The organism is Vibrio fortis (genome assembly GCF_024347475.1).
GTDB classification, from domain to species: domain Bacteria; phylum Pseudomonadota; class Gammaproteobacteria; order Enterobacterales; family Vibrionaceae; genus Vibrio; species Vibrio fortis.
The window spans coordinates 634,385-1,095,757 of record NZ_AP025487.1; the positions used below are offsets into that span (position 1 = coordinate 634,385).

Here is a 461,373-nt window from a genome sequence, read left to right on the forward strand (position 1 = left end):
AATGTCGATTGTGGTGATGCCCCTTGGTGTCATTGCTGCTATCTATCTTCATGAATATGCGAAGACTAATGCTCTCACGCGTCTAATTCGTATTGCGGTGATTAATTTAGCCGGTGTTCCGTCGATTGTGTATGGGGTATTTGGCTTAGGTTTCTTTGTTTATACGATCGGTGGCTCGATTGATACGCTGTTTTATGCTGAGCGTTTACCAGCTCCAACCTTTGGTACTCCTGGACTGTTATGGTCTTCACTGACTTTGGCTGTGTTAACGCTTCCCGTGGTTATTGTCACGACAGAAGAAGGTTTAACGCGAATCCCTAGTGCCGTTCGTCACGGTTCATTAGCTTTAGGGGCAACACAGTTTGAAACGCTATGGCGCATTGTGTTACCGATGGCAAGCCCAGCGATCATTACGGGTTTGATTCTCGCGATTGCGCGTGCAGCAGGCGAGGTAGCGCCATTGATGCTGGTGGGTGTCGTTAAGCTGGCATCTAGTTTACCGGTCGACGGTCAGTTCCCTTATGTGCATCTAGATCGAAAGTTCATGCATTTAGGCTTCCATATTTATGATGTTGGCTTTCAGACGTCAAACATCGAAGCGGCAAGACCATTGGTGTACGCCACATCGTTTCTTTTGGTTACTGTGATTGTTGGGTTGAACCTAACCGCGATTAATATCCGCAATAATTTGCGTGAGAAGTACCGAACCTTAGGACAAGATTAGATGTTTTCAATTAATGAAACCTTGGGTTATTACGCCCCACTTGATGTACACAATCTAACGGATGAGCAAACCGCTATCTCGATTGAGGGGCTAAATCTTCATTACAAAGAGAGCCAAGCACTGGATGACATCTCAATGAAGATCCCTAAAGGACAGGTAACTGCATTTATCGGGCCTTCGGGGTGTGGAAAATCGACCTTGTTGCGCTGCATCAATCGAATGAACGATTTAGTGGAAGGGTGTCGAGTCTCTGGCAAAGTGAAGCTTTATGGTCACAATGTTTATGATCCTCAAGTAGATGTTGCAACCTTACGTCGACGAGTCGGTATGGTTTTTCAAAGACCAAACCCTTTCCCTAAGTCGATTTATGAAAATGTGGTTTACGGTCTGCGCCTTCAAGGTATGAGTAACAGTCGTGATCTTGATGATGCGGTCGAGCGCTCTTTGCGTGCAGCAGCGTTATGGGATGAAGTAAAGGATCGACTGCATGAAAACGCGTTTGGTTTGTCCGGTGGTCAGCAACAGCGTTTGGTGATTGCGCGTGCGGTGGCAATTGAACCTGAAGTCTTGTTATTGGATGAGCCAACCTCGGCACTCGATCCAATTTCAACACTGACGATTGAAGAACTGATTAACGATCTTAAAACGCAATACACGGTAGTGATTGTGACTCATAACATGCAACAAGCGGCGCGAGTGAGTGATCACACCGCCTTTATTCATATGGGTAAGTTGATCGAGTACTCAGATACAGATTCAATCTTTACGTCGCCATTGAAAAATCAAACTGAAGACTACATTACAGGAAGATACGGTTAAGTTTGCTATCGTCATAGTAAGCCATCATTTAGGAGCGGACATGCATTTCGGTCGTCATATATCTGGACAATTTAACGTGGAGCTTGAGTCAATACGTACTCATGTTTTGACTATGGGCGGCCTTGTGGAGCAGCAGCTCTCTTTTGCAATGCAGGCACTGCATAAAGATGATATTGAATTGGCTAAGAAAGTGATTCGAGATGATCATAAAGTCAATGCAATGGAAGTGTCGATTGATGAGGCGTGTACTCGAATCATTGCCAAGCGACAACCCACAGCGAAAGATCTGCGTTTAATCATGGCGATCATTAAGACTATTACTGATCTTGAACGTATTGGTGATGTCGCATCTAAGATTGCTCAAGGTGCGATTGATATCCCTTCAACTAAGAACCAGAAATTCCATGTCTCATTAGAGCCACTCTGTCGCCATGCTATTGCGATGCTGCATCAGGTTCTTGATGCTTTTGCACGCATGGATGTCGATGCTGCAGCGGAAGTGCATAAACTTGATGATAAGCTCGATGCTGAATATGAGGCGGTAATTCGTCAGTTAATGACCTATATGATGGAAGATCCCAAAAACATCCCCAATATTCTGCAAGTGATGTGGTCGGCTCGTGCCATAGAACGTGTGGGAGATCGATGCCAAAACATTTGTGAGTACATCATCTATTTCGTGAAAGGGAAAGATGTACGCCATCTAGGAAACCAAAGCCTAGATGACGCTTTGAAATAGTCTGACGGCTTGAATAATAATCTTCGAAGCTGAGCCGCTATTTTTTGAAATTCGCTATTAGTACTAAAAACTGATGATGGCACCAAGATTAAGGTTAATCGTGGTGTCATAAGGGATATAAGTTTTGTTATGGTCGAAGATGTTCATATCAGCCCCAGCTCTTAGCGCGAGCACAGATGTAGCTTGGTAAACGTAAGCTCCTCCAATGCTCAATCCTGTAGCAGATTTGCTTTCCGTAACTCCCGAACGTGTTTTGTCGCCATCGTAGGTAGCAAAACCAATTTCAGCTTGAAATCCGTGCGTACCTTGCGCGCCAAAACTTTTTTGGATACCCAGTCGATATGAGTCAACAGACTCGTCATATCTGTCACTTTCATACCAAAGGTGAGAGTAGTTAAGGTAAACCGCATCAAAATTGGCGACTTCAGTCACTCCCGCCTGTATACCAAATCCATGGTAAGCACCAATTTTTAGTTCAGGAGAAAGGTGAAGACCGTTTGCATGAACAAATGGCGCGCTTAAAAAAGAGAGAGCTAGAGCAATATGTTTGAGTTTCATAGATGACCTACTAATCAGTGCCCACCTTGGCGAAATACTCCTTGATGCGATGGTTTAAAGTGTTGGGCTAAAACTTGTATCCGAAAGTAATGGATAGCTGATCGATGTCGTAGTCATCAAGCATCATAAAGTTGAAGCGAAGATCACTGTATAAGCCAAAGTCAAAGTGTGCGCGTACACCTGCACCCATCAGAATAGAGGTATCGTTTCTTGAGATGGTGTAGCTATCTTGTGCATCGCTAATTGTTTGTTTATCAATGATGCGGGCTAAACCAATTGCGCCATAAGGTTTAAGATTGAACCCATCTAAATCAAATGTATAACCAATGTCTGAGTCTAACTTAATGGTTGTGACTTTTGATTCGTACTTAATACTGCTGAAGCTATAATCGTCGGTGATGTAATCCATCGATGCGTTAAAGCCAAAAATACGGTTTAAATCGTAACCATATTCCAGCTTGAGTCCGCTACCCAAATCGGCATTTGGATATCCGGAGTACACATAGTCTATTTCAGCAGTAGAGAAGCCAGCACCTATTCGATGACTCGAAAAGGCATCTTGTGCAGCAAAGCTAGCCGTTGATAAAAGGGCGGTAGTTAAAGCGATCGTTTGTACAATTTTCATAACACTCTCATTAATGATTAAAGTAAGCGCATCCGGCACTTCGGTGAATAAAGCTCCCTGAAGAAAAGGTCCCCCACCATCCTTAGTAGGGGAGAGAGTGTTACTTGAAGTTAAACTGGACACCCACGCCACCAGAGACATCTGATGATGAGTATTTGCCTGAGGTCTCGTAGTTGAATGTGCCTGATACGCTCAGTTGTTCACTGATACCGTAAGCGCCACCTAGAGCAATCGCTTCTTTAGATCCAGCAAAACCAACACCGGCACCGACAGCAAATTCACCGTTAGTCACGAATGGGCGTGCGTTCGTTACCGCGTGTAAGCTCGCACGGATACCATCCATCTGCTCTTGATGCTCATTGAACTTTTGGTTGTACTCTTCAGCCATTGCTTGGAAGCCAAGTTCTAGAGCAGAAGTTCGCTCTGATTCGGTTGGGCCTGAAATATCAGGTGTATCACCGAAGTCAGGCGTCGGACGATCTGGTGCGTTATCAATTGGTGGCTGAGACGGAACACCTTCAATTGGGTTTGTTGGACGCTCTGGTTGTGGACGCGGCGGAGTGTTATCAATAGGTGGTTGCTCTGGCGCAGCTTCGATTGGTGGTTGAACGTGAACCGGTGGCTGCGGACGATCCGGGATACCAGGTACGCCATTGTCAACTTCAGGAAGAACAGGTTGTTCTGGCGCTGCTTCAATTGGTGGCTGAACATGTACAGGTGGTTGTGGACGGTCTGGTACACCAGGAACACTATTGTCGATACCTGGAAGCACAGGTTGCTCCGGTACTGCTTCGATTGGATTTGTTGGTTGATTCCACATTGGGTTTTGAACTTCTGCTTCTGCAAAAGCATTGAAAGAAAATGCGCTAGCTAGAGATACCGCAATAATTGATTTTTTCATTGAATACACTCTCAATAATTTGAATATTGAGCATCCCTACTATGGCTTAATTGGTTGACTCCGTGTCGATGGAGTGAATATTAAACAGTGTATTATTTTTAGGCTAAGTAGGGTTTTATATAGAGGTGATAAGTATTACTTATTAATCTGTTCTTTGAGTGCCTTCTTGACCACGCTATCGAGCCAGTTGTGTAAAGGGTTGTTGCGGTTTTTAATGTGAATATGGCTGTATACTGAGATCGTTTTTTCCTCCTCTTCGAGATCCACATCAATAACTCGTAAGTTAGGGTAATTTTGGATAGGAAAGAGGTTTGAATGTGGCATATACATATCGGAATTGAGCAATACATCAATGATGGCTAATACCATCTCCGATCGGAAGCCGACTCGATGGGGAATCGAATACGCGTCAAGCAATTTGGAAGCTTGGCTGAAATTGTCGTTCCATCCTGGTGATATTAGAGATGCGATTTCGTAGCCTGCAAGATCTTGCGGTTTGACGATGGATTTTTTAATTGGATGGTCTTTTCGTACAAAGAGTCTGCCCTCAATATCAACGAGCTTTTGAGCGTAAATTTCTTTAGATACATAAGGGAGCTGGTACGCAATTCCCATCAAAACATCACCTTTTCGAATATCCTCGGCAGAAGCTGTAGTCCAACTTGCCAGTTCCAATTTACAGTTTGGGGCTTGCTGTGTGATGGTTTTGTAGAGTGAGCCAGACAAGCAAGCGAGTACTACGGGTGATAGGGCAATTTTTATTGGGTAATCGATCTCTTTAGGGTCAAAACCATACGAAGAGTTCACGGCACTTTTAATCCCATCCATATGCGGTGCAAGTTCATTGGCCAATTGCTCGCTAAAATGAGTAGGTTGTAATCCGCCATGCACCTTAACAAATAAGTCATCACCAAAATGGTGTCTGAGTTTTTGCAATGCTTGGCTCACTGCGGGTTGCGTAACGAAAAGACGCTCAGCGGCCTTACGAGTATTTTTTTCCTGATGAACAATCAAAAAGGTTCGTAGCAAGTTAAGGTCGAGTGTGCCAAATAAATCCTTTGCCATATCTATCCGTTAATGTCGTTGACTGCTTTAAACAATATACGCGACTCTAATCGATAAACCAGTATTACTCGGTAACGCTTTGTTAAACAATTAAATGTGATTGAGGATTACGGTTTTTACGGCTCTTATTTTTTCTGAGCTAGTAATAGGAATAAGGTAATCATCAACATCGTGGTTTCCCATTTTTGTAGATGATGTTGCCTTCATTCTGCTAGTACGGGTGGTTTTTCCGGATAAATGCAGTGCATCAACATTAGATGAATCTAGCAGAATCGACGCATTTGCGGCGTTTACACCAGCTCCCGCCATGATATCAATGCGTCCGCTCGCCTGTTTTACCATTTCCGTTAAGATATCAATTCCAAGCTCAGCAGTTAGAGCAAGTCCGGAAGTGAGAATTCTTTCAAAGCCCAATTCGATAGCTTGTTCTAATGCACGTTCATAATCTGCGCAAACATCAATCGCTCGATGGAGAGTCATACCCAAGTTGAGGCTCTTTGCCTTTTTAGTGAGTTGCTCTAATGCGCTTATGTCCAGACTACCATCCGAGTTGGTAACGCCTAAAACCACCCCTGAAAGCCCTGCAATAGAAGCAGCCTCAATATCTTCAAGCATGCACTCGATATCCTCTGAGCTAAAGATAAAGTCTCCCTGTCTTGGCCTGATCATGGCATAAACTGGAACAGAAGAGTGCTCAGCCGCTTTCTTCATAAAACCAAAACTTGGCGTTAGCCCACCTAGAGCGAGAGATGAGCAGAGCTCTATGCGATCTGCACCACCTTCTATAGCAAGGTGAAGGGATTCGAGGTTGTCGATACATACTTCTAATTCAGGTTTCATTTTGTCGTTCCGAAGAGGGGATAACTGGATGATAGCAATAGCGAGTTATGAAAGGGTAGAGGGAAAGGGAGCGAAATAGGGGTAAATCTTTTCGGTAATCGCTGCCTCAATTGAGAGACTTGAGAGAAATGGGCAAGAAGGTTCTGATCAATATAAGAAAAGCCCGAAGCGTGAACTTCGGGCTTTAAATAAGACTTTACTTCTTAACTGATTGGCGTTGCACTTTGTGCTATTGCTTTACGCTTCTTGTGCCTTTGGCTACTAAGAGAGCTTCCAACCATTCACCCGAGTTGAGCGCGGGCTTAAGAATGTAATTACTTGCTTAGGTCGTCTGCGTGCTCAGATAGGAACGCTGCAACACCTTTTGGAGATGCGTCCATACCTGATTTGCCTTCTTCCCATTGTGCTGGACAAACTTCACCGTTCTTCTCGTGGAAGTTTAGTGCGTCAACCATGCGTAGCATTTCGTCGATGTTACGGCCTAGTGGTAGGTCGTTAACAACTTGGTGACGTACAAGGCCGTCAGCGTCGATTAGGAAAGAACCACGGAAAGCAACACCAGCTTCTGGGTGCTCAACGTCGTATGCTTTACAGATTTCGTGCTTAACGTCAGCAACTAGTGGGTACTTAACTTGACCGATACCGCCATCAGCGATAGCAGTGTTACGCCATGCGTTGTGAGAGAATTGAGAATCGATAGAAACACCGATTACTTCAACGCCTTTAGCTTGGAAATCTTCAAGACGGTTGTCGAAAGCGATAAGCTCAGAAGGACAAACGAAAGTGAAGTCTAGTGGGTAGAAGAAAACAACCGCTTTCTTACCTTTTGTGAATTCTGCGAAGTTGAAGTTGTCAACGATTTCGCCGTTACCTAGAACAGCTGCTGCAGTAAAGTCAGGGGCTTGACGACCTACTAGTACCATTTTGGAATCTCCTAAAAAATTAGTTGGCCCAATACTTCTTTGATTGGGCTCCGTTTCTACGCGACAAACTATAGTACAATCGGTACTATAGAAAAAAGCGAATTAAATAGATTGAGTTCATCGAAAAAAGCGATAAACCCATTCTTTGTCCTTTCCAAGTCTATTGACCATTCCAGGTGGGTAGACTCCAACTTATCTTACTCATATTACAAAGTAATTTCATGAATAAATGGCCAAGTCTTAAGCAACTTCACTATCTAGTGACACTACATGAAACACGCCACTTCGGGGATGCGGCCGAGCGTTGTTTTGTTAGTCAATCAACCCTGAGTAAAGGGATACAAAACCTAGAAGAGTTGATTGGGTGTCCTCTATACGAAAAGAAAGACAAGAAGAGCCCATTGGTGTTTACTCATGCAGGTGAACAAGTAGTGGAGCATGGCAGAGAGTTGCTAGCCAAAGGACAAGACTTAGTTGAATTAGGGAGATTGTGCCAAGGCGGCGATATGCAGGGGCAGCTTAAAGTGGGCTGCATTCCGACGATAGCTCCTTTTCTTCTGTGTAACTTAGTTCAAGAGGTTAATGTTCGCTTCCCTGAATTGAATATGTTGCTACGTGAAGACACCACGACCAACTTGCTGGCAGCTTTACGCCAAGGTGAGCTGGATGTGTTGATTTTGGCACTTCCTGTCGATATTGACGGAATGGAGAGCCAGATTGTTGGTAGTGATCCATTCCGTATGATCATCAGTCGCAATCAGGCGGATGCGATTCGCACGCCAATTAAATATGCAGACCTTCCCGACGAGTCGGTGTTTCTTTTAGAAAAAGAGCACTGTTTAACAGAACATGCAGTGTCGGCTTGCCAGCTAACCGATAAAGAGAAGATAAACCCGTTCTCAGCAACCAGCCTTCATACTCTAGTGCAAATGGTCGCGAATGGTTTAGGCACAACATTCATTCCGCAGATGGCGATTGATCATGGCTTGATTGAGAACCAGAACTTAGTAGTGGTTGATGCACCGGGGCAGCAAGCCCACCGTCATATTGGCTTAGTTTGGCGTCCTAGCTCTTCACGAGTAAGCACATTCAATCAGTTGGCAGAGGTTGTTTCTGAGTTACTTTGATCTTTTTTGTATTCACGATAGCAATAAGTATTAAGTTGAATAGTTGAAACTCACATAAAAAGCACACTGTATTAGGTGTGCTTTTTAGTATTTTATACTGCGGATAAGCATTTATTTGACTACAAATGATCGAGGTGCTGTTAAGTAGCTTTCATTCATTTGTGAAATTTTACACGCTTAATTTTACACACCTCTTTTGGGCTCTTGTTTAACTTCCCTGATGTATATGTATTTCAGCCATTGACACTCAACGACTTCTTTCTGTTTTCTTGGAATCAAACAACTGTTTTAAACTATGAGGTGCTCAATTTTTCGACGTAATAAAATTACGTAAATTATCGAAGGATTGGCGATCAAATAGTGGCTGAGATCACAACGATATAAAGCTTTGAATTTAACTTTTTATTAACTTTAGACCTTTTGCTCTATGTTTGTTTGAGGTAACTTAACTGCATGAAGATTAAGACTTATGTCTAGGTGGCTCTTGCTTGTAATCGATTTCAAATTTGGAGATGGTAATAGGCGAAGGCAACACGAAGCAGCCAAAGATAGAGCAAGCAACCCATACAATATAATTAGCTTGCGACTGTAAGATGTAGTCTTTGAGTTACAAATATTTTTAGATTTATAGTGATAGTGTCGAACAGGCAAGCTTGAGGGATTAGGTACCCTTTCACCTAACCCTTAAGTTATTTTCCCGAAATGAAGCCCAAACCTTTTTATCTGTGCAAGCGTGCAGGATGTGAAATCAAGGAGTGCAGTGATAAGCGAAGCAATAAGTAGGAAGGCCGCCTACCTATATAAGAATGAAAACCAGATCGAGCAATAACAAGATTCCTTACTGTTTACAGGAACGCATGAAACCCTGACCTTCGAGCGGCCCAATCCAGCCGCTCATTTTTTTGTCTGTCGTCTATAAAATTCATTGAGCGAGATGAACGGAATCAAGCTTGTTGAATTCTATTGAGACAATAAACCCGCTTTAAAGAGTGTTTTCTAAACTTCAATCTCTTCCGGTTCACTCTCTTCTTGCAACTCTAAAAGATTGATTGCAATCGTTACGAAGTCACTGTCTGTGATGATACCAACCAACTCACCGTGTTCTACGACTGGTAGACAACCGACCTTATGTTTCTGCATATAAATAGCCGACTCTTTTAGCCCTGCTCTTGGTTCAACCGACATGACGTTTTTGTGCATGATGTCATTAAGTGGTGTGGCGAGAGTATAAGATTGAGCTTGAGGGATATTTTGTAGGCTAGATTCTTGAGCGGCAAGGACATCGCGTTGAGTAACGACACCAAGCAGTTTTCTGTCTGCATCCACGACTGGAATGTGCCGAATATCCAAGGCTTCCATGGTGTGTTTTGCATCGGCGAGTGAGTGTGAGCGCAATAGGGTATGAGGGTTGCGAGTCATCATGTCTTCAACCTTGATCATACGGACCTCCTTATTATTCTATTTTACTGCTTCTACTATAGATTTATCTCCCCAAAATATCTGAGAGCTAACTCATTATTGGGTGACTTTTATGCAACAAATGTCGCTAAAGTCATGTACGATTTCGAGTCGATTTTTTACGCCTATTTACAATAATCCGATACGCAAAACCTTGCTATTGCGTCACGTGCGCCTATACTAGCCCACTGCGAAAAATTTAGTCGCGGCTTCGTGTCGTCTACTGAATTGACCTCATCCAACTAAACAAGACTAGAAGAATGCAAGTTTCAGATTTTCACTTTGACCTACCCGATGAACTTATTGCTCGCTATCCACAAGAGGAGCGCACAGCAAGCCGCCTATTAAAACTGGATGGCAACACGGGTAACTTAAATGATGGTTCGTTTAAAGACGTTCTAGACTTGGTTGAACCCGGTGATTTAGTGGTTTTCAACAATACTCGCGTTATCCCAGCTCGAGTGTTCGGTCGTAAAGCATCTGGCGGTAAGCTAGAAGTGCTGGTTGAGCGCATGTTGGATGAGAAAAGTATTCTTGCACACGTTCGTTGTTCAAAATCACCAAAACCAGGCACACAGTTGTTCTTGGGTGAGAACGATGAGTATGAAGCAGAGATGGTCGCGCGCCATGATGCACTGTTTGAGATTCGCTTTACTTCTGAGGAGAGCGTTCTAGATATCTTGAATAGCGTTGGCCATATGCCGCTACCACCTTATATCGATCGTCCAGATGAAGACGCAGATAAAGAGCGTTACCAAACGGTTTACAACGAAAAGCCAGGTGCAGTTGCTGCACCAACGGCAGGTCTTCACTTTGATGACAAGCTGATGGCGGATATGAAAGCCAAAGGTGTGGAATTCGCGTATGTAACACTTCACGTTGGTGCAGGTACATTCCAGCCGGTTAAAGTAGACAACATCAATGATCACCACATGCATGCTGAGTACGTAGAAGTACCGCAAGAGGTTGTGGATGCAATCGCGGCAACCAAAGCTCGCGGTGGGCGTATTATTGCTGTAGGCACCACATCAGTCCGTTCACTTGAAAGTGCGGCACAAGATGCTATGAAAAAAGGTACTGAGTTAGTTCCGTTCTTTGGTGACACTGAGATCTTTATCTTCCCTGGCTATGAATACCAGCTGGTGGATTGCCTAATCACTAACTTCCACCTGCCTGAATCAACTTTGATTATGCTGGTGAGTGCTTTTGCTGGTTACGACAACGTGATGGGTGCTTACGATCATGCAGTGAAGAGTGAATACCGCTTCTTCAGCTATGGTGACGCGATGTTCATCAACAAGAAAACAAGCTAATTTTAGCCAGTAATAAGCGATATAAATAGAATTTACGGGTGCTAGCAGTAGGCTAGGAGAGAGGTTGAGCATCAGCCTCTTTCTCGCAAGGAATCCGCGACCGCTCCTCATAGAGTCTTAAGACGAACTTAAGCTCTGAATTAACAGTCAGATTGTTTCTCTGGCATATTGGAGGCTTCGTGAAATTAAAATACGAACTTAAGAAAACAAACGCTGGTGCACGCCGTGGTCAGCTTCAGTTTGAACGTGGTACGGTGGAAACTCCGGCATTCATGCCTGTGGGCACGTACGGTACAGTAAAAGGCATGACACCTGAAGAAGTAAAAGACACAGGTGCAGAGATCTTACTGGGTAACACGTTCCACTTATGGTTACGTCCTGGTCAAGAGATCATGAAAATGCACGGTGACTTGCACGATTTCATGAACTGGCAAGGCCCTATCCTTACCGATTCAGGCGGCTTCCAAGTATTCAGCTTAGGTGCGATGCGTAAAATCACTGAAGAGGGTGTACATTTCCGTAACCCAGTAAACGGTGACAAGATCTTCATGGACGCTGAAAAGTCTATGGAAATTCAAAAAGACCTAGGTTCAGACATCGTGATGATCTTCGATGAGTGTACGCCTTACCCAGCGACCCACAAAGAAGCGAAAGACTCTATGGAGATGTCTCTACGTTGGGCAGAGCGTTCACGCAACCACTTCGACAAACTTGAAAACCCGAACTCACTATTCGGTATCGTTCAAGGTGGTGTATACGAAGACCTGCGTGATGTATCTGTTAAAGGCCTAACTGAGATCGGCTTCGACGGTTACGCGGTTGGTGGTCTAGCAGTAGGCGAACCAAAAGAAGATATGCACCGTATTCTTGAGCACACATGTCCTCAACTGCCTGAAGATAAGCCTCGCTACCTAATGGGCGTTGGTAAACCTGAAGACCTAGTTGAAGGTGTTCGTCGTGGTATCGACATGTTTGACTGTGTAATGCCGACGCGAAACGCACGTAACGGTCACCTATTTGTGACTGAAGGTGTGATCAAGATCCGTAATGCGAAGCATAAAACGGATACAACGCCACTAGATTCAGAGTGTGACTGTTACACTTGTAAGAACTACAGCAAGTCTTACCTACATCATCTAGACCGTTGTAACGAAATCCTAGGTGCGCGTCTGAACACGATTCACAACCTGCGCTTCTACCAACGTGTTATGTCTGATATCCGTAAAGCGATTGATGAAGACCGTTTTGAAGAGTTTGTGGCAGAGTTCTACGCAAGAATGGGACGTGAAGTTCCACCACTGGGTAAAGAATCTTAGTATTTCTTTTGCGAGCCCCGTCTCTATTCATAGGGATGGGGCTTGAAAATAAAGGGATGCAACCCAATAAGACAAACAATTACGAAAATATAAATAGAGGATGTTTTAATGTTTATTTCTCAAGCACATGCAGCAGCAGAAGGTGCACCAGCTGGCGGCGGTTTTGAAATGCTAATCATGCTAGGTATGTTCGCGGTGATCTTCTACTTCATGATCTACCGTCCACAAGCTAAGCGTGTTAAAGAGCACAAAAACCTAATGGCTTCTATGGGTAAAGGCGACGAAGTTCTAACAAGCGGTGGTCTAATCGGTAAGATTACTAAAATCGCTGAAGACAACGACTACGTTGCAATCGAGCTGAACCCAAACAACGAAGTAGTGATCAAGAAAGACTTCGTTACAGCAGTGCTACCAAAAGGTACTCTGAAATCTCTATAAACAGCTAGAGGATCCTCGCTGTGCTAAACCGTTATCCGTTATGGAAGTACCTGATGGTGATGTTTACCATTGCTATCGCTGCGTTGTACGCACTTCCAAATCTATACGGTGAAGATCCGGCAGTTCAAGTTACAGGGGCGCGTGGCGCCTCTGTAGATATGTCTACGCTGGATACTGTCACCAAAGCTCTTGAAGCTGAGAGCCTTTCTACTAAATCCGTTGCTCTAGAAAACGGTTCTATTCTTGTACGCTTTAACGATACCGATACTCAAATCAGTGCGCGTGATGTGATCACTGAAGCTTTGAATGAAGATGTTATCGTTGCCTTAAACTTAGCGGCTTCTACTCCAGACTGGCTTGAATCAATTGGTGCGGCACCAATGAAGCTTGGCCTTGACCTACGTGGCGGTGTTCACTTCTTGATGGAAGTGGATATGGACGCTGCGATGGAAAAGCTGGTGGGCCAACAAGAAGAAGCGTTCCGTAGCGAGCTTCGTGAAGAGAAAATTCGTTACCGTGCAATCCGCCCATCTGGTAAAGATGCGGTTGAAGTATTGCTGCGTAATGAAGAGCAACTAGCAGCTGCTAAGTCGTTGCTGGAATCTCTACACCCAGACATGACTTTCGTTGATTCTGAGTCAAACGGTCGCTTTTCTCTGATTGCTAACTTTACTGAAACGCGTCTTCAAGAGATCCGTAACTACGCAGTAGAGCAAAACATCACAATCCTTCGTAACCGTGTTAATGAATTGGGTGTTGCTGAGCCATTGGTTCAACGTCAAGGTGCTAGTCGCATTGTAGTTGAGCTTCCAGGTGTTCAAGACACAGCTCGCGCTAAAGAAATTCTTGGTGCGACAGCAACGCTTGAGTTCCGTGAAGTGGATAGCTCTGCGGATCTTGCAGCCGCTGCGGCAGGTCGTGCACCAGCAGGTAGCGAAATCAAGCAAGACCGTGATGGTCGCCCTGTAGTGCTTAAGAAGCGCGTGATTCTAGGCGGTTCAAGCATTACGGATGCAAGCTCAAGTGTTGATGAATATGGTCGTCCTCAAGTTAACATCTCGCTAGACAGCGAAGGTGGTAGCAAGATGTCTGCGTTCTCTCGCCAAAACATCGGTAAGCTAATGGCTACCGTATTTGCAGAGTACAAAGACAGCGGTCGTAAGACACCTGAAGGCAAAGTGATTCTGACCAAGCATGAAGAAGTGATTAACCAAGCAACGATTCAATCTGCGCTAGGTCGTAACTTCCGTATTACTGGTATCGATTCTGCTGCTGAAGCACACAACCTTGCACTTCTTCTACGTGCTGGTGCTCTGATTGCACCTATCTCGATTGTTGAAGAACGTACCATTGGTCCATCTATGGGTCAGCAGAACATTGACATGGGTATCATGGCGATGATCTGGGGTATGGCTGCAGTAATGCTATTTACGCTTATTTACTACCGTCGTTTTGGCCTGATTGCTAACGTCGCGCTAATGGCGAACTTGGTGCTGATTATCGGTGTGATGTCGATGATCCCAGGTGCAACCATGACGCTACCGGGTATTGCAGGTATCGTACTGACGGTGGGTATGGCGGTCGATGCGAACGTGCTTATTTTCGAACGTATTCGAGAAGAGTTACGTGAAGGTCGTAGCCCACAACAAGCGATTCACCAAGGTTACGCGAATGCATTCAGTACGATTGCCGATGCTAACATCACCACGCTTCTAACAGCCATCATTCTATTTGCTGTTGGTACGGGTGCGATTAAAGGCTTCGCGGTAACGCTGTCTATCGGTATTCTGACTTCTATGTTTACAGCTATTGTAGGTACACGTTGTATCGTGAACCTAATGTATGGCGGTAAGCGCGTAGATAAACTGTCGATCTAAGGCTAGGAATTAATATGTTTCAGATTCTAAAAGCAGACAAATTGATCGACTTTATGCGTTGGTCAAAGGTAGCTTTTGTTCTTTCTATCTTAATGATTGGTACAGCCATCTTTACTCTATCAACCAAGTCGTTGAACTGGGGTCTAGACTTTACTGGCGGTACCCTGATTGAAGTGGGTTTTGAGCATCCAGCTAACCTTGAAAATATCCGTTCTGCACTAGAGGCAAAAGGCTTTGGTGACGCAACGGTACAGAACTTTGGTTCTGCACGTGATGTTATGGTTCGTCTACGCCCACGTGAAGGCGTTGCAGGCGAAACACTAGGTAACCAGATCTTATCGGCTATCGAACAAGGTACGGGTGAGCAAGTTGAAATGCGCCGTATCGAATTCGTTGGTCCAAACGTAGGTGATGAGCTAACAGAAGCGGGTGGCCTTGCTATCCTTGTTTCTCTTATCTGTATCTTGATCTATGTGTCGGTACGATTTGAATGGCGTTTGGCTGCAGGTGCGGTACTCGCATTGGCGCACGACGTTATCATTACACTGGGTGTTTTCTCTCTGATGCAAATCGAGGTAGACCTGACCATCGTCGCGGCATTGCTAACGGTTGTCGGTTACTCGCTCAACGATACCATAGTTGTATTTGACCGTATCCGTGAGAACTTCCGTAAGATGCGTAAAGGCGAAGCACCTGAAGTTCTAAACAGCTCAATCACACAAACATTGAGCCGTACATTGATCACTTCTGGTACAACCTTATTCGTAGTTATCGCACTGTTCGTTCAGGGCGGCGCTATGATTCATGGTTTCGCGACAGCACTTCTACTAGGTATTACCGTTGGTACTTACTCTTCTATCTACGTTGCATCTGCACTAGCTATGAAGTTGGGTATTACGCGTGAGCACCTAATGCCACCACAAGTGGAAAAAGAAGGCGAAGAGTTTGACGAAATGCCATAAGCTTTGGCTTATAACTTTCGATAAACCAGAAAACCGCTAGGCAACTAGCGGTTTTTTTATGCCTGAATTTTGTAGGAAAACTCAATACAAATTTTACGGTCGAAGTGAATTGCACTTAATGTCATAAGCGCTATTCTGCTCGCATCTCGCATCTCGCATCTCGCATCTCGCATCTCGCATCTCGCATCTCTCGGAATTGCAGATACAAAAAAGCCCCGCTAAAGCGAGGCTTCGAATCTTTCGGCTCTCATTTAGGAGAGCATCAACGTAAGGTCTGAATTACTTCAGCATACCTTCGTTTGCGTTCTCACGAACGTGCTTAAGAATAGCTTTAACACCACGTGCACTTGAAGCAACAACGTTACCAGACTTCATGTAGTCAGTACCGCCAGCAAAGTCAGTTAGGATTGCGCCAGCTTCACGAGCGATTAGGTCGCCAGCTGCCATGTCCCATGGTTTTAGGTCTAGCTCTAGGTAACCGTCAACACGGCCAGCCGCTAGGTAACATAGGTCTAGTGCTGGAGAACCAGTACGACGGAAATCAGAACAATCAACGAATAGACCAGAGATGATCTTCATGAAAGATTCTGAGTGCTGTTTAGCTTTGAATGGGAAACCTGCAGCTAGGATAGAACCTTGTAGGTCTTTCAGCTGAGTTACACGCATACGAGCGTTGTTTAGTTGAGCACCAGCGCCACGTTGAGCTGTGAATAGCTCGTTTAGCATTGGGTCGTAAACACACGCTACTTCAGTACGGCCGTTCATGCGAACTGCGATAGATACTGCGAAGTGTGGGAAGCCTTTAACGAAGTTGTTCGTGCCATCTAGTGGGTCAACGATCCATTGAACATCAGAGTCTTTACCTTCAGTAAGACCGTTCTCTTCAGAAACAATGCTGTGCTCTGGGTAAGAAGCTTTGATTGTTTCAATAATCATGTATTCAGCTTCTTTAGCAATATTTACAACGTAGTCGTTGTTGCCTTTCAAAGATGTTTCGATCTTATCAGTTGTTTCTAGAGATTTAGCAATGTGATTGCCTGCTTTACGCGCAGCGCGAATAGCAATGTTTAGCATTGGATGCATATGGAGATTCCCACAAGATGTTAAAGAACGATTTAAAGCGGCGGCGAGTATACCAAAGTTTTTGCAAAAGGGAAGTGGTTATTTTTTGAACTCTTGAAATCACATTCCGTGAAGGGTCTGACCATTTTACTTTGTGATGTGTTAATATCTCGCGATTATTTTTAAAGTGGTGTCATATAGCATGTTAGACAATGTAAAAGTCGTTCTCGTTGGTACTTCTCACTCGGGCAATATCGGCTCTGCCGCTCGTGCGATGAAAGTTATGGGTTTAAGCCAATTAGTGTTGGTGGATCCTCAGTGTGAAGTGGATGAGCAAACAATGGCTTTGGCAGCGGGTGCTGGTGATATCGCAGAAAACGCGAAAATTGTTTCAACATTAGAAGAAGCAGTAAAAGACTGTGGTCTTGTTGTTGGTTCAAGTGCACGCTCTCGTACATTGGAGTGGCCAATGCTAGAGCCTCGTGAGTGTGGCGAGAAATTTGCTATCGAAGGGCAAAAGCACCCAGTGGCGCTTATCTTTGGTCGTGAACGCACTGGTTTAACGAATGAAGAGCTGCAAAAGTGTCACTACCATGTTTGCATTCCAGCAAACCCAGAATACAGCTCGTTGAATCTAGCGATGGCGGTTCAAACATTGAGCTATGAAGTTCGCGTTGCTCACCTAAACCAAGAGGCGAGTCAGTACCCTCCACAAGCAGAAGATGAGTACCCACGTCACGAAGAGCTCGAAATGTTTTATGAGCACCTTGAAAAAGTGATTACGGATACCCAATTTATCTCTAAGGACAAACCAGGTCAGGTGATGAATAAGCTTCGTCGTCTGTTTAGCCGTGCACGCCCTGAAATCCAAGAAATTAATACGCTGCGCGGTATTTTGACCTCAGTTGAGAAGTCTCAGAAGGGCGAATAAGTAACCACAAATTCCGTAAGGGTGAATACCTGACTAAAATAGTCAATTAAATACTTGACCATTTTAGTCAGGTATGGAAAAATTCCAACCACATAAACAATGTGGATACGGTGTGATATGAAACTTACATCTAAAGGAAGATATGCGGTCACAGCTATGCTAGATGTAGCACTGCATTCGCAAAAAAGCCCTGTACCTTTGGCTGACATCTCTGAACGTCAAGGTATTTCGTTATCTTACTTAGAACAACTATTTTCTAAGTTACGCAAAGCTGGCCTTGTGGCGAGTGTGCGTGGTCCTGGTGGTGGTTACCGCTTGGGCGCAGAAGCCGGTGACATTGCTGTCGGAACAGTGATTGCTGCCGTTGATGAATCGGTTGACGCTACTAAGTGTCACGGTCGTGGTGATTGCCAAGGTGGCACACGTTGCCTTACGCACACACTGTGGCGTGATCTAAGCTCCCGCATCAGCAGCTTCTTAAATGACATTACGCTCGGTGAGCTAATGAAAGATAACGAAGTTTTAGAAATTTCTGATCGTCAAGATATCGATCTTGCGGTTAATAATGGTTTTGCACATAAAAATACGAGCACTACAACGATTAGTGCAGCACCTCACGGTGTTAATGCCCGCTCTTAGCGGTCAGTTTTTACATTGGAGTAGAAAATGAAACTGCCTATTTACTTTGACTATTCAGCTACTTGCCCAGTTGATCCTCGTGTTGCTGAAAAAATGGTTCAGTGTATGACGATGGACGGTAACTTCGGTAACCCTGCATCTCGTTCACACCGTTACGGCTGGCAAGCAGAAGAGTCAGTAGATAATGCTCGTGAGCAAATTGCCGATCTCCTGAATGCAGACCCACGTGAAATCGTATTCACGTCTGGTGCAACAGAATCTGACAACCTTGCTATCAAAGGTGCAGCGCACTTTTACGAGAAGAAAGGTAAGCACGTAATCACGTGCAAAACAGAACACAAAGCAGTTCTTGATCCATGTCGTCAACTTGAGCGTGAAGGCTTCGAGGTAACTTACCTAGAGCCAGAAGCAAACGGCATCATCGATCTAGACAAGCTACAAGCTGCAATGCGTGAAGATACAGTGCTTGTTTCTATCATGCACGTAAACAACGAAATCGGCGTTATCCAAGATATCAACGCAATTGGCGAACTATGTCGTTCACGCAAGATCATCTTCCACGTTGATGCGGCTCAGTCTGCGGGTAAAATCCCACTAGACGTTCAAGAGATGAAAGTAGATTTAATCTCTCTTTCTGCTCACAAAGTTTACGGCCCTAAAGGCATCGGTGCACTTTACGTTCGTCGTAAGCCTCGTATTCGTCTTGAAGCTCAAATGCACGGTGGTGGTCACGAACGTGGTTTCCGTTCAGGCACGCTAGCAACACACCAAATCGTTGGTATGGGTGAAGCATTTGCTATCGCTAAACAAGACATGCAAAAAGATTACGACCACGCACTAGCGCTACGTGAGCGTCTACTGAAAGGTGTTCAAGACCTTGAAGCAGTAACGGTAAACGGTGACCTAGACCAGCGTGTTCCACACAACCTAAACGTGAGCTTTGCTTTTGTTGAAGGTGAGTCTCTGCTTATGTCTCTAAAAGACCTAGCAGTATCATCGGGTTCTGCATGTACATCAGCAAGCCTTGAGCCATCTTACGTTCTACGTGCTCTTGGTCTAAACGATGAACTGGCACATAGCTCAGTACGTTTCTCATTCGGCCGTTTTACAACGGAAGAAGAAGTTGACTACGCAATCGCTCAGATTCGTGTAGCAGTAAACAAATTACGCGACATGTCTCCTCTATGGGATATGTATAAAGAAGGGATTGATCTGGACACTGTTGAGTGGGCACATCACTAATCTCACGGATATAGAGGATTCGAGGTAACTATCATGGCATATAGCGAAAAAGTAATTGATCACTACGAAAACCCACGTAACGTAGGTTCGTTTGATAAAGAAGATCCAAATGTAGGTAGCGGCATGGTTGGCGCTCCAGCATGTGGTGACGTAATGAAACTGCAAATCAAGGTAACACCAGAAGGTATTATTGAAGATGCGAAATTTAAGACATACGGTTGTGGTAGTGCAATCGCGTCTAGCTCACTAGTTACTGAGTGGGTTAAAGGTAAGAGCATCGATGAAGCAGCGGCAATCAAAAACTCTGAAATTGCAGAAGAGCTAGAGCTTCCACCAGTGAAAGTTCACTGTTCAATTCTTGCTGAAGATGCAATTAAAGCAGCTGTTGCGGATTACAAAAAGAAACGTTAATCGCCCTTCATAGCGGTTCGTTGCAAAAAAATAGTAATATTAGGGAGTGCATTTTGTGCTCCCACTGAGTTCTCAAATTATTAAAACAAGGTTGTAGTATGGCCATCACCATGACAGAGACGGCAGCAAGCCGAGTTCAAGCTTTCCTAGATAACCGAGGTAAAGGTATCGGGTTACGTTTGGGCGTGAAAACCACTGGCTGTTCAGGTATGGCATATGTACTTGAGTTCGTTGATGAACTCAACGAAGAAGACCAAGTGTTTGAGCACTCAGGTGTTAAGGTCATCATTGATCCTAAGAGCTTGGTTTACCTAGATGGCACTGAGCTTGATTATGTAAAAGAAGGCCTAAACGAAGGTTTTGAATTCAACAACCCAAATGCGAAAGGCGAGTGTGGTTGTGGTGAGAGCTTTAATGTATAAGTGCTTGAATGGCTAAGCATCTATTGTAAGCGCATCGATTGTAAGCAACGTACAATTAGGCTCTGCATCAGGGCCTAAAATTAGGACCACCTTTACATGAATCATTTCGAATTATTTGGGCTACCACTTCAGTTTCAACTGGATGGTAGCCTTCTTGCTTCTCAGTTTAGAGACCTGCAGCGTCAATTTCATCCAGACAACTTTGCTACTGCCTCCGAGCGTGATCGCTTGCTAGCGGTACAAAAAGCTTCTCAAATCAATGACGCTTATCAGGTACTTAAGAACCCAATCAGTCGCGCAGAGCACCTATTAGTGCAAAATGGCGTTGATATTCGTGGTGAACAGCAAACCATGCAAGATCCAATGTTCCTAATGGAGCAGATGGAACTGCGTGAAGAGTTAGAGCACATCGCAGCAAGCCCAGATGGTGCTGACGAGCTGTTCGACTTCGATACTAAAGTCAGCAAAATGTATAAGCAGCACCTAGCGCAGATCGAACAACAGTTGGATCAAGCGGTATGGGAAGAAGCCGCTGACAGCGTTCGTAAACTGAAATTCATCGCAAAACTCAAGAAAGAAATAGAACAAGTCGAAGATCACCTGCTCGACTAGCGACTAGATAAAAGGAATCCTCATGGCATTACTTCAAATTGCAGAACCAGGACAAAGCTCAGCACCGCACGAGCATAAGCTGGCTGTGGGTATCGATTTAGGTACTACCAACTCTCTTGTTGCCTCGGTTCGCAGTGGTGAAGCGACGACCTTAGCGGACGCTCAAGGCCGCTCAATTTTGCCTTCTGTTGTTCACTATCAAGCTGATTCGCATACCACAGGCCAAGAGGCTCGTGATTGTGCGCAGACAGATCCACAGAACACCATTATTTCAGTGAAACGACTGATTGGCCGTTCACTGGCTGATATCAAGCAGCGCTACCCATCACTGCCTTATCAATTTGAAGAGAGCGATAATGGCTTACCTGTTATTCGCACGGAGCAAGGCACTAAGAACCCTATTCAAGTATCTGCTGATATCTTGAGAACTCTAGGTCAACGTGCGGAGTCTACCCTAGGCGGTGAGCTTGCAGGTGCTGTCATTACGGTTCCTGCTTATTTCGATGACGCTCAGCGTGCGGGTACAAAAGATGCGGCGCAACTGGCTGGTCTTCATGTTCTTCGCCTTTTGAATGAGCCAACTGCTGCTGCAATTGCTTATGGTTTAGATTCTGGCCAAGAAGGTGTGATTGCGGTTTACGACTTGGGCGGTGGTACGTTTGATATCTCTATCTTACGTCTATCAAAAGGTGTATTCGAAGTATTGGCAACGGGTGGCGACTCAGCATTAGGTGGTGATGACTTTGACCATCTAGTAGCCGATCACTTCCAACAGCAAGCCGGTTTGACAGAGCTAACTGCTGAACAAAGCCGTATTCTGCTAGACGCAGCCACAGACGCTAAAATTCGTCTGTCTGCTGAAGAGGAAGTTGATGTCGAAGCGCTGGGTTGGACGGGTACACTGACTCGTGATGAGTTCAATGACATCATCAAGCCATTGGTTAAGAAAACACTGATGTCTTGTCGCCGTGCATTGAAAGACGCTGACGTAGACGCTGATGAAGTGCTTGAAGTGGTCATGGTTGGTGGTTCAACTCGTACTTTGTTTGTTCGTGAAATGGTCGGTGACTTCTTTGGTCGCACACCACTGACGAGCATTAACCCTGATGAAGTAGTTGCAATTGGTGCTTCAATCCAAGCGGATATCCTAGCGGGTAACAAGCCAGATGCTGAAATGCTGCTATTGGACGTAATCCCACTTTCTTTGGGTATTGAAACTATGGGCGGCTTGGTTGAGAAGATCATCCCTCGTAACACCACAATCCCTGTTGCTCGCGCGCAAGAGTTTACTACCTTTAAAGATGGCCAAACGGCAATGACGGTTCATACCGTTCAAGGTGAGCGTGAGATGGTTGATGACTGTCGTTCACTGGCACGTTTTGCTCTTAAAGGCATTCCGCCTATGGCTGCGGGTGCAGCACATATCCGTGTTACCTATCAAGTTGATGCAGATGGTCTACTGTCTGTAACGGCAATGGAAAAGAGCACGGGTGTTCAAGCGGAAATTCAAGTTAAGCCATCATACGGTCTGAGTGACGATGAAGTGGCTAACATGCTGAAAGACTCAATGACATACGCGAAAGAAGACATGCAAGCTCGCGCTCTAGCTGAGCAGCGTGTAGAAGCGGACCGTGTGATTGAAGGCCTGATCGCAGCAATGCAAGCCGATGGTGACGAGCTACTTAACGAGCAAGAGAAGCAGCTGCTACTTCAAGCGATTGAGTCTCTGATCGAGAAGCGCAACGGTGATGACGTTGATGCGATTGAGCTAGAAATTAAGAATACAGACAAAGCGAGCCAAGACTTTGCTTCTCGTCGTATGGATAAATCAATTCGTGCTGCACTGTCAGGTCAGTCAGTCGATAATATTTAATAGTTAGAGAATAGATAAACATGCCAAAGATTATTGTTTTACCTCACGAAGATCTATGTCCAGAAGGCGCAGTGCTAGAAGCAGAAACGGGCGAGACAGTACTTGATGTTGCATTAAAGGCAGGCATTGGTATTGAACACGCGTGTGAAAAGTCGTGCGCATGTACAACTTGTCACGTTGTGATTCGTGAAGGTTTCGATTCACTAGAAGAGAGCGACGATCTTGAAGATGACATGCTAGATAAAGCATGGGGTTTAGAGATGGAATCTCGCCTAGGTTGTCAGGCAAAAGTTGCGGACGAAGATCTTGTTGTTGAGATTCCAAAATACACGCTAAACCTAGCTTCTGAAGATCACTAAAACTCACGCTAAATGGCGAAGGTTTTAGTAAAACTGGCTTAGAATAATAGTGTATTAGAGGCGCATGAGTGCCTTTAACTGATAAGGAAATGATATGAGCTTAAAGTGGATTGACTCGCGAGATATCGCGATTGAACTATGTGACTTATACCCGGATACGGATCCAAAAACGGTACGTTTTACTGATCTGCACCAATGGATATTAGATCTTGAAGACTTCGACGATGAACCAAATCACTCGAACGAGAAGATCCTTGAAGCCATCATTCTATGCTGGATGGATGAGATGGACTAAGCTCCCATGCTCATTTTTAACTCGGCGGCAGAGATAAGCTCTCTGAAAACACAGCCAAGTTAACAATTCTTACTAAAAAAAGCGGACCTTATGGTCCGTTTTTTTATCAAAATGACATTTTACTCCTACATAATGCTAACATCAGTTCGCTAATAAAAAATAATCTGAATCACAAAGGTAATGTGGTTCAAAGACAAGGAGAAATCATGTCTACACAGATGTCAGTATTTTTAAGTCAAGAGCCTGCCCAGCCTCAGTGGGGAGATAAGGCTATCCTTTCGTTTTCAGAAGCAGGTGCAACAGTTCACCTAGCAGGAGGCCACGATCTAGGCGCAGTTCAACGCGCAGGTCGTAAACTTGACGGACAAGGTATTTCATCCATTTCACTGCAAGGTGAAGGTTGGGATCTAGAGAGCGTTTGGGCATTCCACCAAGGCTATCGCGGTCCTAAAAAGCAAACCACGCTAGAGTGGGGCGAGCTATCAGAAGCGGATCAAGCTGAGCTAGAAGCTCGTATTCGCGCAACAGATTGGACTCGTGACATCATCAATAAAACAGCGGAAGAGGTTGCACCACGTCAACTGGCAACTATGGCTGCTGAATACATCAAATCTGTCGCGCCAGAAGGCACGGTAAAGGCGAAGATCGTTAAAGACAAAGACCTGCTCACTGAAGGGTGGGAAGGTATCTACGCTGTCGGTCGTGGCTCTGAGCGTACGTCTGCCATGCTACAGCTTGACTTCAACCCTACGGGTGATGAAAACGCACCAGTATTTGCATGTCTAGTCGGCAAAGGTATCACCTTCGATTCAGGCGGTTACAGTATCAAACCAGGTCAATTCATGACTGCGATGAAAGCAGACATGGGTGGTGCAGCAACGATTACCGGTGGTCTAGGTTTGGCGATTGAGCGTGGCTTGAACAAGCGTATTAAGCTTATTCTTTGCTGTGCAGAAAACATGATCTCGGGTCGTGCACTGAAGCTAGGTGACATCATCACCTACAAAAACGGTACTACAGTAGAAATCATGAATACCGACGCAGAAGGTCGTTTGGTTCTAGCTGATGGTCTGATGTACGCAAGCGAACAGAATCCAGAACTTATCATCGATTGTGCAACGCTAACAGGTGCTGCGAAGAATGCTCTGGGTAACGACTACCACGCACTAATGAGCTTCGATGATGAGCTTTCTCATCAAGCGCTAACAGCAGCAAACCAAGAGAAAGAAGGTCTATGGCCACTTCCATTGGCTGACTTCCACCGTGGTATGCTGCCATCAAACTTTGCTGATCTATCTAACATCAGCACTGGCGATTACACTCCGGGTGCAAGCACGGCAGCGGCATTCTTGTCTTACTTTGTTGATGACTACAAGAAAGGCTGGTTACACATGGATTGTGCGGGCACATACCGCAAATCACCAAGTGATAAATGGGCAGCAGGCGCGACAGGTATGGGTGTTCGCACTCTGGCTCGTCTGCTTATCGAGCAAGCAAAATAATTATAAAATCAGGCAGCTATCGGCTGCCTGATTGTTACCTGAACTCACTTAATGAGGACAGGTGTCATTTTAAATAACAACAAAAATGAAGTGAAGGAACCCCTATGGCTCTAGAAAGAACGTTCTCAATTGTTAAGCCAGATGCTGTTAAACGTAACCTGATCGGCGAAATCTACCACCGCATTGAAAAAGCGGGCCTACAAATTGTTGCAGCTAAAATGGTGCACTTAACTGAAGAGCAAGCGAGCGGTTTTTACGCAGAACATGAAGGCAAAGAGTTCTTCCCAGCTCTTAAAGAGTTTATGACGTCTGGCCCTATCATGGTTCAGGTGCTAGAAGGCGAAGATGCAATTTGTCGTTACCGCGAACTAATGGGTAAAACAAACCCTGAAGAAGCGGCGTGCGGTACTATCCGTGCAGACTACGCAATCAGCATGCGTTACAACTCAGTACACGGCAGCGACAGCCCAGAATCGGCAGCGCGCGAGATTGAGTTCTTCTTCCCAGAATCTGAAATTTGCCCACGTCCTGCTGAATAAGCAACGGGTAATACTCTCAAGGCTTCACTACGGTGAGGCCTTTTTTGTATCTGGGTTTTACGTTTGAGATAGTTTACCTAGTCGTCATTCCCGATAGCGACGAAGGAGCGTAGTCGGGAATCTTGCTCTTATTTCTAGAATTGTAAGTAGTGAATGAGGGTTGTGTAAATTTTAATCACTTAACTTTGAATGTCTTAGTAAACACAGGGTTTTACAGCTCTTGTTGAAGATGCGTAAAGGCTGTACAATTCGCGCCCTTAATTATTGTTCCGTCATTGAGAGGCACCATGACCACAGCTAAAGTCAATCTACTCGATTTTGATCGTAAAGGTCTTCGTAAATTTTTCACAGAAGAATTGAATGAGAAAGCTTTTCGAGCAGATCAAGTAATGAAGTGGATGTATCACTTCGGTGTCGATGACTTCGAAAACATGAACAACATCAACAAAAAGCTGCGTGAGAAACTTCAACGTCGCTGTGAAATCGTTGCTCCTGTTGTTTCTGAAGCTCAACACTCTTCAGACGGTACAATCAAATGGGCAATGCGTGTTGGCGACCAAGACGTTGAAACGGTATACATTCCAGACGGTGACCGTGCGACGCTGTGTGTATCTTCACAAGTAGGCTGTGCACTTGAGTGTAAGTTCTGTTCTACAGCGCAACAAGGCTTCAACCGTAACCTAAAAGTCTCTGAGATTGTTGGCCAAATCTGGCGTGCATCTCGTGAGATCGGTCTTGAGAAAGAAACAGGTCGCCGCCCAATTACAAACGTAGTAATGATGGGTATGGGCGAGCCTCTGCTTAACATGAAAAACCTAATGCCATCATTAGAGATCATGTTGGACGATCTTGGTTTTGCTCTATCTAAGCGCCGCGTAACAGTATCGACTTCTGGTGTTGTATCAGGTCTTGATCAAATGACGGGTAACATTGACGTTGCACTAGCAATCTCACTGCACGCGCCAAACGACAAGCTGCGTAGCGAAATCATGCCTATCAACGACCGTTGGGATATCGAAGACTTCCTAGCATCGGTACGTCGTTACATTGCGTCTTCAAACGCTAACCGCGGTAAAGTTACCGTAGAGTACGTTCTATTGGATCATGTGAATGACGATATGGACCACGCTCGTGAACTTGCTGAGCTAATGAAAGACACGCCATGTAAGATTAACCTGATTCCATTTAACCCGTACCCAGGTTCTCCTTACAAGAAACCAAGTAACTCTCGTATCGACCGTTTCCAAAAAACGCTAATGGAATACGACTACACAGTAACAGTGCGTAAGACTCGTGGTGACGATATCGACGCTGCATGTGGTCAGCTGGTGGGTGATGTTATCGACCGTACCAAACGTACGAAGCAAAAAGCTGCTGCGGAAACTATTCCAGTAAAAGCGCTTTAAGCCGCTCTCAGTTTTAACAACAAGCCAGAAGTTTACTTCTGGCTTGTTTGTTTTTGGCCGTTTATCACCGTTTGTCTGTTCATTGCGCCACGCTTTTTTACATTTTTCGTTAAATTTTGTACAAAACCATGAGCTAACGGTAAATTTTGTCGAAAGTGTTTTTGCCTTGTCATGGCATTGGCTTATGATTAAATCAGCTTAAACTCAGTTTAAGTGCTTACTTGCTACTCGAACCATCAATATGTCTATTTACAAGGTTGGCATTGAACAGATAGCTACCTGAGAAAACCCTTTTGCATAGCAGTGTGCGGTTTTCGATTTCAAAAGGTTTTTGGTGCGAGTCGCAGGACAAATTCCACAAAGAGTGGGTTGTAAGATTGAGCGTAAACGATAATAAAAAATGGCTCTCGACAACCGACGATAATATTTAGAAGTTCAACTTTATGAACACAGAACAAGATACACAAACTCCACAAGCTGCAGCTCCTGTACTGGAAGCTGGTACGATCCTTAAAAATCGACGTGAGTCGTTAGGTTTAACCCAACAACAAGTCTCTTCTCGCTTAAAGCTACGCGTTAGCTTGATTCAGCAGATTGAAGACAACCAATTTGACTCAGACCAAGTCGCCACCTTCATGCGTGGTTATGTTCGTTCATACGCCAAATACGTTAATTTAGATGAGAAAGTAGTTCTAGAAGCTTTAGAACACTCTGGTGATATTCAGCATCAAGAGCAAGAGATGATGAGCTTCTCTCGTAAAACCAAAACTGAGAAGCACAATAGCCGCATTATGCTGTTAACTTGGAGCATCTTTGCGGTTATTGCCGGTATCTCGTCGCTTTGGTGGTGGCAGAATCAACAACAAGACACGCTTTCTCAATCTCTAGTCGCAGAAGAAACTGCAGAAGAAGTGGTTGTCGATGAGCTTGGTGATGATCAACTCACCACATCTCTTGATCTGATTGAAGCTGAAACACCAGCAGTTGAAGCGCCGCAAGTTGTAGACAGTGAAGCAGTGGCTGAAACGAGTGCCGTGACAGAGATTGCGGATGCTGACGTTGCTCCTGAAGTAGAAACACCTGTGGAGCCAGTAGTTGCTGCTGTTGAGACTGAAGTTGCTGAGCCAGAAATTGTAACGCCTGAGCCATTAGCTAATGAGTTGGTCATGCAATTTAGCTCTGATTGCTGGATTCAAGTTAAAGACGCAACGGGCAGAACGCTGTCAACGGGCATCAAAAAAGCAGGCCAATCACTGAATTTATCAGGTGAAACCCCGTATAAAGTGGTTATTGGTGCACCAGAAGCCGTCTCAATGACATTTGCGAGTGAACCTGTCGACCTTTCTGGGTATACTTCAGGCAAAGTAGCTAGAATAACCTTACCTTAGAGTTAATATGCAACACGAATCTCCTATTATTCGTCGCAAGTCGACCCGTATTTATGTGGGCGACGTGCCGATCGGTGATGGTGCACCAATTGCCGTGCAATCCATGACTAATACTCGAACAACAGACGTTGCGGCGACTGTTGCTCAAATTAAATCGCTAGAAAATGTCGGTGCTGACATTGTACGTGTCTCTGTTCCAACCATGGATGCAGCAGAAGCGTTCAAGCAGATCAAACAGCAAGTGTCGGTACCTTTGGTTGCTGACATTCATTTCGACTACCGTATCGCCCTTAAAGTGGCGGAGTATGGCGTTGACTGTCTACGAATCAACCCAGGTAATATCGGTAATGAGAGCCGTATTCGCTCAGTTGTTGATTGTGCTCGCGACAAGAATATCCCGATTCGTATTGGTGTTAACGGTGGTTCTCTAGAGAAAGACATTCAAGAGAAGTACACAGAGCCAACAGCAGAAGCGCTAGTCGAATCTGCAATGCGCCATGTGGACATTCTTGATCGTCTTAACTTTGATCAGTTTAAGGTCAGTGTAAAAGCATCAGACGTATTCTTAGCTGTAGGTTCTTACCGCCTATTGGCGCAGAAGATCGATCAACCTCTACACTTAGGTATCACTGAAGCGGGCGGCGCTCGTGCGGGCGCTGTTAAGTCATCTGTTGGCTTAGGTATGCTTCTATCAGAAGGTATCGGTGATACGCTGCGTATCTCGCTAGCTGCAGACCCTGTTGAAGAGATCAAAGTTGGCTTTGATATTCTTAAGTCTTTGCGTATTCGCTCGCGTGGTATCAACTTCATTGCTTGCCCAAGCTGCTCTCGCCAAGAATTTGATGTTATTAATACGGTTAATGCATTAGAAGAGCGCTTAGAAGACGTGATAACCCCAATGGATGTGTCTATCATCGGTTGTGTGGTAAACGGCCCGGGTGAAGCGGAAGTATCGCATTTAGGCCTTGCGGGTAGTGCACGTAAGAGTGCGTTCTACGAAGACGGTAAGCGTCAGAAAGAGCGTTTCGACAATAATGACCTTGTCGATCAGCTAGAAGCGAAAATCAGAGCAAAAGCGTCTGTGATGGATAAAACCAATCGCATTGACCTAAAGAACCTAGAAGATTAATACAACGCGATGAGGTGAAGCGTTTAGACGTACCTTGTCGTGAAAAATGACGGAAAAAATTGTGGCTAAAAATATCCAAGCAATCCGAGGCATGAACGACTGCCTTCCAACTCAATCACCACTTTGGCAGAAAGTAGAAAGCGCTGTAAAAAGCGTAGTAAGCGCGTACGGCTACAACGAAGTACGTATGCCGATCGTTGAAGAGACAAACCTATTTAGCCGTGCTGTTGGTGAAGAGACTGACGTAGTTTCAAAAGAGATGTACACCTTTGAAGATCGCAACGGTGACAGCCTAACGCTACGTCCGGAAGGTACAGCAGGTTGTGTTCGTTCATGCATCCAAAACAGCCTTATTAACCGTGATGAACAGCGTCTATGGTACATGGGCCCAATGTTCCGTCACGAGCGTCCTCAAAAAGGTCGTTACCGTCAATTCCACCAATGTGGTGTAGAAGTGTTTGGTCTAGATGGCCCAGATGTTGACGCAGAACTTATCATGATGACTGCACGTCTATGGCGTGAGCTAGGCATCGACAAGCACGTACGCCTAGAACTGAACTCAATCGGTTCTACTGAAGACCGTGCTAACTACCGCACAGCACTTGTGGCTTTCCTAGAGCAACACATCGATGTGCTGGATGAAGATTGTAAGCGTCGTATGCACACAAACCCACTGCGCGTTCTAGATACTAAGAACCCAGACGTACAAGCGATTCTTGGTGATGCACCTCGCCTTTCTGAATATTTAGGTGAAGAGTCACAGCAACATTTTGCAGGTTTGTGTGAACTTCTTGATGCTGTTGGTATCGAATACCAAGTTAATGAGCGTCTAGTTCGTGGTCTTGACTACTACAACCGCACTGTATTTGAGTGGATTACTGACAGCCTAGGTGCACAAGGCACTGTATGTGGCGGTGGTCGTTACGACGGCCTAGTTGAGCAACTAGGCGGTAAGGCAACTAACGCAGTTGGTTTTGCAATGGGTCTAGAGCGCCTTGTTCTAATGATGGAGACTCTAGAGCTTACAGAAGTACGTCGCAGTGTTGACGTCTACATGGTAGCAGCGGGTGAAGGCACCATGATTGCAGGCATGCAACTGGCGAATGAACTTCGCGACAACATTGAAGGCGTTCGTGTAATGAACCACTTTGGTGGTGGTAGCTTCAAGAAACAATTTAAGCGTGCTGATAAAGTGGGCGCTGTCGTTGCATTGGTACTGGGTGAAAACGAAGTAGCAGACAACACAGTGGTATTGAAAGATCTGGTTGGTGGTGAACAAGAAGTTGTTGCCCAAGCAGACGTTGCGGCAAAAGTCGCGGCATTAATCTAAGTCGCCCGCTGAGCAACTAAACGCTCAATATGAATATTCAACGCCAGCTGTTTGCTGGCGTTTAAAAGAATCAAAGAGGACAGGAAGTGGAACTTTACGATAGCGAAGAGCAACAAGTTGAAGCCATTAAAGACTGGTGGAAAGAGAACGGCAAAGCTGTGATCTTTGGTGCTGTGATTGGTTTGGGTGGTCTGTTTGGCTGGCGCTATTACCAAGACTCAGTTATCCAAGCTCGTGAAGCAGCGTCTGAAAGCTACACTACAGCTATTTCTGCACTGGATGCAAAAGGTCTAGATGCACAAGCAGATATTCAAGCTTTCATCGATAGCAACAAAGATGCTGAGTACTCTGTACTTGCGGCTATGCAATTGGCTAAAGCACAAGTAGAAGCGGGTGATCTAGCCGCAGCGCTTGAACAGCTTGAGTGGGCACAATCGGCGACAAAAGACGCGGCATTGGCTCCTTTACTAGGCTACCGTATTGCTCGTGTAAAAGCAGAGCAGGGTGAGTTTGACGCAGCACTTAGTGAACTAGCGGCAATCACTGATGAATCGTGGAAAGGTCGTGTTGCGGAACTGCGTGGTGATATCTCACTTCGTAAAGGCGACAGCGATGCTGCATATACGGCTTACACTGAAGCTCAACAAGCTGTTGATGCTAGCCAAACGCTTCAAATCAAACTTGACGACTTAGCTAAATAAGGCGCTTTGAATGAAGAAGATGTTTCCCAAAGCGACACTGTGTGCAATAGCTCTTGGGCTGCTTGCTGGCTGTGCGGGTGAAGAAGACACGGTTATCATGGCGCCAGTGCCAACCGTAACGAGTGAATTTACACCGTCTCAAGAGTGGTCTACCTCAGTGGGTGATGGCGTTGGTCATTACTTCTCAAAGCTCACACCTGAATACGCATACGACAAAGTATTTGTTGCTAGTCGTGATGGTATGATCAAAGCACTTGACCCTGAAACGGGTAAAGAGATCTGGAAAAACGATCTAGAGAAAGACGTGATTGCGCGTATCTCTGGTGGTTTGACTGCGGGTTACGGTAAGGTTTTCCTTGGCTCTGAAAATGGCGAGATGATCGCTGTTGATGAAGAAACCGGTGAAGAACTATGGCGTGTGTCTGTGAACGGTGAAGTACTCGCTGCACCTGCTACAGAAAACAACATGGTTCTGGTTCATACTAGCCGTGGCATGATGGTCGCGCTTGACCAAGAAACCGGTGAAGAGAAGTGGACCATCAGTACTGAAGTACCTAGTTTGACGCTTCGTGGTGATAGTGCTCCTGTAACCGTATCTGGCGGTGTTTTCTGGGGAACAGCAAATGGTCGATTGGCTGCTGCTATCGTTGAACGTGGTCAGCTTATTTGGCAACAGCCAGTAGGCACACCAAAAGGTGCGACCGAGATCGACCGTCTTGTGGATGTTGACTCTTCACCAGTTGTTTTGGGTGGCACTCTTTACACGGTTGGTATTAATGGCCAATTGATTGCGATTGACCTACGCTCGGGTAAACCTGTGTGGAAGCGTAACTACTCTTCTGCGATTGACCTAGCGAGTGATGGTAGCCGCTTATTCGTTGTGACAGATAACGATCACCTAGCCGCGGTTGATGCGCGCAGTGGTACCGAGATTTGGAGTACATCGCTGCTTGAAAACCGTTTACTAACGGCACCTGCTATCATTAACGGATATGTGGTTGTGGGTGACACAGAAGGTTACTTACACTGGCTAGACCGTGCGACAGGTGATTTTGTGGCGCAGCAGCTGGTGGATGACAGTGGCTTTGCAGTAGCACCGATTGAGCTAGCTGGCGGTTACCTCGTCGTGACTCGCAACGGCGATGTAAAGAAACTGACGATTAGCCAATAAAAGCGTGATATAATTCACAGTCGGCTCCTGGTTGGTAACAGCCAGGGGCCGTTTTGTTGTTGTAAAATTAATAAAGCGTGTGGTTATAGGTAAGAGTTTAAACTTGCGAACAAGTGTTTACCTATAACTACATTAAGAAAAGAAATTGTAGAGGTTGTTATGGTACCTGTTGTTGCTCTAGTAGGGCGTCCGAACGTAGGTAAGTCTACGTTGTTTAACCGATTGACTCGAACTCGCGATGCATTGGTTGCGGATTTTCCTGGCTTAACGCGTGACCGTAAATATGGCCAAGCTCAGCTTGGTGAACACGAATTTATTGTTATCGACACCGGCGGTATCGACGGTACTGAGGAAGGTGTTGAAACAAAAATGGCAGAGCAGTCATTAGCGGCGATTGATGAAGCTGATGTTGTACTGTTCATGGTAGACGGCCGTGCGGGTCTAACACCATCTGACGTTGCAATTGCGAAGCACCTTCGTCAGCTAGAAAAGCCTTCTATGCTGGTTGTAAACAAGGTTGATGGTATCGACCCTGATGCAGCAAGTGCGGATTTTTGGCAGCTAGGTGTTGAAGACATGTACCAAATTGCTGCGGCTCACGGTCGTGGTGTAACGGCTCTTATCGATCTAGCGCTAAACCCATTCGCAGAAGCACTAAAAGCGGAAGCGGGTGAAGTGAGCGATCTGACTGAGTTTGAAGATGAAGAAGCTGAGCAAGTTGATTTCACAGAAGAAGAAGCGGAAGCAGAATTCCAACGTCTTCAAGATCAACCAATCAAGCTCGCGATCATTGGTCGTCCAAACGTAGGTAAATCAACGCTAACTAACCGTATCCTAGGTGAAGAGCGTGTGGTTGTTTACGATATGCCGGGCACAACGCGTGACTCTATTTACATTCCAATGAGCCGCGATGAGCGTGAATACGTTCTAATCGATACTGCGGGTGTACGTCGTCGTAAAAACATCAATGAAACCGTTGAGAAGTTCTCAGTAGTTAAAACACTGAAAGCGGTAGAAGATGCAAACGTTGTATTGCTGGTAATCGACGCTCGTGAAAACATTTCTGATCAAGACTTGAGCTTACTAGGTTTTGCTTTGAACGCAGGTCGTTCAATCGTAATCGCAGTAAACAAGTGGGATGGCCTAGATAACGACGTAAAAGAGCGCGTTAAGAAAGAGCTGGACCGTCGTCTTGGTTTCGTAGACTTTGCACGTATCCACTTCATTTCAGCATTACACGGCACAGGTGTTGGTCACTTGTTTGAATCTGTTCAAGAAGCTTACAAGTCAGCGACGACACGTGTAGGTACTTCAGTACTGACGCGTATCATGAAGATGGCAACGGATGATCACCAACCACCAATGGTTCGTGGTCGCCGTGTGAAACTGAAGTACGCGCACGCAGGTGGTTACAACCCACCAATCGTAGTTATTCACGGTAACCAAGTTCGTGAACTGCCAGATTCGTACAAGCGTTACTTGATGAACTACTACCGCCGTTCTCTAGAGATCATGGGTACACCGATTCGTATTCAGTTCCAAAACAGTGAGAACCCATTTGAAGGTAAGACAAACAAGCTAACTATCTCTCAAGAGCGTAAACGTAAGCGCATGATGAGCATGATGAAAGGCCGTAAGTAACCTTTACACCAGATTTGATACCCGAGCCGAGCTCGGGTATTTTTTTAAGCAAAATTTATTAGAACTCAAAAGCCATGACCACATCGATTCAAATTACTCCAACCATCACTCAGTTCTGTCACCAAATCTGGAGCTTAACTGCCACCGCGCAGCATATAGAGCAGCAAGCAGATAAAACGTACCTGATTGTAGATAAAACCCCATTTCATCCAGTTAGTCATATTTGGCCTGATCACCCTGCAGACCGAGGTTACATTGCGGTAGGCCAACAGCAGATAGAAGTAGAAGATTGTCTTGTTGGCGCGATAGAACAATCTACTGGAAAACTCTACGTTGCAGAAGATATTCCTGTTAAGCGTGATACGGAGGGCTGGGTGTTTGTCGTGGTTCATCAACTATCAGCTTCTGCAGAAGCTGTTGAGCTTGGTCAGCTAGTTGAACTTCATGTCGATCAAGACTATCAAGATAGCCTTAGTCGTGGGCACAGTGCAGGACACGTCGCATATCTTGCTTTAAATCAAGTGCTTGCAGAGCAATACTGGCGTAAAGACGCAGACAGAAAAGATCCATTAGGCCATTATGATTTCAATAGCTACGCGCAAGTAACGAGCTTTGTCACTCCAGATTTATGCACCGATAAATACCGTTTAGGAAAAACGCTTAAAAAGCGCGGTCTCAATGTTGCGAATATGGTGGAAAATCTTTCTGAGATTGAAGACTTGGTCAATCAAACGATCGCTGTTTGGTTAGAGCATAAAAGTGCAGTTGCAATGAAACTGGATGGTGAATGTTTGACAGATTCTCGTTACTGGCAATGGCAGAAAAATGAAAACACTTTAATTTCAATCCCTTGTGGTGGTACTCATATCAATAGTACTTCTGAGCTCGGCCGTCTGACCGTGAGTTTAGCAAAACTTGATGACCAGCATATTGAAATGCAGACGCATGTAAATCGACGATAACTGGTTACAGATCGAATTGTGATATTCTGATGGTGTAGCTTTTTAATGCCACTTTTAGATTTATATTCTTTTTAAAATCCAAATGCAGCACATGTAACTTATGCTTTCGGTGTGTGGTGATATAAATATTCTTTTTGGGGTAGATCGCTGATCAAAATAGATAAAGCGAAAGATCAACCTATGATCTTCAGTTATGTGTCATGGTTATTTAGTGTGTTATTATTGAGTAAAAAGTAAACTTGCATAAGAACGGGTTGCTATCAATACACTTGATAAAGTTGTTGTGAATGGAAAAAGAATTTTTATTGGAAGCTCACCGCTCAGTAAATAGCTTACTACGTAAGCTTGCACTCGGAATGGAGCGTAAAGAGCTGAATGAGAAGATCGTTCAGCTCACTGAGCATCTTTTCGGCGAGCGTATGGCGTCGATATTACTACTGAACACTGAGAAACAGACCTTACACTTAGAATACGCGCCCAACCTTCCTCAGTTTTACAATGAGAAAATTGAGGGAGTCGAGATCGGTGAGGGTATTGGTTCGTGTGGGGAGTCAGCGGCCCTCAAACAAGCCGTTATTGTTTCGGATATCAACCAGCATCCTAATTGGGCTGCTTTCTTACCGTTGACGCAACAAGCCAATCTTCATGCTTGTTGGTCGGTTCCTATTCTCTCATCCAATGATCATGTCCTTGGTACTTTTGCTATTTACAGCCAATTTCCTTCAGAGCCTCATGAGTTTGAAGTTGAAATACTGGAGCTGTTGGCATCCCTCTATTCAGTTGCCCTCGAGAAATATGAGCTAGAGGATCAACTTCAATATTACGCGACTCGTGATTCCTTAACGCGTTGTCTGAATCGTCGAGCACTGCTTTGTGAAGCTAAGAAGGTTCTGAAAAAGCGCTGTTTTGGTGAAAAGATCATGGGGTGTATGTTTGTCGATGTCGATAAGTTTAAATCGATCAATGACACCTACGGGCATCGCTTTGGTGATGAAATCCTTCAGAGAGTCGCCAAGGTTCTCGACGATGCGACGACAGCCTGCGCCAAAGTAGGGCGTTATGGTGGAGATGAGTTTGTGGTGTTCTCCTGCTTTAACTCTGAAGAGACCTTCTCCAGCACATATCGAGTACTCAACAGAACGCTGCAAGATGCGTTGTACATTGATGGAACTCAGTTTTCTGTCAGTGTTGGGATGGCGTTTGAAAAAAATCCCAATGGCTTAGGTGGATTGATTGCGGAAGCAGACAAGAACATGTACCAAATCAAGCAATCAAAAGTACACTAAGCGTAGAGTTAGCCCTAGTTGATGATTTAGGAATCCGATATGAGCGAAAATATCTGCCCTCAGTGTCAGTCTGAATTAGGTTGGGATGGGCAATACCACTGCGAAACTTGTGCTATGCATTTCACTAAAGTTGGTTACTGCCCAGATTGCCAAAGTCAGCTCGAGAAGCTTCAGGCGTGTGGTGCAGCCAGTTACTTCTGTAACGATAAGTGCAATGAACTCAAGTCTAAGTCGAGAGTGACGTTTGAGTTTAAGCCCTGTACTTAACCGCGATAAGTACTTAAGCGCGATATAAGCTGACTGCTCTTTGCCTCGCCTTAGAATACCTTCAAAATTTAAGCCCAGTTCTCAATGAGCTGGGCTTTATATTTTCCTCATGTTTCATATTGGTTCATTCCTAAGACTGCTGCACCATCATGAATCAGCTCCTATCGTGCATATTGCACCATATTTGTTTTTAACGAAATTAAATGACATAAAATCAATGAATTAAGTTAAATTTGATTTTGTCGGCAGCTTGGCACTCTTCTTGTAATTCTGTAATTGGATAATAAAAAACAATTATGGAGTAACAACTATGAACAAGGTGTTCAAATTATCGTTAGCTGCACTATGTACATCCCTCTCTTTCTCTTCTGCGAGCGTTCTTGCTGCGGAAGAGACCATTAAGGTTGGTGTCTTGCATTCGTTGTCGGGCACGATGGCAATTAGTGAAACCACACTCAAAGACACGGTTCTGATGCTAATAGAAGAGCAGAACAAAAAAGGTGGTCTACTGGGCAAAAAGCTTGAACCTGTCGTCGTAGATCCCGCATCAAACTGGCCATTGTTTGCTGAAAAAGCCCGTGAGCTGATCGAAAAAGAGCAGGTTGATGTGGTGTTCGGTGGTTGGACATCGGTTTCCCGTAAATCCATGTTGCCTGTTTTTGAAGAGCTCAACAGTATTCTCTTCTACCCAGTTCAATACGAAGGTGAAGAGTCTTCGAAAAACGTTTTCTATACTGGCGCTGCGCCAAACCAACAGGCGATTCCTGCAGTCGATTACTTGATGGAAGAACTCGAAGTTGAGCGTTGGGTTCTTGCTGGTACAGATTACGTTTATCCGCGCACAACCAACAAGATCCTTGAAGCCTACCTAAAAGAGAAAGGTGTCGCGCAAGAAGACATCATGATCAACTACACGCCATTTGGTCACTCTGATTGGCAATCTATTGTTTCCGACATTAAGAAGTTTGGCGATGCAGGTAAAAAGACAGCAGTAGTCTCAACAGTTAACGGCGATGCGAACGTTCCGTTTTATAAAGAACTGGGTGCACAAGGCATTTCATCTGAAGACATTCCTGTGATTGCCTTCTCTGTCGGTGAAGAAGAGCTATCGGGTATGGATACTGAGCCATTGGTTGGTCATCTTGCGGCTTGGAACTACTTCATGAGCGTTGATACTGAAGCGAATGAAGAGTTTGTTGAGACATGGCAAAACTTCATCAAGAACGAAAAACGCGTGACTAATGATCCAATGGAAGCGCACTACGTTGGCTTCAACATGTGGGCTCAAGCGGTAACGAACGCGGGCACCACGGATGCAGAAGCCGTACAAGATGCACTGATTGGTGTTTCTGTACCTAACCTTTCGGGCGGTTACTCAACCATGCTGCCTAACCACCATATTACTAAACCTGTATTGATCGGCGAGATCCAAGATGATGGCCAATTCGAGGTGGTGTGGGAAACCACAGGCCTTGTGGCGGGTGATGCGTGGTCAAGCTACTTACCGGAATCAGCCAAGCTTTACTCTAGCTGGTCGAAACCATTCTCATGCGGTGCATTCAACGTAGAAACGAAGAAGTGTTCAGGTAGCAATTAATTAAACCTAAACCATGCGCTCTTGGCACTCTCAGTCACTTAGTACTTTCAGTCAACAACGCCAAGAGCGCTTTTTCGGTGCGTATAGACCACATGGCTGCCCAAGCCAAAACAATAACAGGCCGCTTGATGATCTCTTGATACAAATAAAAGAGTGCGGCAAAAAACAGAGCTTGGCGGATTAAGGAACAATAAATGAAAAACGTATTAAACGTGTTTAAGGCACTGCTGCTTATAGTCGTCAGTGCTCAGTTTGCGTGGGCTGATGTGTCCGATAACGCAAACTTTACCAAGGCGCTAGTTGGTAAAAAAACGTCAGAGAAAGAGTCAGCTATCGACTGGCTCATTGCTTCGCAACCGGAAGGCGTGGCAAAACCGCTCTTGACCAGTTGGCTTAACGGCACGCTCTACTATGTGAGTGATAGAAAGAGCGAGCACTATCAACAGCTGTATGTGATTCAAGGTATTAAAACGGCAGCACAGGCTCAGTCGGCTTGGAATTACGAAACTCTGGCGATTGAGTCGAGCAAGCAATTCAAGAAAGTACGTGTAAACAACAAACTGCGTGGAATCTTACGGATTGAAATTGCGTCAATGGGGCTGAACAGTGACGATGCAAAGGTTCGCTATCAATCGGTCAATAACCTGCTTGGTAGCAAAGACATAGCGATTATCGAGCGCATTGAGCAAATGTTGCCGAATGAACCGGATGGTGATGTCGCGGATTTGATGGCATTGCTGTTGGCAGTTCACACATCTTTAAATACTCAAGGTAGCGTAGCGTCTCGTATTGAAGCAATTGAAGTGCTCGGTGATTTCAAACAATCCGCAGTGCTCAAAACTCTCAACTCTCTTCTTTCTAAAGAAAACGATCCTGCCATTATCGAAGCGGCCAATCGTTCCCTAGACCAATATCAGCAGAGCCAAGCCTTCTACTCGGGTGTTGAGACGGTTTTCTTTGGTTTGAGCCTAGGCTCAGTCTTAGTACTGGCGGGCATAGGTCTTGCGATTACGTTTGGCGTAATGGGCGTGATTAATATGGCTCACGGCGAGCTTATCATGATAGGCGCTTATACTACCTATGTACTGCAACTTATGATGCCAAACCACATCGGCACAGCGTTGTTATTATCGATTCCCGTTGCCTTCATTGTTTCTGGGTTAGTAGGCATTCTTATCGAGCGTTCTGTCATTCGTCACCTTTATGGTCGCCCACTCGAAACGCTACTCGCGACTTTTGGTATCAGCTTGATTTTGCAACAAGCGGTTCGCAGTATTTTCTCTCCGCTTAACCGTTCAGTAAGCACTCCTGAATGGATGGCTGGTGCGCTTGAGCTCAATCCTATGTTGTCACTGACCTATAACCGACTTTACATCATTTTGTTCTGCGCATTGGTGTTTATGGGACTGCTTATGGTTCTCAAGAAAACGCCACTGGGGTTACAAGTTCGTGCCGTCTCTCAAAACCGTGCAATGGCTCGCGCCATGGGGATTCGTTCTGAGCGTGTAGACGCCATGACCTTCGGCTTAGGTTCAGGTGTTGCGGGCGTTGCGGGAGTTGCTCTCTCTCAGTTGACCAATGTCGGCCCGAACATGGGGCAAGCGTACATCATCGATTCATTCATGGTGGTGGTGTTTGGCGGTGTTGGTAACCTATGGGGCACTTTGGTGGCTGGCTTAAGTTTGGGTCTGTTTAACAAGATACTCGAACCTTGGGCAGGCGCAGTGCTAGCGAAAATTCTCGTTCTGGTTTTCATCATTCTATTCATTCAAAAACGACCTCGCGGGCTATTCCCTCAGCGTGGGCGTGCGGCTGAAGGTTAAGGAGAGCGTTATGCAGTCGAAATCTTTTGTTCTCTCAGCCTTGAGAGGTGATAAGGGCGGTCAGTTGACCATACTCGTTCTTCTTGCTGCGGTGGTATTGGTGCCGATGGCCAATACGCTGCTGCCAAGTGGACACCCACTTCATGTCGAGACCTTTACTATCTCTTTGATGGGTAAGTACCTCAGCTATGCAATGTTAGCTTTGGCACTGGATCTGGTCTGGGGCTATTTGGGTATCCTCAGTCTCGGACATGGTGCATTTTTTGCGTTGGGTGGCTATGCGATGGGGATGTATCTGATGCGCCAAATTGGCGACCGAGGAGTCTATGGTGATCCAATTCTTCCAGACTTTATGGTGTTTCTTGATTGGTCGGCATTGCCTTGGTTTTGGAATGGCTTTGATCAGTTCTGGTTTGCATGCCTGATGGTTGTGTTGGTACCGGGCGCGTTGGCTTACCTGTTTGGTTACCTAGCATTTCGCTCGCGAGTGTCTGGGGTTTATCTCTCGATCATGACACAAGCGCTGACCTATGCGTTGATGCTGGCATTTTTCCGTAATGAGATGGGCTTTGGCGGTAACAATGGTCTCACGGACTTCAAAGACATTATCGGTTATAGCTTACAAAGTGATGCGACCAAAATCGGCCTGTTTGTTTGTACTGGCTTGGCGTTAATCGTCAGTTATGTGGTGTGTCGCATGGTGGTCACCAGCCGTTTAGGTCGTGTGGCATTGGCGATTCGAGATACAGAGTCGCGTACTCGCTTCATGGGTTACGACGTTGATGGCATTAAGTTGTGGGTGTTTGTTCTATCGGCAGTGATAGCGGGTATCGCAGGTGCTTTGTATGTACCACAAGTGGGGATCATTAACCCAGGTGAATTTGCGCCACTTAACTCGATTGAAGTGGTGGTATGGGTTGCTTTAGGTGGCCGTGCCACTCTGTTTGGTGCGATTGTCGGTGCGCTCATTATCAACTATGCCAAGAGCTGGTTTACGGTTGAATTTCCAGAAGTGTGGCTATTCGCTTTAGGTGGTCTATTTGTGTTATCGACCATGTATTTACCGCAAGGCGTGATCGGCTTCGTGAGTGATAAATGGCAACAATTGCGTAAGAGATCCAGCTCGTCAAAGTCTGATTCTTCTGATAGCGACTCATCGAACAATACCCCATCAAACCCTCGTTTCACCAGTGCGGATGAAGCATCAGTTAAGCCACAGGAGGTGACAGCATGAGTACATTGAACTCTCTAAAAGATTCGGTGAGTGCACTGACGCGCCGCGATCAGGTATTTGATTACCTCAAACCGGATGTGCACCCTGCGATTGATACTCGTCATAACATTTTGCTGTACGTGGAAGGAGTGAATAAGAGCTTCGATGGTTTTAAAGCGATCAACGATTTGAATCTGTATATCAAAGAAGGAGAGCTGCGCTGCATCATTGGCCCCAACGGAGCAGGCAAAACCACCATGATGGACATCATCACCGGTAAAACCAAACCCGATACTGGCGAGGTGTGGCTTGGCTCTAACATCAATCTTTTGAAGATGAATGAAGCCGAGATTGCCAATGCGGGGATTGGGCGCAAGTTCCAAAAGCCAACGGTGATTGAATGTCTCACCGTATGGCAGAACTTAGAGTTGGCGATGTCAGGCGTGCGCTCAGTGTGGGGAACTTTTACTGCAGTGATGAACGGTGAGCAAAAAGACAAGCTGCTCTCTGTGCTTGAGCTGATCCACCTACATGAAGAAGCGACCAACCTAGCAGGTAACTTATCTCATGGTCAGAAGCAGTGGTTGGAAATCGGCATGCTGTTGATGCAAAACCCGAAACTGCTGCTGGTGGATGAACCCGTCGCAGGTATGACTCACCAAGAGATGGACAGAACCTCAGAGCTACTTAACTCTCTCGCGGGCAAGCATTCAGTAGTGGTAGTCGAGCACGATATGGATTTTGTTCGCTCTATCGCGAGCCATGTCACCGTGCTACATCAAGGTCACGTGCTTGCCGAAGGCACCATGGATCAGGTGCAAGCACATCCACAAGTGAAACAGGTTTATCTGGGAGAATAAGATGTTACAAGTGAAATCAGTCAACCAGTATTACGGTGAAAGCCACACCTTGTGGGATCTTGATATGCATATTCCAGAAGGCAAATGTACGGTGCTCATGGGACGAAACGGCGTCGGAAAAACGACCTTATTGCAGTGCATTATGGGGTTAGTCAAAGTTGAAAGTGGCGACATCTCGCTCTCTGGACAATCGCTGTTGAAGTCCGATGCGGAAGAGCGACCAAGACAAGGCATCGGCTATGTACCGCAAGGGCGTCAGATCTTTCCCATGCTTACTGTCCAAGAAAATTTAGAGGTTGGATTACCCATTCGCGAAAAGGGCGATCGCACCATCCCAGAATTTATCTTTGAATTGTTTCCAGTATTGAAAGAGATGTTGCATCGCCGTGGCGGAGATTTGTCTGGAGGACAACAACAACAGCTCGCCATTGGTAGAGCATTGGTGGTCAATCCTAAATTGCTGATTCTGGATGAGCCAACGGAGGGGATCCAGCCCAATATCGTGCAGGAGATTGGCGACATCATTCGTATGCTCAATGAGCAGATGGGGTTAACGGTATTGTTGGTTGAGCAGAAGTTGCCGTTTGCTCGTAAGGTTGGCGATCGTTTTTGTATTCTCGACCGCGGCCGTCACGTAGCTGAAGGTGACATGGAAGCGCTCGATGAAAAGTTGATAAAGGAGTATCTCACGGTATGAGCGATGTACTTAATGCAATCTTGGAAGACGCGCAGCCACTTGGGATGGCGATAGAAGAGGATGTCAGAGATGGTTGGCAAGCCAAGCTGAATCTTACTTTTGCAAACCGTGGAGACAAAACAGTACTCAAGCACCGATATCAATTGGGGCCGCTTGCGGTGCAACGGCCTTTGTATCCCGATGGTAAAACATGTCATAGCTACCTGCTACACCCGCCAGGTGGTGTTGTAGGAGGTGATACTTTAGATATTGATATCTCGGTAGAAAGTGGCGCACATACCCTGATCACCACACCGGGCGCCACCAAGTTCTATCGCTCTAATGCCAAGTATGCGAAACAGAAACAGATGTTGCACGTCGCTAAAGATGCACGCCTAGAATGGATGCCACAAGAGAATATCTTTTTTCCAGATGCGCACGTTCGTTTGGACACCGAAATCTACCTTGAAAAAGGTGCACAGTTTTGGGGTTGGGAGATGCACTGTTTTGGTCGGCCTGCACAAAATGAGGGATTTGAGCAAGGGCACCTAGTTGGAAAAACCGAAATCTATTTAGATAACAAGAAATTGCTTACCGAAGGGTTTAACTTTCATGGTGGTGATAAGTTAATGATAAATATGGGATTATTAAACTATCCCATGATGGGAACCTTCTATATTGCCGCAGATGAACCACAAGATTTAGAGTTGGTACAGAGCTTGCTCTTATCTATTACACAGCAAGCTTCACTGCAACCTGTTCAGTTTGATTCATCGAGTAAGTGCTCATTAATTATGGGTGCGACGCAAATTGAAGGGTTGATTGTGATCCGAGCTTTAGGTCATTGGAGTGAAGACATACTCCAAGCCTTTGGACAGATATGGCAAGCAACGCGTTCACATCTCGGTGGCTCTACTCCTGATTTACCAAGGATTTGGGCGACGTAGCGACCTGCCCATTTTTGTACCGAGGGTAGACTTCCAGCCCTCGGTACTTTTTTCGCTTGCTGTATGGAACATTGGCTTAGTTCATCAGGAAAATTGAGCTAAGTATCTAGACGAACAGTGGGCAAATAAATGGAATTAACACCAAGAGAAAAAGACAAGCTCCTTATCTTCTGTGCAGGAATGCTCGCGCAGCAGAGAAAAGACAAAGGCTTAAAACTGAATTACCCAGAATCTATTGCGCTGATCAGCAGTGCGATTCTAGAAGGCGCGAGAGAAGGAAAAACCGTCTCCGAGCTCATGGATTTTGGACGCACACTTCTAACCATCGATGATGTGATGGATGGTATCCCATCTATGATCCCCGATGTGCAGGTTGAGGCTACCTTTCCTGATGGCACCAAGTTGGTGACCGTTCACGAACCGATTGTGTAAGGAGAGTCTAATGGCCAGTTCCAATTCCAACTACAGCGGATTTGTTCCCGGAGAAATAGAGACAGCACCCGGCACCATAACCTTGAATGAAGGGCGTGATACCGCCTCAGTTAAGGTCAATAACATCGGTGACCGTCCGGTTCAAATTGGATCTCATTACCACTTCTATGAAGCAAATCCTTCGTTGATCTTTGATCGAGAAGCGACGAAAGGCTTTCGACTCAATATCCCAGCAGGCACCGCAACCCGTTTTGAACCTGGTCAATCTCGCACTGTAGAGTTGGTGAGTTACGCAGGAGCAAGGGAAGTATACGGATTCCAAGGAAAAGTAATGGGTAAGCTCTAACCCCATAGGTCAAAGCGACAAAATAACAAAGGATTGATGATGGCGACGATATCCAAACAGGCATACGCCGAAATGTTTGGCCCAACAGTCGGTGACCGAGTGCGTCTTGCGGACACCGATTTGTGGCTAGAAGTAGAGAAGGATTACACCGTATATGGTGATGAAGTAAAGTTCGGCGGCGGTAAAGTGATCCGTGATGGACAGGGGCAAAGCCAACGCCCAAGTGCCGAAACACCTGACTTGGTGATTACCAACGCGATTGTGTTGGATTATTGGGGCATCGTAAAAGCCGACGTCGCAATCAAAGATGGTCGAGTGCAGGCGTTAGGCAAAGCGGGCAACCCAGACGTGCAACCGGGCGTTGATATTGTGATTGGCCCGGGCACTGAAATCTTAGCCGGTGAAGGTTCGATTCTTACTGCTGGTGGTATTGACTCACACATTCACTTCATCTGCCCGCAACAGATTGAAGAGGCATTGGCGTCAGGTGTGACAACCATGATTGGCGGTGGCACCGGACCAAATACAGGCACCAATGCGACGACATGTACACCGGGTCCATGGAACATGCACCGTATGTTGGAATCGCTTGACCAATTTCCAATGAACTTTGGTTTGCTCGGCAAGGGTAATGCGAGTCAACCTGAAGCATTGCGTGAGCAAGTAGCAGCCGGTGCTGTTGGCTTGAAGTTGCATGAGGATTGGGGAACAACACCTGCTTCAATCGATACTTGCTTGAGTGTCGCCGATGAGATGGACGTACAAGTTGCGATTCACACCGACACGTTGAATGAGTCAGGCTTTGTTGAATCGACACTCGGCGCTATCGGGGATCGCGTGATCCATACCTACCACACTGAGGGTGCTGGCGGCGGTCATGCCCCCGATATTATCCGAGCAGCTGGTGAGCCGAACGTTTTGCCTTCATCAACCAACCCAACCCGACCTTACACCGTCAATACGGTGGATGAGCACTTGGATATGTTGATGGTGTGTCACCATTTGTCACCGTCGATTGCTGAAGATGTCGCGTTCGCAGAGTCGCGTATCCGCCGAGAAACCATTGCCGCAGAAGACATTTTGCATGACTTAGGTGCCTTTTCGATGATCGCTTCGGATTCGCAAGCCATGGGGCGTGTAGGTGAAGTTGTCACTCGAACATGGCAAACCGCGCACAAGATGAAAGTGCAACGTGGCAGCTTAAAAGAAGATTCTGACTACAGCGATAACTTCCGTTTAAGACGTTATGTCGCTAAGTACACCATTAACCCTGCGATCACGCACGGCATGGCTCATGAGATCGGCTCAATTGAAGAAGGCAAGTTAGCAGATTTAGTGCTTTGGAAACCAGCCTTCTTCGGTGTGAAGCCTAGTGTGATTCTGAAAGGCGGCATGATAGCGATGGCACCAATGGGTGACCCGAATGCATCCATTCCAACTCCTCAGCCTGTTCACTACCGCTCTATGTTTGGTAGCTATGGTAAGGCAAGTCAGAACACATCAATGCTGTTTGTTTCTAAGGAAGCCAAGGCACAAAACATCGATAAGCAGTTGGGATTAAAGAGTTTGATTGGCGTAGTGAGCAACTGTCGAAATATCAGCAAGGCTGACATGAAGCTCAACGATTGGATGCCAAAGATCGAAGTCGATTCTCAAACCTATCAGGTACGTGCTGATGGTGAATTGCTTGAGTGTGAACCCGCCAAAGAACTACCAATGGCTCAGCGATACTTTTTGTTTTAGCTGCCAGCTGAAGGCTCTTATTTTAAGTCTTTGGCAGAGGGCTCTTATTTTGAACGTTATAAATCTCACAAGGAGATTGAGGTAATAGCATGATTGAACTTACTCGAATTCAAGCCGAGTTGAACACGGCTCCAGATGGCTTTTTGAGCCTACCGATCGATAGCCGCATCAAAAGCCGTCTTAAAGTGACATTGGATGACGGTCGAGATGCAGGGCTGTTTTTGCCACGCGGTCATATTTTGCGTGGTGGAGAACAACTTACCAGTGAGTGCGGTTTAACCGTTGAAGTGAAAGCGGCACCTGAAACCGTCTCTACCGTGTATTGCGACGATGCGCACCTGCTGACGCGTGTAGCATATCACCTAGGTAACCGACATGTTCCGTTGCAGGTAGAAGCGGGTTGGGTGCGTTATCAACACGACCATGTTTTGGACGAAATGGTTGAAGGGTTAGGTGCTTCTGTGACGACAGAAAAACAACCTTTTGAACCAGAAGGTGGGGCTTATGGTGGTCGCTCTGGCGGTCATCACCATCATCATTAATTGAGTTATTTGTGACTCATCCATTTATAGATACAACAACGATATAAATAACAATAACGCAAGGATTTCGCGATGAACTTTAAATACGCTACAGGCTTAACGACATTAACAATCGCTTCGCTAACAATGCCGACGCTGGCTTTCGCTCACTCAGGGCATGATCACGGCTCTCATTCACTCATCTCTGGTTTAACGCACCCCGTTACTGGTGTCGATCACCTTATTATGTTGGTGGCATTTGGTATGTTGATTGGCGCGCTTTCTTATTCAAACAAGATTAAATCGGCTTTTGTAGGTGGAGGTCTTGTCTCTCTTATGGCCGGTCTATTAGTCGGCCAAGCAATGGGCTTCTCGGTCGTGGTTGAGCCTGCAATCATCGCTTCTCTGTTCGTTGTAAGCCTATGTCTATGGCATGTGTTTTCGCCTTCAACAACCAAGGTCAACAGCGTACTGGCGGTTTCAATCGGTTTCCTATTCTTCCATGGTTACGCCCACGGAGTTGAGGCTGCGTCTGGTCTTGCTCAGTTTGCAGCGGGCATGGGTGTAAGTGCTTTAGGGTTGATGGGCATTGGCTACGTAGCTGGTAAGGCATTGTATTCAAAGTGGGTATCACTGGGTGTGGCTTCGCTAAGTGTGCTGTTTTTAATGGCGGCATAAATTGCCTCTAGGGAGATAAGCATGCAAGCAACAGCGAATGTCGCGAGCTATCGCCTATTTCAATTGATTAGCCCTTCATTGCCAATCGGTGGTTTTACCTACTCACAAGGGCTCGAATATGCTGTGGAAGCGGGGTGGGTGACCAACCGCGATACGATGGAGCAGTGGCTGAATTACATGGCGAACTCAAGTGTCGCCACCCTAGAGCTGCCAATTATTGATCGACTCTATTTGGCACTAGAACAAGGCGAGCTCGATCAGATCGAGTACTGGTGTGATTTCTTGTACGCAAGCCGTGAAACCAGCGAACTGCGCGCGGAGGAGAAACAACGTGGTTTGGCTCTGTTTACTCTGCTCAAGCGATTGGAGATTGATGTTTCTGTAGTGGACTCAATCCAATCGCACCCGAATCAATTGCTAGGGTTCTGTATAGCGGCGAGGCATTGGAAAATCAGTTTAGAGGATTTAAAGCAAGGCTATCTGTGGAGCTGGTTAGAGAATCTAGTCACCGCTGGCGTAAAGTTGGTACCACTTGGACAAACTGATGGTCAGCTTGCACTACTTAATGTCACCGAGCGATTTCCAGCCGTGATCAATCAGGCGCGAAAAATTGAAGAGTGGATGATTGGCAGTTTCACTCCATCGCTCTCGATTGCCAGCTCACTGCATGAAACACAATACACAAGACTATTTCGTTCATAACACAGCGATGTAGTGGGAAGAATATAAGGAATAAGACTATGGAAAGTTATAAGCAACCGCTTCGAATTGGTATTGGCGGGCCGGTAGGCTCTGGTAAAACCGCACTGCTTGAGGTGCTGTGTAAGGCGATTCGCGACAAGCTCAATATCGCGGTCGTGACCAATGACATCTACACTCAAGAAGATGCAAAGATCCTAACTCGAGCTGAAGCTTTAGAACCTGACCGTATTATCGGTGTGGAAACGGGCGGTTGCCCGCACACAGCGATTCGTGAAGATGCGTCAATGAACCTCGCGGCCGTTGAAGAGCTGGCCAAGCTGCACAAAAACCTAGATGTAGTATTCGTTGAGAGTGGTGGCGATAACTTGAGTGCGACGTTCAGTCCTGAGCTTGCTGACCTGACTATCTACGTAATTGATGTAGCGGAAGGGGAGAAGATCCCACGTAAAGGTGGCCCGGGTATTACTCGCTCGGATTTGTTAGTGATTAACAAGATTGATTTGGCACCGTATGTAGGCGCGTCGCTAGAAGTGATGGAGCAAGATACCCAGCGCATGCGTCCAACCAAGCCGTTTGTGTTTACCAATCTTAAAGAGAGCAAAGGGCTAGACACCATCATCGATTTTATTGTGACCGAAGGAATGCTTACGCTCAAAGAGCCAGAGAAGACAAGCTAGTCATTCGCAGCTCTTGATAATCCCCCATAAGCAAAAGCCCTATCAAATCTGATAGGGCTTTCTCATTTAATACGGTTTGGTCGTTTATGCTTTCGCTATTTTCTGAGTGACCTGCGATTCAATCACGCCGTCTTCAACTTGGGTTTTGATCACTTCGCCGACTTTTACATCTTCAACCGAAGACACTGTTTGATGAGACGCTGAATGAGTGATGCTGTAGCCACGTTTTAGCGTCGCTAGTGGACTCACTGTCTCTAGCTTTTCCGCAGCCATAGCTAATTGATGGCGAGTCGTCAGCAAGGTTTTGTCCATCGCATCCAAGAGCTTTTGCTCTGAGCGTTGCAGATGCAGCTTCTGTTCACCCAAGCGTTTAACTGGAGAGTGGAGCTGCAGCTGGTGGTGTTTTCTCTCGACACGTTGCTGATGCTGCTTTAAATATTGCGCCATACCGCGACGCAGACGCATGTCGAGATCATCAAGTTGCTGGCTCTGTTTTTGCAGCTGGTAGCTAGGGTGCTGTCTTTCTAAGCGGTGTTTCAATGCTTGAGTCGATTGCGCTTGTTTGATCAACACATGGCGAATAGCGCTGACTAATCGTGCGCGCTTGGCAGCAAAAGCCTGCTCTTTATGACTGTTATCGCGACTAACAATCTCAGCTGCAGCTGATGGAGTCGGGGCACGCATATCGGCAACGAAATCAGCGATAGTCACATCGACTTCGTGGCCGACGGCGCTGATGATTGGAATCTGGCTTGCAGCAATGGTGCGAGCAACGATCTCATTGTTGAAACACCATAAGTCTTCCAATGAACCGCCGCCACGACCCACAATCAGCACATCACACTCATTGCGTTCGTTAGCTCGGCCAATCGCTTGAGCAATTTGAATCGCCGCCTCTTCGCCTTGAACCATGGTTGGGTAAACCACTACAGGCAAGGAAGGGTCACGGCGTTTAAGTACGTCTAAGATATCGTAGAGTGCGGCGCCAGTTTTGGAGGTGACAACACCAACGCGTTTCGGGTGTTCTGGTAGAGGTTGTTTGTTGGATTGAGCAAACAGACCTTCCGCAGCAAGGTTCATCTTGAGTTTTTCGAACTCTTGTTGAAGTCGACCATCGCCCTCAGGTTGCATGCTCTCAATGATCAGCTGATAGTCACCGCGTGGCTCATAGAGAGATAGTCGTGCCTTAACTAAGACTTGGTTACCGTTCTGAGGCTTAAAAGTGACTCGGCGGTTATTGCCGCGGAACATGGCACATTTCACTTGTGCACGAGAATCTTTCAGCGTGAGATACCAATGGCCAGATACAGGTGCAGAGAAGTTTGAAATTTCGCCAACGAGCCAGACTATTCCCATTTCGTTTTCTAGTAAAAGACGAACCTCTGAATTGAGGCGAGAAACAGTAAAGATGTTTGGATTGGTCATAGAGGCGCTATCTTTAAGAACGGTCTTTCGGACGAATCTCACAGGGCGTGAGTATGGAAGATAGCGGCAATATAATACATATCAAGGGGGTAAATGCAAATTAAAAATACAAAAATGTGTAGCCAAGCGATTTCCCCGTGCGTATAATCCCTCCGCAATATCTAATCCAAAGCACTTCATTATGCGAAACGATGAAGTCGGATTTTTCTTTCTACTCCTCAATTGTGAGATATTGCAAATGCTAAGAATTGCCAAAGAAGCGCTGACATTCGATGACGTACTACTTGTGCCAGCACACTCCACTGTTCTCCCAAACACAGCTGATCTTCGCACTCAGTTGACTAAAAACATTTCACTGAACATCCCTATGATTTCTGCGTCGATGGATACCGTGACGGAAGCTCGTCTAGCTATCGCACTCGCGCAAGAAGGTGGCATTGGCTTTATCCACAAGAATATGTCTATCGAACAACAAGCAGAGATGGTTCGTCAGGTTAAAATTTACGAAGCAGGTGTTGTATCTAAGCCTGTAACAGTAAGCCCTGATGCAACAATCGCTGATGTTGTTGCTCTAACTGAGAAGCACGGTTTTGCTGGTTTCCCAGTAGTAACAGAGACAAACGAACTGGTTGGTATCATTACTGGTCGTGACGTTCGCTTCGTAACAGACTTGTCTAAGAAAGTAGACGTAGTGATGACGCCTAAGTCGCGTCTAGCTTCAGTTAAAGAAGGTGCAACGCGTGAAGAAGTGCAAGAGAAAATGCACGAAGCACGCGTTGAGAAAGTACTGGTTGTGAACGACGAGTTCCAACTAACCGGTATGATCACAGCAAAAGATTTCCACAAAGCAGAACGTAAGCCAAACGCATGTAAAGATGAGCGCGGCAGTCTACGTGTTGGTGCCGCTGTTGGCGCTGGTGCTGGTAACGAAGAGCGTGTTGCTGCTCTTGTTGAAGCTGGCGTAGATGTTCTACTAATCGACTCTTCTCACGGTCACTCTGAAGGTGTCCTAAACCGTATCCGCGAAACTCGCGCTGCTTACCCAGATCTAGATATCATTGGCGGTAACGTAGCAACGGGTGCTGGTGCTCGTGCTCTTATCGAAGCGGGTGTTAGCGCAGTTAAAGTAGGTATCGGCCCTGGTTCTATCTGTACAACTCGTATCGTTACTGGTGTTGGTGTTCCTCAAGTTACTGCAATCGCAGACGCAGCTGAAGTTGCAAACGAATACGGCATTCCAGTAATCGCTGATGGCGGTATCCGTTTCTCTGGTGACATCTGTAAAGCAATCGTAGCTGGCGCATCTTGTGTGATGGTTGGTTCAATGTTTGCGGGTACAGAAGAAGCACCGGGTGAGGTTATCCTTTACAACGGTCGTTCTTACAAGTCTTACCGTGGTATGGGTTCTCTTGGCGCAATGTCTCAAGGTTCTTCAGACCGTTACTTCCAGTCTGACAACGCTGCAGACAAGCTGGTACCAGAGGGTATCGAAGGTCGTATCGCATATAAAGGTCGCCTAAAAGAGATCGTTCACCAACAAATGGGTGGTCTTCGCTCAAGCATGGGCCTAACAGGTTCAGCAACAGTAGAAGATATGCGCACTAAAGCAGAGTTTGTTCGTATCTCTGGTGCAGGCATGAAAGAGTCTCACGTACACGACGTTCAAATTACTAAAGAAGCGCCGAACTACCGTCTAGGTTAATCGCCTCCTTTAACGTTTTCATAGTGTGTCCATTAAGGGCACACTGTTTTATCTAGCTCTGTTTTTTCTATCTATATAGTGATCAAACATTGAGTAAGAGAAAATTGACGAAAACGTTTGCTTTATTTCTTGAAGAGTTAATGAGAGGTGAGTAAACTCGCCTCCGTTTCATCACATAGCCAATAAGACTGCTTACAATGACTAAAAATATTCATGACCAACGTATTCTAATTCTAGATTTCGGCTCTCAATACACGCAGCTAGTTGCGCGTCGTATTCGTGAAATCGGTGTTTACTGTGAACTTTGGAGCTGGGACGTAGAAGAAGCGGATATTCGTGAATTCAACCCAGACGGCATCATCCTTTCTGGTGGCCCTGAAAGTGTAACGGAAGAGAACTCTCCACGTGCACCTCAATATGTATTTGATTCAGGTGTTCCTGTATTCGGTATCTGCTACGGCATGCAAACTATGGCTGAGCAACTTGGCGGTAAGGTAGCAACGTCTACTGAGCGCGAGTTCGGCTACGCAGCAGTACAAGTAACAGGTGAATCTGCACTGTTTGCTGATCTAGAAGCATCTCAAGATGTTTGGATGAGCCACGGTGACAAAGTAGTAGAAATCCCAGCGGACTTCGTTAAAACAGGTGAAACAGACACTTGTCCTTACGCAGCAATGGCGAACGAAGAGAAGAAATACTACGGCGTTCAATTCCACCCAGAAGTAACGCACACTAAGAACGGCATGAAAATGCTAGAAAACTTCGTTCTTAATGTATGTGGTTGTGAAGGCCTTTGGACTTCTGCTTCAATCATTGAAGATGCAGTTGCACGTATTAAAGAACAAGTCGGTGACGATGAGGTTATCCTTGGTCTATCTGGTGGTGTTGATTCATCAGTAGTTGCGATGCTTGCTCACCGTGCAATCGGCGACAAACTAACGTGTGTATTCGTAGATAACGGCCTACTTCGTCTGAACGAAGCTGAGCAAGTTATGGATATGTTCGGCAACAAGTTTGGTTTAAACATCATCCACGTTAACGCTGAAGACCGTTTCCTAGAAGCGCTTAAAGGCGAGAACGACCCTGAAGCTAAGCGTAAGATCATCGGTCACGTATTCGTAGATATCTTCGACGAAGAGTCTAAGAAACTGAAGAATGCTAAGTGGCTAGCTCAGGGTACTATCTACCCAGACGTAATCGAGTCTGCAGCATCTAAAACGGGTAAAGCGCACGTAATCAAGTCTCACCACAACGTTGGTGGCCTTCCAGACGATATGGAAATGGGTCTTGTTGAGCCTCTACGTGAGTTGTTTAAAGATGAAGTACGTAAGATCGGTCTAGAGCTTGGTCTTCCATACAACATGCTTTACCGCCACCCATTCCCAGGTCCAGGTCTAGGTGTTCGTGTTCTTGGCGAAATCAAGAAAGAGTACTGTGATCTACTGCGTCGCGCTGATGCCATCTTCATTGAAGAGCTTCACGCTGCTGACCTATACCACAAAGTATCTCAAGCGTTCACGGTATTCCTACCAGTACGCTCTGTTGGTGTAATGGGCGATGGCCGTAAGTACGATTGGGTTGTGTCTCTACGTGCTGTAGAAACAATCGACTTCATGACTGCTCACTGGGCACACCTACCATACGACTTCCTAGGTAAGGTTTCTAACCGTATTATCAACGAAGTTGACGGCATTTCACGTGTTGTTTACGACATCTCTGGTAAGCCACCAGCAACAATCGAGTGGGAATAATCTCTATCTGTTGATGTAATCGAGACAAATTTGTCTTAGATTCTAGAAGCCTCGAACAATGTTCGGGGCTTTTTGTTTTTTTGGAGCCAATCGCCACAATGACTGAGACAAGATGAAGTTATTTATAAATTACTAGTAAGCGACTCGCACTTCTTTTCGATTTAACCGTTCGGCACTAGAGCCTTTTCATCGTGCCACATACTCTCTTATCGACGTTACTTATAAGAGAACAAACTATGTTAAACGTGAAACCGATAGCGCTCGTTTTGAGTGCTCTTTTCGTTGGCGGAAGTATTTTTGCTGGCGGAAGCTATGCGGCGACCAATAGCCAACCAACCATGAACATCCAACCCGACCCACAAAACCCTACTGGTTATCTTGTGTCGAGAGCAGATCTTGCTGCTGTTGAGCAATCCAAGGCTTCTGATCCTATGTATGCGATTTGGTCCCAAGCACTGCAAACTCGTTCCAATACGATTGTAGAGGCGATTAAGCCTAACCTTTCAACCAATCCTGACAACGTAAAACGCGTTGAGCGTGTGTTCCCGCAAACAGAGTGGGATTTCCTAACGCAAATGGCGGCACCAGAATACACTTACACCCGTTTCCTGCGCGCTATTGGTAAGTTCCCTGCATTCTGTGGAGAGTACACCGATGGTCGCGATTCAGATGCTATCTGTAAGAAATCCATCATCACCGCCTTTGCTCATTTCTCTCAGGAGACGGGCGGACATATCGCGATAGACAACACCTCGGATAATCCATTGGCGCTAGAAGAGTGGCAGCAAGCGCTGGTGCACGTTCGTGAAATGGGTTGGTCTGAAGGGCAAGAGGGTTACACCACAGGCTGTGGACAGAACGATTGGCAGAATGCGCGTTGGCCGTGTGCAGCAGGGCAGGGCTATTTTGGGCGAGGTGCAAAACAGCTTTCTTACCACTTTAATTATGGCGCTTTCTCTGAAGTGATGTTCGATGGTGATGCAACAGTGCTGTTGAATAATCCGGGTTTGGTTGCAGATTCATGGTTAAACTTGGCTTCAGCGATCTGGTTCTTCTTAACGCCTCAAGCGCCTAAGCCAGCGATGCTGCATGTAATTGACCGTACTTGGTCACCATCTCAGCGTGAGTTAGATGCGGGAATCGGCTATGGCTTTGGTACGACTATCAATGTCATAAACGGTGGTATTGAGTGTGGTGAGCAGAATAAGAACAAAGGCCAACCGGTGAACCGTATTCGTTATTGGGAAGGTTTAGCTGAACATTATCAAATCCCAATTGAAGCAGATGAGAAGAATACGTGTTGGCAGCAAACTCCATACGGAAGCCTGAATCTCAACGGCGCGACGGATGTGCTTTATACCAACTGGGATGGCAACTGGAAATACTACGCCGATCGCCCAGAAGGCTTTTCATTTGAGTGTGAGTTAGTTGGCTTTCAAACCGCTTACTCTGCACTAGTACCGGGTGATTACGAGAAGTGTGTGACCAACTTCTACGGCTCTCATGCGAGCTGGCCAGAAGTGCGCGTGGTAGACAAGCTAGACCCAGTGGATCCTGGTACCAATCCGGGTGGCAACGGTTGGGATGCTAACAAGGTTTACAATACTGGCGATCAGGTGATCTTTAACGGCGCGACCTATGAAGCAAAATGGTGGACACAAGGCGATGAGCCAACAGCTGGTGGTCCTTGGAAGTTAATCGCGGGCGAGCCAACATCACCTGTAGAACCAGATCCTACACCTGTCGATCCGCCAGTGACTGAGCCTCCAGTGACGAATCCTCCAGTGACGAATCCTCCAGTCGAGCCACCTGTCACTGAACCACCCGTAGTCAATCCAAGCGAATTTACTACTTGGGAGCCGGGTGTAACTCAAGTGAGCAACGGTGAGAAGGTAATATACCAAGGCAAGTGCTTTGTCGCGAAAAACGGCCCAGGTGTATGGGAGAGCCCAGTCCAATCAAATTGGTTTTGGGATGAGATAAGTTGTCAGTAGATTCAATACTTGCTGAGCTAATTACGTTTCAACAAGCCGGGCATACGCTCGGCTTTTTAGTGGTTAGGAATAGATGCGGGATGCGAGTAAACGAGTAGCGAAAAGCCTGTTTTTGATTGCTCCCAAACTCCGCGTACTCAGAGCTGTAAGACCTTTTCGTATCTCGTATCTCGAATCTCGTTACTCGTATCAATGATCAGATGCGGGATGCGAGTAAGCGAGTGACGAAGAGCTTGTTGTTGATTGCTCCCAAGCTCTGCGTATTCAAGAGTATAAGAGCTTTTCGTATCTCGAATCTCGTTACTCGAATCAATGAACAGATACGGGATACGAGTAAGCGAGATGCGAAAAGCACACTCTCTATTGCTCTTCGCATCTCGAATCCCGTTTACTCGAATCCTAAACACGCTCTTCGCATCTCGAGTCCCGTTTACTCGAATCTAAACACGCTCTTCGCATCCCGAACCTCGCTCACTCGCATCTCAAAAACAATACAAAACATGAATACCAAATCCCTAATATGAAACTAATATTCCATGAGATCATTTACTCAACCTTAGTTTTCGATAACTGGATTACCTCAAATGCGGTTTATAGATTAAAATTTTCTTACAATTTTTATTGGTTTTGTTTAACCCCTATTTGATAAAGGTAAATTCGCAATGTCGACCAAACTAGCTAACCCAGCGCCACTTGGCTTAATGGGTTTCGGTATGACCACAATTCTTCTTAATATCCACAACGCAGGCTTCTTCCCGATTGATTCGATGATCCTAGCGATGGGTATTTTCTACGGTGGTTTGAGCCAAGTGATTGTCGGCACAATGTGCTTTAAACGTGGCGACACGTTCGGTACAACAGCGTTTACTTCTTATGGTCTATTCTGGCTGACACTGGTTGGTCTGATCGTAATGCCTTACATGGGTCTACCTGCAAGCCCAGCAAGTTTCATGGGTTGGTACCTACTGCTATGGGGCGTATTCACAGGCTTCATGTTCATCGGCTCTCTATGCTACCCAGTAGCGAAGCAAGTGGTATTCGGTTCTCTAACGATTCTATTCTTCCTGCTAGCAGCACGTGATTTCACTGGTAGCGAGCTAATCGGCACTATCGCTGGTTTTGAAGGTATCTTCTGTGGTGCTTCTGCAATCTACTTTGCAATGGCTCAAGTGATCAACAACGAATACGGTCGCACAGTACTGCCAATCGGTGAGAAGAAAGCACCGCAAGTTGCAGCGCAAGAGATCGCAGCTTAAGACCGTTGTTTGGGAACAGCTCTTAAGAGACAGGAAAACAAAACGGGTTAGCCGAAATGGCTAACCCGTTTTTTATTATCTCTGAATAGGCCTTATAGGATCTATTCAGTTTATGAGGTTACTTACGCAGATGGCTGCTCAACTGGATTGCTGTCCGCTGATTCAGCTTCAGGTGATTTACCTGTTTTACGCTTGTATTTACCTTCCCAGTAATCTGCCCCTTTAATGCCAAGCTTAACTGGGTTGAATGTGTACTCAGTTACGCCTTTCTTCTGTTGCTCTTCGTAGTCTTTCAGCGCTTTCAGAGCTGGTTTAGACATGAAGAAGATAATCAGAATGCCGACGATGTTTAGCCAAGCCATCAGACCTACGCCCACATCACCCATTGCCCATGCAAGGTTGGCGGTTTTCACTGTACCGTAGAATACTGCAGTGATAAGAACCGCTTTCAGAGCAAACATCATACCTGGAATCTTAACTGTGCGACGTAGGTACGCGATGTTCGTTTCTGCAATGTAGTAGTAAGCAAGAATAGTTGTGAACGCGAAGAAGAACAGAGCGAACGCAATGAATGGCTTACCAACACCTGGTAGAGCACTTTCGATTGCAAGCTGTGTAAATACAGGGCCGTTCGCACCGATATCTGCAGCTAGGTTCTGTACTAGGAATGCGCCTTCAGCACCACCGTGTACGTTGTATGCACCAGTGATAAGAATCATGAACGCTGTTGCTGAACATACTAGTAGCGTATCGATGTAGATAGAGAAAGATTGAACCAGGCCTTGCTGTGCTGGGTGATCAACACTTGCAGCCGCTGCAGCGTGAGGACCAGTACCTTGACCTGCTTCGTTAGAGTAAACACCACGTTTTACACCCCAACCGATAGCAGCACCAACACCCGCCATAGGCGTAAATGCGTCACCAACAATCATACCGAAGATGCGTGGTACTTCACCGATGTTTAGAAGAATGATAACGAAAGCAATCACGATGTAAGCTAGCGCCATGAAAGGAACCACGATTTGCGTGAAGTTCGCAATACGCTTAACACCACCGAAGATGATGAACGCTAAGATGATCGCAATAACAGTACCAGTGAAAACTTTAGCAAAACTGAACGTACCGATAGCTGTTTCGATCATGTCGCCTGTGCCAAACGCTGCTTCTACTGCATTACCAATGCTGTTTGACTGAACGCCTGGTAGTAGCACGCCACAAGCAAAGATTGTCGCGATAGCAAAGATCCACGCGTACCATTTCTGACCCATCGCTTTTTCGATGTAGTAAGCTGGACCACCACGGAACTCGCCTTCATCTTCTTCTTTATAGATTTGAGCCAGTGTCGATTCTGCAAACGCAGTTGCCGCACCAAAGAAGGCAACAACCCACATCCAGAATACAGCACCAGGACCACCGAAACCGATTGCGGCAGCAACACCAGCAATATTACCTGTACCTACGCGCCCAGAAAGCGAAACGGCAAGTGCTTGAAAAGATGAGATACCTTTACTTGAGCTTTTGCCAGATAACAACAAACGCCACATTTCAAAGAAGTGACGAACTTGAACAAATCGGGTCATTATGGAGTAGAACAAACCTGCGCCTAGACACAAGTAAATCAGTACCGGACTCCAGATTATTCCATTCAAAAAATCAACGAATGACTGCATGAGTATTTTTCCCTGTTAGTTGTACTTATGATTGTTTTTCGTACAACACAATACTTCACATGTAATGCTCTTGTTAAATTATTTATCTATCTAAGCTTAATAGTGTGATATATCGCATGTTCTGGAGAGCTTTTGTTAACGATAAGTTCTATTTTTCCGTTTGCCATTCGACATAGAAATGCAATTTAATGCATTTTTCTAGTTAGCTCTCTCTCGGAGGAATAGAATTTGATGATGTGATTAGGTTTGGAATTAAATTTCAACTTTCTGACAGGTTGCTGATATGTGCATCAAGTTGGCGTTGTGTTGTCGTTTTAATACGTAATCTTATCGGTGGTTATTCTATTAATGTGATCTATAAATCACATTTAGATTGCTGTGTTTGAGTTTTGGTGTGATCAAAATCACAATGGGTGGGTGTGGTATGAATCTCAGATAATTGCAGGATATTTTGCCTAAGTTTGCAGATTTTACCAGAGTCATTGATTGTTACAGATGTGTTTCAGGTTTTATATGTTCTCCCCAAGTTCAAAAATCAAAGTTCAGAGTTTCGGTCGTATTCTTGCGAATATGGTTATGCCTAGTATTGGTGCCTTCATTGCTTGGGGGTTAATTTCAGCACTGTTTATTCCTACCGGTTGGTGGCCGAATGAGGCGCTAGCTTCTATGGTCAACCCGATGATCATGTTCTTAATTCCGCTATTGATTGGTTACACGGGCGGTAAGATGACTGGGGGAGAGCGCGGCGCGATTGTGGGTGCTATCGCAACCATGGGCTTGATTGTGGGGACAGATGTGCCAATGCTAATGGGTGCAATGATCATTGGCCCTGCTGGTGGTGCTGTGATTGCCCGTTTCGACCAAGCCATTGAAGGAAAAGTTCGCAGCGGTTTTGAGATGCTAGTGAACAACTTCTCTGCCGGTATCATCGGGATGATGTGTGCCATCATCGCTTTCCTCATTGTTGGACCGGCGGTCAAAGTGGTATCGACAATGTTGGCTGCTGGTGTACAAGCGATGGTGGATACTGGCTCGTTGGCTTTGGTGTCGATTTTAGTGGAGCCAGCGAAAATCCTATTCCTCAACAATGCGATAAATCATGGTGTGTTCTCACCAATTGGAATCCATCAAGTTGAACAGTTTGGCCAATCATTGGTGTTTCTTATTGAATCTAACCCGGGTCCAGGTTTAGGCGTGTTGCTGGCGTATATGGTGTTTGGCAAAGGGGGCACGAAGCAGACCGCGGGTGGCGCATCTATCATTCACTTCTTTGGCGGCATTCAAGAGATCTACTTTCCATATGTATTAATGAAGCCTCGTCTGATCTTAGCGTTGATCGCAGGAGGCATGGCGGGTGTTTCCACTCTGGTGTTGTTTGACGCTGGCTTAGTATCTGCAGCCTCACCGGGCTCAATTTTTGCGATTTTAGTCATGGCTCCTAAGTCTTCAATGCTAGGGGTAGCACTGTCGATCCTTATCTCGACCGTAGTGTCGTTCTTATGTTCTTCATTCATTCTGAAAACAGATCAAAAAGATGAAGTGGAGCAAGAAGAAGGCTATCTGACTGGCCGACCTCGTTTTTCGAATCGAACATCAAACTCATGATCGTAACTCAGCAAGACTTTTATAACGACAGGCCAAGATCACCTTGGGCTTTGAGGTTAATATGAGAAACACTCGTGCAGAAAGCGTGATGCTTTCAAAGGCCATTGAGCCTGTTGACCTACCCAACGAAGCAGAGCTGTTGGAAGTAATTTCTACTGCTGAAGATGCCAGTGCCGTGTTCTTAGCGGCGTATCATGCATTGGACGATACCATTGGTGTACTCATGCAAAGTATCTTCTATAAAGATGACTATGCAGTGAAATACGTGGTTGATCCTCTACTTAAGAATCAAGGCCCGCTAGGGGATGTGATGATTCGAAGTAAACTCCTTTACGGTCTAGGTGTTATCAACCGAGAAATCTATGAAGATATAGAACGTTTTGTCACACTCAAAGAGTGGGCGGATACGCCACAAAGCAGCATTTACTTTACTGATCCTGACGTGATTGAAGAACTGCAGCGAGTCCATGTTGTACAAAGCGTCATGCCTATAGACTATGATCAACAAGCCGCCAACAGCTTACCGCAAGAGATGCTTACGATGTTTATTGAGCGTCATAACCAAAAGGTGCAGTCGAGTATCGTGTTAGCCATTGCCGAACTTGTCAGACAGATCTGTCACAGCGATACGTCGTTCCTGCCTTCTTAAACCTTCCTGTGATTTAGCTAGTGGGGAATAACGCGAATAGACCACCAAAATTAACAAATATTGTTACTAAACATTAGTCATATCATGTTCGTGAAGTGAATCGTAATTCGTTTTCAAATTGATTGAGTAAGCTCTGCCATAAATAAAAAATATCTAGCGTTTTTATATGTTTATGGAGGATTTATGAAAACACTAGGCGGCGTTGTTTTAGGTAGTCTATTACTAGTAGGTTGTGGCGGCGGAGGTGGCGGTAGCAGTAGTAGCGGAGGTTCTGGCACTGGCAATTTGAGTGGTCTTCCCGACCCAGGAGGGGTATCAAGCGCAAATTACGACCCTCGACAGTTACGCGCTCAAGTCAACTTTTCCAATAGTACGGTCACTGGTTCAAGTATTGTTTTTGTTCTTCACTATGAAAAAGATGCAACGCGTTTGATGTCGGTAGATGCGCTCGATGAAATCGAGGTATTAGTCGATGGTGCACCGGTTGCTTTAACCAATATGTACGGTTTTCTCTACTCATATGATATGCCGGCGCATGCTTCAAGTTATGAGGTGAGTTGGAAACGCGATGGCGATGTGGTTGCATCCACCAGTTTTGATGGCGAACCGTCTCAAATCCCACTGACCACCAACTATGATGGCAGTGGCGTACAATACACATGGGTAGAAGAAGCAAACACAACTTATCGTTTTGTTATCCCGGGTCTAACCTGTGTGGACCGCTTTGGAAACAACGAACATTTCTCACATTGGGAAAATGATGACCTCTCTAAGAACGTTGTAACAGGCGGGAGTTATTATGTTCCTCTTAGCCTCTTTAATAACTTCACAGAAGATCAGTTAAGAGCGACGTATCAAACCTGCTTCGTCAGTTTAGATGTAACAGGTGAGCACCATGACATTAATATTCAAGACTCTGGTTACCAAATGAAAGGTATTGCCACGGGCTACGGTGTGGAGCTGTATACCATTTTCTAAGCTACTTGCATTGAGGTTGTGAGTTTTTCACCAGTCTACTTTCTTGGTTTACGGGGAAGAACGTTTCTTCCCCTTCATTTTCTTTTTCAAACTAATCATCGGCAACAATATACCCACACTCTTTAAGGCGCTTGGCGAAGGTGGTTTGAGTATTTGGCTCACCATGAATTAAATGAATGGATTTTGGTGGCGTTGCTATTCCATCGATAAAACGTACTAAGTCACTTTGTCCTGCATGGGCTGAATAGCCTGACATAGTATGGATTTGTGCATTCACAGATACATGAGCTTGGCCAATCTCAACAGACATCTCTCCCTGTTGTAGTGCACGACCGAGCGTACCGTGAGCTTGATAGCCAGCGAGTATCACATCGGTTCGCTTGTCGGGAAGCAAAGCTGATAAATAATTCATAATACGTCCTCCCTGACACATGCCGGATGCAGCGATTACAATAGCAGGCTCTGCGGTCGATTTTAGCCGATTCACTAACTTCTTATGCGCCCGATGGTCATCAACTGTAATACATTGTTCAAATGCCAATGGATTTCGGTGCGCTTCGAGTCTTTGTTTGGCTTCTTCTCCCCACAACTCTTTGAACTGACGGTATGAACGTGTGATTTTGTGCGCCATTGGTGAATCGAGAATGATGGGTAGTTTACTGCTGAGTCGCCGCTCAGCAATTAAGTTCTCGATATCAAACAGCAGCTCTTGAGTTCTTCCTACGCTAAAGGCAGGAACGAGAATTGCTCCACCATCTTCCAGGGAATGATCGATAATGCGGTTTAGCGTGTCTGCACGCGCGGCAATATTAGAATGATTGCTTGCGCCGTAGGTTGATTCAATAAACAGATAATCAGCTTGCTCGGGTGACACTGGATCAGGAAGTAGGGGAGTATTACTCGGGCCGAGGTCTCCAGAAAATACCACGACCTCCTCATTAGGTAATTTTACCTCAATATAAGCCGAGCCAAGTATGTGTCCCGCAGGCTGAAAACGGGCATAAAGAGTATTTGGCCTATTACGATCTTTTTGCTTTTGGGCGTGAGGTGTTGGCGGAATAGGGAACCACTGGTTATAGGCTCGTGGTTGTATTAAAGAGTGGATTCTCTTAAGGATCTGTTTACGCTGCTGGTGGCTGAACCCTTGCAGTTTCAAACCATCCTCAATCATCAGCGGTGCAATGGCGGCCGTCGCTTTAGTGCAGATGATTGGCTGATTAAATCCAGTCGCCAATAGCCATGGAATACGTCCAATATGATCAATATGACTATGGGTAAGCAATAAAGCACTGAGTTGCTGGGTATCAAACTCAACCTCTAATGGGCGTGCGTCTTCTCCTTGAAACAGCCCACAATCAATCAGTACCGATTGCCCATCTACTCTAAGTTCATGGCAAGAGCCCGTAACTGTCTTTTTACCACCGTGATGAATAACCTGCATTCGTCTCTCCCATTAACGCCAGTACGTGATTGTGCGAATCAGAGCAGCTAAAGAAAACATTAGCAGTAAGAGTTGCGAGGCCGCGAGCGATAAAATGTAATTGAGCTTCTACTCAGCTGAGCACTCGCGAGAGATGACTCTGCTTATTGGGTTGAGCTTTTTCTTGTATCGAGTTTAGGATCAGTTTCCGCTTCTAAGCGTGCTACTTCTGCATCAAGCTCGGCAATCTTCTCTGCCATTAAAGCATGGCAATGATCGGCAAGGGCTCTGGCATCACCCAGCTGATAACCCGATACATCGATAGGCTCTAGCATTTCAGTGATCACGATGCCGTTGTTGGCGCGATTCAAATCAATCTTGTTGTGCGTGGTACTGGTACACATTGGTGTAATAGGCACGCCAGCCTCAATCGCCATTCGGAACGCCCCTGTTTTAAAAGGTAAGAGTCCGCGACCTTTGCTTCGAGTGCCTTCTGGGTAAACCCAAACCGATAGGTCTCTTTGGTGAATCGCTTCGGCCACTTGTTTAATCGTGTCTCTGGCTTTGGATTTGTCTTCACGATTGATCAAGATGTTACCTGTGATCCAATACAAAACGCCGAAGAATGGAATCCACAAGAGGTCGCGTTTACCCATCGAAACTGTGCGCGGTCTTAACATTCCCGGGTCGGTGACAAAATCGAACACACTCTGGTGATTAGAAATGTACACGCTGTGTTGCGGAGTTGGCGCGTTCTCTAGCCCGCGCTGAATAATTTTAAGGCCAAGGATCTTTTGTAGTTGATTAAACCAGCGACAAAAGAAGTACACATGCTTGGGGTTTTTAGGGCTAAACAGACAGAAAACAAGCGCACTCAGTGTTGTTGCAACCACAAACACCGTAGCCAAAATAAGACGAAGAACAGTAAGCACAGCCGACTCCTTTCCACTGCACAATGGCAGTATTCAAACCGTTGAAGAAGATTAGAGCTTCAGTTCTATTTAACTAAGTTGCAACATTTTGAGAGAGGCAGACATCAAGAGTGAGATATGTATATAAAACCGTAGCCCAGAATCCACGGTATCAGCACACACGTGTTCACTGGCTAGACGTACATCATAAATTTGAAAACGAATAAAACTAGGAAAAATGCTATGAATTAGATGGCTCGATAGAATTTTATTAATCAAAGACTTATCATTGAGTTAGAACTCATAACTATTGATCGAGTATGGCATCTACTATCGATTTCTATCATCACAATGCAACCACATTAAGTACCCAATACAACTCGGTATCGTTCGAGTCTGTGCACAGCAGTTGGCAGCCTTACTGGCCTTTATCCGGTGACAAGGTGCTTGATGTTGGGGCGGGAAGTGGCCGCGATGCTCACTGGATGCAGCAACAAGGTTGTGAGGTGATAGCTATCGAGCCGAGTGATGGTCTACGTGAGTTAGGTGCAAAACATACTGGGGTCGAGGTCACTTGGATTAATGATTCATTACCCGCACTGAGTCGGACAGAAAACCTAGGAATGCGCTTTGATCTGATCTTAGTGAGTGCGGTTTGGATGCATCTTCCAATCAGCTATCGCGAGCGAGCATTTCGTAAACTCTCTAATTTACTAGCGCCAAATGGCCGCTTGATTATCAGTCTTCGACATGGAGAATTTGATGACCAGCGCCAAGGCTATCCGGTTTCCGTTCAAGAGCTCGAACAACTGGCAAAAAATAGTGCCTTACAAGTTCGACATATTGATGATAGCAAAGACCAACTGAATCGAAGTGAGGTTTGGTGGCAGACTGTCGTTATGACGCTTCCCGATGATGGTTCTGGTGACCTTAACAAAGTTCGTCATATCATAGTCAACGACAACAAATCAGCGACCTACAAATTGGCATTATTGAGAACGCTATTACGCATTGCTGATGCTCACTCAGGTGCGGTAATAGATAGAAGTGATGGCAAAATACTGCTTCCAGTTGGGCTTGTGGCTTTATATTGGGTAAGACAATTTAAAAGGTTGATTGATATCGATATTGAAGGCTCTGGCATTCAACAGAACAGCAACACAACAAAGGGGCTTGGTTTTGTAAAACAAGATGGATGGTATCAACTCAAGCATTTGAGTGCAGACGATCTCGCGATTGGCGCGATGTTTTTGGGAGAAGAAGCGAAAGCACTACAGAAGTTGTTTTCACATACCATTAGTACCATTAAAGCTGGACCAGTTACTTTTATTTATCAAGGGTCTAAAGACAATAGACTGTTCGAGATTTTGCCTCCACCCCAGCGTCGAAAGTCACTCAGCTCTCTGGTTATTGATAGCGAGTTCTTGGCCAGTTTTGGCTACTTCACTTTGGATGAGAGTTTGTGGGAGTGTTTTCGTATCTATCACTCTTGGATTGAACCATTGGTTGTTAATCAGTGGGTGATGGAAATGCAGCGTTTTGAGACAAACCGTGAACGCAACATTTCGCTGCAAACCTATCATGACTGCCTAGTGTGGATTGATCACAACCACGATACGCGAGATGTCAGAAAGCGAGTAGAGCAACTTCGTAAAGAAAATACTGAAATTGTGAGTGTTTGGAGTGGGGCTGTGCTTAAGCAAGATTATCATGTCGATCATTGCTTACCTTTTACTTACTGGCCGAATAACGACAAATGGAACTTGCTGCCAACGACAACCAAAGAAAACCTTAAAAAAAGTGACAAAGTACCGACAGCAGAAAAGTTGCATACATCAAAGCAGAGGATCATGGAGTGGTGGCAATTAGCATGGGATCACTCTGAACTATCCAAGCAACAATTCTTTTCTGAGGCCGCTCTCTCTTTGCCGAATATTCCACCTCAATGTCGTGACTTTGAAGAAGTATTTGACGCGATGGGACTACAAGTCCGTGGTGTGAAAAGCCGCTTACTTATCAATGAATGGAGTTAAGTAGAGAGTCATGAAACACATCGGCATAGATGCCTGCAAAGCGGGTTGGGTGGTTTGGATCTGGCATCAAGATGAGGTGCTGCTTGAAGTGGTGACCGAGCTATCTGAGATAACAGAACAGTTGCGTGATGCGCATGCTCTGATTGATATCCCAATCGGCTTTAGTGATTCCAAAACGCCCGATAGGTTGTGCGACAAAGCGGCTCGAAAGTACTTAACGCGAACTCGTGGTGCTTCGGTATTCCCTGTGCCTTGCCGTGAAGCGGCCTATGCCGAAAGTTATCCTCAAGCTTGTGAGATTAACTTCGATTTATGTGGGCGTAAGCTTTCTAAACAGGCTTGGTATATTCTGCCTAAAGTGCGTGAGGTTGATGCGTTACTCAATCTTCATCCTGAACTCTATCTACGAGAATCCCACCCAGAGGTGGTGTTTGCCACTTTATATGGTGCGCCTCTAGAGCATTCGAAGAAGAGCTTTGAAGGCCAGCAGCAAAGGCTCGATTTGTTAGCGCAATATCTGCCGAACCATATTGATAAACTCAAACACCAAGTCGCAATCACAAAGAAATCAAAAGTGGCTCCTGATGATCTCATTGATGCATTTGCCCTAATGTTGTGTGCCTTGCATTTTGATCAACTTAGCGCATTTCCTGAATCAGTGGACAAAGATCCACAGGGTCGAACGCGCGAGATTGTCTATTGGCAGCCGTAATATAAAAGCCCCCTTGTTGTGAGAAATATAGGGGGCTTTTTTTAGTGGGTGATTAGTGACCAGTCATTAGTGGTGATGATGCACATGCGCATTCTCTTCGACCGCCAGTTCAACTTCTACCGTACCTGCGTTTTTAAATTGCAGCGTCATCGGGAAGCGTTCGCCTTTTTTGTACGACTTGTTTGGGTTAAAGATCATGAGATGATAACCGCCAGGCTTGAACATTACCGTCTTCATGCTGCCAATACGCACGTTGTCGATTTTCATCATCTTCATCATGCCATCTGACATCTCATGAGTATGAATCTCTACCCGACTCGCGATAGGGGTCGATGCACTAATCAAAAAGTCATCTTTTTCTGCAAGGTTCTTAAGCTGGAAAAAGCCAGCGATCACAGTGGCATTCGGTGGCGCTTCACGACTCCAAGGGTGGTCGATTTGAATGCTGTCAGCGGTGTACTCATGGGCTGAGACGTTGACACTAAAAAGCGTCGCGATAAATAGAATCAAAGTGTTGAGCTGTTTTTTCATAATAGTCTCTATCGGTTTTCGTTGGCCAAGAGCTTATATAGGCCAGTACGCTAAAAGCGCAGTGAAGTGGTTCCTCGCCTTTTTATGATCTAAGGCGTTAGTTTTTATGTGGGTTAACAAATCTTAGTTAACAAAGATAAGCACAAAGCTCATCTTGCTTAGGCGGAAAAACCGAAGGGCGGAGACTGCTTAGGCGCTAACGAAAGATAGATCTTACGGTAGCTGTGAATGTGGTGATATGGAGTAAATGAAGTCGCGACTCGGCATAACCAAACCGCCAACGCAGCCAGCACCATTGCGATCATGGTGATGGAGAACTGGCACATCTCTAGCAGAGGGCATTGAAACTTGAGCGGGTCATGGATCTCATCAACAGGAAGTGGTGACATCGCGTTATCTTCGATGAGCTCGCTAATTTTGACCCACTTAAAACCCTCGGCGGTACACAGCAAGATCTTCTCTCCCTGCGCTTCTGATAGCCAATTCTTGTTATTAACTTGTGATGGGTTGAGTGCCATCGTGGCTAATAAATATATCTGAAACAGCAAAGCAGCAATGACGTAAATCGCCATTACCTTTTGTTTTATTTGCGTATTTCTTGATATATGCATCACAACATTCAATTAACTTTATTCGGCGCGGATACTAGCAAAGAAATTAAGGGATTGTAATGCTAAGTTTATAAAATGGTGACGCAAATACTTAAAAGAAATAATGATTTAGCTTCTATACTTTTAGTTGATTCGTTTAAAGAGGCTGATTTATTTTTGATGATCTTGGCGATTGAACTGACGGCGTTTTTTGTTGGGCCTTTCAGGAGAATTGACTGCTCAAAAGTTAATAATTGATGAGGCTAACCTTTGTTAAGTCATCGATTTGTCATTGAAAAAGTCACCACGTAAACGTTATGTGAGAACCACTGCTGACGCAGGAACTTTGAGCAAAAACGTCAGTATTATTAGTGAACTGATGACAACGGAACAACTAATGAAAAAGATACCTTTGGCTTTAACTTTAATAAGTACATTTGTTTTTTCACACTATTCCATGGCGACAATCGATACTTCACATACAACTCAAAACCCTACTTATCAGCTTGATGGCAAATCGGTGCTAGGGCGCACTGAAAATGTTTATTTGTCTGGAGTAGCTGGGCTTAGCGATATTCCTTTTGTAGGAAAAATTGATACTGGTGCTGAAACCACATCGATGCACGCGGAAGATATTCAAGTAACCAGTACTCACCCAGACTATAAGAACCTAACAAACCAAGAGTTGATGTTGGCCCTGACTGAAGAGGTGATAAACAACAGCGACGTAGCGTATAGCGATTGGGATGGCAGTACTTTTGAGCCTTTTGATACGCAAGTATCGTTCAAGATCCAAAACCCTCGAACTGGAAAGATGGAGCAGATTGAGGCCCCTTTAGAGCGTGTCAGCATGATCCGTAGCCGAACGAGTAGCACACCCATACTGCGCCCAACCATAAAAATGTCGCTCAAAATCGCAGACCAAGAGCTCGAGACAGATGTAAACCTTACCGATAGAAGGCACTTTTCAGCCCCTATTTTGATTGGTAAAACCTTCCTGGCCGAGAACGCATTGGTGTTTGCAGGTTATGACTACCTACAAGAGCAGGAAAAGTCGACCGTCGTAGGAAGAAAAGAGGTGGTCTCAATTGGTGGTTTGTCTGTGAATGCGAGCTTCTCTTTCTCGAATCGCTACAGCAATCTGCACGCTATAGACATTGATGTTGATAAGAAAAGCAACAAGGTGACTTTTGATATGGTCAGTAACGATGGTCAAAAGCAAGAGATGAGCTTACCACTGGTGCGTATGCTTAACGTCGGTGGTAAGCAAAGGCCTTTGGTGTATGTCCCTGTCCAATTAAGCAAAGATACGACACGAGATATTTTGGTGTATCTGCGTGATCGTTCTGGCAGTGAGTCTCAATTAAGAATTGGCACAATGGCAGCCAGCGAACACTTCATGATTAACAGTAACGCTGAGAATTTACTGTCGGGCGGCGCAGAGAGTTTTAAAGATGCGACTAAGTCGGGTGAACCTTTAATTATTTCGCCAGAAGAAGACATCACGTTGGATTACTTCCCATTAAAAGCCGTCGCTTCATTAACGGTAAGTACGCCAGTTCTAAAGGTGGAAAGCTTTGAAATTACTGGCTCAGGGGACAATGCCAAAGTAGATTTCTTCCTGATAGACGCAAATGGTGAGCCGAAGAAAGTGTCTAAAAAGGTGATTAAGCAGCTGAAAGTCGGATCAGACACGCGCCCAGTAGTCAGCGCCGATCTTGTCGTATCTGGCAAAGCACAACAAAGAGAGTTTGCACTTGATGTGCTAGATAAGAATGAAAAGGCACCTTACTTCATTCTTGGCAAGAAGATGGCGAAAGAGGGCGTGTATATTAACACTCGCGCCGACTACCTATTGAACGCGGAGCCTTTGTTTAAAGTCGGTCATGTTGAGCTTGTTGAAGTTAGTGGCATGACGTTCCCAGCTAAGCTAGACACTGGTGCGGATGTGAGCTCGATGAATGCAGTGAACATCAAACGCTTCAAAAAAGATGGCCAAGATATGGTGAGCTTCACCTATCAAAACAATCAGGGTGACAAACAAGACTTTGTTAAGCCAGTGATTGATGTAATGCGCATTAAAGCCAAGAAGGGTGAGGAGGTAAACATTCGGCCTGTGGTGGAAATGGAGGTCAAACTCGGTGATTTAGAGAAGAAGGTGAAGGTTAACCTACAAGACCGCTCTCGCTTTGAGTACAGCATGATCCTAGGTAAGAACTTCTTGAAATACGGCGCGCTCGTAAGTAGCGATGAAGATTATGTGTTGGGTAAGCAGAAGTAACCCACACTAAACTCCAGACAAACAAAAAGGGCCAACTCTTGCGAGTTGGCCCTTTCCAAACGTTTGGTGGGCTGGCGTCATCTGAAGCTGCTTATTATGTTACTGATTTTAAAGTTAAAATCTAAATTGATTTATTGGTTTGGGTAACTTAATGGGTACTAAAAGAAAAACTGAGTTATTTTGAAAAAGTGTGACCAATGTCGAGTATGTTCATGACACCTTACTCTTGTGACCTAAACTCTTGCACCAGATAGATTACATTTCTATTCTGAGAAATCTTCTTCTCGAAACACTTCTGATTCTCTTCTTACGTGAGGTTTCTTGCGAATTACTCTTTTTGGACGATGACACTCGCCAATGAGCTGGATTTGTTTTTTAATATAGCTTTCCTTTTTTAATCTTACTATAAGTACCTCACTCCATTTCTCTACCATTCTTAAACGATGTTTTTGTGTACTGACCACTCGTTTAGCGATGAACGGTGTCTCATATCCCGAGTCTTCAAGAAAGTTAGATATAGCTTTGTCATTGAATCCTTGTTGTTCTTTGAACTTAACTATGTTGTGGATTTGCATCAGGTATAGAGCTTCTTTGCGGCTCGCTTTACCTTCAAAACTTCCGTCTAAAAAAGTACCAAGACAAAGCTCGATAATAGCGGATAAATTTTCACTGTTACGGAGTTCCTTTCTTGAGAAGCCAAGTTTAGTTCCAATTGCATCAAGTATGTCTAGTGAGATATCTGACACGTGAATTCTCTTGGTTACGAGTCCTGAATCTTTTCTTCTCTGTGTTACAAATTGTTGTCTTATAGCGGCATCACTTTTACGTTTCATAATCCATTCTCGTTACTTGTTACCAACTACACGCTACACGATCTGTCTATCTAATTGAATGCTTTTTTTATGTGAGACTCACAATGTATGGTTGTATCATTATGTTTTTTAAGTGTTTTTATTTTGTGAGGCTCACAGGTTTTGTGAGGCTCACAAGGTGCCTTTTTCCGTTTGATAAGATGGCTCCATTATTTGAAGCAGAGAAAAAAGACATGGCGAATGATAGATATATGAAAATTGGAGAAGTGCTTGAGAGAACTTCCTACAGCCGAGCTCAGATCTATCGCTTGATGAAATCAGGAGAGTTTCCAAGTGCATATAGACTCTCAAAAAACCGAGTGGCATGGAGAGAATCTGAAGTAGATGCTTGGGTTGAAGAGCGGCAAAGTATTTTTCTAGTACCGCAATTAGATAAAGGACAAAAGCTACTCGAAGAGGTATGGAGAAGATGAAACTAGACATATTCTTAGCTGGCATCAGATTAGAAGAGTGTGATTGGTTAATGAGCGAGTACGAAGCCTATTTAGAGAACGATTATCGTATTAAGCTGCTCAGAAAAATGGCTGATCATGTCTATCAAAGTCGTGGTCAAAGATACAGTTGTGGTCAATTGCATGAGTTGGCAGATAAGCTAGAGTCTTGCAATGAAGGTTTATACCAGTGTAAGAGTGTGGCATGTAAAAAATGCAATCGTCTGTTTAAAATAGAACGTGTTAACAACATCATTGCTTCAATCTTGCTTGACCAAGAGCAAGCACTGGATGCTGAATACGGTATCTATACTATTGTTCAATACTCGCGTGGAGTCGATGCATATGACTTCGTCAATTATGATATCCCTAAAGATAAGGACAGATTGAGAAAGTTACTATCTAGATGTGGTATCAGTGGTCCGGTATTGGGGGCGTTCGAGTTAGATTTTCATGATTCACCACAAAAATGGTTACCTCATTATCATGTTCTTATGCGTAAATCGGGTAACGAAGAAGCGATTGAGCGGCTAGGAGAGAGGTTATCGAAGCTTCACCCTAAGCACATTAAGCAGAATAGACAAGCTAGGCCATTTATGAAGCAGGAGTTCAGAGATCCTCTCAAGCAATTGAGTTATTTACATAAGTTGGCTTGTTTTGAAGTTCGCGATTATCAATCGTTTTGGGGGAAGAATCTGACTAAGAAGTATCGGCTGAACAAATTGATGTTCTGTGAATCACTTTGTTGGTTAGATGAACAAGACAGAAGAACGTTGCCATTTCAATGGAATGCGAGAGCATGGTTAAAGAAGTCCAAAGTGTAATCTACGATTTTTGTTGACTACACGAATACCACCTATCTCGAATGCTTAAATAGGTAGTTTTAAGAAACACCAATACAACACTAGTCGACTATTAATTGTGTTCTAGTCACAAGATGTTCATTTCAAATTTTTTGACTTAATAGACGCGCTCGCGCTGCGTTTCTTTTTGTTTATAGTCCATTAAGTTAACAAATTGCTTGGGAGAATTTCCATATGTTTCCTTAAATTTTTTGCAAAAGTAAGATGCGCTAGAAAAACCTGTTAAGTGAGCTACCTTTTTTATAGGATGTTTTTTCTTTAATAGTAAATACGCAGCTTTATTCATTCTTGCTGAAAGTATCAAGTCTGATAATGTGGTTTTTTCTTGAGATATCCTCCTCATAAGTGTAGCTTTTGACATATTAAGACTTTTGGATATTTCTTCTGCTGTCCAACGATGTTGGATTTTTTTAGATATTAGACGATGAATACGTTCAGATATAGAATCAGTTCTTTTAAGATCAAATTTCTTTAGAGTTCTAAAAGCATCTCTATTTATCAATTCGTGTAAAAAATCAGTATGGTCGAAAATGCCATTTTGAACATGGATCAACGAATCGATATAAGGTTTCATTTTTTTAAACGTATAGCTATCATAATCCATATCACACATAACTAAATATAAAGAAAAGTCATCGGATAACTCTTCTTTCAACGAAAAATTTATTAATGTATTTGAGGGTAACTGAATCAAAGCTTCACCCTCGATCACGATGACGCATCCTGGGTATGAGATAGCCCCGAAAAAATCAGTAAGTTTAATTATGTGTTTTGACTTAGATACAAAGCTTCCGGTATCTTTTGTTTTTAAATTTACTCTTATCTTTCTTATCTTAAACATGTTCTTTATTCATTATGTTCATCTTTCTTTTTAGCTGTGTCCAGCTCACTGGAGGAGAATAAAAGTATCCTTGAACCAGAACATTAAGGTTCTTCACAACGTCATGCTGATAAGAAGTTTCGACGCCTTCTAAAATAATACCTTTCTTGGCGTAAGGAGATATTACTCTCAATAGATAGTTTATTGTATTAATGTCGTCGCAGTTATGGTGAAGGAAAGACTTGTCTATTTTGATGTAATCCCAATCAATAAATCCTAGTGATATGTTTGCAACATTGTTTTTATGATAATAATCATCTAATAACAATCCTACACCAGAGCGCTTTAATAATCTGATACTACTTTGCAAGCGGCCACAATTTACATCACAGTCGATATCTGTAATTTCAATATCAAAGTTAACGTCACGTTCATTTAAGAGGCTCTGCAAAAAAAACCTATCCTTTAAACATGACAAAGTCATATTAACAGTTATAGGGATATGGACTTTTAGATCACTACAGAACTTAATTTGAGCTAGCGCGACCATTTTGATGAACTCTTGATCAATTTCAGAGAAAAACGTTTCGTTGTAACAAATCTCACCGGAATCGCTCAAGACTTTAGATAGGATCTCAAGATGCCTTACTTGTCTCTGCTTCAAGTCGATTATTGGTTGAAACAAAAATTCAAGCTCAACAAATGATGCATCGCTTCTTACGATGACTCCACTGTCCGTGTAGTTATATTCGTACATATTATTCTTCAATGAATTGATGTTGTTTTCCGTATCATCTATATGCATCACTTTTTCGTCTACTAAGCGCGTTGATCTTACAAAAGATTGAGTTGATATTTTCATTATTAATAGGCGTCATAATCCTGACGCACAAGAAACTATTGAAATAACAAAACGACATGCCATTTATTTACTATCTTGTTAGGGGCTAGACGGTTACGATCAAAACGTGATTTCGGTTCAGAGATTGCGTTAAAATTTTTCCTTTTGCTTGATAATGGTCTCTATTTGTTATGGGCGTCACATTTTTTTTCCAAATTGACGAGTAACAGTTTCTACTTGGGAGGGTTAGAAAAGAAAGACTGATTGCTCTCGCTCGAGATCGCTTAATCAACTAACGGATTCTCACTCAGCCTTCCGATGCTAATATTTAACAGTATTTCACTACATATAAAGTTATCAGATGTTCATTTTGAAACGTTGTCGTCAAAATTAATGTCATTATCGCCTGAGGCTGATCTACAACTCTAACGGCTAAGTCAGTTCTTTTACTCCTGTTCGATGACTTAGCAGTTCTTCGCTGTTTAGAAGCAACTAAATTTCTTTTTAGCATCACGATAATTGTTGTATTTCAAAGTGCGCTAGCTCAGCGCAATACCTGTTCGAGTTGCATCAACAATATGCTTGCTCCACCAAGCCATAAGATCTCTTCTACGTTCTAGGTAATCTGTTCGGCTATATGCACGATGTGTTTTGTTACCAATAAGGTGAGCGAGTGCTGATTCAATTAAAATGTAGTCGTGTCCAGCTGCATTGAGCGTTGAGCTAGCTATGGAGCGTAAACCATGGGAAACTAACCGACCTCCAAACCCCATGCGTTTTAGAGCCATATTAGCTGTTTGACTATGCATTGGTTTTTTTGGATCTGTTGCCGACGGAAAAACATATTCGCTCTTTACTCTCATCGAGCTCATCACATTTAATAGAACGATGACTTCGTCCGTTAGAGGTATTCGGTGTTTTTTGCGTTTTTTCATCCTTTCTGCAGGTATTGTCCAAACTCGACTTTCTAAATCGAATTCTGACCACTTGGCTCCAGCTGCTTCGTTTGGTCTGGTCATTGTATGTAGTTGAAACTTGATAAGGTTTCGTGTCGAACGCTTGATACTTGCTTCGCTTAAAGTTGCCATCAATTCGGGTAATTCGTGTGGCTCTAGCGCTTTCATATGCTCTTGTTGAGGCTTTTTAAAAGTAGCAAAAATATTGCTTATTGGATTGGCGTTAATTAAGCCGCTGTGCATAGCGTACAGCATGACTTCATTTAGCCGTTGAGATAATCGTTTGAGTGTTTCTAAAGAACCTTTGGCTTCTACAACCCTTAGAGTTTGAATTACAGTCTGAGCTGTAACCATAGAGATAGGTTGTGAGCCCAAAGAAGGAAAAACATGTAGCTCAAGTGAACGCCAGATATCTTTCGCATAATCTTCGGTAACTGTTGATTTCTTTTGCTCCATCCATTGCTGTGAAACATTGAATAACGTGTGCTTATATATAGCGTCGGCTTTTTCCTTTTCTTCTTTTTTGTGGTGTTTTGGATCAATGCTTAGTGCTACTAGCTCACGGTGACCTTCGGTTATTTTCCGTGCATTAGCTATTGATAGATCTGGGTACTTGCCTAAGGTTATATTGCTGCGTTTCCCTGTTGCTGGACTCTTGTATACGAAACGCCAAGATTTAGTTCCATTTGGCATTATTCTAAGCTGCAAGCCTCGTCCATCACTGAGCAATTGCTCTTTGCCAGTTGGTTTTGTGCTTTTGACTTTTTTATCTGTCAGTTGAACTGCTGGTCTTGCCATTTTAAACCTATTTAGTACCCGAAATATCTTGGATGAGAGTATAGGGTAACTGGGCGGGTACTAAAAACGTGAGCAGATATGAGACGCGATGAGACAGAATAAGACAGGGGAGTGAGCTAAGTGATTGAATTTTTGATATTTTAGGTACAAAAAAGGCCACCCGAAGGTGGCCTTTTCCAAACGTTTGGTGGAGCTGGCGGGAGTTGAACCCGCGTCCAAAAACTATTCATCATTGGTACTACATGCTTAGTCGATCTTTAAATTCACCAGTAACCTGCGAACCGACACGCTAGTTAAAGGCTAACCTGAATTATAATTCGCCGTTCATCTCTCAGGTGGGAAAATCCGGGCTAGCGCGTTTGGGTTTGATCTCTCGTTATTCCCCGTCTTACGTGCGGAAGCTAGGGCGAGAGAGCTCTGAGCAGGTTATTAAGCTGCTAGTGCGTAGTTTTCGTCGTTTGCGACTATTTTTTTGCGGCTTTTTACGTGGCCAACCGCCCCACGGCATGCACCTCAGACTGCAAAATTCCTGTCGAATCCTAAATCAGCCCCAAAGTGTTCTTGCATAGTACCAGAAAAGCCATGCCTGTCTAGCACTGTGCAGTTCAAGTGCTCAAGATTAACGCAAATTACTCTTCATAATTCGTGCTTTATCGCGAGCCCAATCTTTTTCTTTCATATCAGTACGTTTGTCGTGCAGTTTCTTACCTTTTGCTACGCCAATTTTGATTTTCGCCCAAGAGCGAGACCAGTATAGCGATGTTGCAACCAGCGTCATGCCTTCACGGTTAATACGACCGAATAGGTTGTCGAGCTCTTTTCTCGACATTAGGAGTTTACGGACACGTGTTGGGTTCGCGACAATGTGCGTACTTGCTTGTGTTAGTGGAGTGATAGTCATGCCACTGATGAATGCTTCACCGTCTCTGATGTAGACGTAGCTTTCTGCGATGTTCGTTTTGCCTTCACGTAGGGATTTTACTTCCCAGCCTTGTAGCTCAAGCCCCGCTTCAATCTCATCGTCGATGAAATATTCGTGGCGAGCTTTCTTATTTAGCGCAATGGTATTACTACCCGCTTTTGATTTTGATTTTTTCTTTGCCATAATGGCCTCATTATACGGATTGCGCGAAAGATGGGGAATCCTTTTTATTTGCGCTCTGGCTCAATACCATTAAAATTGTGGTTTGTTTAATGTAACGCTGTCTTTAACAGGAGTCTATATGCCAAAGGTTACTCGTTCAGCATTAGTATCATTTAGTGCTGACCAGATGTTTGACTTGGTCAATGATGTTGCTCGTTATCCTGAGTTTTTGCCGGGTTGTTCTGGTTCTCGTGTGATCGAATCTTCAGATTCAGCAATGGTGGCTTCGGTTGATGTATCGAAAGCTGGTATTAGCAAAACATTTACAACATCGAATCGCCTCGCGGAAGGTGCAGAGATTTTAATGGAGCTGGTGGATGGCCCATTTAAGAAGCTGCAGGGCGGTTGGTACTTTACGCCTTTGGACGATCAAGCGTGCAAAGTTGAATTAAAGCTTGAGTTTGAATTCTCTAGCCGCATGATTGAAATGGCTTTTGGCAAGATCTTCAATGAACTCACCAGCAATATGGTGAACGCGTTTACTCAGCGTGCGAAGCAGGTGTACTAAGCATGAGCATTGAATCAGACATGATCCACGTTGAAGTGGTTTACGCTCTGCCACATGAGCAGCGCGTATTTACACTGGTGGTGAACAAGAACGCGACAGTAGAAGAGATCATCGGCCAATCTGGCGTGCTTGAGCTTTATCCTGAAATCGACCTATCTAAGAATAAGGTCGGTGTATACAGCCGTAACGTGAAACTGGATGCCACAGTTCGCGACAAAGACCGCATTGAAATTTACCGCGCACTTCTAGCTGATCCGAAAGAGATTCGTCGTAAGCGTGCCGAGCAAGCAAAAGCGGCAGCGACTAAGTAAATCGTTATACGTTCAAATAGCAAAAAGCCTGCATCGTTGCAGGCTTTTTAGTATCTGGCGGGTTGTGCATTTAGCGGTTTTATCGAAGGCTTTCGAAAAACTCATCACTCGCTTCAAAGTCACCGTTGATGCTTACCAGTGTGCCTGTCGCGTCAAAGTTAACCACGAGGTTTTTCTGGATCGGGTCTTCGTGACCTTTTTGGTGATGGTAAATGTAGTACCAAGTATCTGGGTAGCCGTTTTCGATCAGCATTGGTGAGCCCATAACGTAACGAACTTGTGTCTTAGTCATACCAAATTTCAGTTGGTCGACTGCTTCTTGTTCAACGTAGTTACCCTGGTTGATGTCAATTCGATAAACCAACTTTTCTAATAGAGAACAACCGGTCAACATTGTTAGTGCAAGTGGAACTGCAACTAACCACTTCTTAATTCGCATAGTCTGAGATCTTTCTTCGCTAAAATACTGCCTGATAATAAACAAGCTCCAGCAAGAAGTAAAAAGCTCCTTGCGCTTTGAACTTAATATGACTGGCAATTTTGAAATAAGTTGCAAAATTGCTAATCTTTTTCAGAAAACTATCAGGTATTTGGCGAAAGTTTAATCTAAGCGGCGATTAACAGCTCTTTTGCGTTGGCCAGCGTTGAATCGGTGATCTGGCTGCCACCAAGCAATCTTGCAAGCTCAGAAATACGTTGTTGCTCATCAAGTGTGTGCATTTGCGTCTCTGTTTTGCCTGCTTTGGTGCTTTTAGCAACGAACAATTGTTGGTGACCACAACCTGCCACTTGAGGCAAGTGAGTCACACACATGACTTGTGTCGATTCGCCCAGAGTACGCAGCATTTTTCCAACGACAGCAGCCGTTGGACCACTGATACCAACATCCACTTCATCGAAGATCAGGCTAGGGGTATCGACTTTCTGAGCGGTGATTACCTGAATCGCGAGTGAGATACGCGACAGCTCACCACCAGAGGCCACTTTGGCAATTGGCTGCATTGGTTGCCCCGGGTTGGTAGAAACAATAAAGGTCACGTTGTCCATGCCCAGTGGCGATGGGTGAGTATTGGTGTTGTTTACCTCAATCGCGAACTGCGCTTTTTCCATACTGAGTTCATGCATGCTTTGCGTGATCAGTTTGTTCAGCTCTTTGGCGTAACGAACGCGAGACTTATGCAGTTTCTCGGCTTTCGCAACAAAACCTTGGTAGTGCTGTTCCACTTCATTCGCTAGCTCATCAAGTTTTTCATCAGAACAATCCAACGCTTCGATCTGTTGTAGAAGATCTTGATGATGCTTGTAAAGCTCTTCTGGTAATACATGATGCTTGCGTGACATCGACATGACTTTTGAGAAGCGCTCTTCTACAAATGCCATACGGCCAGGGTCGACATCGATGCTATCAAGGTAAGTTCTTAGCTCGCTGTTGGTCTCTTCAATTTGGATGATGGCTTCAGAGAGCATGTTCGGTAACTCAGCCAGTCTTTCATCCAGTTCCGCTAACTGAATTAGGGAGTGATTGGCCGATTGCAGAATACCAAGCGCATTAACTTCTTCACCTTCGTAAATAAGCTCGATAGCTTGCTGACAGGTTGATGCAAGCTCACCACTGTTGGATAGGCGTTTGTGCTCTTGTTCAAGCTCTTCATATTCTTCCTCCCCAAGTGAGAGCTCGTTCAGCTCTTTAATTTGGTACTCAAGCAACTGTTTCTGTGCTTGGTTCTGTTGGCTGTTGTCACGCAACTCTTTTAGGTGGTTGTCTGCGTGGCGCCAAGTTTGGTATGCGTTGCGAGTCGACTTCAGCAGGTTTAGGTGGCCTGCATATTGGTCAAGCATTGCCATTTGGTAGTCGCTTTTCATCAGTTGATGGTGTGCATGCTGACCATGGATATTAATAAGCAGCTGCCCTAATGATTTTAGTTGTGAGAGTGGAACAGGGCTGCCATTAATGAAGGCTCGCGAACGGCCTTCTTTCGAGATGGTACGGCGAAGAATACATTCGCTGCCATCCAGTAGCTCGTTATCTTCTAGCCAACGAGTCGCATGTAAGTTGTTATCCAGTAAAAATGCGGCGCTGACTTCGGTTTTCTCTTCACCTTGTCGCACCATGCCTGCGTCAGCTCGACCACCAAGGCATAAGCCCAACGCGTCAATAGCAATAGATTTACCCGCACCAGTTTCACCGGTGATGGTTGTCATGCCTTTAGAAAGTTCTAGCTGTAAAGACTTAACAATAGCGAAATTATTAACACTTAGATGAGCCAGCATTTTTATTTACCTGTATAACTGAACAATACTGTATATAAGCTCAGTATATACTGTTTCTTTATACAGTAAAGTAAGCAGGTGAATATTTTTTGTGAGATCGATCAAATCAAGCTTCGTTTGTAGGTAACTGATATTGATGTCTATTTGCGAAAAGAGATTCCAGACACTTCGTCGCTCAGTTCTGGAATGACGCTACGAATACGGTTTGGAGGGCAGGGAGCGTTAGGGTTTCAGGCAATAAAAAAGGCTGGCATGTTGCCAACCTTTCAAAATTTATTCGTTGTGTACCTAGAACAACTTACTCGACCAACCAAGCTTGTTTCTTAGGACGTGATAGTAGCTGTAATCCTTAGGGTGGATCAGCTTGAGCACGTTTGGGCTTTGGTAGATGTGGATTTCGTCGCCCGGCGAAACAGGGAGTGATATTTGACCGTCACAGCTTACTTCTTGAGTGCCACGATTATCTGGAGAGACAATCAGTTTGATGTGGCGTTTGCCATCAACCACCAAAGGTCGGCTCGATAATGTGTGCGGGAACATCGGCACGAGTGAGATTGCATTCAGGCTAGAAGACAAGATCGGGCCGCCACCAGAGAGTGAATAGGCGGTAGAGCCAGTCGGTGTAGAGACAATCAAACCGTCTGAACGCTGCGAGAAGGCGAAGCTGTCATCAATGTAGACTTCGAATTCGATCATGTGAGCGACTTGACCTGGGTGAAGTACCGCTTCGTTAAGCGCTGCATTGTGACTTTTTATTTGACCATGACGATGGATCTCGGTTTCAAGTAGGAAGCGCTCTTCCTCCATGAACTCACCATTAAGCACATCAGTTAACGCTGATTGGAAATTTTCAGGATTAAGATCGGTCAAAAAGCCGAGGTTACCACGGTTTACACCGATCACTGAGATATCGAATCGGGACAAGATACGCGCTGCGCCGAGCATGTTGCCATCACCACCTACAACAACGGCTAAATCCGCTCGTTTACCGAGTTCGACCAAGCTTGAGAATCGCTCTTTAGGGATGTCGTCTAAAATGCTGGCTAATCTGTCATCAACAAACACTTGATAGCCTTCAGCACTTAACCACTGATACAGCTCTCTATGAGTCTGAATTGCTTGTTGATCTCGAGGTTTACCAATGATGGCGATGACTTCAAATGGCTTTTTCATAAGGTTTCCAAACGAATTAGGCTTGAATCAAAATTCTTCATCCCCATAATAAAGGCAAGTTGAATGACTATGCGAGTGTTTTATATCAAATTGGGCGCTAATACGCCGCTCACTGGCATAGAAAACTGAATTCTGGAGATATCATGAGCAACGAAGAAAACAAAGTAACGGAAGAAGAGCTAGATCAGATCATTGCTGAGGCAGAGAAAGTTGAAGCAGAAGCGCAAACTGAAGAAGCTGCTGACGAACAAGAAGCAAAGATCGCTCAACTAGAAGCAGCTTTGTTGTCGAGCGAAGCGAAAGTAAAAGAGCAGCAAGATTCTGTTCTACGTGCGAAAGCTGAAGTAGAAAACATGCGCCGCCGTACTGAGCAAGAGATCGACAAAGCGCGTAAATTTGCTCTAAACAAGTTTGCTGAAGAGCTGCTACCAGTTATCGATAACCTAGAGCGTGCAATGCAAGCAGCAGACGCTGACAACGAAGTAGTTAAGCCTCTGTTTGAAGGTGTTGAGCTGACTCATAAAACGTTTGTAGACGTGGTAGCTAAGTTTGGTCTTAAAGAGATCAACCCTGAAGGCGAAGCGTTTAACCCTGAGCTTCACCAAGCAATGTCGATTCAAGAGAGCCCAGATCACGAGCCAAACACAGTCATGTTCGTGATGCAGAAAGGCTACGAGCTTAACGGCCGTGTGATTCGTCCAGCAATGGTTATGGTTTCAAAATAAATCACTGAACCATGTGAAATACTAAGAGAGGCTTCGGCCTCTCTTTTTTTGTGTTTAAAACAGCGGAAGGCCAATAAATAAGCAAAAAAAATGCTTTAAGTATGTCGTTCTTTTTATTTTAGTGATTTCAGCTGTTTAGTGTAATATTTTATGAAACTAGTTGTTTTTAAATAATTGCTCTGATGTCACATTTGTAATTAATTTGTGAAATAATGCTTTCAATTGTTATCTTGATATGTAAAATCTCCGGCCATATCGAGATATCACTCGTATATATAACTATAAAAGTACATTTTTCAAACATAACAGACTGGAGATAAACGATGGATAAATCGCTCTCAAGTAAAATATTTGTAGGTTTGTTTGCCGGCCTACTTATCGGTACTGCAATTCAGTACCTACTCAGCGGTATTGCGATCTTTGATACTTACCTACTTGGTGCTGCGGAAGGCGCTGGTGGTATGTTCGTTTCACTAATTAAACTTCTTGTTGTTCCACTTGTTTACGTATCTATCGTTTGCGGTATCGTTGAACTGAAAGATATCCGTTCATTTGGTCGTCTTGGTGGTAAAACCTTTGCTCTTTACATTATCAACACCATCATCGCGATTTCGGCTGCACTAACTATCGGTTTGATCTTCCAACCGGGTGCGGGTGCTAGCCTAGCGGGTACGGTTTCTGAGACGATTGCTCTAACAACAACTGAAACACCAGACATCTTCTCTCTGGTTGTGAACATTGTTCCTAGCAACCCAGTACAAGCGTTCGCAAGCGGCGACATGCTTCAAATCATCTTCATGGCGATTCTAACGGGTCTTGCTATTCAAGCGCTTGATTCTCGTGGTGGCCCAGCTATCAAGACGTTCAAGATGGCTAACGAAATCATGATGAAGCTTATCGGCCTAGTAATGAGCCTAGCGCCATACGGTGTATTCGCGCTAATGATTCAACTGGGTGCAACGCTTGACGCAAACACGCTAATGTCAGTAGCAGGTTATGTAGCACTTGTTGTTGCAATGCTAGTGTTCTGGATCTTCTTCTTCTACCCAGCAATGGTTGGTGCGTTCACAGGTATTTCGCCAAAACAATTCCTACGTGCAACTCGTGAGCAGATTCTTTTCTCACTATCTACTGCAAGTTCGAATGCGACAATCCCAGTAACAATGCGCACTCTTACAGAGAAACTGAATGTTTCTAAATCTGTAGCAGGCTTTGGTGTACCACTAGGTGCAACAATGAACATGTCTGGTGTATCTATCTACATCGCATTAGCGACTATGTTCGTAGCAAACGCATTTGGTCAGCCAATCAACACTGCTGATATCTTCACTCTAGGTCTAACTATCCTACTACTGTCTATCGGTGCTGGTGGTGTTCCAGGTGGCGGTGTAGTAATGGTAGGTGTTCTATTGCACCAACTAGGTCTACCACCAGAGGGTCTAGCAATCGTTGCAGCTGTTGACCGTATCTGTGACATGTTCTGTACTTCTTCTAACGTAGTTGGTGACACAGCAGTAAACACAATTGTTGCTAAGTCTGAAGACGAAATCGGTGTAGAAGCAGATAAAGAAGTTGAACTGAATAAAGCAGAAGCTTAATCAGGAAACTCAAAACTGAATCCTAAAAGCGAGGCCTAGAGCCTCGCTTTTTTCGTTTGTGTTAGAGAAAAACAGTGAGGTCTAGGTAAGCGTTAGTCGGTTTTGTGAGTAGCAACATGAAATTCTAGAGTGTCTCTGCAAATATCTAAGACTGATCACATATAATAATACAATAGTATTTTATATTCTTTGGCAACCTACATTCAGACGACATTAAGGAAAATAAAATGAAGTTGTCCTACCTTAGCTTAATTACCGCTGCTGTTTTAGCGACACCTGCTCTTGCCGCCGATAATGATATGGCAAGCCAATTCAACCTTGATCCGGCGAAAGCACCTGCGCAAAACTTTGACCTATCTAAGTGGAAGATCAATCTACCTGAGCTGACAACTGAGGGACCGCGTAAAGGTAAAACCTTAGAGATCGCCAAAACTGAGCTTGCTAATGTAGAAACGCCTTATGTTCACCCTGAATGGTTCTACACAGACAAAGAAACCGGTGCGATGGTGTTTGTTGCTCCAAATACAGCACCAACCACACCTAATAGTAAAAATACTCGAAGTGAATTGCGTGCGATGCTAGGCGATGACTACGCTGCGCCAGACAACAACTTTGTAGTATCGAGCCACAGCAATGCGAAAGATTATGGCTCGATTGGCGGCCAGATGACGGCGACACTGTCGGTCGATCAAGTGAGTACAAGTGGTAACTACAAGAAGACAGGTGCGTTTTCTGTGGTGATTGGTCAGATTCATGGCTCAGATAACGAACCATTGAAGATTGTTTACCGTAAATTACCAGAGCATGAGCATGGTTCTCTAACGTGGAACTATGAACTTAACCCTACGCCTGAGCTGCAAAATGCCAAGGATGATAACGGCAAGAAGCTACGCAAAGATATTCGTCATGATGTGTTTGGTAAATATAACCTGAAGAAGGGCAGTGCGGACCCGGTTGATGGCATTAAGCTTGGTGAAGTCTTTTCTTACGATGTTGATATCAAAGATACGATCATGCACCTAACCTTTACTAAAAACCCGAACTCGGATTCACCAGTGGTGAAAACCTATGAGGTGGATCTCGCTGCCGGTAACTACCAAGGTCATGAGGTTGACTTAGGCTACGGTCAAGATTGGATGTACTTCAAAGCGGGTGCATACAATCAGTGTAATACGAAGAAGTCGAGCTCGGCGTGTGAGTGGCGTGGTATGGATGCAGGTGACTACACCAAAACCAGCTTCTACCAGTTGGTTCTGAACCAGTAATCGTCACATCCCGTGTTTTATGTAAGGCCCTCAAATGAGGGCCTTTTGCTTTTTACAGTATTGCAAAACGGCATTATTGAAGAGTGAGTGACGATGATTCACCATGAGACCTTCTGTTCAATCAGTGCTTAATCGTTGATTAAGTAGCCAATATCCACCCGCCCTCAGTAATAAAGAAGGAAAAATGAGTTTTTTTTCTTTATTTCCCTTGAAAAGTGTTTTGCTGCCCTTATCTATTGGGCATACGAAAGCAAAAAACATTTGCACTTTAATTTTGTGTATCGGGGTTGAATCCCTGATTACCACCCCCACATATGTGGGTATAGCAAAAACTAAATAGAATATATTTCGGAGATAGCCTGATGGGTAAAATCATTGGTATTGATTTAGGTACTACTAACTCTTGTGTTGCTGTTCTTGACGGCGACAAACCACGCGTAATCGAGAATGCGGAAGGCGAACGCACAACTGCGTCAGTAATCGCATACACAGAAGGCGAGACGCTAGTTGGTCAACCTGCAAAACGTCAAGCTGTTACTAACCCTCAAAACACACTATTCGCTATCAAGCGTCTAATCGGTCGTCGTTTTGAAGATGAAGAAGTACAACGCGATATCGAAATCATGCCTTTCAACATTGTTAAGGCTGACAACGGTGATGCATGGGTAGAAGCGCAAGGCCAAAAAATGGCTGCTCCTCAAGTATCTGCTGAAGTACTTAAGAAGATGAAGAAAACAGCTGAAGACTTCCTAGGTGAAGAAGTAACTGGCGCTGTTGTAACTGTTCCTGCTTACTTCAATGATGCACAACGTCAAGCAACTAAAGATGCTGGCCGTATCGCTGGTCTAGACGTTAAGCGTATCATCAACGAACCAACTGCTGCTGCTCTAGCTTACGGTCTAGACAAGCAAGGTGGCGATCGCACTATCGCAGTATACGACCTTGGTGGTGGTACTTTCGATATCTCTATCATCGAGATCGACGAAGTTGAAGGCGAGAAGACATTTGAAGTTCTTTCTACTAACGGTGACACTCACCTAGGTGGTGAAGACTTCGATAACCGCATGATCAACTACCTAGTAGACGAGTTCAAGAAAGAGCAAGGCATCGATCTTAAGACTGATCCACTAGCAATGCAGCGTGTTAAAGAAGCAGCAGAAAAAGCGAAAATCGAGCTTTCTTCTACTACTCAAACTGACGTAAACCTACCTTACGTTACTGCTGATGCGACTGGTCCTAAGCACATGAACATCAAAGTGACTCGTGCGAAGCTTGAGTCTCTAGTTGAAGACCTAGTACAACGTTCTCTTGAGCCTCTAAAAGTTGCTCTAGCGGATGCTGACCTATCTGTAGGCGAAATCACTGACGTTATCCTAGTTGGTGGTCAAACTCGTATGCCTATGGTTCAAGCTAAAGTTGCTGAGTTCTTCGGTAAAGAAGCTCGTAAAGACGTAAACCCTGACGAAGCAGTAGCAATGGGTGCTGCAGTTCAAGGTGGTGTACTAGCTGGTGACGTTAAAGACGTACTACTTCTAGACGTTACTCCTCTATCTTTCGGTATCGAAACGATGGGCGGCGTAATGACTAAGCTAATCGAGAAAAACACAACTATCCCTACAAAAGCGGATCAAGTGTTCTCTACAGCTGAAGACAACCAAAGCGCGGTAACTATCCACGTACTACAAGGTGAGCGTAAGCAAGCGACTTACAACAAGTCTCTTGGTCAGTTCAACCTAGAAGGTATCCAACCAGCACCACGTGGTATGCCACAAATCGAAGTAACTTTCGACCTAGATGCTGACGGTATCCTAAACGTATCTGCGAAAGATAAAGCGACTGGTAAAGAGCAGAAGATCACTATCCAAGCTTCAGGCGGTCTGTCTGAGGAAGAGATCGAAGCAATGGTACAAGAAGCAGAAGCTAACAAAGAAGCGGACAAGAAGTTCGAAGAGCTAGTAACTGCACGTAACCAAGCTGACCAGATGATTCACGGCACTAAGAAGCAAGTAGAAGAAGCTGGTGAAGCTCTACCTGCAGACGAGAAAGAGAAGATCGAAGCAGCTATCGCGGCACTAGAAGAAGTTAAGTCTGGTAACGACAAAGAAGCTATCGACGCTAAAGTTCAAGAACTTATGCAAGCAGCTCAGAAGCTAATGGAAATCGCTCAACAGCAAGCTCAAGCTCAACAAGCTGGCGCTGAAGCAGGTGAGCAACCTAAGCAAGACGACGACGTTGTTGACGCAGAATTCGAAGAAGTTAAAGACGACAAGAAATAATTTCGTCGCAGAGTAGCCTGATTTCGTTGTCGGAAGTGCTCACCTACTAGCGTAGGCTGCGCGCTTCCTCCTAGAACTCAAGCTATCTGCTTAGAAATTTGTCTCGAAGACTTATTAATACGGGCGTCAGAGGTAACTCTTACGCCCGTAAATTTGTATTTAGGCTGTCAATCTAGATAATGGCTCTCGAATCTCGAATCTCGAATCTCGAATCTCGAATCTCGAATCTCGAATCTCGAATCTCGAATCTCGAATCTCGAATCTCGAATCTCGAATCTCGAATCTCGAACCTTTATCTAGATTGATACACAAGCTACTGAAAGAAGTAATTTGGTAGTGGCAATAAATTTGGTGACTTAGAACATGTCAAAACGTGATTTTTACGAAGTATTAGGCGTTAGCCGTGATGCATCAGAGCGCGATATTAAAAAGGCGTACAAACGCTTAGCAATGAAGTTCCACCCTGACCGTAACCAGGGTGATGAAAGCGCAGCAGAAAAGTTTAAAGAAGTAAAAGTAGCGTATGAGATCCTTACCGATTCTCAAAAGAAAGCCGCTTACGACCAATATGGTCACGCAGCCTTTGAACAAGGCGGTATGGGCGGTGGCGGCGGCTTCGGCGGCGGTCATGGTGATTTCGGTGACATCTTTGGTGATGTGTTTGGCGATATCTTCGGTGGTGGTCGTCGTGGCGGCGGTCAACAACGTGCACAACGTGGTTCAGACCTACGTTACAACATGGAACTGACTCTAGAAGAAGCAGTTCGTGGTGTATCGAAAGAGATCGAAGTACCGACTCTCGTTGAGTGTGATACTTGTGACGGCAGCGGTGCGAAGAAAGGTTCTTCTGCGCAAACTTGTGGCACTTGTCATGGCCATGGCCAAGTTCAAATGCGTCAAGGCTTCTTTGCTGTTCAACAAACTTGTCCTACTTGTAACGGTAAAGGCAAGATCATCAAAGACCCATGTAACTCTTGTCATGGTCAAGGCCGTAAGCAGAAGACGAAAACACTTAACGTTAAGATCCCTGCAGGTGTTGATACTGGCGATCGCATTCGTCTATCTGGCGAAGGTGAAGCGGGAGAGCAAGGCGCTCCAGCTGGCGATCTGTACGTACAAGTTCACGTAAAAGAGCACAACATCTTCGAACGTGACGGCAACAACCTTTACTGCGAAGTACCAGTAAGCTTCTCTATGGCTGCTCTAGGCGGCGAAGTTGAAGTTCCTACTTTGGATGGCCGAGTAAACCTTAAGGTGCCTGAAGAGACACAAACGGGCCGTATGTTCCGTATGCGTGGCAAGGGCGTGAAAGGCGTTCGTGGCGGCGGTGTGGGTGACCTAATCGTTAAGCTAGTGGTTGAGACGCCAGTTAAGCTAAGCTCTCGTCAAAAAGAACTTCTACGTGAGTTTGAAGAGACGTGTGGTGGCGAGGCGGCAAGCAAGCATAAGCCAAAGTCTGAAGGTTTCTTCAGCGGTGTTAAAAACTTCTTCGATGACCTAACTAAGTAATTAGGTTATTGATACTTTTGGCTGTTGATGCCTGAAGTTTTAAAAAATTAACAAAAGCCTGCTCATGTAGCAGGCTTTTTTGTCTCTCAAATTTGGTTTATCGAGTTTCCTCTTTTCCTGAAAACCTTCGTTATTTTTCATCCAATATCTTCGTTACATCCAACAAGCTTCAGGGTACTCAACATTGGCATTGTTTAGGGTGAGTATTTTGGGTTCTTCTCCATCAAAACAATCGTCTTTGTCTTGCCCAGCATCAGACGCTGGGGTTGCTGTAATGGTATAAGCCGCTGAAGCTGAATTGGCAACACTGAATGAAAATCGTGAACTGTCGGTATCGCAGATTAGACAGTGACTGCCTGAGATAACATTACTCCAGTCATAACCGTTGTCGTAACTCGCCTCAAGCTCTAGCTGAATACGAGCAATGTCGGCGAGAGCGCTGGCTCGGTGACCCGCTAAAACATGATTGGTGTAACTAGGGTAGGCGATCGCGCCCAAGATTCCGATGATGGCAACCACAATCAATAACTCGATCAATGTCATTCCTTGTACACGTATGTTGTTGCTGTTGCATATATTTTTTCGAATCATCACGAGGACTTCCTTTTCACTAGTCAGGCTATTTTTCTCTGGTGATAGCATCGGTGCAAGATTAAATATGATTACGCAATACGTTACATAGGGATTTGGGAAATGACTCGCGGGTTTACGCTTTTAGAGCTGCTCATTACTGTCGTGGTACTTTCAGTACTATTGGCCACTGCTGCCCCGAGTTTTAGCTCTCTATTAGCGTCTTCAAAACTTCAAAGGCTTGCCCCAGAAGTTCATGGCTTCTTTGTTACGGCGCGTTCTGAAGCAATTATTCGTAATCAAGAACTGTACGTTTTATTTCTTATTTCGAATGGTTTGGGGGCGATCGAGAACTCGGAAGGAGAGTGGGATATGGTTCTCAGCACAACAGCTTCTTACGTTCCCGACAATGTATTGATGCACCTTGATGGCGCCGCTTATCGAGACATCAAAGTCTCGTTTAATTTCTTGAATCAGAATTCAATCTCGATTGATGGGGTACGAGGGCGTTTTATCAACGGCAACGTCACTATGGCTTCGGTGAATGCGCCGTCTGAAGAGCTCTCGGTTAAAGCATCAAATACAACAGGGCGCATTCGGATTTGCAGTAGCGATCCAAACAGCGATGGGCGAAATAGTATTGGTCACTATGATTATGAGATCTGCAATTAAGTCTGCTCAAGGTAGTACCTTGGTTGAGATGATGGTGGCCTCTGCAATCGGTGTGATCGTGATAGGAACGATTGGTAGTGTGTTTATCACTAATCAGCGCCTTAGTTCAGAGAAAAGCTTAGAGTTACTCCTATCTCAAAACTTATTTTCCACGACTCAAATGATGAAAGAAGAGATTTGGCGCGCTGGCTATAACTCTAATTCAGGGCAATCAGTAAAGTTGTCCGGGGCATCAGATACGATTTATGTCCGACAGGTGAGTGCAGATGAGGTTTACCTTGGCTTCGCGTATCTGCAAAACAGCGCGTCGTCCGCTTATCGAAGCATTGTTTATCAATTTAAAGATAACAAGCTCAATTACTGCCAAGGTGAATCAACACAACTCTTAGCGACTAATGAAAAGCCATTTAACAATGCAAGCGGGGATGTGACCATGACTTGTCAAAGCTTGTTCTTTGAGCGGCAAATTCAGGTAGATAGTTTCTCTGTGTCGACGGAGGGGATGTCGAACAGTCAGGCGAGTTCACAGAAGGTCGATATGATGCTTGAGGCATCTTTAGTGAATGCAGATGTGAGTCAAAAGGTGATGACTACCGTTGTCCAAAGGAATTGGCAATGACATTTAAGAAGCAAAACGGAGCAGTCACATTACTGCTGGTCAGCATTCTATTGATTGGTGTGCTGATTGTTTCTCTTGGCAGCTTCAAAACCACTTACTATCAAATTAAGCGCGCGCAAAATGAGGTACAAGCCCGCAAGGACCATTGGAATGCCGAAGGTGGGTTAGAGTGCGGTATTAGCGTGATCGTTGAAAACAGCAGCTCTTCCATCCCAAATGACCTGTTGGACTCCTGCAGCAATGAACTTTCTTATTTGGATAGATCTTTAGACAACCCTAATGTTCTTGTTTCAACCGCCAATCGAACCTCTCTCAATAAAGAAATCCGTTTTTCCAATGATGCGGGTTTAGGAGCCATTCAAACAATATCTGCCCTTGAAATCATTTCTGAAAACATCATGGACATCGATCCTGAACTAAGTGAAACCGGGAATAGTGGTGTGTATGAGTGTGTGGCGGTAAGATTTTTCGACTCTGTAACACACGTCAAAGGTGCTGGGGGAAGTTTAACCACAGCTTCTCGGCCTGATAGTGCACCTGCAGATTTTAGTGGTTGTAAAGAGGCGGTGACTGACTTAAGTGAGAGTGCAACGGTGACTGCATCGGGGAGTGATCCTAGCGGTGCTTTTAAGAGTGATTACGTTCATGACACTCATTTAAATGGTTTCGAAAACTACTTTGGTGTGAAGAAAACCGTAGACAATATCAATGCCCTTAAAAGTAATGAATATGAGGTAATAAACCTATTGGAGACGGATTCTCAGGGGAATATCGTGCATGTCGATTTAGATTCGAACACCAATAAATATCAGGGCAAGGAGTGTAGCACTCTAATTAATGACGCCTTTGCATCAGGGAAAACGAAAGTCTGGGTTGTTGGAGACTGTGTAGTTTGGCACCCAGCCATTAATATTGTCGATAGCGCAGGAACGATCACGCCTCGATCTTTAGTGGTCGAAAATGGGATATTCGCAAATGGAAACGCCAGTGTATTTGATGGTGCTTTTTATCACTTGAATGACATGAGTGTCTTCGAGGACTCTTTAGGTGCAGAAAATAATACAGACTTGCTCGCAGATAGTTGGAACAAGTTGCCAACAACAATGGATTACTCTTTGTTGGTTAAAGAAAATAGTGTCTACATAGCTAACGCTTCTTTCTTTCCTAAAGGGGGCATATTTTTGGATTCATTGGGCGGGCTCTCTACGATCAAAGGCTCGATGAATCTCGATTATCGGGGAGAATACAACCCACATGATGAGCCTGTCGAAATACAATGGAAAAAGGGTTCTTGGAATGACTTCTAATCAAAGCGGTTTTAGCTTACTCGAAGTACTTATCTCTTTTCTATTGGTGGGTGTGGCTGCGTTAGGCATGGTTAAGCTACAGACTTATACCGAGCAGAAAGCAGACTATGCGATTCAGAGTGTGGAAGCACTTCACTTTGCTGAAAGGCAGTTAGAGTACTACAGAACTCGAGCGAATGATGTCAGCGGTGCGGTTGGGCTGATCAACTTCTCGGAACTTCATCATACGGATCACTGTCTCAACACCGATAGCTTAAATCCGCTCTCTGGTTTATCGGGTTCTGTATACTCGCTCAGTTGCTCGGTTGTAAATGCAGATGGTGCCTTATCGAGTGCTCTGCGCAACATTACTGTCACGGTTGCATGGCAAGATCGGATGAGTCAAACACAAAGCATAACGCTTGATACTATGCTTTCTAAATACAGTGAATTTGATTGATTCATCACGCAAACGTTTAATCGTACTCCTTTCCCTATCACCTCAATATTGATAATTTTCACTCCTCGGACATTGTTTACGTGCTAGTTAAAAAACTGTATATGGAATGGTGTTTTTTGTGTTTTTATCTTGTTGCTGCCATATGGTATTTTTGCAAAATATGTCTCCATTTATGGAATTTTAGGTGGAATCTTGTGCTTTTTCTGGGTGGTTTTAATAGAATATGTGCTGTACCAATAGGCTCTGGTCAACAACTATATTGAGCCTAAATAACACAACATCACATATGGAGTTACCATGAGTAACCAAGCAGTAAACAAAGCTCCTGCTTCTGAGAAAATCAGTGGTATGGATCGCTTTCTAAACTTCATTGAACGTGCCGGTAACAAGATCCCAGATCCTGCGATCCTGTTCTTTTGGGCACTCGTTATCGTATGGGTATCATCTGCTCTTTTGTCGAATGTTTCATTCGATCTAATCAACCCTCGTACGGGTGATGCTCTAGAAGTCAACAACCTACTTACTGGTGAGGCTCTGGCGAGTTTCCTAGCGAACATGGTGACGACATTTACAGGTTTTGCACCGCTGGGTATCGTACTGGTAGCGATGCTAGGTGTTGGTGTTGCTGACTCTTCAGGCTTCATCACTACAGGCCTAAAGAAGATGCTGAACTTCACGCCAGCTAAACTTCTTACACCAATGCTAATCTTGGTTGCTATCGTTTCTCACACAGCAGCTGACGCAGGTTACGTACTGGTTATTCCACTAGGTGGTATCATCTTCCACGCAGCAGGCCGTCACCCTCTAGCGGGTATCGCGGCAGCGTTTGCTGGTGTATCGGGTGGTTTCTCTGCAAACTTTATCCCTTCAGGTATCGACCCTCTATTAGCGGGCTTCACTCAAACTGCGGCAAACGTTCTTGACCCAGACTACGTGATCAACCCACTAGCGAATATCTTCTTTACGGGTCTATCTTCAATCATTATCGTTGCTATCGGTTGGTACGTAACTGAGAAGATCATCGAGCCTCGTCTTGCAAACACACCAGTTGATGAAGATGCTGAAGAAGCACCAGACCTAGGTACGTTCACAGCGATTGAATCTAAAGCATTCCGCTACGCGGGTTGGGCAATGGTTGCTGGTATCGCACTATTGGTTGCAGCTCTTATTCCAGAAAACTCGGCACTTCGTTCTCCTGAAGGTGAGCTAACTGCGTTCTCTGCGCCGGTAATGAAATCTATCGTTCCTCTGATCTTCATCCTGTTTATCATCCCAGGTATCGTTTACGGCCGTGTTGCTGGTACGTTTAAGAACAGCAACGATGTTATCAAAGCAATGTCTGACACAATGGCAACGATGGGCGCATACATTGTAATGTCGTTCTTCTGTGCACAGTTCCTGTCTGCATTCGGTCAATCAAACATTGGTACTATGCTAGCGCTATACGGTGCTGAAGGCCTGAAAGCGATGGACCTACCGGGTGAAGCGACAGTTGTTGGTATGATCCTTCTAACAGCAGCAGTTAACCTTCTAGTTGGTTCTGCATCAGCTAAGTGGGCTCTGATTGGTCCAATCCTAGTTCCAATGCTAATGGCGGTGGGTATCTCTCCAGAGCTATCTCAAGCAGCTTACCGTGTGGGCGATTCTGTATCTAACATCATCTCTCCACTGATGGTGTTCTTCCCACTGGTTGTTGTTTACTGTCAACGTTACGTTAAGTCGACAGGTATCGGTACACTGGCTTCTCTAATGATGCCTTTCTCTATCGCAATGCTAATTGGTTGGTCTATCTTCCTACTAGGTTACTGGGCGCTAGGTATCCCGCTGGGTATTCAAGCTCCATACACTTACACCATGTAAGATTGAACTAAGCGAAATTAAGCTTAATTTGTTCCTAAGCCCGCACCGAAAAGTGCGGGCTTTTTTTCGCTCTATTTTTCAATCTTTTTTATATCCAAAAGAAAGGCACTCAGCTTATACTCCGGATTACGGCTAATTGTTGGCCGGTACAAATTAGGAAATCCCATTCATCATGAAAATTCTGCTTCTGGTAGGGTTAATTGTTTTAAATGGTCTGTTTGCCATGTCAGAAATTGCATTGGTAGCAGCAAAAAATAGTCGCTTAAAGCGTTTAGCTGAAAAGCATCGTTCTGCACAAGTCGCTCTAGACTTAAAAGAAAACCCAACGCGGTTCCTTTCTACGATTCAAATTGGTATTACGGTTATTGGCTTGCTCAGCGGCATCGTCGGTGAAGCCACACTCTCTGCTCCACTCGCTGTGCAATTAGAGCTATGGGGACTGGAGGCAACTCAAGCAAATATTCTCTCGACTGCGGTTGTGGTTGTCGGCATTACGTACTTTGCGATCGTTGTAGGTGAGTTGGTGCCAAAGCGCTTTGCGCAATCGCAAGCGGAAAACATCGCTATATTGGTCGCTCTACCTATTCATTGGCTCTCTAAGCTCACCACGCCATTTGTGTTCGCGTTGTCTGCCTCTACAGAGGGGATACTGAGGCTTATGGGGCGAAATGGTAGTGAAGATAGCGTGACAGAAGATGATATCTATGCCTTGGTCAAAGAGGGCTCAGATACGGGCGTGATTGAGCGTGGTGAACAAGAGATGATCCGCAATATTCTGCAGTTGGATGACAGATTGGTGAGCTCGCTGATGACGCCTCGTCGTGACGTCGACTTTCTCGATATTGAACAGCCAATTGAGGTGTTGCTGAAAAAGATCAAAAGCTCCAAACACAGTGTGTTTCCAGTGTGCCAAGAAGGCATGAGTAAGGTTCTCGGTACTGTTTCGGCAAAAGCACTTTTGAATAACAGTCATCAGCTGAGTCTTCAGGTCATCATGGGGTTATCCAAATCGCCTATCTATCTTCCTGAGTCTATGAAAGGTCTGCGTTTGCTGAGCTATTTCAAAGAGTCGGGTACGCAAATGGCGTTTATTGTCGATGAGTACGGCGATGTACAAGGTCTAGTGACCCACTACGATGTACTCGAAGCGATTGCGGGTGAGCTTTCAAATCATCCGAACGATCTTTGGACGGAACTGACAGAGCAGGGCATGCTGGTGGATGGTTTGATACCTATCAGCGAGCTTAAAAACCGCCTAGAGCTTTCTGAGCTTGAAGGGGAAGAAGAAGGCTTTCAAACATTAAACGGGATGATCACTTGGCTAGTCGGCCGTTTACCTGATGTTGGTGAGGTCGTACAGTGTCAACAATGGGTATTTGAAATCATCGCCGTTGAGAACAACCGAATCATGAAAGTGAAGGCCTCGCTACTAGAGCAAGAAGCCACTGAATAGTGCAATTTCATTTTCGATGACGATCAAATAAAGGTATGCTCAGCGCATGCCTTTTTTGTTTTTGGGAGTTTCTTTTGTCTGACCATCAATTTACATCGCAAGATGAAGCCTTTATGCGCCGAGCTATGGAGTTAGCACATCAAGCTGAGCTCGAAGGCGAGGTTCCGGTTGGTGCGGTATTGGTAAAAGATGGTGAAATCATCTCAGAAGGGTGGAACCGCTCGATTGGCAGCCACGATGCGACCGCGCATGCTGAAGTTGAAACCCTGCGTAAGGCAGGTCAAACATTAGAGAACTACCGTCTTCTCGATACCACGCTCTATGTGACATTAGAGCCATGCCCTATGTGTGCAGGGGCTCTTCTTCATAGTCGAGTGAAGCGCATTGTCTTTGGTGCACCAGACTTGAAAGCGGGTGCCGCGGGCACGGTATTAAACCTGTTCGATAGCCAAGCGTCTTACCATTATGCAGATGTGGAAAATGGCTTGTTGGAAGAAGAGTGCCGAGCTCAATTACAGGCGTTTTTCAAAAGGCGCCGTAAAGAGATCAAAGAGAAAAAACAGCAACAGAAACTAGCGCAAGCTAAAGAAGATCAACAAGGAATGTAGTTGGGACAGGTGGCGATACTTCGCAATAGTGATTGTCACTCTAGCAAACATCTAATGCTCTCTATGACGAACATTAGAGTGACATTTCGAGATAAAATTAGATGCTTGCTGATGATGTTCTTTTCGGTTTAGAGCATCTGTACGAAAGCTCTGTTTCGCCAGATGATTTTCTTTTTGTTGTTGGCCAGCATGCGCTTACGACGGTTAGCCACTACGGTTTTATAAAGGCGTTTGGAGCGTAACTTACGTTTCATCTTTTTTAACGGCCTCCCACTATTAATATCAGTTGTGTTATGCAGCCAGAGTTGAGATGGAATATACCCGATACAACTTATCTGGGAATATTAGTTTGCAGCGTCACTTCAACGGCACCCACCTTATAGGTCAATTTTGTTGCAAATTAATGACAAGTGATGCTTGTTATTTCTCATATGTATGGCAATCAAAGGTGCTTTTCAAGTAGCAAATTTAGGATGAGTGATTACGGTGGCAGATTGAACCGAGAGAATGGTTAGCCTTTCGCCAAATAAAATAATAACTGTACTCTTTGAATACAGAAACACCGGCCAATGAGCCGGTGTTTTTAGTTCGGGTTAGAGCTTAGATTGCTTCGCCGTTTACAGTCACCGCAACATCAATGTTGCCACGCACAGCGTTTGAGTATGGACAAACTTGATGAGCAACTCGAGTTAGTTCAAGAGCTTGTTCTTGTGGGAGGTCTAGTTCGACTGCAAGGCTTACGCTAAGCGCAAATCCACCTGTTTGATTTGGGCCGATAGCAACTTCTGCAGTCACTGGCGCTTTGGCTAGCGTAACTTTCGCTTCACGTGCAACGTGTAAGATAGCGTTCGAGAAACACGCTGAATAACCCGCAGCAAATAGTTGCTCTGGGTTAGTTGCGAGTCCGGTGCCGCCCATCTCTTTTGGGTAAGCCAGCTCAAGTGCTAGTAAACCATCGTCTGTTTTCACTTGTCCGTTGCGGCCAGCAAGAGCGGTTGCTTTAGTTGTGTAGAGTGTTGTCATATCGTTTACCTTTTTGCTTTTAAGTTGTGTGCAATTTAATTGCTTGCAATCTTATATCGAAATAAACTGTGAATGCAACTATATTGTGCGCAATTTATTTTTAGTGCGTTCACCAGTGCAAACAAAAGATGAGAACGGTATGAGTAGTGATGAGCAGTTGTTGTTAGACAATCAGGTGTGCTTTCCTTTATATAGCGCTGCGAATGCGGTGGTTCGAGCATACCGCCCTTTGTTGGAAGAGCTTGAGCTGACTTACTCTCAGTACTTGGTAATGATGGTGCTTTGGGAGCAAGATGGTGCCAGCGTCAAAGACATAGGCTCACGACTGCACTTAGATTCGGGTACTCTAACGCCGTTGCTAAAACGACTCGAAGGAAAAGGGTTCGTTGAACGAGGCCGCTGTCAGCAAGATGAGCGCGTGCGAGTGCTCAAACTGACAGAGAGTGGGGTAGAGCTTAAAATTAAGGCGAAATCAGTCCCTGAAGCGATGAAATGTAAATTAACCTTGGAACTGGATGAGTTGCTGGCTCTGAAGAGTTTGTGCGAAAAGGTATTGGATAAGCTGAGTTAACCTGTTCTTTCAGGCAAATGCTAAAAAGCCACACATCGGTGTGGCTTTTTTGATAGCGTCGCGTTTACTGCTCGCTAGATTCTGAGTCACTGGCCTCGGCTGCTGAGACTGCGCCGCTGATGGTTGAATCTGCTGCTGAAATCGCAAGCGGCGGAATCACGATTAAGTCTTCCATACTCGCTTCCTGTTCTTCTTCAGTCCGCTTGTTTACGTGGCCGATAATGCTTTGGTAATAGCGACGAATGTTCTCGACATAGGTCTTGGCTTCATCACCACGAGCATAGCCGTAACGTGTCTGGCTGTAGTACTTCTTCTGTCTTAGTAGAGGCAGCCTTTCTTTTACGTCACTCCACGAGTTTGGATCGCCGCCTTGTGCTTTAGTCAGTCGACGAGCATCCATCATGTGGCCGTAGCCTACATTATACGAAGCAAGAGCGAACCAGATCTTCTCATGTTGAGTGATTGAATCAGGGATACGATTGACGATACGACGCAAGTATTCCACACCACCTTGAACGGATTGTTTAGGATCCAAACGATTCGTCACACCAACGCTCTTTGCCGTCGGTAGTGTCAACATCATCATGCCACGCACACCTGTCGGAGATTTCGCAACAGGGTTCCAGTGAGACTCTTGGTAGGCAAGAGCAGCAATTAAGCGCCAATCAAACTCTTGAGAGTACTCTTGGAATAGAGGTGACCATTTTGGCAGCTTACTATCCAGTGCACGAATAAAGGCGCGAGTATCCACGTAATCGAAGCTTCCGATGTGACCGATGTATTTCTCTTCCAGAGTTGCAAGCTCACCAGACTGTTTAAGGTTACCGAAGAACTCAATCAGCAGGGCATATAGGCTTTCATCTTCTGATTTCTTCAAGTACCAAGAGATGGGTTGGTCTTCTGTTAACTCGAACGCAAGCGCAAGATCTGGGTAAAGTCGCTGCGCTAGTGACAGCTCAATTGAGTCTGCAACGGTAAAGCGCAGCTCGCCCTTAGAAACCTGTCTTAATAGATCGTTAATGTCGGCATTGCCTACTGACTCGTAAACAAAGTCAGGGTTAGATTGTTGAAGTTGATTGAGAGTCGGCTCAAAGTGAGACTCTTCAATCACAACGAGAGCAGGAGCCAATCTGTCGTCGATAGTGACTAACTCACTATTTTCGTCATTCTGTTCTTTGTTTTGTTGCTCAATAAATTCCGCTTGGCGTTTATTCTCAAATTCAATCAGTTGTTCTAGGTTACGTGGGCGCCATTGACCTTTTTTATAGACCACTTGTTGGCTCACGTAGTAGTACGCTGGAGCTGCACGGTAGCCGCGCGTTTGCTCATTGTTTTGAGTCAGCCCGGTCGCAATCAAGTCGATCTCACCTTTTTGAAGAGCGGGAAAGAGACCAGACAAGCGATATGCAGGCTTCATTTCTAGCTTCACGCCGAGCTGCTCTGCAAACTCTCGAGCTAATTCATAATCCAAGCCAGCGGGGCCGTCAGGGCCGATATAATAAGAGAGTTGGTTATTGAGTGTTCCGACTCTTAATACGCCGCGCTCTCGGATCCGCTCCAAGTCGCTTTTCGGTTCCGACTCAATTTGGCAGCCCGATAAACCGGCAATGACGATCGCGATGAGAAGAAGTTTGGATGAAAAAATGCGCGTAAGTGTATGCATCAAAATGAAATCTCAAAAAAGTGACTCCCCTTTATATCAAACCGTTTGCTCTCGGCAAAGTGACTTTGGGTAAACGGAAGCAAAAGTGGCTAGAAATGCAGCAAAAGTAACAATTGCCAAGAAACATGAAAAAAATGACGCAAACGGTTGCTTTTTTGGTTACGTCACAAAAATAATTGCTATATAATGCGCCCGCAACAGAGAGGTGGAATCGGCATAGGTTTGGCAAAACCTTCGGGCTTACTTCCGGAATAGCTTCGAAGAAAAACAGTTAGGTTACTCCTAAAACCCACTGAATTTATTCCAATATCACCTTAATCAATTGCATAAGAGACCTAAGCACATGAGAATTTTTCGTGGCTCCCCAGCTCTATCTGAATTTCGTGTTAACAAGCTTTTAGAGCTTTGTCGTGAACTTGGCCTACCTGTTACAGGCATCTACGCTGAATTTGCGCACTTTGCAGATCTAACAGCCGACCTAAATGATCAAGAAGTTGAGAAACTAGAAAAGCTTCTGACTTACGGTCCAACAATTGAAGAGCACGCGCCAGAAGGTTTTCTTCTACTAGCAACTCCTCGTCCAGGCACTATCTCGCCTTGGTCTTCAAAATCTACGGACATCGCAAACAACTGTGGTCTAGATAAGATTGCACGTCTTGAGCGCGGTACCGCTTACTATATCGAATCATCGGCAGAGCTATCTGAGCTTCAACTGGTTGAGCTAAAAGCGATTCTGCACGATCGCATGATGGAAGTTATCTTCACTGACTTCGAATCAGCAGCAGCACTTTTCCAAGTGGCAGAGCCAGCTCCAGTGGCTGACGTTGACCTACTCAATGGCGGTCGCGCTGCGCTTGAAAACGCAAACGTTACCCTAGGTCTTGCGCTTGCCGATGACGAAATCGAATACCTTTACGATGCGTTCGTAAACAAGCTAGATCGTAACCCAACCGACATCGAGCTAATGATGTTTGCACAAGCGAACTCAGAGCACTGTCGTCACAAGATCTTCAATGCAGACTGGACTATCGACGGCGTTAAGCAAGAGAAGTCTCTGTTCAAGATGATCAAGAATACATTCGAAACCACACCAGAAAACGTACTGTCTGCATACAAAGATAACGCAGCAGTAATGGTTGGTTCAGATGTGGGTCGTTTCTTCCCGAACCCTGAAACTCGCCAATACGGTTACAACCAAGAGAAAGCTCATATCCTAATGAAGGTGGAAACACACAACCACCCAACGGCTATTTCTCCTTGGCCGGGTGCTTCTACTGGTTCTGGTGGTGAAATCCGTGATGAAGGCGCTACGGGTATCGGTGGTAAGCCAAAAGCAGGTCTTGTTGGTTTCACTACATCTAACCTACGCATTCCAGGTTTTGAACAGCCATGGGAAACAGATTTCGGTAAGCCAGGTCGTATCGTTAACGCTCTAGACATCATGCTAGAGGGTCCACTAGGTGGCGCAGCGTTCAACAACGAATTTGGCCGTCCAAACCTACTTGGTTACTTCCGTACTTACGAAGAGAAAGTTAACTCTCACGCAGGTGAAGAGGTTCGTGGTTACCACAAGCCAATTATGATTGCTGGTGGTATGGGTAACATCCGTGACGAACACGTTCAGAAGAAAGAGATCCCAGTGGGTGCAAGCCTAATCGTACTGGGTGGTCCTGCCATGAACATCGGCCTTGGTGGTGGTGCAGCTTCTTCGATGGCGTCTGGTCAATCAGCTGAAGACCTAGATTTCGCATCTGTACAGCGTGAAAACCCAGAGATGGAGCGTCGCTGTCAGGAAGTGATCGACCGTTGTTGGCAGCTTGGCGAACAGAACCCAATCGCATTTATCCACGATGTGGGCGCAGGTGGTATCTCTAACGCACTTCCAGAGCTTGTAGACGACGGCGAGCGTGGCGGTATCTTCCAGCTGCGTGACGTGCCAAACGACGAGCCGGGCATGAGTCCACTTGAGATCTGGTGTAATGAATCTCAAGAGCGTTACGTAATGGCAGTTGCGCCAGAGAATATGGAAGTATTCGACGCAATCTGTAAACGTGAGCGCGCACCATACGCAGTTGTTGGTATCGCAACTGAAGAGCGTGAGCTTAAACTTGAAGATTCACACTTCGACAACACGCCAATCGACATGCCAATGGATGTGCTTCTAGGTAAGACGCCGAAGATGCACCGTGATGCGAAGACGCTAAAAGCAAATAACCCTGCAGTAAACCGTGATGGTATTGAGCTAAACGAAGCGGCAGATCGCGTTCTACGTCTACCAACGGTTGCAGAGAAGACATTCCTTATCACTATCGGTGACCGCACGGTAACTGGTCTTGTAGCCCGTGATCAAATGGTTGGCCCTTGGCAGGTTCCAGTAGCAAACTGCGCAGTAACCGCAGCAAGCTACGATACTTACCACGGTGAAGCGATGTCGATGGGTGAGCGTACGCCAGTAGCTCTTCTAGACTTCGGTGCATCGGCTCGTTTAGCAGTTGGTGAGGCAATCACTAACATCGCAGCGACAAACATCGGTGATATCAAACACATTAAACTGTCTGCGAACTGGATGTCTCCAGCAGGTCACCCAGGTGAAGATGCAGGTCTTTACGAAGCGGTGAAAGCGGTGGGTGAAGAGCTGTGTCCTGCACTTGGTCTGACTATCCCAGTGGGTAAAGATTCAATGTCGATGAAGACCAAGTGGGAAGAGAACGGCGAGCAAAAAGAAGTAACGTCTCCGCTATCTCTAATCATCACTGCGTTTGCTCGTGTTGAAGATGTACGTAAGACAATCACACCTCAGCTTCGCACTGATAAAGGTGATACATCACTAGTGCTTATCGACCTAGGTAACGGTCAAAACCGTCTAGGCGCAACAGCACTAGCACAGGTTTACAAGCAGCTTGGTGACAAGCCAGCAGACGTAGATAACGCAGCACAGCTAAAAGGTTTCTACGAAGGCGTTCAAACTCTAGTAGCGAACGATCAAGTAGTGGCTTACCACGATAAGGGTGACGGTGGTCTATTCGTTACTCTAGCTGAGATGGCATTCGCGGGTCACTGTGGTGTTAAAGCGAATATTGAAGCACTAGGCGAAGATGCACTAGCAGCGCTATTCAACGAAGAGCTAGGTGCGGTACTTCAGGTTAAGAATGATGATCTAGACGCTGTACTTTCAACGCTAGCGGTAAACGGCCTTGAAGCATGTTCGCACGTAATCGGCTCTGTTGAGGCATCTGACGAGCTAGTGATTACTTCTGGTGAGACAGTAGTTCTTGAGCGTAACCGTACTGAACTACGTACTATCTGGGCTGAGACAACGCATAAGATGCAAGGTCTACGTGATAACCCAGCATGTGCTGACCAAGAGCACGAAGCGAAGAAGGACAACTCTGACCCAGGTCTGAACGTTAAGCTAAGCTTCGATGTAAATGAAGACATCGCAGCGCCATATATCGCGAAAGGCGCTAAGCCTAAGATGGCAATTCTGCGTGAGCAGGGCGTTAACTCTCACGTTGAGATGGCAGCAGCCTTTGACCGTGCAGGCTTTGAAGCAACAGACATCCACATGAGCGACATCCTAACCGGTCAAGCGGTTCTAGAAGAGTACCAGGGCTTAGTTGCTTGTGGTGGCTTCTCTTACGGTGACGTACTTGGTGCGGGTGAAGGTTGGGCGAAGTCTATCCTGTTCAATGAGCAAGCTCGCAACCAGTTTGAAGGTTTCTTCCAGCGTGAAGATACGTTCTCTCTAGGTGTGTGTAACGGCTGTCAGATGCTATCGAACCTGAAAGAGCTAATCCCAGGTGCAGACCTATGGCCACGCTTCGTTCGTAACGAATCTGAGCGCTTCGAAGCTCGTTTCAGCCTAGTTGAAGTTCAGAAGTCTGATTCTATATTCTTCGACGGCATGGCTGGTTCTCGTATGCCAATCGCAGTGTCTCACGGTGAAGGCCGCGTAGAAGTGCGTGATGCTGACCACCTAGCAGCGATTGAAGCATCAGGTACGGTTGCAGTTCGTTATGTGGACAACCATGGTAATGCGACTCAGCAATACCCGAACAACCCTAACGGTTCGCCAAACGCAATCACGGGTCTAACGACTCAAGACGGCCGTGTCACTATCATGATGCCGCACCCTGAGCGTGTATTCCGCACAGTTGCGAACTCATGGTCTCCAGAAGGTTGGGGCGAGAACGGTGCTTGGATGCGTATGTTCCAAAACGCACGTAAGAACATCGGTTAATTTGATTAGGTTAATCTGACTTAGAGTCATCTATCTCAGAGTAATAAGAACCTTGGTTAGTATCGCACGCTAGTCAAGTTCATCGGGAAAAGTTCAAAGCGCAGGTCGAAAGGCCTGCGCTTTTTTGTTTATGTAAATTAAAAATGCGAACACTAAATGTTAAACGTACCACATAACCTCCCTATTTATGTTAATGGTTTGTGTTGGGAAGTTTGACATGTTGAGTTGGATTTAAAGTTCCATCATTTTTTAACTTGATAGGTCAAAATTGCATCTGTAGAATGCTGTACCATTAATTTAACCGTACGGCGATCTATAATGGTTTCAATATCTCGATATGTATTTTGTTTGCTGCTTGCTACCCTTCTCATCGGTTGTGGTGGCGATTCAGGCGGCGGTTCATCTACACCTAATCCTGGCACCCCAGGTTCATCTATTGTTACAAAACAAATAGATTTACCTGCGGGTGACATTTGTCCAAGTGGCGGTATCCAAATTGAAACCGGTATTGATACTAACGGTAATGGCGTACTCGATCCTAATGAAGTAACTGATACGCAAAATGTTTGTCATGGTTCAGCTAGCTTAGTTGAGCTTGAGGTTGTTGAAGAAGGCGATGCGACATGTCCATTAGGTGGCCAAAAGATCACTTCAGGTATCGACCTAAATGGTAATAATCAGCTTGATAGTAATGAAGTTTTAGATACCGCTTATATTTGCAATGGTTCGGACGGTTCAATCACGCCTGAACCTCAACCTGAGCTATCAGGCCTTGCAACAATCTCGGGTAATATAGATACGTCGATTGTAGACCGAATTAACAACTCAAATCTGTCAGTGTTCAACAATGGCACTGCCGCTGGTCAAATTGCACTGGTATCACAATGTGGTTCTTTCGGTGTAAGCCAAACCCAGCCATCTTCTGATTCTGAAATCTTCGCTCCTGTTATTGACCCAATTATGATCCAGCCAGATGCACGTGGAGATTTCTCTATTGAGGTTCCTGCTTGTTCTGGCTACGGCGTGATTATTATCGATCCAGAAACAGGTAAAGGTTATTACTCCGCACCATCAATTCTTCCAATTGAGCCTGAAGATGACATCATCATAGAGCCAATTGGTGAAGAAGAATTAATGCCCTTAGGTGGTGTTAAATTTACGGTTATCTCTACACAAACTAACCAACCAGTGTCTGGTGCTAAGCTAACATTCCGTCCATTAAATGATTCAGCAGTAACTGACATTAACGGTGCAGTTGAAATGATTGGTCTGCCAGGTGGTGATTACACAGTAACGATTGAGCATGCCAACTTCGTTTCTAAAGCGGTTAGCTTCACTGTTGAAAAGGATAAAACTACCGATCTATCAAACATTGAGCTATTGGTAGAAAAAGGTTCGATTACCGGTCAAATTGCCGCTGAGGGAATTAACATCCCTGCTAACATTGTTGTTCATGCACGAGCTCATGACGGCACAACATATACATCAATCACTAATGAAAGTGGTATCTATAAGCTAAACCACCTACCAGTTGGTGAGGGCTATAGCATTGTTGTTGCGCCAAACGATTTTGATGCTGAGAAAGTTGACAACGTTTCGGTTGAGTCTGATAGCACGACACTTGTAGAAACCATCATCTTACGCCGTGCACAACCTGATGCAGGTTCGTTTGCAGGCTACGCGTTATTTGATAACAAGTCAGAAAAGTTGAATCATGCTGGTATCATTGTCTCTATCGAGGGGACAGATAAAGAAGCGATCACTGCAAAAGATGGTTCATTTATTATTAATGGTCTAGCCGCTGACTCTTACACGATCAACTTTACAGACTCCAATTACAAAGCAACTGCTGCTGAAGCCGAAATTCACAAAGGGACTGTAACTTGGGTTGCACCTCAATTCTTAGTTTCAGAAACTGGTAGTTTGCGCGGTGAGATCAATGACGACTCTGGCAACGCAGTTGCTAACCAAGCGGTTCTACTAACACCAGCTGGCATTTCAACAGTTACGGATTCACAAGGTAATTTTGCGTTTACTGATGTACCAGCAGCAGCTTATACGCTGGAAGTAAATAAAGACGGTTACCACTCAACAAGTATCCCAGTAACAATCGCTGTAAATAGTGATGTCGTTCTTGCTGAGCCTGTTGTAATTAAACCAATTCGTTTCACAGGTAATGTTGAAGCTGATGGAGTGGCTTTAGCTGATGCTAAGGTTGTTATCGCTGGTGGAAACTTGAGCTCAGAGCTTCAAGTGACGACTGACTCGGACGGTACGTTTGAGTTTAAAGGCCTTTCCGGTGCTAATTACAAAATTACCGTTAGCAAAACTGGTTATACAACACAAAACATAAGTATTGTTTTACCTGAGGGTGAAGATTACGAATTACCATACTCAATCGATTTAACTCGCAGTTATGGTGTTGTTTCTGGAATTGTGACACTGAAAGATCAAACTGATCACTCTGGTGTAGTAGTTAAGCTACCAAATGTAGATGCGACGATCCTAACGTCAGCATCGGGTTATTGGCAGTACTCACTACCGACAGGTATTTACAACGGTGGTGTAACGTACAGTAAATCTGGCTTCATTTCTCAAATGGCTGATAATGAATTTACGGTTATCTACGGTCAAACAACATTACTAACCTCAATTCAGTTGGTTGCTGAAACTGGTGCAATTACAGGTAAGGTCCTTTCTGAAGGTGTGCCGGTTGCCGACGTAACCGTTCAATCTCAAGAGCAGAGCGTACAAACCAATGCTCAAGGTATATATCAAATCACCGAACTTGCTGTCGGTGAAACTGACGTTCGATTCTCTAAAGCAGGGGTTGTTTCTACAACCACCAAAGCAACAGTTCTTGCTGAAAAAATAGTGACAGTTGACGATGTATCGTTAATGAGTCGTAAAGTAACAGGCAAGGTTACAGATGGCACCGTTGTTCTCGCTGATGCAATTGCAACACTAGTGGGTACCGGTTACTCATCAACAGTTCAAACCAATGAAGAAGGTCTATTTGAATTCCAACGAGTACCGGTTGGTACATTTCAACTGCAAGTTTCTAAAGCCGGCTATAAAGGAGAGCAACAGTCTCTGACAGTCCCTGATATTATCGAATTTAATCTTCCGTTTGATATTGCATTAGATCCAGTACAAGGCATAGCTAAAGGCTCTGCGAAATTAGATGGCAGAACGGAACATAGTGCGATTCTAGTCGAGTTAAATGGCACTCGTTATAAAACCTCTACAGATGCGGTCGGTGATTGGTCGTTAGCTTTGCCAATAGGTAATTACCCTGATGGTATTACATTCTCTAAAGATTTGTATTCAACAGCAACTTATGAAAGCACTATTGTTATCAATGACATTGGTGACTTCACTGTAGCACCGCAAATGTTAGTACAAACACATTCTATTGTTAGTTTTGACATTTCAGTTGCCAACACATGCCCAACCAATGTGACGGTGGATGCCGTTGGCCTAGATAACGGCTTCACGGGTCATTACATTGAGAACGACGGTCATTTCGAAGAGAAATTACCATTAGGTGAATACCAATTTACGATCGCTTGTACCACTGAGGGTTGGGAGACACTAATCTTCGAACTGGATGTTGAAAAAGGTAAGGAAACGGTTCAACTTCCAGAGCAGCGCTTACGTCAGAGCTTTATCGTGATTAACGATGGTGCAGCATACACCAATGAAAAGACAGTTAACTTGTCGGTTGGTAACACCGATGCAGTTCAAATGAAGCTTGAGGTTGAGGGTGGTCAATCTACAGGTTGGCAAACCTTTGCTTCAACCGCGACCATTGAGCTAAATGCAGAAGATGGTGAGCAAACGGTTATTGCATCATTTAAGGATATTAATGGTGTAGAGCTTCCTGAGGTGGATGATTCAATCAAGCTTGATACAAAGCTTGAGGTTGTATCATTCGCAGCAACAGGCGCTCAAACTAACGGTGACACACTACGTTTACGCTTAAACCTAGGTGAAACTGGAGCGTCTGTTTCAGCATCGCTAGCGGGTGTCTTTGAGGACCTTGCTCTACTAGATAATGGTGCCGGTGGCGATGCAGCGGCAAATGACGGTATCTATGAGCGCTCGTTCAACATTGATACACCAGATGAGATTGATGCGTTTGTAACCGCAGACATTATTGACCGCGCAGGCAACGAATTAACCAACACAAGCGATAGCAAAGTCGTGCTTTCTTCAGCGCCTGAGATTAATGGTTTAACGATCAGTTCAAGCATTAAAGATCGCACAATGCAGTTGCGTTTCACTACTAATGAGCCAGCAACAACGAAAATTGCGTACGGTACAGAGAATAATCTTGGTGAGCCTGTAGTGATTAATGATCGCCTAAATGGCAATCACCAAATTACGCTAAAAGAGCTTAACCCTAACGAAGTGGTTTGGTTCCGTATTACGGCGCAAGATGCAGCAGGTAACGAAGGTGAGTTACTAGGTAAAGAAAAACTAGCACCAAGCCAAATTGAATCAATCAATGCTTATGCAGGTGACCGTGAAATTGGTTTGATTTGGGCTAAGTCAGAAGATCGCTCTGTGGTTGGTTACCGTCTATATCGTTCTGAGAATGCAGGTACTACCTTTGAGCTTGTGAACCCAGAGTCGTTGATTACTGAAACATACTTTAATGATTTAGCGGTTAGTAATGACACCACATACATTTACTACGTAACCGCTGTTGATGGTGAGGAAAACCAGAGTGAAGCATCAGTAGAAGCGTCTGCAAAACCTTTGGCTGACTTGGCAGGTCCGACGGAAGTTGATGGTGGTGTAATGATGCAAAGTGAAGTGTGGCTGAAGAGTCGTTCACCTTACATGATCACAGCGAATATGAAAGTTGATGAGAATGCTCAGTGGGTGATGCTTCCGGGTACTGAAGTTGTATTTGCAGCAAATCCAGAGCCAGCTACATTTGATGCAAACAATACTCGCTATGTTCAAATTGCGGGTGAAGTATTGGCTTATGGTACTGAAGAACAAAAAGTTAAGATTTCTCAGCAAGGCGGATTAGATGCTTATTTTGAGGCCGGTGTTTCGGATAGTGAAAGTCGTCTTGGTAAGGGCGAGTTCCATTATGTAGAGATGATTCAAGTAGGTGTGGATGAACGTAAGATTGATCTTGATATCTTCAACTCATCGATCCAGTTAGGTGGTGTTCAGTCTAATGGTGACAGTAATTACTATATTGAGCAGTACTTACAAGTTTCTGATATCTATAACTCTGTCTTAACTGAGCTTGGTGGCTATGCTTACTATGATGAGTATTGCTGGGATGATGAAAAACATGATCATGTTCCCTGCTGGCGCTGGCAGGAGCAAGGGAACGTCAATTGGCAGATTGATAGCCTTAACTCTTCATTGGTTAAGGTAGAAAACTCCAATGGCTTAGACAAGGTAGATAACGGTTCTGAAATTTATCCATTTTCCCTATATGTACAAGGCAATATTGATAACTCTGAAATTGAATTTGCATCCGTAAGTCTTAATACTAGCATGGATGGTGTCAACTCAATGAGTAACACCAAAGTAACTCAGAGTAAGGTATATGGTCCGAGTTTCAAACGTAATACTTTTATTAAGTCTTTAGTTGAAAGTAACCAACTGGACTTCACATTTAATATTGTCGATCAACATACAGTACTAACACCAAATAATTATGATAATGGTGAGTATAGTTCTGCATTCCTTGCTTATAACTACTGGGGTTCAATTGATATTCTAGGTGATATCCTTGAGCGCATTAACTATAAGTCAGGGGACAATAATCAATTATACCCTGTAATCTCATCAGCAGATTTATACGAAGCTGACTTTGATAAAGATGGTATTCCAGATTACATTGACCCAGACAACGACAATGATGGTTACTCAGACCTTCAAGAAGATAAGCTTTCTAACTTTGATTCAGAGTTCGGTACACCTGTTATTTATGACCCTTTAGATCCAAATTCTTACCCGGGTCATAAAGAGCCAGATACAGATAACGATGGTATTCCTGATTCTGAAGATGACGATATTGATGGCGATGGTCTATCCAATGCAGATGAAGAGGAGCTAGGTACAGATCCTTATATTGCTGATACAGATGGTGATGGAGTTAATGATGGTGACGAAGTTGCCCTTGGTTACGATCCTCTGAACAAAGACCAGACACCACTATACGGTAATATCTCGGATGTGGTTATTGATGACTCTTGGGCTAACAACAAAGGTGAAGTTGCGCTTGGTAAAGGGACATCTTTATCTCAATGTACTGTTAAAGCAGGTGTTACGTTAGTTATTGATGGCTCAGCAAACCCAAGTTTCAATAACTGTAGTTTTGAAGGTGAGTATGGTAATCCAATTACTATTACAAATAGTGAAAACTACGATAAAGAAAATACATCACCGACAGTATCATTAAACTCGACAAACGCTACTTATACGATCTTTAAAGAATTAGCACAGCGTAAACTTGGTTTAAGTAATACAAAAGTTGTTAACAGTGAAATATACGTATCACCGAATAATGACTATATGCATTGGTATGATGCAACTTTTATTGATAGTTACATCAACGCGCGAGAGTTGTACATAAATAATGCTCGAGTTGAGCACTCTAGTTTCGAAGTGGATGACTCAATTAATTTTCAAGGTAATTCTAATATTGAGAGTAGTAAAATAATTTCTCAAAGTGGTCGAGTATCTGGTAATGAAAATACGAGCTTTGAAGGTGTATATGTTGAGAGTAACTATGGTGATTATGACGGTATTGGAACATTCTCTAACGGAATTTGGGGAAGTTATCATTTAGGTGGTGGAACTACTATTTTCACAAATAGTGATTTAACTCAGTGGCCACATGTTGATTCTAATAATTCTATTTTCTTTGATGGCGTAGCAATCATCGAAAATGAAGAAGTTCTGAACTATGGCTACGGTAATCCAGAAGATCGCAAAGGTGATGGTGAAGCAACAACAGTTGTAACTAACCCTAATTCTGGTAGTACATTCACTATTGATGGTGTAGACAACCCACGTACAGAAAAGAACTTCGCAAACGGTGTTCATGATCTTTGGGATATGCGTAATGTTGGTACTGGTATTGTTGAACCAGGACCTGCATCTGATTTAATTAAGAACCCACTGTTCATTCAAATGCCGATGGAAGTTGGTAACTGGCTATATCAAGGTGAATTAACCTTTGGTGCTGATGGTACGGTTACTTACATGTGCTACAAAGCACAAGTCGGTGATAGTGATTGGACTAGAGATCCAAGCTGTGATGCGACTGGTTACTGGTATATCAGTAATGGTCAAATCATATTTACTTGGATTGAAGGTGAAGGCCCTTGGGATAGTATTTCTGTTTCAGTGAATGAAAATGGTGTAATTGTGATTGGCGGTAATGACACAACCACAGAACCAGTAGCGCCAAAAACTGAGAAGGAAATGCGTGAGTCTGGTTATGACTACTATGTATTCTCTGGTGTAATTCAACTGCAGGATTACACAGGTAATTGGGTTGAGCTTCTTGATAACTTGAATACTTATGTTCAAGCTCAGGAAGGGCAATTAACTATGGTCGTTGATCAAAATGATGGCAGCTTCGAATTTGAAGGTTGGCTTAAAGCTGGTCAGTTCCAAGCGGGTAGCTCTATTGAGGTCCGTACATATATCGATGAAAACGGTAATGGTCAATACGATACCTATGAAGATACAACTCAAAACTCGAGTGAACGTTACTTAGGCTACGCACGTTATCCTAATCGAGTCTTTGGAACTATTGATGAGCCAATGGCATTGCGTGATTTTGGGGTTGGAGTTGAAACTTCTGATTTAGAGAATCGCACTTTATATCGTGTTGTAGAGAGTAACGAGGGCGAGTTGGAGATGACAGAGTATCAATTTGCAACTTCTGGCTCGGTAACCGTTAAGTTCTATAGCGCTGATTATGGCGATAATGAATGGGTGCATCTTGGCTCTGATTGTTCTGGTGCAGGTTGCAACCCAACGAAACGTGATTACCAAGGCTCTTGGTCGATTAGTACTTATAATATGAGTATGACAACAGGGGTTAGTGCATCAAGTTACTCTCAAGTTGAGGGTAGGCTGTCTATTAGCGAATATACGACGCAGTACTTTGTTGTTACTGATGCTGACCAACTAGATGATGGCCTGCATGTTAAGCATTTAGATGGTAGTAGTATCTCTTACCATGAGGTCTTTATGAGAGAGTATTTGTCTGCTGAAAAACCTAACGTGCCAGTAACAAGGCATGGTTCATACAAGGTTACAAAAATTGGTAATGATGTATTTACATCAACTTCAAATTACAGATATCAGCCAACAATGACTAAGTTTGTGGATATTGATGGAGTGGAGTATCGTGATTATGGCTATAATCTAGTTCGTATGTACTCGAATAGCTCGAATGATAACTACATTAGACCATATGGGATGTACCACACTTACTCAAACCAGCTATGGGATTGGCACCATCGTAATTTTGAGAAATCACTGTATTTTGTTAATGGTAGAATTAACGAAGAAGGTGCTTGGCAGTATCTAAATAGTGAAGATGAAGCAGTACAAACGATTTATATGGTTGATGGTACGAATCATTACACCTGGATCGCACAGTATGAAAATGATTTGCCAGTTATTTTCTTTAATACAAATCCGGTCACTGACGGTAATGGTATTCAACAGCCTTATGAATATGTCGATACCGAAGCACCATCAATCATTGAAAACCAAACATGGGTTGCACACTTCGAGTCTAATATTTACATGGAGTTTGAATTTGCTGTCGATGGTGAACTAACTGCTCAAAAATTAATTTGGGACGGTTACTCATGGCAACCATACGATGGTCTACCAGCGGTGATCACAAGCTGGGATGTTGATGCAGACAACTATGTGACGTTTGATTTAGATGGACGGGCATACAAGTTGCAGATCATGACCGGTGATAGCTCCAACGATGGAGTACTTGATGCTGAACACGCTATTGCAGTGTGGGAGCGTAACTTAGGTGAACCAATGGTTTGGTTAACAGACCGCCCAACGTTCCACTAAATTTCTTTCCGTCAAAGCGCAGGTCGAAAGGCCTGCGCTTTTTTTTGATCAAAACTCACCTTGTGGAACAAAAACTTATACTTTGCAGTTTGCTGTTCTAAAAAACTGCACTAGGCTAAAAGTTGTGGAATCAATTTGTTAGGCCTGTTTCTCATCTTGAGGCGTGTCAGTCTTTCGCCGCTAGAGATAACGAGTCTGAACCAATCACTATGGCACAAGAGGGAACTATGAAAACAATCACAAAAGCAGTTGCAGTGGCCGCCGTTGTTATGTCTTTGGCTGGGTGTGTCGGTAGTAACGCCGTTACTGGGAAATTAATGAAGTTTAACGTCGAGGTTGTCGATAACCGTTATGCTCGTGCTGGGGTCAACTTCTTATTGGCACCGGTTTACGCCTTAACAACCGCAGCGGACTACATCGTGTTTAACTCATTAGAGTTTTGGACAGGTAAAAACCCACTGACAGGCGCACCACATATCTTTGATAGTAAAGTTGATACTATGATTGATGTGAACGACAGTCTGGATGATTCACTCAAAGAAGCACCTGTTGCCCCTATCACTTATCAACGACAAATTCAGTTCGGTGAGATGCAGAAAATTGATGAGAACACCATTCGTATGGATATCACTTACAACGATGGTGAAAAGGCTATATTGATGGGCGTACGTGATGGAGACAACGTCAGCTACTACCTTGATGGCGCATTGGTCTCTGAAACCTCAATTCAAGCTCTAGAGCAATTAGCCGCTGAGAAAGCGTAATCCTTTCAATTTAATGAAGACAAAAGAAAAGCCGCTGGATTTAACCCCAGCGGCTTCGTTATTTATAGCAAGCTACTAATAGCAACGAGATTAGTTGTTGCTGTGCAGTTCGCTGTTTAGTTCAACAGCTGATTTGTTAGCAAGACACTCGATTTGACCAGTCACAGAGTTGCGACGGAATAGTAGGTCAGAAACGCCAGCTAGATCGCGAGCCTTAACCACTTCAACTTCTTGACCAGAAGAGTCAAGCATACGTACTTTAGAGCCCGCAGTTACATAAAGACCAGACTCTACAGTACAACGGTCACCTAGTGGGAAACCAAGACCTGCGTTAGCGCCTAGCAGTGAGTTTTCACCGATAGATACAACAACCGTACCGCCGCCAGATAGCGTACCCATGATAGAAGCGCCACCGCCGATATCTGAACCATTACCAACAACAACACCTGCAGAGATACGACCTTCAACCATGCTCACGCCTGTTGTACCTGCGTTGAAGTTGATGAAGCCTTCGTGCATAACCGTTGTGCCTTCACCCACGTGTGCACCCAGACGAACGCGAGACGTATCAGCGATACGCACGCCTGCTGGAACTACGTAATCTACCATTTTCGGGAATTTGTCTACGCAATCTACAGACAGAGCACGACCTGCTAGGCGAGCTTCGATTTGGCGATCTGCTAGCTCAGGAAGATCGATTGGACCTTCGTTTGTCCATGCGATGTTGTGCAGTAGACCGAAGATACCATCTAGTACAGTACCGTGTGGTTGAACTAGGCGGTTAGAGATAAGTTGTAGTTTAAGGAAGCCTTCCGCTACTGAAGCTGGCTTCTCATCTGTTGCAAGAACAACAAGCACAAGTGGTTGCTCAGACGCTGCTGCTTTTTCTGCGAAAGACGCATTTGCTGCATCGTCGTTTGCTGCGAATGCTTTCGCCAGTTCTGCGCTTTGTGCAGCAGAGATTTCGATAGCTTGGTTGCCTTCAGTGTAACCTGCAACTTCAGCCACAGCGGCTACAAGAGCATCGCTTGGGTTTAGAAGTGGGTTAGGGAAGAACGCTTCAATGATTTTATTGTCGCGGTTTTTGGTCGCCGTACCAAAGGCTAGTGAAAAGTAAGCCATGTTGAATCTCCATGTGTTGAGTCTTGATTTTGCTACCTCTTGATTGGCTGTTCGTGTGGTGAACAGCTTGGGTAGCAAAAGTTAATTTAATTGGGTTCATCATAAAGAGAGCGCCCTCGTTATGAAAGGGCGCATGGGGAGAAAGTCTGTAAAATGATATTGCTTGTCTTTTGAGAGATATTTTTCTGCAACAAGATAAAGTGAATTTTGCACTCATTTTTAGTCTAAGTGCCGATTTCGGCGGTCATACACGTTAGACAAACAGCGCTTTATAGGCTTGTTCAATGCCTTCAATCAGCATTTGCATACCAATAACCGCTAGGATCAGACCCATCATTCGGGTGATAACATTCAGTGCACTAGGTCCAACGGCTTTGACAAATCGTTCACCGAACACAAACAGGACATAAGTGAGAGTACACAGCAAACCGAAGGCAACGATGGTAATGACGGTTTCATAAATCCCCTCGGTGCTGGCGAAGTTCATCGCGGTCGCTATTGTTCCAGGACCTGCGAGAATCGGCATCGCTAGAGGGGAAACTGCGATACTCAGTGCCGCATCCTGTTGGGCATCAGAGTGAACTTTCTCTTTGGCTTTGCCGTGTGTGGAGTCGCCCTGCAACATGTGAAAACCGATCAAGAATACTAATATCCCGCCTGTAATTCTCAATGCATAGAGCGTAATACCAAACAGATCGAAGATCAGTTTACCGGAAATCGCAAAGGTACTGACGATGATAAAAGCGATGAATACGGAGCGAAAAGCAATGGATTTTACGGTCTCGCGATCATTGTCTCCGGTGAGCCCCAAGAATATTGGTGTATTGGCAATTGGGTTCATGATGGCAAAGAAGCCCATGAAGACCGTAATGGTGTGGATGATCAGCTCTTTCATATTATTCCCTTAATAAAGATAGAGTTAACGTGTGTCACTCATCTGAGAATAGATAGTAGACCATGTTGAGAGCAAAAAATAGCCAGCATAATCGCTGGCTATCTGTTTCACGTTATTATTGGTATTTTTGTGTCGGTACAGGGGTTAAGCGGCTTGGCTCACGGCTACGGCTAATGCCACAGTTGCTCCCACCATCGGGTTGTTACCCATACCGATGAAACCCATCATTGCCACGTGAGCAGGAACCGAAGAGCTGCCTGCAAACTGAGCGTCAGCGTGCATTCTGCCCATGGTATCAGTCATGCCGTATGATGCTGGACCGGCTGCTACGTTGTCTGGGTGCAAAGTGCGTCCGGTACCACCACCTGAAGCCACGGAGAAATAAGCTAAACCTTGGCGAGTACGTTCTGCTTTGTAGATTCCGGCAACTGGGTGTTGGAAGCGGGTTGGGTTAGTGGAGTTACCGGTAATGCTGACATCGACTTGTTCACGATGCATGATGGCCACCCCTTCACGGACGTCATCTGCACCGTAGCATAAAATTTCTCCGCGAGGGCCTTGTGAGAATCGGCGGCGCTCGGTTTCAATGAGTTCACCGGTCTGGTAATTATACTGAGTGCGAACATAGGTAAAGCCATTAATACGTGAGATAAGGTAAGCCGCATCTTTGCCTAAGCCATTCAAAATTACTTTGAGCGGCTTAGTGCGAGATTTGTTGACGTTCAGTGCGATTTTGATCGCCCCTTCAGCGGCAGCAAAAGACTCATGCCCAGCCAAAAACGCGAAACAACCACTTTCTTCATTAAGCAAACGCGCGGCTAGTGCTCCGTGACCAATACCGACTTGGCGCTGCTCTGCGACACTACCGGCCTTGGTAAAGGCTTGTAGTGCTTCACCGATAATGTTGGCTGCTTGTTCTGCGGTTTTAGCGCGACGATGCAGCGCCAATGCTGTGCCTAGAGTATAGGCTTCGGTCGCGCTATCGAAAGCGATAGGTTGGGTGTCCATCACCAGTGCTTTCGGGTCAACCTCATGTTCTAGGCAGTATTGGTAAGCTTCGTCGAGAGACTCTAAGTTCATTTCTGCCAAAACGCGAGTTACAGATGGGGTATTTAATGTGTTCATTGTCTGATTCCTGTTTGGCAATTAGTGTTGGCGTGGGTTGATGGTTTTTACGGCTTCATCGAAGCGGCCATAGGTACCCGTGGCCAGTTCAGCGGCCTCGGCAGCGGGAGTGCCCTGGTTCATCGCTTTCATCATTTTGCCAAGGTTGAGATATTGATAACCGATCACTTCACTGAATTCGTCTAGCGCAAGCTGAGTGACATAGCCTTCAGCAAGCTCCATGTATCGCACGCCTTTGGCTGAAGTAGAGTAGCTGGTACCGACTTGGCTGCGTTGCGTTTGCCCTAAATCTTCAAGAGCAGCACCAATCTCCAAGCCGCCCTCAGAGAACGCAGATTGAGTACGGCCGTATACAAATTGCAGAAAGATTTCGCGCATCGCGACGTTAATCGCATCGCACACTAGATCAGTATTAAGTGCTTCGAGAATGGTTTTGCCAGAGAGGATCTCTGCGGCCATCGCTGCAGATTGAGTCATGCCTGAACAACCGATGGTTTCGATCAGCGCTTCTTCAATGATGCCATTTTTGACGTTGAGCGTTAGCTTCGCAGCACCTTGTTGTGGGGCACAGGCACCAACGCCGTGGCTTAATCCGGAAATAGCAATTACGTCTTTTGGACTGACCATCGCACCTTCAACTGGAATGGGTGCAGAAGCATGAAGATCACCACGTTGAATCGGGCACATGTTTTGGATTTCAGATGAGTATTGCATAGTGTTTTCTCACTTGTAGGGTCAATAAGACCTAGGACGCTGAGAAAACAGGACATGTTGGAAGAGGTGTGGCTAATTTCACTACAGATCTTGCGTATCGTGACACCAAGGAAAAGAGCAAGCTAAGCTCGTAAAATGGTGGGTATAACGATACTACCAACAGGAATACCTGTTTTCGATTCTGTAGGAGTCATTAGCACGGTTCGATATGAACGGGCGGTTGAAGCTAGAAAGCCAAGGTGGAACCCCATCACCTGATGGCGTATAGATTAGATCTCAATCACACTTTGGTGCAAGGGAATGTTTAGAGCGATTTTGACTATAAACTCGCTTCATTATATTTCGATAAATATAAAAAAACGCCAATCACATACTCGAATTAGAGTGGTCATTGGCATTTTTTAAGAGAGGTATCAGCGAGTTATGCTGCGTCTTCTTCCGCGTCTTCAACGGCTTCAAGCTTTTTCGCTTTCTTAGGCGCTGGTTTGCGTTTAGCACCTAGTGCATAAAGAACTTCTTCTTTGTTCTTCGCAAGGTACATTGCAAGCTCTTCTTGCTTGCCTTCGTCTTCTACTAATTCGCTTTTGCCTAACAGTTCAAAAAGCTCATCAGCCATATCCAGCATTTTGTCGTATGCGTCAGCTTCGGCTTTAGAGGTAAAAGTCATTTTCTCTTCTCCGTTGCGTTCCACCACGTACTTGACGATAACAGCCATGGTTAATCCTCTAAGTTTGATAAATTTTACTGGCTTTTTATACAGTTTTAGTGGCTAAAAGTCCAGTTACCAGCCCTGATAGAAGTATCAATCTTGATGTGTCGCCCACTCTTCACAATAACTCATGAAGGATTTGAGAAGTGGACTCTGATATTTGTCTTTATGAACCAGCATCCAAAAGCGACGTTTCATATCAAGAGGTACATTAATGACCTTGACGCGACCATCTTTGATGGCAGGCTCTGCCGCCAGTTTTGACAAGCATGCTAGACCTAACCCAGCGGAGACCGAGTTGATGATCGCCTCAGTAGTGTTGAGCTCAAAGGATTCATACCAATGCTCGATACGGGGTGCGACGGTTCGAAGGAAAAACTCACGCGTCCCTGACCCGGACTCTCTGAGGATCCAGTGACTGCTCTCAAGCTCTCTTAATGGCACTGATTCCAATTGAGCCAGTGGGTGATTAGCGCTAGCGACAATACACATCTCATCGCTGCTAAATTGGCTTGAAATCAGCTCTGGATGTAAGGTCTTGCCTTCGATAAGCGCAATGTCCAGTTCATAATCGACCAGCTTTTGGCAAATAAGAGCGCTGTTGGAAATAAACAAACTTTGTTCTTGATGCTGAGTTTGTTCGCGAAAACCAGATAAAATAAAGGGCGCAACTTGATTGCCAATTGTGTCACTGGCACCGACTTTGAGTAGTCCGCTTAAGACTTGATCATCATTAAAAAGGGCATCAATGCTTTCTGCTCGATGGAGAATTTCATCAGCCAGTGGCAACAGCTTTTGCCCCTCTTGGTTGATAACCAGCCGATTGTTAACACGATCAAACAGTGAGTGGCCAAGTTGTTTTTCCATCTCACCGAGAGCCATGCTTACCGCGGCCTTTGATAAAAACAGCGCTTCAGCTGCAGCGGTCATCGTTGAGTGTTGGGTGATGGTGACAAAAACTTTGAGTTGTTTAATGGAAATATTAGCCATCGATTTTCTATCAACCTTTGAACGAGTACATTATGTTCAGAACTATTGAACAGTTGTTATATATAATTGGATATAACTTAACAAATCACAAGCGTAATATGGCCTCAACAAGCTGATGAGTTCGCAAATAAGTGAACAAGACCAAAGAGAGGCTGACATGATTCAACGACTAAAATACAGATTAACCGGTGCGCCGACGCCTATGGCAGGCTTAGCGCTTGCTATCGCCAGCTTAGGTTGGTGTTGGGATGGGGTGTTAGTATCTCAAGGTCTACTGCAAACTCCGGGTTTAGTTCAGTGGATTAGTGCCGCGATTGCAGGCGTTTTGTTGGCTATTTTAGCTGTAAAATTTCTGGTTCACGGGCATTTGCTTCGTGAAGATCTTGCGCACCCAGTGGTGGGAAGTGTTGTCCCGACGTTTGCGATGGGATGTATGATCGTATCGGCGTCACTTGACCCTATTTCACTGTTCCTAAGAGAGTTAGTGTGGCTACTTTCAGTTGGTTTGCATGTGGTGTTTTTGGTGAGCTTTTTGTATCACCGAATTAAAGAGTTTGAAGTGCATCATATGGTACCAAGCTGGTTTGTTCCGCCTATCGGTATTGTGGTCGCAGATGTATCTTTTTCTGGAAACCCAACACTTGCCCCAGTGGCGCATGCAACGCTCGTTTTTGGTTTGATGCTTTATGCTGTGATGCTGCCGATGATGATCTATCGCTTAATGTTTCGCCATGAAATTCCAGATGCAGCTAAACCTACTATAGCGATTATGGCAGCTCCTGCGAGTCTCTCTTTGGCTGGGTACTTGACCGTTACTGAGACGCCGTCGCCAGTTATTATTGGTCTGTTATTTGGTATTGCGGTTCTAATGACATTCATTATCTATGTGGCATTTTTTAAACTGCTTCGCCTGCCATTTAGCCCGGGCTACGCCGCGTTTACCTTTCCAATGGTGATTGGCGCTACCGCGTTGTTTAAGTTGGCTGCGTGGATGCAAAATGTGGATATCGATGTGCAATATGTTAACCAAGTATTTAGTCTCGCGTACATAGAGCTTATTGTTGCCACGCTGGTAGTGGGTTATGTAGCGGTACGTTACTACATGAACTACAAACCACATCGCGTTATGGTCAGCGTAACTGGTCGATTGTAAGGCGGCTCAGTTCAAAAGATAAACAGACCTTAAGCTTTTGGTATTTCATAAGCTTATATTGCTCATCCAAACTCAGCACTTATGCTAATCTGGCAGTATATTGTGGCAAGATTAGCGTGAGTGCACTTTGTTTACTGTTTACCATTCCAATAAAGTTGATACTTTAAAAATTCTCCTCGTTCACTTGATTAAGAGTGATCCTCTGGCTAACCCATTTGATAAAGAGCAAATCTTGGTCCAAAGTCCAGGTATGTCTCAGTGGCTGAAAATGGAGTTGGCTAAAGAGTTTGGTGTTGCCGCAAACATTGATTTTCCGCTTCCCGCTACCTTTATCTGGGAGATGTTTACCCAAGTCCTGCCTGACGTACCCAAGCGCAGTGCCTTCAACAAAGAGTCGATGACTTGGAAGCTGATGAGCATTCTGCCCGCTAAGCTCGACCATCCTGATTTCTTGCCGCTTCAGCGCTATTTGGAAAGTGACACCGATAGCTCAAAGCTTTATCAATTGGCTGAGAAAATTGCCGATATTTTTGATGGTTATTTGGTATATCGACCAGAGTGGATGGCAGCTTGGGAGGCTGGTGAACCAGTAACAGAACTTCAAGATGCCGAAGGTCATCAAGAGCATCCTTGGCAGCCAATTTTATGGCAAGCTTTGTACCAACAAACCCTGTTTCAAGGTCAGTCAAAGTACCATCGTGGCAACTTGTACCATGACTTTATTGAAGCGCTCGCACAACAGAAAGGTCAGCTTTCCCATCTTCCAAAGCGATTGTTTGTATTTGGTATCTCATCACTACCGCCGCGCTATATGGATGCGCTCAAGGCAATGGGTGAACACATTGATGTCCACTTGATGTTCACGAATCCATGTCAGCACTACTGGGGTGATATTCGTGACAGAAAATACCTAGCAAGAGTCGAAGCGCAGCGTCGTAAGCAGTTTGCTTTGGTCGAGGGCTTGCCTCAATTAGAGGGTGAAGTCTCGCCATTAAAAGATGGCTTAGAGGCCAATGTTGAAGATGAACTGCATACGAGCCAAGCAATGGGCAATAGCTTGCTGGCATCTATGGGCAAGCTAGGTCGAGATAATCTGTATTTATTGTCTCAGTCTGAATGTGAAGAGCATGAATTTTTCATTGATGTTGAGCGCGATAGTCTATTGCATCAGCTTCAAGCCGATATTTTAGAGCTGGAAGAGCATCAAGATGATCATATCCTCGATTCGAGTACACATAAGCAAAGTATTGCTCTTGGTGACCGGTCGTTAACGGTTCACGCTTGTCATAGCCCGATGCGTGAAGTGGAAGTGTTACACGACCAGTTATTAGCGATGTTTGATGCAGATTCAAGCTTAAAGCCACGCGACATTATCGTGATGGTGGCCGACATCAACGCCTACAGCCCAGCGATTCAAGCGGTATTTGGTAATGCGCCGGGTGAGCGCTACATCCCTTATTCAATTTCAGACCGTACGGCCGATCAAGAGAGCCCAATCTTAACTGCATTCATGCAGTTGGTGGCGCTGCCAAAGAGTCGTTGTTTGGCTTCCGAATTACTTGAGCTACTTGAAATCCCTGCGATGATGGCGCGCTTTGATATCGATGAATATCAATTCGAACAAGCCAAACAGTGGGTTGAAGAGGCGGGTATTCGCTGGGGTGTTGATGGCAGCACCGCGACAGAATTTGACCTACCCGAGACACAGCAAAATACTTGGCTGTTCGGTGTTCAGCGTATGCTGCTTGGCTACGCAATGTCGGAATCAGCAGGATTGTTTGAAACCGCCGACTCATCGATTGCTGCATACGATGAAGTGCAGGGCATGAGCGCAGAGCTTGCGGGTAAGCTCGCGCATTTTATTGATCGTATTACCCATTATCGACAGCGCCTAAACCAGCCACAATCGATTGAGCGTTGGCGCGAGACCCTGTTGAATTTGATCGATGACTTCTTCAGCGTAGAGCTAGAAGGTGAAGTGGTATTGAAGTCGATTCGTGATGCCCTCGGGCAACTTAACGAACAGCTTGATGACGCCTTGTATGAGCAAGACCTATCACCAAGCATTGTTTATCAGTACTTGAACAACAAACTCTCAGGAGCGCGTATCAGCCAACGCTTTTTAGCAGGGCAAGTGAACTTCTGTACTCTGATGCCAATGCGTTCGATTCCATTTAAAACAGTGTGTCTGCTAGGAATGAACGACGGTGTTTATCCTCGCTCTATGCCACCAGAAGGCTTTGATTTAATGAACGGTCGCACTCGTCCGGGGGATCGTTCTCGCCGCGATGATGACCGTTATCTGTTCTTAGAGGCAATGCTATCAGCGCAAGAGAGTCTATACATCAGTTATGTTGGTCGCTCTATACAAGACAATACAGAACGAGTTCCGTCCGTCTTGGTGTCTGAGCTTATCGAATATTGTGAGCAGAACTACTGCCTACAAGGCGACGAAGCTCTGGGAAGCGATGAATCTGGGCGCAAATTAAGCCAAGCGCAAATGTTTGAACACACCATGACGCCATTTAGTCCGAGTGCTTTCATGCCGTCTCAAGACAATACCCAGCTCAGTTACGCTAAAGAGTGGCTGCCTGCCGCTAATCGAGCGGGGGAGCGTAGTGGCGAATTCAATCGTGCGTTAGAAGATTATCTTGCAGGGGCAACGTACCCTCTCGAGCTTGATCTGGTTGAGTTACAGCGTTTTTGGCGTTTACCTGTTCAATACTTCTTCAATCGTCGCCTCAAGGTGGTATTTGAGCCACCGTTGCCTGTGATGGAAGACGATGAGCCATTCGTGTTGAATGGCTTAGAGAGCTATCAACTTAAAGATGCACTCTTACAAGTATTGATTGATAACCCTCAATCACCGGATGAAGCCATTCGCCACTTTGTCGCGAAACAGAAAGCGCAAGGTCGTTTGCCAGTTGGGGCATTTGGTGACATTGAGTTTGAGACCAACCGAGTTCAGGCGGAAGAGTTAGCCAAAGAGATCCAATTCGTTACCGGTGCTCCGAAAGAAGATCTAGAGGTGAATATCACGATAGATAGCCTCGGCGAAGGAAAACCGGTCAAGCTGATTGGTTGGCTTACTCATCACTATCAATCAGGCTTAGTGCGTTATCGCAGTGGTAAAATTCGTGCGCAAGATTACCTTGCTGCTTGGATTGATCATCTGTGTTGTAGTGTGATGGGGAACCCTCAGACAACGCATATCATTGGCTATGACAAAAAAGAGGGGGTAGTGCATCTCACGCTTAGCCCTCTTAACGACATTCAAGCAGCAAAACAGACTTTAGGTGAACTTGTTCGTCTGTTCTATCAAGGCATGACTCAACCTCTACCATATTTCCCTAAAACGGCACTGGCGGGCGTTGAAGCTGGCTTTGGCCGAGGAAAATGGGTTGATGATGAAGAGAAGTCTTTGAAGAAGATGGCTGATACATTCAACGACAGTTATGCCTTTACCGGTGAAGGGCGCGATAGCTACATCTCACGTATTTGGCCGAAGTGGGATGAAACATTAGCGGCAGAAGCAAGGCTCTACTCAACACTGGTCATGCAGGCAGCGCGCTTTGCAGCGGTTGATCCCAGTGATCAAGAGTAACAGTGGGCGATCGCTAAGATCGCCACAACTCCATCTACAGGGCCGATCACGCCAATGGGTACTGGAAACCAATAGTGGTTTCAGAAAAAGTGTAGAACAGATGAGAGAAGTGCTGGGAAGTCAGGGAATTGAAAGCACAGGAATTAAAGTGGCCGCCAGTAAATCATTATTAGTGTAGGGCGTTCGCTGTACGGCCACAGGTCAGAGGGACCATTATTCTTTTGGTTCTTCGGCGGCGAAAAAACAATCGCTAGCCTAAACTCGTGGGCGCATAGTAACGATGCGTACCAAATTGATCCGTGAGAGAGATCGCACTCCCTAATAAGATATTGGTACCAGACCAGATTTGAATGACGTTTTTGATACTAGGTCACATTTGTAACAGAATAATTAAGAAGAAGGCAGCTCGGTATGACTACCACAAATCGTGATCTCGCTATCACGCCACAAGCGCTTAATACCATGACGTTTCCTCTGCATGGAGCGCGATTGATAGAAGCTTCTGCGGGTACGGGTAAAACCTTCACGATAGCGGGTTTGTACCTGCGACTTTTGCTTGGTCACGGTACATCTGAGTCCGGTGTAAATGGCGAAGAGCCGAGTAGGCACCAGCAGCCGCTAACAGTCGATCAGATTTTGGTGGTGACCTTTACCGAAGCGGCAACAGCGGAGCTCAAAGACCGCATAAGGAAAAAAATACGCGCTGCATATATATCATTTTGTAGAGGCGTTTGCGTCGACTCTAAAGACCAATTTATCAAGGACTTACTTGAAGAGTACGATGATGCCAAGAGAGCATCTGCAGCCGAAACATTACTTAACGCCGAAAGGCAAATGGACGAAGCGGCGGTGTACACCATTCACGGCTTCTGTCAGCGTATGTTGACTCAGAATGCATTTGAGTCGGGCAGCCGCTTTGACAATGAGTTCGTAACCGATGAAAGTCATCTTAAAGCGCAAGTTGTTGCGGATTACTGGCGTAAACAGTTCTATCCACTTCCGCTGCAACTGGCTGGCGAAGTGCGTAATATTTGGGGTTCACCCTCTGCGCTATTGGCAGATGTGAACCGTTACCTGACAGGCGCGCCGTTAAAGCTAACGGTGGAGGCGATGTCTGGCGACCTGCAATCTCTACATAATAGCAACCTAGATAAAATCAAAGCGCTAAAAGCACAATGGCTAGCATCTCAAGAGGATTTTCTGCCAATTATCTCAGGCTCAGATGTCAATAAACGCAGCTATACCAAAAAGTCATTGCCTACTTGGTTGGAAGCGGTAACGACATGGGCGCAAAGCGAGACTCACGATTATCAGTACCCAGATAAACTGGAGAAGTTCGCGCAATCGGTGCTTAATGAAAAAACGCCGAAAGGCACCGCCCCTTGTCATGACGTTTTTGAGGCGATCGATACGTTTTTAGCGCAGCCTGCGGATATGAAAGCACCGCTGTTAGCGCATGCGATTACTCATTGCCGAAACATGCTCGCGGCAGCCAAAGAGCAGAAACAGTGGCTCTCATTCGATGACCTACTGACTCAACTCTCAGCTTCGATTGATGTTGATGAACAGTCACTGCTGGTGGAACGAATTCGTACACTTTATCCGGTTGCGATGATCGATGAATTCCAAGATACCGATCCACTGCAATACAGCATCTTCAGCCGTATTTATCTGAATAGCCCACAATGTGGCTTGTTTATGATCGGTGACCCGAAACAGGCGATTTACGGCTTCCGTGGTGCAGATATTTTTACCTACATCAAAGCGCGTAACCAAGTAAGTGCTCACTACACGTTAGGCACCAACTGGCGTTCAAGCGCAGATATGGTGAGTGCGGTGAATCAGGTGTTTAGTCATTCTGATAGTCCATTTATTTATGACGATGACATTCCGTTTTTACCTGTTGCTTCAAGTCCAAATGCCGATTTGCGCCAATGGACTCTTGGTGACAAGGTTCAACCGGCCGTCACCTTTTGGTTGCAAGAGACAGAAGACAAGCCATTGCCTAAAGGGGAGTATCACGCTGCCATGGCGGAGGCGACCGCGAGCCAAATTCAAACCATATTGACGGCTTCGCAGGAGCAGCAAGCGCATTTTGACAACGGCAAAGGTCGCAAGTCGATTCAGGCGGGTGATATTGCAGTATTGGTGAGAACAGGTAGTGAAGGGCGTTTGGTGAAGACAGCTCTCGCAGAACAAGGCATTGCCAGTGTTTACCTCTCCAACCGAGATAGCGTGTTCGTCAGTTTAGTTGCTCAAGATCTTCAGCGTTTACTGCAAGCGGTATTAACGCCAGAAAATGACCGAGCTCTCCGCGCTTGCCTAGCGTCTGAATTATTTGCCCTTGATGCTGCGTCACTCGATCAACTGAACAATGACGAAGTGGTTTGGGAAAATGCGGTTAATGAGTTCCGCGAATACCGAAAATTGTGGTTACAACGCGGTGTGCTGCCGATGTTACGTGCAGTGATGAGTAAGCGCCACTTAGCAGAGCGATTACTAGAAGAAGAGAACGGCGAGCGCGCATTGACCGATTTAATGCACATTGGTGAACTACTGCAGCAAGCGAGACAAGAGTTAGACAGCGACTACGGACTGCTGCGTTGGCTCGCAGAAGCGATCATTGATGCGCAGAACGGTTTGGGTAGCAATGAAGATGATATTCAGCGTCTTGAGTCAGAAAGAAACTTAGTTCAAATCGTTACTATTCATAAATCCAAAGGCTTGGAATACGATTTGGTGTTCCTACCGTTTGTAGCAAGCTACCGAGAAGCGAGTGAAGGTAAATATTACGACCACGCTACAGACACCACTGTTCTTGATATCACCGCTAGTGACGGGGCGTTAGCACAAGCCGATAAAGAACGTTTAGCCGAAGATTTGCGTTTGATCTACGTAGCGCTCACTCGTGCTGTTTACGGCTGCTTTATTGGTATGGCGCCACTGCGTAAAGGACGCTCAACCAAAGAGCCGACTGGCGTGCATTTGAGTGCGATGGGCTATCTGGTTCAAAATGGAAAAGAGTGCAGCATTGCAGAATTACAGCAAGCTCTCTCGGGCTTAGAAAGTAGTAATGACAGCATTACGTTGAGCGAGACGCCGACACAACATGAGCAGCCTTTTTTTGCTAAATCAGAGCCTCAGCCTGATCTACAAGCTCAAGAGTTGAGTGCGTCGATTGACCGTGCGTGGCGCATTACCAGTTATTCAGGATTAGTGAAGCAAGGCAGCCATGGTGCAAGTCATGACGCAAGCATGGAGGTATCGGGCTTTGATATCGATTCTGCGGATGAGCAGGACGAAGGGGAGTTGATTGAGCCAGAGCGTTCTATCTTTACCTTTCCTCGTGGTGCTAGGCCAGGTACGTTTTTGCACACCCTATTTGAAGAGGTCGAGTTTACCGAGCCTGCGACCAGCGATCACAATACGCAAGTGATCACTCACTTACTGGAACTTGAGCAGTACGAACTAGAATGGTTACCCGTTCTACAGCAATTGGTTGATACTGTGCTCAACACCGCTTTAGATGGCAAAAAGCTTAAGCTAAGCGAGAAAAATGCGTCTCAGCGACTGGTTGAGATGGAGTTCTTATTGCCTATTGAGGTTCTCGCTTCTTCCGAGCTTAACCGTGTTATTCAGTATCATGACCCTCTTTCAGCGAAAGCTGGAGACCTTGGCTTTCACACAGTGCAAGGTATGTTGAAAGGCTTTATCGATTTGGTGTTTGAACACGAAGGCAAATATTACGTGCTCGACTGGAAATCGAACCACTTAGGCGATGATGTGGCGGTTTACCATGGCGAGGCTCTGAAAGGTGCCATGGCTGATCACCGATACGATTTACAGTATCAAATTTATGCCTTGGCTCTGCATCGCTTCTTACGCAGCCGCATCGCTAATTACAGCTACCAAGAGCATTTTGGCGGTGTTTATTATCTGTTTTTGCGCGGTATGGATGGACAATCTCAGCAGGGAATATTTTCCGCTAAGCCAAGTGAAGCCATGCTTAACGAAATGGATCAATTGATTGACGGTAAAGTTGTCGATCGCCAAACAACACAGTCAAATGATGACCAAGCTGGACAAATGGAGCTTATATAATGACACCCATTGATTTACAACAAGCGCCATTGATGGATGTGCTGAAGCTATTGGCAGAGAAAGGCACGATTCGCCAGCTTGACTATCAATTTGCTCGCTTTATTGCACAGCAAGCGAATGGTTACTCACAAGAGGCCGATACCGCTCAACAGCTTGGCTTTCTCGCCGGCGTGGTTAGTCATGAGTTAGGTAAAGGGCATATCTGTATGCAGCTGACAGTAAGTGATCACTATCAATCGAATACACCTGCTGACTTAGCGCAGTTGCTCGGCCTTTACGGAGACGCGGCACTACAGCTCAATCAACGTCTGTTGAGTGTGGATTGGCCAGCTATTTTGAACAACTCAAGCTTGGTCGGCACCAGTGCGGCGTGTGTTAAGCCACTCATGTTTGACGGGCAACGTGTTTATCTGCAGCGTTATTGGAACTATGAAGTGGTGCTGGCTGAGGCTCTCAATCGCTTGAGTCATCCGGTTGAATTTGACCTCGAACAGAAGCGTGCACTGACACAAACGCTTAGTCAGTTATTTGCTCGCAGTTATCACTTTCTTTTTAACGCACTGGTTAAAGCGGAATCGAATGGCCAAAGCTCACAAGTGCTGCGCCAACAACTGGTTTGTGATCATTTAGATGTTGTGTCTGAAGCTGAGTTGAACTGGAGTGAGATTGATAGAGCTGTAGCCAGTGCTCGTCAGGTCACTGACCTAAATGTACTCGATGAACTGGTACCTTTGTCCGTATGTCTAAACTGGCAAAAAGTCGCTGCGGCGGTAGCGCTTAGTCGTCGATTTGCTGTCATTTCTGGTGGCCCTGGTACCGGAAAAACCACCACCGTCGCAAAGCTGTTATCTGCGATGGTAGAGCAATCATTGAACTTGGGTAAAACCCCGACCATTAAATTGGTTGCGCCAACAGGTAAAGCGGCAGCGCGTTTGACCGAGTCGATTGGTAAGGCGATTGATCAACTGCCAGTTGAGCCCATCGTCAAAGAGAACATTCCAACGGAATCGAGTACCTTGCACCGCTTACTTGGGGCCATTCCAAACCGAGCTGAGTTTAGGCACCACCGTCGAAACCCGCTGCATTTGGATATTCTAGTAGTCGATGAAGCGTCAATGGTCGACCTCTCGATGATGTATAAGCTGGTGGATGCATTGCCTCCACATGCGCGGTTGATTCTGCTCGGAGATAAAGATCAATTAGCCTCAGTTGAAGCCGGTGCCGTGTTGGGTGATATTTGCGCCTTTAATGCGAACGGCTATAGTACACCTCAAGGTAGTTTGATTGCTGAACTGACTGGGTTTGAAGCTGTATCTCGCAACAGAGTAAGACAAAACCATATGGCTTTGGCTCCAGCCGTCGCTGATAGTCTATGTATGCTGCAAAAGAGTTACCGCTTTGATGCTCGCTCTGGCATTGGACAACTAGCGAAGGCGATCAATGCCGGTTCGGCTTCTCAAGTCGATTTGGTATTAAACAAAGGCTTTGCGGATATTGAACATCACTCACTCTCTAGTGATAGTTATAACCTGATGCTTCGAACTCTAGTGAATGAATATGGTGCGTATTTAAACTGTATCCACCAACCATTGACTGAGGATGAGAAACAAGAGGATCGCGCGAAACAAGCTCTCGATCTCTTCAGCCAATGTCGACTGCTTTGTGCTGTGCGTGATGGGGATTTTGGTGTCGCAGGGTTAAACCAGCGCATTGAACGAGCATTAGCTGCAAGACGTTTAATACAGCCGCATAATGAAGAGCTTTGGTATCACGGCCGCCCTGTAATGGTGACACGAAACGATCATGGTCTTGGTTTATATAATGGTGATATTGGCCTGTGTATGCTGGACTCTACGGTTTCTGAAGAGGGTGCTTCACCAAGGCTTAAGGTTTACTTTGAGTTGCCTGATGGAAGCGTAAAAGCCGTGCTGCCTAGCCGAGTGCCTGAGCATGAGACGGCCTATGCGATGACGATCCATAAATCTCAAGGTAGTGAATTTGATTTAACCTTGATGATACTGCCACCGGAGTTCAGCCCAATCTTAACACGTGAGCTTATCTATACTGGAGTGACGCGTGCTAAATCTCGCTTGATGATGTTCAGCGATAGTTCGGTATTTAAGCGAAGTATTAAGGTGAAAACTCAACGAGTGAGTGGGTTGGCGGTACGTTTGGGGCGTGGTGATGTCTAAAGGAGTCGGAAAATTATGATAGGAAGCAGCCATCCGTGGTTGCTTCTTTGAGCCAAGACCTAGCAGTCTTTACTCAGAAAGGCTCTTGTAAAAGAGATATGGTTTATCTTGTATTTTGCTTGGCAGTTCAAGATAAACTCCTTCAAGTTGTCAGTCACTGGGAAAACACAGTGGACATCTAACCCTTCAAGAAATTGGTTGTCAGCCATATCCCAAAAACTTTGTAGCGAATTACAAATAACGGTTCTCATATCAATATGCTCTTTTTGCTTTTTGTTATTAACGGGCATAGCCAAAGTTTAAGCCTGCGATGTTAAAGTTATAGCAATCCGTGCAAGTCCCCATGCCGAGGCATAGACGATTCCAATCAATGTTTACTGAGAATGTAAATCGACCAAATTCTATACAATTATCACTGTGAATAAAAGTGCATACTTGATAAATCTCATATAGTAATCGATTACATTTGCAATCAATTTCTACCTAAAGTGAGAATCGGCACAAAATTTAAATTTTTGGTGCTGAAAGCCTGAGCAAAAACATCAATGCTAGACATTCAACGCCAGTATTTTTGACTTGCGCTGGTAGTTGTAGAGCCCCTGTTTCTCCATTGGCAGTTCATCGACACCAATCTCGTAAAAACCTTGTTCTCTAAACCAGTGCAGACTGTGAGTCGTCAGTACAAAAATCTGATCAATATCCTGAGATTTAGATTGATGTCTCATGTAGTTGAGCAGCAATTGCCCACGGTTGCCATCTCGGTAGTCTGGGTGAATAGCAACGCACGCCATCTCGGCCATATGATCTTCTGGGTAACTGTATAGTGCGGCACAACCGATGATCAGCCCATCTTTCTCGATGATGGTGAAACGGTGAATCTCTTGTTCGAGCTGCTCACGAGAACGACGAACCAAAATGCCTTGCTCTTCAAGAGGACGAATGAGGTCGAAGATACCACCGATATCATCGATTTGTGCTTGTCTGACTTGTTCAGCACTCGCCATAACGACTTGTGTACCGATACCATCGAACGAGAAGAGCTCTTGGATAAGAGCACCGTCAAGTTTGTAACTCACTAAGTGACAACGTGGTACACCAGCACGACAAGCGGCAATGGCACCCTTTAAAAATCGTTGAGTACCGCTGCTCATGTCTTGAGCAGGATCTTGTGACTCCATTAGGCGATCGAGTATCTGTTTAGCGTCTTTTGGGAAAAGTTCTGCGAGTACATTGCCATCGCTATCGATAACCCCTTGCTCAGAGCAAAACCCAATTAACTTATCTGCTTTGAGGCGAATCGCGACTTGAGTTGCCACCTCTTCGGAAAGTAGGTTGAAGCTTTCACCCGTTACTGAGCTGGCAATCGGGCCGAGCAGAACAATAGAGCCTTGGTCGAGGGTACGGTTGATTCCTTCAATATCAATACGACGGATTCTTCCGCTGTGGCAATAATCGGTGCCATCATCGACCCCAAGTGGTTGCGCGGTGACGAAGTTACCACTCATGACATTCAGTTGAGTTCCGGCCATCGGGGTGTTGTTTAAACTCATTGACAGTCGAGCTGTGATTGCAAGCTGCAATTGTCCCGCAGCTTGCATGGCAACCCCCAATGCATACTCATCAGTAACGCGGACATTCTTGTGATAAGGAGTGTAGCAATCTTGTTTTGACAGTAGTTCGTTAATTTGAGGACGAGCACCATGAACCAGAACGATCTTTACACCTAGGCTGTGAAGTAGGGCAATATCATTGATAATATTACCGAAGTTTCGATCGGCTACTGCTTCGCCTCCCAGCATGATAACCATGGTTTTTCCACGGTGAGCATTAACGTAGGGGGTCGATTGTCTGAATCCTTTAACTAAGGCGGTACTTCTTAATTTCACAGAGAGAATCCGTTCTGGTTATTTATTCTTAAATCTAACATTTTTATTCAAATTTAAACAAGAGTATTTTTGGAATAAACAGCAAACTATTTTAAAGAATACTTTATTCCGTAATCTTGTTGGGTGTAAAATGTCAGTTGCTTCAAATTGAGTAGTAATAGTTATGCAAGCCCCAGTAAGTAAGAACAAAATCGACGACATCACGAAGAGCTTGTATAGCGAGGCGGATAAGCAAAAGAATGCCAACTTCAAACGTAAGTTTGTCGAGCGCAGTTTAATGCTATTGGCACTGGTAGGCTCGATCGCTGTAGTGATCTTGTATCAAGATGTTTTCGCTCGTATGCAGGCGGCATCAACGCCTAAGAGTATGATTTACGGCACTTGGGTAGAACAAAATGTCGCGCATTACGCAACCGATGAGTTCGTATTGAATGAGCGAGGCGTTTCTGTTGCTGGCTCTATCATTGCGACGGATTTTGCCTTTGATGGTAACTACTTTGAATATCGTTCTGCAGGGAAGACTCATCGTTTTAAGATGGTTAATTCCGATAATACCGAGATGAGACTAGACTCAGGTGCCTATTACAATCCCGTCTTTCGTTTAAAGGGCTATAACGACCATTCAGTTCGTTAGGTTATCTTACTGTAAACTCTTACAAACTTAGATTGTGTTATTCAGCTGTTTTTGTCATCCTCGTTGCATAGAAATTTTAGGATGATTCTTGTGATTAAAAAATGGCTCCCTCTGGTTTCGGCCTCTGTATTATTCGGCTGTGCACAACCGACAGACCGCGCTCAACAATATCTTGATGATGAATTTCCTCGCATCTTAAATAAGGTTGAGCAAATTGAAACCAACGCGCCTAGAGACTACACGGCTTTTTCTGAGCAAGCTGAGATGGTGGTTTCTAAGTCCCCCTCTATGGCAAAAATCTACCAACCTTTGTACCAGCAATTGAATGAGTGGGCGTTACAGAGTGGTAATCCACAAGATCTCGCAAATTATGGTGTTCAAGCTGCACAGCTAGGTGGTGGAGACAAGCAAGGTAATGTTCTATTCACTGGCTATTTCTCCCCTGTCATGGAACTGCGCCATGAGCCGAACGAAGAGTACCGTTACCCTGTTTATGCGTTACCTAACTGTGGTCAAGAGTGTCCAACTCGTGCGGAAATCTACGATGGCGCACTAGACGGACTAGGACTTGAACTTGGCTATGCCGCGAATCGTATCGATCCATTTATGATGGAAGTTCAGGGCAGTGGCTTTGTGCATTTTGGCGACGATGATACTCTCGAGTACTTTGCTTATGCTGGAAAAAACAACAAGGCGTATGTGAGCATTGGCCGTGTATTGATTGAACTTGGGCTGGTACCTCGTGAAAAGATGTCTCTTAAAGCCATTAAAGAGTGGGTGTTGGCAAATGATCCAGAAGTGGTGAAAGAGCTTCTAGAACAGAACCCATCTTTTGTTTTCTTCCAAGCGAATGAAGACTTGTCGGTAATGGGGAGTGCGGGTATTCCATTGTTACCAATGGCAGCCGTTGCTGGTGACCGTTCTATCTTGCCGATGGGCACACCTATTTTGGCAGAAGTTCCGCTTCTTAATGCCGATGGCACCTGGAGTGGGGCACATCAATTACGATTATTACTGGTACTTGATACTGGTGGTGCAGTGAAGCAGAACCACCTTGACCTTTACCATGGTATGGGCGCTAGAGCGGGTACGGAAGCTGGGCACTACAAGCACTTTGGTCGAGTTTGGAAGCTTGGCTTAGACGGCAGTGCAACTGAAGCTCCATGGGCATTGCCTCCTGAGAAGGCAGAGTAATAGCGCTCGTTGAACTACGGCGGCTAATCCCCTAGACTTTTTATTCAAGAGTGCGTATAAAACGCACTCTTTCTTTTTCTAATGCAATAAATTGGCGGCAACAATGCGTGAATTGACCACACCAGCTTCTGAAAATTATGACCAACGATTTGGCGGAACTCGTCGCCTATATGGCAATAGCGAAGTTGAAATCTTAAGAGCGGCACACGTGTGTGTGGTTGGTATTGGTGGTGTGGGTTCATGGGCTGTTGAAGCTTTAGCTCGTACTGGCGTTGGTGAGTTGACTCTGATCGATATGGATGATGTGTGCGTGACCAACATTAACCGTCAGATCCATGCGATGACAGGTACGGTTGGTCAAAGCAAAATTGAGGTTATGGCTGAGCGCGTTAAGTTGATTAACCCTGAGTGTAAAGTGAATCTGATTGATGACTTTATCGGCCCTGACAATCAAGCGGAATACATCACCAAAGAATTCGACTATGTACTGGATGCGATCGATAGCATGAAAGCAAAAGCGTCTCTGTTAGCGTATTGTCGAAGCAACAAAATCAAGGTGATTACAACGGGTGGTGCTGGTGGTCAAGTTGACCCAACCCAGATTCAAGTTGCTGATTTAACTAAGACGATTCAAGATCCATTAGCTAAGAAATTGAAAGACACATTGCGTCGTCACCATAACTTCCCGAAGAACCCTGCACGTAAGTTTGGTATAGAGTGTGTATTCTCAACGGAGCAACTAAAGTACCCGCAAGCTGATGGCAGTGTTTGTGCAGCAAAAGCAACAGCGGAAGGTCCTAAACGTATGGACTGCGCAACGGGCTTTGGTGCCGCAACAGTGGTCACGGCGACCTTTGGTTTTGTAGCGGTATCGCGCATTGTTGAAAAGCTGATTCAGAAGTACAAGAAGTAGGAGCAACTGATGCATTCATTTCCAGATTCTCCTTTTGGTGTTGCGATTACTAGTGATGATATTGTTGAGAAAATGGCCACGTTTCACGGCTGGGAAGATCGCTATCGCCAAGTAATTCAATGGGGGAAAAAGCTTCCTCAGATGCCTGAAGAGTTGAAAAGTGAACAAGTGACAGTGGCGGGTTGCGAAAGCCAAGTGTGGTTGGTTGCTCAGCAAGACGGGGATGTTTGGCATTTCTGCGCTGATTCTGATGCACGAATTGTTCGCGGGTTGATTGCTCTTGTGATGGCAGCCTTTGATGGTAAAACATCACAACAGATCCAAGCTTTCGATATTGATGATTACTTCGCAAAAATCGGTTTGGTTGATCACCTGAGCCCTTCTCGTGGCAATGGTCTAAAAGCGATTGTTGAACAGATAAAGCAGCTGACTAATTAGTAGAATAGAAACGAAAAGGGTTGGCCTTCTAAGCCAACCCTTTCTATATTTTACTCGCTTACTCGCTTACTCGCTTACTCGCTTACTCGCTTACTCGCTTACTCGCTTACTCGCTTATTCGCTATAGCATATCCACCGCTTTCTCTATCGCAGCGATTAGCCTTTCAACATCTTCGATAGTGTTATAAATTCCAAACGAAATTCGCACCGTGCCTTTAATTCCTAACGCATCCATTAATGGGTGAGCGCAGTGGTGACCAGCTCGAACTGCAATGCCTTGTTGATCGAGTAGAGTGGCGATATCTTGATGATGCACGCCATCCATAACAAACGTGACCACACTGGAGTTAGGCTGGTAGCCAATCACTTCAATGTCATCCAATTGAGACAGAGCTTGATAGGTCATATCGACCAGTTGATGAATGTGTGCTTCAACTTGCTGTTGTTCAAACTGACCAATCCACTGAATTGCGGTGTCTAAGGCAATTGCCCCCGCGACATTCGGCGTACCTGCTTCAAACTTGCCAGGTAGTGCTGAGTAGGTCGTGCCTTCAAACGAAACGCGCTCGACCATCTTTCCGCCACCATGCCAAGGTGGCATCGATTCAAGTAATTCCAGTTTGCCATAAAGCACACCAATACCCGCAGGAGCATAGAGCTTGTGCCCAGAGAATACGTAGAAATCGGCATTGAGTTCGGAAACATTCACGGGCTCATGAACAATGCCTTGCGCACCATCAACAACGACGATTGCGCCAACGGAGTGAGCTTTTTCTATAACATCCTCAATTGGCTGACGTGTACCGGTGACATTGGTGACTTGGGCTAACGCGACAATTTTTGTTTTGTCATTTAGCAGAGAGTCAAAAGCAGCAGCATCAAATTGGCAATCTTTGGTCATTGGTACTTTGACTACTTTCGCTCCGGTTTGTTCTGCGACGATCTGCCACGGAACAATATTAGCGTGGTGCTCAAGTTCGCTGACTAGAATCTCATCACCTGATCTTAAAGAGCTTCGAGCGTAGGTTTGGGCGATTAAGTTGAGGGCTTCAGTTGCGCCGCGTGTCCAGATGATCTCTTTGCTTGAGGTAGCCCCAATGAATTTCGCAACATTATCTCGCGCGGTTTCAAACTGGCTGGTTGCTTTGGCTGTAAGGCTGTGACTTCCACGATGAACATTCGCATTTTGCTTAGAGTAATAGTCACTGATCGCATCGATAACCGTTTGTGGTTTCTGTGTGGTAGCTGCGCTATCTAAGTAAATCAGAGGTTGTTGATTGACTTGTTGGGTGAGCGCAGGAAATTGATTGCGAATGTGCTGGATGTCTAGCATCTAAGATTACCTAAGAGTTGAAGTTTGGACAGGGCGCTTTAAAAATAGCGCCTTATTTTATTGTATCGTGAGTTGCTTGGTCGTGGGGACAAATTATCGCTATCTATTTATTCCACGCATCTTCTTGTTGTTTTACTCGGTCGAATAGCGATTGATTGGCCGGAGTTTCGATGCCATGCTTGCGAGCGGTGTTGAGTAAGTGACCAGTAATAAAGTCGATTTCAGTTTTGCGCTGATAAAACATATCTTGCTTCATCGACGAGTTGTTAGCCGCAGTAGCCTGGATAACTTGTTGAACGACTAAATTCAGTGATTCGGTAGACGTTGGTAGTTTCTCTGCCGTCATAACTTCAACCACTTCAGCAACGATTTCACTAACCAAAGACTGATATTTCCCATCAGCAAGTTGACCATTTTTAACCTGCTCAAGACCCGTTAACGGGTTTATCGCACAATTTATCGCAAGCTTATTCCATAATGCTTGGTTGATATTGTTGTTCCAAACAACGTCGGGAAGGGCGTGATTGAGCACGTCAGTTAAGAAATCACATTGATTGCCTTTACTGTTGTAGCCACCAAGCTGGGTATTGCCTTTTCCAGTGTGATGAACCTGATTTGGTGCACTTTTATAAGCAGCTTGAGTCGTAGTCGCGATAACAACGGGAAAGTGTTCAATCGAAGAGGCGATATTGTCTACAGCACCCATGCCGTTATGCATGAATAGAAGAATGGCGTCTTTGTGTATATGAGAAATGTTCGGCAGTATCGCGGATTTCACCTGCCAAGCTTTTACTGTAATTAAGATAAGGTCGCTAGCTGCGAGCTTGGTTTGATCGTTGTTGTGAAATCGAACTTCGCTTTGATCGTCGAGTGATATCGGATAGTTGGCCTGAGTGGAACGGCTCCATACCGAGACATTATGTCCGGCTTGATGAAGTTTAATTGCCCACAGCGATCCAACGGCTCCAGGGCCGACAACAGTAATATTCACAATACGACCTAGCTTTATCAAATAGGTGCTCAGGATAGCGCTGCAGAATATGAAAGCAATAAAAAATGGCACCCGAGGGTGCCATTTCATTCAATCGTATAACAACTTATATTAGAAGTTGTATTGTAGACGGTAGATGATCAAATCTTGATAATCTTCACGTGCTAGTTTGTTAACAGTGTAACGGTATAGAACACCTGTTGACCAGTTCTCGTGGAAGTTCCAAAGAGCGTTGATGCTACCATTTAGACCCCAATCACCGCCTTGTACTGCAGAGTATTCGTCGTTACGAGCGAATTCGTATTCACCCCAAGTTGAGAATGTGAAGTTTTGGCCAGCGATATCAGTGTTGTAGAAACCAACCCAACCTAGCATACCACCGTTAGAACCGCTGATGTCACCAGAGTTGATTTGGTGTGCACCGATGAATGGCGTAAATGCCCAACCGTCGCCGCCAAGACCAGTGTAACCAAGACCTAGAACGCGGTTTTGCTCATGGAAGCCAGCATCTGTGTCTGTGTTGTAAACTTGTGCGTAAAGGCTAACTTTAGTATCCATTAAGTTGTAGTGGATAGTACCTTTAGTTGAAGCACCGCGATCATCACCTGAGCGATCAACACCTTCGTAGTCGTAGAAACCGTAGATTTGACCCCAGTCAAATCCAGCGCCACCTTCAATACCGATAACCGCTTGGTTACGATCTGAGATGTCACCACCGAAGTTATCGTTGTCGTTACCGAAGCCTTGGTCCCAAACTTGGTAGTCAGCGTACATGCTACCGAAACCGTATAAGTATTCTGCTTGAGCCGGGATAGCTGTTGCAGCTGCAATTACGCCAAGAGCTAAAAGTGATTTACGCATAAGGGAACTCTCTCTGTTATAAATAAGTAACTCGCTAATCCATGCGTGTTAGTGATGTCCGAATGCCGAGCATGATAGCGATTTTGCTCTCAATTAAAAGTGAGAATGGGTGCAAACTAGAAATAAAATGGTGACTTTGGTCACACAAATGATCTAAATGAGGGAACTTTAAGAGTGTAGTGCAACTCGATGCTGTCTAGTTTTTATTGATTTAGCGATTGCTGCACATTTTATAGATAAATTGAATGATTGATGTACGAAGCAAACGTTTTTGCAGTGTTGGGTGATCTAAATCTTGTTATCAACATAAATTGTATAAAATGAATTGACACTAGATATTTGATTGTAAATCGGCTCACACATGGATATAAGTAATACAAATTGGTTAGGCAAAACAAAAAAAGAGAGCCAATTGACTCTCTTTTATGATTGTGAGCTTTACTTACTACTATTTTTGATGACGCGCTTCTTCAAGTAAGCGAGCGAAGAAGTGTCTTAGAGAGTAGAGCATCAATAAACTTGGTATCACCATTAGTGCGGTGATAATAAAGAACAGCGACCAATCGTTGAGGTAATCGACCAGCTCCCCACTAAAGGAGGCTAACGTTGTGCGTCCGAAGTTCCCGAGTGATGCTAAAAGAGCGTATTGTGTTGCCGAGAAGGCTTGCCCTGTTAGCAAGGTTAAAAACGAAACAAATGCAACTGTCGAGAAAGCCGTTGTGAAGTTGTCGACAATAATCGTTGCGAGGAATAGAGTTTCGCTCGGCCCTGTTTTAGCAATCCATGCGAACATTAGGTTACTGCCCGCCATTGCAATACCGCCGATCATTAGCCCTCGCACAATGCCAAACTTCACATTGAAGATACTGCCTAGCAAAGTGAAGAAAATTGTAGCACCCCAACCAATCAATTTAGAGTAATGACCGATCTGCTCATTACTAAAGCCTATCTCTTTATAGAAGGTGATCGACATACGCCCTAAGAAGGCTTCACCAATCTTAAACAGGAATACAAACAACAATAGAGTGATGGCCACTTGCACGCCATTGCGCTTGAAGAAATCATAAAAGGGTTCAATCACAGTTACGGTAAACCAAGCCACGAGTTTAGAGTCGACTACTTTAGTATGGCGTTGTTGAGCTTGTTGCTGTAGTCGTTCTCGTTCTGTTTTCGGTTCGCCGACCAGTAGAGTGAATAGCATTAATATGACGACGACACCGGCCATACCATAATAGACACCATTCCAACCGATGGCGTCAGCGTTGATGAATGCGAGATATCCTGGTAAAGAATACCCTGTCCACCAACCGACTACGGCCATTGCGGAGGCTTGTGGTAGTTTCGATGCTTCAGATTTTGGGAAGGTATCAATACGGAATGCGTCGATGGCGATATCTTGAGTTGCCGATGCAATCGCAATAGCCAGCGCTAACATTGAGGTAAAAGCCAAATTGTCAGCGGGGTTCACACCAGCGATGAATAAGGTGCCGATCAACACAATGGTTTGACAGAAAAAAATCCAGCTACGGCGTTGGCCTAGTATTGCATGAAGAACAGGCAATTTGACGCGGTCGACTAATGGTGCCCACAAGAAATTGATCGCGTAGACAGCAAATACACTACCGAAGTAACCAATCGCAGCACGAGTCAATCCGGCATCTTTGAGCCAGCCTGACATGTTTGAGCCTATCAGCACCCACGGAAAACCACTGGAACAGCCCAACATAAACACCCAAAGTAGACGCTTATCTAAATAGCTACGGAAGGTTTGCATCCATGAAAGAGAGGAAGAGCCTGATGACATAGGGCGTCCTTGTATAGAAAAACGCCCTTAATGAGCTAAGGGCGTGAGAAGAGGTTATTTGATGACTTTGACGGCTGTAATCACAATTGGGTCAACTGGGATATCAGACATGCGGCCTACTCGCTTAGTTGGAATAGTCGCCATTTTCTGAACGACATCGAAGCCTTCTGTTACTTCACCGAATACCGCGTAGCCTGGGTTACCAGCGCCAGCGTTTAGGAAAGTGTTGTCAGAATAGTTAATGAAGAACTGACGAGTTGCCGAGTGTGGCGCATTAGTACGTGCCATCGCAATCGTTGCTGTTTTGTTTTGCAGACCATTGCTGCCTTCATTCTTGATTGGCGCATAAGTCGGTAGACGATTCATCTCTTCATCAAAACCACCGCCTTGAGCCATAAAGCCCGGAATCACTCGGTGGAATTGACTGCCAACATAGCTACCATCTTCAACGTATTTTAAGAAGTTTTCCGAGCTGATTGGCGCTTGTTCTTCATTGAGTTCGATGGTGAAGTTACCGAGTGTAGTTTCAACTGCCACTTTTGGGCCAGCCCAAACGCTCGCACTTAGCATCGCCAAAGTAATAGACGTTAGAATACGACCCATTAGAAACGCTCCTTCATGTAAGTTTGCAGTTCTTGGTCGTTGGCGATTTCAGTTAGAACTAGATTGATAACATCGTTCAGAACCAGTGCAATATCTTCATTTGAAGCGCTCAATGCGCCAGTGCGAACTGCGGTACCATTAAAGGTTTTAACCAGCTTGCCTTCTGGTGTTTCAGCTGTTACCTCAAGTGTCACTTTACCATCCATTTGGTTTTCCATGATGGTGTGCTTTACAGTAACCAAGGCTTCTTGGATTTCAAGAACAACCGAGTTTTCACTATTCACGCTTGCTCGGAAGCCCTGTGACTCTAGTTGTTGAGCTAATACGTTCTCTAAAGAAATACGCATGTTCTGTTTAGCGTGAATAGGTTGAATGTTGGAACGGCCGCTATCCACGAGGGCGACATACTGTGCCGCGCGTACATCTTTACTGCTCAGAGTGTAGGTTTTGCCTTGTACTAGGTTGCTATTACTGAGAGAAGCTTCAGGAGCAAGGTTGATCTGCTCTTGTTGAGGCGCAGAACACGCCGTCAAAGCCATAATAGAAGCTGCTAAAATCAGTTTTTTCATTCCTATATCCTTTCTAATTCCACACGAGACGCACGGCACTTTTCCCGTACGCGCAATACCACAGCTACTTATTAAAGTTAGCGGGTTCTCTTGTTGCTTGTAATATCTCAAATTTTTGGTTCAATTCAAGCGTTTCGACGTTCGCCTTGCCAAATAATCTCGCTAACTTTACATCGTATCCGAGGTGTCGGTTGCCAATAACAATTAATTTGCCCCCGTTGCTAAGAACATGCTTTGCATCACAAAACATCTGCCATGCGATATGGTCGGTGATCGCTTGCTGTTGATGGAAGGGAGGGTTACACAGAACCAAGTAGGTGCTGTTCTTCTTGAATCCATCTAAGCAGTTATTGGCGATGAATTGGAAGTTACCTTCGTCTCCGATGTTTTCTTGGATGTTCTGTCTAGCGGATTCTACGGCCATAAAGCTTTCATCAACGCAGGTAATACGAGCCTGTGGGTTCAGTTGTGCCGCTTTAACACTTAGCACGCCGTTACCACAACCTAGGTCGATAATATGGCGAAGCTCTGGATCTTGCGGGATGTGCTCAAGCATATAGCGAGCGCCCTGATCGAGTGCTTCCCCTGAGTAAACATTCGGTAAATTTTTCAGGCGGATATCTTCGCCGTCTACATCCCACTCAACAAACGGTTCAACCTTATGAACAGGCTGGCAGTTTGGTGATGAGAAGACTAAACGGTGTTTTTTCTTCGCTAATGAGGTTTTGGTTTCACCAAGGTATTTTTCGAATAGATTGAGAGTAGAGGTATGAATCTCTTTGACTTTATTGACACCAATCACTTGGCATCCTTCAGGAAGAGCCTGACGCAATTGACTCAACTGCCACACTAAATGACGATTGGTTTTTGGCAGCTGCATTAATACCAGGTCAACGCCAACCGGGATGTCGTCCATGGTATTGAGAAATTGAACGCGATTACATTGGTTACGTTGCAGGTTTTTTAGCGCGCCGCGATGAGAGATGTAAGAGTCACTCATCATGGTCACGTCGTGATCTTGTGAAAACCAAGCAGACAGTGCGCCGAAATGATCGTTAAGAATCAGGATGTGTTTTCCCGGTTCAAGGTTCATCTCTTCGACGTGATTAATAAGGTATTCATCACCAGCATCCCACGCCTGTAGGGTTTCACTAGAGCGTTTAGGGAAACGATGTAGAGTCAGGGTTCTGTCGTGTAGGGTAAGTTCGGTTTTCATTACTTAGATACTTATGTGAGAAATAACCGAGACATTCTCTCAAAAGCAGACTAAACAAGATAGAAAAAACTCTACATTCCTATGCGTGTCATGTATTAAAGAGTCAGACAGTCACCCGCTTTGGGTTTATACTGTTTTGATAGTGAATAATAAGAGTCCGATAAAGGAATCATGATGATCCAAGAAGTCATTGAAACGAAACTGCACAATGAGTTTGAGCCAACACATCTCAACGTCGTGAATGAAAGCTACATGCACAATGTTCCAGCAGGTTCTGAAAGCCATTTTAAAGTGGTTGTTGTGAGCGATGCATTTGAAGGTTTGCGTTTGATTGCACGTCATCGAGCGGTTAACCAAGTGCTTGCTGAAGAGTTAGCAAATCATATCCATGCGCTCTCTATTCATACTTATACAAAAGATGAATGGCAGAAGCAGTTTGATAGTGTGCCAGATAGCCCAATGTGCATGGGTGGCAGTAAGTCATAAAATAGACAGATAAACAAAAGGGTGGCATTAGCCGCCTTTTTTGTCGCCAAATTTATCGGTTTTTCGTTGTTATATTGACCAAGTTGATGTCACGTTGAACGACTCAAAATACCCATAATTAGTAATGTTTTTATTAACAGTGTTTCAACAAAATCTGAAAAATATTAGTTTGTGACAGAGTGTTAATCTCTTGTTTAAAACGCTATTGAAATGCCTTTTTATCTGTGCGGCTCGTCAAAATTATTCATATTTAAGAGTCCATATGCTTCAATTCTCACCAAATATAGCCCTTATTCAAGTTATTGGTCATGGCATCAAGACGTCAAAAAATGCTAGAATACGGCACCTGATAAATCTCACCTCATTTTTGTGATGAGTTTATTAAGATAATGTTGCGATTTTGGTGCCTTATTTTTACCAAAACCGGACACTCTAATGTCGTGTCTAAGGGCGCATAAAAACCGTCCTGAATTTACGCAATTAAAAGAATCTTTTTCCCGATAAAGTAGTGCAAGTGCGTATGATTACAATAAAGAAGGGCTTGGATCTTCCTATTGCAGGAACTCCATCCCAGGTGATTAATGATGGTAAGTCCATCACTAAAGTCGCCTTGCTTGGCGAAGAGTACGTTGGTATGCGTCCTACGATGCATGCTCGCGTTGGTGACGAAGTGAAGAAAGGCCAAGTTCTTTTTGCAGATAAAAAGAACCCAGGTGTTGTATTTACTTCTCCAGCAAGCGGTAAAGTTATTGAAGTGAACCGTGGTGCTAAGCGTGTTCTTCAATCAGTAGTGATTGAAGTAGCAGGCAATGAGCAAATCACGTTCAATAACTATGAAGCTAACCAACTAGCAGGTCTAGACCGTGATGCGGTTAAGACTCAGCTTGTTGAGTCTGGCGCATGGACCGCTCTGCGTACTCGTCCGTTCAGCAAGGTTCCAGCTGTTGATTCTGAAACTCAGGCTATTTTCGTAACTGCTATGGATACGAACCCTCTAGCTGCTGAGCCAGAATTGATCATTAACGAGCAGTCTGAAGCGTTCGTTGCTGGTTTAGATATTCTTTCAACTCTAACGAGCGGCAAGGTTTACGTTTGTAAAAAAGGCACTAGCCTACCTCGTTCGTCTCAGTCTAATGTTGAAGAACATGTTTTCGATGGCCCACACCCTGCAGGTCTTGCAGGTACGCATATGCATTACCTATATCCGGTAAATGCACAAAACGTAGCGTGGAGCATTAACTATCAAGACGTTATCGCGTTCGGTAAGCTTTTCCTAACAGGTGAAATTTACACAGATCGCGTTGTTTCTCTGGCTGGTCCAGTAGTAAACAACCCACGTCTAGTTCGTACTCAACTTGGTGCTAGCCTTGATGAGCTTACGGACAGCGAGTTGATGCCAGGTGAAGTTCGTGTGATCTCTGGTTCAGTACTAACTGGTACTCAAGCAACAGGTCCTCACGCTTACCTTGGTCGTTACCATCAACAAGTTTCTGTTCTACGTGAAGGTCGTGATAAAGAGCTGTTTGGCTGGGCTATGCCTGGTAAGAACAAGTTCTCTGTTACTCGTTCATTCCTTGGTCACCTGTTCAAAGGTCAGTTGTTCAACATGACAACGACAACGAACGGTAGTGATCGCTCAATGGTTCCAATCGGTAACTACGAGCGCGTAATGCCTCTAGATATGGAACCTACTCTGCTGCTTCGTGATCTATGTGCAGGCGACGTTGATAGTGCTCAAGCACTAGGTGCGCTAGAGCTAGATGAAGAAGATGTAGCATTGTGTACCTTTGTATGTCCAGGCAAATACGAGTACGGTCAACTACTTCGTGAATGCCTAGATACGATTGAGAAGGAAGGGTAATTTTCATGGGCCTTAAAAAGTTTCTTGAAGACATCGAGCATCATTTTGAACCAGGTGGTAAACACGAGAAGTGGTTCGCGCTTTACGAAGCAGCGGCAACTGTGTTCTACACGCCAGGTCTTATTACAAAGAAGAGCTCGCATGTTCGTGATAGCGTTGACCTAAAACGTATCATGATTATGGTTTGGTTCGCGGTATTCCCAGCTATGTTCTGGGGTATGTACAACGCGGGTGGCCAAGCTATCGCTGCACTTAACCACATGTACGCAGGCGCTGAACTAGCATCTGTAATCGATGGTAACTGGCACTACTGGCTGACTCAAATGCTGGGCGCTTCCTTGGGAGCCGATGCAGGTGTTGGCAGTAAAATGCTACTAGGTGCGACTTACTTCCTACCTATCTACGCAACGGTATTTATCGTTGGTGGTTTCTGGGAAGTTCTATTCTGTATGGTGCGTAAGCACGAAGTTAACGAAGGTTTCTTTGTAACTTCTATCCTATTCGCACTTATCGTTCCGCCAACACTACCTCTATGGCAAGCGGCACTAGGTATTACCTTCGGTGTTGTAGTTGCTAAAGAGATCTTCGGTGGTACGGGTCGTAACTTCCTTAACCCTGCACTTGCTGGCCGTGCGTTCCTATTCTTTGCATACCCTGCACAGATTTCTGGTGACGTAGTATGGACTGCAGCGGATGGTTTCTCTGGTGCAACTGCGCTTAGCCAATGGGCTCAAGGCGGCGGTAGCGCTCTAGTGAACACTGTATCTGGTGAAGCAATCACTTGGATGGATGCGTTCATTGGTAACATCCCAGGTTCTATCGGTGAAGTATCGACTCTAGCACTTATGATTGGTGCTGCGATGATCGTATACATGCGTATAGCTTCATGGCGTATCATTGCTGGTGTAATGATCGGTATGATCGCTGTGTCTACGCTGTTCAACGTGATCGGTTCTGACACTAATGCAATGTTCAGCATGCCTTGGCACTGGCACCTAGTTCTAGGTGGCTTCGCATTCGGTATGTTCTTCATGGCAACAGACCCAGTATCAGCATCATTTACAAACAAAGGTAAGTGGTGGTACGGCATCCTAATCGGCGCAATGTGTGTAATGATCCGTGTTGTTAACCCGGCATACCCAGAAGGCATGATGCTTGCGATCCTATTCGCAAACCTATTTGCTCCTCTGTTTGACCACGTTGTAATCGAGAAGAACATTAAGCGGAGACTAGCTCGCTATGGCAAGTAATAACGATAGCATTAAAAAGACGCTGTTTGTTGTTATCGCATTGAGCCTAGTGTGCTCAATCATCGTTTCAACAGCTGCAGTTGTTCTTAAACCTAAGCAACAAGCTAACGCAGTTCTTGATCAGCAAACTAAGATCCTAGAAGTTGCAGGCATCGACCTAGCAGGCGACATTCCTGCGTTATACGCAGAGAACATCGAACCTCGTCTAGTTGATTTCGCTACTGGTGATTTCGTTGACGGCGATGCAGCTGCATACGACCAACGTAAAGCGGCAAAAGATCCAGCTCAGTCTATCAAGCTTTCAGCTGAAGAAGACGTAGCTAAGATCCTTCGTCGTGCTAACACTGGTACGGTTTACCTAGTTAAATCTGGTGAAGAAACGACTAAAGTTATCATCCCAGTTCACGGTAACGGCCTATGGTCAATGATGTACGCATTCGTTGCGGTAGAGACTGATGGCAACACAGTTTCTGGCATCACGTACTACGAGCAAGGTGAAACTCCAGGACTTGGTGGTGAAGTTGAGAACCCAACATGGCGTGCTCAATTCGTTGGTAAGAAACTATTCGACGAAAACCACAAGCCAGCTATCCAAGTTGTAAAAGGTGGCGCTCCTGAAGGTTCTGAGCACGGTGTTGATGGCCTTTCTGGTGCAACACTAACTAGCGTTGGTGTTCAACATACATTTGACTTCTGGTTAGGTGAAATGGGCTTTGGTCCGTTCCTAGCAAAAGTTCGTGACGGAGGTCTGAACTAATGTCTAGTGCAAAAGATATTAAAAAGAGCATCTTAGCGCCAGTATTGGACAACAACCCAATCGCGCTACAGGTTCTTGGTGTGTGTTCTGCTCTTGCGGTAACCACTAAACTAGAAACAGCATTTGTTATGACTATCGCGGTAATGTTTGTTACTGCTCTGTCTAACTTCTCTGTATCTCTAATCCGTAACCACATTCCTAACAGTGTGCGTATCATCGTTCAGATGGCGATCATCGCATCACTAGTAATCGTGGTAGACCAAGTGCTTAAAGCATACCTATACGATATCTCTAAGCAGCTATCTGTATTCGTAGGCCTAATCATTACTAACTGTATTGTAATGGGTCGTGCTGAAGCATTCGCAATGAAGTCTGAACCAATCCCATCTCTAATCGATGGTCTTGGTAACGGTCTTGGTTACGGTTTCGTTCTTATCACTGTAGGTTTCTTCCGTGAGCTACTTGGCTCAGGCAAACTATTTGGTATGGAAGTACTACCTCTAGTGAGCAACGGTGGTTGGTATCAGCCAAACGGCTTGATGCTTCTAGCACCTTCTGCATTCTTCCTAATCGGCTTCTTGATTTGGGCGATTCGTACGTTCAAGCCAGAGCAAGTAGAAGCGAAGGGGTAAGGTAGTCATGGAACATTATATTAGTCTGCTAGTTAAATCGATTTTCATCGAAAACATGGCGCTTTCTTTCTTCCTAGGTATGTGTACATTCCTAGCGGTATCTAAGAAAGTTAAAACTTCTTTTGGTCTTGGTGTTGCGGTAGTTGTAGTACTTACAATCGCTGTACCTGTAAACAACCTTGTTTACACGCACATTCTAAAAGAGAACGCGCTTGTTGAAGGTGTCGATTTAAGTTTCCTTAACTTCATCGCATTCATCGGTGTTATCGCGGCACTTGTACAAATCCTAGAGATGGTTCTTGACCGTTTCTTCCCACCTTTGTACAACGCGCTAGGTATCTTCCTACCACTGATCACAGTTAACTGTGCAATCTTTGGTGGTGTATCTTTCATGGTAACGCGTGACTACAACTTCGCAGAATCTGTTGTATACGGCTTCGGTTCTGGTGTGGGTTGGATGTTAGCTATCGTTGCACTTGCGGGTATCCGTGAGAAGATGAAGTACTCTGACGTACCTCCTGGTCTTCGTGGTCTTGGTATCACGTTCATCAGTGTTGGTCTAATGGCGTTAGGCTTTATGTCTTTCTCTGGTGTTCAACTGTAGGGTAAGCACCCAGAAATAAGGAATAACAAATGCAAAGCATTATTCTTGGTGTAGCGATGTTTACCATCATTGTACTTGCACTGGTTTTGGTGATTCTTTTCGCTAAATCTAAGCTTGTACCTACAGGTGACATCACTATCGCTGTAAACGATGACCCATCTCTAGCAATCACGACGCAACCGGGCGGTAAACTGCTTGGTGCTCTAGCTGGCGCTGGCGTATTCGTATCTTCTGCTTGTGGTGGCGGTGGCTCTTGTGGTCAGTGTCGCGTAAAAGTTAAATCAGGCGGTGGCGACATCCTTCCAACTGAGCTTGACCACATTACTAAAGGTGAAGCTCGCGAAGGTGAACGTCTTGCATGTCAAGTTGCTATGAAAACTGACATGGATATCGAACTTCCTGAAGAGATCTTCGGTGTGAAGAAGTGGGAATGTGAAGTTATCTCTAACGATAACAAAGCAACCTTCATCAAAGAGCTTAAACTGCAAATCCCTGATGGCGAATCAGTACCTTTCCGTGCTGGTGGTTACATTCAGATTGAAGCACCTGCTCACCACATCAAATACTCTGATTTCGATGTACCAGAAGAGTACCGCGAAGACTGGGACAAGTTTAACCTGTTCCGTTACGAGTCTAAGGTTGATGAAGATATCATCCGTGCATACTCAATGGCTAACTACCCAGAAGAACACGGTATTATTATGCTGAACGTGCGTATCGCTACGCCGCCGCCTAATAATCCTGATGTTGCACCTGGTCAAATGTCATCGTTCATCTGGTCTCTTAAAGAAGGCGACAAGTGTACTATCTCTGGTCCATTTGGTGAGTTCTTCGCGAAAGACACAGACAACGAAATGGTATTCGTTGGTGGTGGTGCTGGTATGGCACCAATGCGTTCACACATCTTCGATCAGCTTAAGCGTCTTAACTCAACTCGTAAGATGTCTTTCTGGTACGGTGCACGTTCTAAGCGTGAGATGTTCTACGTAGATGACTTCGACGGCCTACAAGCTGAAAACGATAACTTCGTTTGGCACTGTGCTCTGTCTGATCCAATGCCAGAAGATAACTGGGATGGTTACACAGGCTTCATCCACAACGTACTGTACGAAAACTACCTGAAGGATCATGAAGCTCCTGAAGATTGTGAGTACTACATGTGTGGTCCACCGATGATGAACGCGGCTGTTATTGGCATGCTGAAAGATCTTGGTGTAGAAGATGAGAACATCCTTCTAGATGACTTCGGTGGTTAATCCACTTAAGTGACTGATATTATGGCTGGCTCTTAGGAGTCAGCCATTTGTTTTTCTGAGCGGTGTTCACCATACAACGGCTTATATAAGAAAGCATAACGAGTAAATGTCCGGATATTATTCTTTCTTATATAAATCACTAACAATTATGGGAGTAAGCAAGTGAGAATTTGGCTTGTTGCATTAACTTCTCTACTGTTTCTAGCGGGCTGTGAAAAGCCACGAGAGCAGGTACATTTGAACGGCCCGACCATGGGCACGAGCTACAATATTAAGTACATCAATAGTGATGAGTTTCTAGCGTCGGATAAGGTACACGCAGAGATCGATCGTCTACTTGAAGAAGTGAACGATCAAATGTCTACTTACCGTAAAGATTCAGAACTAAGCCGCTTCAACCAGTATGAAGGCGGTGATGCGTTTGAGGTATCTGAACAAACCGCATTGGTTGTGAAAGAAGCGATTCGTTTGAACGGTCTAACTGAAGGTGCATTGGATGTAACGGTAGGGCCGTTGGTTAACCTTTGGGGTTTTGGTCCTGAAGCCCGCCCGGAAGTGGTTCCAACGGATGAAGAGTTAGCAGCACGTAAACAAAAAATTGGTATCCACCACCTTAGCGTAGAAGGTAACAAGCTAACCAAAGACCTCCCTAAGCTATACGTTGACCTATCAACGATTGCTAAAGGCTGGGGTGTAGATGTTCTGGCTGATTACCTAGACTCTATTGGTATTCACAACTACATGGTTGAAGTAGGTGGTGAAATTCGTCTTAAAGGCCTAAACCGTGAAAATGTGGGCTGGCGTATCGCGATTGAAAAGCCAAGCGTTGAAGAGCGTACCATTCAAGAGATCATTGAGCCGGGTGATATGGCTATTGCCACATCGGGTGATTACAGAAACTATTTTGAGCGTGATGGTGTTCGTTACTCGCACATTATCAACCCAGAAACCGGTAAACCTATTCATCATAAAGTGGTGTCAGTGACCGTATTAGACCCGTCTTCAATGACTGCAGATGGCTTATCTACTGGCCTTATGGTCTTAGGTGAGGTAAAAGGTATGGAAATCGCGAATCAGCATAATATCCCAGCATTTATGGTGGTTAAAACAGCCGATGGCTTTAAAGAGATCGCTTCTGAAGCGTTCAAGCCATACTTAAAGAAATAAGGTAGCGAGAGCAATATGAATACATTTATTATTACATTTGGCGTTTTTCTAGCCGTTATCGCAGCAATGTCGATTGGTTACATCATCCAGAAGAAGGTAGTAAAAGGTAGCTGTGGCGGCCTTGGTGCTGTTGGTATCGATAAGGTATGTAACTGTCCTGAACCTTGTGATGCACGTAAGAAGCGTGAAGCTCGTGAAGCTTACCGTGCTGAGAAGTTAGCTGAACGTGATGAGAAGCTAGCAGCGTGGGAAAAAGACCGTATCGCTTAATCAGATTCTTCTGATAAAAGAAAAGCTCAAGGGAAACCTTGAGCTTTTTTGTTTTTGCGTGGCTGTTGCTACTGTCTGGTTAATATATTGCCACGATGGAAAGAGCCACTAAGCATTAATGAGTTCTTGGTTGTGTCTTTCGAATACAAGTTGATTTCGACCTTGCTCTTTTGCTCGGTATAACAGTTCATCTGCCGCTTTAATCTGACTATCTAGGTCGGATTCAATGTTGGTGACGCCAATACTCATGGTCACGTTAATTTGCTGATCGTCATGAGTAATGGTCTGCTGTTCAATCGCAATTCTCATTTTTTCTAAGCGTACAACGAAGTCTCTATATGAGCCACAGGCTTGGATGCAGAACTCTTCGCCGCCAAATCGTACAGCGACATCGTCTTTGAAGAACGACTTGATGGTCTGCCCTACAGCAATCAGTACCGCGTCGCCGCCGTCGTGACCATAGGTATCATTGACCTTTTTAAAGAAGTCGATATCCATCATCGCTATGTTTCGCTTTTCACAACCCTTACATGTTTGATTAAACAAGAATCGGCGGTTCCATAACCCAGTAAGCGCGTCTTCATTAGCGTGACGGAACAGTTCATTGTTCGCTTCTTTCATGTCCAGTAGTTGGTGAATACGACAGAAGAACTCTTCTTGATTGAATGGCTTATAAAGAAAGTCGTTAGCGCCCGCTTTTAGGAACTGAGCGGTTAGCGTCCGATCATCGCTGGCTGATAGCCCTAAGATAGCCAGATCGTTGCGTGTATAATGCTGGCGAATCTCTCGAATCATAGTGATGCCGTCTTTGTTTGGCATGTCATGATCGGTGACGATAAACGTAATATCAGGATCGTTGTGTAACAGGGCTAGTCCTTGTTCTCCATCGACAGCTTGAACGGTCTGAATGTATTGGTGCTCTAGGAGTTGCACAATGTAACGACGTACGACCGAAGAGTCATCGACAACCAATGCTTTGTGATTTTTGTTGTTGGTAATACGTTGAATCAAAGGCAGCAAATACGTCACTGACGCCATGCTGTCTTTCAGAATGTAATCAATCACACCTTTAGCAAGCACTTGTTCACGCAAAGCGTCGCTGAACATTGCCGTCAGTACGATGATTTTTTGTTGGTAACCAAGAACCAAGTCAACAATTTCACCGTCCTGTCCATCCGGCAGGCAGTAGTCTAACACCGCGCACAGAAAGTCCGTTTCTTGTTCGAGTATCTCTTTAGCCTGTTGCACAGACTCGGCCAGCGTGACTGCATAACCGGCGTTAGTGAGTTGTTGATGAAGGTAGTTTCTAAAGGCTCGACTGTCTTCAACGACTAGTATTTTTTCAGTCAAAAGCGTTCCCTACTTATCGAGTAAATACTTTTTAACCATATTACCAGAAGTGTTAACAAGTCTCTAAGCGAAAGATGACTTATTCAATGATCGCTTTGTTCTCGGAGAATAAATGATTATACTGTTTATTAATACAGTGTTTGGCGAGTGTTTTGGTCATGTGTGGTTCTGATAAAGAGAGAGTTCGGAAAATAATCCATGTTGATATGGACTGTTTCTACGCAGCTGTCGAAATGCGTGATAACCCATCTTATCGAAATCGCCCTTTGGCTGTCGGAGGGCACGAGAAGCAACGTGGTGTGCTCAGTACTTGTAATTATGAGGCGCGTAAGTTTGGTATTCGTTCGGCGATGCCAACGGCTAAGGCGCTGCAATTGTGTCCAAGCTTGCTCGTGGTGCCAGGTCGAATGCAGGTATACAAAGATATCTCGAAACAGATTCGAGCTATCTTTTTACGCTACACATCCTTGATTGAGCCATTGTCTCTCGATGAAGCCTTTCTTGATGTGACTGATTCCGAGCAGTGTCATGGCTCGGCCACCCTTATTGCAGAGGCTATCCGCCGCGATATCTGGAATGAACTACAGCTAACGGCATCCGCTGGTGTTGCTCCGATTAAGTTCTTGGCTAAGGTTGCATCGGATATGAATAAGCCTAATGGGCAGTTTGTGATCCCACCTCAAGATGTTCAAAGCGTGATAGATGAGTTGCCACTGGAGAAGATTCCTGGCGTTGGTAAGGTAAGTATCGAGAAGCTACATCAAGCGGGTTTTTATACCTGCAAGGATATTAAAGAAGCCGATTACCGCGCACTGCTGACTCAGTTTGGCCGACAAGGGGCATCCCTTTGGAAAAGAAGCCATGGTATTGATGAGCGTGAAGTGGTGGTCGAGCGAGAGAGAAAGTCCGTGGGGGTAGAGCGTACCTTCACTGAAAACATCTCGACTTACCAAGAGTGCTGGAAGGTAATTGAAGAGCGCTTATTCCCAGAATTGGAAGCAAGACTTGAGAAAGCGAGCCCGACGAAGTCCATCACCAAACAAGGCATTAAACTCAAGTTTGCAGATTTCCAGCAGACAACCATTGAACACATTCATATGTCGTTAGATTTAGAGCACTTCAAAGAGCTGTTGAGTGAGATCTTAAAGCGTCAGCAAGGGCGTGAGATTCGTTTGCTTGGGTTGAGCGTGATGTTGCAACCTAAAGATCAGATGCGCCAATTAAGCTTCTTCTAATCAGAAGAAGCCCAGTTGCGTCTATTGTTGTTATCTTTGCGTCTGTTGAACTAGGGCAAGAGTATCGCGGAAAGGGTGTTGCTCAAGCTTGCCATACCCCATCATTTTGCTGGCTTTAAGTTTGGTAGACAATGGCGTTGCAATCCCAGATAGAAAGCGAGTAATTGCCTCGTCAGTTACCCATTGTGGGCTGCTACTGATGAATTCATTAATCCAAGCTTGAAGGTCACTCTCATCAACGGCTTCTAAAGGTACATTAGGCAGTTGTGCAATGGTTCCACGACAAGCAGAACAATGGCCACACTCTTGTGGTGCATTAATGTCACCAAAGTAGTTAGCAAGTTTGGAACTCAGGCAGCTGCTTGATTCAAAGAACTCCAGCATGTAATTGAGGCGGCCAATTTCGTTGTCCTCTTTCTGTTTAAACAGTGCCGATAGGCGTTTAGCCACTTGATTCGGATCTTCGCTGGTGTTGTGTACTGCATATACATCGGTGATCTGTTTGCTTTCCAGTTCAATCCAACCTTGCTCATTAAAGTAGTCGATCGCTGCAACCACGCGCTGTCTGTCGGCTTGAAAGTGCGTCCACAGTGCATCGAAGTCCACTTGGCACCAAACACGAGCTTGCGGCGAGCATTGGAAAATCGACTCAACAAACGCACGGCGCTCACCCTGAAATTGGTCGATGATCTGTGGTTTTGGTCGAACAAATTTGAATTTGTAATCAGCAAAGAAGCTGTATTTAGGCTCAATAATGCCCTCGATCTCTAGGTATACCAGCAAGGTTTTCAATGGCAGCTGACGAATATTGGATTCGCGTGAGAGCTGATTGAGCATGATTTCCCACTGAGTGGCGTAGGTATTGCCAGAAGGCTGACAGGCGTATATCTCTTGTAGCACGGTTTGAATCGCGATGTTGTCAGGTGTATCGCCAAAGACAAAGTTCTCTAGCGTGCTAAGACCGTGTTTATTGGCAAGTAATATACACTCAGAATGTTGACCGTCACGACCGGCACGTCCAATCTCTTGGGAGTAGTTCTCTATCGACTTAGGCAGATCAAAGTGAATCACTCGGCGGATATTCGACTTATCAACACCCATACCAAAGGCGATGGTAGCGACGATACAGTTTATCTCATCATTCATAAACTGCTGCTGAATCGCATCACGGTTCTCCGGCTTGAGGCCCGCATGGTAGGCAACGGCGTTGATGCCAACATTTCTCAGAGCTTGAGCGACATTCTCTGCTGTTTGCTGAAGCGTCACGTAGACGATGGTCGGTGATTGCGGCGCTTGATTGACCACGTTACATAGCGTTTCTAACTTTGTCTCTTGCTCACAAGGCTGTATCGCTAAGTCCAAGTTTTTACGATAAAAGCCCGTTACAACCACGCTCTCCGGAGCAATATTGAATTTACTCTGCATGTCTTGAATGACGCCCGTCGTTGCTGTTGCTGTTAGCAATAGAACTTGAGGGATATTAAGCTGTTTTTGATAGTGGGGTAGCTTAAGGTAGTCCGGTCTGAAATTGTGACCCCATTCTGAGATACAGTGCGCCTCATCAACCACCAAAAGTGAGATAGGTACTTGTGATATGAACTGTCTAAAACGCTCGTTCTTTAGGCGTTCAACCGAGATCATTAAGATCTTGGTTTCACCATTACGAACGGACTGCATCACTTGTTGGGTGGTTTGCCTGTCTTGGCTCGACTCGATGGCCGCAGCAGCAATCCCTTTACTGTGAAGAAAACTTAACTGGTCTTTCATTAGCGCAAGCAACGGAGAGATCACCAATGTAAGGTGAGGCAACTCTAGAGCGGGCAGCTGATAGCAGAGAGATTTTCCTGACCCAGTCGGAAAAATGGCCGCTGCTGATTGGCCTGCTAAAACATTATCAATAACTTGCTTTTGTCCGTGACGCAGTGAGTCGAATCCAAAGACCTGTTTTAGCTTCTGTTCTATCATAAATGTGCCCAGTTTAATCTGTGTGGTGTGCTGCTAAGCCTGTTCAAGGGCAGAGAAACTTCAGTTTCAAAGCGCTTGCACCAGATTGTACCTAATTCTATTCTGTAGCTCCTAAAGAAAAGCACTTCAAAAGTATGAATAAATCCGAGCTTAGACAAATAATCCTTCAACAACTTGAATCTCGACTTGCGATTGCTCAGTCAGCAACGCAACGTGCGATTGATGCGGCAACGGATGAAGAGACCGTACCAGAACATAAGTACGATACTCTGGCTCTAGAGGCATCGTATCTTGCACATGGCCAAGCCGTAAGGGTTCAGGAGTGTGAAGAAGATATTCAATGTTACCGTGAGTTGGTTTTGAGAGAGAGTGAGCGCGTCGCGATGAGCAGCTTTCTTTCTGTTATTGATGAACAAGATCAGGTTAAGTATTTCTTTATTGGGCCAAGGGTCGGCGGTTTGTCGGTGGAGTGGGATGGTAAAGATGTCGCGATATTGACACCAAACGCTCCCTTAGGTGCAGCTTTGATGGGGAAGGAGCTCGGTGATGAAGTGGAGTTCAGCGTCGCAGACAGCCATTTTATCTATGAAATTGTGTCGGTTTGTTAACTTCTAAACCTTTCCATGACATTGAGTGAATCACTCAATGTATAGTTAGTGCAGCAATGTATGTGAGGATGTTATGAAAAAGAGCGTATTAATTGCATCACTATCTATGGTGTTAGCTGCGGCGAGTGTTCCTGCGTATGCGGCTCAGTGCCGCGTAGACCTGAAAAATGAATTGAGAATTGACCAACAGACGGTTGAGATCCACCAGACCAATGGCGACACGGCAGTGCTCGACGGCAATGACCTCTATATTCATGGTGAAAAGGTCGAACTCGATGCGGATCAGCAAGCAGCGATCGAGCGTTACCGAGAAAGCATGAGTGAATACTTACCTCAAGCCAAGGCAATGGCTAAAGAGGGATTGGCACTGGCGAACGATGTTATCGACGATATTGCGGTAAGTTTGGACGCGCCAGAGGCATTTGATAACGTGAAGAAATCAATGAGTGACTTCTTTGCTGAAATGGAAGCTCGTTACTACAAAGACGGCGATTTAGTTCTTCCGGCAGAGAGCTTTGAATCAATGGCCAATGGTTGGAGCGAAGATTTCGACAAGGCGATGGAGATCTTTAATGAAGAATTTATCTCAAGCGCTTTCAATGCGATGTCTGAAAAAATGAAGCAAGAGGGCGGTCTGAATTTAACTGAGATGGCAGACAGCATGTCTGAACTGAAGTTGAAAATCGAAGAGCGTTTTAAAGAGCACTCACAACAGGTAGAGAAAGAAGCGGAAGCATTCTGCGACTCACTTGATGAGATGGCTGAACAAGAGAAATCTTTGCATGAGAAGATCCCGAATTTGAAAGACTACCAAGTGTTTACCATCTAACACGCGTTGGTAATACATTGAACGATTGAATGGGCACCTTGCGTGCCCTTTTTTATGCCTGCTATTCGGAGATGTAACTTAGAGATTGTTAATGTGTTGTTGCTGTTGCTTGGTGAGTAATTCTATGTATATTTAAATTTACAGTCTTACTGTTTGATTTTTTCTAATAATAAAGCATTTTAGTTATTTATAGATTGCATGGATCAGAGGTTTTGATTATTGTACTAGCAAACTAGTTCATTGGTATTTTTAGGCAGTATGAACCAACAATCTTCTTCATCAAGAGAGCTGTTTAGCTCCCGTCTAGGTTTTATTTTGGCAGCAGCGGGCGCTGCAGTTGGCCTTGGAAACATTTGGGGTTTCCCGACACAAGTCGCGAGTAATGGTGGCGGCGCGTTCCTTTTAGTGTATTTAGTGCTGATCTTTGTCGTTGCATTCCCAATGCTGGTGGTTGAGATGGCGATTGGTCGTCATGGTCAAGCTAACCCAGTAGATAGTATGCGTTCACTTACACCGAATCTAATGGCGAAAAAAGTCGGTGCGTTGACAGGTTGGATTGGTTTAAGTGTACCAAGCGCTGTTTTAGGCTTTTACAGCATTGTAGGTGGCTGGTTGATCTGCTTTTTGTTTGGCGCTATTGCTGAGCTGTTTGGCTTGGTTGAGGTTGCTGTATGGTTTAAAGGTTTCAGTGTAGAACGTAATGTCTTCGGTACGGTGTTGTTCTACGTGCTGACAATTTTGATTGTGCAAGGCGGCATCAAGCAAGGTATTGAAAAATGGTCGACCCGCTTAATGCCTGCGCTGTTTGTACTGTTCGCACTGCTGTTTGTCTACATCATGACTCAACAAGGCGCAGTGGAAGGGCTTAAGCATTACCTTGTCCCTGATTTTGAGAAGGTATGGGACAGAAAGCTGATCTTGGCCGCGATGGGGCAAGGCTTCTTTTCCTTGACCATTGGTGGGTGCTCGATGCTGATTTACGGCTCTTACTTGAGTAAGAAAGAGAATTTGCCGAAGATGGCGATGAATGTAACCCTAGTGGATACGGCCGTTGCTTTTATTGCCGGTCTTGTTGTGATGCCAGCAATGTTTGTCGCGATGCAGAAGGGCGTACAAATCTACGCTGAAGATGGCTCGTTACTGAGCTCAGACACGCTGGTGTTTACAGTATTGCCACTGATGTTTGATAGCTTAGGTTTCTTAGGTCAGATCTTTGCCATAGTCTTCTTCTTGCTCCTGACGATTGCTGCGCTTACTTCTTCTATCTCTATGCTAGAAGCCCCTGTTTCCCTAGTGAGTGAGCGCTTTAACACTGCACGCACATCAACAAGCTGGGTTATTGGTGGTTTAATTGCGCTGTTTAGTGTGGTTATTGTTTACAACTTTGGCGCTCTATTTGGCCTAGTCGCTATGATTGCCACTCAATACTTGCAACCTATTGCGGCACTGATGTTCTGCTTATTTGGTGGTTGGGTATGGAGCCGAGCTTCGAAGGTAAAAGAACTAGAGCAGGGCTGCCCTGACTTCCAACTAGGCTGGTTTGGTAAAGTATGGCCTGCATACGTCAAGTTTGTATGCCCTGTACTGGTAGTAACGGTTATCTGGGCATCTTTCGGTTGATGCTAAAGCGATAATACGAACTTCTAAAACGGTACTTGAAATATCACAGAGCCGCTCTCAGTTGAGAGCGGCTTTTTAGTCTCGGTATGCCAGTATCTCTGATGTCGATTGTTGGATGAAACTTACGGCTTTAAATTGCAGGTATAAAAAAGGCGCATCACCCTAGGGTATGCGCCTTTCAAAAATAGAGACGTTAAGTTACGAGTTACTTAATCTCCATACCTTGTGCTTGTAGATCCGCGTGGTAAGAAGAGCGAACAAACGGGCCACATGCAGCGTGTGTAAAGCCAAGCTCTAGAGCGATCTCTTTTAGTTCATCAAACTCTGATGGTGGCACGTAACGCTCAACTGGCAAGTGGTGACGGCTAGGCGCTAAGTATTGGCCTAGAGTCAGCATTGTTACGCCATGCTCACGCAGATCTTTCAGTACTTGAATGATCTCTTCTTTCGTTTCACCAAGGCCCATCATTACGCCCGATTTTGTTGGGACGTCTGGGTGCTGCTCTTTAAACTTCTTCAGTAGGTTCAATGACCATTTGTAGTTCGCACCTGGACGCGCCTTACGGTATAGGCGAGGTGCAGTCTCTAGGTTGTGGTTGAATACATCTGGCGGATTGTCTTTCATTAGATCAAGTGCCACGTCCATACGACCGCGGAAGTCAGGAACCAGAGTTTCAATGCGAATATTTGGGTTTAGTGCGCGGATCTCGCGGTTACAGTCAGCAAAGTGTTTTGCACCACCGTCACGTAGATCATCACGGTCAACAGAAGTAATTACAACGTACTTCAGTTTCATATCTTGGATTGTTTTTGCTAGCTTTTGAGGCTCTTCCGCTTCAGGAGCAACTGGACGGCCATGGGCAACGTCACAGAAAGGACAACGACGTGTACAGATAGCACCTAGGATCATGAAGGTCGCTGTACCGTGGTTGAAACACTCAGCCAGGTTAGGGCAAGACGCTTCTTCACATACCGAGTGAAGGTTGTTCTTACGCATTGCAGATTTGATGTCTTGGATGCGCTGGCTATCAGCAGGCAACTTGATCTTCATCCAGTCCGGCTTGCGCAGGATCTCTTTCTGCTCGGTAGGCATGTTCTTTACTGGAATCAATGCCATTTTATCGGCGTCGCGGTATTTAACGCCTTTTTCCATTTGGATTGGTTTGCTCATGATTTTATGCTTCTGCTGTAGTGTTACTGTTGGCTTGAATGTCTACTTGGTCATAGCCGAGTAGTTCGACAAGCTCTTGTATTAGCTGTTGCTCAACGGTCTCTAGATCTGACGGGCCGCCCAGTTGGCTGACTTGCGCCATTTCCATTCCTTGGTAACCACAAGGGTTAATGCGCAGGAATGGTGACAGGTCCATATCGACATTAAGTGCCAGTCCGTGGAACGAACAACCACGTCGAATACGTAGGCCTAGAGAACATATCTTTTTGCCATCGACATAAACACCCGGAGCGTCAGGTCGAGCAGCTGATTCGATATTGTATGCTTTCAGAGTGTTGATTACGAGGTTCTCTATATGAGTAACTAGATCTCGCACTCCAAATTTCTTACGACGAATATTGATCAAGAAGTAAGCAACCAACTGGCCTGGGCCGTGATAGGTAACTTGTCCGCCGCGATCGCTTTGAATAACAGGGATATCACCAGCATTGAGTACATGCTCAGCTTTACCTGCTTGTCCTTGAGTGAAGACCGGATTGTGCTCGACTAGCCAAATTTGGTCTACGTCTTCTTCTGTGCGCGTATCGGTGAACTCATGCATGGCTTTCCATACGGGTTCATAATCCTGGCGGCCTAATTTTTTTACGATTAGCTTATTTTGCAAAGCAGGACTCCCTCAAGGATTAATAAAGTGAACGCATTATAAACGTGAAATTTGATTCTAACTACAGACGGACTGCAAGGTTTTTCAACTTTCTTTGTATTTCTTGAAAATTAAGTTGAATAAAAGAAGCAAAAATGGGGAGCCTAAAATGAAAACAGCGGCTCTAAGCCGCTGTGATCATTGTGTAATCGAGGATTACAGAACCATACGTACGATGTCGATCTCGCCAAGTTCTTTATAAAGTGTTTCTACCTGTTCAATCGACGTTGCTGTGATGTTGATCGAAACAGAGTGGTAGTTACCCTTTGCACTTGGTTTCACTGTTGGGCTGTAGTCACCAGGAGCGTGGCGCTGGATCACTTCCAGTACAAGTTCAGGCAGTTCTGGTTTCGCGTAACCCATAACCTTGTAAGTAAAAGAACAAGGGAACTCTAAAAGGTCTTTAAGTTTTGCATCAGAATTGATGTTCATGATTAGCTCCAAAATGGTAGGTACTTCGCTGCTGGGCAAAATACCGAGAAAAGCGTATTCGGTCAATTGACTCGATTAATAAGAGCGGAATATTACTGGTAAATATCGCTGAACTCAAGATCAACAAAAGCCGCGCAGTGCGGCCTTTGTTGGCTTGTTAGGCAAACCCGAAAAGGGTTATGAGTAAATAGCTAACAGGATCATGAGATTACTGTTATTGACTCTTACTCTCTGGTCTTAGAATAAACCTTTGAACAGAAGAACTAGGTAATCCCAAAGACGGCTAAATAGGCTGCCTTGCTCGACATCTTCGAGTGCTAGAAGTGGGTATTCAGCAACGTCTTGACCATCGATTTGGTAGAACAGCTTACCAACGACATCGCCCTTGCTAATAGGTGCTTCAAGTTCTTTCTCTAGAACAAAGCTAGCCTTTAGATTCTTAGCTTGGCCACGAGGCAGTGTTACGAATGTGTCTTCATCCACACCTAGAGCAACCGTGTCTTTGCTGCCCATCCAGATTTTCTCTTCAACGAACGTTTCACCAGCTGTGTGCGGTGCAACTGTTTCAAAGAAACGGAAACCGTAGCTCAGTAGCTTTTTGCTTTCGGTCTTACGAGCGTTAGCATTCTTGGTGCCCATTACAACAGCAACAAGGCGCATTTTGCCTTCAGTTGCTGAGCTTACTAGGCTGTAACCTGCATTACTTGTGTGGCCAGTTTTGATGCCATCCACATTCATGCTCTTGTCCCACAACAGGCCGTTACGGTTGTACTGAGTAATGCCGTTGTAAGTGAATTTTTTCTCAGAGTAGATGCGGTACTCTTCAGGTACGTCGCGGATAAGTGCTTGACCTAGTAGCGCCATATCGTAAGGCGTTGAGTACAGATTCGGGTTATCTAGACCGTGCACGTTCGCAAAGTGCGTGTCTTTCATGCCGATAGAGCTCGCCCACGCGTTCATTAGGTCAACGAATGCATCCTCAGAGCCAGCGATGTGCTCTGCCATAGCTACACATGCATCGTTACCCGATTGGATGATGATACCGCGGTTAAGCTCTTCCACTTTTACCGTTGTACCGACTTCAATAAACATCTTTGAAGAGTCTGGGAAGTTCTTCGCCCAAGCGTTTTCGCTAATAACAACGTCGTCATTTAGGTTGATGTTGCCGCGCTCAAGCTCTTGACCGATAACATAACTGGTCATCATTTTGGTCAAGCTTGCTGGAGAAAGTTGAGTGTTCATCTCTTTTTCTGCCAATACTTTGCCTGAATGGTAATCCATTAGGACGAAGCCTTTAGCAGCAATTTGTGGAGCGTCTGGAACAACGATAGGCGCGGCGAATGACGAAGAAGCTAGCGTTGCAGAAAGCGCAACAGAAGTAGCAAAAATCGATTTGATAAGTTTATTAGATTTATTCATTTTGAATGCAATTATTTGGTTAACTATCCATATCTTAACAGAATCACTGTTTCAAACCAGTGCAGTGATTGTCAGAAATTTCTGTAAGAATCTAGCGAGTTAAGGTGTGCTTCTTTATATAAGCTGACGGGTAACCCATAAGCTTAACCTGTTCTAATTTCTCTTGAGTCAGAGCATAGTCATGAAATGGCCCAAGCATCAGTCGGTATTTGTCATCTACTGGCTGAAGAAAAGTTTTGACCGACAGTTCTTTACTCAGTTCAATCGCAAGTTTTTCACTGCGATCTTGATGCTGAGAGGTCGCAACTTGAATTATGTATTGAGGGAGTGCTGCCTTCTTATTTTCATCGGTTGGGATGTCGACGGTAATCACTTCAATCTCAACGTTGGCCGTTCCTGTACGAATGACATCAAGCTTGTATGCGGCTGCGTAGCTTAAATCGATGATACGACCTTCATGAAAAGGACCACGGTCATTCACTCGAACAATGGTGCTCTTGTTGTTGTCAGTATTGGTCACTTTCACATAGCTTGGAATTGGCAACGTCTTATGAGCGGCAGACATTGAGTACATGTCATACACCTCACCATTTGAGGTAAGGTGACCGTGAAACTTTTTGCCATACCAAGATGCTTTACCTTTTTCAGTAAAGCCTTTGCTGTCGCGAATGATTTTGTAATCTTCACCACGTAAGGTGTAATCGCTATTACCGCCTAAGCTATAAGGCTCATACTTTGGGTGCGCGTCTTCTAGATGTTCAACTGAGATTGGTACATCTGGGGCGATATCGTCATTGATATCGTAGCGACCCGATTGGGAATCTGGTTGTGACGAACAGCCATTCATCAACACGACTAAGCCACCGACAAGTGCTAATTGCTTAAGCGTTGATGACTTGGTGTGTTGCGCGTTATTGTTTATCGCGTAACTGCTCTTTGCGTATTTGCTCTTTGCGAAATCGCGCTTTGCATTAAATATCACTTAAGTCGCCTTTGAGAATGCTTTACGGTGAGTGTGGATAGACATCAAAATACCAAAACCTGCCATCAATGTAACCATTGAAGTACCGCCATAACTCACGAGTGGCAGAGGTACACCTACCACCGGAAGAATGCCACTTACCATGCCGATGTTTACGAAAATATAAACGAAGAAGCTTAAAACAATACTGCCGCCCATCATTCGACCAAACGCCGTCTGCGCTTGGCTAGCGAGAATTAGCCCACGACCGATAATGAATAGATAAATAGCGAGCAGGAATAGGATACCTATCATGCCCCATTCTTCGGCAATGACCGCAAAAATGAAGTCGGTATGACGCTCAGGGATAAACTCCAGTTGAGATTGCGTCCCTTGCAGCCAACCTTTACCTGAGATACCACCAGAACCAATCGCAATCTTACTTTGAATAATGTGGTAACCCGCGCCTAATGGATCGGATTCCGGATCAAACAGCGTGCGAACACGAACCTTTTGGTATTCGCGCATTAAGAAGAACCATAGAATTGGGATAAATGCGCCCAAGGCTACAGCCGCGCTCGCAATGATCTTCCAACTGATACCTGCTAAGAAAATAACAAAGATGCCGGATGCGGCAATCAAGATTGATGTACCTAAATCGGGCTGCTTAGCGATAAGAATGGTTGGAACAAACACCATCACCAGTGAGATCACTAGCGTCTGAAATGTGGGTGGTAGTGAACGCTTACCAATATAACGCGCCAGCATCAGCGGTACTGCAAGTTTGAGTAGTTCTGATGGTTGAAAACGGACAAAACCAAAATTCAGCCAGCGTTGTGCACCTTTAGAGGCCTCACCAAAGAACAGTACCCCGAGCAGCAATATTACACCGCCAGCAAACAGTACTGGAGCCAGTGTTTCATAGGTTCGCGGCGAAATCTGCGCGAGGAAGATCATCACACCCAGTGACAACGCCATACGCATTGCTTGGCGATCCATCATCGCCAAACTTTGGCCACTTGCGCTATACATAATAAGTAGCGCAAAACCCATGAGTACCAAAATGCCCAGTAGCAGTGGTAAATCAATATGGAATCGCTCAAATAGGGCGCGATTTTGACCAGTAGAGAGATCGAGTTTCATTATTGTGTCGCCTTACTCTTATATTCGTCGCCCAAAACAATATGGTCGAAGATACGTCTCACAACAGGACCACCATTCGATGAACCACCACCGGCGTTCTCGAGTACGATAGTCACGATCGCTTTTGGATCATCTAACGGTGCAAAGCCGGTAAAGAGTGCGTGGTCACGCAGGTGTTCTGCGATTTCATCTGCGTTGTACTCTTCGTCTTCTTTCAAACCAAACACTTGCGCGGTACCAGATTTACCCGCAGTCAGATAAGACATACCTTGGAAAGAGCGGCGAGCGGTACCTTTACGACCGTGGTTAACTAGCTTCATGCCTTCTTTACCAATGTCCCAGAATCGTTGCTTCACACCTGTAATTGGTGGATAGGTCTCGATGTCAGACAGTGATTGCGTCTCAAGTGGTTGACCGTTTTCAATCGTTGCACGTAGCAGGTGCGGTGCGATGACTTCACCTTCATGTACCAACACCGATGTTGCCTTAGCAATCTGCATTGGTGTTGCTGTCCAGTAGCCTTGTCCAATACCAACTGGAATGGTGTCCCCTTGATACCATGGCACACGGTGACGAGCCATTTTCCAATCACGTGTAGGCATGTTGGCTTTACTCTCTTCGTGTATATCGATACCCGTATAGTCACCAAAACCAAACATCATCATCCAGCTTGATAGACGATCAATGCCCATGTCAAAGGCGATTTGGTAGAAGAAGGTATCCACAGACTCTTCAATCGCTTTAACGATATCAACGGTGCCGTGTCCCCAGCGTAACCAGTCGCGGAATGGCTTGGTCTTTGAGTTCGGGATCTTCCAGTACCCTGGGTCATTACGGGTGGTATTCGGCGTGATGACACCTTCTTGCAGTGCTGCGACGGCAATAAATGGTTTAATGGTCGATGCTGGTGGGTAGATACCCAGAGTCGCACGGTTTACCAGTGGACGGTTTTTGTCGTTTAGAAGGGCGTTGTATCCCTTAGAGGAGATACCGTGCACGAACGCATTCGGGTCATAGCTTGGGCTTGATACCATAGCAAGTACACCGTTGTCTTCCGGATCCAGCACCACGGCGGAACCACGACGCCCGTCGAGCAGTTTGTGGACGTAAAGTTGCAGGTCGATATCGAGGTTCAGCACAATATCTTTGCCCGGAATCGCAGGGACAAACTTCAATGTACGAATGACTCGGCCACGGCTGTTTACTTCCACTTCTTGGTAGCCAGCCGTGCCGTGCAGTATATCTTCGTAATAGCGTTCAATACCTAACTTACCGATGTCACGTGTCGCTTGGTAGTTAGCGTCTTTTTCTTCACGAACTAGACGTCGCATATCGCGGTCATTAATACGTGATACATAGCCAATTACGTGTGTAAGTACATCACCATATGGATAAAAGCGTTTGAGTGTGCCTGTTACCTCGACACCTGGGAACTTATGCTGGTTTACTGAAAAAACAGCCACTTGTTCTTCGGTCAGTTGGTTGAGAATCGGCACAGATTTGAAACGGCGCGTATTGCGACGTTCGCGGTTAAATCTTTCAACTCGTTCAGGGCTGATTTCTATAAGTTCTTGGAGACGCGCAATGGTGTCATCCATGTTCTTTATTTTTTCAGGAGTGATCTCGAGGTTGAATACTGGACGGTTTTCCGCCAGTAATACACCGTTTCGGTCATAAATTAGACCGCGAGTCGGTGCGATAGGGACAACCTTGATGCGGTTGTCGTTCGAGCGAGTTTTATAGTCTTGGTATTGGTTGACCTGAATGTTGTACAGGTTGGCAACCAAAATGCCCATCATGATTACAATGCCTATAAACGCAATAAAAGCACGACTAGCAAATAGTCGTGCTTCTTCTTTGTAATCACGGATCTGGCTACGTTTACGTAACATTAACGCTTATTCTCGGTGATACGGGTGATTAGCTGTGATGCTCCAAGCTCGGTACAGGCTTTCTGCCATGATAACGCGCACAAGAGGGTGCGGTAGAGTCAGAGCTGACAGAGACCAACTTTGATCTGCGGCTGCTTTACATGCTGGAGCTAGACCTTCTGGGCCACCAATTAGGATAGAAACGTCACGTCCATCCAGTTTCCAGCTCTCTAGCTGTTCAGCAAGCTGTGGTGTATCCCATTTTCTGCCTGGGATATCGAGCGTCACAATTCGGCTGCCTTTTGGCACCGCTGCTAGCATGGCTTCGCCTTCTTTTTGCAGAATACGTGCAATGTCAGCATTTTTGCCGCGTTTGCCCGCTGGGATCTCGACCAATTCCAGTGGCATATCGTGTGGGAAGCGACGCTTATACTCTTGAAAGCCTTCTTCAACCCATTTTGGCATTTTGGTGCCAACGGCAATTAATTGGATCTTCACAGATTAGCCCCACAGCTTTTCTAGTTGGTACAGCTCGCGTTGCTCAGCTTGCATCACGTGAAGCATGCTGGTGCCCATATCTAGGACAACCCATTCACCTTCTTGTTCCCCGTCCATACCTAGAGGCTCTAGTCCGACTTTTTTCACTTCACTTGCGACATGTTCTGCGATAGAAGCGACGTGGCGCTTTGAAGTACCAGTACAAACGATCATGTAGTCTGTCACACTGGATTTACCTTCAACGTCGATTGTGATGATCGACTCTGCTTTCATGTCGTCGGCTTTATCTGCAAGAAAATCTCTTAGTTCTTCACGTAACACAGGGTGTTCCTTAAATCTTAATTTTGCGACTCAAAATCATATCACGCTTTTATGCGGGAAAGGGGATTGAAGCCGAAGGGATACAAAACTCAACACTCAATTGGTGAATGAGTGGCCAAGGTGATTGCTCATATTGGGTTTTAGAGAGCAATTCAGCTTGAGTAAGCAGTGCAAACAGAGAGTGTAACTGAGTCACTGAAACTCGTGTTAGCGCTGCGTTATAAAGGGGTTTCTTTGATTGCCAAATACGGTGTTTCTCAAACACTTGTCCGATAGGCATCTGCTGCATTTGTTGTTGCATTTGAAGCAGCAGCGCTAGCTCTCTTTGAATACTGCGCAAAAGGATCACCGCTTCCACACCTTCCGCCTCTAGTTGGCGCAAAATGCGTTGTGCTCGATTACCTTTGCCGGCTAGCAAGGCATCTACCCAATGGAAAGGGGTAAAGTGATTGTGACGACTTAGCGACTCTTCAAGTCTAACTAAGGTCAACTTGCCATCAGGGTATTGCAGTGCCAGTTTCTCTAGGCTTTGGGTCAATGCAAACAGGTTGCCTTCGTGCCATTGAGCCAGCATTTGTGTGGCCTCGGCGTCGGGCTGTAAACCGATTTGGCGACAACGAGCTTGAACAAACTGAGGCAAACGGCCAACGTCAGGCGTAAGACAACTTACCCAGTGACCTTGGCTCGAAAGTGCCTTAAACCACTTAGCATTTTCTTGTGCCTTGGTAAGCTTAGTGCCGATCAACACCAGCATGATATCTTCGTGCAGTTGTTCTGCAAGCGCCAATAGCTCTTTTGCGATAGCGGCGTTGACACCAGACTCAGGCAATTCCAGCTCGATGAGTTGACGGCTAGAGAACAGGCTTAGTGCTTGGGTACAGTCGTAAACATCGTTCCAATCTAGGCTGCTGTCGATAGCAAAGCGGTGACGTTCTTCGAAGCCTTGCTCTTTGGCGGCTTTCTGAATCGATTCGCGGCTTTCTTGAAGCAATAGCGGTTCGTTACCAAAGATCAAATAAACGCGACTTAGCTGCTTACTTAATTGCTCTGATAAGCGGTCTGCAAAAATACGCATCAGTTAACCTTATTGAGCAGACTTAGCTGAATCTGGGGTTACCTCAACATTTTTGATGTTGTACTGCTTCTCTAGCTCTTTCACTTGAACCTCTTCTAGGTCTTCAAGGTTCATGCTGTTCGCAGCAAGGTTGGCTTTAAGACGCGCCATTTGACGTAGGATTTGGCTTGCTGCTAGCTTGCGCATCTCATCTTCAATCATGTCTCTTTCAACAGATTTTGCCAGTGCAGTTAGAGGGTTATCTAGGTAGCTGCGGGTAACGCTAGTGGTAAAGGTTTTGTCGCCTAGTTCTGGAATCGTCACGCGGTAAGATGCGTTAAAAGTCAGTTCTTTTTCCGCAGCACGTGTATTTTGGTATAGCGAGAGCGTACGCTCATTAACGCTTTCGCTCAGCAGGTGCAGGTTCGGCGTTTTGCTAGTTGGCGCGACAATGTCTACGTTGCTCATACGCAGTTGGCTTTTCACCATACGCGTAAATGTGCTGTATTGATCGTAACTTGATACAGAGATCTTGTTGAGTTCTTCTGGTACAGAATAGTCACCACGTAGGTGAAAACCACAGGCTGAGAGTAGGCTAACAGATAGAACAACGAACGTAGCTTTTAACGAAGACAGTGAAATCAGGCGCATTATTTGATGGCTCTCATAAAATGGATTACTTATTTAAAGGCTTTATGTTTAGGGTGTAACCGTATTTGGAATCACTAATACAAAAGCGCTTAAATAAGTAGACAGGGTGGGGTGCACCCTGTCTATTGACTGCGAATTGGTAATTAAGTTCTTTAATTCCTATCGCATTGCGAGCGTTAACTCAACGAATCAGTCACGATGTGACGAACGCTTAGTTAGCAACGATGTTCAGTAGCTTACCTGGAACGTAGATAACTTTACGTACCGTTTTGCCGTCTGTGAACTTAGTAACGTTCTCATCGTTTAGACCTAGAGCTTCAATATCTTCTTTAGAGATATCCGCTGGTACAGTCAGTTTCGCACGTAGCTTGCCGTTCACTTGAACGATGATTAGCTTCTCGTCTTCTACAAGTGCTTTTTCATCGTGAGTTGGCCATGTCGCGTTGTCGATGTCTTCTTGACCCAGAGCTGCCCACATTTCGTAAGAGATGTGTGGAGTGATTGGGTAAAGCATTGCAACAACAGCTTTTAGTGCTTCATCAAGGATTGCACGATCTTGCGCAGATTCTTGAGGTGCTTTCGCTAGCTTGTTCATCAGTTCCATGATTGCAGCGATAGCTGTGTTGAATGTTTGACGACGAGCGATATCGTCAGTCACTTTCGCGATTGTCTTGTGAACATCACGACGTAGTGCTTTTTGGTCACCAGAAAGTGCAGATGTGTCTACTGCTTCTGCCGCGCCTTTCGATGCGTGCTCGTTAACTAGCTTCCAAACACGTTTCAGGAAGCGGTTAGCCCCTTCTACGCCAGACTCTTGCCACTCAAGCGTCATGTCTGCAGGTGATGCAAACATCATGAATAGACGTACTGTATCAGCACCGTACTTGTCTACCATCTCTTGTGGGTCGATACCGTTGTTCTTCGACTTAGACATTTTGATCATGCCTGAGTGTGTTACGTCACGGCCTTCGTTATCTTTAGCAGAAGTGATGCGACCTTTGCCGTCACGCTCTACAGCAACGTCAGTTGGTGCAACCCACTCTTTACCGCCTTTGTCGTTCTCGAAGTAGAACGCATCCGCTAGTACCATGCCTTGACACAGTAGTTGCTTGAACGGTTCGTCAGAGGTCACGTAACCTGCGTCACGTAGCAGTTTGTGGAAGAAGCGTGAGTACAATAGGTGCATACAAGCGTGCTCGATACCACCGATGTACTGGTCTACTGGTAGCCAGTAGTTTGCTTTTTCTGGATCTAGGATGTCATCTGCTTGTGGTGAACAGTAACGTGCGTAGTACCAAGAAGATTCCATGAACGTATCGAACGTATCTGTCTCACGTAGAGCAGGTTCGCCGTTAAATGTTGTCTTCGCCCATTCTTTGTCTGCTTTGATTGGGCTTGTTACGCCGTCCATTACCACGTCTTCAGGAAGAATCACTGGTAGTTGGTCAGCAGGTACTGGGTGAACTTCACCATCTTCAGTCGTTACCATTGGGATTGGTGCGCCCCAGTAACGTTGACGAGATACACCCCAGTCACGTAGACGGAAGTTTACTGTCTTAGTACCTTTGCCTTCAGCTTCTAGCTTCGCTGCAATTGCATCGAATGCCGCTTGGAATTCAAGACCGTCGAACTCACCTGAATCAAATAGAACGCCTTTCTCTGTGTACGCTTCTTCAGAGATGTTTAATTCGCTATCGTCAGCAGGCTTAATCACAGGAATGATGTCTAGGCCATATTTAGTTGCGAACTCGTAGTCACGTTGGTCGTGTGCAGGTACTGCCATTACAGCGCCTGTACCGTAGTCCATCAGTACGAAGTTAGCTACGTAAACTGGTACTTCACGACCGTTCAATGGGTGAATAGCAGTAAGGCCAGTCGCCATACCTTTCTTCTCCATTGTCGCAAGTTCAGCTTCCGCTACTTTGTTGTTTTTACACTCGTCGATGAATGCTGCAAGTTCAGGGTTGTTCTCTGCCGCTACTGATGCAAGAGGGTGGCCCGCTGCGATACCTACGTAAGTCACACCCATTAGTGTGTCAGGACGTGTTGTGTAAACTTCTAGGTCTTGTTGACCTTTCACTTCAAACTTCAGTTCAACGCCTTCAGAGCGACCGATCCAGTTGCGCTGCATGGTCTTAACCATCTCAGGCCAACCGTCTAGGTTATCTAGGTCGTCTAGTAGTTCTTGAGCGTATTCAGTGATCTTAATGAACCACTGTGGAATCTCTTTTTGTTCTACTGGAGTGTCACAACGCCAGCAGCAACCATCTTCAACCTGCTCGTTTGCAAGTACAGTTTGGTCGTTTGGACACCAGTTAACCGAAGAAGTCTTCTTGTAAACCAAACCTTTTTCGTAAAGCTTAGTGAAGAACTCTTGTTCCCAGCGGTAGTACTCTGGCGTACACGTTGCGAACTCACGGTTCCAGTCGTAACCAAAGCCAAGAAGCTTAAGTTGGTTCTTCATGTACTCGATGTTTTCGTAAGTCCATGGCGCAGGCGCTGTGTTGTTCTTAACCGCTGCGTTTTCTGCAGGTAGGCCGAATGCATCCCAACCGATTGGTTGCATTACGTTTTTGCCTTGCAGACGTTGGAAACGAGATACCACATCACCGATTGTGTAGTTACGCACGTGACCCATGTGCAGTCGACCACTTGGGTATGGGAACATGGATAGACAGTAGAATTTTTCTTTGTTTGGGTCTTCACTTACAACAAAGGTCTTGTTGTTATCCCAGTGCTGTTGAACTTTCTGTTCAATTTCTTGCGGATTGTATTGTTCTTGCATCGATGATGTCCGGTTATCTTGGAATTTGTGAGTCTGGTTTGATCAGACTTTAATAGATCGTCATAGAATACCTAAAGGAACGAACTACAACAATAGCTATACCTGTCATACTCTCATTATCTCGGGTATTGATTTAGGTCTGCAATCTTGAGGAGGACTTATGCCAAAGAAAAAAGCACTCTATGAAGAGTTAGTGGAAGACGTTATTGAAACACTCAAGCATAGCCCTGAAGAGCTCAACAATAAGATTGAAACGTCAGGCAAGCTTGCAAAAGCCGCGAATGATATGACGAAAGACGAGCTATCGCTGATCTCGGCTTATGTTAAATCGGATCTGAAAGAGTTCTCTGAAAACTATGAAGAGAGCAAAAGCGGCCCGTTTTATTTGATGATTGCAGATTCAATCTGGCATGGCTTGTTGGAAATCACCGACCGTACCAAGGTGGAATGGGTGGAGCTATTTCAAGATTTGGAACACCAAGGGCTCTATCAAGCCGGGGAAGTGATCGGTTTAGGGCGTTTGATCTGTGACGATTGTGGCCATCAAACGGAGTACAACCATCCAACAACCATCATTCCATGCATCAAATGCGGTGGTAAAGGTTTCAGCCGCAAAGCGCTCAAACCATAGCGCCCCCTCCAACATAAACAAAAAGGGTTGACCCAGTAGGCCAACCCTTTAAGGTTTTATCTCGAATCTCGAATCTCGAATCTCGAATCTCGAATCTCGAATCTCGAATCTCGAATCTCGAATCTCGAATCTCGAATCTAGCTTTTCTCTCTCAAGCGCCAGCCGATTACTAAACTCAATAGCACCCAAACGTAAAGTGGCCACGTTCCGACAACACGATAAGGTGTTTGACCATCGGTAGAGATAAGTTCAGCTTTTAGTACTGCGGTCTCGAACTGTGGTACTTGCTCAACGATGTTGCCTTTGTGGTCAGTTACCGCTGTCACACCGTTATTGGTAGAGCGAATCACGGGCTTACCGAGCTCTAGAGCACGCATTTGCGCAATCTCCATGTGTTGCAAGGGGCCAATAGAGCGACCAAACCAAGCATCATTAGAGAGCGTTAGAATGAAGTCAGTATCTTCGGTCACATTCTGGCGAACCTGATCATTGAAGATGATTTCATAACACAGTGCAGGTGCTAGGTGACGACCATTAGCCACAATGTTTGGCTGAATGAAATCACCGCGACTAAACGACGACATTGGCAAATTGAAGAATGGAGCCAGTGGGCGCAAGATGTCCTCAAATGGCACAAACTCACCAAACGGCAATAGGTGGTGTTTGTGGTAGCGCTCGCTTGGGTCATAGCTGTATTCTCCGTATGGATTTACCCCAAGAGAGAGAATACTGTTGTAGTACTTCTTGTCTTCAGACTGGTTGAGTACACCCGTGATGATCGAGCTGTTGTTCATCTTCGCTGCGCTATCAAGGTTGCGCAGAAATGAAGGGATCTCGACTTCAAAAGCTGGAATCGCTGCTTCTGGCCAGATGATGATGTCTGCACCCCAGTTATCGCGGCTCATATCGGTGTACTTCATCATGGTCGGCCAGCGTTGACTTGGTAGCCACTTTAAGTCTTGGTCAACATTGCCTTGAATAAGTACTAGTGACGTCGTTTTGTCGGGATTCGGTGTCACCCAGTCGATGTTACGAATACCAAAACCTGCACTCAATAAAACCACAGGAATCAACCCCACACTCCAGGCTCTATTAATCGCAGTGTAAGCCAGTGCACTTGCCGAAACGATAACCGCTAGAGTAATCAGTTCCACACCACCAATCGGCGCAAATGAGCCAAGAGGAGACTCTATTTGGCTGTAGCCAAGCCACAACCACGGGAAGCCAGTCATAACCCAGCCGCGTAGCCAATCTGTCACTAACCATAAGGCAGGTGCAGCAAGGAAAAAACGAGTGAGGTTATTGTTAGGGAAGAAGCGGTTGAGTGCCCATCCGAATAGACCGGTATAAATGGCTAGGTAACCGATAAGCAGACCCATTAGGAATAGGTTTGCGGCGAGTGGCATACCGCCGAAGCCGTCAATACTGACGTAGACCCAACTGATGCCAGTAGCAAATTGACCAAAACCCCATGCGTAACCTGTCCAAAGTGCACTCTTGCTACTTTGCTTGTGCAATAGGATTAACAAGATAGCTGGGCTGAGAATGGCGATAGGCCAGAAGGAGTAGGGAGCGAACGCAAGGGTGGTAATAGCGCCAACAAAAACGGCCGCAAGCGGCCGTAGTAGGCGATGAATAAATGGTTTAGTCATCTAAATTATGTCATCTCTTTAGAGAGAAGTTGTTATTCTTCGATAGTTGGAAGAGGTTGCTCGTCTGGGATAGTCACCTGTAATTGAATCACACGGCGGTTGTCTGCAGAGGTCACTTTGAAATGGTAGTTTTCAATTTCTACGATTTCGCCGCGGGTCGGCAGATGCCCAAAGGCTGTCATTACCATACCACCAACAGTATCCACTTCATCGTCACTAAAGCTGGTTCCAAATGTGTCATTGAACTCTTCAATAGTGGTTAAAGCTTTTACTGAGAAGGTATGCTTGCTCAGCTTACGAATGTCTAACTCTTCTTCATCGTCGAACTCGTCTTCAATTTCACCAACGATTTCTTCGAGGATATCTTCAATGGTTACAAGACCAGATACACCGCCAAACTCATCGACAACGATAGACATGTGGTAACGCTCTTCACGGAACTCCTTGAGTAGGCGGTCAACGCGCTTACTTTCAGGAACAACAACCGCAGGACGAATCACTTGCTCAATGTCGAATGGGGCGCTGTCTGAGCCCAAATACTTAAGTAGGTCCTTCGCTAAAAGAATGCCCTCTACATGGTCTTTATCTTCACTGATCACTGGGTAGCGAGAGTGTTGAGCATCAGTAATGAGCGCAATCAATGTATCTAAGTCATCGGTGCGTTCAACTGTGACCATTTGAGAACGCGGTAGCATGATGTCACGCACGCGCATCTCAGAGATTTCCATTACACCCTCAAGCATGTCGCGAGTGTCGTGGTCAATTAGGTCATTAATTTCAGAGTCGCGAATTACATCGACGAGCTCTTGGCGGTCTTTTACCTCGCCTTGAAATAGTTGGCCTAGGCGTTCAAAGAAGGACTTTCTACTCGGACCTTCAGATTTTTTACTTCCCTCAGAAGTGGGGGGGTTACCTTCGTTCATGATTTCTCAAAAAATAACGCTATCAGAAGTGTGATAGCACACATAACAACTCAGATACCTATTGTGTTTCCAGGTTCGTGGAGTTGTTGTTTCTCTGCAACCTATTTTCCTAGAAGCGGTTTACTTTTCTAGGATGTAAGGGTCTTCGTAACCCATAGCTTGCATGATTTCTGTCTCGAGTGACTCCATCTCTTCAGCTTCATCATCTTCGATATGATCATAACCTAGCAGATGCAGACTGCCATGTACAACCATATGAGCCCAGTGTGCTAACAGAGGCTTGTTTTGCTCTTCTGCTTCTTTTTCTACCACTTGGCGGCAAATGATGAGATCACCTAAAAGATCAAGCTCAATGCCCGGAGGCGCCTCGAACGGGAAAGACAACACATTAGTTGGCTTGTCTTTTCCGCGATACTCATGATTCAGCTGGTGGCTCTCTTTCGTATCAACGATACGAATAGTCAGCTCCGCATTCTCTTGGAATTGAGGAATGGTTTTGTCCAACCACTGCTGAATATCTTGCTCAGTCGGTAAGCCTTGTTCATCTTCGACTGCTAATTGCAGGTCTAGTTCAATAGACATCTATTTATCACCTTGTTCTGAAACGACAGAGCTATTTTGTGTTGCTAATTGTTTCTCAGCTGGCTGTTGAGCTTCGAGTAGTTTGGCCTCACGCTCTTCACGCTTACGACGTTCAAATTCTTTGCGCTCTTTTTGGTCTTTCGCTTCCCATTTCTCATACGCATTAACGATACGAGCAACAACTGGGTGACGAACCACGTCTTCAGACATGAAGAAGTTAAAGCTGATGTCATCGACTTCACTTAGTACTTCTGTTGCATGGCGTAGGCCAGATTTCGCGCCGCGAGGTAAATCGATTTGGGTGATATCACCGGTGATGACCGCGCGCGAGTTGAAGCCAATACGAGTTAGGAACATCTTCATCTGTTCAACAGTGGTGTTCTGGCTCTCATCAAGAATGATGAAGGCATCGTTTAGCGTACGGCCACGCATGTACGCAAGCGGTGCAACTTCAATCACGTTGCGTTCAATCAGCTTTTCAACACGCTCAAAGCCCAGCATCTCAAACAGGGCATCATAAAGAGGGCGCAAGTAAGGGTCGACTTTCTGACTTAAGTCGCCAGGAAGGAAACCAAGCTTTTCACCGGCTTCAACCGCTGGACGCGTTAGTAGAATACGACGAATTTCTTGACGCTCCAGTGCGTCTACTGCTGCTGCCACTGCTAGGTAAGTTTTACCAGTACCAGCAGGACCAATACCAAAGCTAATGTCATGAGTAACCATGTTCATTAGGTACTGTGCTTGGTTTGGTGTGCGCGGCTTTATGACGCCTTTCTTAGTCTTGATGAACACTTCTTTGCCGTGCTCAATACTTGACTCAGTCGTTTGTTCTAGAACACCAGACTCTTTGATAGCTAAGTGGATTTGCTCAGGTTCGATGTCTGGGATATTACCTTTCACCGGAGCAGACTCTACATAAAGGCGCTTAACGATTTCAAGCGCTGCTGCAGCCGTGTGAGGCTTGCCTACGATAGTGAAAAAGTTGCTGCGGTAGTTGATCTCGACACCTAAACGGCGCTCAAGGTGTTTGATATTGTCATCGAATGGGCCACATAGGCTTGCAAGGCGACGGTTATCTGCAGGTTCTAGATTGATCTCTAGGGTAACGATTTTATTGCTCAAATTAGCCTCTCATTTTGTGCCACCACTCTTTTCAATAAAAAAAGAGCAAGAAGCCCGATTGAGACCGGGCTTCTAATGGCGATTTCCCTATTTCTAAGATGGTCACTTAGTTAGGTAATTTCAAGCTTTGCTGTTCAGCTTTGTGCTGAACTTAGATGTTTCGCTTATGGCGTAAATGTTGCTACACCTAGCTCATCTTCGTGTTTTGTTTTCGCCATCATCTGAGTTGGAGAGATGATAGTGCGTAGGTCCATGTCTTTTTCTGTACGAACCAGTTCGCCACGTAGAGAGTTAGCAAATACGTCTGTGATCTTCACATCAACGAATTGACCGATAAGGTCTGCACTGCCTTCGAAGTTAACAACACGGTTGTTCTCGGTACGTGCACGAAGCTCCATTAGGTTCTTCTTAGACGGACCTTCAACAAGAACGCGTTGCTCTGTATCAAGCATTAGGCGTGAGTAACGCATAGCTTGAGAATTCACAACTTGTTGCAGTTCGTATAGACGCTCTTTCTTCTCTTGTTCTGGCACATCACAAGGGTAATCGGCCGCTGGCGTACCTGGACGAGGAGAGAAGATGAAGCTGAAGCTCATATCGAAATCAACGTCTTTGATTAGCTTCATTGTCGCTTCATGATCCATTGCGGTTTCACCAGGGAAACCAACGATGAAGTCCGAACTGATTTGAATATCAGGACGCGCTTTACGTAGCTTACGAATGATCGACTTGTATTCAATCGCTGTGTGAGGACGCTTCATCATCGTTAGGATGCGGTCACTACCACTTTGTACAGGTAGGTGCAGGAAGCTTACAAGTTCAGGTGTATCTTCGTATACAGCGATGATGTCGTCAGTAAACTCAAGTGGGTGGCTTGTTGTGAAACGAATACGGTCGATACCATCAATTGATGCAACAAGACGAAGCAGTTCAGCGAATGAACAGATGTCACCTTCGTGCGTTGGACCACGGTAAGCGTTAACGTTTTGGCCTAGTAGGTTTACTTCACGTACACCTTGCTCTGCAAGTTGTGCGATTTCGAATAGTACGTCATCCATTGGACGGCTTACTTCTTCACCACGAGTGTAAGGTACAACACAGTAAGTACAGTACTTAGAACAGCCTTCCATGATAGAAACGAATGCTGTTGCACCTTCAGCGCGAGGCTCAGGTAGACGGTCAAACTTCTCAATCTCAGGGAAAGAGATGTCCATTACTGGTGCTTCATCGCTTAGAGATTGTTTGATCATCTCTGGTAGACGGTGCAGTGTTTGTGGGCCAAAGATAACATCTACGTATGGCGCACGTTCACGGATGTGATCACCTTCTTGAGTCGCTACACAGCCACCCACACCGATCACAACACCGTCTTTTTTATCTTTTAGTGTTTTCCAACGACCAAGCTGGTGGAATACTTTCTCTTGCGCTTTTTCGCGGATAGAACAGGTATTCAGTAGTAGTACATCTGCTTCCTCAGGTACTTCTGTTAGCTCATAGCCATTTGCGGCATTTAGCAGGTCAGCCATTTTTGATGAATCGTATTCATTCATCTGGCAGCCCCAAGTTTTAATTAGCAGTTTCTTACTCATGTTTTGTTCGCTCGATCGTTAGTTTAATTTAAGGGAGCAAATCGCCCAGTGTTAATCCGCGGTTACGGTCTCTATTATAGCTTCTAAATATGGCTAAAATAGCGCTACCCTAACAGCAAGCGGCGTATTGTACTGGTTTCAAAACCGACTGACTAGTGGTCTAGCAAAATCTCTTATGTAGTGGTTTTTATTCTCGTTAAGATTGTTGGTTATTTCGAGAAACACTATACGCAGCAAGGGATTGTCCATTTTGAGATTAAGGTTTTTGGTTACAAGTAAGTTGTGAAAACGTACAATCAAAAACAGTCATTGAATCAAACTGATAAGTACAAAATATGAACAGTTACGATATTGTGGTAGTCGGCGGTGGTATGGTTGGTGCAGCAACCGCTATCGGATTTGCGCAGCAAGGCATGCGTGTCGCGGTGATCGAGGGATTTGCTCCGCAAGCTTTCGAAAAAACACAGCCTATGGATATTCGTGTCTCTGCGATCTCTCAAGCCTCTGTGGATCTGTTGGATTCGCTGGGTGCGTGGGATGCGATCGAGAATATGCGAGTTTGCACGTACAAGCGCTTGGAAACTTGGGAGCACCCAGAGTGTCGCACGCGATTTGATGCTGCATCTTTAGAATTACCTCGACTGGGCTATATCGTAGAAAACCGCCTTATCCAACTTGGGTTATGGGCACAGTTTGAACGTTATGACAATCTTGAACTGCTTTGCCCAGAGAAGCTAGACACCATTGAGCTCGGTGAAACGAACACAGTTGTGCTGCAGTCTGGCTTGTGCTTATCAACCAAATGGGTTGTTGGTGCAGACGGTGCGAATTCGGCTGTTCGCCAGCAAGCTGGAATAGGTATCACGGCTTGGGATTATCGTCAGCACTGCATGTTGATTAATGTTGAGACCGAACTTCCTCAGCAAGACATTACTTGGCAACAGTTTCTACCAAGTGGTCCTCGTTCATTTTTACCTCTAGCGTCGCTTACAGAAGAGGGCAAGGAAGTGGGGCAAGGCTCTCTGGTATGGTACGACAAACCATCACGCATTAAGCAGTTGTCTGCTATGAGTCCTGAGAAACTGCGTGCTGAAGTGTTAAGTCATTTTCCTGCGGAGTTGGGGGATATTAAGGTGCTTCAATCGGGTTCTTTCCCACTGACTCGCCGACATGCACAAAGCTACGCTCAAAATAAGTGTATCTTGGTTGGAGATTCAGCGCACACAATTAACCCTCTGGCTGGGCAAGGTGTGAATCTCGGTTTTAAAGACGTGGCCGCTCTAATCAACCTAACCAAGGAGCAGGGTGAATTAACGGATGCTGTCGCAAGAAGCTATGAGGTAAAAAGAAGAGGGGATAACCTTATCATGCAGAGCGGCATGGACTTCTTCTACAAAACGTTCAGCAACGACCTTGGCCCACTTAAGTTTGTTCGTAATGCAGCATTAAAGCTAGCAGAGAACTCTGGACCAATTAAAAACCAAGTATTGAAGTATGCTTTGGGGCTGTAGTTTAAAGTCTCGTAGAGCTGAAAAGTAGAGGAGAGCCACAGTGCTCTCCTTTTTTATGCACGTAACTTTATAGTTGCTCTGTAATACAAACGGGCGAGCCTACTTGTAACGCGTGTCCGCTGTAGGTTAAAGACCCATCTAGCGGGTTGCGCTTAAAAGAGGTGATATTATTGGAGTGCTGGTTTGCAGCGATTAGCCACTCTCCATCATTGGTGATATGAAAATCACGAGGGAAACTCCCTTGTGTCTCATAACTATCAATAAAAGCTGGCTTGTAAGTTATAGGATCGAGTTTGAAGTGACTGATCTTTGATTGATGTCGGCAAGAGACATAAAGATATTCCTCATCTGGCGATAGCTTGATCGCCGCTGCCGCTTCTCCTTTTTCTGCATTAGGAAGCGCATCGATCTCCTCAACAATATGCCACCGTCCAACTGTCTTCTCTAGCATTAGAATCGTTTCAGATAGCTCACAGACAACATAGGCTTTGTCTTCAGCCTTATTGAAAACCATATGACGAGGTCCATTGCCCGCAGGAACTTCAATAGACTGCATTGGTTCTTCTAGAAAGTCTTCTTGTTCTTCATCGAAGCAGTAGAAGTTAATGCGATCGGCGCCAAGATCAACGGTAACAAATTGTGGTGATTGCGTTAAAAATAGGCACTGATGAGCGTGTGGTCCAGTCTGTCTATCCTGATTAGGGCCTGAGCCTGACATTTTAAGGGTTTTGACTTTTCTATCGATATTGCCATTGATGTTCAAACTGAAGATATCGAATGTGCCTGAAGAGTACTGGGAGGTGATGGCAAACTTATGGCTAGGATCTATCGAAATGTGACAAGGGTGATCGCCAGAGATTGAGGCGGAATTAGATGGAACGTTTGAACCTGTCTCTGAGACATGAAATAGCTGAGGTTGGGACTGTTGGTCGATTTCAGATGCGGTATAGATGCCCAGCTTTGTAGAGACAACAAAAGAGGGGTTAATGCACTTTGCGATCAGTTGTGGAGGGTTCAGCTTACCTGTTTCCAGATCTAACTGAGTTTGATATACACCTTGGCTTCCATTTGGATCTTCTGTGTAGCAACCGATGGTTAAAGGGAGAGTTCTCATAGCGCTGTCATACTCGATGTAAAAGTGGAGCTGACATTGTCTTATAAAAAGTTAACTAAGTGCTGAATCTAGGGGAAATACTTGGTGATGTGGTTAGCAGATTTGTATATTTCAGATAAAAGAAAACCCAGCTAAAAAGCTGGGTCTCTAATGATGGTGCGGAAGGAGAGACTTGAACTCTCACACCTTGCGGCGCCAGAACCTAAATCTGGTGCGTCTACCAATTCCGCCACTTCCGCATCAATTTGTAGTTAAGGAGATGATTGGTAGATCTCAATAACGTTGTATTTGATTGTTTCACGTGTCAATCACACACACTTCGTTTCCGAAGAAGAATAATGGTGCGGAAGGAGAGACTTGAACTCTCACACCTTGCGGCGCCAGAACCTAAATCTGGTGCGTCTACCAATTCCGCCACTTCCGCATCAATTCTGTAGTCATACCGATAATTGGTAAAATCAGTATCACGTTGTATTTTTCATTCTAATGAAAGAATGGTGGCTACTGCGGGATTTGAACCTGCGACCCCATCATTATGAGTGATGTGCTCTAACCAACTGAGCTAAGTAGCCAACTTGTTTCTCTTTCGAGATCTCTTTGTTTCCAAAGAAGAATAATGGTGCGGAAGGAGAGACTTGAACTCTCACACCTTGCGGCGCCAGAACCTAAATCTGGTGCGTCTACCAATTCCGCCACTTCCGCATCGCTAGTTTATTTTCTAGCAAATAATGTAGTTAAGGAGATGATTGGTGAATCTCAATAACGTTGTATTAGTGGCTGGGCTACCTGGATTCGAACCAGGGAATGCCGGCATCAAAAGCCGGTGCCTTACCGCTTGGCGATAGCCCAACTGGATTGTTTTATGTGTCAATCACACGCTCTTCGTTTCCGAAGAAGAATAATGGTGCGGAAGGAGAGACTTGAACTCTCACACCTTGCGGCGCCAGAACCTAAATCTGGTGCGTCTACCAATTCCGCCACTTCCGCATCAATTCTGTAGTCATACCGATAATTGGTAAAATCAGTATCACGTTGTATTTTTCATTCTAATGAAAGAATGGTGGCTACTGCGGGATTTGAACCTGCGACCCCATCATTATGAGTGATGTGCTCTAACCAACTGAGCTAAGTAGCCAACTTGTTTCTCTTTCGAGATCTCTTTGTTTCCAAAGAAGAATAATGGTGCGGAAGGAGAGACTTGAACTCTCACACCTTGCGGCGCCAGAACCTAAATCTGGTGCGTCTACCAATTCCGCCACTTCCGCATCAATTTTTTAGTTAGAGAGATGATTGGTGAATCTCAATAACGTTGTATTAGTGGCTGGGCTACCTGGATTCGAACCAGGGAATGCCGGCATCAAAAGCCGGTGCCTTACCGCTTGGCGATAGCCCAACTGGATTGTTTTATGTGTCAATCACACGCTCTTCATTTCTGAAGAAGAATAATGGTGCGGAAGGAGAGACTTGAACTCTCACACCTTGCGGCGCCAGAACCTAAATCTGGTGCGTCTACCAATTCCGCCACTTCCGCATCAATTTTTTAGTTAGAGAGATGATTGGTGAATCTCAATAACGTTGTATTAGTGGCTGGGCTACCTGGATTCGAACCAGGGAATGCCGGCATCAAAAGCCGGTGCCTTACCGCTTGGCGATAGCCCAACTGGATTGTTTTATGTGTCAATCACACGCTCTTCATTTCTGAAGAAGAATAATGGTGCGGAAGGAGAGACTTGAACTCTCACACCTTGCGGCGCCAGAACCTAAATCTGGTGCGTCTACCAATTCCGCCACTTCCGCATCAATTTTTTAGTTAGAGAGATGATTGGTGAATCTCAATAACGTTGTATTAGTGGCTGGGCTACCTGGATTCGAACCAGGGAATGCCGGCATCAAAAGCCGGTGCCTTACCGCTTGGCGATAGCCCAACTGGATTGTTTTATGTGTCAATCACACGCTCTTCATTTCTGAAGAAGAATAATGGTGCGGAAGGAGAGACTTGAACTCTCACACCTTGCGGCGCCAGAACCTAAATCTGGTGCGTCTACCAATTCCGCCACTTCCGCATCGCTAGTTTATTTTCTAGCAAATAATGTAGTTAAGGAGATGATTGGTGAACCTCAATAACGTTGTATTAGTGGCTGGGCTACCTGGATTCGAACCAGGGAATGCCGGCATCAAAAGCCGGTGCCTTACCGCTTGGCGATAGCCCAACTGGATTGTTTTATGTGTCAATCACACGCTCTTCATTTCTGAAGAAGAATAATGGTGCGGAAGGAGAGACTTGAACTCTCACACCTTGCGGCGCCAGAACCTAAATCTGGTGCGTCTACCAATTCCGCCACTTCCGCATCAATTTTTTAGTTAGAGAGATGATTGGTGAATCTCTCTAACGTTGTATTTTTCATTCTAGTGAAAGAATGGTGGCTACTGCGGGATTTGAACCTGCGACCCCATCATTATGAGTGATGTGCTCTAACCAACTGAGCTAAGTAGCCATCTGAGAGCGAGACAATATAAACTAAACTCGCTTTCAATGCTATTACCTTTTTACAGATAATTGCACTTTAATTTGTGGCTGGGCTACCTGGATTCGAACCAGGGAATGCCGGCATCAAAAGCCGGTGCCTTACCGCTTGGCGATAGCCCAACAATTGATATCAAAAGATATCTCAAATATGGTGCGGAAGGAGAGACTTGAACTCTCACACCTTGCGGCGCCAGAACCTAAATCTGGTGCGTCTACCAATTCCGCCACTTCCGCATATTTCCTAAATACTCTAACTCATAGAGAGAAAAGCGTTTAGGAAATGGTGGCTACTGCGGGATTTGAACCTGCGACCCCATCATTATGAGTGATGTGCTCTAACCAACTGAGCTAAGTAGCCATTTCCAAATTGTCATTCCCTTTTGAAGCGTTGTTGCTTCGTTGGGAACGGGGCGCATTATGCGTAGTTGAGTGAAACCCGTCAACTTTTTTTTTAAATAAATCACGAATAAATGCCTGTTCGATTTCTTTTTAGACAAAGAGGCGTATTTGTGATCAAAAAATGGGGTTGAAACCCGATATTTTGGTGCAGTTAATTTTGAGATGAATGGAAATCATTGAATAAAGAAAACAAAAAAGGCCAGTGAGAGCACTGGCCTCTGGCAATAAGTTGCTAATAAAACTTATACGTTGAAGCGGAAGTGAACAACATCGCCATCTTTAACGATGTAGTCTTTACCTTCTAGACGCCATTTACCTGCGTCTTTTGCACCGCTCTCACCGTTAAACTCGATGAAGTGGTCGTAACCAACAACTTCTGCACGGATGAAGCCTTTTTCGAAGTCAGTATGGATCTTACCCGCAGCTTGTGGCGCAGTTGCACCAACAGGGATAGTCCAAGCGCGAACTTCTTTAACACCTGCAGTGAAGTAAGTTTGCAGAGTAAGTAGTTCGTAGCCAGAACGGATAACGCGGTTTAGACCTGGTTCCTCGATACCCATGTCCGCTAGGAACTCTTCACGATCTTCGTCTTCAAGTTCAGATAGCTCTGATTCGATAGCCGCACAAACAGCAACAACAACGTTGTTCTCTTTTTCTGCGTATTCACGAACTGCATCTAGGTACGGGTTATCTTCGAAACCGTCTTCGTTTACGTTCGCAATGTACATTGTTGGCTTAAGTGTTAGGAAGTTTAGGTAGCCGATTGCTGCCGCTTCTTCTTTTGATAGCTCAACGGTACGTGCCATACCACCTTCAGTAAGAACTGGTAGTAGCTTTTCAAGAACAGTGATTTCGAACTTAGCGTCTTTGTCACCGCCTTTTGCTTTCTTAGTGTTACGTTGAATTGCACGCTCACAGCTGTCTAGGTCAGCCAGTGCAAGTTCAAGGTTGATCACTTCGATATCGTCGATAGGTGATACTTTACCTGAAACGTGAACGATGTTTTCGTTTTCAAAACAGCGAACTACGTGACCAATTGCGTCAGTTTCACGGATGTTTGCTAGGAATTTGTTACCCAGACCTTCACCTTTAGATGCACCAGCAACTAGGCCAGCGATATCAACGAATTCCATCGTTGTTGGAAGGATCTTCTGCGGATTAACAATTTTCGCTAATGCATCTAGACGTAGATCAGGTACTGGAACGATACCTGTGTTTGGTTCGATGGTACAAAACGGGAAGTTTGCTGCCTCGATACCTGCTTTAGTTAGTGCATTAAACAGAGTTGACTTACCAACGTTTGGTAGACCAACGATGCCACATTTAAAACCCATGATATAAACCTTATTCTGCTTTGAACGTATGTAAGCGATTTTGTGCTTTTGATAGGCCATCTTTTAATAAGATGTCTAGGCTGCGTACTGATTCGTCAACAACGGCATCAATACACTCTTGCTCTTTTTGCGGAGCTTTGCCTAATACATAACCTGCAACTTTATCTTTGTGTCCCGGATGGCCAATGCCTAAACGAAGACGGTAGAATTCTTTATTGTTACCCTGCTTGCTGATGATGTCTTTGAGTCCATTGTGACCGCCATGGCCGCCACCCTTTTTGAACTTACCAATGCCAGGAGGAAGATCGAGTTCGTCGTGCGCAACCATGATCTCTTCTGGTTTGATTTGATAGAACTTCGCCATTGCCGCAACGGCTTTACCGGACAAGTTCATGTAAGTTGTTGGGATCAACAAGCGAAGATCTTCACCGTGAACCATAATGCGTCCAGTTAAACCAAAGAACTTTGCTTCATTCTTTAGCGTAACATTGTGTACGCGTGCTAATTCTTCAACTACCCATGCACCCGCATTGTGGCGAGTCTTGGCGTATTCTGGACCTGGATTTGCCAGTCCAACGAGAAGTTTTATTTGTTGGCTCAAGGTATGGATCTCTCTCGGGATTTCAAAAAGCGCCGTATGATATCACAAATTATGAAAAAGGTGCGAGCAGTGGACAACTTGTCCTTTTTGCCGACCCTATTCATGACACTAACCGTAGCGCAATATTGTTTAGGTATAAAAAAAGCACTTCGTTGGAAGTGCCTTTTAAACGCCTTACTCTATGACTAGAGTAGTGAGTCTTAGTTAAACATCGCAGAGATTGACTCTTCGTTGCTGATACGACGAATCGCTTCAGCAAGCATGCGAGATAGGCTAAGAGTTGTTACTTTACCTGTTGCTGCCATCTCAGGAGATAGTGAGATAGAGTCAGTAACGATAACTTGGTCTAGAACAGAGTTCTTGATGTTGTCTGCAGCACCACCAGAGAATACAGCGTGAGTTGCGTAAGCGAATACACGCTTAGCACCGCGCTCTTTTAGCGCTTCAGCTGCTTTACATAGTGTGCCACCAGTGTCGATCATGTCATCAACGATCACACAGTCACGACCTTCAACATCGCCGATTAGGTTCATTACTTCAGAAACGTTAGCACGTGGACGACGCTTATCAACGATAGCGATGTCTACGTCACCCAGCGCTTTAGCTGTTGCACGAGCACGTACAACGCCACCTAGGTCTGGAGAAACCACTACTGGGTTTTCTAGGCCACGGTTAGCCATGTCTTCTAGAAGAACTGGAGTACCGAAGATGTTATCAACTGGTACATCGAAGAAGCCTTGGATTTGCTCAGCGTGTAGGTCGATAGTTAGAACGCGGTCAACGCCAACGTTAGAAAGGAAATCTGCAACAACTTTTGCAGTAATTGGCACACGAGCAGAACGTACACGACGATCTTGACGGGCATAACCGAAGTAAGGGATTACAGCAGTAATACGGCCAGCAGAAGCACGGCGCATTGCGTCAATCATTACCACCAATTCCATTAGGTTGTCATTGGTTGGTGCACAAGTAGATTGAATTAGGAATACATCACTACCACGAACATTTTCGTTGATTTGTACAGCGACTTCGCCGTCAGAAAAACGGTCTACAGTAGCATCGCCAAGAGAGATGTATAGACGGTCAGCAATACGTTGGGCTAGTTCAGGTGTTGCGTTACCAGCAAATAGCTTCATATCAGGCACGGTGGAAACCTCAGGGTTGCGTCCAGTTTTAAATAGATTGTGGGTGGGCTGATTGGTGTTCAGCCAGCGCCTCTTTTAAAGGTGAAAGATTTCGACCTTTAGCAATAAATGCTGAGGCGGTGTCAGGCAGTTTTGCCAGTACAGATTCTGCTTCGTTTTTGCTCGAAAATTCAGCAAAAACGCAGGAACCGGTGCCGGTCAATCTCGACGGCGCATATTGTAGCAGCCATGAAAGTTGCTTATCAACCTCTGGGTACAGCATTCGTACAATTTTTTCGCAATCGTTTACGTATTCTTGCTCTAGAAGCGTTGCTAGCTCTCGCTTCGGCGTATTTCTGGTTAAATTTGGATGAGTGAATATATCTGCGGTTGCAATGCTCACTTGAGGCTTAACCACCAAATACCACCTCTCTTCTGGGTTAGCAGGGTGCAACTGCTCACCTACGCCCTCAGCAAAAGCAGAGAAGCCACGAACGAATACAGGAACGTCCGCACCTAACTTTAAGCCTATCTCAGCTAATTGGTCATCAGATAGGTTGAGCTGCCACAGGTAGTTCAATGCGACTAACACGGTTGCGGCATTCGATGATCCACCGCCAATACCGCCGCCCATAGGCAGAACTTTCTTTAGTTCAATGTCGGCACCGAAAGCGGTGTTGGCGTATTGTTGAAGCGCGGTCGCGGCTTTCCAGATCAGGTTATCTTCAGTAGCAACCCCTGGTATCTGGGGAGAAATAGTGATTTGGTTTGAGCGTTGATGTGCCGTGATACTCAGTTCATCGCCAAAATCGATAAACTGAAACAGTGTTTGTAATTCGTGGTAACCGTTATCACGACGACCAGTAATATAGAGAAAAAGGTTCAGCTTAGCCGGTGATGGCCAGTGAGTTTGTGTCGAAATCATTTATCGAGTGTCCATTTAGAGACCACAATGTTGATCTTATTTTCATCTTGTTTAAATGAGAGGCGCGTTGGAAGAGGCAGTACCTTTTCAACTGTATTGCTTTGGCCATCACTATTTTGGCTTAGTGTGATATCGCGGTAGCGGTCAAAGTTAAGTTGCCAAGCCTTGCCATCAATCTGTTTAGAAAGTGCTTCTACGGTATTGCTGGCGTTTAATAGATAAGTATCGGCTTCATCGGGATTACCAAGTAGCCATTGTGGTAGATGATCAACGGGGATCGTCAACCCTGTTAACTGTTTAACCAGTTTAGAGGCACTTCGGTGGGTAAACACTTGGTCATCATAAGTGACAACTTTAGCGCCATACTCATTAACGGTGAGATTCAGTGCGGTTTGTCCAAGGAAAGTCGTCAGTCGTAATTGGCTGAAGTTTGGAGAGTGCTTCCATAAAAAGTTAAGGCTTTGGCGCTCTTCAGGAGAGATATATGCGAGCTTGCCAGTCGCTTGATAATATTGGATCTCTTGCAGTTGTTGTTGGTGTGCTTGCCACTCTACACTGGTCGGTTGTTCTGGTACTGAAGCACAACCTGCTACCACCAGACAGAAAAAAATCAGAGAGGCAATTTTACGAAATTTATCCATGCTTGCTCACAACTTGTTCAATATTATCGAAAAAACGCTTCAACTATAGCATTGAATTCACGAACTCAGGAAAACAAATCCTGCTTGCCCTTTAAATAGAGCCATGCATCAAGTAAAATTCGGCATCCTGTTTTTAAACCCTGATCGAGAACTTCTGATACATGTCTTTGCTTGCCGTAGGTATCAATCACAATACAGCGTCGGTTGAATTGCGAGAAAAAGTAGCGTTTGGTCCAGATAAATTATCTGATGCACTAAGGCAACTTAACGCAAATGCACACGTGAATGGAAGTGTCATACTGTCCACTTGTAACCGAACAGAAGTGTATTGCGACGTTAAAAGTGCAGCTAAGAATAAGCTGATCGAATGGTTATCAGTTTTTCATGATGTTAGCCCAGAAGAGCTAAAACCCAGCCTTTATATCCATGAAGAGCAAGCGGCGATTAAACACCTAATGCGTGTGGCATGTGGCTTGGACTCCTTGGTGTTGGGTGAGCCTCAAATTCTCGGACAGGTAAAACAAGCGTATTCTGATTCGCGTGAACAAAAAGCCGTTGACGCATCGATGGAGAAACTGTTCCAAAAGTCTTTCTCTGTTGCTAAGCGTGTTCGTACCGAAACCGAAATTGGCGGTAGCGCAGTTTCTGTCGCGTATGCAGCCTGTACATTGGCGAAACACATCTTCGAATCGATTGAAGATTCAACGGTGTTATTAGTGGGTGCTGGTGAAACCATCGAATTGGTTGCAAAACACCTGTCGGCTAATGGCTGTACTAAAATGATCGTGGCTAACCGAACTCGTGAACGAGCTTTAGGGCTAGCAGAAGAGTTTGGGGCTGAAGTGATCAGCTTGAATGAGATCCCAGACCACCTTAATAAAGCGGATATCGTGATCAGTTCAACGGCGAGTCCTCTACCGATTATCGGTAAGGGTATGGTTGAGACCGCTCTGAAACAGAGAAAACATCAACCTATGCTGCTAGTTGATATCGCAGTACCACGTGATGTCGAAGCGGAAGTGGGCGATCTTAACGATGCTTACCTCTACACGGTCGATGACTTACAATCGATTGTTGATGGCAACATTGAACAGCGTAAAGTGGAAGCGATTCAAGCGGAAGCCATTGTAAGTGAAGAGAGTGCGGCATTCATGAGTTGGATGCGCTCTTTGCAAGCGGTTGATAGTATTCGCGAGTATCGAAAGTCGGCGAATGAAATCAGAGAAGAATTACTAAGCAAGAGTTTACAATCACTGGCTGCGGGCGGTGATCCTGAGAAAGTCTTGCTTGAGCTGAGTAATAAGCTCACCAATAAATTGATCCATGCTCCAACACGCGCACTACAAAGTGCAGCTGAGCAAGGAGAACCTGCGAAATTAACGGTCATTAGACAGAGTTTGGGCTTAGAAGACCCTCAATAAATTTAGACCTCCAAAAAGATAAGACGAATATGAAAGCCTCGATTCTAGTAAAGCTTGAAACACTTGTTGAACGCTACGAAGAAGTTCAACACCTGCTTGGTGATCCAGATGTGATCGGTGATCAAAACAAATTCCGTGCACTATCTAAAGAGTACTCTCAGTTAGAAGAAGTGACTAAGTGCTTCCAAGCGTACCAGCAAGCGCAAGACGATCTAGAAGCTGCTGAAGATATGGCGCAAGAAGACGACGAAGAGATGCGCGAAATGGCGCAGGAAGAGATTAAAGAAGCGAAAGAGGCGATAGAACGCCTGACTGATGAGCTTCAAATTCTACTTCTGCCAAAAGATCCAAACGATGAGCGTAACTGTTTCCTAGAGATCCGTGCTGGTGCTGGCGGTGACGAAGCGGGTATCTTCGCGGGTAACTTGTTCCGTATGTACTCTAAGTTTGCAGAGAAGAAAGGCTGGCGCGTTGAAGTGATGAGCAGCAATGACTCTGAGCAAGGCGGCTATAAAGAGATGATCGCAAAAGTAAGCGGCGAAGGCGTTTACGGCGTGATGAAATTTGAGTCGGGCGGTCACCGTGTTCAACGTGTACCAGAAACTGAATCTCAAGGTCGTGTTCACACGTCTGCATGTACTGTTGCTGTTATGCCTGAAATCCCAGAAGCGGATCTTCCAGAAATTAAAGCGGCAGACCTGAAAATCGATACATTCCGTGCATCAGGCGCGGGTGGTCAGCACGTTAACACCACGGATTCTGCAATCCGTATTACTCACTTGCCAACCGGTACAGTAGTAGAGTGTCAGGACGAGCGTTCTCAGCATAAAAACAAAGCGAAAGCGATGGCAGTTCTTGCTGCGCGTATTGTTCAAGCGGAAGAAGAGCGTCGTGCTGCTGAAGTGTCAGATACACGTCGTAACCTTCTAGGCTCGGGTGACCGTAGTGACCGTATCCGTACTTACAACTACCCACAAGGCCGCGTATCTGATCACCGTATCAACCTAACACTTTACCGTCTGAACGAAGTGCTAGAAGGCGACCTACAAAGCCTAGTTGACCCAGTACTTCAAGAGCACCAAGCTGACCAACTTGCTGCGCTAGCTGAGAACAACTAAAACCTATGCAATCTGCCTATACGGTTGAAAGTGCATTAAAAGCAGCAATCGTACAGCTTCAAGAGGGCGAGAATACATCGCCCTCTATTGATGCCGCTGTGCTGCTTTGCCACACGCTTGATAAACCTCGCTCCTACCTTCTTACCTGGCCAGAAAAACATCTGACTCTCGAACAAGAACAGCATTTCAATGAACTGCTAACACGCAGACTCACTGGAGAACCGGTCGCGTATATCGTCGGCGAGCGAGAGTTTTGGTCACTACCATTGAAAGTTTCTCCTTCAACTTTGATTCCTCGACCTGACACTGAGCGTTTGGTTGAAGTCGCGTTGGATAAAACATTCGGTAAGACAGGTGAGATCCTAGATTTAGGTACGGGGACAGGAGCCATTGCCTTAGCTCTGGCTTCTGAAATGCCGAATCGTCGTGTAACGGGGATTGATCTACGACCTGAAGCACAGCAACTTGCCACTGAGAATGCAGCACGTCTTAATATCACCAACACTACGTTTTTAAATGGCAGTTGGTTTGAGCCGTTACCTGAACACAGTCGTTTTTCATTGATAGTGTCGAATCCACCTTATATCGAGAAAGATGATCCGCATCTCTCTCAAGGGGATGTGCGTTTCGAGCCTATTACAGCGCTGGTTGCCGAAGAGAAAGGGTTAGCTGACATCAAGCACATTGCTGATAAGGCTCGCCATTATCTAGAAGCTGATGGTTGGTTGGCATTTGAGCATGGTTACGATCAAGGAGATGCGGTTCGCGAGATCATGCAGGCCTTGGGTTATTTAGACGTCATGACAGAAAAAGACTATGGCGGTAATGATAGAGTCACATTGGGGCGCTATCTACCTTAGTGTCGGTGTTTGATAAAACGCCAATTAGAGAAATTAAAGGGATATCATGTACGAAGGTTTAAAACATTTTCACCTATTGACGGTTGGGCTTAGTGCTCTGCTACTGTCGGTTCGCTATGCACTTATGATGGCAAACTCGCCAATGCTGAAGCATCCATTCCTGCAGCGCTTCCCGCACATTAACGACTCACTACTGCTTCTATCTGGTATTGGTCTGATCTTGATTACGGGTTTCATTCCATTTACTCCAGCAGCGCCGTGGCTAACAGAGAAACTGACTTGTGTTATGGCTTACATCGCATTGGGTTTCTTTGCGCTTAAGTTTGGTAAAAACAAGCTACTTAGAACATTTTCATTTTTCGGCGCGTTAGGTTGGTTGGCGATGGCAGGTAAGATTGCCATGACCAAGACACCAACATTTTTTGGCTAATAATCACCTTATTTCGGTAAGTTATCTTAGTATTTCGGTTAATTATCTATGTACGAATTTTTTGACGAAGACTTTGACCAGCTAGAGCTGGTGGAAGGTGCTTTGATCTTAAATAAAGCGGTAAACCCTGAGACTCAAGACAAGTGGGCAGAGCTAGAGCTGGCTCGACTGTTGGAAGATGCTGAGCAAGCATTGGTGCATGAGACGGACGAACAGCAAAAGTTTGAATCTTTCATCCGCTTATTCTTCTACGAGTGGGGTTTTGCTGGAGATAAAGATGCGTATTTCTCTTCAGATAATGCCTTTATTGATAAGGTGTTAGAGCGCAAAAAGGGCGTGCCAGTTAGCTTAGGTGCTATCTTTTTGTACCTAGGTCGTAAGTTAGGTTTCCCTGTTGATGGTGTCTCTTTCCCGACGCAGTTTCTACTCAAGGTGACTTGGTACGGCCAGACGCCAGTTTACATTAACCCATATAATGGCGAGTATGTTGGGCAACAAACCCTGCGTGCTTGGTTGATTGGCCATGATGGCCCGCTTGCTGAAGTGAAGAGCGAACATCTTGAAGTGGCTGATCACCCAACGATTATCGGCAAGTGGTTAGCGTTGTTGAAAAGCGCATTGCTGCGAGAAGAGCGCTATACTCTTGCACTGAAGTGTACCGATTTAGCTCTGACTTTCGTACCCGATGATCCGTACGAGATTCGCGATCGTGGCTTTATTTATCAGCAACTTGATTGCCACCAAATCGCTGCGACCGACTATCAGTATTTTATTGACCAATGCCCAGATGACCCTGCGTCTGAGTTACTTAAATCTCAAGTGAATGCGATGAACGAAAAAGTCGTTGTGGTTCACTAATTAATAATTATCTAGAGAGAATATGATGGAACAGAAAACAGTTCACATTGGCGATATGCCAATTGCAAACGACAAGCCATTTACGCTATTCGCGGGTATGAATGTTCTTGAGTCTCGCGATCTGGCGATGCAGATCTGTGAACACTACGTTAAAGTGACTGAGAAGCTAGGTATCCCTTACGTATTTAAGGCGTCTTTTGATAAAGCAAACCGCAGCTCTGTACACTCGTACCGTGGTCCTGGTATGGAAGAGGGTCTTAAGATTTTCCAAGAGCTGAAAGACACGTTCGGCGTGAAAATTATCACTGATGTTCATACTGAAGCGCAAGCACAGCCAGTAGCAGACGTAGTCGATGTGATTCAGCTTCCTGCTTTCCTAGCTCGTCAAACTGACCTTGTTGAAGCGATGGCTAAGACCGGCGCTGTAATCAACGTGAAAAAACCTCAGTTCATGAGCCCAGGCCAAGTTGGCAACATCGTTGATAAGTTTGCTGAGTGTGGCAACGACAACATCATCCTTTGTGAGCGTGGTTCGTGCATGGGTTACGACAACCTAGTTGTAGACATGCTTGGCTTTGGTGTAATGAAAAAAGCATCAAACGGCAGCCCAATCATTTTTGACGTAACTCACTCACTACAAATGCGTGACCCTTCAGGTGCGGCATCAGGTGGTCGTCGTGAGCAGACAGTAGAACTTGCAAAAGCGGGCCTTGCGACAGGTATTGCTGGTCTATTTATTGAGGCGCACCCGAATCCAGATCAAGCGCGCTGTGATGGCCCATCAGCACTTCCTTTGGATAAGCTAGAGCCGTTCTTGGCACAAATGAAAGCACTTGATGATTTGATTAAAGGCTTTGAACATATCGACATCAAATAGTCGTTATCGTTAAGTAATAAAGCTGGCATTAGGCCAGCTTTTTTTATGTCTGTTATTTGTATTTTTGCAGAGGCTAGAGCCACAGCTGATCATTATTAGGCGTACTTATAGATGTTATATTATAACAATAAGTAGTTGATAACCATTGTAAATTTGATTTTAAGTTACCTTTAATTGTTGATTGGTTAATCAATATCACAAATGGTCCGAAAACGCATGAAAACGTTTGCTTGTGATCACTTATTGACTGAAATGCAACTTTGTTTGTTTGTTACACAGTCGATAGCTGATTAAGGTGATCTATCCTACATAAATATGAAATCACTCTGTTAGGTTTACCTTCTTAATTTAAACTACTTCAAGTTTTACTATCCTTTAACGACGTTTGCCAAACAAGCGTCCGTTTAATCTGGATGATTTTAAAGCAGTGGATTCCCCTAAAAGTTCAAAGGTATGACAATGAAGCAACGCCTTATTCTAAAGACAGCACTAAGTGCTGCGATCCTAGCAACTCTTGCCGGTTGTGCATCTCAACCAGCTCAAGAGTGGGAAAACGATAAAACTTACAAGCTAACTGTTCTGCACACCAACGACCACCACGGTCGCTTCTGGCAGAATAAATACGGTGAGTACGGCATGGCCGCTCGTAAGACTCTGATCGACGAGCTTCGTGAAGAGATTCGTGCAGAAGGTGGTAGCGTGCTGCTTCTATCTGGTGGTGACATCAACACTGGTGTTCCAGAGTCAGACCTACAAGATGCTGAGCCAGATTTCAAAGGCATGAACAAGATCGGTTACGATGCAATGGCACTAGGTAACCACGAGTTTGATAACTCTCTAGATGTGCTAGCTAAGCAGATTGATTGGGCTAACTTCCCTATGCTATCTGCAAACATCTACGACAAAGCTACAGGTGAGCGCAAGTTCCAAGCTTACGAGATGTTTGAAAAACAAGGCATCAAGATTGCTGTTATCGGTCTAACAACAGAAGATACCGCTAAGATCGGTAACCCAGAGTTTATTGCTGGTATCGACTTCCGTGACCCTAAAGAAGAAGCGAAAGCACTTATCGCTGAACTGAAGGAAACAGAAAAGCCGGATCTTATCTTCGCAGTAACTCACATGGGTCACTACGAAAATGGTCAGCGCGGCGTTAACGCACCGGGTGACGTTGCACTAGCTCGCTACCTAAACGAAGGCGACCTAGACATGATCGTTGGTGGTCACTCTCAAGAGCCTGTATGTATGGAAGGCCCGAACGTGGCGAAGAAAAACTTCAAGCCAGGTGATGAGTGTAAGCCAGACGTACAAAACGGTACTTACATTGTTCAAGCTCACGAGTGGGGTAAATACGTAGGCCGTGCTGATTACGAATTCCGTAACGGCGAGCTAGAGATGGTAAGCTACGATCTAATCCCAGTTAACCTTAAGAAGAAGGTTAAGATCGACGGTAAGAAACAACGTGTTCTTATCCAAGATGAGATTGCTCAAGATCCAGAACTACTAGAGTTCCTACGTCCATTCCAAGAGCAGGGCCAAGCTCAGCTTGAAGTTAAGATTGCTGAAACAAATGGCAAGCTTGAAGGTGACCGTAACGTTGTTCGTTTCCAACAAACAAACCTTGGCCGTCTGATCGCAACCTCTCACATGGAGCGCGCTAAAGCTGACTTCGCTGTGATGAACTCTGGTGGTGTTCGTGATTCTATCGAAGCGGGTGAAGTAACGTACAAAGACGTACTAACGGTTCAACCATTTGCAAACATCCTAACTTACACTGACATGACAGGTGCTGAAGTACTGGATTACCTAAATGTTGTTGCAACGAAACCAATCGACTCTGGTGCTTACGCTCAATTCGCTGGTATCTCAATGACAGTAGAAAACGGCAAAGTGTCCAACGTATTCATTGGTGGTAAGCAGCTTCGTCTAGACGAAACGTACCGCTTCACTGTACCAAGCTTTAACGCGGCGGGCGGTGACGGTTACCCTAAACTAACGGGTCACCCAGGTTACGTAAACACTGGTTTTGTTGATGCTGAAGTACTAAAAGAGTACCTAGAAGCGAACAGCCCAGTAGACGTAAACGCATACGCACCATCTGGTGAAATGGTTTACAAATAATTAGGTAAATAGAGAGTTTAGATTGACTCTTAGAGCCTGATAACTTTAACTAAAGCGGTGCTTCTGCATCGCTTTTTGTTTATCTGATATTTGGAAAAACCATGACACCGGCCATCAACCTAGCAAAGAAGAAAAAAGTCACTCACACCATCCACCAATATGATCACGATCCAAGCCACGACAGTTATGGGTTAGAGGCGGTGGAAGCGTTGGGACAAGACCCGAAGAAAGTCTTTAAAACACTGCTTTTCTGTCTGAATGGTGTGGCGAAAGACCTGGCTGTTGCAGTGATCCCGGTGGACCAAAAGTTGAACCTGAAACTGGCAGCGAAAGCAGCAAAAGGCAAAAAAGCCGAGATGGCCAACCCGGATATTGCTCAGAAGACGACGGGGTATGTGGTTGGTGGTATTAGCCCTCTTGGTCAAAAAAAGGCGTTGCCGACCTTTATTCACTCTAGTGCTGAGCCGCAAGAAACCATCTGTGTCAGTGCGGGTAAACGAGGTTTGGAAATTGAGTTAGCCCCAAGCGACCTTGCCAAACTGACTCGGGCTCAATTTGTCGATTTGTGCCTCTAGTCTGTTCACTATATTCTCTTCGAATACAAAAATGCCCACTAGTTAGTGGGCATTTTTATTAATTCAGTATATTAAAAGCTACTTCTTGAGGCTTAATGTACCGCCAACACGTTTTTTTGGTGCTCGGTTTGAGTCTTGAGTACGAGCCGCTGTCGGTTTGCCATGAGGGCGAGAAGGTGCTTTGCCACGGTTGTCATTGCGCTTTTGGTTGTCTGAGCGCTGTTGATTGCTCGAGTGTTCTTGGCGATTCGTACGTTGACGCTCACCACGTTGCTGGTCGTCACCATTCGATGGACGTTTGCCGCGCTTAGAGTTTGGCGCATGACGGAACTCATCGGCATTGTTGCCTTTGAAGGTACGTGGACGGTTCTCTTTCTGATTACGGCGAGCTCTAGAGCCTTGGTTCTCTTCTCGGCTATCAAACAGTTTTGCATCGGTTGCTTTACGAATGCGTTGACCTTTAGCATTCAGCTTTGAGGCTTCTTCTGTGCTAACAGAACCTTCACACATTGCTAAGATTTCTGAGATCTCGTCATCACTTAGGTAACGCCATTTGCCATTTGGAATACCATCCAATGAGATGTTCATGATACGCACACGACGTAGCTTGAATACCTCATAACCTAATGCTTCACACATACGACGAATCTGGCGGTTCAAGCCTTGGGTTAAGGTGATACGAAAAGAGAATTTGGTCTCTTTTTCCACTTTACATGGCAGAGTAACAGTGTCTAGAATCGGCACGCCTGATGCCATTTTCTTCAAGAACTCGCCTGTGATTGGTTTATCAACGCGAACCACGTACTCTTTCTCGTGGTTGTTGCCTGCACGAAGGATCTTGTTGACGATATCGCCGTCGTTGGTCAGGAAAATCAAACCGTCTGAAGGTTTATCAAGGCGACCAATTGGGAAAATACGTTTATGGTGACCAACAAAGTCAACAATGTTCCCTGGAATATCGCGCTCGGTAGTACAAGTGATACCGGTTGGCTTATTTAGAGCGATATAGATAGGCTTCTCTTTCGAGCGAACAGGTTTGCCATCAATCTCTACGTCATCACCAGGGAGGACTTTTGTGCCCATTTCTGGTGTTTTACCATTAATGGTGACACGGCCAGCATCAATCAGCTTGTCAGCTTCACGACGAGAGCAGAAGCCAGTTTCACTGATGTATTTATTGAGACGTTTCGCTTGGGGTTCTTGTGACATGATTTTCTCTTAGCGTTTCACAACGGAATATAGGTAAACAAAAAGCAACTACCGAGTAGTTGCTTTCTGAGTATGTATCTTTAACTGCGCATAATTTTAGCATCTAGTGTGAGCTTGAGCACGAATTAAATTTCTTGTGCTAACTCATACGCTTCTGATGCCTTTCTCGGTTTTCGAGCTTTTTATCATCACTTTTTCTTAGCATCACATATACCGCGCCCGTACCGCCGTGGAACTGCTGCGCAGAATGGACACATTGAACATCGTTAATTTGTGATAGCCAGTTTGCGACGTAGCTTTTCATCATCGCTGGTGGGTTAGAGCGTTCGCCTTTACCATGGACAATAATCACAGTCCGAATATCCATACGTAGACACTGACGCAAGAAAGAGAGGATCTCGTTACGTGCATCTTTAAGCGTTTTTCGGTGCAGATCTAACTTGGCTTGAATTGGGTATTTCCCTAAGCGCAGCTTTTTATAAACGCCATCTTGCACGCCGTCTTTTTTGTACTCCACAATATCTTCAGGTTTCAGCATCGGAGAGTAGTCTAAAGATAGGTAATCCTTTTCATCGTCAGAGAGCCACATTGCCGCTTCGCGCTTAGCAAGATGGGATTCGGTGACTCGGTGAACTTTTTGATGCTCCGCGGTATCTTGGTCAATACGCTTAACGTCGCCCATCATTTGTTGGAATAGATCTAGGTCGTCATCATGAGACATAGTGGTTATCTCAAGTTGGAGAGGAATAACGAAAGTATACCTAAGTTATGGGGTGGTTCAAAAACGAAAAAACCGGAGCAGACAATATTAGTCAGCTCCGGTGCAAAGCATCTTTAAGTCCCAACTTAAACAGGTTGGTGATTAAGGCTTGGCGACTCTAGTGAGGAGATTTGTCGGTCATAACCTTGTAAATGAAGAAGCCTCCATAAAACATCATGAGACCAAGAGCCCCGAAGATTACTATCATTGAAGATAGTCCCACTGCATTACCAAATAGGAGATCTAGCCAAAAGTCCATGTGTATACCTCAAAGTTATGTGACACGTATAATTCTATTAATTGAACCTATCGATTTACTGATCTGGATCAAACCTGTTGCATAAGTTAAATCTTTGTTGGTAAGTGTGTGTATTTGGTCACATTCTCATCGTGCTTGGTTGTCTTTTGTTCGAACGGTATAATATTGAAGGAAATAATGAAAAAAGCGCTTGCGGATAAACTCAGATTCCGTATTATACGCTCCATCGACAGGCAGTGAGCCAGTTAGATATCTCGGTGAATAGCGCAGCTTGGTAGCGCATCTGGTTTGGGACCAGAGGGTCGGGGGTTCGAATCCCTCTTCACCGACCACATTAAAGAAAGCCGTAGCAGAAATGCTACGGCTTTTTTGCATTTGGGCTTTTTGTATTTGAGATCATATAGCTTTAAGCGCTCCGTCATTCCCTAGAGCGACGAAGGAGCGAGTAGGGAATCTTCTTCCACCACATAAAGAAAAGGGCTGACCCAGCGAGCCAACCCTTGAAATATCTTTTCTTCAATCATTCCCGCTATTTCACATCGCAAGTGATCGCTTTAATCGGTGTTTCTGATGTTTCAAAGCAAACATAAGCATCTACTGGGTTATTCGGACCAACACGAATATAACCTGCTTTAACCGCATCTTCGTCGAACGTGATGGAGTGGGAACTACTTGCCTGGTTATCAAAATAGGTCGCTTCAAAGCGGTTGCTCATCTGATCGGCAATACGGTTGCGGGTTGTTGAGGTAGTGAAGGTCACAGTAGCGCATCGCATTGGCGGCTTTTGAGTAATAAGAAACTGACCACTTTCTTTATCTATTAGACCACCACTGATGTCCGGTTGAATGTCGACTGGCTGAAACTGTTCAACGTGGCAAGTCTCTTTCGCTGATACGACCGAGGGTACAAAAATAAAAAGACTTAATGTGGTTTTTAAGAAAATGGATTTCATTGACGTTACGCCTTGTCTTGAACGAGCGCATTATAATAGCACCGCGATGGTGCTATTCATTGTGAGGATTGGGTCAATCAGGTAATGATTTTATAATGAAAAGGTCACCGTTAAGTGCATGGCTATGATAACCTTTACTCCACCTCACATTGTGCTTGTTGGCTGTTTGACAGTTGAATGACTTTAAAACCGCGCTTCTCCAATAGTTCAATAAGGTTCTGCTCGCCAATGAGGTGCATCGCGCCAACCACAACCAGATAGGTTGCCTCTTGTTCTAGCTTCCAACTATTACTACTGAGCTTTTTAGCCCAGTCGTGATTGCGATCAGTAAGGAAGGCGGCGGTTAACTCTGGCGACATTGCGGCCAACTCTGCAATGTGTTCTAGATTTTTCTTGTCTCCAGCTTTCCAGCTATCGATTAAACAGCGGGTTGCTTTGCCCGATTCATCGAACTCCTCAATAGAACTCAGCAGAAGGTCTTTGCCTCCTTCTTTACCTTGAGAAATCAAATCAATCTGAAATTGTAACGACTCTAAGGTAATGAGCGGTTTATCAAATTCCTCTGCGAGAGCTGCAATGTGTGCATCTACACCAAACTGCGGCAGATAACCTAACTGTTCGAACTGTTTCATCTGCACTGTCAGTGCTGTAGCCCAGGGGGGAGAGAGTAACATTTTCTGATGGGGCAAGTTGAGAGACTTAGTGATCTGTTTGAACTGAGCTTCTTGATTATCATTGAGTACTTCAGCGGTTGTTACTGTCGTTGAAGGGTACTTTAAGCTACCCGTCTGTTTGAGGTCTGCCTCTAAGATAAGCCCATCACTGCGCTTAAGCGCCTCAGTGACTGGTTTAGGAAGGGGGTACATAGATTTATCGCCGGCATGAACAGAACCGAAGATAATGAACTCAAGTTGACCTTTTTTAGCCTGCCATAAAAGAGGCTCTGCCATTGCCGTTGAGAACATTGTACAGAAGAGAACAATAAAGCTGAGTATTTGGCGCACATTGGCTCCTTAATTCATTGTAGTCGCTCGTTAAAATCCATTTTGACGTTGGTTTTTAACGTAATTTTATTAGAGGTTAATCACGTTATAGCGAGAAAAAATCCGCGCATTGATTTGACTTAAAAAATACCACAGTGAAATACGGTGAGTAATCTATCAATTTCGCCCCATAATCTGTGAAGTGATTCCCAATATTTACGTCAAAATCAAAATGACGGATTGTTCGTTTTTGATAACTGTATGATTTTAAAGTTTTTATATTTTTTATTTTCTGTTCGTGTTTGAAGTTGATCACTTTCTCGCTTTGATTTAATTCACGGCGAAAAATAACGTCATATAGTGAATTCATCTTTTGGAGGCGCTCTTATTTGCTTCCACTCAATTTTAACTTATGGGTGAATACGATGTTGAAGAGAAACTTACTATCAGTCGCAGTTTTGGCCGGTCTAACTGGGTGTGCTGTTACACAATCGACAGAGCAACAAGTCGTGAATACGTTGGCTGAGAATCTCGATGTTCAATATGAAGTGCTGACGAACCACGGTGCGAACGAAGGTCTAGCATGTCAGGACTTAGGCGCTGAATGGGCATCTTGTAACAAGGTAAACATGACGCTGGTTAACCAAGGAGAAGCCGTTGACTCTAAAGATTGGGCTATCTACTTCCACAGCATTCGTTTAATCCTAGATGTTGATAATGAGCAGTTCAAAATTACTCGTGTAACGGGTGACCTACATAAACTTGAGCCAACCGATAAATTCGATGGTTTTGCTGCTGGTGAAGAGATCTCGCTTCCTTTGATTGGGGAATACTGGCAGTTATTTGAGACCGACTTTATGCCGGGCGCTTTTGTTGCTGCGCCAAATGCAGAACCTAAGATGATCGCTTCTCTTAACACAGAAGACGTTGCTTCTTTTGTGACGGGATTAGAGGGTAACAACTTAAAACGTACTCCTGATGACAACAACGTTATGGCAACGGCAGTTACGCGCTTTGAAAAGAACGCGGATCTTGTTGCTCAAGATGTTTCAACAACGCTATTGCCTACACCGATGTCAGTGGAAGTTGGTGAAGGTAACGTTGATATCGCTAGTGGTATTGCTTTACCCAAAGATGCGTTTGATGCTGAACAATTTGCTGCACTAGAGGCACGTGCGGATGTGGTAAACCTAGACGTGAGTGGCGACCTTCCTGTAAGTGTTGCTGTTGTTCCTACTCAGTTTAAGGGTGATTTGGCGAGATCTGGTGCTTATGACTTAAGCATCTCGAAAGAGGGAATTGCAATTGCAGCATTCGACAAAGCGGGTGCCTTCTACGCAGTTCAGTCTATTTTTGGCCTAATAGACAGCCAGAACGTTGAATCTTTACCACTACTTTCTATTCAAGATGCACCGCGTTTTGATTACCGTGGTGTGATGGTGGATGTAGCTCGTAACTTCCACTCTAAAGAAGCAATCCTTGCGACGCTAGACCAAATGGCGGCGTACAAGATGAACAAACTGCACCTTCACCTAACGGATGATGAAGGTTGGCGTTTGGAAATCCCGGGTCTGCCTGAGCTGACAGAAGTGGGTGCTAATCGTTGTTTTGATTTGGAAGAGAAAAGCTGTTTACTGCCTCAGCTTGGATCTGGTTCAACGTCAGATAACTTTGGCTCTGGCTACTTCAGCAAAGCAGACTACGTGGACATTCTAACGTATGCAAAAGCTCGTAACATCGAAGTGATTCCTGAAATTGATATGCCAGCACACGCTCGTGCCGCAGTAGTATCAATGGAAGCGCGTTACGACCGCCTAATGGAAGAGGGTAAAGAAGCAGAAGCGAACGAGTACCGCCTGATGGACCCTCAAGATACATCGAACGTCACCACAGTTCAGTTTTACGACAAGCAAAGCTTCATCAATCCATGTATGGAATCTTCAACTCGCTTTGTTGATAAAGTGATTTCAGAAGTTGCAGCAATGCACCAAGAAGCGGGGACTCCACTAACCACATGGCACTTCGGTGGCGATGAAGCGAAGAACATCAAGCTTGGCGCGGGCCTGCAAGATATCAATGCTGAAGATAAAGTGGGTTGGAAGGGTAACATTGATTTGTCTAAACAAGACAAGCCATTTGCGCAGTCTCCACAGTGTCAGACTCTGATTGCTGACGGTACAGTGAGCGACTTTGGTCATCTGCCGAGCCATTTTGCAGAAGAAGTGTCGAAGATTGTTGCAGAGAAGGGCATTCCAAACTTCCAAGCTTGGCAAGATGGCTTGAAATACAGTGAGGGCGAGAAAGCCTTTGCGACTGAGAATACTCGCGTCAACTTCTGGGACGTTCTTTACTGGGGCGGCACATCATCAGTGTACGAGTGGTCTAAGAAAGGTTACGACGTAATCGTGTCTAACCCAGACTATGTCTACATGGACATGCCATATGAAGTGGATGCAAAAGAGCGTGGTTACTACTGGGCAACTCGCGCAACCGACACACGTAAAATGTTTGGTTTTGCACCTGAGAACATGCCTCAAAACGCAGAAACATCGCTCGACCGAGATGGCAACGGCTTCACAGGTAAAGGTGAAATCGACGCGAAGCCATTCTACGGTTTGTCAGCACAGCTTTGGTCTGAGACAGTACGTAACGATGAGCAATATGAATACATGGTGTTCCCTCGTGTATTAGCAGCTGCAGAGCGTGCATGGCACCGAGCTGATTGGGAGAACGACTACAAAGTGGGTGTTGAGTATTCTCAGAACTCTAACTTGGTAGACAAAGCAGCACTAAATCAAGATTACAACCGCTTTGCGAACGTACTTGGTCAGCGTGAATTGGCTAAGTTAGAAAAAGCAGGCATTGATTACCGCTTACCGGTACCAGGTGCCAAAGTTGAGTCTGGAAAACTGGCGATGAACGTTCAGTTCCCAGGGGTTGAGTTGCAATACTCAACGGATGGTAAAACATGGTCAACATACGATGACAGCCAGCGACCGAGCGTTGAAGGTGAAATTTATATCCGCTCTATCTCTGAAAGCGGTGAGCGAGCTAGCCGAGTGACTACGGTAAAGTAAAAGCATAACGCAATTCAATGACAAAGCTCCCTTCTCATAGGGAGCTTTTTTTGTTGTTGGATGATCGGGAGGCTTACCGTCGTATTGTAGAGTTCGATTATTCCTTAAACATTATGGTTTTACTCCGACTCATAACGATGGTGATGAAGATCTCATTATTTTCGATAAAAAATAAGTCCGTTATAAAAAAGTCTCAAAGCGGTGTGATTGAACGATTCAAAACCGAATTAAGATTTCGAATTTATGTGATCAAACACGGTTTTTATATTGTACACACAGTTTTTATCTATTTTTACTTTTTGTAAGTGATTGATATTAAGGTTAAAAATAACTTATTGTTTTTTGATGGTGAGGGAGATCACTGAGATGATTCTTTTATTTTGAAACGCAAATTAATTCGAGCAACATAGATTTCATGCCAGGGAGGCAACCAATTACTCAAGCGGTGAAGGTGAATGATATACCGAAGATATACCGCTAAAAATCAAACTAAGGCAGTTTACTATGAAAAAAATTATCGCTCTAAGTGCTCTTTCTCTTGCTTTCGCTTCTAGCGCTTTCGCTGGTTCTTCTTACGTAACAGGTAACATTCAGCTACATGATGACGGTCGTATTCATGGGTCAAAAATGACTTCAACTCTAGAAGCTGGCCACACGTTTGATAACTCTCTAGGTGGTTTAACGGTTTATACAGAGTTTGATGGTATTCAACTTGGTGATCTTGAAGGCTTAACTGCTGAAGAGAGCGGTACTACAGCGACTACAGGTCAAGCTAACGCGTTCATTACTGTAGGTGGTGAGCAGTCATTCAACATCACTGACAAACTATGGGTAGCTGCGGGTTACCAACACCTTTACTCTGCAGGTGACAGCATTCAATACCGTCCACTTGTAAAAATCGGCTACAACTTCGATAACGGTATCTCGATTAGCAACCGTACACGTGCTCACATTGATGCGACTTCTAACGATGACAAAACAGACTACCGCATGGATAACCGCATCGGTTACACAGTGAATGAAGACCTGTCAGTAAGCTACAACAACGTTTACATGATTGAGTCGGAAGCGATGGATCACGAGCTACGTGCAACTTGGACTCGTCAAGGTGTTCAGCCTTACTTTGAATTCCGTAGCCAAGCTAACGGTGTAGACTTCGCAAATGGCGATTCTAAAACGAACAATGCATTCGTATTCGGTGCTTCTTACGGCTTCTAATTGAATTGCAGCGGCAAGATTACTTTCTTGCCGCCTCTTCTACACAGCCGAACGTAGAGGAGAAAGTCAGGCATCAACAGCCCGGTTGATGCCATAAAAATTTGCTTTACTGTCCAAAGCAAAGAGCCTAGTTTGCACACCAAGTCTTGGGTATGCAGTTACTAGGCTCTATTTTTCGTTCTAGGTGTTGAGAGCTTACGTTAGCTCAAGGACAGATTAGTTTCCTTTGTAGTGGCGGTATTCGAACACCTGACCTTTCTCATTGAAAGCGTAAACTGAGTATTCATCTTTCTCGTCACCATACTCCATGCCTGGAGAGCCCATTGGCATTCCTGGAACCGCAAGGCCGACCGCATTACGTGGTGGATTTTCTAAGAAAGCCTTAATGTCATCTGCAGGGATATGACCTTCAAATACATAGCCGTCGATTTCCGCTGTATGGCAAGACGCTAGCTCAGGTGTCACGCCAAGCTTTTGTTTAACTGCATTCATGTTGTCGTGGAGCTTTTCTGTCACCGTAAATCCAGCTTCTTGCATATGAACTGTCCAGTCTGTGCAGCAACCACAGTATGGAGACTTGTGGTTAAGTACATTGGCAGCTAATGCTTGACCTGAGACAATAGTAAGCGCAGTGATAGTCAGAACTTTACGAATCATGGTGTACCTCATGAAGATAATTTTATTGGTCTTTATTATCTGTAGTTTTAAATAGTCGTAAGCGGTTTGCATTACTTACAACGGTTATGGAAGAGAGAGCCATAGCTGCTCCCGCCACCACTGGGCTCAACAAGAACCCGAATACTGGGTAAAGCACTCCCGCGGCAATTGGAATACCTAAGGAGTTGTAAACAAATGCCCCAAATAGGTTTTGTTTCATATTTTTGACCGTGGCCTGAGATAATTCAATGGCATTGCTCACCGAAACGGGTGATGAATTCAGTAGCGTCATTTGTGCGCTTTCAATGGCGACATCACTGCCACTACCCATTGCGATACCGACATCGGCTTGAGCCAATGCGGGCGCATCATTAATACCATCGCCGACCATAGCAACCTGATTATAGCGCTGTTGCAGTTTCACTATGTGTTCCGCTTTTTGATCCGGTAATACGTCAGAGATGACGTCATCAATTCCTAACTGGGTACCAATCGCTTGAGCGACCGCTTGATTATCGCCGGTCAGCAACACAGTATGAACACCACGGCTTTGTAACAATTGAATCGCTTGCTTGCTGTCAGGTTTCAACGAATCAGAGACGCCGATAATGCCTTTAAGTTGATTATTTTGCGAGACAAAAATAGGCGTCCACGCCGCTTTGTTACACTCTTCAATTGCGCTGTCCGCGATATCGAGCTGTACCCCAAGGTTTTGCATGAAACTCAGAGAGCCCACATGTACTCGTTGGCTATCAATATTGGCTTGGATACCTTGGCCGCGGAGGTTCTCAAATTCAGAAGTTGGCTGGATATCAAGGTCTAAAGATTGCGCATGGAGACAGATCGCTTTCGCTAGTGGATGCTCAGAGGCAACCTCTAGGGAGTAGGCGAGAGTCATCAAGTCGGCTTCACTGATGTCGTAGCTAAATACTTGTTGTACTTGAGGCTTGCCTTCGGTCAAGGTGCCTGTTTTATCGAACACTACCGCGTCGACCTTACTTGCAGACTGCAGAACATCGGCATCTTTAATGAGAATGCCAAGCTCTGCGGCCTTTCCTACACCTACGGTGACTGATAGAGGTGTTGCTAAACCCAGCGCACACGGGCAGGCGATGATCAGTACTGTAGTTGAAACGACCAACATGTAGCTGGCGCTTGGTTCTGGACCGAAAATAAACCACACGCCAGCAGCAATGGCGGCGATTGCGACAACAACAGGCACGAATACGGCTGAGATCGAGTCCGCCAATTTGGCAATAGCTGGCTTGGTACTCTGTGCTTGGCGAACCATCTGAATAATACGAGCAAGCATGGTGCTCGAGCCAGTACCTGTCGTTTCTATTACAAGGGTTCCATCACCATTTATGGTGCCCGCCGATACCTTGTCTTGTGTTTTCTTGATGTTCGGTAGAGGCTCGCCCGTAAGCATCGACTCATCGACATAAGATTCGCCCGAGATAACTACGCCATCGATCGGCATCTTTTCACCGGGCTTCACTCGAATCTGCATACCGACTTTAATGGCTTCCACAGCAATTGACTGTTCTTTGCCATCAACAATTACGGTTGCCTGTTGAGGTTGCAAGTTGATTAGTGCTTGCAATGATTGAGTCGTACGAGCTTTAGCCTTGGCCTCAATATAATGACCTAATGAGATAAGGCCTATGATCATTGCGCTGGCCTCAAAATAAACATGACGCGAAGCTTGAGGGAACCAATCCGGCGCGATCACAACCAGCATTGAGTACAACCACGCGGCACCAGTGCCTAATGCGACCAAGGTATCCATCGTCGCACGCTTGTGGAGTAGTGATTGGAAGGCGTTAATGAAGAATTGACGACCTGAGGTTGCCAATAACACCAAACAGATGATACCCATCAAGCCCCAACCAAGTTGATCGCCGGAACTTTCGATCATCATGCTACCCCCGAAGACACCCCACGCCATCATTGGCACGCCGAGAGCAAGTGCGGAGATCGAGTTGATCAGAAATGATCGCTGCAGTTTGGCATGTTGACGTTGCTGCTGTTCTTGCTGAGTCTGAGCCTCTTCTACAAATTCCGCCTGGTAACCAGCATCTTTCACTGCTTGCAGAAGTGGTTGCTCTATCTGCTCGCGTACACTTGAACTAAAGACTAAAGCTGTTTGTTCTGCGAGGTTGACTTGGACGCGTGCTATGTCAGGTACCGATTTGAGCGCCTTTTCAACAGAAGAGACGCAGCTTGCACAGGTCATTCCCTGTAAAACTAAGTGATAAGAGTGCGATTGCTCAGTTGAAGTATGAGCAAGACTAGGCTCAGTGCTTACCGGCTTTGGTTTTTCAACGGGTGATTCTAATGGTGTTGATGATTGTGGTTCGCTGTCACTGACTTCCGCACCTTTCGAATATGGGCGCGCTTGATAGCCAGCGTTTTCTACGAACTCGATAACCTCACTCTCAGAGAGTAGCGTGGTTATCGTCAGTTCGGTTTTGGAAGCCTCGAAAGCGCCAACTTGCGAGTTCTCTTTCAGAGCCGTGGTGAGTTTGTTGACGCATTTACCGCAGTTTAAGCCAGACAGAGAGAAGTGCCATTGATGACCAATAGAATATCCCAGCGTGCCGATTTGCTCAGAAATCTCGGCGTAACTTAAAGGTGTTTTCACATCGATATAAGTCGGAGAGAGCTCGTTGATGTTGGTATTTTCAACGTCACTGAGTAGGTTGCACACTTTTTTCGCGCAGCCCATGCAGTTTAAGCCGCTCAATGGGGCCATGTAGTGGTTCATAGTGATACTCCAATTCTCATCTATGGCTAAACATAAACCTTCCCGTAAGGGCAAGGTCAACATTATTTCTTAAAATGTTCCTGAGAAAGGCTAACTAACACGTCTAAGTGAGTAGCTATTGCTATAATCACTCAGCTTAGAGGTAAGGTTTCTATTAAGAACCGAGTATTTATCGCGCACTACTGATTGTAGAATTGGATGGGAGTGATAAAATAGCGCCCAAATTTTAGGACTGGTAAGTAGGGCACTGCCTACCAGACACTGAACTGATCACCTACACAATCAAGGTATTTAAATGACGGTTAAAACTCGTTTTGCTCCTAGCCCAACTGGCTATCTTCACGTTGGTGGTGCACGTACTGCACTTTACTCTTGGCTATTCGCTAAAAACCAAGGCGGTGAATTCGTTCTACGTATCGAAGACACAGACTTGGAGCGTAACTCTCAAGAAGCGGTTGATGCAATTCTAGAAGGCATGCAATGGATGGGTATGGAATGGGACGAAGGCCCTTACTACCAATCTAAGCGTTTTGATCGTTACAACGAGATGGTTGATAAGCTACTTGCTGAAGACAAAGCATACAAATGTTACGCGTCTAAAGAGCTGCTTGATGAAATTCGTGCAGAGCAAGAAGCAAACAAAGAGATGGCTCGCTACGATGCGAACCACCCTAAAATTGTTGCAGCTAATGAAGCAGCAAAAGAAGGCGATGCGTGTGTTATCCGTTTCCGCAACCCGAAAGAAGGCAGTGTAGTATTTGATGACCAAATCCGTGGTCGCATTGAAATTTCTAACAGCCAACTTGATGACCTAATCATTCGTCGTACAGACGGCGCTCCTACTTACAACTTCGTAGTAGTAGTGGATGACTGGGACATGGGTATCACACACGTTGTTCGTGGTGAAGACCACATCAACAACACACCTCGTCAAATCAACATCTACGAAGCACTAGGCGCGCCAGTTCCAACTTTCGCTCACTGTGCAATGATTCTGGGTGATGACGGTGCGAAACTGTCTAAGCGTCACGGCGCTGTATCAGTAATGCAATACCGCGACGAAGGTTACCTACCTAACGCACTAAACAACTACCTAGTTCGTTTAGGTTGGTCTCACGGTGACCAAGAGATCTTCTCTCAAGAAGAGATGATTGAATTCTTCAGCCTGAACGCAATCAGCAAGTCTGCATCTGCATTCAACACTGAAAAGCTACTTTGGTTGAACAACCACTACATCAAAACTTCAGAGCCTGAGTACGTTGCAAAATACCTGCAATGGCACCTGGATGCACAGAAGATCGATACAACAAACGGCCCAGCAATCACTGAAGTGATCAAGCTAGTTGGTGAGCGTTGTAACACACTTATCGAACTTGCTGAGCAGTCTCGCTACTTCTACGAAGACTTCTCTGAATTTGAAGCTGGCGCAGCGAAGAAGCACCTACGTGGTGTTGCTAAAGGCCCACTAGAGCTTGCTCTTGCTAAAGTTGAAGCACTTGAAGAATTCACAACTGCAAAGATCAAAGACGGTGTGATTGCAGCTGTATGTGAAGAGCTAGAGATCGGCATGGGTAAAATCGGCATGCCACTTCGCGTAGCAGTAACAGGTGGCGGTCAGTCTCCTTCTGTTGATGCAGTGATGGAGCTTGTTGGTAAAGAGCGCGTAATCGCTCGCATCAAGATGGCTCTTGAGTTTATCGCTGAGCGTGAAGCTAACGCTTAATTGAGCGATTGCTAGAATTAAAAAAGGGTCAGTAACTTAGTTACTGACCCTTTTTATTTGTTCGTATTTTTATCGTCTAGATTTTCTTAAAGATGATAGAGGTGTTAATGCCGCCAAAAGCAAAGTTGTTACTCATTAGGTAGTTAACGTTCAGTTCGCGGCCTTGGCCTGTGATGTAGTCAAGCTTACCGCACTGCTCATCAACATTTTCAAGGTTTAGGGTGGGGCTAAACCAACCGCTATGCATCATCTCAAGGCTGAGCCAAGCTTCAATCGCACCACATGCGCCTAGAGTATGACCAAAGTAACTCTTCAATGAACTGATTGGTACTTCACCAAAGATGTTTGCTGTCGCGTTGCTCTCGGCAATATCGCCTTTTTCGGTTGCGGTTCCGTGTGCTGAGACATAACCAATTTTGTCTGCAGCAAGGTCCGCATCTTTGAGGGCTTTTTCCATACAGATTTGCATGGTTTCCATTTGAGGCTGGGTCACATGGGCGGCATCGCAATTGCTCGCAAAACCGATGATTTCCGCGTAGATTTTAGCGCCACGTGCTACCGCATGCTCGTACTCTTCAAGGATCAGAGTACCTGCACCTTCACCAATCACAAGGCCATCGCGCTCACTGTCGTATGGGCTTGGTGATTTCTTTGGTGTGTCGTTTTTCAAACTGGTTGCAAAAAGGGTATCGAACACCGCTGATTCTGTTGGGCAAAGTTCTTCACCACCACCGGCAACCATTACTGTTTGGTAGCCGTGTTTGATCGCTTCATAAGCGTAACCGATAGCTTGGCTTCCTGATGTGCACGCACTGCTGGTGGGAATAACGCGACCGCGAAGGCCAAAGAACAGACCTACATTGACCGCGGCTGTGTGCGGCATCATTTGAACGTAAGTGGTTGCCGTAATCGCGCGCGTTGATTTCTCATTCAGCATCACGCCAAAGGCACCAACCGCATCAGTACTGCCGGTTGAAGAGCCATAAGCGATGCCGGTTTCACCGTTGGTTAATACGTCATGGCCAATTAAGCCAGCTTGCTCCAATGCATTTTCGGTCGCAACCGTTGCTAGACGCGAGACACGTCCCATACCACGTACTTGCTTGCGTTTGTAGTGCTTTGGCAGTTGGAAGTCGTCGATAGGCGCGGCAAGTTTGGTGTTGAGGCCGTCATACTGCTCAAAGCTTGGCATGTACTGAGTGGCGTTTTCGCACGCCTTTAACTTAGGTTCAATCTCTTGCCAGTTGTTGCCAAAAGCGGTTACACCTGACATCCCCGTTACTACTACACGGCGGGTCATACTAAACCTCCATTTACTGAGATCACTTGGCGAGTAACGTAGCCTGCAATATCAGACATTAGGTAGCTCACTAAACCCGCGACTTCTTCCGGTTCGCCCATTCGGCGCAATGGAACTTGTGGTAGCGCATGCTCTTTTACATGCTCGTCAACCATGCCTGTGTCAATTAAGCCTGGAGCCACACAGTTTACGGTGATTTTGCGTTTAGCGAGTTCTAGAGCAAGTGACTTGGTCGCGCCAATCACACCGGCTTTCGCTGCTGCGTAGTTAGTTTGACCGCGGTTACCCATGATGCCAGAGACTGAAGCCAGAGTAACAATACGACCGCCTTTGCGCTTTTGAACCATGGGCATCACACAAGGGTGGAGTACATTATAGAAGCTATCAAGGTTGGTATGGATCACGCCATCCCACTCTTCTTCCGTCATGGCAGGGAAAGCTGTATCGCGAGTAATTCCAGCATTGTTTACCACGCCATAGTAAGCGCCGTGTTCTGCAATATCAGCTTCAAGTGTTTCTCGACACTGTTCACGGTTACTGATATCAAATTGGGTCAAACGGCCTGAGCCTCCCTCTGATTCAATCTGCTCTAGCGTCTCTTGAGCGCCTTGCTTGTCACCCATGTAGTGAACAGCAATGTGGAAGCCATCTTTGGCAAGTTGAATAGCAATGGCCTTACCAATACCTTTGCTGGCACCGGTGACTAATACTTGGCGAGTCATGACTGGCTCCTCGTTTTCATTTCTTGTAATTTTTGTTCGGTTGGCACGTAGACATTAAGTTGGCATTGAGCGACCAACTCTCCTTGGTACTCCACTTTTGCTGTGAACACCGCCATACCGCTATCTTCCATCAGTTGTTCTGCATAGATATTTAAGGTTTGCCCCTTAGTAAAATGGTCGCAAAGCGATTTGTATCGACGCGAACCTAAAAGAAAACCGATGGGAGGTTGTTCGCCCTGATTCAATGCGTGGTATCCAGACCATGCGGCGACAGACTGCGCCATGAACTCAATGCCTACATACGCGGGCATGGTTTGAGATTCTGAATTGTAGAATAGATGATGTTCACCAATATCCACCTGACAATGGATAGCTTGTTCTTCAATCGTGATCGCTCTATCGATAAGAATCATAGGATCGTCGTGGGGAAGAAGTTGGTCTACCGAGGGAATATTAGTCATTTACTACACCAAAAATCAGGCTAATGTTGTTCCCACCAAAAGCAAACGAGTTGCTTAAGATGTTTTTTGATTTGAGCTTTTGGCAACAGTCTACCAAATCAATATCGATATCTTCAGCTTTATCCTGACATTTTTGTAAGGGAAGCGATAAATCGAAATTAAGGATATGCCATGCGATGGCTGCCTCTACCGCACTAGCTGCCCCGAGGGTATGACCCGTAAGCGGTTTGGTAGAACTCACTGGCACCTTGTTTGGAAAGACGCGAGAGATAGCTTTGCTTTCCATTGAATCATTGAGTGGCGTGGCTGTTCCATGCGCATTCACATAGCCAATTTGTTCTGGCTTTAGGTCGGCATTTGACAGCGCCTTCTGCATTGCTTGCTCTGCACCATTACCTTCTGGGTGCGGAGCTGAAATGTGGTGCGCGTCTGAGCTATCACCACAGCCTAGCAGTGCGACAGATGACCGCTTAGTTTTCTCTTTGCTCAGTAACATGAAGGCGGCGGCTTCACCAATATTAATGCCTTTACGTTGAGCGCTGAATGGTTGGCAATGCTCGGTAGATAGTGCTTCTAGGCCATGAAATCCGTTCAGAGTGAGTTTACATAGGGTATCGACACCACCAACAATCACTGCATCAACCATTCCTGAGTTAAGAAGGCGTTGAGCACTTAAGAATACACGGCCACTTGATGAGCAAGCGGTAGAAATTGCGTAGTTTGGGCCTTGCAGATCGTAATAGTGACTCACAAACTCACTGATGTTGCCGAGCTCTTGTTTGGAGTAGTGGAATGATGGTGGAAACTGTCCACTTTCAAGCTTTTCAGTAAAAGCGACTTCGCCATCTGAAATACCGGATGTACTCGTACCTATTACGACGGCAATACGTTCTTTGCCATATTTCGTTTTAGCTTGTTCGATCTCAAACTCGATTTGCGACAACGCAGACAAGGCAAGACGATTATTACGCGAGTTGTAAGCTTCAAAAGGTGCACGAATGCATGGTAACTCACCTTCAACTCGTCCCACGATCGTTGGCTGCCCATCATTTAATACATCGAGCGCTTCAACCATGTTTGAGCCGACACCGCTTTGTAGGCGTTCATGAATCTCACTGTGTTGTGATCCCAGAGCGGAATGAAAACCACAGGCATGAATGTAAATCGTCATAGTGTTTAGTTCTTCGTTTCTGGAGTAGTTAGGTTTGAGCTCAGGGTTTGGATATTGATTCGATAATCCTGAGTGAGGTGTTCGAACACAATATCTCCTTCTACTTTCTGTTGATTGTCCGCCGATGAATAGTGTATTTCAATGATTGGTGTATTGCTCTCATCATAGACGACACGTTGATTGTCGGTTTCAACAATGTACCAATCTATATCACTCATCGAGCGTTGCCATGCTTCAATCGGCCACAGAGTGAGCATGAGATTGAACAGCACTTGTTCTGGCGCTGGCAGGGCATTATCCAGCCCAGTTAAGACCTGAGTCTCGATTGTATCATCTTGATACTGAAGAGATAAAATTCGGGTGCCCCACGAGGAAAACCCTGCGAGCACCACCTTGTTTTCATTCACTTGAAGTTGAACAGGAAGCTGTTGTTGTGTATCACTCCAACTCGCTGTAATGAGCTGGCTAGCGGTTAAGCTGTAGCCTAATGTCTCAGGGCTTGGAAGCGCGACTTGTGTTGTCTCGTCAATGGTAACCATAGCTTGACGTGTGTTCTGCGGGCCAAGAGAGCACGCACTCAAGGTAGCGACAAGTATCAAGGCTGCCCCGAGTTTCATCGAATATCGCCATGTTTTCAGATGGGGTAGAATCATTATTGTTTCCTTCTTTTCGCGAGATTACCTTCAGTCCCTATCGCCATCGGGGAAAGTAACCACGCCACAAAGATACCCGTGAGCACAGTGACACCAAAGCTATGAATAGCGTGAGTCTGGCTAAGCGATAACAATCCAAAAGAGAGCAGGGTTGTGATGCCAGAAAGAGATATCGCGAGCAGGGTGCCGAGCGATTTTTTCTGTTCTGCAAAGAATAGGGTGTAATCGATACCGATGCCTAAGATTAGAATTAGACCCAGTAGATTGAAAAGATTAATACTTGAGCCAACTATGGCAGTGATGCCAAGTCCTGCGGCACCTGCAATGATGGATGGCAGCAGCATGATGATGGCTCTCTTCGGGCCGTAGCGCCAGCCTAAAACTAATCCAATACCGGCAAGTGCTACCAAAAGTAGCTCCAGAACTTTGACTCGATACTCTGAAAACAGTGAAGAGATCTCATCCGCTTTATTCAGATATTTGGTGCCTAGAAGTTGAGTCTCTTTACTGTTTAACCACGCATCAAATCGTGCAGGGTCATGAATATCTTGAAGCAGTACAATCGCGGCTTGTTGACCGTTGATTGGCTCAAGCCACAGCGCGCGCATCGGTTCTGAAACCGGTGAGCGTAAGAAGTCAGTTACAGAGATCTCACGATAGTCTGGGAGCTCTGGAAAGCTTGCCCAGCCTAATCCGTTTTGTAGGGATTGACTCTGGTTTCGGTATAGCTCGCTGACCAATTGATAATTGAGTTTCTGTTCGTTGGTTGTCGGTAGCAACTGATGGATGCTTCTATAGCCTGAAAGGGTGCCATTGTTGACCAGCAAATCTAGCTGATCGCCGACGCGTTGCAGAGATTTAAGCAGTGCTTGATTGTTACCAGCAGTCACTAACAGCATAGATTGGCTGCTGCCGATCCCTGATACAGAAGTGATGAGGTGTTCTTGCGCCTTTAAAGTGTCTGGCATCGCTTGCAGCTGACGAATGTCATCATCGTATTGAATCTGGGTTAACGCGATGATGCTGAATACGGAAATGAATATCGGCAAGGCGTAACGCAAGGTAGGTTTGTTCCAAAGCTGGAGCCATGCGTTCAATAGCGAGGCGAGCGGTAGCGGTCGGTCTTTACTTGGTCGTTTGGCGAGCAGCGGGTACCAGCAAACCACGGTTGCGTAAGCGGCAAATAGGCCAATAGACGAAAACATTGCTAATTGTTGTAGGCCAGGAAAGGGAGCGATGAGCAGCCCCAAGTAGCCGATTAAACTGGTGACTAAACCGAGGCTTATCGCCATTAAAATATGCTTGAGGCCCTTTACACTTTGCCAGCGAGAACCTGCAACCAGTCGATCTGTGAGGTAGTGGAAAGAGTAATCAATCGAGACACCAATTAAGCTGGCACCAAACACCAAACTGAATAGATGCACTTGGCCAAAAATCGCAACTGTGCTCGCCAGCGCAACCAATAGACCCGTACCAATAGAGATTAGCGATAGAGCGAGGGGAAGGGCACTGCGAAATGTCACCCAGATTAGAACAACGATTCCAGCTAAGGAGCCAAGACCAATAGTATTGATTTCAGATTTGGCACTTTTGGTTCCATAGTCGGCATAAAACACCACGCCCGTGTGTGCAATTTCGACATCGAATTCTTCTTTAATATCGCTCTCTATCGCTTCAACCTGAGGAAGCTTCTCTTGGGTTTTCAGGCTGTAAGGAGACCCGGCAAGAGTAGCGGTGATCAACACATGAGTTTTACCTGCAGACTGCGTTGTTAGGTAGTGCTCTTGAAGGGTGAAGTTACTGCTAGTCTTGCCGACTTCACTAATGTAATCGCGAAACAGTAAAAACGGATCGAGTGATAGCTCTGTTGCGGTTACGCCAGAGAAAGGGTTGTACAGCGATTGAATGACATATTGAACTTGGTTCTCTGGAGTATGTTCCAAGGTTTGTTTTTGCTGTTCAGTAAGGAGTTGAGCCCGATGTTGAAAGTAGAAATCACTCCACTGGCTTTGCATGTTGGCGCTAACTTTTCCCTGAACTTTGGAGAACAACGGAGAATCACTGGCAAACATTTCATGGTTTAGTTTGTTTTCAAAGCTTGTGGCAGCCGCAATAGCTTGCTTTGTCGATTCCGATGAAACGAGGAACAGTACCTGTTCGCTCATTGAATTGGAAAGTTGCTGGAATGCTTGCTCTGCCAACGGATCCTGTTGGTTCTCGGGCAGCAACTTCAGAATGTTGGTTTCAATCGGTGCTGCAGACGAAAAAGCGAATTGTTTGATTAACAATCCGCTAAAAAAAGTGACGAGGAGAAGCCAGGCTAGGGCAAATTTATAGTTGGAACTGCTGTGCTTCGTCATCCGTGAGTCTTTGTGGTTGGTGGTTGAAGTTGGAGAACTCGATCTGTGTACTATCGCCGCGGATCTCTTTGAGTTCTATTCGTTCAATATCGCGCTTTCCTTGCAATACAATGCGTTCAAAAACCGCATTCATTGGCGCGTGTTTAGGCGTTAGAGATAGAGTCCAATTTGCATCTATATCGCTTGGAGAGAAATCCAGCGAAAATTGCTCTGTCAGCTTCTGAGTATCTCCATGAAACACCGAAAGAAAAATATGGCTGAAGTAAAACGCCATTGGATTCTCTTTATCGGTGATCACTTGCGCAGGCTGCTCGCCAAAGCGTTGGCTCAATTTGTTATCAGTCAGAACTAGATTTACTGGGAATGGTGTGGTTTGGTTCCACAACAGGCCGTTTGCTTTATCAAGCAGAAAGGTTCCCTGCGACAATAGTGGCTGATCGAACATCTCCATCGTACGCGTTTGAGTAAAGTCACCACGAATAATGGCTTGGTGACTTAGTGTTGTCTGTAGCTCAGCAAGTGTCTTTACTTCAGTAGCAGTAGCAGTAGCAGTAGCAGTAGCAGTAGCAGTAGCAGTAGCAGCTGAGTCAGCCCAAGCATTAGTCGTTGTGACTAATAGGCTCAAAAAACAGCACAACAACACTCTGCTGCGTGTCACTAAAGAGGCAAGCAAACGAAAGTTAAGTGGATTCATGGCAAGCTTTCTCATTGGGGGCGGTGAACGGTTGCTCTTCACTCAAGCAGCCATATTGATGCCAGTGCTCGACTTTGTCTGTGAATGCACTTGGCGATGCAAAACACATCTCTTCCGTCTCAATCGCAACAGCTACCTGCATTGTGTGGGCACGAGTCATTCTTTGACCAGTCTTTGCATCGTGGATTTCATAGTCGACACGCAGGCGGTTCTCCCACTCAGTGAGACGTGCCGTCACTTTGATCTCATGATTAAATGGGATCGCTTTAACATACTTCACTCGAGTATCAATGATTGGCCACATGTAGCCTGAATCCTTCATCTCAATATAGTTGTACTTTAGCTTGTCCATCATGACGCGTCTTGCTTCTTCAAAAAAGCGAAAGTAGTTGCCATGATAGATAACGCCCATTGGATCGGCGTCTTGAAATGAGGTCACAATGGTAACCTCAGCGGCAAGTGGATGAAGGATGTCAGACATAGTTGGCTCTTTCGTCGATACAATTAGGTGGCTTAGTACAGTGTCCAGTGCTGCTGTTGAATACGCTGAATAAACAGACGCAGATCGCTTTCCAACGGTCGGTCTTCAACAACGAACTCAAATTCTTGCATCACTTGATCACGGATCTGTTTTAAGTTGTCACTCATGTGATGTTCGTCGAGTTCATTAGCGCGTTTACGCAGTTCTAGCGCTTGTGTCGCTGCCAGCAATGAAGCCGCAGCAACCTGCTCTGTTAGCTCTAGTACGCGCAGACAATCACGCGCAGCGATGGTGCCCATGCTGACTTTATCTTGGTTATGACACTCGGTTGAGCGTGAAAAAACGCTTGCTGGCATAGTGTGCTTGAGCGCTTCTGCTGTCCAAGCTGAGATTCCAATTTGTACTGCTTTAAAGCCGTGGTTGATTGGCTTACGCTCGCCTTGTGCGCCCGTCAGGTTAAATGGTAGGCCGTTGTTGAATTTATAGTCCATCAGCTGTGCCATTTGACGATCAAGCAGATCGGCAAGGTTTGCAATTGCAGTCTTCAATGTGTCCATAGCCATAGCGATGTGACCACCGTAGAAGTGACCACCATGCAGTACACGTTCATTATCACCATCAATGATTGGATTGTCGTTCGCGCTGTTTAGCTCGTTTTCAATCATTTGACGTAGCCACGGCAGTGAATCTTCAACCACACCAATTACGTGTGGTGCGCAGCGCAGTGAATAGCGATCTTGCAGACGGTCACTATTGCGTGGTGGACGATCCGCTTGCAGGTCATCACGTAACCAAGCCGCAACCTGTTGTTGGCCTGGGTGAGGCTTCACAGCAAACAGTGCTTCGTCGAAGTGGAAGTCATTGCCGTGCATACCTACAGACACCATGGCGGTGATCTTGGTCGAAAGTTGAGACAGATATTCAGCACGTTTGTAAGCAATACAAGCCAGCGCTGTCATCACCGATGTCCCGTTCATCAGCGCCAAGCCTTCTTTTGGCTTCAATTTGATTGGTGTGATACCAAGCTCATTGTATACATCACTGGTTGGGCGCACTTCTCCCTTGTACAGCACATCACGTTCGCCAATTAATGCTGCTGCTAGGTAAGAGAGCGGTGTTAAATCACCACTTGCTCCGACAGAACCTTCTTGAGGTATACGTGGAGCAATATCGTGGTTAATCAGAGTAACGATTTGGTTGAGCAGGTCATGAGTTACGCCAGATACGCCCTGAGACAGTGAGCACAGGCGAGTCGCCAATACAGCACGCGCTTGATCATGAGTAAGGGTTTCACCAAGGCCACAGCCGTGAAAGCGCGTCAGATGCAGAGGTAGCTCATCGACTAAGTTTGGCGGGATAGCAACGGTACATGAGTCACCATAGCCAGTCGTCACGCCGTAAATCACCCCTTCCTCTTTTAGCAGGCGTTCAAGAAAAGCCACGCCTCGGTCAATCTTAGACGTGAACGCTGGGTCGGTGTTCATGCTTGCTGATGCACCTTGAGAGATCGCGACAACGTCTTCGATCGTTAGGCGTTCTGCACCAAATGTGATGCTATTTTGATTCTTTGTCGTCATGGTGCTGATTGCTCAATGTCCAAAAGTTAAAAAAGTTATACCACTGAAGAGGTGCCTTCAATGTGTAGTGCTGAAGTCGGTCTGCGTATTGCTGAACGACTTGTTGCAATGTCTGTTCGCGAGTCTTTCTTGGTAAGACTATCTTGTCGCTAAAATGTTCAAAGTAGACATTAAAGTGAGGTTTTTTACTGCTATCGTCTCTTAATCCAAAGAGTAGAAATACGGGGGCTTTAAGCACAGAAGCTAACATAAATGGCCCTTGAGGGAATGGTGCTTCTTGTCCTAGAAACTCAGCCCATACCGAGCGACTCTCTTTGCTGGTGGAGGTGCGATCGCCAACAATCACAATCCACTCACCCTGTTCCAGTTTTTGCTGCAGCAAGATTGCTGTATCAGGGCCCATCGAACTCACTTGAATAAGGTTCAAGTCTGAGTTTGGATTGACTGCTTTCATTACCGAGTTAAAACGTTCCGCGTGTTCAGTGAAGACCAATGCATTGATCTTAATGTGCGAGTGTCTGCGGCCGAGTGCGCGACACAGCTCGATATTACCAAGGTGTGACCCAAGAATGACCACTCCCTGCTCATTCTCGACCATGCTCTCAAACTGGTCTTGTCCATGAATCGTTAGGTTATCAACGGAGAAATCTCCCTTCCACGCAGCAAGTTTGTCGAGCATGGTATGGCCAAACGAAAGTAGGTGGTGATAACTGTCGAGATTGTTTGGCAAATCGATGTTGTGTTGCTCTGCGTAGAGCTTCAATGTATGCAGATAATGCTCAGACGCCTCGCGCGCGCGTTTGCCAGTGAGATGATAGTAACGCATCACGCCTTTGAGGATGAGGTTAAATACACCGCGTCCGAGGAGTGTGTAGATCATTAACAGTAATTTGATCCCCAGTACGGTTCCGCGTTCTTGGGTGCGAGACCAGTGGGGTTGATTACTTGCGTCTGCTGGAGCTTGCGCCGACGTTGGTTTACTAAAGTGGCGAGCAATCAGCTTTGGAGCGCGTGGTAGCATGCCGAAAAAGAGGCGAGTATGCATCCAACTGATTTTTACGTTGTCCCATAAAGCATCAAAGTGCGAGATGCCACCCTCTGGATAGATAACGCGCGTGTCGATAAAATCAATGTCACAGCCTTCCCAGTAGAGACGAACAAGAACCTCGATATCGAAGTCCATGCGTGAGCCAACATCGTATTTGTCGAGCACCGCTTGGGTAATCGCAATCGGATAGGCACGAAAGCCGCACATACTGTCTTTAATTGAGAAAGAGAGAGTCTCAATCCATACCCAAATGTGTGTGGCATAGCGGCCATAGAGGCGCGCCTTAGGCACACTGTCATCATAGACAGGCTGACCAGAAATAAGATGGGTTGGAGAAGCTTGCGATTTTTCCAGAAGCTTGGGCAGAGCCTTTAAATCGTGTTGACCATCAGCATCAATTTGAATGGCATGACTGAAACCAAGCTGCTGAGCACGTTCAATTCCTGCTTTTACTGCACCGCCTTTACCTTGGTTTTCCACTAGAGTAACCAAGGTCACATCATCTAATTCGGCCAATGGTTGTAGGTGCTGTTTGGTTTCGTTGTTGCTTCCGTCATCCACTAAGATAACAGGCAGTGCATAGCTTTTGAGGGATTCTATAACCGCTGCCACTGTAGAGCCGTGGTTGTAGCAGGGGATTAAAAAACAGGCTTGGTAGCTTGAACTGTTTTCAATACTCGCTGCGTTATTCACCTTTTTCTCCCAGTTTCATTTTGCCAGAAGAGTGAGTGCAGTTACCGCCATCAGACGTGTAATTGAACGCCAATTTCTGTTTATCCGAGTCCCAACTTAATGCCAAGGTCACTGTGGCATCAGGCAAGATAGGCTCTTGGAATTTGATCACTTCCATTCCCTTGAACTGAGATGGAACGGCTAACTCTTGGACAGCATAAGCGAGCGCCCAATCAATCTGAGTGACGCCGGGCAGGATAGGAAAATCCTTAAAGTGTCCCTTAAAGTCGGTTAAATCGGCATCCACTTGAAGCGTTAGTGTCGACTTAGTTGCTTCAGTCTCAATCTGTAAAATGGTTGGCTTTCTTTTGTCCATAACACTGGCTTTACTTTATTGTTGTCATAATGTCGCTTAGGGCGAACTACTGCGCGTTTATAATCTGTTCTATTTGCGGAGTGAGGCGCTTTCCTTGGCTATTGAGTGGGATCTCTTCAACCACTCTAAAACGCCTTGGTACCGCAATCGGTTCAAGCCACTTTCTTAGCTCATTGCGTAATAGTAACCAAAACTTGCCTTTACCGACACTGCTTAGCATCTGTTTTCCTTCATCGGAAAGAACGATGACAGAAGCGAGAATCAAACGATTGGGCTCTTCAAATGGGATAACGGCACACTCTTTAGTCCACGCTAGCTGATCAAGACGCTTTTCAACTTCAACCAAAGAGATACGTTTCTCTTCAATCTTGATAATCCGATCGGTTCGGCCTTTAAGAATGAATTGGCTGTCAGACACCATTTCACATTCGTCTGCCGTCTGATACCACTGCTCTTTATCGATATAAGGCGAAAGTAATTTGATGCAATTCTCTTGATTGAGTTGAGCCTTAATACAAGAGAAGAGCTGCCAAGGGGTTTGAGCATCAAGCTGCTGGCGGTAGGCAATTCCGCCTGTTTCTGTGCTGCCAAACACCTCAATCGGTAGTTCACCAAAAAGAGTGCGAGCCTGCTGGGCAGCTTCTAGCGGTAGTGGACCGCCAGATGAGAAAACACCCACCAAAGGCTTTGCACTTTGCTCTTGCGAGAGGCGTTTTAAAAGAGCAGGGCTGCTTACCAATACCATTTGTGAGTCGGCGTGCGAAACGATTTGCTCTGGATACTCTAAATTGAAGCGCGAAAAAGGGACGGATGAACAGAGCGGCCACAAGATGCGAAATAGTAAACCATAGATATGTTGATGCGAGACTGTACTGTGGACATGGCTGCCTGTAAGCATGGACTGCCAGTTTTTGCTCAGTTCAGCAATCTCAATATCAAGCTGCTCTAACGTTTTATGAATCGCTTTCGGTGTACCACTTGAGCCAGAAGTGAATAGAACCAATCTTACCGCGCGAAGATCGATAGATTTACTGACCAGTTCGCTCACTTCAGCCTGAAAGAGTTGATTGGTTAAGAGTAGTACGTTGGTATTGCTTACCACCTCAATGCTCTCATCGACCAATAGCAGGTCATACTCACGGCTTAGTTCCGAAAGAGCCTCCGGCTGGTAATTCCCTGGCAAAACAATCTGTTTATTGGACAATGCGCAGGCAATAAATGCGACCGTAAAAAGGTAGCTGTCTTGAGTGCAGATAGCGGTACGTTGAGCTGGGGAGTCGGATAATAGGCGACAAAGCTTTGCTACATCACCTTGAAACTCTTGCCAGCTGATCTGTGACTTGTCATCAAAGCAGACAACGGAATCTAGAGGTCTGTTAGCTTGAAATAGCTGCGCGAGGGAAGTATAGCGGGAACTTTGGTTCATAATGTTAGCTTTGGCGTACACGTTGTCGGACGATCCACTCAATGGCAAATAAAAGACCAGCTAATAAATAACTGATTAAACCGTTGTAAAGAGTCCACAACTCAAGAGATTGGAAACAAGTATAGAGTGCAATAGTACCGTTAAGAGCGAAAAAGCCACACCATACTTTCGTAACGGTTCTTGTATAGTCGATGCCACTTTGCGGTAGCTCAGGCTCTTGCAATCGGGCAAGGCGCTCAATAATCGTTTGAGGTTGCGTGAGGCTCAGCGCGAACACAGTGAACATGCACACATTAACGATAACAGGGTAGTAGGTGAGCCAGCCGTGCTGTTTAAAGACCATGCCCAGCAGCAGCAATATCAGACCGGCTACGCCACTCACCCAAGCAAGGTGTTTAAGCTCTTTGATCTTCGCTTGACCACCGGTCATGATTCTTACCAGAAACACGGTGGCCAGCACTCCTCCTACAGCTTGAAGGCCAAATTTATTGAGCCCAAAATAGACCGCTATTGGATAAGAGAAAATGATCAGTGCCGACAGTAATGTCAGCAGAGGTCGCACTATGCGTCCTTTAGTAGTTCAACGACAGATTCAACCACATCATTTACGGTGCGTACTGTTTTGAACTCTTCAGGTCTGATCTTTTTACCTGTCACGTTTTGTAGGTGGACAACGAGATCCACAGCGTCAATGCTATCAAGGTCAAGATCTTGATAAAGGTGTGCTTCTGGCGTGATTTCTTCAGCATCTAGCTCGAATAGCTCGATAAGCGCATCTTTAACCTGATTAAATACTTCTTGTTGGTTTGCTTGTGTCATAAGGAAATCTTTCTAGTTATTCGTTTGAGATGTGATGTAGTTTGCTAAGTTAGCAACAGAAGCGAAGTGTTGACGTGTATTCGAATCATCGGCATCGATCACGATGTTGTACTTCTTCTTAATTGCTAGGCCAAGTTCGAGAGCATCAATCGAGTCCAGACCTAAACCATCACCAAACAATGGAGCTTCCGTTTCAATTTCATCAATGCTCATATCTTCAAGGTTTAGGGCATCAATGATCAGCTGTTTTAGTTCGTTATGTAATGTTTCCACTTTGGCCTACTTGTCATATGTTTACATGCGCGCAATGTGCGGCACTGCGAGTAAATGCAATCGCATAGAATGCCATTTACCCAAATCAAAAGGGTGTTGAGAGGCTTATTTTTCTTGCTCTGGAAAAATATTTTCCGCAAGGTGTCGATTTAAGCGCCTTGCTGCAGAAGTTAAATTATTTGAGCTCTCAATAAAGGGTGTCACTTCTATTTTACCTTTGACTGCGACATGAAAAAAGGGTTTAGTCGAAGGAACTTGGTACCACTTCTTCTCTTTGGTGAGAAATGAGGGGGTTGCCGTGATATGAATGACGCGTAAATCGGTCTCAGTTCGTGTGGCAATTTGAGCTGCCCCTCGCTGTAAAGATGGCGTGATGCCTGGCGTGGTGCGTGTTCCCTCAGGAAACACCAATAACACATTGCCACGAGCAAAACGCTCTTCACATCGCTCAAGAAGATCATCGGGCGCTTGGTTTGGAATATAGCCAGCCGCCTGGACAATGCGCTTCATAAACGGGTTTTCCCAAATAGCAGCCTTAACCAGACAGTCACATTGAGGTAATTGAGAGGCGATAAGGACGTAATCAATTAGGCTAGGGTGGTTGGCCACAATGATGCAGTTACGGTCTTGCTGTAGGGTTTCTATGCCATCAATGCGGTAATCAATTGCGCCAGTAAACTTCATGATTCGACAAAATGCATTGAACGTGAAACGGATTAAACGTTGTGCTTTGAGTTCGCGTTCAATGGTATTGGAAGTCGTGAGGGCAAAAAGGGGTAGGACGATAAAGCTGAGAACTAAACCACCTAAGCCAAAAATAGAGAAACAAAGCCCTGTAGCGAATACGCGCCAATATTGATTGAGTTTATTCACAATGCTTAACCCAAGACCATGTTTGACGTTTCCCACAAATTTGCCAAGCTGAGTCGTTCAGTAGGTAGTGTTGAAGGAACTGCAAACCTTGTGGAAGGCGTGTCTCTTGTGTCTCGATAGCCGAAGTTTCTCTGGTGAGAGAATAGTCATTTCCTTGGCTCAAAACGACCCCCATTGCGTAGTCAGAGTAATCTTGAGTTTCGTACTCTTTATAGAGTTCCGGCAGGGGCTGGTCGAAATCAATAACCATGACTTTATGCTCTGGATATTGAGTCAGATAAAGATAGGCTTCAATTAATGCGCTGTGAAATGTATCGACGCCAGATGCGATTGAACTCAAAGGAATCGGTGCTTTAGCAGCAATCGTTGTAAGCCCAGCTGCGGTATTATGAACGGATTGGGAAAAGGCCATTGGAGAGGCATCTTCACCCTCTAGAATGGATTGGATCAGAGTCGCTGTTCGGTGCAGTTCACCGTGGCGACTGGCAAACACAAGAAAATGGATGTCGTTGTCTTCAAGTAACGTTAGTGCGGTTTGCACGGCAAGCTTACTTTGCAAGCTCATACGACGGCGCATCATCGGAGGAATCGATTTGAATTGCGTCGCTTCGTCTTCTGGCCATTGCGTCGTTGTACTCCATGCCTCCCAATCCGGCTGAGTCATAAGCCCTGGCGAATTCGCACACCATTTTTCAATATTAAACGACATTAAATGAGATTGATTTGACATAGAGTATTGATTTGAATTGGGTCTAATTAAATACTATGCGAGATAAAGACAAATATAGGTAAGGAAATACAATGAAATTATTCAAAATTGCAGCTTCGATGTTATTCGTTTTGGTTCTCGCAGGTTGTGGTCGCGTACAGCCAGTTATGAACGTTGAGGATACTCCAGTTGCACTGAATCTTCAAAGTAAACAGGTAAAATCAGCAATTTATGAATCAGCTGTTGATCGTGGCTGGCTGGTTTCTGAAGTTAAACCTGGCCTTATTCGTGCCGAGCTTTATGTTCGCTCTCACCATGCGGTGGTTGAAATTCCTTACAGCGATAAGTTCTATTCGATTCTTTACGTAGAGTCAGAGAACCTAAAATATGACGATGGTGAGATTCACCGTAACTACAATCGTTGGGTAAATAACCTGAACGTTGATATTAAAAGAAAGCTAGCGCAAATGGCTGCTGAATAGTTTTAGAAAGAATAAGTTAGGTTTTTTGTGTCCGATTATAATTTAGATCCATTTAATGCGTTGCAGGCGAAAACAGAGGCTCAGAAGCTCTCTTTTGCTCCGATTGTATTTCACACTGCACGCACGTTGCGTGATTTAGGAATATTGAAAGCTCTCGATGAGGCTGGTGAACAAGGTTTAGACGCAAAAGATATCTCGGTGAAAACCGGTGTCTCTGAATACGGCGTTAAAGTTCTCCTTGATATGGCATTAAGTGCTCACATTGTACTGTGGGAAAAGCCAAATTATCGAATGGCCAATCTTGGCTTCTATTTACTGCATGATGGTATGACCGAAGCCAATATGGATTTTACAGCGGATGTTTGTTACGCCGCGATGATGCATCTAACCGAAGCGATTCAAAATGGCACGCCAGCGGGCCTGAAGGAGCTAGGTCAATGGGAGACGATCTATCAAGGCTTATCTCAGTTGCCTGAAAAAGCCAAAGAGAGTTGGTTTAATTTTGATCACTTTTACTCAGATCGCTCCTTTCCTATCTTGTTGGAAAAAGTCTTTCAGAAGCAGCCTAAATCGCTGGTGGATATTGGTGGCAATACCGGTAAATGGGCGCTGCAATGTTGTGGATACAATTCCGATGTTGAAATCACGATTGTTGATTTGCCACAGCAGCTTGAGATGGCAATGGCCAATGCGAAAGAACAGGGCTTTGAAGAGCGTATTAAGCCTTATCCCGCCAATATGTTGGATAAACAGCAATCGCTGCCAACGGGCGCAGATGTATGGTGGATGAGTCAGTTCTTAGATTGTTTTTCTCCCATGGAGATCTTGAGCATACTTAAGCGCGTGCGTTCGCACATGTCTGAACACGCCACTGTGTACATTCTGGAGCTTTTTTGGGATGCGCAAAAATACGATGCAGCCTCATACAGTCTTAATGCGACATCGCTTTATTTCACCTGTTTAGCCAACGGAAATAGCCGATTTTATCGCAGTGAAGACTTCTTAGAAATTGTTGCGGAAGCTGGGTTTGAAGTGGTAACGCGAACGGATGATATCGGTTTAGGCCATACGCTCCTTGAACTTAAAGCAGCTTAGCGCTTAATTGGGTGATGACAGTCATGAGAAAAATAAAGACTCAAGTTGTGGTTATCGGTGCAGGGCCATCAGGCTCTATTGCCGCTGCTTTGCTACATAAAAAAGGGGTAGACGTTCGTGTGATTGAGAAGAGCGTTTTCCCTCGATTTTCGATTGGCGAAAGTTTGCTGCCAGCTTGTATGGAAGTGATTGAACAAGCCGGTATGACGGAAGCTGTGATATCCGCTCAGTTCCAATACAAAGATGGAGCCGCGTTTCGAAAGCGTGGGGTGTATACCGCCTTCGACTTTCAAGACAAGTTCTCTAAAGGCCCAGGTACCACCTTTCAGGTTCAGCGAGGTACTTTTGATAAAGTGCTTGCCGATGAGGCGCAAAAGCAAGGCGTGCCTATCGATTACCAGCATGAGCTAATCGATATTCGTTTTACGGACCAGTACGCAATTTTGGATGTTCAACCGGAAGGGGATGAACCGTACCAGATTGAGGCTGATTATGTGTTGGACGGCAGTGGTTTTGGTCGTGTTCTGCCTAAAATGCTAAACCTTGAGGAGCCATCTTGTTTGCCTCCTCGCAAGGCGGTATTTACTCATATCCAAGATAACATTGAATCGGCGCAACATGGCTTAGAGTATGATAGGAATAAAATTCTTATTTCTGTCCATCCGACCAACCCAGACGTTTGGTATTGGTTGATCCCGTTTAGCAACGGCATCTCCTCGTTTGGGGTGGTCGGCGAACCAAGTTTCTTTGAAAACTATCCTGAAGATAAGATTGCGTTGCTCAAGCAGGTAGCCAGTGAAGAGCCAGGTTTGGAGCGTATTCTAAGCCAAGCAGAGTATTCGAATCCGGCAGGTGAAATTGGTGGTTACTCGGCTAACGTGAAACATTTAGCGACCGATAGATACGCTCTGTTGGGTAATGCTGGTGAGTTCTTAGATCCAGTATTCTCTTCTGGCGTTACCATTGCGATGAAGTCTGCCGAGTATGCGGTAGATTGCGTTGCCAAACATGTGAATGGCGAAGCGGTGGATTGGGACAAAGAATATGCACAGCCTTTAATGAAAGGGGTGAATACATTCCGCACTTATGTTGAGGGGTGGTATTCTGGCTCACTGCAAGATGTGATTTTCTATGAGAAACCCAATCCAAAAATTAAGCAGATGGTTTGTTCAATCTTAGCTGGTTACGCTTGGGATGAGTCTAATCCGTATGTGAAAGAGTCTCAGCGACGTCTATCGGCTCTGGCTGAGTTGTGCTAAGTGTCTTAGTGACTTGATACTCATCATTAGACAGCGACTTCGGTCGCTGTTTTTTTGTCACTCAAAAATTTTATGGTGTGGAGAAGCCGGGTTGGCGATAAAAACTCATGATTACTTGAGGTCAATGCTGTTAAGGCGCCCCATAAATACCAGTAGATCAATCACATCTTTATGCGCCTCCAACAGTGCGCGTTTGGTTTGGCTGTATGCAGCAAGCCTGCCATGCTTTCTGATGGAGCACACCTTAGTTCGATACTTGTACTCACCGTTTTCGGCATACACTCGCCATTTAGCGATATAACACTCGTCGCGATGCTCAGGATCGCTCTGAGTCGGATTAGGCTTGAAGACGATTTTCGGCTCTAGACTGTGTGGCAACCTAGTCATGAGGTACGGGTCTTTGAGCACTTTGCCCCAGAATTTCCCCCAAAGTTGTTTACCGAGTTCATCGCGGAGCTTAATGGTTTTCTTGAGAGCCTTCTCTTCTCCAAGACGCACGAACCCAACCGACCGATGCAAAACAGTATCGTCAGGCGTGTGGATATGGATTTTGTATGCAGTTTTGCCTTTTGAAATGAAGCGGTAACCGGTGGCTCCAATCAGGTTATTCTCACTCATAGCTTACTAATTGATGGTTATGTTATTAGTAAGATTACGCCAAATATCAGAAAAACAGAAACCAAATGGCCGGAAAAAATAAAGCCCTGAATTTTTGTTCAGGGCTTTGTTATATATCTTAATGGGTTACATGATCTTTTGCATCACATCGCCAATTTGGATGCTGCCGGCTAAGTTTGGCTGTTCAATGGTTAATTCCGCTTCATTCTCGTAGACACGAGTCACAGTAAGAGTGATGTCGCTTTTTGACACTTTGTTGCGAGGCAAGCCATTTTGGTCGATAAACGAGCCAGTGTGCCATAGCTGAAGTTTGTCACCCTGTTGAACGCCATGCAGTCGACCTAAGTCCATTGTCACAGTATTGCCAAACACGGCAGCCACTTCAGGTAGTGTGATTTTGCAAGACACTTCGGACTCTAAATCGAGCATGATATTGCGGCTTACTCGTAGCATCATACTGCCATAGGTAGATGCCCAAAAGCGTGCACTCTTGGTATCCACTTCACTGGTTTTTGGAAACGGCCATTTTGCCACTTCGCGGTAACTACGATTGTAAACTTGATGGCCAGTTTTGCCGTCATAGACTTGCATCTCTAAAGCAAACTGACGGTTAATGACATCGTCTTTCAATAACTTAGATTCGATGGTCGCGGTCAAATCAGTAATCGTACCGCCAATGACGTACTGCGCGCCGTGATCTTGCGCGATCATTTTCAGCGTCTCAGGCTGACGTCGGTCAATTTCATAATCGGTTGTGCCAACCGAAACGAAGCTGCGTGACTCTTGCGAAAGTTGTCGGTTGATCACGTGGCTAAAGTCATCACCGATGTTGTAGACACGTCCCATTACGGCTTGTTGAGGTGAAGCAAGATCTACATTGCCGACCAAGAAGGTCTTTTTGTATTGGCTCTCATGGCAACCATTTGCCGAAGGGTAAATATCAATACGAGCGGTAATCATAATGTTGCCGCTGCGCTTTCTCTCTTTATCGACGAGGATGTATCTCACTTCGTGGTTAGTGAATTGGTACTCTTTTTGTTCTGCCTGCAGGTAAGGCGTTAGGTTCGCGATACTGCCAATATCTCCCCCTGAAAACTGCATAGCCTTGTATAGGGCATCTTCAAGCGCATGAACTCTTGCCGCATCTTCAGACGCGACAATTGCTGCAGTACCGGTAACCTCAAACCAAGATGCATGAGCATTAAAGGTCATACTGAGCAGTGAACCTATTGAAAATAGTGTGGAAAATATTTTTTTCATCTATTCGTTACCAGTTGGGTATAAATATTGCTTAACAAATTATCAGAAGCGAATTGCTGATTTGAGTGCCGCTTTTATTAATGTGAACAATTAATCAAAAGCAAGGACTGTTCCAACATTGTAATCCATTGAAGGAAAGAATGGTGAGAATCGATTGCACAGTCTGGTACTAAAACATCTGGAGATAACACAATGAAAAAATGGCTTGTGGTAATCAGTGTAATGCTAATTACATCATGTGCTTATTCGCCTATCTATAACGGTAAAACTGAGTATTCAGGTAGCCAATTTATGTTAATGGATAGCCCACGTCATACAATGGACTACTTTGTTGAAAGTATGACCGAAGATCTGATTCTGTCTAACACCAGCGTATCGGCTCGTACACCCATTGCCGTAACGTCGTTTGTAGACTTGCAACATATGGATTCGACCAACTGGTTAGGTAATTCAGTATCTGAAGGCTTTATCCACCAGTTTCAGCGTCGTGGCTTCAAAGTCGTCGACTTTAAAACGACAGGCTCGATTCAAGTGACACAACAGGGTGATTTTGCTTTGAGTCGAGATTGGAAAGATCTTGCTCAAGAGCAGGACGTTCAATATGTTCTAACGGGCACTATGCTTAGACAAGAAGGTGGTGTGTTAGTAAACGCTCGTGTTGTGGGCATGCAAACACGCATCGTTGTCGCTTCAGCTCAAGGGTTTTTGCCAGCTGACCGTATTGGTCGTGACTTAGACACATTGAATAGCATCCGTACTCAAGATGGCGTGATCATTCGTTCAGACCCAACCATTAAGCAGCCGTATACGGTTATTCTTCGCCCATAGGAGCCTGTCATGAAGAAGGTGATATTTTTAATCGCAGCACTATTACTTGTTGGCTGCCAACCATTGCAAAGTATGCGACCTGATGATTTCTTGGTGGCGGTTGGCTACGCAAGTATTAGTGAGCAAAAAGGGCGTAATGACGAAGAGAAACGCATTCGAGCAATGCGTGCTTCAAAGATTGATGCGTACCGTGAACTGGCAGAACAAGTCTACGGCATGCGAGTGAGCGGTCGTGCTGAGCTTGAAGATCAACGCCTAGGTACAGAGCTGACTTCAGGTGCTGTTGATGGTGTGATTCGCGGTGCAGAAGTGGTGCGCAGTTACCCAGTGGGTGACAGTTACGTGACCGAGTTGCAGCTTGATATCAAGAAGATGGACAAACTGCGTGATTACGGCGAAGTTCAAGCTGTGCCAGAGAAGAGACAACAGACACTTTTCTAATGATGTTTAGCTGATAGTCACTCTGCTGCTGGCTTTCCAGATGGCAAGCGGCAGATAAAAACAGTAATAGTGAAGCAAAAAGCGGCAAGTATTGGATACTTGCCGCTTTTTTATGTTCGCGATTTACAACATTTGTGCTTTTACAGTATTGTTCGTTTACAACAAGAGCGAGTAGTCGTGTGGAAGAATAGGGCTATGCTTTTACGTTGGTTCCTAACGTAGAGATGGTATGCGTTTGTCCACCGGCATTGTATGTCATGCCTATTTTTCCGTGGCTTTGCTGCATCATATTGCTGAGCTTGTTGAAGCTAAGGTGTGCACGGCTGAGTGCTTCGCCGTTAACAAGATTTGCTTGTTGGCAGTCGTGAATAATAGAGCGAATTTTAGCAACGAGATCGATGAGCTCTGGCTTTTCGTTTAGCTCTGCTACATTGGTGTGAGCTGCTATTCTCTGATCGGTGCTTTTTAATTGCTCAACCAGAACAACTTTTTCTTTAGCGATACGTTCAATTTCACTCGATTTTCTACTGGTAATGGCACTCTTTTCCGAACTCAGCAGTTCAGAGAGAGCTTGGGCGCTTTGAAGTTGAAAATTAACTAAATCTGCGAGTGCCGCCATACAAAAACCTAATCGAGCTTATAGTCAGTTGAACGATAAACGAACTTATAGGCCTTTAAGCTCGTTTTCGAATTTGATCATGTTGTCAGCCAGTTTCTCTGGATCGACAGTGTACGAGCCGTTTGCGATGGCTTCTTTAATCGCTGCGACTTTAACTTGGTCAAAACTTGGTTGCGCGGCCATGTCTTGGTGCATTTGACCAATCGCTTTGCTTTGTTGGCTTAGTGATACCGCATCTTTACTTGCGGGCTTTGCCGATACATCAGAGCTCGACGCTTGCGAACTGCTAGTATCAGTGCGCGCTGTAGAGCGGTTAGTTGTCGTTAGGGTTTGGCCTGAACGAATATTATCAATGCCTGCCATAGTTGAGCCTTTATCTACGAATATGGGAACCTGTACTGTCACTATCGACCGTTGGTTCAATTACTTTAGAGATTTTTAACTCGATTGTTGAAATCGCTAACAGAGTACCATTTTGGCAGGATAACATGTTAACAAAGAAACAAATCTCTTATGTCGAATTATGTTGCAATCTATTAATTAAGAGTGCTGACAGCTCATCTGTTAAAAATGAACGGTCACTTCCGACATATCAGTAACGATTCCCTCAATTATACGCTGTGATTTATCATTTTTCACTCTTACTTGGTCACCGGTTGAACCGTCTGTTAAGGCAGTGCCTTTTGTGGTAATGGTCATGCCACCTTTAACAGCTTGTATGATAACCTTCTCATTACGACAAACGACGCAAATATCACCTCTCTCAATAACATCACCAGGGCGCAGGTTCTTTTTTACTTTGGCTCCGATGACTTGTTCAGGAAGGGTGTAACCTTGTCGGCGAAATTTGTTAAGTGAAATCATGGTGGTCGTGACATCATATTGACCGATTATCTCGCCTCGCGCGATGGTTCGTGTTGCAGTGACTAGAGGTGCAGATATAGAGAGTCGAACTGGGACGTATACACGCCATTCATCAGGAACGCATTGCACTAGCACGGTAATGCTACTGCGAGTATTGGTAGCTGTAGAGGCACTGGTTTCTAAGGGTATAGGGCAATCTGTTGCCTTGATCCTTGAGTCTACATTGGCAGATTGAACCAAGAGTTCACCACCCATTGGCTGCTCAACCGTGTCGAGAATATGTTGCTCAGCCGCGGTTTGAATCGCCTCAATTTGTTCTGATGTCGCACCTTGTGCAAAAAAACTAAACAATATTGATATAATGCCGATAAACTTAGCGACAATTTTAAAAAAAGCTCTACATGTTGTTATGGAAAATGGTTGCAGATTTGAGTTATGATACGTCATTCTGTTTCTCTGATGGTTCGTAGCCTGTAGTAGATTAACACTTTTTAATCAAAAAAGTTTGATATGGAGATGCGCTCATGACGGGTATTCTGGATTCAGTGAATCAGCGTACGCAACTCGTCGGTCAAAACCGATTAGAATTACTAACCTTTCGCCTAATGGGGCGTCAGCGCTATGGTATTAACGTATTTAAGGTTAAAGAAGTACTACAGTGTCCTAAGCTGACTTCTATGCCGAACTTAAACCCGCTGGTTAAGGGTGTTGCGCACATTCGTGGTCAAACCATCTCGGTTATCGACTTAAGCCTTGCTATTGGCGGTCGCCCAACAACAGACGTAGAAAAGTGTTTTGTTGTAATTTCTGAGTTTAACCGTACTATTCAAGGCTTCCTGGTGAGTTCTGTTGAGCGTATTATCAACATGCACTGGGAATCTATCTTGCCGCCACCTGATGGTGCGGGTAAAGCGAACTACCTGACGGCAGTGACAAACATCGATAATGAACTCGTTGAAATTCTCGATGTAGAAAAAATTCTTGCAGAGATCTCTCCTGTTGATGAAACAATGGACAGCAAAATCGCTGAAGAGATCGCTGAAGTTGAACAAGAGAAACCGTTAGTTCGACGCATTCTGATTGCTGATGACTCAACCGTAGCTCGTAAACAAGTTCAGCGAGCTATTGAATCAATCGGCTTCGAAGTTATTGCAGTTAAAGACGGCAAAGAAGCTTACGAGAAGCTGATTCAAATGTCGGCAGAAGGCAGTATTTACGACCAGATCTCTCTCGTTATCTCAGATATCGAGATGCCAGAGATGGATGGCTATACACTGACTGCAGAAATCCGCCGTCATGCAGAGCTAAAAGACTTATATGTAATTTTACACTCATCTTTGAGTGGCGTATTTAACCAAGCCATGGTTGAGCGTGTGGGGGCTAACTCATTCATCGCTAAATTCAACCCAGATGAACTTGGTTCAGCGGTTAAGTCCGCATTAACTAAATAGAAAAGAGACATTAATGACTGCTATAACAATTAGTGATCAAGAGTATCGTGATTTTAGCCGCTTTTTGGAATCTCAATGTGGCATTGTACTCGGTGATAGCAAGCAATATCTTGTACGCAGTCGCCTTAGTCCTTTAGTTGCAAAATTTAAACTGGCATCACTGTCGGATTTATTGAGAGATGTTGTAACGGGTAGAAACCGCGAGTTGCGCGTGGCGGCAGTAGATGCCATGACGACCAACGAGACACTTTGGTTCCGAGATACTTACCCGTTTGCCGTGCTAGCGGATAAACTTCTTCCGGAAATAGCGGCAAACAAGCGTCCAATTAAGATTTGGTCTGCGGCAAGCTCTTCTGGCCAAGAACCATACTCAATGGCAATGACTGTGCTTGAAACTCAAGCTCGCAAGCCGGGTATGCTGCCAAATGTTTCGATCACAGCAACGGACATCTCTGCGAGTATGCTCGATATGTGTCGTGCTGGTGTGTATGACAATCTAGCACTAGGTCGTGGTTTATCGCCTGAACGTCGCCGTACTTTCTTTGAAGATGCGGGTGATGGTCGTATGAAAGTAAAAGATAATGTGAAGCGTATGGTTAACTTCCGTCCGCAAAACCTGATGGATAGCTACGCGCTGTTAGGTAAATTCGACATTATCTTCTGCCGTAACGTACTGATTTACTTCTCGCCAGACATGAAGTCTAAAGTGTTGAACCAGATGGCTAACAGTCTTAACCCTGGTGGTTACTTACTGTTAGGTGCGTCAGAGTCTTTGACGGGGCTGACTGACCGTTTTGAGATGGTGCGCTGTAATCCAGGTATCATTTACAAGCTCAAGCCATAACAACCGTTAAGACATTCCAGTTTTTCTTATCAAACCCAGCCATTGTGCTGGGTTTTCTTTTTTGTCGCTCTCGGTATATCTTTAAATCAGAGTGACATTCCAATTTACTCTATTCTTGGCTTGTATATTGCAAGTTTAACAGCGAGTGACCGATAAAAAGCATTCATTGTTCTATTGGCTTTAAAAGTTGGTATACATATTGCTTTGGTTATTTCATAACAGTCAGTTCTTGAGTTGAGGTTTACATGGCTATTTCTTTTGACAACGCATTAGGCATTCACCAGCACACAGTTGGTGTACGTGAGCGCAACGCTGAGGTGCTTTCCACCAATATCGCGCAAGCAAACACGCCTGGCTATAAAGCAAAAGGATTAGACTTTAAAAAATCACTGCAGGCGGCAAGTTCTGGGGCAAGCATTGGTCTTAGCCGCACGGACGGTCGGCATATTTCTGCCTCAACGACGGTGAATGGGGAAACAAAATATCGTATTCCTACTCAGCCTGATGCAGGAGATGGCAACACGGTGGATTTGGATTTGGAACGAAATCTGTTCATGCAAAACCAAATTAGGCATCAAGCCTCTCTAGACTTCTTAGGAAGTAAATTCAAGAACTTAACTAAAGCGATTAAAGGGGAATAATTAGATGAGCTTATTTAATGTATTCAATGTGACTGGTTCTGCGATGAGTGCTGAATCTGTTCGTCTAAACACGACCTCAAGTAACCTGGCTAACGCGGACAGTGTAAGTAGCTCAGCTGATGAGACTTACAAGGCGCGCCACGCTGTGTTCGGCGCTGAGTTAAGTAAGGCACGCAATAGCGGTCATACCGTGCCGGTGAAAGTATTAGGTATCGTAGAAAGCGATAAGCCGCTTAGCGCGGAATACAACCCTGATCACCCATTAGCAAACGACGAAGGCTACATCTACAAGCCAAACGTTAATGTTATGGAAGAGATGGCAAACATGATTTCAGCTTCACGTGCGTACCAAACAAACGTACAGGTTGCTGACTCAAGTAAACAAATGCTGCTGCGTACGCTGCAGATGGGTCAATAAGGATAAGGAGGTAGCATATGGCCGGAATCAATAATGTTGGTCAAAGCGGCTTGTCCTATGTTGATCAGCTTAAAAATCTTCAAGACAGCAAAAAGCCTGATGAAACAACAGGTAAGCAAGATCTTAAACAAGAAGACTTCTTATCGTTATTGACCAAGCAGCTTGCTCAGCAAGACCCTTTTAAGCCGGTCAGCAATGACCAGATGATTGCGCAAATGGCTTCATTTGCGACCGTAGATGGCATTGGCAAAATGAATACACAGTTTGAAAGCTTGAATTCATCAATGACATCTAACCAAGCACTTCAGGCTTCCTCTTTAGTTGGGCGTGATGTGTTGGTTCCTGGTGCGGCAGGTGTGAAACCCGGTGATGGCGGCATGGCGGCAATGGTAAAACTTCCTCAAGCGATGGATAACTTAATGATCCGTGTTGAGAACGAAGTGGGCCAATTGGTTCGTACCTTTGATGTCGGCTCTAAGCCTGCAGGTGACACACGTGTTGAATGGGACGGAAAAGACGAAGACGGCAACCCATTGCCTGCTGGTAAATACAACGTGAAAGCGGCTGGTTTACTGGATGGCGAGAGCGCAGAGTTCGAAGTATCAACGTATGCGAACGTGAACAGTGTGCTTCTTGGCAAAGGTGATGGCAACGTACTACTCAATCTGGCTGGTTTCACATCGCCAGTACGACTTGCTGAAGTACTAGAAGTTGGCAAAGCGTAGCTCTAGATAGAGTGAATATGCTAGCTAGATAGATTAGGAGAATATTGGAATGTCATATGTAGCTTTAAGCGGTCTATCCGCAGCTCAATTAGATCTGAACACAACAAGTAACAACATTGCGAACGCAAACACATTTGGCTTTAAAGAGTCGCGTGCTGAGTTTGGTGATGTTTACTCAAGCTCTCTATTTACGAACGGCAAAACCACTCCAGGTGGCGGTGCTCAAGCAAATAAAGTCGCTCAGCAGTTCCACGAAGGTTCAAGTATTTATACCAACAACCCAATGGATTTACGTGTAAGTGGCACAGGCTTTTTCGCTGTGGCAAAAGACCGTATGGTTCCTGAGATTAACGAACTAACACGAAATGGTGCATTTCACCTAAACAAAGACAACTACATGGTTACTTCTAACGATGAGTTTCTTCTAGGTTACGATGTTGATCCAAACTCGGGTGAAGTTCTTTCTTACGCGCCGAAGCCACTGTCTATTCCAGCTGAATTTGGTAAGCCAAAACAGACTGAAAACATTGAAGTAGGTGTAAACCTGCCTGCAAACGGTGACCTAAAAGATCCGGCTGCATTTAACTTCGATGATGCGGATACCTATAACCGTGCGACCTCTTCAACGGTCTACGACTCTATGGGTCAGTCTTACAAGCTAACCACTTACTACCTAAAAGACCAAACCCAGCCAAATACATGGCAGACTTACTACACTATGACTGATAGTGAAGGTGAGAAGCCATTGAACATTGCTGGTGGTGATGCGACTAATGCGACGGGTCATGTGGGTCACACTATGCGCTTTAACAACGACGGCACACTGGCGAGCCTAAACAATGGCCAACCAATTGTATCGGAAGCGTTAGGTGCGGGTGCGGTACCAATGAACCTAAATGGCGCGGACGTTACTCAAACGCTGAACTTTGGTCTAGACTCTTCGACGCAATTTGCGGCACCGTTTGAATTGACGAAATTCGATGAAGATGGCGCAACAACAGGCTTCCTAACCAAGGTTGACTTCGATGAGTACGGTAGTGTTCTAGGTACATACTCAAATGGTGAAAACGTAATGCTAGGTCGTGTAGGTCTAGTGCGTGTTCCTAATGAGCAAGGCCTAGATAAGAAGGGCGGCACTCAGTGGGATTCTACTAACTACTCAGGTGATAAAATCTGGGGTGAATCGAACAAAGGTTCATTTGGTGGCATCAACAATGGCTCACTTGAGCAGTCGAACATCGATATGACCCAAGAGCTAGTAGACCTGATTTCTGCTCAACGTAACTTCCAAGCGAACTCACGTTCTCTAGAAGTTCACAACCAACTACAGCAAAATATTCTTCAGATTCGTTAATACCTTCTTGGTTTGAATCATCTGCGAATACCCAATTCAATCCGTTTGAATTGGGTATTGTTGCTTGCCTATCTATTTGCCGCCTCAATTGCCGCGCGGTAAAGTTTGTTCTTGCCACCCCCTGGCAGAAAGGATAGCTTTGATCTTTGTAATTCCTTTTTTTGAATTAACCCTCTGATTATAAACACTATTTTATAGTTGGCATAGTGATTGCTTTATTGGCTCTAGATAATGATTTTTTGGAGCAAAATTATGGATCGCGCACTGTTTTTAGCTATGAGCGGCGCAAAGCAAAATATGCAAGCTTTGCAGTTACGTGCCAACAACCTCGCAAACGTAAGTACAACTGGCTTTCGTGCTGATTTAGCACAAGCTCGTTCAATGCAAGCGTATGGTGAAGGTATGCCAACACGTGTATTCAGCATGACAGAACGCCCTGGCCATAACTTTGCACAAGGCAGCGTTGTAACGACCGGTCGTGATCTAGACGTAACCATTCAAGGTGATGGCTGGATTTCGGTTATGGACAATTCAGGTCGTGAAGGCTTAACCCGTAACGGTAACCTCAAGATTGATCAGAATGGCCTACTGACTAACGGAAGTGGTCACCTTGTTCTCGGTGAAAACGACGCTCCCATTACCCTACCAATCCCATTAAGCAAAGTAGAAATTGGTACAGACGGTACGATTTCGGTGATTCCTCAAGGCGCTCCAGCTGAAGAACTTGCCGTTGTTGATCGTATTAAAATGGTTCGCCCAGATAATCAAACCCTATTTAAAGATACGAATGGTCTTTTCCGTTCGAAAAACCCAGATCAGGCATACGAAGCTGATGCAGCCGTTACGCTGCTGACTGGTGCTATCGAAGGCAGTAACGTCAATGCCGTCGGTGAAATGACAAGCTTGATTGACCTACAGCGTCAATTTGAAATGCAAGTCAAAATGATGAGCACAGCAGAAGAGATGGACAAGTCGTCTGACTCACTGCTTCGTATGAGCTAATAGAATTTAAAGGAAATTACTATGCATCCAGCATTATGGGTAAGTAAAACTGGTTTAGACGCCCAACAAACCAACATCTCAACAATCTCGAACAACCTTGCTAACGCATCAACCGTTGGCTTTAAAAAGAGTCGTGCCGTATTTGAAGACTTGTTCTATCAGAACATCAACCAACCGGGTGGCCAATCGTCTCAGAACACAGAACTACCGAGTGGTTTGATGCTAGGTGCAGGTTCTAAAGTTGTCGCAACGCAAAAAGTGCATACTCACGGTAACGCGCAAACGACCACCAACAGCCTAGATATGATGATCGAAGGTGATGGTTTCTTCCAAGTTGAAATGCCAGATGGTGAGACAGGTTACAGCCGCAATGGTCAGTTTACATTGAATGGCGACGGCGCAATCGTAACTTCGGGTCAGGGTTACCCGCTACAACCAGAAATTGTTATTCCTGAAGATGCAATTTCGATTACGGTCGGTAACGATGGTGAAGTTTCAGTACGTATTCGTGGTGAGCAGAACAACGTTGTGGTCGGTCAGATTACGATCACTGACTTTGTAAACCCTGGTGGTCTTGAGCCAGTTGGTCAAAACCTTTACCTACCAACGGGCGCAAGTGGTGACCCGCAAGAGGGCGTACCGGGTTTTGATGGCCTAGGTAACATTCGCCAATCAATGTTGGAAACTTCTAACGTAAACGTAACCGAAGAGCTGGTAAACATGATTGAAGCTCAGCGTGTGTACGAAATGAACTCAAAAGTGATCTCATCAGTAGACAAGATGATGAGCTTTGTTAACCAACAACTTTAATCGTTAGATTAAGTAACGTGTAATTGTCCCTACTGCTGACTAAGAGAGTATCACCATGAAACGTATTTTTTGTTTAGCCCTGTTAGCTTCGATGACTGGCTGTACCATGTTAGATCCTATCGAAACGCCAGAACAAGAAAACGCAACAACCGTGGTTGATGCGGTAGAGGGTGATAAGTCGAGCGATGAGAGTTCTGGCATCGTGGACACGTTACGTGGTCGTACCGACCCAGTGGCGGGCGATCCTGCTTGGGCACCGATTCACCCTAAGCAAAAGCCGGAACACTACGCAGCAGCAACCGGTTCTCTATTTAACGTGAACCACATTGGCAGCATGTACGATGATTCTAAACCACGCGGTATTGGCGACATTATTACCGTGGCACTGGATGAGAACACGCGTGCGACTAAAAAAGCTAACGCAGATATGTCTAAGTCGAATGACTCTTCAATGGAGCCACTATCTGTAGGCGGGCAAGAGCTGACTATCGACAAATACAATTTCTCTTACGACCTAAGCAACACCAACACCTTTGCCGGTGATGCGTCGGCTAACCAAAGTAACAGCATCAGCGGTTACATTACCGTTGAAGTGATTGAGGTGCTGGCTAACGGTAACTTAGTAGTACGTGGTGAGAAATGGATGACGCTGAACACTGGCGATGAGTACATTCGTCTAAGCGGCACAATCCGTCCAGACGATATTGGCTTTGATAACACCATCGCGTCGAACCGTGTTTCTAATGCTCGAATTCAATATTCTGGTACCGGCGTACAACAAGATATGCAAGAGCCTGGATTCTTGGCACGATTTTTTAATGTAGCTCTATAGCGATAATCACGGTGACGTTTGTTTGACCATCAACAAACGGTACTGGATTTAGAAGAAACTTAATTTAAATCAGAGCAATAGAGACAGGTTACTCCTATGAAAAAGCTAGCACTTGTACTTTTCGGCATGTTATTTCTTGCCACCACTGCTCATGCCGCGCGCATTAAAGACGTGGCAAAAGTTGCAGGTGTTCGTAGTAACCAATTGGTAGGCTATGGTTTAGTAACGGGTTTGCCGGGTACTGGCGAAACAACCCCCTTTACAGATCAAACGTTTAACGCGATGCTGCAAAACTTTGGCATCCAATTGCCACCCGGCACTAAGCCAAAAACAAAAAATGTAGCGGCAGTTATTGTTACTGCTGAGCTTCCAGCTTTCTCTAAGCAAGGTCAAACTGTTGACGTTACTGTCTCTTCCATCGGCTCAGCAAAAAGCCTACGTGGTGGTACGCTACTGCAAACCTTCCTGAAAGGTCTTGATGGGCAAGTGTATGCCGTCGCGCAAGGTAACCTAGTGGTGAGTGGTTTCAGCGCACAAGGTAACGATGGCTCTAAGATTGTAGGTAACAACCCGAACGTCGGTATCATTTCAAGCGGTGCAACAGTAGAACAAGAGATCCCGACACCATTTGGTCGCGGCGACTACATCACCTTTAACTTAATTGAATCTGATTTCACCACTGCACAACGCATGGCAGATGCGGTAAACAACTTCCTTGGTCCACAGATGGCGTCTGCTGTAGACGCGACTTCAGTTCGAGTTCGTGCACCACGTGAGATTAGCCAACGTGTTGCTTTCCTATCTGCGATTGAAAATGTCGAGTTCGACCCAGCAGAAGGCTCTGCAAAGATCATTGTTAACTCTCGTACTGGCACCATTGTTGTTGGTAAGCACGTACGCCTACGCTCTGCGGCTGTGACGCACGGTGGCATGACCGTAGCAATCAAAGAGAATTTAAATGTGAGTCAGCCAAATGGCTTCTCTGGCGGACAAACTGTTGTTGTTCCAGACTCAGACATTGAAATCACGGAAGGTGACGGCAAGATGTTTAAGTTTGAACCAGGCCTGACTTTGGACGACCTTGTACGAGCGGTCAACGAAGTGGGTGCGGCACCTTCTGATTTAATGGCAATTCTTCAAGCTCTGAAACAAGCGGGTGCGATTGAAGGCCAATTGATCATTATCTAAGGAGCGGGTCATGATTAAGAATAACAACGACATCGGCTTTATTCACGACATTGGCAGTCTAGACCGACTTCGTCAGCAAGCAGTGAATGGCGAAGAGGGCAGTGAGCAAGAAGCACTTAAAGCAGCAGCAAAACAGTTTGAGTCTATTTTTACTTCTATGCTGTTTAAGTCGATGCGTGATGCCAACTCAAGCTTCAAGTCAGACATGCTTAATAGTCAGAATGAACAGTTTTACCGTCAGATGCTTGATGATCAGATGTCGAGTGAACTGAGTGCATCGGGTTCGCTGGGCCTAGCGGACATGATCGTTGCGCAGCTTAGCGCAGGCCAAGGTTCTGACCAACAGGAATCAAAAGTACGTCAAGAAGGGTTTGACCCAGCACTTGAGCGTCCCAAGTATTCTAAGAAAGTGGATAGAGCAGATCGCCAAGAGAGTGTGGCAAAAGTTGCGGCGCAACCAGTTTCGTTCGACTCTCCAGAATCCTTCGTCGCTTCAATGAGTCCATATGCCGAAAAAGCAGCGCGAGCATTGGGTGTTGACTCGTCACTTCTTCTTGCTCAAGCCGCTCTGGAAACAGGCTGGGGCTCTAAGATGGTGAAGAACTCTTTGGGTAACAGTAACAACCTATTCAACATCAAAGCTGACCGTAGTTGGAAAGGTGATAAGGTCGCGACTCAAACCTTAGAGTTCCACGGAAAAACTGCGGTGAAAGAACAAGCTTCATTCCGTTCTTACGCTAACTTTGAAGAGAGCTTTAATGACTACGTGAAATTCCTAAATGAGAACCCACGTTACCAAACCGCACTTCAGCATCAAGGCAGCTCAGAAAACTTTATTAAAGGCATTCATAGCGCAGGTTACGCAACGGACCCGAACTACGCTGATAAGGTATTAAGAGTCAAAGCTAAGATCGACCAGATGAACTAATCTAATTCGTTACAAAGAGCTCGCCAAATGGTGGGCTCTTATTCTATTCATCCCTTCTTTTTCGCATCCATTTTCCTCTGTTGAATCCCCTACTTATTAGCTTGGCACGCAAATTGCTTTTTAGACGTAAGGGTAATCAGTTTTTGCTGATTTTATTAGGTTTTTTGGGGGCATTATGGCGTCAGATCTGTTGAATGTAGGTACACAAAGTGTGCTTACTGCTCAAAGACAGTTAAACACCACAGGTCATAACATTTCTAACGCGAATACAGAGGGTTATAGCCGACAATCTGTGATTCAAGGTGTTAATGATCCGCGCCAATATGGTGGCCAAACCTATGGCATGGGCGTGCACGTGGAAAATGTTCGCCGCTCTTGGGATCAGTTTGCCGTTAATGAGCTAAATCTATCGACAACCAATGCCGCTAATAAGAATGACACCCAAAGCAACATCGACATGCTCTCGGGCATGTTGTCGTCTACCGCCTCTAAAAAAATTCCAGAGAATATGAACGAGTGGTTTGATTCGATCAAAACACTGTCTGATACGCCGAACGATATCGGTGCGCGTAAAGTGGTTCTGGAAAAAGCGGGGATCATTTCTCAAACACTTAATGAGTTCCATGAAACGATTCGCCAGCAATCGGATGTTGCCAACAAAAAATTAGACATGGGTATCGAGCGCGTTAACCAACTTGCAATCGAGATTCGTGATGTTCAACGCCTGATGATGCGTACTCCAGGTCCACATAATGACCTGCGCGATCAACATGAAAAACTGATCAATGAGCTGTCTGGTTACACTAAAGTAACGGTGACACCACGCTCAAATGCAGAAGGTTTCAACGTCCACATTGGTAACGGTCATACCTTAGTTTCAGGTAGTGAGGCGAGCCAATTGAAATTGGTTGATGGCCTACCGGATGCTCACCAACGACGCCTTGCTATTGTTGAAGGCAAGGCAATTAAGCCGATCACTAGCGCGGATATCGACGGCAAGATTGGTTCAATGCTGGACATGCGTGATGAACATATTCCTGAGGTGATGGACGAGTTAGGTCGCATGGCCACAGCACTCTCTTATCATGTCAACGAACTACAAAGCCAAGGCTTAGATCTCAATGGCAATGTTGGCCGCAATTTATTTACCGATGTGAACTCGGAACTGGTTGCGAAATCTCGCGTAGTAACCAGTGGTCAATCTCAAGCTGACGTTGCTGTGTTCATTGATAATACCAACGCGCTTAAAGGCGGTGAGTACGGCTTAAAATACGACGGTAGTGACTATGTGGTCACTAAGCCGAGCGGTGAAACGGTGAAAGTCAGCACCGACTCTAGCGGCAATGCTTTCTACCTAGACGGCATGCGTGTCGAGATCCGTAATCCGCCAGAGCTTGGCGAAAAGGTTCTTCTGCGACCAACGCGTAGCTTTGCCGCCCAGATGCAGATTGAAAGCAATGATCCTAAAGATATTGCTGCGCAGAGCTATGAAGCCTCGACCACTTTTGCACAAGGTGATGCGGAATTTAAAATCCTTGCCGCTGGGCAACTTCGTGAATTTGAAGTGATCGTCTCGCCACGTGGTGAGCAATTTGCGGTGACGGATACCAAAGGTAACGTATTAATGCAGCCTCAGCCGTATCCGCCTTCTGGTCCGGTAACCGTAATGGGGACGACTTTCGAATTGACGCCTGGTGCGATCGCCAACGATAAATTTACCGCTAACCTTGTTCCATCTGAAGGTGACAACGGCAACCTGCGAAAAATGCAGGATATTCAGACCAATAAGTCGCTAGATGAAGGTGAATCGACGCTGCTTGATACTTACCATAACCTGAACACCAACACAGGTTTAAAGGCATCGACGGCTAACCGTCTTAGTGAAATCGCGACTTTAGAAAAACAGTCAGCGCAAGAACGTATCGCTTCTATTTCTGGAGTGAACCTTGATGAAGAAGCGGCAAACATGATGAAGTTTCAGCAAGCCTATATGGCATCGTCGCGCATTATGCAGGCGGCCAATGAAACCTTCGATACCATCTTGGCGCTAAGGTAGTAGGAGAAAGTCATGTTAACTCGTATCTCCAGTTTCCATAATTACCAGTCGGTTCAGAACGATCTGCGTCGTCAAGAGAACAAGGTTCATCATAACCAAGCGCAATTGGCGTCGGGTAAAAAATTGCAGTCGCCTAGTGATGATCCACTCGCGACTCACTACTTGCAGAATATTGGACAGCAGTCTGAACAGCTTAAGCAGTATGTAGATGCCATCACTTTGGTTAGAAACCGTTTGGAACACCACGAAGTGCTGATCTCAAACTCTGAAGGTTTTGCTGACGAAGCGAAGCGTACAGTAATGGAGATGATCAACGGTGCGTTGTCTCCGGAAGATCGCTTGGCAAAACAGCGTGAGCTGCAAGAGATTGCCAACAACTTTTTATACATGGCGAACTCGCAAGATGAATCGGGCAACTACACCTTTGCCGGAACTAAGCTGAAGAATCAGCCTTTCTTCCGTGACAATGAAGGTAACGTTATTTATGGCGGTGATGACTATCAACGCAAGATGCGCGTCGCCAGTAGTTTTGAAATGCCAATGAACGATCCGGGCAGCAAGCTGTTCATGGAGATCGACAACCCATTTGGTGATTACAAGCCTACTTATGAGCTGCAATCTGCATCTGAACTGCTTCTAGAGCGTGCAACAAACAGTGAATTTCAGGATCCCGCGACCTACAAAGTCACTTTTGTTGATATGCAGAACGGCAAGTACGCCTATCAACTAGAGAAAGATGGCAGCGTTGTTGCGGCAAAAGATTTTGATCCAACCGAAGGGATTAAATACGAGGGCTTACACATTGAGCTACGCGGTCAGATCACCAAGGGTGATTCGATAATTCTTGAGCCAAGAGAAAGCTTTTCAATATTTGATACCTTTCGTGATGCTGCGGCATTAGCAGAGTCGTCGGTTTCTGATTCATCTGCAACAGCGCAGCTGCATCAGGCAACGGAAGAGTTTCACGCTGCTTTTATCCATTTAACTAAGGCTCGCACAGATGTAGGTGCGCGTTTAAACACATTGGATATTCAAGAGCAGCAACATGAGGACTTCAAGTTGTCACTGGCGAAAGCCAAAAGTAACTTTGAAGATTTGGACTATTCAAAGGCAATCATTGAGTTCAATGAGAACTCTCGTGCACTGCAGGCTTCTCAGCAAGCCTTTGGTAAAACGAAAGATTTGACCCTGTTTAATTACATCTAACGTTTGGTCGGATGAATTGAGCCCTGCTTTATGCCTTATGTGCAATGCCTTAAGTGCGAGAGGGTTCTAAAAATTGCCGCTTTCTTACCCGTTTTTAAATGTAAGCAATGTAAGCGGCAAAAAGCGGCAACACACAGGTTAGAGAGATTACATAGTCATTATCTATAGATAGAGTAGGCGATTGGCTTGTTTTTAAGTGATTGTTTTTGAATAAAATAATTTTATTTTTCGTCAATTTAAAAATTGGCACACAACTTGTATCTATGTAAGTCAGAAATGATTTATACAGGTCTTAAACCCTAACTTAGGGTTTAGCAAGTAATATACGGTCAGTGCTTATCCATATGAGAGTAAAGCTGGCCGCTTCGCAGAAAGCTTGCGAACTCATAAGGAGAGCAAAATGGCAGTTAATGTAAGTACTAACGTTTCCGCAATGACAGCGCAGCGTTATTTGAATAAAGCGTCTAATGACCTCGCAACTTCAATGGAGCGTTTGTCATCAGGCCACAAAATCAACAGCGCAAAAGATGATGCGGCAGGTCTGCAAATCTCTAACCGCTTAACAGCACAGTCGCGTGGCCTAGATGTGGCAATGCGAAATGCTAATGACGGTATCTCGATTGCTCAAACGGCTGAAGGTGCAATGAACGAGTCGACCAACGTACTACAACGTATGCGTGACTTGGCAATTCAATCTTCAAACGGTACTAACACGGCTGCTGAACGTACGGCACTGAACGAAGAGTCGATGGCACTTCAAGACGAGCTGAACCGTATCGCTGAAACAACTTCATTCGGTGGTCGTCGACTACTGAACGGCTCGTTCGGCGAAGCTTCTTTCCAGATTGGTTCTAACTCTGGTGAAGCGATGATCATGGCGCTGACCAGTATCCGTGCTGACGATTTCCGCATGGGTGGTACAACGTTTGATTCAGAGAACGGCAAAGACAAAAACTGGGAAGTACCAGCAGACGCTCGTGACCTTAAGCTTGAGTTTGTGACCAAATCTGGTGAAGAAGTGAAGCTTGAGTTGATGACCAAATCAGGTGATGACATCGAAGAACTGGCGACCTACATCAATGGTCAGTCTGACATGATCAACGCATCGGTAACCGATGATGGTCGTCTACAAGTGTTTGTCGCAGAACCGGATCTACAACAGGGTTCTATGTCTATCTCTGGTGGTCTTGCTTCTGAGCTAGGTCTTAAGAGTGAAGGTCGTCAAACGACGGTACAGGACATCGACCTAATGACGGTTGCTGGTTCTCAGAACGCAATCAGCATCATCGACTCAGCTTTGACTTACGTTGATTCACAGCGTTCAGATCTGGGTGCGAAGCAAAACCGTCTAAGCCACAGTATTAATAACTTGGCGAATGTACAAGAAAACGTGGATGCGTCTAACAGCCGTATCAAAGATACCGACTTTGCGAAAGAGACAACGCAAATGACGAAATCTCAAATTCTGCAACAAGCAGGTACTTCAATACTTGCTCAAGCAAAACAGTTGCCTAACTCTGCAATGTCACTATTGCAATAGTTATTGGTTGACCTTGCTGTTCGTGTCCAGACGTGGGCCATACAGCAAGGAAAACTGGCAAGCATACTTACTATTGAGTGTTTAGCTCTCTCATCTCTCACCTGCTTCACATTTTTACGGTAAGGATGCAACGGTAAGTCAGAATGTGTTCATTTCTCGATGATCTCCACACAGGCTCTGGCCACCACCCAGCCCCAGTTCTCTCAAAGGAAAAGGGGCTTTTTCCTTTTTAGCGTTCCTGTTTTCTCAAATTTCTACTCATTTCTTTCTGAATTTCACTGAAAAATCAGACTCTGTCAAAACTTGCTTTGATTGAAAATTAACCAGTCATTAAACACCTCTTTTCTTAAATTTGCCCCAAAACTACCTTTGAAGTGCTCAATAGTTGAGCTTTTCTAATTTTCAAACGTGAGCCTTAGATCTTTGATGAACAAAAATTCCTTTCTTATGTGTTTGTTTTAATTCGATTTATTAATTTAATTATTTTTTTTTGAAGTTTTTTCTAAAGCTCTAGAAATTCGCGCCGTTATTAAAAGTAACTTTGAGAGAACTACTTGGTTTTCCGAGACGTCGGAAACCGCAACACCGGAAAATCAATTGGAGAAATCACCATGGCAGTGAATGTAAATACCAACGTTTCAGCGATGACTGCGCAACGTTACCTAAACAACGCAAACAGCGCTCAACAGACTTCTATGGAGCGTCTAGCTTCTGGCTCTAAAATCAACAGCGCAAAAGATGATGCTGCGGGCCTACAAATCTCTAACCGTTTGAACGTACAAAGCCGCGGCCTAGACGTAGCAGTACGTAACGCGAACGACGGTATCTCGATTGCACAAACTGCTGAAGGTGCAATGAACGAGACAACAAACATCCTGCAACGTATGCGTGACCTTTCTCTACAATCTGCAAACGGTTCAAACTCTAAGTCTGAGCGTGTAGCGATTCAAGAAGAAGTAACAGCACTGAACGACGAACTAAACCGTATCGCAGAAACAACCTCTTTTGGTGGTAACAAGCTTCTGAACGGTACACACGGTACTAAGTCTTTCCAAATCGGTGCAGACAACGGCGAAGCGGTAATGCTTGAGCTGAAAGACATGCGTTCTGACAACGCTCAAATGGGTGGTAAGAGCTACCAAACTGAGAGTGCAAAAGACAAGAACTGGAACGTTCAAGCTGGCTCTAACGACCTGAAAATGACGTTTACAGATAACTTTGGTCAAGCGCAAGAAATCGATATCAACGCTAAAGCAGGCGATGACATCGAAGAGCTAGCGACTTACATCAACGGTCAACAAGACTCTGTAAAAGCGTCTGTAACTGAAGACGGCAAGCTACAAATGTTCGCAGGTAACAACAAAGTAGACGGCAACGTAGACTTCTCTGGTGGCCTAGCGGGTGAGCTTGGTATCCAAGGCGGTAAAGAAGTAACGGTTGATACTATCGACGTAACATCGGTAGGTGGCGCACAAGAATCTGTCGCTATCATCGATGCTGCACTGAAGTACGTAGATAGCCACCGTGCAGAGCTGGGTGCATTCCAGAACCGCTTCGACCACGCTATCAACAACTTAGATAACATCAACGAAAACGTGAATGCATCTAAGAGCCGTATTAAAGACACAGACTTCGCGAAAGAAACGACTCAAATGACTAAGTCGCAAATTCTTTCTCAAGCGTCTAGCTCGATTCTTGCTCAAGCGAAGCAAGCACCGAACTCAGCACTTAGCCTACTAGGTTAATCAAATAAAAGTGGCATTGCGTTTGTCAGTGCCTCTTCCACAAATTAGCTCGTGGTGAGAGATGAGCGCTAAACAAACCCAGCTTCGGCTGGGTTTTCGCGTTTTTGGTGTTTGGTAAAGCGTATTGGGGAGCTCCTAATTGTGGATAGCAAGAGATTCCCTATCACGGTCGTCCCTCTCTGTAGGGAATGACGATAAATGGGCAATTTGCAACTCACGCTCAATGTCCTAAACAGTCATCCCAGAACCGAGTAGAGCGAGGTATCAGGGGGCTCGCTCTTAATGACGTAATCACAAAGGGTTGAAATTGTTTTTGGTAGAGGGAGGTTTAGTTCAAGGTACTTATTACCGTTCCCGTATCAGTAGTAGCCCAAAGCGATAGTTTCAGGGCAAATTAATAAGTAACCATGTGCTTATAAATTCATCAATAGTTGATTCTTTAGCGAATATCGCCCGATTAATTGAACTGCGATCACACTTTCTCTTGTTATTGAAAATAAAACCAAAAAAATCGATTTTTTTGTTAAAGCTTCTAATCAAAGCGCCGTTAAAGGGATTGAGAGAAATGAGATGTACCAATGTGAGGTGAGAGACGCAGCGGTACATCAGACAATATTGATGTGTGCTTTATGTGAGGTGAGAGTCACTGGCGTGCATCAGAAATGCCTAAAGGAGATCAACTATGGCAATTAATGTAAACACTAACGTGTCTGCAATGACGGCTCAGCGCTACCTAAATGGCGCGGCTGAAGGTACTCAAAAATCAATGGAGCGTTTGTCTTCTGGCTATAAAATCAATAGCGCAAAAGATGATGCTGCAGGCCTACAAATCTCAAACCGCTTAACGTCTCAAAGCCGCGGCCTAGACATGGCTGTGAAGAATGCGAACGACGGTATTTCTATTGCACAAACAGCTGAAGGTGCAATGAATGAGTCTACAAACATTCTGCAACGTATGCGTGACCTTTCTCTACAATCTGCAAACGGCTCAAACAGCAAAGCTGAACGTGTTGCAATTCAAGAAGAAGTAACGGCACTTAACGACGAGCTAAACCGTATCGCTGAAACAACCTCTTTCGGTGGTAATAAGCTTCTAAACGGTACTTACGGTAGCCAATCTTTCCAAATCGGTGCGGACTCTGGTGAAGCTGTAATGCTATCTATGGGTAACATGCGTACTGACACTCAAGACATGGGTGGTAAGAGCTACACAGTTGAAGAAGGCAAAGACTCTTCTTGGACTGTAGCGGCAGGTTCTGACCTAACGATGAAGTACAAAGACAAGTTTGGTGAAGAACAAGAAGTGAATATCTCTGCGAAAGCAGGTAACGATATTGAAGAACTTGCGACTTACATTAACGGTCAAAGTGAAGACGTTAAAGCTTCTGTTGGTGAAGGCGGCAAACTACAACTGTTCGCTTCAAGCCAAAAAGTACAAGGTGATGTTGAGTTCGGCGGCAGCCTAGCTGGCGACCTAGGTATTGGTAGCGGCAAAGAAGTAACAGTTAACGATATCGACGTGACTTCTGTAGCTGGCGCTAACGAAGCGGTTTCTATCATTGATGGTGCGCTTAAGTCTGTAGACAGTCAACGTGCTTCTCTGGGTGCTTTCCAAAACCGTTTTGATCACGCAATCAGCAACTTAGATAACATCAACGAAAACGTTAATGCATCTAAGAGCCGTATCAAAGATACTGATTACGCGAAAGAAACGACAGCTATGACTAAGTCTCAAATCCTACAACAGGCGAGTACTTCAATCCTAGCTCAAGCGAAGCAATCGCCATCAGCAGCTCTAAGCTTATTGGGCTAAGCTTACTAAGTAGGCGGCAATAGAGGTCTACCTTGGTAGGGCTCTTATGCCATGGCTCATTTAAGGTCGGAAGGAGAGTGTTATGGAAATATCATCCAGCGCATCGAACGTCCAGCCTTATGGCTCACCTAATGGCATTAAATTTGCATTCGATGAAGGTAGCAGTGCGCCAAGTATTTCTAAACCATTAGAAGTTGCACCCAAAGAAAAGGTAGAGAAATCGCAAGAGGATGCTACCGAAGCTGCGATTCAATTAGCTCAAGATCGACAAGAGCTAAATAAAGAAGAGCGCGTTAAAATGGTAGAGAAGATGAATGAGTTCATCTCTTCTATCAACAAGGGTGTTGCCTTTAAAGTGGATGAAGAGTCGGGTAGAGATGTGGTGACGATATACGAAGCCACAACAGGCGATATTATTCGCCAAATACCTGATGAAGAGATGCTTGAGATTTTAAGGCGCCTAGCGGCCCAAACCTCAAATAGCGGGCTATTGGAGGCGAAGGTTTAAGTCGTATTATTGAGGTGATTTGATGAGTTTAGGCCCACTTGGGATGTCGTCTGGCATGGATATCAACTCCATGGTCAGCAAAATTGTAGATGCGGAGCGTGTGCCTAAGCAGCAACGTATCGACAATGAAAGAACGCGAATCGATTCCAGCATTAGTGCCTATGGAAGACTCAGAGAATCGCTTGATTCGATGAAAAACTTAATGACGAACTTTCGTCAGGAAAAAGCTTTTGCTGTGAGAACAGTAGAAAGTACCGATGACGGAGTTGTCTCTGCAACCGCTACTACGGATGCAATTGCAGGCAAATATGCCATCGATGTGTTGCAGCTTGCCCAAAGCCATAAAGTGGCTTCCGATGTATTGTCGGAAGACATGAAATTTGGCCCAGGTAAGCTGCAGGTTTCGCTTGGTGAGAAGAGCTTTGATGTACAAGTCGGTGAGCGCTCGAAACTTATCGACGTTGTACGTGGCATCAATGGCGCAAGTAATAACCCAGGTGTTCGTGCCTCGGTAATCAATGACGTTGAGGGTCCTCGCCTTATCGTCGCGTCAAACCTATCTGGCGCTGATCAACAGATCAGTATCAATGTCGATGCGCAATCGGATAACCCCCTTAAAAAACTTGAATACAAAACTCTTGAAGAGCGCGTAAAAGCTTTAGAGTCGGCACGTCTTGCTGCTCAAGAGATCCTTTCAGAGCCTGCTCCAGGGCAAGAAACTGCCCCTATCGAAGCGGCAACCGAGACTCCACAAGAATTAGACGCGGATGGCAACCCTGTGCCACAAGAGGCGTCTGATTCGGAAAACCTACCGCTTGATCCAGAAGTAGATCAAGACCCAAGTAGCATGACTTACGGTGAGGCGGCAGCCGCTGCCGGACAAGCAGCGTTAGATGCAGCGAAGGCATCGGCTTCTGTTATGCCGGAAGACAACATCCCAGGCTGGACAGAAACCGCATCTGGAACCTTGTTAGATTCTTACTACACACCTGAATTGGAATTGGACGAGAAAGCGATAGAGAAGGCGCCAGATGTACCGGGCTGGACTAACGCAGCTTCGGGTACACTGACGGATTCTTACGTTACACCTAAAGAAGCTCAGCAAAAGCTTGAGGCTGAACAAGCTCGTATAGAAGAGAAAACCGCGGAAGAAAAAGCGGCATTGGCTGAGCGTGTAGCAAAGGGCGAGATTACTGAACAGCAAGCTAAAGATATTGAACGTTCAAAACTTCCTCAAGAAGAGCGAGAGCACCTAGAGAAAATCGATAAAGCTCAAGCTGATCTAGAGAGAGCACAGCAGTCGTTTGATACTTACAGCGGTATGACAGAGGTACAAGCAGGTCAAGATTCCATGGTTGTACTTGATGGTGTCGCTCAGCTTTCGAGTAACAACAATGTGATTGAAGATGCCATTGAAGGTATTGATATCACAGTAAAAGGTAAAACACCGAAAGATAAAGCCCCAGCGGAAATTGGTGTTGAGTACGACCGTGGCAGCGTACGTCAAGATATTGAGGCTTTTGTTGCCTCATACAATCAGTTCTACCAAGTTTCGCAGAGTCTGTCTGGTGTCGATCCTACTACTGGTCAAAAAGGACCGTTGGCGGGTGATAGTACCGTGAGAAATGCGGACTCCCGCTTGAAGAGTGTATTTTCAACCAGTATTAAAGACGCGCCGCCAGACATCAGATCGCTGACTGAATTTGGTATTACTACAACGCGCCAAGGTACACTTGAAATCAATTACGATATGCTGGATCGCCAACTGAACAACAACTTTGATAAGTTGGGTGAGTTCTTTGGTGGCAATAATGGTTTTGCTAAGAAAGTAGAAGATGCTATCCAAGGTATTACTGGTGTCACTGGCTCAATTCGAACCCGCGAGCGAAGTTTGGTTGAACAGAATTACCGACTAGTGGATGATCAAGCGGCACTGGATCGCCGCATGGAAGGGTTAGAAAGCCGCACCCATTCTCGCTTTACTGCAATGCAAGAAGCGACCGGTAAAATGCAGTCCCAGTTGGGCAGTATGATGAATGCGTTGGGTTAGTAGATGAAGGACGAACTTCAGAAGCTTTGTGAACTAGATCAACAAATTATGGCTAAGTTCGAAATAAGTGAAATTAATACTGAAGAAATAATGGCGCTTGTCGATAACAGAGAACAGTTGTTGCAAAACGTGCTTCATTTACTGGATTCACACCCCGACGTTAAGCAAAGTTCGGAATGGTATGACGCCATTACGAGAACAAGAAAATTGGTTGAATTGATGCAAACGGAAACGACACGAGTCGGCAAAGACTTACAGAAGTACCGTCACGGAAACAAATCAGTTCAACAGTATAAAAAGTTTTTATAAAAGAGGTTTACTATGCGCGGTTCTTTACAGGCATATAAAAAGGTATCAGTGGATAGTCAGCTTACTGCTGCCTCACCCCATAAAATTGTTCAAATGTTGATGGCAGGCGCTATCGAGCGTCTTATTCAAGGCAAGGCGGCGATGCAAGCAGGCAACATTCCTGTGAAGGGTGAGCGTCTGGGTAAGGCGTTGGACATCATTATTAGCCTTCGTAGCTGTCTATCAATGGACGATGGCGGTGACATCGCGAAAAACCTAGATCAACTTTATGAATTTATGATCACTCAAATTTCTGCGGCGAATCACAAAAATGATCCTCAACCGATTGATGACGTGATTGATATCATTCGCGAGATTAAGAGCGCTTGGGACCAGATCCCGAATGAATATCACAATTTAACCTCTGCAGAAGTGGGTATTTAGAGCAAATTCAAAGTTCTAACCAACGTCACATGAGTTAATTGGTTGGTTGCCTTATTTTTTTAATCAAATAAAATAGAAGCCATTAGATAGCCTAATGGCTTTTTTTCGTTGCTGATTTTCATAATTTGTCTATCGTTAATCTTATCAATGATACTTTTTTCTGTTTTATAGATTACGTTGCTTAATGTTTTCCGCATCACACCAATAATAAAGGCAATACATCCTACTTATGCAAGGTTTGTCAAAACTGCTTGTCGTAGACGATAATGCTCAAGAGCGTCACAATTTAAGCACAATATTAGAGTTTGTAGGAGAGGGCTGCGAAGTTGTCAGCTCTGAACAAGCACACAAGGTCGACTGGTCTCAACAGTGGGCTGGGTGCATTATTGGCTCTATTAAGGGCAACGGCTTCACTTCTTTACTCAATGAACAGCTGATCAACGCTAACCATATTCCCCTGTTAGTGATGGGCAAGCACAACTATTCTGTGGACGAGTTAACCAACTATGTTGGTGAGCTTGAGCTGCCACTCAATTACCCACAACTCAGTGATGCATTAAGGCATTGCAAAGACTTCTTAGGCCGTAAGGGCGTTAACGTCGTCTCATCAGCACGTAAAAATACTCTGTTTCGTAGCCTAGTAGGACAAAGCTCTGGTATTCAGGAGGTACGTCACCTCATCGAGCAGGTCTCTTCAACTGAAGCAAATGTACTGATTTTAGGTGAGTCTGGTACGGGTAAAGAGGTTGTGGCACGTAATATCCACTACCACTCAAAACGTCGCAGTGGGCCTTTCGTTCCTGTGAACTGTGGTGCCATTCCGCCAGACTTGCTAGAGAGTGAGCTCTTTGGTCACGAGAAAGGGGCATTCACTGGGGCAATTACTGCACGTAAAGGCCGTTTTGAACTCGCCGAAGGCGGTACTCTATTTCTTGATGAAGTTGGCGATATGCCAATGGCGATGCAGGTAAAATTGCTGCGCGTATTGCAAGAGCGCTGTTTTGAACGTGTAGGTGGCAACGCGACACTTCAAGCCAATGTGCGTGTTATTGCGGCGACACACCGTAATCTTGAAAGCATGATCGATGACGAAGCGTTCCGTGAGGATCTCTACTATCGATTGAATGTGTTCCCAATTGAGATGCCAGCACTTCAAGAACGCAAAGAAGATATCCCACTGCTGTTACAAGAGCTGATGACACGCATGGAAGCGGAAGGCAGCATGCCGATCTGCTTTACTCCGCGTGCTGTTAACTCTTTGATGGAGCATGACTGGCCGGGTAACGTTCGCGAGTTGGCGAATCTTGTTGAGCGCATGGTTATTCTGTATCCAAACAGCTTGGTCGATGTCAATCATCTGCCTACTAAGTATCGCTACAGTGACATTCCTGAATTCCAACCAGAGTTTAATAGCTTTGTATCGGAAGAAGAGCAAGAGCGTGATGCATTAGCGGATCTATTCTCTGAAGATTTCAGTTTTGATCAACAAGATGACCTAAATGACAACGCCAATGCTCCTCAAGAGTTGCCGCCAGAAGGCGTAAACTTGAAAGAGCTGCTTGCTGATTTGGAAGTTAATATGATCAATCAAGCGCTAGAAGCACAAGGTGGCGTGGTTGCTCGTGCCGCAGACATGTTGGGTATGCGACGTACAACCCTTGTTGAGAAAATGCGCAAATACAATCTGCAGCGATAAATCTTCCTGATTAGGGTAGAACAGAGTGAACCCTGATCTACCTTTTAATCAGAGATAGCCGAGTTGTTGACGGCTTAACTATGTGATAAATATAGCGAATAGCCTGATGTGTGTGGTGCATGTCAGGCTATTCTAGTATTTGAGGCCAATTTTTTATATGCACGTATCTGACGAACCAGAAAACCAATCACACCTAGACTCTGTTGAGCAGCAAGTTGAGCGATACAAGCAAGTACTCGATGTGATGCCTGCTGGCGTAATCTTGTTGGATACTCATGGTGAGGTAAGAGAGGCGAACCCTGAGGCGCATCGCATCTTAGGTGTTGAGCTGGTGGGGGAGAAGTGGTTCTCTGTTATCCAGAGTGCGTTTGATCCTAAAGATGACGATGGTCATGAAATCTCGCTAAAAAATGGCCGTAAGGTTCGTTTGGCGATCTCAGCATCAGCGACTGGTCAGCTTATTTTAATTACCGATCTGACAGAAACACGACTACTTCAAGCTCGTGTCAGTGATCTTCAAAGACTCTCTTCATTGGGCAGAATGGTGGCCTCTTTGGCACACCAAGTGCGCACGCCATTGTCCAGTGCGATGCTCTATGCTTCTAATTTAGCCGCGCCAAACTTGCCACCTGCCACAAAAACGCGCTTTCAAACTAAGCTTATGGATAGACTGCATGACCTAGAGAAGCAGGTTAATGATATGCTGTTGTTCGCTAAAGGTGGTGATAATAAAGTCGTGAAGCCGTTTACTGTTTCAGAATTGATCGCTGAATATCAGCCGATGGTCGAGACAGCGCTCAAGACCAACAACATCGACTATTTCCAAGAAGTCGAAGGTGAAGAGACGCAAATGTTTGGCAATGCCAACGCCATCGCTTCTGCTTTAAGTAATCTGGTTCTCAATGCTGTACAGATTGCCGGTAAAGAGTCACAAATCGATGTGTTTTTCCGACCAGTAAATGGTGAGCTTAAGATCTCGGTTCAAGATAGTGGGCCGGGTGTACCGAAAGAGCTACAAGGAAAAATCATGGAGCCGTTTTTCACCACGCGCTCACAAGGCACAGGGCTTGGTTTAGCGGTGGTACAGATGGTGTGCCGCGCTCACGAAGGGCGATTAGAATTAATATCAGAAGAGGGCGATGGCGCATGCTTTACGATGTGTTTACCATTAGAACGCGCCTCTACTGCTGAAAGTATTTAAGTTTTAACTGAATTTACACTGGAGAATCACATGGCTCAAAGCAAAGTGTTAATCGTAGAAGACGATGAAGGCCTACGTGAAGCCTTAGTCGATACACTCGCGCTCGCTGGCTACGAATGGCTAGAAGCGGATTGCGCGGAAGATGCTCTGGTCAAGTTAAAGTCTAACTCTGTTGACATCGTGGTGTCCGACGTTCAAATGGCGGGAATGGGCGGTTTGGCACTGCTTAGAAACATCAAACAGAACTGGCCAAATCTACCAGTACTACTGATGACTGCTTACGCAAACATTGAAGATGCCGTTGCCGCGATGAAAGAAGGCGCGATTGATTACATGGCTAAGCCATTCGCACCAGAAGTTCTGTTGAACATGGTGAGCCGCTATGCGCCTGTTAAGTCAGATGATAACGGTGATGCAGTCGTTGCTGATGAAAAGAGCCTGAAGCTACTGATGCTGGCCGACAAGGTGGCAAAAACTGATGCCAATGTGATGGTTTTAGGACCAAGTGGTTCGGGCAAAGAGGTGATGTCGCGCTACATCCACAATGCGTCAAACCGTAAAGATGGCCCGTTCGTTGCCATCAACTGTGCTGCGATTCCAGATAACATGCTAGAAGCGACACTGTTTGGCTATGAAAAAGGCGCGTTCACCGGTGCGATTCAAGCATGTCCAGGTAAGTTTGAACAAGCGCAGGGCGGTACGATTTTGCTGGATGAGATCAGTGAGATGGATCTTAACCTTCAGGCGAAGCTGTTACGCGTGCTGCAAGAGCGTGAGGTTGAACGCCTTGGTAGCCGTAAGAGCATCAAGCTAGATGTACGAGTGTTGGCGACCAGTAACCGCGATTTAAAACAGTATGTCTCGGAAGGTAACTTCCGTGAAGACTTGTATTACCGTCTCAATGTGTTCCCAATTTCTTGGCCACCACTGTGTGAACGAAAGGGAGATATTGAGCCACTGGCTAAGCATCTTATTGAGCGTCACTGCACTAAGTTGGGCATGCCGGTACCGACCATTTCTGCCGAAGCTATCAGTAAACTGGTGAGCTACCCGTGGCCAGGAAATGTACGAGAATTAGACAATGTGGTACAGCGTGCGCTAATATTGAGCGAGCAAGCTAACATCTCTGGCGAGCATATTTTGCTTGAAGGCGTAGATTGGCAAGATGCTAGTAGCTTACAACAGATCGTTGAAGGCAACGATGTGGCGACACCAGAAGTTAAACCGATTGCCGAAGCCAACCCAGTGACTAAAGTCTCTTCGGCCGGCGAGGGATTGGGCAATGAGCTGCGTGATCAAGAGTACGCAATTATTCTTGAGACATTGATTGCCTGTAATGGCCGCCGTAAAGATATGGCCGAAAAATTGGGCATTAGCCCACGTACTCTGCGCTACAAACTGGCGAAAATGCGTGATGCTGGGATAGATATCCCAAACTAGGAAGCGATTAATTCTGCATTCAATGCAGACATAGAGTACGATATTTAATCACCCTGCCACTGCCTTTTTATAGACAGTGGCACATTAATTGCTCTATCAATAGTACAGCAACAAAGAAAGTCATAATTTTGACTCTGAGGTAGTAAATGAGAATAGATGGTTTACAAGGTGAGATGCAGGCAATGATGGTGGAAGCTGCAAACACGCGTCCGGCTGCGACTGGACAAACGGTGGGTGCAGATTTCGGCAATATGTTGACGCAAGCCATCAACAACGTGAACTCGTTACAGAAAACCTCAGGGGATCTTCAAACCCGTTTTGATAGCGGTGACGAGAGTGTTTCGCTCTCCGACGTAATGATTGCTCGAAATAAATCTAGTGTGGCTTTTGAAGCGACGATTCAGATCAGAAACAAACTGGTTGAGTCGTATAAAGAGCTTATGAATATGCCGGTATAGTGTTAGGTAGTAGATAGTGGCAGAAAATAGTCAAACAACAGATTTAGCCGTTAGTGATGCGAATGACCATGCACTCGTTGCAGGGGCAGACGTGGACAACGAAGGGCAAAATCCTGATCTAGGCGAGCGCAGCTCATCAAAGTTCGACATGGCGGTGGGTGATCTTGATCTCCTGCGTCAAGTCGTACTCGTTCTCTCGATCTCTATTTGTGTAGCGCTCATTGTGATGCTGTTTTTCTGGGTGAAAGAGCCTGAAATGCGTCCATTAGGTGCTTACGAGACCGAAGAATTGATCCCTGTGCTGGATTATTTGGATCAGCAAAAAATTCAATACTCATTAGAGGGCAACACCATCTCGGTTCCGGCCAGTGAATACAACTCACTGAAGCTGGACATGGTGCGTGCTGGCTTAAACCAAGAGAAGAACGCAGGCGACGATATCCTAATGCAGGATATGGGCTTTGGTGTTTCTCAACGTCTTGAACAAGAGCGCTTAAAGTTAAGTCGTGAGCGTCAGCTGGCGAAAGCGATTGAGCAGATGAAACAAGTGCGTAAGGCGCAAGTACTGTTAGCGCTACCAAAACAGAGCGTATTTGTTCGTCATAATCAAGAAGCATCGGCGTCGGTATTTTTGACGCTTAAAACGGGCACGAACCTCAAGCAGCAAGAAGTGGATTCTGTTGTGGACATGGTAGCGAGCGCCGTACCTGGAATGAAAACGTCACGCATTACTGTGACCGATCAACATGGTCGCTTGCTGAGTTCAGGCTCTCAAGACCCAGCCTCAGCGGCTCGCCGTAAAGAGCATGAGTTGGAGCGAAACCAAGAGCAGGCTCTACGTGAAAAGATTGATTCAGTACTGATCCCGATTCTTGGTTTTGGTAACTACACAGCGCAAGTAGATATTCAGCTTGATTTCAGCGCTGTGGAGCAGACTCGCAAGCGTTTTGATCCGAATACTCCGGCTACACGCAGTGAGTACACGCTAGAAGATTACAACAACGGTAGTACCGTAGCAGGTGTTCCGGGTGCGTTAAGCAATCAACCGCCAGCGGATGCATCGATTCCACAAGATGTGGCGCAAATGAAAGATGGCTCTTTAATGGGGCAAGGTTCAGTTCATAAAGAGGCAACGCGCAACTTTGAACTGGATACCACCATCAGTCATGAGCGCAAACAGAGCGGCACGGTGAATCGTCAAACAGTGTCGGTTGCGATTAAAAACCGTCAATCTGTGAATCCAGATACTGGAGAGGTGGTTCATACACCACTGAGCGAATCAGAAATTAATGCCATTAGACAAGTGCTCATCGGTACGGTTGGCTTTGACGAAGGTCGTGGTGACTTATTGAACGTATTGAGTGTTCAATTCGCACCGCAGGTTACTGATGTTATGCCAGATGTACCGATTTGGGATCACCCGAACTTCAACGATTGGGTTCGTTGGTTTGCAAGTGCACTCGTGATCATTGTTGTCGTTCTTGTACTGGTTCGCCCAGCGATGAAGAAACTGCTTAACCCAGCAGAAGACGAAGATGACCAAGCATACGGCCCTGATGGATTACCAATTGGCGCTGATGGCGAAACGAGCCTGATTGGCAGCGATATTGAAGGTGGTGAACTGTTTGAGTTTGGCTCAAGCATTGACCTACCAAACCTTCATAAAGATGAAGATGTATTGAAAGCAGTACGTGCTCTGGTAGCGAATGAACCAGAGCTAGCGGCTCAAGTAGTTAAGAATTGGATGGCAGATGGCTAACGAAATTGTTCCACAAGGTGAAGGTGGAGAAGTAGCAGAAGTTGCGAACATTGATATCGCATCGATTTCTGGTGACGAGCGCGCGGCGATCTTGTTGTTAAGTCTTAACGAAGAAGATGCCGCAGGTATTATTCGCCACCTAGAACCTAAACAGGTTCAGCGTGTGGGTAGTGCTATGGCGCGTGCCGCAGACCTTTCTCAAGAGAAAGTAGGCGCAGTGCACCGCGCTTTCCTGGATGACATTCAGAAGTACACCAACATTGGTATGGGCAGCGAAGACTTTATGCGTAATGCGCTGGTGGCTGCTCTGGGTGAAGACAAAGCGAATAACCTTGTTGATCAAATCCTTCTGGGTACAGGGTCGAAAGGTCTCGATTCATTGAAGTGGATGGATCCTCGTCAGGTAGCGAGCATCATTATCAATGAGCACCCGCAGATCCAGACGATTGTACTTTCGTACTTGGAAGCGGATCAGTCTGCAGAAATTTTGTCTCAGTTCCCTGAGCGTGTTCGCCTAGACTTGATGATGCGTATTGCGAACCTTGAAGAAGTTCAACCTTCAGCACTGGCTGAGTTGAACGAAATCATGGAGAAACAGTTTGCGGGTCAAGCAGGTGCGCAAGCGGCCAAGATTGGCGGCCTGAAGGCAGCTGCAGAGATCATGAACTACATGGACAACAACGTCGAGGGCGTGTTGATGGATCAAATCCGCGACCAAGACGAAGACATGGCAACTCAGATTCAAGACCTTATGTTCGTCTTCGAGAACCTTATCGAAGTCGACGACCAAGGTGTTCAGAAGTTGCTGCGTGATGTACCACAAGACGTTCTACAGAAAGCCCTTAAAGGTGCTGATGAAGGTCTGCGTGAGAAGATCTTCAAGAACATGTCTAAACGTGCTGCCGATATGATGAGAGACGATATTGAGGCGATGCCGCCAGTGAAAGTTTCGGATGTTGAAGCAGCTCAGAAAGAGATCTTGGGCATTGCGAGGAAAATGGCCGACAGTGGCGAGATTATGCTGTCTGGTGGTGCCGACGAGTTCCTATAAGTTAGAAACGACTAAGCCCCACACTGATGGGGCTTTTCTTTATCGAATTCATTGTTATTTTTCGTTTGCATAAACAGTGCGCAAGAACGGTTTCTTCTTGCCGGCTTCTCAATGGCTCATCAAGTTCTAAACTCTATGAGTTGAAGTATGATTATGTGGACTATTGGTCTATTTGATAGGTATTTAATATGTCAGGTGATAGAAAGCGCGGCTTTTTTCGTCCCGATGAGGACAACACGGTAGCGGAACCTCAGAAATGGGGGCTGCCTGATTACACGTCTGATACGCACCAGCAAGCGAAAGAGACGGCTTTCAACTACGACCCAAGTTGGATGCCAACGGTTGAAGAAGCGATTGAAGATGAAGAGCTTGTGTTGACCGAAGAGCAGATCGAGCTGATTAAGCAGGGTGCTTATCAAGAAGGTCTGCATCAAGGTCAGGAAGCGGGCTTCAAGCAGGGTTATGAAAAAGGCAAAGAAGAAGGTTTTGCTGCAGGTCATGCGGAAGGTACTGAAGCGGGTAAGCTTGAGGGTGTGACGGCTGGCCAAGAGTACATCCAACAACAAGTTGCTATTTTCATGGGTCTTGCCAATCAGTTTGCTCAACCACTGGAGCTGATGAATGCTCAAGTCGAAAAGCAGTTAGTCGATATGGTACTGACTATGGTTAAAGAGGTTGTGCATGTTGAAGTGCAGACCAACCCTCAGATCATTCTTGATACGGTTAAAGAGTCGGTCGAGTCGCTGCCTATTTCAGGTCATGCGATAACGCTGAAGTTGCATCCTGAAGATGTGACCATCATTCGCTCCGCCTATGGCGAAACAGAATTAGACTGCCGTAATTGGACGCTAGTTGCCGAGCCGGCACTGAATCGTGGCGATGTACAGATCGAAGCGGGTGAATCGAGCGTGAACTATCGAATGGAAGATCGCGTGCGTCAGGTTATCCAAAATTTTTGTGGCGTGAATCGTCATCAAGGTAACGAATAGTGTTAGCGCTTGCAGAACGTCTTGGTCAATACAAGGTAGAAGGCCTGAAATCTCGACCAATCGCGTCGGGTAAACTCGTTCGTGTGGTTGGATTAACCTTGGAAGCTACGGGATGTAAAGCGCCGATTGGTAGTTTATGCCTAGTTGAAACCATGTCTGGTCATATGGAAGCTGAGGTAGTGGGCTTTTCAGGCGATAATCTTTTCTTAATGCCGAGTGAACAGATTACCGGCATCTTACCTGGAGCTCGCGTTACACCAATGACCAGTGAGAGTGGCATTCCTGTCGGGATGGAACTGCTTGGTCGAGTGATTGACGGTGTAGGCAATCCGCTAGATGGACTTGGACCACTTTATACTGAAAACCGCGCTTCATTTAACGCCGAACCTATTAATCCGTTGGCTCGTAAGCCGATTTCAGAACCACTGGATGTTGGCTTAAAAGCAATCAACGGCCTTCTTACCGTGGGTAAAGGTCAACGTATTGGTCTGTTTGCGGGTTCAGGTGTGGGTAAATCGGTGACGCTTGGAATGATGACCAGAGGTACGACTGCTCAAGTCGTCGTTGTGGGTTTGATTGGTGAGCGTGGACGAGAAGTTAAAGAGTTTATTGAAGAGATTCTAGGTGAGGATGGCCGCAAGCGTTCTGTTGTCGTAGCTGCACCTGCCGATGCTTCACCTTTGATGCGTCTTAAAGGCTGTCAAACAGCGCTTACAGTGGCTGAATACTTCCGCGACCAAGGTCTAGATGTCCTGCTATTAATGGATTCACTCACGCGTTTTGCGCAAGCTCAGCGTGAGATTGCCCTGTCTGTAGGTGAACCGCCAGCAACCAAAGGTTATCCGCCATCGGTGTTTGCTAAGCTGCCAGCTTTGGTAGAACGTGCGGGTAATGGCAGTGATGAGCAAGGCTCGATTACCGCTTTCTTTACCGTCTTAACCGAAGGTGATGATCTTCAAGACCCAATTGCCGATGCGTCACGAGCCATTCTTGATGGTCACGTTGTTCTGTCCCGTGAAATGGCTGATGCCGGTCACTATCCTGCGATTGATGTAGAGAAGTCAGTGAGTCGTGTTATGCCACAGATCACGTCAGAAGAGCATGTCTTGATGTCGAAAGCGGTAAGACAGGTACTGTCGATTTGTCGTAAGAACCAAGATTTGGTCTCTATTGGTGCTTATAAACCGGGTACCGATCCAGCGATTGATAGTGCCTTTACCCTTAAGCCTAAACTTGATGAATATCTACAGCAGAAAATGAAAGAGACCGTCCCTTACGATATGTGTGTCAACATGTTGAAACACGTGTTGGGGGGCTAAGAGCATGGCTACGTATGATAAACAGGCTGGCTGCTGATGGATAACGCACTTGAGTTCTTGCTAGAGCAAGCAAAAGAGAAAGAGAATCAAGCGGTGTTGGCACTCAACAAAGCCAACGCAGAGCTGCAAGGCTATTACGAACAAGTCGCGCAGATCGAGAAGTACCGTTTGGACTACTGCCAGCAGTTAGTGGATCGTGGCAAAGCGGGGCTAACGGCTAGCCAATACGGCCACTTGAATCGATTCTTGACTCAGCTTGACGATACATTATCCAAACAGAAAGAGGCAGAAGGACACTTTAAAAGCCAAGTCGATAACTGCCAAGAGTATTGGATGGAATTGCGTAAACAACGCAAGTCGTACGAATGGTTAATGGAAAAGAAGCAAAAAGAAAAAGCGAAGCTGCAAGACCAACGCGAGCAGAAACAGATGGATGAGTTTTCAACTCTGCTATATAGCCGCCAACGTCGCTAATTTTTCCCTCAATCTCACACTTTATTGACCTTTCTCACAGTATTGTTTTCTCAGGCATGTTTTTTGCTTCATTAGTTCTGTTATTACGCTCTTGAGCCTATAGGGCTCGGAGCTTCACTTTCTTTTTGCCGTCCCATAGCTTTTGCCGGTCATTGCTTTTGGCGTCAAAGCGAGTAGATAGAGCTTGTATATATGAATGTTAGTCCTTCTTCAAATTCAGTCACTAGCAAAGCCACGTCACTGCTGGAGCCAAGCGGTTCTTCAGCGCAAGCGAGTGAAGGTGTTGAATCTAAAGGTTTCTTCGCGTCCCTCAAAGATGCGCTCGGTCTTGGCGAAGAAGTAAAAGCCGAGACAGGTAAAGCGAGCAAAAACAGTGACTCAGTTGAGGCGGAGAAAAGCGTTTCAGACTCCGGTGATGCAGCGAAGTCTGATAAATCAGCCGATACAGCGAAGAAGGTAGATAGCGAGGAGCAGTCTTATGGCTCAACGCCTGTGTCACAGAGCGAAGATGCGATTTTAGAAAGCGAGAGCGAAAAAAGCACGACAGCTGATGATAAGCAGGTAAAAGAGAGCCAAACTGCTTCTAACAATGCTACAGCCACTGAGCGTGGCGCCCAGAAAGCACCCGTAGATGGTGAGGCTACATCAGCTAAAGCACAAGTGCCTGCTGAGAAGAAGCCGGTAGAAGAAGGGGTTAAGCCCCAATCAAAAGCTTTAGCGAACACCCCTGACTCACAGCCGTCAGACCCTAAAGCGGCTGATGCTACTAAGGCATCTGCAGCAATGAGCGAAGGCAATAAACTGCTTGGTCAATTGGATGAGGCAAATAAAACCTTACAAGCACCGCCAAACGGCAAAGCTTTGCCTCAAGATGCAGCGACACCTGTGACAGGCTTCAACGCACAGTCTTCACAAGCAATTAAGGCCGACTTGGCATCTAATACGAACCCTTTGAATGGGCAAGTGACTCAATCTGTATCGACTGATGCGTCCATTGACTCCCTGCAACCTCAGGATATGGCAATGATCAATGCGGGTGTCTCGGCCGGTGTAGCTAGCAACGAATTGGCGGTGGCGTCCGATGTTGTGTCCAAAGCGAATGCAACGGAAGTTCAAGCTTCCCAGCAGTTGGCGGCACTAGAACAAAAAGTGGCAATGATGACTAATGGTGTTCCTGTCTCTCAATTAGATCAAGCTCAAGTTCAGCAGTTGATGCAGCAAGGTGTGACGCCACAACAGATCGAACAGTTGGTAATAGCAGAGCAAAAGTCTGCAAGCTCTACTCAACCACAAACGCTAACGCAGGCTGAATTAGAATTGGCGGCGGAAGTAGAAATGCATACTCAAGCCATCAACCAATTAAACACTCAAATTGAAGCGACCGAAGTGGTGGTCAGTGAGCTAGAGAGCAAGCAACTGCGTGGCGAAACGCTCTCTGATAGTGAAAAAGAAACGTTAGCGAAAGCATCGTCTGAATTAGTCGTGTTGCAACAACAGCGTACACAATTGACCGAACAGGCGACTCAGCTTTATAGCCAAGCACCAGCAACGATTAATTGGGATGCGCCATTGGAGTCGTCAGAAATGACGTCTGATGGAGTTGAGGAGTGGGCAGCTACGGCCGCGGTGGCAGCAGGAGCGACTCAACATGCGATGCAACAGAATGTGGCAGCAGATAAAGCTCAAGCAGCACTCGCTCAGTCAAACCAAGCTCAATCGGTTCAGATGCAACAGGCTCAACAAGCTGCAGCCCAACAAGCGTCCAATGCGTCAACGGCGCAGGCTTCAGCTCAAGCATCATCTTCAGATATTAACCTTGCAGCTGCACAAAATGTCGCTGCTAATCCAATGGGTACGGAGATGCTTGCTGCGAAGGCTGGTTCTAAGGACGCCATTCTAAAAGCTGGTGCGGGAGCAGCCGCGCTGGCTGGATTAGGGCGAACGACGGGTAAAGAAGAAAATAAAGAGAGCAGTTTTGCACAGCAGATAGCTTCTGCAGCAGGCGCGCAAGGCACCACACCAGTAAGTTCGGCTCCGACGCGAGCAGAAATTCAAGCTGCGCAGCAAGCGCCGCTTCAGTTGACCAAAGAGCTTGCCAATGAGCAAGTGGCCGAAAAAGTTCAAATGATGATGTCCAAGAACTTGAAGAATTTGGATATCCGATTGGATCCACCAGAGCTTGGTCAGCTAAAAATCCGCATGACAATGAATAATGACATCGCGAATGTTCACTTTACCGTGACCAACCAGCAAGCGCGAGACGTGATTGAACAGACGTTGCCAAGATTGCGTGAGATGCTCGCTCAGCAAGGAATGCAGCTGGCGGGTTCATCTGTACAACAACAAAGTACAGGGCAGGGACAAGATCGCTACAACAGTGGTGAAGGTGGCGGACAATCAGGCTCAGGAAGTGCAAATGATGGGCAAGGTGACGAAAACCTTGATAACAGCAGCAATCTTGAATTGAATGTCGCGTCAAAGCGTGATGGAATTAGTTATTACGCCTAATATTAGGTGCACATCAGACAGCTAGATGTTTTTAACGAAGAATTAGAGATAAGCATGGCAGAAGAACAAGAAGCACCCAAAGGCAAAAGTAAATTACTGATCATTATTATTGCAGTTGTCGTGTTGCTACTGGGTGGTGGTGGCGCAGCATTTTTCTTAATGGGCTCGGATGACAGCGCCGCTGAATCTGAAGCTCAAGCGCAGGCACCAGTGACTGCTGCCGAGCCAGTTGCTTATGTCAATATTCCCCAGCCGTTCCTATTTAATGTCTCAGGAGACAAAAAGGATCGCCTGGTACAGATCAAAGCACAGCTGATGGTCCGTGGTACTAAGAATGAAGAGTTGGCACGTTACCACTCTCCGTTAGTGGAAAGCACCCTGTTGGCAACGTTTGCTTCAGCTACGGTAGATCAACTGCGCTCTCCAACAGGACGCATTGAGCTACGAGATAAAGCGACAGAAGACATCAAGGCGAGCCTAACTCAGGCCGTTGGGCAACCTGTTATTGAAAAAGTGTTATTCACTGACTTTGTAATTCAGTAGGTAATCTGTGACCGATTTATTAAGCCAAGACGAAATTGATGCGCTGTTACACGGCGTAGATGATGTTGAAGAGGTAGAAGAAGTCTTAGAGACGGAGTCGGACAATGCCGTCAACTTCGACTTCTCCTCTCAAGATCGAATCGTCCGTGGTCGAATGCCGACCCTTGAACTTATTAACGAGCGTTTTGCGCGCCACATGCGTATCAGCTTGTTTAATATGTTGAGGAAAACGGCAGAAGTCTCGATTAACGGCGTACAAATGATGAAGTTTGGTGAATACCAAAATACGTTGTACGTACCAACCAGTCTTAACATGGTGCGCTTTAGACCGTTAAAAGGTACAGCGCTTATCACCATGGAAGCACGTTTAGTGTTTATTCTGGTAGAGAACTTCTTTGGTGGTGATGGTCGATTCCACGCCAAGATTGAAGGTCGTGAATTTACCCCGACTGAGCGTCGAATTATCCAGCTTCTTCTCAAGATCGTGTTTGAGGACTACAAAGAAGCCTGGTCGCCAGTGATGGGTGTTGAGTTTGAATATCTAGACTCAGAAGTAAACCCAAGCATGGCAAACATCGTGAGCCCGACAGAGGTGATCGTAGTAAGCTCATTCCATATTGAAGTGGACGGCGGTGGCGGTGACTTCCACGTTGTGATGCCATACTCCATGGTAGAGCCAATCCGTGAATTGCTCGATGCCGGTGTTCAATCCGATAAGATGGAAACCGACGTTCGTTGGAGCACGGCTCTGCGTGATGAAATCATGGATGTACCAGTGAACTTCCGCGTAAACCTTCTAGAGCAAGATATCTCTTTACGCGACCTCATGGAGCTGCGTCCAGGTGATGTTATCCCAATGGACATGCCAGAGCATGCGACTATGTTTGTTGAAGAACTCCCAACATATCGCGTGAAAATGGGGCGCTCTGGAGAGAAGCTAGCGGTTCAAATCTCTGAGAAGATTGAACGACCACACGTGGTTAAAACAGACCTTGCATTCTTAGGTAAAGACTTGATGTCTGAGCTTGAGAATGATGAAGACAACGAATAATAAGTACGAAAATAGGATTTGGTAATGGAACCTAGTGAAGATCAAAAGTTGGCAGACGAATGGGCTGCCGCACTTGGTGAAGATCCGTCGGCACCTTCGATTGATGTGGATGACGTGTTAGCGGCGCCATTGGATGAACTGACAGATTCATCCTCTCCAATCTCAGAAGATGAGCGTCGTAAGCTCGACACCATCATGGACATTCCGGTCACTATTTCTATGGAAGTAGGCCGTTCGCAGATCAGTATCCGTAACCTGCTGCAATTAAACCAAGGTTCAGTTGTAGAGCTAGACCGCATCGCAGGTGAGTCTTTAGACGTGATGGTTAACGGGACTTTAATTGCTCACGGCGAGGTTGTTGTGGTCAATGATAAGTTTGGTATTCGTTTAACCGACGTTATCAGCCAGACAGAACGCATTAAGAAGCTGCGTTAATGGCAGGGCGGACTCAAGCGCTGGTTGTGATGGGGTTAATGATGACCCCTTCTTATGCATTCGCTGCCGCGCCAGACCTCGATTTAGCGACCACATTTGGGTCGCTAATTTTGGTTATAGGCTTCATTTTATTTCTTGCTTGGCTGCTAAAGCGAATGCAAGTTCCTGCAATGACGAATCAGCAAGGGTTGTCGATCATTCGTCAAATTCCAGTAGGGACGAAAGAGCGTATCGCAATTGTTCAAGCGGGAGAAGAGCAGTTCTTAGTCGGTATTACCAGTCAATCGATTCAGCTAATTTCAAAGCTGGAAGAGCCTTTATCCAAAGAGATGTTGGAAAAAAATACTTTTTCAAATCAACTCTCTCAGTTAATGAAGAAAGATGCCAATAAGTAACGGATTTACTCACTCGACGAGTCAAAATTTCATCTCAGTTCTCACATCGGCATGTGCCACGCTCATGCTGGTGATGTCGCTATTTTTGAGCCAATCTGTTATGGCGCAAGCTGAAGATGGGACGATTCCTGCCAACATCGCGGGGTCGGAGTCTGTTACGGTCAGCACGATGCAACAAGACCAAGCATCAGCTCAAACCATTACTACAGGAAGCCTAACGGGTAACGGTGGAGGGATTCCAGCCTTTACCATGACCACCAATGCTGAAGGTGGCGAAGACTACTCGATAAACCTACAGATTTTGGCCTTGATGACCATGCTTGGCTTCTTGCCAGCTATGGTTATCTTGATGACGTCGTTTACCCGTATTGTGGTGGTGATGTCGATCTTGCGTCAGGCGATGGGTCTACAGCAGACGCCGTCTAACCAAGTGATCATTGGTATCGCAATCTTTTTGACCTTCTTTATCATGTCGCCAGTGATCAATCAGGTGAATGAACAAGCCGTTCAACCCTACTTGAATGAACAGATCAGTGCTCGACAGGCGTTTGATGTGGCTCAGGAGCCGATCAAAGCCTTCATGTTGAAGCAGACTCGAATCAAAGATTTAGAAACCTTTGTTCAAATTTCTGGAGCGGAAGTACAAAACCCAGAAGACGTATCGATGGCGATCTTGATTCCTGCGTTCATTACTTCAGAACTCAAAACCGCCTTCCAGATTGGCTTTATGCTGTTCTTACCATTTTTGATCATCGACCTTGTCGTTGCTTCGGTGTTGATGGCAATGGGTATGATGATGCTTTCACCAATGATCGTATCGCTACCATTCAAACTGATGTTGTTTGTATTGGTTGATGGCTGGAACTTAATACTCTCCACCCTCGCCGGCAGTTTTGCCTTGTAGCTGGGGGAAGCATGAATCCAGAGATATTTGTCGAGTTATTTAGGGATGCACTTTGGATGGTACTCATCATGGTGTGTGCCATTATTATCCCAAGTTTGTTGATTGGTCTGGTGGTGGCAATCTTCCAAGCCGCAACCTCGATTAACGAACAAACCCTAAGTTTCTTGCCCCGCTTGATCGTGACGCTTTTAGCCTTGATGCTATTTGCGCACTGGATGACGCAGATGATGATGGAGTTCTTTTTCGAACTCATTGAGCGTCTGCCACAAGTCTTGTACTAACGCCTATGGAATACCCGGCGTCCGTTGTTCTCGATTGGTTAGCAAACTATTTTTGGCCTTATACTCGTATCTCATCAATGCTGATGGTGATGACGGTAACCGGGGCACGCTTTGTTTCGCCTCGAATTCGCCTCTATCTTGGCCTTGCGATTACTTTTGCGGTGATGCCGGCTATTCCTGCGGTACCGCAAGACATTGAATTGCTCTCTTTTAAAGGCTTTTTGACCTTGTTTGAGCAAGTTTTGATTGGTATTGCGATGGGCATTGTGACCCAATTTATGATTCAGACATTCGTAATGCTGGGTCAGATTCTCGGTATGCAGTCGAGCTTAGGCTTTGCTTCAATGGTCGACCCTGCTAACGGGCAAAATACTCCGGTTCTTGGTCAGTTGTTCATGTTCCTAGCGACGATGTTCTTCTTGGTGACTGATGGTCATTTGAAGATGTTGCAGCTGGTTGTGTTTAGCTTTAAAACGTTGCCAATTGGCAGTGGCTCATTGACTGCGGTCGATTTTAGAGAGTTAGCTCTGTGGCTCGGGATTATGTTCAAAACGGCGCTCGCGATGTCATTATCTGGCATTATTGCACTACTCACGATTAACCTGTCGTTTGGTGTAATGACGCGTGCTGCACCACAACTTAATATCTTCTCGCTCGGTTTCGCGTTTGCGTTGTTGGTCGGTTTATTATTATGTTGGTATATCTTGGGCGGCCTATACGGTCACTATGAACTATTCTGGATGCAAGGCGAACAGCAAATATGTCGCTTGATCCGGTTGGATTGTTAGGTCGATAGACCCTAGTTAATAGTAGGAGGCTGAATTGGCAGAGTCAGACGGTCAAGAACGCACAGAAGAAGCCACGCCCAGACGCTTGCAACAGGCCAAAGAGAAAGGGCAGGTTGCAAGGTCAAAAGAGCTCGCGTCAGCGTCAGTATTAATTATCGGAGCCGTTGCTTTGATGTGGTTTGGTGAATCTATGGCCAAAGCACTTTTTGAAGCGATGCAGCGTCTGTTTACTCTTAGCCGTGAAGAGATTTTTGACACCACTAAACTGCTGGAAATAGCGGGTGGTGCAGTCGTGAATCTGCTGTTTCCGTTACTCCTAATCTTGGTCACTCTGTTCGTTGCCGCGGTGATTGGTGCTGCAGGGGTTGGCGGTATCAACTTCTCAATGCAGGCCGCGATGCCGAAGGCGTCTAAGCTCAACCCGCTTAGTGGTATTAAGCGGATGTTTGGTATGCAGAGCTGGGTAGAGTTGATTAAGTCGATCCTCAAAGTCGCTCTGGTATCGGGTATGGCTATCTATCTGATTCAGGCGTCTCAAGGCGACTTGATGCAGCTCAGCATGGATGTCTATCCACAAAACATTTTTCATGCTCTCGATATTCTGCTCAATTTCATTTTGTTGATCAGCTGTTCGCTGTTGATCGTTGTGGCTATTGATATCCCATTTCAGATTTGGCAACACGCTGACCAATTGAAGATGACCAAGCAAGAGGTTAAAGACGAATACAAGGATACGGAAGGTAAGCCGGAAGTGAAGGGGCGTATTCGTATGCTTCAGCGCGAAGCGGCTCAGCGTCGTATGATGGCGGACGTTCCACAGGCCGATGTTATTGTTACCAACCCAGAGCACTTCTCGGTAGCACTTCGTTATAAGCAAGACCAAGATAAAGCGCCGGTTGTTGTTGCGAAGGGTGTTGACCATATGGCGATGAAGATCCGTGAAGTCGCGCGTGAGCATGATATCTACATCGTGCCAGCACCGTCTCTTGCACGTGCCCTGTATCATACAACTGAGCTTGAACAACAAATTCCTGACGGCTTGTTTACGGCAGTCGCGCAAGTGCTTGCGTATGTTTTCCAGCTCAAGCAGTATCGTAAACGTGGCGGAGAGCGCCCGAAATTACAGCAATCTAATATGCCGATCCCACCTGAGTTACGTCATTAGATCAAATACTTGAGCTAAGTCGAGTGAATGCGGATAATGAGGGTTTACGAAATCAATGTCGTCATGAAGCAGTGTCGATAAATTGACGACTCGACACTGGTATGGTGTTTGCTATACCAATGCTGATTTGATAACCCTGATGTCGCCGCAATATGCAGCGGCATCAAAGATAGCGATGCAGTCCTGATTTATGAAATTCTCCCTACCTTTCTCGGATAAGCTACCCAAGCTACCAAACCGCGCGATGCCAGCTGTAGGTGCGCCAGTCATGGTCTTGGCGACGCTCGCTATGGTGATCTTACCGATCCCGGCTTTTCTACTGGATATGTTTTTCACCTTTAACATCGCGTTGGCCATGGTGGTGTTACTGGTAACGGTTTATACCCGTCGCCCGCTCGACTTCGCCGCTTTCCCAACTGTGCTTCTTATCGCAACGTTGTTAAGACTTGCGTTGAACGTGGCGTCTACGCGTGTGGTTCTTCTATATGGTCATGAAGGTGGCGACGCGGCCGGTAACGTTATCGAGGCATTTGGTAACGTAGTAATTGGTGGTAACTACGCCGTCGGTCTAGTGGTCTTCCTAATCTTGATGATCATTAACTTCATGGTTGTAACCAAAGGTGCGGGTCGTATCTCAGAAGTAAGCGCCCGTTTTACCTTGGATGCATTACCGGGTAAGCAGATGGCGATTGATGCGGACTTGAATGCGGGTTTGATTGACCAAGAGCAAGCGCGTACGCGTCGTTTTGAAGTGACCAAAGAAGCGGACTTCTATGGTTCGATGGATGGTGCGTCGAAATTCGTTAAAGGTGATGCCATTGCCGGTATCTTGATTCTGTTCATCAACATTATCGGTGGTTTAAGCATCGGTATGGCGCAATTCGGCTTAGGCTTTGGTGAAGCGATCGAGATCTACACTTTGCTGACCATTGGTGATGGTTTGGTAGCACAAATTCCGTCGCTATTGCTTTCGATTGCTGCTGCAATGATGGTGACTCGTCAGAACACCGATGAAGACATGGGGCAACAGCTGGTCTTCCAGATGTTCGACAACCCGAAGGCTCTGATGATCACAGCAGCAATTCTTGGTGTGATGGGTATTGTGCCGGGCATGCCTCATTTTGCGTTCTTGACTCTAGCGATTGCAGCAGGGGCAGGCGCGTACCTCATTGATAAAAAGCAGAAGCAAAAGGCCAAAGAACCAAAATTGCCAGCGGCGATGGAGCCAGGTGGCGAAGCGCCAGCCCAAAAAGAGCTGTCATGGGATGATGTTCAGCCTGTAGATACGATTGGGCTAGAAGTGGGTTATCGCTTGATTCCTTTGGTGGACAAAGATCAAGGTGGCGAGTTACTTGAGCGTGTTAAAGGGGTGCGCAAAAAGCTATCTCAAGACTTTGGTTTCCTAATTCCTGCGGTTCATATTCGCGACAACCTTGAGTTAACGCCAAATAGCTACCGAATCACATTAATGGGTGTGGCGGTGGGTGAAGCCGAGATTAAACCGGACATGGAGCTGGCGATTAACCCAGGACAAGTCTACGGCATGATTGATGGTGAGCCCACTATTGACCCAGCCTTTGGCCTAGAAGCAGTTTGGATCCGTGAAGAGCAGCGTGAACACGCACAAGCCCTTGGTTACACCGTAGTCGATTCCTCTACGGTATTGGCGACGCACTTGAGTCAGTTGTTAACTAACAATGCATCACAGCTACTTGGTCACGAAGAAGTACAAAACCTATTGGAGATGCTTAGCCGTTCTGCACCTAAGCTGGTGGAAGGCTTTGTACCTGACCAACTGCAATTGGGTGTGGTGGTTAAAGTGCTTCAGAACCTGCTTAATGAGGCGATCCCTATTCGAGACGTTCGAACGATTGTACAAACATTGGCGGAGTATTCTGGAAAGAGTCAAGAACCCGACATTCTTACCGCTGCAGTTCGTATCTCTCTGAAACGACTAATTGTGCAGGAAATCAATGGTATAGAGCCAGAATTGCCTGTAATAACGCTCATTCCTGAACTGGAACAAATCTTGCATCAAACCATGCAGGCATCCGGTGGTGAATCTGCAGGAATTGAACCTGGTTTGGCCGAGCGTCTTCAGACCTCGCTAAGTCAGGCAACCCAAGAGCAAGAGCTTAAAGGAGAACCAGCGGTACTGCTTACCTCTGGTGTATTGCGATCAACATTAGCCAAGTTTGTTAAGAACACGATCCCGAGCTTACGAGTCCTCTCTTATCAAGAGATTCCAGACGAAAAGCAGATCCGAATTGTACAAGCTGTTGGAAACTAATCCGCGTAATTAGAACGGACTATTGAATTGAAAATTAAACGATTTTTTGCAAAAGATATGCGAACAGCGTTGCTCCAAGTTAAAGAAGAACTTGGTTCCGATGCTGTGATCATGTCTAACAAAAAGGTCGCAGGTGGCGTTGAGATCGTTGCAGCTATTGATGGTGAGTCCAATCAACCAGCAGCGGCGCCACGACTTAACAAGCCTCAGCCTACGCAGAGTCAGTATACGCAAATGGCCGCACCGAAATCGGGTCAGCGTCAGCTTGATGACGACCGAGTGAGCATTGGTGGTTCAGGCTCAGAGAGCGGCCGTTCAATGACCAAGCGCTTTGCGAACATGCTTAAGCAATACAGTCACGGTGCAGAGGAAGAGCCTCAACATCGTGCTGAAAATGAAGATTCGTTATCTGCATTGCTGAACCGACAAGCGGGCAGCAAACACAATGTTGATTCAGCGTTCTCTTCTCATGAGTCTGGTCTTGCTAAGTTAATTGCAGAAGATCGCCGTGTTGAGCGTCCACCACATCGTTTGGATCCAACTCGATACGATCGCGGGCGAGAGCCAGAATCTTCACGTAACTCTGATTCCGAAATGGAGACGATGCGTGAAGAGATGACCTCGATTCGTCGTCTGCTTGAACATCAAGTCTCTGGGCTTATGTGGCAAGAGGTAGAGCGCCGTGAGCCGCTGCGAGCGATGTTGATCAAGCGTCTTGAGCGTATGGGCGTTTCTCCTGAGCTTGCTGACCAAATGGCTTGTTACATCCCAGAAGACACTAAACCAGCGCGCGCGTGGAAAGCTCTGTTAGCGCTGGTGGCTGATCAGATCTCAGTCACCCAGAAAGATATTCTTAAGCGTGGTGGTGTTGTCGCTCTGTTAGGGCCAACGGGTGTCGGAAAAACCACAACCGTTGCGAAGCTCGCTGCTCGAGCGGCAATGGAATACGGTGCAGACAATGTCGCACTGGTTACAACCGACACTTATCGAATTGGTGCACATGAGCAACTCTCCATATATGGAAGAATTATGGGTTGTCCCGTAAGAGTTGCTAAAGATTCTAAAGAATTGGCCGATGTTATATATCAACTGCGTAACCGTCGCCTAATTCTGGTTGATACTGCAGGCATGGGGCAACGAGATGTTCGCCTGTCTGAGCAGTTAGATACACTGATGCAAGAGAGTGGTTCCGTGATTCACAGTTACTTGGTGTTGCCAGCAACAGCGCAGCGCAAAGTTCTGCAAGAGACGATTGAACACTTTAGAAGAATCCCGCTGTCGGGATGCATCCTGACTAAGCTCGATGAGTCGCTAAGTTTGGGTGAATTCATCAGTGTAGTAATACAAAATGCATTGCCAGTTGCGTACATCGCAAATGGTCAACGAGTTCCTGAAGATATCGTTATCGCTCAACCGAAGTACATGATTGCTAAGGCGAACGAGCTACTCGAGAAATCGACAGAGAATGAACCTCATTACTGGAATAGCGATTCTGAAGGACTCTAGGCGGCGGATAAATATGACTGAAAATATGATACATGACCAAGCTAGCGGCCTCCGTCGCTTAACCAAGCCTTCTTTGACCAAAGTTATTGCGGTAACCGGTGGTAAAGGTGGTGTGGGTAAATCTAACGTCACTCTTGGACTGGCAATCTGTATGGCTCGCCAGGGCAAGAAGGTAATGGTACTGGATGCCGATTTAGGTCTGGCGAACGTGGATATCATGCTGGGTATTCGTTCAAAACGAAACCTAGGCCACGTATTGGCGGGCGAGTGCGAACTTAAAGACGCGATTGTGGAAGGTCCACACGGCATTAAGATTATCCCTGCGACATCGGGTACTCAAAGTATGACTGAGCTGTCGCACGCACAACACGCTGGTCTGATTCGAGCGTTTGGTACGCTTGAAGACGAAATGGATGTCTTGCTAATCGATACGGCAGCTGGTATATCTGACATGGTTGTGAGCTTCTCAAGAGCAGCACAAGACGTCGTTGTTGTCGTTTGTGATGAACCAACGTCGATCACTGATGCATATGCCTTGATTAAGCTTTTGAGTCGTGAACATCAGGTTCAACGATTCAAAGTTGTCGCAAATATGGTCAGAAGTTACCGTGAAGGCCGAGAATTATTTGCAAAATTGACGCTTGTCACAGAGCGTTTCTTGAATGTGAGCCTTGAACTCGTAGCATGTATACCTCTAGATGATAAAGTACGTCAATCAGTCAAGAGACAGAAAATCGTAGTGGATGCGTTCCCACGCTCTCCAGCTGCGTTAGCAATTAGCTCATTGGCGAATAAAGCGTTAACTTGGCCGATTCCGAAAACACCAAGTGGTCACTTGGAGTTTTTCGTGGAGCGTCTGTTAAATCGCAGTACATATGCAGAGGAACCATTTGGTGAATAAAGCGCTTACCTACAACCAACGCGGAAACCTCGATGGGCAGCAAGCCTTTTTCGAGAAGTATTCTGTGCTGGTTAAACGTATCGCTCATCACTTGTTGGGGCGATTGCCGCCTAATGTATTGGTGGATGACTTGATTCAAGCTGGTATGATCGGCTTGATTGAAGCACAGCAGAACTACGATGGTTCAAAAGGTGCGAGTTTTGAAACTTACGCTGGTATTCGAATTCGTGGTGCAATGCTGGATGATATCCGACGAGGCGACTGGGTGCCGAGATCGGTTCATAAGAACAACCGCGAAATCAGCAATGCGATTGCTGAACTTGAAGCGACTTTGAACCGAGATCCAAGCGATTCTGAAGTCGCGAAGCACATGGGACTGACTTTAGAGCAGTATCACAGCGCTTTAACGGATATAAATTGTTCAAAGTTGGTTGGAATCGAAGATTTAGGCGTCTCAGATGATGTAATATCTCCGAATGAAGACTCTCAAGATAACTTACCTTTTCAGGGAGTTGCTGATGAGTCGTTTCGACAAGCTTTGATCGATTCAATAAAACAACTTCCAGAAAGAGAAGGGTTAGTCCTATCTCTTTACTATGACGAAGAACTCAATTTAAAAGAGATTGGGGAAGTATTAGGTGTCAGCGAATCTCGTGTCAGCCAGATATTGAGCCAATCTATGCAGCGTCTGCGCACTAAATTAAGTGCTTGGACACAGAACGACTAACAACACTGATTTTTATTCAGTGGAGGCTAATTTGAACAAAAACATGAAAATTCTCATTGTTGATGATTTTTCAACGATGCGCCGTATTGTTAAAAACCTACTTCGTGATTTAGGTTTCAACAACACTCAAGAAGCAGATGACGGTCTAACCGCACTTCCTATGCTGAAAAAAGGCGAATTTGATTTCGTGGTAACTGACTGGAACATGCCTGGAATGCAAGGTATCGACTTGCTGAAACACATCCGTGCTGATGCTGAGCTGAAGCACTTGCCTGTACTTATGATCACAGCAGAAGCGAAACGCGAACAGATCATTGAAGCAGCGCAAGCGGGTGTAAATGGTTACATTGTTAAGCCTTTCACTGCTGCAACGCTAAAAGAAAAACTAGATAAGATTTTTGAGCGTTTATAAGCCTCAAGAAGAAAGATTTAGGCGCTTCTAGGGAAGCAATAACTTTTTGGTTTCCCGTTTTTCCCATAGATGATTGAAGCGTCGTAGTATATGCGGAGTAAGGCCGAACTCAGGATGATTTCATTAGAACAAGCAAAAAAATTAGTAGAGCTGCTTGAAAACGATGAGCAGCAACAAGCTGATTCTCTTGTTAGAAGCATGTATGAAGAGAATGTTAGTCTTCAAGACAACCCAATGCTTCAAGAAATAGGTTCTCTGACCCGCGATCTCCATGACTCTTTGACACAATTCAATTTCGATGAGCGCATTAGCGTTATCGCAAATGATGAAATCCCAGATGCTCGGGATCGCCTTCAATATGTCATTGATAAAACGGAAGTCGCTGCAAATAAAACGATGGACGCAGTCGATCGTTGTATGCCAATCGCAGACAACCTACACGAGTGTTTACTTCAAGTAAGGCCTCAATGGAATGAACTGATGCATGGCCGCATTGAGCTGGCACAATTTAAAGCTTTATGTCACCGCATTGATGGATTACTTGTTCAGGTAGAAGGTGATAGCACCGAACTGCGCGGACAACTGACTGAAATCTTGATGGCTCAAGACTTCCAAGATCTAACTGGCCAAATCATTGGTAAAGTTATCACTCTTGTAAATGAAGTCGAAGGCCGTTTAGTAGAGATCCTAACCGCATTTGGAGCGGATCAAACTAGCCAAAATAAAGAGACCGATAAGAAAGCGGCAACCGCACCTGAAGGGCCAATCATGAACCCTGAAGAGCGAGAAGACGCAGTGGCATCTCAAGATGAAGTCGATGACTTGTTATCCAGTCTTGGATTTTAAAGGTAACGTATGAGCTACGAATTAGACGAAGACATTCTTCAGGACTTTTTAGTCGAAGCGGGTGAGATTCTTGAACTACTTTCTGAACAGTTAGTAGAGCTTGAGAATAACCCTGATGATAAAGATCTACTAAATGCTATTTTCCGAGGTTTCCATACCGTGAAGGGTGGTGCAGGCTTCCTTGCACTTACTGAACTGGTAGACACCTGTCATGGCGCCGAGAATGTGTTCGACATTCTAAGAAATGGCCAACGTAGCGTAACGGCAGGCTTGATGGATACTATGCTTCAAGCTCTGGACACCGTTAACGTGCAGTTCCAAGCTGTTCAAGATCGAGAGCCTCTAGAGCCTGCAGATCAATCTCTGCTGGATGAGTTGCATCGTCTATGTAAGCCAGAATCAGAGGACGAGGTGGTTGCTGCTCCTGCACCTGCAGTTGAAGCGCCAGCACCCGTTGTTGAGCCTGTTGTGACTCCTGAACCGGCTGCGCCAGTTGAAACTAACATCAATGCATCATCAGTAGATGAAATCTCTCAAGATGAATTCGAAAGATTATTGGATGAACTGCATGGTAAAGGTGGTTCACCAACAGCGGCAACAGTAGAGGCGACACCGCCTCCAGCTCCTGCTGCTCCAACACCAGTAGCGGATAGCGGCGATATCACTGACGATGAGTTTGAAAAGCTGCTCGACGAGCTGCACGGTGCAGGCAAAAGCCCATCTAATGCGAGCGCGCCACCACCACCTCCGCCAGCCGCGCCGGTTGCCCCTGTTTCTGCAAGTGCAGATGGTGACGATCTGATGACGGACGAAGAGTTTGAAAAGCTGCTCGATCAACTGCACGGCTCTGGTAATGGACCATCAGCAGAAGAGTTAGATGCCGCGACCAAACCAGCGGAAGTTAAACCAGCTCCGACCCCAGTAGCGACAGCGCCTCAGCCTGTTGCAGCACCGGCAGCGGTACAAACACCTGAACCAGTTGCGCCAGCGCCTGTTAAATCAGAAGCAAAAGCGCCAGCAGCGAAGAAACAACAAGCTGAAGCGACTGTGCGTGTTGATACCTCAACACTTGATACCATCATGAACATGGTTGGTGAGCTAGTGTTGGTACGTAACCGCCTAGTGAGCTTAGGTTTAAACAGTAATGACGAAGAAATGTCGAAGGCTGTTTCAAACCTAGACGTTGTTACTGCAGACCTACAAGGTGCAGTAATGAAAACGCGTATGCAGCCAATCAAGAAAGTGTTTGGCCGTTTCCCGCGCGTTGTACGTGACTTGGCTCGTAGCCTTAAGAAAGACATTGTACTTGAGATGCGTGGTGAAGAGACCGATCTCGATAAGAACCTAGTAGAGGCTCTTGCGGATCCATTGATTCACTTGGTTCGTAACTCAGTTGACCATGGTATTGAGATGCCAGAAGCACGTGTTGCTGCTGGAAAGTCTCGTACTGGTAAAGTGATTCTATCTGCTTCTCAAGAGGGTGATCATATCGAACTGGCTATCGTTGATGATGGCGGCGGTATGGATCCAGATAAGCTTCGTGCAATTGCGGTGAAACGTGGTTTGATGGATGAAGATGCAGCATCTCGTCTAACAGACAAAGAGTGTTTCAACCTGATCTTTGCACCGGGCTTCTCAAGTAAAGAACAAATTTCAGATATCTCTGGCCGTGGTGTAGGTATGGACGTAGTAAAAACTGCGATCAACACGCTGAATGGTTCAATCGATATCGACTCAGAAATGGGTAAGGGAACGAAGATCACCATCAAGGTTCCACTGACACTAGCGATCCTACCGACACTAATGGTTGGTGTTGCTGGTCACCCATTCGCACTGCCATTGGCATCAGTAAACGAGATCTTCCACTTAGATCTAAGCCGTACCAACGTGGTTGATGGTCAGTTGACTATCATCGTTCGTGAAAAATCGATCCCGCTGTTCTATCTACAGAACTGGTTAGCGCCAAAAGCAGGTATCGTCGAGCTACGTAAAGGTCATGGTCATGTCGTTATTGTACAGCTAGGAAGCCAACGAGTTGGTTTTGTGGTTGATACTTTGATCGGTCAAGAAGAAGTGGTTATTAAGCCTCTAGATAATTTGCTACAAGGCACGCCAGGTATGGCGGGAGCGACGATCACGAGTGATGGTCATATCGCTCTTATCTTAGATGTACCAGATCTACTGAAGCAGTACGCAGCAGCGTCTAGAATTTAATTTAAGGATAAATATGGCGATTAAAGTATTAGTCGTTGATGATTCGAGCTTTTTCCGTCGTCGAGTAAGTGAGATCATCAATTCAGAGGCGCGCCTAGAAGTCATTGATGTTGCCGTAAACGGCAAGGAAGCGGTCGAAAAAGCCAAAAGGCTAAGACCAGATGTCATCACAATGGATATTGAGATGCCAGTTATGGACGGTATTACAGCCGTCCGTGAAATCATGGCGGCAACACCGACGCCTATCCTAATGTTCTCTTCGCTGACTCATGATGGCGCGAAGGCAACGCTGGATGCGTTGGATGCTGGCGCATTAGATTTCTTACCGAAAAAGTTCGAAGATATTGCTCGTAACCGTGACGATGCAGTTTCATTGCTACAGCAGCGAGTGATTGAGATTGCATCAAAGCGTGCACTACTAAGACGCACAGCTTCGATTTCACGCCCAGTGACTCCAGTTGCGTCAACAGTGACACCAGCGACTTCGTCATTGCGTCAACCGGCTGCTCCAGCTAAACCTGCCGCAGCTAAGTTCCGCGCATCGGGTAAAAAGTATCAATTGACTGCAATTGGTACTTCGACCGGCGGTCCAGTAGCACTACAGAAAATTTTGACGCGCATCCCTGCGAATTACCCACACCCTATTGTGTTAATTCAACATATGCCGGCGACATTTACGGCAGCCTTTGCAAGCCGTCTGAACACCTTGTGTAAGATTGAAGTACGCGAAGCCCAAGATGGCGACATCTTGAAGCCAGGCGTTGCTTACCTCGCACCAGGTGGCAAACAGATGATGATTGATGGTCGCCCAGGTTCTGCTCGACTGCGTATCATTGATGGCGGCGACCGCATGAACTACAAACCTTGTGTGGATGTGACTTTCGGTTCTGCAGCCAAGATCTACGCTGACAAAGTACTGTCTATGGTACTGACAGGCATGGGAGCTGATGGCCGTGAAGGTGCGCGCATGCTGAAATCTGCGGGCTCAACTATCTGGGCTCAAGATGAAGACAGCTGTGTGGTGTATGGCATGCCTCAAGCGGTTGCTAAAGCGGGCATTTCAACTGAAGACCTTCCTCTTGAGCGTATTGCTGAGAGAATGTTGGTCGAAGTTGGTTTAGCTTAGGTAGCACATCATGATTGTTTGGAGTGTTGCAAACCAAAAAGGTGGTGTTGGTAAAACCACAACAACCGTAACCTTAGCTGGGCTTTTGAGTCAAAAAGGTCATCGTGTTTTGTTGGTAGATACCGACCCACATGCATCACTGACAACGTATCTGGGTTACGACTCAGATACGGTTGAATCCAGTTTGTTTGATCTGTTTCAGTTGCGTGAGTTTACGCCTGAGACAGTCACCCCTCTGACTTTGCAAACCGAAGTTGAGGGTATTGATATCATTCCTGCACATATGTCTTTGGCTACCTTAGACAGAGTGATGGGAAACCGCAGTGGTATGGGCTTAATTTTGAAGCGCGCACTGGCGGCGGTAAAAGATGAATATGATTACGTGTTGATCGACTGTCCACCGATCCTTGGTGTGATGATGGTGAACGCGTTAGCGGCAAGCGATCGCATCTTGATCCCGGTACAGACAGAGTTCTTGGCAATGAAAGGCCTAGAGCGAATGATTCGTACCCTGACAATCATGCAGAAATCACGCAAAGCACCATTTAAGGTGACGATTGTTCCTACTATGTACGACAAGCGCACCAAGGCGTCGCTGCAAACATTGACGCAATTGAAGCATGACTACCCGAATCAAGTGTGGACATCAGCCGTACCGATTGACACTAAGTTTAGAGATGCGAGTTTGAAGCGTTTGCCTGCGTCTCACTTTGCATCCGGTAGCCGTGGCGTATTTGCTTATAAGCAGTTGCTTATCTATCTCGAGAGGCTGGGTATTAATGAGCTCCAGTAAAGATTCAGTCATCGAGCAAGCCAGTTTATCGAGTGAACAAGCACTCGATGATTATTTCACGGCGTTACTTGACGAAAGCTTTGAAACTGAAGAGATTTCGGTTGACGCTGAAGTCGACGAACAACAAGCTAAAGAGCCAGAGCCAGAGCCAGAGCCAGAGCCAGAGCCAGAGCCAGAGCCAGAGCCAGAGCCAGAGCCAGAGCCAGAGCCAGAGCCAGAGCCAGAGCCAGAGCCAGAGCCAGAGCCAGAGCCAGAGCCAGAGCGAAAATTGGCTGAATATTCGAGTTACTCTGAGATTCGCTCAGCTGAGTTTGAAGTCCCAAATTTGGAGGACGTTCAAAAGCTACTGAGCCAACTAGAGTCGACAAATATCGTTGAAGAGTTAAATCTCGACGACTTGATGGATCAGAACACACAACAAATTGCGCTCCATTCGACGACCACTGTCGATGTGGCGACTGAAACGGAATTGGCACCAAAGATGGAAATGGCTTCGCCATCTCTTGAAATTGAAACGCCAGAGCCGCCTGTTGCCGAGCTGCAAGTTGAAGAAGAGATTCAAAGTTGGGACATCGAAGAGCCCGTTTTTGAAAATGTAGCTGAACCAGAGCCTCAAGTGTTCACTGAACCGGTATATCAGCCAAGTGTTGAAGCCGTTGAAGAGACGGTGACTGTTCAGGAAGATTTGGAAACTGTTAAGCAAGAAACTGAGCTAGAAACTCAAGCGGGTGGAGCCAGTAGCTTCACGTCGTGGGAGAGCACGGTTCGTAGCGAAGATTTCCAAGTACTCTACTTTGATGTGAATGGTGTGACATTTGCTGTTCCATTGGATGAACTTGGTGGCATACACCGTTTAGAAGAGCTGAGCCATCTAATTGGTCGCCCAGCTTGGTATTTAGGCCTTCAATCTAATAGAGATAGTCAATTAGATGTGGTCGATACCGCAAAATGGGTGATGTCTGAGAAGTTAACCAGTGACGAATACAAAGAAAACTATCAATATATAGTGATGCTTGGTGAGAGCATGTGGGGACTGGCGAGCACAGAGCTCAAAGGTACCGAGCTCTTAAATACAGATAAAGTACGCTGGCGAGAAATGGCGGGTAAACGTCCATGGCTCGCGGGTATGGTTAAAGAAAAAATGTGTGCTTTGATTCATGTTGAAGCATTGATCGCCATGCTAAATGCAGGGTTAGATGTAAAAGCATTAGATTAATAATAGTGAGCCGGTAACGGCGGCAAGAGGATTGAATATGTCTCAATTGAGTGAAGTTGAAGTAAGAAAAGATCAAATCAATGATGAAGTACTTCAATGGGTGACATTCCAACTTGAAGAAGAAACTTACGGCATCAACGTAATGCAGGTGCGTGAAGTTCTTCGTTATAGTGAGATTGCTCCAGTACCAGGTGCTCCGGACTACGTACTAGGTATTATTAACCTACGTGGTAACGTTGTAACAGTTATCGATACGCGTTCACGTTTTGGCCTAATGCAAGGCGAGATCACTGACAACACTCGTATCATCGTTATCGAATCTGAGCGCCAAGTAATTGGTATCCTAGTTGATAGTGTGGCAGAGGTTGTTTACCTTCGTTCTTCTGAAATCGATACTACGCCAAGCGTTGGTACTGATGAAAGTGCTAAGTTCATCCAAGGTGTAAGCAACCGTGACGGTAAGCTTCTGATCCTTGTCGATTTGAACAAGCTACTAAGCGAAGACGAATGGGATGAGATGGCTCACCTGTAATGTTTGAAGCGCTGCCTTTAAGCCCAGCCGCACTGATTATTGGGGTTGGGTGTTTTACGCTATTTATTGTTGTGCTGCTGGGCAAAGTGAAAAGTGTCCTACAAAAGCAGCTCGACCACTCTCGCGCGCAAGTTCGTAGCTTGGAAAAAGAACTCCAAAAATCGAGCAAGCAGTTGCTAGAGGTGCGCTCTGTTGTGGTTGGCCTTGGCCAAAAAGTGACAGAGCAAGAAGATGTTATTAAGCATCTAAATGAGCGTATTGTTGAGTTAGAGCATGCCGACACTGACGGAAGACTCTATACTCGTGCGACTAAAATGGTTCAGCTTGGTGCTGGAATTAACGAGCTGATCGAAGAGTGTGAACTGCCAAAAGCGGAAGCTGAGCTAATGATGTCTCTACAGAACAAATTAGCGGGCAAAGAAAAAATCCCATCTCTTCGTAGTAATCCATCATCTTATGATGAGCAGCCTAAGTCTTACGACCGCCGCAAGCCGCCACGTCGCTAAAATAAGTTAAGCGCGAAATCGCGAATCTAAAAAAGAAGCTCAGGCTTCTTTTTTTGTATTTGATGTTTATGCATTGTGAAATCTTACTTATAGAACGCTGTGTCTAAGTGTTTGTATCTTTGAGATATTATGCTTTAAACATAAAATGTGTAAATTTTGACACAGCGTTAACAGTTTCTTACTGAGTTTGTTCTTTCGCAAAGACCTATTCCTGTTTTGTCACCATAATGGTGTGCTACTATACCCCTCTTATTATTGGACCTATATTTCCTATGTTAGAAGTCTCAAATTTAACCGCTATTCGTGACGAAAGAGTTCTCTTTGAATCTTTGTCTTTTCAACTCAAAGCTGGCGAACTCGTTCAGGTTGAGGGAAGAAATGGTACCGGCAAGACGACACTACTTAGGATCATCACCGGATTAGGCGATCGAGACGAAGGCACCATTTCATGGGATGGCCAGTCAATTGAGTCCAATCGCGATGCTTATCATCAAAATCTTCTGTTTCTTGGACACCAAACCGGTGTTAAACGAGAGCTAAGTGCTTATGAGAACTTGAGCTTTTACCAATCCATTCATAGTGGTAAGGCGAGTAAAGAAGAACTTTACAGTGCATTGGCGCAAGTGGGTTTAGCTGGTCGAGAAGATGTACCCGCGGGGCAGTTGTCTGCTGGTCAGCAACGACGTGTAGCATTAGCTCGCCTGTGGTTAAGTAAGCAGATGCTGTGGATTTTAGATGAGCCGTTAACGGCAATCGACAAGCAAGGTGTGAAAGTTCTCGAGAATTTATTTTCACAGCATGCAGATAACGGCGGAATTGTGCTACTAACAACGCACCAAGATATGTTCGCTGATAGCCCGAAACTAAGAAAAATAAAGCTGGGTGAATAATATGATCGCTTCAATGACAATGATTATCCGACGTGAACTACTTATAGCGTTTCGTCGTCAGGCCGATATTTTCAACCCTTTGTGGTTTTTTATTATCGTTATCACCTTGTTTCCATTGAGTATTGGTCCAGAGCCTAATCTTCTAGCTCGCATCTCTGCGGGTATTGTTTGGGTCGCAGCTCTGCTATCGGCACTGCTCTCATTAGAGCGACTATTTCGAGACGATTTTCAGGATGGGGCACTAGAACAGATGATGCTCATGCCCATCCCGTTGCAGTTGGTAGTATTGTCCAAGGTCATAGCACACTGGTTATTGACTGGTTTACCATTAATTTTAATTAGTCCGCTTTTGGCCGTTCTGCTATCGCTGGATTTCGATACATGGCTCTCGGTTGTGTTGACCTTAATGATAGGGACGCCCGCGTTGAGTTTTATTGGTGCTATCGGTGTTGCACTGACGGTTGGGCTGCAAAAAGGGGGCGTGCTACTGAGCTTGCTTATCCTGCCGCTTTACATCCCAATTTTGATCTTTGCGACCTCTGCGATTGATGCCGCAGCACTGGGTGTTGCGTATAACGGTCAATTGGCTGTGTTAGGCGCGATGCTGATGGGTGCGATGACGTTAACACCATTTGCTATCAGTGCCGCCTTACGTGTGAGCGTGAACTAACTAAATAGATTTTGGTGTGAACTAATTAACACCATTGGACTCCTAGAGTCGCCATACGGAAAGCAACCGTAGATAAATTATAATAACTATAGCTTTAACAGCTGTAAGTAATATGAAGTAAGAGTGAGATTACAACATGTGGAAATGGCTCCATCCCTACGCCAAAGCGGAAACCTCTTATCAGCTTGCTGGTAAGCTTCTGCCATGGTTCTCAGTTCTAGCACTAGTGTGTCTATCCGTTGGTACCGTTTGGGGGCTTGCATTTGCGCCTTCTGATTACCAGCAAGGTGATAGCTTTAGAATTATCTACATTCACGTTCCATCAGCAATTTGGTCGATGGGTGTGTACATGTCTATGGCGATTGCTGCGTTTATTGGCCTAGTGTGGCAAGTGAGATTGTCTGACATGGCTTCACTGGCAATGGCTCCGATTGGTGCCGTGTTTACCTTTATTGCGCTATTGACTGGTGCGGTTTGGGGTAAGCCAATGTGGGGTGCTTGGTGGGTTTGGGACGCACGTTTAACTTCAGAACTGATCTTACTATTTTTGTACTTGGGCGTTATCGCTCTGCACCACGCTTTTGATGATCAGAAAACAGCGGCAAAAGCAGCAGGCATTCTTGCTATTGTCGGTGTGATTAACCTACCTATTATTCACTTCTCAGTAGAGTGGTGGAATACACTGCACCAAGGTGCAACGATCACTAAGTTCGATAAGCCATCGATCTCAAGCGATATGTTGTGGCCACTGCTTCTTAATATTTTCGGTTTTGCATTCTTCTTCGGCGCCGTCACTATGGTTCGTTTCCGTAACGAAATCATCAGCAAAGAAGGTCATCGTCCGTGGGTCCGCAAACTAGCGGCAGAAAAAGCGTAATCGGGTAGGTAACTATGTATTTTGAATCTCTAAGTGATTTCTTTGCGATGGGCGGTTACGCCTCTTACGTTTGGAGTGCATTCGGAATCACTTTTCTTGCGATGATCATCTTGCTGGTAGTCAGCGTTCGTCGTGGTAAGCAATTGCTCAATGAAGTACAAGCTAAAGTTGATCGCCAAGCGCGAATCGACGCAGCGAAAAAAATGGAGAACACTCTATGAACCCAAGGCGTAAAAAGAGACTGGGTATTGTCCTAGCTATTTTTATTGGTATTAGTGCAACTGTCGGCCTGATGGTTTATGCATTGAATCAAAACATGGATCTGTTCTACACACCAACGGAATTGGTAAACGGTAAAGACGGCCACAAGCCAGAAGTAGGTCAACGCCTACGTATTGGTGGCATGGTTGTTGTTGGCTCTGTGAAGCGTGATAACGAATCTTTGCGCGTGAGCTTCGATTTAGCGGATGTTGGCCCTAAGGTGACCATTCTTTACGATGGTATTCTTCCTGATCTTTTCCGTGAGGGGCAAGGTATTGTCGCTCAAGGCGTATTAAAAGATGCAACAACCATCGAAGCGTTTGAAGTTCTAGCTAAGCACGATGAAGAGTACATGCCTTCTGAAGTGGCTGAAGCGATGAAAAAGACACACGAGCCTTTGCAATACTCGACTGAACAAAAAGAAGGAAGTGCTCAATGATAGCCGAGATCGGCCACTTTGCCATGATCCTATCGCTAGGATTGGCATTGTTGCTGAGTGTGCTCCCACTCTACGGAGCTGCTCGCAATAACACTTTGCTGATGAACAGTGCTCGCCCACTTTCTTGGGGCATGTTCATCTTCCTAGCGATTTCGTTTTTTATTCTATGTTACGCATTTTATACCAACGATTTTACGTTGCAGTATGTTGCAAGTAACTCTAACAGCCAGCTTCCTTGGTACTACCGTATAACGGCGGTATGGGGTGCGCACGAAGGCTCACTACTACTTTGGGTACTTATCCAAGCTGGTTGGACTGTTGCGGTAGCGGTGTTTAGCCGTGGTATGCCACAAGAGTCGGTAGCACGTGTTCTGGCGATCATGGGTCTTATCACTGTCGGCTTCTTGCTGTTCATCATTGTGACCTCAAACCCGTTCTTACGTACCTTGCCATTCTTCCCTGTTGACGGTCGTGACCTTAACCCGCTTCTTCAAGATCCTGGTTTGATCATTCACCCGCCAATGCTTTACATGGGTTATGTAGGCTTCTCGGTTGCGTTCTCGTTTGCTATCGCATCACTCATGAGTGGTCGTTTAGATACAGCGTGGGCACGTTGGTCACGTCCTTGGACTATCGCAGCTTGGTTATTCCTAACTCTAGGTATCGCACTAGGTTCATGGTGGGCTTACTACGAACTAGGCTGGGGCGGCTGGTGGTTCTGGGATCCAGTAGAAAATGCGTCATTCATGCCTTGGCTCGCAGGTACTGCACTCATGCACTCTCTAGCAGTGACAGAGAAGCGCGGTACATTTAAAGCATGGACAGTACTATTGGCAATCTCAGCATTCTCGTTGAGCTTACTAGGTACCTTCTTAGTTCGTTCAGGTATCTTGGTATCGGTTCACGCCTTTGCTTCGGACCCTGCTCGCGGTATGTTCATCTTAGGCTTCTTGGTCTTTGTCATTGGTGGTTCTCTACTTCTGTTTGCAGTGAAAGGTGCAGCAGTACGAGTTCGTGGTAACTTCGATCTTGTGTCTCGTGAGAACTCACTGCTTGCTAATAACGTTCTACTAATCGCAGCACTTGTGGTTGTGCTTGTCGGTACGCTATTACCACTTGTACACAAACAGATTGGCCTTGGTTCAGTATCTATCGGTGCACCGTTCTTCGATATGTTGTTCTTCTGGTTGATGATTCCATTCTCGTTCCTACTTGGTATCGGTCCACTGATCCGTTGGAAACGTGACAACCTGTCTAAGCTTGTTAAGCCAATGGTTGTATCTGGTGTGCTATCAATCGGTCTAAGTTGGCTGATGGTAAGCGTACTAGCTGAGTACTTCAGTGGAACAGCGTTTGCTGGTTGGGTAATGGCATTCTGGATCATCTTCATGCACGGCTTTGAACTGCATGAACGTGCCACACACCGTCACAGCTTCTGGACTGGTGTGACTAAGATTCAACGTAGCCACTGGGCGATGATGCTGGGTCACCTTGGTCTTGCAGTTACTGTTATCGGTATTGCAATGGTTCAAAACTACAGCATTGAACGCGATGTGCGTTTGGCTCCAGGTGAGTACTACCAGCTTGAAGAGTACGATTTCTACTTCGCAGGTGTTCGCGACAAAGATGGTCCGAACTACGATGGCTACATCGCTGATTTTGAGATCACTAAAGATGGCAAGTACATCAATACGCTACATGCAGAGAAACGTTTCTACACCACAGCTAAGTCTATGATGACAGAAGCTGCGATTGATCGTGGCATCACTCGTGACCTATACATCGCAATGGGTGAGCGTCTTGATGACAACAAATCGTGGGCTGTACGTGTTTATTACAAACCGTTTGTTCGTTGGATCTGGGCTGGTTCTTTGATCATGTCACTCGGTGGTGCCATTGCGATCAGTGACCGTCGTTACCGTTTCCGCAAGCCAGCGAAAAAGACAGCCGAGAAGCAGGAGGCTTAATGAATAAGAAGATACTTTTCATTCCATTGATTGCTTTTATGGCATTGGCTGTCATTTTTGCAACTCAGCTTGTACGCAATCAGTCGGGCGATGACCCGACTAAGCTAGAGTCAGTATTGATCGGTAAAGAAGTTCCTGAGTTCCGTCTAGAAGATCTAGCGGAGCCGGGCAAGCTTTACGACCAAGCGGTATTCAAAGGCGAGCCTCTGCTTCTAAACGTTTGGGCAACTTGGTGTCCAACGTGTTACGCAGAGCACTCATACTTGAATAAACTGGCGGCGCAGGGCGTTAAGATCATCGGTTTGAACTACAAAGATGATCGTAACAAAGCAGTTGGCTGGTTGAATGAGCTTGGTAACCCTTACCTAATCAGCTTATTTGATGGCAATGGTATGCTGGGCTTAGACCTAGGCGTATACGGTGCTCCAGAAACGTTTCTGATTGATGCAAACGGCATTGTTCGTTACCGCCATGTGGGTGATGTAAACCCAACAAACTGGGCATCAACGCTTGAGCCTATGTATCAAGAGTTGTTGGAGGAAGCAAAATGATGAAACACGCACTGATTGCGCTGTTAGCAACGTTTGCTATTTCACTGACAGCAACTGCAGCGATTGAAATTCATGAGTTTGATAACTTGCAGCAAGAGCAGCAATTCAAAAACTTGAGTAACACCCTGCGTTGTCCAAAATGTCAAAACAACACCATTGGTGATTCGAATGCAGAACTGGCAGTCGACCTTCGCCAAAAAGTGTATGAGATGACAAAAGAGGGCAAGTCTGAGCAGGAGATCATTGACTACATGATCGCTCGCTATGGCAACTTTGTAACCTACAATCCGCCACTTACGTTAGCAACATCAATCCTATGGGTTGGTCCGCTTGCCGTTGTGGTATTTGGTTTCGCGCTTATCGTACTACGAAGCAGAAAATCAAAAGCGAAAGTCGTAGAGTCAAACGACGACTGGGATGCAGATAAAGAAGCACGTTTAAAAGCGTTACTCGATGAAGAGAACGACGGAGACAAGAAGTAATGACTCTATTTTGGATTTCTACAATTATCCTTTCATTAGCTGCTGTCGTGTTGATTGTTTTGCCATTTGTGAACAAGAAAGCCAACAACGATGAAGCACTTCGTGATGAATTGAATAAGGCTTTCTATAAAGATCGTCTAGATGAGTTAGAAGTTGAAGCGGAAGAAGGGTTAGTTGATAACCAACAAGAGCTGATCGCTGATCTTAAGCAGTCTCTTCTTGATGATATTCCAGCAGAAAAGGCGACTAAGAAGACTCAGATTTCAACGGCTGTTGTCGTTGTACCATCCGTAATCATGGTGCTAGCAATTAGCTACGGCATGTACTTCCAGTTTGGTGCAATGGACAAGGTTCAGCACTGGCAGCAAGTAAGTGCAAATCTACCGGCTCTATCTAAGAAGCTGATGTCTGCAGAAGGCAGTGCACTGACTGATGATGAGCTGGAAGATCTAACACTGGCACTTCGCACACGTCTGCATTACCAGCCTCAAGATTCGACAGGTTGGTTATTGCTAGGTCGTATTGCTCTAGCAAACCGTGATGCGCAAACCGCTATTGATGCAATGGAGCGCGCTTACAAGCTAGAGCCAAACAATGAAGATGTTCAACTTGGTTTTGCACAAGCACTGATGCTGTCTCCTGATGAAGCGGAACAGAATCAAGCTCGTCTGCTACTAAGCCGCTTGGTACAGAAAGACTACGTGGACTTGCGTGTATTCTCACTACTAGCGTTTGATGCATTCGAGCGTCAAGACTACCCATCAGCAGTGAAGTACTGGAGCATTATGCAACAGATGATCGGTCCACAAGACAGCCGTTATGAAATGCTATCACGCAGTATCGAAAGTGCTCAGAAGAAAATGGGCAATCTAATGGGTGTAGCGGAAGGCAAGAGTGTGGCTGTAACGCTAAACCTAGGTGAGCAAGTGAATGCCGACCCTGATTCTGTACTTATCGTATCGGTACACAGAGCAGACGGTTCTCCTATGCCAGTTGCTGCAGCTCGCTACCCATTGGGCTCTTTCCCTCGTACCGTTGTACTGGATGATGGCAATAGCATGATGGAAGGGATCAAACTGTCTAGCCTTGAATCTCTGATGGTTCGCGCTAGGCTTGATACAGATGGCAACGTTGCGACTCGCGAAGGCGATTGGTACGGTGAAAGTGAAGTGGTAGAGCTAGGTTCTCCAGTAACACTGAGTATTGATCAGCAGTATTAATCAGCGAATTGCACAAGCGTGGCTATTCCGATTTCTTTAGAAACGTTATAGACTTACGCAAACAATTGAGGCCAGCGATTGCTGGCCTTTTTATTATTCCTTATGGAAAAGGTGTTATGTCTATAAGTACGTTAAGGCTTTCAGGTTTACTCCTTGCTGCAAGCATGACGGTCGGGTGTTCAAGTGTGCCCGATGAAGAGGTCGCACACTCAGATAGCCAAGTGACGACGGAATATGAAGCTGAACCGCATCCTAATGACCCTTTTGAAGGCTTCAACCGTGCTATGTGGGATATCAACTACGAGTATCTCGATCCTTATTTAGTGCGCCCTGTGTCTCTGGCTTACGTGAATTACACGCCCGTTCCTGTACGTACTGGTATCTCTAATTTTCTAGCGAACTTGGATGAACCTGCCAGCATGGTTAATAACCTGATCATGGGTAATGGTGAAAAGGCGTTGGACCACTTTAACCGTTTTTGGATTAACACCACCTTTGGTCTAGTGGGCTTGATTGATATTGCGAGTGAAGCAGGTATCACTAAGTATGACGATAAGTCTTTCTCAGATGCCATCGGTCACTATGGAGTAGGCAATGGTCCGTACTTCATGGTTCCGGGTTATGGCCCTGTGACCACACGTGAAGTGACTGAGCAGGTTGATGGTCTTTACTTGCCACTCTCGTTACTGAACTTTTGGGCAGGTCTAGGTAAGTGGGCGTTAGAAGGTATGGAATCTCGTGCTCAACTCGTGTCTCAAGAAGCACTGCTTGAAGATTCTCCAGATCCATATGCATTGACACGTGATATCTATATTCAGCGTCGCGACTTTAAGGCAGAAATCGAGCCTGAAGAAGTCGACTTAGAAGAAGAAGATTTGATTGACGACTATTTGGAAGATTTCTAACTAGGCCTTAAGTTTAAATCAGATATAAAAAAGCTCGGTATGTACCGAGCTTTTTTGATCTTGCTTTGTATTTGAAAAGCTTAGAAGCGGTAGTTCGCTTGAACACCCACTAGCCAAATGCTACCAGATGTTTCACCAACAAATTTACCACCAACCTTTTCTGCATCGTCATCTGACTCATAGCCACGAGACTCTGTGATTGGAGCATCTTTAGCTAGAATATATGTAAATCCAGCATCCAGAGTTAGTTGCTCAGACCATTGGTAGCCTGCACCAATACTTAGCCAAGTACGGTCTGTCTCAGGGATAGTGATTGTACGGTTTTTATCACTAACTGCTGATGTGTCGTAAGCAATACCTGAACGAATAGTTAGTTTTTGGTTTAACTGGTAAGTACCACCTAACGCTAAACGGTAGTTGTCTTCCCAGTTTTCAACTTTTACAGTATGGCTACCATTGGCGTCCAATTCAGCTTGAAGTTTTTCGAAAGAACTCCAGTCTGTCCAGTTAAAGCTGGCATGAATAGCCAGTTTGTCTGAAAGTTGGTGGTAAGTTGCTAGTTCTGCTGTAGCAGGAAGAGCAAGATTCATGTAACCAGTATCTCGTTGACCACCGGCTAAACCAAAACCTAGGCCTTCTGCATGCCCTTCTAGTTTAAGGTCAACTTCAGATTTGTAAGAGAAGCCAATACGGTGTGCTTCGTTGATTTGCCAAGCAGTACCAACTTGCCAGCCCCATGCAGTATCGTCACCTTCCATGTACTTTAGTGTGGTACCTGCTGGTACAGAAATAGGCATTCCTGTGTTAGGATCAACGCCAACTGCATTCTTTTCAGGCGCTGTAGCACCAAAGCTGCCTTCACCCATTACGTAGCGTACCCCGCCACCAATACTTACAGCTTCGTTAAGTTGGTAAGCAAAGTTCACATTTGCTTCTTTAGTTATAACGCTTGCTTCATTACCAAAGTGAGAGGCTGCAAAATCCTTACCTAGATCTGTCTCCATACCGTAGTTGGTGCCAAAAGCTAAACCTACTGCAAATTTTTCGTTATAGCGATGGGAAAGGTAGAAGTTAGGAATCACTGCGTCGTTCGCGAAGTCATTTGAAGATGCGTTAGTTGACCCTAGTGCTGGGTGTGCATGTGTTACTTCACCGCTTACATCAATATTTGGATCAACATAGATTGCGCCAACAGACACCTGAGTGCCTTCTAGGTATGTCAGCATTGCAGGGTTACGCCATTGTGCGCCAGCGTTGTCAGCCATTGCGGCTTCACCTGCATATGCACGACCAAGGCCAGTTGCAGAGTATTCTGCTAACTGGAAGCCTGCAGCATGAGTAACGCTTGATGTAGAAAGTAAACCAACTGCCACTGCAGCAGATAGGAGAGTCTTATTCATTTTCATTATTATGTTCGCTGAATCATAAGTATTAAGGTCAGTGATTTTACTTTTAGAGCTATTACTTTAAAAACGAAATTCGAATAAAACACTGTTTTAGGTATTAAATTATTAAAAAGAACCTAATTGCAGCTAAAAAAACTGAATGTTTCGATGGTGTTACGAATTTTGAGCGTACACTTGTAGTGATATAAAGGCGTTAGAGAATACAGGTGTAAGCTTAATTGGGAGATGATTGAGTTGTTCGAACAACAAAAAAGGGTCGCATATAGCGACCCTTTGGGATGTTGTTGAGCTTTATTAGAAGCTGCGGCTGTATTGTAGACCCATTAGGATCGCATCAGCACGTGTGGTACCAGAGATTGAAGATAGGTACTGAGGTTGTCCTGGTGCACCAAAGAACGGATTCTCAGTTTTTTCTTCAACATCAACATCGTCTCCCATTAAGTATGTAAAGCCGAAGTCAATGTTAGATTTTTCATCTAGGTGGTATGTAAAGCCTGCTGAGAACCATTGACGGTCAGAATCAGGCACAGAGATTGAAGTGATTTCATCTTGAGCACTTGTGTCATACATGTAACCAGCACGTAGTGTCCAATCTCGGTTCAAGTAGTACGTACCACCGATTGAGTAGTGCATGCCATTTTGCCATTCGTAGTCATTTAGAACACCAGCGTTTTTGGCTTCTAGCTTGTCGAACGAGCTCCAACCAATCCATTGAACAGAGTAGTGTACAGCGTACTTAGTATCTTTGATTCTGTGGTAGCCTGAAAATTCAAGAAGGTCTGGTAGAGGCATGTATAGAGTGTCATCTTTGTATTCTACGCCTGTATATGTGATGTCACCTTTTGCTTCCAGTTCTGGAGAGTAATGGTAAGCCAAACCAAAGCGGTTGTTCTCATCTAACTCGTATACAGTACCAACGTTGAAGCCTAGAGCCCAGCCGTCCGCTTCTGCATCTAGAGCCGTTGAAGAGCCTAATTGTCCAGCAAGAACTGGGTGCAGATCACGTTTTAGAGTACCTTTACCATATATTAGGTCTAAGCCAGCACCAAAGCTCCATTGATCGTTTAGTCGGTATGAACCTGCTAAACCAAAGTTGACACTCTTAACATCAGTTAAACCGCCGTACTCATGTCCAGCATAGCTGTCTGAGAATTCGGTTTTTGTGCCGAAATTTGAGTACGCGTTAAAACCTACAGCAAACTTTTCATCAATTGGTATGATTAGATGAATATTTGGAGCGATTGAGGTATCACCTGCATCATCGAAGTTTGCATCAGTACCTGGGCCAGCATCAAATAGCTTATATTTTGCGTCTTTAACTTCAATTTTAGAAGTGATGCTTTCAAAACCAAGAGAAAGAGATGTTTCATCAAACAGCGCCATTGCTGCTGGGTTACGAGCCATTACAGAAGCGTTATCTGCGATTACTGCGTCACCAGCGAATGCACGGCCGATACCTGTCGCAGATTGTGCGTTAAGTTGGAAACCTGCTGCCATTGCTTGTGAAGAGGCGAGTGTAATTGTCGTAATTGTCACTGCTAAAAGAGACTTTTTAAACAGACGCGTGTTGTTTGTCATTTATCAATTCCTTTATTGTATCCGCCTCTACAGGGCGATTTATTTGAGCTTTTGCTCAATGGGGGCTGATCCTAAGCGTTAGTATAGAGTATACAAATCCGACCATTGGAAAATTTGAGCATAAAATTACGGAAATGACGCCTATCTGACACGAAAATGGCAGGAAACGCTGTTTTTTAGAGTTTTAACTCTAGCGTTATATTTTTTGTGAATGGTTTGAGTGTTTTCTATAAAACAAAGCCCAGCAATATCAGTGATATAGTGCTGGGCCTAGTATTTGCGGGCGTTGAGTGAGCAGATTAACTCATCGGTTTGATCATTTTAGACAGTTTTTCTGCAATTTTGTCGACATCTTCACCTTCCATGCCAACCAGTATCAAACTGCTGTTATCGATAGGTGTAATCGAACCTGACATGCCATCTTCTTCGAAGTTCTGGCTCTTGTCTGACGGTATGCTGGTTAAAAACAGCGTAACCTTGCCTTTTTCACCCTGAAACACCATGTGCATTGCATTGGATTTACCAAAACCACAGTGATTCAAGTAATAAACATGATATGGAAAGTTATCGTCAAATTGAAAAGCAAACGGGTTCATTTTTGTATTGATCTGATCGGACGATACATTCTCATCCAAGACCTCTACAAACGGCTTTTCAGTCACAACGTGTTTCATTGCTGTGTCAGCTAAACTCGCATGGGCAGGAGAAACAAATGCGTTACCCCAATTAACTTGCCCAACAAGTAGGCCGGCAACAAAAGCCACTGATGCAGCCATCGCCATGGCACGACGAGCAAACGTTGGTTTAACCACTTTACTCTCTTCATAAGATGTTTGATTGAACAAGATGCGATCGGCAAGATCGTCGGGCACATCCACATTCATGGCTGAATGAATTTGCTTATCAAGAGCAAGAACATCATCCAAGAATTTGCTATTTGCCTCGCTATTCGCTGTGGCATCAATGATGTCTTGATTTCTCTGTTTCGGTTCCGACAATATACGACGACGGAATTCTAAATCATCCATTATGTTGCCCCCTTTCTGCCTCTTCTGAATCCAGCATCTCTTTCAGCTGGTTTCGCGCCCTAAATAATCGTGTCATTACCGTATTTTTATTTAGCTCTAAGACCTCTGCGATCTCTTCACCACTAAACCCTCCAATCACTTGAAGAAAGAGTGGTTCACGGTAATCGACGTCTAATTTCATGATCTGGGCTTGTAACCATTCGTGTTGGTGATGCGGGTCGTCGCTGACTTTAGCATCATTACCGTGGTCATCAATATCAACCAGATCAAATTGTTTGCGTTCAAAACGTCTAGCATTCTCGCGGCGTAAAATCGTGATTAACCAAGATTTTGCTGCTTTCTCATCTTGCAAACTATCAAGTGACTTCCATGCTCTTAAGCATGTCTCTTGCACTAAATCCTCAGCAATGCTCTTGTCTTTGCATAACCAGTAGGCATAGCGGAATAGGTCGCGATGATAAGCACGCACGAGCGCTTCGTATTTTCTTTGTTTGTCCATATCAGAGTTGACCGGACGCTTGGCAGTTTTCTTTCCAAACATTTTTATTATCGACACATGAGCCTCCATATTTGCTCTGTGGATAGAGTGTCTTTGTTCGTTGTGCTTTGTTTTCTATGTTGTAATCGATTGGAAATCGTAAAATCACATTAAAATTGATCTACTTCAAAATCTGAGACTTCGAACAGGCTATAGTACATCTTGTCGTCTAGTTAGTCATTGTGACTGACATGTTGAGCAAGACGACACTTCCTTTTGAAGGCTGACTTTACTTTCTCCTAATCAGGAAACTGATTATTTCAATTGGCGTAACGTTAATTGCTTTAAAACATTCCAACCACACAGTTCTGTGTGGTTTTTTTTTGCTCTAAGAATCCAATAAGCAACTTGGCTCTTATGTTTTGCAAATGATTGTTCTTGCTTTTAGTTTAGCGTTTATTTGAGCCTTAATAATCCGAAAGGTTCGATTCAATATCACACTTCTTATCAATGTGCGCTTTCTACCCGTGTCACGTTTATTTAAACGGCTGTTTGATTAAATTAACAACTTCTTTACAATGCATCAGGTCAGACCTCTTAAACTTAAGGAGAAACCATGGGCAAACAGGAAGTCAAAACTCGTTCGGGAGAGCGTGTTGCCGTTGTCGCTGGATTACGAACCCCATTCGCTCGCCAAAGTACAGAATTTAGTCAAGTGCCTGCGGTGGATCTAGGAAAAATGGTCGTGAGCGAAATGCTTGCGAGAACCGATATTGACCCTGCGTTAATCGAGCAAGTGGTATTCGGGCAAGTCGTTCAAATGCCTGAAGCGCCAAACATTGCGCGTGAAATCGTATTGGGAACGGGCATGAACATTCACACCGATGCTTACAGTGTGACTCGTGCTTGTGCGACGAGTTTTCAGGCTGCTGCAAACGTAGCAGAAAGCATCATGGCAGGGACCATTGATGTGGGTATTGCGGGTGGTGCAGACTCTTCATCGGTTCTTCCGATTGGTGTATCGAAGAAGCTCGCGGCTAACCTTCTTGCTTTGAGTAAAACCAAAACACTAGGCCAAAAACTAAAGATTCTAAAGAGCCTATCTATGAAAGACCTTATGCCTGTGCCACCGGCAGTAGCGGAATACTCTACTGGCTTGTCGATGGGACAAACCGCAGAGCAAATGGCTAAAACACACGGTATTACACGTGAAGAACAAGACGCGCTTGCTCATCGTTCGCATTCTCTTGCTTCTCAAGCTTGGAAAGATGGCAAGATTCAAGATGAAGTCATGACGGCTTTCCCTGCGCCTTATAAGAAGTACATCTCTGAAGATAACAACATTCGCCATGAATCGACTCTAGAGGGCTACGCTAAATTGCGTCCAGCTTTCGATCGCAAATATGGCAGCGTGACAGCGGCTAACGCGACACCTCTAACGGATGGCGCTGCAGCAGTAATGTTGATGCGTGAGGGTAAAGCGAAAGAGCTCGGCTTAGAAGTGATGGGCTATATTCGCGGTTTCGCTTTCTCAGCCATTGGTGTTGAAACCGACATGCTCATGGGGCCAACTTACGCGACTTCAAAAGTGTTGGAAAATACAGGACTAGAGTTATCAGATCTTACCCTAATCGACATGCACGAAGCATTTGCCGCACAAGCTTTAGCGAACGTGAAAATGTTTGCAAGTGACGAGTTTGCTCAGCAGAACCTCGGTCGTGGTAAAGCGATTGGTGAAATCGATATGGATAAGTTTAATGTTCTTGGTGGTTCTATTGCTTACGGTCACCCATTTGCCGCAACCGGTGCTCGTATGATGACGCAGACATTGCGTGAACTGAAACGTCGTGGTGGTGGTTTAGCGTTGAACACAGCGTGTGCCGCTGGTGGTCTAGGTGCAGCAATGATCTTGGAGGTGGAGTAATGTCTAATAATGCTGAAGTGAACACAGAAAACGAAGTCGCTATCAATAACGATTCGGCTCCAGCTGCAGAGAGAGCATTCTCTCTGAATATCGATGACCAAAACATTGCTTGGTTGGCAATTGACGTTCCAAACGAAAAAATGAACACGCTCCAAGCGGCCTTTGCTGATGAGATGAAAAGCATCTTTGAACAGCTAAAAGAGAAGCAGAGCAGTGTTAAGGGTTTGATTGTTCACTCATTAAAGCCTGATAACTTCATTGCGGGTGCGGATGTTCGAATGCTCGATGCATGCACCAGTGCTAGCGAAGCTGAATCTCTGGCAAGACAAGGGCAGGAGATGTTCCAAGCGCTGTCTGACCTACCTTATCCGGTTGTTGCAGCGATTCATGGCCCGTGTTTAGGCGGTGGCTTAGAGCTGGCTCTTGCATGTGATTACCGTGTATGTACAGATTCGGATAAAACACGTTTAGGTCTACCAGAAGTACAGCTTGGTCTATTGCCAGGTTCTGGTGGTACTCAGCGTTTGCCTCGCCTTATCGGCTTGCTTCCGTCGCTCGATCTTATCCTAACGGGTAAGCAGTTGCGTGCGAAAAAAGCGAAGAAGTTGGGCGTTGTTGATGCATGTGTGCCTGAAACTATTCTTCTAAAAGTCGCGAAAGATCTTGTTGAGAAAAACTCGGGCAGCAAGAAAGGTAAACGACTCGCGTCTAATAGCCAAGCTTCAACTAAAGAGAAGTTAATTTCGCGCAATGGCTTGGGCCGTAAGGTTATCTTTGAGCAAGCTGCTAAGAAAACGAATCAGAAAACACGCGGCAACTATCCAGCAGCGGATGCGATTCTCGACGTGATTCGTCATGGCCTCGAAAACGGCTTTGACAAAGGATTGAAGTACGAGGCGCAACGTTTCTCTGAGCTCGTTATGAGCGATGAATCGAAAGCGCTGCGCTCTATTTTCTTCGCAACGACTGAGATGAAGAAAGAGCATGGTACGGATGCTGAACCGAATCGCGTTAACCGAGTTGGCGTACTAGGCGGTGGCCTTATGGGCGCTGGTATTAGCCATGTGAGTGTTGCAAAAGCTAAAGTTCCTGTTCGTATTAAAGATGTCTCGAATGATGGTGTTCTGAACGCGTTGAATTACAACTACAAGCTGTTCAACAAGCAGAAGAAGCGCCGTATTCTGAGCCGTGCAGGTTTAGAAAGTAAAATGCTACAGTTATCGGGTGGTATCGACTTTACTAGCTTCAACCATATTGATGTAGTCATCGAAGCCGTGTTTGAAGATCTGGATCTTAAGCAGAAGATGGTCGCGGATATCGAAGAAAACGCGAAGCCAGAAACGATCTTTGCAACTAATACTTCGTCTCTGCCAATCCACAAGATTGCTGAGAAAGCAGCACGCCCAGAGAATGTTGTTGGTCTTCACTACTTCAGCCCAGCAGAAAAAATGCCACTGGTTGAGGTAATTCCTCATGAAGGGACATCAGATCAAACTATCTCAACGGTTGTTGCTCTGGCGAAGAAGCAAGGCAAAACGCCTATCGTTGTAAAAGACAAAGCGGGCTTCTATGTAAACCGTATTCTTGCTCCGTACATGAACGAGGCGGCTCATCTTCTATTAGCTAATGAGCCTATCGAAAAGCTCGACAGTGCTCTGCTTGATTTCGGCTTCCCAGTTGGGCCAATCACGCTGCTAGACGAAGTAGGTGTGGATATTGGCGCGAAGATCATGCCGATTCTAGTTAATGAGCTGGGTGACCGCTTCCAAGGTCCTGACGTGTTCGATGTGCTATTGAACGACAACCGTAAAGGGCGTAAGAGTGGTAAAGGTTTCTACACCTACAAAGGTAAGAAGAAAGAAGTTGATAAGTCAGTCTACAAACTTCTGAAACTTCAGCCAGATCCTAAGTTGAGTGATAACGACATCGCGATGCGTTGTGTGCTACCAATGCTAAACGAGGCGGTACGTTGTCTAGATGAGGGCATCATTCGCAGCCCGCGTGACGGTGATATCGGCGCAATCTTCGGTATTGGCTTCCCTCCATTCTTAGGTGGTCCGTTCCGTTACATGGATCAAATTGGCGTGAAGTCGCTGGTTGAGATGATGAATGACTTTGCAGTGAAGTACGGCGACCGTTTCGCACCGTGTGATGGTCTACTGACTCGTGCAGGTCTGAATGAGCCGTTCTACAAGTAGAGTGAAATAATTCTATGACAAAGCCCGTATTTCGTTGAGATGCGGGCTTTTTTGTCGGAATGAAAAAGTAAGAGATTCCCGACTCAGTCGTTCCTCCTTCTCGGGAATGACGAGAGCGGTAGTCGTCGATGGTAGAAAATAGGCCTTAAGGAGATTTCCTACTCAGCCGTTCCGCCTTCTCGGGAATGACGGAAACGGTAGTCGCCTGTGTTAGCGAATAAGCCTTAAGGAGATTCCCGACTCAGTTGTTCCTCCTTCTCGAGAATGACGGGAGCAGTAGTCGCTGGTGGGAATACACAAGCTCAAAGGGAGAATATCGACATAACCTTGCCGTCATCTCCTAGAGCGACGAAGGAGCGTAATAGGAGATCTGCTTTTAGCGCGAGCCAGATAAAACAGAGGTTGATGCGCTAACATCAACCTCATGACTCTCGGACTAAGAATTATCAACCCAGCTCAGTATCTTTCGGCCGCAGTTGAAACTCTTCAATAGAACCAATCTCAACGCCCATAGAGAGCGATGGTTCGTCTTGGTGAGCATTACCCTGCGCGTGCATAACCAAGCGGTTAGCAGTGCGTGGCTTGAGCTGATTGACCACGAAGCGAATCATGTCGCTGCGTGATAACTCTTTAAGCTCTTCCAACACGCGTTCACGTTGGTTAAATTCAGTATCTTTGTTGCCAATCGCGACCCACAAGCGCTGCGCGCGACCACGTAGTGTCGTGTCCGGCGTAGAAATCTGATTCAAAAGTCCACGCTTACTGCTGTGCCACTGATAGTCGTTGAGCTCTAGTAGCACCATGTAGAAGGCGTTAAGGAACTCATCTATCGATGCAATCAAATCGACAGGTGCAGCATTTGGAGATTGTACATAGAGCACAATACCTGGGTGACGATTGAGCGGCATATTGCCAGTGCCGACCATATACCCTAGCTGCTGCTTGGTGCGGATTTCATGGAAGAAGGTTGCCGACATTAAGTGATTAGCCAGAGAGTACAGTGCGATACTCTGAGGTGAGATATCTGGACATTGATAGTAAACCACAATCGCAGAGTCATCTTGATTACACACCACTTCACGTTGGAAGCTACCATTCTCGCCGAGCATAACCAGTGGTCGTAATGACTCTTCATACGCTTGATCTTGGACGCGTAATGCATCTTTGAGCGACTCAGCCATTTGTAGCGCATCGTCTTGACGCCAATCACCGTAGACGAACATCTCTACGTGTAGCTCCGCTAAGATAGCTTGAACAAATGATGAAAGCTCATCCACTTCAATGGTTTCTAGGGCTTCGATTAACACCGAGTAGGGTGGGTTATTTGGTTGTAATAGCCCCGTCATCGCGTTGAATAACTGGGAAACAGGGCGGTCTTGTGAGGCGTTGCTCCAACTTCTTAGCAGTTGGCTCTTTATCGTATCAAAACGAGCTGGGCTGAATTGTCTTGAAGCAAAACGCTCTAAGATCATGTTCAATAACTGTGGCTGCTTACGGCTAAAGCCTGAGATCGTCAGTGTTACGCCGCCTTGATGGGTATACATGTTGTATCCCATTCCGGCAATTTCAGCTTGATATGTCTCTTTTTCGAGTGAATCTAAGAACATTTCGACGCACAAACGTGTCTTGACGATGTTTCTTGGGCTGGCGACAGAGTGAGGGCTATCGATTGCCACGTACACCACACCTTTGGGAACACGAAACTCAGTGTCTTGTAGGTGCCATAATTTGAAGCCATCCAGTTCTTGCAAAAGCGTCGGGTGAGTTTTTGGTTCTTCAAGCTCTGCAGGATCTAGGTCATAGCAGATGAACGGGTTTTTCCCTGGTAATTCAAATTCCCACCCAGGATTGATGCATTGGAAAGACTGTTTCTGCTCCTTGGTAAAAGGGGCAACCGAATAAGGCGTGAAATACCATTGCGCTTTGCGATCATACTCTAATCCATGAGTAATAAGGGTTGAACGCATGTTGTCCACGGTGAAATAGTCGAGCAGAGAACGTTGCAGTTCTTCATCGTAGCGTTCCATTTTGTAGTCGCCGTAAATCACATCATGCTCTGGATAGTTCTGCATATTCATGACGAGATGACTGACCACATCCATTGGACGTGCGGGCTCTTGGAAACGGAACGCAGATTCAAGCACAGCGCGTTTTTCAAGGTAGCGCCACTCTTGCATGCCTTCTTTTTCAATTAACTTGATGTATTGAAATACCGCTTGTGTGATTTCATCAACTTTAGTCAGGCCCTCGACAGAGAGTGAACAGCTCACCGTGAAATCACGATAGTTGCTGCCACTTGCGCCACCCCCAGCAGAGAGTGAGGTGATCCAACCTTTCTCCTTCAGTTGCATCATTAGGCTGCCTTCGCCTTCATAACCTAGCAAATGTGCAAAGAAGGAGAGGGGTTTAATGCTGTAGTGCTCGTCCATACTCGGCATAGGAAAAGTCAGTATGAGCTTGCGAATCTCTTTTATCGGTTCAACAAACACCTGAACGCCGGTACTTTCTGGACCGACTATTGAAACGTCGACTTTCTTGCCTTGTCGCTGGTGATTGACGATGCTGCTGAACTTCTGTTCAACCCACGTTTGCATTTGGTCGAGCGCTTGATTGCCTGACAAGGTCAGCGTCATTAAATCGGCCGAATATTGTTGCTGGTGGAAGTCGAGAATCTCTTGGCGAATGGTTTGGCCATTTCTATCACCGAGAGTCTCAATGTTTCCAACGGAAAACTTAGCGAAAGGGTGCTCTGGGTTGACCAACTCTTTGGTTACTTGGTAGAGGCGTCGCGAGTCATCGTTGAGCTTCATTTTATATTCGGAATCAACCGCTTGACGTTCTTTTTCTAGAGCTTCTTCATTGAACAGTGGAGCGGTAAAAAACTGGCTAAAGCGGTCGAGTGCATTTTCAAACGCATCTAGCTCGACGTCAAAAAAGAAACAGGTGTGCTCTGTCCCTGTCCAAGCATTGTTACTGCCACCATGCTGACTGATAAAACTTTGGAACTCTCCGACCTTTGGATACTTTTCAGTTCCCAAAAAAAGCATATGCTCTAGGTAATGAGCCAAACCTTCTCGATCACTTGGATCATCGAAGTGCCCAACATTGACCGCTAATGCTGCGGCGGCTTTCTGAGCGTGCTGGTCATGAACGAGCAACACTCTTAAGCCATTATCAAGCGTTAAGTAGCGGTATTGGTGTTCGTCGTTTGGGCTTAGATGCACACGCGTGTCTCCAGAGAAGGTAGTGTTTAAATTATGTACCCGATGTAAATCGGTGCAAACCTTGTAATCCTATTTTGGGATATGAAGAGCTTTTTGCTGGTTCTGGAATCGATTTTATCGATTTTTATCAGTGATTTATTTTCTTTTAATAAGATTGTTAAGAAAGTTGAACTCTTTGGCAAGTGACTTGGTATAATTATTTATAACGAACAAAGTTTCTATAACTTTAGAGTCACCCCTAAGTAGCGTTCAGGCAACCAATGGGTTGCTTAGCTTTAACGTCTACATAGACAGGATAGAACATGAAAATATTCATAATGCGTCACGGTGAAGCAGAGCATTTTGCAAACTCAGATGCAGAACGCGCGCTCACTAAGCGTGGTAAGAAGTTATCGCTTGCAGTGGCTCAAGCTGCCGCTGAGCAAGGCGTAAACCGTTTTGATAAGGTGTTGGTCAGCCCCTATTTAAGAGCGCAAGAAACTTGGTTAGAAATCTCGGAAGTGTTTTCTGGTAACAAAGTAGAAACTAGTGAAGACATCACGCCTTACGGTGTGTCTGATCAAGTCTTTGATTACACAATTGCCATGGCTGAGGTTGAAAATCTAGAGAGCGTACTGTTTGTGTCGCACTTGCCACTAGTGGGTTACTTGACGGCAGAGTTTGCCACTGGCATGACACCGCCAATGTTCCCGACCTCGGGTTTGGTGTGCATCGATTTCGATTTAGAGACCAAAAAAGGTGAGCTAGCTTGGAATATTAACCCTTAAGCGGATTCCACCAAACTGAGTTATTCGCCAAAAGTCGAATAGCGAAAGGCACATCTTCGTGATGTGCCTTTTGTGCATTTTAGGACGAGACATTAAGCGTTTGGCAGGGTTTCTGTAGTACACAAACGCTGTTATAGGCATTACTTCTCTGGGATAGAAAGTAGAACCAATAATGCACCGTTGCCGCCGAACTCCAAAGGCGCTTGGTGAAAGGCAAGAACATCCGGGTGCTGAGCAAGCCACAGTGGCACTTTCTCTTTTAGAATGTGCTTACCAATACCGTGCTGTACCGAGGCACACGAGACACCTTCTTTTACACAGTGAGCAATCATCGCGCCGAGTTCACGTTTGGCTTCTTGCTGACTCATTCCGTGCATATCGAGATAGACATCTGGCACGTAGACGCCGCGACGTAATCTTTTGACTTCGTATTTAGACACATCATCACGTGCGTAGCGAGTTGGGCCATCTTCACTTAGGTGTGGGATAAACTCGTCCGAAAAGTAAAACTCGCTGTCGCTGGCTTGTCTGGCTGTGCGCGTAATTTCTTTTTGTTTGGTATTTCTTTTTGGTTGCTGGATTATGGTATCCTGTTGCAACTTTTTAACGCCCTTTACTGCTTCACTGAACAGGGCGAAATCGTCATCGAGATCGGTGTCTTTTTTGCTCATCAGGTTATAAGTTCTAAATTGAAACGTAATTAGCAGTATTGTAGCGCTTTTCGGAGATGATTTTGGATAAGATTTTTGTAGAAGAAGCGGTATCAGAACTACACACGCTTCAAGATGTGATTCGTTGGACTGTTAGCCGCTTTAATGCAGCGGGCCTATTTTATGGTCACGGCACAGATAATGCGTGGGATGAGGCGGTACAACTTATTTTACCAACCCTTTATCTGCCGATTGACGTTCCTTCACACGTACTGAACTCTCGCCTAACCAGCAGTGAGCGTTTACGTATTGTTGAGCGCGTTATTAAACGAATCAATGAGCGCACACCAACTGCATACCTAACCAACAAAGCATGGTTCTGTGGCCTTGAGTTCTTCGTTGATGAGCGCGTGCTAGTGCCTCGTTCTCCAATCGGTGAGCTTATCGAAGCGCAATTCCAACCTTGGTTGACTGAAGAGCCGACTCGCATCATGGATCTATGTACGGGCAGCGGCTGTATTGCTATCGCTTGTGCACATGCTTTCCCTGAAGCTGAGGTAGACGCGATTGATATCTCAACTGACGCGCTACAAGTTGCTGAACAGAACGTTCAAGACCACGGTATGGAGCAGCAAGTGTTCCCAATCCGTTCGGATCTTTTCCGCGACCTGCCAAAAGAGAAGTACAACCTGATCGTATCTAACCCACCATATGTGGATGAAGAAGATATGAACAGCCTACCAGACGAGTTCACTCATGAGCCTGAACTGGGCTTAGCTGCAGGTACTGATGGTCTGAAATTGGTTCGTCGTATTCTTGCGAATGCACCAGATTACCTAACAGATGAAGGTATCCTTATCTGTGAAGTGGGCAACTCTATGGTTCACATGATGGAGCAATACCCGCATATTCCATTTACTTGGATTGAGTTCGAAAATGGTGGCCATGGCGTATTCATGATCACACGCGCTCAGATGCTTGAGCACGCTGATGAGTTCTCTATTTACAAAGATTAATTTGTAGAACCATTTAATCGAAAGCCGCGCTGAACAGTGCGGCTTTTTTGTTTTTGGCGAGTCATGCTTGGTTTGGCTCTATCTTTGAACAAAGACTTTACAGTTTGTTTTGGCGTTAGAAGATTTGCCTATTTGAGTATTGCTTTCACAAAGTGAAGTCCCGTTCTGCCACGTACAAAGCAATGTGATGAAGTTGATCAAGTTGCACATCTGATTCATATTGGAGCTCAAAATTTATAGTTTCTAGTGAGTTATGGAGGATTCACGATGAGTTTCGATATTTGGGTTTACTACTTTCTCGCCGTATTGGTGTTAACGGCATCACCTGGACCAAGCTCTTTGCTATGTATGACTAAGGCTGTGCAGTCGGGTTTTAGGCTGTCTGTTTTTACCGCTCTTGGCAGCTTAACAGCGATCACCTCAATTTTGACACTGTCCTTTACTGGCCTTGGCGTGATTATCGCTTCATCAGAGGTCGTGTTTAACATTATCAAATGGACAGGTGCTGCTTACCTAATTTACTTGGGTTGGAAATCTCTACGTTCTAACCAACAGAGTTACCAGCTTGATGAGCAGGAGCAAAAAGGGAGTAAACAAAACAGTGGCACTTACCTACAGCACTACCTAAGCGGGTTTATTGTAGGAGCGAGTAATCCTAAAGCGATCTTGTTCTTTACGGCTCTTTTCCCACAGTTTATTGACCCAACAGCCGCACTCTTTCCACAGTTTGTCGTATTTGCGACGACCTTCGCGGTGATGGAGTTATCTTGGCTACTTATGTACGCCTACCTTGGGGCTAAATCTTCTAACTGGTTGTTCGCTAAAGGGAGAGCTAAGATGTTTAACCGAGTGACGGGTGGTGTATTTATCGGTGCGGGTGCACTTTTATCAACGACGACTCGTGCGTAAAAGCGTAAAAATTTCAATTGTTACGTAAATTTCTTGATGCTGTAATAAAAAGTTAATATTAATGTGCTTGCCGGTTTTGGCTGCTTGTCGATATATTGTATATACACGGTATATATAGTTAAGGAGCGCATTTATGCAGCATCAAGAAATGATTCAACACTCTCATTTTGGCGTTATCGGTCGTACTTGGCTTTTCGCATCGGTTTCTCTAGTCGCTATTCTAGCTCTAATCTAATTAGGTTTACGCAACTCGAAAATTGTTATGAATAACTATTTTTCACGATCTTATCGCTCAATCTTATCTCAACATTGATCGTGGCTTCCTACCTTAGCAACCAAACCGCCAAGACCCAGTAGTTAGCCACTCAACCTTTCCAGAAGTTGTTACTAAACTGTGATAATCTGACACTATTATTTGATTAAAGTGTGTCGCTATGTCTATCTGGGACCATCTCTCTTTTAACAATCGATTCGTCGAACTGCCGCAAACCTTTTACTCTCGCGTTGACCCAACACCGCTATTGAATCCGCGTTGGCTCGCGTGGAATAACAGCCTGGCGACGGAACTTGGCTTTCCTGCTGTGGACGGAACTCAGAGCCTCGATGATGATCTGTTGAACTCTCTGTCTGGCTTAGTTGATAACGAGCATTTCGATCCCATTGCAATGAAGTATGCGGGACACCAATTTGGTGCCTATAACCCTGATCTTGGTGATGGGCGAGGGTTATTATTATCTCAAGTTGTCGCGAAAAGTGGCGAAACGTTCGACTTACACCTAAAAGGTGCAGGTAAAACACCGTATTCACGTATGGGCGATGGGCGCGCGGTGATTCGTTCCACAGTTCGAGAGTATCTGTGCAGTGAAGCGATGGCTGGGCTGAATATTCCAACCACTCGTGCGCTAGCCATGATGATAAGTGATACGCTGGTATATCGAGAAAAGCAGGAGAAGGGTGCGCTGCTACTGCGTGTCTCTGAATCTCATATTCGTTTTGGCCATTTTGAATATCTGTTTTACACCAATCAACTTGCAGAACAAAAATTGCTGGCTGATAAGGTGATTGAGTGGCATTTTCCTGAATGTCTAAATGAAGAGAAACCTTACGCTGCGATGTTCAATCAAATCGTCGACCGTACTGCAGAGATGATCGCTCTATGGCAGGCGAATGGCTTTGCCCACGGTGTGATGAATACCGATAACATGTCGATCATTGGACAGACTTTTGATTATGGCCCGTTTGCGTTTATGGATGAGTATAACTCTCGTCTTATTTGCAATCATTCGGACTACCAAGGACGTTATGCCTTTAATCAACAACCCCGTATTGGCATGTGGAATTTATCGGCATTGGCGCACGCCTTATCTCCTCTGATTGAGCGAGCTGATTTAGAAGCGGCACTTGAGATGTACGAGCCTCAGATGAATGGCTACTTTAGTCAGCTTATGCGCAGAAAACTTGGACTGCTGTCGAAGCAAGAGGGTGATAGCCGATTGTTTGAATCTATGTTCGAATTGATGTCGCAAAACCGAGTCGACTATCCTCGCTTCTTTAGAGCTCTTTCAGATCTCGATACTCAATCGGAGCAAGAGGTGATTGATCTGGTCATTGACCGCGAAGCCGCCAAGCTTTGGGTTGATAGTTACCTTAAACGCTGTGAATTGGAACAGGAAAGCACAGAAGAGCGCTGCCAAAAGATGCGTGCAATCAACCCCAAATATGTATTGCGTAACTATCTGGCGCAGTTAGCGATAGATAAGGCTGAAGAGGGCGATAGCAATGTGGTAGATGCCTTGATGGTGGTACTCGCTGACCCGTATTCAGAACACCCTGATTACGAATATTTGGCCGCTCTGCCTCCTGAGTGGGGTAAAGAGATGGAGATCAGCTGTTCGTCATAAACCGGCTTCTCATTTCAATATCCACAGTTAGAGGTCGCTTAGTTGTGATCTCTATCTGCTTGTTCTTCTAATTTTATCAACATATCAATAATCAAATACTCGACCTGCCTATACACTATGTGAATAAGTTGTAAATTTTATAGGTTTGGGCGATGCCAACAAATACTCGAATTCTCGTGGTGGATGATGATCAAGAAATCCGCGAGTTACTGGAAGAGTACCTTTCAAAATCAGGCTTCGATGTCTCCTCGGTTGGAGATGGCGTCGAACTAGATGTTCACCTTCAAAATCAAGGATACCCAGATCTGATCTTGCTTGATGTGATGCTCCCCGGTGACGATGGATTTACCTTGTGTCAGCGCGTCCGTAAAAACTCCAATGTGCCTATCATTATGCTGACTGCAGTATCGGATGAAACCGATCAGATCATTGGCTTAGAAATTGGTGCAGATGACTACATCGCCAAGCCGTTTAGTCCTCGTCAATTAATGGCGCGCATCAAAGCTCTGTTACGCCGAGTTCAAGTGGTGGAGGATAAGCCGAGTGATGCACTGCCGAAACAGATCATCTTTGGTGATTGGACGCTTGATACACTCGCTCATAGAATTTCAAATAATGAGAGTGCAGAAGAGATGGATTTATCGGGCAGTGATTTCTCGCTGTTAATGCTGTTTCTAACTCGTCCTAATGAAGTGCTAGACCGAGATACCATCTCTTTTGCGACTAGAGGACGTGAAGCACTGCCTTTTGAGCGTGGCATTGATGTTCAATTGAGTCGTTTGAGAAGTCGACTAGGTGATAGCGCTAAATACCCACACTACATCAAAACCATGCGTGGTAACGGCTACATATTGGCTGTACCTGTGCATTATGAGCACTGAGTAAGAAGCCCTTATGAAGTGGTTGAGAAGTTTAAAGCCAAATTCCTTGGTTGCTCGAACCTTGCTTTTGACCTTGCTAGCTGTCGTCATCGCGCAAGGCATCGCAACCTCTATTTGGTATAGCGAATCCAAACAAAAAGAGTTAGAGGGTATTCGTTCCGCCTCGTCGAGCATGGCTAACATGTTCGCCTCAACAGTGACTTTCTTCCAGTCTTTGCCCGTCAAGTATCGACATATCGTGTTAGACCAAATCCGTAATATGGGCGGGACGCGCTTTTTTGTTTCTTTCAATAAAGAGGCACTGATTGTCGAGCCTATTCCCGATACTCGCTTAAAGACCGCATCGATTGAAGCGATAGAGAGTGTCTTGAGTAGCAAGCTCAATAAGGTGGAGTCGGTGCGCGTCGATTTCTCTCGCCCAGAACATCTTCGCTTACTTAAAAATGACATCTACTTGAGCGATCTCCCGCGATCGTGGGCGCACCATACCTTAACCTTAGAGCCTCTCAATCCGCCGATTCTGGTTGTTCAGATTGAGCTAGCCAGCCATGAATGGGTATACATTGCGGCACTGTTGCCTGCACCCTATGTAAAACTGGATGACACTATTCTCGGTCGCGAGCAGGTGATCTTCTTACTCTCTTCAACGTTGATTTTGCTGGTGTTGACCTACTTAATGATTCGCCGTCAAGTGCGCCCGCTTAAAAAACTCGCAAGGGCCGCTAACGAGATGAGTATGGATATTCAACAGCCGCCACTGAACGAAGAGGGGGCAACTGAACTGGTTACCGCAACTCGGGCGTTTAATCGTATGCAGCAGCGCATTCGTCGCTATGTGGCCGATAGAGAGCACCTTTTCTCTGCTATCTCTCATGATTTAAAAACACCGATAACTCGACTGAGACTGAGAGCTGAGCTGTTGGAGAGTGAAGTCAAGAAAGACAGATTCAACAAGGATTTGGATGAACTGGAGATGATGGTGAAGGGCGCACTGCAAGCGGTAAGAGATACAGACCTTCACGAAAACAACGCCATTATCGACCTTAATGACATGGTTGCTTCGGTTATTGAATCGCATAACCAGCATCAAACCTTAGTAGAGTTTGAACCCATTGTGGTTGAGCCGTTAGTCGCGAAGCCATTAGCGATTAAACGTGTGCTGACCAATCTTATCGATAATGCGGTGAAATACGGCACATCCGCTCAGGTCGATATCAGTAGCGATTCTGTGTGGGTTATTGTGACGATTCAGGACCACGGTAAAGGCATCCCAGAAGACAAACTTGAATTGGTGTTTGAACCCTACTTTAGGCTCGCCAACGATGACCAAGGACACGGTTTAGGGCTTGGGATCTGTCGAAATATCCTGCACGGACACGGCGGAGATCTCATTATTCGCAACTCTCCTCAAGGTGGCTTAGAGGCCAAAGTCTATATCCCACGCGGCCTAGAAGTGTAATGTAACAATTGTGTTACATTGGGCTTACCTTTTGTTTCAATCTTATAAATCAGAATAAGTAGACTCTTTATTGAACCGGGCGTCGAGTCCGCTAAACATGGAAGATTATAATGAAAATCAATAAAACCCTACTTACTCTATCTCTTCTTGCTGCCTCAACATTTTCTCAAGCTGGTGAAGTGGAAGTGCTTCACTGGTGGACTGCTGGTGGTGAAGCTAAATCCGCTGCAGTACTTAAAGAGATGATTGAAGAACAAGGTCATACTTGGAAAGATTTCGCTGTTGCTGGTGGCGGCGGTGAAAGTGCGATGACTGTTTTAAAAACTCGAGCAGTATCTGGTAATCCGCCATCTGCCGCGCAGATCAAAGGTCATGACATTCAGGAGTGGGGTGGTTTAGGTTTTCTAACGTCTCTCGATGCAACCGCGAAACAAGAAAAGTGGGATGATTTACTACCCGCTGTTGTTACCAAAGTGATGAAGTGGGACGGCGAATACGTAGCGGTTCCTGTGAACGTTCACCGCGTTAACTGGCTTTGGGCAAACCCAGAAGTACTCGAAAAATCGGGTGTGACGGTTCCAACCACATTAGATGAGTTCTTTGTCGCTGCAGACAAGATCAAAGCAGCAGGCTTCATCCCTCTGGCGCATGGCGGTCAACCTTGGCAAGACGCGACAGTCTTCGAGGCGGTGGCACTGGATGTACTTGGTAGTGAAGATTACAACAAGGCATTCGTTGATTTAGATATGGACGTTCTATCTGGCGACAAAATGGTTGAAGTGTTCACCAAGTTCAAAAAGATGCGTGACTACATCGACAGCAACTCTCCGGGCCGTGATTGGAACGTAGCAACCTCAATGGTTATCAATGGTGAAGCGGCAATGCAAATCATGGGTGACTGGGCGAAGGGTGAGTTTACCGCAGCGGGCAAAGTGCCGGGCAAAGACTACATCTGTGCACCAGCTCCGGGTACCGACGGCCAATTTACTTTCAATATCGATAGCTTTGCCTTCTTTGAGCTAGGTGACAAAGAGAATCAAAAAGCGCAACAAGATCTTGCGAAAACCATTCTTACTAAAGACTTCCAAGAGGTTTTCAACCTAAACAAAGGCTCGATTCCAGTTCGTCTCGACATGGATATGTCTAAGTTCGACCAATGTGCGTTGGACTCAATGGCAACCTTCAAAGCGAGTGCGGAATCTGGTGACCTTGTACCGAGTATGGCTCACGGCCTATCTACAACCAGCTACGCTCAAGGTGCCATCTATGACGTTGTGACTAACTTCTTCAACGAAAAAGATGCTGATCCTAAAGAGGCAGCAGCTAAGTTAGCGAAAGCGGTAAAAGCGGCTATCTAACCTAGTTTGATAAGCAACACGAACAGAACACGAGTTACTGAGTATGTTGCTTATCCCTAACCCCCAGGGTGGGTAGGTTCGTAGGGAGCCTATCCGCTCTTCACCTCAATTCTGATATGCGTGATGCTGATGTGGTGCCGAGAGGTAAGCCATTGGCTCAATTGTGCAACAAGGAAAAGTTATGGAGCATGTTTTGACTGAGTCGACTCCAAAACCGACAAGGAGCCAGCCTGCACCAAAGCCCAGTTTTGCTGATAGGTTACAACATTGGTTACCTAAGATTGTGCTGGCACCGACCGCGTTGGTGACCGTGGTATGTATCTACGGCTATATATTCTGGACGGCAGCGCTGTCGTTTACTAATTCTCGATTTCTACCGAGCTTCAATTTTGTTGGCTTTGCTCAATATGAAAAGCTGATGGAAAACGATCGCTGGATCACCTCAATCACCAACCTCGGTGTGTTCGGGATCCTATTCATGGTGATTGCTATCGTCTTGGGTGTAGGTTTAGCAATTTTGCTTGACCAGAACATCCGACAAGAAGGCGCGATTCGTACCATCTACCTCTACCCAATGGCATTGTCATTCATCGTGACGGGTACCGCTTGGAAGTGGATTCTTAATCCGGGTCTAGGTATTGAAAAGTTGATGCAAGATTGGGGCTTTACCGATTTTAAATTTGACTGGTTGGTCGACTCTGAAATGGCGGTCTACACCTTAGTGATTGCCGCGCTTTGGCAGTCGTCAGGCTTTGTGATGGCGATGTTCTTAGCTGGCCTGCGTGGTATCGACTCTTCGATCATAAAGGCGGCGCAAATTGACGGTGCAAGCTTACCCACTATCTATCTCAAAATCATTTTACCTTGCTTGCGACCTGTGGTTTTCAGCGCGGTGATCATCACTTCTCACATTGCGATTAAGAGCTTCGACCTTGTGACAGCAATGACCGCAGGTGGCCCGGGTTATTCATCGGATCTTCCGGCGTTATTCATGTATGCACACTCATTTACACGCGGACAAATCGGACTAGGCGCTGCCAGTGCCATGATGATGTTAGCCGGTATTCTAGCGATTCTGGTGCCTTATCTTTACTCTGAGCTTAGGGAGAAAAAGTCATGATGAACAACATCAACTTTGCTCGAATGTTTATCTATTCGGCGCTGCTTTTCTTCTGCTTGGTTTACTTAATGCCGCTGTTCGTGATGGTACTGACCTCATTCAAAACCTTGCCTGATATTAAGGCGGGTAACTTGATGAGTTTACCCAAAGAGTGGGTGTTCGATGCTTGGTATAAAGCGTGGGACAGCGCTTGTACTGGCGTGAAGTGTGAAGGGGTTAAAGGCTATTTCTGGAACTCGTTCCAAATGGTGATTCCTGCGGTGGCTATCTCAACACTACTGGGCGCATTCAATGGCTATGTGGTCACTAAGTGGCAGTTCCGTGGCTCAAACTTGTTCTTTAGCTTGCTGTTGTTCGGTTGCTTCATTCCATTCCAAGTGGTGCTGTTACCTATGGCGAGCGTGCTGGGAAAAATGGGTCTAGCAAACACCACAGTTGGTCTGGTACTTGTGCACGTTATCTATGGCATGGCGTTTACCACACTGTTCTTTCGCAACTTCTACATCTCGATTCCAGACGAATTGATTAAAGCGGCGAAACTGGATGGTGCAGGCTTCTTTACCATCTTCTTTAAGATCTTATTGCCTATCTCGACTCCTATCATCATGGTGACGGTGATCTGGCAGTTTACCGCTATCTGGAACGATTTCTTGTTCGGGGTGGTTTATTCAGGCTCAGAGACTCAGCCAATCACCGTAGCATTAAACAACTTAGTCAACACCAGCACGGGCGTTAAAGAGTACAACGTTGATATGGCTGCTGCGATCATCGCCGCACTGCCAACGCTGTTGGTGTATGTCTTCGCAGGAAAATATTTTGTTCGTGGCCTAACGGCGGGATCAGTAAAAGGATAATTACCCATGGCAACATTAGATTTAAAACAGATCCGCAAAACCTATCGCAACGCGGACAACGAAACGTTAAAGGGCATCGACATTAGTATCGATTCGGGGGAATTCTTGATACTTGTCGGCCCTTCGGGGTGTGGAAAATCCACCCTAATGAATACCATTGCTGGGCTAGAAAACATTAGCTCGGGTGAAATCGTGATTGATGGTGTCGATGTCGCTCAGGTTGAACCTAAAGACCGCGACATCGCGATGGTGTTCCAATCCTATGCGTTATATCCAAACATGACGGTACGCGGCAACATCGCCTTCGGCTTGAAGATCCGTAAGATGCCGCAGGATGAGATCGATGCTGAAGTGAATCGCGTCGCTGAAATGCTGCAAATTGAGCAACTGCTTGATCGTAAACCATCACAGCTATCTGGTGGTCAGCGTCAACGTGTGGCAATGGGTCGTGCACTGGCGCGTCGCCCTAAGCTGTATCTGTTTGATGAGCCACTTTCTAACTTAGATGCCAAGCTACGTGTGGAAATGCGCCATCAGATTAAGCGCTTACATCAAAAACTCAACACCACCATTGTCTATGTAACCCATGACCAAATTGAAGCCATGACGCTTGCTGACCGTATTGCAGTAATGAAAGATGGCGAATTGCAACAGTTGGGCACACCGCAAGAGATCTACACTAAGCCAAGCAATATGTTTGTGGCAGGCTTTATGGGTTCACCATCAATGAACTTCATCAAGACTATGGTGGATCTCGACGAAGAGCAGAACCCTATCATCAAGGTTATTGGTACCGCGGATCAGGAGCACCATATTCGTCTGCCACAAAGCATGCGTGAGCAAGATGGCAAAGAAGTGGTGATTGGCCTGCGCCCAGAGCACATTACTGAGCAGCAAGGTGATGACTTGTCGGCAACCACAAAACTGGACTTACAACTGGAAGTGTTAGAGCCGACTGGTCCAGATACGATTGCGATGGTGAAGGTGAACGACCAAGAAGTGGCGTGTCGATTATCACCGGAATTTGAAGTCTCGGTGGGGCAGATGGCACCATTGCATTTCGACCTGTCGAAAGCGGTATTCTTTGATGCACAGACTGAAAGAAGAATCGATTTCTAGAATCTTGCAATTTAACCTCACCACCAAACACCCCGTCATTTGATGGGGTGTTTTTGTATCGATATACATCGAATGCATTACTGATAGAATCATCATTAAGGTCTATGCTTTACTGGATATTAAAATTGTAAAAGGTGACGGAAATGAGAGTTCAAATACTAGCAGGGGCTATGTCAGCTGCTCTTCTGTCTTTTCCTGTATGGGCGGTGGTAAATCAGGATCTGCGAGATAGTTATATTGTCGTTCTTAAAGAAAGCACATCTGTATCTCGTGCTAATGATATCGCTCGTGAAGTGGCGAATGGAAAAGGCGTGGTTGGTCATCAATATAGTCATGCATTGAAAGGTTTTTCAGTCAAAATCCCTCAGCAAGCACTTAAGGGGCTTCAAAATAGGTTCCCAGAAATCGAATATGTAGAAGCAGATATCGTAATGCATGCTTTGCCACGAGGGGGCAAACCGGGCAGAGGAGGAGGGGACGTTGAACGAGCTCCTCAACAAACGCCTTGGGGAGTAACACGGGTGAGCGGTGGTACCGTTGATATGAGCAACGCCGATGTTGTTGCGTGGGTAATTGACTCCGGTATTGATAGCGGCCATCCGGATCTTAATGTTAACGAGTCACGAGGGGCAAACTTTACTCGTGGTAAGAAAAGCAATACTAATGACGGCAATGGCCACGGCACACATGTCGCTGGAACGATAGGGGCCTATGATGATGGCTTTGATGTTATTGGTGTTGCCCCTGGCGTTGAAGTTATTCCGGTGAAGGTCTTAGATAATAGTGGCAGTGGTTCAATGTCAGGCGTGATAGCTGGTGTTGATCATGTTGCTCAGTATGGTGCCTCTGGTGACTGCGCCAACATGAGTCTAGGTGGATCGGGGTACTCTCAGGCTCTAGATAGTGCAATCCGAACAGCTGCTTCACAAGGGATCTATTTCTCGCTGGCGGCAGGCAACTCTGGTCAAGACGCCAGTGGTTTTACGCCTGCGAGCACTAACGGACCGAATATCTATACGATTTCTGCATTTGAGCAGAGTGGAGATAACTTTGCCTATTTCTCAAACTATGGCGCTGATGTAGATTACGCCCAACCGGGAATGGATGTCTTATCAACCAAAGCTGGTGGAGGCACTGTTTCTTACAATGGCACTTCAATGGCTGCGCCTCATTTTTGCGGAGTTTTGTTAGTAACAGGGGGCTCTTTCGTTATAGATGGAACAGTCAACAATGATCCAGATGGTGTGCCAGATCCTATTGCGGTTAGTCATTGATAATTGAATATCACGGGTATTTCTATTTATAGAGAATGAGAAATGCAGATTAAAAGCGATCGTTATGGTCGCTTTTTACTTTCTATATCTAATTTAGAGCCTTGGTAAAGCGCAATTCATCATTTAAACAGTGGTCAACTCTCACCCATTTACAAATATTCCATGTGTCATTTTCCACCCATTACTTATACGCCCGGTTTACTTCGGGTTCATCCAATTATCCGCGAAGCCTTGTGGTTAAAGGGTTGTTAAATAATTGTAGCTAGTTGGCGCGCTAATTGCCTTAGTGATGACATGCAGTTCCCATTGATGGGCTGCTTTGTTTACTAAGGAGAATAATAATGTTTAAGCCTCTTACCCTGCTATCTGTATCTGCGCTTGCGCTCACAAGTTTTAATGCTGCTGCGAACTGTGATCCTGGTGAAATTGTTATCAAGTTCAGCCACGTAACAAATACCGATAAGCACCCGAAAGGCATTGCTGCTTCTTTACTGGAAGAGCGAGTAAACACGGAAATGAATGGTAAAGCTTGTATGCAAGTTTTCCCTAACTCAACGCTATACGATGACAACAAGGTACTGGAAGCCCTGTTAAACGGTGATGTTCAAATGGCGGCACCTTCGCTGTCTAAATTTGAAAAATTCACTAAGAAATACCGCATTTTTGACCTTCCGTTCCTATTCGAAGATGTTGACGCTGTTGACCGTTTCCAAAACTCAGAATCTGGTGAAAAGCTGAAGAATGCAATGAAGCGTCGTGGCCTACAAGGTCTAGCGTTCTGGCATAACGGCATGAAGCAGATGTCGGCAAACAAACCGCTTATTAGCCCTGCTGATGCCGAAGGTTTGAAGTTCCGTGTACAAGCGTCTGATGTATTGGTGGCACAGTTTGAGCAGTTAGGTGCTAACCCACAGAAAATGTCATTCAAAGAAGTGTACGGCGGTCTACAAACTAAGGTTATCGACGGTCAAGAGAACACTTGGTCTAACATCTACGGTAAGAAATTCTTCGAAGTACAAGACGGCGTAACAGAAACTAACCACGGTATTCTTGATTACCTAGTTGTAACGTCAAACGACTTCTGGAAAGGCCTACCTAAAGACGTACGTGAACAGCTAAACACGATTGTTAAAGAAGTTTCTGAGACACGTAACGCTGAGTCTTCGAAAGTGAACCTAGCTAACAAAAACAACATCATCGAAGCGGGTGGTGAAGTTCGTACGCTGACACCTGAACAGCGTCAAGCTTGGGTAACTGCACTTCAACCAGTATGGAAGAAGTTTGAGAAAGACATCGGTTCTGATCTAATCGAAGCTGCGCTGGCTTCTAACCAGTAATACCGCTATTGGGTGGCGGCTCCCTACCGCCGCCCTTTATTAAAACAATTATAAGCGGAGCATTTTATGGAACAGTCTCAAATGGAACAGTCTTTATTTTCCAAAGTCGGAAGAGTCACCGATTTAATTGAAGAGTCTTTAATAGCCTTCTTCCTGGGTGCAATGACCCTACTAACTTTTGCGAACGTGGTATTTCGATACGCGTTCAACGACAACATTTTATGGGCATTAGAACTCACCGTATTCATGTTTGCATGGATGGTGCTAGTGGGCGCGTCTTACGGCGTTAAAAAGCACTTTCATATTGGGGTTGATGTGGTTATCAACCTTGCACCAGAGAAGCTGAGAAAAGTGTATGCCTTGATTGCTGTCACTTGTTGTCTTGCATTCTCTATCCTTCTTTTGATTGGTTCTTGGAACTATTGGTACCCGTTCGCGACTGATCGCGCATGGTACGAAACAGACGATATTCCAATGCCAGAGATGTTGCAATTTTTAGCAGATTGGCTCAATGAGGGCGAGCGCTACGAAAAGCTGCCTCGATTTATCCCTTACATGGCACTACCGATTGGTATGGCACTGCTAACTTTCCGATTTGCGCAGGTCGCTTATCAAGTCGCAACAGGCAAGATTGACCGCATGATTGCAGGCCATGAAGCGGAAGAAGATCTTGATGCACTGAAAGCTCAAGTTGAAGCGGGAAGTGATGAAGACGCCACTGCGATTTTGGATTCGCAAAACTCCGTGAAAGCGGAAGATTCAAAGCCATCTAATCAACAATCGAAAAGCAAGGACGACTAATCATGGCGATGTTATTTCTATTCTTGATGGTAATCGCTTTCATGCTGGTGGGCGTGCCGATTGCTATCTCGCTGGGTTTATCCAGTATTCTATTTTTGTTGATGCACTCAGATGCGTCACTCGCTTCAGTCGCACAAACTCTATTTAACGCCTTCGCAGGGCACTATACGCTACTCGCTATTCCTTTCTTCATTCTAGCGTCTAGTTTCATGTCTACTGGCGGTGTGGCAAAGCGTATTATCCGTTTTGCAATCGCGATGGTCGGCTGGTTCCGAGGCGGTTTAGCAATGGCGTCGGTTGTGGCGTGTATGATGTTTGCGGCTCTTTCTGGTTCGTCGCCTGCGACTGTAGTTGCTATCGGTAGTATCGTTATTGCGGGTATGATCAAGAACGGTTACTCGAAAGAGTTTGCGGCTGGTGTTATCTGTAACGCAGGTACCTTGGGTATCCTTATTCCGCCATCGATTGTAATGGTAGTTTACGCTGCAGCAACCGACGTATCTGTTGGCCGTATGTTCCTGGGTGGTGTTATTCCAGGGCTACTGGCGGGTGTGATGCTGATGATTGCTATCTACATTGCAGCACGTATCAAAAAAATCCCAGCACAACCGTTTGTTGGTTGGGGTGAGATGTTTGATGCTGCGAAAGACGCGAGCTGGGGCTTACTGCTTATCGTCATCATCCTTGGTGGTATCTACGGCGGTATCTTTACACCAACAGAAGCGGCGGCGGTTGCGGCAGTATACGCCTTCTTTATCGCGAACTTTGTCTATAAGGACATGGGACCATTCGCAGACAAAGAAAACAAAAAGCCGATGCTAGTGAAAGCTCTGCAAACCTTCGTCCACAAAGATACTAAAGATACTCTGTACGATGCCGGTAAGCTGACCATTATGCTGCTGTTCATCATTGCGAATGCATTGATTCTTAAGCACGTACTGACAGAAGAGCGCATTCCACAAATGATCACGGAGTCGATGCTATCGGCCGGTCTTGGTCCTATTACCTTCTTGATTGTAGTGAACTTGCTGCTATTGATTGGTGGTCAATTCATGGAGCCATCTGGTCTTCTGATTATCGTTGCGCCGCTGGTTTTCCCAATCGCGATTGCTCTGGGTATTGACCCAATTCATTTGGGCATCATGATGGTAGTGAACATGGAGATAGGGATGATAACGCCACCGGTGGGGCTCAACCTCTTTGTAACCGCAGGGGTAGCGAAGATGTCGATGATGAACGTGGTGAAAGCCGCACTGCCGTGGGTTGGGGTAATGTTCTTGTTCTTGATAATCGTTACTTACGTGCCTTGGGTATCAACTTGGCTACCAACTACCTTGATGGGGCCGGAAATCATTACTAAGTAATACGATTAATTGTAACTTTGTCCTTAACGAATAGATGAAGAGTTAAACCTCTTCATCTATTTTTTTGCTTGGGACTCGTCGGGAGGCCGTGTTTCTTCTGTCATAACCTTTCCAACGAGTATGGCTTTTACGTCGTTCTCGGCCTGAACGCTTCTCTTCTTCGTAATGCCCGTCTATCAAAACGGTATCGGATATGGCAGGTACGGTTGTTTTCTCGTTCATGATTTTATTGTTTTAAACTCTGGTGCTCAAAGTATGGATGAGCACGTGGATCTCTGCCAATTTAAAGCCTAAATTGGCAGAGGTATTTTACTTAAAATCGTCTTTATCGATTTGGTAACGCTGCATTTTGTCGTAGAGCGTCTTCCTTGGCACGTTAAGCAGTTCCATGGTTAGCTTTATACTGCCTTCGTTATCGATCAAAGCCTGTTCGATCACTGATTTCTCAAAGCTGGCAACTTGGTCGGCCAAACTCGAACATGCCTCTTGTTCAACCACATCTCCCAGCTGTGCTAGCTTTCCAAGTAAGATAAAGCGTTCAGCCGTGTTTCTTAGCTCACGTACATTACCGGGCCAGTCATGCGCCATTAATTTGTGCAGGTCACTGCTAGGTAGCGCTTGCGCAGTTTTACCGTAGCGTGCGGCAGCCACTAACAAGAAGTGGTGGAAGAGGGCGGCGATGTCCTCTTTTCGACTGCGTAGAGGTGGTAAGTCGAGCGTGACGACATTAAGTCGGTAATAGAGGTCTTGTCTAAATGTGCCTTCTGCAGCCGCTTTTTTGAGATCGACCTTGGTGGCGGCGATGACGCGAATATCAAGAGGTTGAAGCTGGTTAGAACCGATGCGCTCAATAACACGCTCTTGTAGTACTCGCAGTAGACGAATTTGCGCCTGCATTGGCATAGATTCGATCTCATCTAGGAACAGGGTTCCGCCTTGGGCATGCTCAAATTTACCGATCCTCTTGGTCTCTGCTCCGGTAAAGGCGCCTTTTTCGTGGCCGTAGAGTTCGCTCTCAATCAAGTTCTCAGGTACAGCGCCACAGTTAACCGCGACGAAATTCTGCTCTCTTCGGCTGCTCTGTTCATGGAGTGAGCGAGCGACCAGCTCTTTACCTGTACCGGTTTCGCCAAACAGCAAGATGTCGGCACTGGTGTCAGCAACATGAGTGATGGTTGAGCGTAATTCTTGGATCACGGGTGTCTCGCCAATGATACGAGGTCCTAAGGTTTGGCTGGCTTTTAATGACTGTTTTAGTTCACGGTTTTCAAGGATCAGTTGACGCTTTTCTATGGCACGTTTCGTTGTCTCAATTAGCCTCTCGTTGGCAAAGGGCTTCTCAATAAAATCGTAAGCGCCATCGTGAATGGATTTCACCGCCATTGAGATGTCGCCGTGTCCGGTAATCATGATCACCGGTAGCTCTTTGTCTTTATGGATGACGGTATTTAATAGGTCATGGCCAGAGAGTCCTGGAAGGCAGATATCAGTGATGATGACATGTGGCAGCCCATGCTCTTGGATTGCAATCAGCGCTGATTCTGCATCAGGGAAAAATTGAGCATCAATATCGGCCAATTCAAAACTTTGTTCACTGGCTAGCCGAAGATCTGGTTCATCATCAATGAAATAGACATGGCACATAATGGTTCCTTTAATCGTTATTGTTATTTTGTTGTTCTGTAATTAACGGCAGACAGATAGTAAATCTCGCTCCGCCTAGTGGGCTTTTGGCGTGGGTGAGTTCGCCGTTAATGCCTCGAATAATTTGTTGTGAGATTGATAAGCCAAGGCCTAAACCATTCTTCTTAGTGGTATGGAATGGTTCAAAGAACTGCTGTGGCGTGTCATGGGCAAAGCCTGGGCCGTTATCATCAATGTGTAGCTGAATAAAACGCTCTGAGTTGGTATTCATGTGATGCTCGAACTCGAGGTTCAACTGTTTACTCTCTTGTCCTTCCATGGCCTGTATACCATTAGTAATCAGATTAATGATCACCTGTTCAAGCTGGATCGCATTGGCCTGAATGAGAGCATCCAATTTGTCGGGAAGGGGGGACATCGCGACTCTTTCTGCTTTCAATTGAGGTTTCATGAGCTCTATCGACGAGTGCAGTAGAGGAAGCAATTGCAGTTGCGATAGGTCTTCGGCATTAGACTTTTTGGCAAATGATCGAAGTTGATGGCTGATCTTGGCCATGCGATCAGTGAGCGATGAGATGCGTGAAAGATTGTCGTCCACACGTTCAAATTTTTCTTTTGCCAAAAACAGACGACCGTTATCGGCATAGCTTCGAATTGCGGCAAGTGGGTTGTTTAATTCATGACTGATGCTCGCAGACATCTGCCCCAAAACAGCCAGCTTTGCTGCTTGGATCAACTCATCTTGAGTCTGCCTTAACGCCTTCTCTGTTTCGGTGCGTTGCAGTACTTCTGCGTGCAACTCGGATGTTCGTTCCAACACCAAAAATTCGAGTTTCTGCTTCGCTTCAGACTGTAGCCTGTCTATCTGTACTCGACGATGGATACGGTTTAGGTTGAGCTGTAAAGCGAGGTAAATGATCGCAAAAACCAAGCTCAGTACCACCAAATAAGAGATTAAATCCCACCAAACTAAATGAGTAGGAGAGAGTACTCGAACCGTTAATTTGGGTTGCTCGATAAAGCGTGATGAAGCAAAAAACTGTTCATGAACTAAAGGGTGCAAAGACTGAATCGTGCTGGTGGAAGAACCAAGATCACCGTTGAAGTTTAAGCTCTCTATCGTGGTATCAAGGAACTGTCTTCCTTCCTGGATTTGGCGCTTACGTTCATCGTCCAAGGGCTGTAAGCTTTTAAAAAGCCAGTCAGGGTTACTCGACATAAACACCACGTTGTCTTTGTCGTCGGCAACAAAGTAACTCTGTTTTCCCTTCCAGCTTGCCTCAATCAATGACAGATCCATTTTAACGACAATGACGCCGATGATTTCAGCAGCGTAAGAGACAGGGTAAGAGTAGTAATAGCCACGTTTTCCTGAAGTAGAACCAAGCGCGAAATACTGATTCTCTTTACCGCTAAAGGCGTGCTGAAAATAGGGGCGAAAAGCGAAATTTCGACCGACAAATGAGTGTGCTTGATTCCAGTTACTCGCAGCGATGGTGGTACCAATATGGTCGAGTAAGTAGGTGTCTGAGGCCTGTATTACTTGATTAACGTGCGCTAGGTAGCGATTAGTCAGCTCGATTTGCGCAGAGTTATCTGGTGCATGGAGCGCATCAATCAACTCTTTGTCCTTCGAGAGTAGCTCAGGGATGTGTGCGAACTTATCCAGTTGACTGGCGATATGTACCGAGAAGCGGTCGAGTTTTGATTGATGATCTTCAAGCAAGCTTTGATGACTGATATTCCATACCCAGTGACCGCCGAGAATCATCAGCAACCCATAAGTGATGAGTAGCAAAATAGGCAGGCGGGAAGGTTGAAACATAGGAGTTCTCGCTGTGAATTACGGTCTAGAAAAGCGTGTCAGGTGTCTGCAACACTCAAAGTGCCATAAATTGTTCAAAAAATGAGAGTCGACAGACAGTTATAGGTTAAGGCTTTGTAACGGAGATTGTTGAAAAAGTTATCGACTCTGAGGGGTAAAACAAGAGCAAGATCTCTTTTTAAGCTTTTTCGGAAAAAAAGCCCTCGATTCCCTTGAAAAAGCCGCTATTGTCCCCATTTCCGATGTGTCGAGTGGTGTTTTGATTGAATATGACCCTCTCAGGCGGACGAATTTAGAGCATTCATCATCAAGCTGAGGTGATTGGCTCGACAGAGATTAAACAGATCGCTAGAATGTCGCGTCTAAAATTTCTGTCCTGAGGCTAATCGGAGATACCTTTCCTTGTTGTAAAACAGGCTATGAGCTTCATTGAAGTACATAGAAAAAAGATATCGCTGATTAGTCTGGTGTTTGAATGAATGATCACTCAGGCATCAATGCTCAATTTTAAATTAGGTGTTCGGATAGAGCACTACACAAGGATGCAGCCAACAACACGCGTTCCTAAGGAATGCACGTTACGGCTCATATGCTCAGATTATCTGAGCCAGTTTTGAGGTTTTATATAATGCAAGTTACTGTTGAAACGCTAGAAGGCCTAGAGCGCCGTCTTAATATTACTGTTCCTGCTGCTAACATCGAAGATGCAGTTACAGCTGAACTACGCAACATCGCGAAAAACCGTCGTTTCGATGGTTTCCGTAAAGGCAAAGTGCCAATGAAGATGGTTGCTAAAATGTACGGCAAAGCAGTACGTCAAGACGTGATGGGCGAAGTAATGCAACGCCACTTCATCGAAGCGATCGTTAAAGAGAAGATCAACCCAGCTGGCGCACCAACTTTCGCACCAGTAGAAAACAAAGAAGGCGAAGACCTAGTATTCAACGCAACTTTTGAAGTTTACCCAGAAGTTGAACTGAAAGGTCTAGAAAACATCACTGTTGAGAAGCCAGCAGTAGAAGTTAAAGAAGCTGACGTTGAAGAGATGATCGAAACTCTACGTAAGCAACAAGCAACTTGGACTGAAGTTGATGCAGCTGCTGAAGAAGGTTCTCGCGCAACTATCGATTTCGTTGGTTCTATCGACGGTGAAGAGTTCGAAGGCGGTAAAGCTGAGAACTTCCCACTAGAGATGGGTGCTGGTCGCATGATCCCTGGTTTTGAAGACGGTATCGTTGGCAAAACTAAAGGCATGGAATTCGAAATCGACGTAAACTTCCCAGAAGATTACCACGCTGAAAACCTAAAAGGTAAAGCAGCTAAGTTTGCAATCAAAGTAAACAAAGTTGAAGCTCGTGAACTTCCAGAACTAAACGAAGAATTCGTTGCTAAGTTCGGTGCTACTGACGGTGTTGAAGGTCTTAAAGCTGAAGTTCGTAAGAACATGGAGCGTGAGCTTAAGCAAGCTGTTAAGAACCGCATCAAAGAGCAAGCTATCGACGGTCTAGTTAAAGAAAACGACATCGACGTTCCAGCTGCACTTATCGACCAAGAGATCGGTACTCTACGTCAACAAGCTGCTCAACGTTTCGGTGGCAACACTGAAGCTGCTGACCAACTTCCACGTGAGCTGTTCGAAGAGCAAGCTAAACGTCGCGTAGTTGTTGGCCTTCTACTTGGTGAAGTAATCAAGTCTGAAGAGCTAAAAGCTGACGATGAGAAAGTAAAAGCAATCATCGAAGAGATGGCTACTGCATACGAAGATCCATCTGAAGTTATTGCTTACTACGAGCAAAACGAGCAAATGATGAACAACATGCGCAACGTTGCTCTAGAAGAGCAAGCTATTGATGCAATCATCGCTAAAGCTCAAGTTTCTGAGAAAGAAGTTAGCTTCAACGAGCTAATGAATCAGCAACCTGCTTAATATAGTAATATCTGACGTAGAAGGTTGACGTACGGTCGACAATTCTGCTAACAATGGTCCGTATGATTTAATCATTCGGGCCATTTATTTTAGGGACATAAGAATATGAGCTACCAAGAAAAAAATACAATGCCATCGATTATGGACGCACTAGTTCCAATGGTGGTTGAACAAACTTCCCGTGGTGAACGTTCTTACGATATCTATTCTCGTCTGTTAAAAGAACGAATCATTTTCTTAACCGGTCAAGTGGAAGACCACATGGCAAACCTTGTCGTGGCTCAACTGCTTTTCTTGGAATCAGAAAACCCAGACAAAGATATCTATCTTTACATCAACTCACCTGGTGGCAGCGTAACTGCAGGTATGTCTATCTACGACACAATGCAGTTCATTAAGCCAAACGTGAGCACTGTATGTATGGGTCAAGCTTGCTCGATGGGTGCATTCTTACTTGCTGGTGGTGAGCCAGGTAAGCGTCACGTACTTCCAAATTCTCGTGTAATGATTCACCAGCCACTTGGCGGTTTCCAAGGCCAAGCGTCTGATATTCAAATCCACGCGCAAGAGATCCTAACGATCAAACAGAAGCTAAACAAACTATTGGCAGAGCACACAGGTCAGCCTCTAGAAGTTGTTGAGCGTGACACTGATCGTGACAACTTCATGTCTGCAGAACAAGCTGTAGAGTACGGTTTGGTGGATTCAGTTCTGAATCATCGCGGTCAATAATTGCTCAGCAATTGTTTAACGCAAATTGATGCAAATTGATATACACTCAAATCATAGAGAGTAAAGGCTAAGAGGTTAGCGAATGACAGATAAAAGCAAAGAGGGTGGTAGCGGTAAACTGCTTTACTGCTCTTTCTGTGGCAAAAGCCAGCACGAAGTTCGCAAGTTAATCGCAGGCCCTTCTGTTTACATTTGTGACGAATGTGTCGACCTTTGTAACGACATTATTCGTGAAGAAATCAAAGATGTTCTTCCAAAGAAAGAATCTGAAGCGTTACCAACGCCTCGTGAGATTCGAGAGCACCTTGATGACTATGTAATCGGTCAAGAGTACGCGAAGAAAGTGCTAGCAGTTGCAGTATATAACCACTACAAGCGTTTACGTAATGGTGATACAACAGCTGAAGGCGTAGAGCTAGGTAAGAGTAACATCTTGCTTATCGGCCCTACTGGTAGTGGTAAAACACTACTCGCTGAAACATTGGCTCGTTTCCTAGACGTTCCATTTACTATGGCAGATGCAACCACACTAACCGAAGCGGGTTATGTGGGTGAAGATGTAGAAAACATCATTCAGAAACTGCTTCAGAAGTGTGATTACGACGTAGCGAAAGCGGAACGCGGCATTGTTTACATCGATGAAATCGATAAGATTTCTCGTAAAGCTGAAAACCCATCTATCACTCGTGATGTATCGGGTGAAGGTGTTCAGCAAGCACTTCTAAAACTTGTAGAAGGCACAGTAGCTTCAGTACCGCCTCAAGGTGGTCGTAAGCATCCACAGCAAGAGTTCTTGCAAGTGGATACATCTAAGATCCTGTTTATCTGTGGCGGTGCATTTGCCGGCCTAGATAAAGTGATTGAACAACGTGTAGAAACAGGTTCTGGTATCGGTTTTGGCGCAGAAGTGCGTTCAAAAGATGAAACCAAAACAATCGGTGAGCTATTCACTCAAGTTGAACCTGAAGATCTAGTGAAGTACGGTCTGATTCCTGAATTCATTGGTCGTCTACCGGTGACAACCACACTGACAGAACTAGACGAAGAAGCGCTAATTCAAATTCTATGTGAGCCGAAGAACGCACTAACGAAACAGTACGCTGCGCTATTCGAGCTTGAAGATACAGAACTTGAATTCCGTGAAGATGCACTACGTGCCATTGCTAAGAAAGCAATGAGCCGTAAAACAGGTGCTCGTGGTCTGCGTTCAATCTTAGAAGGTGTGCTGCTAGAAACGATGTACGAACTGCCATCATCAACTGATGTGAGTAAGGTTGTTATTGATGAGTCTGTGATTAACGGAGAGTCAGAACCTCTTCTGATTTACAGCAATTCAGAGAACCAAGCAGCAGTAGCAGAGTAGGTCTTTTTTAGACTAGTGACTCAAATTCCAAAAGGAGGTAAGCAATTACCTCCTTTTTTTTATTCTTCCATTGAATCCAGTCGTTTAAGCCCCATATACTGCTTTATAAGTTAAAGCGGAAGAGAGAAATATATGAACTTGGAACGTTCCGAGCGTATCGAGATCCCCGTACTGCCTCTACGTGATGTAGTGGTTTACCCACACATGGTTATCCCACTGTTTGTTGGTCGTGAAAAATCGATCACTTGCCTTGAATCGGCAATGGAAGCTAACAAACAAGTGCTACTAGTGGCGCAAAAAGAAGCGGATACCGATGAGCCTTCAATCGACGACCTATTCGAAGTAGGTACCGTTGCTACGATTCTTCAGCTTTTAAAGCTACCTGACGGCACTGTGAAAGTGCTTGTTGAAGGTCAGCAGCGTGCAAAAATTCACCAATTCAAAGAAAGTGAATTCTTCCTTGCAGATGCAGAATACGTTGTCACCTCAGAACTTGACGAAAAAGAACAAGAAGTGGTTGTTCGCAGCGCGATCAATCAATTCGAAGGCTTTATTAAGCTAAATAAAAAGATTCCACCAGAGGTACTAACTTCTCTGAATGGGATTGATGAAGCCGCTCGTCTAGCGGATACCATCGCAGCACACATGCCACTTAAGCTGGTAGACAAACAGCACGTACTAGAGATTCTAGATGTGACTGAGCGTCTAGAGTTCCTGATGGGCCAAATGGAATCAGAGATTGATATCCTGCAGGTAGAAAAACGCATCCGTGGTCGTGTTAAGAAGCAGATGGAAAAATCTCAGCGTGAGTACTACCTGAATGAGCAGATGAAAGCGATTCAGAAAGAACTTGGCGAGATGGACGATGCTCCTGACGAATTCGAGACTCTTAAGAAGAAGATCGAAGAGTCAAAAATGCCGCAAGAAGCGCGTGAAAAAACCGAGCAAGAGCTGCAAAAACTGAAGATGATGTCGCCAATGTCGGCAGAAGCAACAGTGGTTCGTAGCTACATTGATTGGATGGTCGGCGTACCTTGGGCGAAGCGTTCGAAAGTTAAGAAGAATCTAGCGAAAGCAGAAGAGATCTTAAACGAAGACCACTACGGTCTTGAGCGTGTTAAAGAACGTATTCTTGAGTACTTGGCGGTGCAAAACCGTATCAACAAGCTGAAAGGTCCAATCCTTTGTCTTGTTGGTCCTCCTGGTGTGGGTAAAACCTCTCTAGGTCGCTCTATCGCAGCTGCTACCGGTCGTAAGTACACTCGTATGGCGCTAGGCGGCGTACGTGATGAAGCAGAGATTCGTGGTCACCGTCGAACTTACATTGGCTCTCTTCCGGGTAAGCTAATCCAGAAAATGTCAAAAGTTGGCGTTAAGAACCCACTGTTCCTATTGGATGAGATCGATAAGATGTCTTCTGATATGCGTGGCGACCCGTCTTCAGCACTGCTTGAAGTTCTAGACCCAGAACAGAACAACGCGTTTAACGATCACTACCTAGAAGTTGATTACGATCTGTCTGACGTAATGTTCGTTGCAACGTCTAACTCGATGGATATTCCTGGCCCGCTACTGGACCGTATGGAAGTGATTCGCCTATCGGGCTACACAGAAGACGAGAAGCTGAACATTGCTAAGCGTCACCTTGTTGATAAGCAAGTAAAACGCAACGGTCTTAAGGCAAACGAAATCACTATCGAAGATTCTGCAATCATCGGCATTATCCGTTACTACACGCGTGAAGCGGGTGTACGTAGCCTAGAGCGTGAGATTTCGAAGATCTGTCGTAAAGCGGTTAAGAACATCTTGCTAGACAGCGATCTTAAGTCAGTGACAGTGACAATGGACAATCTAAAAGAGTACCTAGGTGTTCAGCGTCATGACTTCGGTAAAGCAGACGAGAGTAACCGTATTGGCCAAGTAACTGGCCTAGCGTGGACTCAAGTTGGCGGCGATCTGTTAACGATTGAAACTGAAGCAATGCCAGGTAAAGGTAAGCTAACGCAAACCGGTTCTCTTGGTGATGTGATGAAAGAGTCGATTCAAGCGGCGATGACAGTGGTTCGCTCTCGTGCTGAGAAGCTGGGTATCAACTCAGATTTCTACGAGAAGCGTGATATCCACGTTCACGTACCTGAAGGCGCAACACCAAAAGATGGCCCAAGTGCGGGTATCGCAATGTGTACTGCGCTTGTTTCTAGCCTAACGGGTAACCCTGTGAAAGCGGAAGTGGGTATGACGGGTGAAATCACTCTTCGTGGTGAAGTTCTACCTATCGGTGGCTTGAAAGAAAAACTGCTTGCTGCACACCGTGGTGGCATTAAAACAGTACTGATTCCAAAAGATAATGAGCGTGATTTGGAAGAGATTCCAGACAATGTAATCGCTGATTTGGAAGTCATTCCTGTTCAGTGGATCGATGAAGTATTGAAAGTTGCACTAGAACGAGATCCGTCAGGGGTCGAGTTTGTCGCTAAAAAATAGTGATGCGCAGCAAAAATAAGTAAAGAATTACGCTGATGAGTCTAAAAAGGCTTGTCAGCGTTTTTTTTGGGCGCTAAGTTAATTGACTAAAGCCGCAAGCCCTTTTGCAATAAGGCTTTTGGCTAAATTAAAACCAAAATGGAACGTACCGTCATCCTAAATTAGTCGCAGATGACAAAGAGGGGAAACACAGTGAATAAAACACAACTAGTAGAATCAATCGCAGAAAACGCAGATATCTCTAAAGCTTCAGCTGGCCGCGCTCTAGACGCATTCATCGAAGCAGTTGGCACAACACTTCAATCAGGTGACCAAGTAGCACTTGTTGGTTTTGGTACATTCAGTGTTCGTACTCGTGCAGCACGCACAGGTCGTAACCCTAAGACTGGTGAAGAAATCCAAATTGCAGAAGCAAAAGTACCAGGCTTTAAAGCGGGTAAAGCACTAAAAGACGCATGTAACTAATATTGCATTACCTAGGCTTTTGTTAAGCCAAGGTCGCAAGATGCGTTAGCTGTTTGAAAAATGATGTTTCATTCTTAAACAGTTATTGTGCAAAGCACATTGAACTAATTTAAATTATGCGCATCCTACTGATGCGCATTTCTTTTTCTGATAATATCGCGTGAATAAGATTTTTATATTGAAGCCCATGCTTCATATCCGGAGAGCACTTAAATTATGATGGATCGATTACGCGAAGGCGTGAATAGCATCGCGGTAAAAATTATCCTTGGGTTGATTATCCTGTCATTCGTATTCGCAGGTGTAGGCAGCTACATCACAGGTGGCGGTAATAACGCTGCAGCGAAAGTTGGCAATACCGAAATCGGTCGTGGTGAGTTTGAACAGGCTTACCAAAACGAACGTAACCGTATGCAATCACAACTTGGCGACTACTTTTCTCAAATGCTTGCAGACCCTGCTTACGTAGAGTCTTTCCGTAAATCAGTACTTGATCGCATGATTAATGATGTACTGCTTGAGCAGCAAGCTGAGTCTCTAGGCCTACGTATTAGCGATTCACAAATCCGCACTATGATTCTAGAGATGCCTCAGTTCCAAACTGCGGGTCAATTTGATCAAGAGGTTTATCAAGCGGCACTTCGTCGTGCAGGCTTTAGCCCAGAGAGCTTCGCTGAATACATGCGTCGCGACCTAATGCGCAACCAGTTGGTAACGGCATTACAGGGTAGTGAGTTTGTTCTTCAAGGTGAGATCGATACTCAAAGCAAACTGATCGCTCAAACTCGTGATATTCGCACGGTAACACTTTCTGTTGCTGAGCTTGCGAAAAGCGTTGAGCTAACAGAAGAAGAGATTGCAGAGTACTACCAGCAAAACCCTCTAGCTTACACTCGTCCAGAGCAAGCAAAAGTATCTTACATTGAGCTTTCTGCAGAAGCACTTAAAGGTCAGATTGAAGTGTCTGATGAGCAAGCTGAGCAGTACTACCAAGAGCACCTAGATAAGTACTCAACGGAAGAGCAACGCAAAGTAAGCCATATCCTTGTTCAAGGCGATGACGAAGCGAAAGCACAAGCGATTCTTGATGAGCTAAATGCAGGTGCTGACTTTGCTGCGCTAGCAGAAGAGAAATCTGATGACTTCGGCAGTGCTGATCTGGGCGGTGACCTAGGTTGGATTGAGCGTGACGTAATGGACCCGGCATTCGAAGATGCGGCTTTCGCTCTTGAGAATGTAGGCGACACAACAGGTCTAGTTAAGTCTGAATTCGGCTACCACATCATCAAGCTAGATGAACTGCAAGCTTCTAAAGCTCAACCATTCTCTGAAGTAGCGGCGGAAATCAAGCAAGAGCTACTGGATCAAGAAGCAGTAGACCAGTTCTACGAGCTACAAACTGAGCTAGAGAAGGTTGCGTTTGAGTACCCAGATTCACTGGACGACTCAGCAGAGGCGATCAACGCTAAGATTCAGACAACTGACTTCGTTTCTCAAATCGACGCTCCTGAGCTACTGAAGACGCCTGCTGTTATGCAAGCGATTCTAAGCCCAGAAGTGAAAGAAGACGGCCTAAACTCAGAAGTTATCGAAGTGGCGCCTGAACACGTTATTGTAGTTCGCGTTGAAGAAACTCGTGACGAAACTGTTCTTCCGCTAGAAGAAGTGCAAGACCAAGTTGTTGCTGCGCTGTCTGCTGTAAAAGCGGAACAACAAGCAATTGAGTTAGGTGTATCTCTTGTAAACGAACTGAAAGCAGGTAACGAAGCAGTATTGGCTGAGAACAACCTGACGTTTAGCGAACTGGAAACGATTGACCGTAGCTCTCCACTAGCAAGCTCTGTGTTTGCTTTTGCGAAGCCTGAAGCGGATCAGTCAGTATTTGGTCAAGCAAAAGACCAGAACGGTAACATCGTAGTTGTAGAGCTTTCTAAAGTGACTGCAGACATCAACCCAGCTTACAGCACTCAAATCGGTGCGCAATTAGAGCGAGTTGGTAATCAGCAAGACCTGACTAACGTTCTAAATGTACTTCGTAAGAATGCAGATGTTGAATACTACATTGTAGGTCAAGGTCAGTAACAGATTGATTGAAGAGTAGGTTTGCGAGTCAGCCTACACGACAATGAAAATCAGTTGTAACTTAAAGCGGGTCACTTAGGTGACCCGCTTTATTTTTGCCTCAATAAACTACAGCAGGTGCATTTCAAAGCGTAACGTTCAGTTTTCTCATCATGGAACGGAGCGAAAAATGAAACCCCTATATACTCTTTTAATGTCTCTTATGATTGTCTTTAGTTGTTCGGTTTGGGCAGATAGTCCGTCGAAAGCTGAGCTCTATGAGGGTATTGAAGTGACGGTAAATATAAATACAGCAACAGCAGAAGAGCTATCTGCCTTGTTGGTAGGAATCGGTAATAAGAAAGCGCAAGAAATCGTGCAATATCGTGACCAACATGGCGCGTTTGAAAAGCCAGAAGACCTCGCCAATGTAAAGGGCATCGGCTCGGCCACGGTCGAGAAGAATCGAAAAAGAATCGAGCTTTAATACTATTTAGATATGACGGAGAATAAGCGGGATATGAAGGGCGAACTTACCCTTCATATCCTTCGTTTTACTTTAACCCATGCCAGTAAGAGCCCACCGATTGCGCCGATAAGGTGAGCCTCGATTGCAACACGTGCGTTAATTAACGCTCCTGTTGTAGCAGAAGGCCCCATAAGCTGCTCCCAAGCGATTTTCGCGACTAGTCCACCAACCAACAACCAACTTGAACGGCGACCTGTCAGAGCTTCTGTCAGCGCGAACGCGCCAAACAATCCGTGTAGTGTCCCCGATAAGCCGACATAACTTTGCATGTCGGTCAGCAAGAGTCCCGCTCCGGTAAACACGCTGATTAAAAATAGATAGGCAAGGATTCGAATTCGGCTTGGTTGAAATACAAAGCAGATCACCCACAATCCAGCGAGGTTCATTGCTAAGTGCGAAAGGTTGGTATGGGAAAAGTTTCCTGTTACGATTCGCCACCATTGTCCATTGGCGATCGCAGTTTGATCCCAAACGACCCAAGTTTGAATCGGGTCGAATTGGAATAGTACACATATCAGTGAAATAAAAACTAAAGCAGGGTACACCGTAAATCCATGTCTCGTTATTGCCCACAATGCCGAAAGGCTATGAAAGCGTGTATTTGTCAGTGGATCACTCCACTAGAATCTGACGTTGAGCTTATCATTCTTCAACATCCATCAGAAGAGCATAGGCCAATGGGTACTGCACGTATTTTGTCTTTGTCGTTGTCAAATAGCGTGACTTTCATCGGTGAAGATTTTTCTGAACATGAGGATCTGAATCGCTTGTTAGGCGACAGTGAGTACCGGCATGCGATTTTATACCCGGGTGAGACTTCGGTATCGGTTGAACAGTTATCGACTTCTGGCTTAGGTAACTCTACCGAGAGCAAGCTAAGGGTCATCTTACTGGATGGAACCTGGAAGAAAGCTTTCAAGATGTGGCAAGTCTCGAGTAATTTACAGCAGCTAGATACCGTTCATTTACCAAAAGATCTGAAAGGGAACTATCGGATTCGCAAAGCGCCGAGTGAAAATAGCCTTTCTACCGTGGAAGCGGGCTACCATTTGCTGGCTCTATTGCAACCTCATCGCGAGTTTGCTCCTTTACTTGCAGCATTTGACCGAATGATTCAGTTTCAAATCGACCAAATGCCGCCGGGTGTGTTTGAGAAAAACTACTTGAGTTAGGCGCTCCTCAGTGAAGCTCTGCCTGTTAGAACTCAGTATGAGCCGAAAATAGTTGTTGATGCATTTTCTGAGCGAGGTCATCGGTCATCGATGAGATGTAATCGGCAATAACCCTCATCTTACGGCACTCTTGAGTGTGTCTTTGCCATTGCTTTTTAACCGCCAGTGGTAACAAGCGTTCTGGGTCGGCACTGAAGGCTTCAAACATATCCATGATGATCTGCTGTCCTTTATATTCAATCACTTGGACTTCCGGCACCTGAATAACAAACTCGCTTACAAAGTGCTTAAGCTTATCTAGGGTTAAATCCATACTCTGTTCGAGATAAGCATTGTGTGAGAGTAGAGGGTTTTCAAAACTCGCCTCCACAGGCTTGATTGATATGCTTGTGAGCAACGCGTTAACAATGCCGCCAATCGCATCTTTACGACGGTACTGCTCCCCAGAGAACAGCATTTCAGTAATCGAGTCGAGGTGGCGTGTAATCCAAGGATCGTCAGCTTCTAATAGCTGCGGGTAGGCAGATTCCATCCACTGTGCTTTGGTTACCGAGCCCAACACAATCGCGTCTTCCAAGTCATGCACACCGTAGGCGATATCGTCTGCCAGCTCCATGATCGAGCAGTCCAAGGATTTGAATTTGGTTTTGTTGTGTTCAAATGGCTCAACGCTCGATTTTCTTGGTTGTTGAATAAGAGCTTGGTCACTTTCAGATAAGGGAGCAAGCACCCAATCAAACAACGCTTTATCGTGGTCGTAAATGCCTTTGGCTGGCATCCAGTCTTTAGCTCGTAGTTGCCGTTGGTGTTTTACAGGCGCTGGCATTGAGGCGGCTTTCACTTTGCTAATCAGCGACGGGTATTTGATTAAACCAAGAAGGGTACGCCTTGATAGGTTCATGCCGTGGTGTTCAGTATATGGCTCCAACTGAGTCACAATACGGAAAGTTTGAGCATTACCTTCAAAGCCACCGTGATCGCGCATCATGTAGTTGAGTGCAACTTCACCTCCGTGCCCATAAGGTGGGTGACCGATATCGTGAGCTAAACACAAGGAATCAATCAGGCTATCTGAAGGGAGCAATTCACGAAACTCGGGCTGCTTCTTTTTAAGTTGAGCGACGATTCCAGTCCCTAACTGTGCTGCCTCTAGAGAGTGGGTGAGGCGAGTGCGGTGAAAGTCATTGACTGCAGTACCATGAACTTGAGTTTTCGCTTGGAGTCGGCGAAACGCCGCTGAGTGAAGGACTCGAGCTCGGTCTCTTTGGTATGGGCTTCTGTGGTCATCTCTACGGATTTTGTGTTCGTCGTCATTACGTGCTTGCCATTGCTCGGCAAGCGTTAGAGTCGTTGAGTTTGAAACCGTCAAGTGGGCACCTATGAGTTAAGGTTGATAGTCACAACTTAACCTTAGCTAACTTATCTCGTCTAGTGATAATTCAAAGCTGGGCGCGAAAGTCGTTAAAAAGTAATCCATTTCTGGGCTGGCTCGCTGTGAAAGCGTCTCTTCTAAGCGTCGTTTGGCTTGTTCAAACTCATGATTGCCTGCGCTGAGCTCCTCCAAACATTTGAGATAAGCACAGATGGTATCTGCTTGTTTGACGATGGTTTGCTCATCTTTGTTCGCGCTTCCGGAAATCAAAAACGGCGCAAAGTCTTCTCGAAACTCTTCAGGGAGCATCGACAACAAACGTTGCTCGGCAGCTGCTTCAATCTTTTTGTATTCGCTGGCGATGTCGGGGTTGTAGTATTTCACTGGGGTTGGAAGATCCCCCGTCAATACTTCACTGGTGTCGTGGTACATCCCAAGTAGAGCGATGTGTTCAGGGTTTAGGTTACCCCCAAACTTTTTGTTTTTAATCACTGCTAATGCGTGGGCGACAAACGCCACCTGTAATGAATGCTCAGAGATGTTTTCGGTTGAAACTGAGCGCATCAGAGGCCAACGTTGAATCAGCTTCATGCGAGCAAGGTGTGCAAAGAAATGGCTTTGAGTCATACGCTTCCTTCCTTAATGACAAAAGGCTCCAACAGGAGCCTTTTAAGAATAGAAGCGATTCAAGCGAATTTAAAGCCTTGTAATCTAAGATTATTCTTGGCTATAGGTCGATAAGAAGCGCTCAAGGCGACCGATAGCAGTTTCCAAGTCTTCAATGTGCGGCAGGGTCACGATTCGGAAGTGATCCGGTTTTGGCCAGTTAAAGCCCGTGCCTTGTACTAACAGAACTTTCTCTTGCTTAAGAAAATCGAGCACAAACTTTTGGTCGTCTTTGATGTTGTACATCTCAGTGTCGATTTTCGGGAACAGGTACATTGCGCCTTTTGGTTTCACACAAGAGACACCCGGAATCTTGTTGATCAGTTCCCAAGCTCGGTCACGCTGCTCTAGTAAGCGACCACCCGGCAAGATAAGCTCGTTGATACTCTGATAGCCGCCTAATGCAGTTTGGATAGCGTGCTGCATTGGTACGTTGGCACACAAACGCATTGAAGCCAGCATTTCGAGACCTTCAACATAGCCCTTGGCTAAATGTTTAGGGCCCGTTAGGAACATCCAACCACCACGGAAACCACATACACGGTACGCTTTTGATAGACCGTTAAAGGTCACCATCAGTACATCTTCCGCAAGCGTTGCGATTGAAGTGTGTACGGCACCGTCGTAAAGCACCTTGTCGTAGATCTCATCGGCGAAGATCATCAATTTGTGCTCACGGGCAATCTCGACCACTTTCAGCAAAAAGTCGCGACTATACACCGCACCTGTTGGGTTGTTCGGGTTGATAAGAACAAGGCCGCGAGTTTTCGGTGTGATCTTCGAGACCATATCATCAAGGTTTGGGTACCAGTCGTTCTCTTCATCGCACATGTAGTGAACGGCTTTACCACCTGAAAGCGCAACTGACGCTGTCCACAGTGGGTAGTCAGGAGCGGGAACTAAGATTTCATCGCCATTATTTAGCAGAGCTTGCATCGACATTACGATAAGCTCAGAAGCGCCGTTACCGATGTAGACATCTTCTACATCAAGATTGCGCAGTCCTTTCTTTTGGTAGTGCTGTACAACGGCTTTACGGGCAGAGTAGATCCCTTTTGAATCGCAGTAACCTTGAGATGTCGGAAGGTTACGAATTACGTCAACAAGGATTTCGTCTGGGGCGTCAAAACCAAATGGGGCGGGATTACCAATATTTAGCTTTAGGATTTTATGTCCTTCTTCTTCCATGCGTTTAGCATGTTTTAGTACTGGTCCCCTGATCTCATAGCATACACTGTTGAGTTTTGACGACATCCCGATATTTTGCATTGCCGATTTCCTAAAAATTATTTAATTACTTTATTAAAGTACCTTAAATTGGCGTTTGATAGAATAAAAATCTGAACAATCGGTTAATTCCGAATAACCTTTAGCCAGTGAGTGTTCAGGAGGGATGGCGAGGGATTTCGTAAACTCGGTCTGAGTAGGGATAAGCCGAGGGGCGAAACGCTTAAAATCACAGGAATACCGAAAAGATTTTATACATTCTTGATCTAAGTAGGTGCTACCCATAAAGTATCAAACTAATATAATAATAAATTAGATGTGAACGAGGTCGATTTGTCACATTTCCAACAAACCATCTCCGCTTTGATTGAGCGAGTTCAAAATGCCCAAGCTGGCGAAGTTCGTTGTGTTGAAGTTTTAAAGCAAAAACCACCGTTTGCATTTATTGATTGGCTTCATGCTCAACCGCTGTTCCCAAAATTCTACTGGCAGTCTCGCGACACTCGAGAAGAGGTGGTTGCGCTAGGACAACTTCATACCTTTTCCGATCCTGCTCCTGCTTACGCCATTCTTGGTGAAGATCAACGCATCTGGGGTGGTCGCTCCTTTGACGGGCACACTGAAAAGAATCGACGCTGTATGGAGTCGTTTTTCTTCCTGCCACAAATCGAACTGATTCGCTTTGATGAGCAATGGTCTTTGGCGGTTAACTTAACCCCTGATCGCGTTGCTTCCGTCAGTGCGCTTAAGAAGTTGTCGGTTGACGCTGCAATACTGGCCCCGTTAACTACTCATATAGAACACATTAGTCATATTCCAGAGCAACCGGAGTGGAGCAGCTTAGTCGAGAAGGTGCTCACTGGCATCAAAAATGACGATTTCAAAAAAGTGGTACTGGCTCGTAAAACCACAGCACAGCTTGATGAGCCAATTTGTGCCGCTCAGTTATTGAAAGCCAGCTATCAAAAAAACCACAATAGCTTTCACTTCATGTTAGTGTTGGACTCTAAACACAGCTTTATTGGCTCAACACCAGAAAGGCTCTACAGTCGCCACGGTACTGAGCTTGATACTGAAGCGCTAGCTGGCACTATAGGTCGGGGCAAGAATGCGTCGTCGGACATGGAACTCGCTAACTGGCTGACGCAAGATCAGAAAAACCTCAATGAAAACCAATATGTTGTAGACGACATTGTTGATCGCTTAACGCCGCATTCTCACTCTGTGAGTGTTGAAAAAGAGGCGCGTTTAGTGCGTTTACGTAAGGTTCAACATCTTAAGCGTCATATTCACGCCCAACTGCACAATGGTGTGAATGGGGTTCAGTTATTGGGCACGCTACAACCTACGGCTGCAGTGGCGGGTTTGCCACGCAAAGAGTCCATGGACTTTATTGCGAAACACGAACCCTTTGCTCGTGGCTGGTATGCAGGTTCAGTCGGCTACATTAGCCACCAACGAGCAGAGTTTTGTGTCGCGATTCGCAGTGCCTTGATCGTCAATGATCAAGTGCAGCTCTTCGCAGGCGCTGGGATCGTGCCTGGATCCGTGGCCGAACATGAGTGGCAAGAGCTGAACAAGAAGATGTCGACTCTTTTAAGTCTTATCTCTGAACACCCACCACTGGGTGTGGCGTCATGAGTTCATCATCGTTGAAGCATGACCAAGCAGTATTAAATCGAGTCTGGTCATCGACGCTGCTTGAAGAGTTAGCGCGCAGTGGTGTTGAGCATATCTGTATTGCTCCAGGCTCGCGTTCAACGCCTTTGACTCTTGAGGCACAAGCCAATAAAAAACTCACCATCCATACTCACTTTGATGAGCGCGGCTTAGGCTTTTTCGCATTAGGTTTAGCGAAAGCGACGAAAAGCAAAGTGGCGGTTATTGTGACTTCCGGCACAGCGGTTGCCAACCTCTTGCCTGCTGTAGCTGAGGCTGGTCTAACTCGCGAGTCTCTGATTCTTTTGACCTCAGATCGTCCTATCGAGTTAGTTAATTGTGGTGCGAACCAAGCCATACAACAACTGGGTATTTTTTCTCAACATGTTGAAGGGACACTGAATCTTCCAAGTCCAAGTACTCAGGTGTCTTTGAACTGGTTGTTATGTTCATTGGATGATTTGTTGGCGCAGCAAAGTGCCAAGGGTGGACCTATCCATATTAACTGCCCTTATCCAGAACCACTTTACTCCAATGAGAGTTCAGATATTTATTACGACTATCTGTCTTCAATTTCTGCATGGAAAGTGAGTGACAAGCCATACACCTCTAAGCCATATCGCTTATGCGAGACTAGCCCAAATATCTCATCGAGTGATTATAATCAGCGCCGTGGGGTGGTTGTGATTGGTTCTGTGGCGTTGGAACAAGCTCAGGCAGCAATGCAGTTTGCGCAGTCATTAGGCTGGCCTGTGTTTTGTGACGCCCAATCTGGCGTGGCTAGTGATTGGCAACACTACGATCTTTGGCTTCAAATCCCAGAGCTTGCTCAGCAATTAGGTGAGTGTGACTGTATCGTACAATTTGGTGAGCGGGTTGTGTCTAAGCGTTTGAATCATTGGATCAAACAACAGGCTAAAGACTTCTCGCCAGAGCAGTATCTTGTGATATCGCCAGACAGCCACTGTATCAACCAAGATCATTTACCTCAAACTCATATCATTGCTCAGCCAAGTATGTGGCTAAACAGTCAGTCGCTGCCAAGTTTGCATGCTCATCATGCTGGTTGGGCTGATGGCCTTAAGTTTGTTTCACAAAGTGTCTCTCAATTGTCTGGCGCTCAGTTAATGAATGATGATCAGCTCACCGAGCTCAGTGTTGCCGTTGATTTGTCAGCTAGACTTAAAGAACGAGAGTTGTTTGTTGGAAACAGCCTAATGGTGAGACTAGTCGATATGTTGTCAGCCGTGCCAAGCCGCTCTGTTTATAGTAATCGAGGCGCGTCAGGTATTGATGGGTTGATCGCGACAGCTGCGGGGGTACTCAAGGCCAATCAACAGCCGATGATGATGCTGATTGGTGATACCTCTCTGCTTTACGATTTGAACTCGTTGGCTCTGCTGAGTGAGTCGCAGACGCCTATGGTGATCGTGGTGACGAATAACGATGGCGGTGCGATTTTCGATTTGCTGCCGGTTCCTCAACAACAGAAACAATCTCTCTATCAGATGCCTCATGGCTATGATTTTGAACACGCTGCGGCACAGTTTCGATTGCAATATGCAGCCCCTGAAACTCTAACTCAGTATCAGAATGTGATTGAGTCACACTTTGAGCAGGGCGAGGGCGTAATACTGGTTGAAGTAAAAACACCTCCAGAACAAGCCTCTCACTTGTTGAAGCAGTTCAATTCAATGTTAAAAGAGGCGTTAGCCTAAGGAGTCGACATGCTTTTCTCCACTTACTATCCCGCTAAGCAAACCTCGTCAGAGAAACCTTTGCTTGTGTTCCTGCATGGTCTACTTGGAAGCGGTGAGGATTGGAGTGCATGTCACTCATACCTGTCTGAATATCCGCGACTGTGTATCGATCTGCCGGGACACGGTAAAAGTTGTTTTGTCGACCCGATAGGTTTTGACCACTGCTGTGAGAAAATTGTCCAAAATGTCCAATTTCAGCTTCAGCAATATCAACTCCCTGATGATTATCCTATTGTTTTGATTGGTTACTCTCTTGGTGGCCGCTTGGCGATGTATGGTGTGACCAACGGTAAATTTGACGAGTTGAACTTGGTGAAAGTTGTCGTAGAAGGAGGCAACTTCGGGCTCGACTGTGACGACGCAAGAGCACAGCGTCTGGTGCACGATACCCAGTGGGCAGTACGCTTTGCACAGCAATCAATTGAAGATGTTTTAGACGATTGGTATCAACAAAGCGTCTTTTCTTCACTAAATCATGAGCAAAGACAAACTTTGGTCATAAAGCGTAGTGGTAACCTTGGAGTATCCGTAGCAAATATGTTGTTATCTACATCACTGGCTAAGCAACCGGATTTACGTGCCACATTGAAATCTTGTGAGCATCAACTGCATTATATTTGTGGTAAAAAAGATCGTAAATTCATTGAATTGGCTGAGAGTAGCGGCTTCGAATGCAGCCAGGTTGATCATGCTGGGCACAATGTCCATTTTGAACAGCCTGAACTATTTTCGAATTTGATCATCCAATGCATTAACAAGCATGATTGAACCAGTCGCAAACGCATTACGTAAAAACGCTTGATGTAGATAGCACTCAGTATAAATAACACTTTACATAAGTAGAGCGTGACACCACCGGATAAAGGTTGTGCTCACGAATATAACAATGGGAACCACCATGGCGAAAACAGTAGGCATCACCGAAGAAGAACTATACGCAGCAGTAAACTGGAGCGATGTAGGCAGTCAATATGAAGACATTCAATACCATAAGTCAGACGACGGTATTGCGAAGATCACGATTGCTCGTCCTCAAGTTCACAACGCGTTTCGTCCACAAACCGTAAAAGAGATGATCAACGCACTGGCTGACGCTCGCTATGACGAGAAAGTAGGCGTAATCATTCTGACTGGCTTAGGTGAGAAAGCATTCTGTTCTGGTGGTGACCAGAGTATCCGTGGTGACTACGGCGGTTACCAAGATGATTCAGGTACGCACCACCTAAACGTTCTCGATTTCCAACGCCAAATTCGTACTTGTCCTAAGCCTGTGATTGCAGCCGTGTCTGGTTGGGCTGTTGGTGGTGGTCACGTGCTGCACATGATGTGTGACTTAACGATTGCTGCTGAAAATGCACAGTTTGGTCAAACGGGTCCGAAAGTAGGTTCATTTGATGGTGGCTGGGGCGCATCTTACATGGCTCGTATCGTGGGTCAGAAGAAAGCGCGTGAGATCTGGTTCCTATGTCGTTTCTACGATGCACAAGAAGCCGTTGATATGGGCTTAGTGAACACAGTTGTGCCTGTAGAAGATTTAGAAAAAGAGACCGTACGTTGGTGTCGTGAGGTACTACAACATAGCCCGATGGCACTACGATGCCTAAAAGCAGCGCTGAACGCCGATTGTGATGGTCAGGCTGGTCTGCAAGAACTAGCGGGTAATGCGACCATGATGTTCTACATGACAGAAGAAGGCCAAGAAGGTCGTAACGCATTTAACGAGAAACGTCGCCCCGATTTCGACAAGTTCCCGCGTAACCCATAATCGAATCTACTACCACACTGAGTCGCACAATGCGGCTCTTTGTGTTTTTGATGCTTTGTTCACTAGGAAGACTTATGAACACAATGAATTCAACACGTACAGCTAAACTCTATCGTTATCAATTACCTATGGATAGCGGTGTGGTTCTACGTGACAACAAGCTAATTCAACGTACTGGCTACGTTATTGAGCTTGAGCATGATGGTAAGCGAGCGCTGGGTGAGGTTTCTCCTCTGCCTGGGTTCAGCTTAGAAGACACAGATCAAGCGGGTATTCAACTTCAAGAACAGTTGGAGTTATGGAGCCACAACAAACCTCTGACTCCTTATGAGGATCTTTACCCTTCGGTTGCGTTTGGCCTATCGATGGCAATGATGGAACTTGAAGGCAAGCTAGGATCTGAAGGGAATTACCGTGCTGCACCACTGTGCACCGGCGATCCAGACGAACTGATTCCAGTACTTAACGAAATGGAAGGTGAGAAAGTCGCGAAAGTGAAGGTTGGCCTCTATGAGGCGATTCGCGATGGCATGTTGGTAAGCCTTTTCCTTGAGTCGATACCAGACTTGAGTTTACGACTCGATGCTAACCGAGCTTGGAAACCAGAGAAAGCGAAGCAATTCATTAAGTACATTTCTCCGTCTTTGCGCCAGCGTATCAGCTTTATTGAAGAGCCGTGTCAGCAGCCAGAAGACAGCTTGGCGTTTGCGATTGATAACGGTGTTGCAATTGCATGGGATGAAACCCTGCAAGACGCAGTTAAGCGACCAGACTTTAATCTCAGTGACCTGACAGGCGCTAAAGCGGTGGTGATCAAGCCGACGTTGATTGGTTCGGTTGAACGCTGTATCGCGATTATTGAGCGTGCAAAACAACTTGGTATCAAGCCGGTGCTCAGTTCAAGCATTGAGACCAGTCTTGGGCTTACTCAAATTGCCCGTTTGGCCCATCAGTACTTACCTGACGAAGTTCCGGGTTTAGATACTATTGGTCTGTTTCAGTCTCAACTCGAAGTGGCATGGCCAAATAGTGACTTGCCATTAGCGACGTTAGAAAGTCAGCAGTTGATCTGGCAGTCGTAATCGATTTGAATCATCCACATACATACAGCTCATCACACCTTGATGAGCTGAACTCTTTTTCATCAAGTACGCCCGTGAATTCTAATCACTCCTTATGGCAACGCTGGGTAGACTCAACGCCAGACAGTTGCGCATTAATCACGCCTTCACAAACCTTTAATTGGCGCCAGCTTAATTCGTTGGTAGAAGGTTATAGCAGTTACTTACGTGCTCAAGGTCTCTCTAAAGGTGACGTCTTAACCGTCGTTGGCAAGAACAGAAGTGAGTTAGTGGTCGCTTATCTTGCCTCCCTTAATCTTGGTATTTTGGTTGCTATGACCATGCCTCAGCCAATAAACAAGCTCAATCAAAAGCTGACAACTCTTTATGCTGATGACCAGCGCCGTTTTGTGGCTTTTACTGATACTGATATAAGCGAAACTATTCAGGAGATTGATGCAGAGCTGATAGCGTTACCCAGCCTAGATGATCTCGTGGGCTTTACATCGTCTGATACTGTTGAAGAACAGGGGTTTCAAACTGAACTCGCCTCGATAGTATTCACCTCGGGCTCAACAGGTAACCCGAAAGCGGTGGCTCACACTACAGAGCAGCATATTGCATCGGCCTCTGGACTGCTGGAGCAGTTCAAATTTAGTATTGGCGATACCTGGTTATTAAGCCTGCCAATGTACCATGTGTCTGGGCTAGCGATTGTGTACCGTTGGCTGGTGGCCGGTGCAACATTGAAAATCGGTGATCAAGGTTTAGACAAAGATATAGAAAAATGTACACACGCCTCTTTGGTAGCGACTCAGCTGCGTCGGTTACTAGAAAGTAAGTGCCCACTTGCTTTGAGCCATGTCTTGTTGGGAGGAAGCCATATTCCCAATTCACTTGCACTTGAAGCGAACCGACGTGGGATCACCACATGGCTTGGATATGGGATGACGGAAGCGGCATCAACGGTGACCGCTAAGTCTATAGATGAGCATGACACTGCTGGAGCTGTACTGGCACATCGAACGTTGAAGATTGTTAAGCAGCGCATCTATATTGGCGGTAAAACTTTGGCTTCAGGTTATTACTATCAAAGGAACCTGACGCCTCTTGTTGATGCCGATGGCTGGTTTGATAGCAAAGATCTGGGTGAATGGGTAGGCGACCAAATTTCAATTATCGGTAGGGCGGATAACCAGTTTATTTCGGGTGGTGAAAACATTCATTGCGAAGAGATTGAACAAGCGTTGAATCAGTTGTCGGCGGTTAAAATGGCGGTGATTATTCCAGTTGAAGATAACGAATTCGGTTTTCGTCCCGTTGCGATTATTGATTGTGAAGAGCTGCCATCTAAAGATGAATTTGAACATCAATTGCAAGGTAAACTAGAACGCTTCAAATTTCCTGTTGCTTACTATCGTATGCCGTCAATTGAGCAGTCAGGGATTAAGGTTTCTCGTGCGCAGCTGGCAGCGTGGCTTAACACTGAACTCACCAAATAAAACGAAGCGCAATACACGGTGACTAGTCGTAATTGCGCTTCAGGGGGTTGTGATGGCGGTGAAACCATCACAAATTCTTTATTTGGAGGTTGTGATTACGCGAGTGCCTTCTTCATTTGATCTGCGACTTTATCGACTTTACCTAAGCCGATGATAACCTGCAGTCCACCCTTACCTACCGGGACCACACCTGCAGCACCAAGCTTCTTCAAGGCTTCGCTATCAGCTGCTGACGAATCTTTCACAGTCAGACGCAGGCGAGTGATGCAGTTGTCGACTTCAAGAATATTATCTGCGCCGCCAATTGCTTCAATGTAGTTGTGGGTTAGGTTAACCAAGGCTTCTGGAGATTCATTTTCACCCTCGGTTTCCATCTCTTCACCGCGACCCGGCGTACGTAGGTTGAACTTGATGATGGCGAAGCGGAAGATGCCGTAGTACAGCGCGAAGAATACGACACCTTGAACCAGTAGCATGTACCATTTCACCGCAAGTGGGTTTTGGCTTGATAATACAAGGTCAACGAAACCGGCAGAGAATCCAAATCCAGCGATCCACTCCATGCTCGCCGCAATATAGAGCGACAACCCCGTCAGTACTGCGTGGATTAAGAAGAGTACTGGCGCTAGGAACATAAAGCTAAATTCTAAAGGTTCTGTAATACCCGTGAAGAATGACGCCATACCAGCAGCTAGCATAATGGCAAAGACTTGGTTCTTATTTTTTGCATCAGCGCAGTGGTACATCGCTAATGCTGCCGCAGGTAAACCAAACATCATGATTGGGAAGAATCCAGCTTGATACATGCCCGTTTTACCCGGAATACCCGTACCGTTTGCTATTGATTGTGCGCCGCCTAGGAAATTCGGAATATCATTAATTCCCACAACGTCAAACCAGAACACGGGATAAAGAGCGTGGTGCATGCCTACGGACAGGAACAAGCGGTTGAAGAAGCCGAACAGACCAGCGCCAATTGCACCCATACTTTCAAGTTTTATACCTAGAATGATCAGTGCATCATACACAGCAGGCCAGATATAAAGCAGAGCGAACGAGAGCACCATACCAGCCAGTGAGGTTAGGATTGGTACAAGACGTTTACCACTAAAGAAAGCGAGCGCTTGTGGTAGCTCAACGGTTGAGAAGCGATTGTAGATTTCGGCAGAAATAATCCCGATGACGATGCCGACGAATTGGTTGCTGATCTTGTTAAACGCAGCTGGGACGTCACTCATTTCGACGTTAAGCAGCTGGGCAATTGAGCCCGGTGCGAGTAAGGTTGTCACAACAAGGAACATTACGAAGCCAGAGAGCGCAGCTGCACCGCTTTTATCACGACTCAATCCAAACGCTACACCCACCGCGAATAGTACTGCCATGTTATCGATGATGGCACCGCCAGATTTGATCAAGAATGCCGCTAAGATGTTTTCGGAACCCCAGCCAACAGGGTCGAGCCAATAGCCAATCCCCATAAGAATGGCAGCGGCAGGCAGTGTCGCAACGGGAACCATTAGCGCCTTACCAACTTTTTGCATGTATCCGAGTATATTCATATAAACCCCTAATAGGTATTAATCATTTTAATGCACTAGTGATTGAGTACTTTTTGAAGAAAGGTTGATATCACTAGCAATTTAAGAATCTTTGAATATTAGAAACTTATTTAGCGATGCAAACAAACGAAACGAGTAGTATCATGGATTAAATTTTTTAATGGGTGATGACGATGGCAAACCAACAGTTACTGCTTAGAAACCTGCACACATTTAACCTTGTTGCGAAGACAATGAGCTTTACGTTGGCAGCACAAGAGTTGCACCTTACCCAAGGGGCGGTAAGCCATCGAATTAAGGTGTTGGAACAGGAGCTTGGTTTTAGTTTGTTTGTAAGGGGAACGCGAAAGCTCGAGTTGACCAGCGAAGGCTATCGCTTTCAGTCCACGCTTTCTAAATCTCTTCGCAATATCTTCTCTGAGATTGATGAGATCAATGCCACTGAAATGGAAGGGGAACTCAACATTGCCACGTCGAGTGGCTTTGCCAGCGGTTGGTTAGTTCCTCGATTAGCTGATTTCAAAGCCAAATATCCCAAGTTCAATGTCAACTTGTTTGCCCATGAAGAGCAGCAGGATTTTGAGCATAATGACGTTGAAGTCGCAATTTATTTTGATTCAAAAGAGCGAACCAATGTATATCGCAAACGTCTTTTGGGTGAGAAATATATCCCGATATGCTCACCAAAATACGCCAAACAGCACAACCTCTACCAAGGTGGTTTAGAGTCACTCAAGCACATTAATTTCATTCACGCCAAAGGGTCAAACTCATGGCAACGTTGGATGGACTATATGAACTTAGATATTGATATCTATAAGCAGTACTACGGTGTTAGCCACCGAGAGATGGGATTTCTTGCGGCCGAGAACCATTTAGGAGTCGCGATGGGACGCTATCATTTTGTGAAAGATGCGATTGAATCTGGCGTTTTGGTTACACCATACCCAAGTTTGGAAACTTCCTCTGGCTATGATCTTTTATGTCCAATCGGCACCGAGAATCGACCTAAAATTCGAACCTTCATTAATTGGGTAGAGGGAGAGCTGAGCTAGGTTAGTTGATTTAGAGATAAAATAGTTCAAAACAGAATTTATTATCTTTATAACTATCTATCATAATGAAGCCTAATTCTAAGGGACTATTGAATAAGGCTTCAGACATGAAAATTGCGCTTATCTTTGCGGTACTGCTGCAAATAGGACAGGCACTTATTTCTCACGGGCTGACTCGCTCTCTTGCTGAGCTGACAGCGTTTGTGTTGGTAGTGGTGTTAGTGATGATGCAGAGAAAGGAAAAACAGCCTAAAGCGACACTCACGCAGCAATAGCCAAGATACTATTTATACGGCAAGCACCCTGAAAATCTCTACAGCAAGAGCCCTGAAAAGAGAACCCTCACCATTGTGGTAATAATGGTGAGGGTTTTTCGTTCTTGATCCACCTGTCTTTGAGCTTGGCGTTTTTAGGTTAAGCGAACAGTAACCAACTTAACGATCCAACAGAGATTAACACCCACATAGTGATGCCAAACATAAGTGGTTTAGGCCCTGCAGCCTTAAGCTTTTCAACCGAGATGCCACAGCCAATCAAGAATAGGCAGACAACCAATGCACGCTTCGAAATATCAAAGATTCCCTGATATACGACCTCGAATTGAGGCAATAGATCGCTTATCGCAATCGCGGCACAGTAAAAGAAAATGAAGTAGGGAATGGTGATCTTCTTTTGATCGCTCTTAAAGATCATGGCACTCACTAAAGCAATTGGAATGATCCACAGTGCACGAGCCAGCTTCAATGTCGTTGCTGTTGTTAGCGCTTCTTCGCCATAAGCGGATGCTGCGCCCACTACAGAAGAGGTGTCGTGAATAGCGATTGCTGCCCATGTGCCGAAGGTATGTTGGCTCAGCTCTAAGGCGTGACCAATCATCGGGAATAGGAATAGGGCAATAGAGTTGAGTACAAATACTGTTGCTAGGGCCAAGCCAATTTGCTCGTCATCCGCTTTGATCGCGGGAGCAACGGCGGCAATGGCGCTACCGCCACAGATAGCGGTACCGGAAGAGATAAGATAGCCGGTTGTGCGATCAAGCCCCATGCGCTTTGCTAAGAACCAACCGATGACGAGAGTGCCAATAATGGTTGTGACAATAAGGCCAATACCGTCACCGGTCACGGCTAGCGCTTTCTCGAATTGAATCCCAAATCCCAATCCGACAATGGAATAAGCAAGTAACTTCTTAGTAATCTTGCCCACTTCAAGATTGCTAGGAACGAAGCCCAAACTCGCCAATAGAAAGCCGATAACAAGCGCGGTAGGAGAACTCACCCAAGGTGTGAGGCAGAAAAAGGCTGCAAGATAAAAAGGAATGCTTTTGTTGAAGCTCATAGTGGTGTCAGTATTTATTATTAGATTGAGTTAGAGAGCACTATACGTTTAAATTTTCGATAAGTAAGTCTAAATGAACTGAACAAACGTTTAGAAAAACTGAACGTTTGTTTTTGGCTCTACTATGACGGCTATATTGTGTCTGTGTTAGCGAAAATCGCCGCGAATCTCGATAACTTTTTGGCGTAACACTTCACAAGAGGCTTGCTTGGGATCGATAGCATCACCTGCTTCAATCTCCAATTTAGTCCAAAATCGAGTTGGCAGCCCTTTGCAAGCCCGGCCTTTGAATCGGCTGAAGTAACTGCCCCACAGGCCCTTTAATGCCATAGGAATCACTGGAACGGGTGAGCGCTTTATAATAAGTTCCATACCTCGCATAAACTCACCAATCTCTCCATCAGATGTCAGGCGCCCCTCAGGGAAGATACAGACGATGTGGCCATCATGTAGAGCTTGTTCGACTTCATTAAATGCGTTGCGAATAGAGCGGCGATTTGTTGCTGAAATCGGAATTACTCCAGCACGTTTCAAGAATCGACGGATAGGTGGAAGCTTGGCGTAATCCTCTTCCATCACAAATCGAATCAAACGAGGACAAACGGCACTCAGTAATAGCGCGTCCATATAGCTTACGTGGTTACAAATAATCAACGCACCGCCCTTTTCTGGCAAGTGATGTAGATTTTTATGTTTCACGCGATACATAGTATGAGTAACAACCCAAGTGAAAAACCTGAATGCGTAGATAGGCACTTGATAGACGAGGTACAGCACCACTAGCGTGTTCATTGCGGCTAATAAGATGAATAGCTCGACAATGTTCAGTTCCAATAAGCTTAAGCAGACAATGCCAAGTACTGCACTACCCACCATAAATAGCGAGTTGTAGATATTTAGCCCTGCGATAACCTGTGCTCGTTCGTTCGGTTCCGCTCTAAACTGCATCAGGGCATAGAGAGGTACAATGAAAATACCGCCGGATATACCAAGAAGCAGCAAATACGCGAACAATGGCCATAACTCTGAATGACCAACAAATTGATTGAACGACTCGAACTGAGGCAGGTTTTCAGGAACGGCTAGTGCCATTAGAAGACCAAACAACGAAATACCGAAGCTCCCCATTGGTACGATGCCAATCTCGATACGGTGATTCGAAAGTTTGTCACACGCTAATGAACCGATAGCAATGCCCACCGAGAACAGCGCTAGCAAGAAAGCAACGGCACTCTCAGTACCATTTAGGTGAATCTTAGTAAAATTTGGGAACTGGGTGAGGTAAGCCGCACCCAAAAACCAGAACCAACTGATCGCCATTAATGCTTGGAAGGTTGGTCGATCTTTTTTCGCGATCTTTAAGGTTTGGCGAGTAAGTGCAATTGGTCGCCATTTGATCTTCATGTCTGGAGCATTACTTGGTGCATTAGGGATAAAACAGCTCGCGCCGTATCCCATCACAGCAAACAGCACAATACAGACAGCGGCAACGATCTTTGCACTTTCATGTGAGGCGATAAGCCCCGCGCCTAATGTACCGATTAGGATAGCTAGGAAGGTTCCGGTTTCAACTAAGGCGTTGCCAGACACTAATTCTTTTGGTTCGAGTTGCTGGGGAAGCAGTGCGTATTTTACTGGGCCAAAGAAGGCACTTTGCGTCCCCATAAGGAACAGAAGAAGCAGTAAGATACCGTAGCTTTCGTAAATAAAGCCAATCGCACCCAGGGACATGATGAGAATTTCGAGCAGCTTTACCTTACGAATAAACCATGACTTTTCGTATTTATCTGCGAGCACCCCCGCGAGGGCGGAAAATAGGAAAAATGGCAGTATAAACAGACCAGCGGCAAGGTTTATGAAGAGGTTACTTGAAATCGGCAATGTGTCGACGCTTGCGAATGCAACAAAGAGTAGCAACACATTTTTGAAGATATTGTCGTTGAAGGCCCCTAAAAACTGGGTAATAAAATAGGGTAGGAACCTTTGTTGTGTTAACAGCGAAGACTGGCTGCTGCTCTTCATGTGCGAACCTTGTTCATGTGCGACCTTATTCATTTGCCACTTTAATGGCTTACCAATTGGTTAAGTAATTTGATAATAAGTTATTAATCAGGTCTTTACCATCAATTGGCTCGGAAGCGAAGAACTTGTCATCGACGCTAAGCAGTGTAATGCCATGTACGCCAGACCATAGCACTCGGCTCGCTTTTAATACTTCGTTTTCGGTGTGATGAGGCGCAATAGCCAGCAATAATTGCTCTAACATGCCTGTCATCTTATCGATGCGGCTTGATTGCCATTGAGGTAGGTTTTCACCGTTCATGTTGTGCTCGAACACGAGCTGCCAACGATTTGGATGCTTAAGAGCAAAATCGTGATAGCAGTATGCCAGATTAAATAGCGCATCTTGAGGGTTGCTTGATTGCTCGACGGCAACGCCAGCTTCAGCTGAAAGTTCATCTAGTGTTTTCGCAACCACATGCAAAAGCAGCAGATTGTAGTTACCAAATACATTCACGAGCGTGCTCGGCACATATCCGATCATGTTTGCGATTTTGCGTAGGCTTAACTCATGATATGAGTGTTCCTCTAAAAATTGAGTCACAGTGTCTAATGTGAGTTGAACTAACTGTTCGCGAGTATGATCGTTTCTTCTGGCCATGATGTATTTCTATTAATGAACAACGTTCAATATTTTAGTCTCCGCCTCTAGTAGGCGTCAATGCTATTGCTCAATAGTGGCTAAATTAATCTCAGCAATATTATGATACATGTGTAGCGGCTGTGAATATTTCATTGTTCATTGTTAACGAGTATGATTAAAGAGTCGAAAGATAAAGAAACCTATAAAGGATAACAATGAAACGATTTTTCTCACTAATCGCGATTATGATGGTATCAGTCGCGGTGACACCAATCGCAGAAGCGAAAAAGTTTGGTGGTGGTAAGTCATTTGGTAAGAGTTTCAAAACGGCTCCCGCTCCTAAACAACAACAGCAAAACACAAATTCGATTAAGCAAGACCAAGCTGGCAAGACAAATACAGCAGGCTCAAGCAAGAAAGGCTTGATGGGTGGTATCCTAGGCGGGTTACTGGCTGGTGGCCTTTTAGCAGCGTTCTTCGGTGGCGCTTTTGAAGGTATCCAGTTTATGGATATCTTGATCATGGGCTTGATTGCGTTCCTAGCATTCAAATTCCTACGTGGCATGTTGGGTGCAAAACAGGGCTCAATGAACCAGCAACGCGGCCAACAGCCAGCGTTTGGTGGTATGGGTCAAAACAAATTTGAGCAACCACAACAGCAGCCAAACGTTCATAACTTTGAACAAGCACAACCTCAATCACAAGGTACAGCAGGTGGCTTTGGTTTTGGTGCACAAAGCGATGTTCCTCATAACTACCCACCGGGCTTTGACCAAGCGGCATTCATTAATGGTTCTCGTGAGCACTACCGTACCCTACAAGGTGCTTGGAACCACAATGAACTGAATACGATTGAAGAGTACGTATCGCCAAGCCTGTTTGAAGATCTAAAAGCAGAGCGTAGCAAGCTTGAAGGCGAGCAACACACAGACGTGATGTATGTAGACGCAGAAATCGTTCGCGCTGACCATGATGGCAGCAAAGCGCAATTGAGCCTTCAATTTAGCGGTCGCTACCGTGATTCAGTTGAAGGTATCGAAGAAGATATTACTGATATCTGGCACTTAGAGCGTGACCTTACTGCTCCAAATGCACCTTGGCTGATCGTTGGTATCCAAGGTTAATTAATCCAATTTTGTGATTATATTGAGAGCCCTTGCTGTTATGGCAAGGGCTCTTTTTTGGTAGGAAATCATCTTTGAAGCTAGGGAATATAGTTCAGAGTATGGTTGTGCAGACTTCCCCAATCATAGATCTCAAATTGCAGCTGATTGTCGGTACTTTTCTTGAGAGTAATGATCTCTTCAACGCCACTGGTACCATCGTAGTAACTACCCCAAGGTCCATCAGAAAATTGGTCGCGCAGCGTTTCGGATTGAACACTGAGCTTAAGCGATATTGAATCTGAGGGTTCTCCATCACTAATGAACTTATAACCACCCGTCTTGACGGATTCGGTCTTAAACACGTTCTTCCCATTAACACCACAATCGCCATTCTGGTAGGTTACTTTGGTTAAGGTGTAGCTTTGTTTTGATAAAGTAAGTTGATAACGAGCGTCATCTGTTGGAGCTGGTGAACAGGTGTTGGCGGTTTCTTGCCAAGTACCATAAAAGGCATCAATACCAAAAGCACTGTGTAAGTCTTTCCAAGGGCTTTGCTCATCAATCTCAATAGTTGCGGGAAGTGTTGCTGTGACCTCACCATCTTGGTCTCTAAATTGGTTGAAGCCATCGAGTGAGAGCTCTGTTGGGGTCGTGACAGACGCGCTGGTATCTTTGATCTTGATGATACCAATGCTCGGTGTAAACCAAAGTTCTTGCCTTAATGGAATTTGGTTCAGATCAATCGCTCCGTATGTTGGCGAGTAAACCGTCACATCAAACCCTAAGGTAAACTCAATATGTATTGCTTCATAAGAACCATGCTGAGTAACAAGGGTCTCAATACCGTGGTTTTTCCAGCTTGATAACACGGTGGTATATGCTGGACCTGGGTTCGGTGTAATTGTTGTGGTGACGTCGCTGTAGCCTGCATCTGTTCTTTCTCCCAACTCGGCATAAGGTGGGAGTAAAAGAAAGGGAGCAGTAGAGAGATCAAATTGAGCACTATAAAGGGTGCCATTAACCATAACTTGGTTGAAGGTTAACCCGTCGAGGTACAGTCTTTGATCTTTATATTCAAAGAATTGCTTGAATCCGCTATGTGGCCAGTTCAGCGAAAATGTTTCACTGCCATCTGTATGAACCGTGACTGGAGAGCTTGTGACTTGATAGCTTTGTCCGGTGCTATCGTCGCTGTATGTCCAAGTCGCTCCATTTTGTGCAGGTAGGTATTCATTGGTAGAAATAGCAGACGATACCGGGGTAGAAGGAGAACTGGATCCTCCGCCACCGCATGCTGTTAATCCGATAAGACACAGACTCATCATTATCCAATGGGGATTACTCATGGTTTCTTTCCTTGCTTAGCCTAAGTGATATTGTTCGTTTAATTAGTATTTGCAAGGGAACTCTATGCTCATTGTTTTATAAAATATTGATATGTATCAATGGATTAATAAGGTCTTTGCACGCTAGGGGATGTGTGATGAGAAGTCTTAAATGCGTCAAATTTTGTAGGTCTACAAAACTTGAACCAAATCTATGTTTGAATTGAGATAGATAGAGCGGATGTAGATACAAAAAAAGCCAACTCAATGAGTTGGCTTTTCGATCTCTTAAGAGAATATGGTGGAGGGGGACGGATTCGAACCATCGAAGGCGGAGCCGGCAGATTTACAGTCTGCTCCCTTTGGCCACTCGGGAACCCCTCCAGGGTGTTTTCCCCAGTCTTTAAAAGCTAAAAGCAATTAAAACATAGGCTCAATTGAAGTTTTCCCAACGATTCAATCGAGGTTTTCTTATCTCTAAAGAGCTAAGAAGAATATGGTGGAGGGGGACGGATTCGAACCATCGAAGGCGGAGCCGGCAGATTTACAGTCTGCTCCCTTTGGCCACTCGGGAACCCCTCCAGGGTGTTTTCCCCAGTCTTTAAAAGCTAAAAGCAATTAAAACATAGGCTCAATTGAAGTTTTCCCAACGATTCAATCGAGGTTTTCTTATCTCTAAAGAGCTAAGAAGAATATGGTGGAGGGGGACGGATTCGAACCATCGAAGGCGGAGCCGGCAGATTTACAGTCTGCTCCCTTTGGCCACTCGGGAACCCCTCCAGGGTGTTTTCCCCAGTCTTTAAAAGCTAAAAGCAATTAAAACATAGGCTCAATTGAAGTTTTCCCAACGATTCAATCGAGGTTTTCTTATCTCTAAAGAGCTAAGAAGAATATGGTGGAGGGGGACGGATTCGAACCATCGAAGGCGGAGCCGGCAGATTTACAGTCTGCTCCCTTTGGCCACTCGGGAACCCCTCCAGGGTGTTTTCCCCAGTCTTTAAAAGCTAAAAGCAATTAAAACATAGGCTCAATTGAAGTTTTCCCAACGATTCAATCGAGGTTTTCTTATCTCTTAAAGAGTTAAGAAGAATATGGTGGAGGGGGACGGATTCGAACCATCGAAGGCGGAGCCGGCAGATTTACAGTCTGCTCCCTTTGGCCACTCGGGAACCCCTCCAGGGTGTTTTCCCCAGTCTTTAAAAGCTAAAAGCAATTAAAACATAGGCTCAATTGAAGTTTTCCCAACGATTCAATTGAGGTTTTCTTATCTCAAAAGAGTTAAGAAGAATATGGTGGAGGGGGACGGATTCGAACCATCGAAGGCGGAGCCGGCAGATTTACAGTCTGCTCCCTTTGGCCACTCGGGAACCCCTCCAGGGTGTTTCCTATCTAAAATAGGCTCAATTGAAGTTTTCCCAACGATTCAATTGAGGTTTTCTTATCTCTTAAAGAGCTAAGAAGAAATATGGTGGAGGGGGACGGATTCGAACCATCGAAGGCGGAGCCGGCAGATTTACAGTCTGCTCCCTTTGGCCACTCGGGAACCCCTCCAGGGGTGTTTTCCTATCTCTCAGTGGATAGGCTTAAGAAATGTTTTTCCCAACGCATCTCTCAAGTGCGGAGCGCATCATAGCAAACACGTTTAACCTGTAAAGAGTTTTTCTTATGGTTTTGTGTTGAATGCTGCCTTTTTGGGCAAAGATAGCGAAAAGTGCGCGTTTTGCTCGGTAAGTGAACATATGTTCTGGCTGTACCGTATTGCCATCCTAAATTATCAAGCCCGTAATCGACGTTACAAGAACAGATAATTGAGGCTTCCTGACATTTAATCAGGGAACTCACTAAGAGAAAACCGTGAATGTCAGCGCAATTTAGCGACATTTACACTTCTTGACGTTACTCGTTGCAATCAGTTGATAGAATACGGTTAATTACTTTATAGAGATCTTGAATCTAACTTACAGACTATCGTTATGAAACATAAATCCATTTTATCTCTACTTAGCTTATCTATCATCTTGGCGTCTCCAGCCGTAGTGGCTAAGCGCATGGGACCGAGCGCGGTTACGGTTGTAACGGAGCAGGTCGATATTCATCAAGTCAATCAGTCACTTTCACTCGTCGGTAAGCTAGAAGCGGAACAGTCGGTGATCATCTCTTCAGAGATTTCAGGCAAAGTGGACTCTATTCACGTCAAAGCTAACCAAGATGTTAAAAAGGACCAGCTGTTAGTTCAATTAGACGATGACAAGGCGAAAGCTGCGGTTGCAGAAGCAAAAGCATATCTAAAAGATGAGCGTCGTAAATTGGCGGAATTTGAACGCTTAGTAAAAAGAAACGCGATTACACAAACCGAAATTGATGCGCAGAAAACCAGTGTAGAGATTGCACTGGCAAGACTGGCAGCAGCAAACGCTAATCTAAAAGACCTTCATATCTCAGCCCCTTTTTCTGGCACCGTTGGTTTTATCGACTTTAGCCGAGGAAAACTCGTCAGCTCAGGTACTGAGCTGGTGACTTTGGATGACTTATCTGTGATGCAGTTAGATCTTCAGGTGCCAGAGCGTTATTTAGCAATGCTGTCTAAAGGCATGACAGTCACAGCACGAACCAGTGCGTGGGGTGATACTGAATTCTCAGGTACAGTTGTGGGTATTGACTCTCGCATCAATACGGAAACGCTGAACTTGCGTGTGCGTATTCACTTCGATAACCCGAATGACTACTTAAAGCCGGGTATGCTCGTTTCTGCTGAGATGGACTTCCCAGCGGTTGAAGCCCCAATTATCCCTGTACAAGCTCTGCAATATTCAGGGACCAAGCGTTACGTTTATGTTGTGGGCGAAGACAACAAAGCGACGCGTACTGAGGTCTTCCTAGGCGCTCGTATCGATAATGAAGTGGTGATCGAGAAAGGCATCAATATTGGTGACAAGATCGTTGTTCAAGGCATTGTAAATATGCGCGACGGTGTTCAAGTACAAGAACTTGGTGTGACAACGTCTGCAAAGCGTGAGCCTCAGCAAGAGGAAAGCAACTAATGCTGTTATCTGATGTATCAGTAAAAAGACCGGTAGCGGCGCTGGTTCTCAGTTTGCTGCTAGTGGTGTTTGGTATCGTTTCGTTCAGTAAGCTTGCCGTGCGAGAAATGCCAGATATTGAGAGCCCAGTTGTTTCGATCAGTACCCGTTACGAAGGCGCGTCTGCGACGATTATTGAAAGCCAGATAACCTCTAATCTAGAGGATCAGCTCTCAGGTATCAGCGGGATTGATGAAATTGAGTCGACCACTCGTAATGGCTCATCACGTATCACTATTACCTTTGAACTAGGCTACGACCTAAATACGGGTGTGAGTGATGTTCGTGATGCGGTCGCCCGTGCCCAGCGCTCGCTTCCTGATGAAGCCGATGATCCGATCGTTTATAAGAACAACGGCAGTGGTGAGGCATCTCTATATATCAACCTCAGTTCAACTGAAATGGACCGAACTCAGCTGACGGATTACACCGAACGTGTGCTTGTCGACCGGTTCAGTCTGATCTCGGGCGTTAGCTCGGTGGATATTTCAGGTGGTCTCTATAAGGTTATGTACGTCAAGCTCAAACCTGAGCTGATGGCAGGTCGAGGTGTGACCGCGACAGACATTACCACAGCGCTTCGTAATGAGAACATTGAGAGTCCAGGTGGTGAGGTTCGAAACGATGCAATCGTGATGTCTGTGCGAACTGCACGTTCATATACTCAAGCTGAAGACTTTGAATACTTAGTTGTTAAACGTGCATCGGATAAATCCCCGATCTACTTAAAAGATGTTGCGGACGTTTATATTGGCGCTGAGAACGAAAACTCGACCTTTAAGAGTGACGGTATTGTAAACGTTAGCATGGGTATCGTGCCGCAATCGGACGCGAACCCGCTTGAAGTTGCTGATTTGGTTCATAAAGAAGTTGAGAACATCCAAAAGTTCCTACCGGATGGCACGCGACTAGCGATTGATTACGATTCAACTGTCTTTATCGACCGTTCAATCTCTGAGGTTTATAGCACCCTATTTATCACTGGTGGCTTAGTTATCTTAGTGCTGTACGTGTTCATCGGACAAGCGCGCGCAACCTTGATTCCTGCGGTTACTGTGCCTGTATCGTTGATTTCATCTTTCATTGCAGCTTACTACTTTGGTTTCTCTATCAACCTAATCACGCTTATGGCACTGATTCTGTCGATTGGTCTGGTTGTGGACGATGCGATCGTAGTGGTTGAAAACATTTTCCATCACATTGAGCGCGGTGAATCACCACTTTTAGCCGCTTATAAAGGGACACGTGAAGTAGGTTTCGCGGTTATAGCAACCACGTTGGTTCTGGTGATGGTATTCCTACCAATCTCGTTCATGGACGGTATGGTTGGTTTGTTGTTTACCGAGTTCTCGGTATTACTGGCGATGTCGGTGATCTTCTCGTCATTGGTGGCATTGACGCTGACCCCAGTTTTGGGCAGTAAGATCTTAAAAGCGAACGTAAAACCAAACCGCTTTAATCACTTTGTAGAGCGTGTATTCGGTAAGCTAGAGAAGGGTTATCGCAGTGTATTGCGTCGTGCTCTGGCTTGGCGATGGGCGGCACCGATCATTATTCTGTCGTGTCTCGGCGGTAGCTACGGCTTAATGCAGCAAGTGCCTGCTCAACTGACACCTCAAGAAGATCGTGGTGTGATCTTTGCGTTTGTTCGCGGTGCGGATGCGACCAGTTATAACCGTATGTCGGCTAACATGGATCTGGTTGAAGAACGCTTGATGCCGTTGCTTGGCCAAGGGTTTTTGAAGTCATTCAGCTTGCAGTCACCAGCGTTTGGCGGCAATGCGGGTGACCAAACCGGCTTCGTAATCATGATTCTCGAAGATTGGAATGAGCGTGAAGCGACGGCTCAAGAAGCGCTCGGTCAAGTAAGAAAAGCGCTAACGGGGATTCCAGACGTACGTATCTTCCCATTTATGCCGGGATTCCGTGGTGGTTCGAGTGAACCTGTTCAGTTTGTTCTTGGTGGCTCTGATTATCCTGAACTGCAAAAATGGGCAGAGACCCTCAAGCAAGCTGCTGAAGATTCGCCAATGATGGAAGGCGCAGACATCGATTACTCAGAGAAAACCCCTGAGCTATTGGTGACGGTTGATAAACAGCGTGCCGCAGAGCTTGGTGTGAGTGTTTCAGATATCTCAGACACACTAGAGATCATGCTCGGTGGTAAAAGTGAAACGACCTTCGTTGAGCGCGGTGAAGAGTACGATGTTTACCTGCGTGGCGATGAGAACAGTTTTAATAACGCCAATGATCTCAGCCAGATTTACATGAGAACCCAATCAGGTGAACTGGTCACGCTTGATACGTTAACCAAGATAGAAGAGGTGGCGTCATCCATTCGTCTGTCTCACTACAACAAGCAGAAATCGATCACTATTAAAGCCAACTTAATGGATGGCTACACATTGGGTGAGGCGCTTGATTTCCTTGATGAGCAGGCCATTGAGATGCTACCAGGTGATATCTCGGTGAGTTACTCCGGTGAGTCTAAAGACTTTAAAGAGAACCAATCGAGCATTCTTGTGGTGTTTGCTCTAGCAATGCTGGTCGCTTACCTAGTATTAGCGGCGCAGTTTGAAAGCTTCATCAACCCGCTAGTTGTGATGTTCACTGTTCCGATGGGGATCTTTGGTGGTTTCTTAGGTTTGGTGCTGATGAGTCAAGGGCTGAACGTATATAGTCAGATCGGTATGATCATGCTGATTGGTATGGTGACTAAGAATGGTATCTTGATTGTTGAATTTGCAAACCAACTGCGTGACCGTGGTATTGAGTTTGAAAAAGCGATTGTTGATGCATCTGCTCGTCGCTTACGACCAATCATGATGACGGCCTTTACTACGTTAGCGGGTGCGATTCCATTGATTACCTCTACAGGCGCAGGCTACGAAAGCCGAGTGGCCGTAGGTACGGTTATCTTCTTTGGTATGGGCTTTGCGACCTTGGTAACGCTGTTTGTTATCCCGGCTATGTACCGCTTGATCTCTGGCGCAACACGATCGCCAGGTCATGTCGAAGCTGAACTTAATAAAGCGCTGAGTCACGACACTGTAGGTCGAACTTCCCACGGCTAATCAATGATTAGAGTGCTTATCTGATAAAAGCCTGCTTTTGCTCCTAGCGAACAGCAGGCTTTTTTTGTATAACAACAAGGCTCAATAAAATAGAACAGAATAAGGAACGCAAAGTGGCTGAATTCAAATACAAAAATTTGTCCCAAGAAGAACAAGATAAGCTGGATGCGGCGACTTTTCGTCGTTTGCTTGCACACCTAGATGACAATAAAGATGTACAGAACATCGACCTTATGATCTTGGCGGGTTTCTGCCGTAACTGTTTCAGCAAGTGGTACAAAGCAGAAGCTGAACAGCAAGGTCTAGACATCGACATCGATGATGCTCGTGAGCGTGTTTACGGCATGACTTACGATGAGTGGAAACAGAACCACCAACCAAAAGCAACGCCAGAGCAGCTAGCGGCTTTCGAAGCGAAGCAGAAGCCAGAGTAAGTATTCTCGTTGAATGAAAAAAAGCGGCATGAAGAGATTCATGCCGCTTTTTTGTTTCAAGCTTTTTGTACAAGCGATAGTTTTATAGCTCGCCAGTTTGGTTAAACACTTTTAGTCTTTCTGTGTACGGCTGAATATCGCCGATGTTTTCACGCACCCATTCGTCATCAAAGTAGGTGTCTAGGTAGCGTTCACCGCTATCACACAACAGAGTCACGATAGAGCCTTTCTCACCACGCGCTTTCATCTCGCTTGCTAACTGTAATACACCATACATATTGGTACCTGTGGAAGCGCCGACTTTACGACCAAGTAACTCTGACAACCAGTGCGTTGTCGCAATGCTTGCTGCATCTGGAATCGTGCGCATCTCATCAATCACGCCTGTGATAAAGCTAGGTTCCACGCGTGGACGACCAATTCCTTCAATCTTACTGCCCTTGTCACCAGTTAGGTCGACATTGCCTGTTTTAAAGAAATCGTGGAATACCGAGTTCTCAGGATCAACAACACAAAGTTGAGTTTCATGTTGTTGGTAACGAATGAAACGACCAATCGTTGCAGATGTACCACCCGTGCCCGGACTCATCACCACCCACGCAGGGATAGGGTGATCCTCCATTTGCATCTGGTTGAAAATAGAGTTGGCGATATTGTTGTTACCGCGCCAGTCTGTAGCACGTTCTGCGTAAGTGAATTGGTCCATGTAGTGGCCATTCAACTCTTCAGCAAGGCGACGAGACTCAGCGTAGATTTGATCAGAGCGATCGACCAAGTGAGCTTGACCACCGTAGAATTCAATCTGTTCAATCTTTTTCTTCGCTGTGCATTTTGGCATTACTGCGATGAAAGGTAGACCAAGCAAGCGTGCAAAGTAAGCTTCAGATACCGCAGTGCTACCAGATGATGACTCTATGATAGTGGTCTCTGGTCCTACCCAACCATTACAAATCGCGTATAGGAAAAGCGAACGCGCCAAGCGGTGCTTAAGAGATCCCGTTGGGTGTGTACTTTCATCTTTTAGGTAAATATCGATGCCTTCAACGCTCGGTAGATCGAGTTTGATAAGGTGAGTATCAGCAGAACGTTGATAGTCTGCTTCGATTTTGCGGATGGCATTATTGATCCATTTATGGTCAGTACACATAGGGCATCTCCAGATATTTGACGTTGTTATTTTTATGTTTGCTATGTCATTAAATTAGCGAGATCTGCAGAGAAAAACTTTGCTATATTTACTGCATATTGACGACTAAGTAGAAAAAAATTCTCTTTTATAGGCTTTTATTAAAAATATGATCGACGCCACGGACAAAAAAATACTGCGTCTGCTACAGCAAGACAGCACACTGTCACTCAACGATATCGCTGAAGCGGTCAACCTAACCACCACCCCTTGTTGGAAGCGTCTGAAGCGCCTAGAAGAAGAGGGCGTAATCGAAAAACGTGTTGCACTACTTAACCCTGAAAAGCTCGACCTTTCGTTTACCGCTTTTGTTTTGGTGAAGACCAGCGATCACTCGCATGAGTGGTATGGGCGTTTTGTTGGTACAGTCTCTGAGTTTCCGGAAGTGATGGAGTTCTACCGAATGGCCGGTGAATATGACTATATGCTCAAAGTACAAGTCAGAGATATGAAGTGTTTTGATGAGTTTTATAAGCGTCTAGTGAACAGTGTTGATGGCTTGTCGAATGTCACCTCAACATTTGCGATGGAGCCTTTAAAATACACCACGGCACTGCCACTATAATTACTGCCACTATAATGAATAGAGAGCGCACTGTTTAGTTGCAGTTATGGCTAACTTACGGAACAAGCAAGGGAAAATAAGGACGTTTATGCAAGCAAAAATCTCAATGGCCATTCAGTTGATATTGGCGACGGCGATTTTTTATTTGGGATACAGCATCTTCGCTTTTACCAATAAGGTGGGGGAGGTAGTGGACACTTACCCGCAGGTGATCGATGACCTATCTGTCGTCACTGAAGATTTGAAAGTGGATGAGTGGTTGGCATTCGCTGAGCACATTGATGAACTTGCTCCGGAGGTATTGGCCACCGTTGAGGCGGTACGACAAACCGTTGAACAAGTAAATCAAACAGTTGCTTCGGTTGATAGTAAGATTCCGTCTATCTTGTCAGAAGTGAAAAATGTTCGCACAGACACCGTGCCGACTGTGCTACAAGAAATAAAGGTACTGCGAACAGATGTGATACCTCCGACTCTGAACGAAGTGACGCGTTACCGAGTGGAAGTGGTGCCTCCTGTACTGGCAGAAAGCCAAGCCTACCGTGAACAGGTTATTCCTGTAGTCGTTCAAGAGTCAGCTCAGCTAAGAGCGGATGTCCCAGGTATTTTAGATCAGGCAACGGAACTGGTTGATAAGAGTAAAGTGTTGGCACAAACCGCCACACAAGGGGCTGTAGAAGGCACCGTGAAAGGCGTGGTACTGTCACCGATTAACCTGATTCGCGATGCAGGGAATGGGATTAAGACTCGTGTTCAAGGTGAAGAGGAAGTGCCCGTAGCAGAATAGGTAGTCGAATAATTAAGAACATGAAAAAGGGCTTGAGTAGTACTCAAGCCCTTTGTGTTTACGAATGCTTGCTAAGAATCAACGAAAATTACTTAGTAAAACGCATTACACCTTCTTGAACCGCTGTTGCGACCAATTGACCTTGCTGGTTGTAGATCTCGCCTCGAACCAGACCACGAGTATTACTCGCCGTAGGGCTCTCAATGGCGTACAGCAACCACTCATCCATCTTGAATGGACGATGGAACCAGATTGAATGGTCAATGGTGGCGACTTGGAAGTTCGGCGTCATCAATGAAACTTCATGTGGATGAAGCGCCGTTACTAAGAAACCCCAGTCAGAAGCGTAAGCCAATAGGTATTGGTGGATAAGGTGATTGTCTGGTATTTCGCCATTAGCTCGCACCCACAAGTATTGCTTAGGTTCCGCTTTCTTAGGTTTGAGTGGATTTACTACCGTGACTGGACGCATCTCGATAGGCTTCTCGCCACAGAATGTCTTTCGAAGTTTCTCCGGTAGGAATTCGGCGATATGGCTAGCCAGTTCAGTCTCTGATGCAAAGTTCTCAGGCCCCGGAATATCAGGCATGGTATTTTGGTGTTCAAAGCCTGGGGCATCGCCATGATAAGAAGCGGTCAGATAGAAAATTGGGCGACCATTTTGAATCGCCTTAACGCGGCGAGTACTAAAGCTACGCCCGTCTCTTAAATTCTCTACGTCATAAATAATCGGTTTCTCTGGATCGCCCGGATATAGGAAGTAGCTGTGAAAAGAGTGAACACTGCGATTCTCTTCTACCGTGTAGCGAGCTGCAGACAACGCTTGTCCAAGCACTTGCCCACCGTAAACCTGCGGTAAGCCAAGATTTTCACTCTGTCCTCGAAACAGACCCTCTTCCAATTTTTCTAGCTGAAGTAAACTTAGTAGTTCTTTTAGTGGTTGACTCATTGCCAGAGTACCTCTTAATAAAATGAGAGCAGGTTAAAGGGTTAACCAAATCGCTCAGTCAAATATCTGTCAATAAATCATAGGGTTTCAAGACAGATTATGAAAGCTCTCTTATAATTACGATTCAGTTTTGCTATATCCAGCAAACACATTGAGAGAAAAATCGTATGAAAAAGGCTTTATTAATCGCAACGTCTTTAATTTCATTTGGCTTCCTTGCTGGCTGCCAATCTACGGAGCAAAGCGAAGCTCCACAACAAGTTGTCGCGGAGAACATGAAAATGGTGACGGGTACAGTGAGCTACCGAGAGCGTATTGCTCTGCCTGAAAACGCTCTTGTTACTGTGACACTTGAAGATATCTCACTGGCTGATGCACCATCTAAAGTGCTAGCGACTCAAGAGTTCACAACGGATGGTAAGCAAGTACCGTTTGCTTTTGAATTGAAATATGATGCCAGCCAGATCAAAGACAATCACCGATACAACGTGCGTGCGACCATTCATGTCGATAGTAAGCTACGTTTTACGACGGATACGATTGCACCTGTGATCACGGATTCAGCTAACACTGAGTCACTGGATTTACGCTTGGTTGGTGTACGTTAATTCCTTGTTCTTGAAAAGAATAAACGGAATGAAAAGCAATGGCAGCATTATGGCTGCCATTTGTATTTTCTGAGTTTGATTTTTCCTGCCTCACTCACTTCAATACCTTCGGCTTCCAAATGACGTTTTTGTCGTTCGAAGTCCTCGCCTTTTAGCGAAATCTCTCCTTTACTATTAATGACCCTAAACCAAGGAAGCTGACTTCCCTCTGGTAAATTACCCAAAGCTTTGCCTACGTGACGCGCATAGCCTGGAAAGCCTGAAAAACGTGCTATATCTCCATAAGTTGTTACTTTCCCATAGGGAATTTGGTGAATTACTGCAAAGATTTGGGGTAAAAATTGGTCCATACTAAGTGTTCCTAGTTCATTAATACCACGGATCGGTAGAAGGAGAGAGCTATGGTATTTTCAACGTTTCAATTCTTAGTGACAACTCTGTTAGCGGTTGTCTGTGCCCGAGCTATCAGTTTAAGCGACGGTGACATTCCTGTTTTGGCTATGGTGATCCCTGCGCTATGGATTTTGCCGCAAGGGGGAGTAGCAGGCTTAGCACTGCTTGCATCAATGACCATTTATGGCTTAACCCTACCAATGCAGCCGATCACCTTGTCTGTGAGTGCTTGGGTACTGTTTCCTCTACTTATGGTCGTTTTCTCGCGCCGCAGTAGCTTATCGGTAGTCGTAGTTTCTGGGCTCATCGTTACGACGCTACAAGTCGGCATTATGGTTACTCAATCCGCGGGCAAGCTTGATGGTACGCCTTGGGTAACGGTTCTTCAAACGCTATCCATTATGGTTATCTGGTGGGCGGCGAATCATCTCAAGCCTGCTAGCCGACACAGCTGGTGGTCATTGTTTTTAATATTGCCACTCTGGATAGCAGACCTACCTTATGCAGCATTAGTCGCGTTGTGCGTAACGGGCATCATGGCGTCAATGGAGGCGATGACTAAGCTCAAAACCTTCCGTTGGAATAAACTGTTGTGCTGGACATTGCCGACGGCTGGCTTTGCAGCTCTGGTTATCACTCCAAGTATCGAGGTACCAAGCCCAGTATTTGTGGTTTGGCTCTGCTTGTTGGGCACAGCATGGATGACCGATTACATTATTCGAACGGAAGATAACGAAGACATCGATATCTAAGCCAGTGAATAGCACATACGTCGCGATCTCCTATCTTGTTCGCTTCGCTTTAATCGCAGGTAAATGACCAATTTACCTGCGATTTACTCATGGTTTGAATAAAGGATAAGCACTTAGACCACAATTGCTTAAAAAGAAAGGTCAAGGGCTTGCAATGGATGCCGGGATGCTTAATAATCCAATCACTCTTTGAGGCAAGCCTCTTAGAAAACGAATCTATGGGGGCCTGGTCCTCCCGCAACAATAGCTCGTGAACTCGGTCAGGTCCGGAAGGAAGCAGCCGCAGCGAGTGACTTGTGTGCCGGGATGTGGCTGGGTTCCCACCCTTTAAAAAAGCCGCTCTTCATGAGCGGCTTTTTGCTTTCTGCTTGCAAAATTCCCCTCTAATGTTATCCATCCCTTTGGTTAGAAATTGTTTTCTCTTGCTCTGTAGGCTTGGTATTCCTTTATACCTTGAGTAAGATGACCCGAACCCCCTTAGTTTTTATGGAATTATGACTGAGTTATTTGAGCAAAAAAATTTGCAGCCTTTGTACATTCAAGTCGCGGGAGAGTTAAAACGCGAGATTGATAAAGGCACTTATCCTGCGGGCAGTAAGCTACCGTCTGAAAATCAGCTGGTGGATCTGTTGAAAGTCAGCCGTGTTACGGTGCGTAAAGCGTTGCAGCAGCTCAATGATGGCGGTTATATCTTTTCAGAGAAAGGCAAAGGCAGTTTTGTTAAATCCAATAAGCTGCGTCATGACTTTTTATCTATGTCTGGTTTGGCGCAAGAGGCGGCAGGTGCGGGTCTAGAAGCGACCAATATTGTCGATGCCTTTGAAGTGCAACCTGCGGATGAGCTTGTCGCTAAAAAACTCAATATCATTGTTGGGGAGCCTGTTAATTTCGCTCGTCGTTTGAGATTAGTGAATGACCAAGTCGTCTCATTTGAAGAGTTCTACATCCCCCGAGTGCTACTTCCCAACCTGACAAAAGACGATCTCAAGGGATCAAAGTTCGAATATTTGAGTCGTCACGGTATTGAGATGGTCAAGACGCAACAAAAGCTGTTACCGGCACTGCCTGACGTGACGGTTCAGCAATTTTTAGACGTTGGAGAGCTTGATCCCATCTTGATCAACCAGTCTCAGAACTTCTATGAAGAACAGAAAATATACGAGTACTCAACGGTTTATTATAAGTCTAGTCTGTATGACTTTGAGATAACCGCACGAGTTTAGAGAATGTCGAATAGCCCACGTTTGTGGGCTATTTTTTTATCTATAGGTTTTGAATGTAAGCAATCTTATGCATTTCAGGTAAACAACAAGTGTGACGAATAACAAAAAACGACAACGAAAAATACAACCTGTATCTAACCTGTATTACTATAAATACAAGTTAGATACAGGTTGTTGTTTCTTTGCACTCTTTGGAGACGAAATTTATGGCGCGAGATGCGAAAGTTGTAGCGAATAGAGTTATGGCCTTACTGGGAGGTGAGGGCAATATCGCACAACTGAATCACTGTGCAACACGACTGCGTGTTGTGGCCAAGGATGATGAACAAGTCGACGCTGAAGGACTCAGCGCAACAGAGGGAGTACATGGGTACTTCTTCCAAAACGGTCAGCACCAAGTGATCTTGGGGACCGGTTTTGTGGGTAAGGTTTTTGCCATCATGAAAGGCAACGACGCCATTGAAGAGGCTCCACAAGCTGAAGAGAAAAAAGACAAAGTGAGTACCTTCCAAACGGTAACGCGTACTTTCTCTGACATATTTGTCGCCATTATTCCTGCCTTGGTTGCGACTGGTTTATTGATGGGTCTGCGTGGGTTGTTGGTCAACGGTTTCGGTATTGAGCTCTCTCCGCAGCTCAATACGCTGTCTCAAGTTTTAACTGATACCGCCTTCATCTTTATCCCAGTATTGGTGACTTGGTCTGCCATGCGAGTATTTGGTGGTAATCCAGTGCTCGGTATTGTTTTGGGCTTGATGCTGGTAGCTCCACAATTGGCAAGCAAATGGGATGTCGCTTTCGGTAACGCAGAAGCGATGATGATTCCGTTTATGGGCTTTGAGATTGCTGTAACTGGTTTACAGAGTTCCATTCTTCCAGCGGTATTTATGGGTTGGTTTGCAGCCTTAGTTGAGCGTACATCGCGTAAACACATCCCTGAAGTTCTGGATTTGATTCTGACACCATTTATTACATTGCTGGTCTCTTTGATTGCTGGTTTGGTATTCGTTGGTCCAATTCTACTCGGCATTGAAAAACTCATTACCGAGGCTGTGCTTTACTTCTTACAAATCCCATACGGCATTGGTGGCTTGATTTATGGCGGCGCAATTCAATTCATGGCTGTAACGGGTATGCACCACACCATCGTGCCGATCACGATCGCGATGGTGACAGACACAGGCTTTGACTACATCAACCCATTGGGTACTGCTGCAATCGCAGGCCAGTTTGGTGCTGCAATGGCGGTTATGTCGATGCAGACAGACAAAGTGAAGAGGACTGGTATGTTTGGTGCAGCGTTGCCAGCTCTGTTTGGTATCACTGAACCAGCGATGTTCGCGATTACTCTGCCTCGCGTAAAACCTTTCTTGTATGGCTGTATTGGTGGTGCATTAGGTGGCTGTTTGGGCGCGATTGCGGGTATTGGCTCTGCGGGTACGGGTGCAACTATGTTACCGGGTGTTCTGCTTTATCTTGGCGGCGGTCTAGGAATGTATGTGCTGGTTATGTTGGTAGGTGCGGCTTCGGCTTTTGCTTTAACAAAGCTGCTTTACAAAGAGCCTAAATAATTTTTCACCACCTATTTGAGTGAATATCTTTTTCTTGGAGTTGTTATGGATTTTTCTAATCGTCAAAATCGCTTTGTCCGAATTCACGAGGTGAGCGAGGAGTATTTGGCGGATATTGAACACAAAACACAAACAGACCCGTTTTACCCGAGCTACCACATTGCACCAAAGCACGGCTTGTTGAATGACCCGAATGGTTTGAGTTACTTCAATGGCGAGCACCACATTTTCTATCAGTGGTTCCCGCTTGGCCCTGTGCACGGTTTGAAGCACTGGTACCACGTATCGACCAAAGATTTCGTGAACTTTACTGACCGCGGCATCGCGATGTACCCAGACCAAGACTACGACCATCATGGTTGTTATACCGGTGTTGGTGTACCACACGATGACCAGCTGTACATTTTCTACACGGCGAACTTGAAAAAGGGGAATGACCAACGTCATCCGACTCAAGTTCTCGCGATTATGGACAAACAAGGTAATGTGGAAAAGAAAGGCGTAGTCGTGGATTTCGATCCAAATGCCTACACTGCCGAGATCCGTGACCCAGTGCTGGTTTGTCGTGACAACGATTATCACATGTTGATTGGCGCTCAAGATCACAACGAAAAGGGCACGCTGGCTTATTACCACGGTAAAGACATTGATGATTACCACCACATGGGTGACATCGATGTGGGTCTCGAAGATTTTGGCTATATGTGGGAGTGTCCGAACTACTACGAAACCGATGACAACGGGGTTTATATCTTCTCTCCTCAAGGCGTGAGTTCAGACAATAAGTTCGACCTTAAGAACGTCTTCTCAGTGGTTTACATGGTTGGTGAGCGCATTGACTTTGAATCAAAATTCTTCAACAACCAAGGCTACCGTGAGCTAGATAAAGGCTTCGATTTCTATGCGCCACAAACTTATCTGGATGACCAGCAACGCCGCATCCTTATTGGCTGGCTAGGCAACTCAAAAAGTGACTACCCAACCGATAAGAATGGCTGGGCACACATGCTGACTCTGCCACGTGAGTTGACCATCGATGGCGACTATCTGATCCAGAAGCCATTGAAAGAGCTTGAAGCACTACGCCAAAGTTCAATTGATGTCGAAGACTCTGAGCCTCTAGAGCTAACGTCACGAGCATTCGAGTTGACGTTGAATGTAGATGAGTTTTTCACTCTGACTTTGGCTAACCAGAAAGGTGAGCAGATGGTGTTTCGAGGCGATCAAGATGAGTTGATTCTAGACCGTGCTCAGGTATCTCACTTACACGCAGAAGCATACGGCACGGTTCGCTACGCTCAGCGTCTAGAGCAGGCGCAAACCATCCGCGTCTTTGTCGATAACTCAGCGATTGAAATTTTTGCTGACAACGGCAAGACAGTGTTCACTTCTCGAATCTTCATTGATGAGTTGTCTCTAGTCACTCTCAATCAGACAAGCGGCACACTGCATTACATGTCTGCGATACAGGCTACTCGTTAGCCACCAGTAAATTATTCCAAAACAAAAAAATAAGGCCCTCGTCGGGGAGGGCCTCTTATTGCCAAAATATAGGGTTTAACATGAAAAATACACTAAAAATGTCGCTTGCGGCGGCTTCCGTAATGGTTGCAATGTCAGCGAACGCTGGAATCAGCATTGTTGATACTGAAGAGGGTAACTTCTCTGTCGGTGGTAACGTGGAGTTGAATTTCAACTACCAAGACCGTGAGTCACACGATAACAATGACAGCGAATTCAACCAAGACGGCCGCGTTCTAATCGAGTTTGCGGGCGAAAAGTACACGAGCAAAGGTCATTATGTGGGTGTGAAAGCGCAACCGTTGTTTGAGAGCACAGGCAATATTGCATTGGATGATGCGTACTTTGAGTTTGGTAAAAAAGACGGTTGGGCAATTAAAGCGGGTCGATTTGAAGCTTACGATATGTTTCCTGTTGGCTTAGATGTCTTCCTAGAGTACTCGGGAGATACAGCGAATGATCTTTATTCAGACGGTTCAGCATATTCATACCAAGCAAAAGAAGCACGTGGTCGCGGTTCAGACGGTCAAATCATGTACAGCCAAACCTTTGGTGACTTGTATGTGGAAGTTGGCGCAATGTTAGGTGACCGCTCTAACTTGTTCGATGGCGGCCTTGATGGCAAGTACCACGGTAAAGAGATCGAATCGAGCAAAGATTCGTTTTTAGTTCGCCCTGTTGTCGCTTACCAAATGGGTGATTTCAAAGTGGCTGCTTCGATTGAAACCAATCTCGTTTCTAACGCAATTGTCGCTGATGGTGTGGATATCTCAGATCGTACCGGTTATGGCTTAACTGGTAACTGGACGAGCGGTGATTGGACAGTAAATGCGAACGTTGCTTACTTAGATGCTGTTGACGAAAACAACTTATCAGCAGGTGTTAATGCACTGTGGAATAACTTTGGATTGGGTTACATTCACTCTATCAATGAGTATGAAAATAAAGAGTTTTCTTCTTGGGCTGAAGGCGACGTAAACGTATCAACATGGTATGCATCTTACGCTTTCCGTGATGTACTGGAGGTACAAGATTTTTCAATTCTTCTAGGTACATACTACACAACCGTCGACAACAAATTGGATCAGCAGTCGGATGCATCAGCCTTTGCTGAAGAAGACGATTTCGGTGCTCGTGTACGTCTGTTCTACGAATTTTAATTTAACGTCGTTACGAGAGGCAAAGTGATATGAACAAGGTTTGGGTAACTGGAGATGCTGTTGTGGACTTGATTCCAGATGGCGAGACTCGTTATTTAAAATGTCCAGGTGGCGCGCCAGCAAACGTTGCTGTGGCCATCTCTCGATTGGGCGGTGATACTGCTTTTTTTGGTCGAGTTGGGCAAGATCCGCTAGGGCGCTTTATGAAGCAAACTCTAACGGATGAGAAGGTGAATACCGATGACATGCTTCTGGACGAAGCTCAGCGAACATCTACTGTGATTGTCGACCTAGATGATGATGGTGAACGCAGCTTCACCTTTATGGTTAAGCCAAGCGCCGACCAGTTTTTCAGCATCGAAGACATCCCAAAATTTACATATGGACAATGGATGCACAGCTGTTCAATCGCTTTGGCTAACGAACCTTCTCGCAGTGCGACGCTTGAAGCGATGCAGCGAATGAAATCAGCAGGCGGCTATATCAGCTTTGACCCGAACCTGAGGGAAGAAGTATGGGGTGAACCATCACAAATCAAAGAAGTTGTGATGAGTGCTGTTGAGCTGGCAGATGTGGTGAAGTTTTCTGAAGAGGAATTAACGTTCTTAACCGGTACTGAAACGCTAGATTCAGCTTTGGACGCGCTAAATGTTGCACCTAACAAGCTGATCATCGTGACGCTAGGCGCTCGTGGTGCATTGGCGGTTTACAATGGTGAACGTCGAGTGATTGAAGGCACTAAAGTAGATCAAGTTGTTGATACAACGGGTGCTGGTGATGCATTTGTCGGTGGCTTATTAGCCAAGCTGTCTCAGAGCGATGACTGGTGTTCATGGTCTCAGGTCGAAGCTGCGGTGCATTGGGGTAATGGTTGTGGCGCACTTGCGACCACGCAAAAAGGCGCAATGACAGCACTGCCTTCTTTGCAACAATTAACTGAACTAGTGGGCTAGCGATCTAGGTTAGCCATGTAAGTGTCTATCCCATAACAAAGCCGCTCATAGAGAGCGGCTTATTTGTTCTATGAGTCACAGTATTGCTTTATTCGTAAATACTGTACGAGAAGTACTTACTCGCAATTTTTGCGTGTTGGCCGTTGTCGCGATCAATTTGCAGGCAGAATTACGGCTGAGTTGTCACTTTCAGTTTGCTCGTCATTGCTATCGGCTTGTTGTGCTAGCCAGTCTAATGCTTGAGTTAGGTAGAGCTTATTGGCCTCGGCATCACACCATGTTTTGGACAGCCCACGGCGGTTAAACTCTGCGCCAATTGCAGCAAGTGTTTGGTTACTTGGTCGGCCATAGTAAAGGGTGTCACATAACTGCATATTCGACATGGATTGTGCGTAGACGTTGACCGAAGAAGTGTTAGCACTCAAGGCTTTGGATTGATTGTGCGTACAGCCAACTAGGCTTAGGAGCAGTATAAGAGCACCGATGTTTTTCATATGAGTTGCATTTCGAGACGTTGAAGGTGGCCCGATGTGAACACACTTGAGCCACGGTTATGTCAACGTTTATACAAACTCAACCGAATCGAGATCTAAATTCCAGTTTGTCATTGGTGGCCGTTTTCAGTTGGCTCAAACCATTAATCCATTCGATTGTTTTTCCAGTAACTGTTGTGCAGTTAAGGCGGGTAATGGTTTATAGAAGTAGTAACCCTGAATCTCGTGGCAGCCCAGTTGAGCGATGGTTTTGAATTGAGATAGGGTTTCTACGCCCTCAGCGACGATATTAAGATTGAGCTGATCCGCAATCAACTTAGTGCCTTTGATGATCGCTTGGTTCTTCTTGTTATCAATCGCATCTGAGACAAATGAGCGGTCAATTTTCACTGTGTCGATCGGGTAGAGATTAATGCAACTCAACGAAGAGTAACCCGTTCCGAAATCATCCAGTGCGATACTCACCCCATACTCTTTGAAGCCTGTCAGTACTTCTAGCGCAACATCTTCATTATCGATCAGTGCGTTTTCAGTGATCTCCAATTGAATGTTTCGAGGGTTGATTTTGTGAGTTTCCATGATGTGGATGTATTTGGCAAAAACCGCATTGCTGCGCAGTTGAATGGCAGAGAGGTTAATGGAGAGCCGAACATCGGAAAGCCCTTGAGATTGCCAAGTATGGTATTGCGCGCAAGCATTCTCGAAAACCCATTCGTCAATTTGACCGATTAAACCCAGTTCTTCCGCTAAAGGGATAAAGTTGTTTGGAGGGACAATGCCAAGCTCTCGGTTTTGAATTCTCACTAATACCTCAAAGCCAATGATTTTCCCCGTTTGGACTGAGACTTGCGGTTGATAATGGAGCACAAAACTGTGTGTGGCGATGGCTTCACGTAGAATCACTTCATGGGTATTTCTATTTATGCTCTTCTGTTCAATCTGCTTGTTGTAGAAGGCATAGCCGTTCCTGCCTTGTGACTTCGCTTGATACATAGCGCTGTCACCTCGTTTAAGTAAGGTTTCCGCATCGAGCCCATCATTTGGGAAGATACTGATCCCCAAACTTAGTGTCACAAATATGGGTTTCTCACACACTATGATTTCAGTTTTGAAGCTCGCAAAGATCCGCTGCGCAATATCGATAACTTCCTGCTCAGTGTGAATATCAGGGAGGATAATAACGAACTCATCGCCACCTAATCTCGCCAATACATCTCTGGAGCGCAGCGATTGGTTGAGACGCTCGGATAGCTTGACTAAGAGTTGGTCACCAGCCGCGTGTCCCATCGAGTCATTGATGTATTTAAAGTGATCCAGATCGATAAACATAATGGCGAACTTTTTGTTATCCCGAGAAGAGAAGCGAATGGTTTCATCTAGCTTGTCTTGGAATAGAGTGCGATTGGGCAGGCCTGTTAATACGTCTGAATAGGCGAGATTCTTGATTTTTTCTTCTTGCAGGCGTTTTTCTGTGATGTCTTCAAACACACCGCGATAACCACTGAAAGCACCGTTCTTGGTGATCGGTTTTGCTGATACGAGTAAGCAGACGATGCGCCCATCTTGATGTTTGAACCAGCATTCAACGTCAACCAGATTCTGTTGTCCTTGCATCGCTTTTAAGTAGCTGTTGCTGTCTTGAATGTTGAACTGGTTAATGGGCATTCCGATAAGATCTGCAGGGTGATATCCAATGATTTCGCTGGAAGAGTGAGAACAGTAGGTGAAGCGATCATCGATATTGGTCTCCCAAAGCCAGTTTGACGTACTGTGGGCAATATCGCTGAACCTCTCTTCCGCTTTTTTGAGATCTTGAATCAGCATTTCGTTTTTAAGAGCAGAGCTAATAATGGCGCGCAGGTTTTCAAAGGCGGTGCCTTTACGATTGCTCAAATTCACGGTCATGAAGCCGATGGGCTTGTTGGCAAAAGAAAGTGGAAACACCATTAAGGAGTAGCGCTGTTGGTAGGCGTCAACGCTACTCGGGATCAAGTGATTGGCATTGAATACCTGTTTGTCTGAAATAATCGGTTGTTTATTGCGAACCGAGATTATGTTGGTTGCCGTCAGAGTGTCGGCATGGACATCATTGAAAATGGAGATATACATTTCAGAGAGCTTGAGAATATCAATGGCGTATTTTTTGATTGTCCCAAGGTCGAAAGAGGCGTTCAGGTTATTCACGATAGCGCGAAAGTAATTGAGGTAATACTCGGTTTCAAAGCTCTGAAATTTAATCGCGGTTTGTTCAATTCTATTTTTAAGTGTGGTGAGCTCGGCAATAAACGTTGTTAACTTTGCCGGATTAGAACTTAGCTCAAGATAACGCAGTGCATTGATCTGAAATTTTGATGCGACTTCAAGCCAGAACAGGACGTCGTCAGACTCCAACGAGTCGTCTAAGTTCTGTTTTAAAAGCATCAATAAGTCAGCATAGTCGTTGCTTTCTAGTGCCTGATGAAAAGACGCCAAAGCGCATTCCACACGCTCATTGCTGATTGCGCCCTTATGTTGAGCAATGACATGAACAATGTGGTTATGAGTATCATCGAAGACAGCTTGCTTTCCGGTATCCCGGAGTCCGTTATTGGGTGTTTGATGGCGACTAAACTCTTGCGTATTACAACCGCATGATTCACGAATAACCAATGACGTTGGAATTTTCACTTCATCTAACGGAGGCTGCCCTTCAATTTGCGCAATGACTTCTATGGCAGCAGCTCGACCTAACTCGAAAAGAGGCTCTCGAATACTTGTCAGCGGTGGTTCCGAGAATGCGCCCTCTAGTGTGTCCATCGAGCCCACAACCGCTAGGTCTTGAGGAACCTTAATACCTAACTCTTGGCAGGCTTCAACGACTCCCAACGCTTGATTGTCGTTAATGGTAATTACGGCGTCGATAGGCTTGTTTTTGTCAGACAAAAATTGTTCAAGTTCTTGCTTGGCGGAACGTTTTTTCAGATCGGAATAGAGCACGAGATCTGGGTCGAAAGGAATATCGTATTTTTCTAGTTGTTCTCTGTAGATGTGCATTCTTTTTTCGGAAGAGGCGTGATATTCCGGGCCACGAATCAACAGAATATTACGAAAATGATGAACGTTGACAAAGTGGTCAAAGAGCTCAGAAAATCCGGTTTCATAATCGGTTGAGATACTGGTATATGGGCTGATTTTACAGCCAATGTTAACGATTGGAACATCAGAGAATTGCTCAATGAATTCAGCGCTTTCTTTCTCATTAACAAAGCGCATATGGGAACTGAATGGACTAATAACTCCTGAAATAAGCTTCATGTTGACTAGATCGAATACTTTATCTCTTGCCAGTGTTAAATGGTCTGTGGACTTTATTACACCGCCACAAAAGCCGATGATGTTGTAATTATGCTGCTCTGCTACATGGGCGGCACCTCGCATGATGCCTTCGTGGTAATGGGACGTCATAGAACCCACCAAAACGGCTATGGTTGGACGTCCATTTTGTAAGCTCATTATGGAGTTGGGTAGAGAGTCGCTCATAATACTAACGGCCTTGTTATTGGTTTTATTTGTATTATTTATTTGTGTGAGAAAAACGCAAATTCTCAATTATGGGAGCGTGATCTCGTTAGCTATCCATACACAGTTCGCATAGAGAGTTATGAAGTGAGTCATGTTTTGATGGGATACAGAGATTGATGTTGATGGTGGAATCTAAGCTGGAGATTTATTTCAATTGCGCAATTGTTAATGTTTTTCACCGAGAAAAACCGCAATTTTGTACAAAAGCTTGGTTAACTTATAAAGTACACTGATAGATTCAAAGGAAGGCGCTACCTGAAGGAATAGGGCGATGAAAAAGGCGAAGAAGGAAAAGGCGGATTACAAGATCACCGAAGAGCTTGGTGGCCTTGAGATTTTGAACGCTGAATACGAAAAGCAGAATTTCTCTCGCCATAGCCACGAAGGGTATACGCTTGGCGTGATTGAGCAGGGCGCCCAACGTTTCTATCGTACTGGTGGCCATCATGTTGCGCCTCAAGATGCGATTATCTTAGTGAATGCCGATGAAGTGCATAGCGGGCACTCGGCCACTGAAGGCGGATGGGCGTATCGTGCAATGTATCCACTCCCGGAGCAACTGGCCAAAATTACCCAAGAGCTTAACCTACCTAACTATGGTGCTCCCTACTTTCCTCGCGCAGTGGTTGAAGATCCTGAGCTCGCGAATCAGTTGCGTTTGGTCTTCAACACGATTGATGAGTCAGACAATCGCTTACTACGTGAAACTCTAATGTACGGCATGTTAGTAAAACTCATCAGTCGTCATGGGAAAAGCCCACTCAAACCTCAACTCGACAGTAAAACGCAGCGACAACTGGTGTTAGTAAAAGAATTCCTCGATGACTTTCCGCAAGCCGATGTCTCGTTGGAAGAGCTGTCAAAGTTGGCGGCATTGAGCCCCTATCATTTGGTGCGCTCATTCCAAAAAGAGTTTGGTTTGCCGCCTCACGCTTATCAGATTCAATCTCGACTGCGCCTGGCGAGAACCTTGCTTAAGAGAGGGCATTCTATTTCGGATACAGCACAAGAGTGCGGTTTCCACGACCAGAGTCATTTTCATCGACACTTTAAGAAGGCTAACGGTTATACGCCGGGTCAGTACATCAAGATGCTGTGACGCTCAGTATTCAGCAATTTTGTACAATCGCGCATAAGCTAGGCTGACTAAATTGTTCCCAAGGTTTAATAGATTTGAAATGGAAGTATCAATATGACGAGAAAATCTCAGCTTTGGAAAGGGGCACTAGCCGGGATGCCACTGAGTATTGCGGTGATTCCATGGGGAATATTGGCGGGTTCGTACGCCATAGATGCGGGGCTTGATCCGCTTCAAGCACAAGCAATGTCTGCGATTTTGTTTGCTGGCTCAGCGCAGTTAGTCGCAGCAGGTATGTTTAAAGCCGGAATTGGCTTAGGCACTATGTTATTGACCACTCTGTTCATTACATCGCGTCATTTTTTATATAGCGTTTCCATGCGCGATAAAATCAGTGATTTGCCTACACGCTGGCGCTTGTTGCTGGGTTTTTGGCTCACGGACGAACTGTTCGCGATATGCAGTGGTCAATCGAAACAAGAGTTCAATCGCTGGTATGCGGCAGGTGTCGGAGGTGTGTTTTATCTGTTCTGGAATATGGCGAGCTTTGTCGGCATCGTCGCGGGCAGTCAAATTCCTTCTCTGAATGAAATCGGTCTTGATTTCGCCGTTGCTGCAACCTTTATCGCTCTGGTGTTCCCACTAATTAATACCATGCCGGTCATTGTGTGCGTTTTGGTGTCACTGTTAGTGTCTGTGGTGCTCACGGTGAATCAAGTTGAGGGAGCCTTAATGGTGGCATCTATTGCGGGCATGCTCTCCGGCTTTCTATGTGAAAGTTATAAAGATGGAGATGTTTCAACGCATTCGGCAACAGAGGGAGAATCATCATGATCTGGTTGACCATTCTTTTGATGACCGCGATTGTGTTTGTGAGTCGTTACTTGTTTCTTGAGCCCGCAGTACCTCTTCGTTTGAATAGCTCAGCACGTAGGCTGCTGCGTTATTCTGGTCCAGCCGTATTGACGGCGATTTGGGGGCCTATTGTTTTCGCGCCAGAGAAATCACTGTGGGTGAGTGCGGAAAACCCTTACTTGATAGCGGCATTGATGACCTTTCTGCTGATTTGGAAAACGGGTAATGTGCTAGTTACCATCCTGCTCAGTATGGGGGTGTTTCTTTTGTATAACTTGGTATTGGTCGATTATCTGTTTCACTCATAATAAAACAGGGCTCATATGAGCCCTGTTTTTTCGTGTTCTCAGCTTACTTGTAGAAAGCTTCAACTGTGCCTTTCAATGTGATTAGCATTGGACGACCGAAACGGTCTAGCGCTTTAGGTGAAGGGATTTTTACCCAACCTTCGCTGATGCAGTACTCTTCAACGTCAGTACGCTCTTTACCGTTTAGACGAATGCCGATGTGGTGCTCGAAACACTCAGCTACGTGGTGCGGGCTGCGTGGGTTACCTGCTAGACGATCTGGTAGAGCTGGCTTTGATGTGTTATCTGTCATGATGCTTACTTACAGTAAATAAAAAGTGCGTCATTGTAGACAAAATAAGACCTGAGCATCAAGAAAAGTTGTCATTATTCTAGGGTTATTTTGTAGTGTTGAAAGAGTACTAGACTCTAACAATCCCTCGCGTTTGCCGAATCTCCTCGCCATGCATAGACAGAGCGTTTACCATGTAACATAAATTTGTATTTGGAAGTAATTACTATGTCTTTCCCTCCTTGCCCGAGCTGTAGCTCTGAATATGTTTATCAAGACCAAAGCCATCTTATTTGTCCTGAATGTGCTTATGAGTGGAACCCTGAAGAAGTCGCGAAAGAGAGCGAGCTAAATATTAAAGATGCCAATGGCAGCCTGTTGGCGGAAGGGGATAAGATCACACTGGCTAAAGACCTAAAAGTAAAAGGCAGTTCGTTAGTGTTGAAGATCGGTACTAAAGGCGTGATTAAACGTATGAACGATGGCAAGGATCATCAGCTAGATTGTAAGCTTGATGGTGCCGGTGAGATGATGGTGACCGCCAAGTATGTAAAAAAGGCGTAGTTCGTTGTTTTGGTGAGTAGGGTGAGACTGTGTATTGCCCCTCAAAACCGATATTTGTTTTGTTCGAAAGTGCTAGGTATGCAAAAAGTCGACGTAAATAAATGATATATACTGAAGTCACTGCTTTGTAACAACGAAGGTGACGGAATGTCGAAGACCACTAAGCTGCAAAACGAAGATAAACTGTTTAAAAAGGCAATGGAAGTCGGAACTAAGCTGGCTGAAATGCAAGGCTTTAAGCTCAATGATCCGAGTATGTCACAATCGGTGAAAGCAAAGGCTATCTACCTGTTTTTAGTCGATGCAAAGCAAATTACTCCTCTGCCTGCCGACAAGCAGGAAGGTAAGGATATTAAAAAGCGCCTCGCGGTGTGGATTCACAGTGCATTGCCTGAAGGTGATCCACTTAAATAAGTTTAGCGAATACAAAAATCCCCAATCAGTCTAGCCACTGGTTGGGGATTTTTTTGCATGTCAAAAGTCTTGAAGTTGTTATTCAATACCTGGGTATTAATTACGCTTTGCAGTAAACTCGCGCGTCACGTGGTGTATAAATACCAAAAGTCACTGTGCGTAGCAGGCCGTTTACAAACGTTTCTTGTACTTCAACCTTAGCAACTTTGTCGATACCACCACATACTTTTGCCGCATCGATCTCTTTCTCTTGCGCTAGGCCATTAATAAAGAAGTGTTGCGGTGCATCTGTTGTTACTTCTGCTTCATCAGGCGCCATAACAAATGTTTGTTGAGCACAACCTGTTGCTACCATAGACAGTGCCGCGATAAGAATTAGCTTCTTCATTGTTTTCTCCATTTAATAATCATGTTTTTAATCAGCTCACACTTAAGCGGTGTGAGTTAACCGTTGATGGAGTCAATTATTCCAAAGTTCTTATTTTGTTACTGTATAGGTTTGTCAGGCTCTGAATTACATTTCGGTAAACACAAACTAAACATGGCACCATTCAATAAAGTACTGTGACCAACGTTAGCGTGTCCACCATGTTGTTGGCAGATCTTTTCTACAATCGAGAGGCCAAGGCCGTGGCCACTTTTCCCTTTGTTACGCGCCTTGTTACCCACATAAAAAGGTTCAAACAGGTGAGCGAGATGCTCTTCGTCAACACCGGGGCCATCATCGTGGATCTCAATGCAGACGTATTTATCTCTATCAACAAGATGGATGGCGACTTGAGTCTCTGCGAACTTGAAAGCGTTACGGACAACGTTATCGAGCGCACGCTTGAGCAGGTGCTTATCGGCTTCCAACTGTTGATCGCTGCTCAAATTCGAAGTCAGGGCTAGTGTTAATTTGGTCTCTTTTTGCCAACGTGGTATCAGTTTGTCCACATAAGTTGAGAGTTCAAAACTGCTCTTTTCTAAATCCAATTTTTGATTATCAAGTTTGGCAAAATAGAGCAACTCATCCACCATGCCTTCCATCTCTTCGGTATCCTCAACAATACTGTCGATGGTCTCTCTTTGTTCTTGGTTGAGAGGCGTATCTTTTAGCAGTTCAGCTTGCCATTGAATACGGAACACAGGCGTTCGAAGCTCATGGGCAACGGCGTTGGTTAGTGCTCGATTGCTGTCTATTAGGTGCTGAATCTTGTCTGCCATAAGGTTAAATGAGCGATTAAGTGTACCGATTGCACTGCCGCTATTTGTGACTGCTCGCGTTGAAAAATCACCTGCAGCAAAGCTCAACGTTGCGCGCTCTAGCTTTTTCACTCGGCGGTAAATAACAAATAGGTGGCCAGAGGTATAAACGACAAAGCTGAGAATGAAGAACAGCCACAAGAGATCATCTTCGAACTGAATTTTCTGTCGTACAAAGGCGTCTTCGTCTGGTGCGTAACGGTATATAGAATCGGAGCCAGCAAAGTGGAACCAGAGATCTCTATCATCATCAAACAGGATCGGCATATCTGACTGAGCTTTGAAAAATTCGAGAATGTCAGAAGGCACACCTTCCCCAAGAGGAAAAGTGGTGACGATATGTCGAGTCATGTCGGCAAATTGAGTGATGGCCTCTTCAGCCGCCTCAACACCTTGATTGGTGGCGATGTTGCTAATGAGCTGCTGATGCGCCAACGCCTCGTAGTCGTATAAGACAAACTCGTAGTCGGTTGTCCACTGATAGACGGTGACTTCATAAGCAAAAATGCTCGCCATAAAACAGGCAAACAGGCCGATGATTGATTCTAGATATATGCGTTTCATTGTTCTCTTCGTTATTGGGTGAGTTAACGCAAATTAGCCCCAAGCCGTGGAGACAAACAGGTAGCCTTTCCCGCGTAGTGTCTGGATCTTTTCCGCAGGAGAGTTGTCATCACCAAGCAGCTTTCTAAGACGCACGATTTTGTTGTCTACCGTTCTATCGAATCCATCGTATTCGATACCGCGTAACTCTTGGGTCAGAGTATCTCTGGATAGCGCAATATCGGGCTGATTCGCAAGGATCCAAAGTAGGTCAAACTCACTGTCTGTGAGTGGGACAAGATTGCTGTTTAATTCACATCGTTTGTATTTGTTTTGTAATACTAACTGACCGAAGGTGATTTGGTCTTTATCCTCACTGACGGGGTCAGCGGGCTCAACACGTCGTAATAAACTTCTTACTCGTGCAAGCAAAACTCGTGGTTTGATAGGCTTAGTCACATAATCATCAGCCCCAGTCTCCAACCCTGCAACGTGGTCAAAGTCATCATCACTGGCAGTTAGCATCAAAATCTTACCGAGGAATTTTGTACGCGTCTGTCGGCAAATTGTCAGTCCATCTGCGACAGGCAGCATCAAATCAAGCAGAACAATATCGGGCTGGTGGTCTAGCATGTGGTCGATGGCTTCACTGCCATCATCTAAGGTTGTCACGTGAAAACCTTGGGTAACAAAGTAACTCTTTAATAGCTGCTGCAGTTTCAAATCGTCTTCAACGATGAGCATGGTATGTTGTGTCATAAATCTGCGACCGTAATGCATGAAAGGCTTAGGTTAAGAACATTGGTTCAGTGTAAATTGCTGAAGCTAAGTTTATAGTTTGTTCTTTTTTGTGTGCTTTATTATAAAACATGGAAATGTATTGTAATGATGCAGTACGACATTTCCATACATCATTCAGACAGCTAATGACAAAAACGTTCCATAGAATTCTCTCCATACCAACATTGGAGAGAAATTATGAAGCAATATCGAAACCTATTATTAGCCTTACCGTTGATTGTACTAGCGGGGTGTAACTCTAGCTCGAACGGGACTCATAAAGCGAAAGTGAACAAGCCTGTCGCGGATTACAAATTCACTGAAGATGCTTTGAAAGAGACAGTGAGTGATCGCATGGATTTTTTTGAGGGGATTAGGCTTACCTTTGATGGGGCCGTCTATGAAACGACAGAGTTCTCTGAGGGTTTTGGTAGTGATGAAGTATTGGCAAAGCTTGTGGACAGCAATGGAAACAAAGTCGATGTTCTTCTCAGTGTTGATAATGGAAGTTGCTTTGTTTTACCGAAAAATGGTGTGCTAGATGGTTTCGACTGTCGTAGCGACAAACGAACGGTTTCTGGTGAGCAGACATTAATTCAATCACAAACACAAAATGGCAAGCAAGAAGTGCTGCTTGAGTATTACACCAATGGAATCGAAGAGATTGGATCGATCGGTTCAACAATCTTGACGGCTGTAGAGCGAGATGGGCGAGTTGATATAACGACAACTTTCGCCTTTGATGACTTTTTCCGCTTAGCAGGGCTGAATAGCGATGGCAGTAGAGCAAATTCGACTCTCGGTCTCACGACCTATTTGCAGTTAAAAGAGATTGTAAAAAGCCATATTGGTCAAGAAATGACGGTGAAGTTCGATAACCATATTGGCGGAAGTGCTGACGATGACATTAACATGTATACGGGTCTATTGATCCACAAAAACAACATGCACACTGTAGTTACAAAGAATGGCTCAGTGTTCTCAGGCGGTACCGATCTATTTGCCGCTGGAAAAACGCGTACACTGCAGCGTGCGAAGCAGTTGGATAACTTTGAAACGTTGGAGCAAATCGGTGTTCACAGTTGGGGTTCGGCTGATAAGACAGCGAAAGATTTCCCATACACAGATGAGAGTCACCGCAAGCAAGCGACCTACTTCAACACAGTCATGGGTGATAAGGGCATAGATTTCTACCTGTTTACTCTCGACTCTGCACCATTTAATGGACAGCACTGGATAACCAAAGCGGATTCAGATAAGTATCAATTCATCACTAACATTGAGTAGTGAGGATAAAACGCAGTGACGTCATTTGGCGTCACTGTTTATTTTGCAACTATTGCCATCACAGCGTGATACGCCAGTTAGCCAATAAGAAATCTTGTAGCGATTATTGGCGAATCGCAAGTAACACCAGTCAGCCAGAGGCCTAACCAGTGGCCAGCGCAGTGGAGCGTACAACCACCCTTTACTTACCAAACTCCAAGCTTGATGCGTCACGTCTAATCCCAAGATCAACTCACCTTTATCATTCACAGCATGCAAAATGGTGTTGGCTGCGTTGGCGTCTATGTTCGGATATTGAGAAAATTCATCACTGTAAATATCAACGGTCTTAATGGTGGTTTTAGTATCGTGTTTAGTTAGAGCGGCCATCTCTTTCGAGCATAGTGGGCAAGTCCCGTCATAAAAAATCGTCAGTTTTGGCTTTGCCTCATGAGCGTTCATTCTCTCGCTTCCTTCTATTTACCAATAATTAAAGAATAACTTAGTTATTGGTACTCCTTAACAGACTGTCCAGATCACTATCTTACTGTGTTTAAAGGAAAAGGTGTGGACGTTGAACAATATGTCTGCATTTTGAAGTTAAATTCACGATGGTAGATCAAAAAAACCTTTAACTTACATTATGTTAGCTTGTGGCGTGATTCATGCCTCTTGAACTCTGCTATTCACCATCTGCGCCTTAATTTAGTGGGCTTAAACAGAAAGGCGATGATGGTTTACATGGAGGCAGGATATGAAAGGCATAAAATACTTACTCAGTATTGCACTGTTGATGGTTACCCCATATTACGTTGGGGCGACGGTCGACGTGTTGGAGCTTGATGGGGACGCATCAAGTACTGACACTGGCATTGACTGGGATGACGTCAACGTTCAGCAAAATATGGTAGGAATCGCGGAGTTTTTCCAAAAAGATAGAAATGGTGCGGATGAAATCTTTTGGAAAGGTGGTTCTAAGGATGACTCAGATATTACCGACTGGGCATTCAGGACTGCATCCCCGCAACCTAAGGATGACTTCACCAATGGTTACGCGGCAGCGTTTGAGAGCGAAGGGGATCTATTGATCTATTTCGGGGCAGATCGTTATGCGAATAATGGTGATATGTACATAGGCTTTTGGTTTTTACAAGATCAAATAGGCTTACCACAAGGAAGCACTAAGGGCAGCTTCTCTGGTCAGCATGTCAATGGGGACATTCTGGTACTGATTTCTTTTCCTCAATCGGCATCGGGAAATCCATACATTGAAGTTCTGCAGTGGGATTTTGGTAATGGTGATGTGACAGACAACTTAACTCGTTTATTCCAAACGGCTGGTGACCCTAAATCTGCCGGTTTTGTCGGTGCTCGCTGCGGAAGTGGAGCGGTTGGAGTGGATAAGATCTGTGCAATATCTAACGATCCCTCTATTGGAGCGATTCCACTGCCTAATGTTGCGGGTTGGGAATATGAAGCGAAAACAGGCGAAACAACCGAGATTCCTATTGAAAGTTTTGTTGAAGGACGTTTGAACTTAACCAAACTTCTGCAAGATGACTTTGGTGTCACCCAAATTCCTTGTTTCAGTAGTTTCTTAGTTGAATCACGCGCCTCTCGATCGATTGATGCTTCGCTAGCCGACTTTGTTGTTGGTTCATTTAGTTTGTGTAGTATCAATGTAGCAGCGCAATGTAATACTTCATCCATTACCGTGGATGGTAACTTCAACATTGACTACACAGTGACAGTGACGAATTCAGGGCCGGGTACGCTAGGTACTACGGGTAACTACGAAATTGATTTTATCTCTGACGTCGCTTTGGCGGGTGTGATTCCTCAAATCGGCAATGATGGAGACGGAGTTTGGAGCGTTGGTGAGTCGTTTATGGTGAGTGGCAGTTATCTGTCTCCGACCAACGGCGCTGTGGGTACTGTAGATGGCTCTGTCAATCTTGATGGATTGATTGTTTCCGCTCAAGAACCCGTCGCTTATAACTGTCCGCCGCTCGATCTCAGCCCTATGGTCGAGATCTCTAAAGCGTGTAATAGCTTCTTAGAGGTTGAGGGCAATCAAGTTGTATTGAAGAAAACATACAATGTTGAGATCTGTAATACGGGTGACATACCTCTAGCAATTGAGGCGTTGAGTGACAATCAAGACGGTTCTCTTGATCGAAACGACCTTCCTGCTGATGTTATCAATGCCAATTACTACCTCGACTTTGCGAAGCAATGTGATGGCTTAGCGGATGTGACCAGTTGTGGTGTCGGTAACACGTGTGCAGCTTTGAACGACTCGCCAGAATTGTATGGTTGTAAAGATGGCAGTGGTGATTGGATTCCAAACTTCGATGACGCGATAGGACAAGTGTGTACGACAGTGACCAACACATATGCTCCTAATGTGTTGCCAGGTGGAGTCAATGGCATGCTATCTAATCAGGTCACCGCAACGTTTGATTCTCTATTCTTGCAAGAAGCATTTATGGAGACATCCAACATAGCGACATGTGATGTGTGCCCATTCGTTGAATAACAAACCTGAATGAAAAGGCAGCCGAACGTTCGGCTGCCTTTTTAGTTGCGTATCCCGTTTAAATCATAGGCTCTGTATCAAGAATCGATTCTGTTTTAATGACCAATGCTGTTTCAATACCCAACGTCGTTTAATAACTAATGCGGTGCAGTTTGAGCAGTTTGTATAGAGTGGTTCGTGAGATGTCCAAAGCACGAGCGGTCGCTGAAATGTTGTAGTGTTGTTGTTCGATAGTTTGTTTGATGTGCTCTGCGGTTAACGTATCTTCCACCAAGTTACTGCTGTGTGGTTCCTTAAATGCAAGCTGCATATGTCGAGTTTCAAGGCGTGAGTGATCAGCGTAAACCACCGCTCTTTTCACGGCGTTAAATAGCTCCCGAATATTTCCCGGCCATTGATATTGTTTAAGCGTACTGAGTGTTTTTCTCGAGATGGAAAAGTGGCTGGCGTGATTTTTCTGGAGTTCGAAATGCACTAGCGCCTCGATGTCTTCACGATGTTCTGATAGTGGCGGGATATCAAGGTTTAGGACATTAATTCGATGGAAAAGGTCTTTCCTGAATCGACCAGCAGCCACGGCTTGTTCAAGGTTGATATTAGTGGCAAACAGAACTCGGCAATTTATCGCGATTTGCTTGTTACTGCCTAAGCGTTCAATGTGATGATTCTCTAGAAAGTGCAGTAGATACGTTTGCAGCGAGAGTTCTAGATCCCCGATTTCATCCAAGAACAGCGTGCCATTTTGTGCGCGCTCCACGTGACCGATATAGCGCTTCGCCGCGCCAGTGAACGCGCCCTTCTCATAGCCGAAAAGCTCTGAATGAATTAGAGAGTGAGGGATAGCGCCACAGTTCAAGGCGACAAACGGTTGATGTTTACGCGGTGATTGGTTGTGGATCATTCTTGCGCATAAGCTTTTTCCCGTTCCGGTTTCACCCTGAATCAAAACGGGGTAAGTTGAATGAGCAACCTTATCTATTTGCGCTTTTATATCTTGAATGACGCTTGATTCGCCAATCAATCGGTAACGTTTTTCTCTTTCAGTTAGGTGGTGTTTTACGGGCTCACCATCGGTCATGCCCAATAAGTGCCCTAAGCTTTTGGCAAGCCACTTTGCATCTATCGGGTGGTGGAAATAGTCCCAAAAGCAGTGATGAATAAATGAAAGGTTACGGGAAGGCTTGTCATTAAAAATACCTATCAAGCCGAGGTTCGAAAACCTCTGTTTAAGCATAATGAGAGACTGACAGGTTGCATTGGTGACGGGCTCATCAAGGCACACAATAACAACCGGTATTTTGTGTGTTTCTAACACGTTAGTTAGGGCGTCCATGGTGTTTACCTTGACGATGTCCCAATGCTCACGTCGTAACGAATCTACCCAATCATGAAGCAAGGTATGATTGCCATGACAAAGTACGACAGCGCATCGTCTGTCTTTTTGTTCGGTTGACATCTGCATCATAGGTTCGCTTTACTTATATTTGCCCTCTCTAATAGTAGATTGGAAGTCCTCGTATTTCTATTAATGATATTATTGTCATTATTGCGTGTTGTTTATAATAAGTAAGATAAGTCGTTGGAGTGAAGAGAGTATGTCGAAGCAAATTGTATGGTTGGTTCTTCCGTTAGTGGCTTTGCTAGGTGGTTGTGCAAGCTATAGCATCACTGAAAAGGATATGACCGATTACTTGCAAGAGTCAGTGGAAATCAACCAATCCGTTGGTGTCGAAAATATGATGTATGCGCAGGTTGCAGTCGAAGATTTGCAAGTAAAAATTGGGCGAGCAGATGCCGATCGCGTGTCCATCTTTGCGAATACCAATGCGCAGGTTCAGGTATTCAATATGCAAAATCTTGGGCTAGACCTGGATATCGAGTTCAGCGCTGTCCCTGAATATGACAAAGAAAGTGGGGAAGTGTACTTAAAATCACTGCGTTTAGAAAACTTCAATGAAAACGGTAAACAGCTGCCTGAAAATATCGCTAATCTATTGCAACCCGCCGTGTCCATGATTGGATTGGCACTGTCTCAACAACCTGTCTATAAACTTGACGGTGCTAAAGTACAGGAAGCGCTTTTGAAGTCAGCGGAGCCGAATCTGGTTATTCAAAACAACAAGCTAGTCATAGAGTTGTTTGATTAAGTCTGCTGGCAAGTGAGGTGATCCTCCTTAAATAGGTTTAGAGGCAGAGCGGTATAGAATCAAAGATAAAGCGGGATCATCTTACGCCAATAACGTCCTCGATGCGCTCTTCCGTCCCACTCATACATTCGATGTTTAATACCTTTCTGATTCAAAATACGACTGAGCTGGTGGTTGTTTTGTAAGAAAGGATCTTCCTTACCGATTGCAAAAACAATGTCACTGTTCCTAATTTGGGTGAGTTGATCGGATGGTGGCAAACCCGGTAGGAAATGAGTTGGAGTGTGGTAGTAGATTTCATCATTGTACTGGCCGTCAAAAAGATCTCGAAACGACTCGGTGCTCCAAGTGAGGTCATAGCGACCAGAGAACGCGACCAGTTTTTGGAATAGATGAGGGTGGCGGAAAAATAGGGTGGCGGCGTGATAGGCTCCTAATGAGCACCCGTGTGAAATGGTGCAAGGATGGCTGTTTTTTTTGGCCATCAGTGGCAGAACCTCTCGTAATATGTATTCTTCGTACTGACAATGGCGATGCATTCGGCCAAATGGATGCGCCCAAAAACAGTACATGCTTTCGGTATCAATACTGTCTACACAGTAGAGTTGCAGTTGACCAGCGTTGATTTTCTCGGCAACGGAATCGACCAATCCTAAATTCTCATACTCATAGAAACGTCCTGTGCGTGTTGGAAAGACCAAGACTTTCGCACCTGCATGACCAAAGATGAGCAACTCCATATTACGATTGAGGTTAGGGCTCCACCATTTGTGGTACTCACGATTCATCGCAATTCCCCAACGTTTTAAAGAAGGCTTCGACGTTCTTACGCAGTTCACGACGCTGTTTACCTTCTCCTCGGTAAATAAAGTGACCAGCTTCTAATACAAACAGTTCTTTATCACCTTTGCAGGCGTTATAAGCACTGAATTGACCGGGAGGAGCAACATAAGGGTCGAAGAGTGCCACCCCCCAATGAGAGGGTTGTGTAATGAACTTAGCGGCACATGAGGTATCGAAATAGGGAAGATTGCGCGCAAGCAGTGCTTGATTGCCAAAGTCGATGAGTGCTTGTGTACTGCCGATGGTTGGCATCGTTAGTCTGAGTGCGATGTTGCCAAACGTTGGAACATGGAAGTGACAACGTTTAATGCGCTTATCAAAGGCGCTGGCAAAGATAGCAAGGCCGCCGCCTAAGCTGTTACCTATCATACCGATTTTGTATTTAAGGTTTGGGTACAGCGTCAGTAGCGCAGAGATACCACACCACAAATCTTGAACGCATCCGCCGATGATGTAGTGTTCTCAATCTTGAACGTTGTGTAGCACATGCCAGTAGGGATCGTCAGAGATTGGGTGATGTTGGCTGCGGCTGATTCCACGTACACATGGAACTAACATGGCCGTGTGCCTTAACTTCCAACTGGTATCTGGTTCATCAAGTCCGCCGTAACCATGCGCCCAAACTACAGCACAGTGGATCTCTTCTTTTTCTGGTAGTAACAACCACCCACCGATTCTCATGCCGTCGGTTGAGTTGTAGTAGCAATCAAATACACGCCAGTGATTCACAATTCGCCCAGTGTCTTGCAAGCTGACATAGGGCGTTACCTGCATAGCGCGCTCATATTTTTGTTGCCAAAAGTACGCGAAGTCGGCTGGTGTGGAGCTAGATTCAACTTGTAACAGTTGGTCTAAGTCGTATCCATAGGTCGGGTCGAAGTCGTAATTATGTCTAAGAGTCACTGGCATCTCGCTACGGTTATCAGCGTGGAAAGAAAAACGTTAACTACTTAATATTACATGCTTATTGCGAACGCATTGTTTGAGCTAGACCACAACTCAATTGAGCAATGTATGCATCTAGCCCCTTATTGTTTTATAGACTATTAGTTGGTTATTTAGAGATAAAAAGCGTGAAATGACCCTTAAAGGCTGCAATTTATGGAGTTACTGGGGGAGTTGATAAGGAAGGTTTAATGAAAAAGTCGCCGTAGAGGGCGACTTTTTGGTAAAGCTCGATGTATTGTGCTGACGATTTAATTATGGTTATTGCGTTTTTTGGAAAGGTTTTAATAGTTGCTTTCCGAAGACGTTAATTAATGCACCTGTCACGATTAATCCACCACCTAGGTAGGTCCAAATGGATGGAACTTCATTGAATAGCCACACCCCAAGCAGTGCCGAAAAGACAATCTGTACATAGGAGTAGGCTGAGGCTTTGCCTGCTGCTTGAGTCTGCATTGCTTTCGTCAGTCCATATTGTCCAATTTGCGTAAACACACCGACTAGTACGAGCATGATAGTGATAAAGAAGCTTGGCCATACAAAGTCATTCCAAATCAATGCGATTGATACCGGCAAAGCCACCATAGGGAAGTAGAGGATGATCACTGAGCTATCTTCGGTTTGACTGAGCTTACGCACGATCACGTAGGCAATTGAGCTACCAAACGCACCAATTAGCGCGACCATGATGCTAAACAGAGGCAGCTCGTTGCTAATGTCGCTGTTCATATTTGGTTGAACCATGACAAACAGACCCGCAAGACAAAACGCGATACAGATCATGGTTGAGGTTTGCACACGCTCTTTGAGAAAAAGAACGCCAAGTAGGGCAGTGAATACGGGGTGCACGTATTGAAGAATGGTCGCTTCCGCCAGAGGCAGTGTTGTTACTGCATAGTAAACACACATCAGTGCTGCGGTACCTACGGCACCTCTCACAAACAACAGAGGCTTGTTGTTACCCCAAACAGAGATTCCTTTACGTCTCACATCAACATAACTAATTATAAGAGAGACCAGAGCCCTAGCCGCGACAATTTCAAAGACGGGGATACCGTAGTTGCTCACGTACTTTACGCACGCGGACATCAGTGCAAAGCCTAATGCGGAGAGCAACATAAAGCGAACCCCAACGGGGATGAATGAAAATGATATTGAAGGCATAGGGTCGTCTTTGTGAGTGATAGAAGAGCTGAAACCGAATCATACCCTAATTGCGTTTGGTTAACGTAAGCGAATTGAAAATTATTCTTTTTCTTTACTCTTGTAGTTGTAGTTGTAGTTGTAGTTTTACAGTCATAATAAATTATGCAACTCTTTTTATAGTAATGCTGCATATAATGATAAGGGAAGACTTTTAAGGAGAGCGAAATGGATCACAGCGAACGGTTTTATGAGAGCTTTCAACGATGCCGAATCGATCAAGAGTTTTTGGAAGTGTTCCTCAGTGACTTCTGTGAACATAATCCAAGGTTTTCTGAGCGGTTTGCCAGCGTTGGGTTAGAAGAGCAAACCAAAATGCTCAAGGCATCGATCATCTTAATCTACAATTCTGCATCTTTGCCCAGTGTTCGTAATTCGGTGAAAAACCTGGGTAGACGCCATAAGAACTTAGGCCTCAATATCTCTGAAGATGAGCTTAATGCTTGGTTTGACGCGCTGCTCAATACCGTGAAAAAGTTCGATCCCTTGTACGATGAGAGCGTGGATGCGGCATGGACAGAAACGCTGAGATTAGGATTGAGCATTATGAAGAAAGAGTGTGTTGTCTAAATCAAATAAGCCTCGTGTTTCACGAGGCTTAATCAAGGGTAACAGGGGGCTCGATTAGAAGGTAAAGCCCGTCTGGATACCAAATACAGAATCGGTGGTGTACCAACTGCTTGAACCACCAAACTCGTACCAGTCAAACCCTATACGAGTAAGCAATTTAGAGTGACCAAATACCGGTTTTGTTGACTTGTACTCTGCGCCAATACCATAAGTTAATCCAAGATCACCATGAGAGCCTTTCTTTACTTCAGTACCTTGATTCGAGCTAAACGTGAGCTTGGTATCTGAGTGTGAGTAGAGCGCTCCAACTTTACCAAAAATAGCGAAGTTGTTGCTGAAGTTGTGCTTGTACATTGGTGCTATTGAGAGCATCAATGTATCGAACTTTTCTTTTCGGTGTACCGTGTCGTTACCGGAGTTATAGCTCGATTTTTCATCTACACTAATCGCAAGCAATGTCGAATCGATATACCAGTTGCTTTGCATGATTTGGCTTCCGAAAGTAAATTGACCGCCCACATCACTACTATCGATACCTACCCCGCCTAACGCATACATTTCATTTGATGCTACCGCTGAAGTTGATGCTATAACACACATCGCTAAGACTAACTTTTTCATTGTTTTCTCTCTGGTTGATAAATTTCGGGGGAGGATTCTAGCGGCATTTTGAAAATAAAAAACACCGTTCAAATTGAATTAAGAATGATTAAATATCTCAATACAAAGTCGGGTGGTTTCAAAGGCTCAAAATATGTTTTTTTAGATGAAGTGATTTGTGTTCGATGCTTGTTAAGCTTTTGAATATTAGTGTTTTAGCGATTTTTTATATCACTTAATGCGGGATGGTAAGCTCTAGTAAATCGGTTATTACTAGAGCTTGAAGAGGCTTGAAATCGGATAGGTTTAATTAAAATTAAACGCTCGGTTGGGTGATCTGTCAGTGTTAAACTCATCGATAAGTTAGAAGCGATTTAAAAATGAGCAGCCCAACCGACTAAGAACCCTTGAGACGCGGTGTCGTAGCTAAATGTCCCCGGGTTACTGTAGTCCACCCAGGTTGATTTATAGGCAATATTTAAGTCAGACCAATCGTTAATCTGGTAGCGTGTGCCCAATAATATCCCCGATGTAAAATCAGTGTCGCTGCCAAAGCCGATATCTATGCTGGCATGAACGTGCCAATCACTATTGAGTTTTTGTGTCCAACGAGCGCCAATGAGATAGTCAATCCAATCTTCATCCAAAGAACGTGAGTTGTTGATCAACCCGCCACTAGAGTAGAGCTTGGTATCGATATCGTTATCCCACCATCGAAAGCCCACCATGTAATCAATCATGCCGAAGTCATACTGGTAACGTTTGAAGCCCTTGGTTTCGAGTACGCCTTGTCGAATGTCGACCTCACCTTTTAAGAGCCCAGCATTACCAACAATTGAGTCAGCTTTACCGCTTAGCTTCATAAAGCTGTAATCGATATAGTAGCCCCATTGATTGTCGTAAATACCTTCCAGCCTGAGCATGGCACCCATATCGAGATGATCCATGATAAAAGAGGGATCGACATCCACATCGGTTGAGAGGTTAGCAATTGAAGTATCGCCTCGAATATTAAGAGCCAGAGCATAGATTTCTATGCTGTGCTGCCACTGCTTTGTTGAATCATGACCTTCGGCGCTTTGAGCCTGACTGATAAAGCTTGTACAGAGAAGAGGAGCAAGTAGGTATTTCCATCGAGCCATATAAATATCCCTATAACGTTCCAATGTATAAATGTGATGTTGAATAACCATGAGTGAACGCAGACTTGCTGGCTATGCAACTTGTTTATTTTTGATTGTAGGCTATGTTTTCAGAAACAGGTCAAATAAAGAGCAATCGCATGAATCCACAGAGTATTTTTCTCATTGTTGCTGCCCTTGGGCTCACGCCCATTGCCCTCTCTTACGGCTACGCGCCAACGGTTTCGCTTGATTATCTTTTCGCTATTGATGCAACCCCAACCAATGTGTCTCATATCTTTAGAGCGGTGATGGGGCTTTATTTAGCTCTGGTACTGTTTTGGCTCGCGGGTGCAATGATTCAAAAATACCGTCTGTCGGCTCTTTATAGCTTGGTCATATTTATGTTGGGTCTCGCTGCAGGGCGAGTATTCAGTTTGGTTGTCGATGGTATGCCACACTGGCTGTTAGTGGTGTATCTAGGGCTTGAAATTGGCTTTGGCCTGGTGGGTATAAAAATGGTTATGAATGAACAGTCTAATAATGCATAAGGAACGAACTATGAAAAGGATGCTTCACTTGCTGTTGATGGTCGTTATGGGAAGCTGGTCTCTGTCTGCTTTCTCGGCTCAAGACAAACCTAACATCTTCGTTATTTTCACCGACGATATTGGTATTTCAAATTTAAGTGCGTATCACAACGGTGTGATGAGCAGTCAGACTCCCAACATTGATAGTATTGCTGAAAAGGGCATGCTACTGACCGATTACTATGCCCAACCTTCTTGTACAGCAGGTCGCTCCGCTTTTTTGACTGGTCAACTGCCTGTTAGAACAGGTATGCATACTGTCGGTTTACCTGGTGGGCCAGTTGGTTTACATGCTGACACGCCAACGCTGCCAGAAATCCTCAAAACCATGGGCTATGTGACAGGTCAGTTTGGTAAAAACCACTTAGGTGACCGTGACGAATTCTTACCGACAATGCACGGCTTTGATGAGTATTGGGGTTGGTTGTATCACTTGAATGCGATGGAATACACCGAAGATCCAGATTGGCCAAAAGACGGTTCGTTGGATGCATTTGCTCCTCGCAATGTGATTTATGCAAAGTCTGATGGCAAGGGTGGGCAAACCATTGAAGATGATGGTGCACTGTCAATCGAGCGTATGCGTACTCTGGACGATGAAGTGAATAAGCACGCGATAAACTTCATTGAACGAGCTGTCGAAGCGGATAAGCCTTTCTTCACTTGGTATTGTCCATCACGTGGTCATGTCTGGACGCATCTTTCTCCTGAATACGAAGCTATGCTTGGCCAAAATGGTTGGGGACTGCAAGAAGTCGTGATGAAAGATCTCGATGATCATGTGGGTGAAATGCTCGCCAAAATGGAGGAGCTCGGCATCGCTGATAACACCATTATCATTTTTACGGCTGACAATGGCCCAGAAATCATGACGTGGCCAGATGGTGGTATGACGCCATATCGCGGAGAAAAAGGGACTACCTGGGAAGGTGGTGTTCGTGCTCCGGCTCTAGTAAGTTGGCCGGGTAAGATCCCTGCAGGTAGTGTGGGCAACGGCATCTTCGATGGTATGGACTGGTTACCAACCCTCGTTGCAGCTGCTGGCGGTCCAGCGGATCTAAAAGAGAAAATGCTGAAAGGTCACGATGGGTTTAAAGCGCACCTCGATGGCTATAACCAAGTTGATATGTTGACGGAGAAGGGTGAGTCAAATCGTAAAGAGATTTACTACTACGAACGTGACAAGCTGCAAGCGGTTCGAGTCGGAGATTGGAAGGCACACTTCGTGGTTCAGAATCATGGTTGGAGTGGTCCAAAAGAGGAGCTTAATGCACCGCTACTGTTCAACTTACGACGCGATCCATATGAGCGAGCGGCAGAAGAGTCGGGTATGTACTTGAAGTGGATGGGGCAAAAAATGTGGGCATTTGGTCCTGCGCAAGCCGCAGTACAACAGCACCTTGCTACCTTCAAAGAGTGGCCACCTAAAACGCCAGAAACCCAACCAGAAAATACCGGTGGTGTGGGTAACTAATTAAGTATCAAAATAAAAAATCCCGCTCTAGATGAGCGGGATTTTTCTAAGAATACGTTATTGACCGGTGTTACTTGAGTGTCGTTTTTCGCTCAATAAACTTCACCGGAACCATCAATTTTACAAGGCTTGTCTCTTGGTCTTGTATCTGGTTTACAACAATCTTCACAGACTCGCGAGCAAGGCGTTTAAAGTCTTGTTTGAAAGTACTCAGTTGATAATTGAGCCATTGCGTTTGCGGGATATCATCAAAACCAATAACTTGTAGATCTTCAGGGATACGTAGGTTGAACTCCAATCGAGCTACGTCCATTACCGCCATCGCAAGGTTATCTGTCGCACAGAAAATGGCTTGTGGTTTAGAGGGTTCCGCAAACAGAGTTCTAATTGTCTCTAGCGCATCAAGGTAGTCATAGTCTGCCTCGACAACGCGCGCTTGTTTGCCCGTTAAGTCTTCAAACTCAGAACAAAAGCCCGACTCGCGCTCGTCATTGGTGTACGTTGGAACGTTACCCGTCAAGTAAACCGCAGAGGTTACGCCACTGTTGTGGAACTGCTGTGCTGCAAGCTGCCCGGCTGCATAGTTGTCACTCACTACATGGCTGCTCTTGGTGCCTTCAACTACACGAGCGTATTGAACAATCGGGATATCGAACTCTTCACACTCTTCATAAAGCGATTTATTGAAGGTTGCAGAGGCAGCGATGACACCATCAACTCGATATTGGAAGATATTCGGGATCGAGTGATTGTCATTGGCATCTACTTGCCACGGAATAAGCACCGCTGAGTAACCCTGCTTTTGTAGCTCAGTCGAGATGAGCTGTAGGGTTTTCATGTGAATTGGGTAATCCGCATCAGGGAAGACCAGACCAATTAACTTAGATTCATTGGTAGTGAGGCTGCGTGCAAAGGCATTCGGGCGATAGTTGAGCGCTTTTGCGGCTTCAAATACTTTTTGCTTGGTCTTTTCAGAAACCGAACTGCCCGGCACAAATACACGAGAAACGGTAGATTGAGAAACGCCAGCCAGTTTAGCGACATCTTTTGAGGTTACGGTTGCTTTGGTTACCGAGGAGTGTTTTGGAGAGTTCATAGACCATGCATTTTAAGCCGAATTAATGGCGTGTAGAGTATCATAAGTAGGTACGTATTCAAAAAGTCAAATCAGTTAAATTCTATGAAAAATAAGGCTTAGGTGAGGTTGTTGGGCAACTAACTGGGTATAACCCAAAAAAGCTCTGCATAGAAGCAGAGCTTTAATTTGAGTGTAATTATCTTATTTGGCAGCAAAGTCCAAAGTTAGAAGTAGTAACGAATACCGGCAGCAAACTGGTCGTCGCTGTTTTCGTATTTCACGCCGTTGTATGAGTCTTTGCCGTTATCAAACTGGTATTCCGTCCATACTAGGAACTTGTTCTTCTTAAAGTGGTATTCAAGACCAGGGATAACTAACTGACGCTCATAGCCGTTTGCGTTGTCGTCTGTATCCGTTAAGTAGTTAACGTTGAAGGTAGGGCGTAAGCCGTTTTCAAAGTGGTAGTAAGTGAAGAATTCAGCACCGCGGTGGTCGTAAAACTCAGATTGGCTGGTGGTTTCCCAGTTTGAACCTTGGCTGTACGTGAAGCCAACGAACAGGCCATTGTTGGTGTAGTTCACACCTAACAAGCCAATGCGTTGTGTATCGCCATTCTTGATGTTTTGAACTCCCGCATCCACATCGTCAAACTCGTTTTGATGGTACGCTAAACCAATGGTTAGCCCATCGGCGATGGTGTACAGAGTTGAAGCGCCAATACCATTTTTCAACGTCACAGTATCTGAGTCGCTCTCGTTGTATCTCTTAGAAACAGATACATCTTCGCGAGTGGTTTGGTAAGTGAAGCCGTATTTCCAGTTGCCGTTGATGTTGTTACGGTAAGTGATTGAGTTTTCAGCTCGGCCCGTACCCGAGGCGATGCCCCAATCAGATAGGTTGTAGTAACCTGAACCACGCGAACCAAATACACGGCCCATATCGGTAAACCATGCTACGTCGTAGAAGGTCGACCATTGCTTGGTACCTGCTGCGATCTTGCCGTATTTATCGTGCTCAACGCCAGCGTATAGAAGTCGGTCGTAAATATTGTTGCCGTTAGCACCAGAGTTATAACCCCATTCGGCATGGCCAAAGCCTGTCCAGTCGTTGTCTAACCCCATTTGACCTTTTAGGCCAAAACGAGAGCTACCGCTGTTCCATTCACCGTTATGGTCGCCACCTTTATCGTGGTAACGAACATCAAAACGGCCATCTAGTGTTAGGCTATCGCCCGCGTCATTGGTAAAAGTATGTGCAGCAAAAGCAGAACCTGAGGTCAGGGCTGTCAGGATCACCGCAGAAAGAATCGACTTTTTCATTGTAATTCTCTTTATTCAGGCCGTAGAAAGCCACCGTGCTTTCAAGCCCGTTATATTAGTAATGGTTTGGTAGGGTGTGCCCATCCGTGAGGCACAAAGTGATTATTATGGGTAGAGCAAGTTGCCGAGGGCGAGAAGGAGCCCTCGGCAGTCATGTCGTCCGAGTGTAGGTATGAACTCGGTCGACACTAGGACAGGGTTACAGCGTTGGGTTCATGATTGAAGAAGTGCGTTCAAACACATCTAGACCTTGCTGTTTTAGCCAGAAAGGAAGGTCGATCAGTACCCAGTTTTCAGATAGTTTGTCGCCGTCACGGTAGTAAACGTCGACTACTTGCATGTCTGCGCGAACTTCGCCACCAGTCATACCTAGGAAACCACCTGTTGGCGTGTTTGATAGGTTTGGCCAACCGAAGAAGCAAGAGAAGCTGCCTTCAGCGAAGCGACAAACGTGACCGTTAAACTTCTTGTCTTTCAGGTTGTTACGGAAAGGAAGTTGGTGTTGCTTCTGGTAGCGAGGGATAGTGTAAGATGCACCGATACCACAAGGGCCGTACCAGATCATGTCTTTAGACCAGCTCTTCTCTAGCACTTCTGGTGGGCAACCCATTGCTCCGCTGTCGTTAAGTGCAGATAGGTCATCAACCATTTTGTTCACTAGAGCAAGCGTTGCTACGCCTTCTTCTGGCGCTGCATCTTCAAACAGTAGACCGTCGTGATTACGTGGGCCAGGGTATACGAAGTGCTTACCTGTTGATGGTGGTAGTGGGTAGCAGCCTGCTTGGTCCATCATACCTAGTAGGTCTAGGAATAGACCTGTCTTCGTGATCTTGCCGTCAACAACACAGTTAAACTCTGCGTAGCGAACGTTCATGATCTTGCCAGTAGGGCGCATGCCTAGGTATTCAGCGTCGAATAGACCCATGAAGTGACCCATGCTCATTACCCAAATTTCATCTGGGTTGATTTCATTGTTACCGCCGATGAAGATGTCTTGACGACGCTGCATGCGAGTCATTGATTTCATCATTGGAGCCCAGAATACGTCAGCTGCCGCTTGAGCGCCTTCTTGCTCACGGAATGGGTAAACACCACGCCACAAGTAATCTTCAGAAGTGTGTGCTTTTAGTACTTCAGCAACGTTCTCGTGAGTTGCGTTTTCCATTGCATCAAAGTATTCGCGAACAATGCGTTTAGCTTCTTGATATTTAGACATAATTCATTCTCTTTGTGTTGTCGAGTCAACATTCGGAACAGGACTCGATTTGGATTTTGTTACCGGCTGACTGCTCAGCCGGATTAATGTTTATTGCTTGTCTTAAGAGACCTTCAACGAAAGGGGATTAAGCCTTAGCTGTTTCCGCTTTTTTGCTCTTGTCGAAGATGCCGCCTTTCAATGTTTCTGGTAGAGATAGCCACAGTAGACCAGCCACAATCCATACGATTGGTGAGCCCCACATTGCTGTTGCTAGGTCGCTGCGCTCTTGAATGAATACCAACACCATTGGTGCCCACATGCCGATGATACGACCACCGTGGAACAGAGCTGCGCCGAAGCTGCGTAGGTGAGCTGGGAACAGTTCTGAGAAGTAGCCACCCCATACCGCTGAAGCAGATAGGCCGAAGTTGTAGATAAGACCCAGGATAGCCAGCATGTTTAGGCTGCCGATCATCACGTCGCTTGGCGCGATGAAGAATACTGATGCCATGATGCCCGCTAGGATGAAACCAAATGCGTTAACCTTACGACCGTATTTGTCTGCAATTGCGCCCCATACCCAAGCACCGAATAGAGAACCGAATGCTGAGATAGAGAAGATGATGCCGATAGTTGCACCGTCAAACTGACGAACTTCTTTTAGGTACGTTGTCACAAAGCCTGAGAAGAACTGGTAACCGTAGAAGTTAAGACCCGCTAGAAGTAGACAAGTAATGGTTAGCTTGCGGTATGGTGCGCTTAGCATTTCACCCCAAGAACCTTTCTTCGCAGGTGCATTTGATTCTTCTGCTTTTGCTTGATCTTCTTCACCGTAAGCGATCACTTTTTTGTCACTTGGTAGGATAAAGATCATCACTACTGCAGCGGCTAGAGGAGGAATACCACCTACCCACATTAGGCTCTGCCACGGTGCGTCAATGCTAGAGATAAACGCTGCGTAAGCACCCATCGCCATTAGAGCAACAGAGAACATAGAAGATGCGAATGCCGTTAACTTGCCGCGAACCGTTGGCGTGAATAGGCCAATCATTAGGCTTACCGCTACAGTGAAGTAACCACCCAAAGAAATACCGATAATGAAACGCATTGCTGCCCACATTGCGTAGTCAGTAAACATCATGTTGATGATGGTTGCGCCGCCGTTCAATGCAGTGATGACAATAAGAGTCGATTTCTTACCAAAGTTTGATGCCACCCATGCACAGCTTAGAGCACCAATCAGTGCACCAACCGACTGCCATGTATAGAACTGAGCCGTATCTGCTAAGTTAATACCATCATATGCATCAACGATGTATGGGCGTACGTAGTCAATAATTACAAAGTTATAACAATAGAAAAAGTAGCCTACTAGAATTGCAAGATAAGCAGCTACCCTTTGAATCATAGGAACTTCGCTCATGTGTTTTTTCGTAGTCATGACCGATAAACCTTTATTTTATATAGGGTGTTATGAGTTTTGATTACAGTGTAGTAGTTATTGATGTTCACTACGCTGTCTTCGTTTCGGAAGAGATAATAGAGTTTTTTTGGTTATTAGATCCGTGATCAAAGTCAATTTTAAAATGAGTGCGTACCCATTCTGTCGATTTTGGTGATCTTGATCCCAATAGATCGCGTTTTTGCTCGTTTTGGGACTTTTTGAGCGTTTAATCGTCAATGTTAGTGACAATACTCACACTTATTGGGGGTTTTTGAGGGAAGTTATCCAATTTTAAGTAATATTGGCAGCGAATAATTTGCGAAATACAATAAACGGAATCTCAAAATGGTTACGTACTCAAGTTTTGTGGTGATTGCTCTCTACGTATTAACCACACTGTTTATCAGCTACTTAGTGAATAGGCGTTATAGCGTTGGTGGCGATTTCTCCACGGGCGGGAAGCAATTTGGCTGGTTTACTGCAGGGGTTTCTATTCTTGCGACCTACATTAGTGCAATGACATTTGTAGGCATGCCTGGTTGGGTTTATAGCTCAGGCATGGAAGCAATGAGCGTACATTTGAATTACCCGATAGTGATCTTTTTCGCTGTGGTTTTCTTCGTTCCCGTTTTTTACAAGCTCGGGCTGACTTCAATTTATGAATACCTAGAGCACCGTTTTGGCGTCGTTGCTCGTACCATCAATTCAATTGTGTTTATTGTCGTGCAATGCATTTCGGCGGGTGTGATTTTGTATGCCGTTGCATTGATAGTGGTGCAAGTGCTGCCTATTGGGATCTCTGAAGCCATCATCTACATCAGTTTGTTCACCGCTCTTTATACCTATGCTGGGGGCATCTCAACTGTAATCTGGACCGACATGCTTCAGTCGGCAGTGCTGATTATCGGTAGCATTGCCATCTTCGGCCTATTACTGATGAAGATTGATGCAGGGGAAGTGTTGTCTCCCGAACATCTGAATATTATCAACCTCGAATTTGACTTGGGTGTCGACACTACATTGTGGGCTGGATTGGTCGCGGTGAGCTTTCTACATTTGAGTGTGTATGGAACTAACCAATTGATTATTCAAAGAACGCTGGCGACAAAAGATGTGAAAACAGCACAGAGATCGATGCTGCTATGTGGTTATGGCGCGTTTTTCATCTATCTATTTTTCGCGGTGATGGGTGTGTTGCTAAGTGTCTTCTATCAAGACAATAGCTTTGAGAACAGTAATGAAGTGATTCTTGATTTTGTGTTTAACCACACTAACCCAATCATTGTCGGTTTAGTTATTGCCGCGTTATCGGCGGCGGCTATGTCGACGCTGGATTCAACCTATAACTCAATGGCAACCGTCGCAACGTTCGACTTTTATAAGCGCTTTTTCCGCAAGGAAGCATCGGATGCTCACTATGAATCGGTAGCAAGAAAGATGAGCCTTGTTGCTGCCGCATCCGTGGTTGTGCCTGCTTTGCTTGCGGTTTCAAATGAATCTGTACTGAAAACCATTGCTAGCCTGACTTCAATTTTTGTTGGTATCCGCTTAGGTTCTTTCATTCTTGGGCTGTTTTTCAAGAAAGCGAATGAGAAGGGTGTGATCGCTGGCAGCATCGGCAGTGTTGTGATGGTGTTTATTGCTAAGTACAGCGGCGTTTCTTGGCCTTGGTTTGCTCTGATTGGCACCGTCGTTTTTCTCGTTCTTGGTGTACTCGTGAGCCGTTTCTTTGGTGAAGTTACTCAACAACAAAATGAATTTATCGCTAAGCAGAAGCATTTGTTTGCTAAGCCTACCGCGAGTCACTACGGCTTATTGGTGTTTGCTGTTGTAACCGTCGCGGCTTGTACTGTTATCCCTGACTGGCTTTATGCCGCTCTTTCTTAATTGACCGATTTTTACTGGTAGTTCTATGTTATCGATCTTTGATATCTACAAAATTGGTGTCGGGCCTTCGAGCTCACACACCAACGGCCCAATGATTGCGGGTTTTCATTTCACTCAATTAATCGCGGATAGAATCACAGAGGTGGTTCGTGTTCAGGTCGATCTTTATGGTTCGCTGTCACTAACAGGAATCGGACACCACACTGACAGAGCGACCATTTTAGGCTTGCTCGGCAATAAGCCTGATACGATTAAAATCACCAGTGCTAACCAAGCGATGCGTCATGCGATTGATAGCGGTGAACTGCAGTTAAGTGGTAGCCACAACATCGGGTTTAACTACAAAACTGACATGCTGTTTCATGAAGATAATCTACCGCTTCATGAGAATGGCATGATGATCACTGCTTTCGACCAAGCTGGAAATGCAATTGTCGATGAAACTTATTACTCGATTGGTGGTGGTTTTATTGCAACGGCCGATGAGCTTCAAAATGGCACTCAGGCTGAATCGGTAGAGGTGACTTATCCATTTAGTAATGCTGAAGAGATGCTTGAGCAAGCGGAAAAGAATGGTATGAGTTTGGGCGGTATGATTCTGAAAAATGAGTCGGCTTTCCAAGACGCTGATGCTATTGCGGAAAAGGCGGATCAAATCTGGCGCGTGATGTCCCGTTGCATGGAGCGTGGTTTTGAAACCGAAGGCATTCTTGATGGCGGTTTGAATGTTACTCGCCGTGCTCCAAACTTACTGAAGAAGTTGGAAGCGAATGCAGCGGTTGAGAACGATCCAATGGAAATTATGGACTGGATTAACTTGTTTGCCTTTGCCGTCAGTGAAGAGAATGCGGCTGGTGGGCAGGTAGTTACATCTCCAACCAATGGTGCTGCTGGCGTTATTCCGGCTGTGTTGATGTATTACCATCGCTTCATCAAAGAGTTGGATACCAAGCAACTGAAAGACTTCTTAGCAGTATCGGGCGCGATCGGTATTTTGTACAAAACCAACGCCTCCATTTCAGGTGCCGAAGTCGGGTGCCAAGGTGAGGTCGGCGTATCATCTTCTATGGCGGCTGCGGGTTTAACTGCACTTCGTGGTGGCAGTAACGAGCAGATTTGCATTGCCGCAGAAATAGCAATGGAGCATTCGCTGGGTATGACTTGTGACCCAATTGGTGGCTTGGTACAAGTGCCGTGTATTGAGCGAAATGCAATGGGTGCGATGAAGGCGATTAACGCATCACGCATGGCTTTGAAGCGTAATAGTAAATCTTTGATCTCGCTTGATAAGGTTATTGCGACAATGTACCAAACAGGTAAAGACATGAATAAGAAATATCGTGAAACCTCGTTGGGCGGATTGGCGCTAATTCATCTCGCACACCCGTGTGAGTAGGGGCTAACTCAGTCTCAAGCCTTGGTGAGACCGATGCGCTTATAAGAACGACAACAAAAAGCCCAGTCGCATTACCGCTGACTGGGCTTTCTAAGTTTCAAACTCACTAATCTTGCAGTGGCAGTTGGTAGCTGTTCTTTAGCTCTTTCACTGAGATGTTAGACTGAATTGCGCTGACACCTTTCACTCGTCGAATTGAACTGATTCGCTCAAAATACTCTTCCAGATCTCTTGCCAACACCTGAATCATGTAGTCGGCTCCACCTGCAATGCAGTGACACATGGTGATCCAGTCTGTTACTGCAACAAATTCTTCAAAAGGCTCGGTGTTTTCAACCTCATGGTTGCCGAGTGTCACTAAGGTAAAACCGGCTACATGCAGCCCTAGCTTTTTGCGGTTGAGCTGCGCGGTATAGCCATCGATATAGCCCGTCTCTTCCATGCGCTTCCAACGGCGCCAGCAAGGAGTTTCGCTTAGGTTGACCTTCTCGGCGAGCTTGCTGTTACTCATGCGTCCGTCTTTTTGAATATGTCCAAGAATGGCAATATCCGTATCATCTAGTACTTCGTTGGTGGATTCTTTCACTTTCATGGTGTTATTAGAAAAAGTCTGCTCAAATTTGTTTTTATACTAGCGCATATAGCAATTTAATTCCTACCCGAATCGGTAAACTCTTCTCCCACTAACGTTTTATCAACTAGGAGAGAAAGAATGAGCGCTCAATTAATGCTGGCGTTCTTGTTGTTTTCAATATCGATTGGAATTACACCGGGAGCAGGAAACATTGCATTGCTTGGGATATCAAGCCGATATGGATTTGCGGCGACATTGCCTTTTGTCTCTGGTAACGCTTTTGGCATTATCATCATCTTGGCGGGTTCAAGTGCTGGCTTGGTGAGCCTATTTACCCTTTACCCAGAGATCTACACGGTAATGAAATACCTTGGGGCGGCTTATTTACTGTTTATGGCGTGGTCTATCGCCAACATGGAGATTGAGCAAGAAGATTCGGTGAATCGCTCAGGATTTATGTCTGGTGTTTTGATTCAAGTATTAAACCCGAAAGGGTGGATCGCTTCATTAACGGTATTTTCTCAGTTCATCACCACACAGGCTGATTACCTGATTCAAGTGGTGACGATTACCACCATCATGGTGGTGACAGGTGTATTGTGTATGTTGATTTGGGCGTATTGTGGCACTATGCTGCAGCGTCTATTGCAATCACCAAAACAGATGGTGATGGTTAACCGTTGTTTAGGTGGAAGCTTGGCTATGGTCGTGGCATTTATGTTGTACCAACCAGCTTAGCGTCCCCAAACGAATAGCGAGTTTTAGAGGATTGGTCGAAATGCCAATCCTTTTTTTGTGCCGGTAGGTTTTCGGTTGGATAGGTCTGCACTCAACACTGGCTATATTTAACCTTATCAAAGATAAATCCTTTCGTACCCATGACCGAATCTACTGCGGTTCGTGAAAACATGCGGCGCCCTATCCGCAGTGGTTTGGGCTGAGAAATCACTATACTCAAACTAATAGCAACACTAAAAACAGTATCCTTAAATATGAAAAATCTACGAATTATCTTGTCCGCAATTACTCTTGTTATTCTGGTCGGATGCACTTCAACGTCGGCGGTCGGCAGTTCAAAAACAAAGGAGTATGCCAAATCGCATACGCTGGTTGGGGAGGCTTCTTGGTACGGAAATAAATTCCACGGGAAACTCACCGCCAGTGGTGAAACCTATGATATGAATGCCTATACTGCAGCTCATAAAACCCTGCCATTTGGAACAGTCGTAAGAGTGACAAACACAACAACGAATAAGTCTGTTGACGTTAAAATTAACGACCGAGGCCCTTTCGTTAAAGGCCGAGTGATCGACCTTTCTTACAAGTCATTTGCACAAATCGGTAACGTCAACAAAGGCACGGTGCCAGTCAAAATTGAGATTGTTGATGACAGTAAAACCTTTAGGTATAAGCACTAAATCTGTCACTCTCGTCCCTATTTCTCGTTCTCAGCTGCTAACCAAAAGTCGGATAGATCTTTAAAAAGGTCATCGTTATCTAAAATGCTTAGATGGTCTTCATCATAACCACGAATTTGGTCGGCATTTAGCTGAGCTGGACGAGACAGTTGGCTTGAGAGGTTAATGACGCCATCATTGCTTTTGGTATTGAACAGCTCGCCTGAGTTATAGCCAAATGCAAGGAAATGTGGGATGTGCGTTTCACTGTTAGCAGGAAATAAGTCCGTGATAAATTTGCCGTCTGGGTTTAAATCTACCCAGGCTGGCATAACAACAGGGGAGTACTCTAACCCTTGCTTAGCTGATGCAACGCCGCCAAATGGTGACGAGATGGTGGTCATGCTGCTAACAAAGTCACACAAATGCCCGATACGACACTGGTGAATACTGTTGGCGACGATAAGCCCGCCCATACTGTGAGCAACAACATGCAATTGTTGGTTTTTGTATTCGCTTACAACCGTATGTAACAGGTTATTTAAGCCTTTAGAATTTAGCGATAATGACAACCCTGAAGGGTAGTTAAACACCCAGACCTGATATTTAGATTGGTCAATTTTCTCAATCAGTGGAGCAAAATCTATCGCGGTGGCATTGATGCCATGAACAAATAAGATGGGGATTTTGTTCGGGTCATATTCAGATAAAAAGTAGAGCCCTGCGTTATCCTCAAGCAAGAATTTGAGCGGTTGCCACATTCCGAGTTTGGCATTTTTTCTGTCAAAGGGCGAGTCCGCCAAACTGACGACTGTGCCTATATCGACCAGATCTAACTCGATGTTTAACAACGAGGAGAGTGAGCGATCGACAAAGGCGCTTGGAACTTCATTTTGGTTCACTTCTAATGACACTTCGATGGTTGAGTTGTCTTGGTAGTCGCGAAGATGAATCACACTGAACGCTTCGTCAGCTTGTAGGGTTAAATCTTGATTCGTGTCTTCAAAAATCAGTAGATAGCGGATGTGGTTAGATACATGCAGGTGAATATTGTCACTGTATTTGATGCCGTCATAGGCATCCACTTCACTTTTATTAATGTCTTTGATCTGCTCAATGACTACGGCCGAACCTGATGCGGGTTGGCTTAAAATGACTTGGTATTGGTTGGTAATGGCGTCAATCGCTTCTATATCGTGAGATAAGTTTCGAAAGTTACCACACCCAAATAAGACGGTACTGAGCAGTAGTAGTGAAAGTAGTCGAGCAGTCAGACAATTCCTCATTCCATTTTTATCCTTCTTCCCATCAGTTTTATCCATAAATCAGTTATCTAAGACTCATTGTAGCAATAAAGTCGTCGCCGATCTTTCTGGTGTTTTGAGCGCCCTTGATGACAGAGTCGGTGGCAAAAATAGCGGATTGCCACTCCAAATAACTGGCGAAGATGAGTTTTGAGTGATTCATCTGTTTTATGTGTCCAGCTCGTTTTAGATGCACTGTGAATGAGGTGGGCGGTGTTCACTTTTTATAAAATAAAATGTGTGACTTCAATGAGATAATGGTTGGTTAACTCACTGATTAAATAGGCTAACACTGAACCTTTTTCTATTATTAACGTATTAGCTTTTTGATAGAAATGTCGTTTTAAAAGGATTAGAAATGAAAAAACTATTGCTGTTGATGTCGGTGGTCTTTTTAGGAGGCTGTTTGGGTATGCCGCAGTCGGTGAAACCGGTTAATGAATTCGAATTGGAGAGCTATCTAGGGACATGGTACGAGGTTGCTCGTTTAGATCACTCGTTTGAAAGAGGGTTGAGTAATATTAGCGCTCAATACTCGTTACGTGATGATGGTGGCGTGAAGGTGATTAACCGCGGTTACTCGGTTGAAAATAGCGAGTGGAAAGAGGCGGAAGGTAAAGCGTACTTTGTTGAAGGGAGCGATCAAGGTTATCTAAAAGTATCGTTCTTTGGTCCGTTTTACGGCTCTTATGTGGTGTTTGAGTTAGACAAACAGGGCTACCAATATGCGTTTGTCTCTGGACCAGATACGGATTACTTATGGTTACTGTCCAGAACCCCACAAGTGGCACCTGAGGTATTAGAGAAGTTTAAACAGATGTCGAAAGAGCGTGGTTTTAACACCGATGAGTTGATCTACGTCTCCCACGATACGATAAATTAGAAATTGACGAGATAGAAAAAGGAGAGCGCATGTTTTGCGCTCTCCTTTCTTTTTATTATTTTTGCAACTGCAGTTGTCGAATACTCAATATCGACAAGAAGCTAAAGAACGCTGGGTCACTCCAACCAAAGCCTACAAAGATACCAGTGAAGGCGGCATATAGGGTAATAATTGCACCCAGCATATTGGTTACAACCAAAGCTTGGATGAGCTTTTTAGCGCTCACACCCGTTTCAATATCACGTAGCAACCAGGTTATTGCTGCAATGCCACCGAGGAAGATACTGGTGTGTTGAGACAGAAAATAAGCGTACTTATCATTGATCTCCACACCGTACATTGGCCACATGACGGTTGGTAGGAAGAACAGAGCGATGGCAAACCCTGCGTAAATGATGCCATGTAGGCTTAGAAACGTTTTGTTTTTCATTTGGTGCATCTCATCTTTTGTCTTTCAATATCTACACTTTCATTACAAGAATGAATAACTCAATTAGCCGTGTATTGGACCTTTATTAATCGTAGTTAAAGGCTGGTTAACGTCAAAAATCACGCCGCGTACCTCTGCTACGCCCATCTCTTTTAAGCGGGCGCTGTGCATGGCGAGATAAGCCTCTGCACTCAGTTGGTCTTCGAATAGGTAGACACCGCCACCGAGCTTTTCTGCTTCGCTTTCTGTCCAAATTTTCCAGATCATGCCTGGCTCGTTGTTGATGGATTTTGCTAGATCAACAAGGGCGTTTGACATCTCTTCACCAAATGGGCCGTTAAATCCAAAATCGACTTGTAGTAGTTTCATGGTTATCTCTCCAAACAGTTGTTAAGCATTGCGTTGAGGCGAGCCGCCATTTCGCAAAACATTGAAGGCTTGATTGCCTGTTGAGATAGATATTACCTATAAAAATTAGACAAAAAAGTTCATAATATTGTCATTAACTGTCAGGATTTTAGACCAATGAGACTGAAAACCACCTTAGACCAATGGCAAACGCTGTTTGAGATTGATCGCGCTGGGAGCATTCAAGCTGCCGCATTGCAATTGAACAAGAGCCACACCACCTTGATTTATGCATTGAGGAAACTGGAAGATCAGCTTGGAGTGTCTCTGGTTCGGGTTGAGGGTCGCAAGGCTGTTTTGTCGGAAGATGGTAAGGCGTTGCTTCGCAGGGCGAGTAGTATGCTAGAACAAGCTCGGGAGCTGGAACTTATTAGTGAGCAGCTCTCCAAGGGCGTCGAATCTGAAATTGTGGTAGCAGTGGATCATCTATGTTGTCTTGAGCGTCTCTATGGGCCAATGGCGGCTTTTGTGGCAGAGAACAACACCACCTCGATTCAGGTTATTGAAACATCATTGTCTAAGACGACGGAGATGGTGACTCAAGAGTTAGCCGATGTTGCCATCATCAATTTGCCAGTCACCAACTATCCGGCGGAAGCCTTTGGTTTTACGATGATGGAACCCGTTGTTGCCAGTTCGCATCCTTTAGCTAAGGAGTCAACGCTCTCTCTGAACCAGCTATCGTCATTACCACAGATTGTGGTGAGAGATTTAGGTTCAGCAGAGAAACTGGCAGATAAAAAAGATGTGGGTTGGCTTAAATCAAGTCAACGCATCACAGTCGACAACTTCGACCATGCGTTTGGCGCTGTTGAGCAAGGAGTAGGGTACTGCAGACTACCGAAGCACATTGTTGACAGTAGAGGGAGCGATAAACTCACCGTGCTCAATGTTGAAAACGGTCGTGGTTATCATGTACCACTTCATCTCACATTGCCAAAAGGTGTGAAGACTGGCCCTGCCGCAATACGTTTCTACGAACTGTTGTTGGAATCTGTTGCCCACTAACGCTTGCTTTGAGTACAAGCTAGCGAGTCTGGTTGCCATTTAAGAACAGTGCAACACATTCGCGAGTGTAGCTCTGCCTTTCATCATCGGACTCACCACTGTCGTGGCCGAAGAATGACCAATACGCGGACTTTCCATGAAACATCAGCAATAATTGACGCGCTGCAATAATGGGTGAACTTGAAGTCGACAGGGTTAGGTCACCCGAGTCTATTTTCGCCTGCAGATAATCGGCAAGTAATTTGGTGGTCTTTTGAGGCCCAGTCTCTAAATAGATTGACGCGATCTCTGGGTGGGTGCTGGATTGGCTGACTGCATTCTGAAAGGTTTGTCGTGACTGCTCGTCTAATAGCAAATCTTGAAACTTCACACCAAACTTCACTAATTCATCTTCTAACGTGGCATTCATATCAAAAGCGTCGGGGCTCAGTTCTCGCTCGGCACATTTGGTCTGCATGCATGTTTCGAAAAGCTCATCTTTGTTTTTGAAATGAGAGTAGACAGTCTGCTTCGATACATTAGCGGCTTTGGCAATCTGATCCATATTGATCTTGTAGCCATGTTCAGAAAAAAGCTCACTTGCTGCAGTTAAAATTTGCGATCTCTTCTGTTCACTTTTAATGATTTTAGTCACGTCTGGAAGTCTCGTTGTTTCGATATTAGTCAGTTTTTCGCGTGCAGAATGCAGCGTCATTCGTCACAGGTTAAGCATTATGCTTTTTGTGACGCTTTTATCAATCAATAACGATGAAACCTATTTTTAACATAACCAAACTAGACAGTCTAGTTTGGTTTGGTTAGTCTAAAAATAGGACAATTACATACTGCACAGGAACAGTATTATGTATAAATTGATGAAGAGCAGCGCAGTCGCTGTCGCGCTATCTACTCTTCTTGTAGGGTGCGGTGAAACAACCCAAGCACAACCAGCCGCTGAGCCAACCATCCTTACGGTTGAAACACTGGCTTTAATTCAATCGAGTTCTTACGCGGTACAGCGTGAATATGTCGGTGTGGTAAGGGCGGGGCAGCAAGCCAACTTGGGTTTTGAGCTGGCTGGTAAGGTTGAAGAGATCTTAGTCGATGTCGGTGACAGAGTCACAAAAGGCCAACCTTTGATTCGTTTAGACACCCAATTGTTAGAGACTGAGCTTAGTCAACTCAAGGCGCAGTCTGAGGAAGTAAAAGCTCAGTTGAACTTGGTGGCTGCAAACCTAAAGCGTCAGCGTTCGTTGAAAGCAAAAGGCTTTAGTGCGGAAGCGGAAATTGACTCGTTAACCAGTGAACAACGTGTGCTTCAAGCCAATCTTTTACGCATTGACGCTTCATTGAAAGCCAACGATCTGCGACTGATAAAGTCGACCATTCTTGCTCCTTACGCTGGAACTATTGCCACCCGTTTTGTTTCTTTGGGTGATGTGGTAAATGTTGGCAACCCGACACTGACACTACTTGCATCTGAGGGCAAAGAGGCGTTCATTGGTATTCCTGCGCACCAAATGCAAAAGGTCACCTCTTTGTCACAGCCACACATACGTGTTGGTGGTGAGTCGTACGATGTAAGTCTGCTTAATCCCGGAGCGATGGTCGATACTCAATCTCGAAGTGTTGGTTTACGCTACCTTTTCCCTGAGCAAGCCTCTGTGCTAGAAGGGCAATTAGCCTATCTCCAATTTGAAGAGAGCATTGACGACCAAGGTTTTTGGATTCCACTAACGGGTTTGATTGATGGTTTGCGTGGGGTCTGGAATGTGTTTGTTATTGGTGAAGATAACCAAGTTGAGCGACGTAGTGTTCAAGTCTTGTTTGCCAATAATCAACAAGCGTACGTAACCGGTGCGATTAGCGAAGGTGAACAGGTCATCGCAAGTGGTCTGCATCGTTTGGTTCCGGGACAAACCGTGAGCCCTCTTCAACTGGCGTCTAAGTAGGTTGCCCATGAAGATCATCGAGACGATTTCTAATACGCGACTGCTTATCTTAATGACGGCGTTGTTGATGGTGAGCGGTATCTCCGCTTTCATGACATTGCCGCGCGCAGAAGATCCGGTCATCATCAACCGCTACGCTAACATCACCACCAGCTTTCCTGGGGCAAGTGCAGAGAGAGTCGAAACCTTAGTGACCGAGGTCATCGAGAACAAGCTGCGTGAGCTTAGTGAAGTTAAGCTAGTCAGCTCAACCTCTCGCCCGAATGTGTCGATTGTGACACTTGAGCTAGACGATACCATTACAGAGCCTGAGCCAGTTTGGTCACAAGCTCGAGACAAGCTGTCTGATGTTGAACCGCTTCTTCCAGCTGGTGCACAGTCACCGGATTTGGATAGTGACCATACCTATGCGTTTACCACTATTACTGCATTAACTTGGACTGGGGCAGGAGAGCCAGACCGCTTAACTCTTGGGCGTTACGCTAAAGAGCTTGCCAAGCGTCTTAGAACCTTATCGGGCACTGAGTTCGTTGATGAATATGGTATGCCACAAGAAGAGATTCAGATTAACTTGCGCACTGCAGATGCTGCAGCGTTAGGTCGCTCAAGTGCCAATATTGCTGAATCACTAGAAGGCGCTGACGCTAAGAACTCTGCCGGCGAATTGGTGAGTTCCTATTCTCGATTTGGGTTGGAAATTGAATCTGAGTTGGATTCTATTGAGCGTATCAAGCAAGTGCCGATTGCGACCGATGCCAATGGCCATATCGTTCGCCTTGAAGATATTGCCTCGGTGTCACGAGGTGAAAAAACGCCGCAAGATCAGATCGCCATTATCGACGGTGAACCAGGTGTGATTGTTGCCGCGCGAATGCACCCTGATCTGAGGGTCGATAACTGGACATCCCGTGCCAATGCAGTGATTGAAAAGTTTGAGCAAGAGCTGCCGAGCAATGTTCACGTTAACGTGCTCTTTAATCAGCAAGGTTATACAGAGACACGTCTAAACGATTTGGGCGAAAGCTTGTTGATCGGTTTTGTTCTCATCTTGATTGTTCTGTTTGTCACCCTTGGTGTTCGTGCTGCAATCTTGGTCGCTATCTCGCTGCCTTTAACGTCTTTGCTCACTCTCTCGATCATGAAAATGACGGGTGTGCCTATTAACCAAATGTCGGTAACTGGCTTGATTGTAGCGCTGGGGATCATGGTGGATAACGCGGTGGTGATGGTGGATACCATTCAAGCGTATCGACTCAAAGGTCAACATCGAGCTGAAGCGACCATGAACGCCCTGAAGCACCTGTGGGTGCCACTACTAGGCTCAACACTCACCACAGTGCTGGCGTTTGCACCGATTATTTTGATGCCGGGGGCGTCTGGTGAATTTGTGGGTGGTATTGCAATTACGGTGTCGTTCTCATTGATTGGCTCGTATGTCATCTCCCATACACTGATTGCCGGTTTGGCGACTCGACTGCTGCCGAAACAATTGAGTGACGTTGATAAACAGGGACAACATCATTGGTATATGACAGGGCTTCGCATTCCTGCATTAACTCGTTGGTTCTCTGCATCCGTCCGGTTTGGTATTACGCACCCCATCATCACTATTGTGTTGGTCTTACTGGTGCCGTTTACCGGCTACTGGAGTATGTCGCAACTGACTGAGCAGTTTTTCCCACCTTCCGATCGCGATATGTTCGAGATTCAGGTGTATATGCCGCCACAAGCGAGTGTTTATGCGACCAAGCAAACCTCTGAGCGAATTGATGAAATCATCCATCGCTACTCTGAGGTAGAGCGGATCGATTGGCTTGTTGGTGCGAATTTCCCATCGTTTTACTACAACCTTCAAGCAAGACAAAATAACGCACCTTACTTCTCGCAAGCGATGGTGAAGACCGGAGACTTCGTACAGGCAAACGCTTTGATACCTGAGCTGCAAAAGGTCTTGGACAAAGAGGTGCCTGAAGCTCAAATTCTGGTGCGAAAATTGAACCAAGGTCCTCCGTTTACGGCTCCTGTTGAGCTGCGTGTCTATGGAGAGAACCTCGATACCTTAAAAGCAATTGGTGAGGATATTCGCCTAATCTTAGCGGGCATTCCGCACGTGACGCATACTCGTGAAACACTGCAACCGGGTACACCTAAAGTTTGGCTTAAGGTCGATGAAGACACCGCTAAGCTTAATGGCATTTCATTGAATCAGTTCGCAGGGCTTCTTCAAACCACACTCACTGGTCGCGAAAGTGGTTCAGTGATTGAAGGCAGTGAATCGGTCCCAATCCGTGTTCGTGTCGCTGATGATGCGCGTGAAGATTTAACGCACCTGAGTAATATCCGTTTGCCGATTAATTCGGAAATCTACTCAACAGGTATCAATGTCTCGACTTTGGCTGAGCTAGAGCTTACCACCAGCCGTGGCGCGATTACTCGTCGTAACGGTCAGAGAGTGAATACGATTGAAGGCTATATTGAAGCGGGTGTATTGCCGCAGACTGTGCTTAACGAATTTCAAAAGCGTTTAGAGAGCTATGACATTCCATCGGGATACACCATTGATTTCGGTGGCGAATCTGCGGAGCGTGACCACTCAGTGAATAGTTTGATCTCTAATGTCGCAGTGGTGGTGGTCTTGATGGTGTTGGTGGTCGTGATGTCGTTCAACTCGTTTAGGCTGAGTACCATTATCTTTATGGTCGCTGCGCTTGCTGGTGGACTTGGATTGCTCTCGGTTTGGATATTCGGGTATCCGTTTGGTTTTACCGTAATCATCGCGATGTTGGGGATTGCAGGCCTTGCCATTAACGCTGCGATAGTGATTTTGACCGAACTGAAATTAGATCAAGAAGCGTCTTCCGGCAGTGTAGACGCAGTAGTGAATGCAGTAATGTCATGTACTCGTCATATTAGCTCAACCACCATTACAACGGTGGGAGGCTTTATGCCACTGATCATTGCTGGCGGTGGTTTCTGGCCTCCGTTTGCGGTGGCAATTGTTGGCGGTACGGTATTGACCACCCTGATCTCTTTCTATTTTGTACCAGTGGTGTTCCACCTAATGACACGCAAAAAGGGTCTACACACCTCAACAGCGCTAGCGCACTAATCTGTTCCATTAGATAGAAATATTCGGGAAAGAAAAAGAAAGGTGAGGCTCAAGAGCCTCACCTTTTTAATCTAATCTAGCGCTAAATCTAACTCTTCAGATGTTTATTTACCAAGCGCCTTTTACCACGCACCTAAGTACGACTTGTACGATTGTAGGCGAACGGTTGCTGCGCCGATGACGTCAATGAATCCCCAGAATGGATGTGGCTTTTCAGCAGAGATCCATGCTGCGCCAGTTGCACCGATTGGAATGTTGTAGCCTTCCGGTTCGATGATTTCTAGAACCACAGTACGGCCTAAACCGTTGCCGTTGCGAACAACGTGCTGACCAACACTTTGCGGGCCTTGGAATGGTGAAATACCTGCTTCACCTGTGCCAGCGTTAAAACTGTGTACCTTAGCGCGGAAGACGTGACCTGGGTATGCGTCGACATAGAACTCTGCAAAATCACCCTCTTGAACGTAACCGTAGGTTTGGTCAGAAACACGCATCTCTAAGAACTTTTTACTGGTATTGTAAAGGTGCATGTTACCCATGACTGAGCCTTCAGCAATGTTGACGATAGAGACTTGGCCGTCAAATTCTGCGGTAATGGTCTTCTTCTCTTGAGCCCAGTTCACTTTCTGCAAATCAGCTTTTAGTGACGCAAGCTCGGAGTTCATCACACGTAGGTCTGAATTGTATTTCTCAACATCACGAGCGTTGAAGATCTCTGGTGATGTGTCGGCGCGGTTAATATCGCGCGTCATTTGTTTAATCTGCTCTTCTTTCTGCACAATTGAAGACTCAATCTTGGCTTTGTCGGCTGCCGAATTGATATCTACAAGGGTGTATAGCACATCGCCTTTTTTCACATGTTGGTTGTGATCAACCATGATCTTGTCGATCTGCTGGCCAAACACTGGAGACATGACTGCGTGAGGTGCTTTCACTGTGGTTGAGTTAGTGAGATCAACCGGTGCCCAAAGGCGTGAAATAACCGCCAGTACTGCAAGAATCAGCACACCACCAATCGCGGCCCATGTGTAGTTCTTAATGGTTTTCTTGAGTGCGCCTGTGGCAAATAGCGACCATACAATCAGGATGTATGGAATCATCATCTCTTTCATTATGCTGCCTCTTTTTCTGTACGAGGGGAGTTTTCACTGTTGGTTTGGCTTGGTGGTGTCGTAGGCGTGATTGGTTGGATACCACGGCGAATCACGTCACTGAGTGATTGACCAATGTGTTTCCAATTCGCCAGCGCAATAACCAGTGCGATAACCCAGAAAGTTTTGCTGATAAATAGGCCACAGAGTGAGAGAGCGAATACGATCTGTACATGGGCACTTTTGTGCTCTTTTGCTTTATGAACGCCGAGTTCGTGCAATTGCCATAAACCGTAGATAGCCGCTAGTGTGACAGCCAAGGTGACGGCAAATAGGTAGCCAGAGAAGTATTCTGATTGGAAGAAGTTCATCATCATCTCATTTGGATGGTTGTTGAACTGAGTGAGGTCGATGTCTTTTGAGTGAATCTTGCCTAATGGAGCGAGAGCCCATGCACCCGCCACCATGACGACCATAAATAGACAGAATTTCACTAGCACCATGACGATGGCGAAGATCTTCTGCAATACAATTTTTAGGAATTTCATATCTCTACCTATTAATCTAACAAGTGAGAATCAGGCCTAGAGTGTCATGTGGCACTTTACAAATTGATGGTTATTACACAGCTAATGAAGCTGAATAGGTGACCAAAAGGCGTTGTCGAAAGTGGCATTGTTGAATCTAAGCAACGAATTCTCAGTACATTGGGGAGTTATCCCCGAACAAACAAGCCGTGCTAAATCGCCACGCTTAGAAATAGAAAACAATGTACATAACGTTAATGTGGCGATTCCGTGCCTTGATGCATTTATTTGTATTTTGTTTCGTGGTCGGATTAATTTGTTAGAAGGATAATAAGAAGACTATTTGAGCGGATCTACGAAGAATTACGATTTAGTAATATCGTAATTACGATGGATCTGTAGGGGCTCTAATAGTGGAGTTGAATTAATTTGAAAGCGATCAACTCGGCTTACTGATCTTTTTACAATAGGTTATTTGAGATCAAAGAAGCGGAGAATTTGGGAGCCCATTGAGCCCTGTTTATTCCTCGTATTTATAAACATTATTACAATCAAGAAAGCCAATTGCCACAATGTTAATGGCGACTAAGATAGGGATAAAGCTTGCCGAAAGTTGAGCTTAATCAACCGTGTTCATTAGCCGACTTGAGGATATGTGGTGCACTCATTAGTGCTATCATTGTGATTGTAATATCGTAAATACGATACTATGGTGAGCATAGTATGATACTAAGGATGAGCTATGAGTAACGACATTCCAAATTTCAATCTGTTAGCTGTGTTTTCAGCGGTGATGGAACAGGGCAGTTTGAGTAAGGCAGCGAGTCAGCTTAGTACCAATCAATCAACCATCAGCACATCGTTGAGCCGCCTTAAAAAAGAGGTAGGTCAAGAACTGTTTGTTCGCAAAGGGCGTGGTGTCGTGCCTACGTCTTATTCGTTAATGCTCTATCAACAAATTAAGGCGCCGATCGAACAGTTGAATAGCGTATTCAGTTCCATGTCTGAGTTTGAGCCACTCAGTTCACATCGTAAATTTCTTCTTTCTAGTCCAGAACATATACAGTGGATACTACTTGATCATTTTGCTGCGCAACCTAATAAAAACCTGAGATTGGATGTGTTTGATCAAGACGATAGTGATGAGCGAGTTTATGAGGACCTGTTGACCAATAAATACGATGCGATGATCGATATTTTGGTTCCGGAGCATCCCAGTATAGAGAGTGCTCTCATCATGGAGAGTGACTTTGTGATTGTCTGTCGTGAGGAACATCCAAGGATTCAAGGCAGTTTGTCACTAGAGCAGTTTATGCAAGAGAAACATGCGGTCTTAGAGCGAAAGCGTCGTAAAGTGAGGAGTTTGAATCATTACACCTCTTTGGACTTGTCCAAAAGAGAGATCGTTTTTCGAGCTCGATCCTTATTCAGTATTATTTTATTGGTCAGCCAGTCAGATTGTATTGCCGCTTTACCTACCTCAATGGCGCTGCAATTCCAAGAACAGTTGAAGTTACAAGTTCATGAGCCTCCATTTGATTTTGACCCTATTGCCCATCATCTCATCTGGTTGAAACGCAACAACGCTGACCCAGCACATCGTTGGTTTAGGGAACAGGTGCTTAGTACGTCTCAAAAAATGTCTGACGTACATAAAGATAAGATCCTGCATTTCTAGTAAAGCTGTCTGTTATTGGTAGCCATCTAATTATCATTGAGCCCACCGCCAACGGTGCGATGGGCTTCACTCTACGTTCTTCCGTTCATTATTCACGTGCATCGATTCGATAACAAAAAATTATTAGATTGAGAACTAATGATAATTTCACGTCCGTGAGCTAACTGGATAAGATTCACCTCAACAAATGGCCAATGCAAGAGCAGTGGACCACACAGTATTTTTAACCGCTGATCGGTACCCAATAAGGTGAAATTATGAAGTTCCTACACACTATGATTCGCGTCGCTGACTTAGAAAAATCGATTGAGTTCTACACTAAGGTGTTGGGCATGAAAGAGTTAGAGCGTCACGAAAATAAGGAATATCGATACACTCTTGTGTTTGTTGGTTATGAGCAAGGTGGTACGACAATCGAACTGACTTACAACTGGGACACCAACGAATACGAAATGGGTAACGCTTTTGGTCACTTAGCACTAGGTGTAGAGGACATCTACTCGGCATGTGCTGACATTAAAGCGCTGGGTGGCAATGTTTCTCGTGAGCCGGGCCCTGTTCTCGGTGGTACAACGCACATCGCGTTTGTAAAAGATCCTGATGGCTACGCTATCGAACTGATTCAGCTAGAAAAATAATAAGGGCAGAAAAATGAAAGACGCACTATTTCAACCAATTCAATTAGGTTCATTGACTCTAGCAAACCGTATTGTGATGCCTCCAATGACACGCTCTCGTGCTACACAACCGGGTAATATCGCAAATGAGATGATGGCTGAATATTACGCTCAGCGTGCTTCTGCTGGCCTTATTATCGCTGAAGGCACTCAGATCTCGCCAATGGGCCAAGGCTACGCATGGACTCCGGGTATTTATACTCAAGAGCAAATCGCTGGCTGGAAAAAAGTAACAGATGCTGTACATGAGAAGAACGGTAAAATCTTCGCACAATTATGGCACGTTGGTCGTGTGACGCACCCAGATAACATTGGTGGTGAACAGCCAATTTCGTCATCTGCATTGAAAGCAGAAAATGTAAAAGTATTCATCGATAACGGTACTGACGAACCGGGCTTTGTTGAGGTGGTTGAGCCACGTGAAATGACCAAAGATGACATCAAAATGGTTATCGAACAGTACCGTCAAGCGGCACTCAACGCGATTGAAGCAGGTTTTGATGGCATCGAACTTCACGCTGCAAACGGCTACTTAGTCAACCAGTTCATCGATTCTGAAGCGAATAACCGCACAGATGAATACGGTGGTTCAATTGAAAATCGTCTGCGTTTTCTAGGGGAAGTGGTTGAAGCTATGGTTGATGCCATTGGTGCTGATCGTGTTGGTGTTCGCCTTGCACCATTCACATCATTGAATGGTACGGTTGATGCAACACCAGTAGAGACTTACACAGCAGCGGCAGCGCTACTCAACCTCTACAAGATTGTTTACTTGCACATCGCTGAAGTTGATTGGGATGATGCACCAGAAACACCGAAAGCATTTAAAAAAGCAGTTCGTGAAGCGTACCAAGGTGTGTTGATTTGGGCTGGTCGTTACGACAGCGATCGTGGTGAAGAAGCTGTGGCAGAAGGTACAGCGGACATGATCGGTTTTGGTCGCCCATTTGTGGCGAACCCAGATTTACCAGCGCGTATCCAAAACGGTTACCCATTGGCTGCGCACGATCCAAATACACTGTTTGGCGGTGCTGAAAAAGGTCTAACCGATTACCCAGAATATACTGCCTAAGTCATAAAGACGGTTTATACTGTTGTACGTTGTAAATTAGCAACCTTGCTTACGCGGGGTTGCTTTTTTTGTTCATGCTCAGGTGATTATCAGGTTGAGCACGCTCTAGGGTTAGGATTCATGAAGCTAAAAGCACTCGGTGGTGAGGTTTATCTATTAGGCGCAACGTTATTGGCCGCTGTCGGGTGGATTGCGTCAAAGTTGGTGGTATTGGAGATGCCGGGCCCTCTGTTCATCGGTGTGCGCTTTTTTATCGCGAGCTTGATTCTTCTTCCGTTCTGTTTTCGTCTGATTCGTCAATTAAGCTGGTCGCAGTTGTTTGGAATTGCAGGTGTCGGTCTGATTTTATCTGGCTCACTTCAGGTATGGGTATATGCAGTTTCGATTACGGATAGCTTGTCTGAAGGGGCGTTTATTACCAGCCTAGCAATGATCATTGCGCCGTTTGTCTCGTGGCTGATTTTCCGCGTGAAACCAAATCGCGCGTTCTGGTTGTCGTTTCCTATCTCGATCATCGGGATGTTATTGCTGACGTTAACCAATGGTTGGGTGTTTGAAGAGAGTCAGGTCTACTTTCTACTCGCTTCCATTATGTTGTCACTGCATTTTGTTATGAACAAACGTGTGACCAACAATGTGAAGCCGATTGCTTCTATCTGTATCCAACTCTTTATGGTTGGCATTAGCGGGATGATCTTTGCCGGAGCGACTGGCCAACCAGATTTTGAGATTACGAGTTCATTGATACTCTGGTTTACAGTGTCGGCGGTGGTTGCGACAGCGATTCGTTACTTGTTGCAAACGGTAGGGCAGCACTCCGTGAATATGGAAGTAGGAGCTCTAATTATGATTCTGGAGCCTGTTTGGACGCTGATCTTAAGTGTGACAATGCTTGGTGAGACAGTTGAGCTGCAAAAGCTTATTGGCGGAGCGGTGATTATTGGGGCACTGTTTTGTTATATTCGTTTGTCGAGAAAAGGCTAGATACTTATCAATGGATGAGTATCTAGCTTTAGCCTCATTGCTTACATTGAGCGAACCATCTTTTGAAGCAATCGGATCATCTCTTGTTGTTCGTCTTCTTCCAGCAAATTTAAGTATTTATTATTGATACTAATTGGGATTGGAATCAGTTTTTCCTCTAGGGCTTTCCCTTTCTTTGTCAGGTAAATTCGAAACGAGCGACGACTGTCTGGGTCGACTCTTCGTTCAACGAGTTGTAATTTTTCCAGTTTGTCCAAAGTTCGAGTAGTGGTCGAGTTTTCTACTTTCGACTTTGCGGCAATATCTCTTTGTGTGATCCCTTCTTCTTCCCACAAGCACATAAGAGTTGGCCATAGAGCGATGGTTAAGCCGTGTTTTTTTAACTCTTTATCAAAGTCTTTGCCGGCATTAAGGGCTAGAACATTGATCATCCAACCAAAACTTTTTTGTCTATCAAACGTCTCAGACATTATCGAATACCTATCTAGAATAGTGATACTACAACTATTGTCATCGTAACTAATACCGCTGCAATTAGCACGATAAAAGCTTTTGTATTCGAGGCAAAGTGCAAAACATCATCAGGGTTGGTTTGCACATCACCTGAATTCATCGCTTTTCGTCCGCTGATCATCGCCCAAACTAATGGCTTTGAGCGCAATTTGTAGATAACGATAGCAAGTAGGTGAAGAACCACAAACGCCACTAAAGCCCTTGCTGCAATTACATGAATCGTCACCATGATGTCGAACAGGTCATCCGTTAATATTTGTCCAAGCAGGTTATCTAGTAAACCCGCAATGATAATGCCGCTTAAACACTGAATCGTTAAGGTGCCGATCATCGCGAACACCATCCACGCTCCAATAGGGTTATGACCATGTCGGTTAGATCCTTTACCCGAAAGGTATCGAAGGATCGTTTTTGGCGAAGAGATAAATTGAGCAAAACGACTGGTGTCACTTCCTACAACGCCCCAAACAATACGCCAAAGCAACAGCGCGAATAAGGCTAGGCCTAGATAGATATGTGGCCCTTTTCCATTGAAGCCAGATGCAGCGAGTCCAACAAATAGAGCCGCCTGTAGCCAATGATATAGGCGAGTAGGTAAGTCCCAAATCTTCATAATGTCATTCCAAAGTAACTAGGTTTAATTTAATTTACACAGCAATAGTTGCAATTGCAACTGTTGCTGTGTAAATTAAATGGCGTTGAGTTGATGACCTTTGATTGAAAGAGAGTGAATAATGAAAAAACTGACCAATATCCCTTTGAATTTCTTTACACCTATTTGTGTTTCTCAGTTCTTGAATACTGACAAACCTGTACCTAGCGCGAAAAAAATGTATTCTCGTGTGAGACTTTGCTTGCGTGAGGTATCTTTATCAGCCTTGCTTTTAGCCGTGTTCGCAATCGGGGCTCCCGTGACGGCAAAGGCTTCGTTGGAAGTCGGTGACCCGATTGAAGCTCGCCAACAAGCGTTTCAATCCATAGAAGAAACGAGCGATGAGGTCAGTTCAATGTTGAGAAAGAGCAATCCAGACTGGGCACAACTGCAAGAAGCCAGTCGAGCTTTGGTTACGCAAAGTGACATACTGATGGTGAGTTTTGATAAAGGAAGCGAAGGCGGTAAAGCCAAGAAAGATATCTGGAGCAAGCCAGTAAAATTTGAACGTTTGCTGCTTGAGATGAACGAAGGTTACCAAGAGCTGCTACAGGCGAGTTTAGAACAGAACATCTCTGGTGCGGAAAGTGGGTTAGATAAAGCCAATGGAACCTGTCGAGCATGTCATCGAAGCTATCGCTCTCGTTGGTAAATCATCAACGCCCAAGAGTGTTCACTGTTGGGCGTTTTGATGTTTGAATCGAGTAAAGGTTTAGAATCTATATGTTCTCACCTAGGCTGAAATAAGCCAAAACCTCATTTTCATTGTTGTATGTGAAATCCATTCGAACATTGATTCGCTCTTGGCGCATTAGGCGGTAGCGTAAACCAAGGCCGACCATAGAGAGTAAATCACTGTCATTGAAGCTGTGAAATGGGTCGGTTGGGTTTAAGCGTTCGCCAAACACCTTACCGACACCTGCTAACCCAACAACCGCGACATTGTTGAGAAAGTTAATACTGGAACCATTGATAGAGTATCGATACTCCAGTTCAAGGTTGGTCATGTGTGAGGCTATGTGGTCGCCAGCGACAAACCCACGTTGTACATCTCTACCTTGGCGGCCATAAGTGCTGTATGCGCTGCTAGGTGCTTGCTCGGCATCTAATAGATAACGCGCAACCCATCGACTGGCAATAATATGGTTATCGTTATGGGTGAGGCTATGGAAATAACGATAATCTGAAAATATCGACGAGTAGGTCTCTTCGTCATCATTACCTAACCAAGCTCCGTGGTTTTGGAAAGTTAGCTCAAATAGAAAGCCATGGTAAGGGTAGTAGTAGTGTTCACGCTCATCCCATAAGAACGACACTTTCGCGCCAACGTCTGGCTCGTACTCGTCACTAAACCCAGTCAGCTTTAATAGCAATTTATCTTTTGGAGTATCTGCTAAATAACGTGCGCTTGAGTAGTCAAGACCCAAACCGAAGTAGATGTTATCAAATACTTTAAAGTAAAAATCACCGTCAAATGAGTACTCTTGGTGGTTGGTATCCACAAGGTCGACCAAGGTGATATTGGTACTCGAATAGCCCATTTCTCCTGAGAAACGTATCGAATCACCACTTAGCAACAGATCAGCATTGCCCTTGATGTAGTAGCTGTCATTTAAGGTGTAGGTCAACGTTGCAGAGAGGGTGGATGCGTTTTTTGACTCGCCTTCGGCATAGAAATTATAGATAGGTACGATAGAGATACCGGTATCGACACTGGGATCGTAAAAGGGGATGGCAATAACGCGAAACTGGTCGTCGACAATTGGCTCGTTTGACTCTCGGGTATCCACTTCGAAAGCGAAACTACTGATGCAAGCAGTTGAAGAGAGAAGGGTCGTTGCCCAAAGAGAAGTTCGAGTCATTATTTGTATTACGTCCAGTGTAAAAGAGTTCGTGATTTATCTGCGTCTAATAATATCACGTACGGTCTACCTAATAATAGCTGTTAATGACAGGTTAAATGAGTGGGTTTGTATAGAATAAGGTAGCTGGTGCAGCTCGTTGAATATTGGTAAGGCGATTGAACAGCAATCAAGAGATTGATTAGCAGTCAATAGGTTGAATGAGCGGCACATAAAGATAATCTACGCACCGCTTAGGGCGAGGTTAGCCTAACTTGAATCGTTTGGAGTTGTATCTAGGTTGACTACTTTTTAATGGTAACCTTTGAGATAACAATGTCTTCGCACGGTACATCTTCATGGCCCCAACGTGTGGTGGTTGGTGCAACACCAATCTTTTCAACCACGTCCATACCAGCCGTTACTTTACCGAATACAGCATAGCCCCAACCAGCATTGGTGGTCGCAGTATGATCTAGGAAGTCGTTGTCATCGAGATTGATAAAGAACTGAGCCGTTGCCGAGTGAGGTGCATCAGTTCGCGCCATAGCGATAGAGCCGATAACGTTTTTTAAACCGCGATTTGCTTCGTTGACGATGGGTGCACGTGTTGGTTTTTCTGTCATATCAATCGTGTGACCACCACCTTGGATCATAAAGCCCTCGATCACTCGGTGAAAAGTTGTACCTTCATAAAAGCCGTCTTCGCAGTACTTTAAAAAGTTCTTTGAAGTAACAGGTGCTTTATCAAAGTTCAGTTCTATCTCGATGTCACCAAAGTTTGTCGTCAAAATGATCATAGATTTACTCGTTGTATTCGTGTTGCTAGATAAATGATGCGTGGAAGTATACGTCAACAATGCAGAACCGCCAGCAGTGATACTGGCGTTGAACTCTGCGTTTGTAAGATTAACGTTGGTACTGTTTTAAGAACATTTGCACGCTCGACTCAATAATATGATTGCGTTGAGTTGTATCTGGAGACGGTGCATGACCAATGATTTGCGGCCAAAATGCGAATGACTTAAGCAGTGCGATAAATTGTGTCGAGGCAAAGTGTGGGTCAAGCTCAATTAGACGCTCGTCAGCCAATGCAGCTTTTATCCACACCGTCAGACCACTTTCGGCTTGAGAGTATTTGTCCATTGCTTGCGCTGCGAGCTCTTTGTTGTGGAAATACTCTGAAAATAGGACTCTGGAAAGGTCAATGAACCCTTGAGACTCAAGTAGGTCAAGCTCTTGATTGGCAATCGTGGTGAGTTGCTCAGCTAATGGCAATTTTTGCTGATAAGGGAAGTGAGTGGCTGCTAGGGTTTTCGCCCAAATACTATCGAGAATTTCCTCCAACAATAGCTCTTTGCTGGCAAAGTGATTATAAACAGTACGCTTTGACACTTCGGCTCTTGCTGATATTTTATCCATGCTGGTGGATTTGTAGCCGTGCTCGGTAAACTCAGCAATCGCGGCCTCAACAATGGCTTCGCGTTTCTTTTGGCTTAGTGTTTTTTTAACGGTCATGATAAGTACAACTCAATCTAAAATTAGCACGGTATTCCATTATTTTACACTAACTAGTTTACCTTTAGTATGCGGGATTGTGCTTAATCCCTTTGCTTGGTTGTCTGGGTAGCATAGAATCGATAAAGGCTTTGATTTAGAGAGAAGAGAATTAGACATCAATGAGTAGTATTTTAGAATGTATTCGTACTGTCGGACGAGGAGAGAGAGGTCGTAAACCTCTTACGTTTGAACAGGCCTATCGCATCATGGATGAGTATTTGAGTGGTCAAGTTGGAGATGACCAGATGGCGATGCTACTGATGCTAATTCGCGTGCAGAATGAGACGAACGAAGAGATTGCCGGTTTTGTGAAAGCATTTCAATCTCGAGATCCGGATTTAGGCGCGGACATTGATTGGCCTTGCTATGCCGGTAAACGCAACGATTCGAGCAGCGGTAAGCCATGGAACTTACTGGCAGCGAGAATCTTAGCTGATAGTGGTTACAAGATTTTAATGCACGGCTATATGGATAAACCGAGTGGTCGAACACATGTAGAAACACACCTTCAAGATGTGAATGTGCAAAGTGCGAATAACCCAGAGCATGCCAAAGAGATTCTAGATAAAGAGGGCATAGCCTATCTTCCTCTAGCAAACTTTGCACCTGAAGCTCAAACCATGATTGGTTGGAAGCATCGTTACGGTTTGCGCACGCCAATCAATACCGTGGTTCGCGCACTTAACCCAGGTGGTGGTCGATTAGGTGTCCGTGGCAGTTTTCACCCAGGCTTCCCTCAGTTACACGCGGAAGTTGAGCATGTCATTGGTAATAAATCGCACTCGGTCATCTCATTTAAAGGCCAGAACGGTGAGTCGGAATATAACCCTAAGGTGAGCCAAACGGTTTGGTTGAGTTCTCCCGAGAAGGTGGAGTCGTTTTATTGGGAAGGCAGTATGCATGAAGGACTATCGCTACCAGATAGCTGTGTGTTTGGTACGCCAGAAGATGAAATGGAGATGATGGCCAACAGCGTAGTCGACACCATGACGGCCGTGTTGTTTGCTGAAACTCATGATAAACCTGAAGCGTATAAGCGTGCTTCTGAGCTTTGGGAAGCGTATTGCCGAAAGTAACAACTCATGACTAGGCCAGCAGTGCTGGCCTTTTTTGTACCTGCCGTTTATGGAAAAAGGTATTGAGCCTTTTAACCCTTAATGTGAACAATGAGTTATTTCGGTTGGTATAAACGTCAGCTTAAGGTTTTACGAATCGGCTAAAGTCAATTTCATGCTCTTTTTGATACTTTACGAGCTTAATCTTCAACTCCCGCTTGGCCGCGATTTCGACCGCTGCATAGGACATGCGGGTGATCTCTTCACTGCAATCTGAAATCAGTGGGCACTCTTTCTCATTGAAGCGGCCAACGAGGGTTTTATCGATGCCGTCTTTGTCTGAGTACACAAAAGCATAAAGGGCTTGATGGTGCTGCATATGTCTTTTACTGGCTGAAAATTGATGTAGGGGCAAGATTACAGGATCTAAAATTACAAAAAAGTATCAAAAAGTAATGGCTTGTAAGGAGTTGTCTGACGTTTATTACATCTATTTTTATGCGCTTCAGCCCTTATTCCACCTCACGTTTCTTCGAAATTAGGTTTTGCCTATCAATAAAATTGTTGAAATCCATTTAGTAAAATCAAGATTTTAGACAACAATTAACATATAGGTACAAGATAAGACCTGGCTAAGAGTTTTTAGGGAGAAAGCGATGAATTCGATTAAAGTGAAAGATTACATGACGCTGCAGGTTGTGACGTTCACTCCTGATATGCCGTTAAGTCTCGCGCTAGACAAAGTAATGCGCAGTCACCACATGGGTGGTCCCGTGATTGATGAAAGTGAGAAGGTGATTGGCTTCCTTTCAGAACAGGATTTGTTAGAGAAATTGGTTAAGGTGAGTTACTTCTGCCAAGACACACACACGGTGGGTGATTGCATGCATCCTGAGGTGCTGTCGGTATCTCCAGAACTTTCGATTATTGAATTGGCAGACTTAATGAAAGTGGGTAAGCCAAAAGCATACCCAGTCATCGATAATGACAGACTCGTTGGTATGATAACGCGTACTGATGTATTGAGAGCAATTGGTAAAAACTTAGATGATTGCTTCCAACATCCTGTATAATTCCTTGTTCGAAATGATTATTCTTACCGATTAATCTAAATTAACAAAAGGCGCACTGGCGCCTTTTGTTGTTTGTAGCGTTCTCACTGCTGCTACCTTTTCATAAACGGAGACGATTCATGACAAATCAAACGGCCAAGTTTGTCGAAGGTTCAACAATGCGCCATATCTTAGTGATGTCTGGTGCTGGATCTGTTGGTTTGATGGCTCTGTTTGTGGTCGATCTTCTCGATATGCTGTTTATTAGTATGTTGGGTCAGGTTGAGTTGGCCGCGGCTGTTGGTTTTGCTGGGACATTAACGTTCTTTTCAACCTCAGTTTCAATCGGTACCTCGATTGCAATGGGAGCATTGGTTTCTAAAGCCATTGGAGCTAAAGACCGAGACCACGCTAAACAGCTGAGTGTCAGCATTATGATGACGGCTTTTGTGATCAGTTCGGTCGTAACGGCGACAATGTATGTTCATATCCCTGAATTGTTGAGTGCGATAGGTGCACAGGGGTTGGCGGCAGAAAGAGCGCAAGCGTACTTGCAGATTCTGCTTCCTAGTGGCCCATTTTTAGCTCTGGCGATGGCTGCTGGTGCTGGGCTGAGAGCTGCCGGAGATGCTAAGCGCTCGATGTGGGCGACATTGTCGGGTGGTATCGTCAATGCGATTCTTGACCCACTATTTATCTTTGGGTTCGGTTGGAACATTGAAGGGGCAGCTTTAGCCTCGGTTATTGCTCGTTTCACCGTGCTTTATTTCTCTCTTTATCCGCTTATTCGTAGCCACGACTTAGTCGCGAAGCCATCAATTGCTCATTGGCGCTTCAATCTACGCCCAATTCTTGCGATTGCCTTGCCAGCCATTATCACCAATACCGCGACGCCAATAGGCAATGCGATCGTGACAACGGGCATCGCGCAATACGGTGAAGACTTTGTCGCTGGGTTTGCGGTGATTGGTCGTCTAACTCCGGTTTGTTTCGCGGTGATTTTTGCGTTATCGGGCGCTGTCGGTCCTATTATTGGGCAGAATTTTGGTGCTGAGCGCATGGATAGAGTTAAAGAAACGCTCAATAACTCTTTATTAGTGACAACGGCATACACGTTAGCGGTTTGTATCTTGCTTTACTTCTTACAGGACTTTGTGATTTTGATGTTTAGCCTACAAGGCGATGCTGCAATCATTGTTGCCGCTTTCTGTAGCTATGTTGCCATCACATTTACCTTTAATGGTGCGCTGTTTGTCGCCAATACTTCGTTCAACAATTTGGGTAAGCCTCTTTACTCTACCGCTCTAAATCTGGGTAAAGCCACACTTGGAACCTTGCCATTCGTTTATCTTGGTTCACACTGGTTCGGTGCCCTTGGTGTTCTTTATGGCCAAGCATTAGGTAATGTCTTGTTTGGTGTGCTCGGCATACTCGTATTGCGCTTCCATATAGCAGAGTTGATGAAAGGCTCTGAAGTCGAGGTTGAGCAAGAAGATGTGTCAATCGTAAGTCTTAACACGCAACCATTCTGTTCACATGACGCGGTATTGATCGATGATGTCTCGGCAAATAGAGAAGAGCTCAAAGACGCCAAACCTTAGTGAGCTTTCTTCTTATTTAATTGCAACTTCTCCTTGACCTTGGAGATGGCTCCAAGGTTTATACTTCAGGTGAACTGAGGGGGGTATTTGGTCTATCTCAACTAGACAGCCCCTTCAGCAGTCGAGTATTAAGGAGAATTTATTATGTGTGCAAAACATGCCGCGTGCCGCTCAACCAAAGTGGATATTCAAAATCAACCAGCGGCTTCAAGCTGCGGTAGCCCAAAAATTACCAGTATCACTGCTGCTTCTACGCCCTCATCTTCGTGCTGTGCAACGACGGAGTCTTCGGCTGGTGGAGAGAGTTGTTGTGGTTCAGACAGTGGAGAAGAGGACCGGCTGTCCTCAGTTGTCGAACTTCAAAGTAAGCTCACTCAAAGTTGGCTCGTCTCAGGTATGGATTGCCCAGCCTGCGCGCGAAAAGTAGAAAAAGCCGTATCAGCGATTCCCGGTGTCGTTGAAGCCAAGGTGCTGTTTGCGACAGAAAAATTGGTCGTAAAATACGATCAAGTTGAACTCACTGAAACCATTGAAACAGCCGTTCAAAAAACGGGCTTCAGTTTGAATGAAGTCGGCGCTAAGAAAAAGCAAGAGCCGACCACTTTCTGGCAATCTCACATTCAGCCAAACCTCCAAATTATTGCGATAGCAGCAGCGATGTTGTTCGCCGCTCTAATCAAAGATTTCAGCCCTGTTTTAAGTGAGCGATTGTTCATTGTCACTTGTTTACTAGGGCTTTACCCTGTCGCTAAACAAGCGGTGAAGCTTGCCCGCTCTGGTACTCCGTTTGCTATTGAAACCTTGATGAGTGTTGCTGCATTAGGTGCTCTGTATCTGGGTGAGACAGTAGAAGCGGCAATGGTTCTGTTGTTGTTCTTAATTGGCGAGCGCTTAGAAGCGTTTGCTTCCTCTCGCGCACGCAGCGGTGTGCAAGCATTGATGGCGTTGGTGCCTGAGAATGCCACTCAAATTATTGATGGTGAACGTGTCGAAGTTGCAGTGACGGAACTGAAACCTGGTGATGTCATTGAAGTCTCTCCTGGTGCTCGACTGCCAGCAGATGGCCAATTGATTACTTACGCCGCTAGCTTTGATGAGAGTGCGCTCACTGGTGAATCCGTGCCTGTCGAACACATCAAAGGCAACGCTATTATGGCTGGCGCAGTGGTGGTTGATAAAGTCGTTCGTATCACAATCACCTCAAAACAAGGTGAGAATGCGATAGACCGAATTCTTCACTTGATTGAAGAAGCTGAGTCACGCAAAGCGCCATTAGAGCGATTTTTAGATAAGTTCAGCCGTTGGTATACGCCGTTAATGATGTTTGTCGCATTGATGGTGATTGTTATTCCACCGAGTTTGTTTGCTCAGCCTTGGGAAACTTGGGTTTATCGCGGCCTCGCGCTATTGCTGATTGCGTGTCCATGCGCGCTGGTTATCTCTACACCGGCTGCAATTACCTCTGGCTTGGCGGCTGCGGCAAAACGTGGTGCATTGATTAAAGGCGGTGCGGCATTAGAACAGTTGGGTAAAGTTGAGACCATCGCGTTTGATAAAACTGGAACCCTAACTGAGGGTAAGCCTCAAGTTACTGATGTGATGCCTTTGCAAGGTTGGCAAGAGCAACAGCTATTGCGTGTCGTGGGAGCGATTGAAATAGGGTCAAGTCATCCATTAGCACTGTCTCTTGTTAATAAAGTGAAAGACATGGGAATTGCTATTCCTGAGTCTGAGAGCAAGCGCGCTCTTATCGGTAGTGGTGTTGAAGGTGATGTCGATGGGCTGACTTATCAAGTGCTTTCACCATCGAAAGTGACGTTTGCACTTGATTCTTCAGTGCAACAACAAGTCGCTTCACTTGAGATGCAAGGCAAAACAGTCGTGGTTGCCGTAGAACAGTCTCAAACCGTGATTGGTTTGATTGCTTGGCAGGATACACTGCGCAGCGATGCGAAGGCTGCAGTTGAACGTTTAAGCCAGTTAGGCGTCGAGTCGATAATGCTAACGGGCGACAACCCTCGTAGCGCAGAGGCAATCAGCTCAGTCGTTGGTATGCAATACAAGGCAAGCTTATTACCAGCGGATAAAGTGAGCTACGTTGAAGAGCTCACTCGTCGTTCTCACGTTGCTATGGTGGGGGATGGCATTAATGATGCTCCCGCAATGAAAACCGCGAATGTTGGTATTGCAATGGGCGGAGGTACCGACGTCGCGCTTGAAACCGCCGACTCAGCGCTCACTCATAACCGTTTGACTGAACTGCCAGCGATGATTGAGTTATCACAAGCGACCATGAGAAACATTCGCCAGAACGTGGCATTAGCGTTGGGCTTAAAAGGCGTTTTCTTGGTGACGAGCCTGTTTGGCATTACTGGCTTATGGGTAGCGGTACTCGCTGATAGTGGGGCAACGGCACTGGTGACGCTCAATGCTCTAAGACTATTAAGATTTAAGTCAAAAGCTGACTAAGATAGCGTCGTATTAGTTACAGAACGCCTCTGGGTTATTAAGCGCATATCGTCTGATTTGCGTTTTATGAACTAGAGGCGTTTTTTTCGTCATTATTATGCAACGAAGCTGGTCGATTACGGTAAAAGTGTGATGCCAATCGGTTTTTCGTGAAACCTGCATGTATGTTGCGTGGATAGGTGTGACGCTTGTCACTTCATTTTGTAAATAGCTTGGTTAGAGTAAACACGTACCCCACAAACTTATAATGCGCTTAGATAAGGGTGATGAACACTCAATAAGCCACAAGGAGCAAACTATGTCTCAAGCTGTTTTCCACTTAGGTATTACTGAAGCTGATCTTCAAGGTGCGACACTAGCGATCATCCCAGGTGATCCAGCACGTGTACAAAAAATTGCTGATGAAATGGAAAACCCAGTATTTCTAGCAAGCCACCGTGAGTACACACTGTACCGCGCTGAGCTAGATGGTAAGCCTGTGGTTGTTTGTTCTACTGGTATTGGTGGTCCATCTACATCCATCGCTGTAGAAGAACTAGCGCAACTTGGTGTACGTACTTTCCTACGTGTTGGTACAACTGGTGCAATCCAACCACACGTAAACGTGGGTGACATGATTGTAACAACGGGTTCTGTTCGTCTAGACGGTGCAAGCCTGCACTTTGCTCCAATGGAGTTCCCAGCGGTAGCTGACTTCGAAATTGCAACGGCAATGAAAGCGGCAGTAGAAGAGTCTGGTGCAACAGTTCACACTGGTGTAACGGCATCAAGTGATACGTTCTACCCAGGTCAAGAGCGTTACGACACGTTCTCTGGCCGCGTTGTTAAGCGTTTCCAAGGTTCTATGCAAGAGTGGCAAGACATGGGCGTTCTTAACTTCGAAATGGAATCTGCAACGCTGCTAACTATGTGTGCAAGTTCTGGTCTGAAAGCGGGTTGTGTAGCGGGTGTTATCATCAACCGTACACAGAAAGAGATTCCTGATCACGCGACATTGAAAGAGACTGAAGCACGTTCAATCAAAGTGGTTGTAGAAGCTGCTCGTAAAATGCTGTAATCGAACGTATTCGAACATCTCTATCCTCACGTGATAGAGGGATTTGAATGGTTAAAAGCTGCGCTTAATGGTGCAGCTTTTTTGTATCTGTCGATCAGCGTTAGTGTGAGAATCTAGGCACATAAAAAAGGCGCATGATGCGCCTTTAATGTATGAGAGGTGAAACCTTTGACCGCTAGTAGCTTAGTAGATTACTAGATTAGTACTCTAAATCCTCGTGACCACCTGCGGCAGCGAACCAAGATGTCAGGTGAGTTTTGAGGTCTTTCAACTCATCAGGCCCAATCAAAGCCAAACCTAAATCTTCTGCACGGGTGATGTCGTTATGACGCAGAGGGCGGAAGCTCACCAGCATTGCTCGAGCTTGAAGGCCACCCAGTAAATCACGTAGCGATTCTAACTTGTATAAGGTGTCGTCGCCGTCGTCACGCATACCCTTGGTCTTACACTCGATGATGTGCAGTTTATTATTTACAACCGATGCGACATCCAGTTCGTTACGAACTTCACGTTCACCTAGCTGGCGGTAAACCTGAACGTTCAACGAACGGTCTTGAATGGTTGGCATGTCATCTTGAATCTGTTTGACCGTGCTATGTACCAGAGTTTCCAGCCATTCACCATTCGAGAAACGACGCGCGTCTTCATTGGCGAAGGTTAAAATACCGTCTTGATAAGTCGCAATCTTTGCTTCAACGAGATCGGTAAGCAGCATGTTCAGCTCGCGATAGCCTTGTTGTTTTTCAGAAAGCTCAACATCCAGCTTTTGCTCTTTACGACACGTAGTTGCTAGGTAATTCAGTGTTGCTAAGCCAGGGCCTAATTCAAGGGCATTACTCGCCCAACGCTCACCCAGTTCGTAGAGTTTCTGATCCAGCTGAGGTGGCAGTTCGAAGTCGTTAAATTCGCCGCGAGCACCAAACACGGTTAGGTAGTCATCAATGGTGATGCGGTCTTGAACTTGTGCGTCTTCTTTACCATTTGGGTATAACCAACACAGTTTGTCACTGTTTGGTTCAACCACGAAAATCGGCCAGTGATAAGTGCGAAATACTTCGTAAACAGAGAGCAGGCGATGTCTTAGGCCACAACTTGCGTTAAGTTTGACTTCTTGGCCACGTGCTTTGAGGTCTTCGGCTAAGTTTTGAATCGATTCTTTAATGACAGAGGTGTTGACGATGGTAGGAATTTCAAAGAACTCACTCGTAATGTCGCGCTTTTGGAGTACAGAGTGAAGACGCAGATACATGCCTTCTTGAGTCTTATCGCCGATAAAGACAATGTGAGAACTGACGGTTCGATTATCCAATAAAGGGGTAATCAACCTAATGGGGTCTTGATCAATAATGCCAACGTGAACAGCCATATAAATTCCTTAATATTGGCTCGCTCAAAATGGGATCGTAACGGAAAGCAGCAAGCCATAATACTCATATAATGACAAAGCCTTAAAAAAACAAGGGTAACCTTTGATAAAAGTTACCCTTGTTCAGTCAGTTAACGATTTGGTGCGAGCAAAGTCTTACCTTTATTCGCTTTAAAGTGGACCTAAAGTTTGAATTGGTGCACTAAATCTCCTTGTTGGTTAGCAAGAATCGTGAGGTTTTCACTCGCTTGAGCAATTGACGACATCGCTTGATAACTTGCATCTGCAATGTGGTTGATGTCTTCAATATTGCGTGCAATGTCGCTCGATGTCTCACTTTGTTCTGCGGCCGCTTGAGAAATATGTGTACTCATGTGGCTGATCTCTAAGATAAGCGCCTGAATCTCTTCCATCGCGCTATTGGCATTGGAAGCCTGTTCAACCGACATCTCCATATCGTTCATACAGCTTTCAATCACATTACCTGCTGTCTTAGAGCTTGATTGTAAGTTGCTGATCATGGTTTCAATCTCAGAGGTAGATTGTGTTGTTTTCTGTGCTAGAACACGAACCTCGTCTGCGACTACCGCGAAGCCTCGGCCTTGTTCACCGGCACGTGCAGCTTCGATAGCGGCATTCAGTGCAAGTAGGTTGGTTTGTTCTGCGATACCACGAATCACATCAAGGATAGAGCCGATCTGGCTGCTCATCTGTTGCAGTTCACCCACTGCGACAACCGACTCATTAAGGCGTGTCTCAAGCTGGTTAATCGTGCTGATGTTGGTGTTCATGATTTGACGACCAGATTCAGACGCAGACTCGACCTGTTGAACCATGGTCAATGAGCTTTGTGCGCTGCTTGCTACTTCTTGCACCGAATGTGACATCTCTGTCATTGCGGTTGCCACATTAGCGGTCTGTTCACGCTGATTGCTCAGTTGACTTTGTGTTGTTGAAGAGGTCTTTTGGTTGATGCTTGCCGTTTCCGTTAGCTCGTCAGACGCTTCATTCAGCTTGACTAGAATGTTGTGTAGGTTATCTGCCAGCGTATTGATGTGGCGGCTCACACGGCTAAATTCGTTGTCGTAACGAATATCGATGCGTTTGGTCATATCACCTTGAGTCAGACCTTCAAGCGCATGCAAAATGCGAGTCAAAGGCTCGCGCACACTGTGTGCAATGTGATAACCAATCGCTGCTGCAAATACAGTCACCACAACACCAATTGCGATGGCTTTCATCAGGCCTTGGTCGTAGACTTCCCCCGCCTCAGCCAAAGAATTATCCAGTTGTTCACCAGCGGTCACGTTGAATGAGTCCAGTACAGCCATTGCTTTGTCAACATCGACGGCTAAGTTAGCAATGTTGATGTATAGCGCTTTTTTCGCTTGTAGGTAGTTGTTGTGTTTATCGAGTACGCCACCTTTTTGGCCTACATCTTTGGTAAACTTCTGTACTGACTCATCGAAAGCACCCTTTAGCTCAGGCAGTTGAGTCGTTAAGCCACGGTATGCGTAGTTGAGGTGCGTAACCGCCTTCTTGTTTTTGTTTACAGCGCTTTGCACCAACTCGACGTCTGAACTCGCGAGTGCGTCAGAGGTGATGACCTCCGCATCTTTTAGTTTAATGAAGTAGCTTTTCGCCATTACCTTAACAGAGATGCTTTTCTGATCGGCAACATACTCTTTCATACCAACTGTGAGTTCTGAGTGCAGGCGTTGGAACTCGCGCGAAGCTTTCTGCACTTGCTCTTGAGCAACAAACATCGCGACGTAGTTGTTCATCGCCTCTTCTGCTTCTGAGAAGTAGCGTTCTTCTAGCTGTTTTAACTGCTCAACACGTTCTACAAGGACAGGGTTGGTCGCACTGGCAACCTCAAGCTCTTGAAGAACGGAGGAGAATGCTTGTTGTGATTGAGCAAACTCGCTGCGCATCTCTGTCATGCGCTCTTGATTCTGTGTGGTGAGGTAATCTTTGAATGATTTATCCGCAGAGAGTAATTGCACACTGGTTTGGTTAGAGAGAGTGACGAGAGGCAGCGAAGACTTAGAGACGCTTTCGAAATTACTGTGTATCTGATTCATGCTGCTCATCATGATTGTAATCGTAATTGCAAACATGATGATGATCAGTGCGAAGCCCGCGTACATGCGTTTTATCACTGAGCCTTTCATGGCCATTCTCCCTAAAAATAAAATACAGACCGAAAATCCGGTCCAAAACAAAGTAACAAAAGTGTCAGCATTCTATTGAGTTCCAGTCACACATTTTATGACGCACCCGTCAAAAATAGCTCTCAGTAATTTATGGCATAACATTCTTTTGCCCTTGATAGGGTTTTCTTTGATTTGAACACTGTTTTTTATTATGCTTTGGCTCAGGTTGATTGAGGTTTCTAGTGGCTTGACGCATACTCAAAGCTCTTAGAAGTAAATGTTTTATTGGAGAAAAACATGGCTGAAGAAACCATTTTTAGCAAAATAATCAATAAAGAAATTCCAGCAGATCTTCTTTACCAAGACGATTTGGTTACCGCGTTTCGTGACATTAATCCTCGTGCGCCAAGCCATATCCTGATTATCCCAAACAAGCTGATTCCAACTGCAAATGATGTGGAAGCGGAAGATGAAGCGATGATGGGACGCTTATTTACGGTTGCTCGTAAGCTGGCTAAAGAAGAGGGCATTGCAGAAGATGGTTACCGACTGATTGTGAATTGTAACTCTCACGGTGGCCAAGAAGTTTATCATATTCATATGCACCTCGTAGGTGGTCGCCCTCTTGGCCCACTATTAATGAGCTAATTGAAAAAATTGACTTTCTATACCAACTTTATGCGTGAACTGTAGTCCAAAGCATCGGTTGGTATAGATAGGCAGGAGTAAATCTTTGAAACAGTACGTTAAGTTCGTTTCAGTCGCGATGATGTCCGCATTGACTGTCGGGTGTGCAAGTATGTCTGCGGGGAACTTGTTTAGTCACTATAGCGCTCAAAACCAGAGCGTGTATCAAGCGCTGAGAGCGGGTGATTACTCAGAAGCTCAACAAGAGCTACCCGATTACGCAGCAGGCGACATTCTGGATAACCTTGAAAAAGGCCGTGTATATTTACTAGACCAACAATACGCAGAGAGTAAGTCTTGGTTCGAGCAAGCAGACCAAGCCGTAAGAGTTCAGCAAGATAAAGCCGTGGTGTCGGTGACAGACAGCGCTGCTAGTGTGGGTGCATTAGCCGTTAATGACAACATTACCGAATATACCCCAGCCGATTATGAGTTAGGCTTTCTTCATCTTTATCTTGGATTGAATTATCTCAAACAGAATGATTTAGAGGGTGCATTGGTAGAAATGCGCCGAGCTAACCAAGTTCAGGAGCAAGCAAAGAAGCAACGTGAAGCAGAACTTCAGCGCGCAGCAAATGATGCGAGGTCTCAAGGGCTTTCAGCGAACGTGGGTAGCATTCTTTCAAATTACCCAGACGCAGGTAAAAAGCTGCAATCAGTGCAAAATGCCTATTTGATGTTCTTGTCTGGCCTGCTTTATGAGGCGTCTAATGACCTTAACAGTGCTTACGTTGATTATCGACGCGCATTGGCGGTGATGCCTGATAACCAACAAATAATCGAACGCACTATGCTGGTAGCTCAGCGTTTAGGTATGCGTGAAGATTTAGCGAAGCTGAAGAAACGCTACTCAATGCCAGCGTCTCTTCATTCTGGTGAAGGACGAGTGATCGTCTTAGATGAGCAGAGCGTTGTACAAGCAATGGACAGTTGGCGTCTAGATTTACCGGTTTATGACAGTCGCGACCAAGGCGCCATATATTCTCTAGCTCTGCCATACTATTCAAAGCAGCCAAATGAACGATTTACATCGATTCGTATCAATGGCACTTCGCTTAACGGCAGTTTGTTGACCGATGTAGACGCCATGGCACAGAACGATTTATCTGAGCGCCTGCCGGGTATTGTTATTCGTCAAGCACTGCGAGTGGTCGCAAAAGACCGAATTCGTAAAGAAGCGACGAAGGGTGATGATGTCGGCAACTTGTTGTTCAATGTTTGGAATACCCTGACTGAACAACCAGATACTCGCAGTTGGCAGTCGCTGCCTGCTCAAGTGAAGAGCAGCACCTATGTGGCAGCGTTGGGTAACTACACGTTAGAAGCGGGCGGCAAGTCATATCAGTTTGATGTGCGAGAAGGGCAAACCACGCTGGTTTGGGTTTCTCGTCAAGGGAACAACGCCACCATGTGGCACAAGCAGCTAGGGAGGCTGTAATGAAAAAGTGGTTAGTGAGCTTAGCGGCTGTAGCAGCCTTAGCCGGTTGTGCAGAGAACACAGCGGGCGTACGTGTTGATGGCCTAACGCAAAACGTATTTTTTGGTGACAAGGTACTAGGTAGTCGACTGCTAGTTGATGATGTTAGAACCGACCAAGTAGACGGTCATACTCGTGGACTTGTGCGTCTGACTAGTGAATACAAGGGTGATCAGAACATCCTCTATCGCTTTTATTGGTATGACGATGCAGGCCTAGAGGTGAATTTGAAACAAGGGCCTTGGAAGCAAGCCATTGTGCGTGGTTTTGAAACCATCACCTTGTCAGAGATTTCAGTAAACCCGAAAGCAACACAGTTTAGAGTGCAGTTTCGGGAACAGTAATAATTAACGGTTCCGTTGAACATGATGATAACCGTTCAACTGAGCCCCTAAAATTTATGGGTAGGGCGTTGTCTTACTCGGATATGTGAGGAAATAAAATGAAAAAGAGTGTCATTGCGCTATTAGGATTGGCTGTAATTCTAGGCGGTTGTTCAAACAAAGTAAGTTATGGTGATGCGCAAGCAGTAGAAACCACGACCATCGATTTCGGTTCTACAGACCTTCAAACGATTGCTGGTGAAATGGTTGATAGCATGATGGCTTCTGGTTCGGTTTCTTACATTACCCGTGATCAGCGTCCGATCGTGTTTGTAGAGCGCATTAAGAACAAAACCAGTGAACATATCGATACTGAGTCAATCACAGACACAATCAGTACTAAAATGTTGAACTCAGGTAAGTTCCGCTTCGTTGATATGGATCGTGTAGAGTCAGTTCGTGATCAACTGAATTTCCAAAACAACGACGAACTTGTTAACCAGAGCTCAGCGATTCAGTTCGGTAAGATGGTCGGCGCTCAATACATGCTTTACGGCAACCTATCAAGCATCGTTAAGAAAGACGGTAGTGACCAAGACGTGTACTACAAAATGACAATGCGTTTAATGGATCTTGAGTCTGGTCTAATCGAGTGGGCAGACGAGACAGAAATCCGTAAGCAAAAGTCTAAGAGCCTACTGGGTCTATAATTCAGTCTGAGTAGCGATAGATGTGGTATACCCGTTATGAGTGATGTGCGCTCTTTACGCTACACCAAGACTAAGTGACAATAAAAGACACCTGCGGTTGACGTTGGTGTCTTTTTTATAGGGAGAACAGAGAATATGGCGATTTTTAGCTGGGATGAAGCCAAAAAGTTAGATGTGAGTTTAGGCTCACTTGATGACTATTTCGATGTATCTCCTGTCAAAGCACAAACGCTAACTGGTGGCCTGACTAACCGTTGTTGGAAGATTGAAGCATCCGATGGGCAAGCTTTTGTTTGGCGACCGATCACATCAATCACAGAAGCATTCTGTATCTCTCGACATGAAGAGTATCAAGTGCTTTCAGCAATAGAACAACTGCAGATTGCACCTCAGCCAATTACCATCAACAAGCAAGGTTTGCTGGTCGAGTGGGTTGAAGGCGACACCATTCACGATAACCTTTCACTTCAGCAGTTAATGCGAACGTTAGTGTCTGTACATTTAGTGAACACTTCACGATTGCCTTTGCATCCTTTTTGCTTTACCGCTCGCGTTGACCACTATTGGCTGAGGCTTGATAAAGAACATAGAAGTGAAGAGTTTGAAACGATTTACCAACAGTGGCGCTCCGCACCTAGCCTCCCTCCAATGGAAAACACACTCTGTCATTTTGACCTTGGTGGTTACAACCTCGTACGTCAGGATAGTGAGATAAAGATTATTGATTGGGAGTATGCTGCACTGGCGGATCCTCGACTTGATTTAACGCTGACTATTTCAGTCGCCAATGAGTCAGTAGAAGAGGCCGTCAAACAATACTGTCAATTTAGAGGCATTCACGACACACAAGCATGGATAGATGGTGTCAAAGCTTGGCTACCACGCAGTAAAATGATGGCGATGCTTTGGTATTTGCTAGCCCACCAGTTGTGGGGGGATGAACAATACCTGCATGAAGCGCGAGCACTCAGTTGCACTTTCTGTAGCTAGGATCACGTTTAGGATGGGAAAAATGCAAATTCAGATATCTGTACTTTAAAACCTTATTTTTCATGTTAGATTTATCAAAACGTACCAGCATTTTACCAGGGAGGTACAATGATTATTTACCTACATGGCTTCGACTCAACAAGCCCGGGCAACCACGAAAAAATACTGCAGTTGCAATTCATTGACGATGACGTTCGTTTCATTAACTACAGTACTCTACATCCGAAACACGATATGCAGCACTTGCTTAAAGAAGTGCACAAAGTGATTGAACAGTCTGATGATCCACACCCGATAATCTGTGGTGTTGGTTTAGGTGGTTATTGGTCTGAGCGCATCGGTTTCTTATGTGGCATCAAACAGGTGATCTTTAACCCGAACCTAAGACCAGAAAAAAACATGGTTGGTAGGATTGACCGTCCAGAAGAGTACGAAGATATTGCAACAAAGTGTGTCAGCCAATATCGAATGAAGAACAAAGATCGTTGTTTAGTTGTACTGTCTCGTGAAGATGAAATTCATGACAATAGTAAAACGGCCGCGGAGCTGGAAGACTATTATCAGATCATTTGGGATGAGAAAGAGAGCCATAAATTCAAGAAGATTTCTCAGCATTTACAAGCGATGAAAGCCTTCAAAAACGCTTAACTTTCTATAAAACTTTTAGTCAAAAAGCAGTGCTCTAACAAGCGCTGCTTTTTTTGTGTTCAACTTATTTGTAACGTGAATGAAAATGACGCAAACGTTAGCTATTTTTCTTCGAAACCTCATTGAAGGTAAGGATTTTAGTTGCGGTCACGTTTTTGCTCTATATAATGTTCGGTAATAAAATATTTTGATAAATATCAAAAAAAATTGAGAGCGAGTCATAAACTTGCCCATTTTTCGCGCTATGCCTCGCAGGTAAGTGCATTTTATCCACGTGAACACACTAAAGCAGATGACTTTAGTCTTAGCCCCTCTAAACACTCGGTGATAGGAAACGAATCGATTCTTCCCACTGCGACAACGCAGGTTATCGAGTAGAAAACAGAATTTATCGGTTGGAGCAATCGAGCCGAGCCCCATTTATTTATTTTGTAGAGGACTGTCATCGTGACAAAAATTATCGTAGTAGGCGGTGGTGCTGGTGGTTTAGAACTAGCAACCAAGCTAGGGCGCACCCTAGGACGCAAGAAACGCGCAACGATTACATTGGTTGACCGCAAAGCGAGTCACCTTTGGAAACCGTTACTGCATGAGGTAGCAACAGGCTCTTTAGATGAAGGTGTCGACGCATTAAGCTACCGTGCACATGCAAAGAATCACTACTTTGATTTCCAAATGGGTAGCCTTAACGATATCGATCGTGAGCGTAAGGTTATCGCCCTAAGCGAACTTCGTGATGAAAGTGGCGAGCTACTGATGCCAAGCCGTGAGCTGGAATATGACATTCTAGTTATGGCAATCGGTTCAACGTCGAATGATTTCAATACTCCTGGTGTTCGCGATAACTGTATCTTCCTAGATAGCCCTGAGCAGGCGCACCGTTTCCGTACCGAGATGAACAATGAGTTCTTGAAGCTGCATGCTAAGAACGGTCAGGGTACGGTAGACATCGCGATTGTTGGCGCAGGTGCAACGGGTGTAGAGCTTTCTGCTGAACTGCATAACGCGGTAAAAGAGCTACGTACCTACGGTTTTGGCGACCTAGATTCAAGCAAGCTTAACGTGAACCTAGTTGAAGCGGGTGAGCGTATTCTTCCTGCGCTACCTCCACGTATTTCAAGTGCAGCGCATTCAGAGTTAACTAAACTTGGCGTGAATGTTCGTACTACGACTATGGTGACTCAAGCTGACGCTGATGGTCTTACGACTAAAGATGGCGAGAAGATCCCAGCTCAGATCATGGTTTGGGCAGCGGGCATCAAGGCACCTGACTTCATTAAAGATATTGGCGGTCTTGAGACAAACCGTATCAACCAGTTGGTGGTAAAAGATACGCTGCAGGCAACGCGTGATGACGATATTTTCGTTATTGGTGACTTAGCACAATGCACACAAGCGGACGGTTCTTTTGTGCCACCGCGAGCACAAGCGGCACACCAAATGGCAAGCTGCGCATTCAGCAACATCATTGCAAAACTAAATGGTCGTGATCTGAAGGCTTACATCTACAAAGATAAAGGCTCTCTGGTTTCTCTTAGCCGCTTCTCGACAGTAGGTAGCTTAATGGGCAACCTGACTAAAGGTTCAATGATGGTTGAAGGTCGTATCGCTCGAGTAGTTTATATCTCGCTTTATCGTATGCACCAAATGGCGCTACATGGCGTGATTAAGACATCACTGATGATGTTGGTAGGCCGTATTAACCGCGTACTGCGTCCAAACCTGAAGCTGCACTAATCAGCTTAAAACGGTTATGACAAAAAAAGAGCTCCTGAGAGCTCTTTTTTTATGCTTTGTACAAAATGCTAGGCGATTATCGCTTAGGTTGCGCATCAATGCACTGGCCATGTACGTCTGTCACACTTGGATTCATCAAGTGCAGGTACAGAGGCATAATGTCCAATGGTGTTTTAAGCTTGTTCGCATCTTCACCTGGGTACGCTTTAGCACGCATACGTGTTTGAGTCGCACCAGGGTTAATCGCGTTTACACGCAGTGCTGTGCCTTCAACTTCATCCGCTAAGATCTGCATCATGCCTTCAGTCGCGAATTTTGAGATGGCGTAAGAGCCCCAGAACGCGCGGCCAGAGTGGCCAACCGTTGAAGAGGTGAAAACAATACGACCCGCTTCCGCTTTCTTGAGTATAGGCAGCAGAGCTTGAGTCATTAGGAACTCAGCCTTCACGTTAATCTGCATAACATCATCAAACGTGTCTTCTTCGATTTGGTCGAATGGGCTCAGTGTACCAAGTACACCTGCGTTGTGTAGTAGACCATCTAAACGACCGAACTGAGACTCGATAGTCTCGGCCATGTCGATGTAGTTCTGTTTTGTGGCACCCTTAAGGTCCAGCGGGATGATTGCAGGTTGTGGGTAACCTGCCTTTTCGATTTCGTCGTAAATAAACTCAAGGTTTTTCACGTTACGGCCGAGCAAAATTACAGTCGCACCGTGTTGAGCAAAACTTAGTGCAGCTTGGCGGCCAATACCGGCTCCAGCGCCTGTAACCAAAATTACTTTATCTTTGAGGGCATCTGTAGAGATTGGGTAATCCACTGTGCTTATCCTTCTTTTTTATGTTCGTCATTCCATTGATGTTTAATCACACAGATAACCGCAGGAATGATTAGAAATTCTTGGTAATCGTGACAAGATGGTTACAATACACTAATTCGTACATTAGGGGATATGACATTGGAATTTTTGTTGGACTACGGCTTGTTTTTAGCCAAGATTGCGACTGTTGTAATCGCCATTATTGCAATTTTAGTGATTGCGAAATCGGTGGGTGGCAAATCAAGCGCGATAAAAGGTGAGCTGGAAATCACTAACCTATCTGATCACCACAAGCAGACGATAGAGCAGCTAGAGCATCACTTACATGATGATGCGTTCATCAAGGCTCGTGATAAAGCTGAAAAGAAAGCGGAAAAAGAGAAAACCAAGTCACGCGGCAAAGAAGTTAAGAAAGCGGCGAAAGAGGGGGAGCTAGACAGCAAGCGTGAACCGCACCTATTTGTTTTAGAATTCAATGGCAGTATCGATGCTAAGGAAGTCGCTTCTCTTCGTGAAGAGGTAACAGCGGTACTCGCTGTGGCTCGTGAGGGCGATGAAGTATTGCTTAAGCTTGAGTCTGGTGGCGGCATGGTTCATGGCTATGGTCTAGCGTCTTCTCAACTTGATCGCATTAAAGCAGCGGGTCTTCCTTTGACTATCTCTGTTGATAAAGTTGCTGCAAGTGGCGGTTACATGATGGCGTGCATTGCCGATAAGATTGTTTCAGCGCCTTTCGCGATTGTGGGTTCTATCGGTGTTATTGCTCAGCTACCTAACTTTAATAAGCTACTGAAAAAGTACGATATTGAATTTGAACAGCTAACGGCAGGCGAATACAAGCGCACACTGACGATGTTTGGTGAGAACAACGATAAAGCGCGTGAGAAGTTTAAGCAGGAGCTTGAAGAGACTCATGGCTTATTTAAAGACTTTATTCGTGACCACCGCCCTGAGTTAGATTTAGAAAAAGTGGCGACAGGTGAGCACTGGTTTGGTACTCAAGCTCATGCTCTGGGTTTGGTCGATGAGATCCGTACTTCTGACGACATCGTTGTTGATGCGTGTAAAGAGAAGACAGTTCTCGCTATCCATTACGTTCAAAAGAAGAAGCTTTCAGACAAGCTTGCTGGCGTAGCGGGTAAGTCGGCAGATAACATTTTGCTTAAGCTGATTGAGCGTGGTCAAAAGCCAATCGTATAAGTATCGGTTCCTTAATAGGAAGCCTCTTGTATAAAAAGTGAAAGCGCACTGGTATTAGCCAGTGCGCTTTTTTATTTGATGAACGTAATGTGGTGATGGGTCTAGTTAGATCTTCGAGCCGTAATCATTACGCTTTGGGCACGTTGCTAGAATCTCCCTATGTCCCGTGTCTTTCAGCTCTTCTAAGACCACGTCAAAGCCCCACAAGCGATAAAGATGCTTCATTACCTCGTCATAGCCTTTATCTAGGGGAATGCGGTCGTGAGGCACGTATTGTAGAGTCATTGAACGGTCGCCTCGCACATCTACGTTAAAGACTTGAATGTTTGGCTCTAGGTTACTCAAGTTGTATTGTGCGGCGAGCTTTTCACGGATCATTCGATAGCCCATTTCATCATGAATCGCACTCACTTCAATCACGCTCTTGCGGTCATCGTCGAGTATAGAAAATAACTTAAAGTCACGGATGATTTTGGGTGATAGATATTGACTGATAAAGCTCTCATCTTTGAAGTTGTGCATGGCAAAGTGCACCGCCTCAAGCCAATCGCTACCAGCTAACTCAGGGAACCACTCCTTATCTTCATCTGTTGGGTTTTCACAGATTCGGCGGATATCTTGAAACATCGCAAAGCCAAGTGCGTAAGGGTTAATTCCGCTGAAGTAAGGGCTGTTGTATGGCGGTTGTGCCACAACACTGGTATGACTGTGGAGAAACTCTAAGATGAACTTGTCGCTAACTAGACCTTCATCGTAGAGGTGGTTCAAAATCGTATAGTGCCAGAAGGTTGCCCAGCCTTCGTTCATCACTTGAGTCTGTTTTTGTGGGTAGAAATATTGGCTGATTTTGCGCACGATACGAACACACTCACGTTGCCATGGTTCTAGCAGTGGGGCATTTTTTTCAATGAAGTAGAGGATGTTTTCCTGGGGTTCACTTGGGAAGCGAACCTTCTGTTCTTCCTCTTTATCTCGATTCTTCGGTACGGTGCGCCACAGTTCATTAACTTGAGACTGTAGGTACGCCTCTCGCTCTTGTTGACGTGCTGTTTCTTCTGCGATGGAGATCTTTTCAGGGCGTTTGTAGCGGTCTACACCGTAGTTCATTAACGCGTGACATGAGTCGAGTAGCTGCTCAACCTCTGAGACGCCGTACTTTTCTTCACAATCTGCGATGTACTTTTTCGCGAACAGAAGATAGTCGATGATGGAGCTAGCATCCGTCCATGTTTGGAAAAGGTAGTTACCTTTAAAGAAAGAGTTGTGGCCGTAACAAGCGTGCGCCATCACGAGCGCCTGCATGGTCACCGTATTCTCTTCCATCAGGTAGGCGATACATGGATTAGAGTTAATCACGATTTCGTAAGCAAGCCCCATCTGGCCGTGCTTATAGTTTTGCTCTGTTTGGATGAACTTTTTACCAAACGACCAGTGGTTGTAATTAATCGGCATACCAATACTGGAGTAGGCATCCATCATCTGCTCAGAGGTAATAACCTCAATCTGATTAGGGTAGGTGTCGAGTCGGTAGTACTCCGCAACACGTTTGATCTCGACGTGGTATTGTTCTAAGAGATTAAACGTCCAATCAGGGCCGTCTGGTAGCCTCTTGCCCTTGTTGTTATTCGCAGGGCTATCTTTCTCTGCAACTTTGGATTCTGTTGTCATGAAAAGCCTCCTTACGCTGTCTCTTTCTGGAACAGTTCTCTGAATACTGGGAAGATATCTTCCACCGTTTTTATGTTTTTCATGGCGAAATTATCGAAGGTCGCTTCTAGCTTTTCATACTCATGCCATAACGTTTGATGTGAGCGACGAGTAATCTCGATATAAGAATAGTATTGGCACGTAGGCAGTAGTTTTTTGACCAGTAGTTCTTTACAGCGTGGTGAATCGTCTGCCCAGTTGTCACCATCGGACGCTTGTGCTGCGTATATGTTCCACTCATTGGCTGGGTAGCGCTCTACGACAATCTCATCCATCAGCTTAAGTGCGCTGGATACAATCGTGCCACCAGTCTCTTGAGAATAGAAAAACTCGTGTTCATCGACTTCTTTTGCCTGTGTATGGTGGCGAATAAATACGACGTCTACGTTCTCATAGGTTCGGTTCAAGAACAGGTACAGTAATACATAAAAGCGTTTCGCTATGTCTTTGGTTGCTTGATCCATCGAGCCAGAAACATCCATCAGACAGAACATTACCGCTTGGCTGGATGGAATAGGGCGCTTCTCATAGTTTTTGTAGCGCAGGTCGAACGTATCAATGAAAGGCACACTCTCAATTTTCTTCCTCAGTTCAGCGATCTCTTCTTTTAATCGCGTCTCTTCGAAAGGTTGAGCAGGTTCTGTCATTTGTACTTTGTCTAACTGTTCCATCAATGAGTTTAGTTCGCGGCGCTTACCTGCAGTCATCGCGGTTCTTCGAGCGAGCGATTGTTGCAGTGAACGAACTACCGCAATATTTGATGGAATACCTGCAGTTTGATAACCAGAGCGGTGTGTTTTCCACTCGGTGATTTTGTTTATCTGATTCTTTTCTAAGTTAGGCAGCTCAAGATCTTCGAACAGAATATCAAGGTACTCGTCTTTGGATATTTGAAAGATAAATTCATCTTGTCCTTCGCCATCCGGACTCGCTTCACCTTGTCCAGAGCCACTACCTTGTCCACCACCTTTTGGACGTTCGATTTTATCGCCAGTGATGAATTGGTCGTTACCTGGATGGACGCGCTCTCTTACGCCCCCTTGCCCCTGATGGAAGCTTGGCTCTTTGATGTCTTTATGCGGAATAGAGACATCTTCACCCGTCTCTGTATTGGTGATTGAGCGACGGTTAACAGCATCTGCTACCGACTCTTTGATTTGCTCTTTGTGGCGTCGAATAAAGCGCTGCCTGTTTACTGCGCTCTTGTTCTTACCGTTGAGCCTCCGATCAATAAATTGTGCCATAAGAATTCCCTCTCAAATTTTCGTCGTGAACCTACTTCTTGTGAGTAGTGGAGCTGCCCTCACTAGGCAGCTCGACACGTTTTGGCTTATGAGGACTTACGAACTCTTAGGTACCATTCAGAGAGCAGTCTTACTTGTTTCTCGGTGTAGCCTTTTTCCATCATACGAGCGACGAAGTCATCGTGCTTCTTCTGGTCTTCAGAAGATGTTTTCGCGTTGAATGAGATAACAGGGAGTAACTCTTCGGTGTTCGAGAACATTTTCTTCTCAATCACAGTGCGTAGCTTCTCGTAACTGGTCCAAACTGGGTTTTTACCATTGTTGTTCGCTTTCGCACGAAGTACGAAGTTTACGATTTCATTACGGAAGTCTTTAGGGTTACTGATACCCGCTGTTTTCTCGATTTTTTCAAGTTCACCGTTGAGTGAAGCGCGGTCGAATAGCTGACCGGTCTCAGGATCACGGTACTCTTGGTCTTGAATCCAGAAGTCAGCGTAGGTGACATAGCGGTCGAAGATATTCTGACCGTACTCAGAGTAAGACTCTAGGTATGCGGTTTGAATTTCTTTACCGATGAACTCTACGTAGCGTGGCACTAGGTATCCTTTCAAGAACTCTAGGTACTTCTCGGCGGTCTCTTGAGGGAATTGCTCACGCTCAATCTGCTGCTCAATAACGTAGAACAGATGTACCGGGTTTGCCGCGACTTCGGTCTGGTCAAAGTTAAACACTCTCGAAAGAATCTTAAAGGCGAAACGAGTCGATAGACCGGACATACCTTCATCAACACCGGCGTAGTCACGATACTCTTGGTAGCTCTTCGCTTTTGGATCGGTATCTTTCAGGGTTTCACCATCGTACACGCGCATTTTCGAAAACAGCGATGAGTTTTCAGGTTCTTTCAGGCGAGACAAGATACTGAACTGAGACAGTAGCTCAAGTGTGCTCGGTGAACATGGTGCTTTGGACAGCTCACTGTGCTCAAGCAATTTCTGGTAGATTTTCACCTCTTCAGAAACGCGTAGACAGTATGGGACTTTCACTATGTATACACGGTCTAGGAAAGCTTCATTGTTTTTGTTGTTGCGGAATGTCTGCCACTCAGATTCATTTGAGTGCGCGAGAATCATACCGTCGAATGGCAGCGCTGAAAGGCCTTCAGTACCATTAAAGTTACCTTCTTGCGTTGCGGTTAGTAGAGGATGGAGCACTTTGATAGGTGCTTTAAACATCTCTACAAACTCCATAAGACCTTGGTTTGCTTTACACAATGCGCCCGAGTAGCTGTATGCATCTGGGTCGTCTTGTGAGAAGTGCTCTAGCTTACGGATATCAACTTTACCCACCAAAGATGAGATGTCTTGGTTATTTTCATCACCCGGTTCGGTTTTCGCAATCGCGACTTGATCAAGAATTGATGGGCGTACTTTTACGACTTTAAAGCGCGAAATGTCACCGCCAAATTCATGCAGGCGCTTGGCTGCCCAAGGAGACATAATCGAGCGTAGGTAGCGCTTCTCAATGCCGTATTCTTGCTTTAAAACGTCTCCGTCTTCATTAACATCGAATAAGCAGAATGGATGGTCATTTACAGGGCTTCGCTCGCCGTCAGCGCAAAGTACGTAAATAGGCACCTTTTGCATGAGTGATTTTAGTTTCTCTGCCAGAGATGATTTACCGCCACCCACAGGGCCAAGGAGGTAGAGAATCTGTTTACGTTCTTCTAAACCTTGAGCTGCATGTTTTAGATAAGAAACAATCTGTTCGATCGCGTCTTCCATGCCATAGAAGTCTTCAAATTCTCGGTAACGAGAGATCACACGGTTCGAGAAAATTCGGCTGAGCTGAGGGTCTTGTGCGGTATCGATGACTTCAGGCTCACCGATCGCAAGCAGTAGGCGCTCAGCAGCGTTGGCATAAGCACTCTTATCGTCTTTACACAACCCAAGGAACTCTTGCAGAGTCAGCTCTTCTTCCTTGGCTGCTTCATAGCGTGATTGATAGTGGTCGAAAATACTCATAGTCACATTCCCCTTGTTAACCAGTCAAAACTGACGAGCGATTGAAAATTACGAACTCCCCACAACTTAAGCCTAGACCCGCTTATACAATTCTGCTTAACAATTATGCATTTATTTACATTTTTGTCGGATTTGTGATGTTTGCTGAATGTACAAACTAAGGGACAACGCCTAAACGAATGACTAGTTATACGAAGAACTTTTAAACAGAGTTTTTAAATTTTGAAGTTTTATTATTTACAGGGTAATAATGAACATTATCGAATATTGGTCGGGTGAATTGTTGATTTTTGGGTATCTCATACTGTATAGTTCGCTTGGTTTTAATTTATACAGATTTATGAAGGGTTGATAGTGAACAGAAATTGGGTAAAAGCGTTAGTGGTAAGTACCACTTTATTGGTGACTTCTGGGGTTCAAGCTAAGATATCGCAATGGTCTTTAGGTGTTGCTGCTTCTTACTCTCCAGCAGTGTATAAAGACACGCCGTCGAATCGCGCCGTTATTCCGATGGTGGGTTACGAAGGTGAACACTTTTTTATGCGTGGCTTTAGCGCTGGTTACCGTTTGTTTCCTGTCGGAAGCCCACAGAACATTGTATTTAGAGCTGTGTATGACCCAAGAACTTTAAAACCAAGTGATTCAGATAATGTTGATATTCAAAAGCTTGATGAGCGTGAAGCGTCTGTATTAGGTGGCGTGAGCTATCAAGTGATCACGTTAGTTGGTATGTTTGAAGCGACAGCCGGTTCAGACATAGGTTTTAAACACAATGGCCTTTATGGTGAAGTTGCTTGGCGCTTGCCTATACGTCGCAAAGGGTGGGGGATCACGCCTTCAATCGGTTACGCGTATAATAGTGAACGTTTGAATAACCATCTTTATGGTGTGAGTGCGGACGAGGCAGCAAGAACGAGTTTGGATGAATTTGATGCTGACTGGGATGGACAGTACTTTATTGGCTTCGGTGGTTACATGCACATTACGCCAAACATTCGCGTAACTGGCGGTGTACGTTATACCAACTTAGAAGGTGATATTGAGAAGAGCCCAATTATTGAGAGTGGCGTGAATACCACCGCGAATGTCGGTATTGCTTACGTCTTCTAGTCGCTGACATTGATTAGCTTGAAAGCATAGAACGCAAAAGGGTTGCTCATGAGCAACCCTTTGTTATTTTTGTCTGTCTATTATGCGTTAAAGATCTGAGATAGCTCTGTCGCACAAAGGTGGTACTGACGAGGGCAGTTGCGCCATGTCGTCAACATGCGACGGTACTTATCAAGCATCGGCATCTGGCTATTGAAGTGGTGATCGGCTTTGTCGAATTGAGGGTAAAGACCTTCAGAATCAACCAAGAAGCGCACGTAATGGACGATTTGTGCTTCTGATGCGATATCAAAACCTAGGAACTGTAGGCGACGCTGATCTACGTCTTTACGCTCATCTTCCGCAAGCATCTTGTTCGATTCTTGCATCGCGTGATACATCTCCATGATGTCGATGATTTCACGACACTCTGCTTCGGTTAGGCAACCAAACTCTTTGTTCAGTTCACGCATTTGTAGCTCGTAACCACGTTCTACAATCGTTTGTAAGCGTTGGTATTTAGCAGAGTTCTCAGGATCCATTTGAGACATTAAGTAGTATTGATTTGATAGAATTAGACGCTGAGCATTGGTCATTTCCATGGGAGGAGCCTCACTAAAAAACTAAATGTTGTAATTTGTTTGTTGAAGTAAGAGTAACAGCAATTCTACTTACCGAAACATGATCTCAACACGGATTTAATACGTTTTTTTGAAATGATCAACAGAAGTTGTAACGAAAAATGAGAGGATATGAATAGAAACCATGAATGAGTGGGGAGTGTCGCATACATAAAAAAGCGCCTCATAAAAATGAAGCGCCTATAGAAACGTGTGACCCGTCCTAAATAAGGTTGACACTCCCCAAGTAGAAAATTGGAGAGTGTTATGAAATCAGTAACTAGACGAACTCAATGTGATTACTCCCTCGCTTTTAAATTGGATGTTGTTGACCAAGTCGAGCGAGGTGAACTGACTTATAAACAGGCACAAGACAAATACGGAATACAAGGTTGTTCTACAGTATTAGTGTGGCTCCGAAAGCACGGCCGACTCGATTGGTCTGGAGGCACACCTCGATTCCTGAAGAAAGGTTTACCTATGTCTGAATTCAATTCACCACCCACGCCAGAGCAACGTATCAAAGAGCTAGAAAAGCAACTTGAAGATACCAAACTGAGAGCCGACTTCTTTGAAGAAGTAGTAAAAGTTATGGAGCGAGACCATGGTGTCCGTGTTGTAAAAAAGCACAGAGGTGCGTCGTCCAAGAGCAAAACATAGCTCAGCTCACGGTGACTAGATTTTGCCAAATCATCAACATCTCTAGGCAAGCGTACTACAAACAATGCCTTATTGACGATCGTGGTAAACAGCGTGACAAAGCTCTTCTGAGCTTTGTCCGTGAAACTCGCATCAAACAAGCTCGAATAGGAACGAGAAAGCTTAAATACATGATGGAAAAAACTGGAATGAAAGTAGGTCGGGACTATCTATTTTCTCTGCTTAAACATCATCGGCTGCTTGTGAAGGTTAAACGTGCTTACCATCGAACAACGGATAGCCATCATAGGTTTTACTGTCACCCAAATAAAATAAAGGATGGCTTTAAGCCCGAAAGACCGGAGCAGTTGTGGGTTGCTGATATTACTTACCTTCCGACCTATGAAGGAAACAGTTACGTCAGTCTTATCACTGATGCCTATTCCAGAAAGATCGTCGGATACAGTGTGGATGACAACATGCAGACGAAGGCTGTAAAACAAGCTTTTATAAGAGCTTTGAGAGAACGTCGAAATCAGGACACCCTAATCCATCACTCAGATAGAGGCTCACAGTACTGTTCAAAGGAGTACCAAGACCTACACTCTAGGCACAAGGTCGTGTGTTCCATGACGGATGGATATGACTGCTATCAAAATGCGTTGGCAGAAAGAGTAAATGGTATTTTGAAAATGGAATACTTGTTGAAGAAACCTAACGATGTTGCTCAGGCGAGAAAAATGGTCGCCGAGTCAGTAGAAATCTATAATCAAATGAGGCCACATACGGCCTTAAAATACAAAACGCCCGATGAAGTACATCGAGCGTTTTGACTAAAAAGTGTCAACCCATATCAGGACGGGTCAGTGGTTGATTAGTATTTAACGTTTGAGTGGTACTCACTCAATACTGATACGATCTCATCCATAGTCTCTTTGCTTGGTGGGTTTACGCCATCAAGAGGGTACTCAATACCTAAAGCTTCCCATTTGTGAGCGCCAAGCTTGTGGTAAGGAAGCAGCTCTACTTTTTCGATGTTATCCATATCTTTAATGAACTCACCTAGTAGACGCGCATCTTCAGGGTTATCTGTATAACCTGGAACGACAACATAGCGAATCCAAGTCGTCTTGCCAATTTTATGTAGGTAGCGAGCGAAGTCGAGAGTACGCTTGTTAGAAACACCAATGAAATCTTGGTGAATCTCATCACGCATATGCTTAAGGTCGAGCATAACCAAATCCGCAGCGTCGAGAACTTCATCCACCACTTCGGTGTGCTTACGGATGTAGCCATTCGTGTCGAGACAAGTATGGATCCCTTCCGCTTTTGCAGCTAGGAAAAAGTCGCGTACAAATTCTGGTTGCAGCATTGCTTCACCGCCAGAACAGGTAACGCCGCCACCAGAGGCTTTCATAAAATGACGGTACGATTTTGCTTCGTTGATGATTTCCTCAACGGTAACTTCTTTGCCGTCATGCGTGTCCCATGTATCACGATTATGACAATACATACAGCGCATTAAACAGCCCTGTAGAAACACAATAAAGCGGATTCCTGGGCCGTCGACGGTACCACAAGATTCGAATGAGTGAATGCGACCAGTTGTAGACATGAGCTGTTCTCGTATTAGTATTTATGTTGGTTATTTTATTACAAAAACGGTACATAAAATAGGGTCAATACGCCTTTGAATGCCCAAAAATAAAGGCAATCACCACTGAGGTTGATTGCCTTTATCTGTATGTTTAGCAAATGAATACTTAGGCTATTTTATGCCTAGAAGAATGCGAAAAATGTTAGCCCACCTGTCGTATAAATTGACTCTTTCGCTTCTTCATAATCAGGTGTCTTCATAGTTAATGAGAAGGCAGCACCGACATGTTGATTGTACCAAGCAACGCCGGCTACTGCCGTCGCTTGAATGTTCTCTAAAGTCACATCATAAATCGCTGGGTTTTCGCCATTTTCAAGTGCGTATTTTTCAACACCAGAGCGGTCACCCTCAATCGTAATATCATTGAATCGGTAACGACCTTCTATGCCTGCGTAAGTAAACCAACCTCGGTTCGACGCACCAATCATACCTGGGCGGAATGGGTTTTCCGAAGTAATGGTTGCTGCACCAAAGTTACCGCCTAAATCTGTACCCCAACGAAGCATGAAACCGGTAGAAATATCACTTCTAAAGTTACCGGCGTTAACCTCGGATACGTTAGATATCTCGAAATCGGTGTTTGCAACAGAACGAGAACGCATTAGGTTGAAATGGCTAAGGTAACCCACACTGCCGACAAACTCATCATCAACTTGGAATTCCCAACCATTAGGTTCATCAGATTTTGTGATTGAGTGGACAAGTTTTTGTGCTTGTTCAGAGAGCGCACTTTCACCTGTGGTACCCAAAGTCAGGTTGAATCTTTGTGCCTGCTGTGGGTGAAGGCTGATGTAATTGAATTCCGAATGAAGAAAACCAGCGTATGGTCGATCATTGGCCAAAGGTTCCGTGACCTCGATATCCGATGGGGTGTACATCTTATGGCCGACCGTGATTTCCCACTTATCAAGAGAGCTCGCTCCCCAAGCTGAAAGACTGAGAGGCTTTGCCCAGCTATAAGGCGTAATCCCAGATGAGGTATAGCTCAAAAACAAGCCGTTCGTATAGTCTTGGTCCACGCCAAAAATACCGTCGTTATCAAGAGCGAAAGTGACGGTAGATCGCTCTGATGCGACCGACGAAAAAGACAATAGTAGTAGCGGCAGAAAACGGACAAGCTTCATGAAAAGGTACTCTTTGGTAACGAGCCGAAATAGTACCGCAAATTGGTACTTGGTGTGGAAAAAAAGTGAACGTAACAAAACATTTTTGCGCAACTTAACATTTCATTTTGTCGAGAGAGTGCACGAAATATCTTTGCAGATATAAAAAAGCCCCGCACATTGGCGAGGCTAATATTTTTACTGTGTTAGTCAGCTATAAGATTATAGAGACTCAGTAAATGTACGTGCGATTACGTCAGCTTGTTGCTCTGCAGTTAGAGAGTTGAAGCGAACAGCGTAACCAGATACACGGATTGTTAGCTGAGGGTATTTCTCAGGGTGCTTAACTGCGTCTTCTAGAGTGTCACGGTTAAGAACGTTCACGTTAAGGTGTTGGCCACCTTCAATGCCAGCTTCGTGGTGGAAGTAACCATCCATTAGGCCTGCAAGGTTCGCTTTCTGACCTTCAACGTCTTTACCAAGAGCGTTAGGTACGATAGAGAACGTGTAAGAGATACCATCTTGTGCATCAGCAAACGGTAGTTTACCTACAGACGTTAGTGACGCTACAGCACCTTTCTCATCACGACCGTGCATTGGGTTAGCACCAGGAGCGAAAGGAGCACCAGCACGACGACCGTCTGGAGTGTTACCTGTCTTCTTACCGTATACAACGTTAGACGTGATAGTAAGAACTGACTGTGTAGGGATAGAGTTACGGTAAGTCTTAAGCTTACGGATCTTGTTCATGAAAGTAGAAACTAGTTCACAAGCGATATCATCTACACGAGAGTCATTGTTACCGTATTTAGGGTAATCGCCTTCGATTTCGAAATCGATAGCAATACCGTCTTCGTCACGGATTGGCTTAACTTTAGCAAACTTAATTGCAGATAGAGAGTCAGCCGCAACAGATAGACCAGCGATACCACAAGCCATAGTACGACGAACGTCACGGTCATGAAGAGCCATTAGAGACGCTTCGTAGCTGTACTTGTCGTGCATGTAGTGGATGCTGTTTAGTGCAGTCACGTACTGCTTAGCTAGCCAGTCCATGAATGTGTCTAGACGGCCCATTACGTCATCGTAGTTAAGAACTTCGTCAGTGATCTTGTCAGAAACAGGACCTACTTGAAGTTTAAGCTTCTCATCTACACCGCCGTTGATTGCGTAAAGCATTGTTTTCGCAAGGTTAGCACGAGCACCGAAGAACTGCATTTGCTTACCAACGATCATTGGAGATACACAACAAGCGATAGCGTAATCATCAGACTCTAGGTCAGGACGCATTAGGTCATCATTTTCGTACTGGATAGAAGAAGTATCGATAGATACCTTCGCACAGAAACGCTTGAAGCCGTCAGGTAGTTGCTCAGACCAAAGAACAGTGATGTTTGGCTCTGGAGAAGGACCCATTGTGTATAGAGAGTTTAGGAAACGGAAGTTAGTACGTGTTACTAGTGTACGACCGTCGATACCCATACCACCCATAGACTCAGTAGCCCAGATTGGGTCACCAGAGAATAGCTCATCGTATTCAGGAGTACGTAGGAAACGAACCATACGTAGCTTCATTACGAAGTGGTCGATCATCTCTTGAGCTTCAACTTCAGTGATCTTACCTGCAGCGATATCACGCTCGATGAAGATGTCTAGGAAAGTCGAAGTACGACCTAGAGACATTGCAGCACCGTTTTGAGACTTAACAGCTGCTAGGTAGCCGAAGTAAGTCCATTGGATAGCTTCTTGAGCAGTTTGAGCTGGCTCCGAGATATCGAAGCCGTATTTAGCAGCCATCTCTTTGATTTGACCTAGAGCGCGGTGTTGCTCAGAGATCTCTTCGCGAAGTTGCATTGTTTCTGCTAGGTTTTCACCGCTTTCGAATTGCTCTTGAAGAGAAGCAAATTGAGCTTGCTTGTCTTTCATTAGGAAGTCGATACCGTATAGAGCTACACGACGGTAGTCACCGATGATACGACCACGACCGTATGCATCTGGAAGACCAGTTAGAACACCAGACTTACGACATTTTAGGATGTCAGGCGTGTAGATATCGAAAACACCCGCGTTGTGTGTTTTACGGTATTCAGAGTAGATTTTTGAAACAGCTGGGTCTAGAGTCTCGCCGTATGCTTTACAAGAACCCTCAACCATGCGGATACCGCCGTTAGGGATGATAGCACGCTTAAGTGGCTTCTCAGTTTGAAGACCAACGATTGTTTCTAGGTCTTTCTCAATGTAACCAGCATCGTGAGAAGTGATGGTAGAGATAACAGAAGTATCGAATTCTACAGGCGCTTTAGTTGCGTTTTCCTGCTTGATACCTTCCATTACCGAAGCCCAAAGTTTGTTTGTTGCTTCAGTACCTTCAGAAACTAGGAAAGATTCGTCGCCTTCATACGGCGCGTAGTTCTTT

The 461,373-nt window shown here is 45.3% G+C and carries 409 protein-coding genes, 28 tRNA genes, 2 other RNA genes, 3 pseudogenes and 1 riboswitch (2 of these 443 only partly in view); of the genes and pseudogenes, 258 read left to right on the top strand and 184 right to left on the bottom strand.

Annotated features, from left to right (window positions below; genetic code table 11):
- The 3 genes in view from pstA to phoU are tightly spaced (at most 40 nt apart) and all read left to right on the top strand, a layout consistent with a single transcriptional unit that may run on beyond the window.
- Positions 1–724, top strand: partial view of a phosphate ABC transporter permease PstA gene (gene pstA / locus OCV50_RS02795; RefSeq protein WP_261903647.1) — the 3' end only. 977 nt of this gene lie to the left of the window's left edge; 724 of the gene's 1,701 nt are visible here — the last part of the coding sequence; its start codon lies beyond the left edge, outside the window; it ends in the stop codon at positions 722–724.
- On the top strand, positions 725–1,543 hold the full coding sequence (pstB, locus tag OCV50_RS02800) for a phosphate ABC transporter ATP-binding protein PstB (protein ID WP_032551279.1): 819 nt from the start codon (positions 725–727) through the stop codon (positions 1,541–1,543).
- Between the two features lie 40 nt (positions 1,544–1,583).
- Entirely contained in the window at positions 1,584–2,282 is a 699-nt protein-coding gene (gene phoU / locus OCV50_RS02805) for a phosphate signaling complex protein PhoU (protein ID WP_032551280.1), read from the top strand.
- Positions 2,283–2,345: 63 nt separating this feature from the next.
- Here the strand turns inward: phoU and OCV50_RS02810 are convergent, their stop codons facing one another.
- The 6 genes from OCV50_RS02810 to OCV50_RS02835 all read right to left on the bottom strand — a co-directional run bounded on the left by OCV50_RS02810 (position 2,346) and on the right by OCV50_RS02835 (position 7,194).
- Positions 2,346–2,840: a hypothetical protein gene (locus OCV50_RS02810; RefSeq protein WP_261903648.1), complete on the bottom strand. Its 495-nt coding sequence runs from the start codon at positions 2,838–2,840 to the stop codon at positions 2,346–2,348.
- Positions 2,841–2,907: 67 nt separating this feature from the next.
- Complete coding sequence (locus OCV50_RS02815; RefSeq protein ID WP_261903649.1) at positions 2,908–3,465, bottom strand: porin family protein; 558 nt, start codon at positions 3,463–3,465, stop codon at positions 2,908–2,910.
- A 100-nt stretch (positions 3,466–3,565) separates the two neighbouring features.
- Positions 3,566–4,366, bottom strand: a complete 801-nt coding sequence (locus OCV50_RS02820; RefSeq protein WP_261903650.1) for a YadA C-terminal domain-containing protein — start codon at positions 4,364–4,366, stop codon at positions 3,566–3,568.
- Positions 4,367–4,501: 135 nt separating this feature from the next.
- Positions 4,502–5,431 carry a LysR family transcriptional regulator gene (locus tag OCV50_RS02825; RefSeq protein WP_261903651.1) on the bottom strand — a complete coding sequence of 310 codons (930 nt, stop codon included), beginning with the start codon at positions 5,429–5,431 and terminating at the stop codon, positions 4,502–4,504.
- A gap of 90 nt (positions 5,432–5,521) precedes the next feature.
- Positions 5,522–6,271, bottom strand: coding sequence for a copper homeostasis protein CutC (locus tag OCV50_RS02830; protein WP_261903652.1), 750 nt, complete (start codon positions 6,269–6,271; stop codon positions 5,522–5,524).
- 314 nt (positions 6,272–6,585) lie between these two features.
- Positions 6,586–7,194 (bottom strand): peroxiredoxin C, encoded by a 609-nt coding sequence (locus tag OCV50_RS02835; protein ID WP_004740353.1) that lies wholly within the window; start codon positions 7,192–7,194, stop codon positions 6,586–6,588.
- Positions 7,195–7,415: 221 nt separating this feature from the next.
- Here OCV50_RS02835 and OCV50_RS02840 point away from each other — a divergent pair, with 221 nt between their 5' ends.
- Entirely contained in the window at positions 7,416–8,321 is a 906-nt protein-coding gene (locus OCV50_RS02840; protein ID WP_239842326.1) for a hydrogen peroxide-inducible genes activator, read from the top strand.
- Between the two features lie 996 nt (positions 8,322–9,317).
- On the opposite strand, the gene OCV50_RS02845 is transcribed toward OCV50_RS02840, so the two are convergent.
- A complete protein-coding gene (locus tag OCV50_RS02845; RefSeq protein WP_239842327.1) occupies positions 9,318–9,761 on the bottom strand; it encodes a CBS domain-containing protein in 444 nt (147 codons plus the stop codon).
- A 278-nt stretch (positions 9,762–10,039) separates the two neighbouring features.
- On the opposite strand from OCV50_RS02845, the gene queA reads away from it, so the two are divergent.
- From queA to secF, 5 genes are all read left to right on the top strand, one after another.
- Positions 10,040–11,092 (top strand): tRNA preQ1(34) S-adenosylmethionine ribosyltransferase-isomerase QueA, encoded by a 1,053-nt coding sequence (queA, locus tag OCV50_RS02850; protein ID WP_261903653.1) that lies wholly within the window; start codon positions 10,040–10,042, stop codon positions 11,090–11,092.
- Between the two features lie 179 nt (positions 11,093–11,271).
- A complete protein-coding gene (gene tgt / locus OCV50_RS02855; RefSeq protein WP_261903654.1) occupies positions 11,272–12,408 on the top strand; it encodes a tRNA guanosine(34) transglycosylase Tgt in 1,137 nt (378 codons plus the stop codon).
- Between the two features lie 108 nt (positions 12,409–12,516).
- On the top strand, positions 12,517–12,846 hold the full coding sequence (yajC, locus tag OCV50_RS02860) for a preprotein translocase subunit YajC (protein WP_032551291.1): 330 nt from the start codon (positions 12,517–12,519) through the stop codon (positions 12,844–12,846).
- Positions 12,847–12,866: 20 nt separating this feature from the next.
- Positions 12,867–14,723, top strand: coding sequence for a protein translocase subunit SecD (secD, locus tag OCV50_RS02865; protein ID WP_261903655.1), 1,857 nt, complete (start codon positions 12,867–12,869; stop codon positions 14,721–14,723).
- Positions 14,724–14,737: 14 nt separating this feature from the next.
- The gene (secF, locus tag OCV50_RS02870; RefSeq protein ID WP_239842329.1) at positions 14,738–15,685 is read left to right on the top strand and encodes a protein translocase subunit SecF; all 948 of its coding nucleotides are present in this window, start codon (positions 14,738–14,740) and stop codon (positions 15,683–15,685) included.
- Between the two features lie 279 nt (positions 15,686–15,964).
- On the opposite strand, the gene suhB is transcribed toward secF, so the two are convergent.
- Positions 15,965–16,768, bottom strand: coding sequence for an inositol-1-monophosphatase (gene suhB, locus OCV50_RS02875; RefSeq protein ID WP_032551298.1), 804 nt, complete (start codon positions 16,766–16,768; stop codon positions 15,965–15,967).
- A gap of 181 nt (positions 16,769–16,949) precedes the next feature.
- Here suhB and trmJ point away from each other — a divergent pair, with 181 nt between their 5' ends.
- The 34 genes from trmJ to ureG all read left to right on the top strand — a co-directional run bounded on the left by trmJ (position 16,950) and on the right by ureG (position 49,068).
- Entirely contained in the window at positions 16,950–17,678 is a 729-nt protein-coding gene (gene trmJ, locus OCV50_RS02880) for a tRNA (cytosine(32)/uridine(32)-2'-O)-methyltransferase TrmJ (protein WP_261903656.1), read from the top strand.
- 117 nt (positions 17,679–17,795) lie between these two features.
- A complete protein-coding gene (gene iscR / locus OCV50_RS02885; RefSeq protein WP_084181864.1) occupies positions 17,796–18,317 on the top strand; it encodes a Fe-S cluster assembly transcriptional regulator IscR in 522 nt (173 codons plus the stop codon).
- 27 nt (positions 18,318–18,344) lie between these two features.
- A complete protein-coding gene (locus OCV50_RS02890) occupies positions 18,345–19,559 on the top strand; it encodes an IscS subfamily cysteine desulfurase (RefSeq protein WP_239842331.1) in 1,215 nt (404 codons plus the stop codon).
- A 33-nt stretch (positions 19,560–19,592) separates the two neighbouring features.
- Positions 19,593–19,970, top strand: a complete 378-nt coding sequence (gene iscU / locus OCV50_RS02895; protein ID WP_032551304.1) for a Fe-S cluster assembly scaffold IscU — start codon at positions 19,593–19,595, stop codon at positions 19,968–19,970.
- A 98-nt stretch (positions 19,971–20,068) separates the two neighbouring features.
- On the top strand, positions 20,069–20,392 hold the full coding sequence (iscA, locus tag OCV50_RS02900; protein WP_032551305.1) for an iron-sulfur cluster assembly protein IscA: 324 nt from the start codon (positions 20,069–20,071) through the stop codon (positions 20,390–20,392).
- 96 nt (positions 20,393–20,488) lie between these two features.
- Positions 20,489–21,004 carry a co-chaperone HscB gene (hscB, locus tag OCV50_RS02905; protein WP_239842332.1) on the top strand — a complete coding sequence of 172 codons (516 nt, stop codon included), beginning with the start codon at positions 20,489–20,491 and terminating at the stop codon, positions 21,002–21,004.
- A 22-nt stretch (positions 21,005–21,026) separates the two neighbouring features.
- The gene (gene hscA / locus OCV50_RS02910) at positions 21,027–22,877 is read left to right on the top strand and encodes a Fe-S protein assembly chaperone HscA (protein ID WP_261903657.1); all 1,851 of its coding nucleotides are present in this window, start codon (positions 21,027–21,029) and stop codon (positions 22,875–22,877) included.
- Positions 22,878–22,897: 20 nt separating this feature from the next.
- Positions 22,898–23,236 (top strand): ISC system 2Fe-2S type ferredoxin, encoded by a 339-nt coding sequence (gene fdx / locus OCV50_RS02915; RefSeq protein ID WP_032551309.1) that lies wholly within the window; start codon positions 22,898–22,900, stop codon positions 23,234–23,236.
- A 94-nt stretch (positions 23,237–23,330) separates the two neighbouring features.
- Positions 23,331–23,531 carry a Fe-S cluster assembly protein IscX gene (gene iscX, locus OCV50_RS02920; RefSeq protein ID WP_032551310.1) on the top strand — a complete coding sequence of 67 codons (201 nt, stop codon included), beginning with the start codon at positions 23,331–23,333 and terminating at the stop codon, positions 23,529–23,531.
- 206 nt (positions 23,532–23,737) lie between these two features.
- Positions 23,738–25,033: an aminopeptidase PepB gene (gene pepB, locus OCV50_RS02925; protein WP_239842334.1), complete on the top strand. Its 1,296-nt coding sequence runs from the start codon at positions 23,738–23,740 to the stop codon at positions 25,031–25,033.
- Positions 25,034–25,137: 104 nt separating this feature from the next.
- Positions 25,138–25,572 carry a nucleoside-diphosphate kinase gene (ndk, locus tag OCV50_RS02930; RefSeq protein WP_032551313.1) on the top strand — a complete coding sequence of 145 codons (435 nt, stop codon included), beginning with the start codon at positions 25,138–25,140 and terminating at the stop codon, positions 25,570–25,572.
- A gap of 287 nt (positions 25,573–25,859) precedes the next feature.
- Positions 25,860–26,978 (top strand): bifunctional tRNA (adenosine(37)-C2)-methyltransferase TrmG/ribosomal RNA large subunit methyltransferase RlmN, encoded by a 1,119-nt coding sequence (locus OCV50_RS02935; RefSeq protein ID WP_032551314.1) that lies wholly within the window; start codon positions 25,860–25,862, stop codon positions 26,976–26,978.
- Between the two features lie 443 nt (positions 26,979–27,421).
- Entirely contained in the window at positions 27,422–28,366 is a 945-nt protein-coding gene (gene rodZ / locus OCV50_RS02940) for a cytoskeleton protein RodZ (RefSeq protein ID WP_261903658.1), read from the top strand.
- A gap of 7 nt (positions 28,367–28,373) precedes the next feature.
- Complete coding sequence (gene ispG, locus OCV50_RS02945) at positions 28,374–29,495, top strand: flavodoxin-dependent (E)-4-hydroxy-3-methylbut-2-enyl-diphosphate synthase (protein WP_239842336.1); 1,122 nt, start codon at positions 28,374–28,376, stop codon at positions 29,493–29,495.
- 61 nt (positions 29,496–29,556) lie between these two features.
- Positions 29,557–30,825, top strand: a complete 1,269-nt coding sequence (gene hisS / locus OCV50_RS02950; RefSeq protein WP_239842337.1) for a histidine--tRNA ligase — start codon at positions 29,557–29,559, stop codon at positions 30,823–30,825.
- Between the two features lie 86 nt (positions 30,826–30,911).
- Positions 30,912–31,526, top strand: coding sequence for a YfgM family protein (locus OCV50_RS02955; RefSeq protein WP_239842338.1), 615 nt, complete (start codon positions 30,912–30,914; stop codon positions 31,524–31,526).
- Between the two features lie 10 nt (positions 31,527–31,536).
- The gene (gene bamB, locus OCV50_RS02960) at positions 31,537–32,697 is read left to right on the top strand and encodes an outer membrane protein assembly factor BamB (RefSeq protein WP_261903659.1); all 1,161 of its coding nucleotides are present in this window, start codon (positions 31,537–31,539) and stop codon (positions 32,695–32,697) included.
- Between the two features lie 159 nt (positions 32,698–32,856).
- Positions 32,857–34,338, top strand: a complete 1,482-nt coding sequence (der, locus tag OCV50_RS02965) for a ribosome biogenesis GTPase Der (RefSeq protein ID WP_261903660.1) — start codon at positions 32,857–32,859, stop codon at positions 34,336–34,338.
- Positions 34,339–34,412: 74 nt separating this feature from the next.
- Positions 34,413–35,300, top strand: coding sequence for an alanyl-tRNA editing protein (locus OCV50_RS02970; RefSeq protein WP_261903661.1), 888 nt, complete (start codon positions 34,413–34,415; stop codon positions 35,298–35,300).
- Between the two features lie 287 nt (positions 35,301–35,587).
- Entirely contained in the window at positions 35,588–36,586 is a 999-nt protein-coding gene (locus OCV50_RS02975) for a sensor domain-containing diguanylate cyclase (protein ID WP_239842342.1), read from the top strand.
- Positions 36,587–36,625: 39 nt separating this feature from the next.
- Positions 36,626–36,853, top strand: coding sequence for a zinc ribbon domain-containing protein (locus OCV50_RS02980; protein WP_261903662.1), 228 nt, complete (start codon positions 36,626–36,628; stop codon positions 36,851–36,853).
- A gap of 310 nt (positions 36,854–37,163) precedes the next feature.
- Positions 37,164–38,450, top strand: a complete 1,287-nt coding sequence (urtA, locus tag OCV50_RS02985) for an urea ABC transporter substrate-binding protein (RefSeq protein ID WP_261903663.1) — start codon at positions 37,164–37,166, stop codon at positions 38,448–38,450.
- A gap of 194 nt (positions 38,451–38,644) precedes the next feature.
- Positions 38,645–40,273 (top strand): urea ABC transporter permease subunit UrtB, encoded by a 1,629-nt coding sequence (gene urtB / locus OCV50_RS02990; protein WP_261903664.1) that lies wholly within the window; start codon positions 38,645–38,647, stop codon positions 40,271–40,273.
- A 10-nt stretch (positions 40,274–40,283) separates the two neighbouring features.
- A complete protein-coding gene (urtC, locus tag OCV50_RS02995) occupies positions 40,284–41,507 on the top strand; it encodes an urea ABC transporter permease subunit UrtC (protein ID WP_261903665.1) in 1,224 nt (407 codons plus the stop codon).
- Positions 41,504–42,346, top strand: coding sequence for an urea ABC transporter ATP-binding protein UrtD (gene urtD, locus OCV50_RS03000; RefSeq protein ID WP_032551327.1), 843 nt, complete (start codon positions 41,504–41,506; stop codon positions 42,344–42,346). Before urtC ends, urtD begins: the two co-directional genes overlap by 4 nt.
- A gap of 1 nt (position 42,347) precedes the next feature.
- The gene (gene urtE, locus OCV50_RS03005; protein WP_261903666.1) at positions 42,348–43,043 is read left to right on the top strand and encodes an urea ABC transporter ATP-binding subunit UrtE; all 696 of its coding nucleotides are present in this window, start codon (positions 42,348–42,350) and stop codon (positions 43,041–43,043) included.
- Positions 43,040–43,969, top strand: coding sequence for an urease accessory protein UreD (locus OCV50_RS03010; protein WP_261903667.1), 930 nt, complete (start codon positions 43,040–43,042; stop codon positions 43,967–43,969). The genes urtE and OCV50_RS03010 overlap by 4 nt, the downstream gene beginning before the upstream one ends.
- A 129-nt stretch (positions 43,970–44,098) precedes the next feature.
- Positions 44,099–44,401: an urease subunit gamma gene (gene ureA, locus OCV50_RS03015; protein WP_261903668.1), complete on the top strand. Its 303-nt coding sequence runs from the start codon at positions 44,099–44,101 to the stop codon at positions 44,399–44,401.
- 10 nt (positions 44,402–44,411) lie between these two features.
- A complete protein-coding gene (locus OCV50_RS03020; protein ID WP_261903669.1) occupies positions 44,412–44,747 on the top strand; it encodes an urease subunit beta in 336 nt (111 codons plus the stop codon).
- Positions 44,748–44,786: 39 nt separating this feature from the next.
- Positions 44,787–46,490, top strand: a complete 1,704-nt coding sequence (ureC, locus tag OCV50_RS03025; protein ID WP_261903670.1) for an urease subunit alpha — start codon at positions 44,787–44,789, stop codon at positions 46,488–46,490.
- Positions 46,491–46,579: 89 nt separating this feature from the next.
- A complete protein-coding gene (gene ureE / locus OCV50_RS03030; protein ID WP_261903671.1) occupies positions 46,580–47,032 on the top strand; it encodes an urease accessory protein UreE in 453 nt (150 codons plus the stop codon).
- 72 nt (positions 47,033–47,104) lie between these two features.
- The gene (locus OCV50_RS03035) at positions 47,105–47,689 is read left to right on the top strand and encodes a HupE/UreJ family protein (RefSeq protein ID WP_261903672.1); all 585 of its coding nucleotides are present in this window, start codon (positions 47,105–47,107) and stop codon (positions 47,687–47,689) included.
- 21 nt (positions 47,690–47,710) lie between these two features.
- Positions 47,711–48,391: an urease accessory protein UreF gene (locus tag OCV50_RS03040; protein WP_261903673.1), complete on the top strand. Its 681-nt coding sequence runs from the start codon at positions 47,711–47,713 to the stop codon at positions 48,389–48,391.
- Between the two features lie 38 nt (positions 48,392–48,429).
- Entirely contained in the window at positions 48,430–49,068 is a 639-nt protein-coding gene (ureG, locus tag OCV50_RS03045; RefSeq protein ID WP_008222792.1) for an urease accessory protein UreG, read from the top strand.
- 84 nt (positions 49,069–49,152) lie between these two features.
- Here the strand turns inward: ureG and xseA are convergent, their stop codons facing one another.
- Positions 49,153–50,493, bottom strand: coding sequence for an exodeoxyribonuclease VII large subunit (gene xseA / locus OCV50_RS03050; protein ID WP_261903674.1), 1,341 nt, complete (start codon positions 50,491–50,493; stop codon positions 49,153–49,155).
- A gap of 238 nt (positions 50,494–50,731) precedes the next feature.
- On the opposite strand from xseA, the gene guaB reads away from it, so the two are divergent.
- The 4 genes from guaB (at position 50,732) to OCV50_RS03070 (ending at position 57,196) form a co-directional block, all read left to right on the top strand.
- On the top strand, positions 50,732–52,195 hold the full coding sequence (gene guaB / locus OCV50_RS03055) for an IMP dehydrogenase (RefSeq protein WP_239842357.1): 1,464 nt from the start codon (positions 50,732–50,734) through the stop codon (positions 52,193–52,195).
- Positions 52,196–52,392: 197 nt separating this feature from the next.
- A complete protein-coding gene (gene guaA / locus OCV50_RS03060) occupies positions 52,393–53,946 on the top strand; it encodes a glutamine-hydrolyzing GMP synthase (protein ID WP_032551338.1) in 1,554 nt (517 codons plus the stop codon).
- Positions 53,947–54,182: 236 nt separating this feature from the next.
- Entirely contained in the window at positions 54,183–55,940 is a 1,758-nt protein-coding gene (locus OCV50_RS03065; RefSeq protein WP_261903675.1) for a chitinase, read from the top strand.
- Between the two features lie 662 nt (positions 55,941–56,602).
- Complete coding sequence (locus OCV50_RS03070) at positions 56,603–57,196, top strand: acetate uptake transporter (protein ID WP_239842360.1); 594 nt, start codon at positions 56,603–56,605, stop codon at positions 57,194–57,196.
- 122 nt (positions 57,197–57,318) lie between these two features.
- On the opposite strand, the gene OCV50_RS03075 is transcribed toward OCV50_RS03070, so the two are convergent.
- A complete protein-coding gene (locus tag OCV50_RS03075; RefSeq protein WP_261903676.1) occupies positions 57,319–58,866 on the bottom strand; it encodes an alanine/glycine:cation symporter family protein in 1,548 nt (515 codons plus the stop codon).
- 513 nt (positions 58,867–59,379) lie between these two features.
- On the opposite strand from OCV50_RS03075, the pseudogene mtlA reads away from it, so the two are divergent.
- The 3 genes and pseudogenes from mtlA to OCV50_RS03090 all read left to right on the top strand — a co-directional run.
- Positions 59,380–60,414, top strand: a pseudogene (gene mtlA / locus OCV50_RS03080) (mannitol-specific PTS transporter subunit IIC); the annotation flags it as partial.
- 118 nt (positions 60,415–60,532) lie between these two features.
- Complete coding sequence (locus OCV50_RS03085; protein ID WP_239842362.1) at positions 60,533–61,120, top strand: MltR family transcriptional regulator; 588 nt, start codon at positions 60,533–60,535, stop codon at positions 61,118–61,120.
- A gap of 183 nt (positions 61,121–61,303) precedes the next feature.
- On the top strand, positions 61,304–62,098 hold the full coding sequence (locus tag OCV50_RS03090) for a hypothetical protein (protein WP_261903677.1): 795 nt from the start codon (positions 61,304–61,306) through the stop codon (positions 62,096–62,098).
- A 91-nt stretch (positions 62,099–62,189) separates the two neighbouring features.
- On the opposite strand, the gene OCV50_RS03095 is transcribed toward OCV50_RS03090, so the two are convergent.
- Entirely contained in the window at positions 62,190–63,539 is a 1,350-nt protein-coding gene (locus OCV50_RS03095; protein WP_261903678.1) for an MBL fold metallo-hydrolase, read from the bottom strand.
- A gap of 143 nt (positions 63,540–63,682) precedes the next feature.
- The gene (locus tag OCV50_RS03100) at positions 63,683–64,450 is read right to left on the bottom strand and encodes a 1-acylglycerol-3-phosphate O-acyltransferase (protein WP_261903679.1); all 768 of its coding nucleotides are present in this window, start codon (positions 64,448–64,450) and stop codon (positions 63,683–63,685) included.
- A 299-nt stretch (positions 64,451–64,749) separates the two neighbouring features.
- On the opposite strand from OCV50_RS03100, the gene OCV50_RS03105 reads away from it, so the two are divergent.
- Positions 64,750–66,462: a class I SAM-dependent methyltransferase gene (locus tag OCV50_RS03105; protein ID WP_261903680.1), complete on the top strand. Its 1,713-nt coding sequence runs from the start codon at positions 64,750–64,752 to the stop codon at positions 66,460–66,462.
- 10 nt (positions 66,463–66,472) lie between these two features.
- Positions 66,473–67,174 (top strand): DUF429 domain-containing protein, encoded by a 702-nt coding sequence (locus OCV50_RS03110; protein WP_261903681.1) that lies wholly within the window; start codon positions 66,473–66,475, stop codon positions 67,172–67,174.
- Positions 67,175–67,240: 66 nt separating this feature from the next.
- Here OCV50_RS03110 and OCV50_RS03115 read toward each other — a convergent pair whose 3' ends face one another.
- Both OCV50_RS03115 and OCV50_RS03120 read right to left on the bottom strand, forming a co-directional pair.
- Positions 67,241–67,705, bottom strand: a complete 465-nt coding sequence (locus OCV50_RS03115) for a copper chaperone PCu(A)C (RefSeq protein WP_261903682.1) — start codon at positions 67,703–67,705, stop codon at positions 67,241–67,243.
- A 158-nt stretch (positions 67,706–67,863) separates the two neighbouring features.
- The gene (locus OCV50_RS03120; RefSeq protein WP_261903683.1) at positions 67,864–68,277 is read right to left on the bottom strand and encodes a hypothetical protein; all 414 of its coding nucleotides are present in this window, start codon (positions 68,275–68,277) and stop codon (positions 67,864–67,866) included.
- 415 nt (positions 68,278–68,692) lie between these two features.
- On the opposite strand from OCV50_RS03120, the gene OCV50_RS03125 reads away from it, so the two are divergent.
- The gene (locus tag OCV50_RS03125) at positions 68,693–70,576 is read left to right on the top strand and encodes an ATP-dependent zinc protease family protein (RefSeq protein ID WP_261903684.1); all 1,884 of its coding nucleotides are present in this window, start codon (positions 68,693–68,695) and stop codon (positions 70,574–70,576) included.
- A 263-nt stretch (positions 70,577–70,839) separates the two neighbouring features.
- On the opposite strand, the gene OCV50_RS03130 is transcribed toward OCV50_RS03125, so the two are convergent.
- Positions 70,840–71,409, bottom strand: coding sequence for a hypothetical protein (locus tag OCV50_RS03130; RefSeq protein WP_235201709.1), 570 nt, complete (start codon positions 71,407–71,409; stop codon positions 70,840–70,842).
- A gap of 179 nt (positions 71,410–71,588) precedes the next feature.
- Between OCV50_RS03130 and OCV50_RS03135 the strand changes: the two genes are divergently transcribed.
- Together OCV50_RS03135 and OCV50_RS03140 are read left to right on the top strand one after the other, a co-directional pair.
- Positions 71,589–71,861, top strand: a complete 273-nt coding sequence (locus tag OCV50_RS03135; protein ID WP_235201711.1) for a helix-turn-helix transcriptional regulator — start codon at positions 71,589–71,591, stop codon at positions 71,859–71,861.
- Positions 71,858–72,703, top strand: coding sequence for a hypothetical protein (locus OCV50_RS03140; RefSeq protein WP_032551360.1), 846 nt, complete (start codon positions 71,858–71,860; stop codon positions 72,701–72,703). Before OCV50_RS03135 ends, OCV50_RS03140 begins: the two co-directional genes overlap by 4 nt.
- A gap of 136 nt (positions 72,704–72,839) precedes the next feature.
- Here OCV50_RS03140 and OCV50_RS03145 read toward each other — a convergent pair whose 3' ends face one another.
- From OCV50_RS03145 to smpB, 5 genes are all read right to left on the bottom strand, one after another.
- Positions 72,840–73,583 (bottom strand): helix-turn-helix transcriptional regulator, encoded by a 744-nt coding sequence (locus OCV50_RS03145; RefSeq protein WP_032551361.1) that lies wholly within the window; start codon positions 73,581–73,583, stop codon positions 72,840–72,842.
- Positions 73,576–74,424 carry an EAL domain-containing protein gene (locus OCV50_RS03150; protein WP_261903685.1) on the bottom strand — a complete coding sequence of 283 codons (849 nt, stop codon included), beginning with the start codon at positions 74,422–74,424 and terminating at the stop codon, positions 73,576–73,578. Before OCV50_RS03150 ends, OCV50_RS03145 begins: the two co-directional genes overlap by 8 nt.
- 518 nt (positions 74,425–74,942) lie before the next feature.
- Complete coding sequence (locus OCV50_RS03155) at positions 74,943–76,157, bottom strand: integrase domain-containing protein (protein ID WP_053409596.1); 1,215 nt, start codon at positions 76,155–76,157, stop codon at positions 74,943–74,945.
- Positions 76,158–76,342: 185 nt separating this feature from the next.
- Positions 76,343–76,709: a transfer-messenger RNA gene (gene ssrA / locus OCV50_RS03160) on the bottom strand.
- A gap of 67 nt (positions 76,710–76,776) precedes the next feature.
- Complete coding sequence (gene smpB, locus OCV50_RS03165; RefSeq protein WP_032551363.1) at positions 76,777–77,262, bottom strand: SsrA-binding protein SmpB; 486 nt, start codon at positions 77,260–77,262, stop codon at positions 76,777–76,779.
- A 118-nt stretch (positions 77,263–77,380) separates the two neighbouring features.
- Between smpB and OCV50_RS03170 the strand changes: the two genes are divergently transcribed.
- Positions 77,381–77,809, top strand: a complete 429-nt coding sequence (locus OCV50_RS03170; RefSeq protein WP_032551364.1) for an SRPBCC family protein — start codon at positions 77,381–77,383, stop codon at positions 77,807–77,809.
- Between the two features lie 2 nt (positions 77,810–77,811).
- Complete coding sequence (locus OCV50_RS03175; protein WP_032551365.1) at positions 77,812–78,120, top strand: RnfH family protein; 309 nt, start codon at positions 77,812–77,814, stop codon at positions 78,118–78,120.
- A gap of 79 nt (positions 78,121–78,199) precedes the next feature.
- Here OCV50_RS03175 and bamE read toward each other — a convergent pair whose 3' ends face one another.
- The 3 genes from bamE to nadK form a co-directional block, all read right to left on the bottom strand.
- Entirely contained in the window at positions 78,200–78,559 is a 360-nt protein-coding gene (bamE, locus tag OCV50_RS03180) for an outer membrane protein assembly factor BamE (RefSeq protein ID WP_239842391.1), read from the bottom strand.
- Positions 78,560–78,726: 167 nt separating this feature from the next.
- Positions 78,727–80,391 carry a DNA repair protein RecN gene (recN, locus tag OCV50_RS03185; RefSeq protein WP_261903686.1) on the bottom strand — a complete coding sequence of 555 codons (1,665 nt, stop codon included), beginning with the start codon at positions 80,389–80,391 and terminating at the stop codon, positions 78,727–78,729.
- 288 nt (positions 80,392–80,679) lie between these two features.
- The gene (nadK, locus tag OCV50_RS03190; protein WP_032551369.1) at positions 80,680–81,564 is read right to left on the bottom strand and encodes an NAD(+) kinase; all 885 of its coding nucleotides are present in this window, start codon (positions 81,562–81,564) and stop codon (positions 80,680–80,682) included.
- A gap of 143 nt (positions 81,565–81,707) precedes the next feature.
- Between nadK and grpE the strand changes: the two genes are divergently transcribed.
- From grpE to dnaJ, 5 genes are all read left to right on the top strand, one after another.
- Positions 81,708–82,289 (top strand): nucleotide exchange factor GrpE, encoded by a 582-nt coding sequence (gene grpE, locus OCV50_RS03195; protein WP_032551370.1) that lies wholly within the window; start codon positions 81,708–81,710, stop codon positions 82,287–82,289.
- Positions 82,290–82,612: 323 nt separating this feature from the next.
- Positions 82,613–83,887, top strand: a complete 1,275-nt coding sequence (locus tag OCV50_RS03200) for a dicarboxylate/amino acid:cation symporter (protein WP_239842393.1) — start codon at positions 82,613–82,615, stop codon at positions 83,885–83,887.
- 227 nt (positions 83,888–84,114) lie between these two features.
- Positions 84,115–85,152, top strand: a complete 1,038-nt coding sequence (locus OCV50_RS03205; protein ID WP_261903687.1) for a polysaccharide lyase family 7 protein — start codon at positions 84,115–84,117, stop codon at positions 85,150–85,152.
- Between the two features lie 362 nt (positions 85,153–85,514).
- A complete protein-coding gene (gene dnaK, locus OCV50_RS03210; RefSeq protein WP_239842395.1) occupies positions 85,515–87,428 on the top strand; it encodes a molecular chaperone DnaK in 1,914 nt (637 codons plus the stop codon).
- Positions 87,429–87,791: 363 nt separating this feature from the next.
- Entirely contained in the window at positions 87,792–88,937 is a 1,146-nt protein-coding gene (gene dnaJ / locus OCV50_RS03215; RefSeq protein ID WP_032551376.1) for a molecular chaperone DnaJ, read from the top strand.
- Between the two features lie 153 nt (positions 88,938–89,090).
- Here the strand turns inward: dnaJ and OCV50_RS03220 are convergent, their stop codons facing one another.
- Positions 89,091–89,528 carry a type IV pilin protein gene (locus OCV50_RS03220; protein ID WP_315974640.1) on the bottom strand — a complete coding sequence of 146 codons (438 nt, stop codon included), beginning with the start codon at positions 89,526–89,528 and terminating at the stop codon, positions 89,091–89,093.
- Positions 89,529–89,630: 102 nt separating this feature from the next.
- On the opposite strand from OCV50_RS03220, the gene OCV50_RS03225 reads away from it, so the two are divergent.
- The 7 genes from OCV50_RS03225 to tadA all read left to right on the top strand — a co-directional run bounded on the left by OCV50_RS03225 (position 89,631) and on the right by tadA (position 96,465).
- Positions 89,631–90,179 (top strand): GspH/FimT family pseudopilin, encoded by a 549-nt coding sequence (locus OCV50_RS03225; RefSeq protein ID WP_261903688.1) that lies wholly within the window; start codon positions 89,631–89,633, stop codon positions 90,177–90,179.
- On the top strand, positions 90,163–90,798 hold the full coding sequence (locus OCV50_RS03230; protein WP_261903689.1) for a PilW family protein: 636 nt from the start codon (positions 90,163–90,165) through the stop codon (positions 90,796–90,798). The genes OCV50_RS03225 and OCV50_RS03230 overlap by 17 nt, the downstream gene beginning before the upstream one ends.
- Complete coding sequence (locus OCV50_RS03235; RefSeq protein WP_261903690.1) at positions 90,795–92,105, top strand: hypothetical protein; 1,311 nt, start codon at positions 90,795–90,797, stop codon at positions 92,103–92,105. Before OCV50_RS03230 ends, OCV50_RS03235 begins: the two co-directional genes overlap by 4 nt.
- Complete coding sequence (locus OCV50_RS03240; RefSeq protein WP_261903691.1) at positions 92,095–92,544, top strand: type IV pilus modification PilV family protein; 450 nt, start codon at positions 92,095–92,097, stop codon at positions 92,542–92,544. Before OCV50_RS03235 ends, OCV50_RS03240 begins: the two co-directional genes overlap by 11 nt.
- 297 nt (positions 92,545–92,841) lie before the next feature.
- Entirely contained in the window at positions 92,842–94,404 is a 1,563-nt protein-coding gene (locus tag OCV50_RS03245) for an AbgT family transporter (protein WP_239842400.1), read from the top strand.
- A 172-nt stretch (positions 94,405–94,576) separates the two neighbouring features.
- Positions 94,577–95,857, top strand: coding sequence for a hemolysin family protein (locus tag OCV50_RS03250; RefSeq protein ID WP_261903692.1), 1,281 nt, complete (start codon positions 94,577–94,579; stop codon positions 95,855–95,857).
- A 35-nt stretch (positions 95,858–95,892) separates the two neighbouring features.
- The gene (gene tadA, locus OCV50_RS03255; protein ID WP_261903693.1) at positions 95,893–96,465 is read left to right on the top strand and encodes a tRNA adenosine(34) deaminase TadA; all 573 of its coding nucleotides are present in this window, start codon (positions 95,893–95,895) and stop codon (positions 96,463–96,465) included.
- Positions 96,466–96,593: 128 nt separating this feature from the next.
- Here the strand turns inward: tadA and OCV50_RS03260 are convergent, their stop codons facing one another.
- Together OCV50_RS03260 and OCV50_RS03265 are read right to left on the bottom strand one after the other, a co-directional pair.
- Positions 96,594–96,719, bottom strand: coding sequence for a hypothetical protein (locus OCV50_RS03260; RefSeq protein WP_261903694.1), 126 nt, complete (start codon positions 96,717–96,719; stop codon positions 96,594–96,596).
- Between the two features lie 346 nt (positions 96,720–97,065).
- Positions 97,066–97,488 (bottom strand): organic hydroperoxide resistance protein, encoded by a 423-nt coding sequence (locus OCV50_RS03265; protein ID WP_261903695.1) that lies wholly within the window; start codon positions 97,486–97,488, stop codon positions 97,066–97,068.
- Between the two features lie 139 nt (positions 97,489–97,627).
- Between OCV50_RS03265 and OCV50_RS03270 the strand changes: the two genes are divergently transcribed.
- On the top strand, positions 97,628–98,059 hold the full coding sequence (locus tag OCV50_RS03270; protein WP_261904115.1) for a MarR family winged helix-turn-helix transcriptional regulator: 432 nt from the start codon (positions 97,628–97,630) through the stop codon (positions 98,057–98,059).
- 64 nt (positions 98,060–98,123) lie between these two features.
- Here the strand turns inward: OCV50_RS03270 and mltF are convergent, their stop codons facing one another.
- Positions 98,124–99,722 (bottom strand): membrane-bound lytic murein transglycosylase MltF, encoded by a 1,599-nt coding sequence (gene mltF / locus OCV50_RS03275; protein WP_261903696.1) that lies wholly within the window; start codon positions 99,720–99,722, stop codon positions 98,124–98,126.
- A gap of 343 nt (positions 99,723–100,065) precedes the next feature.
- Here mltF and purL point away from each other — a divergent pair, with 343 nt between their 5' ends.
- The 3 genes from purL (at position 100,066) to OCV50_RS03290 (ending at position 113,819) form a co-directional block, all read left to right on the top strand.
- Positions 100,066–103,962, top strand: a complete 3,897-nt coding sequence (purL, locus tag OCV50_RS03280; RefSeq protein ID WP_261903697.1) for a phosphoribosylformylglycinamidine synthase — start codon at positions 100,066–100,068, stop codon at positions 103,960–103,962.
- Between the two features lie 318 nt (positions 103,963–104,280).
- Positions 104,281–113,055 (top strand): carboxypeptidase regulatory-like domain-containing protein, encoded by an 8,775-nt coding sequence (locus tag OCV50_RS03285; protein WP_261903698.1) that lies wholly within the window; start codon positions 104,281–104,283, stop codon positions 113,053–113,055.
- A 227-nt stretch (positions 113,056–113,282) separates the two neighbouring features.
- Positions 113,283–113,819 (top strand): DUF3332 domain-containing protein, encoded by a 537-nt coding sequence (locus OCV50_RS03290; protein ID WP_261903699.1) that lies wholly within the window; start codon positions 113,283–113,285, stop codon positions 113,817–113,819.
- Positions 113,820–113,909: 90 nt separating this feature from the next.
- Here the strand turns inward: OCV50_RS03290 and dapD are convergent, their stop codons facing one another.
- The 6 genes from dapD to OCV50_RS03320 all read right to left on the bottom strand — a co-directional run bounded on the left by dapD (position 113,910) and on the right by OCV50_RS03320 (position 119,374).
- Complete coding sequence (gene dapD, locus OCV50_RS03295; RefSeq protein WP_032551396.1) at positions 113,910–114,941, bottom strand: 2,3,4,5-tetrahydropyridine-2,6-dicarboxylate N-succinyltransferase; 1,032 nt, start codon at positions 114,939–114,941, stop codon at positions 113,910–113,912.
- Between the two features lie 253 nt (positions 114,942–115,194).
- A complete protein-coding gene (locus OCV50_RS03300) occupies positions 115,195–115,836 on the bottom strand; it encodes a MarC family protein (RefSeq protein ID WP_239842409.1) in 642 nt (213 codons plus the stop codon).
- Between the two features lie 144 nt (positions 115,837–115,980).
- Positions 115,981–116,961, bottom strand: coding sequence for a GGGtGRT protein (locus OCV50_RS03305; RefSeq protein WP_261903700.1), 981 nt, complete (start codon positions 116,959–116,961; stop codon positions 115,981–115,983).
- A gap of 21 nt (positions 116,962–116,982) precedes the next feature.
- Complete coding sequence (locus OCV50_RS03310; RefSeq protein ID WP_239842411.1) at positions 116,983–117,675, bottom strand: iron-sulfur cluster assembly scaffold protein; 693 nt, start codon at positions 117,673–117,675, stop codon at positions 116,983–116,985.
- 177 nt (positions 117,676–117,852) lie between these two features.
- Positions 117,853–117,939: riboswitch (Fluoride riboswitch) on the bottom strand.
- A 157-nt stretch (positions 117,940–118,096) separates the two neighbouring features.
- Complete coding sequence (locus OCV50_RS03315; RefSeq protein ID WP_032551401.1) at positions 118,097–118,390, bottom strand: YebG family protein; 294 nt, start codon at positions 118,388–118,390, stop codon at positions 118,097–118,099.
- Positions 118,391–118,477: 87 nt separating this feature from the next.
- Entirely contained in the window at positions 118,478–119,374 is an 897-nt protein-coding gene (locus OCV50_RS03320) for a LysR family transcriptional regulator (RefSeq protein ID WP_261903701.1), read from the bottom strand.
- A 157-nt stretch (positions 119,375–119,531) separates the two neighbouring features.
- Between OCV50_RS03320 and OCV50_RS03325 the strand changes: the two genes are divergently transcribed.
- From OCV50_RS03325 to recD, 4 genes are all read left to right on the top strand, one after another.
- Entirely contained in the window at positions 119,532–120,527 is a 996-nt protein-coding gene (locus OCV50_RS03325; RefSeq protein ID WP_449369358.1) for a TDT family transporter, read from the top strand.
- A 127-nt stretch (positions 120,528–120,654) separates the two neighbouring features.
- Positions 120,655–124,131 (top strand): exodeoxyribonuclease V subunit gamma, encoded by a 3,477-nt coding sequence (gene recC, locus OCV50_RS03330; protein ID WP_261903702.1) that lies wholly within the window; start codon positions 120,655–120,657, stop codon positions 124,129–124,131.
- Positions 124,132–124,542: 411 nt separating this feature from the next.
- Entirely contained in the window at positions 124,543–128,232 is a 3,690-nt protein-coding gene (gene recB / locus OCV50_RS03335; RefSeq protein WP_261903703.1) for an exodeoxyribonuclease V subunit beta, read from the top strand.
- On the top strand, positions 128,232–130,424 hold the full coding sequence (gene recD / locus OCV50_RS03340; protein WP_315974622.1) for an exodeoxyribonuclease V subunit alpha: 2,193 nt from the start codon (positions 128,232–128,234) through the stop codon (positions 130,422–130,424). The genes recB and recD overlap by 1 nt, the downstream gene beginning before the upstream one ends.
- A gap of 59 nt (positions 130,425–130,483) precedes the next feature.
- Here the strand turns inward: recD and OCV50_RS03345 are convergent, their stop codons facing one another.
- Positions 130,484–130,675: a hypothetical protein gene (locus tag OCV50_RS03345; protein ID WP_239842416.1), complete on the bottom strand. Its 192-nt coding sequence runs from the start codon at positions 130,673–130,675 to the stop codon at positions 130,484–130,486.
- Positions 130,676–130,972: 297 nt separating this feature from the next.
- A complete protein-coding gene (gene argA / locus OCV50_RS03350) occupies positions 130,973–132,310 on the bottom strand; it encodes an amino-acid N-acetyltransferase (RefSeq protein WP_261903704.1) in 1,338 nt (445 codons plus the stop codon).
- Between the two features lie 163 nt (positions 132,311–132,473).
- Here argA and OCV50_RS03355 point away from each other — a divergent pair, with 163 nt between their 5' ends.
- From OCV50_RS03355 to csdE, 4 genes are all read left to right on the top strand, one after another.
- Positions 132,474–132,944 carry a DUF2850 domain-containing protein gene (locus tag OCV50_RS03355; RefSeq protein WP_261903705.1) on the top strand — a complete coding sequence of 157 codons (471 nt, stop codon included), beginning with the start codon at positions 132,474–132,476 and terminating at the stop codon, positions 132,942–132,944.
- A gap of 81 nt (positions 132,945–133,025) precedes the next feature.
- On the top strand, positions 133,026–134,138 hold the full coding sequence (gene mltA, locus OCV50_RS03360) for a murein transglycosylase A (protein ID WP_261903706.1): 1,113 nt from the start codon (positions 133,026–133,028) through the stop codon (positions 134,136–134,138).
- Positions 134,139–134,241: 103 nt separating this feature from the next.
- On the top strand, positions 134,242–135,051 hold the full coding sequence (tcdA, locus tag OCV50_RS03365; protein WP_032551412.1) for a tRNA cyclic N6-threonylcarbamoyladenosine(37) synthase TcdA: 810 nt from the start codon (positions 134,242–134,244) through the stop codon (positions 135,049–135,051).
- 9 nt (positions 135,052–135,060) lie between these two features.
- Positions 135,061–135,489 carry a cysteine desulfurase sulfur acceptor subunit CsdE gene (csdE, locus tag OCV50_RS03370; protein WP_261903707.1) on the top strand — a complete coding sequence of 143 codons (429 nt, stop codon included), beginning with the start codon at positions 135,061–135,063 and terminating at the stop codon, positions 135,487–135,489.
- 121 nt (positions 135,490–135,610) lie between these two features.
- On the opposite strand, the gene csdA is transcribed toward csdE, so the two are convergent.
- The 7 genes from csdA to OCV50_RS03405 form a co-directional block, all read right to left on the bottom strand.
- Positions 135,611–136,822 (bottom strand): cysteine desulfurase CsdA, encoded by a 1,212-nt coding sequence (gene csdA, locus OCV50_RS03375; protein WP_261903708.1) that lies wholly within the window; start codon positions 136,820–136,822, stop codon positions 135,611–135,613.
- A 103-nt stretch (positions 136,823–136,925) separates the two neighbouring features.
- The gene (panE, locus tag OCV50_RS03380; RefSeq protein WP_261903709.1) at positions 136,926–137,813 is read right to left on the bottom strand and encodes a 2-dehydropantoate 2-reductase; all 888 of its coding nucleotides are present in this window, start codon (positions 137,811–137,813) and stop codon (positions 136,926–136,928) included.
- Positions 137,814–137,924: 111 nt separating this feature from the next.
- Complete coding sequence (locus OCV50_RS03385; RefSeq protein WP_152468276.1) at positions 137,925–138,674, bottom strand: outer membrane protein OmpK; 750 nt, start codon at positions 138,672–138,674, stop codon at positions 137,925–137,927.
- Positions 138,675–139,122: 448 nt separating this feature from the next.
- Positions 139,123–140,478 (bottom strand): AmpG family muropeptide MFS transporter, encoded by a 1,356-nt coding sequence (locus OCV50_RS03390; RefSeq protein ID WP_261903710.1) that lies wholly within the window; start codon positions 140,476–140,478, stop codon positions 139,123–139,125.
- 54 nt (positions 140,479–140,532) lie between these two features.
- Positions 140,533–141,081, bottom strand: coding sequence for a peptidylprolyl isomerase (locus OCV50_RS03395; RefSeq protein WP_150871279.1), 549 nt, complete (start codon positions 141,079–141,081; stop codon positions 140,533–140,535).
- Positions 141,081–141,650: a YajG family lipoprotein gene (locus tag OCV50_RS03400; RefSeq protein WP_032551417.1), complete on the bottom strand. Its 570-nt coding sequence runs from the start codon at positions 141,648–141,650 to the stop codon at positions 141,081–141,083. Before OCV50_RS03400 ends, OCV50_RS03395 begins: the two co-directional genes overlap by 1 nt.
- Before the next feature lie 64 nt (positions 141,651–141,714).
- Complete coding sequence (locus tag OCV50_RS03405) at positions 141,715–142,866, bottom strand: methyltransferase (protein ID WP_261903711.1); 1,152 nt, start codon at positions 142,864–142,866, stop codon at positions 141,715–141,717.
- Between the two features lie 174 nt (positions 142,867–143,040).
- Here OCV50_RS03405 and bolA point away from each other — a divergent pair, with 174 nt between their 5' ends.
- The 9 genes from bolA (at position 143,041) to nqrM (ending at position 151,149) form a co-directional block, all read left to right on the top strand.
- Positions 143,041–143,352, top strand: a complete 312-nt coding sequence (gene bolA / locus OCV50_RS03410; protein WP_239842426.1) for a transcriptional regulator BolA — start codon at positions 143,041–143,043, stop codon at positions 143,350–143,352.
- 520 nt (positions 143,353–143,872) lie between these two features.
- The gene (locus OCV50_RS03415) at positions 143,873–145,213 is read left to right on the top strand and encodes a Na(+)-translocating NADH-quinone reductase subunit A (protein WP_239842427.1); all 1,341 of its coding nucleotides are present in this window, start codon (positions 143,873–143,875) and stop codon (positions 145,211–145,213) included.
- 5 nt (positions 145,214–145,218) lie between these two features.
- Positions 145,219–146,463, top strand: a complete 1,245-nt coding sequence (locus tag OCV50_RS03420; RefSeq protein ID WP_032551421.1) for an NADH:ubiquinone reductase (Na(+)-transporting) subunit B — start codon at positions 145,219–145,221, stop codon at positions 146,461–146,463.
- The gene (locus OCV50_RS03425) at positions 146,453–147,220 is read left to right on the top strand and encodes a Na(+)-translocating NADH-quinone reductase subunit C (protein ID WP_032551422.1); all 768 of its coding nucleotides are present in this window, start codon (positions 146,453–146,455) and stop codon (positions 147,218–147,220) included. The genes OCV50_RS03420 and OCV50_RS03425 overlap by 11 nt, the downstream gene beginning before the upstream one ends.
- Entirely contained in the window at positions 147,220–147,852 is a 633-nt protein-coding gene (locus tag OCV50_RS03430; protein WP_032551423.1) for an NADH:ubiquinone reductase (Na(+)-transporting) subunit D, read from the top strand. The genes OCV50_RS03425 and OCV50_RS03430 overlap by 1 nt, the downstream gene beginning before the upstream one ends.
- 7 nt (positions 147,853–147,859) lie before the next feature.
- Positions 147,860–148,456: an NADH:ubiquinone reductase (Na(+)-transporting) subunit E gene (gene nqrE / locus OCV50_RS03435; protein ID WP_032551424.1), complete on the top strand. Its 597-nt coding sequence runs from the start codon at positions 147,860–147,862 to the stop codon at positions 148,454–148,456.
- A 29-nt stretch (positions 148,457–148,485) separates the two neighbouring features.
- Positions 148,486–149,712 carry an NADH:ubiquinone reductase (Na(+)-transporting) subunit F gene (gene nqrF, locus OCV50_RS03440; RefSeq protein WP_261903712.1) on the top strand — a complete coding sequence of 409 codons (1,227 nt, stop codon included), beginning with the start codon at positions 148,486–148,488 and terminating at the stop codon, positions 149,710–149,712.
- 162 nt (positions 149,713–149,874) lie between these two features.
- Positions 149,875–150,879: an FAD:protein FMN transferase gene (locus OCV50_RS03445; RefSeq protein ID WP_239842429.1), complete on the top strand. Its 1,005-nt coding sequence runs from the start codon at positions 149,875–149,877 to the stop codon at positions 150,877–150,879.
- Positions 150,880–150,894: 15 nt separating this feature from the next.
- Entirely contained in the window at positions 150,895–151,149 is a 255-nt protein-coding gene (gene nqrM, locus OCV50_RS03450) for a (Na+)-NQR maturation NqrM (protein WP_239842430.1), read from the top strand.
- Positions 151,150–151,257: 108 nt separating this feature from the next.
- On the opposite strand, the gene OCV50_RS03455 is transcribed toward nqrM, so the two are convergent.
- Complete coding sequence (locus tag OCV50_RS03455; RefSeq protein ID WP_261903713.1) at positions 151,258–152,499, bottom strand: GGDEF domain-containing response regulator; 1,242 nt, start codon at positions 152,497–152,499, stop codon at positions 151,258–151,260.
- Positions 152,500–152,657: 158 nt separating this feature from the next.
- Here OCV50_RS03455 and dinB point away from each other — a divergent pair, with 158 nt between their 5' ends.
- Positions 152,658–153,734 carry a DNA polymerase IV gene (gene dinB / locus OCV50_RS03460; RefSeq protein WP_261903714.1) on the top strand — a complete coding sequence of 359 codons (1,077 nt, stop codon included), beginning with the start codon at positions 152,658–152,660 and terminating at the stop codon, positions 153,732–153,734.
- Positions 153,735–153,764: 30 nt separating this feature from the next.
- Here the strand turns inward: dinB and OCV50_RS03465 are convergent, their stop codons facing one another.
- The gene (locus OCV50_RS03465) at positions 153,765–155,699 is read right to left on the bottom strand and encodes a RecQ family ATP-dependent DNA helicase (RefSeq protein WP_261903715.1); all 1,935 of its coding nucleotides are present in this window, start codon (positions 155,697–155,699) and stop codon (positions 153,765–153,767) included.
- Positions 155,700–155,833: 134 nt separating this feature from the next.
- On the opposite strand from OCV50_RS03465, the gene OCV50_RS03470 reads away from it, so the two are divergent.
- The 3 genes from OCV50_RS03470 to OCV50_RS03480 all read left to right on the top strand — a co-directional run bounded on the left by OCV50_RS03470 (position 155,834) and on the right by OCV50_RS03480 (position 158,756).
- Positions 155,834–156,307 (top strand): GreA/GreB family elongation factor, encoded by a 474-nt coding sequence (locus tag OCV50_RS03470; protein WP_261903716.1) that lies wholly within the window; start codon positions 155,834–155,836, stop codon positions 156,305–156,307.
- A 73-nt stretch (positions 156,308–156,380) separates the two neighbouring features.
- Positions 156,381–157,136 carry a YggN family protein gene (locus OCV50_RS03475; RefSeq protein WP_150895625.1) on the top strand — a complete coding sequence of 252 codons (756 nt, stop codon included), beginning with the start codon at positions 156,381–156,383 and terminating at the stop codon, positions 157,134–157,136.
- A gap of 258 nt (positions 157,137–157,394) precedes the next feature.
- Positions 157,395–158,756: a sodium-dependent transporter gene (locus OCV50_RS03480; RefSeq protein ID WP_261903717.1), complete on the top strand. Its 1,362-nt coding sequence runs from the start codon at positions 157,395–157,397 to the stop codon at positions 158,754–158,756.
- Between the two features lie 205 nt (positions 158,757–158,961).
- On the opposite strand, the gene lipA is transcribed toward OCV50_RS03480, so the two are convergent.
- The 12 genes from lipA to leuS all read right to left on the bottom strand — a co-directional run bounded on the left by lipA (position 158,962) and on the right by leuS (position 171,765).
- Complete coding sequence (gene lipA, locus OCV50_RS03485) at positions 158,962–159,927, bottom strand: lipoyl synthase (protein ID WP_239842437.1); 966 nt, start codon at positions 159,925–159,927, stop codon at positions 158,962–158,964.
- 4 nt (positions 159,928–159,931) lie between these two features.
- On the bottom strand, positions 159,932–160,591 hold the full coding sequence (gene lipB / locus OCV50_RS03490) for a lipoyl(octanoyl) transferase LipB (protein WP_239842438.1): 660 nt from the start codon (positions 160,589–160,591) through the stop codon (positions 159,932–159,934).
- A 195-nt stretch (positions 160,592–160,786) separates the two neighbouring features.
- Positions 160,787–161,065, bottom strand: coding sequence for a DUF493 family protein YbeD (ybeD, locus tag OCV50_RS03495; RefSeq protein ID WP_032551473.1), 279 nt, complete (start codon positions 161,063–161,065; stop codon positions 160,787–160,789).
- Between the two features lie 234 nt (positions 161,066–161,299).
- On the bottom strand, positions 161,300–162,481 hold the full coding sequence (locus OCV50_RS03500) for a serine hydrolase (protein WP_239842439.1): 1,182 nt from the start codon (positions 162,479–162,481) through the stop codon (positions 161,300–161,302).
- A gap of 91 nt (positions 162,482–162,572) precedes the next feature.
- Positions 162,573–163,328, bottom strand: a complete 756-nt coding sequence (locus OCV50_RS03505; protein WP_261904117.1) for a septal ring lytic transglycosylase RlpA family protein — start codon at positions 163,326–163,328, stop codon at positions 162,573–162,575.
- 135 nt (positions 163,329–163,463) lie between these two features.
- A complete protein-coding gene (gene rodA, locus OCV50_RS03510; RefSeq protein WP_239842440.1) occupies positions 163,464–164,585 on the bottom strand; it encodes a rod shape-determining protein RodA in 1,122 nt (373 codons plus the stop codon).
- The gene (mrdA, locus tag OCV50_RS03515) at positions 164,585–166,477 is read right to left on the bottom strand and encodes a penicillin-binding protein 2 (protein WP_239842441.1); all 1,893 of its coding nucleotides are present in this window, start codon (positions 166,475–166,477) and stop codon (positions 164,585–164,587) included. Before mrdA ends, rodA begins: the two co-directional genes overlap by 1 nt.
- A 6-nt stretch (positions 166,478–166,483) precedes the next feature.
- Positions 166,484–166,954, bottom strand: a complete 471-nt coding sequence (rlmH, locus tag OCV50_RS03520) for a 23S rRNA (pseudouridine(1915)-N(3))-methyltransferase RlmH (RefSeq protein WP_032551440.1) — start codon at positions 166,952–166,954, stop codon at positions 166,484–166,486.
- A 3-nt stretch (positions 166,955–166,957) separates the two neighbouring features.
- Positions 166,958–167,275 (bottom strand): ribosome silencing factor, encoded by a 318-nt coding sequence (gene rsfS, locus OCV50_RS03525; RefSeq protein ID WP_032551441.1) that lies wholly within the window; start codon positions 167,273–167,275, stop codon positions 166,958–166,960.
- A gap of 49 nt (positions 167,276–167,324) precedes the next feature.
- Positions 167,325–168,350 carry a DNA polymerase III subunit delta gene (gene holA, locus OCV50_RS03530; protein WP_261903718.1) on the bottom strand — a complete coding sequence of 342 codons (1,026 nt, stop codon included), beginning with the start codon at positions 168,348–168,350 and terminating at the stop codon, positions 167,325–167,327.
- Positions 168,351–168,359: 9 nt separating this feature from the next.
- Positions 168,360–168,980, bottom strand: a complete 621-nt coding sequence (locus OCV50_RS03535) for an LPS-assembly lipoprotein LptE (protein WP_261903719.1) — start codon at positions 168,978–168,980, stop codon at positions 168,360–168,362.
- Between the two features lie 211 nt (positions 168,981–169,191).
- Positions 169,192–171,765 (bottom strand): leucine--tRNA ligase, encoded by a 2,574-nt coding sequence (leuS, locus tag OCV50_RS03540; RefSeq protein ID WP_261903720.1) that lies wholly within the window; start codon positions 171,763–171,765, stop codon positions 169,192–169,194.
- A 160-nt stretch (positions 171,766–171,925) separates the two neighbouring features.
- On the opposite strand from leuS, the gene OCV50_RS03545 reads away from it, so the two are divergent.
- Positions 171,926–172,396 carry a zinc ribbon-containing protein gene (locus tag OCV50_RS03545; protein ID WP_239842445.1) on the top strand — a complete coding sequence of 157 codons (471 nt, stop codon included), beginning with the start codon at positions 171,926–171,928 and terminating at the stop codon, positions 172,394–172,396.
- A 137-nt stretch (positions 172,397–172,533) separates the two neighbouring features.
- Here OCV50_RS03545 and lnt read toward each other — a convergent pair whose 3' ends face one another.
- From lnt to miaB, 5 genes are all read right to left on the bottom strand, one after another.
- Complete coding sequence (gene lnt / locus OCV50_RS03550) at positions 172,534–174,048, bottom strand: apolipoprotein N-acyltransferase (RefSeq protein WP_261903721.1); 1,515 nt, start codon at positions 174,046–174,048, stop codon at positions 172,534–172,536.
- 32 nt (positions 174,049–174,080) lie between these two features.
- On the bottom strand, positions 174,081–174,971 hold the full coding sequence (corC, locus tag OCV50_RS03555) for a CNNM family magnesium/cobalt transport protein CorC (protein ID WP_032551450.1): 891 nt from the start codon (positions 174,969–174,971) through the stop codon (positions 174,081–174,083).
- 120 nt (positions 174,972–175,091) lie between these two features.
- Positions 175,092–175,553: an rRNA maturation RNase YbeY gene (ybeY, locus tag OCV50_RS03560; protein ID WP_261903722.1), complete on the bottom strand. Its 462-nt coding sequence runs from the start codon at positions 175,551–175,553 to the stop codon at positions 175,092–175,094.
- Positions 175,554–176,675, bottom strand: a complete 1,122-nt coding sequence (locus tag OCV50_RS03565; protein ID WP_239842447.1) for a PhoH family protein — start codon at positions 176,673–176,675, stop codon at positions 175,554–175,556. It lies immediately after the preceding gene.
- Positions 176,676–176,839: 164 nt separating this feature from the next.
- A complete protein-coding gene (gene miaB, locus OCV50_RS03570) occupies positions 176,840–178,264 on the bottom strand; it encodes a tRNA (N6-isopentenyl adenosine(37)-C2)-methylthiotransferase MiaB (RefSeq protein WP_239842448.1) in 1,425 nt (474 codons plus the stop codon).
- Positions 178,265–178,599: 335 nt separating this feature from the next.
- Between miaB and OCV50_RS03575 the strand changes: the two genes are divergently transcribed.
- Complete coding sequence (locus tag OCV50_RS03575) at positions 178,600–179,775, top strand: 2-octaprenyl-3-methyl-6-methoxy-1,4-benzoquinol hydroxylase (protein ID WP_261903723.1); 1,176 nt, start codon at positions 178,600–178,602, stop codon at positions 179,773–179,775.
- Between the two features lie 67 nt (positions 179,776–179,842).
- Here OCV50_RS03575 and OCV50_RS03580 read toward each other — a convergent pair whose 3' ends face one another.
- From OCV50_RS03580 to lolB, 26 genes are all read right to left on the bottom strand, one after another.
- Positions 179,843–180,889, bottom strand: a complete 1,047-nt coding sequence (locus OCV50_RS03580) for a lactonase family protein (RefSeq protein ID WP_261903724.1) — start codon at positions 180,887–180,889, stop codon at positions 179,843–179,845.
- A 154-nt stretch (positions 180,890–181,043) separates the two neighbouring features.
- Positions 181,044–181,128 (bottom strand) — tRNA-Leu (locus tag OCV50_RS03585).
- Between the two features lie 100 nt (positions 181,129–181,228).
- Positions 181,229–181,313 (bottom strand) — tRNA-Leu (locus OCV50_RS03590).
- A 71-nt stretch (positions 181,314–181,384) separates the two neighbouring features.
- Positions 181,385–181,461 (bottom strand) — tRNA-Met (locus tag OCV50_RS03595).
- 45 nt (positions 181,462–181,506) lie between these two features.
- Positions 181,507–181,591 (bottom strand) — tRNA-Leu (locus OCV50_RS03600).
- A 72-nt stretch (positions 181,592–181,663) separates the two neighbouring features.
- Positions 181,664–181,738 (bottom strand) — tRNA-Gln (locus OCV50_RS03605).
- Positions 181,739–181,791: 53 nt separating this feature from the next.
- Positions 181,792–181,876: transfer RNA gene (locus OCV50_RS03610), tRNA-Leu, on the bottom strand.
- Positions 181,877–181,947: 71 nt separating this feature from the next.
- Positions 181,948–182,024, bottom strand: a tRNA-Met gene (locus OCV50_RS03615).
- A 45-nt stretch (positions 182,025–182,069) separates the two neighbouring features.
- Positions 182,070–182,154 (bottom strand) — tRNA-Leu (locus tag OCV50_RS03620).
- Positions 182,155–182,207: 53 nt separating this feature from the next.
- Positions 182,208–182,282: transfer RNA gene (locus OCV50_RS03625), tRNA-Gln, on the bottom strand.
- 53 nt (positions 182,283–182,335) lie between these two features.
- Positions 182,336–182,420: transfer RNA gene (locus OCV50_RS03630), tRNA-Leu, on the bottom strand.
- 53 nt (positions 182,421–182,473) lie between these two features.
- Positions 182,474–182,548: transfer RNA gene (locus tag OCV50_RS03635), tRNA-Gln, on the bottom strand.
- 53 nt (positions 182,549–182,601) lie between these two features.
- Positions 182,602–182,686: transfer RNA gene (locus OCV50_RS03640), tRNA-Leu, on the bottom strand.
- A gap of 53 nt (positions 182,687–182,739) precedes the next feature.
- A tRNA-Gln gene (locus tag OCV50_RS03645) sits at positions 182,740–182,814 on the bottom strand.
- 53 nt (positions 182,815–182,867) lie between these two features.
- Positions 182,868–182,952 (bottom strand) — tRNA-Leu (locus OCV50_RS03650).
- 72 nt (positions 182,953–183,024) lie between these two features.
- Positions 183,025–183,099 (bottom strand) — tRNA-Gln (locus OCV50_RS03655).
- Between the two features lie 53 nt (positions 183,100–183,152).
- Positions 183,153–183,237: transfer RNA gene (locus OCV50_RS03660), tRNA-Leu, on the bottom strand.
- 70 nt (positions 183,238–183,307) lie between these two features.
- A tRNA-Met gene (locus OCV50_RS03665) sits at positions 183,308–183,384 on the bottom strand.
- A 77-nt stretch (positions 183,385–183,461) separates the two neighbouring features.
- A tRNA-Gln gene (locus OCV50_RS03670) sits at positions 183,462–183,536 on the bottom strand.
- A 29-nt stretch (positions 183,537–183,565) separates the two neighbouring features.
- Positions 183,566–183,650 (bottom strand) — tRNA-Leu (locus OCV50_RS03675).
- Between the two features lie 47 nt (positions 183,651–183,697).
- Positions 183,698–183,774: transfer RNA gene (locus OCV50_RS03680), tRNA-Met, on the bottom strand.
- A gap of 283 nt (positions 183,775–184,057) precedes the next feature.
- Positions 184,058–185,149 (bottom strand): redox-regulated ATPase YchF, encoded by a 1,092-nt coding sequence (ychF, locus tag OCV50_RS03685; protein WP_255231260.1) that lies wholly within the window; start codon positions 185,147–185,149, stop codon positions 184,058–184,060.
- A gap of 10 nt (positions 185,150–185,159) precedes the next feature.
- Entirely contained in the window at positions 185,160–185,750 is a 591-nt protein-coding gene (gene pth, locus OCV50_RS03690; RefSeq protein ID WP_239843020.1) for an aminoacyl-tRNA hydrolase, read from the bottom strand.
- Between the two features lie 200 nt (positions 185,751–185,950).
- Positions 185,951–186,895 (bottom strand): ribose-phosphate pyrophosphokinase, encoded by a 945-nt coding sequence (locus OCV50_RS03695; RefSeq protein WP_032550066.1) that lies wholly within the window; start codon positions 186,893–186,895, stop codon positions 185,951–185,953.
- 28 nt (positions 186,896–186,923) lie between these two features.
- On the bottom strand, positions 186,924–187,799 hold the full coding sequence (gene ispE / locus OCV50_RS03700; protein WP_261903725.1) for a 4-(cytidine 5'-diphospho)-2-C-methyl-D-erythritol kinase: 876 nt from the start codon (positions 187,797–187,799) through the stop codon (positions 186,924–186,926).
- Positions 187,796–188,440 carry a lipoprotein insertase outer membrane protein LolB gene (gene lolB, locus OCV50_RS03705; protein WP_261903726.1) on the bottom strand — a complete coding sequence of 215 codons (645 nt, stop codon included), beginning with the start codon at positions 188,438–188,440 and terminating at the stop codon, positions 187,796–187,798. The genes ispE and lolB overlap by 4 nt, the downstream gene beginning before the upstream one ends.
- 161 nt (positions 188,441–188,601) lie before the next feature.
- On the opposite strand from lolB, the gene hemA reads away from it, so the two are divergent.
- From hemA to ybaK, 8 genes are all read left to right on the top strand, one after another.
- Entirely contained in the window at positions 188,602–189,861 is a 1,260-nt protein-coding gene (hemA, locus tag OCV50_RS03710) for a glutamyl-tRNA reductase (protein ID WP_032550069.1), read from the top strand.
- Positions 189,862–189,890: 29 nt separating this feature from the next.
- On the top strand, positions 189,891–190,979 hold the full coding sequence (gene prfA / locus OCV50_RS03715) for a peptide chain release factor 1 (RefSeq protein WP_032550070.1): 1,089 nt from the start codon (positions 189,891–189,893) through the stop codon (positions 190,977–190,979).
- Positions 190,980–190,984: 5 nt separating this feature from the next.
- Positions 190,985–191,839, top strand: coding sequence for a peptide chain release factor N(5)-glutamine methyltransferase (gene prmC, locus OCV50_RS03720; RefSeq protein WP_261903727.1), 855 nt, complete (start codon positions 190,985–190,987; stop codon positions 191,837–191,839).
- 46 nt (positions 191,840–191,885) lie between these two features.
- Complete coding sequence (locus OCV50_RS03725) at positions 191,886–192,269, top strand: SirB2 family protein (protein WP_239843024.1); 384 nt, start codon at positions 191,886–191,888, stop codon at positions 192,267–192,269.
- 48 nt (positions 192,270–192,317) lie between these two features.
- Positions 192,318–193,127, top strand: coding sequence for a SirB1 family protein (locus tag OCV50_RS03730; RefSeq protein WP_261903728.1), 810 nt, complete (start codon positions 192,318–192,320; stop codon positions 193,125–193,127).
- A gap of 25 nt (positions 193,128–193,152) precedes the next feature.
- The gene (gene kdsA / locus OCV50_RS03735) at positions 193,153–194,004 is read left to right on the top strand and encodes a 3-deoxy-8-phosphooctulonate synthase (protein ID WP_261903729.1); all 852 of its coding nucleotides are present in this window, start codon (positions 193,153–193,155) and stop codon (positions 194,002–194,004) included.
- Between the two features lie 459 nt (positions 194,005–194,463).
- A complete protein-coding gene (ushA, locus tag OCV50_RS03740) occupies positions 194,464–196,125 on the top strand; it encodes a bifunctional UDP-sugar hydrolase/5'-nucleotidase UshA (RefSeq protein ID WP_239843027.1) in 1,662 nt (553 codons plus the stop codon).
- A gap of 101 nt (positions 196,126–196,226) precedes the next feature.
- Entirely contained in the window at positions 196,227–196,700 is a 474-nt protein-coding gene (ybaK, locus tag OCV50_RS03745) for a Cys-tRNA(Pro) deacylase (protein ID WP_261903730.1), read from the top strand.
- A 278-nt stretch (positions 196,701–196,978) separates the two neighbouring features.
- Here ybaK and rluF read toward each other — a convergent pair.
- The 3 genes and pseudogenes from rluF to OCV50_RS03760 all read right to left on the bottom strand — a co-directional run.
- Positions 196,979–197,909 (bottom strand): annotated as a pseudogene (rluF, locus tag OCV50_RS03750) (23S rRNA pseudouridine(2604) synthase RluF); the annotation flags it as partial.
- Between the two features lie 139 nt (positions 197,910–198,048).
- The gene (smrA, locus tag OCV50_RS03755) at positions 198,049–198,630 is read right to left on the bottom strand and encodes a DNA endonuclease SmrA (protein ID WP_032550078.1); all 582 of its coding nucleotides are present in this window, start codon (positions 198,628–198,630) and stop codon (positions 198,049–198,051) included.
- 157 nt (positions 198,631–198,787) lie between these two features.
- Entirely contained in the window at positions 198,788–198,928 is a 141-nt protein-coding gene (locus OCV50_RS03760) for a DUF3149 domain-containing protein (protein WP_004739790.1), read from the bottom strand.
- 255 nt (positions 198,929–199,183) lie between these two features.
- Here OCV50_RS03760 and OCV50_RS03765 point away from each other — a divergent pair.
- Positions 199,184–199,260, top strand: a tRNA-Pro gene (locus OCV50_RS03765).
- A 197-nt stretch (positions 199,261–199,457) separates the two neighbouring features.
- Here the strand turns inward: OCV50_RS03765 and OCV50_RS03770 are convergent.
- Positions 199,458–199,880, bottom strand: coding sequence for a hypothetical protein (locus OCV50_RS03770; protein WP_261903732.1), 423 nt, complete (start codon positions 199,878–199,880; stop codon positions 199,458–199,460).
- Between the two features lie 134 nt (positions 199,881–200,014).
- On the bottom strand, positions 200,015–200,845 hold the full coding sequence (locus OCV50_RS03775) for a TraB/GumN family protein (RefSeq protein WP_261904118.1): 831 nt from the start codon (positions 200,843–200,845) through the stop codon (positions 200,015–200,017).
- Positions 200,846–201,288: 443 nt separating this feature from the next.
- On the opposite strand from OCV50_RS03775, the gene OCV50_RS03780 reads away from it, so the two are divergent.
- Positions 201,289–203,940, top strand: a complete 2,652-nt coding sequence (locus OCV50_RS03780) for a beta-N-acetylhexosaminidase (protein WP_261903733.1) — start codon at positions 201,289–201,291, stop codon at positions 203,938–203,940.
- A gap of 504 nt (positions 203,941–204,444) precedes the next feature.
- Positions 204,445–205,158 carry an oligogalacturonate-specific porin KdgM family protein gene (locus OCV50_RS03785; RefSeq protein WP_261903734.1) on the top strand — a complete coding sequence of 238 codons (714 nt, stop codon included), beginning with the start codon at positions 204,445–204,447 and terminating at the stop codon, positions 205,156–205,158.
- Positions 205,159–205,374: 216 nt separating this feature from the next.
- Here OCV50_RS03785 and OCV50_RS03790 read toward each other — a convergent pair whose 3' ends face one another.
- A complete protein-coding gene (locus OCV50_RS03790) occupies positions 205,375–205,815 on the bottom strand; it encodes a DUF411 domain-containing protein (protein WP_239843034.1) in 441 nt (146 codons plus the stop codon).
- A gap of 22 nt (positions 205,816–205,837) precedes the next feature.
- Positions 205,838–208,616, bottom strand: a pseudogene (locus tag OCV50_RS03795) (heavy metal translocating P-type ATPase).
- A 261-nt stretch (positions 208,617–208,877) separates the two neighbouring features.
- Between OCV50_RS03795 and gltX the strand changes: the two are divergent.
- Positions 208,878–210,305 (top strand): glutamate--tRNA ligase, encoded by a 1,428-nt coding sequence (gene gltX / locus OCV50_RS03800; RefSeq protein ID WP_261903736.1) that lies wholly within the window; start codon positions 208,878–208,880, stop codon positions 210,303–210,305.
- A 76-nt stretch (positions 210,306–210,381) separates the two neighbouring features.
- Here gltX and OCV50_RS03805 read toward each other — a convergent pair whose 3' ends face one another.
- The 17 genes from OCV50_RS03805 to OCV50_RS03885 form a co-directional block, all read right to left on the bottom strand.
- The gene (locus tag OCV50_RS03805) at positions 210,382–211,605 is read right to left on the bottom strand and encodes a beta-ketoacyl-ACP synthase (protein WP_239843037.1); all 1,224 of its coding nucleotides are present in this window, start codon (positions 211,603–211,605) and stop codon (positions 210,382–210,384) included.
- Positions 211,602–212,327, bottom strand: coding sequence for a 3-ketoacyl-ACP reductase FabG2 (locus OCV50_RS03810; RefSeq protein WP_261903737.1), 726 nt, complete (start codon positions 212,325–212,327; stop codon positions 211,602–211,604). The genes OCV50_RS03805 and OCV50_RS03810 overlap by 4 nt, the downstream gene beginning before the upstream one ends.
- Positions 212,324–212,788 (bottom strand): hotdog family protein, encoded by a 465-nt coding sequence (locus OCV50_RS03815; protein ID WP_261903738.1) that lies wholly within the window; start codon positions 212,786–212,788, stop codon positions 212,324–212,326. The genes OCV50_RS03810 and OCV50_RS03815 overlap by 4 nt, the downstream gene beginning before the upstream one ends.
- Complete coding sequence (locus OCV50_RS03820; RefSeq protein ID WP_261903739.1) at positions 212,781–213,959, bottom strand: beta-ketoacyl-[acyl-carrier-protein] synthase family protein; 1,179 nt, start codon at positions 213,957–213,959, stop codon at positions 212,781–212,783. Before OCV50_RS03820 ends, OCV50_RS03815 begins: the two co-directional genes overlap by 8 nt.
- A 5-nt stretch (positions 213,960–213,964) precedes the next feature.
- Positions 213,965–214,612 carry a DUF3261 domain-containing protein gene (locus OCV50_RS03825; protein WP_390905118.1) on the bottom strand — a complete coding sequence of 216 codons (648 nt, stop codon included), beginning with the start codon at positions 214,610–214,612 and terminating at the stop codon, positions 213,965–213,967.
- Entirely contained in the window at positions 214,612–216,972 is a 2,361-nt protein-coding gene (locus tag OCV50_RS03830; RefSeq protein ID WP_261903740.1) for an MMPL family transporter, read from the bottom strand. Before OCV50_RS03830 ends, OCV50_RS03825 begins: the two co-directional genes overlap by 1 nt.
- On the bottom strand, positions 216,944–217,666 hold the full coding sequence (locus OCV50_RS03835; protein ID WP_315974625.1) for an outer membrane lipoprotein carrier protein LolA: 723 nt from the start codon (positions 217,664–217,666) through the stop codon (positions 216,944–216,946). Before OCV50_RS03835 ends, OCV50_RS03830 begins: the two co-directional genes overlap by 29 nt.
- A complete protein-coding gene (locus OCV50_RS03840; protein WP_261903741.1) occupies positions 217,653–218,147 on the bottom strand; it encodes an acyl-CoA thioesterase in 495 nt (164 codons plus the stop codon). The genes OCV50_RS03835 and OCV50_RS03840 overlap by 14 nt, the downstream gene beginning before the upstream one ends.
- Before the next feature lie 32 nt (positions 218,148–218,179).
- Positions 218,180–219,724: an HAL/PAL/TAL family ammonia-lyase gene (locus OCV50_RS03845; RefSeq protein WP_261903742.1), complete on the bottom strand. Its 1,545-nt coding sequence runs from the start codon at positions 219,722–219,724 to the stop codon at positions 218,180–218,182.
- On the bottom strand, positions 219,702–221,465 hold the full coding sequence (locus OCV50_RS03850) for a glycosyltransferase family 2 protein (RefSeq protein WP_261903743.1): 1,764 nt from the start codon (positions 221,463–221,465) through the stop codon (positions 219,702–219,704). Before OCV50_RS03850 ends, OCV50_RS03845 begins: the two co-directional genes overlap by 23 nt.
- Positions 221,458–221,820 (bottom strand): ApeI family dehydratase, encoded by a 363-nt coding sequence (locus OCV50_RS03855; RefSeq protein WP_261903744.1) that lies wholly within the window; start codon positions 221,818–221,820, stop codon positions 221,458–221,460. The genes OCV50_RS03850 and OCV50_RS03855 overlap by 8 nt, the downstream gene beginning before the upstream one ends.
- Before the next feature lie 46 nt (positions 221,821–221,866).
- A complete protein-coding gene (locus tag OCV50_RS03860) occupies positions 221,867–223,246 on the bottom strand; it encodes an AMP-binding protein (protein ID WP_261903745.1) in 1,380 nt (459 codons plus the stop codon).
- Between the two features lie 4 nt (positions 223,247–223,250).
- Positions 223,251–223,808, bottom strand: coding sequence for a COG4648 family protein (locus tag OCV50_RS03865; protein ID WP_261903746.1), 558 nt, complete (start codon positions 223,806–223,808; stop codon positions 223,251–223,253).
- A complete protein-coding gene (locus tag OCV50_RS03870; protein WP_261903747.1) occupies positions 223,808–224,065 on the bottom strand; it encodes an acyl carrier protein in 258 nt (85 codons plus the stop codon). Before OCV50_RS03870 ends, OCV50_RS03865 begins: the two co-directional genes overlap by 1 nt.
- Before the next feature lie 12 nt (positions 224,066–224,077).
- Positions 224,078–224,338, bottom strand: coding sequence for a phosphopantetheine-binding protein (locus OCV50_RS03875; RefSeq protein WP_032550101.1), 261 nt, complete (start codon positions 224,336–224,338; stop codon positions 224,078–224,080).
- Between the two features lie 105 nt (positions 224,339–224,443).
- Entirely contained in the window at positions 224,444–225,211 is a 768-nt protein-coding gene (locus OCV50_RS03880; protein ID WP_261903748.1) for a lysophospholipid acyltransferase family protein, read from the bottom strand.
- Positions 225,204–225,941: a beta-ketoacyl synthase chain length factor gene (locus OCV50_RS03885; RefSeq protein WP_261903749.1), complete on the bottom strand. Its 738-nt coding sequence runs from the start codon at positions 225,939–225,941 to the stop codon at positions 225,204–225,206. The genes OCV50_RS03880 and OCV50_RS03885 overlap by 8 nt, the downstream gene beginning before the upstream one ends.
- A 71-nt stretch (positions 225,942–226,012) precedes the next feature.
- Here OCV50_RS03885 and OCV50_RS03890 point away from each other — a divergent pair, with 71 nt between their 5' ends.
- Genes OCV50_RS03890 through OCV50_RS03900 form a run of 3 tightly spaced genes read left to right on the top strand, consistent with a single transcriptional unit; the run spans position 226,013 to position 228,756 of the window.
- Positions 226,013–226,402, top strand: a complete 390-nt coding sequence (locus OCV50_RS03890; RefSeq protein WP_239843050.1) for a hypothetical protein — start codon at positions 226,013–226,015, stop codon at positions 226,400–226,402.
- 27 nt (positions 226,403–226,429) lie between these two features.
- Complete coding sequence (locus OCV50_RS03895) at positions 226,430–227,497, top strand: methyltransferase (RefSeq protein ID WP_261903750.1); 1,068 nt, start codon at positions 226,430–226,432, stop codon at positions 227,495–227,497.
- Between the two features lie 23 nt (positions 227,498–227,520).
- On the top strand, positions 227,521–228,756 hold the full coding sequence (locus OCV50_RS03900) for an NAD(P)/FAD-dependent oxidoreductase (protein ID WP_261903751.1): 1,236 nt from the start codon (positions 227,521–227,523) through the stop codon (positions 228,754–228,756).
- Positions 228,757–228,867: 111 nt separating this feature from the next.
- Here the strand turns inward: OCV50_RS03900 and OCV50_RS03905 are convergent, their stop codons facing one another.
- On the bottom strand, positions 228,868–229,374 hold the full coding sequence (locus OCV50_RS03905; RefSeq protein ID WP_261903752.1) for a Fe3+-citrate ABC transporter substrate-binding protein: 507 nt from the start codon (positions 229,372–229,374) through the stop codon (positions 228,868–228,870).
- 126 nt (positions 229,375–229,500) lie between these two features.
- Positions 229,501–230,634, bottom strand: a complete 1,134-nt coding sequence (locus OCV50_RS03910) for a flagellar assembly protein FlgT (protein ID WP_261903753.1) — start codon at positions 230,632–230,634, stop codon at positions 229,501–229,503.
- Positions 230,635–230,826: 192 nt separating this feature from the next.
- On the opposite strand from OCV50_RS03910, the gene OCV50_RS03915 reads away from it, so the two are divergent.
- Positions 230,827–231,462, top strand: a complete 636-nt coding sequence (locus tag OCV50_RS03915; RefSeq protein WP_255231222.1) for a FlgO family outer membrane protein — start codon at positions 230,827–230,829, stop codon at positions 231,460–231,462.
- Positions 231,463–231,471: 9 nt separating this feature from the next.
- The gene (flgP, locus tag OCV50_RS03920; RefSeq protein ID WP_261903754.1) at positions 231,472–231,903 is read left to right on the top strand and encodes a flagellar assembly lipoprotein FlgP; all 432 of its coding nucleotides are present in this window, start codon (positions 231,472–231,474) and stop codon (positions 231,901–231,903) included.
- 193 nt (positions 231,904–232,096) lie between these two features.
- Here the strand turns inward: flgP and OCV50_RS03925 are convergent, their stop codons facing one another.
- The 3 genes from OCV50_RS03925 to flgA form a co-directional block, all read right to left on the bottom strand.
- The gene (locus OCV50_RS03925) at positions 232,097–232,522 is read right to left on the bottom strand and encodes a flagella synthesis protein FlgN (RefSeq protein WP_261903755.1); all 426 of its coding nucleotides are present in this window, start codon (positions 232,520–232,522) and stop codon (positions 232,097–232,099) included.
- A gap of 45 nt (positions 232,523–232,567) precedes the next feature.
- Positions 232,568–232,885, bottom strand: a complete 318-nt coding sequence (gene flgM, locus OCV50_RS03930) for a flagellar biosynthesis anti-sigma factor FlgM (protein ID WP_261903756.1) — start codon at positions 232,883–232,885, stop codon at positions 232,568–232,570.
- 201 nt (positions 232,886–233,086) lie between these two features.
- Complete coding sequence (flgA, locus tag OCV50_RS03935) at positions 233,087–233,833, bottom strand: flagellar basal body P-ring formation chaperone FlgA (RefSeq protein WP_261903757.1); 747 nt, start codon at positions 233,831–233,833, stop codon at positions 233,087–233,089.
- Between the two features lie 77 nt (positions 233,834–233,910).
- Between flgA and OCV50_RS03940 the strand changes: the two genes are divergently transcribed.
- The 60 genes from OCV50_RS03940 to OCV50_RS04235 all read left to right on the top strand — a co-directional run bounded on the left by OCV50_RS03940 (position 233,911) and on the right by OCV50_RS04235 (position 295,017).
- Entirely contained in the window at positions 233,911–234,837 is a 927-nt protein-coding gene (locus tag OCV50_RS03940; RefSeq protein ID WP_239843057.1) for a chemotaxis protein CheV, read from the top strand.
- Positions 234,838–234,850: 13 nt separating this feature from the next.
- Entirely contained in the window at positions 234,851–235,681 is an 831-nt protein-coding gene (locus tag OCV50_RS03945; RefSeq protein ID WP_239843058.1) for a protein-glutamate O-methyltransferase, read from the top strand.
- Between the two features lie 245 nt (positions 235,682–235,926).
- Positions 235,927–236,322, top strand: a complete 396-nt coding sequence (gene flgB / locus OCV50_RS03950) for a flagellar basal body rod protein FlgB (RefSeq protein ID WP_261903758.1) — start codon at positions 235,927–235,929, stop codon at positions 236,320–236,322.
- A 4-nt stretch (positions 236,323–236,326) separates the two neighbouring features.
- Positions 236,327–236,740 carry a flagellar basal body rod protein FlgC gene (gene flgC / locus OCV50_RS03955; protein ID WP_032550123.1) on the top strand — a complete coding sequence of 138 codons (414 nt, stop codon included), beginning with the start codon at positions 236,327–236,329 and terminating at the stop codon, positions 236,738–236,740.
- A gap of 17 nt (positions 236,741–236,757) precedes the next feature.
- A complete protein-coding gene (flgD, locus tag OCV50_RS03960; protein WP_032550124.1) occupies positions 236,758–237,465 on the top strand; it encodes a flagellar hook assembly protein FlgD in 708 nt (235 codons plus the stop codon).
- 49 nt (positions 237,466–237,514) lie between these two features.
- Entirely contained in the window at positions 237,515–238,819 is a 1,305-nt protein-coding gene (gene flgE, locus OCV50_RS03965) for a flagellar hook protein FlgE (RefSeq protein ID WP_239843059.1), read from the top strand.
- Between the two features lie 252 nt (positions 238,820–239,071).
- Positions 239,072–239,821, top strand: a complete 750-nt coding sequence (flgF, locus tag OCV50_RS03970; protein ID WP_239843060.1) for a flagellar basal-body rod protein FlgF — start codon at positions 239,072–239,074, stop codon at positions 239,819–239,821.
- Between the two features lie 21 nt (positions 239,822–239,842).
- A complete protein-coding gene (gene flgG / locus OCV50_RS03975; RefSeq protein ID WP_032550127.1) occupies positions 239,843–240,631 on the top strand; it encodes a flagellar basal-body rod protein FlgG in 789 nt (262 codons plus the stop codon).
- A 55-nt stretch (positions 240,632–240,686) separates the two neighbouring features.
- Positions 240,687–241,463: a flagellar basal body L-ring protein FlgH gene (gene flgH, locus OCV50_RS03980; protein WP_239843061.1), complete on the top strand. Its 777-nt coding sequence runs from the start codon at positions 240,687–240,689 to the stop codon at positions 241,461–241,463.
- 96 nt (positions 241,464–241,559) lie between these two features.
- Positions 241,560–242,651 (top strand): flagellar basal body P-ring protein FlgI, encoded by a 1,092-nt coding sequence (locus OCV50_RS03985; RefSeq protein WP_239843063.1) that lies wholly within the window; start codon positions 241,560–241,562, stop codon positions 242,649–242,651.
- 10 nt (positions 242,652–242,661) lie between these two features.
- Complete coding sequence (flgJ, locus tag OCV50_RS03990; RefSeq protein WP_239843064.1) at positions 242,662–243,579, top strand: flagellar assembly peptidoglycan hydrolase FlgJ; 918 nt, start codon at positions 242,662–242,664, stop codon at positions 243,577–243,579.
- A 175-nt stretch (positions 243,580–243,754) separates the two neighbouring features.
- Positions 243,755–245,635 (top strand): flagellar hook-associated protein FlgK, encoded by a 1,881-nt coding sequence (gene flgK / locus OCV50_RS03995; RefSeq protein WP_239843065.1) that lies wholly within the window; start codon positions 243,755–243,757, stop codon positions 245,633–245,635.
- 12 nt (positions 245,636–245,647) lie between these two features.
- Positions 245,648–246,841 (top strand): flagellar hook-associated protein FlgL, encoded by a 1,194-nt coding sequence (flgL, locus tag OCV50_RS04000; protein WP_239843066.1) that lies wholly within the window; start codon positions 245,648–245,650, stop codon positions 246,839–246,841.
- Between the two features lie 400 nt (positions 246,842–247,241).
- On the top strand, positions 247,242–248,381 hold the full coding sequence (locus OCV50_RS04005; RefSeq protein WP_239843067.1) for a flagellin: 1,140 nt from the start codon (positions 247,242–247,244) through the stop codon (positions 248,379–248,381).
- 611 nt (positions 248,382–248,992) lie between these two features.
- A complete protein-coding gene (locus OCV50_RS04010; RefSeq protein ID WP_150871420.1) occupies positions 248,993–250,126 on the top strand; it encodes a flagellin in 1,134 nt (377 codons plus the stop codon).
- A 682-nt stretch (positions 250,127–250,808) separates the two neighbouring features.
- A complete protein-coding gene (locus tag OCV50_RS04015) occupies positions 250,809–251,939 on the top strand; it encodes a flagellin (protein WP_239842565.1) in 1,131 nt (376 codons plus the stop codon).
- An 82-nt stretch (positions 251,940–252,021) separates the two neighbouring features.
- Complete coding sequence (flaG, locus tag OCV50_RS04020; RefSeq protein ID WP_261903759.1) at positions 252,022–252,447, top strand: flagellar protein FlaG; 426 nt, start codon at positions 252,022–252,024, stop codon at positions 252,445–252,447.
- Positions 252,448–252,469: 22 nt separating this feature from the next.
- On the top strand, positions 252,470–254,497 hold the full coding sequence (gene fliD, locus OCV50_RS04025; protein ID WP_261903760.1) for a flagellar filament capping protein FliD: 2,028 nt from the start codon (positions 252,470–252,472) through the stop codon (positions 254,495–254,497).
- Positions 254,498–254,500: 3 nt separating this feature from the next.
- Positions 254,501–254,806 carry a flagellar protein FliT gene (locus OCV50_RS04030; protein ID WP_261903761.1) on the top strand — a complete coding sequence of 102 codons (306 nt, stop codon included), beginning with the start codon at positions 254,501–254,503 and terminating at the stop codon, positions 254,804–254,806.
- Between the two features lie 12 nt (positions 254,807–254,818).
- Positions 254,819–255,229 carry a flagellar export chaperone FliS gene (fliS, locus tag OCV50_RS04035; protein ID WP_008218262.1) on the top strand — a complete coding sequence of 137 codons (411 nt, stop codon included), beginning with the start codon at positions 254,819–254,821 and terminating at the stop codon, positions 255,227–255,229.
- Positions 255,230–255,458: 229 nt separating this feature from the next.
- Positions 255,459–256,925 (top strand): sigma-54 dependent transcriptional regulator, encoded by a 1,467-nt coding sequence (locus OCV50_RS04040; RefSeq protein WP_239842561.1) that lies wholly within the window; start codon positions 255,459–255,461, stop codon positions 256,923–256,925.
- 157 nt (positions 256,926–257,082) lie between these two features.
- Entirely contained in the window at positions 257,083–258,126 is a 1,044-nt protein-coding gene (locus tag OCV50_RS04045) for a sensor histidine kinase (RefSeq protein ID WP_261903762.1), read from the top strand.
- Positions 258,127–258,156: 30 nt separating this feature from the next.
- Positions 258,157–259,566: a sigma-54-dependent transcriptional regulator gene (locus OCV50_RS04050; protein ID WP_261903763.1), complete on the top strand. Its 1,410-nt coding sequence runs from the start codon at positions 258,157–258,159 to the stop codon at positions 259,564–259,566.
- Between the two features lie 146 nt (positions 259,567–259,712).
- Positions 259,713–260,024 (top strand): flagellar hook-basal body complex protein FliE, encoded by a 312-nt coding sequence (fliE, locus tag OCV50_RS04055; protein ID WP_032549664.1) that lies wholly within the window; start codon positions 259,713–259,715, stop codon positions 260,022–260,024.
- A gap of 16 nt (positions 260,025–260,040) precedes the next feature.
- Complete coding sequence (gene fliF, locus OCV50_RS04060; RefSeq protein ID WP_261903764.1) at positions 260,041–261,783, top strand: flagellar basal-body MS-ring/collar protein FliF; 1,743 nt, start codon at positions 260,041–260,043, stop codon at positions 261,781–261,783.
- Complete coding sequence (gene fliG / locus OCV50_RS04065; protein ID WP_239842557.1) at positions 261,776–262,834, top strand: flagellar motor switch protein FliG; 1,059 nt, start codon at positions 261,776–261,778, stop codon at positions 262,832–262,834. The genes fliF and fliG overlap by 8 nt, the downstream gene beginning before the upstream one ends.
- Positions 262,835–263,022: 188 nt before the next feature.
- A complete protein-coding gene (gene fliH, locus OCV50_RS04070) occupies positions 263,023–263,823 on the top strand; it encodes a flagellar assembly protein FliH (protein WP_032549660.1) in 801 nt (266 codons plus the stop codon).
- Entirely contained in the window at positions 263,823–265,142 is a 1,320-nt protein-coding gene (fliI, locus tag OCV50_RS04075) for a flagellar protein export ATPase FliI (RefSeq protein WP_150871439.1), read from the top strand. The genes fliH and fliI overlap by 1 nt, the downstream gene beginning before the upstream one ends.
- Positions 265,143–265,178: 36 nt before the next feature.
- A complete protein-coding gene (gene fliJ / locus OCV50_RS04080) occupies positions 265,179–265,616 on the top strand; it encodes a flagellar export protein FliJ (RefSeq protein ID WP_032549657.1) in 438 nt (145 codons plus the stop codon).
- A 192-nt stretch (positions 265,617–265,808) separates the two neighbouring features.
- Positions 265,809–268,124: a flagellar hook-length control protein FliK gene (locus tag OCV50_RS04085; RefSeq protein ID WP_261903765.1), complete on the top strand. Its 2,316-nt coding sequence runs from the start codon at positions 265,809–265,811 to the stop codon at positions 268,122–268,124.
- 54 nt (positions 268,125–268,178) lie between these two features.
- Positions 268,179–268,667 carry a flagellar basal body-associated protein FliL gene (gene fliL / locus OCV50_RS04090; protein ID WP_239842554.1) on the top strand — a complete coding sequence of 163 codons (489 nt, stop codon included), beginning with the start codon at positions 268,179–268,181 and terminating at the stop codon, positions 268,665–268,667.
- A gap of 7 nt (positions 268,668–268,674) precedes the next feature.
- Complete coding sequence (gene fliM / locus OCV50_RS04095) at positions 268,675–269,718, top strand: flagellar motor switch protein FliM (protein ID WP_032549655.1); 1,044 nt, start codon at positions 268,675–268,677, stop codon at positions 269,716–269,718.
- A gap of 24 nt (positions 269,719–269,742) precedes the next feature.
- Positions 269,743–270,153, top strand: a complete 411-nt coding sequence (gene fliN, locus OCV50_RS04100; protein ID WP_004739851.1) for a flagellar motor switch protein FliN — start codon at positions 269,743–269,745, stop codon at positions 270,151–270,153.
- Positions 270,153–270,548 carry a flagellar biosynthetic protein FliO gene (gene fliO / locus OCV50_RS04105; protein ID WP_239842553.1) on the top strand — a complete coding sequence of 132 codons (396 nt, stop codon included), beginning with the start codon at positions 270,153–270,155 and terminating at the stop codon, positions 270,546–270,548. Before fliN ends, fliO begins: the two co-directional genes overlap by 1 nt.
- Before the next feature lie 64 nt (positions 270,549–270,612).
- Positions 270,613–271,452 carry a flagellar type III secretion system pore protein FliP gene (gene fliP / locus OCV50_RS04110; protein WP_390905142.1) on the top strand — a complete coding sequence of 280 codons (840 nt, stop codon included), beginning with the start codon at positions 270,613–270,615 and terminating at the stop codon, positions 271,450–271,452.
- 11 nt (positions 271,453–271,463) lie between these two features.
- The gene (fliQ, locus tag OCV50_RS04115) at positions 271,464–271,733 is read left to right on the top strand and encodes a flagellar biosynthesis protein FliQ (protein WP_004739854.1); all 270 of its coding nucleotides are present in this window, start codon (positions 271,464–271,466) and stop codon (positions 271,731–271,733) included.
- 5 nt (positions 271,734–271,738) lie between these two features.
- Positions 271,739–272,521, top strand: a complete 783-nt coding sequence (gene fliR / locus OCV50_RS04120; protein ID WP_032549653.1) for a flagellar biosynthetic protein FliR — start codon at positions 271,739–271,741, stop codon at positions 272,519–272,521.
- Positions 272,522–272,555: 34 nt separating this feature from the next.
- Positions 272,556–273,686: a flagellar biosynthesis protein FlhB gene (gene flhB, locus OCV50_RS04125; RefSeq protein WP_261903766.1), complete on the top strand. Its 1,131-nt coding sequence runs from the start codon at positions 272,556–272,558 to the stop codon at positions 273,684–273,686.
- A gap of 190 nt (positions 273,687–273,876) precedes the next feature.
- Positions 273,877–275,976: a flagellar biosynthesis protein FlhA gene (gene flhA, locus OCV50_RS04130; protein ID WP_261903767.1), complete on the top strand. Its 2,100-nt coding sequence runs from the start codon at positions 273,877–273,879 to the stop codon at positions 275,974–275,976.
- Between the two features lie 27 nt (positions 275,977–276,003).
- Positions 276,004–277,482 (top strand): flagellar biosynthesis protein FlhF, encoded by a 1,479-nt coding sequence (flhF, locus tag OCV50_RS04135; RefSeq protein WP_239842548.1) that lies wholly within the window; start codon positions 276,004–276,006, stop codon positions 277,480–277,482.
- Positions 277,483–277,495: 13 nt separating this feature from the next.
- Positions 277,496–278,383 (top strand): MinD/ParA family protein, encoded by an 888-nt coding sequence (locus OCV50_RS04140; RefSeq protein WP_032549648.1) that lies wholly within the window; start codon positions 277,496–277,498, stop codon positions 278,381–278,383.
- Positions 278,376–279,110, top strand: a complete 735-nt coding sequence (locus OCV50_RS04145) for an RNA polymerase sigma factor FliA (RefSeq protein WP_239842547.1) — start codon at positions 278,376–278,378, stop codon at positions 279,108–279,110. The genes OCV50_RS04140 and OCV50_RS04145 overlap by 8 nt, the downstream gene beginning before the upstream one ends.
- 43 nt (positions 279,111–279,153) lie before the next feature.
- Positions 279,154–279,522 carry a chemotaxis response regulator CheY gene (cheY, locus tag OCV50_RS04150; RefSeq protein ID WP_008218307.1) on the top strand — a complete coding sequence of 123 codons (369 nt, stop codon included), beginning with the start codon at positions 279,154–279,156 and terminating at the stop codon, positions 279,520–279,522.
- 114 nt (positions 279,523–279,636) lie between these two features.
- Complete coding sequence (locus OCV50_RS04155) at positions 279,637–280,368, top strand: protein phosphatase CheZ (RefSeq protein WP_239842546.1); 732 nt, start codon at positions 279,637–279,639, stop codon at positions 280,366–280,368.
- A 9-nt stretch (positions 280,369–280,377) separates the two neighbouring features.
- On the top strand, positions 280,378–282,582 hold the full coding sequence (locus OCV50_RS04160; RefSeq protein WP_261903768.1) for a chemotaxis protein CheA: 2,205 nt from the start codon (positions 280,378–280,380) through the stop codon (positions 282,580–282,582).
- Positions 282,583–282,595: 13 nt separating this feature from the next.
- Positions 282,596–283,708 (top strand): protein-glutamate methylesterase/protein-glutamine glutaminase, encoded by a 1,113-nt coding sequence (locus OCV50_RS04165; RefSeq protein WP_261903769.1) that lies wholly within the window; start codon positions 282,596–282,598, stop codon positions 283,706–283,708.
- 10 nt (positions 283,709–283,718) lie between these two features.
- Entirely contained in the window at positions 283,719–284,501 is a 783-nt protein-coding gene (locus OCV50_RS04170; protein WP_261903770.1) for a ParA family protein, read from the top strand.
- On the top strand, positions 284,488–285,717 hold the full coding sequence (locus OCV50_RS04175) for a chemotaxis protein CheW (RefSeq protein WP_261903771.1): 1,230 nt from the start codon (positions 284,488–284,490) through the stop codon (positions 285,715–285,717). Before OCV50_RS04170 ends, OCV50_RS04175 begins: the two co-directional genes overlap by 14 nt.
- A 37-nt stretch (positions 285,718–285,754) precedes the next feature.
- On the top strand, positions 285,755–286,249 hold the full coding sequence (locus tag OCV50_RS04180; RefSeq protein ID WP_239842542.1) for a chemotaxis protein CheW: 495 nt from the start codon (positions 285,755–285,757) through the stop codon (positions 286,247–286,249).
- Complete coding sequence (locus tag OCV50_RS04185) at positions 286,249–286,755, top strand: DUF2802 domain-containing protein (protein ID WP_150871466.1); 507 nt, start codon at positions 286,249–286,251, stop codon at positions 286,753–286,755. Before OCV50_RS04180 ends, OCV50_RS04185 begins: the two co-directional genes overlap by 1 nt.
- A 272-nt stretch (positions 286,756–287,027) precedes the next feature.
- Positions 287,028–287,645 (top strand): cytochrome c biogenesis heme-transporting ATPase CcmA, encoded by a 618-nt coding sequence (gene ccmA, locus OCV50_RS04190; RefSeq protein ID WP_239842540.1) that lies wholly within the window; start codon positions 287,028–287,030, stop codon positions 287,643–287,645.
- A 1-nt stretch (position 287,646) separates the two neighbouring features.
- Entirely contained in the window at positions 287,647–288,315 is a 669-nt protein-coding gene (gene ccmB, locus OCV50_RS04195; RefSeq protein ID WP_261903772.1) for a heme exporter protein CcmB, read from the top strand.
- 136 nt (positions 288,316–288,451) lie between these two features.
- Positions 288,452–289,192, top strand: coding sequence for a heme ABC transporter permease (locus OCV50_RS04200; protein WP_150871471.1), 741 nt, complete (start codon positions 288,452–288,454; stop codon positions 289,190–289,192).
- A 14-nt stretch (positions 289,193–289,206) separates the two neighbouring features.
- On the top strand, positions 289,207–289,413 hold the full coding sequence (gene ccmD / locus OCV50_RS04205) for a heme exporter protein CcmD (RefSeq protein ID WP_032549636.1): 207 nt from the start codon (positions 289,207–289,209) through the stop codon (positions 289,411–289,413).
- The gene (gene ccmE, locus OCV50_RS04210; protein ID WP_239842538.1) at positions 289,410–289,892 is read left to right on the top strand and encodes a cytochrome c maturation protein CcmE; all 483 of its coding nucleotides are present in this window, start codon (positions 289,410–289,412) and stop codon (positions 289,890–289,892) included. The genes ccmD and ccmE overlap by 4 nt, the downstream gene beginning before the upstream one ends.
- On the top strand, positions 289,889–291,859 hold the full coding sequence (locus OCV50_RS04215) for a heme lyase CcmF/NrfE family subunit (protein ID WP_261903773.1): 1,971 nt from the start codon (positions 289,889–289,891) through the stop codon (positions 291,857–291,859). Before ccmE ends, OCV50_RS04215 begins: the two co-directional genes overlap by 4 nt.
- Complete coding sequence (locus OCV50_RS04220) at positions 291,859–292,410, top strand: DsbE family thiol:disulfide interchange protein (RefSeq protein WP_239842536.1); 552 nt, start codon at positions 291,859–291,861, stop codon at positions 292,408–292,410. Before OCV50_RS04215 ends, OCV50_RS04220 begins: the two co-directional genes overlap by 1 nt.
- Positions 292,407–292,892, top strand: a complete 486-nt coding sequence (locus OCV50_RS04225) for a cytochrome c-type biogenesis protein (protein ID WP_261903774.1) — start codon at positions 292,407–292,409, stop codon at positions 292,890–292,892. The genes OCV50_RS04220 and OCV50_RS04225 overlap by 4 nt, the downstream gene beginning before the upstream one ends.
- Entirely contained in the window at positions 292,892–294,112 is a 1,221-nt protein-coding gene (gene ccmI / locus OCV50_RS04230; protein WP_261903775.1) for a c-type cytochrome biogenesis protein CcmI, read from the top strand. Before OCV50_RS04225 ends, ccmI begins: the two co-directional genes overlap by 1 nt.
- Positions 294,113–294,228: 116 nt before the next feature.
- The gene (locus OCV50_RS04235; protein ID WP_261903776.1) at positions 294,229–295,017 is read left to right on the top strand and encodes an MlaA family lipoprotein; all 789 of its coding nucleotides are present in this window, start codon (positions 294,229–294,231) and stop codon (positions 295,015–295,017) included.
- A gap of 80 nt (positions 295,018–295,097) precedes the next feature.
- On the opposite strand, the gene OCV50_RS04240 is transcribed toward OCV50_RS04235, so the two are convergent.
- The 4 genes from OCV50_RS04240 to OCV50_RS04255 all read right to left on the bottom strand — a co-directional run bounded on the left by OCV50_RS04240 (position 295,098) and on the right by OCV50_RS04255 (position 299,570).
- Positions 295,098–296,423 (bottom strand): outer membrane protein transport protein, encoded by a 1,326-nt coding sequence (locus OCV50_RS04240; protein ID WP_261903777.1) that lies wholly within the window; start codon positions 296,421–296,423, stop codon positions 295,098–295,100.
- 294 nt (positions 296,424–296,717) lie between these two features.
- Positions 296,718–298,001: an outer membrane protein transport protein gene (locus OCV50_RS04245; protein WP_261903778.1), complete on the bottom strand. Its 1,284-nt coding sequence runs from the start codon at positions 297,999–298,001 to the stop codon at positions 296,718–296,720.
- Positions 298,002–298,300: 299 nt separating this feature from the next.
- Complete coding sequence (locus OCV50_RS04250) at positions 298,301–299,029, bottom strand: DUF3379 domain-containing protein (RefSeq protein ID WP_239842530.1); 729 nt, start codon at positions 299,027–299,029, stop codon at positions 298,301–298,303.
- The gene (locus OCV50_RS04255; RefSeq protein WP_390905143.1) at positions 299,022–299,570 is read right to left on the bottom strand and encodes a sigma-70 family RNA polymerase sigma factor; all 549 of its coding nucleotides are present in this window, start codon (positions 299,568–299,570) and stop codon (positions 299,022–299,024) included. Before OCV50_RS04255 ends, OCV50_RS04250 begins: the two co-directional genes overlap by 8 nt.
- Before the next feature lie 553 nt (positions 299,571–300,123).
- Here OCV50_RS04255 and fadI point away from each other — a divergent pair.
- Together fadI and fadJ are read left to right on the top strand one after the other, a co-directional pair.
- On the top strand, positions 300,124–301,431 hold the full coding sequence (gene fadI / locus OCV50_RS04260; protein ID WP_261903779.1) for an acetyl-CoA C-acyltransferase FadI: 1,308 nt from the start codon (positions 300,124–300,126) through the stop codon (positions 301,429–301,431).
- Positions 301,431–303,629, top strand: coding sequence for a fatty acid oxidation complex subunit alpha FadJ (fadJ, locus tag OCV50_RS04265; RefSeq protein ID WP_390905121.1), 2,199 nt, complete (start codon positions 301,431–301,433; stop codon positions 303,627–303,629). Before fadI ends, fadJ begins: the two co-directional genes overlap by 1 nt.
- A 446-nt stretch (positions 303,630–304,075) precedes the next feature.
- Here the strand turns inward: fadJ and OCV50_RS04270 are convergent, their stop codons facing one another.
- Positions 304,076–306,853, bottom strand: a complete 2,778-nt coding sequence (locus OCV50_RS04270; RefSeq protein ID WP_261903781.1) for an insulinase family protein — start codon at positions 306,851–306,853, stop codon at positions 304,076–304,078.
- A 302-nt stretch (positions 306,854–307,155) separates the two neighbouring features.
- Between OCV50_RS04270 and sixA the strand changes: the two genes are divergently transcribed.
- The gene (sixA, locus tag OCV50_RS04275) at positions 307,156–307,620 is read left to right on the top strand and encodes a phosphohistidine phosphatase SixA (protein ID WP_239842526.1); all 465 of its coding nucleotides are present in this window, start codon (positions 307,156–307,158) and stop codon (positions 307,618–307,620) included.
- Positions 307,621–307,760: 140 nt separating this feature from the next.
- Here sixA and smrB read toward each other — a convergent pair whose 3' ends face one another.
- On the bottom strand, positions 307,761–308,291 hold the full coding sequence (smrB, locus tag OCV50_RS04280; RefSeq protein WP_239842525.1) for an endonuclease SmrB: 531 nt from the start codon (positions 308,289–308,291) through the stop codon (positions 307,761–307,763).
- Positions 308,292–308,353: 62 nt separating this feature from the next.
- Here smrB and prmB point away from each other — a divergent pair, with 62 nt between their 5' ends.
- From prmB to OCV50_RS04345, 13 genes are all read left to right on the top strand, one after another.
- Positions 308,354–309,286 carry a 50S ribosomal protein L3 N(5)-glutamine methyltransferase gene (gene prmB / locus OCV50_RS04285; protein WP_150895473.1) on the top strand — a complete coding sequence of 311 codons (933 nt, stop codon included), beginning with the start codon at positions 308,354–308,356 and terminating at the stop codon, positions 309,284–309,286.
- Positions 309,287–309,553: 267 nt separating this feature from the next.
- Positions 309,554–310,195 carry a LysE family translocator gene (locus OCV50_RS04290; protein ID WP_261903782.1) on the top strand — a complete coding sequence of 214 codons (642 nt, stop codon included), beginning with the start codon at positions 309,554–309,556 and terminating at the stop codon, positions 310,193–310,195.
- A gap of 434 nt (positions 310,196–310,629) precedes the next feature.
- Positions 310,630–312,096, top strand: a complete 1,467-nt coding sequence (locus tag OCV50_RS04295; RefSeq protein ID WP_261903783.1) for a protein adenylyltransferase SelO — start codon at positions 310,630–310,632, stop codon at positions 312,094–312,096.
- 152 nt (positions 312,097–312,248) lie between these two features.
- Complete coding sequence (locus tag OCV50_RS04300) at positions 312,249–312,977, top strand: response regulator (protein WP_261903784.1); 729 nt, start codon at positions 312,249–312,251, stop codon at positions 312,975–312,977.
- Positions 312,978–312,990: 13 nt separating this feature from the next.
- Positions 312,991–314,436, top strand: coding sequence for an ATP-binding protein (locus tag OCV50_RS04305; protein WP_261903785.1), 1,446 nt, complete (start codon positions 312,991–312,993; stop codon positions 314,434–314,436).
- Positions 314,437–314,546: 110 nt separating this feature from the next.
- Complete coding sequence (locus OCV50_RS04310) at positions 314,547–315,794, top strand: ABC transporter substrate-binding protein (protein ID WP_128161594.1); 1,248 nt, start codon at positions 314,547–314,549, stop codon at positions 315,792–315,794.
- 181 nt (positions 315,795–315,975) lie between these two features.
- On the top strand, positions 315,976–316,914 hold the full coding sequence (locus OCV50_RS04315; RefSeq protein WP_004739913.1) for a carbohydrate ABC transporter permease: 939 nt from the start codon (positions 315,976–315,978) through the stop codon (positions 316,912–316,914).
- The gene (locus tag OCV50_RS04320) at positions 316,911–317,768 is read left to right on the top strand and encodes a carbohydrate ABC transporter permease (protein ID WP_261903786.1); all 858 of its coding nucleotides are present in this window, start codon (positions 316,911–316,913) and stop codon (positions 317,766–317,768) included. The genes OCV50_RS04315 and OCV50_RS04320 overlap by 4 nt, the downstream gene beginning before the upstream one ends.
- A 6-nt stretch (positions 317,769–317,774) precedes the next feature.
- Entirely contained in the window at positions 317,775–318,887 is a 1,113-nt protein-coding gene (locus OCV50_RS04325; RefSeq protein ID WP_032549615.1) for an ABC transporter ATP-binding protein, read from the top strand.
- A gap of 143 nt (positions 318,888–319,030) precedes the next feature.
- Positions 319,031–320,161 (top strand): S8 family serine peptidase, encoded by a 1,131-nt coding sequence (locus OCV50_RS04330; RefSeq protein WP_390905122.1) that lies wholly within the window; start codon positions 319,031–319,033, stop codon positions 320,159–320,161.
- Positions 320,162–320,502: 341 nt separating this feature from the next.
- Complete coding sequence (locus tag OCV50_RS04335) at positions 320,503–321,498, top strand: TRAP transporter substrate-binding protein (protein WP_150895462.1); 996 nt, start codon at positions 320,503–320,505, stop codon at positions 321,496–321,498.
- Positions 321,499–321,564: 66 nt separating this feature from the next.
- The gene (locus OCV50_RS04340; protein WP_239842520.1) at positions 321,565–322,299 is read left to right on the top strand and encodes a TRAP transporter small permease; all 735 of its coding nucleotides are present in this window, start codon (positions 321,565–321,567) and stop codon (positions 322,297–322,299) included.
- A 2-nt stretch (positions 322,300–322,301) separates the two neighbouring features.
- Positions 322,302–323,663 (top strand): TRAP transporter large permease, encoded by a 1,362-nt coding sequence (locus OCV50_RS04345; protein ID WP_239842519.1) that lies wholly within the window; start codon positions 322,302–322,304, stop codon positions 323,661–323,663.
- Between the two features lie 309 nt (positions 323,664–323,972).
- Here the strand turns inward: OCV50_RS04345 and OCV50_RS04355 are convergent, their stop codons facing one another.
- Both OCV50_RS04355 and OCV50_RS04360 read right to left on the bottom strand, forming a co-directional pair.
- A complete protein-coding gene (locus OCV50_RS04355) occupies positions 323,973–325,307 on the bottom strand; it encodes a sigma-54-dependent transcriptional regulator (RefSeq protein WP_239842517.1) in 1,335 nt (444 codons plus the stop codon).
- 10 nt (positions 325,308–325,317) lie between these two features.
- Positions 325,318–327,132 (bottom strand): sensor histidine kinase, encoded by a 1,815-nt coding sequence (locus OCV50_RS04360; protein ID WP_261903788.1) that lies wholly within the window; start codon positions 327,130–327,132, stop codon positions 325,318–325,320.
- 628 nt (positions 327,133–327,760) lie between these two features.
- On the opposite strand from OCV50_RS04360, the gene tig reads away from it, so the two are divergent.
- From tig to OCV50_RS04395, 7 genes are all read left to right on the top strand, one after another.
- Positions 327,761–329,059: a trigger factor gene (tig, locus tag OCV50_RS04365; RefSeq protein ID WP_239842515.1), complete on the top strand. Its 1,299-nt coding sequence runs from the start codon at positions 327,761–327,763 to the stop codon at positions 329,057–329,059.
- A 105-nt stretch (positions 329,060–329,164) separates the two neighbouring features.
- Positions 329,165–329,791: an ATP-dependent Clp endopeptidase proteolytic subunit ClpP gene (gene clpP, locus OCV50_RS04370; protein WP_239842514.1), complete on the top strand. Its 627-nt coding sequence runs from the start codon at positions 329,165–329,167 to the stop codon at positions 329,789–329,791.
- 82 nt (positions 329,792–329,873) lie between these two features.
- Positions 329,874–331,154 carry an ATP-dependent protease ATP-binding subunit ClpX gene (gene clpX, locus OCV50_RS04375; protein WP_032549603.1) on the top strand — a complete coding sequence of 427 codons (1,281 nt, stop codon included), beginning with the start codon at positions 329,874–329,876 and terminating at the stop codon, positions 331,152–331,154.
- A 132-nt stretch (positions 331,155–331,286) separates the two neighbouring features.
- Positions 331,287–333,638 carry an endopeptidase La gene (gene lon / locus OCV50_RS04380; RefSeq protein ID WP_261903789.1) on the top strand — a complete coding sequence of 784 codons (2,352 nt, stop codon included), beginning with the start codon at positions 331,287–331,289 and terminating at the stop codon, positions 333,636–333,638.
- 192 nt (positions 333,639–333,830) lie between these two features.
- Positions 333,831–334,103 (top strand): HU family DNA-binding protein, encoded by a 273-nt coding sequence (locus OCV50_RS04385; protein WP_004736083.1) that lies wholly within the window; start codon positions 333,831–333,833, stop codon positions 334,101–334,103.
- Between the two features lie 216 nt (positions 334,104–334,319).
- Positions 334,320–336,185, top strand: a complete 1,866-nt coding sequence (ppiD, locus tag OCV50_RS04390) for a peptidylprolyl isomerase (RefSeq protein WP_261903790.1) — start codon at positions 334,320–334,322, stop codon at positions 336,183–336,185.
- A gap of 169 nt (positions 336,186–336,354) precedes the next feature.
- Positions 336,355–336,651, top strand: coding sequence for a ComEA family DNA-binding protein (locus OCV50_RS04395; protein WP_239842511.1), 297 nt, complete (start codon positions 336,355–336,357; stop codon positions 336,649–336,651).
- A gap of 53 nt (positions 336,652–336,704) precedes the next feature.
- On the opposite strand, the gene rrtA is transcribed toward OCV50_RS04395, so the two are convergent.
- Complete coding sequence (gene rrtA / locus OCV50_RS04400) at positions 336,705–337,238, bottom strand: rhombosortase (protein ID WP_261903791.1); 534 nt, start codon at positions 337,236–337,238, stop codon at positions 336,705–336,707.
- A gap of 9 nt (positions 337,239–337,247) precedes the next feature.
- Here rrtA and OCV50_RS04405 point away from each other — a divergent pair, with 9 nt between their 5' ends.
- A complete protein-coding gene (locus tag OCV50_RS04405; RefSeq protein ID WP_261903792.1) occupies positions 337,248–337,865 on the top strand; it encodes a tRNA-uridine aminocarboxypropyltransferase in 618 nt (205 codons plus the stop codon).
- A 25-nt stretch (positions 337,866–337,890) separates the two neighbouring features.
- Here the strand turns inward: OCV50_RS04405 and OCV50_RS04410 are convergent, their stop codons facing one another.
- From OCV50_RS04410 to OCV50_RS04420, 3 genes are all read right to left on the bottom strand, one after another.
- On the bottom strand, positions 337,891–339,234 hold the full coding sequence (locus tag OCV50_RS04410; protein WP_261903793.1) for an anti-phage deoxyguanosine triphosphatase: 1,344 nt from the start codon (positions 339,232–339,234) through the stop codon (positions 337,891–337,893).
- A 45-nt stretch (positions 339,235–339,279) separates the two neighbouring features.
- On the bottom strand, positions 339,280–339,864 hold the full coding sequence (yfbR, locus tag OCV50_RS04415; RefSeq protein WP_261903794.1) for a 5'-deoxynucleotidase: 585 nt from the start codon (positions 339,862–339,864) through the stop codon (positions 339,280–339,282).
- Positions 339,865–339,954: 90 nt separating this feature from the next.
- Complete coding sequence (locus OCV50_RS04420) at positions 339,955–341,172, bottom strand: pyridoxal phosphate-dependent aminotransferase (protein WP_239842506.1); 1,218 nt, start codon at positions 341,170–341,172, stop codon at positions 339,955–339,957.
- 291 nt (positions 341,173–341,463) lie between these two features.
- On the opposite strand from OCV50_RS04420, the gene OCV50_RS04425 reads away from it, so the two are divergent.
- The 6 genes from OCV50_RS04425 (at position 341,464) to menE (ending at position 348,877) form a co-directional block, all read left to right on the top strand.
- Positions 341,464–342,771, top strand: a complete 1,308-nt coding sequence (locus OCV50_RS04425) for an isochorismate synthase (RefSeq protein WP_261903795.1) — start codon at positions 341,464–341,466, stop codon at positions 342,769–342,771.
- A gap of 11 nt (positions 342,772–342,782) precedes the next feature.
- Positions 342,783–344,507, top strand: coding sequence for a 2-succinyl-5-enolpyruvyl-6-hydroxy-3-cyclohexene-1-carboxylic-acid synthase (gene menD / locus OCV50_RS04430; RefSeq protein ID WP_261904119.1), 1,725 nt, complete (start codon positions 342,783–342,785; stop codon positions 344,505–344,507).
- Positions 344,508–344,516: 9 nt separating this feature from the next.
- Positions 344,517–345,317, top strand: a complete 801-nt coding sequence (gene menH, locus OCV50_RS04435) for a 2-succinyl-6-hydroxy-2,4-cyclohexadiene-1-carboxylate synthase (protein WP_261903796.1) — start codon at positions 344,517–344,519, stop codon at positions 345,315–345,317.
- A 130-nt stretch (positions 345,318–345,447) separates the two neighbouring features.
- Complete coding sequence (menB, locus tag OCV50_RS04440) at positions 345,448–346,314, top strand: 1,4-dihydroxy-2-naphthoyl-CoA synthase (protein WP_032549592.1); 867 nt, start codon at positions 345,448–345,450, stop codon at positions 346,312–346,314.
- Positions 346,315–346,388: 74 nt separating this feature from the next.
- Positions 346,389–347,396: an o-succinylbenzoate synthase gene (menC, locus tag OCV50_RS04445; protein WP_261903797.1), complete on the top strand. Its 1,008-nt coding sequence runs from the start codon at positions 346,389–346,391 to the stop codon at positions 347,394–347,396.
- A 74-nt stretch (positions 347,397–347,470) separates the two neighbouring features.
- The gene (menE, locus tag OCV50_RS04450; RefSeq protein WP_261903798.1) at positions 347,471–348,877 is read left to right on the top strand and encodes an o-succinylbenzoate--CoA ligase; all 1,407 of its coding nucleotides are present in this window, start codon (positions 347,471–347,473) and stop codon (positions 348,875–348,877) included.
- A gap of 95 nt (positions 348,878–348,972) precedes the next feature.
- Here menE and nagE read toward each other — a convergent pair whose 3' ends face one another.
- Positions 348,973–350,418, bottom strand: coding sequence for an N-acetylglucosamine-specific PTS transporter subunit IIBC (gene nagE, locus OCV50_RS04455; protein WP_261904120.1), 1,446 nt, complete (start codon positions 350,416–350,418; stop codon positions 348,973–348,975).
- Between the two features lie 191 nt (positions 350,419–350,609).
- Here nagE and OCV50_RS04460 point away from each other — a divergent pair, with 191 nt between their 5' ends.
- Entirely contained in the window at positions 350,610–351,491 is an 882-nt protein-coding gene (locus OCV50_RS04460; protein ID WP_239842500.1) for a LysR substrate-binding domain-containing protein, read from the top strand.
- A 107-nt stretch (positions 351,492–351,598) separates the two neighbouring features.
- Positions 351,599–351,766, top strand: a complete 168-nt coding sequence (locus OCV50_RS04465; protein WP_239842499.1) for a hypothetical protein — start codon at positions 351,599–351,601, stop codon at positions 351,764–351,766.
- Positions 351,767–351,905: 139 nt separating this feature from the next.
- Here OCV50_RS04465 and OCV50_RS04470 read toward each other — a convergent pair whose 3' ends face one another.
- The 3 genes from OCV50_RS04470 to OCV50_RS04480 form a co-directional block, all read right to left on the bottom strand.
- A complete protein-coding gene (locus tag OCV50_RS04470) occupies positions 351,906–352,826 on the bottom strand; it encodes a YeiH family protein (RefSeq protein ID WP_261903799.1) in 921 nt (306 codons plus the stop codon).
- A gap of 147 nt (positions 352,827–352,973) precedes the next feature.
- A complete protein-coding gene (locus OCV50_RS04475) occupies positions 352,974–354,848 on the bottom strand; it encodes an MFS transporter (protein WP_261904121.1) in 1,875 nt (624 codons plus the stop codon).
- Positions 354,849–354,897: 49 nt separating this feature from the next.
- Positions 354,898–355,488 (bottom strand): TetR/AcrR family transcriptional regulator, encoded by a 591-nt coding sequence (locus tag OCV50_RS04480; protein WP_239842497.1) that lies wholly within the window; start codon positions 355,486–355,488, stop codon positions 354,898–354,900.
- 197 nt (positions 355,489–355,685) lie between these two features.
- Here OCV50_RS04480 and OCV50_RS04485 point away from each other — a divergent pair, with 197 nt between their 5' ends.
- Complete coding sequence (locus tag OCV50_RS04485; protein ID WP_239842496.1) at positions 355,686–356,594, top strand: Tim44 domain-containing protein; 909 nt, start codon at positions 355,686–355,688, stop codon at positions 356,592–356,594.
- 80 nt (positions 356,595–356,674) lie between these two features.
- Here the strand turns inward: OCV50_RS04485 and OCV50_RS04490 are convergent, their stop codons facing one another.
- From OCV50_RS04490 to OCV50_RS04525, 8 genes are all read right to left on the bottom strand, one after another.
- Positions 356,675–357,922, bottom strand: a complete 1,248-nt coding sequence (locus OCV50_RS04490; protein WP_261903800.1) for a hypothetical protein — start codon at positions 357,920–357,922, stop codon at positions 356,675–356,677.
- 278 nt (positions 357,923–358,200) lie between these two features.
- Positions 358,201–358,285: transfer RNA gene (locus OCV50_RS04495), tRNA-Tyr, on the bottom strand.
- 113 nt (positions 358,286–358,398) lie between these two features.
- Positions 358,399–358,483, bottom strand: a tRNA-Tyr gene (locus OCV50_RS04500).
- A gap of 113 nt (positions 358,484–358,596) precedes the next feature.
- A tRNA-Tyr gene (locus OCV50_RS04505) sits at positions 358,597–358,681 on the bottom strand.
- A 113-nt stretch (positions 358,682–358,794) separates the two neighbouring features.
- Positions 358,795–358,879 (bottom strand) — tRNA-Tyr (locus OCV50_RS04510).
- 114 nt (positions 358,880–358,993) lie between these two features.
- Positions 358,994–359,078 (bottom strand) — tRNA-Tyr (locus OCV50_RS04515).
- 113 nt (positions 359,079–359,191) lie between these two features.
- Positions 359,192–359,276 (bottom strand) — tRNA-Tyr (locus OCV50_RS04520).
- Positions 359,277–359,367: 91 nt separating this feature from the next.
- Positions 359,368–359,452: transfer RNA gene (locus OCV50_RS04525), tRNA-Tyr, on the bottom strand.
- Between the two features lie 422 nt (positions 359,453–359,874).
- Between OCV50_RS04525 and OCV50_RS04530 the strand changes: the two genes are divergently transcribed.
- From OCV50_RS04530 to OCV50_RS04540, 3 genes are all read left to right on the top strand, one after another.
- Positions 359,875–360,942, top strand: coding sequence for an efflux RND transporter periplasmic adaptor subunit (locus OCV50_RS04530; RefSeq protein ID WP_261903801.1), 1,068 nt, complete (start codon positions 359,875–359,877; stop codon positions 360,940–360,942).
- The gene (gene vexH, locus OCV50_RS04535; RefSeq protein ID WP_261903802.1) at positions 360,942–364,055 is read left to right on the top strand and encodes a vibriobactin export RND transporter permease subunit VexH; all 3,114 of its coding nucleotides are present in this window, start codon (positions 360,942–360,944) and stop codon (positions 364,053–364,055) included. Before OCV50_RS04530 ends, vexH begins: the two co-directional genes overlap by 1 nt.
- Positions 364,056–364,168: 113 nt before the next feature.
- Positions 364,169–364,489, top strand: a complete 321-nt coding sequence (locus OCV50_RS04540) for a DUF1244 domain-containing protein (protein WP_261903803.1) — start codon at positions 364,169–364,171, stop codon at positions 364,487–364,489.
- An 82-nt stretch (positions 364,490–364,571) separates the two neighbouring features.
- Here the strand turns inward: OCV50_RS04540 and OCV50_RS04545 are convergent, their stop codons facing one another.
- The gene (locus tag OCV50_RS04545) at positions 364,572–365,636 is read right to left on the bottom strand and encodes a PLP-dependent cysteine synthase family protein (protein ID WP_261903804.1); all 1,065 of its coding nucleotides are present in this window, start codon (positions 365,634–365,636) and stop codon (positions 364,572–364,574) included.
- A 148-nt stretch (positions 365,637–365,784) separates the two neighbouring features.
- Between OCV50_RS04545 and OCV50_RS04550 the strand changes: the two genes are divergently transcribed.
- Together OCV50_RS04550 and OCV50_RS04555 are read left to right on the top strand one after the other, a co-directional pair.
- Entirely contained in the window at positions 365,785–366,240 is a 456-nt protein-coding gene (locus tag OCV50_RS04550) for an Lrp/AsnC family transcriptional regulator (protein WP_032549577.1), read from the top strand.
- Positions 366,241–366,328: 88 nt separating this feature from the next.
- A complete protein-coding gene (locus OCV50_RS04555; protein ID WP_261903805.1) occupies positions 366,329–367,027 on the top strand; it encodes a hypothetical protein in 699 nt (232 codons plus the stop codon).
- Between the two features lie 88 nt (positions 367,028–367,115).
- Here OCV50_RS04555 and tesB read toward each other — a convergent pair whose 3' ends face one another.
- Positions 367,116–367,976, bottom strand: coding sequence for an acyl-CoA thioesterase II (gene tesB, locus OCV50_RS04560; protein ID WP_261903806.1), 861 nt, complete (start codon positions 367,974–367,976; stop codon positions 367,116–367,118).
- A gap of 167 nt (positions 367,977–368,143) precedes the next feature.
- Between tesB and OCV50_RS04565 the strand changes: the two genes are divergently transcribed.
- Complete coding sequence (locus tag OCV50_RS04565) at positions 368,144–368,584, top strand: YbaY family lipoprotein (RefSeq protein WP_261903807.1); 441 nt, start codon at positions 368,144–368,146, stop codon at positions 368,582–368,584.
- 47 nt (positions 368,585–368,631) lie between these two features.
- Here OCV50_RS04565 and OCV50_RS04570 read toward each other — a convergent pair whose 3' ends face one another.
- Positions 368,632–368,934: a DNA base-flipping protein gene (locus tag OCV50_RS04570; RefSeq protein WP_261903808.1), complete on the bottom strand. Its 303-nt coding sequence runs from the start codon at positions 368,932–368,934 to the stop codon at positions 368,632–368,634.
- A gap of 51 nt (positions 368,935–368,985) precedes the next feature.
- Here OCV50_RS04570 and OCV50_RS04575 point away from each other — a divergent pair, with 51 nt between their 5' ends.
- From OCV50_RS04575 to OCV50_RS04605, 7 genes are all read left to right on the top strand, one after another.
- On the top strand, positions 368,986–369,729 hold the full coding sequence (locus OCV50_RS04575; RefSeq protein ID WP_239842464.1) for a VP0952 family biofilm-associated protein: 744 nt from the start codon (positions 368,986–368,988) through the stop codon (positions 369,727–369,729).
- A 224-nt stretch (positions 369,730–369,953) separates the two neighbouring features.
- An RNA gene (gene ffs / locus OCV50_RS04580) (signal recognition particle sRNA small type) lies at positions 369,954–370,050 on the top strand.
- A 173-nt stretch (positions 370,051–370,223) separates the two neighbouring features.
- Complete coding sequence (locus tag OCV50_RS04585) at positions 370,224–370,952, top strand: GntR family transcriptional regulator (RefSeq protein ID WP_239840497.1); 729 nt, start codon at positions 370,224–370,226, stop codon at positions 370,950–370,952.
- Between the two features lie 206 nt (positions 370,953–371,158).
- Positions 371,159–372,523: a PTS transporter subunit EIIC gene (locus OCV50_RS04590; protein WP_315974630.1), complete on the top strand. Its 1,365-nt coding sequence runs from the start codon at positions 371,159–371,161 to the stop codon at positions 372,521–372,523.
- 45 nt (positions 372,524–372,568) lie between these two features.
- Complete coding sequence (locus OCV50_RS04595; RefSeq protein ID WP_261903810.1) at positions 372,569–374,005, top strand: sucrose-6-phosphate hydrolase; 1,437 nt, start codon at positions 372,569–372,571, stop codon at positions 374,003–374,005.
- Positions 374,006–374,085: 80 nt separating this feature from the next.
- Positions 374,086–375,204 (top strand): carbohydrate porin, encoded by a 1,119-nt coding sequence (locus tag OCV50_RS04600; protein WP_152468380.1) that lies wholly within the window; start codon positions 374,086–374,088, stop codon positions 375,202–375,204.
- Positions 375,205–375,233: 29 nt separating this feature from the next.
- A complete protein-coding gene (locus OCV50_RS04605) occupies positions 375,234–376,157 on the top strand; it encodes an aminoimidazole riboside kinase (RefSeq protein ID WP_261903811.1) in 924 nt (307 codons plus the stop codon).
- A gap of 152 nt (positions 376,158–376,309) precedes the next feature.
- Here OCV50_RS04605 and OCV50_RS04610 read toward each other — a convergent pair whose 3' ends face one another.
- On the bottom strand, positions 376,310–376,651 hold the full coding sequence (locus tag OCV50_RS04610) for a hypothetical protein (RefSeq protein ID WP_261903812.1): 342 nt from the start codon (positions 376,649–376,651) through the stop codon (positions 376,310–376,312).
- 135 nt (positions 376,652–376,786) lie between these two features.
- The gene (locus OCV50_RS04615) at positions 376,787–380,095 is read right to left on the bottom strand and encodes an EAL domain-containing protein (RefSeq protein ID WP_261903813.1); all 3,309 of its coding nucleotides are present in this window, start codon (positions 380,093–380,095) and stop codon (positions 376,787–376,789) included.
- A 388-nt stretch (positions 380,096–380,483) separates the two neighbouring features.
- Here OCV50_RS04615 and OCV50_RS04620 point away from each other — a divergent pair, with 388 nt between their 5' ends.
- The 3 genes from OCV50_RS04620 to OCV50_RS04630 all read left to right on the top strand — a co-directional run bounded on the left by OCV50_RS04620 (position 380,484) and on the right by OCV50_RS04630 (position 382,453).
- Positions 380,484–381,311 (top strand): AraC family transcriptional regulator, encoded by an 828-nt coding sequence (locus OCV50_RS04620; RefSeq protein ID WP_032549563.1) that lies wholly within the window; start codon positions 380,484–380,486, stop codon positions 381,309–381,311.
- A gap of 93 nt (positions 381,312–381,404) precedes the next feature.
- A complete protein-coding gene (locus OCV50_RS04625; RefSeq protein WP_261903814.1) occupies positions 381,405–382,124 on the top strand; it encodes an AzlC family ABC transporter permease in 720 nt (239 codons plus the stop codon).
- Positions 382,121–382,453, top strand: a complete 333-nt coding sequence (locus OCV50_RS04630; RefSeq protein WP_261903815.1) for an AzlD domain-containing protein — start codon at positions 382,121–382,123, stop codon at positions 382,451–382,453. The genes OCV50_RS04625 and OCV50_RS04630 overlap by 4 nt, the downstream gene beginning before the upstream one ends.
- Positions 382,454–382,496: 43 nt before the next feature.
- On the opposite strand, the gene OCV50_RS04635 is transcribed toward OCV50_RS04630, so the two are convergent.
- Entirely contained in the window at positions 382,497–382,745 is a 249-nt protein-coding gene (locus tag OCV50_RS04635) for a DUF3297 family protein (protein WP_239840507.1), read from the bottom strand.
- Positions 382,746–382,952: 207 nt separating this feature from the next.
- Between OCV50_RS04635 and OCV50_RS04640 the strand changes: the two genes are divergently transcribed.
- The gene (locus OCV50_RS04640; protein ID WP_239840508.1) at positions 382,953–383,288 is read left to right on the top strand and encodes a zinc ribbon domain-containing protein YjdM; all 336 of its coding nucleotides are present in this window, start codon (positions 382,953–382,955) and stop codon (positions 383,286–383,288) included.
- 147 nt (positions 383,289–383,435) lie between these two features.
- Positions 383,436–383,702, top strand: coding sequence for a DUF5062 family protein (locus tag OCV50_RS04645; protein WP_032549558.1), 267 nt, complete (start codon positions 383,436–383,438; stop codon positions 383,700–383,702).
- A 100-nt stretch (positions 383,703–383,802) separates the two neighbouring features.
- On the opposite strand, the gene OCV50_RS04650 is transcribed toward OCV50_RS04645, so the two are convergent.
- The 3 genes from OCV50_RS04650 to OCV50_RS04660 all read right to left on the bottom strand — a co-directional run bounded on the left by OCV50_RS04650 (position 383,803) and on the right by OCV50_RS04660 (position 386,249).
- Positions 383,803–384,090 carry a Bor family protein gene (locus OCV50_RS04650; protein ID WP_150871603.1) on the bottom strand — a complete coding sequence of 96 codons (288 nt, stop codon included), beginning with the start codon at positions 384,088–384,090 and terminating at the stop codon, positions 383,803–383,805.
- A gap of 98 nt (positions 384,091–384,188) precedes the next feature.
- On the bottom strand, positions 384,189–385,511 hold the full coding sequence (locus OCV50_RS04655) for an ATP-binding protein (RefSeq protein ID WP_261903816.1): 1,323 nt from the start codon (positions 385,509–385,511) through the stop codon (positions 384,189–384,191).
- Positions 385,512–385,544: 33 nt separating this feature from the next.
- Positions 385,545–386,249, bottom strand: a complete 705-nt coding sequence (locus OCV50_RS04660) for a response regulator transcription factor (protein ID WP_261903817.1) — start codon at positions 386,247–386,249, stop codon at positions 385,545–385,547.
- Positions 386,250–386,468: 219 nt separating this feature from the next.
- Between OCV50_RS04660 and OCV50_RS04665 the strand changes: the two genes are divergently transcribed.
- Positions 386,469–387,557 carry an alpha/beta hydrolase gene (locus OCV50_RS04665; RefSeq protein WP_261903818.1) on the top strand — a complete coding sequence of 363 codons (1,089 nt, stop codon included), beginning with the start codon at positions 386,469–386,471 and terminating at the stop codon, positions 387,555–387,557.
- 21 nt (positions 387,558–387,578) lie between these two features.
- On the opposite strand, the gene OCV50_RS04670 is transcribed toward OCV50_RS04665, so the two are convergent.
- Entirely contained in the window at positions 387,579–387,998 is a 420-nt protein-coding gene (locus OCV50_RS04670; protein ID WP_261903819.1) for a thiol-disulfide oxidoreductase DCC family protein, read from the bottom strand.
- A 292-nt stretch (positions 387,999–388,290) separates the two neighbouring features.
- On the opposite strand from OCV50_RS04670, the gene OCV50_RS04675 reads away from it, so the two are divergent.
- Entirely contained in the window at positions 388,291–390,075 is a 1,785-nt protein-coding gene (locus OCV50_RS04675; RefSeq protein WP_261903820.1) for a hypothetical protein, read from the top strand.
- A 130-nt stretch (positions 390,076–390,205) separates the two neighbouring features.
- Here OCV50_RS04675 and OCV50_RS04680 read toward each other — a convergent pair whose 3' ends face one another.
- Positions 390,206–391,540, bottom strand: coding sequence for a sigma-54 dependent transcriptional regulator (locus OCV50_RS04680; protein ID WP_261903821.1), 1,335 nt, complete (start codon positions 391,538–391,540; stop codon positions 390,206–390,208).
- A 130-nt stretch (positions 391,541–391,670) separates the two neighbouring features.
- Here OCV50_RS04680 and OCV50_RS04685 point away from each other — a divergent pair, with 130 nt between their 5' ends.
- Positions 391,671–392,222 (top strand): DUF1439 domain-containing protein, encoded by a 552-nt coding sequence (locus OCV50_RS04685; protein WP_261903822.1) that lies wholly within the window; start codon positions 391,671–391,673, stop codon positions 392,220–392,222.
- Positions 392,223–392,281: 59 nt separating this feature from the next.
- On the opposite strand, the gene OCV50_RS04690 is transcribed toward OCV50_RS04685, so the two are convergent.
- The 4 genes from OCV50_RS04690 to OCV50_RS04705 all read right to left on the bottom strand — a co-directional run bounded on the left by OCV50_RS04690 (position 392,282) and on the right by OCV50_RS04705 (position 395,174).
- Positions 392,282–393,010: an esterase family protein gene (locus tag OCV50_RS04690; RefSeq protein ID WP_239840516.1), complete on the bottom strand. Its 729-nt coding sequence runs from the start codon at positions 393,008–393,010 to the stop codon at positions 392,282–392,284.
- Complete coding sequence (locus OCV50_RS04695) at positions 393,000–393,494, bottom strand: acetylxylan esterase (RefSeq protein WP_261903823.1); 495 nt, start codon at positions 393,492–393,494, stop codon at positions 393,000–393,002. The genes OCV50_RS04690 and OCV50_RS04695 overlap by 11 nt, the downstream gene beginning before the upstream one ends.
- Before the next feature lie 33 nt (positions 393,495–393,527).
- Entirely contained in the window at positions 393,528–393,968 is a 441-nt protein-coding gene (locus OCV50_RS04700) for an acetylxylan esterase (RefSeq protein WP_261903824.1), read from the bottom strand.
- Between the two features lie 303 nt (positions 393,969–394,271).
- The gene (locus OCV50_RS04705) at positions 394,272–395,174 is read right to left on the bottom strand and encodes a DMT family transporter (RefSeq protein WP_261903825.1); all 903 of its coding nucleotides are present in this window, start codon (positions 395,172–395,174) and stop codon (positions 394,272–394,274) included.
- A 207-nt stretch (positions 395,175–395,381) separates the two neighbouring features.
- On the opposite strand from OCV50_RS04705, the gene OCV50_RS04710 reads away from it, so the two are divergent.
- Positions 395,382–395,783, top strand: a complete 402-nt coding sequence (locus OCV50_RS04710; RefSeq protein ID WP_239840520.1) for a globin family protein — start codon at positions 395,382–395,384, stop codon at positions 395,781–395,783.
- 54 nt (positions 395,784–395,837) lie between these two features.
- Here the strand turns inward: OCV50_RS04710 and OCV50_RS04715 are convergent, their stop codons facing one another.
- Together OCV50_RS04715 and OCV50_RS04720 are read right to left on the bottom strand one after the other, a co-directional pair.
- Entirely contained in the window at positions 395,838–396,404 is a 567-nt protein-coding gene (locus OCV50_RS04715; RefSeq protein WP_261903826.1) for an outer membrane beta-barrel protein, read from the bottom strand.
- 353 nt (positions 396,405–396,757) lie between these two features.
- Entirely contained in the window at positions 396,758–397,525 is a 768-nt protein-coding gene (locus OCV50_RS04720) for a hypothetical protein (RefSeq protein WP_261903827.1), read from the bottom strand.
- Between the two features lie 140 nt (positions 397,526–397,665).
- Here OCV50_RS04720 and OCV50_RS04725 point away from each other — a divergent pair, with 140 nt between their 5' ends.
- Together OCV50_RS04725 and OCV50_RS04730 are read left to right on the top strand one after the other, a co-directional pair.
- Complete coding sequence (locus tag OCV50_RS04725) at positions 397,666–398,055, top strand: DUF4345 domain-containing protein (protein ID WP_261903828.1); 390 nt, start codon at positions 397,666–397,668, stop codon at positions 398,053–398,055.
- A 10-nt stretch (positions 398,056–398,065) separates the two neighbouring features.
- Positions 398,066–399,568 carry an arylsulfatase gene (locus tag OCV50_RS04730; RefSeq protein ID WP_239840524.1) on the top strand — a complete coding sequence of 501 codons (1,503 nt, stop codon included), beginning with the start codon at positions 398,066–398,068 and terminating at the stop codon, positions 399,566–399,568.
- Positions 399,569–399,638: 70 nt separating this feature from the next.
- Here the strand turns inward: OCV50_RS04730 and OCV50_RS04735 are convergent, their stop codons facing one another.
- The 4 genes from OCV50_RS04735 to OCV50_RS04750 all read right to left on the bottom strand — a co-directional run bounded on the left by OCV50_RS04735 (position 399,639) and on the right by OCV50_RS04750 (position 404,604).
- Positions 399,639–400,664 carry a LacI family DNA-binding transcriptional regulator gene (locus OCV50_RS04735; protein ID WP_261903829.1) on the bottom strand — a complete coding sequence of 342 codons (1,026 nt, stop codon included), beginning with the start codon at positions 400,662–400,664 and terminating at the stop codon, positions 399,639–399,641.
- 206 nt (positions 400,665–400,870) lie between these two features.
- Positions 400,871–401,965: a porin gene (locus OCV50_RS04740; protein ID WP_261903830.1), complete on the bottom strand. Its 1,095-nt coding sequence runs from the start codon at positions 401,963–401,965 to the stop codon at positions 400,871–400,873.
- A gap of 199 nt (positions 401,966–402,164) precedes the next feature.
- Positions 402,165–403,181 carry a nuclear transport factor 2 family protein gene (locus OCV50_RS04745; RefSeq protein WP_239840527.1) on the bottom strand — a complete coding sequence of 339 codons (1,017 nt, stop codon included), beginning with the start codon at positions 403,179–403,181 and terminating at the stop codon, positions 402,165–402,167.
- A gap of 127 nt (positions 403,182–403,308) precedes the next feature.
- Positions 403,309–404,604, bottom strand: coding sequence for an MFS transporter (locus tag OCV50_RS04750; RefSeq protein WP_239840528.1), 1,296 nt, complete (start codon positions 404,602–404,604; stop codon positions 403,309–403,311).
- Between the two features lie 348 nt (positions 404,605–404,952).
- On the opposite strand from OCV50_RS04750, the gene OCV50_RS04755 reads away from it, so the two are divergent.
- Positions 404,953–406,494, top strand: coding sequence for a sodium:solute symporter family transporter (locus OCV50_RS04755; RefSeq protein WP_261903831.1), 1,542 nt, complete (start codon positions 404,953–404,955; stop codon positions 406,492–406,494).
- Between the two features lie 25 nt (positions 406,495–406,519).
- On the top strand, positions 406,520–407,890 hold the full coding sequence (locus OCV50_RS04760) for an L-serine ammonia-lyase (RefSeq protein WP_261903832.1): 1,371 nt from the start codon (positions 406,520–406,522) through the stop codon (positions 407,888–407,890).
- Positions 407,891–407,996: 106 nt separating this feature from the next.
- Here the strand turns inward: OCV50_RS04760 and OCV50_RS04765 are convergent, their stop codons facing one another.
- Positions 407,997–408,482, bottom strand: coding sequence for an Lrp/AsnC family transcriptional regulator (locus OCV50_RS04765; protein ID WP_004739989.1), 486 nt, complete (start codon positions 408,480–408,482; stop codon positions 407,997–407,999).
- Between the two features lie 120 nt (positions 408,483–408,602).
- Here OCV50_RS04765 and OCV50_RS04770 point away from each other — a divergent pair, with 120 nt between their 5' ends.
- Together OCV50_RS04770 and OCV50_RS04775 are read left to right on the top strand one after the other, a co-directional pair.
- A complete protein-coding gene (locus OCV50_RS04770; RefSeq protein WP_261903833.1) occupies positions 408,603–409,202 on the top strand; it encodes a LysE family translocator in 600 nt (199 codons plus the stop codon).
- Positions 409,203–409,456: 254 nt separating this feature from the next.
- A complete protein-coding gene (locus tag OCV50_RS04775) occupies positions 409,457–409,882 on the top strand; it encodes a septal ring lytic transglycosylase RlpA family protein (protein ID WP_261903834.1) in 426 nt (141 codons plus the stop codon).
- Positions 409,883–409,899: 17 nt separating this feature from the next.
- On the opposite strand, the gene OCV50_RS04780 is transcribed toward OCV50_RS04775, so the two are convergent.
- Positions 409,900–411,147 (bottom strand): esterase/lipase family protein, encoded by a 1,248-nt coding sequence (locus OCV50_RS04780; RefSeq protein WP_261903835.1) that lies wholly within the window; start codon positions 411,145–411,147, stop codon positions 409,900–409,902.
- Between the two features lie 376 nt (positions 411,148–411,523).
- On the opposite strand from OCV50_RS04780, the gene OCV50_RS04785 reads away from it, so the two are divergent.
- On the top strand, positions 411,524–412,048 hold the full coding sequence (locus OCV50_RS04785; RefSeq protein ID WP_261903836.1) for a lipocalin family protein: 525 nt from the start codon (positions 411,524–411,526) through the stop codon (positions 412,046–412,048).
- Between the two features lie 55 nt (positions 412,049–412,103).
- Here OCV50_RS04785 and OCV50_RS04790 read toward each other — a convergent pair whose 3' ends face one another.
- Both OCV50_RS04790 and OCV50_RS04795 read right to left on the bottom strand, forming a co-directional pair.
- Positions 412,104–412,478, bottom strand: coding sequence for a hypothetical protein (locus OCV50_RS04790; protein ID WP_239840535.1), 375 nt, complete (start codon positions 412,476–412,478; stop codon positions 412,104–412,106).
- Positions 412,479–412,541: 63 nt separating this feature from the next.
- Positions 412,542–412,847, bottom strand: a complete 306-nt coding sequence (locus OCV50_RS04795; RefSeq protein ID WP_239840536.1) for a monooxygenase — start codon at positions 412,845–412,847, stop codon at positions 412,542–412,544.
- 156 nt (positions 412,848–413,003) lie between these two features.
- On the opposite strand from OCV50_RS04795, the gene OCV50_RS04800 reads away from it, so the two are divergent.
- On the top strand, positions 413,004–413,894 hold the full coding sequence (locus tag OCV50_RS04800; protein ID WP_261903837.1) for a LysR family transcriptional regulator: 891 nt from the start codon (positions 413,004–413,006) through the stop codon (positions 413,892–413,894).
- A gap of 19 nt (positions 413,895–413,913) precedes the next feature.
- Here the strand turns inward: OCV50_RS04800 and OCV50_RS04805 are convergent, their stop codons facing one another.
- Positions 413,914–414,528: a TetR/AcrR family transcriptional regulator gene (locus tag OCV50_RS04805; protein ID WP_239840538.1), complete on the bottom strand. Its 615-nt coding sequence runs from the start codon at positions 414,526–414,528 to the stop codon at positions 413,914–413,916.
- A 208-nt stretch (positions 414,529–414,736) separates the two neighbouring features.
- Between OCV50_RS04805 and OCV50_RS04810 the strand changes: the two genes are divergently transcribed.
- Together OCV50_RS04810 and OCV50_RS04815 are read left to right on the top strand one after the other, a co-directional pair.
- Positions 414,737–415,825, top strand: coding sequence for an efflux RND transporter periplasmic adaptor subunit (locus OCV50_RS04810; protein ID WP_261903838.1), 1,089 nt, complete (start codon positions 414,737–414,739; stop codon positions 415,823–415,825).
- A 7-nt stretch (positions 415,826–415,832) separates the two neighbouring features.
- Positions 415,833–418,934 (top strand): efflux RND transporter permease subunit, encoded by a 3,102-nt coding sequence (locus OCV50_RS04815; protein ID WP_261903839.1) that lies wholly within the window; start codon positions 415,833–415,835, stop codon positions 418,932–418,934.
- A 122-nt stretch (positions 418,935–419,056) separates the two neighbouring features.
- Here OCV50_RS04815 and OCV50_RS04820 read toward each other — a convergent pair whose 3' ends face one another.
- A complete protein-coding gene (locus OCV50_RS04820) occupies positions 419,057–420,046 on the bottom strand; it encodes an HlyD family secretion protein (RefSeq protein WP_261903840.1) in 990 nt (329 codons plus the stop codon).
- Positions 420,046–420,573: a magnesium transporter gene (locus OCV50_RS04825; protein ID WP_315974631.1), complete on the bottom strand. Its 528-nt coding sequence runs from the start codon at positions 420,571–420,573 to the stop codon at positions 420,046–420,048. Before OCV50_RS04825 ends, OCV50_RS04820 begins: the two co-directional genes overlap by 1 nt.
- Positions 420,574–421,294: 721 nt before the next feature.
- Here OCV50_RS04825 and OCV50_RS04830 point away from each other — a divergent pair.
- From OCV50_RS04830 to OCV50_RS04845, 4 genes are all read left to right on the top strand, one after another.
- Positions 421,295–422,230, top strand: a complete 936-nt coding sequence (locus OCV50_RS04830) for a LysR family transcriptional regulator (RefSeq protein WP_239840542.1) — start codon at positions 421,295–421,297, stop codon at positions 422,228–422,230.
- A gap of 257 nt (positions 422,231–422,487) precedes the next feature.
- Positions 422,488–422,868, top strand: a complete 381-nt coding sequence (gene gloA / locus OCV50_RS04835) for a lactoylglutathione lyase (protein ID WP_239840543.1) — start codon at positions 422,488–422,490, stop codon at positions 422,866–422,868.
- A gap of 13 nt (positions 422,869–422,881) precedes the next feature.
- Entirely contained in the window at positions 422,882–423,979 is a 1,098-nt protein-coding gene (locus OCV50_RS04840; protein ID WP_261903841.1) for an alkene reductase, read from the top strand.
- Positions 423,980–424,099: 120 nt separating this feature from the next.
- A complete protein-coding gene (locus OCV50_RS04845; RefSeq protein WP_239840545.1) occupies positions 424,100–424,963 on the top strand; it encodes a DMT family transporter in 864 nt (287 codons plus the stop codon).
- A gap of 41 nt (positions 424,964–425,004) precedes the next feature.
- Here the strand turns inward: OCV50_RS04845 and OCV50_RS04850 are convergent, their stop codons facing one another.
- Entirely contained in the window at positions 425,005–425,433 is a 429-nt protein-coding gene (locus OCV50_RS04850) for a MarR family winged helix-turn-helix transcriptional regulator (protein WP_261903842.1), read from the bottom strand.
- Positions 425,434–425,447: 14 nt separating this feature from the next.
- Positions 425,448–426,089 (bottom strand): cytochrome b/b6 domain-containing protein, encoded by a 642-nt coding sequence (locus OCV50_RS04855; RefSeq protein WP_261903843.1) that lies wholly within the window; start codon positions 426,087–426,089, stop codon positions 425,448–425,450.
- Positions 426,090–426,210: 121 nt separating this feature from the next.
- On the opposite strand from OCV50_RS04855, the gene OCV50_RS04860 reads away from it, so the two are divergent.
- Positions 426,211–426,780, top strand: coding sequence for a c-type cytochrome (locus OCV50_RS04860; RefSeq protein ID WP_261903844.1), 570 nt, complete (start codon positions 426,211–426,213; stop codon positions 426,778–426,780).
- A 67-nt stretch (positions 426,781–426,847) separates the two neighbouring features.
- Here the strand turns inward: OCV50_RS04860 and OCV50_RS04865 are convergent, their stop codons facing one another.
- From OCV50_RS04865 to OCV50_RS04875, 3 genes are all read right to left on the bottom strand, one after another.
- Positions 426,848–427,990, bottom strand: a complete 1,143-nt coding sequence (locus tag OCV50_RS04865; protein WP_261903845.1) for a BamA/TamA family outer membrane protein — start codon at positions 427,988–427,990, stop codon at positions 426,848–426,850.
- Positions 427,991–428,274: 284 nt separating this feature from the next.
- Positions 428,275–428,769 carry a peptidylprolyl isomerase gene (locus OCV50_RS04870; protein ID WP_239840550.1) on the bottom strand — a complete coding sequence of 165 codons (495 nt, stop codon included), beginning with the start codon at positions 428,767–428,769 and terminating at the stop codon, positions 428,275–428,277.
- A 109-nt stretch (positions 428,770–428,878) separates the two neighbouring features.
- Positions 428,879–429,487, bottom strand: a complete 609-nt coding sequence (locus OCV50_RS04875) for a TetR/AcrR family transcriptional regulator (protein WP_239840551.1) — start codon at positions 429,485–429,487, stop codon at positions 428,879–428,881.
- Between the two features lie 161 nt (positions 429,488–429,648).
- On the opposite strand from OCV50_RS04875, the gene OCV50_RS04880 reads away from it, so the two are divergent.
- Positions 429,649–430,605, top strand: a complete 957-nt coding sequence (locus tag OCV50_RS04880) for a glycosyl transferase family protein (RefSeq protein ID WP_261903846.1) — start codon at positions 429,649–429,651, stop codon at positions 430,603–430,605.
- Positions 430,606–430,726: 121 nt separating this feature from the next.
- Here the strand turns inward: OCV50_RS04880 and OCV50_RS04885 are convergent, their stop codons facing one another.
- Positions 430,727–430,963, bottom strand: a complete 237-nt coding sequence (locus tag OCV50_RS04885) for a hypothetical protein (RefSeq protein ID WP_261903847.1) — start codon at positions 430,961–430,963, stop codon at positions 430,727–430,729.
- A 277-nt stretch (positions 430,964–431,240) separates the two neighbouring features.
- On the opposite strand from OCV50_RS04885, the gene OCV50_RS04890 reads away from it, so the two are divergent.
- The 4 genes from OCV50_RS04890 to udp all read left to right on the top strand — a co-directional run bounded on the left by OCV50_RS04890 (position 431,241) and on the right by udp (position 436,763).
- Positions 431,241–431,657 carry a CBS domain-containing protein gene (locus OCV50_RS04890; protein WP_239840554.1) on the top strand — a complete coding sequence of 139 codons (417 nt, stop codon included), beginning with the start codon at positions 431,241–431,243 and terminating at the stop codon, positions 431,655–431,657.
- Between the two features lie 119 nt (positions 431,658–431,776).
- On the top strand, positions 431,777–433,237 hold the full coding sequence (locus OCV50_RS04895) for an MATE family efflux transporter (protein WP_261903848.1): 1,461 nt from the start codon (positions 431,777–431,779) through the stop codon (positions 433,235–433,237).
- Positions 433,238–433,381: 144 nt separating this feature from the next.
- Positions 433,382–435,706, top strand: a complete 2,325-nt coding sequence (locus tag OCV50_RS04900; RefSeq protein WP_261903849.1) for a zinc/cadmium/mercury/lead-transporting ATPase — start codon at positions 433,382–433,384, stop codon at positions 435,704–435,706.
- Positions 435,707–436,004: 298 nt separating this feature from the next.
- Entirely contained in the window at positions 436,005–436,763 is a 759-nt protein-coding gene (udp, locus tag OCV50_RS04905) for a uridine phosphorylase (RefSeq protein ID WP_261903850.1), read from the top strand.
- A gap of 199 nt (positions 436,764–436,962) precedes the next feature.
- Here the strand turns inward: udp and OCV50_RS04910 are convergent, their stop codons facing one another.
- Positions 436,963–438,129: a DUF1887 family protein gene (locus OCV50_RS04910; RefSeq protein ID WP_032549507.1), complete on the bottom strand. Its 1,167-nt coding sequence runs from the start codon at positions 438,127–438,129 to the stop codon at positions 436,963–436,965.
- 182 nt (positions 438,130–438,311) lie between these two features.
- Entirely contained in the window at positions 438,312–440,303 is a 1,992-nt protein-coding gene (locus OCV50_RS04915; RefSeq protein WP_261903851.1) for a methyl-accepting chemotaxis protein, read from the bottom strand.
- 279 nt (positions 440,304–440,582) lie between these two features.
- On the opposite strand from OCV50_RS04915, the gene hinT reads away from it, so the two are divergent.
- The 7 genes from hinT to OCV50_RS04950 all read left to right on the top strand — a co-directional run bounded on the left by hinT (position 440,583) and on the right by OCV50_RS04950 (position 446,857).
- Positions 440,583–440,933, top strand: a complete 351-nt coding sequence (gene hinT / locus OCV50_RS04920) for a purine nucleoside phosphoramidase (protein WP_150871736.1) — start codon at positions 440,583–440,585, stop codon at positions 440,931–440,933.
- 151 nt (positions 440,934–441,084) lie between these two features.
- Positions 441,085–442,410, top strand: a complete 1,326-nt coding sequence (locus OCV50_RS04925) for a COG3014 family protein (RefSeq protein ID WP_390905144.1) — start codon at positions 441,085–441,087, stop codon at positions 442,408–442,410.
- Entirely contained in the window at positions 442,410–442,793 is a 384-nt protein-coding gene (locus OCV50_RS04930; protein WP_239840560.1) for a YcfL family protein, read from the top strand. The genes OCV50_RS04925 and OCV50_RS04930 overlap by 1 nt, the downstream gene beginning before the upstream one ends.
- A 98-nt stretch (positions 442,794–442,891) precedes the next feature.
- Positions 442,892–443,482, top strand: coding sequence for a penicillin-binding protein activator LpoB (lpoB, locus tag OCV50_RS04935; protein ID WP_239840561.1), 591 nt, complete (start codon positions 442,892–442,894; stop codon positions 443,480–443,482).
- A gap of 135 nt (positions 443,483–443,617) precedes the next feature.
- The gene (locus tag OCV50_RS04940; RefSeq protein ID WP_261903853.1) at positions 443,618–444,472 is read left to right on the top strand and encodes a phosphotransferase; all 855 of its coding nucleotides are present in this window, start codon (positions 443,618–443,620) and stop codon (positions 444,470–444,472) included.
- Positions 444,473–444,580: 108 nt separating this feature from the next.
- On the top strand, positions 444,581–445,120 hold the full coding sequence (ycfP, locus tag OCV50_RS04945) for an alpha/beta hydrolase YcfP (RefSeq protein ID WP_032549500.1): 540 nt from the start codon (positions 444,581–444,583) through the stop codon (positions 445,118–445,120).
- A 447-nt stretch (positions 445,121–445,567) separates the two neighbouring features.
- Positions 445,568–446,857 carry an NAD(P)/FAD-dependent oxidoreductase gene (locus OCV50_RS04950; protein WP_239840563.1) on the top strand — a complete coding sequence of 430 codons (1,290 nt, stop codon included), beginning with the start codon at positions 445,568–445,570 and terminating at the stop codon, positions 446,855–446,857.
- Positions 446,858–446,933: 76 nt separating this feature from the next.
- Here OCV50_RS04950 and OCV50_RS04955 read toward each other — a convergent pair whose 3' ends face one another.
- Positions 446,934–447,677: a YciK family oxidoreductase gene (locus tag OCV50_RS04955; RefSeq protein ID WP_261903854.1), complete on the bottom strand. Its 744-nt coding sequence runs from the start codon at positions 447,675–447,677 to the stop codon at positions 446,934–446,936.
- A gap of 132 nt (positions 447,678–447,809) precedes the next feature.
- On the opposite strand from OCV50_RS04955, the gene sohB reads away from it, so the two are divergent.
- Positions 447,810–448,877, top strand: a complete 1,068-nt coding sequence (gene sohB / locus OCV50_RS04960; RefSeq protein ID WP_261903855.1) for a protease SohB — start codon at positions 447,810–447,812, stop codon at positions 448,875–448,877.
- 105 nt (positions 448,878–448,982) lie between these two features.
- Here sohB and OCV50_RS04965 read toward each other — a convergent pair whose 3' ends face one another.
- The 3 genes from OCV50_RS04965 to OCV50_RS04975 form a co-directional block, all read right to left on the bottom strand.
- The gene (locus tag OCV50_RS04965; protein WP_261903856.1) at positions 448,983–450,545 is read right to left on the bottom strand and encodes a SpoVR family protein; all 1,563 of its coding nucleotides are present in this window, start codon (positions 450,543–450,545) and stop codon (positions 448,983–448,985) included.
- Positions 450,546–450,556: 11 nt separating this feature from the next.
- Positions 450,557–451,828: a YeaH/YhbH family protein gene (locus OCV50_RS04970; RefSeq protein ID WP_261903857.1), complete on the bottom strand. Its 1,272-nt coding sequence runs from the start codon at positions 451,826–451,828 to the stop codon at positions 450,557–450,559.
- A gap of 86 nt (positions 451,829–451,914) precedes the next feature.
- Positions 451,915–453,849, bottom strand: coding sequence for a PrkA family serine protein kinase (locus tag OCV50_RS04975; RefSeq protein WP_150895222.1), 1,935 nt, complete (start codon positions 453,847–453,849; stop codon positions 451,915–451,917).
- Between the two features lie 381 nt (positions 453,850–454,230).
- On the opposite strand from OCV50_RS04975, the gene OCV50_RS04980 reads away from it, so the two are divergent.
- The gene (locus OCV50_RS04980) at positions 454,231–454,959 is read left to right on the top strand and encodes a MipA/OmpV family protein (RefSeq protein ID WP_261904122.1); all 729 of its coding nucleotides are present in this window, start codon (positions 454,231–454,233) and stop codon (positions 454,957–454,959) included.
- Positions 454,960–455,039: 80 nt separating this feature from the next.
- On the opposite strand, the gene OCV50_RS04985 is transcribed toward OCV50_RS04980, so the two are convergent.
- Positions 455,040–455,540, bottom strand: coding sequence for a YfbU family protein (locus tag OCV50_RS04985; protein ID WP_239840567.1), 501 nt, complete (start codon positions 455,538–455,540; stop codon positions 455,040–455,042).
- A 285-nt stretch (positions 455,541–455,825) separates the two neighbouring features.
- On the opposite strand from OCV50_RS04985, the gene OCV50_RS04990 reads away from it, so the two are divergent.
- A protein-coding gene (locus OCV50_RS04990; protein ID WP_261903858.1) for an IS3 family transposase occupies positions 455,826–457,030 on the top strand; the annotation gives its coding sequence in 2 pieces (ribosomal slippage) (positions 455,826–456,195 and positions 456,195–457,030; 1,206 coding nt in all).
- A gap of 41 nt (positions 457,031–457,071) precedes the next feature.
- Here the strand turns inward: OCV50_RS04990 and pflA are convergent.
- The 3 genes from pflA to pflB form a co-directional block, all read right to left on the bottom strand.
- Positions 457,072–457,812: a pyruvate formate lyase 1-activating protein gene (pflA, locus tag OCV50_RS04995; RefSeq protein WP_261903859.1), complete on the bottom strand. Its 741-nt coding sequence runs from the start codon at positions 457,810–457,812 to the stop codon at positions 457,072–457,074.
- A 164-nt stretch (positions 457,813–457,976) separates the two neighbouring features.
- The gene (locus tag OCV50_RS05000; RefSeq protein WP_261903860.1) at positions 457,977–458,978 is read right to left on the bottom strand and encodes a lipid A deacylase LpxR family protein; all 1,002 of its coding nucleotides are present in this window, start codon (positions 458,976–458,978) and stop codon (positions 457,977–457,979) included.
- A 201-nt stretch (positions 458,979–459,179) separates the two neighbouring features.
- A protein-coding gene (pflB, locus tag OCV50_RS05005) for a formate C-acetyltransferase (protein ID WP_239840570.1) crosses the window boundary here: on the bottom strand, positions 459,180–461,373 show its 3' portion. 83 nt of this gene lie beyond the right edge of the window; 2,194 of the gene's 2,277 nt are visible here — the last part of the coding sequence; its start codon lies off the right edge, out of view; it ends in the stop codon at positions 459,180–459,182.

Bases quoted from the DNA above. Each gene is read 5' to 3' on its own strand.
- OCV50_RS04595 (WP_261903810.1), top strand. From the start codon at position 372,569: ATGGATTTTTCTAATCGTCAAAATCGCTTTGTCCGAATTCACGAGGTG.
- OCV50_RS04870 (WP_239840550.1), bottom strand. From the start codon at position 428,769: ATGATCATTTTGACGACAAACTTTGGTGACATCGAGATAGAACTGAAC.
- OCV50_RS05000 (WP_261903860.1), bottom strand. From the start codon at position 458,978: ATGAAGCTTGTCCGTTTTCTGCCGCTACTACTATTGTCTTTTTCGTCG.
- urtE (WP_261903666.1), top strand. From the start codon at position 42,348: ATGTTACAAGTGAAATCAGTCAACCAGTATTACGGTGAAAGCCACACC.
- kdsA (WP_261903729.1), top strand. From the start codon at position 193,153: ATGGAACAGAAAACAGTTCACATTGGCGATATGCCAATTGCAAACGAC.
- OCV50_RS03545 (WP_239842445.1), top strand. From the start codon at position 171,926: ATGCCAAAGAAAAAAGCACTCTATGAAGAGTTAGTGGAAGACGTTATT.
- OCV50_RS04600 (WP_152468380.1), top strand. From the start codon at position 374,086: ATGAAAAATACACTAAAAATGTCGCTTGCGGCGGCTTCCGTAATGGTT.
- OCV50_RS04310 (WP_128161594.1), top strand. From the start codon at position 314,547: ATGAAAATCAATAAAACCCTACTTACTCTATCTCTTCTTGCTGCCTCA.
- fliR (WP_032549653.1), top strand. From the start codon at position 271,739: ATGGAATACCCGGCGTCCGTTGTTCTCGATTGGTTAGCAAACTATTTT.
- OCV50_RS04585 (WP_239840497.1), top strand. From the start codon at position 370,224: ATGACTGAGTTATTTGAGCAAAAAAATTTGCAGCCTTTGTACATTCAA.
- OCV50_RS02935 (WP_032551314.1), top strand. From the start codon at position 25,860: ATGACCACAGCTAAAGTCAATCTACTCGATTTTGATCGTAAAGGTCTT.
- OCV50_RS04335 (WP_150895462.1), top strand. From the start codon at position 320,503: ATGTTTAAGCCTCTTACCCTGCTATCTGTATCTGCGCTTGCGCTCACA.
- guaA (WP_032551338.1), top strand. From the start codon at position 52,393: ATGACTAAAAATATTCATGACCAACGTATTCTAATTCTAGATTTCGGC.
- OCV50_RS04050 (WP_261903763.1), top strand. From the start codon at position 258,157: ATGGCTCAAAGCAAAGTGTTAATCGTAGAAGACGATGAAGGCCTACGT.
- nqrF (WP_261903712.1), top strand. From the start codon at position 148,486: ATGCAAAGCATTATTCTTGGTGTAGCGATGTTTACCATCATTGTACTT.
- csdA (WP_261903708.1), bottom strand. From the start codon at position 136,822: ATGCTAGACATCCAGCACATTCGCAATCAATTTCCTGCGCTCACCCAA.
- OCV50_RS04655 (WP_261903816.1), bottom strand. From the start codon at position 385,511: ATGAAACGCATATATCTAGAATCAATCATCGGCCTGTTTGCCTGTTTT.
- OCV50_RS04690 (WP_239840516.1), bottom strand. From the start codon at position 393,010: ATGAATCGTGAGTACCACAAATGGTGGAGCCCTAACCTCAATCGTAAT.
- OCV50_RS04800 (WP_261903837.1), top strand. From the start codon at position 413,004: ATGAGACTGAAAACCACCTTAGACCAATGGCAAACGCTGTTTGAGATT.
- OCV50_RS03140 (WP_032551360.1), top strand. From the start codon at position 71,858: ATGAAACTAGACATATTCTTAGCTGGCATCAGATTAGAAGAGTGTGAT.
- OCV50_RS04490 (WP_261903800.1), bottom strand. From the start codon at position 357,922: ATGAGTAATCCCCATTGGATAATGATGAGTCTGTGTCTTATCGGATTA.
- OCV50_RS04590 (WP_315974630.1), top strand. From the start codon at position 371,159: ATGGCGCGAGATGCGAAAGTTGTAGCGAATAGAGTTATGGCCTTACTG.
- yfbR (WP_261903794.1), bottom strand. From the start codon at position 339,864: ATGACTCAAAGCCATTTCTTTGCACACCTTGCTCGCATGAAGCTGATT.
- ushA (WP_239843027.1), top strand. From the start codon at position 194,464: ATGAAGCAACGCCTTATTCTAAAGACAGCACTAAGTGCTGCGATCCTA.
- OCV50_RS03760 (WP_004739790.1), bottom strand. From the start codon at position 198,928: ATGGACTTTTGGCTAGATCTCCTATTTGGTAATGCAGTGGGACTATCT.
- OCV50_RS03135 (WP_235201711.1), top strand. From the start codon at position 71,589: ATGGCTCCATTATTTGAAGCAGAGAAAAAAGACATGGCGAATGATAGA.
- OCV50_RS04405 (WP_261903792.1), top strand. From the start codon at position 337,248: ATGTCTCGTTATTGCCCACAATGCCGAAAGGCTATGAAAGCGTGTATT.
- OCV50_RS04975 (WP_150895222.1), bottom strand. From the start codon at position 453,849: ATGAGTATTTTCGACCACTATCAATCACGCTATGAAGCAGCCAAGGAA.
- OCV50_RS04685 (WP_261903822.1), top strand. From the start codon at position 391,671: ATGTCGAAGCAAATTGTATGGTTGGTTCTTCCGTTAGTGGCTTTGCTA.
- OCV50_RS03535 (WP_261903719.1), bottom strand. From the start codon at position 168,980: ATGCGCCTGATTTCACTGTCTTCGTTAAAAGCTACGTTCGTTGTTCTA.
- OCV50_RS03260 (WP_261903694.1), bottom strand. From the start codon at position 96,719: ATGAAACGTAAGTTACGCTCCAAACGCCTTTATAAAACCGTAGTGGCT.
- OCV50_RS03785 (WP_261903734.1), top strand. From the start codon at position 204,445: ATGAAAAAAATTATCGCTCTAAGTGCTCTTTCTCTTGCTTTCGCTTCT.
- OCV50_RS04885 (WP_261903847.1), bottom strand. From the start codon at position 430,963: ATGCAGCACCATCAAGCCCTTTATGCTTTTGTGTACTCAGACAAAGAC.
- OCV50_RS04730 (WP_239840524.1), top strand. From the start codon at position 398,066: ATGAAAAGGATGCTTCACTTGCTGTTGATGGTCGTTATGGGAAGCTGG.
- OCV50_RS03420 (WP_032551421.1), top strand. From the start codon at position 145,219: ATGGGCCTTAAAAAGTTTCTTGAAGACATCGAGCATCATTTTGAACCA.
- OCV50_RS04830 (WP_239840542.1), top strand. From the start codon at position 421,295: ATGAGTAACGACATTCCAAATTTCAATCTGTTAGCTGTGTTTTCAGCG.
- OCV50_RS04615 (WP_261903813.1), bottom strand. From the start codon at position 380,095: ATGACGTCCCATTACCACGAAGGCATCATGCGAGGTGCCGCCCATGTA.
- OCV50_RS04555 (WP_261903805.1), top strand. From the start codon at position 366,329: ATGCAAGCAAAAATCTCAATGGCCATTCAGTTGATATTGGCGACGGCG.
- OCV50_RS04660 (WP_261903817.1), bottom strand. From the start codon at position 386,249: ATGACACAACATACCATGCTCATCGTTGAAGACGATTTGAAACTGCAG.
- OCV50_RS03120 (WP_261903683.1), bottom strand. From the start codon at position 68,277: ATGGCGATTTACGTCATTGCTGCTTTGCTGTTTCAGATATATTTATTA.
- fliN (WP_004739851.1), top strand. From the start codon at position 269,743: ATGGAACCTAGTGAAGATCAAAAGTTGGCAGACGAATGGGCTGCCGCA.
- OCV50_RS04880 (WP_261903846.1), top strand. From the start codon at position 429,649: ATGAGTAGTATTTTAGAATGTATTCGTACTGTCGGACGAGGAGAGAGA.
- OCV50_RS04785 (WP_261903836.1), top strand. From the start codon at position 411,524: ATGAAAAAACTATTGCTGTTGATGTCGGTGGTCTTTTTAGGAGGCTGT.
- OCV50_RS04840 (WP_261903841.1), top strand. From the start codon at position 422,882: ATGAAAGACGCACTATTTCAACCAATTCAATTAGGTTCATTGACTCTA.
- OCV50_RS04915 (WP_261903851.1), bottom strand. From the start codon at position 440,303: ATGAAAGGCTCAGTGATAAAACGCATGTACGCGGGCTTCGCACTGATC.
- OCV50_RS03125 (WP_261903684.1), top strand. From the start codon at position 68,693: ATGAAAAAGATACCTTTGGCTTTAACTTTAATAAGTACATTTGTTTTT.
- nagE (WP_261904120.1), bottom strand. From the start codon at position 350,418: ATGCAAAAAGTTGGTAAGGCGCTAATGGTTCCCGTTGCGACACTGCCT.
- OCV50_RS03845 (WP_261903742.1), bottom strand. From the start codon at position 219,724: ATGACGACAAAGAATCAAAATAGCATCACATTTGGTGCAGAACGCCTA.
- ycfP (WP_032549500.1), top strand. From the start codon at position 444,581: ATGATTATTTACCTACATGGCTTCGACTCAACAAGCCCGGGCAACCAC.
- flgH (WP_239843061.1), top strand. From the start codon at position 240,687: ATGAAACGTATTTTTTGTTTAGCCCTGTTAGCTTCGATGACTGGCTGT.
- dnaJ (WP_032551376.1), top strand. From the start codon at position 87,792: ATGTCAAAACGTGATTTTTACGAAGTATTAGGCGTTAGCCGTGATGCA.
- ureG (WP_008222792.1), top strand. From the start codon at position 48,430: ATGGAAAGTTATAAGCAACCGCTTCGAATTGGTATTGGCGGGCCGGTA.
- tig (WP_239842515.1), top strand. From the start codon at position 327,761: ATGCAAGTTACTGTTGAAACGCTAGAAGGCCTAGAGCGCCGTCTTAAT.
- OCV50_RS03840 (WP_261903741.1), bottom strand. From the start codon at position 218,147: ATGTCTGACATCCTTCATCCACTTGCCGCTGAGGTTACCATTGTGACC.
- clpX (WP_032549603.1), top strand. From the start codon at position 329,874: ATGACAGATAAAAGCAAAGAGGGTGGTAGCGGTAAACTGCTTTACTGC.
- fliQ (WP_004739854.1), top strand. From the start codon at position 271,464: ATGAATCCAGAGATATTTGTCGAGTTATTTAGGGATGCACTTTGGATG.
- OCV50_RS04420 (WP_239842506.1), bottom strand. From the start codon at position 341,172: ATGCAAAATATCGGGATGTCGTCAAAACTCAACAGTGTATGCTATGAG.
- OCV50_RS03775 (WP_261904118.1), bottom strand. From the start codon at position 200,845: ATGTTCTCAACGGCAATGGCAGAGCCTCTTTTATGGCAGGCTAAAAAA.
- OCV50_RS02830 (WP_261903652.1), bottom strand. From the start codon at position 6,271: ATGAAACCTGAATTAGAAGTATGTATCGACAACCTCGAATCCCTTCAC.
- OCV50_RS03900 (WP_261903751.1), top strand. From the start codon at position 227,521: ATGAGAAAAATAAAGACTCAAGTTGTGGTTATCGGTGCAGGGCCATCA.
- OCV50_RS04825 (WP_315974631.1), bottom strand. From the start codon at position 420,573: ATGAAATTCCTAAAAATTGTATTGCAGAAGATCTTCGCCATCGTCATG.
- fadJ (WP_390905121.1), top strand. From the start codon at position 301,431: ATGTCTAATAATGCTGAAGTGAACACAGAAAACGAAGTCGCTATCAAT.
- OCV50_RS04325 (WP_032549615.1), top strand. From the start codon at position 317,775: ATGGCAACATTAGATTTAAAACAGATCCGCAAAACCTATCGCAACGCG.
- hscA (WP_261903657.1), top strand. From the start codon at position 21,027: ATGGCATTACTTCAAATTGCAGAACCAGGACAAAGCTCAGCACCGCAC.
- dnaK (WP_239842395.1), top strand. From the start codon at position 85,515: ATGGGTAAAATCATTGGTATTGATTTAGGTACTACTAACTCTTGTGTT.
- OCV50_RS02980 (WP_261903662.1), top strand. From the start codon at position 36,626: ATGAGCGAAAATATCTGCCCTCAGTGTCAGTCTGAATTAGGTTGGGAT.
- OCV50_RS04395 (WP_239842511.1), top strand. From the start codon at position 336,355: ATGAAACCCCTATATACTCTTTTAATGTCTCTTATGATTGTCTTTAGT.
- OCV50_RS04750 (WP_239840528.1), bottom strand. From the start codon at position 404,604: ATGACTACGAAAAAACACATGAGCGAAGTTCCTATGATTCAAAGGGTA.
- OCV50_RS04140 (WP_032549648.1), top strand. From the start codon at position 277,496: ATGACTGAAAATATGATACATGACCAAGCTAGCGGCCTCCGTCGCTTA.
- OCV50_RS04760 (WP_261903832.1), top strand. From the start codon at position 406,520: ATGTTATCGATCTTTGATATCTACAAAATTGGTGTCGGGCCTTCGAGC.
- secF (WP_239842329.1), top strand. From the start codon at position 14,738: ATGTTTCAGATTCTAAAAGCAGACAAATTGATCGACTTTATGCGTTGG.
- flgE (WP_239843059.1), top strand. From the start codon at position 237,515: ATGTCATATGTAGCTTTAAGCGGTCTATCCGCAGCTCAATTAGATCTG.
- OCV50_RS03925 (WP_261903755.1), bottom strand. From the start codon at position 232,522: ATGGCGGCACTCGCAGATTTAGTTAATTTTCAACTTCAAAGCGCCCAA.
- OCV50_RS02890 (WP_239842331.1), top strand. From the start codon at position 18,345: ATGAAACTGCCTATTTACTTTGACTATTCAGCTACTTGCCCAGTTGAT.
- OCV50_RS03225 (WP_261903688.1), top strand. From the start codon at position 89,631: ATGACTCGCGGGTTTACGCTTTTAGAGCTGCTCATTACTGTCGTGGTA.
- bamB (WP_261903659.1), top strand. From the start codon at position 31,537: ATGAAGAAGATGTTTCCCAAAGCGACACTGTGTGCAATAGCTCTTGGG.
- purL (WP_261903697.1), top strand. From the start codon at position 100,066: ATGAGAATTTTTCGTGGCTCCCCAGCTCTATCTGAATTTCGTGTTAAC.
- OCV50_RS04175 (WP_261903771.1), top strand. From the start codon at position 284,488: ATGAGCTCCAGTAAAGATTCAGTCATCGAGCAAGCCAGTTTATCGAGT.
- OCV50_RS04965 (WP_261903856.1), bottom strand. From the start codon at position 450,545: ATGACAACAGAATCCAAAGTTGCAGAGAAAGATAGCCCTGCGAATAAC.
- OCV50_RS04910 (WP_032549507.1), bottom strand. From the start codon at position 438,129: ATGGCTGTTCACGTTGGCATTATTGATCAAGACCCCATTAGGTTGATT.
- OCV50_RS03815 (WP_261903738.1), bottom strand. From the start codon at position 212,788: ATGACTAATATTCCCTCGGTAGACCAACTTCTTCCCCACGACGATCCT.
- OCV50_RS03220 (WP_315974640.1), bottom strand. From the start codon at position 89,528: ATGATTCGAAAAAATATATGCAACAGCAACAACATACGTGTACAAGGA.
- pepB (WP_239842334.1), top strand. From the start codon at position 23,738: ATGTCTACACAGATGTCAGTATTTTTAAGTCAAGAGCCTGCCCAGCCT.
- mrdA (WP_239842441.1), bottom strand. From the start codon at position 166,477: ATGTTACGTAAACGTAGCCAGATCCGTGATTACAAAGAAGAAGCACGA.
- OCV50_RS04775 (WP_261903834.1), top strand. From the start codon at position 409,457: ATGAAAAATCTACGAATTATCTTGTCCGCAATTACTCTTGTTATTCTG.
- recB (WP_261903703.1), top strand. From the start codon at position 124,543: ATGACTACCACAAATCGTGATCTCGCTATCACGCCACAAGCGCTTAAT.
- fliS (WP_008218262.1), top strand. From the start codon at position 254,819: ATGCGCGGTTCTTTACAGGCATATAAAAAGGTATCAGTGGATAGTCAG.
- OCV50_RS02845 (WP_239842327.1), bottom strand. From the start codon at position 9,761: ATGATCAAGGTTGAAGACATGATGACTCGCAACCCTCATACCCTATTG.
- OCV50_RS02835 (WP_004740353.1), bottom strand. From the start codon at position 7,194: ATGGTACTAGTAGGTCGTCAAGCCCCTGACTTTACTGCAGCAGCTGTT.
- tadA (WP_261903693.1), top strand. From the start codon at position 95,893: ATGCTCAGCGCATGCCTTTTTTGTTTTTGGGAGTTTCTTTTGTCTGAC.
- OCV50_RS04170 (WP_261903770.1), top strand. From the start codon at position 283,719: ATGATTGTTTGGAGTGTTGCAAACCAAAAAGGTGGTGTTGGTAAAACC.
- OCV50_RS04705 (WP_261903825.1), bottom strand. From the start codon at position 395,174: ATGCCTTCAATATCATTTTCATTCATCCCCGTTGGGGTTCGCTTTATG.
- OCV50_RS02810 (WP_261903648.1), bottom strand. From the start codon at position 2,840: ATGAAACTCAAACATATTGCTCTAGCTCTCTCTTTTTTAAGCGCGCCA.
- OCV50_RS04010 (WP_150871420.1), top strand. From the start codon at position 248,993: ATGGCAGTGAATGTAAATACCAACGTTTCAGCGATGACTGCGCAACGT.
- lipA (WP_239842437.1), bottom strand. From the start codon at position 159,927: ATGAGCAAACCAATCCAAATGGAAAAAGGCGTTAAATACCGCGACGCC.
- OCV50_RS03770 (WP_261903732.1), bottom strand. From the start codon at position 199,880: ATGAAATCCATTTTCTTAAAAACCACATTAAGTCTTTTTATTTTTGTA.
- hinT (WP_150871736.1), top strand. From the start codon at position 440,583: ATGGCTGAAGAAACCATTTTTAGCAAAATAATCAATAAAGAAATTCCA.
- OCV50_RS03270 (WP_261904115.1), top strand. From the start codon at position 97,628: ATGAGTAGTGATGAGCAGTTGTTGTTAGACAATCAGGTGTGCTTTCCT.
- OCV50_RS03820 (WP_261903739.1), bottom strand. From the start codon at position 213,959: ATGACGATTTACATTCATGCCTGTGGTTTTCATTCCGCTCTGGGATCA.
- xseA (WP_261903674.1), bottom strand. From the start codon at position 50,493: ATGACCAATCCAAACATCTTTACTGTTTCTCGCCTCAATTCAGAGGTT.
- fdx (WP_032551309.1), top strand. From the start codon at position 22,898: ATGCCAAAGATTATTGTTTTACCTCACGAAGATCTATGTCCAGAAGGC.
- flgG (WP_032550127.1), top strand. From the start codon at position 239,843: ATGCATCCAGCATTATGGGTAAGTAAAACTGGTTTAGACGCCCAACAA.
- OCV50_RS03250 (WP_261903692.1), top strand. From the start codon at position 94,577: ATGAAAATTCTGCTTCTGGTAGGGTTAATTGTTTTAAATGGTCTGTTT.
- OCV50_RS03580 (WP_261903724.1), bottom strand. From the start codon at position 180,889: ATGAGAACTCTCCCTTTAACCATCGGTTGCTACACAGAAGATCCAAAT.
- udp (WP_261903850.1), top strand. From the start codon at position 436,005: ATGTCTCAAGCTGTTTTCCACTTAGGTATTACTGAAGCTGATCTTCAA.
- menC (WP_261903797.1), top strand. From the start codon at position 346,389: ATGAACACAATGAATTCAACACGTACAGCTAAACTCTATCGTTATCAA.
- dinB (WP_261903714.1), top strand. From the start codon at position 152,658: ATGTGTGGTTCTGATAAAGAGAGAGTTCGGAAAATAATCCATGTTGAT.
- urtD (WP_032551327.1), top strand. From the start codon at position 41,504: ATGAGTACATTGAACTCTCTAAAAGATTCGGTGAGTGCACTGACGCGC.
- OCV50_RS03020 (WP_261903669.1), top strand. From the start codon at position 44,412: ATGGCCAGTTCCAATTCCAACTACAGCGGATTTGTTCCCGGAGAAATA.
- urtC (WP_261903665.1), top strand. From the start codon at position 40,284: ATGCAGTCGAAATCTTTTGTTCTCTCAGCCTTGAGAGGTGATAAGGGC.
- ccmE (WP_239842538.1), top strand. From the start codon at position 289,410: ATGAACCCAAGGCGTAAAAAGAGACTGGGTATTGTCCTAGCTATTTTT.
- OCV50_RS04315 (WP_004739913.1), top strand. From the start codon at position 315,976: ATGGAGCATGTTTTGACTGAGTCGACTCCAAAACCGACAAGGAGCCAG.
- ureC (WP_261903670.1), top strand. From the start codon at position 44,787: ATGGCGACGATATCCAAACAGGCATACGCCGAAATGTTTGGCCCAACA.
- flgC (WP_032550123.1), top strand. From the start codon at position 236,327: ATGAGCTTATTTAATGTATTCAATGTGACTGGTTCTGCGATGAGTGCT.
- OCV50_RS04470 (WP_261903799.1), bottom strand. From the start codon at position 352,826: ATGAGCTTCAACAAAAGCATTCCTTTTTATCTTGCAGCCTTTTTCTGC.
- iscX (WP_032551310.1), top strand. From the start codon at position 23,331: ATGAGCTTAAAGTGGATTGACTCGCGAGATATCGCGATTGAACTATGT.
- OCV50_RS04755 (WP_261903831.1), top strand. From the start codon at position 404,953: ATGGTTACGTACTCAAGTTTTGTGGTGATTGCTCTCTACGTATTAACC.
- OCV50_RS04530 (WP_261903801.1), top strand. From the start codon at position 359,875: ATGAAACATAAATCCATTTTATCTCTACTTAGCTTATCTATCATCTTG.
- OCV50_RS03150 (WP_261903685.1), bottom strand. From the start codon at position 74,424: ATGAAAATATCAACTCAATCTTTTGTAAGATCAACGCGCTTAGTAGAC.
- lnt (WP_261903721.1), bottom strand. From the start codon at position 174,048: ATGACTAAACCATTTATTCATCGCCTACTACGGCCGCTTGCGGCCGTT.
- OCV50_RS04345 (WP_239842519.1), top strand. From the start codon at position 322,302: ATGGCGATGTTATTTCTATTCTTGATGGTAATCGCTTTCATGCTGGTG.
- OCV50_RS04290 (WP_261903782.1), top strand. From the start codon at position 309,554: ATGAGTTTCGATATTTGGGTTTACTACTTTCTCGCCGTATTGGTGTTA.
- flaG (WP_261903759.1), top strand. From the start codon at position 252,022: ATGGAAATATCATCCAGCGCATCGAACGTCCAGCCTTATGGCTCACCT.
- tesB (WP_261903806.1), bottom strand. From the start codon at position 367,976: ATGAGTCAACCACTAAAAGAACTACTAAGTTTACTTCAGCTAGAAAAA.
- OCV50_RS04735 (WP_261903829.1), bottom strand. From the start codon at position 400,664: ATGAACTCTCCAAAACACTCCTCGGTAACCAAAGCAACCGTAACCTCA.
- OCV50_RS03400 (WP_032551417.1), bottom strand. From the start codon at position 141,650: ATGAAAAAACTGATTTTAGCAGCTTCTATTATGGCTTTGACGGCGTGT.
- OCV50_RS04620 (WP_032549563.1), top strand. From the start codon at position 380,484: ATGAAAAAGGCGAAGAAGGAAAAGGCGGATTACAAGATCACCGAAGAG.
- OCV50_RS04015 (WP_239842565.1), top strand. From the start codon at position 250,809: ATGGCAATTAATGTAAACACTAACGTGTCTGCAATGACGGCTCAGCGC.
- OCV50_RS04295 (WP_261903783.1), top strand. From the start codon at position 310,630: ATGTCTATCTGGGACCATCTCTCTTTTAACAATCGATTCGTCGAACTG.
- OCV50_RS03805 (WP_239843037.1), bottom strand. From the start codon at position 211,605: ATGACCCGCCGTGTAGTAGTAACGGGGATGTCAGGTGTAACCGCTTTT.
- OCV50_RS04030 (WP_261903761.1), top strand. From the start codon at position 254,501: ATGAAGGACGAACTTCAGAAGCTTTGTGAACTAGATCAACAAATTATG.
- OCV50_RS04250 (WP_239842530.1), bottom strand. From the start codon at position 299,029: ATGGATGATTTAGAATTCCGTCGTCGTATATTGTCGGAACCGAAACAG.
- OCV50_RS03915 (WP_255231222.1), top strand. From the start codon at position 230,827: ATGAAAAAATGGCTTGTGGTAATCAGTGTAATGCTAATTACATCATGT.
- mltA (WP_261903706.1), top strand. From the start codon at position 133,026: ATGATTCTTGTGATTAAAAAATGGCTCCCTCTGGTTTCGGCCTCTGTA.
- yajC (WP_032551291.1), top strand. From the start codon at position 12,517: ATGTTTATTTCTCAAGCACATGCAGCAGCAGAAGGTGCACCAGCTGGC.
- flhA (WP_261903767.1), top strand. From the start codon at position 273,877: ATGAAATTCTCCCTACCTTTCTCGGATAAGCTACCCAAGCTACCAAAC.
- OCV50_RS04725 (WP_261903828.1), top strand. From the start codon at position 397,666: ATGAATCCACAGAGTATTTTTCTCATTGTTGCTGCCCTTGGGCTCACG.
- OCV50_RS03345 (WP_239842416.1), bottom strand. From the start codon at position 130,675: ATGAGAACCGTTATTTGTAATTCGCTACAAAGTTTTTGGGATATGGCT.
- OCV50_RS03890 (WP_239843050.1), top strand. From the start codon at position 226,013: ATGAAATTATTCAAAATTGCAGCTTCGATGTTATTCGTTTTGGTTCTC.
- OCV50_RS04790 (WP_239840535.1), bottom strand. From the start codon at position 412,478: ATGAAAAACAAAACGTTTCTAAGCCTACATGGCATCATTTACGCAGGG.
- OCV50_RS04630 (WP_261903815.1), top strand. From the start codon at position 382,121: ATGATCTGGTTGACCATTCTTTTGATGACCGCGATTGTGTTTGTGAGT.
- fliL (WP_239842554.1), top strand. From the start codon at position 268,179: ATGGCAGAAGAACAAGAAGCACCCAAAGGCAAAAGTAAATTACTGATC.
- iscA (WP_032551305.1), top strand. From the start codon at position 20,069: ATGGCCATCACCATGACAGAGACGGCAGCAAGCCGAGTTCAAGCTTTC.
- OCV50_RS04330 (WP_390905122.1), top strand. From the start codon at position 319,031: ATGAGAGTTCAAATACTAGCAGGGGCTATGTCAGCTGCTCTTCTGTCT.
- OCV50_RS04855 (WP_261903843.1), bottom strand. From the start codon at position 426,089: ATGAAGATTTGGGACTTACCTACTCGCCTATATCATTGGCTACAGGCG.
- OCV50_RS03240 (WP_261903691.1), top strand. From the start codon at position 92,095: ATGACTTCTAATCAAAGCGGTTTTAGCTTACTCGAAGTACTTATCTCT.
- OCV50_RS03075 (WP_261903676.1), bottom strand. From the start codon at position 58,866: ATGCAGTCATTCGTTGATTTTTTGAATGGAATAATCTGGAGTCCGGTA.
- OCV50_RS04895 (WP_261903848.1), top strand. From the start codon at position 431,777: ATGACAAATCAAACGGCCAAGTTTGTCGAAGGTTCAACAATGCGCCAT.
- OCV50_RS04860 (WP_261903844.1), top strand. From the start codon at position 426,211: ATGAAAAAACTGACCAATATCCCTTTGAATTTCTTTACACCTATTTGT.
- OCV50_RS03945 (WP_239843058.1), top strand. From the start codon at position 234,851: ATGACTGCTATAACAATTAGTGATCAAGAGTATCGTGATTTTAGCCGC.
- OCV50_RS04550 (WP_032549577.1), top strand. From the start codon at position 365,785: ATGATCGACGCCACGGACAAAAAAATACTGCGTCTGCTACAGCAAGAC.
- OCV50_RS03090 (WP_261903677.1), top strand. From the start codon at position 61,304: ATGAAAACACTAGGCGGCGTTGTTTTAGGTAGTCTATTACTAGTAGGT.
- OCV50_RS04240 (WP_261903777.1), bottom strand. From the start codon at position 296,423: ATGAAAATGAATAAGACTCTCCTATCTGCTGCAGTGGCAGTTGGTTTA.
- grpE (WP_032551370.1), top strand. From the start codon at position 81,708: ATGAGCAACGAAGAAAACAAAGTAACGGAAGAAGAGCTAGATCAGATC.
- OCV50_RS04165 (WP_261903769.1), top strand. From the start codon at position 282,596: ATGGCGATTAAAGTATTAGTCGTTGATGATTCGAGCTTTTTCCGTCGT.
- flgF (WP_239843060.1), top strand. From the start codon at position 239,072: ATGGATCGCGCACTGTTTTTAGCTATGAGCGGCGCAAAGCAAAATATG.
- OCV50_RS04810 (WP_261903838.1), top strand. From the start codon at position 414,737: ATGTATAAATTGATGAAGAGCAGCGCAGTCGCTGTCGCGCTATCTACT.
- OCV50_RS03105 (WP_261903680.1), top strand. From the start codon at position 64,750: ATGGCATCTACTATCGATTTCTATCATCACAATGCAACCACATTAAGT.
- OCV50_RS03245 (WP_239842400.1), top strand. From the start codon at position 92,842: ATGAGTAACCAAGCAGTAAACAAAGCTCCTGCTTCTGAGAAAATCAGT.
- OCV50_RS03405 (WP_261903711.1), bottom strand. From the start codon at position 142,866: ATGAAAACCGAACTTACCCTACACGACAGAACCCTGACTCTACATCGT.
- OCV50_RS02970 (WP_261903661.1), top strand. From the start codon at position 34,413: ATGACCACATCGATTCAAATTACTCCAACCATCACTCAGTTCTGTCAC.
- menB (WP_032549592.1), top strand. From the start codon at position 345,448: ATGGCGAAAACAGTAGGCATCACCGAAGAAGAACTATACGCAGCAGTA.
- bolA (WP_239842426.1), top strand. From the start codon at position 143,041: ATGATCCAAGAAGTCATTGAAACGAAACTGCACAATGAGTTTGAGCCA.
- OCV50_RS04565 (WP_261903807.1), top strand. From the start codon at position 368,144: ATGAAAAAGGCTTTATTAATCGCAACGTCTTTAATTTCATTTGGCTTC.
- ppiD (WP_261903790.1), top strand. From the start codon at position 334,320: ATGATGGATCGATTACGCGAAGGCGTGAATAGCATCGCGGTAAAAATT.
- pstB (WP_032551279.1), top strand. From the start codon at position 725: ATGTTTTCAATTAATGAAACCTTGGGTTATTACGCCCCACTTGATGTA.
- OCV50_RS03175 (WP_032551365.1), top strand. From the start codon at position 77,812: ATGAGCATTGAATCAGACATGATCCACGTTGAAGTGGTTTACGCTCTG.
- OCV50_RS04215 (WP_261903773.1), top strand. From the start codon at position 289,889: ATGATAGCCGAGATCGGCCACTTTGCCATGATCCTATCGCTAGGATTG.
- flgL (WP_239843066.1), top strand. From the start codon at position 245,648: ATGTTAACTCGTATCTCCAGTTTCCATAATTACCAGTCGGTTCAGAAC.
- flgJ (WP_239843064.1), top strand. From the start codon at position 242,662: ATGATTAAGAATAACAACGACATCGGCTTTATTCACGACATTGGCAGT.
- OCV50_RS04680 (WP_261903821.1), bottom strand. From the start codon at position 391,540: ATGATGCAGATGTCAACCGAACAAAAAGACAGACGATGCGCTGTCGTA.
- OCV50_RS03500 (WP_239842439.1), bottom strand. From the start codon at position 162,481: ATGAATAAATCTAATAAACTTATCAAATCGATTTTTGCTACTTCTGTT.
- OCV50_RS03065 (WP_261903675.1), top strand. From the start codon at position 54,183: ATGTTAAACGTGAAACCGATAGCGCTCGTTTTGAGTGCTCTTTTCGTT.
- OCV50_RS04360 (WP_261903788.1), bottom strand. From the start codon at position 327,132: ATGTTTCAACCTTCCCGCCTGCCTATTTTGCTACTCATCACTTATGGG.
- OCV50_RS03885 (WP_261903749.1), bottom strand. From the start codon at position 225,941: ATGTCAAATCAATCTCATTTAATGTCGTTTAATATTGAAAAATGGTGT.
- smrB (WP_239842525.1), bottom strand. From the start codon at position 308,291: ATGAGCAAAAAAGACACCGATCTCGATGACGATTTCGCCCTGTTCAGT.
- iscU (WP_032551304.1), top strand. From the start codon at position 19,593: ATGGCATATAGCGAAAAAGTAATTGATCACTACGAAAACCCACGTAAC.
- ybaK (WP_261903730.1), top strand. From the start codon at position 196,227: ATGACACCGGCCATCAACCTAGCAAAGAAGAAAAAAGTCACTCACACC.
- nadK (WP_032551369.1), bottom strand. From the start codon at position 81,564: ATGAAAAAGCCATTTGAAGTCATCGCCATCATTGGTAAACCTCGAGAT.
- flgK (WP_239843065.1), top strand. From the start codon at position 243,755: ATGGCGTCAGATCTGTTGAATGTAGGTACACAAAGTGTGCTTACTGCT.
- phoU (WP_032551280.1), top strand. From the start codon at position 1,584: ATGCATTTCGGTCGTCATATATCTGGACAATTTAACGTGGAGCTTGAG.
- flgB (WP_261903758.1), top strand. From the start codon at position 235,927: ATGGCTATTTCTTTTGACAACGCATTAGGCATTCACCAGCACACAGTT.
- OCV50_RS04985 (WP_239840567.1), bottom strand. From the start codon at position 455,540: ATGGAAATGACCAATGCTCAGCGTCTAATTCTATCAAATCAATACTAC.
- OCV50_RS04545 (WP_261903804.1), bottom strand. From the start codon at position 365,636: ATGTGTACTGACCATAAATGGATCAATAATGCCATCCGCAAAATCGAA.
- OCV50_RS03010 (WP_261903667.1), top strand. From the start codon at position 43,040: ATGAGCGATGTACTTAATGCAATCTTGGAAGACGCGCAGCCACTTGGG.
- rodZ (WP_261903658.1), top strand. From the start codon at position 27,422: ATGAACACAGAACAAGATACACAAACTCCACAAGCTGCAGCTCCTGTA.
- prmC (WP_261903727.1), top strand. From the start codon at position 190,985: ATGCAATCTGCCTATACGGTTGAAAGTGCATTAAAAGCAGCAATCGTA.
- OCV50_RS03110 (WP_261903681.1), top strand. From the start codon at position 66,473: ATGAAACACATCGGCATAGATGCCTGCAAAGCGGGTTGGGTGGTTTGG.
- OCV50_RS04900 (WP_261903849.1), top strand. From the start codon at position 433,382: ATGTGTGCAAAACATGCCGCGTGCCGCTCAACCAAAGTGGATATTCAA.
- OCV50_RS03810 (WP_261903737.1), bottom strand. From the start codon at position 212,327: ATGACTCGCCAAGTATTAGTCACCGGTGCCAGCAAAGGTATTGGTAAG.
- OCV50_RS04485 (WP_239842496.1), top strand. From the start codon at position 355,686: ATGAAACGATTTTTCTCACTAATCGCGATTATGATGGTATCAGTCGCG.
- holA (WP_261903718.1), bottom strand. From the start codon at position 168,350: ATGCGTATTTTTGCAGACCGCTTATCAGAGCAATTAAGTAAGCAGCTA.
- OCV50_RS03575 (WP_261903723.1), top strand. From the start codon at position 178,600: ATGAACAGTTACGATATTGTGGTAGTCGGCGGTGGTATGGTTGGTGCA.
- OCV50_RS04645 (WP_032549558.1), top strand. From the start codon at position 383,436: ATGTCGAAGACCACTAAGCTGCAAAACGAAGATAAACTGTTTAAAAAG.
- OCV50_RS04185 (WP_150871466.1), top strand. From the start codon at position 286,249: ATGTTTGAAGCGCTGCCTTTAAGCCCAGCCGCACTGATTATTGGGGTT.
- OCV50_RS04720 (WP_261903827.1), bottom strand. From the start codon at position 397,525: ATGGCTCGATGGAAATACCTACTTGCTCCTCTTCTCTGTACAAGCTTT.
- OCV50_RS03905 (WP_261903752.1), bottom strand. From the start codon at position 229,374: ATGAGTGAGAATAACCTGATTGGAGCCACCGGTTACCGCTTCATTTCA.
- OCV50_RS04650 (WP_150871603.1), bottom strand. From the start codon at position 384,090: ATGAAGAAGCTAATTCTTATCGCGGCACTGTCTATGGTAGCAACAGGT.
- OCV50_RS03430 (WP_032551423.1), top strand. From the start codon at position 147,220: ATGTCTAGTGCAAAAGATATTAAAAAGAGCATCTTAGCGCCAGTATTG.
- OCV50_RS03480 (WP_261903717.1), top strand. From the start codon at position 157,395: ATGAACCAACAATCTTCTTCATCAAGAGAGCTGTTTAGCTCCCGTCTA.
- OCV50_RS04255 (WP_390905143.1), bottom strand. From the start codon at position 299,570: ATGTTTGGAAAGAAAACTGCCAAGCGTCCGGTCAACTCTGATATGGAC.
- OCV50_RS03465 (WP_261903715.1), bottom strand. From the start codon at position 155,699: ATGATAGAACAGAAGCTAAAACAGGTCTTTGGATTCGACTCACTGCGT.
- OCV50_RS02815 (WP_261903649.1), bottom strand. From the start codon at position 3,465: ATGAAAATTGTACAAACGATCGCTTTAACTACCGCCCTTTTATCAACG.
- OCV50_RS04875 (WP_239840551.1), bottom strand. From the start codon at position 429,487: ATGACCGTTAAAAAAACACTAAGCCAAAAGAAACGCGAAGCCATTGTT.
- fliG (WP_239842557.1), top strand. From the start codon at position 261,776: ATGGCTAACGAAATTGTTCCACAAGGTGAAGGTGGAGAAGTAGCAGAA.
- OCV50_RS03130 (WP_235201709.1), bottom strand. From the start codon at position 71,409: ATGAAACGTAAAAGTGATGCCGCTATAAGACAACAATTTGTAACACAG.
- OCV50_RS04670 (WP_261903819.1), bottom strand. From the start codon at position 387,998: ATGAACGCTCATGAGGCAAAGCCAAAACTGACGATTTTTTATGACGGG.
- OCV50_RS03390 (WP_261903710.1), bottom strand. From the start codon at position 140,478: ATGTCATCAGGCTCTTCCTCTCTTTCATGGATGCAAACCTTCCGTAGC.
- ccmB (WP_261903772.1), top strand. From the start codon at position 287,647: ATGATCGCTTCAATGACAATGATTATCCGACGTGAACTACTTATAGCG.
- gltX (WP_261903736.1), top strand. From the start codon at position 208,878: ATGACGGTTAAAACTCGTTTTGCTCCTAGCCCAACTGGCTATCTTCAC.
- OCV50_RS04155 (WP_239842546.1), top strand. From the start codon at position 279,637: ATGATTTCATTAGAACAAGCAAAAAAATTAGTAGAGCTGCTTGAAAAC.
- ureA (WP_261903668.1), top strand. From the start codon at position 44,099: ATGGAATTAACACCAAGAGAAAAAGACAAGCTCCTTATCTTCTGTGCA.
- lpoB (WP_239840561.1), top strand. From the start codon at position 442,892: ATGAAAAAGAGTGTCATTGCGCTATTAGGATTGGCTGTAATTCTAGGC.
- urtA (WP_261903663.1), top strand. From the start codon at position 37,164: ATGAACAAGGTGTTCAAATTATCGTTAGCTGCACTATGTACATCCCTC.
- clpP (WP_239842514.1), top strand. From the start codon at position 329,165: ATGAGCTACCAAGAAAAAAATACAATGCCATCGATTATGGACGCACTA.
- OCV50_RS04780 (WP_261903835.1), bottom strand. From the start codon at position 411,147: ATGAGGAATTGTCTGACTGCTCGACTACTTTCACTACTACTGCTCAGT.
- OCV50_RS04045 (WP_261903762.1), top strand. From the start codon at position 257,083: ATGCACGTATCTGACGAACCAGAAAACCAATCACACCTAGACTCTGTT.
- OCV50_RS03985 (WP_239843063.1), top strand. From the start codon at position 241,560: ATGAAAAAGCTAGCACTTGTACTTTTCGGCATGTTATTTCTTGCCACC.
- OCV50_RS03320 (WP_261903701.1), bottom strand. From the start codon at position 119,374: ATGGCTAATATTTCCATTAAACAACTCAAAGTTTTTGTCACCATCACC.
- OCV50_RS04640 (WP_239840508.1), top strand. From the start codon at position 382,953: ATGTCTTTCCCTCCTTGCCCGAGCTGTAGCTCTGAATATGTTTATCAA.
- OCV50_RS04340 (WP_239842520.1), top strand. From the start codon at position 321,565: ATGGAACAGTCTCAAATGGAACAGTCTTTATTTTCCAAAGTCGGAAGA.
- suhB (WP_032551298.1), bottom strand. From the start codon at position 16,768: ATGCATCCAATGCTAAACATTGCTATTCGCGCTGCGCGTAAAGCAGGC.
- OCV50_RS04815 (WP_261903839.1), top strand. From the start codon at position 415,833: ATGAAGATCATCGAGACGATTTCTAATACGCGACTGCTTATCTTAATG.
- OCV50_RS04200 (WP_150871471.1), top strand. From the start codon at position 288,452: ATGTGGAAATGGCTCCATCCCTACGCCAAAGCGGAAACCTCTTATCAG.
- ispG (WP_239842336.1), top strand. From the start codon at position 28,374: ATGCAACACGAATCTCCTATTATTCGTCGCAAGTCGACCCGTATTTAT.
- leuS (WP_261903720.1), bottom strand. From the start codon at position 171,765: ATGCAAGAACAATACAATCCGCAAGAAATTGAACAGAAAGTTCAACAG.
- OCV50_RS04320 (WP_261903786.1), top strand. From the start codon at position 316,911: ATGATGAACAACATCAACTTTGCTCGAATGTTTATCTATTCGGCGCTG.
- ccmI (WP_261903775.1), top strand. From the start codon at position 292,892: ATGACTCTATTTTGGATTTCTACAATTATCCTTTCATTAGCTGCTGTC.
- OCV50_RS03040 (WP_261903673.1), top strand. From the start codon at position 47,711: ATGCAAGCAACAGCGAATGTCGCGAGCTATCGCCTATTTCAATTGATT.
- OCV50_RS03385 (WP_152468276.1), bottom strand. From the start codon at position 138,674: ATGCGTAAATCACTTTTAGCTCTTGGCGTAATTGCAGCTGCAACAGCT.
- flgP (WP_261903754.1), top strand. From the start codon at position 231,472: ATGAAGAAGGTGATATTTTTAATCGCAGCACTATTACTTGTTGGCTGC.
- OCV50_RS03780 (WP_261903733.1), top strand. From the start codon at position 201,289: ATGTTGAAGAGAAACTTACTATCAGTCGCAGTTTTGGCCGGTCTAACT.
- OCV50_RS02825 (WP_261903651.1), bottom strand. From the start codon at position 5,431: ATGGCAAAGGATTTATTTGGCACACTCGACCTTAACTTGCTACGAACC.
- trmJ (WP_261903656.1), top strand. From the start codon at position 16,950: ATGTTAGACAATGTAAAAGTCGTTCTCGTTGGTACTTCTCACTCGGGC.
- csdE (WP_261903707.1), top strand. From the start codon at position 135,061: ATGCATTCATTTCCAGATTCTCCTTTTGGTGTTGCGATTACTAGTGAT.
- OCV50_RS04890 (WP_239840554.1), top strand. From the start codon at position 431,241: ATGAATTCGATTAAAGTGAAAGATTACATGACGCTGCAGGTTGTGACG.
- OCV50_RS03115 (WP_261903682.1), bottom strand. From the start codon at position 67,705: ATGAAAAAACAGCTCAACACTTTGATTCTATTTATCGCGACGCTTTTT.
- OCV50_RS03860 (WP_261903745.1), bottom strand. From the start codon at position 223,246: ATGAACCAAAGTTCCCGCTATACTTCCCTCGCGCAGCTATTTCAAGCT.
- menH (WP_261903796.1), top strand. From the start codon at position 344,517: ATGCTTTTCTCCACTTACTATCCCGCTAAGCAAACCTCGTCAGAGAAA.
- OCV50_RS03170 (WP_032551364.1), top strand. From the start codon at position 77,381: ATGCCAAAGGTTACTCGTTCAGCATTAGTATCATTTAGTGCTGACCAG.
- OCV50_RS04085 (WP_261903765.1), top strand. From the start codon at position 265,809: ATGAATGTTAGTCCTTCTTCAAATTCAGTCACTAGCAAAGCCACGTCA.
- hemA (WP_032550069.1), top strand. From the start codon at position 188,602: ATGTCTTTGCTTGCCGTAGGTATCAATCACAATACAGCGTCGGTTGAA.
- cheY (WP_008218307.1), top strand. From the start codon at position 279,154: ATGAAAATTCTCATTGTTGATGATTTTTCAACGATGCGCCGTATTGTT.
- OCV50_RS03205 (WP_261903687.1), top strand. From the start codon at position 84,115: ATGAAGTTGTCCTACCTTAGCTTAATTACCGCTGCTGTTTTAGCGACA.
- prfA (WP_032550070.1), top strand. From the start codon at position 189,891: ATGAAAGCCTCGATTCTAGTAAAGCTTGAAACACTTGTTGAACGCTAC.
- OCV50_RS03035 (WP_261903672.1), top strand. From the start codon at position 47,105: ATGAACTTTAAATACGCTACAGGCTTAACGACATTAACAATCGCTTCG.
- bamE (WP_239842391.1), bottom strand. From the start codon at position 78,559: ATGCGAATTAAGAAGTGGTTAGTTGCAGTTCCACTTGCACTAACAATG.
- OCV50_RS03305 (WP_261903700.1), bottom strand. From the start codon at position 116,961: ATGAACACATTAAATACCCCATCTGTAACTCGCGTTTTGGCAGAAATG.
- OCV50_RS04925 (WP_390905144.1), top strand. From the start codon at position 441,085: ATGTCTGCGGGGAACTTGTTTAGTCACTATAGCGCTCAAAACCAGAGC.
- OCV50_RS04465 (WP_239842499.1), top strand. From the start codon at position 351,599: ATGAAAATTGCGCTTATCTTTGCGGTACTGCTGCAAATAGGACAGGCA.
- OCV50_RS04040 (WP_239842561.1), top strand. From the start codon at position 255,459: ATGCAAGGTTTGTCAAAACTGCTTGTCGTAGACGATAATGCTCAAGAG.
- OCV50_RS03085 (WP_239842362.1), top strand. From the start codon at position 60,533: ATGAGAAACACTCGTGCAGAAAGCGTGATGCTTTCAAAGGCCATTGAG.
- fliH (WP_032549660.1), top strand. From the start codon at position 263,023: ATGTCAGGTGATAGAAAGCGCGGCTTTTTTCGTCCCGATGAGGACAAC.
- OCV50_RS03355 (WP_261903705.1), top strand. From the start codon at position 132,474: ATGCAAGCCCCAGTAAGTAAGAACAAAATCGACGACATCACGAAGAGC.
- nqrM (WP_239842430.1), top strand. From the start codon at position 150,895: ATGAATACATTTATTATTACATTTGGCGTTTTTCTAGCCGTTATCGCA.
- urtB (WP_261903664.1), top strand. From the start codon at position 38,645: ATGAAAAACGTATTAAACGTGTTTAAGGCACTGCTGCTTATAGTCGTC.
- OCV50_RS03285 (WP_261903698.1), top strand. From the start codon at position 104,281: ATGGTTTCAATATCTCGATATGTATTTTGTTTGCTGCTTGCTACCCTT.
- OCV50_RS03415 (WP_239842427.1), top strand. From the start codon at position 143,873: ATGATTACAATAAAGAAGGGCTTGGATCTTCCTATTGCAGGAACTCCA.
- OCV50_RS03300 (WP_239842409.1), bottom strand. From the start codon at position 115,836: ATGAAAGAGCTGATCATCCACACCATTACGGTCTTCATGGGCTTCTTT.
- OCV50_RS04715 (WP_261903826.1), bottom strand. From the start codon at position 396,404: ATGAAAAAGTTAGTCTTAGCGATGTGTGTTATAGCATCAACTTCAGCG.
- der (WP_261903660.1), top strand. From the start codon at position 32,857: ATGGTACCTGTTGTTGCTCTAGTAGGGCGTCCGAACGTAGGTAAGTCT.
- guaB (WP_239842357.1), top strand. From the start codon at position 50,732: ATGCTAAGAATTGCCAAAGAAGCGCTGACATTCGATGACGTACTACTT.
- fliD (WP_261903760.1), top strand. From the start codon at position 252,470: ATGAGTTTAGGCCCACTTGGGATGTCGTCTGGCATGGATATCAACTCC.
- OCV50_RS03855 (WP_261903744.1), bottom strand. From the start codon at position 221,820: ATGGACAAAAGAAAGCCAACCATTTTACAGATTGAGACTGAAGCAACT.
- sohB (WP_261903855.1), top strand. From the start codon at position 447,810: ATGACATTGGAATTTTTGTTGGACTACGGCTTGTTTTTAGCCAAGATT.
- OCV50_RS03315 (WP_032551401.1), bottom strand. From the start codon at position 118,390: ATGGCTGTTATCGTCAAGTACGTGGTGGAACGCAACGGAGAAGAGAAA.
- flgA (WP_261903757.1), bottom strand. From the start codon at position 233,833: ATGACGTATCATAACTCAAATCTGCAACCATTTTCCATAACAACATGT.
- OCV50_RS03790 (WP_239843034.1), bottom strand. From the start codon at position 205,815: ATGATTCGTAAAGTTCTGACTATCACTGCGCTTACTATTGTCTCAGGT.
- OCV50_RS02820 (WP_261903650.1), bottom strand. From the start codon at position 4,366: ATGAAAAAATCAATTATTGCGGTATCTCTAGCTAGCGCATTTTCTTTC.
- OCV50_RS04475 (WP_261904121.1), bottom strand. From the start codon at position 354,848: ATGAAGAGCAGCAGCCAGTCTTCGCTGTTAACACAACAAAGGTTCCTA.
- corC (WP_032551450.1), bottom strand. From the start codon at position 174,971: ATGAACGAAGGTAACCCCCCCACTTCTGAGGGAAGTAAAAAATCTGAA.
- OCV50_RS02840 (WP_239842326.1), top strand. From the start codon at position 7,416: ATGAATAAATGGCCAAGTCTTAAGCAACTTCACTATCTAGTGACACTA.
- OCV50_RS03200 (WP_239842393.1), top strand. From the start codon at position 82,613: ATGGATAAATCGCTCTCAAGTAAAATATTTGTAGGTTTGTTTGCCGGC.
- OCV50_RS02975 (WP_239842342.1), top strand. From the start codon at position 35,588: ATGGAAAAAGAATTTTTATTGGAAGCTCACCGCTCAGTAAATAGCTTA.
- OCV50_RS04605 (WP_261903811.1), top strand. From the start codon at position 375,234: ATGAACAAGGTTTGGGTAACTGGAGATGCTGTTGTGGACTTGATTCCA.
- OCV50_RS04610 (WP_261903812.1), bottom strand. From the start codon at position 376,651: ATGAAAAACATCGGTGCTCTTATACTGCTCCTAAGCCTAGTTGGCTGT.
- OCV50_RS03470 (WP_261903716.1), top strand. From the start codon at position 155,834: ATGAATAAATCCGAGCTTAGACAAATAATCCTTCAACAACTTGAATCT.
- OCV50_RS04710 (WP_239840520.1), top strand. From the start codon at position 395,382: ATGGATCACAGCGAACGGTTTTATGAGAGCTTTCAACGATGCCGAATC.
- OCV50_RS04220 (WP_239842536.1), top strand. From the start codon at position 291,859: ATGAATAAGAAGATACTTTTCATTCCATTGATTGCTTTTATGGCATTG.
- vexH (WP_261903802.1), top strand. From the start codon at position 360,942: ATGCTGTTATCTGATGTATCAGTAAAAAGACCGGTAGCGGCGCTGGTT.
- OCV50_RS04865 (WP_261903845.1), bottom strand. From the start codon at position 427,990: ATGACTCGAACTTCTCTTTGGGCAACGACCCTTCTCTCTTCAACTGCT.
- OCV50_RS03325 (WP_449369358.1), top strand. From the start codon at position 119,532: ATGATTCAACGACTAAAATACAGATTAACCGGTGCGCCGACGCCTATG.
- sixA (WP_239842526.1), top strand. From the start codon at position 307,156: ATGAAAATATTCATAATGCGTCACGGTGAAGCAGAGCATTTTGCAAAC.
- ndk (WP_032551313.1), top strand. From the start codon at position 25,138: ATGGCTCTAGAAAGAACGTTCTCAATTGTTAAGCCAGATGCTGTTAAA.
- OCV50_RS03910 (WP_261903753.1), bottom strand. From the start codon at position 230,634: ATGAAAAAAATATTTTCCACACTATTTTCAATAGGTTCACTGCTCAGT.
- OCV50_RS04160 (WP_261903768.1), top strand. From the start codon at position 280,378: ATGAGCTACGAATTAGACGAAGACATTCTTCAGGACTTTTTAGTCGAA.
- OCV50_RS03235 (WP_261903690.1), top strand. From the start codon at position 90,795: ATGACATTTAAGAAGCAAAACGGAGCAGTCACATTACTGCTGGTCAGC.
- pflA (WP_261903859.1), bottom strand. From the start codon at position 457,812: ATGTCTACAACTGGTCGCATTCACTCATTCGAATCTTGTGGTACCGTC.
- OCV50_RS04300 (WP_261903784.1), top strand. From the start codon at position 312,249: ATGCCAACAAATACTCGAATTCTCGTGGTGGATGATGATCAAGAAATC.
- OCV50_RS03825 (WP_390905118.1), bottom strand. From the start codon at position 214,612: ATGATTCTACCCCATCTGAAAACATGGCGATATTCGATGAAACTCGGG.
- ccmD (WP_032549636.1), top strand. From the start codon at position 289,207: ATGTATTTTGAATCTCTAAGTGATTTCTTTGCGATGGGCGGTTACGCC.
- OCV50_RS04930 (WP_239840560.1), top strand. From the start codon at position 442,410: ATGAAAAAGTGGTTAGTGAGCTTAGCGGCTGTAGCAGCCTTAGCCGGT.
- OCV50_RS04770 (WP_261903833.1), top strand. From the start codon at position 408,603: ATGAGCGCTCAATTAATGCTGGCGTTCTTGTTGTTTTCAATATCGATT.
- OCV50_RS04225 (WP_261903774.1), top strand. From the start codon at position 292,407: ATGATGAAACACGCACTGATTGCGCTGTTAGCAACGTTTGCTATTTCA.
- OCV50_RS03725 (WP_239843024.1), top strand. From the start codon at position 191,886: ATGTACGAAGGTTTAAAACATTTTCACCTATTGACGGTTGGGCTTAGT.
- fliO (WP_239842553.1), top strand. From the start codon at position 270,153: ATGGCAGGGCGGACTCAAGCGCTGGTTGTGATGGGGTTAATGATGACC.
- ychF (WP_255231260.1), bottom strand. From the start codon at position 185,149: ATGGGTTTTAAATGTGGCATCGTTGGTCTACCAAACGTTGGTAAGTCA.
- OCV50_RS04355 (WP_239842517.1), bottom strand. From the start codon at position 325,307: ATGTGCCATGTCTATTTCATTGATGATGAACCAGATCTTCGGCTAGCC.
- flgD (WP_032550124.1), top strand. From the start codon at position 236,758: ATGGCCGGAATCAATAATGTTGGTCAAAGCGGCTTGTCCTATGTTGAT.
- miaB (WP_239842448.1), bottom strand. From the start codon at position 178,264: ATGAGTAAGAAACTGCTAATTAAAACTTGGGGCTGCCAGATGAATGAA.
- OCV50_RS03395 (WP_150871279.1), bottom strand. From the start codon at position 141,081: ATGGGTCGTATTCTAACGTCTATTACTTTGGCGATGCTAAGTGCGAGC.
- OCV50_RS03425 (WP_032551422.1), top strand. From the start codon at position 146,453: ATGGCAAGTAATAACGATAGCATTAAAAAGACGCTGTTTGTTGTTATC.
- smrA (WP_032550078.1), bottom strand. From the start codon at position 198,630: ATGTCTCATGATGACGACCTAGATCTATTCCAACAAATGATGGGCGAC.
- tcdA (WP_032551412.1), top strand. From the start codon at position 134,242: ATGCGTGAATTGACCACACCAGCTTCTGAAAATTATGACCAACGATTT.
- OCV50_RS03265 (WP_261903695.1), bottom strand. From the start codon at position 97,488: ATGACAACACTCTACACAACTAAAGCAACCGCTCTTGCTGGCCGCAAC.
- dapD (WP_032551396.1), bottom strand. From the start codon at position 114,941: ATGGCTTACTTTTCACTAGCCTTTGGTACGGCGACCAAAAACCGCGAC.
- OCV50_RS04480 (WP_239842497.1), bottom strand. From the start codon at position 355,488: ATGGCCAGAAGAAACGATCATACTCGCGAACAGTTAGTTCAACTCACA.
- OCV50_RS04235 (WP_261903776.1), top strand. From the start codon at position 294,229: ATGTCTATAAGTACGTTAAGGCTTTCAGGTTTACTCCTTGCTGCAAGC.
- OCV50_RS03730 (WP_261903728.1), top strand. From the start codon at position 192,318: ATGTACGAATTTTTTGACGAAGACTTTGACCAGCTAGAGCTGGTGGAA.
- gloA (WP_239840543.1), top strand. From the start codon at position 422,488: ATGAAGTTCCTACACACTATGATTCGCGTCGCTGACTTAGAAAAATCG.
- ureE (WP_261903671.1), top strand. From the start codon at position 46,580: ATGATTGAACTTACTCGAATTCAAGCCGAGTTGAACACGGCTCCAGAT.
- hscB (WP_239842332.1), top strand. From the start codon at position 20,489: ATGAATCATTTCGAATTATTTGGGCTACCACTTCAGTTTCAACTGGAT.
- OCV50_RS04675 (WP_261903820.1), top strand. From the start codon at position 388,291: ATGAAAGGCATAAAATACTTACTCAGTATTGCACTGTTGATGGTTACC.
- lon (WP_261903789.1), top strand. From the start codon at position 331,287: ATGAACTTGGAACGTTCCGAGCGTATCGAGATCCCCGTACTGCCTCTA.
- OCV50_RS03070 (WP_239842360.1), top strand. From the start codon at position 56,603: ATGTCGACCAAACTAGCTAACCCAGCGCCACTTGGCTTAATGGGTTTC.
- OCV50_RS03505 (WP_261904117.1), bottom strand. From the start codon at position 163,328: ATGAATGGCTGTTCGTCACAACCAGATTCCCAATCGGGTCGCTACGAT.
- OCV50_RS04005 (WP_239843067.1), top strand. From the start codon at position 247,242: ATGGCAGTTAATGTAAGTACTAACGTTTCCGCAATGACAGCGCAGCGT.
- OCV50_RS03475 (WP_150895625.1), top strand. From the start codon at position 156,381: ATGAAAAAGAGCGTATTAATTGCATCACTATCTATGGTGTTAGCTGCG.
- fliP (WP_390905142.1), top strand. From the start codon at position 270,613: ATGCTGGTGATGTCGCTATTTTTGAGCCAATCTGTTATGGCGCAAGCT.
- mltF (WP_261903696.1), bottom strand. From the start codon at position 99,722: ATGCATACACTTACGCGCATTTTTTCATCCAAACTTCTTCTCATCGCG.
- OCV50_RS04820 (WP_261903840.1), bottom strand. From the start codon at position 420,046: ATGAAAGAGATGATGATTCCATACATCCTGATTGTATGGTCGCTATTT.
- OCV50_RS03145 (WP_032551361.1), bottom strand. From the start codon at position 73,583: ATGTTTAAGATAAGAAAGATAAGAGTAAATTTAAAAACAAAAGATACC.
- iscR (WP_084181864.1), top strand. From the start codon at position 17,796: ATGAAACTTACATCTAAAGGAAGATATGCGGTCACAGCTATGCTAGAT.
- OCV50_RS04635 (WP_239840507.1), bottom strand. From the start codon at position 382,745: ATGACAGATAACACATCAAAGCCAGCTCTACCAGATCGTCTAGCAGGT.
- OCV50_RS04850 (WP_261903842.1), bottom strand. From the start codon at position 425,433: ATGTCTGAGACGTTTGATAGACAAAAAAGTTTTGGTTGGATGATCAAT.
- smpB (WP_032551363.1), bottom strand. From the start codon at position 77,262: ATGGCAAAGAAAAAATCAAAATCAAAAGCGGGTAGTAATACCATTGCG.
- OCV50_RS04845 (WP_239840545.1), top strand. From the start codon at position 424,100: ATGAAGCTAAAAGCACTCGGTGGTGAGGTTTATCTATTAGGCGCAACG.
- fliE (WP_032549664.1), top strand. From the start codon at position 259,713: ATGAGAATAGATGGTTTACAAGGTGAGATGCAGGCAATGATGGTGGAA.
- OCV50_RS03940 (WP_239843057.1), top strand. From the start codon at position 233,911: ATGACGGGTATTCTGGATTCAGTGAATCAGCGTACGCAACTCGTCGGT.
- rodA (WP_239842440.1), bottom strand. From the start codon at position 164,585: ATGAAACTCGATCTCTCTACTGGTCAAAATCGCGCCCTATTTGAGCGA.
- OCV50_RS04745 (WP_239840527.1), bottom strand. From the start codon at position 403,181: ATGTCTAAATATCAAGAAGCTAAACGCATTGTTCGCGAATACTTTGAT.
- OCV50_RS04570 (WP_261903808.1), bottom strand. From the start codon at position 368,934: ATGGACCAATTTTTACCCCAAATCTTTGCAGTAATTCACCAAATTCCC.
- OCV50_RS04970 (WP_261903857.1), bottom strand. From the start codon at position 451,828: ATGGCACAATTTATTGATCGGAGGCTCAACGGTAAGAACAAGAGCGCA.
- fadI (WP_261903779.1), top strand. From the start codon at position 300,124: ATGGGCAAACAGGAAGTCAAAACTCGTTCGGGAGAGCGTGTTGCCGTT.
- recN (WP_261903686.1), bottom strand. From the start codon at position 80,391: ATGCTGGCTCATCTAAGTGTTAATAATTTCGCTATTGTTAAGTCTTTA.
- OCV50_RS03290 (WP_261903699.1), top strand. From the start codon at position 113,283: ATGAAAACAATCACAAAAGCAGTTGCAGTGGCCGCCGTTGTTATGTCT.
- flgM (WP_261903756.1), bottom strand. From the start codon at position 232,885: ATGGCAGGCATTGATAATATTCGTTCAGGCCAAACCCTAACGACAACT.
- ccmA (WP_239842540.1), top strand. From the start codon at position 287,028: ATGTTAGAAGTCTCAAATTTAACCGCTATTCGTGACGAAAGAGTTCTC.
- ispE (WP_261903725.1), bottom strand. From the start codon at position 187,799: ATGATTTCGACACAAACTCACTGGCCATCACCGGCTAAGCTGAACCTT.
- ybeY (WP_261903722.1), bottom strand. From the start codon at position 175,553: ATGTCTATTGAACTAGACCTGCAATTAGCAGTCGAAGATGAACAAGGC.
- OCV50_RS04305 (WP_261903785.1), top strand. From the start codon at position 312,991: ATGAAGTGGTTGAGAAGTTTAAAGCCAAATTCCTTGGTTGCTCGAACC.
- OCV50_RS04575 (WP_239842464.1), top strand. From the start codon at position 368,986: ATGGTATTTTCAACGTTTCAATTCTTAGTGACAACTCTGTTAGCGGTT.
- fliJ (WP_032549657.1), top strand. From the start codon at position 265,179: ATGGATAACGCACTTGAGTTCTTGCTAGAGCAAGCAAAAGAGAAAGAG.
- OCV50_RS04940 (WP_261903853.1), top strand. From the start codon at position 443,618: ATGGCGATTTTTAGCTGGGATGAAGCCAAAAAGTTAGATGTGAGTTTA.
- OCV50_RS03310 (WP_239842411.1), bottom strand. From the start codon at position 117,675: ATGCAATACTCATCTGAAATCCAAAACATGTGCCCGATTCAACGTGGT.
- OCV50_RS03870 (WP_261903747.1), bottom strand. From the start codon at position 224,065: ATGACACAAGCAAACCAACAAGAAGTATTTAATCAGGTTAAAGATGCG.
- OCV50_RS04740 (WP_261903830.1), bottom strand. From the start codon at position 401,965: ATGAAAAAGTCGATTCTTTCTGCGGTGATCCTGACAGCCCTGACCTCA.
- OCV50_RS04245 (WP_261903778.1), bottom strand. From the start codon at position 298,001: ATGACAAACAACACGCGTCTGTTTAAAAAGTCTCTTTTAGCAGTGACA.
- OCV50_RS03155 (WP_053409596.1), bottom strand. From the start codon at position 76,157: ATGGCAAGACCAGCAGTTCAACTGACAGATAAAAAAGTCAAAAGCACA.
- OCV50_RS03835 (WP_315974625.1), bottom strand. From the start codon at position 217,666: ATGAATCCACTTAACTTTCGTTTGCTTGCCTCTTTAGTGACACGCAGC.
- OCV50_RS03095 (WP_261903678.1), bottom strand. From the start codon at position 63,539: ATGCAGGTTATTCATCACGGTGGTAAAAAGACAGTTACGGGCTCTTGC.
- OCV50_RS04460 (WP_239842500.1), top strand. From the start codon at position 350,610: ATGGCAAACCAACAGTTACTGCTTAGAAACCTGCACACATTTAACCTT.
- OCV50_RS03230 (WP_261903689.1), top strand. From the start codon at position 90,163: ATGAGATCTGCAATTAAGTCTGCTCAAGGTAGTACCTTGGTTGAGATG.
- OCV50_RS04625 (WP_261903814.1), top strand. From the start codon at position 381,405: ATGACGAGAAAATCTCAGCTTTGGAAAGGGGCACTAGCCGGGATGCCA.
- OCV50_RS04795 (WP_239840536.1), bottom strand. From the start codon at position 412,847: ATGAAACTACTACAAGTCGATTTTGGATTTAACGGCCCATTTGGTGAA.
- OCV50_RS04765 (WP_004739989.1), bottom strand. From the start codon at position 408,482: ATGAAAGTGAAAGAATCCACCAACGAAGTACTAGATGATACGGATATT.
- OCV50_RS04665 (WP_261903818.1), top strand. From the start codon at position 386,469: ATGAAGCAATATCGAAACCTATTATTAGCCTTACCGTTGATTGTACTA.
- queA (WP_261903653.1), top strand. From the start codon at position 10,040: ATGCAAGTTTCAGATTTTCACTTTGACCTACCCGATGAACTTATTGCT.
- nqrE (WP_032551424.1), top strand. From the start codon at position 147,860: ATGGAACATTATATTAGTCTGCTAGTTAAATCGATTTTCATCGAAAAC.
- recD (WP_315974622.1), top strand. From the start codon at position 128,232: ATGACACCCATTGATTTACAACAAGCGCCATTGATGGATGTGCTGAAG.
- OCV50_RS03830 (WP_261903740.1), bottom strand. From the start codon at position 216,972: ATGACGAAGCACAGCAGTTCCAACTATAAATTTGCCCTAGCCTGGCTT.
- OCV50_RS04180 (WP_239842542.1), top strand. From the start codon at position 285,755: ATGTCTCAATTGAGTGAAGTTGAAGTAAGAAAAGATCAAATCAATGAT.
- lolB (WP_261903726.1), bottom strand. From the start codon at position 188,440: ATGGATAAATTTCGTAAAATTGCCTCTCTGATTTTTTTCTGTCTGGTG.